The sequence below is a fragment of the Leifsonia sp. Leaf264 genome, from assembly GCF_001422325.1.
Taxonomy (GTDB): Bacteria; Actinomycetota; Actinomycetes; order Actinomycetales; family Microbacteriaceae; genus Orlajensenia.
On the sequence record NZ_LMMR01000004.1, the window covers coordinates 287,864 to 719,898 of the forward strand.

At 68.6% G+C, this 432,035-nt stretch carries 392 protein-coding genes and 8 tRNA genes (1 of these 400 cut by a window edge); 280 read left to right on the forward strand and 120 right to left on the reverse strand.

Annotated features, from left to right (window positions below; translation table 11 throughout):
- The 5 genes from ASF30_RS06755 to ASF30_RS06775 all read left to right on the forward strand — a co-directional run.
- A protein-coding gene (locus tag ASF30_RS06755) for an AAA family ATPase (RefSeq protein WP_055903689.1) crosses the window boundary here: on the forward strand, window positions 1–832 show its 3' portion. 140 nt of this gene lie to the left of the window's left edge; 832 of the gene's 972 nt are visible here — the last part of the coding sequence; its start codon lies beyond the left edge, outside the window; it ends in the stop codon at window positions 830–832.
- On the forward strand, window positions 829–2,175 hold the full coding sequence (locus ASF30_RS06760; protein WP_235480293.1) for a DUF58 domain-containing protein: 1,347 nt from the start codon (window positions 829–831) through the stop codon (window positions 2,173–2,175). Before ASF30_RS06755 ends, ASF30_RS06760 begins: the two co-directional genes overlap by 4 nt.
- Window positions 2,175–4,493: a transglutaminase-like domain-containing protein gene (locus ASF30_RS06765; protein WP_055903693.1), complete on the forward strand. Its 2,319-nt coding sequence runs from the start codon at window positions 2,175–2,177 to the stop codon at window positions 4,491–4,493. The genes ASF30_RS06760 and ASF30_RS06765 overlap by 1 nt, the downstream gene beginning before the upstream one ends.
- Window positions 4,490–5,074 (forward strand): hypothetical protein, encoded by a 585-nt coding sequence (locus ASF30_RS22205; protein ID WP_082467625.1) that lies wholly within the window; start codon window positions 4,490–4,492, stop codon window positions 5,072–5,074. The genes ASF30_RS06765 and ASF30_RS22205 overlap by 4 nt, the downstream gene beginning before the upstream one ends.
- Before the next feature lie 90 nt (window positions 5,075–5,164).
- Complete coding sequence (locus tag ASF30_RS06775; RefSeq protein ID WP_055903696.1) at window positions 5,165–8,071, forward strand: FtsK/SpoIIIE domain-containing protein; 2,907 nt, start codon at window positions 5,165–5,167, stop codon at window positions 8,069–8,071.
- Between the two features lie 50 nt (window positions 8,072–8,121).
- On the opposite strand, the gene ald is transcribed toward ASF30_RS06775, so the two are convergent.
- Entirely contained in the window at window positions 8,122–9,237 is a 1,116-nt protein-coding gene (ald, locus tag ASF30_RS06780; RefSeq protein WP_055903699.1) for an alanine dehydrogenase, read from the reverse strand.
- 255 nt (window positions 9,238–9,492) lie between these two features.
- Between ald and ASF30_RS06785 the strand changes: the two genes are divergently transcribed.
- From ASF30_RS06785 to ASF30_RS06800, 4 genes are all read left to right on the forward strand, one after another.
- Complete coding sequence (locus ASF30_RS06785) at window positions 9,493–10,704, forward strand: ABC transporter substrate-binding protein (protein ID WP_055903702.1); 1,212 nt, start codon at window positions 9,493–9,495, stop codon at window positions 10,702–10,704.
- A gap of 1 nt (window position 10,705) precedes the next feature.
- Window positions 10,706–11,902 carry an ABC transporter ATP-binding protein gene (locus ASF30_RS06790; protein ID WP_055903705.1) on the forward strand — a complete coding sequence of 399 codons (1,197 nt, stop codon included), beginning with the start codon at window positions 10,706–10,708 and terminating at the stop codon, window positions 11,900–11,902.
- A gap of 9 nt (window positions 11,903–11,911) precedes the next feature.
- Entirely contained in the window at window positions 11,912–12,826 is a 915-nt protein-coding gene (locus ASF30_RS06795; protein WP_055903707.1) for an ABC transporter permease, read from the forward strand.
- A gap of 113 nt (window positions 12,827–12,939) precedes the next feature.
- On the forward strand, window positions 12,940–13,719 hold the full coding sequence (locus ASF30_RS06800; RefSeq protein ID WP_121000484.1) for an ABC transporter permease: 780 nt from the start codon (window positions 12,940–12,942) through the stop codon (window positions 13,717–13,719).
- Window positions 13,720–13,741: 22 nt separating this feature from the next.
- Here ASF30_RS06800 and ASF30_RS06805 read toward each other — a convergent pair whose 3' ends face one another.
- Together ASF30_RS06805 and gabT are read right to left on the reverse strand one after the other, a co-directional pair.
- Window positions 13,742–14,731 carry an asparaginase gene (locus ASF30_RS06805; protein WP_055903713.1) on the reverse strand — a complete coding sequence of 330 codons (990 nt, stop codon included), beginning with the start codon at window positions 14,729–14,731 and terminating at the stop codon, window positions 13,742–13,744.
- A gap of 2 nt (window positions 14,732–14,733) precedes the next feature.
- Window positions 14,734–16,092, reverse strand: a complete 1,359-nt coding sequence (gabT, locus tag ASF30_RS06810; RefSeq protein ID WP_055903716.1) for a 4-aminobutyrate--2-oxoglutarate transaminase — start codon at window positions 16,090–16,092, stop codon at window positions 14,734–14,736.
- 52 nt (window positions 16,093–16,144) lie between these two features.
- Here gabT and ASF30_RS06815 point away from each other — a divergent pair, with 52 nt between their 5' ends.
- The gene (locus tag ASF30_RS06815) at window positions 16,145–16,618 is read left to right on the forward strand and encodes an OsmC family protein (RefSeq protein WP_055903718.1); all 474 of its coding nucleotides are present in this window, start codon (window positions 16,145–16,147) and stop codon (window positions 16,616–16,618) included.
- Here ASF30_RS06815 and ASF30_RS06820 read toward each other — a convergent pair.
- Complete coding sequence (locus ASF30_RS06820) at window positions 16,588–16,848, reverse strand: hypothetical protein (protein WP_055903720.1); 261 nt, start codon at window positions 16,846–16,848, stop codon at window positions 16,588–16,590. The genes ASF30_RS06815 and ASF30_RS06820 overlap by 31 nt on opposite strands.
- A 119-nt stretch (window positions 16,849–16,967) precedes the next feature.
- On the opposite strand from ASF30_RS06820, the gene ASF30_RS06825 reads away from it, so the two are divergent.
- Entirely contained in the window at window positions 16,968–17,462 is a 495-nt protein-coding gene (locus ASF30_RS06825; RefSeq protein WP_055903723.1) for a CGNR zinc finger domain-containing protein, read from the forward strand.
- A 25-nt stretch (window positions 17,463–17,487) separates the two neighbouring features.
- On the opposite strand, the gene ASF30_RS06830 is transcribed toward ASF30_RS06825, so the two are convergent.
- The gene (locus tag ASF30_RS06830; RefSeq protein WP_055903725.1) at window positions 17,488–18,507 is read right to left on the reverse strand and encodes a hypothetical protein; all 1,020 of its coding nucleotides are present in this window, start codon (window positions 18,505–18,507) and stop codon (window positions 17,488–17,490) included.
- Between the two features lie 34 nt (window positions 18,508–18,541).
- Window positions 18,542–19,297 carry a lysophospholipid acyltransferase family protein gene (locus tag ASF30_RS06835; protein ID WP_055903728.1) on the reverse strand — a complete coding sequence of 252 codons (756 nt, stop codon included), beginning with the start codon at window positions 19,295–19,297 and terminating at the stop codon, window positions 18,542–18,544.
- A gap of 66 nt (window positions 19,298–19,363) precedes the next feature.
- On the opposite strand from ASF30_RS06835, the gene ASF30_RS06840 reads away from it, so the two are divergent.
- On the forward strand, window positions 19,364–20,455 hold the full coding sequence (locus tag ASF30_RS06840) for a 1-deoxy-D-xylulose-5-phosphate reductoisomerase (protein WP_055904762.1): 1,092 nt from the start codon (window positions 19,364–19,366) through the stop codon (window positions 20,453–20,455).
- 60 nt (window positions 20,456–20,515) lie between these two features.
- On the opposite strand, the gene ASF30_RS06845 is transcribed toward ASF30_RS06840, so the two are convergent.
- Window positions 20,516–21,436: an NAD-dependent epimerase/dehydratase family protein gene (locus ASF30_RS06845; RefSeq protein WP_055903731.1), complete on the reverse strand. Its 921-nt coding sequence runs from the start codon at window positions 21,434–21,436 to the stop codon at window positions 20,516–20,518.
- A gap of 71 nt (window positions 21,437–21,507) precedes the next feature.
- On the opposite strand from ASF30_RS06845, the gene ASF30_RS06850 reads away from it, so the two are divergent.
- Both ASF30_RS06850 and ASF30_RS06855 read left to right on the forward strand, forming a co-directional pair.
- Window positions 21,508–22,935 carry a M50 family metallopeptidase gene (locus tag ASF30_RS06850; protein WP_235480294.1) on the forward strand — a complete coding sequence of 476 codons (1,428 nt, stop codon included), beginning with the start codon at window positions 21,508–21,510 and terminating at the stop codon, window positions 22,933–22,935.
- An 82-nt stretch (window positions 22,936–23,017) separates the two neighbouring features.
- Complete coding sequence (locus ASF30_RS06855) at window positions 23,018–26,770, forward strand: SCO7613 C-terminal domain-containing membrane protein (RefSeq protein WP_055903734.1); 3,753 nt, start codon at window positions 23,018–23,020, stop codon at window positions 26,768–26,770.
- 52 nt (window positions 26,771–26,822) lie between these two features.
- Here the strand turns inward: ASF30_RS06855 and ASF30_RS06860 are convergent, their stop codons facing one another.
- Window positions 26,823–28,007: an acetyl-CoA C-acetyltransferase gene (locus ASF30_RS06860; protein WP_055903737.1), complete on the reverse strand. Its 1,185-nt coding sequence runs from the start codon at window positions 28,005–28,007 to the stop codon at window positions 26,823–26,825.
- Window positions 28,008–28,146: 139 nt separating this feature from the next.
- Between ASF30_RS06860 and ASF30_RS06865 the strand changes: the two genes are divergently transcribed.
- The 3 genes from ASF30_RS06865 (at window position 28,147) to ASF30_RS06875 (ending at window position 30,899) form a co-directional block, all read left to right on the forward strand.
- Window positions 28,147–28,872, forward strand: a complete 726-nt coding sequence (locus ASF30_RS06865; RefSeq protein ID WP_157497054.1) for a hypothetical protein — start codon at window positions 28,147–28,149, stop codon at window positions 28,870–28,872.
- A 63-nt stretch (window positions 28,873–28,935) separates the two neighbouring features.
- Window positions 28,936–30,090: a flavodoxin-dependent (E)-4-hydroxy-3-methylbut-2-enyl-diphosphate synthase gene (ispG, locus tag ASF30_RS06870; protein WP_183060343.1), complete on the forward strand. Its 1,155-nt coding sequence runs from the start codon at window positions 28,936–28,938 to the stop codon at window positions 30,088–30,090.
- Between the two features lie 110 nt (window positions 30,091–30,200).
- Entirely contained in the window at window positions 30,201–30,899 is a 699-nt protein-coding gene (locus tag ASF30_RS06875) for a hypothetical protein (RefSeq protein WP_055903745.1), read from the forward strand.
- A 90-nt stretch (window positions 30,900–30,989) separates the two neighbouring features.
- Here the strand turns inward: ASF30_RS06875 and ASF30_RS06880 are convergent, their stop codons facing one another.
- Window positions 30,990–31,667 (reverse strand): response regulator transcription factor, encoded by a 678-nt coding sequence (locus ASF30_RS06880; protein WP_055903748.1) that lies wholly within the window; start codon window positions 31,665–31,667, stop codon window positions 30,990–30,992.
- The gene (locus ASF30_RS06885; protein WP_055903751.1) at window positions 31,664–33,274 is read right to left on the reverse strand and encodes a sensor histidine kinase; all 1,611 of its coding nucleotides are present in this window, start codon (window positions 33,272–33,274) and stop codon (window positions 31,664–31,666) included. The genes ASF30_RS06880 and ASF30_RS06885 overlap by 4 nt, the downstream gene beginning before the upstream one ends.
- Window positions 33,275–33,446: 172 nt before the next feature.
- Between ASF30_RS06885 and ASF30_RS06890 the strand changes: the two genes are divergently transcribed.
- The 7 genes from ASF30_RS06890 to rbfA all read left to right on the forward strand — a co-directional run bounded on the left by ASF30_RS06890 (window position 33,447) and on the right by rbfA (window position 41,979).
- A complete protein-coding gene (locus ASF30_RS06890; protein WP_082467552.1) occupies window positions 33,447–34,061 on the forward strand; it encodes a PadR family transcriptional regulator in 615 nt (204 codons plus the stop codon).
- 106 nt (window positions 34,062–34,167) lie between these two features.
- Window positions 34,168–35,199 (forward strand): hypothetical protein, encoded by a 1,032-nt coding sequence (locus tag ASF30_RS06895; protein ID WP_055903754.1) that lies wholly within the window; start codon window positions 34,168–34,170, stop codon window positions 35,197–35,199.
- 35 nt (window positions 35,200–35,234) lie between these two features.
- Window positions 35,235–36,998, forward strand: a complete 1,764-nt coding sequence (locus ASF30_RS06900) for a proline--tRNA ligase (RefSeq protein WP_055903755.1) — start codon at window positions 35,235–35,237, stop codon at window positions 36,996–36,998.
- A gap of 190 nt (window positions 36,999–37,188) precedes the next feature.
- Window positions 37,189–38,184: a transcription termination factor NusA gene (gene nusA, locus ASF30_RS06905; protein ID WP_055903758.1), complete on the forward strand. Its 996-nt coding sequence runs from the start codon at window positions 37,189–37,191 to the stop codon at window positions 38,182–38,184.
- Window positions 38,185–38,242: 58 nt separating this feature from the next.
- Window positions 38,243–38,506, forward strand: coding sequence for a YlxR family protein (locus tag ASF30_RS22210; protein ID WP_082467554.1), 264 nt, complete (start codon window positions 38,243–38,245; stop codon window positions 38,504–38,506).
- An 83-nt stretch (window positions 38,507–38,589) separates the two neighbouring features.
- Window positions 38,590–41,412, forward strand: a complete 2,823-nt coding sequence (gene infB / locus ASF30_RS06910) for a translation initiation factor IF-2 (RefSeq protein WP_055903761.1) — start codon at window positions 38,590–38,592, stop codon at window positions 41,410–41,412.
- Between the two features lie 69 nt (window positions 41,413–41,481).
- Window positions 41,482–41,979, forward strand: a complete 498-nt coding sequence (rbfA, locus tag ASF30_RS06915) for a 30S ribosome-binding factor RbfA (protein WP_055903764.1) — start codon at window positions 41,482–41,484, stop codon at window positions 41,977–41,979.
- A gap of 66 nt (window positions 41,980–42,045) precedes the next feature.
- On the opposite strand, the gene ASF30_RS06920 is transcribed toward rbfA, so the two are convergent.
- The gene (locus ASF30_RS06920) at window positions 42,046–42,909 is read right to left on the reverse strand and encodes an A/G-specific adenine glycosylase (RefSeq protein ID WP_055903766.1); all 864 of its coding nucleotides are present in this window, start codon (window positions 42,907–42,909) and stop codon (window positions 42,046–42,048) included.
- A 45-nt stretch (window positions 42,910–42,954) separates the two neighbouring features.
- On the opposite strand from ASF30_RS06920, the gene ASF30_RS06925 reads away from it, so the two are divergent.
- A complete protein-coding gene (locus ASF30_RS06925) occupies window positions 42,955–43,557 on the forward strand; it encodes a hypothetical protein (protein ID WP_055903771.1) in 603 nt (200 codons plus the stop codon).
- A gap of 51 nt (window positions 43,558–43,608) precedes the next feature.
- Here the strand turns inward: ASF30_RS06925 and ASF30_RS06930 are convergent, their stop codons facing one another.
- Together ASF30_RS06930 and ASF30_RS06935 are read right to left on the reverse strand one after the other, a co-directional pair.
- Window positions 43,609–44,607, reverse strand: a complete 999-nt coding sequence (locus ASF30_RS06930; RefSeq protein WP_055903774.1) for a ketopantoate reductase family protein — start codon at window positions 44,605–44,607, stop codon at window positions 43,609–43,611.
- Complete coding sequence (locus ASF30_RS06935; RefSeq protein WP_235480295.1) at window positions 44,604–46,142, reverse strand: DHA2 family efflux MFS transporter permease subunit; 1,539 nt, start codon at window positions 46,140–46,142, stop codon at window positions 44,604–44,606. The genes ASF30_RS06930 and ASF30_RS06935 overlap by 4 nt, the downstream gene beginning before the upstream one ends.
- A gap of 57 nt (window positions 46,143–46,199) precedes the next feature.
- Between ASF30_RS06935 and ASF30_RS06940 the strand changes: the two genes are divergently transcribed.
- From ASF30_RS06940 to ASF30_RS06960, 5 genes are read left to right on the forward strand one after another with little or no spacing between them, the layout of a single operon-like run.
- The gene (locus tag ASF30_RS06940) at window positions 46,200–46,853 is read left to right on the forward strand and encodes a TetR/AcrR family transcriptional regulator (protein ID WP_055903775.1); all 654 of its coding nucleotides are present in this window, start codon (window positions 46,200–46,202) and stop codon (window positions 46,851–46,853) included.
- Complete coding sequence (gene truB, locus ASF30_RS06945) at window positions 46,850–47,746, forward strand: tRNA pseudouridine(55) synthase TruB (RefSeq protein ID WP_055903778.1); 897 nt, start codon at window positions 46,850–46,852, stop codon at window positions 47,744–47,746. Before ASF30_RS06940 ends, truB begins: the two co-directional genes overlap by 4 nt.
- Entirely contained in the window at window positions 47,743–48,111 is a 369-nt protein-coding gene (locus ASF30_RS06950; protein ID WP_055903781.1) for a hypothetical protein, read from the forward strand. The genes truB and ASF30_RS06950 overlap by 4 nt, the downstream gene beginning before the upstream one ends.
- Before the next feature lie 27 nt (window positions 48,112–48,138).
- Window positions 48,139–48,627, forward strand: coding sequence for a hypothetical protein (locus tag ASF30_RS06955; RefSeq protein WP_055903784.1), 489 nt, complete (start codon window positions 48,139–48,141; stop codon window positions 48,625–48,627).
- A complete protein-coding gene (locus ASF30_RS06960; protein ID WP_055904771.1) occupies window positions 48,624–49,553 on the forward strand; it encodes a bifunctional riboflavin kinase/FAD synthetase in 930 nt (309 codons plus the stop codon). Before ASF30_RS06955 ends, ASF30_RS06960 begins: the two co-directional genes overlap by 4 nt.
- Before the next feature lie 67 nt (window positions 49,554–49,620).
- Here the strand turns inward: ASF30_RS06960 and ASF30_RS06965 are convergent, their stop codons facing one another.
- Window positions 49,621–50,286 (reverse strand): hypothetical protein, encoded by a 666-nt coding sequence (locus ASF30_RS06965; RefSeq protein WP_055903787.1) that lies wholly within the window; start codon window positions 50,284–50,286, stop codon window positions 49,621–49,623.
- A gap of 23 nt (window positions 50,287–50,309) precedes the next feature.
- On the opposite strand from ASF30_RS06965, the gene ASF30_RS06970 reads away from it, so the two are divergent.
- The 9 genes from ASF30_RS06970 (at window position 50,310) to ASF30_RS07010 (ending at window position 59,577) form a co-directional block, all read left to right on the forward strand.
- Window positions 50,310–51,539, forward strand: coding sequence for an MFS transporter (locus tag ASF30_RS06970; protein WP_055903790.1), 1,230 nt, complete (start codon window positions 50,310–50,312; stop codon window positions 51,537–51,539).
- Window positions 51,540–51,811: 272 nt separating this feature from the next.
- Window positions 51,812–52,759, forward strand: a complete 948-nt coding sequence (locus ASF30_RS06975) for a sugar-binding transcriptional regulator (RefSeq protein WP_055903793.1) — start codon at window positions 51,812–51,814, stop codon at window positions 52,757–52,759.
- Window positions 52,760–52,814: 55 nt separating this feature from the next.
- Window positions 52,815–53,819: a deoxyribose-phosphate aldolase gene (gene deoC / locus ASF30_RS06980; protein ID WP_055903796.1), complete on the forward strand. Its 1,005-nt coding sequence runs from the start codon at window positions 52,815–52,817 to the stop codon at window positions 53,817–53,819.
- Between the two features lie 10 nt (window positions 53,820–53,829).
- A complete protein-coding gene (locus ASF30_RS06985) occupies window positions 53,830–55,344 on the forward strand; it encodes an aldehyde dehydrogenase family protein (protein ID WP_055903799.1) in 1,515 nt (504 codons plus the stop codon).
- Window positions 55,341–56,201 carry an aldehyde dehydrogenase family protein gene (locus ASF30_RS06990; protein ID WP_055903802.1) on the forward strand — a complete coding sequence of 287 codons (861 nt, stop codon included), beginning with the start codon at window positions 55,341–55,343 and terminating at the stop codon, window positions 56,199–56,201. Before ASF30_RS06985 ends, ASF30_RS06990 begins: the two co-directional genes overlap by 4 nt.
- 67 nt (window positions 56,202–56,268) lie before the next feature.
- Complete coding sequence (locus ASF30_RS06995) at window positions 56,269–56,502, forward strand: hypothetical protein (protein ID WP_055903806.1); 234 nt, start codon at window positions 56,269–56,271, stop codon at window positions 56,500–56,502.
- Complete coding sequence (locus ASF30_RS07000) at window positions 56,499–57,998, forward strand: SDR family oxidoreductase (protein WP_055903809.1); 1,500 nt, start codon at window positions 56,499–56,501, stop codon at window positions 57,996–57,998. The genes ASF30_RS06995 and ASF30_RS07000 overlap by 4 nt, the downstream gene beginning before the upstream one ends.
- The gene (locus ASF30_RS07005; protein ID WP_055903812.1) at window positions 57,995–58,534 is read left to right on the forward strand and encodes an SRPBCC family protein; all 540 of its coding nucleotides are present in this window, start codon (window positions 57,995–57,997) and stop codon (window positions 58,532–58,534) included. Before ASF30_RS07000 ends, ASF30_RS07005 begins: the two co-directional genes overlap by 4 nt.
- Before the next feature lie 128 nt (window positions 58,535–58,662).
- Entirely contained in the window at window positions 58,663–59,577 is a 915-nt protein-coding gene (locus tag ASF30_RS07010) for a glycerophosphodiester phosphodiesterase (RefSeq protein WP_235480308.1), read from the forward strand.
- 27 nt (window positions 59,578–59,604) lie between these two features.
- Here the strand turns inward: ASF30_RS07010 and ASF30_RS07015 are convergent, their stop codons facing one another.
- Window positions 59,605–59,928, reverse strand: coding sequence for a metal-sensitive transcriptional regulator (locus ASF30_RS07015; RefSeq protein ID WP_055903815.1), 324 nt, complete (start codon window positions 59,926–59,928; stop codon window positions 59,605–59,607).
- 30 nt (window positions 59,929–59,958) lie between these two features.
- Here ASF30_RS07015 and ASF30_RS07020 point away from each other — a divergent pair, with 30 nt between their 5' ends.
- From ASF30_RS07020 to ASF30_RS07045, 6 genes are all read left to right on the forward strand, one after another.
- A complete protein-coding gene (locus tag ASF30_RS07020; RefSeq protein WP_055903818.1) occupies window positions 59,959–60,498 on the forward strand; it encodes a GNAT family N-acetyltransferase in 540 nt (179 codons plus the stop codon).
- 219 nt (window positions 60,499–60,717) lie between these two features.
- Entirely contained in the window at window positions 60,718–62,844 is a 2,127-nt protein-coding gene (locus tag ASF30_RS07025; RefSeq protein WP_055903823.1) for a DEAD/DEAH box helicase, read from the forward strand.
- A 100-nt stretch (window positions 62,845–62,944) separates the two neighbouring features.
- A complete protein-coding gene (locus tag ASF30_RS07030) occupies window positions 62,945–63,976 on the forward strand; it encodes a 6-phosphofructokinase (RefSeq protein ID WP_055903826.1) in 1,032 nt (343 codons plus the stop codon).
- A gap of 12 nt (window positions 63,977–63,988) precedes the next feature.
- Complete coding sequence (locus ASF30_RS07035) at window positions 63,989–64,474, forward strand: 8-oxo-dGTP diphosphatase (protein WP_055903829.1); 486 nt, start codon at window positions 63,989–63,991, stop codon at window positions 64,472–64,474.
- A 122-nt stretch (window positions 64,475–64,596) separates the two neighbouring features.
- A complete protein-coding gene (locus tag ASF30_RS07040) occupies window positions 64,597–65,781 on the forward strand; it encodes an inorganic phosphate transporter (RefSeq protein ID WP_055903832.1) in 1,185 nt (394 codons plus the stop codon).
- Window positions 65,778–66,110, forward strand: coding sequence for a hypothetical protein (locus ASF30_RS07045; RefSeq protein ID WP_055903835.1), 333 nt, complete (start codon window positions 65,778–65,780; stop codon window positions 66,108–66,110). Before ASF30_RS07040 ends, ASF30_RS07045 begins: the two co-directional genes overlap by 4 nt.
- Window positions 66,111–66,183: 73 nt before the next feature.
- Here the strand turns inward: ASF30_RS07045 and ASF30_RS07050 are convergent, their stop codons facing one another.
- A complete protein-coding gene (locus ASF30_RS07050; RefSeq protein WP_055903836.1) occupies window positions 66,184–67,464 on the reverse strand; it encodes a uracil-xanthine permease family protein in 1,281 nt (426 codons plus the stop codon).
- A 132-nt stretch (window positions 67,465–67,596) separates the two neighbouring features.
- Between ASF30_RS07050 and ASF30_RS07055 the strand changes: the two genes are divergently transcribed.
- On the forward strand, window positions 67,597–69,051 hold the full coding sequence (locus tag ASF30_RS07055) for an NCS2 family permease (protein WP_055903841.1): 1,455 nt from the start codon (window positions 67,597–67,599) through the stop codon (window positions 69,049–69,051).
- Between the two features lie 53 nt (window positions 69,052–69,104).
- Here ASF30_RS07055 and ASF30_RS07060 read toward each other — a convergent pair whose 3' ends face one another.
- From ASF30_RS07060 to ASF30_RS07070, 3 genes are read right to left on the reverse strand one after another with little or no spacing between them, the layout of a single operon-like run.
- Window positions 69,105–70,142, reverse strand: a complete 1,038-nt coding sequence (locus ASF30_RS07060) for an NAD(P)-dependent alcohol dehydrogenase (protein WP_055903844.1) — start codon at window positions 70,140–70,142, stop codon at window positions 69,105–69,107.
- Complete coding sequence (locus ASF30_RS07065) at window positions 70,139–70,366, reverse strand: helix-turn-helix transcriptional regulator (RefSeq protein WP_055903847.1); 228 nt, start codon at window positions 70,364–70,366, stop codon at window positions 70,139–70,141. The genes ASF30_RS07060 and ASF30_RS07065 overlap by 4 nt, the downstream gene beginning before the upstream one ends.
- Window positions 70,360–70,791 carry a hypothetical protein gene (locus ASF30_RS07070; RefSeq protein ID WP_055903850.1) on the reverse strand — a complete coding sequence of 144 codons (432 nt, stop codon included), beginning with the start codon at window positions 70,789–70,791 and terminating at the stop codon, window positions 70,360–70,362. The genes ASF30_RS07065 and ASF30_RS07070 overlap by 7 nt, the downstream gene beginning before the upstream one ends.
- Before the next feature lie 328 nt (window positions 70,792–71,119).
- Here ASF30_RS07070 and ASF30_RS07075 point away from each other — a divergent pair, with 328 nt between their 5' ends.
- Together ASF30_RS07075 and ASF30_RS07080 are read left to right on the forward strand one after the other, a co-directional pair.
- Window positions 71,120–71,416, forward strand: coding sequence for a hypothetical protein (locus ASF30_RS07075; protein WP_055903853.1), 297 nt, complete (start codon window positions 71,120–71,122; stop codon window positions 71,414–71,416).
- Between the two features lie 277 nt (window positions 71,417–71,693).
- Window positions 71,694–73,178: an aspartate ammonia-lyase gene (locus ASF30_RS07080; protein ID WP_055904777.1), complete on the forward strand. Its 1,485-nt coding sequence runs from the start codon at window positions 71,694–71,696 to the stop codon at window positions 73,176–73,178.
- A gap of 201 nt (window positions 73,179–73,379) precedes the next feature.
- Here the strand turns inward: ASF30_RS07080 and ASF30_RS07085 are convergent, their stop codons facing one another.
- The gene (locus ASF30_RS07085; RefSeq protein WP_055903856.1) at window positions 73,380–74,255 is read right to left on the reverse strand and encodes a fumarylacetoacetate hydrolase family protein; all 876 of its coding nucleotides are present in this window, start codon (window positions 74,253–74,255) and stop codon (window positions 73,380–73,382) included.
- 51 nt (window positions 74,256–74,306) lie between these two features.
- On the reverse strand, window positions 74,307–75,800 hold the full coding sequence (locus tag ASF30_RS07090; protein ID WP_055903859.1) for an AlkA N-terminal domain-containing protein: 1,494 nt from the start codon (window positions 75,798–75,800) through the stop codon (window positions 74,307–74,309).
- A gap of 141 nt (window positions 75,801–75,941) precedes the next feature.
- Between ASF30_RS07090 and ASF30_RS07095 the strand changes: the two genes are divergently transcribed.
- From ASF30_RS07095 to ASF30_RS07105, 3 genes are all read left to right on the forward strand, one after another.
- Entirely contained in the window at window positions 75,942–76,976 is a 1,035-nt protein-coding gene (locus ASF30_RS07095) for a YihY/virulence factor BrkB family protein (RefSeq protein WP_055903862.1), read from the forward strand.
- A 76-nt stretch (window positions 76,977–77,052) separates the two neighbouring features.
- Complete coding sequence (locus ASF30_RS07100) at window positions 77,053–78,522, forward strand: FAD-binding oxidoreductase (protein WP_055903865.1); 1,470 nt, start codon at window positions 77,053–77,055, stop codon at window positions 78,520–78,522.
- A gap of 306 nt (window positions 78,523–78,828) precedes the next feature.
- Window positions 78,829–79,200, forward strand: coding sequence for an FKBP-type peptidyl-prolyl cis-trans isomerase (locus ASF30_RS07105; RefSeq protein WP_055903867.1), 372 nt, complete (start codon window positions 78,829–78,831; stop codon window positions 79,198–79,200).
- Window positions 79,201–79,279: 79 nt separating this feature from the next.
- On the opposite strand, the gene ASF30_RS07110 is transcribed toward ASF30_RS07105, so the two are convergent.
- Complete coding sequence (locus ASF30_RS07110; protein ID WP_055903868.1) at window positions 79,280–80,005, reverse strand: esterase/lipase family protein; 726 nt, start codon at window positions 80,003–80,005, stop codon at window positions 79,280–79,282.
- Between the two features lie 149 nt (window positions 80,006–80,154).
- Between ASF30_RS07110 and ASF30_RS07115 the strand changes: the two genes are divergently transcribed.
- Window positions 80,155–80,862, forward strand: coding sequence for a lysoplasmalogenase (locus tag ASF30_RS07115; protein ID WP_082467562.1), 708 nt, complete (start codon window positions 80,155–80,157; stop codon window positions 80,860–80,862).
- A gap of 6 nt (window positions 80,863–80,868) precedes the next feature.
- On the opposite strand, the gene ASF30_RS07120 is transcribed toward ASF30_RS07115, so the two are convergent.
- Together ASF30_RS07120 and ASF30_RS07125 are read right to left on the reverse strand one after the other, a co-directional pair.
- On the reverse strand, window positions 80,869–81,339 hold the full coding sequence (locus tag ASF30_RS07120; RefSeq protein ID WP_055903870.1) for a protealysin inhibitor emfourin: 471 nt from the start codon (window positions 81,337–81,339) through the stop codon (window positions 80,869–80,871).
- Window positions 81,340–81,412: 73 nt separating this feature from the next.
- A complete protein-coding gene (locus ASF30_RS07125; RefSeq protein WP_082467564.1) occupies window positions 81,413–82,591 on the reverse strand; it encodes a M4 family metallopeptidase in 1,179 nt (392 codons plus the stop codon).
- Window positions 82,592–82,663: 72 nt separating this feature from the next.
- On the opposite strand from ASF30_RS07125, the gene ASF30_RS07130 reads away from it, so the two are divergent.
- Window positions 82,664–83,494, forward strand: a complete 831-nt coding sequence (locus ASF30_RS07130; protein WP_055903871.1) for a CPBP family intramembrane glutamic endopeptidase — start codon at window positions 82,664–82,666, stop codon at window positions 83,492–83,494.
- Between the two features lie 338 nt (window positions 83,495–83,832).
- Window positions 83,833–84,060 (forward strand): hypothetical protein, encoded by a 228-nt coding sequence (locus ASF30_RS07135; RefSeq protein WP_055903874.1) that lies wholly within the window; start codon window positions 83,833–83,835, stop codon window positions 84,058–84,060.
- Window positions 84,061–84,200: 140 nt separating this feature from the next.
- On the opposite strand, the gene ASF30_RS07140 is transcribed toward ASF30_RS07135, so the two are convergent.
- Window positions 84,201–85,661 carry an HNH endonuclease signature motif containing protein gene (locus tag ASF30_RS07140; RefSeq protein ID WP_157497056.1) on the reverse strand — a complete coding sequence of 487 codons (1,461 nt, stop codon included), beginning with the start codon at window positions 85,659–85,661 and terminating at the stop codon, window positions 84,201–84,203.
- Between the two features lie 498 nt (window positions 85,662–86,159).
- Here ASF30_RS07140 and rpsO point away from each other — a divergent pair, with 498 nt between their 5' ends.
- The 7 genes from rpsO to ASF30_RS07175 all read left to right on the forward strand — a co-directional run bounded on the left by rpsO (window position 86,160) and on the right by ASF30_RS07175 (window position 98,671).
- Window positions 86,160–86,429 carry a 30S ribosomal protein S15 gene (gene rpsO, locus ASF30_RS07145; protein WP_055903881.1) on the forward strand — a complete coding sequence of 90 codons (270 nt, stop codon included), beginning with the start codon at window positions 86,160–86,162 and terminating at the stop codon, window positions 86,427–86,429.
- A 372-nt stretch (window positions 86,430–86,801) separates the two neighbouring features.
- Entirely contained in the window at window positions 86,802–87,239 is a 438-nt protein-coding gene (locus ASF30_RS07150; RefSeq protein WP_055903884.1) for a hypothetical protein, read from the forward strand.
- 43 nt (window positions 87,240–87,282) lie between these two features.
- Entirely contained in the window at window positions 87,283–90,216 is a 2,934-nt protein-coding gene (locus ASF30_RS07155) for a hypothetical protein (RefSeq protein ID WP_157497058.1), read from the forward strand.
- Between the two features lie 33 nt (window positions 90,217–90,249).
- On the forward strand, window positions 90,250–93,660 hold the full coding sequence (locus tag ASF30_RS07160; RefSeq protein ID WP_055903890.1) for a tubulin-like doman-containing protein: 3,411 nt from the start codon (window positions 90,250–90,252) through the stop codon (window positions 93,658–93,660).
- The gene (locus ASF30_RS07165; protein WP_055903893.1) at window positions 93,661–96,891 is read left to right on the forward strand and encodes a hypothetical protein; all 3,231 of its coding nucleotides are present in this window, start codon (window positions 93,661–93,663) and stop codon (window positions 96,889–96,891) included.
- A 110-nt stretch (window positions 96,892–97,001) separates the two neighbouring features.
- On the forward strand, window positions 97,002–97,967 hold the full coding sequence (locus ASF30_RS07170) for an LLM class flavin-dependent oxidoreductase (protein WP_055903896.1): 966 nt from the start codon (window positions 97,002–97,004) through the stop codon (window positions 97,965–97,967).
- Window positions 97,968–98,047: 80 nt separating this feature from the next.
- Window positions 98,048–98,671, forward strand: a complete 624-nt coding sequence (locus ASF30_RS07175; protein ID WP_055903899.1) for a hypothetical protein — start codon at window positions 98,048–98,050, stop codon at window positions 98,669–98,671.
- A gap of 49 nt (window positions 98,672–98,720) precedes the next feature.
- On the opposite strand, the gene ASF30_RS07180 is transcribed toward ASF30_RS07175, so the two are convergent.
- The 5 genes from ASF30_RS07180 to poxB all read right to left on the reverse strand — a co-directional run bounded on the left by ASF30_RS07180 (window position 98,721) and on the right by poxB (window position 102,395).
- Window positions 98,721–99,140, reverse strand: coding sequence for a VOC family protein (locus ASF30_RS07180; protein WP_055903904.1), 420 nt, complete (start codon window positions 99,138–99,140; stop codon window positions 98,721–98,723).
- A gap of 40 nt (window positions 99,141–99,180) precedes the next feature.
- Window positions 99,181–99,645, reverse strand: coding sequence for an SRPBCC family protein (locus tag ASF30_RS07185; RefSeq protein WP_055903907.1), 465 nt, complete (start codon window positions 99,643–99,645; stop codon window positions 99,181–99,183).
- A complete protein-coding gene (locus tag ASF30_RS07190; RefSeq protein WP_055903909.1) occupies window positions 99,642–100,010 on the reverse strand; it encodes an ArsR/SmtB family transcription factor in 369 nt (122 codons plus the stop codon). Before ASF30_RS07190 ends, ASF30_RS07185 begins: the two co-directional genes overlap by 4 nt.
- Before the next feature lie 150 nt (window positions 100,011–100,160).
- Window positions 100,161–100,604, reverse strand: coding sequence for a thioredoxin (trxA, locus tag ASF30_RS07195; RefSeq protein WP_055903912.1), 444 nt, complete (start codon window positions 100,602–100,604; stop codon window positions 100,161–100,163).
- 57 nt (window positions 100,605–100,661) lie between these two features.
- Window positions 100,662–102,395, reverse strand: coding sequence for a ubiquinone-dependent pyruvate dehydrogenase (gene poxB / locus ASF30_RS07200; protein WP_055903915.1), 1,734 nt, complete (start codon window positions 102,393–102,395; stop codon window positions 100,662–100,664).
- A 163-nt stretch (window positions 102,396–102,558) separates the two neighbouring features.
- On the opposite strand from poxB, the gene ASF30_RS07205 reads away from it, so the two are divergent.
- Window positions 102,559–103,725: an LLM class flavin-dependent oxidoreductase gene (locus tag ASF30_RS07205; protein WP_055903919.1), complete on the forward strand. Its 1,167-nt coding sequence runs from the start codon at window positions 102,559–102,561 to the stop codon at window positions 103,723–103,725.
- 2 nt (window positions 103,726–103,727) lie between these two features.
- On the forward strand, window positions 103,728–104,357 hold the full coding sequence (locus tag ASF30_RS07210) for an FMN reductase (RefSeq protein WP_055903922.1): 630 nt from the start codon (window positions 103,728–103,730) through the stop codon (window positions 104,355–104,357).
- A gap of 68 nt (window positions 104,358–104,425) precedes the next feature.
- On the opposite strand, the gene ASF30_RS07215 is transcribed toward ASF30_RS07210, so the two are convergent.
- A complete protein-coding gene (locus ASF30_RS07215; RefSeq protein WP_055903924.1) occupies window positions 104,426–104,629 on the reverse strand; it encodes a DUF5302 domain-containing protein in 204 nt (67 codons plus the stop codon).
- Between the two features lie 112 nt (window positions 104,630–104,741).
- Between ASF30_RS07215 and ASF30_RS07220 the strand changes: the two genes are divergently transcribed.
- Both ASF30_RS07220 and ASF30_RS07225 read left to right on the forward strand, forming a co-directional pair.
- Window positions 104,742–105,218, forward strand: coding sequence for a VanZ family protein (locus tag ASF30_RS07220; RefSeq protein WP_082467566.1), 477 nt, complete (start codon window positions 104,742–104,744; stop codon window positions 105,216–105,218).
- Window positions 105,219–105,543: 325 nt separating this feature from the next.
- Window positions 105,544–107,847 (forward strand): polyribonucleotide nucleotidyltransferase, encoded by a 2,304-nt coding sequence (locus ASF30_RS07225; RefSeq protein ID WP_055903926.1) that lies wholly within the window; start codon window positions 105,544–105,546, stop codon window positions 107,845–107,847.
- Window positions 107,848–107,942: 95 nt separating this feature from the next.
- Here ASF30_RS07225 and ASF30_RS07230 read toward each other — a convergent pair whose 3' ends face one another.
- Together ASF30_RS07230 and ASF30_RS07235 are read right to left on the reverse strand one after the other, a co-directional pair.
- A complete protein-coding gene (locus tag ASF30_RS07230; RefSeq protein WP_055903929.1) occupies window positions 107,943–108,182 on the reverse strand; it encodes a hypothetical protein in 240 nt (79 codons plus the stop codon).
- The gene (locus ASF30_RS07235) at window positions 108,179–108,892 is read right to left on the reverse strand and encodes an ArsR/SmtB family transcription factor (protein ID WP_055903932.1); all 714 of its coding nucleotides are present in this window, start codon (window positions 108,890–108,892) and stop codon (window positions 108,179–108,181) included. Before ASF30_RS07235 ends, ASF30_RS07230 begins: the two co-directional genes overlap by 4 nt.
- Before the next feature lie 133 nt (window positions 108,893–109,025).
- On the opposite strand from ASF30_RS07235, the gene ASF30_RS07240 reads away from it, so the two are divergent.
- The 4 genes from ASF30_RS07240 (at window position 109,026) to ASF30_RS07255 (ending at window position 112,680) form a co-directional block, all read left to right on the forward strand.
- Window positions 109,026–109,967, forward strand: a complete 942-nt coding sequence (locus ASF30_RS07240) for an ABC transporter ATP-binding protein (protein WP_055903934.1) — start codon at window positions 109,026–109,028, stop codon at window positions 109,965–109,967.
- Window positions 109,964–110,791: an ABC transporter permease gene (locus ASF30_RS07245; protein ID WP_055903937.1), complete on the forward strand. Its 828-nt coding sequence runs from the start codon at window positions 109,964–109,966 to the stop codon at window positions 110,789–110,791. The genes ASF30_RS07240 and ASF30_RS07245 overlap by 4 nt, the downstream gene beginning before the upstream one ends.
- Window positions 110,792–110,872: 81 nt before the next feature.
- A complete protein-coding gene (locus ASF30_RS23315) occupies window positions 110,873–112,072 on the forward strand; it encodes a sensor histidine kinase (protein WP_157497060.1) in 1,200 nt (399 codons plus the stop codon).
- Complete coding sequence (locus tag ASF30_RS07255; RefSeq protein WP_055903940.1) at window positions 112,069–112,680, forward strand: response regulator transcription factor; 612 nt, start codon at window positions 112,069–112,071, stop codon at window positions 112,678–112,680. The genes ASF30_RS23315 and ASF30_RS07255 overlap by 4 nt, the downstream gene beginning before the upstream one ends.
- Window positions 112,681–112,776: 96 nt before the next feature.
- Here the strand turns inward: ASF30_RS07255 and ASF30_RS07260 are convergent, their stop codons facing one another.
- Window positions 112,777–113,256: an Lrp/AsnC family transcriptional regulator gene (locus ASF30_RS07260; protein ID WP_055904791.1), complete on the reverse strand. Its 480-nt coding sequence runs from the start codon at window positions 113,254–113,256 to the stop codon at window positions 112,777–112,779.
- Window positions 113,257–113,445: 189 nt separating this feature from the next.
- Here ASF30_RS07260 and pdhA point away from each other — a divergent pair, with 189 nt between their 5' ends.
- The 4 genes from pdhA to ASF30_RS07280 all read left to right on the forward strand — a co-directional run bounded on the left by pdhA (window position 113,446) and on the right by ASF30_RS07280 (window position 117,401).
- On the forward strand, window positions 113,446–114,585 hold the full coding sequence (gene pdhA, locus ASF30_RS07265; protein WP_055903944.1) for a pyruvate dehydrogenase (acetyl-transferring) E1 component subunit alpha: 1,140 nt from the start codon (window positions 113,446–113,448) through the stop codon (window positions 114,583–114,585).
- Window positions 114,586–114,587: 2 nt separating this feature from the next.
- A complete protein-coding gene (locus tag ASF30_RS07270; RefSeq protein WP_055903947.1) occupies window positions 114,588–115,625 on the forward strand; it encodes an alpha-ketoacid dehydrogenase subunit beta in 1,038 nt (345 codons plus the stop codon).
- A gap of 2 nt (window positions 115,626–115,627) precedes the next feature.
- Entirely contained in the window at window positions 115,628–117,019 is a 1,392-nt protein-coding gene (locus ASF30_RS07275) for a dihydrolipoamide acetyltransferase family protein (protein ID WP_055904796.1), read from the forward strand.
- 76 nt (window positions 117,020–117,095) lie between these two features.
- Complete coding sequence (locus ASF30_RS07280; protein WP_055903950.1) at window positions 117,096–117,401, forward strand: 4a-hydroxytetrahydrobiopterin dehydratase; 306 nt, start codon at window positions 117,096–117,098, stop codon at window positions 117,399–117,401.
- 193 nt (window positions 117,402–117,594) lie between these two features.
- Here the strand turns inward: ASF30_RS07280 and ASF30_RS07285 are convergent, their stop codons facing one another.
- Window positions 117,595–118,329, reverse strand: a complete 735-nt coding sequence (locus ASF30_RS07285; protein ID WP_055903952.1) for an MBL fold metallo-hydrolase — start codon at window positions 118,327–118,329, stop codon at window positions 117,595–117,597.
- A gap of 121 nt (window positions 118,330–118,450) precedes the next feature.
- Here ASF30_RS07285 and ASF30_RS07290 point away from each other — a divergent pair, with 121 nt between their 5' ends.
- On the forward strand, window positions 118,451–119,008 hold the full coding sequence (locus ASF30_RS07290) for a TetR/AcrR family transcriptional regulator (RefSeq protein ID WP_055903955.1): 558 nt from the start codon (window positions 118,451–118,453) through the stop codon (window positions 119,006–119,008).
- An 86-nt stretch (window positions 119,009–119,094) separates the two neighbouring features.
- Here the strand turns inward: ASF30_RS07290 and ASF30_RS07295 are convergent, their stop codons facing one another.
- The gene (locus ASF30_RS07295) at window positions 119,095–119,892 is read right to left on the reverse strand and encodes a hypothetical protein (RefSeq protein ID WP_157497062.1); all 798 of its coding nucleotides are present in this window, start codon (window positions 119,890–119,892) and stop codon (window positions 119,095–119,097) included.
- 447 nt (window positions 119,893–120,339) lie between these two features.
- Window positions 120,340–120,933 (reverse strand): SACE_7040 family transcriptional regulator, encoded by a 594-nt coding sequence (locus ASF30_RS07300; RefSeq protein WP_055903961.1) that lies wholly within the window; start codon window positions 120,931–120,933, stop codon window positions 120,340–120,342.
- Window positions 120,934–121,045: 112 nt separating this feature from the next.
- On the opposite strand from ASF30_RS07300, the gene ASF30_RS07305 reads away from it, so the two are divergent.
- From ASF30_RS07305 to ASF30_RS07340, 8 genes are all read left to right on the forward strand, one after another.
- Window positions 121,046–122,683 (forward strand): carboxyl transferase domain-containing protein, encoded by a 1,638-nt coding sequence (locus tag ASF30_RS07305; RefSeq protein WP_055903964.1) that lies wholly within the window; start codon window positions 121,046–121,048, stop codon window positions 122,681–122,683.
- 5 nt (window positions 122,684–122,688) lie between these two features.
- Window positions 122,689–124,692 carry an acetyl/propionyl/methylcrotonyl-CoA carboxylase subunit alpha gene (locus ASF30_RS07310; protein ID WP_055903967.1) on the forward strand — a complete coding sequence of 668 codons (2,004 nt, stop codon included), beginning with the start codon at window positions 122,689–122,691 and terminating at the stop codon, window positions 124,690–124,692.
- Window positions 124,689–125,855, forward strand: a complete 1,167-nt coding sequence (locus ASF30_RS07315; RefSeq protein ID WP_055903970.1) for an acyl-CoA dehydrogenase family protein — start codon at window positions 124,689–124,691, stop codon at window positions 125,853–125,855. The genes ASF30_RS07310 and ASF30_RS07315 overlap by 4 nt, the downstream gene beginning before the upstream one ends.
- Window positions 125,856–125,889: 34 nt before the next feature.
- Window positions 125,890–126,366 carry a MaoC family dehydratase gene (locus ASF30_RS07320; protein ID WP_055903973.1) on the forward strand — a complete coding sequence of 159 codons (477 nt, stop codon included), beginning with the start codon at window positions 125,890–125,892 and terminating at the stop codon, window positions 126,364–126,366.
- Window positions 126,363–127,172, forward strand: coding sequence for an HpcH/HpaI aldolase/citrate lyase family protein (locus tag ASF30_RS07325; protein WP_055903976.1), 810 nt, complete (start codon window positions 126,363–126,365; stop codon window positions 127,170–127,172). Before ASF30_RS07320 ends, ASF30_RS07325 begins: the two co-directional genes overlap by 4 nt.
- 222 nt (window positions 127,173–127,394) lie before the next feature.
- Window positions 127,395–128,426, forward strand: a complete 1,032-nt coding sequence (locus ASF30_RS07330) for an aldo/keto reductase (protein ID WP_162240730.1) — start codon at window positions 127,395–127,397, stop codon at window positions 128,424–128,426.
- 91 nt (window positions 128,427–128,517) lie between these two features.
- Window positions 128,518–129,906, forward strand: coding sequence for a M16 family metallopeptidase (locus ASF30_RS07335; RefSeq protein ID WP_055903983.1), 1,389 nt, complete (start codon window positions 128,518–128,520; stop codon window positions 129,904–129,906).
- A gap of 74 nt (window positions 129,907–129,980) precedes the next feature.
- Entirely contained in the window at window positions 129,981–130,583 is a 603-nt protein-coding gene (locus ASF30_RS07340; protein ID WP_055903986.1) for a histidine phosphatase family protein, read from the forward strand.
- 38 nt (window positions 130,584–130,621) lie between these two features.
- Here ASF30_RS07340 and ASF30_RS07345 read toward each other — a convergent pair whose 3' ends face one another.
- Entirely contained in the window at window positions 130,622–131,152 is a 531-nt protein-coding gene (locus tag ASF30_RS07345) for a GNAT family N-acetyltransferase (protein WP_055903989.1), read from the reverse strand.
- 87 nt (window positions 131,153–131,239) lie between these two features.
- Between ASF30_RS07345 and dapB the strand changes: the two genes are divergently transcribed.
- Both dapB and ASF30_RS07355 read left to right on the forward strand, forming a co-directional pair.
- Entirely contained in the window at window positions 131,240–132,034 is a 795-nt protein-coding gene (dapB, locus tag ASF30_RS07350; RefSeq protein ID WP_055903992.1) for a 4-hydroxy-tetrahydrodipicolinate reductase, read from the forward strand.
- Between the two features lie 3 nt (window positions 132,035–132,037).
- The gene (locus ASF30_RS07355; protein WP_055903995.1) at window positions 132,038–132,511 is read left to right on the forward strand and encodes a hypothetical protein; all 474 of its coding nucleotides are present in this window, start codon (window positions 132,038–132,040) and stop codon (window positions 132,509–132,511) included.
- Here the strand turns inward: ASF30_RS07355 and ASF30_RS07360 are convergent.
- The 4 genes from ASF30_RS07360 to ASF30_RS07375 all read right to left on the reverse strand — a co-directional run bounded on the left by ASF30_RS07360 (window position 132,456) and on the right by ASF30_RS07375 (window position 134,978).
- A complete protein-coding gene (locus ASF30_RS07360; protein WP_055903997.1) occupies window positions 132,456–133,385 on the reverse strand; it encodes a TIGR01777 family oxidoreductase in 930 nt (309 codons plus the stop codon). The two genes, ASF30_RS07355 and ASF30_RS07360, sit on opposite strands and share 56 nt — an antisense overlap.
- Before the next feature lie 11 nt (window positions 133,386–133,396).
- Entirely contained in the window at window positions 133,397–133,822 is a 426-nt protein-coding gene (locus ASF30_RS07365) for an OsmC family peroxiredoxin (protein WP_055904001.1), read from the reverse strand.
- A gap of 152 nt (window positions 133,823–133,974) precedes the next feature.
- Window positions 133,975–134,484 carry a DUF4395 domain-containing protein gene (locus tag ASF30_RS07370; protein WP_055904005.1) on the reverse strand — a complete coding sequence of 170 codons (510 nt, stop codon included), beginning with the start codon at window positions 134,482–134,484 and terminating at the stop codon, window positions 133,975–133,977.
- The gene (locus tag ASF30_RS07375; RefSeq protein WP_055904008.1) at window positions 134,481–134,978 is read right to left on the reverse strand and encodes a TlpA family protein disulfide reductase; all 498 of its coding nucleotides are present in this window, start codon (window positions 134,976–134,978) and stop codon (window positions 134,481–134,483) included. Before ASF30_RS07375 ends, ASF30_RS07370 begins: the two co-directional genes overlap by 4 nt.
- Before the next feature lie 141 nt (window positions 134,979–135,119).
- Here ASF30_RS07375 and ASF30_RS07380 point away from each other — a divergent pair, with 141 nt between their 5' ends.
- From ASF30_RS07380 to ASF30_RS07405, 6 genes are all read left to right on the forward strand, one after another.
- On the forward strand, window positions 135,120–135,929 hold the full coding sequence (locus ASF30_RS07380) for a thymidylate synthase (protein WP_055904011.1): 810 nt from the start codon (window positions 135,120–135,122) through the stop codon (window positions 135,927–135,929).
- The gene (locus ASF30_RS07385; protein ID WP_082467570.1) at window positions 135,926–136,687 is read left to right on the forward strand and encodes a dihydrofolate reductase; all 762 of its coding nucleotides are present in this window, start codon (window positions 135,926–135,928) and stop codon (window positions 136,685–136,687) included. Before ASF30_RS07380 ends, ASF30_RS07385 begins: the two co-directional genes overlap by 4 nt.
- A 209-nt stretch (window positions 136,688–136,896) precedes the next feature.
- Window positions 136,897–137,760 (forward strand): DUF559 domain-containing protein, encoded by an 864-nt coding sequence (locus ASF30_RS07390; protein WP_162240731.1) that lies wholly within the window; start codon window positions 136,897–136,899, stop codon window positions 137,758–137,760.
- A 181-nt stretch (window positions 137,761–137,941) separates the two neighbouring features.
- A complete protein-coding gene (gene dapA, locus ASF30_RS07395) occupies window positions 137,942–138,916 on the forward strand; it encodes a 4-hydroxy-tetrahydrodipicolinate synthase (RefSeq protein WP_055904017.1) in 975 nt (324 codons plus the stop codon).
- A gap of 45 nt (window positions 138,917–138,961) precedes the next feature.
- Window positions 138,962–140,638, forward strand: coding sequence for a ribonuclease J (locus ASF30_RS07400; RefSeq protein ID WP_055904020.1), 1,677 nt, complete (start codon window positions 138,962–138,964; stop codon window positions 140,636–140,638).
- A gap of 257 nt (window positions 140,639–140,895) precedes the next feature.
- The gene (locus ASF30_RS07405) at window positions 140,896–141,387 is read left to right on the forward strand and encodes a GNAT family N-acetyltransferase (protein WP_055904023.1); all 492 of its coding nucleotides are present in this window, start codon (window positions 140,896–140,898) and stop codon (window positions 141,385–141,387) included.
- 26 nt (window positions 141,388–141,413) lie between these two features.
- On the opposite strand, the gene ASF30_RS07410 is transcribed toward ASF30_RS07405, so the two are convergent.
- Genes ASF30_RS07410 through ASF30_RS07420 form a run of 3 tightly spaced genes read right to left on the reverse strand, consistent with a single transcriptional unit; the run spans window position 141,414 to window position 144,607 of the window.
- Window positions 141,414–142,031, reverse strand: coding sequence for a response regulator transcription factor (locus ASF30_RS07410; protein WP_055904026.1), 618 nt, complete (start codon window positions 142,029–142,031; stop codon window positions 141,414–141,416).
- The gene (locus ASF30_RS07415; RefSeq protein ID WP_055904029.1) at window positions 142,028–143,851 is read right to left on the reverse strand and encodes a sensor histidine kinase; all 1,824 of its coding nucleotides are present in this window, start codon (window positions 143,849–143,851) and stop codon (window positions 142,028–142,030) included. Before ASF30_RS07415 ends, ASF30_RS07410 begins: the two co-directional genes overlap by 4 nt.
- Before the next feature lie 21 nt (window positions 143,852–143,872).
- Complete coding sequence (locus ASF30_RS07420; RefSeq protein ID WP_055904032.1) at window positions 143,873–144,607, reverse strand: hypothetical protein; 735 nt, start codon at window positions 144,605–144,607, stop codon at window positions 143,873–143,875.
- 161 nt (window positions 144,608–144,768) lie between these two features.
- Between ASF30_RS07420 and ASF30_RS07425 the strand changes: the two genes are divergently transcribed.
- The 12 genes from ASF30_RS07425 to dapF all read left to right on the forward strand — a co-directional run bounded on the left by ASF30_RS07425 (window position 144,769) and on the right by dapF (window position 159,516).
- Window positions 144,769–147,726: an FtsK/SpoIIIE family DNA translocase gene (locus ASF30_RS07425; protein WP_055904035.1), complete on the forward strand. Its 2,958-nt coding sequence runs from the start codon at window positions 144,769–144,771 to the stop codon at window positions 147,724–147,726.
- Between the two features lies 1 nt (window position 147,727).
- Window positions 147,728–148,363 (forward strand): CDP-diacylglycerol--glycerol-3-phosphate 3-phosphatidyltransferase, encoded by a 636-nt coding sequence (gene pgsA / locus ASF30_RS07430; protein WP_055904038.1) that lies wholly within the window; start codon window positions 147,728–147,730, stop codon window positions 148,361–148,363.
- A complete protein-coding gene (locus tag ASF30_RS07435) occupies window positions 148,356–148,871 on the forward strand; it encodes a CinA family protein (RefSeq protein WP_055904041.1) in 516 nt (171 codons plus the stop codon). The genes pgsA and ASF30_RS07435 overlap by 8 nt, the downstream gene beginning before the upstream one ends.
- Before the next feature lie 143 nt (window positions 148,872–149,014).
- On the forward strand, window positions 149,015–149,323 hold the full coding sequence (locus tag ASF30_RS07440) for a helix-turn-helix domain-containing protein (protein WP_055817878.1): 309 nt from the start codon (window positions 149,015–149,017) through the stop codon (window positions 149,321–149,323).
- 85 nt (window positions 149,324–149,408) lie between these two features.
- A complete protein-coding gene (locus ASF30_RS07445; RefSeq protein WP_055904803.1) occupies window positions 149,409–149,633 on the forward strand; it encodes a DUF3046 domain-containing protein in 225 nt (74 codons plus the stop codon).
- Window positions 149,634–149,895: 262 nt separating this feature from the next.
- On the forward strand, window positions 149,896–150,987 hold the full coding sequence (recA, locus tag ASF30_RS07450) for a recombinase RecA (protein ID WP_055904806.1): 1,092 nt from the start codon (window positions 149,896–149,898) through the stop codon (window positions 150,985–150,987).
- A 40-nt stretch (window positions 150,988–151,027) separates the two neighbouring features.
- A complete protein-coding gene (locus tag ASF30_RS07455; RefSeq protein WP_055904044.1) occupies window positions 151,028–151,657 on the forward strand; it encodes a regulatory protein RecX in 630 nt (209 codons plus the stop codon).
- Between the two features lie 16 nt (window positions 151,658–151,673).
- On the forward strand, window positions 151,674–153,275 hold the full coding sequence (gene miaB, locus ASF30_RS07460; protein ID WP_055904047.1) for a tRNA (N6-isopentenyl adenosine(37)-C2)-methylthiotransferase MiaB: 1,602 nt from the start codon (window positions 151,674–151,676) through the stop codon (window positions 153,273–153,275).
- On the forward strand, window positions 153,259–154,206 hold the full coding sequence (gene miaA / locus ASF30_RS07465) for a tRNA (adenosine(37)-N6)-dimethylallyltransferase MiaA (protein ID WP_082467572.1): 948 nt from the start codon (window positions 153,259–153,261) through the stop codon (window positions 154,204–154,206). The genes miaB and miaA overlap by 17 nt, the downstream gene beginning before the upstream one ends.
- A gap of 279 nt (window positions 154,207–154,485) precedes the next feature.
- Window positions 154,486–156,855, forward strand: coding sequence for a glycosyltransferase family 2 protein (locus tag ASF30_RS07470; protein WP_055904049.1), 2,370 nt, complete (start codon window positions 154,486–154,488; stop codon window positions 156,853–156,855).
- The gene (locus tag ASF30_RS07475; RefSeq protein ID WP_055904052.1) at window positions 156,855–158,468 is read left to right on the forward strand and encodes a chitinase; all 1,614 of its coding nucleotides are present in this window, start codon (window positions 156,855–156,857) and stop codon (window positions 158,466–158,468) included. Before ASF30_RS07470 ends, ASF30_RS07475 begins: the two co-directional genes overlap by 1 nt.
- A 166-nt stretch (window positions 158,469–158,634) precedes the next feature.
- Complete coding sequence (dapF, locus tag ASF30_RS07480; protein ID WP_055904055.1) at window positions 158,635–159,516, forward strand: diaminopimelate epimerase; 882 nt, start codon at window positions 158,635–158,637, stop codon at window positions 159,514–159,516.
- Between the two features lie 64 nt (window positions 159,517–159,580).
- On the opposite strand, the gene ASF30_RS07485 is transcribed toward dapF, so the two are convergent.
- Window positions 159,581–160,993, reverse strand: coding sequence for a DUF2252 domain-containing protein (locus ASF30_RS07485; protein ID WP_055904057.1), 1,413 nt, complete (start codon window positions 160,991–160,993; stop codon window positions 159,581–159,583).
- A 50-nt stretch (window positions 160,994–161,043) separates the two neighbouring features.
- Entirely contained in the window at window positions 161,044–161,733 is a 690-nt protein-coding gene (locus ASF30_RS07490) for a GNAT family N-acetyltransferase (RefSeq protein ID WP_082467574.1), read from the reverse strand.
- 145 nt (window positions 161,734–161,878) lie between these two features.
- Here ASF30_RS07490 and ASF30_RS07495 point away from each other — a divergent pair.
- The 6 genes from ASF30_RS07495 (at window position 161,879) to ASF30_RS07520 (ending at window position 168,392) form a co-directional block, all read left to right on the forward strand.
- Window positions 161,879–161,952 (forward strand) — tRNA-Pro (locus ASF30_RS07495).
- A gap of 182 nt (window positions 161,953–162,134) precedes the next feature.
- A complete protein-coding gene (locus ASF30_RS07500) occupies window positions 162,135–162,371 on the forward strand; it encodes a helix-turn-helix transcriptional regulator (protein ID WP_235480297.1) in 237 nt (78 codons plus the stop codon).
- A 30-nt stretch (window positions 162,372–162,401) separates the two neighbouring features.
- Complete coding sequence (locus ASF30_RS07505; protein WP_055904063.1) at window positions 162,402–163,589, forward strand: tyrosine-type recombinase/integrase; 1,188 nt, start codon at window positions 162,402–162,404, stop codon at window positions 163,587–163,589.
- 657 nt (window positions 163,590–164,246) lie between these two features.
- Window positions 164,247–164,756: a hypothetical protein gene (locus tag ASF30_RS07510; RefSeq protein WP_157497063.1), complete on the forward strand. Its 510-nt coding sequence runs from the start codon at window positions 164,247–164,249 to the stop codon at window positions 164,754–164,756.
- 152 nt (window positions 164,757–164,908) lie between these two features.
- A complete protein-coding gene (locus ASF30_RS07515; protein ID WP_055904068.1) occupies window positions 164,909–165,568 on the forward strand; it encodes a hypothetical protein in 660 nt (219 codons plus the stop codon).
- Complete coding sequence (locus tag ASF30_RS07520) at window positions 165,561–168,392, forward strand: hypothetical protein (protein WP_157497065.1); 2,832 nt, start codon at window positions 165,561–165,563, stop codon at window positions 168,390–168,392. The genes ASF30_RS07515 and ASF30_RS07520 overlap by 8 nt, the downstream gene beginning before the upstream one ends.
- Window positions 168,393–169,540: 1,148 nt before the next feature.
- Here ASF30_RS07520 and ASF30_RS07525 read toward each other — a convergent pair.
- Window positions 169,541–169,951, reverse strand: coding sequence for a hypothetical protein (locus ASF30_RS07525; protein WP_055904074.1), 411 nt, complete (start codon window positions 169,949–169,951; stop codon window positions 169,541–169,543).
- 212 nt (window positions 169,952–170,163) lie between these two features.
- Between ASF30_RS07525 and ASF30_RS07530 the strand changes: the two genes are divergently transcribed.
- Window positions 170,164–171,099 carry a hypothetical protein gene (locus ASF30_RS07530; RefSeq protein ID WP_055904077.1) on the forward strand — a complete coding sequence of 312 codons (936 nt, stop codon included), beginning with the start codon at window positions 170,164–170,166 and terminating at the stop codon, window positions 171,097–171,099.
- Window positions 171,100–171,275: 176 nt separating this feature from the next.
- Here ASF30_RS07530 and ASF30_RS23570 read toward each other — a convergent pair whose 3' ends face one another.
- Window positions 171,276–171,446 (reverse strand): hypothetical protein, encoded by a 171-nt coding sequence (locus ASF30_RS23570; protein ID WP_442914954.1) that lies wholly within the window; start codon window positions 171,444–171,446, stop codon window positions 171,276–171,278.
- 1,192 nt (window positions 171,447–172,638) lie between these two features.
- Here ASF30_RS23570 and ASF30_RS07535 point away from each other — a divergent pair.
- Complete coding sequence (locus tag ASF30_RS07535) at window positions 172,639–173,025, forward strand: hypothetical protein (RefSeq protein ID WP_157497067.1); 387 nt, start codon at window positions 172,639–172,641, stop codon at window positions 173,023–173,025.
- Window positions 173,026–173,202: 177 nt separating this feature from the next.
- Entirely contained in the window at window positions 173,203–175,830 is a 2,628-nt protein-coding gene (locus tag ASF30_RS07540) for an ATP-binding protein (RefSeq protein ID WP_055904082.1), read from the forward strand.
- A 134-nt stretch (window positions 175,831–175,964) separates the two neighbouring features.
- Here ASF30_RS07540 and ASF30_RS07545 read toward each other — a convergent pair whose 3' ends face one another.
- From ASF30_RS07545 to ASF30_RS07560, 4 genes are all read right to left on the reverse strand, one after another.
- Window positions 175,965–176,642, reverse strand: coding sequence for an NAD(P)-binding domain-containing protein (locus tag ASF30_RS07545; protein ID WP_055904085.1), 678 nt, complete (start codon window positions 176,640–176,642; stop codon window positions 175,965–175,967).
- A complete protein-coding gene (locus ASF30_RS07550) occupies window positions 176,639–177,583 on the reverse strand; it encodes an NADP-dependent oxidoreductase (RefSeq protein ID WP_055904090.1) in 945 nt (314 codons plus the stop codon). The genes ASF30_RS07545 and ASF30_RS07550 overlap by 4 nt, the downstream gene beginning before the upstream one ends.
- 81 nt (window positions 177,584–177,664) lie before the next feature.
- Complete coding sequence (locus ASF30_RS07555; RefSeq protein WP_055904093.1) at window positions 177,665–178,132, reverse strand: MarR family winged helix-turn-helix transcriptional regulator; 468 nt, start codon at window positions 178,130–178,132, stop codon at window positions 177,665–177,667.
- Between the two features lie 181 nt (window positions 178,133–178,313).
- The gene (locus ASF30_RS07560; protein ID WP_055904096.1) at window positions 178,314–178,706 is read right to left on the reverse strand and encodes a hypothetical protein; all 393 of its coding nucleotides are present in this window, start codon (window positions 178,704–178,706) and stop codon (window positions 178,314–178,316) included.
- Between the two features lie 240 nt (window positions 178,707–178,946).
- Here ASF30_RS07560 and ASF30_RS07565 point away from each other — a divergent pair, with 240 nt between their 5' ends.
- Together ASF30_RS07565 and ASF30_RS07570 are read left to right on the forward strand one after the other, a co-directional pair.
- The gene (locus ASF30_RS07565) at window positions 178,947–180,635 is read left to right on the forward strand and encodes a SulP family inorganic anion transporter (protein ID WP_235480298.1); all 1,689 of its coding nucleotides are present in this window, start codon (window positions 178,947–178,949) and stop codon (window positions 180,633–180,635) included.
- 97 nt (window positions 180,636–180,732) lie between these two features.
- Entirely contained in the window at window positions 180,733–182,136 is a 1,404-nt protein-coding gene (locus ASF30_RS07570) for an APC family permease (RefSeq protein WP_055904815.1), read from the forward strand.
- Between the two features lie 106 nt (window positions 182,137–182,242).
- Here ASF30_RS07570 and ASF30_RS07575 read toward each other — a convergent pair whose 3' ends face one another.
- Window positions 182,243–183,418: an AI-2E family transporter gene (locus ASF30_RS07575; RefSeq protein WP_082467578.1), complete on the reverse strand. Its 1,176-nt coding sequence runs from the start codon at window positions 183,416–183,418 to the stop codon at window positions 182,243–182,245.
- A 127-nt stretch (window positions 183,419–183,545) separates the two neighbouring features.
- On the opposite strand from ASF30_RS07575, the gene cls reads away from it, so the two are divergent.
- Window positions 183,546–185,030 carry a cardiolipin synthase gene (cls, locus tag ASF30_RS07580; protein ID WP_055904099.1) on the forward strand — a complete coding sequence of 495 codons (1,485 nt, stop codon included), beginning with the start codon at window positions 183,546–183,548 and terminating at the stop codon, window positions 185,028–185,030.
- Between the two features lies 1 nt (window position 185,031).
- Here the strand turns inward: cls and ASF30_RS07585 are convergent, their stop codons facing one another.
- The 3 genes from ASF30_RS07585 to ASF30_RS23135 all read right to left on the reverse strand — a co-directional run bounded on the left by ASF30_RS07585 (window position 185,032) and on the right by ASF30_RS23135 (window position 188,363).
- Window positions 185,032–185,925, reverse strand: a complete 894-nt coding sequence (locus ASF30_RS07585) for an alpha/beta fold hydrolase (RefSeq protein ID WP_055904102.1) — start codon at window positions 185,923–185,925, stop codon at window positions 185,032–185,034.
- A 14-nt stretch (window positions 185,926–185,939) separates the two neighbouring features.
- The gene (locus tag ASF30_RS07590; protein ID WP_055904105.1) at window positions 185,940–187,931 is read right to left on the reverse strand and encodes an ABC1 kinase family protein; all 1,992 of its coding nucleotides are present in this window, start codon (window positions 187,929–187,931) and stop codon (window positions 185,940–185,942) included.
- 93 nt (window positions 187,932–188,024) lie between these two features.
- Window positions 188,025–188,363: a hypothetical protein gene (locus tag ASF30_RS23135; protein WP_055904108.1), complete on the reverse strand. Its 339-nt coding sequence runs from the start codon at window positions 188,361–188,363 to the stop codon at window positions 188,025–188,027.
- 155 nt (window positions 188,364–188,518) lie between these two features.
- On the opposite strand from ASF30_RS23135, the gene ASF30_RS07600 reads away from it, so the two are divergent.
- The 3 genes from ASF30_RS07600 to ASF30_RS07610 are packed head-to-tail and all read left to right on the forward strand — an operon-like array spanning window position 188,519 to window position 193,313.
- Window positions 188,519–189,547, forward strand: a complete 1,029-nt coding sequence (locus ASF30_RS07600; RefSeq protein ID WP_055904111.1) for a 3-oxoacyl-ACP synthase III — start codon at window positions 188,519–188,521, stop codon at window positions 189,545–189,547.
- Window positions 189,544–192,330, forward strand: coding sequence for an alpha/beta fold hydrolase (locus ASF30_RS07605; RefSeq protein ID WP_055904114.1), 2,787 nt, complete (start codon window positions 189,544–189,546; stop codon window positions 192,328–192,330). Before ASF30_RS07600 ends, ASF30_RS07605 begins: the two co-directional genes overlap by 4 nt.
- A complete protein-coding gene (locus ASF30_RS07610) occupies window positions 192,327–193,313 on the forward strand; it encodes an NAD-dependent epimerase/dehydratase family protein (protein ID WP_055904117.1) in 987 nt (328 codons plus the stop codon). The genes ASF30_RS07605 and ASF30_RS07610 overlap by 4 nt, the downstream gene beginning before the upstream one ends.
- Before the next feature lie 275 nt (window positions 193,314–193,588).
- On the opposite strand, the gene ASF30_RS07615 is transcribed toward ASF30_RS07610, so the two are convergent.
- A complete protein-coding gene (locus ASF30_RS07615) occupies window positions 193,589–194,593 on the reverse strand; it encodes an aldo/keto reductase family protein (RefSeq protein WP_055904120.1) in 1,005 nt (334 codons plus the stop codon).
- Between the two features lie 697 nt (window positions 194,594–195,290).
- Between ASF30_RS07615 and ASF30_RS07620 the strand changes: the two genes are divergently transcribed.
- The gene (locus ASF30_RS07620) at window positions 195,291–196,700 is read left to right on the forward strand and encodes an FAD-binding oxidoreductase (RefSeq protein ID WP_082467635.1); all 1,410 of its coding nucleotides are present in this window, start codon (window positions 195,291–195,293) and stop codon (window positions 196,698–196,700) included.
- Between the two features lie 83 nt (window positions 196,701–196,783).
- On the opposite strand, the gene ASF30_RS07625 is transcribed toward ASF30_RS07620, so the two are convergent.
- Complete coding sequence (locus tag ASF30_RS07625; protein ID WP_055904821.1) at window positions 196,784–197,602, reverse strand: alpha/beta fold hydrolase; 819 nt, start codon at window positions 197,600–197,602, stop codon at window positions 196,784–196,786.
- Window positions 197,603–197,810: 208 nt separating this feature from the next.
- Here ASF30_RS07625 and ASF30_RS07630 point away from each other — a divergent pair, with 208 nt between their 5' ends.
- Window positions 197,811–198,893, forward strand: a complete 1,083-nt coding sequence (locus ASF30_RS07630; RefSeq protein WP_055904123.1) for a hypothetical protein — start codon at window positions 197,811–197,813, stop codon at window positions 198,891–198,893.
- Window positions 198,894–198,957: 64 nt separating this feature from the next.
- Here the strand turns inward: ASF30_RS07630 and ASF30_RS07635 are convergent, their stop codons facing one another.
- Together ASF30_RS07635 and ASF30_RS07640 are read right to left on the reverse strand one after the other, a co-directional pair.
- Window positions 198,958–199,980, reverse strand: a complete 1,023-nt coding sequence (locus ASF30_RS07635; RefSeq protein ID WP_055904126.1) for an NADP-dependent oxidoreductase — start codon at window positions 199,978–199,980, stop codon at window positions 198,958–198,960.
- Window positions 199,981–199,994: 14 nt separating this feature from the next.
- The gene (locus tag ASF30_RS07640; RefSeq protein WP_055904129.1) at window positions 199,995–200,489 is read right to left on the reverse strand and encodes a MarR family winged helix-turn-helix transcriptional regulator; all 495 of its coding nucleotides are present in this window, start codon (window positions 200,487–200,489) and stop codon (window positions 199,995–199,997) included.
- A gap of 39 nt (window positions 200,490–200,528) precedes the next feature.
- Here ASF30_RS07640 and ASF30_RS07645 point away from each other — a divergent pair, with 39 nt between their 5' ends.
- From ASF30_RS07645 to ligD, 5 genes are all read left to right on the forward strand, one after another.
- A complete protein-coding gene (locus ASF30_RS07645; RefSeq protein ID WP_055904130.1) occupies window positions 200,529–201,449 on the forward strand; it encodes a DMT family transporter in 921 nt (306 codons plus the stop codon).
- A 46-nt stretch (window positions 201,450–201,495) separates the two neighbouring features.
- Complete coding sequence (locus ASF30_RS23140; RefSeq protein ID WP_167756826.1) at window positions 201,496–201,636, forward strand: hypothetical protein; 141 nt, start codon at window positions 201,496–201,498, stop codon at window positions 201,634–201,636.
- A gap of 79 nt (window positions 201,637–201,715) precedes the next feature.
- Window positions 201,716–202,267, forward strand: coding sequence for an MOSC domain-containing protein (locus ASF30_RS07650; protein WP_055904132.1), 552 nt, complete (start codon window positions 201,716–201,718; stop codon window positions 202,265–202,267).
- 318 nt (window positions 202,268–202,585) lie between these two features.
- Window positions 202,586–204,226 carry a Na+/H+ antiporter gene (locus tag ASF30_RS07655; RefSeq protein WP_082467580.1) on the forward strand — a complete coding sequence of 547 codons (1,641 nt, stop codon included), beginning with the start codon at window positions 202,586–202,588 and terminating at the stop codon, window positions 204,224–204,226.
- Window positions 204,227–204,235: 9 nt separating this feature from the next.
- Window positions 204,236–205,270 (forward strand): non-homologous end-joining DNA ligase, encoded by a 1,035-nt coding sequence (gene ligD, locus ASF30_RS07660; protein ID WP_055904135.1) that lies wholly within the window; start codon window positions 204,236–204,238, stop codon window positions 205,268–205,270.
- A 52-nt stretch (window positions 205,271–205,322) separates the two neighbouring features.
- On the opposite strand, the gene ASF30_RS07665 is transcribed toward ligD, so the two are convergent.
- Window positions 205,323–206,384, reverse strand: a complete 1,062-nt coding sequence (locus ASF30_RS07665; protein WP_055904138.1) for an ATP-dependent DNA ligase — start codon at window positions 206,382–206,384, stop codon at window positions 205,323–205,325.
- Window positions 206,385–206,429: 45 nt separating this feature from the next.
- On the opposite strand from ASF30_RS07665, the gene ASF30_RS07670 reads away from it, so the two are divergent.
- From ASF30_RS07670 to ASF30_RS07680, 3 genes are read left to right on the forward strand one after another with little or no spacing between them, the layout of a single operon-like run.
- Window positions 206,430–207,548 (forward strand): epoxide hydrolase family protein, encoded by a 1,119-nt coding sequence (locus ASF30_RS07670; protein WP_055904141.1) that lies wholly within the window; start codon window positions 206,430–206,432, stop codon window positions 207,546–207,548.
- Window positions 207,549–207,550: 2 nt separating this feature from the next.
- On the forward strand, window positions 207,551–208,384 hold the full coding sequence (locus tag ASF30_RS07675) for a hypothetical protein (RefSeq protein ID WP_055904143.1): 834 nt from the start codon (window positions 207,551–207,553) through the stop codon (window positions 208,382–208,384).
- A gap of 38 nt (window positions 208,385–208,422) precedes the next feature.
- Window positions 208,423–209,217 carry a hypothetical protein gene (locus ASF30_RS07680; RefSeq protein ID WP_055904146.1) on the forward strand — a complete coding sequence of 265 codons (795 nt, stop codon included), beginning with the start codon at window positions 208,423–208,425 and terminating at the stop codon, window positions 209,215–209,217.
- A 19-nt stretch (window positions 209,218–209,236) separates the two neighbouring features.
- On the opposite strand, the gene ASF30_RS07685 is transcribed toward ASF30_RS07680, so the two are convergent.
- Genes ASF30_RS07685 through ASF30_RS07695 form a run of 3 tightly spaced genes read right to left on the reverse strand, consistent with a single transcriptional unit; the run spans window position 209,237 to window position 211,219 of the window.
- Window positions 209,237–209,608, reverse strand: coding sequence for a hypothetical protein (locus ASF30_RS07685; RefSeq protein WP_157497069.1), 372 nt, complete (start codon window positions 209,606–209,608; stop codon window positions 209,237–209,239).
- Window positions 209,609–209,627: 19 nt separating this feature from the next.
- Window positions 209,628–210,032 carry a YchJ family protein gene (locus tag ASF30_RS07690; RefSeq protein WP_055904152.1) on the reverse strand — a complete coding sequence of 135 codons (405 nt, stop codon included), beginning with the start codon at window positions 210,030–210,032 and terminating at the stop codon, window positions 209,628–209,630.
- Window positions 210,029–211,219, reverse strand: a complete 1,191-nt coding sequence (locus tag ASF30_RS07695; protein WP_055904155.1) for an epoxide hydrolase family protein — start codon at window positions 211,217–211,219, stop codon at window positions 210,029–210,031. Before ASF30_RS07695 ends, ASF30_RS07690 begins: the two co-directional genes overlap by 4 nt.
- Window positions 211,220–211,363: 144 nt before the next feature.
- Between ASF30_RS07695 and ASF30_RS07700 the strand changes: the two genes are divergently transcribed.
- Window positions 211,364–211,936: a TetR/AcrR family transcriptional regulator gene (locus ASF30_RS07700; protein ID WP_235480299.1), complete on the forward strand. Its 573-nt coding sequence runs from the start codon at window positions 211,364–211,366 to the stop codon at window positions 211,934–211,936.
- A gap of 173 nt (window positions 211,937–212,109) precedes the next feature.
- Here ASF30_RS07700 and ASF30_RS07705 read toward each other — a convergent pair whose 3' ends face one another.
- Window positions 212,110–213,129 carry an LLM class flavin-dependent oxidoreductase gene (locus ASF30_RS07705; RefSeq protein ID WP_055904159.1) on the reverse strand — a complete coding sequence of 340 codons (1,020 nt, stop codon included), beginning with the start codon at window positions 213,127–213,129 and terminating at the stop codon, window positions 212,110–212,112.
- Between the two features lie 72 nt (window positions 213,130–213,201).
- On the opposite strand from ASF30_RS07705, the gene ASF30_RS07710 reads away from it, so the two are divergent.
- Window positions 213,202–213,717 carry a PaaI family thioesterase gene (locus ASF30_RS07710; protein ID WP_200918438.1) on the forward strand — a complete coding sequence of 172 codons (516 nt, stop codon included), beginning with the start codon at window positions 213,202–213,204 and terminating at the stop codon, window positions 213,715–213,717.
- 67 nt (window positions 213,718–213,784) lie between these two features.
- Here ASF30_RS07710 and ASF30_RS07715 read toward each other — a convergent pair whose 3' ends face one another.
- Entirely contained in the window at window positions 213,785–214,759 is a 975-nt protein-coding gene (locus tag ASF30_RS07715; RefSeq protein ID WP_055904165.1) for an SDR family oxidoreductase, read from the reverse strand.
- 97 nt (window positions 214,760–214,856) lie between these two features.
- Between ASF30_RS07715 and ASF30_RS07720 the strand changes: the two genes are divergently transcribed.
- Together ASF30_RS07720 and ASF30_RS07725 are read left to right on the forward strand one after the other, a co-directional pair.
- Complete coding sequence (locus ASF30_RS07720) at window positions 214,857–215,846, forward strand: LLM class F420-dependent oxidoreductase (RefSeq protein WP_055904168.1); 990 nt, start codon at window positions 214,857–214,859, stop codon at window positions 215,844–215,846.
- Window positions 215,847–215,938: 92 nt separating this feature from the next.
- The gene (locus ASF30_RS07725) at window positions 215,939–216,991 is read left to right on the forward strand and encodes an LLM class flavin-dependent oxidoreductase (RefSeq protein WP_055904170.1); all 1,053 of its coding nucleotides are present in this window, start codon (window positions 215,939–215,941) and stop codon (window positions 216,989–216,991) included.
- Between the two features lie 31 nt (window positions 216,992–217,022).
- Here ASF30_RS07725 and ASF30_RS07730 read toward each other — a convergent pair whose 3' ends face one another.
- The 8 genes from ASF30_RS07730 to idi are packed head-to-tail and all read right to left on the reverse strand — an operon-like array spanning window position 217,023 to window position 222,979.
- Window positions 217,023–217,394 carry an RNA-binding S4 domain-containing protein gene (locus tag ASF30_RS07730; protein WP_055904173.1) on the reverse strand — a complete coding sequence of 124 codons (372 nt, stop codon included), beginning with the start codon at window positions 217,392–217,394 and terminating at the stop codon, window positions 217,023–217,025.
- Window positions 217,395–217,403: 9 nt separating this feature from the next.
- Entirely contained in the window at window positions 217,404–218,312 is a 909-nt protein-coding gene (locus ASF30_RS07735) for a prenyltransferase (RefSeq protein ID WP_055904176.1), read from the reverse strand.
- A complete protein-coding gene (locus ASF30_RS07740; protein ID WP_055904179.1) occupies window positions 218,309–218,611 on the reverse strand; it encodes a lycopene cyclase domain-containing protein in 303 nt (100 codons plus the stop codon). The genes ASF30_RS07735 and ASF30_RS07740 overlap by 4 nt, the downstream gene beginning before the upstream one ends.
- Window positions 218,608–218,931, reverse strand: coding sequence for a lycopene cyclase domain-containing protein (locus ASF30_RS07745; RefSeq protein WP_055904181.1), 324 nt, complete (start codon window positions 218,929–218,931; stop codon window positions 218,608–218,610). Before ASF30_RS07745 ends, ASF30_RS07740 begins: the two co-directional genes overlap by 4 nt.
- Window positions 218,928–220,517 carry a phytoene desaturase family protein gene (crtI, locus tag ASF30_RS07750; RefSeq protein WP_055904184.1) on the reverse strand — a complete coding sequence of 530 codons (1,590 nt, stop codon included), beginning with the start codon at window positions 220,515–220,517 and terminating at the stop codon, window positions 218,928–218,930. Before crtI ends, ASF30_RS07745 begins: the two co-directional genes overlap by 4 nt.
- Before the next feature lie 4 nt (window positions 220,518–220,521).
- Entirely contained in the window at window positions 220,522–221,394 is an 873-nt protein-coding gene (locus ASF30_RS07755) for a phytoene/squalene synthase family protein (RefSeq protein ID WP_055904187.1), read from the reverse strand.
- Window positions 221,391–222,437 (reverse strand): polyprenyl synthetase family protein, encoded by a 1,047-nt coding sequence (locus ASF30_RS07760; protein WP_157497071.1) that lies wholly within the window; start codon window positions 222,435–222,437, stop codon window positions 221,391–221,393. The genes ASF30_RS07755 and ASF30_RS07760 overlap by 4 nt, the downstream gene beginning before the upstream one ends.
- On the reverse strand, window positions 222,434–222,979 hold the full coding sequence (gene idi, locus ASF30_RS07765) for an isopentenyl-diphosphate Delta-isomerase (RefSeq protein ID WP_055904193.1): 546 nt from the start codon (window positions 222,977–222,979) through the stop codon (window positions 222,434–222,436). Before idi ends, ASF30_RS07760 begins: the two co-directional genes overlap by 4 nt.
- Before the next feature lie 72 nt (window positions 222,980–223,051).
- Between idi and ASF30_RS07770 the strand changes: the two genes are divergently transcribed.
- Both ASF30_RS07770 and ASF30_RS07775 read left to right on the forward strand, forming a co-directional pair.
- Window positions 223,052–223,618 carry a MarR family winged helix-turn-helix transcriptional regulator gene (locus tag ASF30_RS07770; RefSeq protein ID WP_082467582.1) on the forward strand — a complete coding sequence of 189 codons (567 nt, stop codon included), beginning with the start codon at window positions 223,052–223,054 and terminating at the stop codon, window positions 223,616–223,618.
- A gap of 52 nt (window positions 223,619–223,670) precedes the next feature.
- Window positions 223,671–224,126: an NUDIX hydrolase gene (locus ASF30_RS07775; RefSeq protein ID WP_055904196.1), complete on the forward strand. Its 456-nt coding sequence runs from the start codon at window positions 223,671–223,673 to the stop codon at window positions 224,124–224,126.
- Window positions 224,127–224,138: 12 nt separating this feature from the next.
- On the opposite strand, the gene ASF30_RS07780 is transcribed toward ASF30_RS07775, so the two are convergent.
- The gene (locus tag ASF30_RS07780) at window positions 224,139–224,975 is read right to left on the reverse strand and encodes a DUF1295 domain-containing protein (protein WP_055904824.1); all 837 of its coding nucleotides are present in this window, start codon (window positions 224,973–224,975) and stop codon (window positions 224,139–224,141) included.
- A gap of 34 nt (window positions 224,976–225,009) precedes the next feature.
- Here ASF30_RS07780 and ASF30_RS07785 point away from each other — a divergent pair, with 34 nt between their 5' ends.
- The 4 genes from ASF30_RS07785 to ASF30_RS07800 all read left to right on the forward strand — a co-directional run bounded on the left by ASF30_RS07785 (window position 225,010) and on the right by ASF30_RS07800 (window position 227,466).
- The gene (locus tag ASF30_RS07785; protein ID WP_082467584.1) at window positions 225,010–225,621 is read left to right on the forward strand and encodes a CDP-alcohol phosphatidyltransferase family protein; all 612 of its coding nucleotides are present in this window, start codon (window positions 225,010–225,012) and stop codon (window positions 225,619–225,621) included.
- A gap of 11 nt (window positions 225,622–225,632) precedes the next feature.
- The gene (locus tag ASF30_RS07790) at window positions 225,633–226,109 is read left to right on the forward strand and encodes an FHA domain-containing protein (RefSeq protein WP_442914952.1); all 477 of its coding nucleotides are present in this window, start codon (window positions 225,633–225,635) and stop codon (window positions 226,107–226,109) included.
- Entirely contained in the window at window positions 226,109–226,810 is a 702-nt protein-coding gene (gene ftsR, locus ASF30_RS07795) for a transcriptional regulator FtsR (RefSeq protein ID WP_055904199.1), read from the forward strand. The genes ASF30_RS07790 and ftsR overlap by 1 nt, the downstream gene beginning before the upstream one ends.
- A 107-nt stretch (window positions 226,811–226,917) precedes the next feature.
- Window positions 226,918–227,466, forward strand: coding sequence for a MerR family transcriptional regulator (locus ASF30_RS07800; protein WP_055904202.1), 549 nt, complete (start codon window positions 226,918–226,920; stop codon window positions 227,464–227,466).
- Window positions 227,467–227,588: 122 nt separating this feature from the next.
- Here ASF30_RS07800 and ASF30_RS07805 read toward each other — a convergent pair whose 3' ends face one another.
- Complete coding sequence (locus tag ASF30_RS07805; RefSeq protein ID WP_055904205.1) at window positions 227,589–228,452, reverse strand: ParA family protein; 864 nt, start codon at window positions 228,450–228,452, stop codon at window positions 227,589–227,591.
- Between the two features lie 77 nt (window positions 228,453–228,529).
- Between ASF30_RS07805 and ASF30_RS07810 the strand changes: the two genes are divergently transcribed.
- From ASF30_RS07810 to def, 3 genes are read left to right on the forward strand one after another with little or no spacing between them, the layout of a single operon-like run.
- On the forward strand, window positions 228,530–231,934 hold the full coding sequence (locus tag ASF30_RS07810; RefSeq protein ID WP_055904208.1) for a pyruvate carboxylase: 3,405 nt from the start codon (window positions 228,530–228,532) through the stop codon (window positions 231,932–231,934).
- A gap of 36 nt (window positions 231,935–231,970) precedes the next feature.
- Complete coding sequence (locus tag ASF30_RS07815) at window positions 231,971–233,272, forward strand: MinD/ParA family ATP-binding protein (RefSeq protein WP_082467586.1); 1,302 nt, start codon at window positions 231,971–231,973, stop codon at window positions 233,270–233,272.
- Window positions 233,273–233,298: 26 nt separating this feature from the next.
- The gene (gene def / locus ASF30_RS07820) at window positions 233,299–233,790 is read left to right on the forward strand and encodes a peptide deformylase (RefSeq protein ID WP_055904211.1); all 492 of its coding nucleotides are present in this window, start codon (window positions 233,299–233,301) and stop codon (window positions 233,788–233,790) included.
- A gap of 49 nt (window positions 233,791–233,839) precedes the next feature.
- On the opposite strand, the gene ASF30_RS07825 is transcribed toward def, so the two are convergent.
- The 3 genes from ASF30_RS07825 to ASF30_RS07835 form a co-directional block, all read right to left on the reverse strand.
- Complete coding sequence (locus tag ASF30_RS07825; protein ID WP_055904214.1) at window positions 233,840–234,145, reverse strand: NIPSNAP family protein; 306 nt, start codon at window positions 234,143–234,145, stop codon at window positions 233,840–233,842.
- A 55-nt stretch (window positions 234,146–234,200) separates the two neighbouring features.
- Entirely contained in the window at window positions 234,201–234,656 is a 456-nt protein-coding gene (locus tag ASF30_RS07830) for a GNAT family N-acetyltransferase (protein WP_055904834.1), read from the reverse strand.
- A gap of 158 nt (window positions 234,657–234,814) precedes the next feature.
- A complete protein-coding gene (locus ASF30_RS07835) occupies window positions 234,815–236,641 on the reverse strand; it encodes an AMP-dependent synthetase/ligase (protein WP_055904216.1) in 1,827 nt (608 codons plus the stop codon).
- 177 nt (window positions 236,642–236,818) lie between these two features.
- Here ASF30_RS07835 and ASF30_RS07840 point away from each other — a divergent pair, with 177 nt between their 5' ends.
- From ASF30_RS07840 to ASF30_RS07850, 3 genes are all read left to right on the forward strand, one after another.
- Window positions 236,819–237,763: an ROK family glucokinase gene (locus ASF30_RS07840; RefSeq protein WP_055904219.1), complete on the forward strand. Its 945-nt coding sequence runs from the start codon at window positions 236,819–236,821 to the stop codon at window positions 237,761–237,763.
- Between the two features lie 66 nt (window positions 237,764–237,829).
- Window positions 237,830–238,519 carry a lysophospholipid acyltransferase family protein gene (locus tag ASF30_RS07845; RefSeq protein WP_055904221.1) on the forward strand — a complete coding sequence of 230 codons (690 nt, stop codon included), beginning with the start codon at window positions 237,830–237,832 and terminating at the stop codon, window positions 238,517–238,519.
- A 59-nt stretch (window positions 238,520–238,578) separates the two neighbouring features.
- Entirely contained in the window at window positions 238,579–239,949 is a 1,371-nt protein-coding gene (locus tag ASF30_RS07850) for a class II 3-deoxy-7-phosphoheptulonate synthase (RefSeq protein ID WP_055904224.1), read from the forward strand.
- A 211-nt stretch (window positions 239,950–240,160) separates the two neighbouring features.
- Here the strand turns inward: ASF30_RS07850 and pknB are convergent, their stop codons facing one another.
- On the reverse strand, window positions 240,161–242,047 hold the full coding sequence (gene pknB, locus ASF30_RS07855) for a Stk1 family PASTA domain-containing Ser/Thr kinase (protein WP_200918449.1): 1,887 nt from the start codon (window positions 242,045–242,047) through the stop codon (window positions 240,161–240,163).
- A 112-nt stretch (window positions 242,048–242,159) separates the two neighbouring features.
- Window positions 242,160–243,353 carry a LysM peptidoglycan-binding domain-containing protein gene (locus ASF30_RS07860; protein WP_055904230.1) on the reverse strand — a complete coding sequence of 398 codons (1,194 nt, stop codon included), beginning with the start codon at window positions 243,351–243,353 and terminating at the stop codon, window positions 242,160–242,162.
- A gap of 176 nt (window positions 243,354–243,529) precedes the next feature.
- On the opposite strand from ASF30_RS07860, the gene ASF30_RS07865 reads away from it, so the two are divergent.
- Window positions 243,530–243,871 (forward strand): Rv2175c family DNA-binding protein, encoded by a 342-nt coding sequence (locus ASF30_RS07865; protein ID WP_055904233.1) that lies wholly within the window; start codon window positions 243,530–243,532, stop codon window positions 243,869–243,871.
- Between the two features lie 41 nt (window positions 243,872–243,912).
- On the opposite strand, the gene ASF30_RS07870 is transcribed toward ASF30_RS07865, so the two are convergent.
- Window positions 243,913–245,034 carry a polyprenyl synthetase family protein gene (locus ASF30_RS07870; RefSeq protein ID WP_055904237.1) on the reverse strand — a complete coding sequence of 374 codons (1,122 nt, stop codon included), beginning with the start codon at window positions 245,032–245,034 and terminating at the stop codon, window positions 243,913–243,915.
- A gap of 76 nt (window positions 245,035–245,110) precedes the next feature.
- Between ASF30_RS07870 and ASF30_RS07875 the strand changes: the two genes are divergently transcribed.
- From ASF30_RS07875 to dnaE, 21 genes are all read left to right on the forward strand, one after another.
- Window positions 245,111–245,491 carry a DUF3040 domain-containing protein gene (locus ASF30_RS07875; RefSeq protein ID WP_055904240.1) on the forward strand — a complete coding sequence of 127 codons (381 nt, stop codon included), beginning with the start codon at window positions 245,111–245,113 and terminating at the stop codon, window positions 245,489–245,491.
- Between the two features lie 256 nt (window positions 245,492–245,747).
- Entirely contained in the window at window positions 245,748–246,179 is a 432-nt protein-coding gene (gene mraZ, locus ASF30_RS07880; RefSeq protein ID WP_055904837.1) for a division/cell wall cluster transcriptional repressor MraZ, read from the forward strand.
- A 95-nt stretch (window positions 246,180–246,274) separates the two neighbouring features.
- Window positions 246,275–247,228, forward strand: a complete 954-nt coding sequence (gene rsmH, locus ASF30_RS07885) for a 16S rRNA (cytosine(1402)-N(4))-methyltransferase RsmH (RefSeq protein WP_055904243.1) — start codon at window positions 246,275–246,277, stop codon at window positions 247,226–247,228.
- Window positions 247,225–247,878 (forward strand): hypothetical protein, encoded by a 654-nt coding sequence (locus ASF30_RS07890; protein ID WP_055904246.1) that lies wholly within the window; start codon window positions 247,225–247,227, stop codon window positions 247,876–247,878. Before rsmH ends, ASF30_RS07890 begins: the two co-directional genes overlap by 4 nt.
- 73 nt (window positions 247,879–247,951) lie before the next feature.
- A complete protein-coding gene (locus ASF30_RS07895) occupies window positions 247,952–249,685 on the forward strand; it encodes a peptidoglycan D,D-transpeptidase FtsI family protein (protein ID WP_055904249.1) in 1,734 nt (577 codons plus the stop codon).
- A gap of 16 nt (window positions 249,686–249,701) precedes the next feature.
- Complete coding sequence (locus ASF30_RS07900; RefSeq protein ID WP_200918439.1) at window positions 249,702–251,261, forward strand: Mur ligase family protein; 1,560 nt, start codon at window positions 249,702–249,704, stop codon at window positions 251,259–251,261.
- A complete protein-coding gene (locus ASF30_RS07905; protein ID WP_055904255.1) occupies window positions 251,258–252,670 on the forward strand; it encodes a UDP-N-acetylmuramoyl-tripeptide--D-alanyl-D-alanine ligase in 1,413 nt (470 codons plus the stop codon). The genes ASF30_RS07900 and ASF30_RS07905 overlap by 4 nt, the downstream gene beginning before the upstream one ends.
- Window positions 252,667–253,764 (forward strand): phospho-N-acetylmuramoyl-pentapeptide-transferase, encoded by a 1,098-nt coding sequence (mraY, locus tag ASF30_RS07910; protein WP_055904258.1) that lies wholly within the window; start codon window positions 252,667–252,669, stop codon window positions 253,762–253,764. The genes ASF30_RS07905 and mraY overlap by 4 nt, the downstream gene beginning before the upstream one ends.
- On the forward strand, window positions 253,749–255,293 hold the full coding sequence (murD, locus tag ASF30_RS07915) for a UDP-N-acetylmuramoyl-L-alanine--D-glutamate ligase (protein ID WP_055904262.1): 1,545 nt from the start codon (window positions 253,749–253,751) through the stop codon (window positions 255,291–255,293). The genes mraY and murD overlap by 16 nt, the downstream gene beginning before the upstream one ends.
- Window positions 255,259–256,482 carry a putative lipid II flippase FtsW gene (ftsW, locus tag ASF30_RS07920; protein ID WP_055904265.1) on the forward strand — a complete coding sequence of 408 codons (1,224 nt, stop codon included), beginning with the start codon at window positions 255,259–255,261 and terminating at the stop codon, window positions 256,480–256,482. Before murD ends, ftsW begins: the two co-directional genes overlap by 35 nt.
- On the forward strand, window positions 256,479–257,579 hold the full coding sequence (locus ASF30_RS07925) for a UDP-N-acetylglucosamine--N-acetylmuramyl-(pentapeptide) pyrophosphoryl-undecaprenol N-acetylglucosamine transferase (protein WP_055904267.1): 1,101 nt from the start codon (window positions 256,479–256,481) through the stop codon (window positions 257,577–257,579). The genes ftsW and ASF30_RS07925 overlap by 4 nt, the downstream gene beginning before the upstream one ends.
- Window positions 257,580–257,628: 49 nt before the next feature.
- Window positions 257,629–259,029, forward strand: a complete 1,401-nt coding sequence (murC, locus tag ASF30_RS07930) for a UDP-N-acetylmuramate--L-alanine ligase (protein ID WP_055904270.1) — start codon at window positions 257,629–257,631, stop codon at window positions 259,027–259,029.
- Window positions 259,030–259,192: 163 nt separating this feature from the next.
- Entirely contained in the window at window positions 259,193–260,149 is a 957-nt protein-coding gene (locus ASF30_RS22220; RefSeq protein WP_235480301.1) for an FtsQ-type POTRA domain-containing protein, read from the forward strand.
- A gap of 194 nt (window positions 260,150–260,343) precedes the next feature.
- On the forward strand, window positions 260,344–261,540 hold the full coding sequence (gene ftsZ, locus ASF30_RS07940) for a cell division protein FtsZ (RefSeq protein ID WP_055818037.1): 1,197 nt from the start codon (window positions 260,344–260,346) through the stop codon (window positions 261,538–261,540).
- 23 nt (window positions 261,541–261,563) lie between these two features.
- A complete protein-coding gene (locus tag ASF30_RS07945; RefSeq protein WP_055904271.1) occupies window positions 261,564–262,247 on the forward strand; it encodes a YggS family pyridoxal phosphate-dependent enzyme in 684 nt (227 codons plus the stop codon).
- Window positions 262,248–262,277: 30 nt separating this feature from the next.
- Window positions 262,278–262,754, forward strand: coding sequence for a cell division protein SepF (locus ASF30_RS07950; RefSeq protein WP_055904276.1), 477 nt, complete (start codon window positions 262,278–262,280; stop codon window positions 262,752–262,754).
- A gap of 6 nt (window positions 262,755–262,760) precedes the next feature.
- Window positions 262,761–263,057 carry a YggT family protein gene (locus ASF30_RS07955; RefSeq protein WP_055904279.1) on the forward strand — a complete coding sequence of 99 codons (297 nt, stop codon included), beginning with the start codon at window positions 262,761–262,763 and terminating at the stop codon, window positions 263,055–263,057.
- Between the two features lie 125 nt (window positions 263,058–263,182).
- Window positions 263,183–263,866: a DivIVA domain-containing protein gene (locus ASF30_RS07960; protein ID WP_055904282.1), complete on the forward strand. Its 684-nt coding sequence runs from the start codon at window positions 263,183–263,185 to the stop codon at window positions 263,864–263,866.
- Window positions 263,856–264,560, forward strand: coding sequence for a signal peptidase II (gene lspA, locus ASF30_RS07965; protein ID WP_082467589.1), 705 nt, complete (start codon window positions 263,856–263,858; stop codon window positions 264,558–264,560). The genes ASF30_RS07960 and lspA overlap by 11 nt, the downstream gene beginning before the upstream one ends.
- Before the next feature lie 2 nt (window positions 264,561–264,562).
- Window positions 264,563–265,483: an RluA family pseudouridine synthase gene (locus ASF30_RS07970; RefSeq protein WP_055904284.1), complete on the forward strand. Its 921-nt coding sequence runs from the start codon at window positions 264,563–264,565 to the stop codon at window positions 265,481–265,483.
- Window positions 265,484–265,626: 143 nt separating this feature from the next.
- On the forward strand, window positions 265,627–269,097 hold the full coding sequence (gene dnaE / locus ASF30_RS07975) for a DNA polymerase III subunit alpha (protein WP_055904844.1): 3,471 nt from the start codon (window positions 265,627–265,629) through the stop codon (window positions 269,095–269,097).
- Window positions 269,098–269,203: 106 nt separating this feature from the next.
- On the opposite strand, the gene ASF30_RS07980 is transcribed toward dnaE, so the two are convergent.
- Together ASF30_RS07980 and ASF30_RS07985 are read right to left on the reverse strand one after the other, a co-directional pair.
- Window positions 269,204–269,803 (reverse strand): GNAT family N-acetyltransferase, encoded by a 600-nt coding sequence (locus ASF30_RS07980; protein ID WP_055904287.1) that lies wholly within the window; start codon window positions 269,801–269,803, stop codon window positions 269,204–269,206.
- 102 nt (window positions 269,804–269,905) lie between these two features.
- Window positions 269,906–270,448 carry a flavin reductase family protein gene (locus tag ASF30_RS07985; protein WP_055904289.1) on the reverse strand — a complete coding sequence of 181 codons (543 nt, stop codon included), beginning with the start codon at window positions 270,446–270,448 and terminating at the stop codon, window positions 269,906–269,908.
- Between the two features lie 117 nt (window positions 270,449–270,565).
- Between ASF30_RS07985 and hisD the strand changes: the two genes are divergently transcribed.
- From hisD to ASF30_RS08010, 5 genes are all read left to right on the forward strand, one after another.
- Window positions 270,566–271,870 (forward strand): histidinol dehydrogenase, encoded by a 1,305-nt coding sequence (gene hisD, locus ASF30_RS07990; RefSeq protein ID WP_082467591.1) that lies wholly within the window; start codon window positions 270,566–270,568, stop codon window positions 271,868–271,870.
- A gap of 82 nt (window positions 271,871–271,952) precedes the next feature.
- On the forward strand, window positions 271,953–272,444 hold the full coding sequence (locus ASF30_RS07995) for a helix-turn-helix transcriptional regulator (protein WP_082467593.1): 492 nt from the start codon (window positions 271,953–271,955) through the stop codon (window positions 272,442–272,444).
- A gap of 10 nt (window positions 272,445–272,454) precedes the next feature.
- Window positions 272,455–272,865, forward strand: a complete 411-nt coding sequence (locus ASF30_RS08000) for a VOC family protein (RefSeq protein ID WP_055904292.1) — start codon at window positions 272,455–272,457, stop codon at window positions 272,863–272,865.
- An 86-nt stretch (window positions 272,866–272,951) separates the two neighbouring features.
- On the forward strand, window positions 272,952–273,425 hold the full coding sequence (gene nrdR / locus ASF30_RS08005; RefSeq protein ID WP_055904295.1) for a transcriptional regulator NrdR: 474 nt from the start codon (window positions 272,952–272,954) through the stop codon (window positions 273,423–273,425).
- Window positions 273,426–273,432: 7 nt separating this feature from the next.
- On the forward strand, window positions 273,433–274,461 hold the full coding sequence (locus tag ASF30_RS08010; RefSeq protein WP_055904298.1) for a quinone-dependent dihydroorotate dehydrogenase: 1,029 nt from the start codon (window positions 273,433–273,435) through the stop codon (window positions 274,459–274,461).
- Window positions 274,462–274,686: 225 nt separating this feature from the next.
- Here the strand turns inward: ASF30_RS08010 and ASF30_RS08015 are convergent, their stop codons facing one another.
- The 3 genes from ASF30_RS08015 to ASF30_RS08025 all read right to left on the reverse strand — a co-directional run bounded on the left by ASF30_RS08015 (window position 274,687) and on the right by ASF30_RS08025 (window position 277,006).
- On the reverse strand, window positions 274,687–276,006 hold the full coding sequence (locus ASF30_RS08015) for a DUF445 domain-containing protein (RefSeq protein WP_082467595.1): 1,320 nt from the start codon (window positions 276,004–276,006) through the stop codon (window positions 274,687–274,689).
- Between the two features lie 44 nt (window positions 276,007–276,050).
- Window positions 276,051–276,734 (reverse strand): hypothetical protein, encoded by a 684-nt coding sequence (locus ASF30_RS08020; RefSeq protein WP_055904301.1) that lies wholly within the window; start codon window positions 276,732–276,734, stop codon window positions 276,051–276,053.
- Between the two features lie 198 nt (window positions 276,735–276,932).
- Window positions 276,933–277,006: transfer RNA gene (locus ASF30_RS08025), tRNA-Gly, on the reverse strand.
- Between the two features lie 225 nt (window positions 277,007–277,231).
- On the opposite strand from ASF30_RS08025, the gene ASF30_RS08030 reads away from it, so the two are divergent.
- The 9 genes from ASF30_RS08030 (at window position 277,232) to ASF30_RS08070 (ending at window position 285,033) form a co-directional block, all read left to right on the forward strand.
- Window positions 277,232–277,308: transfer RNA gene (locus tag ASF30_RS08030), tRNA-Pro, on the forward strand.
- A gap of 40 nt (window positions 277,309–277,348) precedes the next feature.
- Window positions 277,349–278,782, forward strand: a complete 1,434-nt coding sequence (gene tig / locus ASF30_RS08035) for a trigger factor (RefSeq protein ID WP_055904853.1) — start codon at window positions 277,349–277,351, stop codon at window positions 278,780–278,782.
- 74 nt (window positions 278,783–278,856) lie between these two features.
- Complete coding sequence (locus tag ASF30_RS08040; protein WP_055904306.1) at window positions 278,857–279,357, forward strand: tetratricopeptide repeat protein; 501 nt, start codon at window positions 278,857–278,859, stop codon at window positions 279,355–279,357.
- An 88-nt stretch (window positions 279,358–279,445) separates the two neighbouring features.
- Complete coding sequence (locus tag ASF30_RS08045; RefSeq protein WP_055904308.1) at window positions 279,446–280,033, forward strand: ATP-dependent Clp protease proteolytic subunit; 588 nt, start codon at window positions 279,446–279,448, stop codon at window positions 280,031–280,033.
- A gap of 28 nt (window positions 280,034–280,061) precedes the next feature.
- Window positions 280,062–280,745, forward strand: coding sequence for an ATP-dependent Clp protease proteolytic subunit (locus ASF30_RS08050; protein WP_055904309.1), 684 nt, complete (start codon window positions 280,062–280,064; stop codon window positions 280,743–280,745).
- Window positions 280,746–280,775: 30 nt separating this feature from the next.
- On the forward strand, window positions 280,776–281,531 hold the full coding sequence (locus ASF30_RS08055) for an AAA family ATPase (protein WP_055904311.1): 756 nt from the start codon (window positions 280,776–280,778) through the stop codon (window positions 281,529–281,531).
- 106 nt (window positions 281,532–281,637) lie between these two features.
- Window positions 281,638–282,912, forward strand: a complete 1,275-nt coding sequence (clpX, locus tag ASF30_RS08060; protein ID WP_055904315.1) for an ATP-dependent Clp protease ATP-binding subunit ClpX — start codon at window positions 281,638–281,640, stop codon at window positions 282,910–282,912.
- Window positions 282,913–282,920: 8 nt separating this feature from the next.
- Window positions 282,921–284,201 carry a benzoate/H(+) symporter BenE family transporter gene (locus ASF30_RS08065; RefSeq protein WP_055904318.1) on the forward strand — a complete coding sequence of 427 codons (1,281 nt, stop codon included), beginning with the start codon at window positions 282,921–282,923 and terminating at the stop codon, window positions 284,199–284,201.
- The gene (locus ASF30_RS08070) at window positions 284,182–285,033 is read left to right on the forward strand and encodes a hypothetical protein (protein WP_055904321.1); all 852 of its coding nucleotides are present in this window, start codon (window positions 284,182–284,184) and stop codon (window positions 285,031–285,033) included. The genes ASF30_RS08065 and ASF30_RS08070 overlap by 20 nt, the downstream gene beginning before the upstream one ends.
- On the opposite strand, the gene ASF30_RS08075 is transcribed toward ASF30_RS08070, so the two are convergent.
- The gene (locus ASF30_RS08075; protein ID WP_055904856.1) at window positions 285,030–285,317 is read right to left on the reverse strand and encodes a hypothetical protein; all 288 of its coding nucleotides are present in this window, start codon (window positions 285,315–285,317) and stop codon (window positions 285,030–285,032) included. The genes ASF30_RS08070 and ASF30_RS08075 overlap by 4 nt on opposite strands.
- Before the next feature lie 111 nt (window positions 285,318–285,428).
- Window positions 285,429–286,505, reverse strand: a complete 1,077-nt coding sequence (gene sepH, locus ASF30_RS08080) for a septation protein SepH (protein WP_055904323.1) — start codon at window positions 286,503–286,505, stop codon at window positions 285,429–285,431.
- A 200-nt stretch (window positions 286,506–286,705) separates the two neighbouring features.
- On the opposite strand from sepH, the gene ASF30_RS08085 reads away from it, so the two are divergent.
- Window positions 286,706–286,999: a DUF4193 domain-containing protein gene (locus tag ASF30_RS08085; protein ID WP_055822720.1), complete on the forward strand. Its 294-nt coding sequence runs from the start codon at window positions 286,706–286,708 to the stop codon at window positions 286,997–286,999.
- Here ASF30_RS08085 and ASF30_RS08090 read toward each other — a convergent pair.
- Window positions 286,996–287,466 (reverse strand): DUF3093 domain-containing protein, encoded by a 471-nt coding sequence (locus ASF30_RS08090; RefSeq protein WP_055904329.1) that lies wholly within the window; start codon window positions 287,464–287,466, stop codon window positions 286,996–286,998. The genes ASF30_RS08085 and ASF30_RS08090 overlap by 4 nt on opposite strands.
- A gap of 38 nt (window positions 287,467–287,504) precedes the next feature.
- Between ASF30_RS08090 and dut the strand changes: the two genes are divergently transcribed.
- From dut to acnA, 4 genes are all read left to right on the forward strand, one after another.
- Entirely contained in the window at window positions 287,505–287,978 is a 474-nt protein-coding gene (dut, locus tag ASF30_RS08095) for a dUTP diphosphatase (protein ID WP_055904331.1), read from the forward strand.
- On the forward strand, window positions 287,975–288,601 hold the full coding sequence (locus tag ASF30_RS08100) for a DUF3710 domain-containing protein (RefSeq protein ID WP_055904334.1): 627 nt from the start codon (window positions 287,975–287,977) through the stop codon (window positions 288,599–288,601). Before dut ends, ASF30_RS08100 begins: the two co-directional genes overlap by 4 nt.
- A complete protein-coding gene (locus tag ASF30_RS08105; protein ID WP_055904337.1) occupies window positions 288,594–289,403 on the forward strand; it encodes a DUF3159 domain-containing protein in 810 nt (269 codons plus the stop codon). Before ASF30_RS08100 ends, ASF30_RS08105 begins: the two co-directional genes overlap by 8 nt.
- 185 nt (window positions 289,404–289,588) lie before the next feature.
- A complete protein-coding gene (gene acnA, locus ASF30_RS08110; protein ID WP_055904340.1) occupies window positions 289,589–292,402 on the forward strand; it encodes an aconitate hydratase AcnA in 2,814 nt (937 codons plus the stop codon).
- Window positions 292,403–292,527: 125 nt separating this feature from the next.
- Here acnA and ASF30_RS08115 read toward each other — a convergent pair whose 3' ends face one another.
- The gene (locus ASF30_RS08115) at window positions 292,528–292,875 is read right to left on the reverse strand and encodes a LysR family transcriptional regulator (RefSeq protein WP_055904343.1); all 348 of its coding nucleotides are present in this window, start codon (window positions 292,873–292,875) and stop codon (window positions 292,528–292,530) included.
- Window positions 292,876–293,040: 165 nt separating this feature from the next.
- On the opposite strand from ASF30_RS08115, the gene dxs reads away from it, so the two are divergent.
- The 4 genes from dxs to ASF30_RS08135 all read left to right on the forward strand — a co-directional run bounded on the left by dxs (window position 293,041) and on the right by ASF30_RS08135 (window position 297,349).
- Entirely contained in the window at window positions 293,041–294,984 is a 1,944-nt protein-coding gene (dxs, locus tag ASF30_RS08120) for a 1-deoxy-D-xylulose-5-phosphate synthase (protein ID WP_055904346.1), read from the forward strand.
- 55 nt (window positions 294,985–295,039) lie between these two features.
- Window positions 295,040–295,423, forward strand: a complete 384-nt coding sequence (locus ASF30_RS08125; protein ID WP_055904348.1) for a MerR family transcriptional regulator — start codon at window positions 295,040–295,042, stop codon at window positions 295,421–295,423.
- Window positions 295,420–296,391 (forward strand): aldo/keto reductase, encoded by a 972-nt coding sequence (locus tag ASF30_RS08130; RefSeq protein ID WP_055904351.1) that lies wholly within the window; start codon window positions 295,420–295,422, stop codon window positions 296,389–296,391. Before ASF30_RS08125 ends, ASF30_RS08130 begins: the two co-directional genes overlap by 4 nt.
- A gap of 181 nt (window positions 296,392–296,572) precedes the next feature.
- On the forward strand, window positions 296,573–297,349 hold the full coding sequence (locus ASF30_RS08135; protein WP_055904354.1) for a DarT ssDNA thymidine ADP-ribosyltransferase family protein: 777 nt from the start codon (window positions 296,573–296,575) through the stop codon (window positions 297,347–297,349).
- Window positions 297,350–297,418: 69 nt separating this feature from the next.
- On the opposite strand, the gene ASF30_RS08140 is transcribed toward ASF30_RS08135, so the two are convergent.
- The 4 genes from ASF30_RS08140 to ASF30_RS08155 all read right to left on the reverse strand — a co-directional run bounded on the left by ASF30_RS08140 (window position 297,419) and on the right by ASF30_RS08155 (window position 302,631).
- Window positions 297,419–299,557, reverse strand: coding sequence for a 3-hydroxyacyl-CoA dehydrogenase NAD-binding domain-containing protein (locus tag ASF30_RS08140; RefSeq protein ID WP_055904357.1), 2,139 nt, complete (start codon window positions 299,555–299,557; stop codon window positions 297,419–297,421).
- Window positions 299,558–299,563: 6 nt separating this feature from the next.
- A complete protein-coding gene (locus ASF30_RS08145; RefSeq protein ID WP_055904360.1) occupies window positions 299,564–300,769 on the reverse strand; it encodes a thiolase family protein in 1,206 nt (401 codons plus the stop codon).
- A 75-nt stretch (window positions 300,770–300,844) separates the two neighbouring features.
- Window positions 300,845–302,044: a ribonuclease D gene (locus tag ASF30_RS08150; RefSeq protein WP_055904363.1), complete on the reverse strand. Its 1,200-nt coding sequence runs from the start codon at window positions 302,042–302,044 to the stop codon at window positions 300,845–300,847.
- On the reverse strand, window positions 302,041–302,631 hold the full coding sequence (locus tag ASF30_RS08155) for a DUF3000 domain-containing protein (RefSeq protein ID WP_055904366.1): 591 nt from the start codon (window positions 302,629–302,631) through the stop codon (window positions 302,041–302,043). Before ASF30_RS08155 ends, ASF30_RS08150 begins: the two co-directional genes overlap by 4 nt.
- Before the next feature lie 78 nt (window positions 302,632–302,709).
- On the opposite strand from ASF30_RS08155, the gene ASF30_RS08160 reads away from it, so the two are divergent.
- Window positions 302,710–303,909: an alpha/beta hydrolase gene (locus tag ASF30_RS08160; RefSeq protein WP_055904371.1), complete on the forward strand. Its 1,200-nt coding sequence runs from the start codon at window positions 302,710–302,712 to the stop codon at window positions 303,907–303,909.
- 21 nt (window positions 303,910–303,930) lie between these two features.
- Here the strand turns inward: ASF30_RS08160 and ASF30_RS08165 are convergent, their stop codons facing one another.
- The gene (locus tag ASF30_RS08165) at window positions 303,931–304,368 is read right to left on the reverse strand and encodes a SufE family protein (RefSeq protein WP_055904377.1); all 438 of its coding nucleotides are present in this window, start codon (window positions 304,366–304,368) and stop codon (window positions 303,931–303,933) included.
- Window positions 304,369–304,407: 39 nt separating this feature from the next.
- Window positions 304,408–305,313: a sulfurtransferase gene (locus ASF30_RS08170; protein WP_055904381.1), complete on the reverse strand. Its 906-nt coding sequence runs from the start codon at window positions 305,311–305,313 to the stop codon at window positions 304,408–304,410.
- Window positions 305,314–305,455: 142 nt separating this feature from the next.
- Here ASF30_RS08170 and zapE point away from each other — a divergent pair, with 142 nt between their 5' ends.
- The gene (gene zapE / locus ASF30_RS08175) at window positions 305,456–306,499 is read left to right on the forward strand and encodes a cell division protein ZapE (protein ID WP_055904384.1); all 1,044 of its coding nucleotides are present in this window, start codon (window positions 305,456–305,458) and stop codon (window positions 306,497–306,499) included.
- A gap of 216 nt (window positions 306,500–306,715) precedes the next feature.
- Window positions 306,716–307,975 carry an ammonium transporter gene (locus ASF30_RS08180; RefSeq protein WP_055904387.1) on the forward strand — a complete coding sequence of 420 codons (1,260 nt, stop codon included), beginning with the start codon at window positions 306,716–306,718 and terminating at the stop codon, window positions 307,973–307,975.
- Between the two features lie 100 nt (window positions 307,976–308,075).
- Here the strand turns inward: ASF30_RS08180 and ASF30_RS08185 are convergent, their stop codons facing one another.
- Entirely contained in the window at window positions 308,076–308,807 is a 732-nt protein-coding gene (locus tag ASF30_RS08185) for a phosphatase PAP2 family protein (RefSeq protein ID WP_055904390.1), read from the reverse strand.
- Between the two features lie 42 nt (window positions 308,808–308,849).
- Between ASF30_RS08185 and ASF30_RS08190 the strand changes: the two genes are divergently transcribed.
- The gene (locus ASF30_RS08190; protein WP_235480302.1) at window positions 308,850–309,662 is read left to right on the forward strand and encodes a DUF1206 domain-containing protein; all 813 of its coding nucleotides are present in this window, start codon (window positions 308,850–308,852) and stop codon (window positions 309,660–309,662) included.
- A gap of 46 nt (window positions 309,663–309,708) precedes the next feature.
- On the opposite strand, the gene ASF30_RS08195 is transcribed toward ASF30_RS08190, so the two are convergent.
- Both ASF30_RS08195 and ASF30_RS08200 read right to left on the reverse strand, forming a co-directional pair.
- Window positions 309,709–310,452: a phosphatase PAP2 family protein gene (locus ASF30_RS08195; RefSeq protein ID WP_055904396.1), complete on the reverse strand. Its 744-nt coding sequence runs from the start codon at window positions 310,450–310,452 to the stop codon at window positions 309,709–309,711.
- 124 nt (window positions 310,453–310,576) lie between these two features.
- A tRNA-Val gene (locus tag ASF30_RS08200) sits at window positions 310,577–310,649 on the reverse strand.
- Window positions 310,650–310,864: 215 nt separating this feature from the next.
- Here ASF30_RS08200 and ASF30_RS08205 point away from each other — a divergent pair.
- From ASF30_RS08205 to ASF30_RS08240, 8 genes are all read left to right on the forward strand, one after another.
- A tRNA-Gly gene (locus ASF30_RS08205) sits at window positions 310,865–310,936 on the forward strand.
- Window positions 310,937–310,987: 51 nt separating this feature from the next.
- Window positions 310,988–311,061, forward strand: a tRNA-Cys gene (locus ASF30_RS08210).
- A gap of 25 nt (window positions 311,062–311,086) precedes the next feature.
- A tRNA-Val gene (locus ASF30_RS08215) sits at window positions 311,087–311,158 on the forward strand.
- Window positions 311,159–311,386: 228 nt separating this feature from the next.
- On the forward strand, window positions 311,387–311,914 hold the full coding sequence (locus ASF30_RS08220) for a DUF1269 domain-containing protein (protein ID WP_055904400.1): 528 nt from the start codon (window positions 311,387–311,389) through the stop codon (window positions 311,912–311,914).
- A 221-nt stretch (window positions 311,915–312,135) separates the two neighbouring features.
- Window positions 312,136–315,066 (forward strand): alpha-mannosidase, encoded by a 2,931-nt coding sequence (locus ASF30_RS08225; protein WP_055904403.1) that lies wholly within the window; start codon window positions 312,136–312,138, stop codon window positions 315,064–315,066.
- A complete protein-coding gene (locus ASF30_RS08230) occupies window positions 315,063–316,421 on the forward strand; it encodes an MFS transporter (protein ID WP_055904406.1) in 1,359 nt (452 codons plus the stop codon). The genes ASF30_RS08225 and ASF30_RS08230 overlap by 4 nt, the downstream gene beginning before the upstream one ends.
- A 164-nt stretch (window positions 316,422–316,585) precedes the next feature.
- Window positions 316,586–317,761 carry an Ig-like domain-containing protein gene (locus tag ASF30_RS08235; protein ID WP_162240733.1) on the forward strand — a complete coding sequence of 392 codons (1,176 nt, stop codon included), beginning with the start codon at window positions 316,586–316,588 and terminating at the stop codon, window positions 317,759–317,761.
- Between the two features lie 46 nt (window positions 317,762–317,807).
- The gene (locus ASF30_RS08240; RefSeq protein WP_055904412.1) at window positions 317,808–318,242 is read left to right on the forward strand and encodes a DUF7144 family membrane protein; all 435 of its coding nucleotides are present in this window, start codon (window positions 317,808–317,810) and stop codon (window positions 318,240–318,242) included.
- Here ASF30_RS08240 and ASF30_RS08245 read toward each other — a convergent pair.
- Entirely contained in the window at window positions 318,200–320,698 is a 2,499-nt protein-coding gene (locus ASF30_RS08245; protein ID WP_082467599.1) for an HAD-IC family P-type ATPase, read from the reverse strand. The genes ASF30_RS08240 and ASF30_RS08245 overlap by 43 nt on opposite strands.
- A gap of 112 nt (window positions 320,699–320,810) precedes the next feature.
- On the reverse strand, window positions 320,811–322,745 hold the full coding sequence (locus ASF30_RS08250) for a PKD domain-containing protein (RefSeq protein ID WP_055904415.1): 1,935 nt from the start codon (window positions 322,743–322,745) through the stop codon (window positions 320,811–320,813).
- Between the two features lie 163 nt (window positions 322,746–322,908).
- On the opposite strand from ASF30_RS08250, the gene thrS reads away from it, so the two are divergent.
- Together thrS and ASF30_RS08260 are read left to right on the forward strand one after the other, a co-directional pair.
- A complete protein-coding gene (thrS, locus tag ASF30_RS08255) occupies window positions 322,909–324,888 on the forward strand; it encodes a threonine--tRNA ligase (protein ID WP_055904419.1) in 1,980 nt (659 codons plus the stop codon).
- On the forward strand, window positions 324,888–325,454 hold the full coding sequence (locus ASF30_RS08260) for an HIT family protein (protein ID WP_055904422.1): 567 nt from the start codon (window positions 324,888–324,890) through the stop codon (window positions 325,452–325,454). Before thrS ends, ASF30_RS08260 begins: the two co-directional genes overlap by 1 nt.
- Window positions 325,455–325,563: 109 nt before the next feature.
- Here ASF30_RS08260 and pdxY read toward each other — a convergent pair whose 3' ends face one another.
- On the reverse strand, window positions 325,564–326,415 hold the full coding sequence (gene pdxY / locus ASF30_RS08265; protein ID WP_055904424.1) for a pyridoxal kinase PdxY: 852 nt from the start codon (window positions 326,413–326,415) through the stop codon (window positions 325,564–325,566).
- Between the two features lie 81 nt (window positions 326,416–326,496).
- Here pdxY and pdxS point away from each other — a divergent pair, with 81 nt between their 5' ends.
- From pdxS to ASF30_RS08280, 3 genes are read left to right on the forward strand one after another with little or no spacing between them, the layout of a single operon-like run.
- The gene (pdxS, locus tag ASF30_RS08270; protein ID WP_055904427.1) at window positions 326,497–327,399 is read left to right on the forward strand and encodes a pyridoxal 5'-phosphate synthase lyase subunit PdxS; all 903 of its coding nucleotides are present in this window, start codon (window positions 326,497–326,499) and stop codon (window positions 327,397–327,399) included.
- A complete protein-coding gene (pdxT, locus tag ASF30_RS08275) occupies window positions 327,393–327,986 on the forward strand; it encodes a pyridoxal 5'-phosphate synthase glutaminase subunit PdxT (protein WP_055904429.1) in 594 nt (197 codons plus the stop codon). Before pdxS ends, pdxT begins: the two co-directional genes overlap by 7 nt.
- 42 nt (window positions 327,987–328,028) lie before the next feature.
- Window positions 328,029–328,562, forward strand: a complete 534-nt coding sequence (locus tag ASF30_RS08280; protein WP_055904431.1) for a DUF1697 domain-containing protein — start codon at window positions 328,029–328,031, stop codon at window positions 328,560–328,562.
- Here the strand turns inward: ASF30_RS08280 and ASF30_RS08285 are convergent, their stop codons facing one another.
- A complete protein-coding gene (locus ASF30_RS08285) occupies window positions 328,563–329,378 on the reverse strand; it encodes a CPBP family intramembrane glutamic endopeptidase (protein WP_055904434.1) in 816 nt (271 codons plus the stop codon). It lies immediately after the preceding gene.
- Window positions 329,379–329,482: 104 nt separating this feature from the next.
- Between ASF30_RS08285 and ASF30_RS08290 the strand changes: the two genes are divergently transcribed.
- The 8 genes from ASF30_RS08290 (at window position 329,483) to ASF30_RS08325 (ending at window position 338,181) form a co-directional block, all read left to right on the forward strand.
- Window positions 329,483–330,244 (forward strand): YebC/PmpR family DNA-binding transcriptional regulator, encoded by a 762-nt coding sequence (locus ASF30_RS08290; protein WP_055904436.1) that lies wholly within the window; start codon window positions 329,483–329,485, stop codon window positions 330,242–330,244.
- 6 nt (window positions 330,245–330,250) lie between these two features.
- Entirely contained in the window at window positions 330,251–330,832 is a 582-nt protein-coding gene (ruvC, locus tag ASF30_RS08295) for a crossover junction endodeoxyribonuclease RuvC (protein ID WP_055904438.1), read from the forward strand.
- Window positions 330,829–331,443, forward strand: a complete 615-nt coding sequence (ruvA, locus tag ASF30_RS08300; RefSeq protein WP_055904441.1) for a Holliday junction branch migration protein RuvA — start codon at window positions 330,829–330,831, stop codon at window positions 331,441–331,443. The genes ruvC and ruvA overlap by 4 nt, the downstream gene beginning before the upstream one ends.
- Window positions 331,440–332,489 (forward strand): Holliday junction branch migration DNA helicase RuvB, encoded by a 1,050-nt coding sequence (ruvB, locus tag ASF30_RS08305; RefSeq protein ID WP_055904444.1) that lies wholly within the window; start codon window positions 331,440–331,442, stop codon window positions 332,487–332,489. The genes ruvA and ruvB overlap by 4 nt, the downstream gene beginning before the upstream one ends.
- A 73-nt stretch (window positions 332,490–332,562) precedes the next feature.
- Window positions 332,563–332,979 (forward strand): preprotein translocase subunit YajC, encoded by a 417-nt coding sequence (yajC, locus tag ASF30_RS08310; RefSeq protein ID WP_235480303.1) that lies wholly within the window; start codon window positions 332,563–332,565, stop codon window positions 332,977–332,979.
- A 70-nt stretch (window positions 332,980–333,049) separates the two neighbouring features.
- The gene (gene secD / locus ASF30_RS08315; RefSeq protein WP_055904447.1) at window positions 333,050–334,831 is read left to right on the forward strand and encodes a protein translocase subunit SecD; all 1,782 of its coding nucleotides are present in this window, start codon (window positions 333,050–333,052) and stop codon (window positions 334,829–334,831) included.
- Complete coding sequence (secF, locus tag ASF30_RS08320) at window positions 334,831–335,847, forward strand: protein translocase subunit SecF (RefSeq protein ID WP_055904450.1); 1,017 nt, start codon at window positions 334,831–334,833, stop codon at window positions 335,845–335,847. The genes secD and secF overlap by 1 nt, the downstream gene beginning before the upstream one ends.
- A gap of 81 nt (window positions 335,848–335,928) precedes the next feature.
- Entirely contained in the window at window positions 335,929–338,181 is a 2,253-nt protein-coding gene (locus ASF30_RS08325; RefSeq protein ID WP_055904453.1) for a RelA/SpoT family protein, read from the forward strand.
- A 621-nt stretch (window positions 338,182–338,802) separates the two neighbouring features.
- Here ASF30_RS08325 and ASF30_RS08335 read toward each other — a convergent pair.
- Window positions 338,803–340,035, reverse strand: coding sequence for a DUF349 domain-containing protein (locus ASF30_RS08335; RefSeq protein ID WP_055904859.1), 1,233 nt, complete (start codon window positions 340,033–340,035; stop codon window positions 338,803–338,805).
- Between the two features lie 137 nt (window positions 340,036–340,172).
- Window positions 340,173–340,976, reverse strand: a complete 804-nt coding sequence (locus ASF30_RS08340) for a peptidylprolyl isomerase (protein WP_055904461.1) — start codon at window positions 340,974–340,976, stop codon at window positions 340,173–340,175.
- Window positions 340,977–341,082: 106 nt separating this feature from the next.
- Here ASF30_RS08340 and ASF30_RS08345 point away from each other — a divergent pair, with 106 nt between their 5' ends.
- The 14 genes from ASF30_RS08345 (at window position 341,083) to nusB (ending at window position 353,872) form a co-directional block, all read left to right on the forward strand.
- Entirely contained in the window at window positions 341,083–342,444 is a 1,362-nt protein-coding gene (locus tag ASF30_RS08345) for a replication-associated recombination protein A (RefSeq protein ID WP_082467605.1), read from the forward strand.
- Window positions 342,445–342,669: 225 nt separating this feature from the next.
- The gene (rpsD, locus tag ASF30_RS08350; protein WP_055904464.1) at window positions 342,670–343,299 is read left to right on the forward strand and encodes a 30S ribosomal protein S4; all 630 of its coding nucleotides are present in this window, start codon (window positions 342,670–342,672) and stop codon (window positions 343,297–343,299) included.
- 98 nt (window positions 343,300–343,397) lie between these two features.
- Entirely contained in the window at window positions 343,398–343,772 is a 375-nt protein-coding gene (locus tag ASF30_RS08355; protein WP_055904863.1) for a DUF948 domain-containing protein, read from the forward strand.
- A 48-nt stretch (window positions 343,773–343,820) separates the two neighbouring features.
- Window positions 343,821–344,012: a hypothetical protein gene (locus tag ASF30_RS08360; RefSeq protein WP_055904467.1), complete on the forward strand. Its 192-nt coding sequence runs from the start codon at window positions 343,821–343,823 to the stop codon at window positions 344,010–344,012.
- An 80-nt stretch (window positions 344,013–344,092) separates the two neighbouring features.
- Window positions 344,093–346,756: an alanine--tRNA ligase gene (gene alaS, locus ASF30_RS08365; protein WP_055904470.1), complete on the forward strand. Its 2,664-nt coding sequence runs from the start codon at window positions 344,093–344,095 to the stop codon at window positions 346,754–346,756.
- A 5-nt stretch (window positions 346,757–346,761) separates the two neighbouring features.
- Entirely contained in the window at window positions 346,762–347,235 is a 474-nt protein-coding gene (gene ruvX / locus ASF30_RS08370) for a Holliday junction resolvase RuvX (RefSeq protein WP_082467607.1), read from the forward strand.
- Between the two features lie 4 nt (window positions 347,236–347,239).
- Window positions 347,240–348,664 carry an endolytic transglycosylase MltG gene (gene mltG / locus ASF30_RS08375; protein WP_235480304.1) on the forward strand — a complete coding sequence of 475 codons (1,425 nt, stop codon included), beginning with the start codon at window positions 347,240–347,242 and terminating at the stop codon, window positions 348,662–348,664.
- A 1-nt stretch (window position 348,665) separates the two neighbouring features.
- Entirely contained in the window at window positions 348,666–349,502 is an 837-nt protein-coding gene (locus tag ASF30_RS08380; protein WP_082467645.1) for a shikimate dehydrogenase, read from the forward strand.
- A gap of 80 nt (window positions 349,503–349,582) precedes the next feature.
- Window positions 349,583–350,776: a chorismate synthase gene (aroC, locus tag ASF30_RS08385; RefSeq protein ID WP_055904473.1), complete on the forward strand. Its 1,194-nt coding sequence runs from the start codon at window positions 349,583–349,585 to the stop codon at window positions 350,774–350,776.
- Window positions 350,773–351,285 (forward strand): shikimate kinase, encoded by a 513-nt coding sequence (locus ASF30_RS08390; protein ID WP_235480305.1) that lies wholly within the window; start codon window positions 350,773–350,775, stop codon window positions 351,283–351,285. The genes aroC and ASF30_RS08390 overlap by 4 nt, the downstream gene beginning before the upstream one ends.
- Complete coding sequence (gene aroB / locus ASF30_RS08395; protein ID WP_055904476.1) at window positions 351,282–352,355, forward strand: 3-dehydroquinate synthase; 1,074 nt, start codon at window positions 351,282–351,284, stop codon at window positions 352,353–352,355. Before ASF30_RS08390 ends, aroB begins: the two co-directional genes overlap by 4 nt.
- An 11-nt stretch (window positions 352,356–352,366) precedes the next feature.
- Window positions 352,367–352,816, forward strand: a complete 450-nt coding sequence (locus ASF30_RS08400) for a type II 3-dehydroquinate dehydratase (protein ID WP_055904478.1) — start codon at window positions 352,367–352,369, stop codon at window positions 352,814–352,816.
- A gap of 79 nt (window positions 352,817–352,895) precedes the next feature.
- Window positions 352,896–353,459 carry an elongation factor P gene (gene efp, locus ASF30_RS08405; RefSeq protein WP_055818178.1) on the forward strand — a complete coding sequence of 188 codons (564 nt, stop codon included), beginning with the start codon at window positions 352,896–352,898 and terminating at the stop codon, window positions 353,457–353,459.
- Window positions 353,459–353,872, forward strand: coding sequence for a transcription antitermination factor NusB (gene nusB, locus ASF30_RS08410; protein WP_055904480.1), 414 nt, complete (start codon window positions 353,459–353,461; stop codon window positions 353,870–353,872). Before efp ends, nusB begins: the two co-directional genes overlap by 1 nt.
- 42 nt (window positions 353,873–353,914) lie before the next feature.
- On the opposite strand, the gene ASF30_RS08415 is transcribed toward nusB, so the two are convergent.
- Window positions 353,915–355,198: a glycosyltransferase gene (locus ASF30_RS08415; protein ID WP_157497075.1), complete on the reverse strand. Its 1,284-nt coding sequence runs from the start codon at window positions 355,196–355,198 to the stop codon at window positions 353,915–353,917.
- 130 nt (window positions 355,199–355,328) lie between these two features.
- Between ASF30_RS08415 and pyrR the strand changes: the two genes are divergently transcribed.
- The 30 genes from pyrR to ASF30_RS08565 all read left to right on the forward strand — a co-directional run bounded on the left by pyrR (window position 355,329) and on the right by ASF30_RS08565 (window position 391,704).
- Window positions 355,329–355,871: a bifunctional pyr operon transcriptional regulator/uracil phosphoribosyltransferase PyrR gene (gene pyrR, locus ASF30_RS08420; RefSeq protein ID WP_055904875.1), complete on the forward strand. Its 543-nt coding sequence runs from the start codon at window positions 355,329–355,331 to the stop codon at window positions 355,869–355,871.
- Window positions 355,868–356,815, forward strand: coding sequence for an aspartate carbamoyltransferase catalytic subunit (locus ASF30_RS08425; RefSeq protein WP_055904486.1), 948 nt, complete (start codon window positions 355,868–355,870; stop codon window positions 356,813–356,815). Before pyrR ends, ASF30_RS08425 begins: the two co-directional genes overlap by 4 nt.
- A gap of 5 nt (window positions 356,816–356,820) precedes the next feature.
- The gene (locus ASF30_RS08430) at window positions 356,821–358,152 is read left to right on the forward strand and encodes a dihydroorotase (RefSeq protein WP_055904489.1); all 1,332 of its coding nucleotides are present in this window, start codon (window positions 356,821–356,823) and stop codon (window positions 358,150–358,152) included.
- On the forward strand, window positions 358,149–358,676 hold the full coding sequence (locus ASF30_RS08435) for a PH-like domain-containing protein (RefSeq protein ID WP_055904493.1): 528 nt from the start codon (window positions 358,149–358,151) through the stop codon (window positions 358,674–358,676). Before ASF30_RS08430 ends, ASF30_RS08435 begins: the two co-directional genes overlap by 4 nt.
- A gap of 2 nt (window positions 358,677–358,678) precedes the next feature.
- Window positions 358,679–359,848 carry a glutamine-hydrolyzing carbamoyl-phosphate synthase small subunit gene (gene carA / locus ASF30_RS08440; RefSeq protein WP_055904496.1) on the forward strand — a complete coding sequence of 390 codons (1,170 nt, stop codon included), beginning with the start codon at window positions 358,679–358,681 and terminating at the stop codon, window positions 359,846–359,848.
- On the forward strand, window positions 359,848–363,138 hold the full coding sequence (gene carB, locus ASF30_RS08445; protein ID WP_055904499.1) for a carbamoyl-phosphate synthase large subunit: 3,291 nt from the start codon (window positions 359,848–359,850) through the stop codon (window positions 363,136–363,138). Before carA ends, carB begins: the two co-directional genes overlap by 1 nt.
- Entirely contained in the window at window positions 363,135–363,992 is an 858-nt protein-coding gene (gene pyrF, locus ASF30_RS08450) for an orotidine-5'-phosphate decarboxylase (protein WP_055904502.1), read from the forward strand. The genes carB and pyrF overlap by 4 nt, the downstream gene beginning before the upstream one ends.
- The gene (gene gmk, locus ASF30_RS08455; protein ID WP_055904505.1) at window positions 363,985–364,893 is read left to right on the forward strand and encodes a guanylate kinase; all 909 of its coding nucleotides are present in this window, start codon (window positions 363,985–363,987) and stop codon (window positions 364,891–364,893) included. The genes pyrF and gmk overlap by 8 nt, the downstream gene beginning before the upstream one ends.
- Window positions 364,894–364,978: 85 nt before the next feature.
- Complete coding sequence (gene rpoZ, locus ASF30_RS08460; protein ID WP_055818200.1) at window positions 364,979–365,236, forward strand: DNA-directed RNA polymerase subunit omega; 258 nt, start codon at window positions 364,979–364,981, stop codon at window positions 365,234–365,236.
- Window positions 365,237–365,264: 28 nt separating this feature from the next.
- Window positions 365,265–366,494 (forward strand): bifunctional phosphopantothenoylcysteine decarboxylase/phosphopantothenate--cysteine ligase CoaBC, encoded by a 1,230-nt coding sequence (gene coaBC, locus ASF30_RS08465; protein ID WP_055904507.1) that lies wholly within the window; start codon window positions 365,265–365,267, stop codon window positions 366,492–366,494.
- 72 nt (window positions 366,495–366,566) lie between these two features.
- A complete protein-coding gene (gene metK, locus ASF30_RS08470) occupies window positions 366,567–367,760 on the forward strand; it encodes a methionine adenosyltransferase (protein ID WP_055904509.1) in 1,194 nt (397 codons plus the stop codon).
- 5 nt (window positions 367,761–367,765) lie between these two features.
- Entirely contained in the window at window positions 367,766–369,766 is a 2,001-nt protein-coding gene (locus tag ASF30_RS08475; protein ID WP_055904512.1) for a hypothetical protein, read from the forward strand.
- Window positions 369,767–369,770: 4 nt separating this feature from the next.
- The gene (gene fmt / locus ASF30_RS08480; RefSeq protein WP_055904515.1) at window positions 369,771–370,688 is read left to right on the forward strand and encodes a methionyl-tRNA formyltransferase; all 918 of its coding nucleotides are present in this window, start codon (window positions 369,771–369,773) and stop codon (window positions 370,686–370,688) included.
- Window positions 370,685–372,082 (forward strand): RsmB/NOP family class I SAM-dependent RNA methyltransferase, encoded by a 1,398-nt coding sequence (locus ASF30_RS08485; RefSeq protein ID WP_055904518.1) that lies wholly within the window; start codon window positions 370,685–370,687, stop codon window positions 372,080–372,082. The genes fmt and ASF30_RS08485 overlap by 4 nt, the downstream gene beginning before the upstream one ends.
- Before the next feature lie 47 nt (window positions 372,083–372,129).
- A complete protein-coding gene (rpe, locus tag ASF30_RS08490) occupies window positions 372,130–372,798 on the forward strand; it encodes a ribulose-phosphate 3-epimerase (RefSeq protein ID WP_055904521.1) in 669 nt (222 codons plus the stop codon).
- Window positions 372,799–372,811: 13 nt separating this feature from the next.
- Window positions 372,812–373,075, forward strand: a complete 264-nt coding sequence (locus ASF30_RS08495) for a phosphoribosyl-ATP diphosphatase (RefSeq protein WP_055904524.1) — start codon at window positions 372,812–372,814, stop codon at window positions 373,073–373,075.
- Window positions 373,076–373,135: 60 nt separating this feature from the next.
- Window positions 373,136–373,975 (forward strand): ATP phosphoribosyltransferase, encoded by an 840-nt coding sequence (gene hisG / locus ASF30_RS08500; RefSeq protein WP_055904526.1) that lies wholly within the window; start codon window positions 373,136–373,138, stop codon window positions 373,973–373,975.
- Between the two features lie 10 nt (window positions 373,976–373,985).
- A complete protein-coding gene (gene hisF, locus ASF30_RS08505) occupies window positions 373,986–374,750 on the forward strand; it encodes an imidazole glycerol phosphate synthase subunit HisF (protein WP_055904528.1) in 765 nt (254 codons plus the stop codon).
- Window positions 374,747–375,145 carry a phosphoribosyl-AMP cyclohydrolase gene (hisI, locus tag ASF30_RS08510; RefSeq protein WP_055904531.1) on the forward strand — a complete coding sequence of 133 codons (399 nt, stop codon included), beginning with the start codon at window positions 374,747–374,749 and terminating at the stop codon, window positions 375,143–375,145. Before hisF ends, hisI begins: the two co-directional genes overlap by 4 nt.
- Window positions 375,142–376,674, forward strand: a complete 1,533-nt coding sequence (locus ASF30_RS08515; protein WP_055904534.1) for an anthranilate synthase component I — start codon at window positions 375,142–375,144, stop codon at window positions 376,672–376,674. Before hisI ends, ASF30_RS08515 begins: the two co-directional genes overlap by 4 nt.
- A gap of 31 nt (window positions 376,675–376,705) precedes the next feature.
- On the forward strand, window positions 376,706–377,320 hold the full coding sequence (locus tag ASF30_RS08520; RefSeq protein WP_055904537.1) for a Trp biosynthesis-associated membrane protein: 615 nt from the start codon (window positions 376,706–376,708) through the stop codon (window positions 377,318–377,320).
- A 35-nt stretch (window positions 377,321–377,355) separates the two neighbouring features.
- Window positions 377,356–377,586: a DUF6704 family protein gene (locus ASF30_RS08525; RefSeq protein ID WP_055904878.1), complete on the forward strand. Its 231-nt coding sequence runs from the start codon at window positions 377,356–377,358 to the stop codon at window positions 377,584–377,586.
- 2 nt (window positions 377,587–377,588) lie between these two features.
- Window positions 377,589–378,362: an indole-3-glycerol phosphate synthase TrpC gene (trpC, locus tag ASF30_RS08530; RefSeq protein ID WP_055904880.1), complete on the forward strand. Its 774-nt coding sequence runs from the start codon at window positions 377,589–377,591 to the stop codon at window positions 378,360–378,362.
- Between the two features lie 5 nt (window positions 378,363–378,367).
- Window positions 378,368–379,579 carry a tryptophan synthase subunit beta gene (gene trpB, locus ASF30_RS08535; protein ID WP_055904883.1) on the forward strand — a complete coding sequence of 404 codons (1,212 nt, stop codon included), beginning with the start codon at window positions 378,368–378,370 and terminating at the stop codon, window positions 379,577–379,579.
- Complete coding sequence (gene trpA / locus ASF30_RS08540; RefSeq protein WP_055904540.1) at window positions 379,576–380,370, forward strand: tryptophan synthase subunit alpha; 795 nt, start codon at window positions 379,576–379,578, stop codon at window positions 380,368–380,370. The genes trpB and trpA overlap by 4 nt, the downstream gene beginning before the upstream one ends.
- 82 nt (window positions 380,371–380,452) lie before the next feature.
- Window positions 380,453–381,472: a prolipoprotein diacylglyceryl transferase gene (gene lgt / locus ASF30_RS08545; RefSeq protein ID WP_055904543.1), complete on the forward strand. Its 1,020-nt coding sequence runs from the start codon at window positions 380,453–380,455 to the stop codon at window positions 381,470–381,472.
- Window positions 381,473–381,588: 116 nt separating this feature from the next.
- Complete coding sequence (gene gltB, locus ASF30_RS08550; RefSeq protein WP_055904546.1) at window positions 381,589–386,166, forward strand: glutamate synthase large subunit; 4,578 nt, start codon at window positions 381,589–381,591, stop codon at window positions 386,164–386,166.
- A 53-nt stretch (window positions 386,167–386,219) separates the two neighbouring features.
- Complete coding sequence (locus ASF30_RS08555) at window positions 386,220–387,677, forward strand: glutamate synthase subunit beta (RefSeq protein ID WP_055904549.1); 1,458 nt, start codon at window positions 386,220–386,222, stop codon at window positions 387,675–387,677.
- Between the two features lie 53 nt (window positions 387,678–387,730).
- Window positions 387,731–389,146 carry a pyruvate kinase gene (pyk, locus tag ASF30_RS08560; protein ID WP_055904552.1) on the forward strand — a complete coding sequence of 472 codons (1,416 nt, stop codon included), beginning with the start codon at window positions 387,731–387,733 and terminating at the stop codon, window positions 389,144–389,146.
- Between the two features lie 98 nt (window positions 389,147–389,244).
- Window positions 389,245–391,704, forward strand: coding sequence for a phosphoketolase family protein (locus ASF30_RS08565; protein WP_055904555.1), 2,460 nt, complete (start codon window positions 389,245–389,247; stop codon window positions 391,702–391,704).
- A 1-nt stretch (window position 391,705) separates the two neighbouring features.
- Here ASF30_RS08565 and ASF30_RS08570 read toward each other — a convergent pair whose 3' ends face one another.
- Window positions 391,706–392,761 (reverse strand): YihY/virulence factor BrkB family protein, encoded by a 1,056-nt coding sequence (locus ASF30_RS08570; protein WP_055904558.1) that lies wholly within the window; start codon window positions 392,759–392,761, stop codon window positions 391,706–391,708.
- Window positions 392,762–392,860: 99 nt separating this feature from the next.
- Here ASF30_RS08570 and ASF30_RS08575 point away from each other — a divergent pair, with 99 nt between their 5' ends.
- The gene (locus ASF30_RS08575) at window positions 392,861–394,039 is read left to right on the forward strand and encodes a low temperature requirement protein A (RefSeq protein ID WP_055904560.1); all 1,179 of its coding nucleotides are present in this window, start codon (window positions 392,861–392,863) and stop codon (window positions 394,037–394,039) included.
- On the opposite strand, the gene ASF30_RS08580 is transcribed toward ASF30_RS08575, so the two are convergent.
- Complete coding sequence (locus ASF30_RS08580) at window positions 393,990–394,859, reverse strand: SDR family NAD(P)-dependent oxidoreductase (protein WP_055904886.1); 870 nt, start codon at window positions 394,857–394,859, stop codon at window positions 393,990–393,992. The two genes, ASF30_RS08575 and ASF30_RS08580, sit on opposite strands and share 50 nt — an antisense overlap.
- Window positions 394,860–394,953: 94 nt before the next feature.
- Between ASF30_RS08580 and ASF30_RS08585 the strand changes: the two genes are divergently transcribed.
- Window positions 394,954–395,733, forward strand: a complete 780-nt coding sequence (locus ASF30_RS08585; RefSeq protein ID WP_055904563.1) for an oxidoreductase — start codon at window positions 394,954–394,956, stop codon at window positions 395,731–395,733.
- Between the two features lie 390 nt (window positions 395,734–396,123).
- Here the strand turns inward: ASF30_RS08585 and ASF30_RS08590 are convergent.
- Window positions 396,124–396,204: transfer RNA gene (locus ASF30_RS08590), tRNA-Leu, on the reverse strand.
- A gap of 37 nt (window positions 396,205–396,241) precedes the next feature.
- Between ASF30_RS08590 and ASF30_RS08595 the strand changes: the two genes are divergently transcribed.
- The gene (locus tag ASF30_RS08595) at window positions 396,242–396,850 is read left to right on the forward strand and encodes an ANTAR domain-containing response regulator (protein WP_055818249.1); all 609 of its coding nucleotides are present in this window, start codon (window positions 396,242–396,244) and stop codon (window positions 396,848–396,850) included.
- A gap of 58 nt (window positions 396,851–396,908) precedes the next feature.
- On the opposite strand, the gene ASF30_RS08600 is transcribed toward ASF30_RS08595, so the two are convergent.
- Window positions 396,909–397,331 carry a hotdog fold thioesterase gene (locus ASF30_RS08600; RefSeq protein WP_055904566.1) on the reverse strand — a complete coding sequence of 141 codons (423 nt, stop codon included), beginning with the start codon at window positions 397,329–397,331 and terminating at the stop codon, window positions 396,909–396,911.
- 77 nt (window positions 397,332–397,408) lie between these two features.
- Here ASF30_RS08600 and polA point away from each other — a divergent pair, with 77 nt between their 5' ends.
- The 9 genes from polA to uvrB all read left to right on the forward strand — a co-directional run bounded on the left by polA (window position 397,409) and on the right by uvrB (window position 409,786).
- The gene (gene polA, locus ASF30_RS08605; protein WP_055904569.1) at window positions 397,409–400,090 is read left to right on the forward strand and encodes a DNA polymerase I; all 2,682 of its coding nucleotides are present in this window, start codon (window positions 397,409–397,411) and stop codon (window positions 400,088–400,090) included.
- Between the two features lie 139 nt (window positions 400,091–400,229).
- The gene (locus ASF30_RS08610; RefSeq protein WP_055904572.1) at window positions 400,230–401,906 is read left to right on the forward strand and encodes a DUF885 domain-containing protein; all 1,677 of its coding nucleotides are present in this window, start codon (window positions 400,230–400,232) and stop codon (window positions 401,904–401,906) included.
- A 2-nt stretch (window positions 401,907–401,908) separates the two neighbouring features.
- A complete protein-coding gene (locus ASF30_RS08615; RefSeq protein WP_055904575.1) occupies window positions 401,909–402,547 on the forward strand; it encodes a DUF4166 domain-containing protein in 639 nt (212 codons plus the stop codon).
- On the forward strand, window positions 402,544–403,521 hold the full coding sequence (locus tag ASF30_RS08620; RefSeq protein ID WP_055904578.1) for an epimerase: 978 nt from the start codon (window positions 402,544–402,546) through the stop codon (window positions 403,519–403,521). The genes ASF30_RS08615 and ASF30_RS08620 overlap by 4 nt, the downstream gene beginning before the upstream one ends.
- Window positions 403,522–403,684: 163 nt before the next feature.
- Window positions 403,685–405,133 carry a 30S ribosomal protein S1 gene (gene rpsA / locus ASF30_RS08625; protein ID WP_055904581.1) on the forward strand — a complete coding sequence of 483 codons (1,449 nt, stop codon included), beginning with the start codon at window positions 403,685–403,687 and terminating at the stop codon, window positions 405,131–405,133.
- Window positions 405,134–405,328: 195 nt separating this feature from the next.
- Window positions 405,329–406,195 carry a hypothetical protein gene (locus ASF30_RS08630; protein WP_055904584.1) on the forward strand — a complete coding sequence of 289 codons (867 nt, stop codon included), beginning with the start codon at window positions 405,329–405,331 and terminating at the stop codon, window positions 406,193–406,195.
- A 9-nt stretch (window positions 406,196–406,204) separates the two neighbouring features.
- Window positions 406,205–406,972, forward strand: coding sequence for a class I SAM-dependent methyltransferase (locus ASF30_RS08635; protein WP_055904587.1), 768 nt, complete (start codon window positions 406,205–406,207; stop codon window positions 406,970–406,972).
- A gap of 27 nt (window positions 406,973–406,999) precedes the next feature.
- Window positions 407,000–407,614 carry a dephospho-CoA kinase gene (coaE, locus tag ASF30_RS08640; RefSeq protein ID WP_055904590.1) on the forward strand — a complete coding sequence of 205 codons (615 nt, stop codon included), beginning with the start codon at window positions 407,000–407,002 and terminating at the stop codon, window positions 407,612–407,614.
- 108 nt (window positions 407,615–407,722) lie between these two features.
- Window positions 407,723–409,786, forward strand: a complete 2,064-nt coding sequence (gene uvrB, locus ASF30_RS08645) for an excinuclease ABC subunit UvrB (protein WP_055904593.1) — start codon at window positions 407,723–407,725, stop codon at window positions 409,784–409,786.
- Window positions 409,787–409,993: 207 nt separating this feature from the next.
- On the opposite strand, the gene ASF30_RS08650 is transcribed toward uvrB, so the two are convergent.
- Together ASF30_RS08650 and ASF30_RS08655 are read right to left on the reverse strand one after the other, a co-directional pair.
- The gene (locus tag ASF30_RS08650) at window positions 409,994–410,452 is read right to left on the reverse strand and encodes a Clp protease N-terminal domain-containing protein (protein WP_055904596.1); all 459 of its coding nucleotides are present in this window, start codon (window positions 410,450–410,452) and stop codon (window positions 409,994–409,996) included.
- Entirely contained in the window at window positions 410,445–410,654 is a 210-nt protein-coding gene (locus tag ASF30_RS08655) for a hypothetical protein (protein ID WP_055904599.1), read from the reverse strand. The genes ASF30_RS08650 and ASF30_RS08655 overlap by 8 nt, the downstream gene beginning before the upstream one ends.
- A 284-nt stretch (window positions 410,655–410,938) precedes the next feature.
- Here ASF30_RS08655 and uvrA point away from each other — a divergent pair, with 284 nt between their 5' ends.
- The 10 genes from uvrA to ASF30_RS08705 all read left to right on the forward strand — a co-directional run bounded on the left by uvrA (window position 410,939) and on the right by ASF30_RS08705 (window position 422,339).
- Window positions 410,939–413,842, forward strand: coding sequence for an excinuclease ABC subunit UvrA (gene uvrA, locus ASF30_RS08660; protein ID WP_055904602.1), 2,904 nt, complete (start codon window positions 410,939–410,941; stop codon window positions 413,840–413,842).
- 5 nt (window positions 413,843–413,847) lie between these two features.
- Complete coding sequence (gene uvrC / locus ASF30_RS08665; protein WP_055904604.1) at window positions 413,848–415,734, forward strand: excinuclease ABC subunit UvrC; 1,887 nt, start codon at window positions 413,848–413,850, stop codon at window positions 415,732–415,734.
- 61 nt (window positions 415,735–415,795) lie between these two features.
- Window positions 415,796–416,668: an RNase adapter RapZ gene (gene rapZ / locus ASF30_RS08670; protein WP_055904607.1), complete on the forward strand. Its 873-nt coding sequence runs from the start codon at window positions 415,796–415,798 to the stop codon at window positions 416,666–416,668.
- Window positions 416,669–416,719: 51 nt separating this feature from the next.
- A complete protein-coding gene (gene whiA, locus ASF30_RS08675) occupies window positions 416,720–417,700 on the forward strand; it encodes a DNA-binding protein WhiA (protein ID WP_055904612.1) in 981 nt (326 codons plus the stop codon).
- Between the two features lie 146 nt (window positions 417,701–417,846).
- Complete coding sequence (locus tag ASF30_RS08680) at window positions 417,847–418,473, forward strand: superoxide dismutase (RefSeq protein WP_055904615.1); 627 nt, start codon at window positions 417,847–417,849, stop codon at window positions 418,471–418,473.
- A gap of 94 nt (window positions 418,474–418,567) precedes the next feature.
- On the forward strand, window positions 418,568–419,575 hold the full coding sequence (gap, locus tag ASF30_RS08685; RefSeq protein WP_055904618.1) for a type I glyceraldehyde-3-phosphate dehydrogenase: 1,008 nt from the start codon (window positions 418,568–418,570) through the stop codon (window positions 419,573–419,575).
- Window positions 419,576–419,583: 8 nt separating this feature from the next.
- Entirely contained in the window at window positions 419,584–420,798 is a 1,215-nt protein-coding gene (locus ASF30_RS08690; protein WP_055904621.1) for a phosphoglycerate kinase, read from the forward strand.
- On the forward strand, window positions 420,789–421,577 hold the full coding sequence (tpiA, locus tag ASF30_RS08695; RefSeq protein WP_055904624.1) for a triose-phosphate isomerase: 789 nt from the start codon (window positions 420,789–420,791) through the stop codon (window positions 421,575–421,577). The genes ASF30_RS08690 and tpiA overlap by 10 nt, the downstream gene beginning before the upstream one ends.
- A 108-nt stretch (window positions 421,578–421,685) precedes the next feature.
- Window positions 421,686–421,937, forward strand: a complete 252-nt coding sequence (secG, locus tag ASF30_RS08700) for a preprotein translocase subunit SecG (RefSeq protein ID WP_055904627.1) — start codon at window positions 421,686–421,688, stop codon at window positions 421,935–421,937.
- A 36-nt stretch (window positions 421,938–421,973) separates the two neighbouring features.
- Window positions 421,974–422,339: an RNA polymerase-binding protein RbpA gene (locus ASF30_RS08705; protein WP_055904630.1), complete on the forward strand. Its 366-nt coding sequence runs from the start codon at window positions 421,974–421,976 to the stop codon at window positions 422,337–422,339.
- A gap of 74 nt (window positions 422,340–422,413) precedes the next feature.
- Here ASF30_RS08705 and pgl read toward each other — a convergent pair whose 3' ends face one another.
- Genes pgl through tkt form a run of 6 tightly spaced genes read right to left on the reverse strand, consistent with a single transcriptional unit; the run spans window position 422,414 to window position 430,528 of the window.
- A complete protein-coding gene (gene pgl / locus ASF30_RS08710; protein ID WP_055904633.1) occupies window positions 422,414–423,181 on the reverse strand; it encodes a 6-phosphogluconolactonase in 768 nt (255 codons plus the stop codon).
- Complete coding sequence (locus ASF30_RS08715; RefSeq protein WP_055904636.1) at window positions 423,178–424,143, reverse strand: glucose-6-phosphate dehydrogenase assembly protein OpcA; 966 nt, start codon at window positions 424,141–424,143, stop codon at window positions 423,178–423,180. The genes pgl and ASF30_RS08715 overlap by 4 nt, the downstream gene beginning before the upstream one ends.
- A complete protein-coding gene (zwf, locus tag ASF30_RS08720; protein ID WP_055904640.1) occupies window positions 424,140–425,681 on the reverse strand; it encodes a glucose-6-phosphate dehydrogenase in 1,542 nt (513 codons plus the stop codon). Before zwf ends, ASF30_RS08715 begins: the two co-directional genes overlap by 4 nt.
- Window positions 425,682–425,696: 15 nt before the next feature.
- Window positions 425,697–427,298: a glucose-6-phosphate isomerase gene (locus ASF30_RS08725; RefSeq protein ID WP_055904641.1), complete on the reverse strand. Its 1,602-nt coding sequence runs from the start codon at window positions 427,296–427,298 to the stop codon at window positions 425,697–425,699.
- Window positions 427,295–428,407 (reverse strand): transaldolase, encoded by a 1,113-nt coding sequence (gene tal / locus ASF30_RS08730; protein ID WP_055904645.1) that lies wholly within the window; start codon window positions 428,405–428,407, stop codon window positions 427,295–427,297. Before tal ends, ASF30_RS08725 begins: the two co-directional genes overlap by 4 nt.
- A 27-nt stretch (window positions 428,408–428,434) precedes the next feature.
- A complete protein-coding gene (gene tkt / locus ASF30_RS08735) occupies window positions 428,435–430,528 on the reverse strand; it encodes a transketolase (RefSeq protein WP_055904649.1) in 2,094 nt (697 codons plus the stop codon).
- A 354-nt stretch (window positions 430,529–430,882) separates the two neighbouring features.
- On the opposite strand from tkt, the gene ASF30_RS08740 reads away from it, so the two are divergent.
- Window positions 430,883–431,803, forward strand: coding sequence for a heme o synthase (locus ASF30_RS08740; RefSeq protein ID WP_055904652.1), 921 nt, complete (start codon window positions 430,883–430,885; stop codon window positions 431,801–431,803).
- Window positions 431,804–432,035 lie beyond the last annotated feature (232 nt).

Consider the following 432,035-nt stretch of genomic DNA (forward strand, 5'->3'; position numbering starts at 1 on the left):
GCTCGAGGACGTGCCGGGCACGGGGAAGACCTCCCTCGCCCGGGCGATGGCGCAGAGCGTCGACGGCACCAGCTCCCGCGTGCAGTTCACCCCCGATCTGCTGCCCGGCGACATCACCGGCGTCAGCGTGTACGACCAGCGGTCGGGGTCCTTCGAGTTCCACCGTGGACCCGTCTTCGCCAACATCGTGCTCGCCGACGAGATCAACCGCGCCAGCCCGAAGACGCAGTCGGCGCTGCTCGAGGCGATGGAGGAGGGGCAGATCACCAACGACGGCATCACGCACGCGCTCGACCTGCCGTTCATGGTCATCGCCACGCAGAACCCCATCGAGCAGGCTGGTACCTATCGGCTCCCGGAGGCTCAGCTCGACAGGTTCCTCATGCGGGCGTCGATCGGCTACCCCGACCACGCATCGACCCTGCGCATCCTCGAGGGAGCCGACCAGCGCGCCCACGGCGTCGTGGTGCCGACCGTCGTGTCGGCGCGCACCATGGTCGAGATGGCGGCGTCGGCGAGGACCGTGCACGTCGACCCGAGCATCAACGACTACGTGTCACGCATCGTGCAGGCCACCCGCCACGCTCAGGAGGTGCGCCTCGGGGTGAGCGTGCGCGGCGCCCTCGCACTGTTGCGCGCCGCGAAGACCCTCGCGGCGGCCGGCGGCAGGCACTACGTCATCCCCGATGACGTGAAGGCGTTGGCCGAGCCCGTGCTCGCCCACCGCCTCATCCTCGACCCCGAGGCCGAGTTCGACGGCGTCAACGTGTCGAACGTCATCTCGCAGCTGCTGATCGAGACCCCGCCGCCCAGTGACAGGCTCGCCGTGTGAGCCAGCCGGCGCTCGCGCGAGCGTCAGAGCCGCCCCCCTCCGACGATCGCATCGACGCGGGACCAAGGGAGGGCAGGCTCGCCGACGCGATCACGGCCCTCGTGGCGTTCTGGGCATCGGCACGCGGTGCCGTCGCGGCATCGACGCGGGCCGTGGCGGGGTCGATGACGGCCTTCGGATGGAGCGTCGTGCTCGTCGTCGTGCTCGGATTCTCCATCGGCTACCCCCTCGGGTGGCTCGAGTTCGTCGCCCTGGCCTGGGCCGGGACGGTGCTCCTGCTGATCTCGGCGCTCTACCTGGTGGGGCGCAACTCCTTCCGCATCCGCCTGTCGCTCCCCGTCACCCGCGTCGTGGTCGGCGAGAAGGCCCCCGGCGAGGTCGTGGTGGCGAACCCGACGCGACGCCATCTCGGCGGAATCGGCGTCGAGGTGCCTATCGGCGACGGTCTCGCCGAGTTCCACATCCCGGGCATTCCCCGCGATTCCGAGGCGAGCGAGATCTTCATGGTCGCGGCTGAACGCCGCGGGGTGATCCCCGTCGGCCCCGTCCGCACCATCCGAGGCGATCCGATCGGCCTGTTCCGTCGCGAGCTCAGCTGGGCCGAGAGGTCGGAGCTGTTCGTGCATCCGCGCACCATAGCGATCCCGGCGATCTCCACGGGCTACGTTCGTGATCTCGAGGGCACGCCGACGCGCACCCTCACCTCGAGTGACGTCGCCTTCCACGCCCTCAGGGAGTACACGACGGGCGACGACAGGCGGTTCATCCACTGGCGCAGCTCCGCGAAGACCGGCGTCTACATGGTGCGCCAGTTCGAGGAGACCCGCCGCAGCCACATCATGGTCGTGCTGAGCCTGGCCGCGTCGGACTACGCCGACGCGGAGGAGTTCGAGTTGGCCGTCAGCGCAGCCGGATCCCTCGGGACCCACGCCATCCGCGATGCCCGCTCCGTCTCCGTCGTCGCCAGCGGCCGCCGCAACGACTCCGGCAGGCACCGGGTGCCGGCCGCGCACACCCTGCGCACCTCCAGCCGGAGCCGGCTGCTCGACGACCTCACCCTCGTGCAGCTCACCTCGGAGGCGACGGGCATCGTCGCCCTGACCCGGATGGCCGGCGAGCACGCCGCTGACGCCTCTGTCGCCTTCCTCATCGCAGGATCGGCGACGACCGTCGGACGCTTGCGCCAGGCCGCGGCAGCCCTTCCGGTGGGAGTCGACGTCTTCGCAGTGCTCTGCGAACCCGACGCCATGCCGGTGCTGCGTCGAGTCGCCGAGCTCAGCGTGCTCACCATCGGCTATCTCGATGACCTGCAGAAGACCCTCGCCAGGACGGCGGTGCTCTGATGAGGGGATCCGGGCAGGACCGACCGGCGACGACGCCGGTGCTCGTCAACGCGCTCATGCTGTTGGCCGCGACGGGGATCGCCTCGGCGACCCTCTGGCCGGTGTATCAGAGCCCGGCGTTCATCGTCGCCGTCGGTGTGTCGGCTGTCGTCGGATGCGCCATAGCGACGGTCGGCGCTTTCAGGAACTGGTCCTCCCTCGTGGTGCTCGCCGTCACCATTGCGGCCTTCCTCGTCATCGGGGTCCCGCTCGGGGTTCCGTCCGGCGCGTACCTCGGGGTGATCCCCACGCCGGACGGACTCGTCGACCTCCTCGCCGGTACGGCGCTCTCCTGGAAGCAGCTCCTCACGGTGGTGACGCCCGTCGGCTCGTACCAGGCCCTGCTCGTGCCCGTGGTGATGCTGGTGCTCGCCACGACGACCGCCGGCATGTCCGTCGCGCTGCGCTCCCGACGCGGGGAGCTCGCCGTCCTGGCGCCCCTGCTGCTCTTCATCGCCGCGATCCTGATCGGTCCGTCTGCGGCATCCGCCCCGGTCGAGATCGCGCTGGTGCTCGGCATCGTGCTCGTCTTCTGGGCAGCCTGGGTGCACCGCCGCCGTCGCGCCGAGGCCATCGCCAGGGTTCGCCAGGTCGGCAGCGGACTGCGCGAGAGCGCCGCCCGGCGACGCATCGCCGCGACCAGGACCGTGTTGGGAGCCGCGATCATCGTCGCCATCGCCGTGGCCGGGGGAACTGTCGCGGCGGTCGCCTACCCGTCGACGAACGCGCGGGAGGTGCTCCGTCGGCACGCCGAGCAGCCGTTCGACCCACGCGACTACCCGAGCCCGCTCGCAGCCTTCCGGAGCTACCTGGCCGCGGATGCAGCGGGGGAGACGATGCTCACGGTCTCAGGCCTTCCCGCCGGCGGCCTCATCCGGCTCGCGGCCCTCGACAGCTACGACGGGATCGTCTACTCCGTGGGCAGCGACACTGTCTCCAGCGCCTCGGGATCGTTCACCAGGCTGCCGTTCCGCATCGACCAGAGCGCCGTCGCCGGCGACCGCGTCGCGATCGACGTGACCATCGGCGCCTATTCCGGCGTCTGGGTTCCCGGTGTCGGCAAGCTCGAGAGCATCCGCTTCACCTCGGATCGGGCGGACAGACTGACCGACTCGTTCTACTACAACGACAACGCGGCGACAGGGGCCGTCCTCGGCGGCCTCGCCGATGGCGACTCCTACCAGAGCGACGCCGTCGTTCCCGTGGCACCGACCGCACTGGCCTCGCTGCGTCCGGGTACAGCCGTCCTCCCTCCGCTGACGGTCGTCCCGGAGGGCCTCTCCGCCAGACTCACGGACTGGGTCGACGAGAACACCGATGCCGGGACCCAGCTCTCCGACATGATCGCCGGCCTCCGGAAGGACGGCTACCTGAGCCACGGCACCGACGACACCGAGCACCCGAGCGACAGCGTGTCCGGCCACGCGGCAGCACGCCTGACGCAGCTGGTGACCGACGTGCCGATGGTGGGCGACCAGGAGCAGTACGCGGCGGTGGCGGCGGTGCTCGCGCGCATGATCGGCTTCCCGGCGCGTGTCGTCATCGGCTTCGAGCCCGACGTCTCGGCGACCGCGGGTTCCGTGGCCGTGACGGGCTCCGACATCACGGCGTGGATCGAGGTGCAGGACGCCTCGGGCTCCTGGGTGCCCGTCGACCCGAATCCGGAGGCGCGGAAGATCCCCGACAAGGACGACGAGGACCTCACCGCCATCTCCAGACCCCAGGTCGTCCTGCCGCCACCGCTCGAGGAACCGCAACCGGAGGCGCCTGCTCCCGATCCGCAGAGGGTGCCGACGGATGCCCCGGACACCGTCGACCCCGTCCTCGCCCTCGTGCTCCTGGTGGCCACGATCACGGGATGGATCCTGCTCGGCCTCGCCGTCGTCCTCAGCCCCTTCCTCGCCGTCATCGCCGCGAAGCTGCGCCGACGGCGGCTGCGCCGACGTGCCCCGGACCCCGTGGAACGGATCGCCGGGGGCTGGCGCGAGTTCACCGACCTCGCCGTCGACCACGGGTTCGCCCTGCCGCCGTCGGCCACCCGCAGCGAGAACGCGGCCCTCGTAGGCGGCATCCGCCCCCTCGCGCTGGCCACGGACGTCGACCGTGCCGTGTTCGCACCGGAGCCGCCTCCGGTCGAACAGGCCGACCGGGTGTGGCGTGAGGTCGACGAGCTGCGCGATAGTCTCGACGCGGGACACACGCGATGGCAGCGGCTGCGCGCGCGAGTCTCGCTCAGATCGTTCCGGATGCCGAGGGATGGACGGAGGCCTCGACCATGACCTGCCTGATCTGCGGCGCCACCCTCCCACCGGGCGCGATGTTCTGCGGCGAGTGCGGCAGCTCGACGACGGCGACCCCGCTGAGTCGCACCAGGACCGATCCGCGGCCCGGCGACACCACGATCATCGAGCCGCTCCGCCCCGGCGGGCTGCAGGCCGATCCGGCCCCGGGGTCGGAGTCTGCGCCGGCGACGGCCGCCACGGCCGACGCAGCGGCACCCGGTGCCCACACCGCTGCCCCTGTCGCCGTGGAAGCGTCGACGTTCATCCTCTCCTTCAGCACGGGGGAGCAATGGGCGGTGTCAGGCACCGGGCTGATCGGCCGCCGACCGCTGCAGCAACCCACCGAGTACCACGACGAACTCATCGCCGTCGCCGATCGAGGCCTGTCGGTCTCGAAGACGCATCTCGAGTTCGGCCAGCACGGCGGCGAGCTGTGGGTCTGCGACAGGTTCTCCGGCAACGGCACCATCATCCGTCGCCCCCACGAGCCGGCGATGCGCTGCGACCCCGGACGCCGCTACCTGGTTCCGCGGGGATCCCGAGTCGACATCGGGGAACAGCACTTCACCGTCTCCTAGCGTCCTCCCCGCCCGCTCGCAGGGGACGCGGCATGCACCGATGCCGGCCTCCCCGCCGCGACGGGTCTGCGTCGATGCTTCCATCACGGGGTGACCGATCAGCAGTACCGAGCCGAACACCTGCGACTGCCTCCCCGTCCGACTCGCCCCGAGCGCCCGCCGTTCCCGCTGCTCGCGAGCATCGCCCCGGTCGTCGTCGCACTCGGCCTCTGGACTCTCACCGGCTCGCCCTCGATGCTCCTGTTCGCGGCCCTGGGTCCGGTCATCGCCCTCGCGAGTCTCGCGGATGCCGCACGCTCGACGAGGGTTGCGTCGCGCAGGGCCCGCGCCGAGCACAGCACGGCCATCGCCGCACTCGCCGACAGGGTCGCCCGGCAGCAGCAGGAGGAGCGCCGAGCGGCCTGGCAGCGGCATCCGAGTGCCTGTGACGCGTTCTTCGCGGCCGACGAGGACGCCCGTCGCTGGCGTTCATCCGCATTGGGCCCGGTCGTGCTCGGCACCGGGTCCGTCGCGTGCCCGGCGCTGGCGGAGGACGGGCAGGAGCTGCTCGCCCCCGATGATGCCGTCGGCCGCGAACGTGCCGAGGTCGTGGCGGCAGCGGGTACGGCCGACGACATGCCCGTCGTCGTCGACGCGTCGGCAGGCGTCGGGGTCGTCGGGCCGGAGCCTCTCGTTCGGGCCGTGCTCCGCGGACTGCTGCTCCAGCTCGTCGATGCCGTGCCGCCGGGCGCCCTCCGCGTCAGCACTCCCGGCACGCCCGAGTGGGAGTGGGCGGCCGAGCTTCCGCACTCGGTGAATGATCGCGTCGCATCGACCGATTCCGCGACGGCGGAGTCGGGCGGCGCCATGCCGACCCTCGTCGTCCTGCAGGCCTCGGACACGGGCCGGTCACCCGCCGTCCAGGCGAGAGTCGACGAGGGCAGACGGGCACGATCGGTCGTGCTCGCCGGTGCGCCGACAGTCGCCGTGCTGCCGCCGGGCTGCGGCACCATCCTCGTCGTGCGCAGTGCCGTCGACGCCGAGATCGTGAGGTCGAGCGACGGTACCGGGGCCAGGCTGGTGCCGGAACTGGTGAGCCGGGAGCAGGCCGGGGCCCACGCCGGCATCCTCGCGCTGCTCGCACGCCGCACGGCGGGGGTATCAGTGCCGGCAACGGTGTCCTTCGCCGCCCTCGAGCAGCGCGGCGGCGCCGGGCTCCGCTGCGTGATCGGGATCGGCGCGGCGGGCCCGGTGGCGATGGACCTCGTCGCCGACGGCCCGCACGCCGTCGTCGGCGGCACGACGGGCAGCGGCAAGAGCGAGCTGCTCGTCACCTGGATGGCCGCGATGGCGGCAGGGCGCAGTCCATCGGAGTTCGCCTTCCTGCTCGTCGACTTCAAGGGTGGTGCCACCGGGACGGCCCTCGGCGGGCTGCCGCACTGTGTGGGGGTGGTGACGGACCTGGATGCGCCGCTCGCCCGCCGCGTGCTGGAGAGCCTGCGCGCCGAGATGAGGCGACGCGAGGCCGTGCTCGCCGCAGCGGGGGTGAGCAGCATCGACGCCCTCGTCAGCGGCGCGGGCGGCGACGCAGCAGCCCTTCCGCGACTCGTCATCGTCGTCGACGAGTTGGCCGCCCTGCTCGAGGCCGAGGCGGGAATGCACGCCCTCTTCGCCGACATCGCCGCCAGGGGGCGTTCGCTCGGGTTGCACCTCATCCTGTGCACGCAGCGACCGGCCGGCGTCGTGCGCGAGGCGCTGCTGGCCAACTGCGCGCTGCGCATCAGCCTGCGCGTGATCGACGGCGCCGACAGCGCGGCGTTCATCTCGACCCCGGCGGCCGCACGCATCCCGGCCGCGCTCCCCGGCCGTTGTCTGATCGCGCGCCGGGGGAGCGTGGAGGAGACGCAGCTCGCCGTCACCACCTGCGCCGACATCGAGGGGCTGGCACCGGATGCCGGTCAGCGACGTCCGTGGCGCCCGTGGCTGCCGCCGCTGCCGGCAGTCCTCGGCACCGACCACCCGGCCTTCCTGGCCGCGATGGCCCGTGAGGCCCCGTCACGTCCAGGCGTCGCGATCGGGGTACTCGACCGACCGGCCCTCCAGGACCAGCCCGTGGCCCGGTGGTCGGGCCGTGCCCTGATCGTCCAGGGCAGCGGGGGATCCGGCCGCACCGCCCTCCTGTCCCGCATCGCGGCCGAGACCCCGGGCGCCGTCGTCGTCCCAGCCGATGTCGAGGAGACCTGGGACGCCCTGGAACGTGCCGAGCACGCCCGGGACGGCCTGCTGCTCCTCGACGACTGGGATGCGGTGACCACCCGCTGGGAGCTCGAGTACCGCCAGGCTGCGACGGAGCGCCTCACCGTGCTGCTCCACGACGGTGCTGTGCGGGTGGTGGTCGCCGCCCGTCGTGCCAGCGGCCTCGGTTCGCTGACCGGCCTGTTCGGCGGCGCCATCGTGCTGCGCACCGATGATCGCAGCGAGCACGCCCTCGCCGGCGCCCCGGCCGAGCTCTGGGACCCCGATGCCCCGCCGGGCCGGGGCGTGTGGCAGGGCGTCAGGCTGCAGGTGCTCGCTCCCGACGGGCGGTCGCATGCCGGTGCTGCGCCGAACGCAGCCGTCGAGCGGCCTGTCGCTGCCGCGAAGCCGCCGATCCTGGCGACGGGTGGTCCGCTGCTCGCGGTGTCGCCCAGACCCGAGCAGCTCGCCGGCCGGCTCGCGCGCCTCGCTCCGGGCCGTGAGATCCTGCAGCTTCATGCTGGAGCACGGAGTGACCTGGAGATGCGAGCGGCGCCGGCGGAGCCCATCCTCGTGGGTCGTCCCGACGCCTGGCAGGCCCAACCCGTGCTGTTCACGACGCTGTGCGCACGCTCGACGGTCGTGTTCGACGGCTGCAGCACGAGTGAGGTGCGTCAGCTCACCAGGCTGCGGGAACTTCCGCCGCCGCTCCGCCCGGGTGCCGGGCACGTCTGGGTGCTCGGCCCCGATGGCGGCATCCATCGCGCCAGGATCGAGGAGTGACGGATGCCGACCGATCCCCGTTCGCCGATCGGTCGGCGTCGGGGAGCAGCTCAGCCGAGCGCAGCAGCCGGGGCCAGGGCCGCGCGTCCGTTGGCGGCGGCCACACCGGCGTTGTAGACCCCGCCGGCGTGGATGTTGAGTCCCAGGGCCAGCGCCGGGTCGGCGAGCAGCGCCGAACGCCAGCCGGCGTTCGCGACCGAACGCACGTAGGGCAGGGTCGCGTTCGTCAGCGCATAGGTCGAGGTGCGCGGCACCGCGCCGGGCATGTTGGCCACGCAGTAGAACAGCGACCCGTGCACGGTGAAGGTCGGATCGGCGTGGGTCGTCGGACGGGAGTCGGCGAAGCATCCGCCCTGGTCGATGGCGATGTCCACCAGCACGCTGCCCGGACGCATCCGGGAGACGAGTTCGTTGCTGACCAGCTTCGGCGCCTTGGCACCCGGCAGCAGGACTGAACCGATCACGAGGTCGGCCTCCACGACGGCCTTGTCGATCTCGAAGCTGTTCGACGCGATGGTGCGGATGCGGCCGCCGTAGAGGGCGTCGAGCTCGCGCAACCTGAACAGGTTGGTGTCGAGCACGGTCACCTCGGCGCCCAGGCCCATCGCGATCTGCAGGGAGTTCGTGCCGGCCACGCCGCCGCCCAGGATGGTGACCCGGGCCGGGGCGGTCCCCGGGACGCCGGGAACGAGCAGGCCCGGTCCGCCGTTCGGCTTCAGCATCGCGTTGGCGCCGACGATGGGGGCGAGGCGTCCGGCCACCTCGCTCATCGGGGCGAGGAGGGGGAGCTGCCGACCAGGCAGTTGGACGGTCTCGTAGGCGATGGCCGTGACGCCCGAGGCGAGCAGGGCGTCGGTGAGCTCGGGCTCGGCGGCGAGGTGCAGGTAGGTGAACAGGAGCAGCCCGTCACGGAAGTACGCGTACTCGCTCTCGATCGGCTCCTTGACCTTGAGCAGGAGATCGGCGATGGCCCACGTGGATGCTGCATCGGGAAGGAGCTCCGCTCCGGCGGCGCGATACTCCTCGTCGCTGATCGATGAACCGGCTCCGGCGCCGGACTGGATGTACACCTCGTGGCCCTGACCGACCAGGTCGTGCACACCGGCCGGGGTGATGGCGACCCGGAACTCGTTGTTCTTGATCTCTGTGGGGACTGCGACTCTCATACCGCTCCTTCGTTGACGGGACGCCCTTGTCCCGCAGTTCAGCCTACCCAGCGACACGCGCGTCGAACTATCGGAAACATGCTTTTAACGTCCCTGCAAGTGCTGGATTCGTGCGGAATCCGCGCCGAAATGAACGATTTGGTTACCAAACCGTGCTTAGGCGCCTGCAGTGTGCGAATATCGACCCACCCGCAACGATCGCGGGCCGCGAGACGAGTACCACCTGTTCTGTGCCACCCGTGAAGGAGTACGCCTGTGAAGCCCCGTGAGCTGCCCGCTGATCCGATGATCCGATCCCTCATCGCCCAGGCGAAGAGCTCGCAGTTGAACAGGCGTGCCCTGCTGTCGGGAGCCGGCGCCGGTGCCACGGCGCTCGCGCTCGCCGCCTGCTCGACGGGTGGGTCAGCGAAGCCGACGGCGGCGGCTGACACCTCCGACAGCGACAAGACCCTCAACTGGGCGAACTGGGCCGCGTACATCGATGAGGACGACGCCGGCAACTACCCGACCCTGGATGCCTTCACCAAGGAGACCGGCATCAAGGTCAACTACGACGTGGCCGTCGACGACAACAACTCGTACTACGGCAAGGTCAAGGACCAGCTCGCCCTCGGTCAGGACATCGGCGCCGACACCGTGTGCCTCACCGACTGGATGGTCGCCCGCTGGATCCGCTTCGGCTACACCCAGCCCCTCGACCTGGCGAACATCCCGAACAGCAAGAACCTCACGCCGTCGCTGCAGGACGTCGACTTCGACCCCGGCCGCAAGATGAGCCTCCCCTGGCAAGGCGGCTTCGCCGGCATCTGCTGGAACAAGGAGAAGGTGCCGGGCGGCCTGGCCTCCGTCGCCGACCTGTGGGACCCGTCGCTCAAGGGTCGCGTCGGGGTCCTCTCCGAGATGCGCGACACCATGGGCCTGATCATGCTCGAGCAGGGCGTCGACATCAGCGGCGACTGGGGCGACGACGAGTTCTCCGCCGCCATCGACGAGCTCCAGAAGCAGGTCTCCAGCGGCCAGGTCCGCAACATCAAGGGCAACGCCTACCTCGAGGACCTGAAGAGCGAGGACACCCTGGCCGCCATCTGCTGGTCGGGCGACATCACGGTGATCAACGCCGAGGCCGGGGACAAGTGGGAGTTCGCCCTCCCGACCGACGGCGGAACCCTGTGGAACGACAACTTCCTCATCCCCATCGGTTCGCCGCGCAAGGCCAACGCCGAGAAGCTCATCAACTACTACTACGAGCCCGAGGTCGCCGCCGAGGTGGCCGCGTGGGTGAACTACATCACGCCCGTCGTCGGCGCCAAGGAGGCTGCGGCGGCCATCGACCCCGAGCTCGCCGACAACCAGCTCATCTTCCCCGATGAGACGACCCTGTCGAAGGCCCACGTGTTCCGCACGCTGAGCGGTGCCGAGGAGCAGAAGTACCAGGCCGAGTTCCAGGCCATCCTGTTGGGAGCCTGACATGGCAGCGTCGCAGTTCGCCGACAGCGGTGCCGACCTCACCCTCGTCGGCATCCAGAAGCGGTTCCCCGGTTTCACCGCCATCGACGACCTGAACCTCGAGATCCCGGCCGGATCCTTCTTCGCCCTCCTCGGACCGAGCGGATGTGGCAAGACCACGACTCTCCGTCTCGTGGCGGGCCTCGAGGAGCCGACGGCGGGGCGCATCCTCATCGGCGGCAAGGACGTCACGGCCACGAAACCGCACCAGCGTCCGGTGAACACCGTGTTCCAGAGCTACGCGCTGTTCCCGCACATGACGATCCTCGAGAACGTCGCGTTCGGGTTGCGGCGACGCAAGGTCTCCGACCCCGTCAACCGGGCGCACGAGGCGCTCAGGCTCGTCGAACTCGACCACCTCGCCGCGCGCAAGCCGCAGCAGCTCTCCGGCGGCCAGCAGCAGCGGGTCGCCCTGGCCCGCGCCATCGTCAACCGGCCGGCACTGCTGCTGCTCGACGAGCCTCTCGGCGCCCTCGATCTCAAGCTGCGACGCCAGATGCAGCTCGAGCTCAAGACCATCCAGGAGGAGGTCGGCCTGACCTTCCTGCACGTCACGCACGACCAGGAGGAGGCCATGACCATGGCCGACACCGTCGCGGTGATGAACAAGGGCCAGATCGAGCAGATGGGCGCCCCCGAGGCCCTCTACGAACTGCCGCACACGGCATTCGTGGCGAACTTCCTCGGCCAGTCGAACCTGTTCACCGGCACAGTGGCGGAGACCACGTCCACTGTCGTCGCCGTCGACGTCGCCGGCATCCGCGTGGCCGTCCCCGTCGCCAGGGCGCAACGTCACACCGGTGCCGTCACGGTCGGGGTCAGGCCGGAGAAGCTCGCGATCCACCGCGATGCCCCTGGCGCGGACTCCGGACGGAACGTGCTCGGTCCCGGTCGCGTCATCGACGTGTCGTTCTCGGGCGTGAGCACGCAGTACCTGGTCGCCGTGCCCGGAGCCGGCACCATCATCGTCTTCTCGCAGAACCGCGAGTTCGGACCGATCAGCCATGTGGGCGACGACGTCTGGGTGAGCTGGAACGTCGAGCACTCCTTCGGTCTCTCCGACGTTCCCGACGAGGTGGTGCGCTTCATCGGCGACACCGACACCAAGTCGATCGCGGCGCAGCGTCGTGAGGCCCTCATCGCCGAACTCGAGGACTAGGGGACGCCCGTGGCCTTCGCCGCCTTCTCGAGCTCGGCCGTCACGGCAGAGCCGGCTCCGCGCAAGAAGAGTCGCATCGCGCTGTTCCTGCTGCTTCCCGGCATCCTGTACCTGGTGCTGTTCTTCCTCACGCCGCTGGTCTCGCTGGTGCTCACCTCGCTGCAGGTGCCGCGGGAGTACGGCGACATCGGCCAGTACGACTACGCCTTCAACTGGCAGAACTACGTGCAGGTCGTCTCCGACTACTGGCCGCACATCCTGCGCTCCTTCGGCTACGCCCTGGCCGCCACGGTGTTCGCGTTGGCGTTCAGCTATCCGCTGGCCTACTTCATCGGAGTGAAGGCGCGGCGATGGCCCCTGCTCCAGAGCCTGATGCTGGTGCTGGTCATAGCCCCGTTCTTCATCAGCTTCCTGCTGCGCACCCTGGCGTGGAAGCAACTGCTCTCCGACGAGTCGTTCGTGATCACGAGCCTCAAGGCCCTGTCGCTGATGGCTCCGGATGCGCACTTCACGGGCACTCCCGCCGCCGTGATCTTCGGCCTGACGTACAACTTCATCCCCTTCATGACCCTGCCGCTGTTCACGACCCTCGAACGACTCGACACCAGGTACCTCGAGGCCGGCAGCGACCTGTACGCGAGCCCGTTCCACGTGTTCCGCAAGGTCACCATCCCGCTGTCGATGCCGGGCATCGTGGCTGGAACGCTGCTCACCTTCATCCCGGCGGCCGGCGACTACGTCAACGCCAGCCGGGACTTCCTCGGAGGAGCCGACACGCAGATGATCGGAAACGTGATCGAGGCGAACTTCCTCGTCCTGCTCAACTACCCGGCGGCGGCAGCGCTGTCGATCATCCTGATGACGGTGATCCTGGTGATCGTCGGCATCTACGTGAAGCGAAGCGGAACGGAGGACCTGCTGTGAGCGGTGAGGGACAGGCCGGCGCCGTCGTCGCGGGGCTCTTCGAGAGCGAGAACTCCGAGACGGCGAGGCCGTCGCGCAACACCCGTCCACGTCGACCGTCGCTCAGCAGCTGGATCCTGCCCGCCTACGCGATCCTGGCGTTCATCTTCCTGCTCGTCCCGATCGTCTACACGCTGGTGTTCAGCTTCAACGACTCGATCAAGTCGAACATCTCCTGGCGGGGCTTCACCCTCGACAAGTGGCTCAACGTGTGCGCGGTGCAGAACGGCGCCGTCTGCGAGGCGTTCGGGAACAGCATCATCATCGGCGTCGTCGCCACGGTCGTCGCCACGATCCTCGGCACCATGATCGCCATCGCCATCGTGCGCTACAGGTTCCGGGCGCGCTCCGGCATCAGCCTGCTGCTGTTCCTGCCGATGGCGACCCCCGAGGTCGTGCTCGGTGCGGGCCTGGCGGCCCAGTTCCTGGCCTTCGGGGTGCCGAAGGACATGCTGACGATCATCATCGCCCACACGATGTTCTGCATCAGCTTCGTCGTGGTCACGGTGAAGGCGCGCGTCGCGAGCCTCGATCCGGCGCTCGAGGAGGCGGGACGCGACCTCTACGGGTCACCGACGCAGGTGTTCCTGCGGGTCACGTTCCCGTTGCTGCTGCCCGGAATCATCGCTGCGGCGCTGCTCGCCTTCGCCCTGAGCTTCGACGACTTCATCATCACGAACTTCAACTCCGGATCCGTGATGACCTTCCCGAAGTACATCTACATCTCGGCGGCGCGCGGCATCCCGGCCGAGGCCAACGTCATAGCGTCGGCCGTCTTCCTGTTCGCCATAGCGCTCGTGCTCATCGCGCAGATCTCGCAGGCGGCGAGGCGCAGGAGGCTGGCGAAGGGCTAGGTTCTCGGCGAGCCGCGGAGCCCTAGACCGTCGCGCGGATGCGACCCACCCTGTCCGCACCGCCGGTGACCCAGAGGTCGAGCTCGTCGAGCACGGGCGTGACGGCTGCGGCGTCGAGCGCCCCTGCCTGCACCAGCAGCCTCAAGGCGACGGCATGCACGACGCGGACGTTCCCGTCGAGCACCTTGGCCGCGACAGTCGTGCCGTCGGGTGCGGTCATGACGATGCTGCCCTCGGCCCCGTACTTGGAGAACACGCCGAGCCGTTCGATCGTGATGGAATCGCCCAGCCCAGGACCGGCGATGACCCACGGATGCTCGCGCACGGCCTCGGTCAGCGCGCCGGCCTCGCGGTAGATGGCGAACGGCGACGACGGCGTCGACGTCGTGACGCGCTGGATGCCGCGGGCGAGGGCCGTGAGCGAGATCGCGTGCACGGGAGCACCGCATCCGTCGATCCCGGTGGCGGCAGGTCGCTCGCCGGTGAAGCGTTCGACGATGTCGAGGATCCGCTTCTGCAGCGGATGCTCCATGTCGAGGTAGCCGTCGAGCGGCCAGCCGTTCACCGCGCAGGCCGCGAGCATGGCCGCGTGCTTGCCCGAGCAGTTCATGTACAGCGGAGACTTCGCGCCGTTCGCGCGCACCACGGCATCGCGCGCCGCCGTGTCCTGCGGGTAGGCGTCGGGGCATGCCAGCGCCGATTCCGGCACCCCGGCGCGAGCCAGGACGCCGCGCACGAGGTCAACGTGCCGCGCCGTGCCCGAGTGGCTCGCCGTGGCGATGGCGGCGTCGGTTCCCCGGAGGGTGAGCCCGCTCGACATGACCGCGACGGCCTGGAACGGCTTCAGCGCCGACCGGGGGAAGACCGGCGATGCCACGTCTCCGAGGGTGCGCACGATGTCGCCGGCGGGGGAGAGCACGATGGCGGATCCGGCGTGACGCGACTCGATGAAGCCGCTGCGCTCGACCACGGCGACCTCGACCGAATCGTCGACCTGGAATGTCTCGGCCACGGTCAGGACAGCTGCGCGAACGCGTCGTCGAGCACGGCGAGCCCGTCGGCGATGAGCTCGTCGGAGACGGCCAGGCTCGGCAGGAAGCGCAGCACGTTCCCGTAGGTGCCGGCGCTGAGGAACAGCACGCCGTGCTGGGCGGCGTAGGCGGTGATCGCATTCACCGCGGCGGCGTTCGGCTCCTTCGTCGTGGTGCCGGTGCCGGGCTGCACGAGTTCGATCGCGATCATGGCGCCGCGTCCGCGAATCTCGCCGATGATGTCGTACTTCGCGGCGAGGGCCTCGAGGCCGGCGGTGAGGGTCTTCTCGATCCGAGCGCCCTCGGCGAGGAGCTTGTTGTCCTCGATGGCCTCGAACACGGCGACGGCGGCGGCGCAGGCGACGGGGTTGCCGCCGAAGGTGCCTCCGAGTCCGCCGGGCTGGGCCGAGTCCATGATCTCGGCGCGACCTGTGACGGCGGCCAGCGGCAGGCCGCCGGCGATGCCCTTGGCCGTGAGCACCAGATCGGGCTCGAGGCCGAAGTGCTCGCTGGCGTAGTACCGTCCGGTGCGCGCCATGCCCGACTGGATCTCATCGGCGATGAGCACGACCCCGTTGGCCGTGCACCACTCCTGCAGGGCGGGCAGGTAGCCGTCGGCGGGAACCATGAAGCCGCCCTCGCCCTGGATGGGCTCGACGACGAGGCAGGCGAGGTCGGAGGCGCCGACGACCTTCTCGAGCCACGCTGTCGTGCGGGCTGCGGCCTCGGCGCCGCTGAGGCCGTCGTGATAGGGGTAGGAGCTCGGAGCGTGGTACACGTCGCCGACGAGGGGGCCGAAGCCGGTCGCATAGGGCATCGCCTTATAGTTCATGGCCATCGTGAGGTTCGTCCGGCCGTGGTAGGCGTGATCGAGCACCGCGACGGCGCGGCGGCCGGTGTACTTGCGGGCGATCTTGACCCCGTTCTCGACGGCCTCGGCCCCCGAGTTCACGAGGACGCTCTTCTTGGCCCAGTCGCCGGGAGTGTGCTCGGCCAGGAGTTCGGCGACGCGCACGTACTCCTCGTAGGGCGTGATGGTGAACAGCGTGTGGATCACGTCCTGCAGCTGGCCGGTGGCCGCGGCCACGACGCTCGCCTCGGTGTGGCCAACCGTCGTCACGCCGATGCCGGCGCCGAAGTCGATGAAGCTGTTGCCGTCGACGTCGACGAGGATGGCGCCGTTCGCCCTCTCGATGTAGACCGGGAGCGTCGAGGAGACGCCGGTGGAGACCACGGCCAGGCGGCGTGCGTGCAGCTGCTGCGACTTCGGGCCGGGGATGGCCGTGACGATGCTGCGCTCCTGCGGAACGGAGGGCGGGGTGTCGAGGGAGATGGAAGTCATGGTGGCTCCAGCTTATCCTCGACGAGGAGACCGTCAGCAGGGAGCACAGGCCATGGATTTCGACCACCACTACGCCGTCACAGTCGAGTGGCGCGGCGACAGGGGGACTGGCACGAGCGGCTACAGGGACTACGGCCGCGAGCACCTCGTGACGGCATCCGGCAAGACCGCGATCGAGGGTTCTGCCGACCCGGCGTTCCGTGGCGATGCCAGCCGCTGGAACCCCGAGGAGATGCTGCTCGCCGCCCTCGCGCAGTGCCACATGCTCTCGTACCTGCACGTCGCCGTCATGAACGGCGTCGTCGTGACGGGCTACACGGATGACGCCGTAGGCGCTATGGTCCAGACACACGACGGCGGCGGTCGCTTCACCTCGGCCACCCTGCGCCCGCGCGTGGAGGTGGCTGACGCGTCGATGGTGGAACTGGCCTCCGGCCTGCACCACGAGGCCTCGCGGCTGTGCTTCATCGCGGCGTCAGTGAACTTCCCGGTGCATCACGAGCCCGAGACTCGCGCTCGCAGCTGAGACGAGTGCCGCGCCCGCGTGACCTCGTGGGCACCATCGGCCTGGTCGGCCAGCGCCGCTGCTTCGTCCTGCATGGCCCAGCGGTGGATGGCCGCAGCCCAGCGTCCGTCGCGCTCCAGGGGAGTGAGCTCGTCGGAGTCGTGCACCCGTTGGTGGCGCAGCTTTTCGTCGTCGGTGCTGTGGTCGAGCATCCGCACATCGCGGGTGGCCCAGATGATGAGGGGATTCATGGTCGTCGCTCCGTCTGCTCCGTTGCCTCGACCCGATGCGGGCCGAGGAGGAATAACCGGCTATATCGAATTGATAGTTACGACGGTACCGTAACCGGTATTCGTTGTACAGTGGTTAGATGACTGATGGCGGAGATGTGCTGACGGATGACGGTTCCGACCCGGTCCCCCTGGAGGGCCTCGTCGTCGACTTCCTCAACAGCCTGGATGTCGAGTACGTCACCGACGAATTGGCGACGCTGACGGGCCTGGACGAGTGGGCAGCCGGACGCGGACTGGTCGCCGGCGACCTCGAGCAGGTGCGCGAACTGCGCGACGCGCTCCGCACCATCGCCAGCGGCGGCGACGCCGAGCTGCCGGGCCTGCCGGTGCGCATCGGCGTCTCGGCGCGTTCCGTCACGTTGGAGCCCGAGACCGTCGCCGAGGCCGTGCTGGCCAACGCCGTGACCCTCGCCATCCAGGGCAGGCTCCGGCGGGTCAAGCTCTGCTTCGCGCACGACTGCGCCTGGGCGTTCTACGACCGCTCGCGCAACGGCTCACGCACCTGGTGCGAGATGGGAGTCTGCGGCAACAGGGCCAAGGCGCGCACCTATCGGGCGCGGGCCGGCCGCTGAGGCGGTCCTCCCGTCGAGCCGGGATTCAGCGAGCTGAGGCCATCGGCTGTGCGTCGACGTCGTCGAGCACCCAGCGTGGCGGCTCGCAGGCCTGACCGCCGGTCAGGTTGGCGCAGGGGCCGAAGACGGTCGGATACGGCTCGGTGTCCGGACTCCCGAACCACTTCGAGTAGAGCAGCCAGAAGTTGAGGTTGCCGTGGGTGGAGCATCCGTCGCCCTCGCCCTTCAGGTCGGCCAGGGCGGCGTCATTGGGCTGGTACGGCGTGTAGTTGTAGAGGTTCGCCGTGGCCTGGTTCGCTATCGACACGACCGTCGACCCGCACGCCGCGTCGGGGTTGAAACCGACGGGGACCGAGCCGATCCTGTAGGCGCGATCCGGATGTTGGGTGTACTGGCGGAACTGCCAGGCCGCGTTGTAGACCTGATTGAAGAAGCCGAAGTACTTCCGGTCGCAGTCGGCGGTGTCGGGGCAGCCGTAGCCCGTCGCCCGCAGGTAGCCCGAGGCGTTCGGGCGGGTGATGAGCGACTGCTCCTTCTGCAGCAGCACCAGCAGCACGCGCGGGCTGACCCCGCACGCCTTCGCGACCTTGGTGATGATGCGCGCCGCCGACTCGTCACGCCCGGGCCTGTAGGCGTCGCAGTGACCTCGTTCGACGGCGGCCTGGAAGCTGGTGTCCTGGGTGTAGTCGCGCAGGCACGGCGAGTCGTCCCGCGGCCGACACGGTGCCGAGTCCAGGAAGTCCTGCACCTGCTGCTCGGTCATGGCCGCGCTGTTGAAGAAGTTGTAGTCGCTGATGATGCTGCCGGGATCGAAGTCATCGCCGTCGTCCTGCTCGGCACCGACGGCCGCGGCATAGAAGGTATGGGTCTGCGTCGACGTCGCGATCGGCGCACCGAGCGCCCGGACCACGCCGTCGGCCGAGGCCTGCAGGGATCCGGCTGTCGCCGGCGGCACCGGGGAGCCCGCCACGATCATCGTGCCCAGCACGACGGCGGCTGCGACGGCGAACACCCTGTGCAGGCGGGAACGGGGCTGGCTGGTCACCGTTCGACCCTAACCGCGACGGCTGACGGATGCCTCAGCGACGCTCGCGCGGAAGCACACGGTCGACGAGCTTGGCCACACCGTGCTGCGGAGACTCGTTGTAGGCGTTGGCCAGTTCCTGGCCGCTCAGCGCGTGGATGGCCGCCATGATCTCGTCCGTCGCGTGCCGCCGTGCCCGGCCGGAGTCGGGACCGCCGTGCACGCTCAGGTCGAGGGGTTCGCCGAACGCGACGGTGAAGCGGTGCGGGCGAGGGAACTTCGTGCCGACCGGCTGGATCTTCTCGGTTCCCAGCAGGCCGACGGGAACCACGGTCGCGCCCGTCGTGAGCGCGAGGAAGGCGACTCCCGTCCGTCCCTTGTAGAGGCGTCCGTCGAGCGAGCGCGTTCCCTCGGGGTAGAGCGCGAACGCGCCGCCGGACTCGAGGATGCGCCGGCCGATGTCGAGCGACTCCTGCCCGCTGGCCCCTGCCCCGCGTTCGACGGGCACGACGCCGATGGACGTGAACCACCAGCGCGTGATGGCACCGCCCATGCCGCTGCCCTCGAAGTAGGTGGACTTGGCCAGGAACTGCAGGCGCCGCGGCGCCACGCTGGGAATGGCAATGCTGTCGATGAACGACAGGTGGTTGCTGGCGAAGATGACCGGGCCCGTACGGGGAACGTTCTTCCGGCCGCTGACCCGCGGACGGAAGTACAGCCACACGACCGGCCAGAGCAATGCCTTGCACAGGGCGTAGACGAAACCGGGCCGATGGATCGGCTGCGCTGTCGTCGTGTCCTCCTCGGCCATCCGTTCACCGTAGTCCGAAATACATGCGCCGGTGAGCATGTCCCGCGCACGCGTAGAGTGACGCAGGTGAAGCGGATCATCATCCTCGGCTCGACGGGCTCCATCGGAACGCAGGCTCTCGACGTCATCGGCGCCAACCGCGACAGGTTCGAGGTGGTGGGGCTCGCCGCCGGGTCGAACCGGTCCCTCGTGGCCGAGCAGGCCGCCGCCTTCGGCGTCGAACACACGGCGTTCGGCGAGGTGGAGGCGGAGCAGCTCGTGCGCACTGTCGACGCCGACGTCGTCATCAACGGCATCACGGGCTCCATCGGACTCGGGCCCACCCTGGCCGCGCTCGAGTCGGGTCGTGTCCTCGCCCTCGCCAACAAGGAGTCGCTCATCGTGGGCGGCGAACTGGTGAAGGCCGTGGCGGCGCCGGGCCAGATCGTGCCGGTGGACTCCGAGCACTCGGCCATTGCCCAGGCCCTTCTGGCCGGCACGCCGTCCGAGGTGCGCCGCCTCGTGCTGACGGCATCCGGAGGCCCGTTCCGCGGTCGCAGCCGATCGGAGATGGCGGATGCCTCCCCTCGCGACGCCCTCGCCCACCCGACCTGGGACATGGGCCTCGTCGTCACCACCAACTCGGCCACCCTCGTCAACAAGGGCCTGGAGGTCATCGAGGCGCACCTGCTCTTCGACGTGCCGTACGACAGGATCGAGGTGACGGTGCATCCGCAGTCGGTCATCCACTCGATGGTGGAGTTCGCCGACGGTTCGACCATCGCGCAGGCGTCGCCCCCCGACATGCGGCTGCCCATCTCCCTCGGACTGGACTGGCCCAATCGCGTCGCCGGCGTCGGCGTTCCGCTCGACTGGACGCAGTCGCACAGCTGGACCTTCGCCCCGCTCGATGAGGTGGCGTTCCCCGCCGTCGCGCTGGCCAAGAGGGTCGGACGTGCCGGCGGCACCTACCCCGCCGTCTTCAACGCCGCCAACGAGCAGGCCGTGCACGCCTTCCACGCCGGCCGGATCGGCTTCCTCGACATCGTCGACACCGTCGAGCGGGTCGTCGACGCCCACGCCCCGGAGTCGGGTGCCATCACCCGCGAGTCCCTGGCCCAGGCTGAGCTGAACGCCCGGGCAGCGGCGGATCGCATCATCGCCGGCCGAGCGGGCTGAGGCCGAGCGGGCTGAGGCCGAGCGGGCTGAGGCCGAGCGAGCTGGTTCGGGTCAGCAGGCTCAGCCTGCAGAGCGCACGGACTCCACGGTCGCACGCAGCGCCTCCGGCCACGGCGTCGCACGCACTCCGAGCAGTCGTTCCGTCTCCGTGGAGTCGATGACGAACGGCGTGCGGAACTGGTGGCTCGACGCCACGATCTCGCGGATCTCGCCGTTGACGAGGCCGATCGCCTTCAGCACGACCGTCGGATACGGACGGATGCGCCCCTGCGAACCCCAGCCGGCGTTCACCTCGGCGACGATGTCCGAGCGGGATCGCGGCTCGCCGCTCGGAACATGCCAGACGCGGCCCCACGCTCCGTCGTACTCGGTCGCGGCGATGAGAGTCGCGACGATGTCGGGCAGGTAGCTCCAGCTGTGCAGCGCGTCGGGACCCCCGACGATGCTGGCCGTCTTCGACGCGAGCACGGGTGCGAAGAAGTCGCTGCCGAGGTGGGCGTTGCGCCCGGCGCCCGGCCCGAAGTAGTCGCTCGCGCGCACCTCGACGCCGCGGATCACTCCGCTCTCCGTGGCGCCGCGCACCAGCGCCCAACCGTCGCGGCGCACCATCCCCTTGGCCTCGGTGGTCGCCTCAGCAGTCGTCTCGCTCATCGGTCCATGCGGATCGCCGTAGGAGTAGAGGTTGCCCATGACGACGAGTGCGGCTCCGGATGCCGCAGCTGCGGCGACGGCGGCCTCGAAGATCGGCGGCCACAGCTGAGGCCACTGGTCGTAGCGCGGATTCGTCACCAGGAAGATCGTGTCGGCTCCATTCGCCGCGGCACCGAGGGACGCCGCATCCGACGCATCGGCGACGGCTGATTCCGCTCCGGGCACGGCCCTCCCGTCGCGCGTGGCGACCACGACGTCATCGCCGCGGGCCACGAGCTCCCGGGCGAGGAGCGAGCCGATCAGTCCGTGCCCCACGATGAGTCGACGCATCCGTCGACCGTAGCGAATGCACCCAGCCGGCCACCAGCCCCTTCCAAGCTTCACGCGGCTACTCTGAGCGAGTGGAAACCGTGCTGCCCTTCATCCTCGGCGTCGTCATCGTGGCGCTGGGCCTCGCCGTCTCCATCGCGTTGCACGAGATCGGGCACCTGGTGCCGGCGAAGCTCTTCGGGGTCAAGGTCACGCAGTACATGATCGGCTTCGGCCCGACCATCTTCTCCAAGCGGCGCGGCGAGACCGAGTACGGAGTCAAGGCGATCCCGTTCGGCGGGTACATCTCGATGATCGGCATGTTCCCGCCGCACAAGGGCGAGAAGGTGCGTGAGGGCGGCACCGGCTTCTTCCAGACCCTCGTGCAGGAGGGACGCACCGACTCCGGCCCGCTCACGGAGTCGTTCGACGACGCGATCGACGCCCGCGAGGCCGAGAAGAGCGGCTACTTCGGACGGATGGCGGCCGATGCCAGGGCCGCGAGCGCCGAGACCATCACCGAGGGCGACGAGCACCGCGCCTTCTACCTGCTTCCGGTGTGGAAGCGCATCATCATCATGTTCGGCGGCCCGTTCATGAACCTCGTGATCGGCGTCGTGCTCTTCGGCGTGCTCCTCATGGGGTTCGGCACGGCCCAGGCCTCGACCACCATCGGAAGCGTCTCCGCCTGCGTGCTGCCGGCGACCAGTGCGCGCCAGACCTGCGAGTCGAGCGATGCCGCATCGCCGGCGGCGGCCGCCGGCATCCGGCCCGGCGACAGGCTGGTCTCCATCGACGGTGAGCCCGTCACGAGCTGGGACGACTCCACGGCCGTCATCCGCGACTCGTCGGGCACCGCGCTCACGGTCGTCGTCGAGCGCGACGGTGCCGAGAAGACCCTGACCGTGACGCCGCTCTCGGCCGAGCGCTACGTCTACGACGCCGCGGGCAAGAACGTGCTCGACGCCGACGGCGAGCCCGAGACGGCGACCTACGGCTTCGTGGGGATCGGGCCGGCGAGCGAGCTCGTGCCCCAGCCGCCGACGGCGGTGCTCCCGGCCGTCGGCGACAACATCGCCGGGGTCGCCCACATCATCATCAACCTGCCTCAGCGCATGGTCGACATCGCCAACGCGGCCTTCGGGTCGGGGGAGCGCGATCCGAACGGCCCGATCAGCGTCGTCGGAGTCGGCCGCGTCGCCGGGGAGATCGCGTCGATCGACACCATCCCGCTGCAGTCGAAGGCCGCCAGCCTCATCGGCCTGATCGCTTCGCTCAACATCGCCCTGTTCGTGTTCAACCTCGTGCCGCTGCTGCCGCTCGACGGCGGCCACATCGCCGGTGCGCTGTGGGAGGCGATCCGGAGGGGCTTCGCCAAGCTGCGCGGCCGGCCCGATCCCGGCCCCGTCGACATCGCCAAGCTGATGCCGCTCACCTTCGCCGTCGTGATCATCCTCGGCGGGATGAGCGTGCTCCTCGTCTACGCCGACATCGTCAAGCCCATCAACATCTTCGGCTGACGCTCAGGGCCAGCCCTGACTCTGTGCACCGGCGTGGTGTCGGCAGCGGCTCCGGGCACTCGCCGCCAGTAGGCTCGCCCGCATGGCCTGGAGCGACGACGCCGCACGATACCTGCTCGACCCCACGATCTGTCCGCGCTGCGGAGCCTCCGTCGCCGGCGTGGCCGTGTGCCCCGCCTGCCGGGCCGACCTCGGGAGCGTGGCGGCGCGGAGCGCGTGGGACTGGTCGCAGAGGGCCGCCTTCGCGATCGAGCACCGCGCCACGTCGATCGCGGAGATCCCGGATGCCGTGCCGTCGCCAGCAGCAGCGCCGGTCGCAGCCGCACCGAGCGTCGCTGTCGCGACGGTTGCCTCCACCGTAGTCCGCGGCGCTCCGGCCCGCCCCGTCAACGCGCCCGTCGGGGCTGCGGCGGTCGGCTTCGACTCCCAGATCAGCCTGCAGTCCGTGCTCGCCGTCGCCGGAGCCGGCCTGGTCGCGGTCGCGGCGATAGTGTTCACCTTCCTCAACCCCGACCTCGGCTTCGGTGCTCGCACCATCATCATCGCCGTCATGACGGCGGCGTTCCTCGGAGGCGCCTGGCTGCTGGCCCGGCGCGATCTCACCTTCTCCTCGGAGGCGATCGGCGGTCTCGGGATGGTGTTCGTCGCCCTCGACGTCTGGGCGTTCTCCGAGCTCGCGCCGACGAGCGTGAGCGCCTGGTGGTTCGCAGCGCTCGGACTCCTCGTGGCATCCGGGACCATGATCGTCGTCGCCGGAATCGTGCGCGTGCGCACCTGGCTGTGGGCGGGAGTGATGGGACTGGCCGTCGTGCCGGCCTTCCTCGGGTACGCGGGCCACGAGCCAGGATGGGCGGTGGTCGGGCACCTCGGCGTCGGTTTCGCGGCGGTGGCGCTGCACGGGGTCGCTGCGCGCCTCCGCGGCAGGTTCGCCAGCGCACTCGAGACCGAGCGCATCTCGCTCCAGGTGCTGCAACTGCTCGCCGTCGTCGTGGTCGTCGGACAGGCGCCGTACGTCGCGCTCTCGGGCTCCGCCGACACCGGCGCCGGCGCCGTCGGCGTTGCTGCCGCGTATGCGGGTCTCGCCGCCATCGCCGTCCTGAGCGCTCGCACAGGCATGCCGCGGTTCTGGAGTGCTGCCGCGGGAGTGCTGAGCGCCTCCGCCCTCGCGGTCCTGGTCCTGGCACCGGAGCTCGGAGACGGACGGTGGTGGCCCGCCCTCGTCCCGGCGGCCGGGGGAGTCGTGCTCGTCGCCATCAGCGTCGTGCCGATGACGACATCAGTCGTTCGGATGCCGCTGCGCGCCGGCGCGCTCGTCACGACGCTGCTGTTCGCCGTACCCGCTGCGGCGATCGCACTGGGCAGTGCCATCGCCGCCGTCGTCACCGTCACCGTCACCTCCGGCGTCCGGGATGCCAGCACCGCAGCCTCCGACCTCACGTTCCTGGACCTGTCGATCGACGGCTTCGCCTTCGAGCAGCTGGCGGCCGTGCTCGGCCTGATCGCCGTCGGAGTCGCGATCTGGGCCGCTGCCCGTCTGAGCAGGGCCGAGGCCTGGCCGTTCCGGACCGATGCGCCCGTACTCGCCCGCTGGATCGCGTCGATCGGCGTCATCACGTTCCCGACCTGGTCGCCACTGCTGCCGTGGGCGCAGGTCGCGTCGGCACTCGCCCTGGCCGCCGCGGCCGGAGCCGTGCTCGTCCTCCTCCCGCGGATGCGGGACTCGCGGCTCGCGCTGCGACTGCCGGGGATCGTCGGCGCCCACACGGTGCTGGTGCTCGCCGTCGTCCTGTCCTGGTCGGACCAGGTCCTGACGGTCGTGGCCGGAACCGTCGCCTCCGCACTCGCCGTGCTGATCGCCCACACAGTGCCGGTGAGGCTGCGACCGGCGCACATGGGCGTCGGGTTCGCCTACGCCCTCGTCGTCACGGCTCTGGCTCTCGACCTCGCCGGCCTCGACACGATCCCCGTCCTCTGCCTCACCACCACGGTCGCCGCGCTGGCCGCTCTCGCCGCCACCCTGACGCGCTGGCTCCGACCTGGGACCTGGTACGCGGTCCTCATCGTCACGAGCGTGCCGTTCCTCATCGGCATAGCCGGCGTCGTGCAGGAGCGGAGCGCCTGGACCGCGCTCTCGACCGGGGTCACGGCGTTGCTCGCGCTCGCCCTCACCACGACGCGCCGGCCGGGCCTCACCGTCATCGTGCGAGCCATCGCAGCCGCCGTCATCGTCCCGGCGCTCGCCGTGGTCGTCGTCTGCCTGTGTGCTGCGCTGCTCCCGACCAGCGGTTCGCCCGTCGCTCTGCCGATCATCGCCGTGATCGTCGCCGCGGTGCTCCCGAGCACCGGCGTCATCCAGGGCGCGCTCGAGAACGCCGGCTCGCCCCGCCGGGAGGCCCGTGCGGTGCGGCTCGCCATCGAGGGCTCGGCACTGCTCACCGGAGCACTGGCCGTGCTCATCGCCCTGGTCGGGGTCGCCGGACTCGAGACGGCGTTCGTGGTGCTGCTCGTCATCGGGATCGGCGCAGCAGCGACCGGGCTCTGGGTGCGCCGCTACGGCTGGTGGATCGCGGCGGCGGCCTGGACCGGGGCGCTGTGGTGCCGCTGGGCCATCGCCGGAATCGACGTCATCGAACCGTACGTGCTGCCGCCGGCGATCGTGGCGGCCCTCGTCGGCACGATCCTTGTCGCCCGCGGTCGGCGCGGGGTGCCGTTGGCGACGACGGGCTTCGCCAGTGCCGTCGTCCCGTCCCTCGCCGCTCTCGCCGTCGCGGGTTCAGGACCCGACGCGGCCTTCCCCTGGCGCACCGCGGCACTGCTCGGCGCCGCGGTGCTGCTGCTCGTGTTCGTGGTCCTCGTCACCCGTCCCGTCGGAGAACCCGGCACCAGGCTCTCCTCACTCGGCCTCCCCGTGGCCGTGATCGCCATCGCGGCCGCCGGGGCGGGTGCCGTGCAGGGCATCCGCTACGGTCTCGAGCTCGATCCGCCACCCGGTGCCGGTGCCGCGCAGCTCATGCTCCTGGTGCTGGGCTACGCCGTTGCGGCCTGCCTGCTGTCCGGGGCGTCGGGCCGGCTCCTGGTGCGCTCGGGCAGGCTCTCGCGCTGGGTCTACGCGGCGGCATCCGTCTACCTCGCCGTCGGTCCGATGGCTGCAGTGAGGCCGGATGCCTTCTCGATCTGGACGCTCTGGACCCTCGCCATGCTCCTGCTGGTGCTCGTCGTGGTCGCGGCCGCCCGGGCCCGCTCGCATGCGACCACGCTGCCTCCGGTCTGGTTCCTGTGGTTCGTGGCGTGGTGCACCGCAGTCGCGTCGTGGAGTGAGCGCGAGATCCTGCGCGTCGAGGGCTACTCGGTCCCGCTCGGCCTCGCGTTGCTGCTGGCCGGAGTCGTGGCCATGCGGCCGACGGACGGAGCGCCCGAGGCGCCCGCACCAGCATCACCCGGCGCCCGCGTCAGCCTGAACTCCTGGCCGATGGGTTTCAGCGGATCGTGGCGTCTGCTCGGTCCCGGTCTCGTCGTGCTCCTGGTGCCGTCTATGCTCGCGACCGTCACGGACCCGACAACGTGGCGCGCCATCCTGGTGATAGCCATCGCCCTGGTGGCGATCCTCATCGGGGCACGGCGCAGGCTGGCCGCCCCGTTCATCATCGGACTCGTGGTGCTCCCGGTCGAGAACGTGCTGGTCTTCGCCGTCCAGCTCGGTCGCGACATCCAGTCGCTGCCGTGGTGGATCACCCTGGCGACGGCCGGTGCCGTACTCCTCGTGATCGCCGTGGGCTCCGAGCGGCGAGCCGGCGCCGACAAGGGCGTGGCCGCGCGCCTGCGCGACCTCACCTGAGTCCGGCCGCCGGCGGTCGATCAGTCGGCCTCGCGCCGCCGGCGTTCGGCGATCAGCGCGACAGCAGCAGCGCGTCGCCCTGACCGCCGCCTCCGCAGAGGGCGACGGCGGCACGCCCGGAGCCGCGACGAGCGAGCTCGTGAGCGGCGTGCAGGGCGAGGCGTGCTCCGGAGGCGCCGATCGGGTGCCCGAGCGCTATGGCACCGCCGTGAACGTTGACCACCTCGGCGTCGATGCCGAGGTCGCGCGTCGACTGCACGGCGACAGCCGCGAAGGCCTCGTTGATCTCGACGAGGTCGAGCTGCGACGCGTCCCAGCCCTGGCGGGAGAGGGCGGCGGCGATGGCGTTCGACGGCTGCGAGTGCAGGGAGTTGTCAGGGCCGGCCACGTGGCCCGACGCCTCGATCACGGCGAGCCAGCTGAGGCCGTGCGCCTCCGCATAGTCGCGGCTCGCCACGACGAGAGCGCTCGCTCCGTCGGAGAGCGGCGAGGAGTTGCCGGCCGTGATCGTGCCGTCGGAGGCGAAAGCCGGGCGCAGGGCCGCGAGCGACTCGACGGTCGAACCGGGCCTGACGCCCTCGTCGCTGGTGACGACGACGGGGTCGCCCTTGCGCTGCGGAACGCTGACCGCGACGATCTCGTCATCGAAGACGCCCGCCTCGGCGGCGGCTCCGGCGCGCTGGTGCGAGGCTGCCGCCACGGCGTCCTGGTCGGTGCGGCTGATCGCCAGCGGGCCGTTGTGCTGCTCGGTCGATGCGCCCATCGAGACCTTGTCGAAGGCATCCGTCAGTCCGTCGAAGGCGGCGTGGTCGATCATCGTGACGTCGCCGTAGGCCCAGCCGCGACGCGATCCCGGCAGCAGGTGCGGTGCGTTGGTCATGGATTCCTGGCCTCCGGCCACGACCACGGATGCCTCTCCCAACCGGATCAGCCTGGCGGCGTCGATCACGGCGGCGAGGCCGGACAGGCACACCTTGTTGAGCGTCATGGCCGGCACGCGCCACGGGATCCCCGCCGCGACGGCGCTCTGCTTGGCCGGGTTCTGGCCGGCACCCGCCTGCAGCACCTGGCCCATCAGCACCTGGTCGATGTCGTTCACGTCGACGCCTGACTTCTCGATGGCATCGCGGATGGCGATGGTGCCCAGCTGAACCGCCGACAGGGCGGCGAACTGGCCGTTCACCCGGCCCTGCGGGGTACGCGAACCGGACAGGATGACGACCTGGGTCGTGCTCATGAATCGCAACTCCTTCGTTGTGAGGCCAGCGGCGGCCTCCTTCGACGATAACGCGCCGTGCGCACGGATCGTCTCCGCTCTGCCATCATTCATCGACGGATGCGGCTCGGTCGCGATCCGCTGACGAAGGGGATGGCGCGTGCCTGTACTGCGGACACTGATGCTCGGCACGATCGCGGCGGTGGCACTGGCCACCCTGGTCGGGTGCGGCGGCGGCAGTGGTGCGGAGCAGACGGGGTCGCCCGAAGCCGTCCCTGCGCCCCTGCCGACGGCGACGAGCACCCCGACGCCGGAGCCGACGGTCGCCGACCCGCTCGAGAGCGTCGTGGCCCTCGTCGCGAGGCCCACGGTGCTCGAACTGCGCTCGGCCGATGACTCCGTCGTCGCCGAGATCGACTACCTGGGCGCTGCAGCAGACGCCGTCGCGACCCTGACCGGCCTGTTCGGCACCGACCCGGTGGACGAGGCCTATCCGGCGACCAGCCATGCTCCGGCCGGCGTCCTGCACAGCTGGGGCTCCGTCACCATCGACGAACGCCAGTACGACGAGGCCATGCGCACCGAGAAGGGGCTGCAGGGCAGTCTCGTCTGGCCGAACCTCGCCGTGTACTTCGATGCGGCCGACAACGGCGGCGTCGCTCTGACCACGGCGCAGGGCTACGCAGCCGGCGACGCCTGGGAGACCGTCGCGGCGGCATCCGACGTCACGGCGAATCCGTCCGAGTGCACGGGGCCCGCGGCCGAGCTGGCCGACGATCCCGTGCAGCCGACGCAGATCGCCGTCGTGCTGGCGCATGAGCCCGGCGCGGAATCCGTGCTCTCCGTCGCCGCCCCTTTGCCGTTCTACGTCGACGGCTGCGTCTAGCCTCCGGCGCCGGGAATGCCGGCATCGAGCCGGTGTCCAGCGAGCCCCGCGTAGGATTGCATCGTGCCCGCTGTGAATCTCGGAATGCCCAAAGTCCCCGAAGTCCTGGCCCCGCGACGCAAGTCCCGCCAGATCAAGGTCGGCAAGGTGCTCGTCGGCGGTGACGCCCAGGTGAGCGTGCAGTCGATGACCACGACGCCGACACCGAACATCAACGCGACCCTGCAGCAGATCGCCGAGCTCACGGCATCCGGCTGCGACATCGTGCGTGTCGCCGTGCCGAGCCGCGACGACGCCGAGGCGCTGCCGATCATCGCCAAGAAGAGCCAGATCCCGGTGATCGCCGACATCCACTTCCAGCCCAACTACGTGTTCCAGGCCATCGACGCCGGATGTGCCGCCGTGCGCGTCAACCCCGGCAACATCCGCAAGTTCGACGACCAGGTCGGCAAGATCGCCGCCGCGGCGAAGGCCGCCGGGGTCTCGATCCGCATCGGCGTGAACGCCGGGTCGCTCGAGCCCAGCCTGCTGCAGAAGTACGGCAAGGCCACGCCGGAGGCTCTGGTCGAGAGCGCGGTCTGGGAAGCGAGCCTGTTCGAGGAGCACGACTTCCACGACTTCAAGATCTCGGTGAAGCACAACGACCCGATCATCATGGTGAAGGCCTACAGGCTGCTCGCCGAGCGCGGCGACTGGCCGCTGCACCTCGGCGTGACCGAGGCCGGACCGGCGTTCCAGGGCACGATCAAGAGCGCGACGGCGTTCGGCATCCTGCTGAGCGAGGGCATCGGCGACACCATCCGCGTCTCCCTCAGTGCACCGCCCGTCGAGGAGGTCAAGGTCGGCCTGCAGATCCTCCAGTCCCTGAACCTCCGCGAGCGCAAGCTCGAGATCGTCTCCTGCCCGAGCTGCGGCCGCGCGCAGGTCGACGTGTACAAGCTCGCGAACGACGTGACCGATGGCCTCGAGGGCATGAGCGTTCCGTTGCGCGTCGCCGTCATGGGCTGCGTCGTGAACGGCCCCGGTGAGGCGCGAGAGGCCGACCTGGGTGTGGCATCCGGCAACGGGAAGGGCCAGATCTTCGTCAAGGGCGAGGTCATCAAGACCGTGCCGGAGTCCGAGATCGTCGCGACCCTCATCGCCGAGGCCAACCGCCTCGCAGCCGAGATGCCGGCCAGCGACACCTCGACGGGCGCCCCCGTCGTCTCGGTGGGCTGAGCCCGGTCTCCTCGAAGCTGGGCGATGAGAACACTCTCACCGCCCGGGGGTTGTCGACGCCCGGCGCACGCTCCAAGCTGGAGGCCCAGCGTTCACCGAGGAGGGCAGCCGTGTTCAAGCCAGCAGCCGCCGTCGCGCTCGCCGCGGGTGGAGTGCTGGTCGTGAGCGGTCTCTCGGCCGGAGCTGTGGCGTTGCAGACGGCTTTCGAGGTGGGGGAGTCGCCGGCGCACAGCATCGGCGTCGACGCGGTCTCCGGAGAGAAGGCCGAAGCCGAGCCCACGCCGACCCCCACCCCGTCGCCCGTCGTCCCCGATGCGGAGAGCCTGCCGCCGGCGGCCGTCCCGGTCGTCGCCGTGCCTGTTCCCGTCGACGACGAAGCGCCGGCGCCCGCCGAGGACGTCGGTGACGCGGCAGTACCCGCCACCGACGACACGTCCGGCGAGGATGCCGCCGATGATTCCGACGCCGTCGGCTCGGATGCCGGCGAGACGCCTCAGCCGGCGCCGAAGCCCGTCGCAGCGGTTCCCCAGCGCGATGAAAAGCCGGCCCCGGTCGCCACGCCCGATCCGGTTCCCGCCCGCAGTCCCGACAAGCTCGCCGATGACGATGCGAAGCACCGCACGGACAGGCACCGTGACAACGACCGCCTCGAGCGCGGCGATCGGGACGGAAGCGACCGCGACACGACCGATGAGGACGGGAGCGACCGCGATGGCGATCGCGACGGAAGAGACCACCGCGGAGGCCGCGACGGCGGCGACGACCGCGGCGATCGCGGCCCGACGGGCCGCGAGGGGAGCGGCGGCTGAGCCCTCCGTCTCGACGGACCCGCTCGGTGAGCTGCACAGGGTCCGGCACCGCATTCGGGTTGCGGTGTCGGACCCTCACTCGCGTCTGCGTCAGTCGCGTCCGGCCGTCGGCGCCAGCCTGTACCCGAGCCCGCGCACGGTCTCGAAGTACGGCGCCCCGATCTTGTTGCGCAGGTAGCGCACGTACACGTCGACGACGTTCGTTCCCGGATCGTGGTCGTAGCCCCAGACCCCGCGCAGCAGTTCCTCCCGGCTGAGAACGCGGTCGGGGTTGCGCAGGAACTCCTCGGCGAGCGAGAACTCCCGAGCGGAGAGCTCGACGACGACCCCGCCGACGGTGATGTTCCTGGTGCGCACGTCGAGTTCGAGGTCGCCAGCGACGACGGTTGCGGTATCGGTGACCGGAGTCGTGTCCCGCAGCCGGGCACGGATGCGGGCGAGGAGTTCGTCGAACCGGAACGGCTTCGCCATGTAGTCGTTGGCGCCGCCCTCGAGTCCGGCGACGGTGTCGGCGCCGGAATCGCGGGCGGTCAGGATGATCACGGCGACGCCGACCCCCTCGGCACGCAGCCGCCGCAGCACCTCGAAGCCGTCCAGGCCGGGGAGGCCGATGTCGAGGAGCAGGAGGTCGAAGGCCCCGGTGCTCGCAGCGGACAGCGCCGAGACGCCGTCGGCGACTGTCGTGACCTCGTAGCCGGCGGCGCGCAGGCCCTTCTCCACGAACGAGGAGATGCGTGCCTCGTCCTCGGCGACCAGGATGCGATTCATCGGCGTCGCCCGTCCTTCGCGGCGGCCGCCGCACCGATGATCGCGTCGAAGTCGACCCCTGTCGGATGCGGCTCGATCGGATCCGAGCGCACGGAGTCATCGCCACCGCCGGCATCGGTCTCAGTCCTCTGAGGCTGCGGATGCTCCGGATCGAGCTCGGCGACGCCGGTGACCGGCGCCAATGGCAGCCTGATGGCGAACCGCGACCCGGCGCCGACGGTGCTGTCCAGTCGTACGGATCCGGCGTGCGCGTCGGCGATGGCGGAGACTATCGCGAGACCGAGGCCCGATCCCTCGATGCCGCGTCCCTCCTGCATCCGGGTGAACCTGTCGAAGATGCGCTCCTGAGCATCCTCGGCGATGCCGTCGCCCTCATCGAGGACCCACAGCTCGACGAATTGCGCGCCGACATCGTCGGTCACGATGGTCGATCCGATCTCGATCGGGGTGAAGGTGGGGGAGTACTTCGCGGCGTTGTCGGCCAGCTGGAGCCAGGCTTGGGTGAGGCGGGCGGCGTCGACGGAGGTCTCGACCTCCGCCACCTCTCCGAGGAGCCACGCGTGGGTGCCACTGAGCATCGAAGCCTTCTGGTGCACCATCTCCGTGAGCTCGGCGACATCCGTGGGAGCAGGGCGCACGAAGTCTGGGTTCCGGCTCTTCACCAGCAGGCCGATGTCTATCACCAGGCTGTCCATCCGATCGAGCTCCTCGATGGCGATCTCGCGGGTGGCTCGCACGTCGTCCGGTGCCTCGGGATCCATCAGCTCGAGGTGTCCGCGCACTATCGTGAGCGGCGTCTTCAGCTCGTGGCTGACGTCATCGAGGAGCCTGCGCTGGCCGAGGAAGCTGTTCTCGAGCCTGTCGAGCATGGTGTTGACAGTGCGCGCGAGGTCGGAGACGTCGTCGTTGCCCGAGACGGGGATGCGCTCGGAGAGGTCGGAGACCGAGATCCGGGTGGCCGTCTCCCGCAGCGACCTGATGGGGCGCAGCAGCCGTCCCGAGACGAACCAGCCGACGAGCCCGATGACCACGAGGGCGCCGGCGGCGACGATGGCATAGGTGGTGAAGGCGTCGCGCACCTCGGCGAGTTCGGCGCTGACGTTGTACGCCGAGACGTAGAGCCCGGTCTGCGGATCGCCGTCGATCGCCACCGGGACGACGACGTAGCGCAGGGTTCCGGCATCCGCGTCGATGGTTCCGACGACGGCCGTGTCGCTCCGGGCGTCCGAGAGCACCCGCGCGAGGAAGGCTGGGTCGTCGTCGATCCGGAACGGGAGGTCGGCCGCCGGAACGAGGGCGGCTGCGCCGTCGATCACCCCGACGGTGCTCTCATTGGTGTCGGGGATGATGCGGGCCATCGCCGTGCCGAGCAGGTCGCGCACGCTCGACGGGAGATTCCCGTCAGCATCGCCTGTCCTCGCGGCCTGCCGGATGTCGTCGGCGGTCCCGGCGAGCCTGGTGTCGATCTGGGCGAGCACCCTCTCACGCTGCACGAAGATCGTCACGACCCCGGCAACTGTCATGCCGAGCGCCGTCACGACGAGGATCGACACGACGATGCGCATGCGCACCGACCGCGCCACATCGCGCAGACGGATCGACTCCATCCGCCAATTATCGTGACCTGCCGCTCCGTACGCAGATGAGAGACCTCACATCATCACGAAGAGTTGACAAGAGACTATTCATCGATATATCGTTAACCCATCGTTGAAGTTCAACGACGACTCTTCACAGAGCCACCCTTTCCCGTAAGCGGGAGAAAGGATGTCAGCGCTCATGAAACGCGAACATTACGAACACATCAGAACGGCCGGCCGCCAGCTCCACGAGGGCGTCAGGTTCCATCACGACGATCCCCGCGGGCGCGGTCGCAGTGGCTTCGGCCCCGGCTTCGGACCCGGCGGCCCCTGGGGCGCCGCCGGCGCCTGGGGTGCACCCGGCGGCGGTCGGCGCCGTCCCAAGGGCGACGTGCGGGCCGCGATCCTCTCGTTGCTCGGCGAGACCGATTCCCTGAACGGCTACGCCATCATGAAGGCGATCGGCGAGAAGACCGACGGAGGCTGGCGTGCCAGCCCCGGGTCGGTCTACCCGACGCTGCAGCAGCTCGTCGACGAGGGGCTCATCGTCCCGAAGGGCGAGGGCCGCGGCACCGAGTTCGGCCTGACCGACGAGGGCCGTGCCTACGTCGCCGAGAACACCGACGACATCGAGAAGGCATGGGCTTCGGTTCCCCGCCCCAGCGAGTCGGCCACCGAGCTCTTCGAGAGCGTCGGCCGTCTCATGGGCGTCGTCGGCCAGTTCCGCCACGGAGCGACGGATGCCCAGCGCACCGCCGCCGTCGAGAAGCTCGATGAGGCACGTCGGGCGCTCTACCTGATCCTCGCCGACTGAGTCGGCGGGATCCCGCGCCGACGCCCCAGTTCTGGGGCGTCGGCGATGCGCGATCGTGACGGGAGCGGCTCCGGCCGCTCCCGTTCTCGTTGCTACCGTGACGATCATGAAGAACCCCCTCGTCGCGGGCGTCATGGCCGCGGTCGCAATCGCGGTCCTCGTCGGCTGCACACCGGTCGCCGCGACGCCAGCCCCCTCGGCGACAGCGGCGGCGGAACCGCGCCCCACGCCCACCGGTCCAGCTCCAGCCGTTGCGGTCCCGACCATGCCCGCAGCCGCCCTCGACGGCGACTGTTCGGTGGTGGCGACCGATTCCGAGGTCGCGGCAGCCACGGGCGGTCCTGTCACGGCGACGCCGTACCCCGGCGACCACATGCCCGACTGGACCGTCCTCGGGCTCGGCGGCATCCGCTGCGCCTGGGCTCCCGAATCCGGGAGCGGCGTCTGGGTCACTGTCATCCCGATCGCCGCTGTCGGGCAGGCAGTCATCGACGATGCCGGGTCGAGTGAGCCGTACTGCTACGGATCCGACAGCGGTTTCGGCCCTCAGGATGCCTGCTCCTTCAGCACCGCCGTCGGAGACTGGTGGTTCGCCGGAGTCGTCTATGCCGCCATCGGCTCCGAGGTCGCTGCATCCGACGCGACAGCAGCATTGATCGCCGACTTCAGTGCACGCGCGGCATCCCACGCCGCGACGATCCCGACGAGACTCGACGGTACGTGGAACGGCGTTCCCGACTGCGACATGCTCGACGAGCGCGTGGACACGACATCGACGGGCCTCGATCTCGAAGCCACGGCGGGCAACCAGCCGGGGGAGGCTGGACCCGGTTTCTACGGCGCGGTGACGGCATCCGGTCAGCAGACCTGCTTCTGGGAGGCCGACGGTGAGACCGTCGCCGAGACCGGTATCCTCCCCGGTGCCTGGTGGGTCGTCGATCGGCAGGCGACGCTCGCCGGGGCTGAACCCGTCGCCGCCGGCTCCCTCCGTGCCGTCGCCGTTCCGGACAGCGACGGGTCGGGCAGCGTCACTGTCTACGCCACCGACGGCGTGAACCTGGTCACGTCCCGCGGCACCACCGGCGTTGATCAGCTGGGCGCGCTCGCCGGTGCTGTCGCGGTGGGCGCCACCGGCTGAGAGCCGGCGGCATCCGTCACCCGTAAACTGACCGGGTGCCTACACGTCTCACCAACTACTTCCTCCGCACCCTTCGCGAAGACCCCTCCGACGCCGAGGTGACCAGCCACCGCCTGCTCGTGCGGGCCGGCTACATCCGGCGCCAGGCGCCGGGCGTGTTCGCCTGGCTGCCGATCGGCCTGCGGGTCAAGGAGAAGATCGAGCGCATCATCCGCGAGGAGATGACCAACGCCGGAGCGCACGAGGTGCACTTCCCGGCGCTGCTGCCCCGAGAGCCCTACGAGGCGACGGGCCGTTGGACCGAGTACGGTGACGGACTGTTCCGCCTGCAGGACCGCAAGGGCGCCGACTACCTGCTCGCGCCGACGCACGAGGAGGTCTTCACGCTGCTCGTCAAGGACCTCTACAACTCCTACAAGGACCTGCCGCTGTCGATCTACCAGATCCAGGACAAGTACCGCGACGAGGCGCGCCCCCGTGCCGGTCTCCTGCGCGGCCGCGAGTTCACCATGAAGGACGCCTATTCCTTCGACTACACGGATGCCGGCCTCGACGCGAGCTACCAGGCCCAGCGCGATGCCTACGAGCGCATCTTCACGCGCCTCGGGCTCGAGTACGTGATCGTGAAGGCGGATGCCGGAGCCATGGGCGGCTCGAAGAGCGAGGAGTTCCTCCACCCGACGGTGGTCGGCGAGGACACCTTCGTGCGTTCGGCCGGCGGCTACGCGGCGAACGTCGAGGCCTACGTCACCGAGGTTCCGGATGCCCTCCCCATCGATGGACTGCCCGACGCCGTCGTGTTCGACTCGCCGAACACCCCCACGATCGCGACCCTCGTCGACCTCGCCAACGCGGAGTACCCCCGCGCAGACGGACGCGCCTGGACTGCCGCGGACACCCTCAAGAACGTCGTGCTCGCCCTCACGCACCTCGACGGCACCCGTGAGCTCGTCGCCATCGGCCTGCCCGGCGACCGCGAGGTCGACATGAAGCGCATCGAGGTGGCCTTCGCTCCGGCAGAGGCCGAGCCCGCCACCGAGGCAGACTTCGCCAAGAACCCCGCGCTGGTCAAGGGATACATCGGCCCGTGGTCGCCCACCGGCGCCGTGCTCGGCGAGGAGTCGGCTTCAGGCATCCGCTTCCTGCTCGATCCCCGCGTCGTCGACGGCACCGAGTGGATCACCGGGGCCAACATCGACCAGAAGCACGTCTTCGGTCTCGTCGCCGGCCGCGACTTCACGGCCGACGGCACGGTCGAGGCCGCCGAGGTGCGCGCCGGCGACCCCGCGCCCGACGGCTCCGGACCGGTGGAGCTCGCCCGCGGCATGGAGATCGGCCACGTCTTCCAGCTCGGCCGCAAGTACGCCGAGGTGCTCGGACTCAAGGTGCTCGACGAGAACGGCAAGCTCGTCACCGTCACCATGGGCTCGTACGGCATCGGCGTCACCCGCATCCTCGCGATCATCGCCGAGGGCAACAACGACGACAAGGGCCTCGTCTGGCCCGCCGCGGTCTCGCCCTTCGACGTCTACGTCCTCGCCACGGGCAAGGATCCGGCCGCGTACTCCGCCGCCGAGCAGGTCTGCGCTGCCATCGAGGCGACGGGGCGCAGCGTGCTCTACGACGACAGACCGAAGGTCTCGCCCGGAGTGAAGTTCGGCGACGCCGAGCTCATCGGCATCCCGAAGATCGTGATCGCCGGCCGTGGCGTCGCCGAGGGCGTCGTCGAGCTCTGGGATCGGGTGACGGGGGAGCGCACCCCTGTCGCCATCACCGAGGTCGCCGACGCGCTCGCCTGAGCCGCCGTCGAGCCGAGAGGACGTTCCGGCACGGTGCTGGAGTCACCGCACCGTGCCGGAGCGTCCTTTCACGTGCACGCTGCTCGCGCGGGTGACGGGCGGCCCCGCCATCCGGTACCGTAGTAGATCGGCCCGACGCATCCACGTCGTGCGAAAAGTGAATACGAGATCTGAATAGAGGAGGCCGGAGATGGACATCGACCTCGGCGTACTGCGTCTGATGGAACGTGAGAAGGAGATCCCCTTCGACGAACTGGTCCACATCATCGAGCAGGCGATCCTCACGGCCTATCTCAAGCACGTGAACCCCAACGCGCACGGCCACATCGACCCGGCCGGCGCTCGAGTCGAACTGAACCGCAAGAGCGGTCACGTCTCGATCTTCATCCCCGAGACCGACGACGAGGGCAACATCATCGGCGAGGCCGAGGACACCCCCGACGACTTCGGCCGCATCGGCGCGTTCGCCGCCAAGCAGGTCATCAACCAGCGACTGCGCGACATCGCCGACGACGCCATCCTGGGCGAGTTCCGCGGGCGCGAGGGCGACATCGTCGCCGGCGTGATCCAGCAGGGGCCGAACCCGCGCATGATCCACGTCGACCTCGGCACTGTCGAGGCGATCCTGCCGCCCGAGGAGCAGGTGCCCGGCGAGGACTACGCCCATGGCTCCCGCATCCGCGTCTACGTGACCAGCGTGTCGAAGGGCCTCAAGGGTCCGCAGATCACGGTGTCGCGCACTCACCCCGCCCTCGTGCGGAAGCTGTTCGCACTCGAGGTTCCCGAGATCGCCAGCGGCGTCGTCGAGATCGTGTCGCTCGCCCGCGAGGCCGGGCACCGCTCGAAGATCGCCGTGCGCGCCATGGAGCCTGGCGTGAACGCCAAGGGAGCCTGCATCGGCGAGCTCGGCCAGCGGGTCCGTGCCGTCACCGCCGAACTCAACAACGAGAAGATCGACATCGTCGACTACTCCGACGACCTGCCGACCTTCGTCGCCAGTGCGCTGTCGCCCGCGAAGGTGACCAGCGCGTACGTCGTCGACGCCTCGCTCAAGGCCGTGCGCGCCCTCGTGCCCGACTACCAGCTGTCGCTCGCCATCGGCAAGGAGGGCCAGAACGCCCGCCTCGCCGCGAAGCTCACCGGAGCGAAGATCGACATCCAGCCCGACTCGATCCTCGAGGACTAGTCCCCGAGGATCGACTCTGCCGTAGCGGTACGGCAGACCCCCAGCCCATAGGTGTAAAGTGGAACCCGTTAGAACGTGCATCGGATGCCGTTCGCGCGCCCCGAGGTCCTCACTTCTGAGGATCGTCGCCGGGGAATCAGAACTCGTGGTCGATGAGACCGCCGTCCTGCCCGGCCGAGGTGCGTGGCTGCATCCGACGGACTCGTGCTTCCGACTCGCACTCCGCAAACGGGCCTTCGGGCGTGCACTGCGGATGACCGGGAACCCGGATGCATCCCCTTTAGAGAACAGGCTGAACGGCACAGTGATCACTAATGAGTGACAACTAATGAGCGGCTCGAAATGAGACCCGTCCGTCTTTAATGGTCTGCCCCTGTTCGGGCGCAGGCCCAGAACAGGAGAATTGTGGCTGCAAATCCACGCGTCCACGAGATCGCAAGCGAACTCGGAGTGGACAGCAAGATCGCCCTTGACAAGCTCAAGGAAATGGGCGAATACGTCAAGGGACCGTCGTCGAGCATCGCACCGCCGGTCGCTCGTCGTCTGAAGGCCGCCCTCGAGGCTGCCGGCGTCGCCAAGCACGACGCCCCCGCCCCGGCAGCTCCCGCTGCCAAGGCCGCCCCCAAGGCTCCGGCTCCGGCCGCCCCCAAGGCTCCGGCTCCCGCTGCTCCGGCTCCCGCCGAGGCATCCGATGCTCCAGCCGGCCCCGTGCCGACAGCGCCGAAGACCGTCGCCGAGCGTCAGGCCGAGGCCGAGCAGAAGGCTGCTGCCGAGAAGGCCGCCGCCGAGGCTGCCGCTGCTGCCGCGAAGACCGAGGCAGCTGCTCCGGCCACGGCCGAGGCTGCCCCCGAGGCTGCCGCTGCCGCATCGTCGGCTCCGCGTCCCGGCGCCCCCAAGCCCCCCGCAGCTCGTCCGGGCAACAACCCGTTCGCGTCGAACCAGGGCATGGGCCAGCGTCCCACCAACATCCCGCGTCCGGGTAACAACCCGTTCGCCAGCGCCCAGGGCATGGGTCAGCGACCCGCGCCCACCCCCGGCAACATCCCGCGTCCCGCGGCTCCCCGTCCCGGCGCCCCGCGCCCCGGCGGACCCGGCCAGGGCCCGCGTCCCGGTGGCTTCGGCCAGCGACCCGGCTTCCAGCAGCGCCCCGGCGGCGCTGGTGCCGGTGCCGGTGCTCGTCCGGCCGGTGGCGGCTTCCAGCGTCCCGGTGGCGGCGGCGCCCCCGGTGCCGGTGGCGGCTTCGGCGGCCCGCGTCCCGCGGGTGGCGGCGGTCGTGGCCGTGGCCCCGGCGGTGGAACCGCTGGTGCGTTCGGTCGCGGTGGCGGCAAGAGCAAGGCTCGGAAGTCGAAGCGTACGAAGAGGGCCGAATTCGAGATGCGGGAAGCCCCGTCGCTCGGCGGCGTGAGCGTTCCCCGCGGAAACGGCACCACTCCGGTTCGTCTGCGTCGCGGAGCATCCATCTCGGACTTCGCCGACAAGATCGACGCCAACCCCGGTGCACTCGTCACCGTGCTGTTCCACCTCGGTGAGATGGCCACGGCGACCGAGTCGCTCGACGAGGCCACCTTCCAGGTGCTCGGCGAGGAGCTGGGCTTCAAGATCCAGATCGTCTCGCCCGAGGAAGAGGACCGCGAGCTCCTCGAGGGCTTCGACATCGACCTCGATGCCGAGCTCGACGGCGAAGGCGACGAGGACCTCGAGATCCGTCCGCCCGTCGTCACCGTCATGGGTCACGTCGACCACGGTAAGACGCGTCTCCTCGACGCCATCCGCAAGGCGAACGTCGTCGAGGGCGAGGCAGGTGGCATCACCCAGCACATCGGTGCCTACCAGGTCTGGACCGAGCACGAGGGCCACGAGCGCGCCATCACCTTCATCGACACCCCGGGTCACGAGGCGTTCACCGCCATGCGTGCTCGTGGTGCGCAGGTCACCGACATCGCGATCCTCGTGGTCGCGGCCGATGACGGCATCATGCCGCAGACGATCGAGGCCCTGAACCACGCCCAGGCGGCCAACGTGCCGATCGTGGTCGCGGTCAACAAGATCGACAAGGCCGACGCCAACCCGCAGAAGGTGCGCCAGCAGCTCACCGAGTTCGGCCTCGTGGCCGAGGAGTACGGCGGAGAGGTCATCTTCGTCGACGTGTCGGCCCGCAACGACATCGGCATCCAGGACCTCCTGGACGCCGTGCTGCTCACAGCGGATGCCGGACTCGACCTGCGTGCGAACCCGAACAAGGACGCCCGCGGTGTGGCCATCGAGGCCAAGCTCGACAAGGGACGCGGCGCCGTGGCCACTGTGCTCATCCAGTCGGGTACGCTCCGCGTCGGTGACTCGATCGTCGCCGGTACCGCTTACGGTCGCGTTCGTGCGATGGCGGACGAGGACGGCAACGCCGTGCTCGAGGCCTTCCCGTCGCGTCCGGTGCAGGTGCAGGGCCTCTCGAGCGTTCCCCGCGCCGGTGACACCTTCCTCGTGACAGAGGAGGACCGCACAGCGCGTCAGATCGCCGAGAAGCGCGAAGCCGCAGAGCGCAACGCCCAGCTGGCCAAGGCCCGCAAGCGCATCTCGCTCGAGGACTTCACCCGTGCACTCGAAGAGGGCAAGGTCGAGTCGCTCAACCTCATCATCAAGGGTGACGTCTCCGGTGCCGTCGAGGCACTCGAGGAGTCGCTGCTCAAGATCGAGGTCGACGACAGCGTGCAGCTCCGCATCATCCACCGCGGCGTCGGTGCGATCACGGAGTCGGATGTCAACCTGGCCACGATCGACAACGCGATCATCGTCGGCTTCAACGTGCGTCCCGACACGAAGGCGCGCGAGCGCGCTGCTCGCGAGGGCGTCGACGTCCGGTTCTACTCGGTCATCTACAACGCGATCGACGAGATCGAGAGCTCGCTCAAGGGCATGCTCAAGCCCGAGTACGAAGAGGTCCAGTCCGGTGTGGCCGAGATCCGCGAGGTGTTCCGCTCCTCGAAGTTCGGCAACATCGCCGGTGTCATCGTGCGGTCGGGAACGATCACGCGCAACGCCAAGGCTCGCGTCATCCGCGATGGCGTCGTCGTGGGGGACAACCTCGCGATCGAGTCGCTGCGTCGCTTCAAGGACGACGTCACCGAGGTGCGCACGGACTTCGAGGCCGGTATCGGTCTCGGCAAGTTCAACGACATCCAGATCGGCGACGAGATCGAGACGATCGAACTCAAGGAGAAGCCGCGGGTCTAGTCTCAGTGCGTGGCGGGTCGGACCTCGGTCCGGCCCCCACCCTGCGGCATCCGTGGAGAGGAGTACGACATGGCTGATCCGGCACGCGCCAGGAAGATGGCCGACCGCATCCAGGTGATCATCGCGAAGCGCCTCGAGCGCGGCGTGCGCGATCCCCGCATGGGGTTCGTGACAATCACCGACGTCCAGGTGACAGGCGACCTGCAGCACGCGACAGTGTTCTATACGGTCTACGGCACCGACGAGGAGCGCACCGACACCGCTGCGGCCCTCGCCGCGGCGACGGGGATGCTGCGCAGTGAGGTCGGCAGGAACATCACGGCCAGGCTCACGCCGAGCCTGCAGTTCCAGCTCGACGCGATCCCCGAGAATGCGCAGCACATCGAGGCGCTCCTCAAGGAGGCGCGCGAGCGCGACACGGCCACGACGGAGCAGGCGAGCACGGCGCAGTACGCCGGCGACGCCGACCCGTACGTGAAGCCGCGCGAGTTCGAGGATGACGACGATGAGGCGCTCGACGTGGCCGATGCCGCCGTTGAGGCCGACGTCGCCGACGAAGCACGCTAGGCACCGTCGTCCAGACGGTGAGAGCCGTCGATCCGCATGGATCGGCGGCTCTCGTCGTCTCTGGCGTCAGGGCAGCAGATAACCGGCCGTCGTCGACACCGCGAGGCCGTCGGCGAGCAGCCCGCTGACCGCTCGCGCGAGCTGGGCCTCATCGGGCCAGAGCGTCGAGATCTCGGCATCCGTCACTGGACCGTGAGCCGCACGCAGCTCGCGCATGACGAGCCCTCTCACCTGCCGGTCCGACCCCTCGAACTTCTTCTGGACGACCTTGCGGGGTCCGTCGTAGGCGGGGTAGTCGGCCGCCCGCCAGGCACACAGCCCGGCGATCGGGCAGGCGTCGCAACGCGGCGTGCGCGCCACGCAGACGAGGGCGCCGAGCTCCATCATGCCGGCGTTGAAGACCCGCGCCTCGGTGTCGTCGTCGGGCAGCAGGGCCTCCATGTCGGCGAGGTCCCGCCTGGCCGGGGGAGCGGCATCCGCTCGCCCGTGGACGGCCCGCGCGATGACCCGACGCGTGTTGGTGTCGACGACAGGATGCCGCTCGCCGTAGGCGAAGACGGCCACGGCCCGCGAGGTGTAGTCGCCGATGCCCGAGAGGGCGGTGAGGTCGGCGACGTCGGCCGGAACGGTTCCGCCGTGCCGCTCCGTGATCTGCACGGCCGCCTGATGCAGCCAGAGCGCACGCCGCGGGTACCCGAGGGTGGCCCACGCCCGCACGGCCTCGCCGGGCGGTACCGCCGCGAGATCGGCCGGAGTCGGCCAGCGATCGAGCCAGGCCTCGAGGTGCGGGATGACGCGGTTGACCGGCGTCTGCTGCAGCATGAACTCGCTCACCAGCGTGCCCCAGGCCGTGAACCCTGGACGACGCCACGGCAGGTCGCGGCCGGTGGCGCGGAACCAGGCGTTGACGGCGGTCGCGAGGGGAGACATCGGTTTCAGCCTAGGTGAACCGCGGGGCGTGACTAGGCTCGGGTCATGGAGCTCGTCACCACCCCTCGCGTCAGGTATCTGCGCTCGCTCGCCGATGAGATCCTGCACAACTACGGCCGTGGCCGGACAGTGGTGGCGATCGACGGACCCGTGCGCAGCGGCAAGACCGAGTTCGGCGACGACCTCGCGGCGGTCTTCCGGGAGCGCGGCCATCCGGTCTTCCGAGCCAGCCTCGAGCACTTCCACCGTTCGCGCGAAGAGCAGGCGGCGTTCGGCCCGGACTCGGCCGAGCGCTACTACGGCTACGGCTTCGACTACTCGCTGCTGCGCCGGGTGCTCCTCGAGCCGTTCCGCCTGGCCGGCAGCACCGGCTTCGTCACCCAGGCGTTCGACCCGACCCGCGACGCCCGCATCATCCCGAAGTGGATCACGGGGCCTCCGGATGCCACCCTCATCGTCGACGGACGCTTCGCGAACCGGCCCGAGCTGCGGCCGCTGTGGAACTGGAGCGCCTACCTCGACGAGGAGCCGACGGATGAGGCCGACATCCTGTACTCGGTGAAGGAGCATCCGCGCCGCTTCGCCACGGCCGTCATCGACAACACGGAGCGGTCACGGCCTCGACGGCTGTTCCTCGACAGCTGCTGAGATTCGGCCCGGTCGCGGCGGTCAGCTTCGTGCGGTCGCCTCGCTCGGCCCTCAGCGGACGGGGATCCGCCGCAGCACCTCAGCGCGCCCGATGGACGCTCCGGATGCCTCGACCTCATGCACCAGGGCCACGATCGCGGCGTTCACCGGCGCCGTCGTGCCGGCGGCATCCGCCTCGCGAACGATGGCCCCATTGAGGAAGTCGATCTCGGTGGCCTGACCGCGGCGCAGGCTCTGCAGCGTCGACCCGAGGTTCGGCACCGCGCCCATGCGCACGCCCATCGAGCGGGGCAGCGCCTGCCCGAGAGCAAGCGGCAGTCGTGAGAAGAAGCGCAGCCGGGAGTCGCTGAGGCCCTGCAGCGACCCGAATCGGATGCCCCGGGCCATGCCCGTGCGCACGGCTTCGCGCATGCTGGCCGTGAGCACGCGTCGCAGATCCCCGTCGGCGATGATCTCCTGCACGCTGAGACCCGTGATCGCGGGCAGGCCGTTCAGCATGTTGACGACGAGCTTCGTCCACTGCGATCCGATGAAGTCGTCGACGGCGATGACGGGCACGGCCTTCGAGAGCACGGCGGCCCAGCTCTTCGATGCCGCGTCGGCCGGCCCCGAGCCGCGCCCGAGATAGGTGGCTGCTCGGGTCGTGACCCGCACGACGCCGGGCTCGGTGTAGTTCGCGGCGATGATCGAGAGGGCGCCGTAACAGTCGGAGTCCGGCAGCAGGCCGCTCGCCGTGCGCACGCCGTCGAGGCCGTTCTGCACCACGATCACGGGGGAGCCGTTCACGACGGCGGCATTCGCCGCGATGGCGTCCTCCGCGTCCTGCGCCTTCGTGCAGACGAGCACGAGGTCGAACGCACCGGAGAGCGTCGGGGCGGCATCCGGATGCCCGTGCCCATCGCCGAATCCCCCCGACAGACGGATGCCGCCCTCCCGGATGGCGGCGAGGCCTGCCCCGCGGGCGGTCACCTGGATCTCGTGGCCGGCCCGTTCGAGCAGCACCGCGAAGGTGCCTCCGAGCGCGCCGGCCCCGATGATCCCGATCCTCATGCCTTCGAGGGTACGGCCTCTCGGACGGCGCCCTGGAACGCTGCCGTGTCCCTCGCATCGGCATCAGCGTCGGCATCAACGTCACCGGCTCCGTGGTCCGTCGAGCTCGCGGCTCGGCCGGCGGGCAGGAAGAGAGCGGCGATCACGGCGAGGAGCAGTGCGGCGGCACCGGTGAACACGGCGGGGATGGCCGCGTCGACGTAGCCCGTCGGCGTGAGCTCCCCACCGGCTCCCACGAACACCGCCGTCAGCACGGCGACGCCCAGGGCGATGCCTACCTCACGCAGGGTGGAGTTGGTCCCCGACGCCTTGGCCGTATCGGCCTCTGGCATCGACGCGAGCACTGCCGTCGCGCTCGGCGCGAAGACCAGGCCCATGCCGACGCCGGCCAGGATGAACGGAGCGACGAGGGTTGCATACGACACGTCGGCCGAGAGCGTGAGGCCGAGCCAGGTGAGGGCGATGGCCTCGAAGGCCAGGCCCGTCACGATGAGGGCCCTGGTGCCGACCCGACCCGAGAACAGGCCGGCCAGCGGCGCGACCACCATCGGGGCGAGAGTCCACGGCATGGTCTTCACTGCGGCAGCCAGAGGAGAGTCGCCCTGCACGATCTGCAGGAACTGGATCAGGATGAAGACGCTGCCGAAGATGCCGAAGCTGAAGGCGAAACCCACGATGTTGGCCACCGAGAAGCTGCGGTCGCGGAACAGCCGGAGCGGAAGCAGGGGAGCGGATGCCCGGGACTCCCAGAAGAGGAATGCCGCGAGCAGGACCGTACCGGCCACGAGCGACCCGACGACCTCGATGCTGTCCCAGCCGGCGTCGTTGCCCCGCACGATGCCGAAGACCACGCCCAGGACGCCGAGTCCAGCCAGGAGAACGCCGAGCACGTCGACGCGGAGGCGTGCGCCGAGGGTGTTCGGCAGGGCGAACAGGGCGAGCGGCACGGCGATGATGCCGATCGGCACGTTCAGCCAGAAGATGGCCTCCCAGTTCCAGCCCTCGATGACGGCGCCGCCGACGAGCGGACCGACGGCGACACCGAGGCCGGCCACGCCGCCCCAGATGCCGATGGCGGCGGGCCGGAGACGGGCGGGAACAGAGCCTGCCAGCAGGGTCAGCGAGAGCGGCATGATGCCGGCCGCTCCGAAGCCCTGAACCGCGCGGGCGGCGATCAGCTGCCACGGCTCCGTGCTGAGCGCGGCGAAGACGCTGGCGAGCGTGAAGACCACGATGCCCGCGACGAACACCGTGCGGCGGCCGATCCTGTCACCGAGGGCCGCCGCCGCGAGGATGAAGCTCGCGAAGGCCAGCGTGAAGGCGTTGACGAACCACTGCAGTTCCTCGATGGAGGCACCGAGGTCGAGACGGATGGCGGGAAGGGCGTTCGTGATCACGAGGTTGTCGAGCGTGGCCATGAACATGGGCAGGCTCGCGGCGACGATGGCGAGCCACGTCGGCACGCGACGGGCGGTGGCGGACAGCGATGACATCGGGTGGTCCTTCGTGGATGCGGATGCGGATGCGGATCTCATGAGGTAATCGGATGATTACAAGTCGAAGATAAGTTATCGACTGATAACATGTCAAGCATGATCCGTTCAGCGCCCTCGTCTCAGTCTGCCGACGACCGCCTGCCGTCCAGCCGCATCCCGGCGGCGGAGCGTCGCGAGCTCATCCTCGACGCGGCCACGAACGTGTTCGGCGAGCTCGGGTACGCCGGAGCGACGACGGACCAGGTCGCGAAGGCCGCCGGCATCAGCCAGCCCTACGTCGTGCGCATGTTCGGCAGCAAGGAGAACCTCTTCGTCGAGGTCATGGAGCGCACGTGTGAGAGCATCCTCGGGGTCTTCCGGGCGGCGATGGCCGACACCGACGACCCGCGACCCGTGGGCGGGCGCATCGGCGCGGCCTACGTCGACCTCATCGAGGACCGCGGCATCATGCTCTCCCTCATGCAGGGCTTCATGCTCGGCTCGGACCCGCGCATCGGGCCCGTCGCCCGCGCAGGCTTCATGCGCATCTACCGCGCCCTTCGGGACGAGGGCGGATTCGAACCCGTGCAGATCCGCGAGTTCCTCGCCAACGGCATGTTGATCAACACGCTGCTCTCCACGGGTCTCACCGAGAGCCTCGACGAGGATTCCGACGCGATCGAGCTGCTGGCCTGCACCTTCGGCGACAAGCTGTCGCTCGTGCGCGACGGGATGGTCGCCACTCCCGCGCTGATACGCTCTGAGGCGTGACTTCCAGCGGCATCCTGCTCCTCGACAAGCCGCAGGGGTGGACCAGCCACGACGCCGTCGCCCGCACGCGACGCCTGGCCGGAACCCGCAAGGTCGGCCATGCCGGCACCCTCGATCCCATGGCGACGGGGTTGCTCATCCTCGGCATCGAGAGCTCGACGCGCCTGCTCACCTACATCGTCGGGGTCGACAAGGAGTACACGGCCACCATCAGGCTCGGGTCCTCGACGACCACCGACGACGCCGAGGGCGACGAACTCGGCAAGGCCAGGCCGGCGGCCGTCGATGCCGTCACAGCCGCTGACATCCACCGGGTCATGGGCATCCTCACCGGAGCCATCGAGCAGGTTCCGAGCGCCGTCAGCGCCATCAAGGTCGACGGAAAGCGCGCCTATGCGAGGGTGCGAGCCGGCGAGACCGTCGAGCTGAAGGCGCGGCCCGTCACGGTGTCCGCCTTCGACCTGCTATCGACGACGCCCGTCGACGGCTACCTCGACCTCGAGGTGCGGGTCGAGTGCTCGTCCGGCACCTACATCCGCGCGCTGGCTCGCGACCTCGGCATGGGCCTGGGGATCGGCGGTCATCTGACGGCCCTGCGGCGCACCCGGGTCGGGCCGTTCCGGGTGACGGATGCCGGCGACCTCGAGACCGTCGACGTGGCGACGGCCCTGATCCCGCCCGCCGATGCCGCTCGCGCCCTGTTCCCGGTCGTGGAGCTCGACGAGCAGCAGGCCGTCGACCTGGGCCACGGCAAGCGCATCAACGCCGACGCTGGGACGCCGGCATCCGGACCCCACGCCGCCATCGCCCCCGACGGCCGCCTCGTCGGACTCATCGAGTTCCGCGGCGTGGCCTGGAAGAGCATCGTGAACTTCCCGACGGACACCCCGTGATCGCCTGGTTCGCCGGAGTGCAGATCGTCATAGCGTCTGCCGCCGCCATTCTCGCGATCATCCTCGGTCTCGCCGGTCGGAAGCCCAGCGACATCACGATGGGGCCGCTCGTACTGGTCGAGGTGCTGCTGCTGGTGCAGATCGTCGTCTCGATCATCGCGCCGCTGGCGGGCAACGACCCGAGCGGAAGCCTGCTCGAGTACTGGATCTACCTGATCTCGGCAGCCCTGCTGCCCATAGCCGGCGGCTTCTGGGCCCTCATCGAGCGCTCGCGGTGGAGCACGGTGATCATCGGCGTGGTCTGTCTCGCCGTCGCGATCATGCTCTACCGCATGACCCAGATCTGGTGGGTGCAGGGACTGTAGTGCGCGCTTGCAATAATTGGAGGCGACATGGCTGACACTCTCGCTCCAGACAGCGCGGATTCCCGCACCACCCCCGCACCGCGCATGAGCGGCGTCGGGCGCGTCCTGGTCGCCGTCTACGGCATCCTGGCGCTCGCGGCCACGGGCCGCACCGCCGTGCAGATCATCGAGCGCTACGACGAGGCGCCGGTCGCCTTCACGCTCTCGGGGCTGTCGGCCGTCGTCTACATCGTGGCGACGATAGCCCTCGTCGCACCCGGTCGGATCTGGTACCGCGTGGCGTGGATCGCGATCACCTTCGAGCTCCTCGGCGTGCTCGTCATCGGCACGATCACCCTGGTGTCTCCCGACCTGCTCGGCGACGGCACGGGCGACCCGTTCGGCCGCACGTCGACGGTGTGGACCCTGTTCGGCGCTGGCTACCTCTTCATTCCGTTGGTGCTGCCGATCCTGGGCCTGTGGTGGCTCGCCACGCACAGGCCGGCGCCTCGGCCCGCGGCGCAGGGCGCGGCGTGATCGTCTACGACGGCCTCGACGCCGTCCCGGCCGACAGGCCGGCATCCGTCGTCACGATCGGGAAGTTCGACGGCGTGCACGCCGGCCACCGAGCCGTCATCGACCGCCTGCGCGCGACGGCCCACCGAGAGGGCCTCGCCGCCGTCGTCGTGACCTTCGACCGCAACCCGTTGGCGCTGCTGAATCCGCAGAAGTGCCCGGCGTCGCTGGTGAGCAACGAGCAGAAGCTCGAGCTGCTGGGCGAGACCGGAATCGATGCGACCCTGCTCGTCGCCTTCGACCAGGCCTTCGCCGCGCAGAGCCCGGAGGATTTCGTGCGCCGGGTCCTCGTCGACGGCCTCGGTGCCAGGCGAGTGCTCGTCGGTAGCGACTTCAGGTTCGGCGCCAAGGGCGCCGGCGATGTCGCGTTGCTGCGTGAACTGGGAGAGGCCTCGGGCTTCGTCGTGGAGGTCATCGACGACGTGCGGCCCGACGGCGAGCACCGTGTCTCGTCGACCTGGATCCGCAGGCTCCTCGACGAGGGCGACGTCGCGGCGGCCGAGACGCTGCTGGGGCACGTGCCGTCGGTGCGCGGCGTCGTCGTGCACGGCGCGGCCCGCGGGCGCGAACTCGGCTTCCCGACGGCGAACCTGTCGCCGGAGTCCGAGGGACTCATCCCCGCCGACGGTGTGTACGCCGGGCACCTCATCGATGCCGGGGTGCGTTACCCCGCCGCCATCTCGGTCGGCAACAACCCGACCTTCGAGGGCGTGCCGCAGAAGCAGGTCGAGGCCTACGTCATCGATGAGGAGATCGACCTGTACGACCACGTCGTCACTGTCGAGTTCTCCCACAGGATCCGCGGCATGTGGGCGTTCACGGGCATCGACGCCCTCATCGAGAAGATCCAGTCGGACGTCGACACTGCTCGCGCCCTGCTGGCCTGATCGGCGCGCGCCCAGCCTGAGGTGCAGGCGGCAGCCGCGGCCGGCAGTCGACCGAGGCCCCGCCCGTCTAGACGGCTGAGCCCGGCGCGCGATCGCTGCGCTCGTACAGGAACAGCAGGATGGCCTCGGCCGTGTCGCTCATGGCCGGTCCGCGGCCGAAGCTCCAGTCGGCGTCGGTCGCCGTGAGCGATCGATCGCGGATGACGGCCTTGATCTCGGTGGGGCCGTTCAGTGCGCGCCGGAGCGCGACGGCTCCGGATGCAGCAGGGCGGAGGGGCAGCACGGCACCGAGGGGCCGGGCGATGTCGAGGCCCCCGACGACGGTGATGGCGAGTTCCCTGATGCCGGTGCGTCCGCGGTCGGCTCGCTTGTCGACGGCGATGGATCGCAGGCCGGCCACGATCTCGGCGACGGGGAGGTCGGCGCCGCGGCGCGCGAACGATTCGGCGACCCGGCGCTGGCTGAATCCGTTCTCGACCAGGGCCAGCGATGTCGCTCGCACGAGCTCGGCCGTCGGCACGGCCAGACGCCAGGACAGGTAGCCCGCGACGTCGCGCACGCTCCAGCCGGGATGCAGGCTCGGCGTCTCGAGCGCCGTCGGCGGCTGCACCACGAGGAGGTCGGCGACGGCGTCCAGGACAGCGGCGATATCGGCGCCCCAGTGGCTCGAGACGCCGGTCTCGTCCTGCGGGGGCCGAGCGCTGAGCGGGAGGTACCGCGCGAAGTCCGCCATGGACGCCAGCCTAGACTGGATCGGTGACGACGACTCCCCAGCGACCGCTCTGGGCGGGCCGGACCCTTGCACTCCTCGGCATCTTCCTGGTGGCGCTCAACCTGCGCACCGCCGTGGCGGCGCTCTCGCCCATCGTCGACGAGATCAGCGCGGAGCTGTCACTCACGCCGACCGTCATCGGCGTGCTCGGGATGCTTCCACCGGTCTGCTTCGCCGTGTTCGGCATCCTGTCCCCGGCCTTCACCCGCAGGTTCGGGCTCGAGCGCGTGCTCATCGCGGCCATCCTCGCGATGGTGGTCGGCCACCTCGCGCGGGGGTTCGCCCCGAACGCGGCTGTGCTGCTGATCGGCAGTGCGGTCACCTTCGCCGGTCTCGGGGTCGGCAACGTGCTGCTGCCGCCGCTCGTGAAGAAGTACTTCCCCGACCGGGTCGGGATCGTCACGTCGATCTACGTGACCCTGCTGAGCTTCAGCACCTTCATCCCGGCGCTGGTCGCCGTCCCCGTCGCCGACTCGGCCGGCTGGCAGGTCTCTCTCGGCATGTGGGCGATCTTCGCCTTCGCGGCCCTCATCCCGTGGGTGGCGCTGGTCATCAGGCACCGCAGCGCCGCGGCCGATCCGCTGATCGAGCACGCAGAGCCCGCCCTGATGGGCCGGGTCTGGCACTCCTCGATCGCGTGGGCTCTCGCCGTCGTCTTCGCCGTGTCGGCGCTGAACGCCTACGCGATGTTCGCCTGGCTGCCGAGCCTGCTCGCCGACACCGCCGGAACCACGCCGACGCAGGCCGGCGCGCTGCTCTCGCTGTTCGCCGCGATGGGCCTGCCGGCCGGGCTGCTCATCCCGTGGCTGGCGGCACGGATGCGCAACGTCGGCATCCTCGTCTACGCCGGCGTCGTGTTCTTCATCGTCGGCTACCTCGGGCTGCTCTTCATCCCGGCGACGGCCACGTGGCTCTGGGTGGCCTTCGCCGGCGCCGGACCGCTGCTGTTCCCGCTGGCCCTCGTGCTCATCAACCTGCGCACGCGCACCCATGCCGGCTCGGTCGCCCTCAGCGGGTTCGTCCAGGGGATCGGCTACACGATCGGTGCGGCCGGACCGCTGGTGGTCGGCATCCTGCACGAGACCAGCGGCGGGTGGACTGTCCCGCTGCTGTTCCTCATGGCGACAGCCGTGGCCGGCGCCTTCGCCGGCGTCGTCGTGGCGCGACCGCACCTCCTCGAGGACGCGCACGAGCGTCGCAACTCCTCTCGCTGAGAACCGCATCTCCGCTCGCCCGTTGCTTGAGTAGGCCGCGAGCGCAGCGCAGCAAGCAGCCGAATCGAGACCACAGCCGACCCCACAATCGGATCGATGTGGTCTCGATACGCGTGCTCCTTCGTCGCTCGCCATTCGACCAACGGAGTGACCAACGGAGTGGAGATCGAGCACCCACGCTGCTCATATGAGCAAACATGCCTACGAGTGTTGAAACGCGCACGCACCCTGCCTACGCTGGAACCACGGCAACGCAGTGCAGGAGGTGGCCGATGATCGAGTCCGACGAGCTGCTCAGCATCCGCGCGGCCGAGCTCTACTACGAAGAGGACAAGACCCAGGACGAGATCGGGTCGATCCTCCGACTGACCCGGTGGAAGGTGGGGCGTCTCCTCGCCCAGGCGAAGACCAACGGCTTCATCCGCATCGAGATCGTGCATCCACGCGCCCGCCGCCTGCCCATCGAGCGTCGTCTCCGAGAGGAGCGCGGCCTGAAGGACGCCATCGTCGTCTCGACCGCGGGCATCGCGAGCGAGGAGGAGCTGCAGGCGCGCACAGCGCAGGCGGCTGCCGACTACCTCGCGTCCATCCGTCCCATCCCGCGCACTCTGGGCATCTCCTGGGGTCGTACCCTGCACGAGGTGTCCGAGCACCTGAAGGACGGCTGGTCGACCGGCGTCAACGTCGTGCAGATCAACGGCGGCGTCAGCCTCAACCGGCGAGCAGGCACGGCGGCCACCACAGCCGTCACCATCGCCCAGAAGGCCGGCGGCCAGGCGACGCTGCTGCCGAGCCCTGCCATCCTCGAGCGCCTCGAGACCAAGCTCGCCATCGAGGGCGACCGCGCCGTGTCGGCCGTTCTCGAGATGGCCGAGAGCGCCACGGCCTACCTCTACTCCGCCGGAACGGCCGACGAGCACTCGGTGCTCGTCGACAGCGGCTACCTCACCGTCGACGATGTGCACGAACTGGTGCGCAAGGGCGCAGTGGGCGACGTCGTCGGCCGCTACATCGACGCCAACGGCAACATCGTCGATCCCAGCCTCGACGCCCGCACGGTGGGCCTCACCCACGACAGGCTGCGCGCATCCGACCGCAGCATCGCCGTGATAGCCGGCGCCGGCAAGCACGCCGTCGCCAACGCGGTGGTGCGCAGCGGGCTCTGCACCGTCCTCGTCACAGACGAGGCGACGGCGCTCAGCCTGCTGGACGAGCACTGACGCCGACCACGCCCCGAACTCCCCGAAGCACGACGCACCACAGGCAAGGAACACCATGACCGGAACCCAGATCGTCCAACGGGAGCGCTCGCTCTCCGTGATCGGCGGCGAAGCCACCGACGCGAACCTCCGCCGCTTCCTGCACGGCATCCCCGGAGTCGACGCCGTCGGGCTCGAACAGCGTGCGGCGGGCCTCGGCACCCGCTCCATCAAGACCACCTCGAAGAAGTGGGCGCTCGACAAGACGATCGAGCTCATCGACCTCACGACCCTCGAGGGGGCCGACACCCGCGGCAAGGTGCGATCACTCGTCGCCAAGGCGCTCACACCGGACCCCGGCGACATGACGACGCCGCGCGTCGCCGCCGTCTGCGTCTACGGCGACATGGTTCCCCACGCGGTCGAGGCCCTCGGCTCGGTCCACGGAGACCCGGATGCCGGAGGCATCTCGGTCGCCGCCGTCGCCACGGCGTTCCCCAGCGGGCGATCCTCCCGCTCCATCAAGCTCGAGGACACGGCCGACGCCGTGGCCGCCGGTGCCGATGAGATCGACATGGTCATCGACCGGGGCGCGTTCCTCATGGGCCGCTACGGCGAGGTCTACGACGAGATCGTCGCCGTCAAGGAGGCCTGCCGCCGCCCCGACGGCAGCTACGCCCACCTCAAGGTCATCCTCGAGACCGGCGAGCTCAACACCTACGACAACGTGCGCCGGGCATCCTGGCTCGCCATCCTCGCCGGTGGCGACTTCATCAAGACGTCGACGGGCAAGGTGGCTCCGGCCGCGACCCTCCCGGTGACGCTCTCGATGCTCGAGGTCGTGCGCGACTGGCACAAGCTGACGGGCCAGAAGATCGGCGTGAAGCCCGCCGGCGGCATCCGCACCTCCAAGGACGCGATCAAGTACCTCGTGACAGTGGCCGAGACCGTCGGCGAGGAGTGGCTCACGCCGCACCTGTTCCGCTTCGGCGCCTCGAGCCTGCTGAACGACGTGCTGCTGCAGCGCCAGAAGATGACCACGGGCCACTACTCGGGCCCCGACTACGTGACGATCGATTAAGGCAAGCGACATGACATTCCTCGACTACGCCCCGGCGCCCGAATCCCGCGCCGTCCTCAACCTCCGCAGCGACTACGGCCTGTTCATCGACGGCGAGTGGCGAGCCGGAGCCGGCACGCCGTTCCAGACCATCTCCCCGGCCACCGAGGAGCACATCGCCACCATCGCGACGGCATCGGAGACGGATGTCGACGCCGCCGTCGCCGCCGCGCGCCGCGCCCACACCAAGGTGTGGTCGCGCATGTCGGGCAGCGACCGCGGCAAGTACCTGTTCCGCATCGCCCGCCTGGTGCAGGAACGCGCTCGCGAGCTCGCCGTCGCCGAATCGCTCGACAACGGCAAGCCCATCAAGGAGAGCCGCGACGTCGACGTGCCCCTCGTGGCCGCGTGGTTCTTCTACTACGCCGGCTGGGCCGACAAGCTCGACCACGCCGGCCTCGGCGCGAACCCCGCATCGCTCGGCGTCGCCGCCCAGGTCATCCCGTGGAACTTCCCGCTGCTGATGCTGGCGTGGAAGATCGCGCCGGCATTGGCTGCAGGCAACACCGTCGTGCTGAAGCCGGCCGAGACCACCCCGCTCACGGCGCTGCTGTTCGCCGAGATCGTGCAGCAGGCCGACCTGCCGCCGGGTGTCGTCAACATCATCACCGGCGCCGGCGACACCGGAGCCGCCCTGGTCGCGCATCCGGATGTCGACAAGGTCGCGTTCACCGGCTCGACCGCCGTGGGCCGGGCCATCGCCAAGCAGGTCGCCGGAACGCACAAGAAGCTCACCCTCGAGCTCGGTGGGAAGGCCGCGAACATAGTCTTCGACGACGCCCCCATCGACCAGGCCGTCGAAGGCATCGTCAACGGCATCTTCTTCAATCAGGGCCATGTCTGCTGCGCCGGCAGCAGGCTGCTCGTGCAGGAGTCGATCCACGACGAGGTCGTCGACCGGCTCAAGGACCGCCTCTCCACCCTGCGCCTCGGCGACCCGCTCGACAAGAACACCGACATCGGCGCGATCAACTCGCGCGAGCAGCTGGACCGCATCCGGGAGCTCAGCGACATCGGCGTGCAGGAGGGCGCCGAGCGTTGGCAGGCCGACTGCGCCATCCCCGAGAACGGATTCTGGTACGCACCGACGATCTTCACGAACGTGTCGACCAGCCACCGCATCGCGCGCGATGAGATCTTCGGACCGGTGCTGTCGGTGCTGACGTTCCGCACTCCCGCCGAGGCCATCGCCAAGGCGAACAACACGCCGTACGGACTCTCCGCCGGCATCTGGAGCGACAAGGGCAGCCGCATCCTGGCCGTGGCCGACAAGCTGCGCGCCGGCGTCGTCTGGGCGAACACCTTCAACCGCTTCGACCCGGCATCGCCGTTCGGCGGCTACAAGGAGTCGGGCTACGGCCGCGAGGGCGGACGCCACGGCCTCGCCGCCTACCTCAAGCCCGCGTCGTCGTCCTCCGCCTCCGCCGTGACAGCTCGATCCTCCGCATCCTCCGCATCCGCCGCCATCAAGGGAGCAGCGAAATGAGCCGCCTCGCCGTGCCGAAGACCTACAAGCTCTACATCGGCGGCAAGTTCCCGCGCAGCGAGTCGGGTCGTGTCTACGAGATCGTGAGCGCGAAGGGCGCATTCCTCGCGAACGCCGCCCAGGCGTCGCGCAAGGACGCCCGCGACGCCGTCGTGGCCGCCCGAGCCGCCGTCGGCGGCTGGTCTGGCCAGACCTCGTACAACCGAGGCCAGGTGCTCTACCGCATCGCCGAACTGCTCGAGGGTCGTCGCGCCCAGTTCATCGCCGAGATCGTCGACGCCGAGGGCGTCACGACTGCAGTGGCCACCACTCAGGTCGACACGGCGATCGACCGCTGGGTCTGGTACGCGGGCTGGGCCGACAAGTACGCCCAGGTCGCCGGCAACGGCAACCCCGTCGCCGGTCCGTACTTCAACATCTCGGTGCCCGAGCCCACGGGCGTCGTGGCCATCATCGCCCCGCAGGACTCATCGCTGCTCGGCCTGGTCTCGGTCGTCGCCCCCGCCCTCGTCGCCGGCAACACCGTCGTCGTGGTCGCCAGCGAGAAGTTGCCGCTCTCGGCCATCAGTCTCTCGGAGGTGCTCGCCACGAGCGACGTTCCCGGAGGAGTGGTGAACATCCTGACCGGGTCGCCAGCCGAGATCGCGCCGTGGCTCGCCAGCCACGCCGACGTCAACGCGCTCGACCTCGTCGGCGCGGGCGACCTCGAGTGGATCGACCTGCAGATCTCGGCCGCCGACACGCTCAAGCGCGTTCTCCAGCCTGAGAACGGTCCGGATGCCGCGGCTCCGTCGCTCGAGCGCATCACGGCGTTCACCGAGACCAAGACCGTGTGGCACACGAAGGGCCTGATCTAGCCGTCCCGCGGCACATGCACCCCCGAACGGGGTTCACGTTCGGGGGTTCTGCGCTTAGGCTCGAAGCATGTCCAACGGAGGAACTGATGCCCGCGGTCGCCTCGAGGGCGACCCGTTCGACTACCGCGTCACGAGTGGCGGCCACGTGCTGGTCGCCCGCGGAGGGCGCACGGTCGTCACTGTGAGCGGGGCATCGGCCACACGACTCGTCACCTCCCTCGCGTCAGCCGATGAACGGTCGACGCAGCTGCTGCTCGCCAAGGCGACAGGCAACTACAAGCGCGGCAACGAGCGCCGGTGACGCCCGGCGGTTCGCGGCTCGCCGTCGTCACCGGTGCGACGGGCTACATCGGCGGTCGGCTCGTTCCGCGGCTGCTGGACGCCGGCTTCAGGGTGCGGGTCGTCGTGCGCAACCCCGACAGGCTCGCCGACGTCCCCTGGGCGCGGAGGGTCGAGGTCGTCACGGGCGACCTGACGGAAGCCGCCACAGCGGAGGCCGCATCCGTCGACGCCGACGTCCTCTACTACCTCGTGCACTCCATGGGTGGCGGGAAGGGCGACTTCGAGGCCCGCGAACGCGAGATCGCGACGACCCTCGCCGACGCCGCGTTCGCCGCCGGCGTCGGCCGCATCGTCTACCTCGGGGGCCTGCACCCCGACGGCGTCCCGTTGTCGAAGCACCTGCGTTCCCGGGTGGAGGTGGGGCGGATCCTCATCGCGTCCGGCGTCCCGTCGGTGGTGCTGCAGGCCGGCGTCGTCATCGGATCGGGGTCGACTTCGTTCGAGATGATCCGCCACCTGACCGAGGTGCTGCCGTACATGCCGGCGCCGAAGTGGGTGCGCAACTTCATCCAGCCGATCGCCGTGCGCGACGTCCTGCACTACCTGATCGAGGCCGCGTCGGTCGATGCATCGGTCAACCGCACCTTCGATATCGGCGGTCCCGATGTGCTGCGCTACGGCCAGATGATGAACGGCTATGCCCTGGAGGCCGGCCTGCGGCAGCGTCCCATCGCGGCGCTGCCGGTACTCACGCCGTGGCTGGCCTCGCAGTGGGTCAATCTGGTCACGCCGATTCCCCGCTCACTCGCCGTTCCCATCATCGAGTCGCTGCAGGTCGACTGCGTGGTGCGCGAGCACGACGTCGACACCGTCATCCCGCCGCCTGCGGAGGGCCTCACAGGCTACAGGCGCGCTGTGCGACTTGCCCTGCAGCGCGAGCGCGACGGCGAGGTCGAGACCAGCTGGCGCGACTCCGCTGTCGAGGGGGCGCCGAGCGATCCACTGCCGAGCGACCCCGATTGGGCGGGCACCCTCGTCTACACCGACGTGCGCGAGCGCCGCACGGCCGCAGCACCGGCAGACCTCTGGAAGGTCATCGAGGGAGTCGGCGGCAAGAACGGCTGGTACTCCTTCCCGCTCGCCTGGGCCGTGCGCGGCTGGATGGACTGGCTCGTCGGGGGAGTGGGCCTGCGCCGCGGACGGCGTGATGCCGGCACCCTCAACACCGGCGACGCTCTCGACTTCTGGCGGGTCGAGCGCCTCGAGCGCGGACGGCTGCTGCGCCTGCGTGCCGAGATGCGGCTGCCGGGTCGGGCATGGCTCGAGATGACGGCCGAGCCCACCGACGACGGCGGGTCGATCTACCGTCAACGCGCCGTCTACTTCCCGAAGGGGCTCACCGGCCGCCTGTACTGGTGGGCGGTCTGGCCGTTCCACGGCGTCATCTTCGCCGGCATGACGAATCGCATCACCGAAGCCGCGCTCGGCCCGCGGTCGGAGAGGAAGACGGCATGAGCGAGCCACGACACTCCTCCCAGGACTCCGCGCCCCTCGGCTCCGTCGAGCGTGTGGACGAGGACTGGCGCATCACCTTCGTGCGCGAGTACGGGCATCAGGTCGACGAGGTCTGGGCGATGCTGACGGATCCTGGCCTGACGCGGCTGTGGTGGGCCGACGCCCGGATCGAGCCGCGCGTCGGCGGCCGCTTCGACCTGCGCTGGCTCAACTCTCCCGAGGCCGGAGAGTGGTGGGCCGGCGCCGTCACGGCGTGGGAGCCGGGCCGGCTGCTGGAGTTCACGAACTCCGAGCACGGGCTGCTGCGCTGGGAACTCGAGCCGACGGATGCCGGTACCAGGCTGAGGTTCACCGACCTGATCAGGCCGGAGGAGGAGCGCTTCGTGGCGATGTCCCTCGCCGGCTGGCACCTGCATCTCGACCACCTCGCGGACGCCCTCGACGGCACCGGCCAGGACTGGGACGGCTGGATGCAGCGCTGGCTGCCCACCTGGCAGGATCTCCACGCGGAGTACGTCGCCCTCGCGGCCCGATGACGCCCCCGAAGTGGGGCGCGACCCGCGTCGGCCAACGGGTAACGAAACGGTAACGGATGGGCTAGTGTCGTTCCACCTGCACGGCGCAACGAGGCGCTCGGCAGCCGGAAGGACCCGATCCGTTGACCGTGCACCCCCGCCGCGACCCGAACGCGCGTCGCGGATCCGGCTCTGCCGCCCACTGGATTCGCCTGCTCGCAGTCTCCACCGTGCTGGGCCTGACGCTGGTCGTGGCCGTCGTGCCGTCGGTGAGCGGCGTGTTCGCGGCCGACGTCTTCGGCGGCCTCAGGGCACCGGGACAGGCCGCCTTCATCGCCGGGCACCGCGGGGACCGCTCGGTGGCCCCCGAGAACACCATGCCCGCCTTCGAGGCCGCATTCGCCAACCCCGCCCTGGCGTTCGTGGAGACCGACGTGCAGCTCACCAGCGACGGCGTCCCGGTGCTGTTCCACGACACGACGCTGGAACGGGTGACGGGGAAGACGGGCACCGTCGGCGACCACACCCTCAAGCAACTGCGTCGGATGGACGCCGGGTCGTTCTTCGCCCAGGAGTACGCCGGCACCCGCATCCCGACTCTCGAGGCCTTCCTCGACGCTCTCGCGAAGACCGAGAAGTCGGCGCTCATCGAGCTGAAGGCGATCTGGAGCGCCGACGAGGTGCGCACTGTGATCGACCTGATCGAGAGCCGGCCGCTGTCGGGGCGCATCATGCTCGAGTCGTTCAGCCTCGAGACCCTCGCGAACATCCAGATCGTGGCACCGCAGTATCCGCGCCTCATGCTCGCTCGCGAACTCCCGGCCGACCCGGTGCCTATGGCGCGCACGTTCGGCGTGCTCGCCATAGCGACGACGGCGAAGTCCGTCGCGGCGCAGCCCGAGGCCGTGACCCGCATGCACGGAGCGGACCTCGGCGTGCTCTGCTACACCCTCAACAGTGACGAGACCTGGGCCGAGGCGCGTGCCCTCGGCGTCGACGGCATCATCACCGACGTGCCGAGCAAGCTCGACGCCTGGTTCGCCTCGACGGCTCGCGGAACCTGACCCGGCGGCGGCGCGGACCGCCCGGACTCACTCCGCCGCTGTCGGCTCACCCGTCACGACTGCGGCATCGGCCGCAGCCGATCGCGCCTGCAACTCGAAGATCGACAGCAACTCGCCGATGGCGGCCTCGCGCTCGTCACCGCCGGCATCGAACATCGCCGTGACGTGGGTGCGCAGGTGGTTCTCGACGATGAGCTTGTTGAGCGATCCGAGCGACTTCTGGATGGACAGCGAGAGGGTGAGGATGTCGACGCAGTAGTCCTCGTTCTCGATCATCTTCTCGAGCCCGCGCAGTTGTCCCTCGAGGATGCGGGTGCGATGCAGGGCGCGCTTCTTGATGTCGTCGATCACCCGATCAGGCTACTTCCTAGAATCGATCGGGTGATCCCTCTCGATATCCCCGGCCACGACATCTTCCTCAGGCTCCTGCGGGAGACGGATGCCGAAGCCATGACTGCCGCTTACACGCGCAACCGCGAGCACCTCGCCCCGTGGGAGCCCGAGCGCACCGACGACTTCTTCACCGTCGACGCCGCCAACGAGCGCATCCGCACCTCGATCGAGCAGTACCACGCCGGTGCCGCCGTGCCCTGGCTGATCGTCGAGGACGATCGCATCGTCGGCACGATGACAGTCAGTCGCATCACCTGGGGTCCGTTCCTGAGCGGCAGCCTCGGGTACTGGGTCGACAGCGAGCTCACCGGTCTCGGAGTCGCCACATCGGCCGTCGGCCACGTCTGCGCTGCGGCCCGGGCCAGCGGACTGCACCGCATCGACGCGAGCACCCTCGTGCACAACCACGGTTCGCAGACCGTGCTGCGGCGATCGGGTTTCGAGCAGTACGGATTCGCTCAGCGCTACCTCAGCATCGCCGGGCAGTGGCAGGACCACGTGCTGTTCCAGCGCATCCTGCACGACTGAGGCGCGGTCGACGAAGCGGTGGGCGACGCGCGGCATCCGCGATGCCCATGCCCGCTCCGATCGGCGTAGAATGGGCGCGCGTCGACGAACCCCGTCACCGTCTCGACCGCGTGTCAACGCGTTGCTTGAGTCCGGGTTCCTCACGCAGGCGTTCCGCATCCGGCAGGCTCCGACCGAGCAGGCCAGCGATGTCGAGAACCTGACACGACGGAAGGACACATGCCCGATCAGCGAACGACGCGCACCCGAACGAGGTCGCGCGACGACGACGCCCCGATCATCCCCATCCTCGCCCGCAAGGTGCGCGAGGTCGAGGCGAAGGCCCAGGGCGGCAAGCTCGGACCGACGAATCGCACCAAGTACCAGGTGATCGCGCTGCTCATGCGCGAGGAACGTGCGCGGGTGAAGGCCGACAAGGAGCTGAACGAGACGGCCAGGGCCGAGCTCCTGAAGCGCCTCGACGGCATCGCGCAGATCCTCGCGAAGACGGCCGCCCGCGACACCAGCCTGATCACCCTGCTGGAACCGGATGCCGGAGTCTCCACGGTCGCGCAGCGCTTCCGCCGCGACTGGCTGCTCGAGTCCGGTGCCGAGCTCAGCCCCGACGAGCTCATCATCACGCGCGAGGTCGAGCCGACGCCGGCTCCGGCCGCGAACCAGGTCATCCCGCAGTCGGTGAAGGCGCGTCAGCTCGCCAACCCCTTCCTCGCTCCGGACTTCTCGCGCCCCGCCGCGCCGGCGGTGCCCGTGCGCCGCCTCGCCAACTGGGAGCTCCTCGGTCCGCTGTTCAAGTCGTTCGAGTACGGATCGGGCGGCCAGGCCGCCACCATGGACCTGCCCGAGGCGCCGAAGATCGATCGCCTGTCGCCGCGCGGCATGGAGATCATGAAGCACCAGGCCCGCTTCGTCGAGAGCGTGCGCCAAGGTCACCGCACCTTCCTGCTCGCCGACGAGCCCGGACTCGGAAAGACTGCGCAGAGCGTGCTCGCCGCATCCGTCGCCGATGCCTATCCGCTTCTCGCCGTCGTCCCCAATGTCGTGAAGATGAACTGGGCGCGTGAGGTGGAGCGCTGGACGCCGCACCGTCGCGCCACGGTCATCCACGGCGACGGCCAGACCCTCGACGCCTTCGCCGACGTCGTCGTCGTCAACTACGACGTGCTCGACCGCCACATGGCCTGGCTCACCACCCTCGGTTTCAAGGGCATGGTCGTCGACGAGGCCCACTTCATCAAGAACCTGCAGTCGCAGCGTTCCAAGAACGTGCTGGCGCTGGCCCAGAAGATCCGCCAGAAGGCCCCGGGCGGAGAGGCGTTGCTGCTCGCCCTCACCGGTACTCCGCTGATCAACGACGTCGACGACTTCCGCGCGATCTGGCAGTTCCTGGGCTGGATCGACGGCGACAAGCCGGCCCCCAAGCTCATGCAGAAGCTCGAGGAGACCGGTCTCACGCCGGCCGACTTCGGCTTCTACGCCGACGCTCGCGCCGCTGTCATCGACATGGGCATCGTGCGCCGTCGCAAGGTCGACGTGGCGGCCGACCTGCCGGCCAAGCGCATCGCCGACCTTCCGGTCGAGCTGGACGACGACCTGGGTCGCAGCATCCGTCAGGCCGAACGCGAACTCGGCTATAGGCTGCGCGACCGCTTCGATGCGCTGCTCAAGACGCGCGAGCTCACGCGCGGACAACTCGACGACGACCAGTACGACTCGTTCGTGCGTGCAGTCGCCACCGCAGAGCTCGAGGAGTCGAAGTCGGCCAAGAGCGGCGAGAACGTCTTCACGATGGTGCGCAAGATCGGCCAGGCGAAGGCCGCGCTGGCCGCTGACTACGCCGCCCAGCTCGCGCGCTCGGTCGGCAAGGTGGTCTTCTTCGCCAAGCACATCGACGTCATGGACACGGCAGAGGACATCCTCGCGAAGGCCGACCTCAAGACGGTCTCGTTGCGCGGCGACCAGTCCGCGCTCGCGCGCCAGGCAGCGATCGACGCGTTCAACAACGACCCCGAGGTGGCTGTCGCCGTCTGCTCGCTCACGGCGGCCGGCGTCGGCGTGAACCTGCAGGCCTCGTCGAACGTCGTTCTCGCCGAGCTCAGCTGGACTGCAGCCGAGCAGACCCAGGCGATCGACCGTGTGCACCGCATCGGCCAGGACGAGCCCGTCACGGCCTGGCGCATCATCGCGGCGCACACCATCGACTCCAAGATCGCCGAGCTCATCGACGCGAAGCAGGGTCTCGCGGCCCGCGCACTCGACGGCTCGGACCAGGAGATCGTGAGCGCCGATTCGGTGCAGCTCGACGCCCTGCAGCACCTGCTTCGGCAGGCGCTCGACGGAACCCTGTAGTTTCGCGCTGGGCGGGAGCGCACAGATAGACTCCGGAGCGACATCCTCGCCCCGACGAAGCGGCGTGAAGCCACGTGTGATTCAAGGAGCCTCAGAGAGTATGAAGATCGGGATTCTGACGAGCGGGGGCGACTGCCCCGGCTTGAACGCCGTCATCCGCGGTGCCGTTCTGCGGGGAGTCATCTCGCACGATGCCGAGTTCGTCGGCTTCCGCTGGGGTTGGCGCGGAGTCGTCGAGGGCGACATCGTCCCCCTGCCCCGTCAGGAGGTGCGTGGCCTGTCCCGTCAGGGCGGGACCATCCTGCACTCCTCCCGCACCAATCCCTTCGAGGGTGAGGGTGGCGGCCCCGAGAACATCCAGCGGATGCTCGACTCCAACGGCATCGACGCCATCATCGCGATCGGCGGCGAGGGCACCCTGACCGCGGCCCGCCGCCTCGTCGACGAGGGCGGCATCAAGGTCGTCGGCGTTCCCAAGACCATCGACAACGACCTCGCATCGACCGACTACTCCTTCGGCTTCGACACGGCCGTCGAGATCGCCACCGAGGCCATCGACCGACTGCGCACCACGGCGGACTCGCACGGTCGCTGCATGATCGTCGAGGTCATGGGGCGCCACGTCGGCTGGATCGCGCTGCACTCCGGCATGGCCGGCGGCGCGCACGCGATCCTCGTTCCCGAGCAGCCGCAGTCCATCGAGCAGATCTGCGCCTGGGTCGAGAGCGTGCGCGACCGCGGCCGTGCTCCCGTCATCGTCGTCGCCGAGGGCTTCCGCCTCAGCGACATGGACTCGGAGCACTCGCACAAGGGTCTCGACGCCTTCAACCGTCCGCGCCTCGGCGGCATCGCCGAGATCCTCGCGCCGATGATCGAGGAGCGCACCGGGATCGAGTCGCGGGCCACCGTGCTCGGACACATCCAGCGCGGTGGTGCTCCGTCGGCCTACGACCGCGTGCTCGCCACCCGTCTCGGGATGGCCGCCGTCGATGCCGTCCACGATCACGCGTGGGGTGAGATGGTGACGCTGCGCGGCACCGACATCGCCCGCGTGTCCATCCGTGAGGCGACAGGCGCGCTCAACGTCGTGCCTCCGTCGCGGTACGACGAGGCCGCCGTCCTCTTCGGCTGATCCGGTTCGCCCGTGCTGCCCCAGGTCTGCGTCTGCTATCTCCTGAGAACGGATGCCGACGGCATCACCCGTGTGCTCCTCGGACGCAAGAAGCTCGGCCTGGGCGAGGGCAAGTACGTCGGCCCGGGCGGCAAGCTCGAGCCGGGGGAGACCGCCGTCCAGGCGATCGCCCGAGAGGTGCTCGAGGAGGTCGGGTTGACTGTCGACCCGGCCTCGCTCGAGGAGAGAGGCCTGCTCAGCTACCATTTCCCGCACCGGGAGGCGTGGAGTCAGGAGTCGACAGTCTTCGTCTGCCGGGCCTGGTCCGGTGAGCCGACGGCCTCCGACGAACTCGACCCGGAGTGGTTCGAGATCGGCGACGTTCCGCTCGGCCTGATGTGGGACGACGCGCGTTTCTGGCTGCCGGGAGTACTCGCCGGCGGGACCGTTCGACGCAGCTTCACCTTCGGCGCCGACCTCTCCTCCGTCGTCGCCGGGGCTGACGGCGACTCAGGTTGACCTTGGGGCGCGAGGATGCGAGCATCGTCGTGGGTTCTGATGCGCATGCGGTTCTAGCAACCGCATCGTGGTGAACGACCGGTGAATTCTTCATCGGGTCTGCTCCTGAAAGAAAGACGCCGGTGGATCTCACCCTGATCGTCGTGCTGGTCATCGCACTGGCCCTCTTCTTCGATTTCACCAACGGATTCCACGACACGGCGAATGCCATGGCGACGCCCATCGCCACAGGCGCCATGAAGCCGAAGGTCGCCGTCGGGCTCGCGGCCATCCTGAACCTGGTCGGTGCCTTCCTGTCCACGGCCGTCGCACTGACCATCTCGGGCGGCATCATCAAGGAGGGATCCGGCGGAGTCCTGATCACGCCGGAGCTGATCTTCGCCGGCCTCATCGGCGCCATCGTCTGGAACATGGCGACGTGGCTGTTCGGCCTTCCCTCGAGTTCGAGCCATGCGCTGTTCGGCGGTCTCATCGGTGCCGCGGTCGTCGGTGCCTGGAGCCTGGACCCCGTCGACTGGATCGTGCTGCTCGACAAGGTGATCATCCCGGCTCTCCTGGCGCCTGTCATCGCGGGATTCATCGCCTACACGGCGACGAAGCTCGCCTACGCCATCACCAGGCGATACGACTCCAGACCCGACGGTCGCGACGGCTTCCGCTACGGCCAGATCTTCTCGAGCTCGCTCGTCGCCCTCGCCCATGGAACGAACGACGCCCAGAAGACCATGGGCATCATCACGCTGACGCTCATCTCCGCCGGCATCCAGACCGACGCCAGCGTCGTCCAGCCGTGGGTCATCATCAGCTGCGGCCTGGCCATCGCCCTCGGAACGTACATGGGCGGATGGCGCATCATCAAGACGCTCGGAACCGGGCTCACCGACGTGAAGCCCGCCCAGGGATTCGCGGCCGAGACCAGCACAGCGGCGACGATCCTCGCGTCCTCCCACCTCGGCTTCGCCCTCTCGACCACCCAGGTGGCCTCGGGATCCGTCATCGGCTCCGGACTCGGCCGCCGTGGCTCGACGGTGCGCTGGGCGACGGCCGGTCGCATCGGGGTCGGCTGGGTCTTGACGCTGCCGTCGGCGGCCATCGTCGGTGGGATCGCAGCGGCGCTCACCAAGCTCGGTACCATCGGCATCATCATCGATGCAGCGGCGGGCGTCGTCGTCATCGTCGGGATCTTCTGGCAGTCGCGCCGCAGCGGCGAGGTGACGGCGAGCAACGTCACGAGCGAGGTGGCGGCCTCAGGAGAGGCCGTCAAGATCAAGCGCAATCCCAAGCCCAAGAAGAAGGTGTCCCTGTGATCGACTGGTGGGCCTTCGTCCAGGTCGCCGTCGCCTCGCTCGCCGTCACGGCGATCGTGGTGAGCGCATACTCCTTCGGGCTCAGGCTGCTCGCGAGTTCAGGTCGGGCGCCACTCGTGGAGCCGGCATCCTTCACCGACGCCATCACGGTCATCACGCCGGAGGAGGCGAAGGCCGCGGCGAAGCGCCAGAAGAAGGCGCGGAAGAAGAACCCGCTGTCGGACGCGCAGAAGCGGATGGCGCTGTGGGGCGCGTACGCCTGCTTCTCCGTCGCCGGTCTCGCCGTGTTGTACGGCATCTACCTGATCGTGCCGTACTTCCACCACTAGGACCAGTCGGCGCCGCTTCGACCTGCTGTTCTTCGCGGCCGGTGGGCCGACTGTTCCGGCGTGGCCGACTGCGTCAAGCTGTTCCGCGCAGTCGCGCGATGGCCGTCATCACGTGGAAGATCACGATGGCGGCGATGGTACCGAGGGCGATCCCGTTGAAGGTGAACGCCCCGGCCTGGAGGGTGTAGTCGGCGATGCCGATGATGAGTGCGACGCCCGCGGTCATCTGGTTGATCGGACGGGAGAAGTCGACCTTGTTGTCGACCCAGATCTTCACGCCGATGATCCCGATCAGGCCATAGAGGGCCGTGGTGACTCCGCCGAGTACTCCGGCGGGGATGGTGTTGATGAGGGCGCCCATCTTGGGCGACAGCCCCAGCAGGACGGCGAAGCTGCCGGCGACCCAGTAGGCGGCCGTCGAGTAGACGCGGGTCGCAGCCATCACGCCGATGTTCTCGCCGTAGGTGGTCGTTCCCGAACCGCCGCCGAAGCCGGCGAGCATGGTCGAGAGGCCGTCGGCGAGCAGCGCGCGCCCGGTGAGGGCGTTCACCTTCGGGTCACCGGTCATCTGGGCGACGCCGCGGATGTGCCCGACGTTCTCGGCGATCAACACGAGCACCACGGGCAGGAACGCTGGGAGCACGCCGAAGGTGGCGGCGGCATCCGTGAAGGGATTGGCGGCCCACCGGAAGTCGGGCAGGCCGATCCAGGCTGCCTTGCCGACTTCGGAGAAGTCGACCTGGCCGAACGCGACGGCCGCGATGTAGCCGATCACGACGCCGACGAAGATCGAGAGGCGGCCGAGCAGGCCGCGGAAGAGCACGGTGCACAGGATGACGGCGGCGAGGGTGATCAGCGCGGTCCAGGGTGCAGCAGTGAAGTTCGCCTTCGCGGCCGGAGCGAGGTTGAAGCCGATCAGGGCGACGATCGCACCGGACACGACCGGCGGCATCAGCACGTCGATCCAGCCGGATCCCGTCACGATGACGATGACGCCCACTATCGCCAGCAGCGCTCCGACGACGATGATGCCGAACAGGGCGCTGCCCGTGCCGGCGGTCGCCGTCGCCGCGGCGATCGGGGCGATGAAGGCGAACGACGAGCCGAGGTAGCTCGGCAGTCGGTTCCGGGTGATCAGCAGGAAGAGGATCGTTCCGACGCCCGAGAAGAACAGGGTCGTCGAGGGCGGGAAGCCCGTGAGGATGGGCACCAGGAAGGTGGCGCCGAACATGGCGACGACGTGCTGCATTCCGAGGCCGATTGTGCGCGGCCAGCTCAGGCGCTCACCCGGCAGGACGACATCCGTCGGGCCCATCGTCGTCCCGGTTCCGTGCAGGGTCCAGGGCAGTGGCATGGCGTCTCCTCAGTGTCATCGACCGGCATCGAACGGCCTGGTGCGATGCTACTGAAGGGAGGGCGACCCGTGCCCGAAGCCTGCGGCGGGGCACGATACATGGTGGAAATGAAATCAGCCTAGGATCTACCTGTGAATTCGAGCACTGAGACGGCTGAGCCGCAGACAGACAAGGGCGGCTTCGCAGGCCGTCTCGACCGCTACTTCCAGATCTCCTCCCGAGGCTCCACCTTCGGTGCCGAGGTGCGTGGCGGACTGGTGACGTTCGTCACGATGGCCTACATCGTGATCCTGAACCCGATCATCCTGTCGGGCAAGCCCGACGTGCTGGGCAATGTTCTCGACTTCGGTCAGGTCGGTGCTGTCACAGCACTCACCGCCGGGTTCATGACGATCCTGTTCGGCCTGATCGCCCGTCTGCCGTTCGCCTTCGCGGCCGGCCTCGGCATCAACTCCTTCCTCGCGTTCAGCGTCGTCGGACAGGTGACCTGGCCCGAGGCCATGGGCATGGTGGTGCTCAACGGCCTCATCATCGTGCTGCTGGCGGCCACCGGCCTGCGTCGTCTCATCTTCGACGCCGTGCCCTACGAGCTGAAGATCGCCATCACCGTCGGTATCGGTCTGTTCATCGCCTTCATCGGCCTCGTCGACGCCGGCATCGTCACCGCGACGGGCAACGCCTCGCCGCCGGTCGGACTCGGCATCAACGGCTCCATCGCGACCTGGCCGGCGATCGTCTTCGTGGTCACCCTGCTCCTGACCGGCGTGCTCATGGCCCGCAAGGTGAAGGGCGCCATCCTCATCGGCCTGGTCAGTGGAACCGTGCTCGCCGTCATCGTCGAGGCCATCGGCCACCTGGGCAGCGCCGTCACCAACCCGGGCGTCGGCTGGGGCCTCTCCGTTCCGGTGATCCCGGGTGCCTGGTTCGCCGTTCCCGACCTCAGTCTCGTGGGCGATGTGAGCTTCGACTTCGGCAAGGTCGGCTTCCTCACCGTGCTGATGCTGGTCTTCACTCTCGTCTTCACCAACTTCTTCGACGCCATGGGAACCATGACCGGCCTGTCGAAGGAAGCCGGGCTCGCAGACGCGAAGGGCAACTTCCCGCGTCTGCGCTCAGCGCTCATCGTCGAGGGTGTCGGAGCCGTCGCCGGTGGCCTCACCTCGAGCTCGTCGAACACCGTGTTCATCGAGTCGGGTTCTGGCATCAGTGAGGGCGCGCGCACTGGCCTCTCGAACATCGTGACGGGTCTGCTGTTCATCGCCGCCATGTTCTTCACGCCCATCGCGGCGATCGTGCCGCAGGAGGTCGCCGCTGCCGCCCTGGTCATCGTGGGTGCGCTGATGATGAGCCAGATCAAGAGCATCGACCTCAGCGACTTCTCCGTGCTGCTGCCCGTCTTCCTCACCGTCGTGATCATGCCGCTGACGTACTCGATCGCGAACGGAATCGGCGCGGGATTCATCGCCTGGGTCGTCGTGCGCTCGCTGTCGGGCAAGGCCAAGCAGGTCAGCCCGTTGCTGTGGGTCGTGGCTCTCGGCTTCCTGATCTACTTCGCTCGCGGACCGATCGAGGCTCTCTTCGCCTAATCGGCCACGCTGTCGTGAGGCCCTCGCTCCGGTCGGAGCGGGGGCCTTTCGCGTCAGTCGCCGTCCATCGTCACCACGACGGCACCGCGCTTGCGGTGCGTGTCGACCCGGCGGTGGGCGTCGGCGATCCGATCGAGCGGGTACGTGCTGTCGATGACGGCTCGAAGCGCACCCCTCTCGACGAGTTCGGTGATGACGCGGAGGTCGTGCTTCTTGGCGGCGGTGGAGCGCAGCCCGGTGAAGGCTATGGCGGCCCGCGTGCGACCGAGATGAAGGCGGCGGGCGAGCGTGGTCCAGGCCATCTGCAGCAACAGACCCGGTGTTGGCACGGTGCGCAGGTACACGCCGCCGTCGGCGAGCGATGGGCGGGCCTGGCGATACGAACTCACGCCGACGGCGTCGAAGATCACGTCGTAGCTGGTGTCGGGCCGACGTCCGCCATGGCCTGATCGTGCGGATGCCGCCCGCCAGTCCTCCACCGTGTAGTCGACGACGCGCTCCGCACCCAGCGATGCGACGAGCTCGACGTTCGGCGTGCTGCACACGCCGCTGACCGTCGCGCCCATCTGGACGGCCAGCTGCACGGCGGCCGATCCCACGCAGCCCGATGCGCCGATCACGAGCACGCGCTGCCCGGGACGGAGCCTCGCCGTGTCGCGCAGGAAGGAGAGCGCCGTGCCGTCGACCAGGGCGGCGCCCTCGGCTTCAGTCACCCCGGCAGGCAGCGCTGCGATCGCCGCATCCCACGGCAGCACCAGGTGCGTGGCGTGACCGCCCATCGACGAGCCCGTCACCCCGAAGACCCTGTCGCCGACCCGGAAGGGAGCGTTGGGCGTGTCGTCACGCGTCTCGCCGACGTCGATCACCTCGCCCACGATGTCCGAGCCGAGCACGGGGATCCGCGGATGCCGCAGGCCGAAGTAGAGGCGCGCGAACGCCGGGTCGCCCGCCCGGGCGGCCGCGTCGGCGGCGCCCACCGTCGCGGCCAGCACCCGGATCACGAGCTCGCCGGGGCCGGCGACCGGAGTCGGGGCATCCGTCACCCTGACGACCTCGGGATCGCCGTAGCGCTCGTAGCGCGCGACCCTCACGAGCCGTCACCGCTCGGGTAGCTGAAGACGTCGTCGAGCCTGACGCCGAGTGCCGCGGCGATCTGGAACGCCAACTCGAGCGTGGGGGAGTATCGACCCTGCTCGATGGCGATGACGGTCTGCCTGGTGACGCCGATGCGTTCGGCCAGCTGCGCCTGCGTCATCTCGCCCGCGTCGGCTCGCAGGGCGCGTATGCGGTTGGAGACCCGCGTCGGCTTCACCATGACGGGTCGATCCCGCGGCGATAGGCGACGAGCTTGATGATCGATCCGACGACGGCCGAGAGAACGAACCCCAGGTAGATGGCGTTCGCGATCCAGAAGTAGGGCTGCTCGAGCATGGTCAGGGCGAGGGCGAGCAGTGAGCCGCCGATCACGAACCAGGAGGCGCGGGCCTCGCCGAAGCGGTTGATCTGCCGATCGCGGGCGTCGCTGGAGTAGTCGTCGCTCGGCTTCGCGATCTCGACCACGATGCGGCCGATGATGGCCGCCACGATCGACACCCCGAGCGACACCAGGAACGGCACGACGTAGGCGACGTCGGCCAGCGGTCCGCCTGCCGCCTGGCCGATGATCACGGCGACGTAGGCGATGTAGACCCCCGCGCTGACGACGAGGTAGACCCAGACGCCCTTCTCTTCGTAGGACATGCGCTGCTCCGATGCTGATGCTGCTGTCGAATGTAAAGAATGCTTGACATGGAGAAGCTAGGCCGCCGTCGATCCGATGTCAAGGATTATTTACATGGGTGTCGAGTGGATGCCGGCACTACCTGCTCGCGTCCGACGGGGTCGACGAGCCGCGCTGAGTCGCGACGCGCGGCGGGGTCCTCGCTTCGGCGGGGACCCCACAGTCATGTCCGGGGGATAACCGGATGGCCTGCGTGCATCGGGCTCCCTAGCGTTGAAGAGTCGCACCGGATCGGTCGCGAACCACCCGCATCAGCGAACCACCCGCATCAGAAGGAGTCACCAGACCATGTCCACCACAGCCCCTCTCGCTCCCACCGCACTCACGGTCGAGCCCGCACGCGGCCTCAGCATCTCGAGTCTCGTGATCGGGATCGTCTCGATCGCCGCCGGGTGGACGCTCATAGCCCCCGTCGCCGGTCTCGTCCTGGGCGTGCTCGCCCTCCGGCGCGAACCGGCCGGCCGCACCCTCGCCATCTGGGGCATCGTGCTCAACGGCCTGATGCTGGCCGGGGTCGTCCTGTTCACCGGGATTGCTCTGCTGTTCGGCCTCGCCCTGCTCCCGTTCGCCTTCATCGGGGGATGACTCCCGCAGCCCCAGCTGCCGACTTCAGCAGACGCTGCGCGGGTCGACGACGGAATCCGTTCCGAAACGTCGATCGCGCGGCGTTTTCCTGCGTGCACTGTGTCCACGTCTGAAGACTCCTGCGCGCTCCGACGGCTAGGCTGGAGGGGAGGCGACGATGCCTCATGACCCACAGATCCGGTACCTCACGGGTGCCGGCCGACAGCAGGCAACGGAGCCCTTTGTGACCAGCAGTGCGCCCACCATCCCGTCGAGGCGAGCGAGCGAGGAGGCGATGATGGCGAAGACGCCCACGTCGCCGGCGTCGCCGACGCCGAGCCCCGGATTCCGCATCGAGAGTGATTCGCTCGGCACAGTCGAGGTGCCGGAGGACGCGTACTGGGGCATCCACACGAAGCGCGCGCTCGACAACTTCCCCATCGCCAAGCGGCCCATCTCGGTCTACCCCGACTTCGTGGTCGCCCTCGCGAGCGTGAAGCAGGCCGCGGCCCGGGCCAATCTCGAGGTCGGCGTGATCAGCGCCGAGAAGGCGCGCTGGATCGATGCGGCCTGCCAGCGGATCATCAACGGAGCCCGCCACGACCAGTTCGTCGTCGGAGTGATCCAGGGCGGCGCCGGCACCTCGACCAACATGAACGCCAACGAGGTCATCGCCAACCTGGCGCTCGAGCTCGCCGGTTACGAGAAGGGGCGCTACGACATCCTGCACCCCATCGACGACGTCAACCGCAGCCAGTCGACCAACGACACCTACCCGACGGCACTGAAGATCGCGCTGGCGTTCTCCCTCAAGCACCTCCTCGCCGAACTGGCTTTGCTGCGCGGATCGTTCGCCGCCAAGGGCGAGGAGTTCGCCAGCGTGCTGAAGGTCGGACGCACGCAGTTGCAGGATGCCGTTCCCATGACGCTCGGCCAGGAGTTCCACGGCTACGCCACCACGCTGGGCGAGGACTACGACAGGCTCACCGAGACCACCTGGCTGCTCGCCGAGGTCAACATCGGCGCCACCGCGATCGGCACCGGCATCACCGCGGATCCCGGATACGCCGTCGCCGCCATCCGTCACCTGAACGAGATCACGGGGCTGCACCTCGAGGGCGCCCCAGACCTCATCGAGTCCACGAGCGACGCCGGCGCGTTCATGTCGTTCAGCGGATCGCTCAAGCGCAGTGCCATCAAGCTCTCGAAGATCTGCAACGACCTGCGACTGCTCTCGTCTGGTCCGCAGGCCGGGTTCGGCGAGATCAACCTGCCCGCCAAACAGGCAGGGTCCTCGATCATGCCGGGCAAGGTCAACCCCGTCATCCCCGAGGCCGTGAGCCAGGTGGCCTACGCCATCGCCGGTGCCGACGTCACCGTCACGATGGCGGCTGAGGCCGGGCAGCTGCAGCTCAACGCCTTCGAGCCGGTCATCGCGCATTCGCTGCTGCAGAGCCTGGCCTGGATGACCCAGGCCTGCTGGACCCTGCGCGTGAACTGCATCGACGGGATCACGGCCAACACCGAGCGTCTCGACGCGATGGTGGCATCGAGCGTCGGCGTGATCACGGCGCTCATCCCGATCATCGGCTACACCGAGGCTGCACGACTGGCCAAGCAGGCGCTGCTGACGGGGCGTCCTGTGGCCGACCTCGTCGTCGAGGCCGGACTGATGAGCCGCGAGGAGGTGCTGGCGCATCTCGCGCCGGAGCGCCTTCTCGGCCTGGAGCGGGTCACGACAGCGGTCCAGGCGCACGAGCGCAAGGGCGAGCCGTCGGAGTGACCCCCGTTCGCTGAGGACTGAGAGAAGCGACCGTCCGAAGCGCCTCGAGCCGCTTCACGGCAGGGGCGCTTCGGACGCGGGTGGGTCTTCGGTCACGTTGTCGCGTCACGTCTCGCGGTCTGCCGGATACGCTCACGGCGCTGGCGCGCCTTCCGCTCCTGCTCCGCCTTGGGTGGTCTGCCGCGTTGCTGCGCGCCGCGCCTAGACCACCCGGCAGAACGTCGTCAACGACCCGATGCCGCCGATGGAGATGGTCACGGCAGACCCGTCGCGCATGAACACCGGCGGCTTGCGCGAATAGCCGGCCCCGCCGGGGCTGCCGGTCGAGATCAGCGTGCCGGCCGGGATCGTCGCCGAGCGCGACAGGTAGCTGATGATCTCGGCCACGCTGCGCACCATCTCCGAGCTCGAGGCATCCTGCAGGATGCGACCGTCGAGGTTGGTGGTGAGCCAGACGTCCTGCGGGTCGCGGATCTCGTCCGCCGTCACGACCACGGGGCCCGTGGGCGTGAAGCCGTCGAATGACTTGCACCGGCTCCACTGGGCCTCGCTGAACTGGATGTTCCTCGCCGTGATGTCGTTCACGATCGTGTAGCCCCACACGTGGTCGAGGGCGTCGCGCACCGACACATTCTTCGCGGGAGTGCCGATGATGACACCGAGCTCCGCCTCGTAGTCGACCTGGTCCGAGATCTCCTCGGGCCAGGTGGTGGTGTTCTCGTGGCCGGTGAGCGAGTTCGGCCAGAGGGCGAACACGGTCATCGCCGTCTCGGTGCGCAGCTTCAGCTCCGAGGAGTGGGCGGCGTAGTTGGCGCCGATGGCGAGGATGTGCGGCGGCCGCAGAACGGCCGACGCGTGGCGCAGCCCGCTCACCGGGGTCATGCTCGTTCGATTCGCGATGGCGTTGGAGACGACGGCGCGCACGTGGGCGAGGCCGGCGTCGCCGCGTTCGATCAACTCCTGCAGGTCGAGGGGAGCCTCGTCCATCACCTCGTCGAGGAACAGCGCCTCATCGTCGACGACAACGGCGAGCCGGTTGACCGACTCGCCCTCCACTCTGAGATGCGCGAACTTCACTCGTCTAGGTTATCGGGGGCAGGCAGCACCCCGAGCCGACGGCGTGCTGCGTCATCCGGCTGCCGCCCGCCACAGGTGCATCCCGGCGTAGCTTCGCCACGGCGCCCACGCCGCCCCGCGCTCCCGGAGTTCCCTCTCGTCGGAGGGCAGACCGAGTCGGGTCGCTCCCTGCCGTAAGGCGAGGTCGCTGGTGAGGAGGACGTCGGGACTGCCGAGCACACGCATCGACAGGTAGCCGGCCGACCACGGGCCGATGCCCGGAACGGCGGTGAGAGCGGCCGTCAGCTCGTCGCGGGTCGCGGACATGTCGATCGTCAGGGTTCCGTCGCGGAGCCGTGCGGCCACGTCGAGGATGGTGGCGATGCGGCGCGTCGGTCCGCGCAGCACGTCGATGCCGCCGGCAGCGATCTGCTCGGCGGTGGGGAACAGGATCCAGCCGTCGGCCGTGCGCTCGCCGAGGGCGTCGGCGAGGTGCCCGAGGCTCGTGCGCGCCGAGGCGACGGAGACCTGCTGGCCGACGATGGTGCGGAACAGGGTCTCCTGAGGGTCGATCGTGCCGGGCACGCGGATGCCGGGCACGGCGGCGACAGAGGCCGCCAGGGCGGGGTCCGCGGCCAGTGCGGCGTCGATGGCCTCGGCGTCGGCATCCGCGTCGAGCAGACGGCGTACGCGGCTGACCAGCGGCATGAGGTCGGCGAGCGAGGCGACAGTGGCGTCGCAGAGGATCGCCGGCGAGTCGGCGTCGGGGTCGACCCGCATCGCGATGGTCGCGACCCCGTGGGGGAGGCGGATGGCGCGGGCGTAGGTCTCGCCATCCCAGGTCTCCACCCCGGCGATGGCCCGCACGCCGAGGAAGGTGAGCACTCCAACGCCGTCGAAGGGCGCGCGTGCGGGAAGGCGCAGGCTCACCGCCGTGGACCCCGGCACTGCGGCCACGGCGCCGCCGTGCCTGGCGTTCGCCCGTCGCGACCTGGCCCGCAGTTCGCTCGGGGTCAGTTCGTAGACCGCCGTGATCGTGTCGTTGAACTGACGGATGCTGCCGAATCCGGCGGCGAAGGCCACATCGGAGATGGGCAGGTCGGTGCTGCCGAGCAGGATGCGCGCGGACTGGGCCCTGTGTGCGCGCGCCAGCGCCAGCGGACCGGCGCCGAGCTCTGCCCGCAGCACCCTGGTCAGGTGGCGCGGGGTGTAACCGAGGTGGGCGGCCAGCCCCGGGACTCCGTCGCGCTCGACGACGCCGTCGGAGATGAGGCGCATGGCCCTGGCGGCGAGGTCGTCGCGTACGTTCCATTCCGGGGAGCCGGGCACGGCATCGGGCAGGCAGCGCTTGCATGCGCGCAGCCCGGCCTCGTGGGCGGCCGCGGCCGTGAGGAAGAAGGAGACGTTCTTGCGCTGCGGCGTCATCGCCGGACAGCTCGGACGGCAGTAGATGCCGGTGGAGTGCACGCCGGTGATGAATTGCCCGTCGAAGCGTGAATCGCGGGAACTCATGGCCCGATAGCGCTGCTCGAAGAGGGCGTCGGCGGTGCCGGATGGTGCGTTCATGCCTCCAGCCTCGCACGGGAGGATGACATCCGTCAGCGGTTTTCGGACATCGCCGCGCGGGCTCACGGATCGGGGGCGTCAGCGATCTGCGGCGGAGTCAAGGGGGAGCGCCCACCCCGGCCCGTCGCTAGCCTGTTGAGCATGAGCGACGACGGATTCCTGAAGAAGGCCACAGCCTGGGCCCTCGGCACGAAGCCCGTGCGGGCGTTCCTGCTCTACAGCGAGCACCACGGCCCGATGCTCGCCGACAGCGTCACCTACAGGGTGCTGTTCTCCGTGTTCGCCGGAGTGTTCCTCGGCTTCGCCATCGCCGGCATCTGGCTGGCCGGGAACACCGAGGCCATGGACGCGCTCATCAGAGCCGTGAACAGCACCATCCCCGGACTCATCGGCGAGGGCAACCTCATCGATCCGAAGGATCTCGTGCAGCCCATCACGCTCGGGGTCGCCGGCATCCTGGCGCTCGTCGGTCTGGTCGGCACGGCCATCGGTGCCATCGGCTCCCTGCAGACGGCATTCCGCAACATCGCCGACCAGCCGAATGACAGCACGTTCTTCCTCTGGCTTATCCTGCGGAACCTCGGTCTCGCCATCGGCTTCGGTGCTGCCCTGCTCGCCGCCGCCGCCGTCACGTACTTCAGCACCGCGGCCCTCGACTCCGTCTTCTCCTGGGCCGGGGCCTCCTGGCTGGCCGACGCCGGCACGCGTGCAGTGAGCATCCTGGTGATCTTCGTCATCGACACCCTCGTGGTCGCCATCATGTTCCGGATGCTGTCGGGCCTGCGCCCCGATGCCCGCTCGCTGTGGACGGGGGCCATCCTCGGCGGCATCGGACTCACGGTGCTGCAGGTGCTCTCCAGCCTGTTCGTGGGCGGCGCGACCAGCAATCCATTGCTGGCGTCATTCGGATCGCTCATCGCCCTGCTGCTCTGGCTCAACCTCTCCAGCCAGGTGATCCTGATCGCCGGCGCGTACATCGTGACGGGCGTCGAGGAGAAGAAGGACCGCGTGCGAGCCCGTTTCGGTGCAGACACCTTCGAAAGCCGCCGGGTTCAACGTGCCGAGAACGCCGTCGAGGCCGCTGCCGCCGAGTTGGAGGTGGCCCGCGAGGCCGCGAGGAACGCCTCGGACAAGGCCGCCGAGAAGGCCCGCGAGAAGGCGGCTGCGGGCAAGTAGGACGGGTCAGCCCCCGTGGTGCCGACCCGATCCTGACGGCGCGGGCCCGCGCGCACCGCGGTCCTAGGCTGATCGCATGGCACTGATCGACCTGCTGCGCGACGCCCTCGGCGACATCGTTCTGACGGATGCCGCCACCATCGAGTCCGCCCGTGCCGATCGCTCGGGCTTCGTCGCGGCGGAGCGGGCGCTCGCCGTCGTCTACGCCACGTCGATCGACGAGGTGCAGGCGACACTGCGGTTCGCGACGGAGCACGGCATCGCGGTCGTGCCTCGCGGCGCCGGAACCGGGTTGGCCGGAGGGGCCATCGGCAGCGACGGATGCATCGTGCTCGACGTCTCGCGCATGGACCGCGTGCTCGAGATCGACGCCGAGAACGAGCTCGCCGTCGTCGAGCCCGGCGTGATCAACGACGCCCTCAACAGCGCTGTGCTGCCCCACGGTCTGTGGTTCGCTCCGGATCCGGCGTCGAAGGCCATCTCATCGATCGGCGGCAACATCGCCACCAACGCGGGCGGACTGCTCTGCGCGAAGTACGGCGTCACCCGTGAGGCCGTCCTCGGCCTCGCAGTGGTGCTGGCGGACGGCCGGCTGATCCGCACGGGCCACCGCACGGTCAAGGGCGTCACGGGTTACGACCTCACAGCCCTGTTCACGGGGTCCGAGGGGACTCTCGGCGTCATCGTCGAGGCGACGGTGCGATTGCGGCCGATTCCCGAGGGCGAGCCCGTGACGCTCGGGGTGTTCTTCGGCGACGTGGCAGCCGCTGCAGGAGGAGCAGCATCCGTCACAGCAGCCAGGCTCCGTCCAGCGGTGATGGAGCTCATCGACCCCGTCGCGCTCGCCATGATCCGAGCGCATCTGGGCGAGGGCGCCTTCGTGGGCACGCCGCTCGAGGCGACGGCAGCAGCGACGGCAGCAGCCGCGACGACAGCAGCGGTAAGGACAGCAGCGTCGTCATCCCCGACCACGCCGGATCGGGCGACGGATGCCGCGGCACCGGCGTTCCTGCTCGTGCAGTTCGACGGCACAGCGGCCGCCGCGGAGGCCGCATCGGCACTCCCGGTTCTCGAGGCCGCCGGGGGAGAAGCCCGGCTGGCACCGGACGCGGCGGCGGGCGAGCGGCTGCTGGCCATCCGCCGCTCCTTCCACGCGGCTGTTGCAGCGGGTGGCGAGGTGCTCATCGAGGACGTCTCGGTGCCGCGCTCGCGGATGTCCGACATGTTCCGGGAGATCGCGCGGATCAGTGAGCGCCACGGACTCGCCATCCCGACCGTCGCCCACGCCGGCGACGGCAACCTGCACCCGAACTTCGTGTACACGGGCGACTCCGTTCCCGATGCCGTGTGGGCAGCGGCCGACGAGCTGTTCCGCACCGCCCTCGAGCTCGGGGGCACTCTCACCGGCGAGCACGGCGTCGGGCTGCTGAAGCGGCGTTGGCTCGCCGCCGAGCTCGGAGACGACTCCTACGAGTTGCAACGCGCCGTGAAGCACGTCTTCGACCCGCAGGGCATCCTCAACCCGGGCAAGGTCTTCGCCGACTGACCCCCGCGCCTCTCCCCACCGGCCGCGCGCTGCCGCCGTGTGAAGGCATCCGGCAGCCGCTTGTCCCGGTATCCCGGGCCTCGCGCCGCCGTTGCCTTCACACGGCGGCAGGAATGCCTTCACACGGTGGCGACGACAGCCGTGGCGGGGCGCGGGACACAAGAAAATCTCGTCGTCCGGTGGTGCGGCAGTGCCTGCGACTCGACCGGCCGACGAGATTGGCCTACAACCAGAATGCCTCCCTGAAGCGTTCGCCGCAAGGGGAATCGGTGTGCAATCGATGAACGGATCGGGTTTGATGGAGCCATGACCGATCTTAACAGCAAGCCAGAAGTCGACTTCCCCGAGGGCCCGGCGCCCGAGGTCCTCGTGATCGAGGACATCGTCGTCGGAGACGGCGATGAGGCCCAGGCCTCCTCGACGGTGGACGTGCACTACCTCGGCGTGGAGTACGAGACCGGCGACGAGTTCGACTCCTCGTGGAACCGTGGCCAGTCCATCAACTTCCCGCTGAACCGCCTCATCGCGGGGTGGCAGGAGGGCATCCCCGGCATGAAGGTCGGCGGACGCCGCAAGCTCGTCGTGCCCCCGCACCAGGCCTACGGTCCCGCCGGCGGAGGACACCAGCTCTCCGGCAAGACCCTCGTCTTCATCATCGACCTCAAGGGCGTCAGCTAGCCAGACCCCGCGCGATGAACGGCCCGCATCCTCAGGAGGCGGGCCGTTCGTCGTCGATCGTCCCCACCGCCCGGTCGGCCTACTCGACCAGCGGAACGGGGGAGGGAACCGCCGGCGGCGCATCGGCGATGGCATCGACGATGGCCAGCACGCGCACATCCGCGAGGATGCGGAAGTGCCCGAGGAACGGCATCCGGATGTTGTGATGTGCCCCGGGCAGCAGGCTGCCGTCGGGCACGACAGGGTCGACCGTGCTGAAGATCGAGGTGATGCGCTCGTTGATGTCGAGGATCGTCGCGAAGCGCTGCAGCAGCGCATCCGTCGGCGAGAACTCCCGCAGCTCGCGTCGGATCGCGTAGCGCGCGTAGGCCGAGCCCGCGAAGGGCGTGTTGATCGCAACCATGTGAGCCACGCGTACAGGCCCGCCGGTGGCCTGGGCCGCGGCGTCGTCGATCAGCACCTGCTTGCCGATGAGGCCGCCCTTGCTGTGGGCGACGATGACGGCATCGCGCAGGTCGCGCTGCTGCAGCAGACCCGCGACGAGGGTCGCGGAGTCCATGATCACGTCGCGGTTCCGTCGCAACTCGGGCACGACGTGCACCGGATGCCCGCTGGCGGACAACCGCTCGACCAGCGGCAGCATGAAGCGCCAGTCCTCGTAGATGCCGGGCAGGATGACGACGGGTCGTCGCGTGCCCTGGAGGTACGAGGTCGGATCCGCGGCGGAGCGCAGCACCTGGTACTGCCGGTGCACGACGTAGGCGTAGTCGTGCGTGAGTTCCGAGAGCAGCTTGAGCGGATTCACCCGGTGACGTCCCCCTCACAGTGGGCATCGGCATCCGCCCGGCATCAGGTTATCCCGAGAGGCCGGGCAGAGACAGGGATCGGGCTCGCATAGTATCGACCGGGATCGCGCCGCATCGGCGTGACCGATGCCGCCGACGAGGAGCGACCGTGACCGAACCGAGCGCCACTGTCCGCGCCGCCGGGCCGACGTCGCTCGGGCGGTTCGCGGCCCTGCGCCCCTTCGTTCCCTACGCCGCCGTCGCGGTTGTGCACATCGTGGCGCTCGCCGCCGGCTGGGCGGAGCTCGCCCACGCCACCAAGTGGATCCTCATGCCGCTCCTGGCCGTCGGCTTCGTGCTGGCGCTGCGGCCGCGTCGGGGATCCGGTCTCGGAGCCGCCGCCGTCACGACGCTCGTCGCCATCGGCCTGTCCTGGCTCGGCGACGTCGTCATCGACGTTCCCGGCGACAGCACCTTCGTTCTGGGCCTGCTCGCCTTCCTCCTCGCGCACCTCGTCTACATCGGGGCCTTCGTCGGACCACTGCGCCTGCGCCGCACTCCCCGGTGGGCACTCGTGTACGCCGTCTGGTTCGTCGTCTTCCTCCTGGTGCTGGCACCGCACCTGGGCGCGCTGCTGGTGCCGGTCGCGGTCTACGGGCTGGTGCTCGGGGCCATGGCACTCACCGCGACCCGCGGGGGAGCCGTGCTCGCATCGGGAGGCGCGTTGTTCGTGCTCTCCGACACCCTGCTCGCCCTCGGGCGCTTCCTTCCCGGCTTCGACTTCCCGCTCAAGGACGCCGTCATCATGACCGCCTACCTGGGCGCCCAAGCGCTCATCGCCATCGGCGTCGCGCGCCTGGTGCGGCGCTCGGGCTGAACGGCGTCAGCGGGCGACGTGCGAGCCCGGGGCCTTTGCGGCAGTGTCGGCGTCGGTTGCGGTTGCGTCGGGGTCATCGGCCTCGGCCGCTGTATCGGCCACGTCGTCGGTTCTCGGATGCGGTGGAGCCGATGACCCCGCGGTTCGCACCCGATCGACCAGCTCGCGCCACGGCCCCTGCAGCTGCTGCTCGGCCAACGTCGCCTCACGCTCGGGTGGATCGGCGAGTTGATGCACTGTCGATGGCCGCGGCGATTCCTGTGCCGTGTCCGGCGTGCCGGCGGCACCGCCCTGGCGCTCGTAGCGGATGACGTAGACGAAGCGGTCGGGTTGGGGCGGTTCGGGCCTGACCTCGTCCCACGGAAGCTCGGCGAGGAGCACGAGCCAGTCCGCGGCGTCGGGCTGCTCGTCGACGAGTACGCTCCAGGTTCTCCGGAGGCCGGCGAAACCGCCGGATCGGGTGACGATCACGAGCATGCACGCGATGCTACTCCGGGTCGCACGACGCCCGCCCGATCGTCGGGGCGCCCGGCCTGCCGCCGGGAGACCGCTACGCGTCGGCGACGACTCCCACAGCGAGCCAGGCCGCGCGCACCGCATCGGTCTCGCCGGCATCCGTGCCGAATCGTTTGACAGCAGCATCCGTCGTCACCTTCGCGAAACGGGCGAAGTCGGCGCGGGCCGCGAGGTCGTCGCCGGTGAGGGCGTCGTACCAGATCTGGCCCGCCTTCTCCCACGCATTGCCGCCGATCGCCGTCGCCACGAGGTAGAAGGCGTGGTTCGGGATGCCGGAGTTGATGTGCACTCCGCCGCTGTCGGCCGTCGTGTCGTCGTAGTCGCGCATGTGCGACGGCTGCGGATCCTTGCCGAGCACGTCGTCGTCGTACGCGGTTCCGGGCGCCTTCATCGACCTGAGCGCGACACCCTGCACCTCGTCGGTGAACAGTCCCTCGCCGATGAGCCAAGTCGCCTGATCGGCGGTCTGGCGCTTCGCGAACTGCGCGACGAGCGAGCCGAAGACATCGCTGATCGACTCGTTGAGCGCCCCCGACTGGCCCTCGTAGACGAGGTTCGCCGTGAACTGGGTGACGCCGTGGGTGAGCTCATGGCCGATCACGTCGATGGCGATCGTGAACCTGGTGAACACCTCGCCATCGCCGTCGCCGAACACCATGCGCTCGCCGTCCCAGAAGGCGTTGTCATACTCCTCGCCGTAGTGCACCGTGGCGTCGAGCGGGAGTCCTTTGCCGTCGATCGAGTCGCGGGCGAAGACGTCCCAGAACAGTTCGTAGGTGGCGCCGAGTCCCTCGTAGGCCTCGTTGACGCTCACATCGGAGGTGGCAGGCTCGCCCTCCCGCCGCACGACCTCGCCGGGGAGGGTCTCGCGGCCCCCTGCGTCGGAGATCGTGCGCGCCGGCAGACCGGGAGTCGCCGAGCGCGGGCGAGCCGACCGCGGCTGCGGATTGCGAGTGAGCGGATTCGGCTCCCCGAGCCGCACGCCGTCGCGCACCAGTGAGACCTTCGCGGCCTGCGAGGCGTTCTGGAAGCGCGGGTCGTCGGTGGCCGCGATGGCGGCCAGCAGGTAGGGGGGAACGATGGAGCGGTGCCGGTGGTCGCCGACAGCGTTGCGGACGCCGACTTCAGGGTGGTCGCCGGCGGCATGACCGCCGGCATCCGTCGTCGTGTGCGAACGGATGCTGCCGTCGTGCGTGTGATTCCCCCGGTTCATGTGCCGAGCCTAACCCGACCCCCGGACAGGGGAGGGGCATCCGTGACCCACCGCGTTTCGTAGACTCTCCCCATGCCGAGCACCGCCGCCAGCACTGCCGAGACGCCAGCGCGTCCGCGACTGTCCTGGAAGCTGGCGCCGGCACTCCTGGTGTGCGCCGCGGCGGTCATGCTGTTCGGCGCACAGATCGTGTGGGTCGGCTACGTACTGTTGGCGGCCGGGCTCATTGCTGCCGCCGTCGTGGACCGGGCGCTGCTGCGAGACCTCGCCCTCATCGCCGCCGGGCTCGTGATCATCTCGACGATCTCGCTGGCGGCCGACATCAGCTACGTCAACATGCTGCGGATGGGCACCGTGCTCGCCCTCGCCGTCGCCGTGCCCTACCTGGTGTCGCGCTATGTGTACAAGGAGCGCGCGATCAGGTTCCCGTGGCGCGGGGGAGGGCGCTGGACCCGCGCGCAGTGGTTCTACCTCGTGCTCGTGCTGGTGCTCGGCTGGACGATCCTGCCGTTCTACTTCATCACCTCCGGCGTCTACATGAACTGGCCGGCGGTGACCGAGCCAGACGCCATAGCCCGCCTTCTCGTCGGCGTGAACGCCGTGGGCATCTGGGACGAGTTGTTCTTCATCTGCGTCGTCTACACGCTGCTGCGGCGGCACTTCCCGAACTGGCAGGCGAACCTTCTGCAGGCCGTGATCTTCGTGTCCTTCCTCTGGGAGCTCGGCTACCAGAGCTGGGGTCCGCTGCTCACCTTCCCGTTCGCGCTGCTGCAGGGCTACACCTTCACCCTCACCCGTTCGCTCGGCTACGTGATCACGGTGCACCTCCTGTTCGACCTGGTGGTCTTCCTCGTGATCGTGCACGCCCACAACCCCGGCGCGCTGCCGATCTTCCTGCTCTGACGCCTCGCGGGCTCCGAGATCCGACGCACCTCCGCCGTGTGAAGGCATCGCCGCGGCGGGTCTCCGGAAGACACTGGGCTCGCCGCCGTCGTGCCTTCACACGGGGGTGCGGATGCCTTCACACGGTGGCGACGGATGCCCGCACGGTGGCTGGTCGGCCCACTTCGGGCCTGCATCCGTCGGCGTCGGCCGACATCAGGCGGCATATCCATCGGCGTCGGCCGGTATCCGGCGACGTCCGACGGGACGACTCGTCGCTGGGCCGGCGCGACCCGAACCGCCTGCGCGCGGCCACCCCCTCCCGATACGCTGGGGGGAACTTCTCGAAGGGGACACCAATGAAGGACTACGCATTCGCCGGAGCCGAATCCATCAATCGCGCGATCGGAATCCTCGTCGCCCTCGACCAGGCTCAGGTGAATGCGATGAACGAGCTCATGATCGACAGCGCCATCGATGAGTGCGCCCAGGAGTACGAGAAGGCCCTGGCCGACCCGAGCTACGTGCCGAGCAAGGAGTTCATCGTGCGCCTCGACGACTACCTCGCCCTCGGCGGCCAGCAGTAGTCACAGTGACGGGGCTGCCAAGGCCCGTGGCCGCTGGCTCCGAGGAGTGCGGCTGGACGAAGGTCGGCTGAGCGACCGACCGACGCGCGGAGGCTTCGGAGGGCGTCGATAGGCGGTCGACCTGCCCACTGCGGCGCGATCTACTCTCGGCGGTGCATGCGTTGTCGGAGTGCGTCGGATTGTCGTAATCGGGATGTTCGGGCTGGTCGCCAGACGGGTGGTCCGAGTTCGGGTGGGGGCATGATCTGGGGGCTGCCGTCGATCATGCGTACTCGCCAGCCGTTTCGGGTGTCGATGGTGCGGTGGTGGAACCAGCACAGCAGCACCCCGTTGTCGACGTGAGTCCTGCGATCGACCACCCAGGGCACCACGTGGTGGGCTTCGGTCTCGGCGGCGGGGCGTCCGCAGATGACGCAGCCGCCGTCGCGGGCGTCCAGTGCCCGGCGTTGGGTGCGGTTGAAGCAGCGTTCCGTGGTGCCGAGGGCGAGGATCTTCCCGTTCGCGGCCAGATCGACGGGTTGGATGCCGTTCGCGCAGCACAGTTGCCGCACGGCGGCCATCGGGATGGGGATGTCGAGGCCGTCGACGTGTCCGACCCCGTGCCCGGACGCGTGGTCGTCGGCATGCACGGTGACGACCATCGTCGGCGCTGCTCCGCCCAGGGTGGGCAGCTCTCCGGATCGGGCGGCAATGTTGAACACGGTCGCCAGCGCGTCATGCTGGCGTTGGTTGCGGGTGCGGGGGTCCTTCAGCTGCACCGGATCCAGCCCGTCCTCCTGATCGCGTCGTTCGAGTTCTGCCCGGTCCTCGTCGCTCATGAACTTCTGCGACTGGCGCGGGTTCGTCATCGAGGTGAACACCGCCTGCATCGCCCCGGCGACCTCGGGTACGACCAAGCCTCCGCAGGGGATCATGCCGTTGCGGGCGGGCTGGAACCAGAACCCCCGCGACGCGAACTCCTTCTCGGTCGGTTCGGCTCCGTCGGGGTTCAGGTACGCCGCCCACGTCGTCGCGTGGATCTCGGTGACAGAGGGCGGCACCGCAGGTTCGGCCACAGCACCCGGCTCGACGGGTTCACCGATGGCCGCACACACCAGTTCATGCTCAGCCGGTACGAACCTCGAGTAGGTGTCGGTCGGGGCGCCCACCTTCGCCTGACCGAGGATGCGGGTGATGATCCGCGCCGAATCGACGCCCAGACGCCCGCACGCCAGGCCCGCCCGGACGGCGTCGAACTCCGCCGGCAGCACCTCCCCGGTCAGAGTCGTGTTCGGACGAGTCTGGGACCCGAGCCGCAGCCGAGCCCGCGCTGTGGCCAGCCCGACCCGGGTGAGGTGCTCCAGCAGTTCCGCGGGGGTGGGGAACCCCATCCGTTTCGCCAGAGACTCCGACCCCAGGATCGGACGGGACCGGTGGCCGACCTCCCCCGCCGTGAGGACCCGCACCGCATCCAGGGCACGGCCGCCGTCCTCCGACACGGCGGCGACGAGCAACAGATCCTCCTCCGACACACCATCCAGCACCCCGGCCGCGGCGACCTCGGCGAGTAGGGCACGGTTCGCCGCCACTGCCTCCCGCATCCGTCGCCTCAGTGATTCCATACCCCCACGCTACGAACACCCACCGACACTCGAACCCCTGAATACACCCGTTGATCAGGAAATTCTCATCCACAAGGTGTGGAAACAGCGAGCCAGGTCAGAGGCTGTGGAGGAGTGCGATCACCCAGCCCGAGGCGACGACCGCAGATCCCACAGCAGAAGCGTCGCGTCGAAGAGTCGATCGCAGAACAGAAGCGTGCCGACGCTCACTTCAGGCACGGCCGAGAGCTCGCCCCCGCTCGGTCGCGAAGTCGGGCGCGTACTCCGCCACAGGGACGATCTCCTCGCCGGCGGCATCCGGCGCGGCGAAATGAGTCCCGACAAGAGGTGCCCTCGGAGTGACAAGTGCGCGCGAAAGGGAGGCCTCGTGACCCGGGTCGTCTCACCCGGCTCGGTGCTGGTAGACTCTTCAGGTTGCCGTCAGAACGGCCGCGGATAAAGAGAGCTCGAGCATTCGGCTGCGGGCACCGCGCAATGAAGAGATAAGGGGATCAACCTATGGCACTGGAACCAGACGTCAAGAAGGCGATCATCGAAGAGTACGCAACCCACCCCGGTGACACCGGATCCCCCGAGGTCCAGATCGCTCTGATGACCAAGCGGATCAAGGATCTCACCGAGCACCTCAAGGAGCACAAGCACGACCACCACTCGCGTCGTGGACTGCTCCTCCTGGTGGGCCAGCGTCGCCGTCTGCTCGGATACCTCTCCGACGTGGACATCACGCGCTACCGCACGCTCATCGAGCGTCTCGGACTGCGCCGCTAGTAGCAGGCAGCTCTTCGCTGACAACGCGAACTTCTTGCGAACGGGCCGTCACCTTCGGGTGGCGGCCCGTTCGTCGTATCCGGGATACGGATGCCGCGGGCCTGCGTGCCGATGACTTCGGCCGACCTCGTGGTGGAGTGCCGAGTGCGGCCGTTCAGGGTTATCACAGCTAGCGCACATCCCTCTTGCAGCTGAATCCCCGTTTTCGACCCTCCAACTGGGGTGGATCCATGCACTATTCACAGCGTCTTTTCGGGCCTGACCAATAGTTTCGTTCGAGGCGCCCCGGATGCGCCCTCGTGTCAGTCTGACCCACTCGATACATTGACACCACGCCTCCGGCTTCGCGCTGGGCAGAAGGGGGACCGCCGCATGGTGACATCGCGCAGCGCCGCCCCTCGTGCCGGCGCCCCAGTCTCCCGGGGTCACGTGTGGCAGCAGAGCCCGTGGCCACTCATCGTCGCCCTGGCCTCGACAGGGATCAGCGTCGTGCTCATCATCGTTGAGCTCGTGATCGCGCGGCAGCAGCAGGTGGTCTCCTGGTTGGTGCTGCCGATAGTGCCGCCCGACGCCGTCGCCCTGCCCATCCTCGGGTACCTGTTCACGCCGGTCCTCGTCGTGATCGCCCTCGGCTGGAACCGCGTGAGCGAGCGCAACGGCCTGCGCGACCGCTACTTCGTCGCCGTGCCGCGGTACGCGAGCGCCCTGCGCTGGCTGGCCGGGGCATCCGTCGTGCTCGGAATCTGGCATGTCGTGAACATCGCCTACATCGTCGATGTCGCCCTCAGTGACAGCTGGGGTCTGTCATGACCGGCGCAGCCAGGGAATCGGGCAGAGCATGACTCGCCAGCGCATGAGCCGGCAGAGCATGACCGGGCGGATGCGACGGACCCGCGTGGCGATCGCCGCCATGGTGCTCGGCCTTCTCGCTGCGTCAGCCGCGGCTCCGGCCCAGGCCGCGGCCCCAGAGTCGACCACGACCGTGACCGCGGCGACAGCGGCGGGCATCGCAACCCCGGCGCCCATCAGTGTCGCCGCCGCCGACACCCCCCTCTCCGCCATCGGAGAGGCGGCCATCGCCGACGTGCGCACCTGCCTGAGCTCCGGCGGCGAACGCCGCGCCCTCGACGTCTACTACCTCGTCGACGCATCGGGCAGCCTGTTCAGCGAGATCGACGGTGACGACGCCACCGACCCCGACAAGATGCGCGCCGACATCCTGGCGAACAGCCTGCGCCAGCTCGCCCAACTGCCTGCCACGGCCGTGAGCTACTCGGTCGGCTTCTTCGGCAGCACCTTCAAGCCCGGAAGCCCGTGGGCCGGTGTCGACGCGGCCAGCGCCGATGCCCAGGCCGATGCCATGGCGAGCCTCATCCAGAACCAGGGTCCTCTCGGCGCCACCAACTGGGCGGCGGGCATCGCCGGAGCGCAGGACGCCCTGAGCACCCAGAGCGCGTCGTCGAACGGATGCCAGATGCTGGTGTGGCTGACTGACGGCGCCATCGACCTCGGCACCGACCAGGCCAGTGACGACGCCCTCAACGACCTGTGCGGCGAGCAGATCATGGCCTCGGGCCACGCCCCGGCCGACGGGAACGGCGCCTTCAACGCCCTGCGTCAGCAGCAGGTCGTCGTGGTCGGCGTGCTGCTGAACTCCAGGCCTCCCGCTGCAGGCAGCGCGGCGGCGCAACGGGTGGCCGCGATGCAGCCCCTCGTCGAGTCCGAGTCGGCTGACGGATCGCTGACCTGCGCGCAGCATCCGATCCCGGACGACTATGCCAGCGGCCTCTACCTCGCGGCGACCGACCCGTCGTCGCTCGCCAGCGTCTTCCTGCAGCTGGGCGCCCAGCTCGCCGGCGGCCAGGAGAGCGACTTCGACGCCGATGGCGGCTTCGAGATCGATCGCGGCGTCGCGCAGTTCATCATCACCACGTCGCAGGCCGACTGGACGCTCACGGCGCCAGACGGCACGAAGCACGCGGCATCCGACGACAGCAGTGATGCCGTCGCCATCAGCAACCCGAGCGGCGTCGCCACGCAGGTGACGGTCGACCCCGCCAGCGACACCGGGCGATGGGTCTGGGGTCCGAGCACCGACGGCACCGACCTGTACCTGCTGAGCGGACTCGTCGTCACCTTCGACGAGGACAACGCCATCGTCCGCGGCCAGGACGCGACGGTGCGCGGCTCCATTGTCCGCACCGACGGGAGCCAGGTCGACCTCGCCGACTACGACTCGGAGCTCACGGTGACGACAGGCAGCGGCGCCGAGGCCTCGGCCACCGTCGTGCAGCCGGCCGCCGACGGCACCTTCGAGACCACGGTGCCCGCCGAAGCCGACGGAGATGGGACCTCGCTCGCCGTGCGCGCCGATCTCACCCTCAAAACGGCCGATCACGGGCTGGCGCTGGCCCCGCTGAGCGCCGAGCAGTCGGTCTCGGTCGCCCTCCCGGATGCCTTCCCCACTGTCACGGCCAACGACGACTGGACCACCCTCACCGGAACCGACGGCTCCGCAGCGGGAACCGTGTTCGTGAACGGACCGAAGGCGGGCAACGGCACGCTGTGCTTCCCGCAGCCGTTCGCGCCGGCATCCGTCGACGACTCGACAGACCGCTCGGCCGGCTGGACCTTCACCGCCGACGCCGAGCCCGGCACGAGGATCGATGCCGACGGATGCCTCGCCGTGGCGCAGGGGCAGTCCATCACAGTGACCCTCACAGCGGCCAACCCTGTCGCCGCCGACTCGGCCGTCACCGCCACCTTCGACTTCGAGTCCCGTGATGCGAGCGGGGCGAGCCTTCCCCTCAGCGTTCCGGTGAGCTTCACCTCGACCAAGGAGTTCAGCGTCGCCCTGTTCGGCGGACTGATCCTGCTCCTCGTGCTCCTCGGCATCCTGCTGCCGCTGGCGCTGCTCTGGGTGCTCAACCTGGCGACCTCCCGCATCCTGCATGGCGACGGCCTCCTGCGGGCGGAGTTCCCGGTGGTGGTCAGCGCGGACGGCATCGCCGGGCGCGGCATCGACCTGCGCTCCGCCGAGATCGGAACCGATCAGTTCGCCTTCCAGGCCAACGCGAAGGACGCCCGGCGCTTCCCCGACCGGCGTCTCGGGGCGCTGCGCGCCCGCACGCCGTGGAACCCGTTCGGGCAGCCGTGGTTCGAGATCGTCGCTAGAGATGGCGAGAGGGTCTTCGCCCCGGATGCCGCCAGCGGCGCTCGCGGTGCAGCGGCGCCGAGCTCGTCGCACGGCCGTGTCACTCCGTTCGCCGGCAGCCTGCCGCGCCTCTGGGCCGTCACAGTGTCCGAGAACGAGCTGCGCGGCGCGTCCGCCGAGACCGGCGTGCCGGGCACGCTCGTGGTCTACAGCCGAAGCGAGCCCCTGAACCCGGCCGCGTTCTCCGAGCGCATGAAGACCGTGCTCGGTGCTGCACCGCTCTGGCCGCGCATCGCCGCCGCTCGCGACGCCCTGGCCGAGAGCGACGCCGCGGCAGACCGGGCCGCCGCCGCCCGCGCCGGGGAGAAGGCGTCCGGCTCGCCCGCGAGCAGTGCAGCAGCGACACCGGCGTCCTCCGACGTGCCGCCTCCTCCGACCCGTCGCTCGGCATCGGGCGCGACGCCGCCGCCCCCGCCCACCCGCGGATCGGCATCCGGAACCCCGCCCCGCCGCGGATCGGACCCCGGCACGCCACCACCTCGGTCGACCCCCGAGTCGCACACCGGCCCCGGCACAAGCCCCGGCACCGGCCCCGGTTCCACACCACCTCCGCCGCCTCGACGGCGCCCCTGACTCACACAGTCCCTCCAGGAACAGGATCATCAGATGCTCAGACCATTCCTCATCATCGGCGTCGGCGGCTCAGGCGGCAAGACACTCCGTGGCCTCAGGCACGCCCTCGAGCTGCGCCTCCAGAAGGCCGGATGGACCGGCGGCCTGCCGACCGCGTGGCAGATGCTGCACATCGACACCCCGGTCTCGCAGGACGGCACGGACTACGTCTATCCGTTCCTGCCGCCAGAGAACTACCTCGGCCTGGTCTCCTCGGGTGCCAGCTACGAGACCGTCTACGGCTCCGTCGTCCACGGCGGACGCATCGCGGCCGACGTCGAGGCCGACGTGCGCCGTCAACTGCCCGACGCCTCCAGGGTGCCCGTCACCGTCGCGAAGGGCGCCGGCCAGTTCCGCGCCGTCGGCCGCACTGTCGTGCTCTCGAAGCTCGGCGACGTATCCGCAGCCGCCCGCAACGCGATCAACCGCATGACGGATGCCAACGCCCTCGGCCAGCTCGAGACCCTGGGGGAGTTCCTCGGCGCCAAGCCGCGCGCCGGAGTCACCCCGAGCCCGACGGTCATCGTGGCGTCGTCCGTCGCCGGTGGATCCGGTGCCGGGCAGTACCTCGACGTGATCGAGACCGTGAAGGAGGTGGCCAAGAGCGAGGACTGGGCGTACAACTTCTTCAGCCTGCTGTTCGCTCCCGACGTCTTCGACCAGGTCAAGGGCTCCGCCGGCATCCCGAGCAATGCCCTCGCCGCCATCACGGAGACCATGTCGGGGTTCTGGACCCGCGACCCCTCAGCGTCGACCATGGAGCTGTTCAGGGCCCGCGGCCTGCAGCCCTCGTACGGTGGAGCCCGCGATCGCGTCGGAGCCGCCTACCCGTTCATCGTCGGACGCCAGAACTCCAAGGTCGCCTTCGCGAATCAGAGCGAGGTGTACTCCGCCGTCTCCACCAGCGTGAGCGCGTGGATGACCGACGACAAGGTGCAGGGCGACCTCGACGAGTACGCCATCACCAACTGGACGGCCAACGTCGGGGCCAACGTGCTCGCCGACAACACCCGGCTGATGAGCCAGCTCGACCAGACGCCGCCGTTCTCCTCGATCGGCTTCGGCCGGGTCACCCTGGGTCGTGAGCGCTTCCTCGACTACGCCGGCGAGCGCTTCGCCCGCTCCGTCGTCGACCAGATGCTCTACGCGCACATGGAGACCGACAAGCTCTTCAAGGAGCGCACCCAGACCGAGTGGATCGAGCACCGGGCCAGCCAGGTCATCGAGGGCTTCATCAAGGAGAGCGGACTCGACGAGGAGCGCGAGGAGAGCAATGACGTCATCGACGCCCTGCGCGCGACGACGCAGCTCGACGCCCTGGCCGACGAACTGCGCAACGCCCTCCTCACCAAGACCAGCGATCGCGCCTCGCTCGACAAGACCGGTGGGCTCAGCGCCTCCGACTGGGCCGACCGCCTGCTCGTGTTCTACTCCTCGAACGTCGGCCGCTACCTCGAGCAGGACCGCGGCAACCGCGGCGTGAAGCTGCGCGAGTGGATCAACACCCAGCCCGGCGTCATCATCGCCGCCGTGGAGCGCTCCATCGCCCAGCGCGGACTCGCCGTGACCGTGGAGCTGCTCTCGCGCCTCTCGCGCACCGTGAAGGCCGCATCCGACCAGCTCCTCAACGAAGCCGAGCAGCACCGCGGCTGGGAGCGCCGGCTGTCGGGACTGGTGAACGAGTCGCTCGCGAGCGCGCCGAACGTCGACTCCATCAGGCCCGACAACGACGCCCTGGCGGATGCCATCGACCGTGCCGTGCAGGGCTTCGAGTGGCAGTCGGAGGCGAGCCTGCGCGACTCGGCGTCGCAGTTGCTCACCGAGGTGCGCGCCGACTTCCTCGAGCCGCTGCGCGAGATGCTGGCGCAGAGCCTCGACGCCCTCCGCGGACACGTGAAGGAGCGCACCCGCGCCGACGGCCGCGAGAACGACTACGACTTCTGGCCGGAACGCGGATCGTCCACGGTGCCGCGCAAGTACGAGCCGGCACCCAACGAGCGCCTGCTCGTCGAGCACACCGCGTATCCCGCAGAGTTCGACAGGCTCGTGCTCGCCTCCTCGCTGGAGTCGAAGACCGACAACGCCATGCTCGACATCATGGAGCAGGTGCTCCTGGGCACTCCGGGCGACGTCGAGGTCGAGTCCGCGGAGCCGTGGCATCTCCTCGACTACCGCCGCACCTGGGTGCCGAGCGTCACGGCCTCGATAGGGGAGCGGGCGACGGATGCGCGCAGGCCGAAGTTCGCCTTCGCGAATGAGCCGAGCGACTACGTCACCCGGGCGAAGAACTGGATGCTGAGGCCCGGCACCGCGTTCGAGGCCTACATCCGCGAGGACATCCGCGGGTACTTCGACGAGGATGCCCTCGGCGCCAACGAGTACAAGCAGCGCAAGGACCGCTTCCGCGAGCAGCTGCAGGCCGCCCTCGGCTCGAGCGAGCCGCTCGTGAAGCTCAACCCGAGCCTGCTCTCCGAGGTTCACGGCAAGGCCCTCGGCGACGGCATCCGCACCGTCTTCAGCTCCATCCCGTTCGCCGTCGGAACCGACCTCTACGACATCACCAAGTCGGTGCTGGCGGCACAGGGCCTCTGGGACGAGAACGTGTCCCCGGGCTGGTTCAAGGACGCCAAGGTCGACAGCGTGGAGATCTTCGCGATGCTGGGCTTCCCGTACCAGCCGATCGTGATGGACTCGATCATGGCGCCGATCGCGAAGTCGTGGATGGTGGAGTCGAACTCGCCCGAGTCGCGTGCGGCGTTCTGGAAGTGGAAGCGGGCGCGGCTGCTCCGCGAGTCCGCTCCGGCCAGCCCCGAGGTGTTCGACGCCATGGTGCGCGGCTGGTTCGCGGCCAAGACGCTCAGCCTGCTCGCCGTGCAGGGCAACGACGCCATCCGTGGCCCCAAGATCGAGATCTGGGACGTCGCCCGCAAGCGCAACGCCGCCTTCCCGCATCCGTTGCTGCATCCCGACATCGCCCTGTCGAACGACTTCGTCGGCGTCGTCATGGAGTCGCTGACAGTCGCCCTCGCGCTGTGCAACGCCGATGGATCGCTCGCACCACTGCACGCCTACCACCAGTTGCTCGACCTCGGGGGAACGGATCGCCAGCTCGCTCCGGTGCTGAACGACTGGATCCGCAACGGCGTCATGCCGGCATCCGCAGCCCATCCCCAGCCCGAGCGTGCCGGTGCGGCCGGCGACAGTTGGGCCGTGCGTAAGGCCGCCGTGCTCGCGTTCCTCGCCGACGAGAAGCGCCACTTCGAGACCGACGTCGTCGAGCAGGACTCGGTGACGAGCGTGTACACCTATCCCGTGTCGTGGGAGATCAGGGGAACCGTCGTGAAGGCGATCGACGACCTGGTCAACTGCGTGAGCGAGATGCGGGAAGAGCGGTCGGGCGTGTAGATGGCCGAGACGCTGTGGGATGGCGGGTCGCTCAGCATCGTTCTGCTGCCGAGCGGCGAGCAGGGCGAGCGCCTGCTCGAACTCGCGAGCGCCTGGACCGAGCTGAAGTACCTCGGACCGGCGCTCTGGGTGCGCCCGGAGGACGTGCACCGCGAGCCGATGGGGCCGCCGCACATCACGGCGTCGGTCTTCGGACGCTCGGAGGACGGCGCCTTCTCGACCGTGCAGACCGACCTGTTCGAGGTCCTGGCGCGGCAGTCGCTGCGGCTGGTGCGCCTCGTCACGGTGCGTTCTGTCGTGCCGGATCGTGAGCTGGATGCCGCCCAGGACGAGATCTCGGCCCTCGTGGCGTCGTACGTTCGGCACTCCGTGCCCCAGGAGGTCGCTGGAGCCAACATCACCCAGCAGCGCAACGACCTCTCCCGCATCACCCTGATCTGCTCGCCGACGGAGTACCAGCTGCAGCGCCGCGTGGAGTGGGTGACGGGCGACGACTCCGTCACCCTCATCGCCTCGCCTGAGGACCGCGTGTCGCCGTGGGCGGGGGATGCCTTCGTGCGGGACGACGACAGGTTCGCCGGCTTCACCCTCATGCACGTCGTGACGGCGTCAGGTCTCTGGAACGGCCTGCCCCTCGGATCCGTCGAGCTCATCGACCGGGACCGCTCCGCCGAGGGCAACGTCTGGATCTCCCGGGTGTTCGTCGGCGGCGTGGCCACCGAGGGCCTGGCCCAGCGCGTCACCCGCGATGTGCTGCGGCACGCGGCCGACCCAGGCTCGCACGTCGTCGATCCGTACAGCGGCGTTCTCGCCGACGGCACCTCGGTCATCCCACTCGACCAGATCGAGCTCTACCGCTCGAACATGGTCGACTCGGCCATGCAGCTCGACAACGCCGTGCTCGTCTACAGGCCTGATGACGGTGGGCAGCTGAGCGCGAAGGAGCACGTCTCGATCGTCGAGCAGCTGGCCCGCTTCGCCCGCTTCGATGCCTCGGCCGTCGGGCACGCCCCCAGTGCCTATGCGCAGTACGTGAAGCGTGGGGTGGCACGGATGCTGGGCCGCCGCCTGCAGGGAGACGACGGCATGCTGGTGGTCGGGTCGGGGGTCGAGACCCTCGATGCGCGCGACAGGGCCCTGGCCGATTCGCTGGAGCGCATCAGTGTCGAGCAGCACAGGGTCAGCGCTGAACTGGCGCAGCCGGTGCCACCCTTCAGTGCGCGCTCGACGCCGAAACTGTGGGCTGCGCTGCGTGAGATGGTGTTCGGATCGATCGACGGCGGTGCCGATCTGGCCGACCGCGGCTTCGAGGAGGTCGAGGGACGGGTTCCGGTCTTCGGACGTGTCTCGGACGTCATGCACGATCCCACCGACCTCTGGCCGGTTCCCCGGGAGTTGTCCCTGCCAGACGTGCCGACGTTTATCGGCCCGCTCGACTGGGAGTCGCAGCTGGCCGTGGCCACCCGCATCGGCGAGCTCCAGCAGGAGGCGCGCGACGAGATCGCCGCCATCGAGATCGAGGGTGCAGCCGCCGTCGAGACCGAATACGGGCACCGTGCGCGGGTCGCCGAACTGGAGTCCTACCTCGTTTACCACGGGGCGGCCGTCGTCGACGGCGACGCCGTGGTCCTGACGAGGGTCGCCATCGAGGCGAGCGACCAGCGGGCTGCGAAGGACAGGGAGCCGAAGAAGGACCTGGACTCGGCCGTCGACGAATACCGGCGGTTGGAGAACGTGCTCAAGCTCTCGGCCCGCCAGCTCGGCGAGATCGATGCCAGAGCCGGCACGGCAGCGGCACGGCTCGAGCGAGCCGACGCCATGAGTTCCGAACTCACGGCCTGGCAGTCGCGCCAGGGCTCGAACTTCGGCTCCTACCTGCTCAATCGCATCGACCTGGAGCGTGCCAAGGCGGCGGCGGCCGCTGCGTCGTTCGAGCGCGAGGTCGACTCCCTCGCCATCCCGCAGCCCGGGGCTCTCGCCCGTCTGCGCAACGCCTTCTACGGCGGCCTCGCCGTGTTGATCGGCGTGCTCGCGCTGCTCGCCGGCGCCGTCATCGCCGTCGACCTGATCGACCCCGTCGGCCGGCCGGACTGGTGGCCCTCGTGGTACTGGACCGCCCTGGCCGCGCTCATCCTGTTGGTCCTCGTCGCCACGATCCTGGTGATGAGGTACTACCGGCGCTGGTCCCAGTTCAACCGCCGCATCATCGAGACCGAGCAGCGCCTGCACGCCATCAATGACCGCGCCATGGCGGCCCGGCGCGAGGAGTACAGGCTCGGCAGCCTCTCCGAGCAGACGCGCGCCTGGATGGACCTGATGGCCACGGCGCTCCGCACGCCGTGGAAGGCGCGTCCGGAGTGGGACGAGGCGCAGGCGCGCACGGCGGATGCGGCTTCGCTCCCGTTCGCCATGCGCATAGCCCGCGCCAGCGATGTCGACGCCGAGGCCACCCGCCGGCTGCACAGGTCGGTGGCGGCCGGCCTGGTCCGTCGGGGCTGGCGTGCTGCGGCCTTCGAGGAGCTTCTCCGCGCCATCCGCGATGTGCTGCAGGTTCACGACCAGGCGATCGACCTCGATGCCCTCGACAACGACCTGCCGCACCTGCCCAACAACGCACGCACCATCCTCCGGGAGAACATGGGCAAGGATGCCGTGCTGGAGGCCGTCGCGCTGAAGAGGCTCGCGCTTCTCGAGGAGCAGGTCGATTTCGACTCGCTCTACGGCTCGGCCACCCGGGTGCAGCCGGTGACCGATGACCCGCTCGCGCCGTTCGCCGCGCGCAGGGTCGGCGACGAGGCCGGCGACGGCACTGTCGCCTGGGACGACTTCCTCACGGCGGCCCTCGGCACCGAGGAGGACAGGGTGTCGCCGCTGACGGCACTCGCCATCACTCCGTACGAACTGCAGGAGGGCCACCACCAGGCCGTGCACACCTTCGTGCTCGCCCCGCAGCGCCTGGCCGGCCAGATCCCGCTGCCGGCCGACGGCGACGTGACGATCCGCCCCTACGACGACCGCTCGTCGAGCGAGTTCGACGTCGTCGTGCGCGTCGACATGGCCGGCCCCGTTCCCGTCGACGCGATCAGGCTGTGGGGCCGCGGCCGCGTGGCCGAGGAGCTGCAGGTGCAGTACGCCGGCTCCACCGCCCCACGCTGCCCGAGTTGCGGCCGTACCAGCTGCCCGGCCGCCGACCGCACCTCGGGCGCGGCATGCACCTACAGCGGGGTGTGAGAGGCATCCGGCGCCCGAGGCCTGAGCGCCCCGTCCCGATGAGTCGTGCGCGGCGGCGGCCGCGCACGCATCGCCCGTCGGCTGTCGGACGCGGCTCCTAGACTCGAACCATGCGCTTCGGAATCGTCATCCTGCCCCAGCACGACTGGCCCGAGGCCGCCAGGTACTGGCGCGGCGCCGAGGAGCTCGGCTTCGACCACGCCTGGACCTACGACCACCTGTCCTGGCGTGGCCTCGCAGGCGAACGTTGGCACGCTACAGTGCCGACGCTCACTGCCGCCGCGATGGTGACCGAGAACATCAGGCTCGGAACCTTCGTCGCCTCGCCCAACTACAGGCACCCCGTTCCGTTCGCGAAGGACATCGCCACGGTCGACCAGATCTCGGGCGGCCGGGTGATCCTCGGCCTCGGTTCGGGAGGCACGGGCTTCGACGCCTTCGTGCTCGGCCAGGCCGGCCTCCTGCCGGGGGAGCGCTATGAGCGGTTCGCCGAGTTCACCGAGGCTCTCGACGCCCTCCTGCGATTCGAGCCCGTGACGGATGCCGTCGCCGATGCCCCCGCCGACGGCTCGATGCCCGCGGACGACACCATCGACCCCGCCGTGGCCGAACCGGGCTCGGCCGGCATCTCCTTCGCAGGCGGCTGGTTCACCGCTGTCGATGCCCGGATGGTCGGGCGTCCGGCGCAGCACCCGCGGATGCCGTTCCTGGTCGCGGCCGATGGACCGCGAGCCCTGCGCCTCGCCGCACGCTTCGGGCAGGGCTGGGTGACGACCGGGGGAGACACCGACACCATCGAGGGCTGGTGGGCGCGACTGGGTGAGCTGTCCGAGCGCCTCGACGCCGCGTGCGAGCAGGAGGGCCGGGATCCGGCATCAGTCGACAGGTCATTGCTGTTCGACTCCCAGACCAAGTACGCGCTCGAGAGCGTCGATGCCTTCGAGGATGCCGTCGGCCGTGCGACCGAGCTGGGTTTCACCGACTTCATGACGCACTGGCCGCGTGAGAACGGCCTGTATGCGGGGTCGGATGCGGTTCTCGAGGAGGTCGCGTCGCGCTTGGCGGCCTGGCGCTAGCGGGCGGGCTGCACGCACCGCACGGGATGCCCCCAGCCGGCGGCACGGGCACTCAGGCCATCCGCGCTACCGTTGATCGCGTGTCTGAACCCCGCAACAAGTCGTTGCTCCACTGGGAGCCGTTCGCCTACATCCTGCTCGTCGTGCTCGTGGTGCTCGCCGGATCGCTCGATCCGCAGGGCGCACCCGTCGCGTTCTGGATCGCCGCCGTGTTCGCCGGCGCCGCGACGGTGTACTTCCTGGTCGCCTTCGTCTCCTACGGGCGTCGTTCGCGTCAGAACCCGGATCCGGCCGGCAACCTGCGCACCCTCGACGACATCACTCTGGTGCCGGCCGAGCATGTCGACTCCGCGACAAATCCGACGGTCACCGTCGCCGACGCGAACAGGCACCAGTCGGCGATCGACATCGTGCGCACGCGGGGTGGCGAGAGGGTTCGTGCCGTGCTCGTGCCTCGGTCGAGCCGGTGGTTGTCTCGGCGCTACCGCATCGGCGTGCAGCTCGTCGGCGGCGGCGAGATCCGTCATGCGGGATTTCTGCCCGATGCCGCCGACGACCACTGGCGTGACAGCTTGGGCGCCCTGCGGGCCGACGACCGCTACGTCGACGTTCCGGCGGTCATCCGCGGCTCGGCGCAACCGTTCAGGGTCGACCTCGACCTGAGCGGGGTGCCGGCGGCGCTGGGCGCGCCCGCGGCCGAGTAGGCCGCCTCACCTACTCGACCAGCGGGAGGCGTGGTCCTGCGGTGGCTCCCTATTCGCTCGGAGGCCCGTCGACCTGCGCCTGGGGGTCCATCCAGAGCACCTCCCAGTGGTGTCCGTCGAGGTCGTAGAACGCCCGGCTGTACATGAAACCGAGGTCGGACGGCTCCTCCGCCTGCGTTCCGCCTCCGGCGATGGCGGCATCGGCGATGCGATCGACCTCTGCCCGGCTCTCGGAGGACAGGGCGTAGATGCCCGTCGTCGCTGCCTGCGGGTCGCCGATGGGACGGGAGGTGAACTCGGCGAACTTCGGCCGGGTCAGCAGCATCGCGTAGACGGTGTCGTCGATGACGACGCACGCGGCCGTGTCGTCGGTGAAGTTCTCGTTGATCGAGTAGCCCAGGCCGGTGAAGAACGCCTTCGAGGCGTCGAGGTCGGTCACAGGGAGGTTGATGAAGACTGAGGTGGACATGGTGCGTTTCCTTTCGTGGAGGTGATGGGGCGACGGATGCTCAGGCGTCGAGCAGGCGACCGAGGCTGTCGAGCAGGTCGATGGTTCCGAGCTCGCGCCCGCGGGGGTCGTCGAGCTCATCGAAGAACACGCCGTACTCCGACAGGGTGAGGTGCGTGCCCGTGCCGTTCGGGGCGAACTCGATCGACGCCAGCGAGACCGAGAGCTTCTCGCCGTTGATGCGCATCTCATAGTTGTAGACGATCCGCTCGTTCGGCGTGATCTCGTGGTAGTACGCATCGAACCTCGACACGATGTCGTTCTTGTGGAAGCGGCCCTCGTTGTACTCGTGGCCGCCCTCCCGGAAGTCGAGTCCGGTGCCGAGGTCCTCCCACTCGTCGGCCGGCCCGCCGAACCAGAGGGCCTTGGTGGCCGGGTCGGCGAACGCCTGGAACGCCCGCTCCGGCGGGGCCCTGTAGTCGCGCTCGAGGGTGAAGCTCGAGCGGATCAGGGTGCGTGCTGTCATGGGCGATCTCCTGTCGGTGAGGTGGATGATGGCGCGGGGGAGTCAGGCCCGTCGAGCAGCAGCCCCAGCCGGTCGAGGCGATGCTCCCAGGTCGTTCGACGTTCGCTGATCCAGTCCTCGACGCTGCGCAGCGCCTCGGACTCGATCGAGCAGGTGCGCACGCGCCCCTGCTTCTCCGACGAGACCAGGCCGGCCTGCTCGAGCACCTTCAGGTGCTGCATGATCGCTGCGAGGGTGAACGCGAACGGGGCCGCGAGATCCGAGACCGAAGCCGGCCCCCGGGTCAGGCGCTCGACGATCGCTCGACGCGTCGGATCGGCGAGCGCGAGGAAAGCGCGGTCGAGGTCCTCCGAATACTTAAGCATGACCTTAAGTATCCACGCGGACGTGCCCCTGTCAACCTCCGGATGCCGAAAAGCGAGGAGATCCTCCGGCGAACGCGGGATTCGGCGGGCGAATCACGGGCTCGGGGGAGGATCTCCTCGCTTTCCGGTTGGAGAGGAGGGGGAGCAGGTTCAGCTCTCGGTGCGAGCGACCGAATCGAGGGCGTCGTCGGTCTCGGCATCCGCCGCCTGCTCGGATGCAGCGGACTGGAGCGCGGCCTCCTCGGCGGCGATCTGCTCGTGCACGGCCGTCATGTCGAGCGCGCGCACCTGCTCGATGAGATCGTCGAGTGTCGCAGGGGGCAGTGCGCCGGCCTGCGAGAACACGCCGACGCCGTCCTTGAAGGCCATCAGCGTGGGGATCGACTGGATGCCCATGCCACCGGCGATCTCACGCTCGGCCTCGGTGTCGACCTTGCCGAAGGTGATGTCGGTGTGCTTCTCGGATGCGGCCTCGAAGGTGGGGCCGAACTGGCGGCACGGACCGCACCACTCCGCCCAGTAGTCGATCAACACGATGCCGCCATCGGTGATCGTCTTCTCGAAGGTGTCCATGGTCAGGTTGACGGTAGCCATGCCGTCAAGTTTACGGGCAGTTCCGCGCCCATTCGCGGGTCGCGGCGAGCGGGCGACTCAGTCGAACAGCCGGCGGAACACGTTCGTGTCGGCGAGGTCGACGAGCTCATCCGCGCGCCCGGACATGATCGTGCGCAGGGCGTACAACGTGAAGCCCTTGGCCTGCTCCGCTGTCACGGTCGGCGGGATCGACAGCTCCTGCCGGGCGGTCACGACGTCGACGAGGGCGGGTCCGTCGTGGGCGAAGGCGTTGCGCAGGGCGGCCTCCAGGTCGTCGGGCGCCTCGACCCTCTGCCCGTGGATGCCGATGGCGTTGGCCACGTCGGCGAAGTTCGGGTTGTCGAGTTCGGTTCCGAAGTTCACGATCCCCGCCGCCTTCATCTCCACCTCGACGAAGTTCAGCGATGAGTTGTTGAACACCACGATCTTCACGGGCAGTCGGTTCTGCCGGAGGGTGAGCAGCTCGCCGAACAGCATGGCGAGGCCGCCGTCGCCGGCCAGCGCTATCACCTGGCGGCCGGGGTCCACCGACTGCGCGCCGATGGCGTGCGGCAGGGCGTTCGCCATCGTGCCGTGGGCGAACGACCCGATGAGTCGTCGTCTGCCGTTCATCCGCAGGTAGCGGGCCGCCCACACGACGGGGGAGCCGACATCCGGAATGAACACGGCGTCGTCCGAGGCCAGCTCGCTGACCAGCCTCGCGACGTACTGCGGGTGGATCGGCTCTCGGTTGCGGTCGTTGTCCGCCAGCTCATCGAGGCTCCTCCTGGTCTTGGCGTAGTGCACCGTCGACGAGTCGAGGTGCTTCGAGCTCGTCTTGGCCTCGAGCAGCGGCAGCAGCGCCTCGACGGTGTCGACGACGGTGCCGACGAGCCCGACGTCGATGGGCGTGCGGCGACCCAGTTGCTCGCCGCGGATGTCGACCTGCACGATCTTCGCCTTGCCGGGGTAGAACTGCGGATACGGGAAGTCGGTGCCGAGCATGAGCAGGGCGTCGCAGCTCTCCATGGCCCTGTAGCCGGAGCTGAAGCCGAGAAGGCCTGTCATGCCCACGTCGTAGGGGTTGTCGTACTCGATGAACTCCTTGCCGCGGAGCGCGTGCACCACCGGGGCCTGCAGCTTCTCGGCGATGGCGAGCAGCTGCGGGTGGGCGCCGTCGACTCCGGCGCCGCCGAGGATCGTCACCTTCTTGGCGTTGTTGAGCACCTCGGCAGCGGATGCGAGGGCGGCATCCGTCGGCAGCATCCGTCGCGGAATGGTGCGGATGGGAGCCGACGGTCGGCGCCCGGCGTCCTGTTGCAGGAAGATCTCGCCGGGAATGACGACGACGGCGACTCCTCGGCGCTCGAGGGCCGTGCGCATGGCGATCTCCAGCACGCGCGGGAGCTGCTCGGGAACGCTGACGAGTTCGGTGTAGACGCTGCACTCGCGGAACAGGTCCTGCGGATGCGTCTCCTGGAAGTAGGTGCTGCCGATCTCGGATGCCGGGATCTGCGCCGCTATGGCCAAGACGGGTACGCGCGAGCGGTTGGCGTCGTAGAGCCCGTTGATGAGGTGCAGGTTTCCGGGACCGCAGCTGCCGGCGCAGACGGCGAGTTCACCGGTGATCGCCGCCTCGGCCGCCGCGGCGAAGGCGGCTGCCTCCTCGTGTCGCACGTGCTGCCAGTCCACGGTTCCGGCCCGGCGGAGGGCGTCGGTGAAGCCGTTGAGCGAGTCGCCCGGGAGCCCGTAGACGCGCTGCACCCCCGCCTCGTGGATGATCTTCACCATGGTGTCTGCGATGGTCGGCATGGGACCCCTCTCGAAGGCGACGTGGCTTCCGACGCTACGCGTGCGACCGGGGTTGCGACAGGGCTTGCGCCGCCGGGAATAGATTCCGCAGGAGTAGGGTTTGATCCGATGTACATGCAAATGCATGGAAAAGAAGTCGAGGAGAAGGCCAGGAGGCCACGAAATGCAATTCGGAATCTTCACGGTGAGCGACGTCACCCAGGACCCCACCACGGGACGCACGCCGAGCGAGGGCGAGCGCGTCAAGGCGATCGTGGAGATCGCCAAGAAGACCGAAGAGGTCGGGATGGACGTCTTCGCCCTCGGCGAGCACCACAACCCGCCGTTCTTCTCGTCGTCTCCCACGACGACGCTCGCCTACATCGCCGCACAGACCGAGACGCTCCTGCTCTCGACGGCCACGACGCTGATCACCACGAACGACCCGGTGAAGATCGCCGAGGACTACGCGATGCTCCAGCACCTCGCCGACGGCCGCGTCGACCTCACCATGGGCCGCGGAAACACCGGCCCGGTCTACCCCTGGTTCGGCAAGGACATCCGCGACGGCATCGACCTCGCCCTCGAGAACTACGCCCTGCTGCAGAAGCTGTGGCGCGAGGACTTCGTCGACTGGCAGGGCAAGTACCGCACGCCGCTGCAGGGCTTCCAGTCCACTCCGCGTCCGCTCGACGGCGTCGCGCCGTTCGTCTGGCACGGCAGCATCCGCTCGCCCGAGATCGCCGAGCAGGCCGCCTTCTACGGCGACGGCTTCTTCGCCAACAACATCTTCTGGCCGAAGGAGCACTACATGCGCCTGATCGCCCTGTACCGCCAGCGCTTCGAGCACTACGGGCACGGCAAGGCGGACCAGGCGATCGTCGGACTCGGCGGCCAGGTCTTCATGGCCAAGAACTCGCAGGATGCCGTGGACCAGTTCCGCCCGTACTTCGACAACGCGCCCGTCTACGGCCACGGTCCCTCGCTCGAGGAGTTCACCGAGATGACGCCGCTGACCGTCGGAAGCCCGCAGCAGGTCATCGACCGCTACATGGCCATGCGCGAGTACTACGGCGACTACCAGCGCCAGCTGTTCCTCATGGACCACGCCGGCCTGCCGCTGAAGACCGTGCTCGAGCAGCTCGACATCCTGGGCGGCGAGGTGGTGCCCGTGCTCCGCAAGGAGCTCGACGCCAAGCGTCCGGCTCACGTGCCTGACGGCCCCACCCACGCGAGCCTCGTCGCCAAGCGCAACGCGGAGCGCATCGCCGCCCGCGATGCCGAGGCTTCAGTGCCCGCATCCACCCAGACGTCGGGCGCGGCCTTCGGCCTCGCCAGCAAGGGAGCCTGATCATGACCGCCAAGAAGCTCACGGTGCTCGCGGCCGGCCTCAGCCAGCCGTCGTCGACACGACTGCTCGCCGACCGGTTGACCGATGCCGTGGTCTCGCGCCTGCGCCAGGTGCACGGCGTCGACGTCGAGGTGAGCGTCGTGGAACTCCGCGACGTCGCCAAGGACGTGACCAACAACCTCATCACCGGCTTCCCGAGCCCCAAGCTCGAGAGCGTCATCGAGCAGGTCACGCACGCCGACGGACTGATCGTGGCCACGCCGATCTTCTCGGGGTCGTACAGCGGCATGTTCAAGTCGTTCATCGACGTACTCGACCCGAAGTCGCTCGACGGCATGCCGGTGCTCCTCGGAGCCACCGGCGGCACCGCCCGGCACTCGCTCGCCATCGAGCACGCGCTGCGGCCCCTGTTCAGCTACCTGCACGCTGTCGCCGTGCCGACGGGCGTGTACGCGGCGGCCGAGGACTGGGGGAGCGCCACGGACTCGGTCGGTGCGCTCACCTCGCGCATCGAGCGGGCCGCCGGCGAGCTGGCCGCCCTCGTGGCCGTCTCGGATCGCTCGCAGCAGATCCGCGATCCGTTCGCGCTGGACTCCTCGTTCAGCGTCACGGGCGGATTCAGCGCCGCGTAGCCCCAACGCAGAACGCCCCCGCCTCCTCATCGAGGAGCGGGGGCGTTCTGCTGTTCGTATCGGGGAGCTCAGCCGCTCTTGCGACGGAACTCCTGACGGGTGTCGGCGTTGCCGTGAGTGTGGGTGACGGCCGAGTGGCCGTCGAGGTGTGCCTCGCCGCTGGCCTTCTTGGCCTGGTTGTTCTTCTTGTCGAGGGCCTCGCGGAACTTGCGCTTCGTCTCGTCCGAGGCGCCTGTGGCTTCCTGGGCTGTGGAGTCGTCGTCGGTACTCATATCGCCAGTCTAGACAGCGCCGCCGTCCGACCGACAGCGACTTTCGAGCTGCCGTGAGGGCTGTCGACGTCATGCCGGGGAGTTCCCAGACCCCGTACGGCAGGATGAACGGATGCTGCACCGCCATCCGATCCTCGGAATCCTCACGCTCGCCTACCTGGCGTTCGTCGGCTGGGTCACCCTGACGCCGCAGCCGTACGACGGCCGCACCGCGAGCGTGCTCGACAGGTTCCTCGACTTCTTCGCCCGTCACGACGCGACGGACTGGATCACCTTCGACAGGGTCGAGGCCGCCGCCAACGTCGTGATGTTCGTGCCCGTCGGGCTGTTCTTCGTGCTGCTGTTCGGCCGCAGGCTGTGGTGGGTCGCCGTCATCGCCGGCGCGGCCTTCTCGATCGGCATCGAGTTCGTGCAGCTGGAGTTCCTGCCGACCCGCGTCGCCGACGTGCGCGACGTGATCACCAACACCAGCGGCACCGTCATCGGCGTGCTGCTCGGGCTGATGCTCAGCTGGCCCAAGGCGCGCCGCATCCGTCGCGAGGAACGGCTGGTCGCCGAGGCTCACCGAACGCGCCGTCTCGCCTCCTGAGTGCGATTCACCACCCTCTGTTAGAGTTGATCCGGTCGCCCGAGGGTTGCCGCCCGTTTCCAGTGCCATCTGGCACGAGGCATCCGTTGCACGGATGCGAGAGCGGACAACTCAATATCGAGCACTGACGGAGCAGGCTGGCAGAAGCTGGTCCCCTGTGGTGGATTACCATCCCGCCTCCCACGAGGCGTGTGGATGGTGGACTTCTACTGGTGGCCAGCACGAGCACTTCACTGTGAAGCACTTAGTTCTGCCTGTTCCCCTGCTCCGGAGTATGAGTCGTGCCCACACGGGGCTTGCGACGTAAAACAAAGGAGAAGACCTCTTGGAAGGTCCTGAAATCACGTTCGCCGAAACTGTCATCGACAATGGCAAGTACGGCACCCGCACCATCCGCTTCGAGACCGGCCGTCTCGCCCAGCAGGCCCAGGGGTCTGCAGCCGCCTACATCGACGACGAGACCATGCTGCTCTCGGCGACGAGCGCCTCCAAGCAGCCGAAGGACAACTTCGACTTCTTCCCGCTCACGATCGACGTCGAAGAGCGCATGTACGCCGCCGGCCGCATCCCGGGATCGTTCTTCCGTCGCGAGGGTCGCCCCTCGACCGAGGCGATCCTCACCTGCCGCCTGATCGACCGCCCGCTGCGTCCGTCGTTCGTCGACGGCCTCCGCAACGAGATCCAGGTCGTCGTGACGGTCCTGTCCATCGCACCCGACGAGCTCTACGACGTGCTCGCCATCAACGCCGCGTCCATGTCGACGCAGATCGCCGGCCTGCCCTTCTCCGGTCCGATCGGTGGCGTTCGCGTCGCCCTCGTTCCCGGTGAGCACGGAGGCGGCCAGTGGGTCGCCTTCCCGAAGCACTCGCTGCTGGAGGAGGCCGTGTTCAGCATGGTCGTCGCCGGTCGTGTCATCACGGATGCCGCAGGCAACGACGACGTCGCGATCATGATGATCGAGGCCGAGGCCACCGACAACTCGTGGAACCTCATCCAGGGCGGCGCCATCAAGCCGAACGAAGAGGTCATCGCCGAGGGCATCGAGGCGTCGAAGCCGTTCATCAAGCAGCTCGTCGCAGCTCAGGCATCCGTCGCCGCCCAGGCGTCGAAGCCGACCGGTGACTACAAGACCTTCCCGGCCTACGCCCAGAACGTCTACGACGCCGTCGCCGAGGTCGCCTACGAGGAGCTCAAGGGGATCTACCAGATCGCCGACAAGACCTCGCGCCAGAACGCCGACGACGAGCTCAAGGGCCGCGTCAAGGAGGCCGTCGCCGCCAAGGTCGAGGCCGGAGAGCTCGACGCCTCCGCCAACAACCAGGTGAGCGCCGCCTACAAGTCGGTCACCAAGCTCGTGGTGCGCTCGCGCGTGCTCAACGAGGGCGTGCGCATCGACGGCCGCGGCCTGGCGGACATCCGTCCTCTCGACGCCGAGGTCGCCGTCATCCCGCGCGTTCACGGTTCGGCCATCTTCCAGCGCGGAGAGACCCAGATCATGGGCATCACCACGCTGAACATGCTGAAGCTCGAGCAGCAGATCGACTCGCTGAGCCCGGTCACCAAGAAGCGCTACATGCACAACTACAACTTCCCGCCCTACTCGACCGGTGAGACCGGTCGCGTCGGGTCGCCGAAGCGTCGCGAGATCGGGCACGGCGCACTCGCCGAGCGCGCCCTCGTGCCCGTGCTGCCGTCGCGTGAGGAGTTCCCCTACGCCATCCGTCAGGTGTCCGAGGCTCTCGGCTCCAACGGTTCGACGTCGATGGGTTCCGTCTGCGCCTCCACCCTGTCGCTGCTGAACGCCGGTGTGCCCCTCAAGGCTCCCGTCGCCGGCATCGCCATGGGCCTCATCTCCGACACCGTCGACGGCCAGACCCGCTACGCGGCCCTGACCGACATCCTCGGTGCCGAAGACGCCCTCGGTGACATGGACTTCAAGGTCGCCGGTACCAGCGAGTTCGTCACCGCGATCCAGCTCGACACCAAGCTCGACGGCATCCCGGCCTCTGTTCTGGCCGCAGCCCTCAAGCAGGCGAAGGACGCCCGCACGACGATCCTCCAGGTTCTGAACGCGGCGATCGACGCTCCCGACGAGATGGCACCGACCGCGCCCCGCGTGATCAGCGTGCAGATCCCCGTCGACAAGATCGGCGAGCTGATCGGCCCGAAGGGCAAGACGATCAACGCCATCCAGGACGAGACCGGCGCCGACATCTCCATCGAGGAGGACGGCACCGTCTACATCGGCGCCGTCGACGGACCGTCGGCCGAGGCCGCTCGCGCCCAGGTCAACGCGATCGCGAACCCCACCAACCCGGAGGTCGGCGAGCAGTTCCTCGGAACCGTCGTCAAGATCGCCGCGTTCGGTGCGTTCGTCTCGCTGCTCCCCGGCAAGGACGGCCTGCTGCACATCAGCGAGGTGCGCAAGCTCGCCGGTGGCAAGCGCGTCGAGAACGTCGAAGACGTGCTGGGCGTCGGCCAGAAGATCCTCGTGGAGATCACGAAGATCGACGACCGTGGAAAGCTCTCCCTCGCGCCCGTCGTGGCCGAGGACGCCGACACCGAGGGCAGCGCTGCACACAGCGCCGGCCCCGTCGAGCCTGCTGAAGGCGCCGACGTCGAGGCGTAGTCCCCGTCTCCTCTGAGACGACGCAGAATGCCCGCTTCCTTCACGGAGGCGGGCATTCTCGCGTTGTGCCGGGACGGCGCTGGTGCGCTCGGCGTTCAACCCATGGGAATGAACGTCGCCGATCGGATGAGGGCGTCGCGCTCGTCGAGCGCATCCTGACCCATGCGCTGCTGCCGCATGGTGCGCAGCATCCGTTCCCGATCATTCAGGCGGGCGGCGCGCCGGCGACCCCAGGTCTCGAGGGTGCGGCCGACCGTGACGGCGAGTCCGGAGAGCATGCCGGGGAGACGGATGTCGCTCACGGCGTTCGTGCTGGATGCTGATGCTGCGGTCATGATGGCTGCTCCTGTTCCGGTGTCCGGGTGTTCTGGTTCTGGGTGTTCTGGTTCGGGCGAGTGCCCGGTCGTCTCGTGCTGCCGTCCGCCGTCGTCGTCTCTCCACGCACCAGCGGGAAAGCGTTCAGGTGGATCTGAACGGGCCGCGATCCGGTCGACGGAGTCTGCTTGTAGGCGTCGAGGTACTTCCACAGCACGGTGTCGATGTCGACGACGAGCTGGTGCAGCTGCTCGGGGGTGAGCCGCAGGTTGATCGTGTCGCTGGTCGCGATGCTCAGCCACTCCGGTCCGAAGACGCTCTCGCCGTCGGCCAGGTACTCGCGGAAGTTCGCCTCGCGGGAGCGCATCCACTCGTCCGTGATGAGCTGGGTGGCCAGGCGTTCGGGGCTCGCGGCCGGGAACTCGCTGGGCTCCGGCATCGCGATCGACCCCGGCCGACGCTCCCACCAGCGCTCGCGCGCCGTACCGATGCTCTCGTCCTCGCGCACGAGTCCGGCCTTCTCGAGCTGCCGCAGGTGATAGCTCATCACGCCGCTCGACTCGCCGATGCGGGTCGAGAGCCCGCTCGAGGTGAGGGGACCGTAGGCCGAGAGCTCGTCGAGGATGCGGACCCGCAGCGGGTGCGCGAGCGCGCGCAGGGCCGTCCCGTCCAGCACGGCGTCGCGTCCTGGGTGCTGCGTGCTGCTCTGCGGTCGGGGCTCATTGGTCATAGTGCAAAGATACTCTTGCAAAGAAAGGTTTGCAAGCACTTCTTTGCGTGTAGAGGTGACGGATGTCATGGCCTCCTCGTGACGGACGTGTGGGGCGATCGCAGCCCAACGCAACGAACATCGAAGGGTGCAGATGACAGAACTCTCCCCGACGACCCGGACGACTCCAGTCCCGGCGGACGACGCCCCCCTCGCCATCGATGCGGCGGGTCTCACCAAGAGCTTCGGCTCGGTGCATGCGGTCAATGGCATCGACCTCCGGGTGAAGCGCGGTGAGATCGTCGCTTTCCTCGGGCCCAACGGTGCCGGGAAGACCACGACGATCGACATGCTGCTCGGCCTCGCCAAGCCGGATTCGGGCACTGTCGGCATCTTCGGCCGCTCGCCCCGCGCGGCCATCGCGCAGGGGCAGGTCTCCGCGGTGCTCCAGACCGGCGGCCTGCTCAAGGACCTCACGGTGCGCGAGACCGTCCGCCTCACGGCCACCCTGTTCGCCGATCCCCGCCCCGTCGACGAGGTCCTCGAGCGCGCCGGCATCGCCGACATCGGGTCCAGGATGGTCGGGAAGTGCTCCGGCGGCCAGCAGCAGCGCCTGCGCTTCGCCATGGCCCTGCTCTCGGACCCCGGACTGCTCATCCTCGACGAGCCGACGACAGGCATGGACGTGACAGGCCGCCGCGACTTCTGGAACGCCATCCGCACGGATGCCGCCCGCGGACGCACCGTCGTCTTCGCGACGCACTACCTCGACGAGGCCGACGCCTACGCCGACCGCATCATCCTGGTGAGGCACGGGCGCATCGTCGCCGACGGCACCGCCGCCGAGGTCAAGAATCTCGCATCCGGACGAACGATCCGTGCCACGATCCCCGGCCTCGATGAGCGCACCGTCGCAGCGATCGCCGGGGTCGACGCCGTCGAGCGCCACGGCGACTCCTACTCCATCGCTACCCGCGACTCCGATGCCGTTGCCCGCCACCTGTTCGCGGCGACCGGCGCCCGCGACGTGGAGATCACCTCGCATGGCCTCGAAGACGCCTTCATCGCCCTCACCACGGAAGGCAGCGCATCATGACGCACGCACCCGCCGCGACAACGGCATCGGTTCCCATCACCCTCGACCGCAAGGTGCCGCCGTTCGGCGGCTTCAACCTGATGTTCCTCGGCATCGAACTGCGACGGAAGCTCCGCAACAGGCGCACGATCATCTTCACGATCATCTTCCCGGTCGGCATGTTCTTCCTGTCGGGCTACCCGAACAAGGACATCCCGCTGACCGAGGTGCCGATCGCGCAGGGCGGCCTGAGCGTGGCGGCCTACATCATGGTCTCGATGGCGCTCTACGGCGCGATGATGTCGGCGACGGCGGCCGGGGGAGCCGTCGCCGTCGAGCGCTCGCAGGGCTGGAGCCGGCAACTGAGGCTCACGCCGCTGAACCCCGTGGCGAACGTGGCGACCAAGATCATCGCGGGGCTGCTGCTCGGCCTCGTCGCGGTCGGGGCGACCTATCTCGCCGGTGCCCTCTCGGGCATCCAGATGTCGGCCGAGCAGTGGCTGCTGTCCGGACTCGCCAGCTGGCTGCTCGGCTCGACAGTGTTCACGGCTCTCGGCCTCATGGTCGGCTACCTGGTGCCGAGCGAGAACGCCATGCAGCTCACGAGCCTCGTCGTCGTGTTCTTCTCCTTCGTCGGCGGGCTGTTCTACCCGCTCAGCATGATGCCGCCGGTGGTCCAGTCGATCGCAGCGTGGACTCCGGTCTACGGCATCGGCGAGATCGCGCGTGCGCCGCTCACCGGCGCCGGCTTCGAGCCGCTCGCACTGCTGAACGCCATCGCCTGGCTGGTGATCTTCGCGCTCGGCACCATCGTGCTGTTCCGTCGTGACACGAAGCGCGTGTGACAGCGCGGTCCGCCGCGCATCGAGTGCGGCATCCGGCAGCGTGGCATCCGTGAGATTCGTGCGATCAGTGACCGAGGGGGCGTGAGTATCGTGGACGGAGTGACCGACGAGGACCGTGGGACTGCGGAGGACCCCCGCTTCGCCGGCTGGGGCGTGCTGGTGGAGTCGCCGACGCCCACGACACTCGCGTCCGTCGTGCACACACTCGGCAGCCCGGGAGCACGGCGTTGGTACTTCGGAGCCGGCATCGCCCTGCTCTGGCTGATCTCGGTCGCCGCGGAGGTGCTGAAGATCGTCGACTCCCCGGCCGAGACGGCGATAGCCATCGGGTTGCTCGTGGTATTCGGCGTCGTCTTCGCCCTCGGAGCGCCCATAGCCTGGGCTCTGCCGAAGCGCGATCGTCCGTGGGTGGCCGTCGCGTTGTGGGTGGTCTCGTTCAGCCTGTTCCCCTTCATCGGGTGGGAGGTCACGAACCTCTGGACCTATGTCGGCGTGCTGATCGCCATGGCGCTCATCGATCCGCGGGCGACCTGGATGAGCATCATCGGGCTCGGTGTCCTCGCAGCGATCTGCGGCTGGATCGAGGGAGGAAGCACCGAGGAAATCCTCACGACCCCCGCGATCATCGTCTCCATCTCGCTCATGATGGCCGCGTTCGCCAGGCAGCTGGCCATTGCGAACCAGCTGCGCGACACCCAGCGTGAGATGACCCGCCTCGCCGCAGTGCAGGAGCGGGGGCGCGTCGCGCGCGACATCCACGACATCCTCGGCCACTCCCTGACCGTGATCACCGTGAAGGCCGAGCTCGCCGGGCGGCTGCTCGACGTCGACGTCGAACGCGCTCGTACGGAGATCGGCGAGGTCGAGACCCTGGCGCGCGGGGCGCTCGCCGACGTGCGCACGACGGTGGCCGGGTTCCGGGGCGTGAATGTGACGGCCGAGCTGGCCGCAGCCCGGTCGGCCCTCGCCAGTGCCGGCATCCGCCCCGAGTTCCCCTCCAGCACGGATGCCGTGCCACCGGGCCGCCGCGAACTCGCGGGCTGGGTCGTGCGTGAGGGAGTGACGAACGTGATCCGCCACTCGGGGGCGAGCGTCTGCCGGGTGCGCCTGGAGCCCGACCTGATCGAGGTGGCCGATGATGGCGGCGGCGAGGTCGTCGCGGTGTCGGCACTGGCGTCGACCGGGCTGAGTGGCCTGCGTGAGCGTGTCGAGGCGGCGGGGCTGAAGCTCACGACGGGCCGCTCGGATCTCGGCGGCTTCGAACTCAGGGTGAGCGCATGATCCGCCTGCTCATCGCCGACGACCAGGCGCTCGTGCGCGGTGCCCTCTCCGCGCTCCTCGGACTCGAACCCGACATCGAGGTCGTGGCCGACGTCGGACGCGGCGACGAGGTGGTCGACGCGGCCATCCGCGCCAGCCCCGACGTCGCCCTGCTCGACATCGAGATGCCCGGCCTCGATGGGATCGCCGCGGCCTCGCTTCTGCGCGAACGGATGCCGGACTGCCGCGTCATCATGGTGACGACGTTCGGTCGGCCGGGGTACCTGCGCCGTGCCATGCAGGCCGGTGCCTCCGGGTTCGTCGTGAAGGACACACCGGCCGCGCAACTCGCCGATGCCGTGCGCCGGGTGAGCCAGGGCTTGCGCGTCGTCGACCCGAGCCTCGCTGCGGAGTCGCTGACTCAGGGCGACTCGCCGCTCACCGAGCGGGAGACGGACGTCCTGTCGGTGTCGCGCGCCGGGGGATCGATCACCGACATCGCCGCCATCCTGCACCTGTCCGAGGGCACCGTGCGCAACCACCTCTCGAGCATCATCGGCAAGACCGGCGGCCGCAATCGGGCGGATGCCGCCAGGATCGCCGAGGACAACGGCTGGCTGATCGGCTGAGGCGTGGCGGTTCCACGCCGAGAACGACCTTCGTGCGGGTGGGCGGGGTGTCGCACCCGCAGGTACTGCGTTCTCGGCGGTGCACCAGTGCGTGCACTACGTTCTCGGTGACTCCACGGCGCGGTCCAGCAGTGGGCGCAGCCGGAACGGCACCAGCTCGCCCATCGACAGGCTGGTCTCGGTGCGCTCGACGCCGTCGATCGCGAGGATGTCCCCGTCGATCCGGAAGAGGTGCTCGGCGTCGGTGCAGACGACCTGCACGAGCAGGTCGATCTGGCCGCTCAACCCGTGCGCCTGGATGACCTCGGGAATCGCCGCGATCGCCTCGACGATGGCGCCGAGAGCCTTCTGCTGCACGTGGACGGCGATGAACGCCGAGAGCGGGTAGCCGAGCGCCGTCGGATCGATGCGCCGGTCGAGCGACTGCAGCACGCCCGAGGTGGCCAGGCGCGCCAGTCGGGTCTGCACGGTGTTGCGCGACAGTCCGAGGCGGTCGGCGATGGCGACGGCCGTCGCTCGGGGCTCGTCGCTGAGGGCGCGCAGCAGGTGCACATCGGTGGAGTCGATCGGTTGCATGATGCGCAACGATAGCACCGGCATCCGTCGCCCGATCGTGCAACATGCTCAACAGCATCCATGATCATTGTGCCGGATGCCCAACGGGCTTATCGTAGAGGCACCAGCCGCAGCGTCGCGGCGGGTCGATCCGCAGAGCTCACGAGGCCACGCGGATCGCGGTCGCGACAGAGAAGGTTGCGCACGATCATGACCATTCACCAGCAACTCATGACTTCCACGGATGCGGCCCCCGGGGCCGCCGATGACGTGGTGCAGCTGATCACTCCGGCTGGAGTCCGGCAGGCGAACCCGGCCTTCGACCCGTGGGTCGCCGGACTCACCGCCGATGAGTTCCGGGCCCTCTACGAGGACATGGTCGTCGTGCGACGGATGGACGCCGAGGCGACGGCGCTGCAGCGCCAGGGTGAGCTCGGACTGTGGCCGCCGGTGCTCGGCCAGGAGGCAGCCCAGATCGGTTCGGGCCGGGCGCTCCGCTCCGACGACTTCGTCTTCTCGAGCTACCGCGAGCACGGCGTCGCCTACTGCCGGGGCGTGAAGCCGGCGCAGGTCACCCCGGTCTGGCGTGGCGTCGCCGCATCGGGCTGGAACCCCTACGACGTCAACATGGCCGCGCCGCAGGTGATCATCGGCGCCCAGGCGCTGCACGCAGTGGGGTACGCGATGGGCATCCAGAACGACGGCGAGGATGCCGCGGCCATCGCCTACTTCGGCGACGGCGCCACAAGTGAGGGCGACGTGAACGAGGCGCTGGTGTTCGCGGCCAGCTTCCGGGCGCCGGTCGTCTTCTTCTGCCAGAACAACCAGTGGGCCATCTCGGAGCCCGTCGGCCTGCAGGCTCAACGCAGCATCGCGGACCGCGCGCCGGGCTTCGGCATCCCGAGCCTGCGCGTCGACGGCAACGACGTGCTCGCCGTCATGGCGGCGACGAGGGTGGCACTCGACCGGGCACGCACAGGGGGTGGCCCGACGTTCATCGAGGCCGTGACCTACCGCATGGGTCCGCACACCACCGCCGACGACCCGACGCGCTATCGCCCCCAGGGCGAGCTCGAGGAGTGGCGCGCGAAGGACCCCATCTCGCGCTTCGCCGCCTTCCTCACCGAGGCGGGCATCCTCGATGACGGCACTGTGGCTGCCGTCGCCGCGAAGGCTGATGCCGTCGCCATGGAGCTGCGCGCCGCCTGCATCGCACTCCGCGATCCCGCGGCGCTCACAGTGTTCGACAACGTCTACGCCGAGTCGAACAGCACCATCGACCGCGAGCGCGACCACTACGCGCGCTACCTCGCCATGTTCGGCGACTCCGGTGAGGGGGAGGTCCGATGACCATGCTCGATGCCCCGGTCGACACGCAGACCCTCACCCTGGCGAACGCCATCAACGCCGGCCTGCGCCGCGCCCTGCGCGACGACGACAAGGTCGTGCTGCTCGGCGAGGACATCGGCACCCTCGGCGGCGTCTACAGGGTGACCGACGGGCTGCAGCGCGAGTTCGGCGCCCGGCGCGTCGTCGACACGCCGCTCGCCGAGGCCGGCATCCTCGGCACGGCCGTCGGACTCGCGTATCGCGGATACAGGCCGGTGTGCGAGATCCAGTTCGACGGCTTCATCTACCCGGCCTTCGACCAGATCGTTGCGCAGGTCGCCAAGCTGCACTACCGCACCCAGGGTGCGGTGCGGATGCCCATCACGATCCGCGTGCCCTTCGGCGGCGGGATCGGCGCGGCCGAGCACCACTCGGAGTCGCCCGAGGCCTACTTCACGCATACCTCGGGCCTGCGCGTCGTCGCGGTCTCCAACCCGCAGGACGCCTACGCGATGATCCGCCAGGCCATTGCGAGCGACGACCCCGTGCTCTACTTCGAGCCCAAGCGGCGCTATCACCAGAAGGCGCCGGTCGAACTCGATGGGGCTCTCGCAGCCGCAGAGCCCATGGGCGCCGCGCGCGTGGTCGCCCCGGGCACCGACGTCACCCTGCTCGCCTACGGGCCCCTCGTGCAGACGGCGACGGATGCGGCGAGAGCGGCGGCGGCAGACGGCATCTCGATCGAGGTCATCGACCTGCGCTCGCTGGCGCCAGTGGACTACGCCACGATCGAGGCGTCGGTTCGACGCACCGGGCGTCTGGTGATCGCCCACGAGGCGGGCTCGCAGGGCGGAATCGGCGGAGAGATCGCCGCCAGCGTCACGGAGCGCTGCTTCAGCTACCTCGAGCACGCTCCGGTGAGGGTCACGGGCTTCGACGTGCCCTACCCGCCCTCGAGGCTCGAGGTGCACCACGTGCCCGACCTCGACCGCATCCTCGACGGGGTCGACCGCGCACTCGGTCGGAGCAACTCCCTGAGCGGGCTGGAGGCCGGCTGGTGAGCGTGCTGCTGGACTTCCGCCTGCCCGACCTGGGTGAGGGCCTCACCGAGTCCGAGATCGTGAACTGGCACGTCGGCGTCGGCGACACGGTGACACTCAACCAGGTGATCGCCGAGGTCGAGACCGCCAAGGCCATCGTCGAGCTGCCGTCGCCGTATGCGGGCATCGTGGCGCGGCTGTACGCCGAGCCCGGAGTGACCGTGAACGTGGGGGAGCCCATAGTTTCCTTCGAGGTCGAGGGTGGTGCGGCTCCGGATGCCGCCGCTCGGTCGACGGATTCCGGCGCCGACGCGCCGCAACCGAACCTCGTCGGCTACGGCGCGCGCGCCGAGAGCGGGACGCCGCAGCGGCGCGCACGTCGGGCGGTGGGGGAGGCGCCGGTGGTACCGGCGGCCGAGACCGTCTCGACGACGACGACGGCTCCGGCGCCGCTGGCGAGCGCACCGGCGCCCGAAACCACGACGCAGACGCCCGCTCCGACGCCATCGCGGCCGAGCACAGCCCAGCCCGCCGAGCGCCCACGCTCGACTCCGCCCGTGCGCAAGCTGGCGCACGATCTCGGCGTCGACCTGGCGCAGCTCATGGGCACGGGCGAGCACGGCCTGATCACGCGCGACGACGTGGAGGCTGCAGCATCCGTCATGCCCTCAGGGGTCGGCACTGTCCCGAACCAGCCGGCCCCTGAGCCCTCAGCGCGGCAGACGCGGACGCCCATCCGCAGTGTGCGCAAGCACACTGCAGCGGCGATGGTGCAGAGCGCCTTCACGGCGCCTCACGTCACGGAGTTCCTCGCCGTCGACGTCACGGCGACCATGGAGCTGCTCGCGCGCCTCAAGCAGGATCGGGCGCTCACCGAACACCGCATCGGCATCCTCGCGATCGTGGCCAAGGCGCTGTGCATCGCGCTCACGCGCAACCCCTCACTCAACACGCACTGGGACGAGGCCGCCCAGGAGATCGTCGAGTTCCACTACGTGAACCTCGGCATCGCCGCCGCGACGCCGCGCGGGCTGGTCGTGCCGAACATCCCGGATGCCGGCGACCTCACCCTGCCGGCGCTCGCCGATGCGCTCGCACTGCTCACCGCGACGGCTCGCGAGGGTCGCACCGAGCCGGCGCGATTGGCCGGTGGCACGATCTCGATCACCAACATCGGGGTCTTCGGCATCGATGCGGGTACCCCCATCCTGAATCCCGGGGAGGCGGCCATCCTCGCGATGGGCGCCGTGCGACGGGAGCCGCGCGAGCACGACGGCGGCATCGCCCTGCGTGACGTGATGACGCTCAGCCTGTCGTTCGACCACAGGCTCGTCGACGGCGAACAGGGCTCGCGCTTCCTCGCCGACATCGGCACGATGCTGCGCGACCCGGCCCGGGCGCTCGCGATGGTGTGACGCATCCGTCGCCCGATGGTCGTGAGGTTCCGGATGCCGCTATCCAGCGAGCGCGCTGGGGGAGGAGTATGACCCCATGGCAACCCTCGAACCCTCCGACACCGCCGCCGAGCTCGACGGCACGGCCTTCATCCACGAGGACGATTCACTGACGGCGTCGTTCTCCACCGCCGACTTCGCGAGCGCGGTGCGGCTCCTCGACGCCGTCGCCGTGGTGGCCGACGAACTCGACCACCATCCCGACGTGCTCGTCGGTTACGGATCGATCGTCTTCGACCTGACCTCCCACGACGCCGATGGCGTGACTGCGCGCGACGTGCGGTTGGCGAAGCGCATCCAGGCCATCGCCGACGAGCAGGGAGCGACGCCGGCGGAGGAGTGAGGGTGCGTGGCTTCGCGCTCGGTCGTTCGTCGGCCATCCGCTATCGAGTCGGCGTCCCGCTCGCCACGTATGGCCGCTCCTCCATCGCCCGCTCGCCACGTGTGGCCGCTCCTCCATCGCCCGCTCGCCACGTGTGGCCGCATGGGGACGGCCGTAGCGGCCAGAAGTGGCGAGCGGCGAGGAGTCCCGCGCGTCAGGAGGGCCGAGACGCCCCGTCGGATGCCGCAGCCCGCACCAGACGCACGATCTCGTCGCTGCCGCCATTCCACGGTGTCCCGTGCCCCGGCAGCACCCACGTCGCGCCGAGGCCCTCGAGCCGTGAGAGCGAGTCGATCGCCAGCGCCGGCTCGTCGGTGAAGGGAGCCGGCTGCGGGCCTCGCCGCCCGGTGAGCACGTGTCGGGTGGTGAGGGCATCGCCGACGAAGACTGCACTCACGCTCGGAACGTAGACGGCCACGCTTCCGGCCGAGTGTCCGGGCAGCCCGATGATGCGCGGCGCTCCCGGCAGGTCGAGCACGTCGCCGTCGCGCATGGTCGTGACCTCGCTCAGGTAGGTGGTGCGCAGGCCGCCCTTCCGGGCCGCGTACCAGAAGAAGCGGGCGACGGCACCGAGTCGCATCCGTCCCCACTCCGCCTCGGGCTTGATCTCGCCGCGGGCCCTGGCGGCATCGGCCTCGTGGACGAAGACGGGAACGCCGTGCTCTCGACGGAGCCTCTCCGCGAAGCCGATGTGATCGGTGTCGCCGTGCGTGAGGACGAGTCCGCGCACGTCGGAGAGGTCGCGACCCATCGCGGCGAGTTCCTTCTCGAGTTCGCCCCAGTGGCCGGCGAGGCCGGCGTCGACGATGGTGATGCCGTCGGCGGTGTCGACCAGGTAGGCGGCCACGATGTCGTTGCCGATGCGGTGCAGTGATGGCGCGAGTTGCATGGGTCGATCCTTCGGATGTGTGTGATGATCGTCGTGATGGCTATGGTACGTAGCCTTGATGGCTAAAGTCAATAGCCATCAGCTACGCTCGACATCACTCGACACTTCGAAGGAGACACGGATGCCGACCCCCGACCGCACCTCGCTCGACGCCATCATCGCGGCGGGCCGCGACATCCTGCGCTCCGACGGCCTTCCGGGCCTCACCATGCAGGCCGTCGCCCAGCGGGTGGGGGTGCGCGCGCCGTCGCTGTACAAGAGGGTGCGCGGCCGCGATGACCTCCTGCGCCTCGTCGTCGAGGCCTCGCTCCACGATCTCGACGTGCGCATCGACGCCGCTCTCGCCGATGGCGGCGTGGATGCCGGCGACGATCTCATCGAGCTCGCCCGAACCATGCGCTCCTTCTCCCGCGAGAACCCCGCCGAGTATCGCCTGATCTTCGCCGACGTACCGGATGCTGCGAGGGCGAGCGCGCTCCAGCGCTCGAGTGCGGCTGTGCTCAGCGTCGCCGAGCGGCTGGCCGGCTCCGACGACGCCCTACCCGCGGCGCGCACCATCACCGCGTGGGCGAACGGGTTCATCAGCATGGAGCTCGCCGGAGCCTTCCGCCTCGGAGGCGACGTCGACGAGGCGTTCGAGTACGGCGCCCGCCGTATCGCGGCGGCCCTCGCCCGCTGAGCGACGGCTGTCCGCCTTCGTCACGCGCACAATTCAGGCCGCATCCATCGCCACGCCGGTGGTGCAGCGCAGATCTACGGCGTCTCTCAGTTCTGGCCTGAAATGTGCGCGAGTTCGGCGTCGGTGAGAGGGACGCCCCGCGGGTGACGCAGCGCGCGCAGGGCCTGCGCATCCTCGACGACGCGCACGACCGTCGCCCAGGTGGACTTCCAGTGGGTGTGGATGTGTGGGGGATTGACCGTGAGCATCATCATTCCCAGGCCCTGCGCTCCAAGCACGCGCCCGGTATCCCTGAGTACGGCTTCGTTGCCGCTGTGGAACTCCATCCCGTTCACCTCGAAGCCGACGCAGTCCTCGATGATCCCGTCGAGACGCCCCACTCCGACGACTTCGGGTTGCGCCACGACCGAGTACCCACCACGCCGCACTCGAGTGATGAAGATCGACTCCCACCCCGAGTCCGCCTCCGGCGTGAGTTCGGTGAGGAGACCACGGATCCTGTGAGGAAGTGCGGCCACCACACGCTCGACCTCGATCCGCTTGAGGACACCTCGACGGAGGATGGAGTCCATGCAGGCGATCGCATGCTCATCGTCCTGGCACAGCAGCGCCTGGGCGAGCGCCTGGCCGGGTGAGACGATCCAATCCAACCCGCCGGTCCCAGTGAGCTCGTTCCAGTGCACGGTGGGCTCACCGACTCCGGCGAGGCGTACCTCGCTCGTCGCTGTGAGTTGCGGGTCGATCGATGGATGCCAGACTCCTCTCGCCGTGCTCGATGAGCTCCTACCCGCTTCGCGACGCAGCCGGGCCGCGTTCGCCGCGACCTGGATGTGGAGCGTGTCGCCGACTCCGGACCAGACGCCCCACCGGCGCAGGGCACTCACACAGCCGATGCGACCGCCCAGCGCGACGGCACGAAGCTGATCGGCGTCCGCCTTCGCCGTAGCGAACCACCCCCGTCGCACGCGCGTGAGCTCACCATCGCGGAGTGCTCTCTCGACATCCGCTCTTCGTGCGCCGTGCCGGGCCAGGGTGCGTGTCTGAGCGATCTGTCCAAGAGAGTCCATGAGAGTAGGGAAGGTCGGCATCGATCGAGACTCCTCCCTACGGTGGAAGATCTCCGAAGGCGGTGTCGACATGTGCTTCCTCACGCCGCCAGTGATCGTTGCGGAGGAGCCCCACCCGCCTACGACGCTGCACGCGATTCAGGCCGGATCTCGCGACGCGTCGCCAAGGAGCATCGTGGGTGTGGCGCGTCGGCCGTCCAAGCCTGAATTACGCAAGCAAACGGGCACGTGAACCTGCGAGCGGGCACGGCGATGGGAGCGCGCCTATGCCTCGAGGGCCGCCAGCGCCATCTGCTCCAGCGCCGCACGCACGGCGGCAGCGGCGGGCTGACGCGCTCCGGTGCGGGCGCTGTGCGGCGTGGAGTTCATGAGGCCGAACGCTGCGTGGGCGCGCACGCGCAGTTCGGCATCCGTTCGCGACGGATGCAGCAGCGCCAGCACGCCCACCCAGAGCTCGACGTAGCGACGCTGCAGGCTGCGCACGGCATGGCTGTCGGATGCGGCGAGGCTGGAGATGTCGCGGTCCTGCACGAGGATGACGTCGGCGTTGGCGAGGGCGAAGTCGACGTGGAAGCTCACGAGGCCGGTCAGTGCGTGCGAAGCGTCGGGTGCCGCCTCGACCACGGTGCGGCCGCCGTCGAGCAGGCCCGTGCTCGCATCGACGAGGATGGCCGCCAGCACGGCCTGCTTGCCGGGGAAGTGCCTGTACACCGCCGGGCCGCTCACGCCGGCGGCCGCACCCAGGTCGCCGATGGACACCCCGGCGAATCCACGCTCGGCGAACAGAGTGGCGGCTGCGGACAGGAGACTGCCGCGACGGTCGGCCTTGGCCTGCGCCCGCTCGGTGGTCTCGTTCATCGCTTGCCATTTCAGTTAACGATCGCTAACATCGGATTCAGTTAGTGAACACTAACCGAAATCACGCGGAGTCCACAAGGCACCGCGCCGTCGATGGAGACGAGAACACCGGATGCCGCCCACCCCCAGCGCGCCCAGCCCGGCGGACACAGCACCAGGCCCGCGCGCGAACGCCGACGCCCAGCGGGCCCTCGTCGCCGAGCTGCACGCCAGGCTCGCCATCGCGGCCGAGGGTGGGAGCGCCGAGTCACGCGACCGCCACACCGGGCGGGGGAAGCTGCTCCCGCGCGACAGGGTGGACCGGCTCCTCGACGACGGCAGCCCGTTCCTCGAGATCGCGCCGCTCGCCGGCGACGGCCTCTACGACGACGCGACACCGGCAGCCGGCCTCATCGCCGGCATCGGCCTGGTGCGCGGGCGCCATGTGCTCGTCATCGCCAACGACGCCACGGTCAAGGGCGGCACGTACTACCCGATGACTGTCAAGAAGCACCTGCGCGCACAGGAGATCGCCTTCGAGAATCGGCTGCCGTGCATCTACCTCGTCGACTCCGGCGGCGCGTTCCTGCCCAAGCAGGACGAGGTATTCCCCGACCGCGATCACTTCGGTCGCATCTTCTTCAACCAGGCACGGATGTCGGCAGCCGGCATCCCGCAGGTCTCGGCCGTGCTCGGCTCCTGCACGGCCGGAGGCGCCTACGTCCCGGCCATGAGCGACGAGACTGTCATCGTGCGCGGGCAGGGCACCATCTTCCTCGGCGGTCCGCCGCTCGTGAAGGCGGCCATCGGCGAGGTCGTCACCCCTGAGGAGCTCGGCGGCGGCGAGCTCCACGCCCACACCTCGGGCGTCACCGACCACCTCGCCGAGAACGACGAGCACGCCCTCGCCATCGTGCGCGACATCGTGGCGACGCTGCCGCAGCCCGCGGCATCAGCGTGGACGGTGACCGAGTCGATGCCTCCGGCGACGGATGCCGGCGACCTCGCCTCGGTGGTCCCCGTCGACGTGCAGCAGCCCTACGACGTGCACGAGGTGATCGCCCGCATCATCGACGCGCCGGCGCCCGGCGCCGACACCGGCACCGCCTTCCACGAGTTCAAGAAGGAGTACGGCGACACCCTCGTCACGGGGTTCGCCCGCATCCACGGCCACCCGGTCGGCATCGTCGCCAACAACGGCGTGCTGTTCAGCGAGTCGGCCATGAAGGGCGCGCACTTCATCGAGCTGTGCGATCAGCGCGGCATCCCGCTGGTCTTCCTCCAGAACATCTCGGGCTTCATGGTGGGCCGCGATGCCGAGGCCGGCGGCATCGCCAAGCACGGAGCCAAGATGGTCACGGCCGTCGCGACCACGCGGGTGCCGAAGCTCACCGTCGTCATCGGCGGCAGCTTCGGCGCCGGCAACTACTCGATGTGCGGACGTGCCTACTCGCCGCGCTTCCTCTGGATGTGGCCGAACGCCCGCATCAGCGTCATGGGCGGTCCGCAGGCCGCATCCGTGCTCGCCACGGTCAAGCGCGACCAGCTCGAGGCCCGCGGACAGGAGTGGTCTTCCGACGACGAGGCCGCATTCACCGCCCCGATCCGAGAGCAGTACGAGACCCAGGGCAGCCCGTACTACTCGACGGCCCGCCTCTGGGACGACGGCATCATCGACCCGGCCGACACCCGCACCGTGCTCGGCCTCGCCCTCGACGTGTGCTCGCGCACCCCGCTGCCCGAACCCCGCTTCGGCCTGTTCCGGATGTGACGGCCATGACCATCGAGAACACCGGCGCCGCCCAGGGCGCGCCCCTCTTCCACACCGTGCTCGTCGCCAACCGCGGCGAGATCGCCGTGCGAGTCATCCGCACGCTCCGACGCCTCGGCATCCGTTCCGTCGCCGTCTACAGCGACGCCGATGCGGATGCGGTCCACGTGCGCCTCGCCGACACCGCTGTGCGCCTCGGCCCGGCCGATGCGCGCGAGAGCTATCTCGACGGGGAACGCGTCATCTCCGCCGCCCTCGGCACGGGTGCCCAGGCCATCCACCCCGGCTACGGATTCCTCAGCGAGAACGAGGCCTTCGCAGCAGCGTGCGAGGCCGCAGGCATCGTCTTCATCGGACCGGGGGAGCAGGCGCTCGAGGTCATGGGCGACAAGATCCGCGCCAAGCTGCACGTCGCAGGGTCGGCCGTTCCCGTGGTGCCCGGAGTCTCGGATGCCTCCCTAGACGACGCGGCCCTGGCCGACGCCGCGCTCGGCGTCGGCTTCCCGCTGCTCATCAAGCCGTCGGCCGGAGGTGGCGGCAAGGGCATGCAGCTCGCGCGGGCCGCCGAGGAGTTGCCCGAGGCGATCGCCGGAGCGCGTCGCGTCGCTGCATCGGCCTTCGGAGACGACACTCTGCTGCTCGAGCGCTACATCGAGCAGCCCCGCCACATCGAGGTGCAGGTTCTCGCCGACGCCCACGGCGCCGTCGTGCACCTCGGCGAGCGCGAGTGCTCGCTGCAGCGCCGCCACCAGAAGGTGATCGAGGAGGCGCCGTCGCCGCTGCTCGATGCCGAGACCCGCGAGCGCATCGGGCGCGCCGCCTGCGACGCCGCCCGCAGTGTGGACTATCGCGGCGCCGGAACCGTCGAGTTCCTCGTGTCGGCGAGCAGGCCGGACGACTTCTTCTTCATCGAGATGAACACGCGCCTCCAGGTGGAGCATCCGGTAACCGAGCTCGTGACGGGGTTCGACCTGGTCGAACAGCAGCTCAGAGTCGCAGCGGGGGAGCCCCTCGCCTTCGCGCAGTCCGACGTCCGCCTCACCGGCCACGCCATCGAAGCACGCGTCTACGCCGAGAGCCCGGAGCGCGGGTTCCTGCCGTCGACCGGCACCGTGCTCGCCTACGCGGAGCCCCAGGGGGCCGGCATCCGCATCGACAGCGGCATCGCCGAGGGATCGGACGTGGGTTCCCACTACGACCCCATGCTCGCCAAGGTGATCGCGCACGGCTCCGACCGTGTCGAGGCGCTCGCTCGCCTCGACGCAGCGCTCGCCGACACCGTGGTGCTCGGCGTCGACACCAACATCGCCTTCCTGCGCACCCTGATCGCCGATCCGGCCGTGCAGTCAGGGGATCTCGACACCGGACTGATCGACCGGATGCCGCCCCTGAGCCCGCCCGTCCCGTCGCCCGAGCTGCTCGCCGAAGTGGCGGCCGCGCTCGGCGCGACGGACAGGCAGCAGCCCGGCCCAGCCTCACCGCTCTGGCGCAGCCGATCCGGATTCCGCTTGGGTACCCCTCGACCCCGCACTCTGACCTTCCTCGTCAACGAGGCGCTCGTCGAGGTCGCGGTGGCGTCGCAGGCGGGTCTCGATACGCGTGCGACTCAGGGGCAGCCCCTTCACCGCACCTCCACGACGCTCGCCCGATCGGGATCGACGATCTGGGTGCACTCCGACAGCGCAGCCTACGAACTCACCGTCCTCACCCGCGCAGCCCGTCTGGCCCGCTCCCTGGCCGCCATCGACCGCGTCGGGAAGGATCACAGCCCCGAGCTCCGCGCCCCCATGCCGGGAACCGTCACCGCCGTGCACGTGGCCGACGGCGACGAGGTCGAGGCCGGCCAGGCCATCGTCAGCATCGAGGCCATGAAGATGGAGCACCGCGTCTCCTCCCCGATCAACGGACGGGTCTCCCTCGCCACCAGCGAAGGCGCCCTCGTCCGTCGCGACGACATCGTCGCATCCGTCACCCCGATCGCCACGAGCGAGAAACGAGCCAGCGAATGAACTACGACCTCAGCGCCGAGGAGCAGCACCTCTACGACACCGTCAGCGACTTCGCCGACACCGTCGTGGCGCCGGCCGCCTACGGCTACGACACCGAACGCCGCCTGCCCATGGAGATCATCGCCCAGATGGGCGAGATGGGACTGTTCGGCCTCCCGTTCCCGAAGAAGTACGGCGGTCAGGGCGGCGACTACGTGCAGCTCTGCCTCGCCGTCGAGGCGCTCGGCCGGGTCGACCAGTCCATCGGCGTCACCCTCGAGGCCGGAGTGGGGCTCGGCATCATGCCGATCTACCGCAACGGTTCTCCGGCCCAGCGCGAGACCTGGTTGCCCGATCTCCTCGCCGGCCGCGCTCTCGCCGGTTTCGGACTGACCGAGGCGAAGGCCGGATCCGATGCGGGAGCGACGGCGACGACGGCGGTGCTCGATGGCGACGACTGGGTGATCAACGGCTCGAAGCAGTTCATCACCAACTCGGGAACGCCGATCACGAGCCTCGTCACGATCACGGCCGTGACGGGGGAACGCACGGGGCGCATGGGGGAGCGCAAGCCCGAACTCTCCAGCATCATCGTGCCGTCGGGAACGCCCGGCTTCACGGTCGAACCCGCGTACGACAAGGTCGGCTGGCACACCAGCGACACGCATCCGCTCACCCTCACAGACGTACGGGTGCCGGCCGCGAACCTCCTGGGCGAGCGCGGGCGGGGCTACGCGAACTTCCTGCAATCGCTCGACGAGGGCCGCATCGCCTTCGCAGCGCTCGCCACCGGAGCCGCCCAGGGCTGTCTCGAGGAGGCCCTGCGCTACGCCAAGGAGCGCGTGGTGTTCGGCTCGACCATCGGCTCGAACCAGCACGTCGCGTTCAAGATCGCGAAGATGCAGGCGCGTGTGCACCAGGCCCGCCTCGCCTGGCTCGACGCCGCTCGCAAGATGGTGGCCGGCAAGCCCTTCAAAATCGAGGCGTCCATCGCCAAGATGGTGGCAGGGGAGGCAGCCATGGACAACGCACGCGATGCGACGCAGGTGTTCGGCGGATACGGCTTCCTCAACGAGAACGCCGTCGCCCGCCACTACCGTGACTCGAAGATCCTCGAGATCGGCGAGGGAACCACCGAGGTCCAGCTCATGATCATCACCCGTGAGCTCGGGCTGGTGGCCTGAACAGCGCACACCGAGCAGAAGGGCGACGGATGCCATGACACGCGACATCGAGCAGCGGGGGCTCTGGTTCGAGGAGTTCGACCTCGACGCGCGCTACCTGCATCGTCCGGGCCGCACAGTGACCGAGGCTGACAACGTGCTGTTCACGACGCTCACCATGAACACGCAGGCGTTGCACCTCGACGCCGCGTTCGCCGCCGGGGAGTCGTTCGGGCAGCGGCTGGTGAACTCGATGTTCACGCTGTCGACGCTGGTGGGGGCATCCGTCGCCCAGCTCACCCAGGGCACGCTGGTCGCCAACCTCGGCTTCGGGGCCGTGGCGTTCCCCGCACCGGTGTTCATCGGCGACACCCTCTACGCCGAGACGACAGTCGCCGCGAAGCGCCTGTCGGCATCACGCCCCGGGCAGGGCATCGTCACCCTCGACCACGTGGCGCGCAACCAGCACGACGTCGTCGTCGCGACGGCCTCGCGCAGCACGCTCGTCTGGTGCGAGGGGGCGCGCTCATGACGTTCCACCTCGGGCCGGCCCTGCTGTTCTGCCCCGCCAACCGCCCCGACCGCTACGAGAAGGCACTGGAGCGGGCGGATGCCGTCATCCTCGACCTCGAGGACGCCGTCGCCCCCGACGACAGGGAAGACGCCCGCGAGGCGCTCCTGCAGACGCCGCTCGACCCTGACCGCGTCGTGGTGCGCATCAACCCCGTCGGCAGCCACGACTTCTCGGCCGACCTCTCCGCCCTCGAGGCGACCCCGTACCGCTACGTGATGCTTCCCAAGGCGGAGCATCCTGATGCCGCGGCCGCCGTCGCGGGCTACAGGGTCGTGGCACTGTGCGAGACGGCCGCCGGGGTGCTCGCCGCGCCCGCCATAGCGCTGCAGCCGAACGTGGTCGCACTGATGTGGGGTGCCGAAGACCTGGTGGCCTCGCTCGGCGGCACCTCGAGCCGCTTCGCCGACGGCCGCTATCGGGCCGTCGCCGACCACGCGCGTTCCCAGGTGCTGCTCGCCGCCGGGGCCGCCGGAATCGCCGCCATCGACACCGTGCACCTCGACATCGCCGACCTCGCCGGTCTCTCGGACGAGGCGACGGATGCCGCAGCCAGCGGCTTCGCCGCGACGGCGTGCATCCATCCGGGCCAGGTCGAGACCATCCGCGCGGCCTACACTCCGAGCGCCGAGGAGATCGCAGAGGCGCGCGCCGTGATCGCGGTCGCAGCTCGCGAGCACGGGGTGTTCCGGCACGGCGATCGCATGGTCGACGGGCCTGTCCTGAGGCATGCCGAGGCGGTACTCCGACGGGTCGGGCGCGGGTGATGCATCCGGACGGCGCAGTCCGGTGGAATCGCCCGACTCGCCCGGAAGTACGGGCCCGACGGCCCGATCGGGTAACGCCGATGGGTCGTACGAGTTCACTTCTCGTTCACTCGCAAACATTTCTATAACGGTTGTGGAATACCGGGCGATTCGGCGCAGCAGTGTCGGCGGACTGCCCTACTGTCAGAAGCCTTAGGGGAGGTGTTGAGAATGACTCAGGTGGTGCCACGGACAGTCACACGTTCGTCCGAGGCTGCCGTCGAGATCGTCATTCCCGAACTCGACCAGGCCACCTCGCCGTTCTCGGGTGCCATCGGTATCCAGCCCTCGGCCGCGCCGGCTCGCCGGCACATCCCCGACACCGACCTGTGGGTGTTCCCGCTCGCCCTCGGCGCCAGGCGATTCGGTCGCACGGTCGATCCCCGCACCTCCGTCGACATGCTCGACCGCTACCGTGAGGGCGGCGGCAACCTCATCGACACCGTCGATGCCGTCGTCGCTCAACGCAGTGAACAGCTCATCGGAGCATGGCTCCGTGCGCGACGGTGCCGCGACGACGTCGTGCTCGCCACGACGGTCGGCGGCGGAACCGACTTCCCCGGCCTCGCGCCGGCCAACATCATCGCCGGCGTCGACGCCTCGCTGCAGCGCCTCGGCGTCGAGCGACTCGACCTGCTGTTCATGCGCGAATCCGCCGGTGTGCCCGTCCCGCTCGAAGAGAGCCTCGGCGCCATCGACGCTCTGGTACAGGCCGGCAAGGTCGGCTACATCGCCGCGTCGGGCTTCTCGGCCGACAGGCTGATCGAGGCGCGCGTTCTCGCGGCCAACGGGCTCCCGCGCTTTCGCGCCGTGCAGTCCTCGTACAGCCTCGCCGAGCGGGTGCCGTTCGAGGGGTCGGTCTCGGTGTCCGCGAACGCGCAGGGTCTCGCGGTCTTCCCGTCGAGCCCCCTGAACCACGGCGTCCTCGCCGGATCCACCCGCGGCGACGGATCCATCCCCGCCAGCGTCGCCAGCCGCGTCGCGCTGCGCCTCAACCGTCGCCTGCACCGCATCCGTTCGGTCGTCGACCGCATCGCAGCAGACCACGGCGTGCCATCGGCGACGATAGCCATCGCCTGGCTGCTGGCCCGACGTGACGTCGTCGCTCCTGTCACTGGGGCGCGCTCGCTCGGCGAACTGCAGTCGCTCATGGCGGCTCCTCGGGTCACCCTCACGCGGGCAGACATGCTCGACCTCGACCGCGCCACGCTCTGACTTCCTCCCACGGCCTCGGCGTCCCCTCGGGTGTCTCACGGATGGGTCGCAACCCGGTGCGTGTCCGAGCACTGGCCTAAGGTGGAGTGTGATGAACGGCGCAGTTGACCTCCCTCTCGGCATGCCCGAACTCAGCTTCACCGCATCAGGTGACTGCCTCGTCAGGCGATCGGTCCTCCCCAGCGGAGTGCGCATCCTCACCGAACACGTGCCGGGTTCCCGCAGCGCGACCATCGGCTACTGGGTCGCCGTCGGCTCGCGTGACGAGTTGCCGGCGCTGGCCGCGATCAACGGCCGCTCGGCGCATCCGGGAACCTTCGGGTCGACCCACTTCCTCGAGCACCTGCTCTTCAAGGGCACGTCGACGCGCACGGCGCTCGACATCGCCGTCTCCTTCGACGCCGTCGGCGGCGAGCATAACGCCATGACGGCGAAGGAGTACACCTGCTACTACGCCAAGGTGCGCGACCGCGACCTGCCGATGGCGGCGGCGGTGCTCACCGACATGCTCACCTCGTCGCTGCTCGACCCCGAGGAGTTCGAGAACGAGCGCGGGGTCATCCTCGAGGAGCTGTCGATGGCCGAGGACGACCCGGCCGACGTCGCCAACGAGCGCTTCTTCGAGGCCGTGCTCGGCGATCACCCCCTCGGGCGCCCGATCGGCGGCAGCCCGGCCACCATCGAGGCGGCGACCCGCGAGGCGGTCTGGAACCATTACAGGGCGAACTACAGGCCGCAGGACCTCGTGGTCACGGCCGCCGGTGCCGTCGATCACGACGAGCTCGTGGCATCGGTCACGGCGGCACTCCAATCCGCCGGCTGGGACCTGTCGGTGCCGGCGACCCCCGTCGAGCGCCGCCCGGCCGAGGCCTCGGCCATCACGCGGGGTTCCGAACTCGTCGTCATCGATCGGCAGCTCGAACAGGTCAACATGTTCGTCGGCGTTCCCGGCCTGATCGCCACCGACGACCGCCGCATGACGATGAGCGTGCTCAACTCGATCTTCGGCGGCGGCATGTCGTCGCGGTTGTTCCAAGAGGTGCGCGAGAAGCGCGGTCTCGCCTACTCGGTCTACTCCTTCGCCGCCGCGTACTCCGATGCCGGCGTCTTCGGCATGTACGCCGGGTGCTCGCCCGCGAAGGCGGCCCCCGTCGCCGAGCTCATGCTCGACGAGCTGCGCCTGCTGGCCGAGAAGGGCGTGACGGATGCCGAGATGGGTCGTGCCATCGGCCAGATCTCCGGTGCATCGGCCCTCGCCCTCGAAGACAGCGACACCCGGATGAGCCGGCTGGGTCGCGCCGAGATCACCCAGGGGGAGTTCACCGACCTCGACGAGGGCCTGCGCCGCGTCGGGCTCGTGACGGCGGCCGACGTCCAGGAACTCGCCGCCTACCTCGCCTCCCGCGAGCTCTCGCTCTCGGCGGTCGGCGCGGTCGACCCCGATCTCTTCACGCCGCTGGTCGGAGCGCACGCCGGCTGACCCGGGCCCGATCGGGCCGACGAGTACCTCGTACACCGCAGTACGCACGACAGCAACACACGAAAGGGACACCGGTGCCCCACTACGTCTACCTGGTCCGCCATGGAGAACAACAGCACGCCGAACACGGCCTGCCCGACGGACCGCTCTCGGCACGGGGGGTGCGCCAGGCGCAGCTGCTGGCCGAGCGCCTCGGCGGAGTCCCGTTCGACTCGGCCTGGCACTCCCCGCTGCAGCGCGCCGCCGAGACCGCCGCCATCATCGCCGACCGCATGCCGGCGATCACGCCGGAGCCCTCGGCCCTCCTGTTCGACTGCATCCCGTCTGGCCCCTCGCCCGAGACACCGGATGCATTCGACGCGTTCTTCGGCTCCGTCACTCCCGAGGAGATCGAGGCCGGCCGCGCCCAGATGGAGGACGCCGTCGCCGAGTTCCTGAAGCCTGCCCGTGGCGAGCGGCACGACCTGCTGATCACGCACAACTTCATCATCGGCTGGTTCGTGCGGGAAGCCCTCGGAGCTCCCGACTGGCGGTGGATGAGCATTCCGCAGGCCAATTGCGGACTCACGATCCTCCAGCAGAAGCCGGGTCGACCGTGGACCCTCCTCGCCCACAATGACCTGGCGCACCTCCCCGTCGAACTCCGCACCGGCCTGGCAGAGCCGCTGCCGGCCTAGGCGCCGCGGACAGCCGCAGTCCCGGCGGGGCGATACGGCTACAGCCCCTTCGCATACCAGTTCGTCGCGTTCGGGTTGTCGTTGTACGGCTCGACATCCACGTAGCCTGCCCGTCGATACAGGGCACCGGCGGCCTCGAGGCTCGCGTTGGTGTCGAGTACGACCTCGGTCGCGCCGTACGCCCGCGCACGCCCCTCGAGCTCGGTGAGCAGCGCCCGCCCGGCGCCGAGACCACGGGCGCTCGGCCGCAGGTAGAGGTGCTTCACCTCGTAGCGCACGGCCTCGACCCCGTCGGAAGGCTGCAGGCGACGGATGCCGCCGCATCCGATGATGGTGTCGGCGTCGGATGCGGCGTCGGCGTCGGTGTCGGCGTCGGATGCGGCATCCGTCGCCGAATCATCGACGACCAGCAGGAACACCCCGGTCGGCGGGACGAACTGCTCGGGAGCCGGGAACGTCGTCCTGTAGCCGCCGGCGCTCGGGAAGCCCGCAGCGCGCTCGGCGAAGTACTCGGCGAGCAGGGCGTGAGCCGCCTCATCAGTCACGGGAACATCGCGGAAGCGCACCATGCCCCCAGCGTATGGGCCCATCGCGCGTGCCCATCGACGGCGCACGCGACGACCGGAGCGGTCGGCCCCGATTGCTAGGCTGATCCGGTGACAACACGCGTTGCCGTCATCGGCGCCACCGGCAGGCTCGGATCCCTCGTCTCACGGCTCGTGCGCGACTCCGACGACTTCGAGCTCGTCGCCGAGCTGAGTTCCCGGAGCGCACTCAGCGAGATGCTCGGAGCAGACATCGCCGTCGACGTGAGCCATCCGGCCGTCAGCGGGGAGATCGTGGAGTACGCGGTCGACAACGGCCTGCGCGTGCTCGTCGGCACGTCGGGCTGGAGCCAGGAGCGCATCGGTGCCGTCACCTCACGCGTCACAGCGCGTGATGGTGCCGTCGTCTTCATCCCCAACTTCTCGATCGGGTCCGTGCTCGGCACGCGGCTCGCCACCATCGCCGCCCGCTACTTCGATTCCATCGAGATCGTCGAGGCCCACCATGCTGGCAAGGTCGACTCGCCGTCGGGTACCGCCGTGCGCACGGCCGAGCTGATGACCCGGGCCCGCGCCGAGCTCGGCCCCGTCGACGCCCCGCACACGGACCAGCGCGCCCGCGGCCAGCAGGTGGCGAGCATCCCCGTGCACAGCCTGCGCGTCGCCGGCCTCCTCGCCAGCCAGCAGGTCGTCTTCGGCGGCCACGGCGAGAGTCTCAGCATCCGTCACGACACGATCTCCGACGAGTCCTACGAGCAGGGCATCCTGCTCGCGCTGCGGGCCCTTCGCGAGGCGAGCGGCGTCACGGTGGGCCTCGATGCCCTTCTCGGACTCGGTTCGATCGGCGGCGAGGTTCCGCCCGCCCCGGTCGATCCGAGCGACACGTCCGACCTCGTGCAGGACTGACGCATGAAGTCCCGCGTCGCCGCCTGGCTCATGGCCGTGCTGCTCGTCATCTACTTCGTCCTGGTCGGCTGGCGTGCCGTGCAGTTCCTGATGACAGGCGAGCTCGTCGGCATCCTCATCGGGATCGCGCTGATCGTGCTGCCCATCGTCGGAGTGTGGGCGCTCTGGCGTGAGCTCGCATTCGGCTTCGGCAGTGAGCGCCTCGTCAAGCGACTCGACGCCGAGAACGAGCTGCCGGCCGAGGAGCTCACGGTGAGCGCGACCGGCCGCCCCGATCGAGCTGAGGCCGCCGCCGACTTCGCGCGCTTCCAGGGCGCCGTGGAGGAGCATCCGGAGTCCTGGCGCGATTGGTTCCGCCTCGGGCTCGCCTACGACGCCGCGCGCGACCGACGTCGGGCGCGCGGCGCCATCTCGCACGCCATCAGGCTCGAGCGTGCCGAGTCTCGGGCTGATCCCGCCGCGGGCGACGCCCGCTGAGCATCCAGTCCACGGCCTGCTCGGCCGTCGCGTGCTGGTAGCGGAATCCGCTCGCCTCGAGCTTCTGGGGCACGACCTCCTGATCGGCCAGCAGCAGGTCGCGAGCATCCTGCAGCGCGAGGGAGACCAGCTTCTTGGGAGCCGGCACCAGGTAGGGCCTGTGCAGCGCCGAGGTGAAGGCGCGCATGATGCGCTCGGCGGATGCCGCCCCGGGGGCGACGAGGTTGACCGGACCCGAGATGTCTGCCTTCAACAGGTGACGCATGGCGGCCACCTCGTCGGGCAGCGTGATCCACGGCCAGTGCTGCTTGCCGTTCCCCATCGGGCCGGCGAGTCCGAGTCGGCTCTGCAGCTCGACGATCGAGAGCACGCCGCCCTGTCCGACGACGAGCCCGGTGCGCATGGTCACGACCCTCACCCCGTCCGGCGCGCGGCGGGCGGCCTTCTCCCACGCGTCGACGACGTCGGCGAGATAGCCGCTGCCACGGGGTGACTCCTCGGTGAGCTTCTCGCCGGGGCGATCACCGTAGATGCCGACGGCCGAACCGCTCAGGAAGATCGACGGCGGATTCGATGCCGTGCGCATGGCATCGGTCAGCGTGTGGGTGGCACGGATGCGGGAGGTGAAGATCTCGCGCTTCCACTTCGGCGTCCACGGCAGCCGGGCCAGCGACGCTCCCGAGAGGTTGATCACGGCGTCGACGTCGTCCATGATGCCGCCGGGGATCACACCGCTCTCGGGATGCCACTCCACCTCGTCGACCCGCGTCGGCGCGCGGCGGACCAGGCGCAGCACCTCGTGGCCGTGGGAGGTGAGGGAGTGGCCGAGTTCGCTGCCGATGAAGCCCGACGCCCCGGAGACGAGGATGCGCATGCCGTCAGCGCCTAGGCCAACGTGGCTTCGATCGTGATGGGGATGCCGGCGAGGGCCTTGGAGATGGGGCAGTTGGCCTTGGCGAGCTGCGCGATCGACTCGAAGTCTGAGCTCGAGATGCCGGGAACCGTCGCGTTCACCAGCAGGTGGCTACCGGTCACGCCGGTTCCGGCCACGAAGGTGACCGCAGCTGTGGTCTGGATCGAGGTCGGCGGGTGACCGGCGTTGGTGAGCTCGTTGCTGAACGCCATGGAGAAGCAGCTCGCGTGCGAGGCGGCGAGGAGCTCCTCGGGGTTGGTCGTGCCCGACTCGCCGTCGGCCCGTGCCTTCCAGTTGATGGGGAAGGTCGCGACCTTCGAGGAATCGAACGTCACCGTGCCGTTCCCGGTGAACAGTTCGCCGTTCCAGACCGTCGTTGCCTCGCTCGTGAGCGCCATGGGTTCCTCCTCGAAGTGGACTTCCTCCCACCCTAAGGAACTGCACGCCGGGTATCTACGCCCCGACGGGGGATCGCGGGCCCGCAGCGCTGATCGGGCATCGCGGGCCCGGCGTCGCGGACGCGGCCGCGGGCGTGGCCGTGCTCTGGGTCCTACGCCGCGCTGGGGCGCAGCCGCTGGAGGAGCAGGTAGATCTGGCAGCCGAGGCAGTATCCGAACGCCGAGTTGAGGAATGCGGCCACGAAGGCGAGGGCTGCCGCGATGGTGACGGCCGGTGCGATGCCGAACAGGCCGAGGATCACGCCGACGCCGGTGACGACGAGGCCCACACCCTGCGCGAAGGTGGGCGGACGCGGGTCCTCGCGCTCCGTGGTCGGCTTCAGACGAGGGAGCACGACGCGGCGGAACAGGATGGCGAACGGATGCCGGCGGATGCCGGCGATGGTCGTCCACGCGAAGGTCGCCGCAACGGCGGCGAGCAGCAACAGCGCCGCGAGCTCGGCGCCGGCGAGTCCGAGCACGACATCGATGAGGAGGAGCACGGCGGTGATGGTGGCCACGAAGCGCGGACCGCGCGGGTCGATGCCGTCGGGGATCGCCTGGGGCGAGGCGCTGTTCGGCACTGCCGTACCGCTGGGGCGGGTCTGGTTGTCTGCGGTCATGCTGGGCTCCCGATGATGATGGTGAGGCGGTCGGCGACGGCGCGTCGGTCGGGCGCGCCGCCCACTCGGGCGCGCACGGTCCCGCGTCCGTCGAGGATGAGGGTGGTCGGCGTCTGCAGCACGTTGTAGCGCCGGGCGATGTCCGGACGGTGCGTCAGGTCGACGTCGAGGTGACGAACTCCGGCGTGTTCGCCCGCGATCGCGCCGAGCAGCACGCGTGTCTGCGGGCAGCGCGAGCAGAACTCGGTGGAGAACTGCAGCAGGGTCGCGTTCTCGCCGAACGGCTCCGCGCTGTCGACGTCGGCCGGGGTGACGACGATGGCGAGGTCGGACGGCGCAGTGACGGCGGCTTCGCTGCCGTCGGAGGCCAGCGCGGCTGATGGGGCGGCATCCGTCACGGTGATGCGTCCGTCGCGGGACCGGAGCCAGAACCCGAGCGCCGTCGTCGCGGCGACCAGCGCCAGGGCGACGGAGACGGCGAGGATCCACGACATCCGCCCATGCTCCCTCAGCACCCGCGCGCGCGGGGAAATGTGACCTGTGATGACGCGGGGGAGCGGCATCCGTCGACCGGAACAAGGCGACGCGCTCCGCATGCCTCGGTGCTGTCGCCGGCCCGCGATACGATCGACGCGATGAGCGCCACGATCCCCACCCCATACGAGGACCTGCTGCGCGATGTGCTCGAGCACGGCGTGCAGAAGACCGACCGCACCGGCACCGGAACGCGCAGCGTGTTCGGCAGGCAGATCCGCTTCGACCTGGCCGAGGGCTTCCCGCTCATCACGACCAAGCGCGTGCACTTCAAGTCGATCGCCTACGAACTGCTGTGGTTCCTCCGCGGCGAGAGCAATGTGGGCTGGCTGCGCGAGAACGGCGTCACCATCTGGGACGAGTGGGCGGATGCCGCCGGCGAGCTCGGCCCCGTCTACGGCGTGCAGTGGCGGTCGTGGCCGACGCCGTCGGGCGAGCAGATCGACCAGATCAGCGACGTGATCGACGCCATCCGCGCCACTCCCGACTCCCGTCGCCTCATCGTGTCGGCCTGGAACCCCGCCGACATCCCGAACATGGCGCTGGCCCCGTGCCACGCGCTGTTCCAGTTCTACGTGGCAGACGGCAAGTTGTCGTGCCAGCTCTACCAGCGCAGCGCCGACATGTTCCTCGGGGTGCCGTTCAACATCGCGTCGTACGCACTGCTCACGCTCATGGTCGCCGACCAGGTCGGCCTCGAGCCCGGCGAGTTCGTCTGGACCGGCGGAGACTGCCACATCTACGACAACCACGTCGCCCAGGTCACCGAGCAGCTCTCCCGCGACCCGTACCCGTACCCGACTGTGCGCATCGATGCCGAGCGCGACAGCATCTTCGACTACGAGTACGGCGACTTCGTCGTCGAGGGCTACGAGCACCACCCCGCCATCCGCGGCGCCGTCGCGGTATGACGGATGCCGCTGCCGCTGCCGGCGCTGCCCCTGCAGGCGTGACCGGCCCTGAGATCGTCGGTGCGCCCGCTGCGCCCGGTGCTGCCGGGACGGCAGCCGGCCTCGAAGCCGCATCCGTCGCCCTCGGACTGATCTGGGCCCAGTCCTCCGACGGCACCATCGGACGCGGCGGTGTCATGCCCTGGCACCTGCCCGAGGATCTCGCCCACTTCAAGCAGGTCACGCTCGGTGCCCCCGTCGTCATGGGGCGCAAGACCTGGGACTCGCTGCCGCCGCGGTTCCGGCCCCTCGGCGGTCGCCGCAACATCGTCGTCACCCGCCAGGCCGACTGGGCCGCTGAGGGTGCAGAGGTCGCGCACTCCGTCCAGTCCGCCGTGGCACTCGCCGCGTCATCGGCGCCCCTGCCTGCGACCGACGCGCCCGTCGCGCCCGTCGCGCCCGTCGCGCCCGTCGCGCCCGTCGCGCCCGCGCCCGTCGCGACCGACGCGCCAGCTACGGGCACGCTTCAGGTGCCGGATGCCGCCCCCAAGCGCATCTGGATCATCGGGGGAGCCGAGCTCTTCTCCGCCGTCATCGACGAGGCCGACCTGCTCGAGGTCACCGAGATCGATGCAGCGTTCGAGGGCGACACCCAGGCGCCGCACCTGGACGCGAGCTGGTCTGTCGCCGCCACCGATCCGGCCGACGCCGAACCCGTCTCCTGGCACACCTCCCGTACGGGCCTCCAGTACCGCTTCCTCACCTACGCCCGCCGCTGACCCGCGGCTCCCTCCGCCGTGTGAAGGCGATTCGCCCTCCGTGTGAAGGCAATGGGGAGAACAGGCCCGCAATTCCGGGATCTGCGCTTTCGTCACGCCTTCACACGGCGGCTGTCGGCACTCCTCCGCAGCTCGCGTGGGGAGCAAACCTGCCCCAGATGATGCGGGCGTCGTACACGCGCTGCCCGGACCACGCCACTCTCGGGCAGATGAACGCTCACCACATCGTCCACGAAGCTGGCGGCCTGGCGCCGTCGAGCGCACTTCGTGAGGCCGGTCTCACTCCGGCGGCGATTCAGAAGGCGGTGCTTCGCGGCGATATCTACCGCGTACGCAAGGGCTGGTTCACCTGCCCGGAGGTCGACGTGGAACGGCGGGTGGCAGCCAGGGTCGGGGGTCGGCTGACCGGCACGACTGCGGCAGCGGCTCTCGGCATCTGGACGCCGCCTGATCAGCGGTTCCATGTCGCTCTTCCCCACAATGCGTGCCGCCCGCGGGCACGGTCCACCGCGTTCCAGCGGAGCACGGAGGTCGTGGATCCCGGTCTGGTACTGCACTGGAACGATGACCGGTCGGGTCAGCATCCGTTCATCGTTCCGGCCACGATCTGGATCCCACAGGTCATCGACGACGTCGAAGCGCCCCGGGCGGCGGCGGTCATCGATTCGGCGCTTCGTCTCGGTCGTATCGGTCAGGACGAGTGGCGGTCCGTTCTCGGCTCGCTGCCGCTGGAAAAGCGGCAGGGCTTCGATGTCGTCGACGGCGCCCCCGAGACGGGGACCGAGTCCATGGTGCGTTTCGCGCTGAATGCGGCGGGCATCATCGCCCGGCCGCAGTTCGAGGTCGGTCGTCGCCGGGGCGATCTACTCGTCGGCGATCGGTTGATTCTGGAGATCGACAGCGAAGTGCATCACGCTCGCATCCGTGATTCGAAACGCGATCGCGAGCTTGCAGCCAGCGGCTATGTCGTGCTGCATTTCGACTACGTCGAGGTGATGTACGACCTCCCCGCTGTGATCGCCGAGATCGTCGCCTTGGTGAGGGCGGGAGTCCACCTTCGCGCCGCCGTGTGAAGGCGGACCGAAAGACAATTCCGCGGGATTCCGGGCGTTCGTCCCGGGTTGCCTTCACACGGCGGCCCATTCGCCTTCACACGGCGGCAGGGGCGGCAGCGACAGCGGATGGGCGCAGCACGGACTGCCGCCGCGCGACACACGAGGCGACGGCACCGCCCGAACCGATACGCTGGAGGGCGTGTCGACGCAAAACCCCTTCGGTCAGGTCCTTGTCGCTCTCGTCACACCGTTCACCGCCGATGGTGAGGTGGATTGGCCGGGAGTCGAGAAGCACATCGACGACGTCATCAACGCGGGCGCCGACGGCATCGTCGTCACCGGCACCACGGGCGAGACCAGCACCCTGACCGACCAGGAGAAGCTGAAGCTCGTCGAGGTCGGCAAGTCGGTCTCGGCCGGACGCGCCAAGATCATCACCGGCGGCGGCTCCAACGAGACCGCCCACGCCATCCAGCTCGCCCAGCAGAGCGAGAAGGCTGGCGCCGATGGCAACATGATCGTCACGCCGTACTACAACAAGCCGACTCAGGCCGGCATCCTCACGCACTTCCGCATGGTCGCGGATGCCACGGACCTGCCCGTCATCCTGTACGACATCCCCGGTCGCACTGGCGTGCCCATCAAGTACGAGACGATTCTCCGCCTCGCGAAGCACCCCAACATCCTCGCCGTCAAAGACGCGAAGGGCGACTTCAGCGAGGTGAGCCGCGTGCTCAACCAGACCGACCTCATGTACTTCTCGGGCGACGACGCGAACATCCTCGCGCACCTCGCCATCGGAGCATCCGGTCTCATCGGAGTCACGGCCAACATCGCAGCAAAGCCGTACCGCACCATCGTCGACGCCGTGAACGCGGGCGATCTCCACACGGCGACGGATGCGCACAAGAAGCTCGAACCGCTGGTGCGCGCGGTGATGACGCACGTGCCCGGCACCGTCGCGGCCAAGTACATCCTCCACGGCCTCGGCCGCATCGGCAGCCCCCGCGTGCGGTTGCCGCTCGTCGGCCCCGAGGAGTGGGAGGCCGCCCAGATCGAGGACGAGATCGACCTCGTCCGCGACATCCCGGGAGTCGATTTCTCGAACTTCCGCCCCGATCGCAATGCCGCAGCAGGCGGCGCACTGCCCCGAATCGCGGGCACGACACGCTAGCGCTGGAACGAATCCAGCACGTGAAGAAGTAAACAAGGAGGGCATATGCCCGGAGAAGTATTCGAACCAGCCCCGCTCGAGCCGGGAACCCTGAGGATCATCCCGATCGGAGGCCTCGGCGAGATCGGTCGCAACATGACCATGTTCGAGATCGACGGCAAGATCCTCATCGTCGACTGCGGTGTGCTCTTCCCCGAGGAGCACCAGCCGGGCGTCGACCTGATCCTGCCCGACTTCAGCCCGATCCGCGACCGTCTCGACGACATCGTGGGCGTCGTGCTCACGCACGGCCACGAGGACCACATCGGCGCCGTCCCCTACCTGCTGAAGCTGCGCGCGGACATCCCCCTCATCGGATCCGGCCTCACGCTCGCCCTCATCGAGGCGAAGCTGAAGGAGCACCGCATCAAGCCGTTCGTCCTCACCGTCAAGGAAGGCGACATGGAGGCGATGGGGCCGTTCGACCTCGAGTTCGTCGCCGTGAACCACTCGATTCCGGATGCCCTGGCCGTCGTCATCCACTCGGCTGCCGGAACAGTCATGGCCACAGGCGACTTCAAGATGGACCAGCTGCCGCTGGACGGCCGCCTCACCGACCTGCGCGAGTTCGCCCGCCTCGGCAAGAGCGGCGTCGACCTGTTCCTCGTCGACTCCACCAACGCCGACGTACCCGGATTCACCACCCCCGAGCGCGCGATCGGCCCGGTGCTCGACCAGGTCATCTCCAAGGCGACCGGCAAGGTCATCGTCGCGAGCTTCTCCAGCCACGTGCACCGCGTGCAGCAGGTGCTTGACGCGGCTCACGCCAACGGCCGCCGCGTCGCGCTGCTCGGCCGATCGATGGTGCGCAACATGACCATCGCCGCCGACCTCGGCTACCTCAAGGTGCCCGAGAACGTGCTGGTCGACTACAAGAAGGCCGGCAACGTTCCCGAGGACAAGATCGTCTACATGTCGACCGGATCTCAGGGCGAGCCGATGGCCGTGCTCAGCCGCATGGTCAACCGCGATCACGCCGTCGAGGTGGGGGAGGGCGACACCGTCATCCTCGCCTCCAGCCTCATCCCCGGCAACGAGAACGCCGTCTACCGCATCATCGACGGCCTCACGAAGCTCGGCGCCAACGTCGTGCACAAGGGCAACGCGAAGGTGCACGTCTCCGGCCACGCTGCCGCCGGTGAGCTGCTCTACGTCTACAACATCCTGCAGCCCAAGAACGTGCTCCCGGTGCATGGCGAGTGGCGGCACCTCTGGGCGAACGCCGCGCTCGCCCAGCAGACCGGCATCCCCGAGGCGAACACCTTCCTCGGCGAGGACGGCACAGTCTTCGACATGAAGGCCGGCGAGGTGAAGGTGGTCGGCCAGCTCGACCTCGGCTTCGTCTACGTCGACGGCTCGACCGTGGGTGAGATCACGGATGCCGACCTCAAGGATCGCCGCATCCTGAGCGAGGAGGGCTTCATCTCGGTCATCGTCGTGGTGGATGCCGCGACCGGCAAGGTGATCACCGGGCCCGAGATCCACGCCCGCGGATTCGCCGAGGACGAGACCGTCTTCGACTCGGTCAAGCCGAAGATCGTGGCGGCCCTCGTCGAGGCCTCGCAGCAGGGCGTGCGCGACCAGCGCGCGCTGCAGCAGGTCGTGCGCCGCGTCGTCGGACGCTGGGTGAACGTGTCGTTCCGCCGCCGTCCGATGATCGTGCCGTTGGTCATCGAGGCGTAGGCTCCGGCGCCGTCCACCATGTGAAGGCATCGGCAGAGGGCGACCCGCGGAATCCCGCGGCTCGTCCTCTGTTTGCCTTCACACGGAGGCGCGATCTCCTTCACACGGCGGCAGCCGGCCGCGGCAGCGCGTCCGCACCAGCAAGTCCGCAGCCGGCAGCACCCAGCAGGTCGGCGGCCGGCAGCACCAGCGCGCCCGCGCCGGTCCGCGGCCACATTCGTAATCCGCTCGTAACGCGCGCGCCCTACGATCTGAGGATGACGGCATTCGGCCTCCGCGCAGCGGTCGGAAGCGATTCGCGCTTCCTGACCGACATGGTCGTCGAGGCTGCGAACTGGAACCCGAGCGCCAGCAGGCAGCGCGTGAGCGTTCTGGCCGACCCCGACTACACCCGCTACGTCACCGGCTGGCAGCGTCCCAGCGACGCCGGAGTCGTCGCCGTGGACTCCGACGGCGTGCCGGTCGGAGCCTGCTGGTTCCGGCTGTTCCCCACGAACGCGCCTGGGCACGGCTTCGTCGCCGTCGGGGTGCCGGAACTCATCCTCGGGGTCAGTCCCATCTGGCGTGCGCAGGGTGCCGGGCGCGCGCTGCTCCGCGAAGTCGTGTCGATCGCCCGCACGGCCGGCCACGCGCGCCTGACGTTGAGCGTCGAGCGTGGCAATCACGCCGCCGACCTCTATCGCAGCGAGGGCTTCGTCACGGTCGCCACCCCCGTCAGTCGCGACACCATGGTCAAGAACCTGCGCTGAGCTCCGGCATCCGCTGGACTGCCGCGTCAGCGACCAGGTCGTCCTCGCACCAGCGCGACGGCATCGCTGCGGTTCTCCGCACCCAACTTGAGCAGCACGATCGAGACGTAGTTGGCGACGGTCTTGGCCGAGAGTCCGAGCCGTTCGGCGATGACGGGGTTCGACAGGCCTTTGCCGAGAAGTTCGGCGATCGCCTTCTCGCGACGAGTCAGCATGGCGAGGTGGAGAGACTCAGGTGCCGGCATGCTCCCGGGAATCCGGATGCCGGGCCCGAACATGCTCGCCCCCATCTCGGCCGCCTGCACCGCAGCGATGATCTGTTCGGGGGTGGAATCCTTCGCGAGATATCCGAGGGCGCCGGCGTCGAGGGCTGCACGCACGGAGTTCTCGTCGTCGTACAGGGAGATCACGATCACTCGAACGTCCGGATGCCGGGCAGTGATCCGCTCCGTGGCCTCGATCCCGCCGATGTCGGGCAGTCCCAGGTCCATGAGCACGAGATCGGGGCGGGTGCGATCGACGACGAGGATGGCTTCATTGCCGCTCGCTGCCTCGCCCACGATCTCCACGCCGGATGCCGAGAGCAGGGCGGAGAGTCCCCGGCGGAAGACCGGGTGGTCATCGACGACGACGACGCGGGTCACCGAGCACCTCCAGACGCGAACGGGAGGACGACGTGAACCCGGCTCCCACCAGACTCGCTCGGCCCGAAGGCGGCGGTCCCGCCCAACTCCGTGGCCCTGGTGCGAATCGACTCGAGTCCCAGACCGCTGCGCACGCGGGTGGGGAGCCCGATGCCGTCGTCGGTGACCGTGACGTGGAGTTCGTCCCCGTCGAGCGTCAGCGTGACTGTGCAGGCCCGGGCTCGCGCGTGCCTCCGCACGTTCGTCACGGCCTCCTGCACTATGCGCAGGGCCGCGAGATCGACGGCGGCCGGCACCACCAGCCTGTCGTCGGGGGCGTCGATCCGGATGCTGAGGGAATCGGCCTCCTGGCCGTGGATGCGGTGCCGGATGGCCTCCACCAGACCGCGGTCATCGAGGATCGGTGGACGGAGGTCGTGACTGATCTCGCGAGTCTGGATGACGGCTGCCTGAATGTCGTGTTGCAGGTGCGCGGCGAGCTGGGCGACGTCGGGGGAGGCGTGGACGCTCAGCCTCGCGATCGCCGCGGCTCCGAGTCCGAGCCCCGAGAGTGCGGGGCCGAGGTCGTCATGCAGGTCACGGCGAAGCGCGCGACGCTCCTCCTCCCGCGCCAGCAGGAGTCTGGCGTGAGCGTCCGCGAGATCGGCGAGTGCGCGGGCACCGTGCAGGGCCGGGGCCGCGTGAAGAGCCAGCTCGCGCATCACCCGATGATCGCGGGCCGTCAGGTCGGACTCCGACGATCGCGCCGGCACGCCGATGGTCGCGAGCAGTTCACCCTGATAGACGATCTCGAAGGATGCCGCGATCTCCGAGGCGTCGCCGACCTCGGCACGCAGGGGCGGCGGGCCGTCAAGCCTCACTCCGTCCACTCGCAGGGCGATCATGACCGTCTCCAGAACCGTGACCGGGAGGAGACGTGCATCGCCCTGGGCGCCGATGGCGCGACTGAGGAGTGAGACTGCCGCAGAGGGGGAAGACCTGCCCCTGTAGACGACGAGTTCCGAGCACCACGCAGACAGCTGCGCGACGGGGATGGCCAGAGTCGCGACCACGATCGCCGCGGTGATCCACGTCGTCTCCGCGGGGAATCCCATGGCGGCGGTCGCGATGGACGTGAACCAGAACCCCGTGCCCAGGACGACGACGGCGAGAGTGAGGAAGAGCACGACCCTGAGCAGTTCGTCAGCGTGGACCCACCCCGGGCGGATGATGCCGATCGCCAGACCTGACACCAACGGCAGGATGGCGAAGTTCGCGAGTGCCACGGACGCCGATCCCGTGGACGCCACCGAACCGGAGGCGATGGTGAGGACGGCGTAGGCCTCGACAGTGACGAGGACACCGAGCACCACCCAGCGCGCACTCTCCCTCTCCGCAGTCGACGATCGACGTACGTAGCGATAGACCTGAGCGGAGACCATGGCGATCTCACCGATCGCGAAGATCTGCCACCACCAGAGCTCTGAGAGTCGGCCCGCGCTGATGAGCCACGCGGCAGTGACGCCCAGGGCCGCCACGACAGGTACGGTCGTCCACCGCGGAACGAAGCGGCCGTCGGGATAGGTGGCGAGGATGAGGGGAGCCAGGCCGAACCAGGCGGCCCCGTAGATGAGCTGGAGCGCAGGATCGCTCGCTGCGAAGGCGCCGACGCCGGTGCCGGAGACGATGACGACAACCGGAACGGCGCTGACCCAGATCCGACCCGTCGCTCGGCGGCGCACGAGGGTGACGACGATGCCGGCCGCGAGCGCGAGACCCACGACGGCCACCGCCACCTGGCTGACGACGAGCAGGTCTTCACCCTCCATGATGAGGATCATCCCACCGCGGATCCCGACGTCCTAGCGCCGCGCGGTCCGCGCCTTCGTGAGGAACGCGATGCCCAGGACGAGCAGGAACGGGATCAGCAGGAGGACGCCCAGCGGCGGCACGGTCGGCAACGCAGCGCTCAGGACGGCGCAGAGCATCAGTGCGCTGACGATGACGAGCGGCCACCCGATGAGGGCGCCGCGCTTGCCGAGCACGATGAAACCGATCAGCCAGCCGCCGAAGGCGATGACCGCGAGCATGAGGCCTGCCGTCACCATGATGTTCACTCCTTGGATGACAGCTCGCTGCATGACCTGGTCTGCTCCGGTCTCCGCGAGTGCAGCCCCGACGGAGCTGCGCAGGGCGGCTCCCACTGCTGCGGCGAAGAACCATCCGGCGCCCGAGATGATGCCGAGGCTGGTGGTCACTCGCGGCCAGATGGCGCCCAGGCTCGCCCGTTCGGCGAGAAGACGGCCGACGGCCACAGCCAGGACGATGATCGCGGCACCGATCGCCGTGAAGAGCGCGACCTCCACCGGGCCCGTCCACGCTTTCGCCTGCATCGACGCCACGTCGTCGAAGATCGCACGCGGATCGGTCGACTCCGTCGGAGGGAAGAAGGTGAACACGATGATCGGCTGCACGATGTAGACGAGGGCTCCGATGATCGCCGCCCAGCCGCCGACGAGGTAGAAGCGGCGGTCGGTGAAGGCTGTGACGCCGGGCAGGGGTGCGAGCGTCGACGTCGCACTGGTGGTCGGGGACATGGTCTCTCCTTCGATCGAGGGCGGGCGGATGCCGGCACCCCCTCTGTCTAGGCAGAGGAGATCCCGGGATGGCAGTGAGAAGTGATCCCGGTTCCACCCGATCGCGAGACACCCGACCCGACCTCCGCGGGAATGACCGGGGCCGGAAGTACCGTGGAACCATGGCTACGAGCACCAAGGCGACAGGTCGCGCTCGCGCGACCCCTTCGTCGCGCGGAGGCGCGGCGAAGCCACCGGCCAAGACCCCGGCGAAAGCCCCGGCCAAGGCTGCGCCGCGCGGGAACACCAGGTCCAGCGCGCAGACACTGAAGTTCAGCGAGGTCGAGGAGAAGCCCTCGATCGTCGTACGAGGGTGGATGGGCCTGGCCCACGTCGCCGGGGGAGCGGCCCGCGCCCTCGGACCCGAGCAACTCGCCAAGGAGGAGCGCCGCGACGGCCTCCCCTTCTTCATCGTGCTCCTCGCCATCGCCGGCGCCGTGACCGAGTGGTTCCTCATCAACGAGCCCGTCGCGCAGACCCTCGACGCCTGGACATTCGGCGGCCTCGTCGGCCGCGTCGCGTTCGCCCTCCCGATCATCATGCTGGTGTTCGCCGTCTGGCTGTTCCGGCATCCGTCGTCAGTGCATGACAACTCCCGCATCGGTATCGGCCTCGGCATCCTCCTGGTGTCGATCGCCGGACTCTGCCATGTCTTCGGCGGCCAGCCGGTCCCGAGCGACGGCATGGAGGTGCTCGCCCGTGCCGGCGGCATCCTGGGCTGGATGATCACCTGGCCGATGATGCTCGTCGGGCCGTGGCTCGCGACAGTCGTGATGATCGTGCTGATCGCCCTGTCGCTGCTCATCATCACCAAGACACCGCCCAACCGCATTCCGCAGCGGATGCGGGAGCTCTACGCCTGGCTGTTCGGCGCGCACCTGCCCGACGAGGAGGCGCGCGACGAGGCTCGTCTCGCCGCGAAGACCGCCAAGAAGGAGCGCTCGCAGGCCGTCGAACTCGATGGCATCGACAGCCTGGGCCTCGACGGAGACGGCGACGGTGACGGTGAGTCTTCGACCCCCGACAACCTGCCGTGGTGGCGACGCAACACCAGCGGACGCGAAGAGGATCCGGCCTTCGAGGCCGCCGGTGTCGACGGGCTCACGGATGTCTTCGGCGGCGCCCCGGAGGGGGGCTTCGACAGCGCGCTCGAGGGCGTCGGTCCGACCACTGCCGACGGCCGCGGCGGCGTCGACGGCGACCACTACGGCACCGAGGTCATGGCCGACCTGCAGGCCGCTGAAGATGCCGTCAAGCGCTTCACCGGCGAGGTCGGGGGAGCGACGAGCCTCCTCGCCGATGGTGCCGGCATTCCGGATGCCGCCCCCGGCGTGCTCCCCGGATTCGCTGCCGCCGGTGCCGCATTCGACCAGGCAGGCGTCGCGCCCGTCGCCGACCAGCCCACCGCTCCGTACCACCTGCCCGCGGCCTCCACTCTCGCCGCCGGGGCACCGGCCAAGACCCGCTCGGCGGCCAACGACGAGGTCGTGCGCGCCATCACCGACGTGCTCCAGCAGTTCTCCGTCGACGCCCGCGTCACGGGCTTCTCGCGCGGCCCGACCGTCACCCAGTACGAGGTCGAACTCGGCCCCGGCGTGAAGGTCGAGCGTGTCACGGCCCTCTCGAAGAACCTCTCCTACGCCGTCGCATCGAACGAGGTGCGCATCCTCTCGCCCATCCCCGGCAAGAGTGCGATCGGCATCGAGATCCCGAACAGCGACAGGGAGATCGTCACCCTCGGCGACGTGCTGCGCTCGGGCGCAGCCGCCAAGAGCACCCATCCGATGACCATCGGCGTCGGCAAGGACGTCGGCGGCGGATTCGTGCTCGCCAACCTCGCCAAGATGCCCCACCTCCTCGTCGCCGGATCGACGGGTTCCGGCAAGTCGAGCTTCGTGAACTCCATGATCACGAGCCTGCTCATGCGTGCCACGCCGGCCGACGTGCGCATGGTGCTCATCGACCCGAAGCGCGTCGAGCTCGCACCGTACGCCGGCGTCCCGCACCTGATCACGCCCATCATCACGAACCCGAAGAAGGCCGCCGAGGCTCTCTCCTGGGTCGTGAAGGAGATGGACATGCGCTACGACGACCTCGCGTCGTTCGGCTTCAGGCACATCGACGACTTCAACAAGGCCGTCATCAACGAGGAGATCATCCTTCCGGCAGGCAGCGAGCGTCAGCTCAAGCCCTACCCCTACCTCCTCGTGGTCGTCGACGAGCTCGCCGACCTCATGATGGTCGCCCCCCGCGACGTCGAGGACTCGATCGTGCGCATCACGCAGCTGGCACGAGCATCCGGAATTCACCTCGTGCTCGCCACGCAGCGTCCGAGCGTCGACGTCGTCACCGGCCTCATCAAGGCGAACGTGCCGTCCCGTCTGGCCTTCGCCGTCACCAGCGTCACCGACTCCCGCGTCATCCTCGACCAGCCGGGCGCCGACAAGCTCATCGGCCAGGGCGACGCGCTGTTCCTCCCGATGGGGGCGTCGAAGGCGCTCCGCGTGCAGGGCGCGTGGGTGAGCGAGAGCGAGATCGAGCGCGTCGTCAAGCACGTCACGCGCCAGGCACGCCCGGAGTACAGGCCGGATGTCGCGGTCTCGGCCGAGCGCAAGGCCATCGACTCCGACATCGGCGACGACCTCGAGCTGCTGCTCGCCGCAGCCGAGCTCGTGGTGTCGACCCAGTTCGGCTCCACCTCCATGCTCCAGCGCAAGCTGCGCGTCGGTTTCGCCAAGGCCGGCCGCCTCATGGACCTGCTCGAGTCGCGCGAGATCGTCGGCCCCTCCGAGGGATCGAAGGCCCGCGACGTGCTGGTCACGGCGGAACAGCTGCCCGGCGTGCTGGCTCGCCTGCGCGGCGAGGATGATGGATCGGCTCCAGGGCCGAGTGCGGCATCCGCTGCCCCGTCAGCTCCCCAGCAGACGACGGTGCAGCAAGGTGCTCAGCAGGGTGCTCAGCCCACCGGAGCTCCTGTCGACCCCTACGGTGACGACCCGGTCGCTCGCATGACCGAGGGCTATCCTGAGGAGGAGGGCGATTCCGACGAGGACGCCTGGAACCTGACCGGCAGGGACTGACATGGCTTCGCTCGACGCCGAGGTGCCTCGCGCCTCCAATTGGAACGTGCCCAACCTGATCACTGTCGTGCGCATCCTGCTCGCACCGCTGTTCTTCTGGATGCTGTTGGCCGACAACGGGGCCGACGGGGCGCTGCGCTGGTGGGCCGCCATCGTCTTCATCGTGGCCATTGCCACTGACGGCGTCGACGGTGCCATAGCCCGCAGGCAGGGGCTCGTCACCGACCTCGGCAAGATCCTCGATCCGATCGCCGACAAGCTGCTCACCGGCGGCGCCCTCGTCTGCCTGTCGATCCTCGGTGAGCTGTGGTGGTGGGTGACCATCATCATCCTCGTGCGCGAGATCGGCATCACCGTCTGGCGCATGGTCGAACTGTCGCGTCGCAACGTCGTGCCTGCGTCCCGCGGCGGCAAGCGCAAGACCATCGCGCAGTCGATCGCCATCTCGCTCGCCCTCGTGCCGCTCTGGACCGTGTTCGGCGACTGGATCTTCTGGGTCAACTGGATCGCGATGGGCGTGGCCTTCGTGCTCACGGTGTGGTCCGGCATCGAGTACCTGGTGTCGGCGTGGAAGCTCAAGCGAGCGTTGCCGGCAACCGGCACCACTCCGGGAACACCCTCGGGAACGGATGCCTGAGGCCGCCGTCCGCGACTCAACGGCCGCGCTCGTGGCCGAACTGGCGCGGCGCGGACTCACCATCGCCGTCGCGGAGTCGCTCACGGGCGGCTTGTTGGCCGCCGAGCTGATCCGTATCCCGGGCGCATCCGTCGTCGTCAACGGCGGTGTCGTCGCCTATGCAACGGAGGTCAAGCGCAGCGTCTTGGGCGTCGACGCAGCCCTCCTCGGCGAGTTCGGGCCGGTGCATCCGCAGGTCGCAGAGCAGATGGCGGCCGGAGCCCGACGGGTGCTCGCCGTGGACGGACGCGACGCCGAGGTCGGCATCGGTACGACCGGCGTCGCCGGTCCCGACCCCGACCCGCAGACCGGCAAGCCGGTCGGCACCGTCTTCATCGGCATCTCCATCGGCGAGCGGATGTCGGTGGTCCAGCTCGCCCTGGACGGCGACCGGGCGTCCATCCGCGCCGCCGTCGTGACGGCTGCGATCGACTCCACCCTCGGCCTGCTGCGCGATGGTGCGGAATAGTCTGCGTTAACTCGCCGTTACATCGGGCGTATTCACAAGAAAACGCCGGAACAGCGCAGTACGCTGGATTAACGGAGTACCTGTCGTACTCTGTATCAACTCACCCGCACCGGGGTGGACTGGCAGCACAGAAGGGGGTTCCAATGATTCTGGTTCGTCAGGAAATCGGCGATGTTCTCAGGGACTTCCGTCTGCAGAAGGGCCGCACGCTCCGTCAGGTTGCGAGCAAGGCCAGCGTCGCTCTCGGCTACCTCAGCGAGGTCGAACGCGGACAGAAGGAAGCATCCAGCGAGATCCTCGCGTCGGTCGCCGATGCGCTCGACACTCCGATCTCAGTCATCATGCGCGAGGTGGGCGACCGCCTCGCCGTACTCGAGGGGATCAACCCGATCCCCGACACAGTGCCCGAGGACCTCGTCGTCGACTTCGATGCCGAGCTGCTTGTACGCTGAGTCCCAGCAACGTCTCGAACGCCAGCCGGTCATCGACCGGCTGGCGTTTCTCTTCCCTGTTCGCCTCGTCCCACCTGGAGTGTTCGTGAAGTCCAGCGAGTTCCGTCTCGCCGTTCAGGAGGAGTTCGGTGACGCCTACGGGCGCTCCCTGCTCCGCGATCTCGTGCTGCCCGACCTCGGCAACGTCACCGGCGACGAGGCCCTGGCCGCCGGCACCCGGCCGCGCGACGTCTGGTTCGCCCTCTGCGCCGCCATGGACGTGCCCGAGAACCGCCGGTACGGGGCAGGGCTGCGCGAGCCGCGTCGCTAGGACGCTCACGACACGCCGTCCCATCTGGTCGAACGGATGTTCGGATCTTGCTAGGCTCCTCAACAGCAGCGAATCGAAGACGGCCAGTCCACTGTCGCCGCGGCCATCCGAGCAATGTCGGAGGCTCGGCGTAGCGTCCTTTCCATCAGCGATGAACTGCTGACTGCCTTGTCAGTCGCGTGCCCGGTTCATGAGCGCCCGCTCTTGCCTCACGCGACACGACAGCCTAGAGGCGACGGAACACCGACAGAAGGAGACCATGATGCCCTCAGCTGCAGACCGCGAGAAGTCGCTCGAGACTGCTCTCGCCCAGATCGACCGCCAGTTCGGCAAGGGGTCGGTCATGCGCCTCGGAAGCGATGAGCGCGCACCAGTCGCCGTCATCCCGACGGGTTCGATCGCGCTCGACGTCGCGCTCGGCATCGGAGGACTCCCGCGCGGTCGCATCGTGGAGATCTACGGTCCGGAGTCGTCGGGTAAGACCACGCTCACCCTGCACGCCATCGCCAACGCCCAGCGCGCCGGCGGCATCGCGGCCTTCATCGACGCCGAGCACGCCCTCGACCCCGAGTACGCCAAGAAGCTCGGCGTCGACATCGACGCCCTCCTCGTCTCGCAGCCCGACACCGGTGAGCAGGCCCTCGAGATCGCCGACATGCTGGTGCGTTCGGGATCCATCGACCTCATCGTCATCGACTCCGTGGCGGCGCTCGTGCCCCGCGCCGAGATCGAGGGCGAGATGGGCGACTCGCACGTCGGCCTCCAGGCCCGCCTCATGTCGCAGGCGCTCCGCAAGCTCACGGGTGGCCTGAGCCAGACCAACACCACGATGATCTTCATCAACCAGTTGCGCGAGAAGATCGGCGTGTTCTTCGGCAGCCCCGAGACCACTGCTGGTGGCAAGGCGCTGAAGTTCTACGCCTCGGTGCGGCTCGACATCCGTCGCATCGAGACCCTGAAAGATGGAACCGAGGCCGTCGGAAACCGCACGCGCGTCAAGGTCGTCAAGAACAAGATGGCGCCCCCGTTCAAGCAGGCCGAGTTCGACATCCTGTACGGGGTCGGAATCTCGCGCGAGGGCTCCTTGATCGACTTCGGTGTCGACCATGGCATCGTGAAGAAGTCGGGGGCCTGGTACACCTACGACGGCGACCAGCTCGGACAGGGCAAGGAGAACTCGCGCAACTTCCTGCTGAAGAACCCCGACATCGCCCTCGAGATCGAGACCAAGATCCTCGGCAAGCTGGGCGTCGGCATCGCCGGTGCCGCTGCGAAGGCAGCGAGCGACGCGGCCCTGGCCAGCGAGGTTCCGGCGAACGTCGAGTCCATCACGGCCAAGCGCAAGGGCGCCTAGCGCCGCAGCCGCACATCCATCCGAGACCGGGGAGAGACACATGCCGTCGAACAGCAGCACGAGCAACAGCACGGGTAGCGGCGACGAGCATCTCGCCCCGGTCTCGTATCTTCCCTGGGCGGGGTCCGAGTCAGACGCCGATGCCGCAGCTGACGAGCTCGTCGTGCAGCGCCGCGTCCCCGGGGCGGACCCGGCGCGCGACCTGCTCGAGGCCGAGAACGTCCTCACGCGCAGACTCCGCGGCCGGTCACTCTCGGTGGCCGAGGCACGGGCGGTGCTCGTGGAGCTCGAGCTCGACGGGGGAGCCGCCGAAGAACTCATCGAGCGCTTCGAACGGGTCGGATACCTCGATGACACCCGCCTGGCCGAGCAGATCGTGCACACGCACCATGAACGCAAGGGCCTCGGTCGCTCAGCAGTGGAGGCCGAGATGCGCCGACGCAAGCTTGATCAGCACGCGATGAGCGCCGTGCTCGACGAGCTCTCGGTCGATGAGAGCGGTCCTGCAACCGAGCTCGCGGCCGGTCGACTCAGCCGCATGAGCTCACTCGACGACGAGACGGCCGAGCGTCGCCTGCTCTCCTTCCTGATGCGCAAGGGCTACTCGTCGAGCGTCTCGCGCGAGGCCGTGAAGACGGCCTTCTCCGCGATCGGACGACGCGCCCGCTGAACGTACACTGGTCTGCATGAGCAGTACCGTCGTCAGCAGCGAACCGACTTTCATCGCGCCTTCAGTCGCGGCGTTCGACGACGACGGACGGGCACGCACCTTCGAGGTGCGCACCTTCGGATGCCAGATGAACGTGCACGACTCCGAGCGTCTGAGCGGTTCTCTCGAAGCCGCCGGCTACGTCCGAGCGGTCGATGTCGAGCCCGACATCGTGGTCATCAACACCTGCGCCGTGCGCGAGAACGCCGACAACAAGCTCTACGGCAATCTCGGCCACCTGGCCTCGGTGAAGAAGCGGCACGACGGCATGCAGATCGCCGTCGGCGGCTGCCTCGCCCAGAAGGACAAGACCACCATCCTCGAGAAGGCGCCGTGGGTCGACGTGGTGTTCGGCACGCACAACATGGGGGCCCTCCCGCGGCTGCTCGAGCGCGCGCGGCACAACGACGAGGCCCAGCTCGAGATCCTCGACTCCCTCGAGACCTTCCCCTCCACGCTGCCGACCAAGCGCGACTCCAGCTACAGCGGATGGGTGTCCATCTCCGTCGGCTGCAACAACACCTGCACCTTCTGCATCGTGCCGTCGTTGCGCGGCAAGGAGAAGGATCGCCGTCCGGGAGACGTTCTCGGTGAGATCCAGGCCCTCGTCGACGACGGCGCCATCGAGGTCACCCTGCTCGGCCAGAACGTGAACTCGTACGGGGTCGAGTTCGGCGACAGGCTCGCGTTCGGCAAACTGCTGCGCGCTGCCGGCGCCATCGACGGTCTCGAGCGCATCCGTTTCACCAGCCCGCATCCGGCAGCCTTCACCGACGACGTCATCGAGGCGATGGCCGAGACCGACGCCGTCATGCCGCAGCTGCACATGCCCCTGCAGTCGGGCTCCGACCGCATCCTCAAGGCCATGCGGCGTTCTTACAGGTCCGAGAAGTTCCTCGGCATCCTCGACCGCGTGCGAGCCGCGATGCCCGATGCCGCCATCAGCACCGACATCATCGTCGGCTTCCCCGGCGAGACCGAGGAGGACTTCCTCGAGACCATGCGCGTCGTCGAAGCGGCCAGGTTCGCCTCGGCATTCACCTTCCAGTACTCGATCCGTGCCGGCACGCCTGCCGCGACGATGCCGGACCAAGTGCCCAAGGCCGTCGTGCAGGAGCGCTACGAGCGACTCGTCGCCCTGCAGGAGCGCATCTCCTGGGAGGAGAACCAGAAGGTGATCGGCCGCGAGGTGCACGTGCTCGTCGCCAACGGCGAGGGGCGGAAGGATGCCGCGACGCACCGCCTGAGCGGTCGCGCCGAAGACAGCAGACTCGTGCACTTCGAGGTGCCCGAAGGCTCGGACCTTCCCCGACCCGGCGACGTCGTCTCGGTCGTCGTGACGCAAGCCGCCCCGTTCCACCTCATCGCCGACGCAGCGCCGGGCCAGCCGCTCCGCATCCGTCGCACCCGGGCCGGCGACGCGTGGGATCTCGCGCAGGCCGAGTCGTGCGCTGTCCCCGCCACTGGCGCCGGCGGCGACGGTACCCCCGGCATCGTCGCGCTCGGCCTCCCGACGCTGCGCCCGCGCACCGACCTCGGCCTCACTGCCGCGCACGCCCCGGGTGAGCACGCCCACTGACGCGGCGGCGCTGCCGCTGGTCGCCGTCGTCGGCGCCACGGGCACCGGAAAGTCGGCGCTCGCCCTCGACATCGCCGAGCAGCTGATCGCCGACGGGCACGACGTCGAGATCGTCAACGCCGACGCTTCCCAGCTGTACCGCGGCATGGACATCGGCACGGCCAAGCTGGCGCCGGGCGAGCGTCGCGGCATCCGTCACCATCTCTTCGACGTTCTCGAGGTCACCGAGGAGGCGAGCGTCGCCCGATACCAGGCGGAGGCGCGTGCCGTCATCACGGGTATCCGCGAGCGTGGTGCGGTGCCGATCCTGGTCGGCGGTTCCGGTCTCTACGTCTCCTCCGTGGTCTACGACTTCCGCTTTCCAGGAACGGATGCCGCTCTCCGTGCCGAACTCGAGGCCGAGCTCATCGAGCGCGGCCCCGGTCTTCTCTACCAGCGGCTGAAAGAGCTCGATGCCAACGCCGCCGCACGCATCGGGTCGCAGAACGGGCGCCGCCTGGTGCGCGCACTCGAGATCATCGCGATCACGGGGGAACCGCACGCGGCCTCGCTTCCCGATGAACCCGTCGAATGGCAGCCGCTCGCCATGGTGGGACTGGCCGTGGATCGCGCTGAACTCGTCCCCAGGCTCGACGCCCGCGTCGAGCAGATGTGGGCTGACGGCATGCTCGCCGAGGTCGAGGCGCTGATCCCCGCCGGCATCGAGCGCGGGGTCACGGCCAGCCGTGCGATCGGCTACGCCCAGGCACTCGCTCAGTTGCGTGGGGAGATCGGCGAGTCCGAGGCGATCGACCTCACTCAGGCGCTCACTCGCCGTTACGCGCGCCGTCAGGTGAGCTGGTTCAAGCGGTACCCGAACACGACCTGGATCGAGACGACGGATGCCGCCAGGGTGGCCACGGCGATGCACGCTCTTTCCGCTCGGCACTGAGAACGTCGGGGAACCGACGGACCAGAGCTCCGCGCGGCACGCCACCGCCGACACACCGTTGCGGCCGGGGTACACGCCGAATTCACGGGTTCGGCTTGAGATCCCTGTGAATCCAGCGTTCTGATCTGGGTCATGTGCCTCACTCTGGGGGTGCCTGTCCACACTTCTGAGGACAAATTCTCAGCTTGTTAATCATTACGCCGCATAGATTCAGACCTGAGCCGCTCTCGCCCGCCGAGGCTGACGGGCATGCTCGTCCTCCCCGAACGAGAGCCTCCGATGTCCTCCGTGAAATCACTTCCGCACGCCCGAAAGCGCCAGTGGGGCGCCGAGAAGCGCACCCAGCCGCTTCCGACAGTGCACCCGCGCCCGTCGAGCCGCACCATCACCTGGAGCCGGGTCGCCATCGTGCTGACAGTGCTGTTCTGGGCCGTCTACGTGGTGACCACGATCATCCGCCAGTTCATCGACGGCGGCCAGCAGGACTTCAGGTTCACCATGGAGGCCATCGGCTACCTCGTGGTCGTCACTTTCCTCACCTTCTCCGCCCTCATGTACCTCGTCGCCCGAGAGGGTGCCCTGCAGCGCTTCAGCAAGCACGTGCGCGTGCCCCGTGCCGAGCTCGACCGTCATTTCACCGAGAACCGCTCGTCGATCACGGTGCTCGTGCCCTCCTACGCCGAGGAGCCGCACGTCGTGCGTGCCACGCTGCTCTCGGCGGCGCTGCAGGAGTACCCGTCGATCAAGGTCGTGCTGCTGCTCGACGATCCGCCCTTCCCGAAGCACCCGAGCGTCCTGTCGCGCCTCGAGGAGACCCGCGCCCTCGCCGACGACATCACGGCGATGCTCGCCGAGCCGCGGGAACGCTTCGCGGCGGCGCTGGCATGCTTCGAGGCCGTGACTGCCACGGGCGCGATCTCCGATGACCTGGCCGTCGCCCACGCCCATGCTCTGGCCGAACACTACGCGTTCGCTGCGCAGTGGCTGACGGATGCAGGCCAGAACGAGACCCTCGATGACCACGTCGACCTCTTCTTCGTCGAGCAGGTTCTGGGCGGGCTCGCCGACGAGCTGCTGCTGACCGGCCGGGCCATCGCCACGGCTGTGGAGGAGGGGGCTGCGCTCTCCGCGGACCGCCTCGGCCAGCTCTACCGTCGTCTTGCCTGGACCTTCGACGCCGAGCTCGACGTGTTCGAGCGCAAGAAATTCGCCTCCACCTCGCACGAAGCGAACAAGGCGATGAATCTCAATGCCTACATCGGGCTCATGGGCGGGCGCTACAACCTCGCCGAGACCCCGAAGGGACCCGCGCTGCTCCCTGTCGCCGACGGAGAGCCGTGCGACGTGAGCATCGCCGACAGCGACTTCCTGCTCACCCTCGACGCCGACTCGATCCTGCTGCGCGACTACTGCCTGCGCCTGGTCTACTTCCTGCAGCAGCCCGACAACGGCCGAGTCGCCGTGACGCAGACCCCCTACTCCTCGTTCCGTGGGGCCGCGACCCGCATCGAACGTCTCGCGGCGGCCACCACCGACATCCAGCACGTCCTGCACCAGGGCATGAGCCACTTCGGCGCCACCTTCTGGGTGGGCGCGAACGCCGTCATCCGCAAGGTCGCCATCGAGGACATCGTGGAGACCGAGTTCGTGGGCGGGTTCGAAGTCAAGCGCTACATCCAGGACCGCACCGTCATCGAGGACACCGAGTCGAGCGTCGACCTCGGCACCCACGGCTGGAGCCTGGTGAACTATCCCGAGCGCCTCAGCTATTCGGCCACACCGCCGGACTTCGGTTCCCTGGTGGTGCAGCGTCGTCGCTGGGCGAACGGCGGTCTGCTCATCCTTCCGAAGCTCTGGCGCCAGGTGCGTGCGCGTAAGCGTCGTGGTGAGCAGGTCTCGATCCTCGAACTCATGCTGCGCGTGAACTACATGGCGTCGATCGCCTGGGCGAGCTTCGGACTGGTCTTCCTGCTGGCGTACCCCTACGACGGCCGACTCCTCAGCCCTGTGGTGCTGCTCGCCGCCCTGCCGTACTTTCTCGCGATGGCGAGCGACCTGCATTACGCGGGCTACCGCCGTACCGACGTGCTGCGCATCTACGGCTTCAACCTCATCATGCTGCCGGTGAACCTCGCCGGAGTTCTCAAGTCGATGCAGCAGGCGCTCACCGGCAAGAAGATCCCCTTCGTGCGCACGCCGAAGGTGAAGAACCGCACGGCGGCCCCGCTCCTCTACGTCGTGACCCCGTTCCTTATCGTCGCGTTCTCGCTGCTCACCCTCTGGCGTGACGTCAACGCGGGCAACTGGGGCAACGCCGCCTTCGCCGGCATCAACGCCGTGCTGGCGAGCTGGGCGATCGTCGCTTACATCGGAATCGGCAACGCCCTGGTCGACACCTGGCTCGGCCTCATCAAGCCGCTCTACGTCACGCGTACGGAGCCCGTCGCCGAGAAGACGACGGCGACGGATGCCGCCGCGCTCGACTGGCGCTCCGTGCTCTACCACGGCCACGCCGACGAGGCCGTGCCGATGCTCGAGGCAGCGGCCGCGCCGCATCGTGCCGCGGCATCCGCTCGCCCGGCGTCCCCATCCTTCGGCGCCCGCGAGAGCGACGGCACCGGAGCCCATGAAGAGAAGAAGGCAGCCTGATGGCGAAGAAGAACCGAGCCGGCGCATCCGTCGACGCGGAAGCCGTTGTCGAGCTCTCCGACCGCAGGCTCTCGCCGCTGCGAGTCTCGATCGCGATCGTCGTGCTGCTCGCCGTGGTCGCCGCCGGCTTCTTCGGTGCGCGCACCTGGGCGTCGACGCAGGCCGACCCGTCGCAGGCGCAGCCGTGGTTCGCCGGCTACGTCGACGTCACCGCCACGCCCACCTATGAGTTCGAGACCCAGGGATCGACGGACACCCCCGACGCCGTGCTCTCGTTCATCGTCTCGTCGACGACGGATGCCTGCACGCCCAGTTGGGGCTCGGCCTACACGCTCGAGCAGGCCGGCGACACCCTCGACCTCGACCGTCGCATCGCCCGGCTGCAGCAGGGCGGCGGCAGCATCGCCGTGTCGTTCGGCGGCCTCCTGAACGACGAGCTCGCCGTGAACTGCACCGATGAGACCAAGCTCGAGGCGGCGTACGCCAGCGTTCTCGACCGCTACAAGGTCGGCACGATCGACCTCGACCTCGAGGGTGCCGGTCTCACCGACACCGCCGCAGTCGAACGACGTGCCTCGGCCATCGCCACGCTGCAGGAGCAGCGACGAGCCGCCGGCGACCCCATGGCCGTCTGGCTCACCCTGCCCGTCGCCCCGACTGGACTCACCGAGGACGGAACCGACGCGGTGTCCGCAATGCTGAAAGCAGGCGTCGACCTGGCCGGCGTCAACGCGATGACGATGGACTACGGCTCGAGCCGTTCCGTCGGCGACAGCATGGCCGAGGCTTCCGAGCAGGCTCTCACAGCCACCCAGCGCCAGCTCGGCGTGCTCTACAGCCGGGCCGGAATCAACCTGGGCGACGCCACACTCTGGTCGAAGATCGGCGCGACGCCCATGATCGGGCAGAACGACGTCGTCGACGAGGTGTTCTCGTTGAAGGACGCCAAGCTCCTCAACGCCTGGGTTGCCGACAAGGGTCTCGGTCGCATGTCGATGTGGTCGGCCAACCGCGACAAGACCTGCGGCTCGAACTACACGACGACGTCCATCGTGTCGGATGCCTGCAGCGGTGTCGATCAGGGCGACCTGTTCTTCGCCGACCTGCTCTCGGGCGGATTCGACGGATCACTCGCGGCTGGCGAGAGCGCCGCCGCGACCACCAGCGAGCCCACCCAGGCCGCGGAGATCGCCGACGACCCGGCCACCTCGCCGTACCCGATCTGGTCGTCCGACGCCTCCTACCTCAAGGGCACGAAGGTGGTCTGGCACCGCAACGTCTACACGGCCAAGTGGTGGACCAAGGCTGAGGTGCCCGACAACCCCGTGCTGAACGACTGGGAGTCGCCGTGGCAGCTCGTCGGCCCGGTGCTGGAGGGTGAGACGCCGATTCCCCAGGCCTCACTGCCGGCGGGCACGTTCCCCGAGTGGACCGGCGACGCCACCTATCAGAAGGGCGACCGCATCCTCTTCAGCGGTGTTCCGTATGAGGCGAAGTGGTGGACTCAGGCCGACAGCCCCGAGGCCTCGGCCTCGGATCCCGACTCGTCACCGTGGGAGCCGCTCACGCAGGCAGACATCACGGCGATAGCGTCTGGCACGCCAGCCGGCTGAGGGCCGCCCACCCGCTCGCGCGCTCCCGGAACACCCGCTCGCCGAGGGCCGAGCGGAGCGACCGCCCGAAGCGCCTCGTGTCGCGCGCCACGGTTCGCTTCGACCGCGGGCGTCGCCCGGGACTCAGCGAACGGGCGGCATCCGTCAGCGCCCATAGACTTTCCCCATGGCGATCGATCTGCACTTCACCAAGGGACACGGCACCGGGAACGACTTCGTGCTGTTCGCCGATCCCGATGGTGAACTCGAGCTCACCCCCGAGCAGATCAGCGCGATCTGCGACCGACACTTCGGTGTCGGCGCCGACGGCATCATCCGCGCCGTGCGGTCCAGGAGCCTGGCCGACGGCGCAGCCGCCCTCGCCGAGGACCCTGACGCCGAGTGGTTCATGGACTACTGGAACTCCGACGGCACGGTGTCGGAGATGTGCGGGAACGGCATCCGCGTCTATGCGCGATTCCTCATCGAACAGGGTCTGCTCGAGTTCGCCGAAGGCGATTCCGTCGCCATCGGCACGCGCGGGGGAGTGCGCGACCTGCAACGCTCCGGCACCGGTTTCCAGGTCGACCTCGGCCGCTGGAGACTCGACGGCACCGAACCGCTCGTGCGGGCCCGCGAACTCCCCGTCGCACGCCCGGGCCTCGGCATCAACGTGGGCAACCCGCATGTCGTCGTCGCCCTGGCCGACGAGGTCGAACTCGCCGGCATCGACCTGACCGTCATCCCGATCCTCGACCCCGAAGCGCCCGAGGGCGCGAACGTGGAGTTCGTGTTGCCGCACGATCCACTGGTGCACGATGGCGTCGGCCGCATCCGGATGCGGGTGCACGAGCGCGGCTCCGGTGAGACTCTGTCGTGCGGAACCGGCGCCGTGGCGGCCGCCCTCGCCGTGCGGCACTGGGCTGGAGCCGGTGCCCCCAACGAGTGGCGTGTCGACGTGCCCGGCGGGCGCGTGGGAGTGCGGATGTTCCCCACCGAGGACGGCGAGCACGTCGCCCTCTCCGGACCGGCCGAGCTGGTCTTCGACGGGGTGCTCGGCCTGGGCTGAGCACGGACCTCGGGCACCGAAGCCTCAGTGGACCCTCAGGCTCCGTTCCCCAGAAGTCCGGCTCTCAGGCGCCGAACTCCGAGCTGACGAAGCGCCCCGTCTCGACGGCGTCGCGCAGCAGCACGAAGTCGGCGTAGGACCTGTCGGCATACTCGTGCGCCCACGCGACGACAGCTTCGTCGAAGACATCGGAGGTCCCCATATAGCCCGAGACGCTCCCTGCGGCGGGGCTCTGCGCGTGGGCGCGGGCGAGCAGGGACGCGCAGGCGTTCACGTAGTCGGAGAACTGCTGCGGGTTGAGCGTGCCGATGTCGAAGGAGACGTTGCGGTCACGGAACTGGCGCACGTAGAAGCTGCGGCCGAGATCGCCCTGAAGGTAGCCGAGGAAGGGGTCGGAGACGGCCTGCAGGATGCGCTGGTTGGCGATCACGCGATAGCCGTGGTTCGACTCGACGAGTTCGACGTCCACCCCCGGCGCTGGATCGATCGGTGCGCCGCCGAACTCGTGTACGACGGAGCGGGAGGCCTCCTTGAACTGCAGCACGAGCGGCTCCCCGAGCGGTCCCGTGAGCACGGCGATGTAGCACCGCGTGCCGACGCTTCCGACTCCGACCACCCGACGGACGGCATCCGTCACCGCGTACTGCGAGAGCAGGAGCGCAACATCGGGGGCGACGGATTCCCGGTAGCGGCGGAAGATCTCGGTGAGCTGCGCCTCGATCTCGGGCTCGATGTGCATGAGGGTCGGGCGATCCTCGACGATCTGGAGCGAGCCGTCGTCGCTTCGGGTCATGATCTTCTTGACCACGTTCTCGGAGGTGCGGTTCTCGGCGGCCTTGATGGCCTTGTTGATGAGCCGTTGCGTGGACGGCCCGAAGCGGCTGGTGTCCTTGCGGACCTCGGCGTGCAGGTAGTACCGGTCGATGGCGCCCAGCTCGAGCGTCGACCGCAGCGTCGAGCGGTAGGCGCCGGCTGCGGTGAGCGCGGCGCGTCGGATGTCGGAAGCGCTGAAGCCGTTGTCGCGAGCGGCGATGACCACGCTGGTGACCAGCCGCTTCACGTCCCACTCCCATGGGCCGGATGCCGCCTCATCGAAGTCGTTCAGATCGAACACGAGGGCACGCTGGGGCGAGGCGTAGATACCGAAGTTCGCGATATGGGCGTCCCCGCAGAGTGCCACGTCGAAGCCCGTCGCCGCGTCGGCCGCGAGGTCGGCGGCCTGGATGGCGGCGGTGCCGCGGTAGAACGCGAACGGGCTCTGCAGCATCCGGTGCACGCGCAGGGGGACGAGGTCGGGGAGTCGGGGGTGGTGCTGCTGCTCGAGGATGCCGAGGGGATCGCGACCGGGATTCTCGGCGAGCACGGCCTGGGCCGAGCGGGGGAGGTCTGCCCGGCGAGCCTTTCCGATCTCGTAGAGCTCATCGTGGCGGGTGACTTGGTCGTGGTCGTACCGCAGGCGTCCCTTTGTGGTGCTCATCGCATCCGTCCCTTTCGCAGGTTCAGCAACAGTAGCGCTCGAGATTCGCGTCAGGGCGTCGGCGCGACGCGCAAGGTGACGACTGCTCGGCTGGGGGATGGGCGGTCCGTGATCTCGAAGCCGGCGCCGAGGAACTGCGAGAGCGTGCCGTGGTAGAGCTCGGCCGCCGACGTCTTGCGCTCGGCGGTGTCGACGGGATAGCCCTCGATGACCCGGGCGCCAAGGCGGCTGGCCTGGTCGATGGCGCCCTGCAGCAGTGCTCCGCCGATGCCCTTGCGGCGAAAGCCCACCCGCACGACGAAGCAGGTGACGGCCCACACGGACTGGTCATCCGGATCCTCGGGGCTGCCCTTCACGACCTCGGCGGTGCGCAGCCGCTCGTAGGCCGTGCGCGGCTCGACGGCGCACCAGCCGACGGGCTCGGCGGCTGAGGCGTCGGCGCCTGCGGCTGCGTCGTCGTTCTCGACGTTCTCGTCGTTCTCGACGTTCTCGTCGTTCTCGTCGTCGGGTTCTAGGTAGGCGATGACGCCAGGCGGATATGACTGTCCGCCCTGCGCCGTCTGCACCTGTTGCTCGAGAGCGCTCCGGCATTCGGGGGCGGTGATCGTCTTCCACGCCGAGTTCGGCAGCTTGAAGAACTGGCACCAGCACGTCGACGGATCGCCGCGTGTGCCGAACACGCGCTCCACGTCGGCCCAAGGGGCATCCGTCACAGGAACAATGCGCACCGTCGCTGCCATGGCTTCACCTTATGACGGAGTGCAGGAGCGCTGCGGATGCCGCTCCAATCGCACCTGCGCCCATCCGTCGTGTGGCCCGCACGGTGTCTTGAGCACCCCGTTCGGCACGCTATGATTGACAGGTTGCCTCGGCCAGCCGAGGCATCGGGCTGTGGCGCAGCTTGGTAGCGCACTTGACTGGGGGTCAAGGGGTCGCAGGTTCAAATCCTGTCAGCCCGACCGCAAAGTCCCGGAAACTCAAGGGTTTCCGGGACTTTTTAGGTTGTACGCGATGATCCACTCATCAAAAACTCATCACTTTGGGCCCTGTGAGCCCACCATCTCGGACCGGCTCCGCGGCAGTAAGCCGTTGGATCTGGTTGATTCCGATCGTCGGGACGTGCCGGGCGCACCTCCTCGGTATGGACACACACGAGAACCCGCTGATCCTCTCGTCGATGCTCCCCATCGACGCATGGGGGCTCGAACCTCTGCTGGATGTTTCCGAGCTGGCCGGCTACCTCGGCGTGCCGGTCTCGACCGTCTACGACTGGCGCACCCACGGCAAGGGACCGACGGCGTACAGGTTCGGCAAACACCTGAAATTCGCCGTCTCCGACGTGCGGGCGTGGGTCGCCGAACAGCGCGAACAGGCGTGAGCCGACGCGCCACCCGGGCGGTGAACTGACATGGCACGGCCACGGCAGACGATCGGCACCTTCGGGGAGATCACGACGCACAAGACCGCGTCCGGCCGGATCGAGGCGCGCGCCCGTTTCCGCGACTGGGACGGAGTCGCCCGTCAGGTGTCTGCGACCGCCGAGACCGAAGCAGGCGCGACACGGGCGTTGAAGAAGAAGCTCGCCGAGCGCAGCCTCTACCAGCCGGCATCCGGCCACCTCACCCCCGACAGCCCGTTCGGGGATCTGGTCGACTACTGGCTGGACGACATCAAGCTGGAGGACCGCATCTCGAGAACGACTCAGCTGCTCTACGAACGCAACATGCGCACCCTGGTGCTGCCGGTGTTCGGGCACCTCACGCTGCGCGAGATCGGAGTGGCTCGCTGCGATCACTTCATCAAGGCACTGGCCAGACAGTCCTACAACCGAGCCAAGCAGGCCCGAGTCGTGATGCGCCTCGCCCTCGCGCTCGCCGTGCGGCACGAGATCATTCCGCAGAACCCGATGGTGAGCGTGTCGACGCTTCGCCGGCCGCCCAGTACCCCGAACGCCCTGACGAGCCTCGAGGTGAACGCCATCCGAGCCGTGATCGGCCGGTGGGAGGCCGGCGAGGGTCATATCTCCGGACCGAAACCAGACGGCCAGCTCGGCGCGATCGTCGAGGTCATGCTCGGAACCTCGGCGCGGATCGGCGAGGTCCTCGCCATCCGCCGCCGCGACGTCGACCTGACGAGCGCACTGCCGACGATCGGCATCGCCGGAACGATCATCAGTCGCCAAGGCGAAGCGACCTTCCGGCAGGACCATCCCAAGACCGCCAGGTCACGACGAATCGTGACGCTCCCATCCTTCACCGCGGAGGCGGTCCGCCGCCGGTTGGCGATGGCCGGCGATCTCGAGCCTGATTCGTTGCTGTTGCAAACGCGGAATGGGAGTCCGTTCAGCACAGCGAATGTGAGCCGCAGCCTCCGGCAGGTGCTCGAACGCGCTGGCATCACCGGCGTCTCGCCGCACATGTTCCGCCGAACGGTCGCGACGGCGATCCATGACAACGCCAGCCTGCAGCTCGCCGCCGAGCTGCTGGGGCACACGGATTCGAGGATCACGGCGCAGCACTACATCCGACGGAACGAGCTCGTCAATCCGGCGACCGCGGAGCTGCTCGACCGGGCGTTCGCGAGGCCGGACAATTAAGCAGACTCGCTGAGCTGGCAGGGTGTCGCGGCCGACGCGGCACCGTGCGATCAGGACTTTTGTTGGTTTCCGCGGAATCGATGCAAGCCTGCCTGGTGGCGGGGCTCGCCCTGCGCGTCGAACTGAAGCAGCGGGCACTGCATTCGCACGAGACTGAACCAGCCCTTCCTGACATATAGGTGCGCACGCGCTCCCAAGCGCGCGGCACGCGCAGATGTCGGCGTCTAGAGTCCTGGCGATCCCATCTCAGTCAGGCCAACGCTGATCGAGTTCGGTCGCCGGCGGCACATGCGATGAAAGCTGTTATGACGACGCTGAGCGTCGCAGTGGCGCCGAGCATCGAGCCGGCCAATAGGCTTGGCGCCCCAGGGAATGATCCTCTGTCGGGCAGGTCTCGTTGAGCGTGTCGCTATCCTCTGTGGCCAGCTCCACCACCTAATCGCCATCGATGGGGTCTCATGTCTTCCGCCCATGTCGAGTGTGCCCGGTAGTTAGTGGACCACCTGGGAGGACCTAGAACCCGTGCACGACCGAGGGCAGCGGGGCCGTGGCAGCGTCGACACGCAGGAGTAACCGCGTGCCCCTCCAGGCCGAAGGTCTGATGTCGGTGGCTTCTGGTTTCATCGGCCCACCATCATCGAAAAGTTAGGGATGACCATGACGGATGCCGTGACCAGACTCGGAAGCAGTGCCCTCAACGGGCTCCTCGGCCTCTGGGTGGATGGACGCCGTCGACTGCACGAGGACCAACGTCTGCAGCGGCGCAACGCTGCAGACGACCTCCTCTCTTGGATCCCAGAGATGCGAGAGCTACTGGTGCGCCTCGAGAGCGAGCAGGACCCCGACGTCTGGCGCGCACTCATGGCCAAGACGTATGGGTCGGTGCGCGGCACGACAGACCTCACGCCCCTTGGCTGGAGACACCTTCGCCATTCCTTATTCGACGCCATCGGTAGCGGAGCCGGCGCAGTGGTCTGGATCGACCTCGACCCAGAGGCCGCAGACGGCGAGCTAACCTATGACCATCTGTGGACGATGAACGCCGTCGAGTATCTCGACCACCTTCAGAGCGTGGTTCGGCGGTGGAAGAAGGCCTACCGCCAGAAGGACGCCGCACGAGTGGTCCTGCTCAGCTACAACGATTGGCTGCTGCGTCCGAGCTTCTAGTGATCGGAATGGGATCGGGTGCCACGGCCCGTCCCGCGCCTCTCTTCGAATGGACCCGAGCCGTTCCCTGATCGGGGCAACGCGGTGGATACAGTTCGTCTTGTGATGGTCAGTATCCGGATAGTCGACTTGCGTGGGGAGCGCCCTCATCCATGAGCACGGAGGAGAGATTTTTCACGGAGCGTCGGCAGGGGTTGTACTACGCGCTCGTCGAGCGTAATGCTGAGATCGGTGGACTCTATCGGAGTGCCCTCCGTGAGCTGTCACGAGCAATCGAGGCCGGAGAGCAGCCTTCGCACGTTGGTCTAATCTGCCACTCGATGCGCGAATTCATGGGGGGTCTGCCAGGGATCTTTTCGGCGGAAGTCCGAAAGCGCGACGGCGATGCCGACAAACTTGTGCAGGATCTCCCGACAATGGCCGCCAAATATCCAGATATGGATCTCGAGCTGGATCAAAAGGAGATCCCAGTTCCGCGAGAAATTGCCGGTCAGCTAGGACGCATCATCATCTCTCAACGCGAAATTGCCGGGCGAATCAGGGCGAATCAGCGGTTGCTATTGACCGGTGACGCTGGCCTGCATTCGAGGGACATCTCGACGTGGAATGGGCTTTACCGATTCTTTCAGGGTCACACACATTGGGATCGTGGCACCCGTTCAAAGCCCCTGCCCACCGACGAACGCCTCAACGAAAAGATCGCCCTCGTCGACGATCTGATGGAGCCGCGTGTGAGGCCGTTCCTCGAAGGGCGACCGGCGGTCGATGATCTGCTTAAGCGACTGAACGGGGAGGGTGCGCAAGATGCCTGATCTGTCGACTCCTACCCAGGCAGAAGTGACTGAGGCGATGCGGCTTATTCCGTCACCGCAACTGCGACGAGTGTTCTTCGATGGGCTTAACAACTCGAATTGGGTGCTTCCGCTGTTGAAGGCTGGCCAGTTCGCCAGTCCGCCAGAGCCCGTCACTGATGCCGAGGGATTCATCCGCGAGAAGCCATGGCCCGAAGTGGACTATCTCGTTCGGATGGCTCCACTTGCTCCTGACGCCGTCATCGAAGTATTTCTGACCCTGCAACAGAGCGAGAACTCGTGGATTCGCCGCTCGGCCATTTTTGTAGGAGCCAATCTCCCTGCGGAGAAGGCCGTGCAATTGAAGCCGCTGCTCGAAGCTTGGGAAGATTCAGGCTTCGGCTACCGAACGGATCCCCAAGACCTCGCCACCCTTGCTCGCAACCTCCTGACCGGACCGAAGCCGAAGATCGGTCAGCGGCTCGCACGCGCCATCTTCGGTCCGACCGGAGTAGACGCCCGCGGGCGCGTGCTCACCGTGATCGAGGAGTACTGGTATGAGAAGGAACTTCCCGGAATTGTGAAGGCTCTCGGCGACGGTGCACTTCAACAGACCCTTTGGTGGCTACAAGACTGGGAGCGATCCGCAGGCAATTTGCCTCACGAACGCGACTACAGCTCGGTCTCGCGGCCCTCGATCGAAACGATTACGCGGAACCACGCTGGAATAGAAGACACCCTGATCGATGCCGTGCGGGACGCCGCGGTCACCCATATGCAAAGCGATCCTGTCTCCGCGGTCGGCCTATTGGTTGCGAACGAGTTGTCGCTGGCGAAGCGAGTCCTACTCTTCGCCGCGGCGCGAGCCATCGCATCCGGCATGATCGATCCTGGGGTTGTGATCGACGCGACGATCGACCTGCTGGAAGAGCCGGGCTTCAGTGATCCCCATTTCCGGCTTGAGTTGGCAGAATACTTTCGCGCCGTTGGTGACCGTCAACCTGAACGGTTGAGCGCGGCGACTAGGTACCTTGATCGGGGTCCCTTCGGCGACCGAGCTGCGTTGACCGAGCGGCTTCGCCACGACGACGATACAGACGAAGAAGCTGGCACGAGAGCGTCGGAGTACAGGCGTAGATGGAGGCACCGCTTGCTCGCCGCCGTAGGTGCAGAGCACCTATCTGACGAGCTGAGGTTGGAACTCGGCTCCCTCGAGCAGGAAGACGGCGTCATCGAAAACCCGACGCGCCCAGACTTCCAGCTGACTTCATGGGTCGGCCCCGAGAGCCCCCTCACGCTTGACGCGCTCGAATCGATGAGCCCGGCAGCACTCGTGACCCACCTGGCGACGTGGAACCCCGAACCTGACTCGTGGCACGGACCGAGCCACGGGGGACAGGGACGGATGCTCACAACCCTCCTCACCACGGCTCCACGCGCCCTCGAAGGTGAGACCGACCTCGCTCTGCGGCTGCGACCGACCTATCTCAGTGCCATCCTTCGGGGGTGGGAAGCAGCCATTCAGAGCGACGCGAAGCCTGACTGGCCGCAGCTCGTCGGCCTAGTTCGCGACGTACTCGGGCTCCCAGACGTGTCAGCCTTCGAGCCAGTGGGCGACCGCCTCGACGACGAGCGGGACTACGCGCAAGCGCGGCACGCGGCCGTCGCTCTGATCGAGGAGGCGGTGAAGGGGCGCGAGGAATCAAGCGTTCCACCCGGGACAGTTGATGAACTCGGTCGCGTTCTCCTGGAAGCCGCGAAAGACAGTCGGTTCTGGGACGACTACGTCGCATCTCGGCCCGGCGAAGGCTGGGACCCGCTAAACCTCTCGATCAACGCGGCGTGGCCCATCCAAGCCAAAGCAATCATCAGCTTCGCCGGCTCCACTAAGGACGTCACGCTTCGCACCGAGGCATTGGCCGTGCTCGACGACGAGCTTGCGCGTGATGACCCCTACGATTCACTCGCTGCGGTCATCGGCGAGAGCCTGTCGCGCCTTTACCTCGCCAACGAATTGTGGCTTCGCGCTCGCGTCGATCAACTATTCGGAACCGAGGAGTCGATTTCGCGGTCGCAGCAGATTGCGCTTTCGATTGCTCTCGGGACCCAACACGTGCACTCCATCACGCTCGGCATTATCCGAGGTGCGGTGATCGCGGCGATGAGGCTCAAGGAGCCGATGGTGGTCGGTTGGCACGGGCTCCGACCTACGAATCAGCTGATCGGTGAATGGATCATCACAACCCACATCCGTGGTCAGCTCCCCATTGACGACGCGCTGATGGTCGCCTTCTTCTCCGACGAACCAGCAGATGTGCGAGGAGACGCCATCGGCCACATCGCGTGGGAATTCATGCATGCCGAAGTTGTGGACGAGGAGATCCGCGTTCGGCTCGAGGCGCTTTGGGACTGCCGAGTCGACCACGTTCGCAAACACCCAAGCGATCGCGACGAGCTAAAGGACTTCTACTGGTTCGTCCGCAGCAGGAAGTTCGAGAAAGCGTGGTGGGTACCCCGTCTTCTCGAGGCCGCTACACTCCACCCCAACCTGGTCACCCACGGCATGATCGGCGAGGACCTCGCCGCCGCTGCCGCGGAGTACCCGAAGGAAGTGCTCGACACGGTGATGGCATTGACGAAACTCGTCGACGATTCGCCCGAACCCACCATGTACGACCTCATGCGATACGCAGTTCCTGCGGCCATCGCTTGGGCGCTCGTAAACGAGGATCCCGAGTTGCAGGCCAAGGGGCACCGCTTCATGAACGCACTTGCTGAGCGAAATTACATCAACATCCAGCATGACGTCTATGCCGTGGACACCACTCGCCGGACCGAGGACTAGGCATTTTCGTCTCCGCGAGTCGAGTGGAGTTGCATCCCCTCATCGAGGGGATCGGCACCTTCTCGTTCCAACGCGATGAAGTACCGTGCCGAGTTCGTGCGCGGCATGGAAGCATTGTCGTTGCCTGCTTTTGGTCGTGTTCAAGATGGCGGGGTGCGCGCCGCGTCGGGCCTAGCTCTGCTGGACGAGCGCCACTGCTCGTCCTCGAACTGCCCTCGCAGGGTTTCCTTCTCATCGTCGGAGAGGCGGGGAGGTCGGATATATCCGATATCGGGCACCGGGATGCTGACAGCCGGTGGCGTTTGCTCGGGCTCGGCGGGGACCTCTGTTGACGCGCAGCGCGTCAAAGCAGCGCAGGGAATCACGGAAATGCGCGCGCAAACATCGGTACGGACATTTGGTTGACATTCCCCAATGCGCCATGCCGCACGACGTCACCCGGCAGATCGAAATCTACTGAGTCCCATCCGCATTGACCCCTGCCTCGTTCTCGTGACGCGCTAACGAGATTGAAGCGCCACGCCTCTTGCAGATCGAGGATGTCCCAGTTTCGCCGGTGACGAAACGGGGTGACCCGGCGCACCTTCAGAGCATGAGCATCCGGCAGAAAACGGTAGTCCGGCCTATCGCGGCGACGGAGTGCGCGCGGTGCGGCGCCGCACTGCCGCCAGCTGCGCGCACAGGTAGGCCGCGGGCCTATTGCCGAGCTGCATGTCGCAAGGCCGCATATGAGGATCGACGGGCTCGGAAGCCGGAGGCGTTTCAGGTCCGAGTCGTTGAGCGCAGGGTCGTAAGACAATCGAAACAATCAAGACCGTCGACGAGGGCCACGACATTATCGAGTGCGTCCGACGCGTCAGCGGATCGCCCCGTGCGGTTACCAATGTGCTGTTCGCTGTGAAACGGCTGGTCCTGGCGAGGACCCTGCAGCTGGACGGCAGGTGGGCGCCCACTGCGCGCGCGATCGCTGAACTAAACCGTGCGGTGCAGGACAATGACGAACGCGAAAGAAGGCAATGGCGACGTTGAGAAGTGTTGCCGGGCAGTAGGACCGTCGGAGAACGAAGTCTAGGCGGATTTACCAAGGCCGTAGCGGCATTGGGTTACTGCCGGGGACGGTTCGCGGTGCTCGCCGGGATCAGGCGCCATCACGTCTCGTCGTTGGCGCCATTCTCGATCATCAGCGCTAGGAGCCCGACCCACTCAGAGTTGGATGCGTCCTTCGCGGGAAAAGCAGCGAGCGACTCTTGGACGAGGGTCGCCGGAGCAACCATTCGGGGGAGCGGTTCAAGGGCGTTGTCAGAACACCGTGCCTCGTACGCAGCGCGCCATCTGTGAAAGTCAGCGCAGTCTGCACAGTTGTTTGCGTGATCCGCGATGTGCTTCCGCACTGGGGGGATCGGGAACGTCTCGTCGATGGCGTAGTAAGTGCCGCCTCTCACCGCTCTCGAACTTTCTAATTTGTAGGTCATCAGGTCGAGCGGCGATGCCACGGTGAGCGCATGAGCGACGTCCCGTGCAAGGTTTGCTGCGTCTGAATTGATCTGGAGCTTTGGCATATGCGAATCGTACCTATGACCTCGCGGCCAACTCAGGATTCGGCGCCTAAGGACGAAGGGAGTGGCATCCGATCTGAAGATTTAGGCGCTGTTCGAGGACCCTTGGCCCGGACATGCCCAACAACTCCACCTCGCTAGAAAGAAGAGGTCCCGCATGTAGCACGCGCGCGAAGGCTTTCAGTGGTTTGATGACAAGTCGATATCTTCAATGCATGAGCACTCCGGATCTCGTCTGGCATTACACGAAGCATGATGTCGTCGAGAAGATCATCACGAATCACGAGCTGTGGGCGGCTGACGTCGCAGGGCTAAACGACGCGACAGAACTGAAGCTCGGCAACAAACGAGTCCGGCAAGCCTTTAAAGGGATGAAACAGGGGTGGGACTACTACGACTCGGCGTTTCCCGAGATCGATTTCGAGGAGTTGAAGGAGTCGCTCGAAGGCGCGGGCGGAGATCTCTATCATGGCAGTGCGTTCGTCACTTGCTTTAGCCCGGTGTCTGACGATACCGAGCAGTGGCAGAAGTACGCGCTCGCCGACGGCTTTGCGGTCGGTATTCCGAGAGGCGTGTACCTTCCTGTCGTCGGCATTCAGTCTGGTGCGATTTCGCGGGGGCCGTACATCGAGGAGTTTCCGTTCCGGTGGCTCGACCTGATCTACGACAAGAAGACGCAACTCGAAATAGCAACCCGTGCGATCTGGGAGATCAGAGACGGCGAGGACGAAGGGGCGTACATCGACGCTCGTCATGACGTGGGCGACAACTTCGGCGCGATCTTCCGCGACCGCGGCAGCAGCGGCTACGTCGACGCTGTCGCGTCCATCAAGAACAAGCACTTCTTCCGTGAGCGCGAGGTGCGGTACGCCGTAGCGCGCCCGGAGAACTCAGCGGCGATTCACCCCAACCCGGTCGGTACGCACGCGCATCTCCGGATCACAGGCGCCAAGACCGACCCGTTCTCGACCGACTGGGAACAGCACGATCCGGAGTACTACCAGGAGACGCCGAGCAACCTGCCGATCGTCTCGATCCGGGTTGGCCCCCGGAACAATTTCGCCACCGAGAAGGCGCGCCTCCGACCGCTACTCGACGCCAACGGCTACAGCGCCGTCAACATCCTGAAGTCGAAGAGCCCGCTTCGGTAGTCATGCATCAGCCGACGCCTCGCGGGCCAGCCGTTCGAAGCTTCCAGAAGAGTGCGGACGCGGGAGCGGGATACACGTCCGGTGGTCCCTCAGGCGCGGCCAGCGACTTCGAGTGCGCCGACGGCGTGAGCGGAGAGGCGGTAGACCTCGATGTCATCGTCGATCTGCGGCACCAACTATTCGAGCTTCACCCAGCTGCAGCAGAGTTCGCGGGCTGTTCCGCTGGGAATTTCCGGTCGTCTTCGTCGTAGCCGGCCGCGCAGAGCTGGTAAAGAGCTTCGCCAACTTCGACGTGTGCGTCCGGTACGAGGACTGTGGCTCGGTTGCCTGAAGATAATCGACAACATCGCGATGACGAACGGAGCGGACCGTCCGTTTAGTAGATCGAGAGTCGGATTGTTGAATGCGGCAACTGACCGCTGGTAGGCACTCGGCGTGCGTGTTCGACATCGGAGGAACCACAGTCGGGGACCTCCGACATCGGTCACCAGACCGCCATCCGAGTCGCTCGCGGCGGACAGCAGGCCCCACCTGTACGGTTGGCGGGGGCCCTTGGGTCAGGACGCGCGCTGAAGCGCGTGTAATGGGCGCGCCGACCGCATCGCGCTCGATGGAGAGGAGGATCTGGGCGATCCTTCCGGCGCTTGCGTGGCGCGCCCCCCGGAAAGAGTTCGACCCTGGTCGCTGAAGTCCGATGACTCGGTGCCCGCTCCGGGATCCGCCAACGATCAGTTGCCGCCGTCGTGGTGCTTCCGTTCCGGTCGTGCAGGCATTGGGTAGCAGTGGCGATGCGTTCGCCGATCACGGCTCTGTCCCGGACCGTTTGAGGTCGACAGCCTCCCGCTGTACGGCGGGCGGATACCATCCCGCGACGCATCACGTGAGCACGGACCCGGTCGAGAAGTCGCCGGCTCTCCCATCATTTACCCATCACATTGACTCGTGAGCGACGCCAATCGACCGGGTAGGATCGGAGTCAGCGAACCGCTCGGTTCCCTGTAAACACAAGGGAATCCGCGGGTTTTCGGAGATTTTCGGAGGCGACCGGCTAACGCTCAGATCCTCCAAGGGGTCGCAGGTTCAAATCCTGTCAGCCCGACACAGTACACAGTGGGCAGTTCTGGAAATCTTCCAAGAATCCCAAGAAAGAGGACCGCTTCCGAAATCTCGGAAGCGGTCCTTCTTCGTTGCTCCGGTGATGATTGCCGCCAAACGGAGTGTGTCGCGGTCTGCTGCTCTGCCAGTTCCAGTCTGTCTGTCGGACGTGCGGTCCGATACGGCTCAGCGTTGGGCCGGCGGCTCGTGGCGGACCTCGCCGATCTCGAAGCTTCGCGTATGCGCGAGTCGATAGCGGTGGGCGGTGTCGTGGCTGCGAAGTGACTCCTGTCCTGCTTCTGGCAGACTGACCGACGAGCAGATCAAGGTGACTTCGGTCGGACAGGAGCGCGTGCAGTGACGCCCACCCACGTTCGCTCATTCAACTGGAGTTCACATGCGGAACTCACCGATTCGTCCCGCCCGATTCCGGATCAGATCAGGGTGAATCTCGACGCCCTCGACGGCGAACGAACGTGGAGCTACGCACTCTGGCCGCTTCCGAACGGACAGCGGATGAAGGACCTCGAGCCGTTCGTGACGGGGGACCAGTTCCTCCAGTCAGCCGGGACCGCCGGGGCGATGTCGATCGAACTTCGCGAGATCGATGGCGACGGTCACGCCCGTCAGTTCGCTATCGGACGACCCGACACCTATTACGGAGCAGGCCATGTCGAGGCTGTCGTCTGGTCGGCAGGCGTGCACGCTCTTCATCTATTCCCCGGCGAAGTCTTCGGCGCCGATGAGGCTGCAGCCATCTATTTCAGCTACTACTCCAGCGGAACGGTGCCGGCTGCCTATCGACGCCGTGAACTCGACCAGAATTCCTGACCATGGCCGTCGTGGAGTTTGGCGATGCCGGAATCACTGGATCGACTGAGTCGCTGTCTGCAGCTGCATCCGGTATCTAGGCGCAGGCAGGCGACATGTGGGTACCCGAGGATCGGGGGCCCACCAATTCCTGCGAAACCGTGGCGCGATAACCGCTGATCGCGCCATGATATGCACATGACAGGGCCCGTCAGGCCCGCGATCCGCACACCCGATCAGCGGATCCGGGTGTTCGTGAGCTCGACGCTTCGGGAGCTCGCGGATGAGCGGCGCGCGGTGCGCGCGGCGATCGAGCGACTCCGCCTCGCGCCGGTGATGTTCGAACTGGGTGCGCGTCCTCATCCGCCGAGGGCTCTGTACCGCGCCTACCTGGCACAGTCCGACGTCTTCGTCGGCATCTACGGCGACAGCTACGGCTGGGTCGCTCCCGATGAAGACGTGTCCGGCCTCGAGGACGAGTACAACCTCGCCGCGGCGTCGATGCCGAAGCTGATCTACATCAAGGCGTCGACGCAACGCGATGCGCGCCTCGACGGCTTGATCGACCGCATCCGCTCCGACGACACCGCTGCCTACCTCCCGTTCGAGAACGCCGCCGACCTCGAAGAGCAGGTCGCCGGCGACCTCGCGGCGCTGCTGGCTGAGAGGTTCGACGAGTCGCGGGTCGCCGGTGACAGCGAGCTGTCGGCGGCGACGCCATCCGCGATCGAGAGGATCCCCGTCGCCTACACCGCGACGATCGGCCGCGAGGGTGATCTCGAGCGCCTGCGCGATCTGCTGCGCCACGGAGAGAGCAGGGTCGTCAGCATGATCGGGCCGGGCGGGATCGGCAAGAGCAGGCTGGCGATCGAGACGGCACGCGCCGCCGAGGACCTCTTCCCCGACGGCATCTACTTCGCGCTGCTCGAGGGCGTGCTCGAGCCGGGGCTGCTCGTTCCCACCATCGCCTACACCCTCGGCATCCGCGACAACGGCGAGGCCGCCCTCGAGGAGCGCATCGCTCACGCACTCGCGGGGCGACGGGTGCTTATCGTGCTCGACAACTTCGAACAGATCGTGGATGCCGCCCCCGTGCTGGTGCGCCTCTATGCGGCGGCACCGCTCGCCACGTTCCTGGTGACGAGCCGCATCGTGCTGCGCATCCGTGGCGAGCAGGTGTATGAGGTGGGCCCGCTGCCCACGCCGGACGGCGTCGGCGCCGCCACCCTCGACCGCACGCTGCGCTCCTCGGCCTGCGTGCTCTTCGTCGACAGGGCGGCTGCGGTGAAGCCCGGCTTCGCCATCACGGAGGAGAACGCATCCGACATCGCCGACATCTGTCGGCGTCTCGAGGGGCTGCCGCTGGCCATCGAACTCGCCGCGGCGAAGGTCAGGCTGCTGACGCCACGCGGCATCGCCGAGCGCCTCGAGCAAAGCCTGCCGTTGCTCACGGCATCGGTGCGCGACATGCCCGAACGGCACAGCACCATGCGGGCGACCATCGACTGGAGCGTGAGCCTGCTGCCGGATGCCGACCGCGAGCTGTTGGAGGATCTCGGTGTCTTCGCGACCCGGTTCACCCTGGAGGCCGTCGAGGCGCTGGGAGCCGGCCGGTCGTGGGACGGGATGGCGCTCGACAGTCTCGCGGCGCTCATCGACGCGTCGCTCGTGAAGCAGACCGAGATCGATGGCCGGGTGGTCTTCTCGCTGCTCGCCCTCGTGCGCGAATACGCCCTGGGCCGCCTGAAGATCGCCGGCGACGCGGGCGTCATCCGCGCAGCGCACGCTGACTACTACAGCGACTTCGTCGCCCGGACCGCTCCGAAACTCCGCGGACGCGAGCAGGCCGATGCCGTCGCCCAGCTGGGCCTCGAGCTGCCGAACCTGCGTGCGGCGGTTCGCCACCTGATCTACACCGACCGCCTCGACGACGCTGGCGCCTTCGCGTGGAACCTGCTCATCTACTGGTGGATCGCCGGATTCTTCGCCGAGGTGCGGGTCTGGATGCTGGAGTTGCTGGGCAAGGAGCTGCCGATCACGCAGCACACCAGGGCCGTCGCCTGGTTCCTCGCCCTGTGGGGGGAGATGTGGCAGAGGCCGTCGGAGGGCGTGGTGGCCGGTCTCGCCGAGTGCGTGCGACTCTTCACCGAGAGCGGAGACGAGGATGCCGCAGCGATGGCGCTCGCCGCGCGCGCGACCGCGCGCCTCCAACTGCCGACGCCCGACGTGAAGACCGCGGGTCGTGAGCTCACCGACGCGGCCGCGCGTCAACACGCTGTCGGAAACACGTGGGCCGAGGCGATCACCGAGGTCTCGCGGGGTCGCCTGGCATGGTTGCTCGGCTCGCCGGAGGATGCGCTGACGCGCTTCAACCGAGCCGCCGAGATCGCCGAGGCGAGCGGCGACTTGTTCACGCTCTCGGTGGCCGGCAACCACCAGGCGCGGCTGCTGCTGCTTCGAGGTGATGTGGATGCCGCGGAGGACGCGTGCGTGCGAACACTGCTGGTCTCGATCCGCCTGCACCACGAGGAGGGCATCGCCTACGGACTCGAGGGACTCTGCGCTGTCGCGGCCGAACGCGGCGACGGCGAACGCGCCGGTGCGCTCTCGGCCGCGGCCGCTGTCATCCGTCACCGCATCGGCGTCTTCGATGCCGAGGCGTTCCGGGTGCACACCCCGCAGCTGGATGCGGCTCGCGAGGCCGACCCGGCGGCTGTCGCGGCCGGCGAGCGCCAGGGTGCCGACCTCACGGTCAGCGAGGCCATCGCTCTCGCCCTTCCCGAGTCCGCCATGGACGCACTCCGGCGGTCGCTCGCAGACTGGTGAGACGGATCCGATGCCGGCGGCATCCATCTGACACTGCAGACGACGGGGTCCGACGCGCGTGACAGGGCGTGACACGAGCGGGCCGCGCCGGAAGAAGAGCCGTGGGCGGACGCTCAGGCTCCCCTCGACGGCTGTCAGACGAGCACAGCCTCCGGGCCGCTGTACTCGAGCATCTCCTCGGCGTCGAGCCGGGATCGCCCGTGCCGGCCATGGATGGCGTTGTACTTGCCGCCGATCTCCAGCTGACGCGACATGCCGATATCGCCGACCAACCAGGGGTTCCATCCGGTTCGGGTGAAGTACGGCCTGACGATCTCGGCGCTGCGCGCGCTGTCTGCTGCGAACGGCAGCACGGCGGACTGCTCGCCGCCTTCTTCGATGAAGGCCGTTGCCAGGTTCGAGAAGGCCTTGACGTGACCGACGCCGTGAGGGAGGAGAGTCGCGACGAACTCGCCCGCCGATCCCTCCGCCGGATGCGCCGGGATGATTCCCTGGGGAGTGACGTCCAGCGGGTTCGACACGTCGAGCAGCACCCTGCCAACGAGATGGTCGCCGAGACCGGCGATGACGGAACGCTGTGGAGCGTTCCAGAGCGTGGTGAGGGCGACGATCTCCTGGCCGTCCACGGCCTCGATGAGCGAGTCCGCGATCGTCACTTCGGCGTCGCGCGCGACAGCTCGCACGTGGGCGGCGGCAGCCTGAGCCTTCGCGGGGCGGTGATGGTACAGGCGAACGCTCACGCCACTGCGCGCGAAGAGGCGCGCGACAGCCGTTCCGTGGCGCCCCGGACCGATGAGTGCGATCGAGGTCATGTCAGGCTCCCCTCTGCGGGGAGATGGGGATTGTCCGACAGGTCGAGTACGAGCTTTCCACGGGAGTGCCCGCTGTCGAGGCGTCGGTGAGCCTCGACGATGTTGGTGAAGGGCACCGACTCGACCGGGAGCACGAGAGTGCCGTCGGCGACGGCATCGAGGAGTTCCTGGAGTTGTGCCGCGCTACGACGTACCTGGACGAGGCGGATGCCGTGAGACGTCATCGTCTCGGGTACCAGTGTGATGGACTGGCCGCCCGCTCGGAGCACCGCGCTTGCGATGTCGCCGGCTTCCCGCGATCCCGCCAGATCGACGGATGCGGCGATCGGTGAGCCAGCGGCAGCCTCGGCGATCCGATCCGCCACCCCGGCGCCGTACACGACCGCACTGGCCCCGATCGAGCGAAGGTGCTCCTGGTTGGCGGCACTCGCGGTACCGATGACCCTGAAGCCGCGGGCAACCGCTAGTTGGGTGAGGACAGTGCCGACGCCGCCGGCGGCCCCGTGGACGACGATCACGTCTCCCTTGACGAGCCGAACGGAGGCCAGGGCGGTGATGGCGCTCTGGCCGACGCCACTGAGTCCGCCGGCCAGCGCCCAACCGAGGCCCGCTGGCTTGTGCGCGAGCCTGTCGGCATCCGTCGTCACCAGATCAGCATCGGCACCACTCACGCCCCAGCCGATGACTTCATGGCCGACCGCGTGGCGGGCGTCACGCGACTCGACGACGATCCCGGCGAATTCGGTGCCGAGAGTCATCGGCACGGTGCCGCCGAAACTGCCGCTGCGGCGGCGCGCATCCACGGGGTTCAGCCCGCCGGTGCGCACGGCGACGCGGATCTCGCCCTGCCGCAAGGAGGCGACAGGATGTTCTTCGATGGCGATCGCCTCGGGTGGGCCGAACCGCCGGGCGACGGCGATGCGGTGGCGCTGCATGGTCATGGGACTACCTCTCCGGGCGGGGACGACCCGCTCCGGTTATCTGTAACTACAGATAACGGAAGGATATTCCCGAGAGGCCCCTCAGCCCTGAGGTGGCGCCGAGGTGACCCCTTCGTTCCCGGCGAGGCGGCGAGCGAAAGCCAGGAGCGGCTCCACGTCCGCGTCGGCGATCAACGGTTCGAATTCGGTGCTGAGTGATGCGAGATGTGCTGATCTGGCGCGCGCGATGAGGTCGGCGCCGGCTGCCGTGAGAGAGACGTCGATGACCCGTGCGTCTGCCCGACGCGGCGTGCGTTCGACGTGACCCTGCTCAGCGAGGCGGCCGATGAGATGCGAGGCCGAGCCCGAGCTGTAGAGCAGTCCCGTTGCAAGGGCACTCGTGCTGAGAGTGGTTCCCGGGCTCTCCGACAAGAGCAGCAGGGCCTCGAACTGCGGCACCGTGAGCCCGAACTCGGTCTTGAGTTCAGCGGTCAGACGCAGCATCATCGCTCGTTGACCGTAGAGCAGGCCGCGCCAGATCTCCTGGCGTGGAGTGAACCTGTTCGACAAAACCGCTACCTCCTGGGCCACGCGACGGGGCTGTCCCGAGCGTACAGTCCCCGTGGAGGGGCCGCGGCGATCAACTCGGTCGAGTGCGAGTGCGAGTGCGAGTGCCAGTGCGAGTGCGAGTGCGAGCGCGAGCGCGAGTGCCGCTGCCCGGCAGTTGCGTGCCGCGGCCAGTCACAGCTGGTCAGTTCCTCGCGCGGCCGCCGTTCGCTGCGCTGATGATCCGCGCCACGGCCCAGCCGAGCGCAGACACCAGGGGCACGCTCACGATGATCATGGCCACGGCGTTCGGGCGGAACTTCAGCCCGTCCGGACCACGCACGTATGCGCCGACCGGCAGGATGTAGCCGCCACCCCCACCGCCGCTTCCTTCCCCTTGGCCGTCCGGTCCGGCGTCCTTCTCCGGCCACCGTCCCGAGCCTCCGCCCCCGCCGAAGCCGAACATGACCAAGGCCGCCGGCACGATCTCCTGGCCGCCGACGGTGATGCTCTCGCCGAACGCCATCCTCGTGCCCCAGTGCGGCACTGACGCCGTCAAGCTCTCGATCGGGTTCTCTGATGTGCTGTTCTCTGGCATTCGACTTCCATTCATTGGCGTCGCCGACAGCGACTCGATGATGTGGTCACGTCCTCGTGGGGCCAGACGCTGACACCAACGATAGAACGCTGTCGTGTCGTCCGACAGGGCGACGACCGTGGATTCGACCCTTGTCGGTCGTGGGCGGCAGTCACTACCATCGGGACACCCGGTCGGAGCCGCCTCGGGTTCATCCGCCCAGCGCTGCTCCGTCGGCGCACCGCACGAGTCGAGGTCTGCATGACCGTCATGTCGAAGCTGGTTCCCGAGTGGATGCGCAGCTACAAGCCCGCGTGGCTCACGGGCGACCTGATCGCCGGCGTCACCCTCGCGGCCGTCGCCATCCCCGAGACCATGGGCTACACCTCGATAGCGCAGACGCCCGTCATCACGGGGCTCTACACGATCCTGTTCCCGACCGTGGTGTTCGCGCTGCTCGGTTCCTCGCGCCTGCTCGTGGTCGGCGCCGACTCGGCGACGGCGGCGATCATGGCGGCCGGCCTCGCCAGCCTCGGGATCGCCGGACTCACGCCGAATTCGGCGGAGTGGGTCGCGTGGTCCAGCCTTGTCGCGCTGATCTGCGGCGGTCTGCTCATCCTCGCGAGACTGTTCAGGCTCGGCTTCCTGGGTGACTTCCTCAGCGCATCGGTGCTCATCGGTTTCCTCACCGGTGTCGGCATCCAGGTGCTGACAGGGCAGCTTCCGGAGATGCTCGGCATCCCGAAGGGCTCAGGGAACTGGTTCGAGCAGCAGTGGCACACCATCACGCACGTGCCGGCGGCGAACGGGTGGACCGTCGCCTTCGCCGTCGGAACACTGGCCATCATCGTCGGGTCGCGGATGATCAGCCGCGCTGTGCCCGGCGCCGTCATCGCGGTGATCCTGTCGATCATCCTGTCGAACGCACTGGACGCGAAAGCCGTGGGGGTAGCCGTGATCGGCCCGGTCGACGGCGGGTTCCCAGCGATCGGCCTGCCGCAGGGGATCAACCTCGGTGACGTGCCGACGGTGCTCGGGATAGCGCTGTCGTGCTTCTTCCTCATCATCGCCCAGAGTGCGGCCACGTCGCGGAGCTTCGCGATGAAGCACGACCAGCGCGTCGACATCAACCGCGACATCGTGGGGCTGAGCGGAGCGAACATCGCTGCCGGCCTCACCGGAACCTTCGTGGTGAACGGTAGCCCGACCAAGACCGAGATCCTCGATGAGCAGCGCGGGCGCACCCAACTCGCCAACATCACGATGGCCGTCGTCGTGCTCATCGTCGTGCTGTTCCTCACCCCGTACCTCACCAACATGCCGACGGCGGTGCTCGCGGCGATAGTCTTCATGATCGGCTTGGGCCTGTTGGACTTCACCGGGCTCGCCCGCATCCGTGCCGCGCGTGCGAGCGAGTTCCTCATCGCCTGTCTCACCGCCATCACCGTGTTCGGATGGGGTGTCGAGCAGGGCATCGTCCTGGCTGTCGTGCTCTCGATCCTGGAGCTCGTGCGCCGGGCGTACTCGCCGAAGGACTTCCTCGTGGGCGAGAACGAGGACGGCACACCGAAATTCACCCCGGCGACCCCGGGGAGCGAGAGCCTGCCGGGGCTCCTGGTCTTCAGGTTCGATGCTCGGCTCTTCTACGCCAATGCCAGTCTCTTCGTCGACGACATCCTGGAGCTGGCGAAGACGGCGCCGACGCCGGTGCGCTGGCTGGTGCTGGACTGCTCGTCCATCGGCGACATCGACTACTCCGCGAGCCTCAACCTCGCCGGTCTGATCAAGACGCTCCACGCGGAGAACCGGATCTTCGCCCTGGCGGCGGTCGATCCGACCCTGATGGCGGACCTCCAGCGATACGGCACGCTCGATGATTTCGACAATGCGCACATCTACGCCACCGTCGGCGAAGCCATCGAAGGGTTCCGCGCCGACATCCCGAGATGAGGCCTCCCTGAGCGGTCGCGACTGGCGCAATGTCGCTCCAGGGGTTGAGGTGGAGGGACGGATGTGGTCGGCTGGGGTCCGGGGAAAGGGGTACATGATGAGTGAGCCGTCCTGGACGCAAGTCGTCAAGACCGTCGAACCGGAGCAGCCGGAGCTGAAACGGGTCCTCGGCCCGGGGCTCCTGCTGCTGTTCATCGTGGGGGACATCCTCGGCACCGGCATCTACGCGCTCACTGGTCAGGTCGCGGCCGAGGTAGGAGGGGCGGCGTGGTTGCCCTTCCTGCTCGCCTTCGCCGTGGCGACGGTGACGGCGTTCTCCTACCTGGAACTGGTGACCAAGTATCCGCAGGCCGCCGGGGCGGCGTTGTACACGCACAAGGCCTTCGGCATCCACTTCTTCACCTTCATCGTGTGCTTCATCGTGATGACCTCGGGCATCACCTCGGCGTCGACGGCCTCGCGCGCGTTCGCAGCGAACCTGCTCGTCGCCTTCCACATCCCGGATGAGACCGTGACGACGATGCTCATCGCGCTTGCATTCATCGTCCTGATCATGCTGGTCAACCTTCGCGGAGTGGCCGAGAGCGTATGGCTCAACGTGGTCCTCACCCTCGTCGAGCTCTCGGGTCTGCTGCTCGTCATCTTCATCGGCATGTGGGCCATCTCCGGAGGCGCTGCAGACTGGTCGCAGGTCGTGGCCTTCGAGACGCCGGAGGACAAGAGCGTGCTCCTCGCCGTCAGCACGGCCACGTCGTTGGCGTTCTTCGCGATGGTCGGATTCGAGGACTCGGTCAACATGGCGGAGGAGACCAAGGAGCCCAGCCGCATCTTCCCGAAGATGATGCTGAGCGGACTCGCCATCGCTGCTGTGATCTACGTGCTGGTGTCGATCACCGTCGTCGCCCTCGTGCCCATCGGAGAGCTCGTCGGCAGCGAGACGCCGCTCGTCACAGCGGTCGAGGCCGCGGCGCCCGGCTTCCCCATCAACGACCTGCTGCCTTTCATCTCCATGTTCGCCGTCGCCAACACCGCTCTCATCAACATGATGATGGCGAGCCGCCTGCTCTACGGCATGAGCAGACAGAACGTGCTGCCGCCCTTCCTCGCGAAGGTCGCGCCGAAACGCCGCACGCCCTGGGCGGCGATCCTGTTCACGACGGTGCTCGCAGTCGGCCTCATCGCCTACGTGTCCCTCGACGCCGAGGGTTCGACGGTCGCCTTGCTGGGTGGCACGACATCGCTGCTCCTGCTCACGGTGTTCGCCGTCGTCAATGTCGCCGTGCTGGTACTGCGGCGCCAGCCCGTCGATCACAAGCACTTCCGCACCCCGACGACTCTGCCTGTCATCGGGGTTATCACGTGCCTGTTCCTGGTGTTCCCGTGGACCTCCGGCCGACCGGCCGGGCAGTACGGGATCGCGCTCGTGCTGTTGGCGATCGGCATCGTGCTGTGGATCGCCGAGCGCGTGTACACGGCTTCGCGGCGTCGACGCGTGTCCTGACCCGCGACAGGCGCTGGTCAGGAACTCCCGGCTCGACACTGGAGCCTGCGCGATCGAACGCGGGCGATCGACGCCGCTGAGCTGGAGGAGCGGCGCCGGCTCGGTGCTACGACGTCGCCTCTGGCGGATCCTGCACCGGACCGTCCTCGGAATCCGGTGCGGGGTGCGCCGCGTGCTTCTTCGTCGTTCCGGCCTGCTCGTGCCGACGTGCCTTCGATGCCGCGTCCTCGGCTTTGAGGATGCTGCGGGTCTCAGCCGTCGGGCCGATGATCGGTCGCCAGGAATGGGCATCCGGGTTCGCGTCGATGAGCACTGTCTTCGCGAAGAGGGTGAGCGGGATCGCGAGGATCGCCCCGATGGGGCCGATGACCACGGCCCAGAACAGCACGGAGAAGAACGTCACGGTCTGGCTCAGCGACACGGCCTGTCCGACGACGCGCGGCTGGATGATCGACTGCACGACGGCATTGATGACGCCGTAGATCACCACGACGGCTATCGCCGTCGGCCAGCCGCCGACGAGGAACCCGAACACGAGGGGAGGCACCAACGCGAAGAAGTAGCCGATGTTGGGGATGAAGCTGCAGAGGAAGGCGAGCAGACCCCAGAGGAGCGCAGCCGGAACCCCGAGCAGAGCCAATGCGATCGCGTTCAATGTGCCCTGCACGACTCCGAGCACCGTCGTGACGACCATGTACCGCCGCACGTCCACTGCATATCGGCCCAGGGCGCTCACGAGATACGGCCGGCGCGGCTGCAGTTGGGAGAGGATCGTGTGCACGTAGACCGCGTCCGCCGCCATCAGGATCATCATGGTGAGCACGATGACGAGTGCGCCGGTGATGCTGAAAACGCTCCCGAGCACGCCCGAGACCGCGCTGGCGATGCTGGCAGGGTCGATGCCCTTGACGACGCCCTGGATCTGGCTCTCATCGACTCCGAGCTTCGTCAGACCCGTCGCGATGGACTCGCCGATCTGCTTGAACTCGTTCGCGTAGTCGGGAAGCATCGCGGCGAACTGGGCGAACGCGATGATGATCGTGTAGGTGAACCCGGCGAGCAGGCCGAAGACCACCAAGATGACCGAACCGGTCGCGATACCGCGGGGTACTCCACGTTTCTCGAGCCCGGTGCGAACCGGGCTGGCGCAGATCGTGAGGATCAGGGTCAGGAGAGTCGGTGCCAGGATTCCCTTGAGCCCACTGATTCCGATCGAGACCACCACTGCAGCAGCGAGCCCGACGAGGATCACCGTGCCCCGGGGATAGCGCGTATCAGTCATGGGAACACGTTAGAGGGGGTACGCGCGACCGTCGTCATTCTTTTGGGATGATGCCGTGGCCCGTCAGCGCCGGTAGTGTCGCCGAAACGGCGCACCACCCCCGAGCGCCATCACCGGAGGGAAGCTGATGGACCCCGTCCTGGGCACCAACCTCGTGTGGATCATCGCGCTCCTCGTGCACGCAGCCGTCTGCATCACCGCGCTGATCATCATCCCGAGACGCCGGAAACCCACTGCTGCCATGGCGTGGCTCCTCGCCATCATCTTCCTGCCGTACATCGGCGTCATCCTGTACCTGGTGATCGGATCGGCCAAGCTGCCGAAACGCCGTCGCGAGGAGCAGACCCGCATCACCGGCCTCATCGCCGAACGTGCGGTCGGGCTCGATCTGGCTCCGAACCGGGCTGCCTGGCCGCAGTGGTTCGCCAACCTCACCACGCAGAACGAGGTACTCGGCGGCATCCCCGTGGTGGGCGGCAACACGGCGACCCTGATCGGGGACTACACCGGATCGGTCGATGCGATGGCGCGGGAGATCGACACCGCCGAGCGATTCGTGCACGTCGAGTTCTTCATCGTCTCCCTCGACGAGACGACCCGCGGCTTCTTCACCGCCATGGAGAACGCCGTGAAACGCGGCGTCACGGTTCGCCTGCTCGCCGACCACATCTCCTCGAAGAAGGTGGCGAAGAGCGCCGAGACCTTCGCCGAGCTCGATCGCATCGGGGTCGAGTGGAGCTGGATGCTGCCGGTCATGCCCTTCCAGGGCAAGTACCAGCGGCCGGACCTGCGCAATCACCGCAAGCTCGTCGTGGTCGACGGCCGCGTCGGATTCATGGGCTCGCAGAACCTGATCGACCGCAGCTACAACTCGCCGAAGAACATCAAGCGCGGATTGCAGTGGCAGGAACTGGTCACCCGGGTCGAGGGGCCGGTCGTCACGGCCATCAACGCGGTCTTCCTCTCCGACTGGTTGAGCGAGACGGGAGTGCTGCTCCCGGTCGACGACGAGAACGCCCACGTGCCGGCCTTCCGGGTCGTGCTCGATACATCTCCCGGCGCCCTCGAGTGCCAGGTGGTTCCGAGCGGGCCCGGTTACGAGACCGAGAACAACCTCCGCCTCTTCCTCAGCCTGTTGTACGCGGCGGAGAAGCGAGCGATCATCACGAGCCCGTACTTCGTTCCCGATGAGGCGATGATGTACGCCATCACCTCGGCATGCCAGCGCGGGCTCGACGTGCAGCTCTTCGTGTCGGAGATCGGCGACCAGGGCCCCGTCTTCCACGCCCAGCGCTCGTACTACCGCGACCTGCTCGACGTTGGCGTGCGGATCTTCCGGTATCCGGCGCCGTACATCCTGCATGCGAAGCATCTCTCGATCGATGACGACCTCGCCGTGATCGGCTCGAGCAACCTGGACATCAGGTCGTTCAGTCTGAATTTCGAGATCTCGCTGCTCGTCCGGGGAACCGAGTTCGTCGACAGGATGCGCGAGGTCGAGGACGGCTACCGGAGCATCAGCAGCGAGTTGACCCTGGAGGAGTGGCTGCGCGAGCCGCTGTCATCGACGGCGCTCGACGGCGTCGCCAGGCTCACCTCGGCCTTGGAGTGAGCTAGGCGCTCGCCGGAGGGTGCAGCGTGCCCCGGTGGATCTCGTAGGCCCGCGCTTCGCCGGGGGAGTCCGGGTCGTCGACGATGGGCTTGTCCTCCATGAACTGCCTGATCACGTTGGCGAGCTCGCCGGGGTTGGTGAAGTTGATCGCATGGGCGGCGCCCTCGATCGCCACGACCAGGACGTGGTTGTCGGTCTTCTGCGCGATCTCCTGCACCCGTGACGGCTCGGGCATCAACGGGTCGCGACTGCCGATCACGACGAGGGTGGGGATCGTGAGAGCCAGGAGGCGCTCCAGCGAGGGGTACTGGGTCAGTGCCCGGAACATGCGGACCGTGCTCGGGATGCCGAATCGCAGGTAGTCGGGAGTGGCCACCTTGATCATCCCGCCGGTCTCCCGCGATCCGTCCTGGGCGAGCTGTCGGATCGCCCGGCGCAACGGCTGGTTGTGCACTCCGCCGGCCGGGGACACGAGGACGGCGCGGTCGATGCGATCCGGGAAGTGGTAGGCGAACTCGCAGATGATCGGGCATCCCATCGAGTTGCCGACGAGCGTGGCTCGCTCAACGCCCATGCGGTCGAGGAACCTCACCGCGGCGTGCGCCAGCTGCGGTACGTCGAGGGGCTGTCGAGGCTTGCCACTCCGGCCGAAGCCGGGGAGGTCGGGAACGAGGGTGCGGAACTCGTCGCGGAGCAACTCCGCCGTCGGGAGCAGGTAGCGCCCCGACAGCCCGAAGCCGTGCAGGTGCATCATCGTGGGGGCATCGGGCACGCTGGTGGACTCCCGGTAGAACAGGTCGATTCCATCGACTCTCGTCCAGTGTTCGGCCAAGGAGCTGGCCGGGTGCCGTGGCAGCCGGCGTCGGACTTCGCCGGAGACCTCGCGTCCAGACATCGGTGGCCTCCGACCTAGCGAGGTTTCCGCACGAAGAGCCTGCGCACGGACCGGAGGATGAGCACGAAACCGGCGAGCGCCACACTCGCCCCGATGAAGCCGTAGACGGTCAGGTTCGAGGCGATGAGCGGGCCGGCGTCGACGACCACGAGCACGACGCCGAGGGCGACGAGGGCTATGGCGATGAGTGCGCCGACAGCCTCGGTGACGAGTTCGCCCACCCACGTGCGGTCCTGTGGGGCCGACAGTGCACGTACCCCCTTCTCGACGCTCGAGGTGAGGGTCTCGAGACGGCGGGGGATGCGGCGAGCCGTCGCGGCGATGACGCCGGCCTGGGCCTGGGCCGAGCCCAGGAGCGACTGGGGTGCGAGAAGGCGTCGGAGGAAGTGCGGCACGCGGTCCAGGGCCCGCTCGACCATGTCGAACTCGGGATCGAGCAGCCGCAGGCAGGTCTGCAGGGTGATGATCGAGCGGAACGCCATGCCGAGCTGGGCGGGCACGGCGAGGTGGTGCTCGCGCACGATGTCGAGGAACTGGGAGAAGATCGAGCCGCCGCCGTCACTGCTGTGCTTCATGAGGGTGAGGACGCGGCCGATGTCGCTCTGCAGTCGGGTGAGGTCGACGTCGTCCGGCACCTCGACCAGCAGGAGCAGCGCATCCGTCGCGGCGATGTCGTCGTCGGCTGCCGCCGCGAGGAGGAGGGTCGCCAGGCCGGAGCGCATGCTTCGCTCGAGGACGCCGACGGCTCCGAAGTCGATCATGCCCAGTCTGCCGTCATCGCGCACCATGAGGTTGCCCGGATGCAGGTCGGCATGGAAGACGCCCTGTACGACGATCTGCTCCAGCACGGCGTCGAGCAGTCCGGCGGCCAGGGTGTCGCGCTGAGCTTGACCCATGGCGTCCAGTCGCGCGGCCGCTGACCCCAGGGGGATCCCCTCGATGCGGTCCATCGTGAGCAAGCGCTTCGAACTGCCGATCTCGTACACCCGCGGAACCATGAGCAGATCCGTGCGGGCCGCCGCCACGGCGCTGCCGACCTGGCGGGTGTTCTGGAACTCGATGCGATAGTCGAGTTCGTCGCTGAGCGATCGGGCGAAGCCCGTCGCCAGGCTCAGGGCGCCGAACTCGCGCCCCCAGCTCGTCCTGTCCTCGATGCGTTGGGCCAGCCGCACGATGATGTCGACGTCGGCCGCCACCTGCTGGGCGGCGCCAGGGCGCTGCACCTTGAGCACGACACGCGTGCCGTCGAGGAGGACTCCAGCGTGCACCTGGGCGACGGATGCCGCGGCGAGAGGGGTCTCGTCGACCATGGCGAACACCGAGCTGACCTCGCCGCCGATCTCCTCCTCGATCACGGCGCAGATGGCCGTCCACGGCAGCGTCGTCGCCGAGGTCTGGAGGGAGGAGAGGGCGTCGATGTAGGGCGCTGGCAGGAGATCGCGTCGGGTGGAGAGCACCTGACCGAGCTTGACGAAGGTCACCCCGGCCTCGTTGATGGCCTGGACGAGGGCGGCCGGGGTCGAGGTGCGGGACGGTGCCGGGACCGCACCGGGGTCGCTTCGTCGGTGACCTTGGAACAACCAGCCGATGCCGTGCCTGGAGAGGATGGTGAGGATCTCGAGGTAGCGCTGCGTGCGACGTCGACGATGCAGCACCTCGCGCACCGAGACGATGGGGTTCGGCAGCGCTCTGGTCGGCCACAGGGCCTCGGTGACGACGAGGATCGCGATGCCGAAGGCGAACACCCAGCCGAAGGCGAGGGCGTAGAACAGCACGCCGACGAGGCCCGAGACCGTGAGATCGCCCTCGGCGCTCAGCACCCCGGCCTGGGTCGCCGTCGACGCAGCGAACGGCCAGCTCGCCGCGTAGACGAGGATGCCGACGACGTAGGTGCGCGGCCAGCCGACCGGCGCGCTCATGAGGGCACGGGCGGCGTAGCCGACTCCGGCGGCGTACACGAGCCCGACGAGGACCACGAGCGCCCAGAACAGCACCGTGTCGAACACCCTGCCCCCTCCCGTCCGTGCGGCGACTATCGCCAGCGTAGCGGGACGGGGTCGACGGAAGCGGGGCCGATGACGGCATCCGTCACCGATCCGTCACAGCATCCTGTAGCCGCTCACCCTGTCCACGACGAAGACGGGGGAGAAGTCCGGCGGATCGACGCTGGCGCCGTCCTCCGATGTGGTGGACCCGTCATCGGGGAACCTGTAGACGTCGAGCATGAGCTGCATGGGATAGGCGGGCGAGGATTCGACCGACTTCACATGCCTCCCATCGATGTGGAAATGCACCCCGTCCGAATAACGCGCTCGGGAACTCTCCCGGCTGCTCCACTGCGGCAGGTAGTGGGGGAGCCAGGAGGCGGCATCGAGATCGGGTGCGTCGAAGTCGTCGTCGTACTCGAGCTCGTAGGCGGTTCTGTCGAGGATGAGCACGGATCAGGTCTAGCAGAGCGGTGTTCGACGGGCATCCGATCCTGTGCGCAATGCCCCCGTAACGAAATGGGCATATGAACGGAACTAGGCTGGGCTGACGGCTTTCCCGACGTCTTCGTCGGGAGTGACGAGCCCGTAGACGTGAAGAGGGATGGATGTCCTTGGACGGAAATGCGACGACGACGCACCGGAACGTAGCGCTGCTCTCGGTTGCCAGCACCATGGCGGAACGGGTGACGACCTCGGAGGAGATCGACTCGAGGCTGTCTCCCGTGCTCAAGCGGTTGAAGCTCCCCACAGGCCTCTTGCAGCGCGTCGCCGGTGTGCGCGAGCGCCGCAACTGGGAGGAGGGCGCCAGCTTCGACGATGCCGCCATCTCGGCCGGCAAGCGCGCGCTCGCCGAGGCCGGCATCCGCCCCGACCAGGTCGGCCTGCTCATCAACACCTCGGTGACGCGCCCGCATCTCGAGCCGTCCGTCGCCGTGCGCATCCACCACGGGCTGGGCCTGCCCACCTCGGCCATCAACTTCGACATCACCAACGCCTGCCTCGGCTTCGTGAACGGGATGTCGCTCGCCTCAGGCCTGATCGACTCGGGACAGATCGACTACGCGATCATCGTCGACGGGGAGGATGCCGACCAGATCCAGGTGAACACCATCGAGCGCCTCGGCCGTGAGGGAATCAACCGCAAGCAGTTCATGAGCGAGTTCGCCAGCCTCACGCTCGGCTCGGGGGCCGCAGCCGCCGTGCTCGGACGGGCGGACCAGCACCCTGAGGCGCACCGCATCCTCGGCGGGATCACCCGTGCCGCGACGCAGTTCAACGAACTCTGCGTCGGCAGCGTCGACGGCATGTTCACCGACGCGAAGGCGCTGCTGCGCGGCGGCATGGAGCTCGTGACCTCGGCGTGGAAAGAAGCCCTGAACCACTGGGACTGGAAGACCATGGACCGCTACATCATGCACCAGGTCTCCGACGTGCACACCGATGCGATCGTGAAGGCCGTCGGCCTCGACCGCACGCGTGTTCCGCTGACCTACCCGTTGCTCGGCAACATCGGCCCCGCGTCGATCCCGATCACCCTCGCCTCGCAGGCATCGAGTCTGAAGCGCGGCGATCGCGTTCTGCTGATGGGCGTCGGCTCGGGCCTCAACACCTCGATGATGGAACTGGCCTGGTGACGTCAGGCCGGCCGGAGCCACGTCGTTCCACGCCGATCGCGGCCTCGCTGCCGCCCGCCGGGCTACCCGGCCTCGACCCGGCCTGGTCGCGCCTGGTCGACGTGCCCGAACGGGCTGTCGGATCCGTGCCGGGCGATGCCGCCGCGGCATCCGTCGGCGCAGCATCCGCCGGCCGCACCAACCGCTGGCACATCCTCGACAACGCGGCCGCCCTGGACGCTCTCGGCGTGACGCCTGTCGGCACCATCCTGTGCGTGCACGGCAACCCCACGTGGTCGTACCTGTGGCGCGAGACCGTTGCCGCGGCGACGGATGCCGCAGCCGCCGGGCGGCCGGCCTGGCGCGTCATCGCCGTCGATCAGCTCGAGATGGGCCACTCGGAGCGCTCCGGCGTCGCCCGCCCGTTGGCGCGACGCGTGCAGGACCTCTCCGATCTCACCCGGGAACTCGGCGTCACTGGCCCCGTCGTCACCTTCGGTCACGACTGGGGCGGAGTCATCTCCCTCGGCTGGGCCGTTGACCACCCCGACCAGCTCGTCGGGGTGATGCTGCTCAACACCGCCGTGCACCAGCCCGAGGACACGCCCATCCCGGCCGCCCTGCGCCTGGCTCTGACGGTGCTGCGCACGGGCACTGTGACCACGACGGCCTTCCTCGACACGACTCTGGCCATCGCGCATCCGCAGCTCCCCTCCGAGGTTCGACGCGCCTACCGCTCGCCCTACCTCGACGCGGCCCGCCGGGAGGGCATCGGCGCCTTCGTCGCGGACATCCCCGTCGACGCGAGCCACGAGAGCGCAGCCGAGCTCGCCCGCATCTCGGCTGGAGTCGCCCGCCTGACAGTTCCGGCGCTCATGATGTGGGGGCCGCGCGATCCCGTGTTCAGCGATCGCTATCTCGATGACCTGCAGCGACGGATGCCGCACGCCGACGTGCACCGTTTCGAGACCGCCGGACATCTCATCGCCGAGGACGTCGACTACGCCGGACCGGCCCTCGACTGGCTCGCCGACAATCTCGGCGGGACCCCTGGAGCGACCCGTCAGGCAGCCGAGGCCGAGGCCGAGCCGCAGGTGCCCGCCGCGGCGACGGAACCCGCGCTGCCCATGTGGCACCACCTCGAGTCCCTCGCGCACAGCTCCGAGCCCGCCGTGGTCGACATGGTCGCCGGTCCCGGCCGCACGCCCCGCACCGTGAGCTGGGCGCTGCTGTCGACCCGCGTGCACCAGATCGCCCGCGGGCTCGTGGCCCTGGGCGTGAAGTCGGGCGATCGCGTCTCGCTGCTCGTTCCGCCGAGCGCCGACCTCACGGCCGTCGTGTACGCGTGCCTGCGCATCGGAGCCGTGGTCGTCGTGGCCGACGCCGGGCTCGGCCTGCGCGGGCTCAGCCGGGCCGTGCGCGGCGCCAGGCCCGACCACATCATCGGCGAGGTGCCCGGACTCACCGTCGCCCGCGCCTTCGGTTGGCCGGGTCAGCGCATCTCCGTCGCCACGCTGCCAGCCGTCTCGGCGCGCGCCCTGAACGTCACGGCGTCGTTGGCCGGCGTGATCCGCGCCGGTGAAGCCGCGCATGACCTCGAGCTGCCGCATCCGCCTGCGGCATCCGACGTCGCCGCCGTGCTGTTCACCTCGGGATCGACAGGCCCCGCCAAGGGCGTGGTCTACACGCACGGCCAGCTCATGGCCTTGCGCGACGCCCTCTCCGCGCAGTACGACGTGGGTGTCGGCACCGGCCTCGTCGCCGGGTTCGCTCCCTTCGCGCTGCTGGGTCCGGCTCTCGGCGCCAGGTCGGTGACGCCCGACATGGACGTCACCTCCCCTCGAACCCTCACAGCCCGGGCCGTGGCGGATGCCGCAGCCGAGGTCGACGCGACAGTGGTGTTCCTCTCGCCGGCGGCCATCGCCAACGTCGTCGCCACCGCCGGGGAGCTCTCATCGGCCCAGCGCGCGGCCCTCGCCCGCGTGCGCACCTTCCTCTCCGCCGGCGCGCCGGTGTCCGAGGCTCTGCTGACCGCTGCCTCCGAACTCATGCCCGCCGCGTCGGCGCATACTCCCTACGGCATGACCGAGGGCCTGCTCATGGCCGACATCTCGTTGGACGGCATCCGTTCCTCGATGGCATCGCAGGCCACGCCCGGGGCGCCGGATGCAGCCGCCGGCGGCGTTCCCGTCGGCCGCCCCACGGCCACGACGCGCATCCGCATCGCGCCGCTCGATGCCGCGGGTGTGGTCGGCGCCGAGCTGACCGACGCCACCGGAGTGACCGGCGAGATCGTCGTCTCGGCTCCCCACCTCAAGTCGCACTACGACCGTCTCTGGATCACCAACAGGGTCGCCGATGCGCACTCGACGCCGGGGGAGCGCTGGCACCACACCGGAGACGTCGGCCACCTCGACGCCGAGGGACGGCTCTGGGTGGAGGGGCGCCTGCAGCACGTCATCGTGACGGCCGAGGGTGTCGTCACCCCCGTCGGCATCGAGCAGGCCGTCGAGCGCGTCGACGGGGTGCGCCGGGCCGCCGTCGTGGGAGTCGGGCCGCGCGGGGCTGCGCAGCTCGTGGTGGTCCTCGAACTCGAGCAGCGCCAGCGTCGCTCGCGCCTGGCCGAGCCGGAGTTGGCCGCTGCTGTACGCGAGGCCGCGGCGGCCGGGGGCCATGAGGTGGCGGCTGTGCTCGTGGCGGACACACTGCCCACGGACATCCGTCACAACTCCAAGATCGATCGGACTGCTCTCGCCCGTTGGGCCGACGGCATCCTGCGCGGCGGACGGATGGTGTCGCCGTGAAGGTGCTCGTCACCGGAGCCAGCGGCTTCCTCGGCGGTGCCGTGGTGCGCGACCTCGTCGCGGCAGGCCACGAGGTGCGCACCTTCCAGCGCCGCCCGTCAGGGCTGGCCGGCGAGCCCGGCATCTCCGACGCCATCGGTTCGGTGACGGATGCCGCCGCGCTGGCGTCGGCGCTCGACGGCATCGACGCCGTGGTGCACCTCGCCGCCAAGGTGTCGCTCGCTGGCGATCCGACCGAGTTCGAGGCCGTGAACGTGGGCGGAACCCGCACGCTCGTGGACGCGATGCGTTCCGCCGGGGTCGGGCGCCTCGTCTTCGTGTCGTCGCCCTCGGTGGCGCATTCCGGGTCGTCGATCGTCGGCGACGGAGCGTTGCCGGCCGACCCCGCGTCGGCTCGCGGCGACTACGCCCGCACCAAAGCGCAGGCCGAACTGCTCGCCCTCGCCGCGGACTCCGAGGAGTTCAAGGTCGTCGCCGTTCGTCCCCACCTCGTGTGGGGCCCCGGCGACACCCAGCTCGTCGGACGCATCGTCGACCGCGCCCGCAGCGGGCGGCTGCCGCTGCTCGGACACGGGGCGGCCCTCATCGACACGACCTACGTCGACAACGCCGCATCGGCGATGACTGCCGCGCTGGCGCAGCTCGACGAGGTGCACGGGCGGTCGTACGTCGTGACCAACGGCGAGCCGCGTCCGGTGGCTGAGATGCTCGCCGGGATCTGCGCCGCAGCCGGTGCACCGGCGCCGCGCTGGAGCGTGCCGGCATCGGTCGCGCGTACCGCCGGAGGAGTGGTGGAGGCTGCCTGGCGCGTCCGGCCCGGTGTCGACGAGCCGCCGATGACGCGCTTCCTCGCCGAGCAGCTGTCGACGGCGCACTGGTTCGACCAGCGCGCCACCCGCGCCGAGCTCCGGTGGACCCCGACGGTCACGATCGACGAGGGCCTGGAGCGACTGGCGGAGTACTACGCGACAGCGGCCGACTAACCCGCCTCGCCAATCGCCGCCTGCACTCGCTCCTCCGCTGATCGAGTAGTGCCCGACGGAGTCGGACACGTATCGAGATCCGCCGAGCCGTGCGCTCGATCTCGGGGTGGTCTCGATACGGCTGCTCGCTCCGCTCGCGGCCTACTCGACCGGCGGAAGGGGCTCCGCTGGCGGCCTACTCGACCGGCAGGAGGCGTTCCGCTCGCGGCCTACTCGACCGGCGGAAGGGGCTCCGCTGGCGGCCTACTCGACCAGCGGAGTGGCCTCAGCTCCGCTCAGCTCGGCCGCGACTGCGGAGACACCGTCTTCGCCGGGTCGCGTTCGGCGAGGAAGCCGATGGCATCGTCGATCGCCGACAGCACGTCGGCGTCGAGCTTCACGCCGGCGGCCTTCACGTTGTCTTGGACCTGCTCGGGCCGCGAGGCGCCGATGATGGCCGACGCCACGTTCCGGTTCTGCAGCACCCAGGCCACGGCCAGCTGCGCCATGGACAGCCCGAGACCGTCGGCGATGGGCTGCAGCTTCTGCACGCCGGTGAGCACCTCGTCGTTCAGGAAGCTCTTGATGGTGTTGGCGCCGCCCTTCTCATCCGTCGCTCGCGATCCCGCAGGCAGCTCGGCGCCCGGCTTGTACTTGCCGGTCAGGACTCCCTGCGCCACGGGCGACCAGACGATCTGCGAGATGCCGAGATCCTCGGAAGCCGGAACCACCTTGTTCTCGATGACCCGCCACAGCATGGAGTACTGCGGCTGGTTGGAGATGATCCTGAAGCCGAGCTCCGATGCCAGCTTCTGGCCGGCGTGCAGCTGATCGGCATCCCACTCCGAGACTCCGATGTAGAGCGCCTTGCCCGAGCGCACGACGTCGGCGAAGGCCTGCATTGTCTCCTCGAGCGGTGTCTCGTGGTCGTAGCGGTGCGCCTGGTACAGGTCGACGTAGTCGGTCTTCAGGCGGCTGAGGGATCCGTCGATCGACTCGAGGATGTGCTTGCGAGAGAGGCCGGAGTCGTTCGGACCCTTGGGCCCGGTGGGCCAGTAGACCTTGGTGAAGATCTCGAGCGACGCCCGCCGTTCGCCGGCGAGGGCGTCGCCGAGAACCGTCTCGGCTGCGGTGTTCGCATAGGCGTCGGCGGTGTCGAAGGTGGTGATGCCAGCGTCGAGTGCGGCCTGCACGCATCTCGTCGCGGTGTCGTTCTCGACCTGGGATCCGTGCGTGAGCCAGTTGCCGTAGGTGATCTCCGAGATCTTGAGTCCGCTGTTACCGAGGTATCTGAATTCCATCTCTCCACACTACGACCGTGCAGCAGCGCACCGTCTTGAGTTGTCTGGCGGCCGCGACTGGCGAGTCGGGCTGTCGGTTGCGGCCACAACCGGCGAGTCGGGATGACGGATGCGGCCACAACTGGCGAGCGGAGGTCGGGGTGACGCCGGCTCGCCACCTGTGGCCGGCCGACCGCGCGTTGAGCGGCCATGAGTGGCGAGCGACATCGTGGCAAGCGGCCGTGAGTGGCGAGCTGGTGTCGGACGCGGCTAGAGGTGGCGAGCGGCGTCGTGCCGGGTGGCCACGACTGGCGAGTCGGGCTGACGGATGCGGCCACGACTGGCGAGTCGGGCTGCCGGATGCGGCCACACCTGGCGAGCGGAGCCCGGGTGACGCCGGCTCGCCACCTGCGGCCGGCCGGCCGCGCGTAGAGCGGCCATGAGTGGCGAGCGGGGTAGTGCCAAGCGACCACAACCGGCGAGCTGGTTTCGGCCGCGACTACAGGTGGCGAGCGGCTCGTGGCAAGCGACCACAACCGGCGAGCGGAGGGTCAGCGCAGCGCGCATCCGACCGACACCGGGCCACACCCACACCCACCACGCCCAGCCCACGCGCACAGGCCACGACTCGAGATGACACCGAAGCCGGCGCGGATGCCCCAGAATCGATGAGGGCGGCGCACTGACGACACACCGACACCGCCCGGGGAGAGTGATCGTGAGCAGCACCATCGTCGAAGCCGACGGCATCACCGCAGTGTCCGCCATCGTGCGGACGGATCAGGTGCTCACGGATGCCGCCGCTCTCGCCGCCTACAGTCACGACGACGCGGAATGGGCCGCGTACGAGCGGCCGCTCGCCGTCGTTCTCGCCGAGAGCACGGACGACGTCTCCGCCATGGTGAGCTGGTGCGCGGCGAATGGTGTCGCCGTGGTGGCCCGCGGCTCGGGCACCGGCCTCTCTGGTGGCGCGAACGCCGTCGCCGACTCCATCGTGCTCTCCCTCGAGAGGATGACGGCGGTGCTCGAGATCAACGCCGACGAGCGCTACGTCGTCGCGCAGGCCGGCGTCATCAACGACAGGCTGCGCGCATCCGTCGCCGAGAAGGGCCTCTGGTATCCGCCCGACCCGGCCAGCTCGGCCATCTCGACCATCGGCGGCAATGCCGCCACCAACGCCGGCGGCATCTGCTGCGTCAAGTACGGCGTGACCCGCGACTACGTGCTCGGCATGACAGTGGTGCTGGCCGATGGATCCGTCGTGCAGCTCGGGCGGCGCACGGCGAAAGGGGTCGCCGGCTACGACCTGACCGCGTTGATGGTGGGCTCGGAGGGCACGCTCGGCATCATCACCGAACTCACGCTCAAGCTGCTGCCGCTCGCCGGTCGCGACGAGCGCGCGATCGTCGGGTACTTCCCGTCGCTTCGTGCGGCTGGAGTCGCCGTCGCCGCGATAGCTCACGCCGGGATCATCCCGGCGGCGCTCGAGCTCATCGACCGCACCTGCCTGCGTGCCGTCGACGACTGGCAGCACTGGGGCCTGCCTCGCGACGTCGACACCCTGCTGCTCGCGAAGATCGACGATGCCGGTGCCTCGGGCGACGCTCTCGCGGACCGCGTCGCCGAGGCCATGGTCGCCGCCGGGGGAGTGGACGTGGAGCGGGCCAGCGAGCAGGCCGAGGTCGATCGGCTCTTCCTCGCCCGCCGACTCGCCTACCCGGCGCTCGAGCGGCTGGGGCCCGTGCTGACCGAGGACGTCTGCGTGCCGCGAGGGGCCGTGCCCGAGATGCTCTCGCGCATCCAGTCCATCGCGGAGGCGAACGACGTCGTGATCGCCAACATCGCCCACGCCGGCGACGGCAACCTGCATCCGCTGATCATCGCGCCCGAGGGTGACGACGCCGCCAAGGCGCGGGCGAAGGTCGCCTTCGACGGCATCATCGCCGAGTGCCTGGCCCTCGGCGGCACCGTCACGGGCGAGCACGGCGTCGGGTTGCTGAAGCTCCCCGGACTGGCGGATGAACTGGGCGAGCGCGTGATCGAGTTGCATCGTTCGGTGAAGCAGGCGCTCGATCCGCTGAACACGTTGAACCCGGGGAAGGCGTTTCCAGCCGCTTCCGCTGGGTGAGTAGGCGGCGAGGGCGGTGAGGACCCGTCGGGCACTACTCGATCAGCGGACGTGCGTGTGCGACTCCGTCGAGCCGCTCTCGATCAGCGCAGCTCCGCCAGGAACCCCAGCAGGGCCTCGTTGAACTTGACGGGCTGCTCGATGTTCGCCGCGTGGCCGTCCTTCTCGATGACCACGGATGCCGCCAGCGGATTGAGCGCCGCAGCGGCCGGCGCATGCTCGCTGGGCCAGAACTCGCTCTCACGCCCGGCCACGAACAGCGTGGGCACGTCGACAGTCGCCACGGCTGCACGCCAGTCCTGCCTGGCGTGGTCATCGAGGAGCGCGAGTTCGCCGGGGCTGAAGGAGACTTTGAGGCCCGTGCGTCGCACGTCCATGGCCCGCACCAGACGGCCGATGCGGAGCACGCCCTTCGACCTGGCACTGGCGCGTCCGGTGTCGGGCACCCCTGTCGCGAACATCGACTCGATCGTCGACTCGTCGTAGTCGTAGAAGCCGTACGGCCAGTCCTCGGTGTTCAGCATCTTCGGCGTCTGGTCGACGATGACGATGCCGCTGACCCTGTCGGTGCCGAACTGCGCCGTGCGCGACCAGATGGCGTTCCCGCCCATCGAGCCGCCGACGAGCACGGCGTCGTGAAGGTCGAGGCTCTCGAGCAGATCGTGCACGTCGGCGCCGTGGCGTTGCATCGTGTGTCCGGCATCCGGAGTCTCCGACTCGCCATGGCCTCGGCGGTCGAAGGCGATCACGCGGAAGCCCGCACGGCCGAGCGCCTTGCGCTGGTAGATCCAGCTCGTGGCCGCCGCCTTGAACCCGGCGATGAGCACGATCGGCCTGCCGTCGGGTGAACCCGACTCGTCGTAGTGCAACCGCACGTCGTCGGTGGTCGTGATGGTCGGCACCAGTGCCTGCTTCCTCGAGTCTGACGACAGTCGGGCGCTCTGCCCGTCGCGCACGCCCAGCCGTCGAACGGATGCGTACGCATTCACAGTGTCGTGCAGGTGAGCGGTTCGATCAAATCCCGCATGTCGCGCCGGCGCCGTGTCGACCGCTCGCGTCTAGACTGCCGGTCGGGCCGCCCCTGCACGGCCGGGGATCAGGAGGCGCACGGTGACCCTGTTCTCGTCCGGCCCTGATTCGCCGTACGGCGGCGCACCGTACGACGGTTCGCCCTTCACCTCATCCGGCGATGTGCCGCAACGGCGCCGGCCACGTCGCCGCCGCGTGCTGGTCTGGGCGTTGGTCGCCCTCGTGGCCGTCGCAGCGGGCTGGGTCTTCGTCAATCCCGTGCGGGTCACCGATCAGATCCTGGTGTGGACCCACCAGCCGCAGGCCGCAGCCGCGCAGTTCGCGCAGCGCGCCGGCATGACCGACGAAGCCCGGTTCACCTTCTACGCCAGCCTGCCCTCGATCGAAGGCCGCGCCGAGTTCAACGCCTCCTGCAACCAGGTTGCCGAGCAGGGAGTGACCCTCGGATGCTACGTGCCCCTGGGCCGGGCCATCCACCTCTTCGAGATCACGGATGCGCGACTCGACGGCATGCAGGTCGTGACGGCCGCCCACGAGATGTTGCACGCCGTGTGGGCGCGCATGGGGTCGGGCGAGCAGCGTGAGATCGCTGCGCTGCTCGAGGCCGAGGCCGTCCGGCTCGCCGACGACCCGGCGTTCGTCGACCAGATGGCGCTCTACGACGGCATCGATGCCGCCGGCCGTCTCACCGAGCTGCACTCCATCCTCGGCACCGAGTTCACCGGCCTGTCGGCGGCGCTCGAGGAGCACTACGCGCGGTACTTCGACGACAGGGCGGCGCTCGTGGCCCTGCACGTCACGAGCGAGGCCGTCTTCTCGACCCTGCAGACCCAGGCCGAGGCACTCGTGGCCGAACTCGACACCCTGCGCGCTGGGATCGAGGCTGACTCGCAGCGCTACAGCGACGAGTCCGCGGCGCTGAGCGCCGACATCGACGCCTTCAACGCTCGCTGGGATGCTCCGGATGCCGGCTCGCAGGAGGAGTTCGACTCCGAGCGGGCAGCTCTGCTCGACCGACAGGCCGTGCTCGACGCCCTCTACGACTCCATCACGGCTCGCCGCGCGGAGTTCGACGACGACGCTGCGAAGCTCGAGCAGATGAACGTGCAGGTCGACGACCTGAATGCGGCCATCGACTCGCGGATGCCGCCCGTCGGCGAGTGACGCGAGCGCGGCGACTGCCACAGCGAGCGGCATCCGCGAGCGGCATCCGCCGGCCGGACAGGCGTCAGCCGGCCGAGCCCACCCGCACGACCATCTTCCCGGTGTTCTCGCCGCGCATGAGTCCGAAGAAGGCGTCGACGGCGTTGTCGATCCCGTCTACGACGGTCTCGTCGAACACGATCTTCCCGTCGCGGAACCAGGCCGTCATCTCCTCGGTGAACGCGCGGTAGTGCTGGAAGTGGTTGCCGACGGTGAAGCCCTGCAGCGTGAGGCCGCGGGTGACGATGTTCGACATGTTCGACGGGCCGGCGACGCGCTCGGTCGCGTTGTAGTCCTGGATGGCGCCGCAAAGCGCTGCACGTCCGCCGTCGTTGAACGAGCTGAGTGCTGCCTCGAGGTGGTCGCCGCCCACGTTGTCGAAGTACACGTCGATGCCGTCGGGTGCAGCGGCCTTCAGCTGCTTCCGCACGGGCGCATCCTTGTAGTTGAAGGCGGCGTCGTAGCCGTACTTCTCGGTGAGCAGCGCCACCTTCTCCGCGGTTCCGGCCGACCCGATCACGCGCGAAGCACCCTTCAGCCGGGCGATCTGGCCGGCGGCGGTTCCGACGGCACCGGCGGCCCCCGAGATGAAGACGATCTCGCCTTCCCGCATCTTCGCGATCTCGAGCAGGCCCAGGTAGGCGGTGAACCCCGTCAGGCCGAGGATGCCGAGGTAGGCGGAGAGGGGAACGCCCGGAAGCTCGGGAACGACCCTGTAGCCGGATGCCGCTCCCTGGCTGACATCGCGCCAGCCCTCCTGGTGCAGCACGACGTCGCCGACAGCGTGGGCGTCGGAGGTCGACTCCACGACGCGACCGATGGCGCCGCCGGTCATGGTCTCTCCGAGAACGTAGGGCGGGGTGTAGCTGCGCACGTCGTTCATGCGGCCGCGCATGTACGGGTCGACGGAGATGAACTCGTTCGCGACGCGCACCTGGCCCGGAGCCAGCTCGGGCAGCTCGATCGTGACGCTGCGGAAGTCGTCGTGGGTCGGCCAGCCGACCGGGCGGGCGGCGAGCTGGATCTGCGTGCTGGAGTTCGTTGTCATGACTCCATCCTCCGTCAGTCCAGGGCGGCGATCCACTTGGTGAGAATGTGTTCAGCCTGCGCCGCGTCGGATTCGTCCAGGGCTGAGAGCAGCCGATGCTCGTTCGCGATGTGTGCCGTGAAGGCGGCATCGATGAGCTCACGCCCGCGTTCCGTCAGCCCGATCACGCGGCCGCGGCCGTCGGACTCGCTGCCCCGGCGGGTCACCAGTCCGCGCGTCTCGAGCCGATCGATGCGCTTGGTCATCGCCCCGGAGGTGACCATCGTCGATCCGGCGAGGGCCGACGGCGCGAGCTCGAATGGAGTGCCGGATCGGCGCAGGGTCGCCAGCACGTCGAACTCGCCTTCGCTCAGGTCGAACTCCCGGTAGACCGCCGTGAGCTCGACCGTGAGGCGATTCGCCAGCCTGTGCAGCCTGGCGATCACGGCCTGCGGGCCCAGGTCGAGATCGGGACGCTCGCGCGCCCAGTCGGCCATGACGCGGGCGACGTGATCCTGATGTGCTGGCATGACTCGAGTATATCTTCCCGGGAAGTTATTGTAGTTTCCATGGAAACTACATGGCGCTGGAGTCTCGTCACGGCCATCGCGCCCATAGCCTGGGGCACCACGTACTTCGTCACGCGCGCCTTCCTCCCGCCGGATATCCCGTTGTGGGGTGCCGTGATCCGCGCGCTTCCGGCCGGGCTGCTGCTGTTGGCGCTGCGTCGTACTCGCCCGCGCGGTGCCTGGTGGTGGAGATCCGTCGTGCTGGGCACCCTGAACATGGGCGCGTTCTTCGCCCTGGTCTACGTCGCTGCCCAGCTGCTCCCGACGAGCATCGCGGCGACCGTCATGGCGCTCTCGCCTCTGGTGATGATGCTGCTGGCTCGACTGTTCATCGCGGAGCGACTCCGGATGCTGCCCCTGATCGGCGGCGTGGTCGGCGTCGCCGGGGTCGGCCTGATGCTGTTCAGTACCGGCGCGTCCGTCAACCTGCTGGGCGTCGCGGCATCCGTCGCCGCCATGACGATGTCGTCGCTCGGGTTCATCCTCGCCAAGCGCTGGAGCGGAGACGTCGACGTGCTCGCGCTCACCTCGTGGCAGCTCATCGCCGGCGGGGGAGTGCTGCTCGTGCTCGCCCTCGCCGTCGAGGGACCGCCGCCAGCACTCGACGGTTCCGAACTGCTGGCGTTCGCGTACATCGGCATCGTCGCCACCGCGGCCTCGTATGCGGCGTGGTTCACGGGCCTGCGACACCTCGACGCCGGGACCGTGGGGCTCATCGGCCTACTCAATCCCGTCACCGGCGTCCTGGTCGGCACCGTCATCGCCCACGAGGTGCTCGGAATGCGGCAGTTCGCCGGCATCGGGCTGGTGCTCGTGGGAGTGCTGCTCGGGCAGCCGATCGTGCGCCGGCTGGCGCGGCGTCGGCCATCCGTTTCCGCGAATGCGCCCCATGCGTGCAGCGTGGGTTCGGCCGACGCGTAAGGTTGCCGGACGGGGCCGTCCGGGCTCCCGATCAAAGGGCGTCACAGTGTCAGACAAGTCACCGAAGAAATCGTCCAGCAAGACCGCCGCGAGCAAGACCCTGAAGGAGAAGCGCGCGGACAAGAAGGCCAAGGTCGAAGGCCGCAGCGGGAGCGACGCCGTCAGCGGCGCCACCCACAAGAAGTAGGCACGCCGGCCCGGGTCGTCTCGACGTCCGGGCCGCACGCCTCCTCCTCGGTGGCGAACCGCCATCCTAGAATTGCCGGATGCCAGAACTCCTCGCCGCCTGCGTCGTCCGCGAACTCCGCCCCGACCGTGGCAATGGCGTGACAGCCATCGACAAGGCGCCCGTTCGGTCGCGCGTGAAGATCGGCCCGTACGGCCTGCGCTCCGATGTACAGGTGGATCGCAAGCACCACGGCGGATTCGACAAGGCGGTCTACGCCTACGCGCAGGAGGACGCCGAGTTCTGGGAGCGTGAACTCGGGCGAGAGCTTCCGGCCGGATGGTTCGGAGAGAACCTGCGGGTGTCGGGCATCGACGTGAACGGCGCGCGGATCGGCGAGCAGTGGCGGATCGGTACCGATGAGGCATCCGTGGTGCTCGAGGTCACCATGCCACGGACGCCGTGCGGCACCTTCGCCCGCTGGGTGGGCGGGGATGACGAACGCGGCTGGGTCAAGCGCTTCGGCGCCGAGGGCCGGTTGGGCGCCTACCTGCGGGTCGTGAAGCGCGGCTCGGTGGGACCCGGCGACCCGATCGAGATCGTGCACGTGCCAGACACCGAACTCACGGTGCTGGGGATGTTCCGCGCCTGATCTCCACGGGGCCGGAGAGCCACAGGCTCTGATGCCTGCGACGGCTGCGCCCGGGAGGTCAGCCCTGGTAGCCCGACTTCACCAGGGCGATCAGGGCTGCGACGAGCCCGACACCGCCGACGAGGCCGATCAGGCCGAGAACGGCCCAGAGGATCATTTCAGCCGACATCAGTCTCTCCATTTCGCGCGGTGTGCTCTCCATTGTGGCCTGTCGTCGATGACAGCACCAACCGCGCCACGGCCTGCTGTCGCTATCGTTGACGAATGACCCCTTCCGGCGTGTGCACGGGCCTCCTCCTGACGGATCGGCACGCCTAGATGGACCCCGTGACGACGGTGGTCTGGGTCGTCGCCTTCGTGCTCGTCACCGTGTGCGTGACCGGATTCACGGGACGTATCGGCTGGTCGGCCCCGGTCGCCCTCGTCGCCGTCGGAGCCGTGGCCTCGTTCATCCCCGCTGTGCCGCGCGTGGAGATCGAGCCAGAACTGGTGCTCTACGGCGTCATCCCGCCGCTGCTGTTCGCCGCGGCGATCCGCACGTCGTTCATCGACATCCGTGCCCGCAACGACAGCATCCTGGCGCTGTCCGTCGGACTGGTGGCCTTCACCGTCGTCGTGGTGGGCTTCACCACCTGGATGCTGGTGCCGGCCATCACGCTGGCCGCGGCGTTCGCCTTCGGTGCCGTGGTGGCCCCCACCGATGCCGTGGCGGTGTCGGCCGTCGCCGGCAGGCTCAAGCTCCCTCGACGCCTCGTGACCATCCTCGAGGGCGAGAGCCTGCTGAACGACGCCACGGCCCTCGTCGCCCTCAACGCGGCGATCATGGCCATCGTGAGCGTCACGGCGCCCGATCCGTGGAGCATCGCCGGCAACTTCACTCTCGCCGTGGTCGGCGGAGTCGCCGTGGGTCTCGCCATCGGGTGGGGACTGTCCGAGGTGCGCAAGCGCCTGCGCGCTCCGGTGCTCGACACCAGCCTGTCGCTCATCACGCCGTACCTCGCCTTCATCATCGCGCAGGCCATCGGCGGCTCCGGCGTCCTCGCCGTGGTCGTCGCGGGCATCCTGCTCGGTTACCGCTCGCCGACGGTGCAGTCCGCCGAGGCCCGCATCGCCGAGAGGCTCAACTGGAAGACCATCCAGTTCCTGCTCGAGAACGCCGTCTTCCTGTTCATCGGACTCAACCTCGCCGGCATCGTGGAGGGCGCATCGACGGCCGGTCCCGGACTCTGGCCGACTGTCCTCATCTGCCTCGGCATCCTCCTCACCCTGATCGTGTCGCGGTTCGTATGGGTGTTCGCGCTCACCTGGCTGTACAGGCACGGGCCGCGCTTCCTGCGGGTCAGGCAGTGGAGCTGGCGCAATGCGACCGCCGTCTCTGCGGCCGGCATCCGGGGCGTCGTCACGCTCATCGCCGTGTTCCTGCTGCCGCCGGAGACTCCGCAGCGCGAGTTCCTGCAGTTCCTCGCGTTCGTCGTGGTGGTCGGCACGCTCCTGGAGGGGCTGGCCCTGCCGCGCCTGCTCAAGGTGCTGAAGCTGCCGACCCCCGACTACACCCAGGAGCACTCCGAACGGATGCTGCTGATGGCCGAGGCCGAGGACGCGGGCGTCGTCCGCCTCGAGCAGGAGCGCACCGACGACGACGAGCTCGAGGTGATCGACCGGCTGCGCGCCAACGCCGCCTTCCTCGCCGAGGCGCTGCAGAATCCGCCGACGACGGGAGGGGAGCCGCGACCCGTCGCGTACACGCGGCTGCGCAAGGTGATGATCGAGGCGCAGCGGGAAGCCGTGCTCAAGGCCCGTCACGAGGGGCGCTACCAGGAGGCCGCCGTGCTCTCGGTGCTCGCCGCGATCGACGCCGAGGAGACCGCCCTGCGCACGGCCGGCCCGAAGGCGAAGCCGGCCGCTGCCTCCGATGCGCGGGCCCCGAAACCCCGGCGTCGTCGGAACGTGCCCGAGTAGGTTGGTGCCATGGCGAGCGAAGCGACGATGCTGACCGTACCCGGCCCCCAGGGCGACAGGGAGGTGCGCATCTCCAGTCCGAGCAGGGTGGTCTTCCCCGAGCCCGGCATCACGAAGCTCGACCTCGCGGAGTACATCGTCGCTGTCGGCGACGCCTTCGTCGGCGCCAACGGAGACCGTCCGGTGTCGTTGCAGCGCTTCGGCGACGGCGTCGACGGCGACCAGTTCTTCTCGAAGAATCCGCCGAAGGGCGCTCCCGACTACGTGCGCTCGGTTCCCGTCGTCTATCCGAGCGGCCGATCGCATCCGCAGCTCGTCATCGACGAACCCGCCGTCGCCGTCTGGGCCGTGCAGATGAACACCATCGTCTTCCACCCGTGGGCGTCACGGGCAGGCGACTCCGACAACCCCGATGAACTGCGCATCGACCTCGACCCGCAGCCCGGAACCGACTTCACGGATGCCAAGGCTGCTGCCGTCGAGCTGCGCTCCGTGCTGACGGATGCTGGGCTCACGGCCTTCATCAAGACCTCGGGCAACCGCGGCCTGCACGTCTTCGCCCCGATCGAGCCGACGCATGAGTTCCTCGAGGTGAGGCACGCCGTCATCGCCGCGGCCCGGGAACTGGAGCGACGGATGCCCGATGCGGTCACGACGGCGTGGTGGAAGGAGGAGCGGGGCGAACGCATCTTCGTCGACTTCAACCAGGCCAACCGCGATCGCACCATGGCCGGCGCGTACAGTCCGCGGGCCCTCGCGCACGCCCCGGTCTCCTGCCCCATCACCTGGGATGAGCTGGCGGATGCCGACCCGCGCGATTTCACCGTGCTGACGGTTCCGGATCGGCTGCGCACGGTCGGCGACCCGTGGGCGCGGCTGCACGACGAGCCGGGCCGTATCGACACGCTCCTGGAGTGGTGGGACCGCGACCTCGGCGACGGACTCGGGGAGCTTCCGTTCCCGCCCGACTTCCCGAAGATGCCGGGGGAGCCGTCGCGAGTCCAGCCGAGCCGGGCGAAGAAGCCCGAGGCGCCGGCCGAGTAGGCGGCGAGCGTCCTCCACGTCCCGCTGGTCGAGGAAGCCGCGAGCGCAGCGGCTACTCCAGCACCTTGCTCAGGTCGTAGGCGGCCGGGATCTCGAGCTGCTCGAACGTGCAGGAGCGCGCGTCACGGTCAGGCCGCCAGCGCGCGAACTGCACGGTGTGCCTGAACCTCCAGCCCTCCATCTGGTCGTAGCGCACCTCCATCACCCGTGTCGGCTCCAGCTTGACGAACGACACGTCCTTGCTTCCCGAGAAGCGACTGCGCTCGGTCTCCCCGGTCACGGCGGCTCCGTCCTCGTCGCGCACGACCAGCGGTTCCAGTTCCTCCACCAGCTCCAGCCGTCGTGCATCCGAGAAGGCCGACGATCCACCGACGCTGCGCAGGGTGCCATCGGCATCGTAGAGCCCGAGCAGCAGGGAGCCGACTCCGCTGCCGCTCTTGTGCACCCTGTACCCGAGCACCACCACGTCCGCAGTGCGGTGATGCTTGATCTTCAGCATCACCCGCTTGCCGGGCGCGTAGGAGGCGGCGAGCGGCTTGGCCACGACGCCGTCGAGGCCGGCACCCTCGAACTCGACGAGCCACTCGCGGGCGAGGGCTGCATCCGTCGTCGTCCGGGTGATCGCCAGAGGAGCATCGAAGCCCTGCGCCAGCGTCTCGAGCGCTGCGCGACGCTCCGAGAACGGGCGATCGAGCAGCGTCTCGCCATCGAGGGCGAGCAGGTCGAAGGCGATGAACATCGCCGGCGTCTCGGCCGAGAGTTTCGCGACCCTGCTCGCTGCGGGGTGGATGCGCTGCGACAGCGCGTCCCAATCGAGCCTCTCGCCGCCGGATGCTCCAGCCGAGTCCGCGCGAACCACGATCTCGCCGTCGAGCACCGTCGGCCTCGTCAGCTGGGCCGTGAACGCCTCGACCAACTCGGGGAAGTAGCGCGTGAGCATCTTCGACCCGCGGCTGCCGATCTCCACGGTCTCGCCGTCGAAGTAGATCACGGCCCTGAAGCCATCCCACTTCGGCTCGTACAGCAGGCCGCCCGCCACGCTGTCGGCGTCGGGCACGGCGTCGAGCGCCTTCGCGAGCATGGGGGAGATGGGCGACGTCGCCGAGGGGTCCATGCGTCGATCCTGCCCGAGTCGGCGGCTTTCTGCGACAGTGGACGGATGACCTCCAGCGCATTCACCATCGCCGTGTCCGACGAGATCCTCGACGACCTGCGGATGCGGCTGCGCAACACCCGCTTCACCACACCGAGCCGCTCCGAGTTCTGGGGCGCCGGCGTCGACCCGGCGTACCTCGCCTCCCTCGTCGCCGACTGGGCGGACTGGCTGCCTGCAGGCTGGCGCTCCACGGAGGCCCGCCTCAACGCCCTCGAGCAGAGCGTCGTCGATGTCGACGGCACCGCGATCCACGTCGTGCGCGCGAGTTCCGGTCCCGTCGGCGGCGACCGGATGCCGCTCCTGCTGCTGCACGGCTGGCCGAGCAGCTTCGTCGAGATGCTGGCGCTCGTCGAGGCACTCCAGTCGGCCGGCAGCCCGTTCGAGATCGTCGTGCCGTCGATGCCGGGCTTCCTGTTCAGCGGGCTGCCCGACGGCCCACTTACCCGCGAGTCCATGGCCGACGTCATGCACGCGCTCATGACCGAGCACCTCGGCTTCGAGCGCTACGGGGTCTTCGGGGGAGACATCGGCGGCACCGTCGCGGCCTGGCTCGCCGCGAAGCATCCGGAGTCCGTCACCGGCCTCTACATGATCCACCCGCCGTTCCCGGCCGAGTTCGAGGCGCCGCTCACCGACGAGGAGCATGAGTTCCTCGAGTCCGAGGCCGAGTTCGACGCCGTGGACGGCGGCTACAGCGCCATCATGATCACCCGCCCCGACACCATCGGCGCCGCCGTCGCAGATTCTCCGGCCGGCCTCCTGGCCTGGATCATCGACAAGTACCGGGACTGGAGCGACTGCGGCGGCGACCTCGAGTCGCGCTTCGACCGCGAGACGCTGTTCACCATCGGCACGTTGTACTGGGTGACCGAGTCGATCGGCACCTCGTTCCGCCAGTACGTCGACTACGAGGCGAACCGGCCCCGCCCGTCGATCGGCGTGCCGGCGGGGTTCACGGTGAGCGCCGAGCCCGGCATCCGCGAGATGCCGCGCAGCATCGCGGAGAGGTCGTGCTCCGACATCAGGGTGTGGCACGAACCCTCGGTCGGCGGTCATTTCCTGGCCCACGAGGAACCCGAGCTGCTCGCAGGTCACCTCACAGCCTTCTTCGCCATGATCTGAGAATGGCGACGGATGCTGCGGGACTCATGACAGGCTCTGAGCGCTTCGACGTGCGCGAGTTCGCCCGCACGGCCGTGGGCACTCACCGCGACAGGCTCGACCTCGAGGCAGTGACGGCGCGACCCCTGCCGCCCGAAGCCGCGCGTGCAGTGCGGGTACTGCGCGATCTCGAGGCCGCCACGATGGATCGCCTCCGCAACGTGCTCGTCACGGCCACCCACAAGGACGCCCGCGTGACGGCCTTCCTGGTGAGCTGGGCATTCGAGAAGTTCTGGATCGCCGACGCCCTGACCGCCATCATCGAGGCGCAGCCCGCCGCTTCGACCATGGTTCCGGAGTCGACGGATGCCGCGCCCGGGCGAGGCCGCGCCCAGCGCCGTGCCACCCGGGGACCCGTGCGTCGCTCCCTCTCGGGCTTCCTCGCGGGCGAGGCGATCGTGGCGGTGCACGTCACCAGCGGACTCGTCGACGACTGGATGCTGCGGGCCGCCTACGAGCGCGTGATCGAGCAGAGCGACAACCCAGAGATCGCGCGCGCCCTGGGCGAGGTGGTCGATCTCAAGGCCAGGCACTCCCGCTTCTTCGAGGAGGAGGCCGTGCACAGGCTCCTCGAGAGTCCACGGGCGGTGCGTCTCACGCGCCGGGAGCTGCGTCGCGACGTCCTGCCGATCGGCGCTGCAGCACTCCCGCGGGCCGACAGCGCCTTCTTCACCGACTTCACGTTCGGCGGCGATGGGGGAGCGCTGCGGGCACGCCGCGTGACGGCATCCGTCGCCGATCTCCCGGGGATGGACGACGGCACGATCCGGGCCGTGGGGCTGCGGCTCGCGGCCTGACGGCTCGCGTGCTTGGATGAACTGGGGAAGGGAGCAGCGTGGCATTCGACATCGACACGTACACCGCGACGAGCGTGAACGTGCACTGGGACGACCTCGACTTGGAGGCCTTCCGCGAGGATCCGCTGCCCGAGAGCTCGCTGCGCACCCTCCGCTACATGACTGACGTCGAGTACCACACGGTCTGCTACACCCGTGATCTGCTCACCACGCCGTCGCATCGCGAGGCCGACGTGAGCTCGTTCATGACCATGTGGAACCGCGAGGAGTTCTGGCACGGTGAGGCCCTCGCGGCAGTGCTGGCCATGCACGACATCACCGTCGACTTCGACCAGTTGAAGGCCAGCCGCCTGAAGCTCGGCTGGAAGGACCGCCTCGACCCGATCAAGCAGTCCGTGCTGGGCTCCCTCGTGGGCGAGGACTTCGTCGCCGTGCACATGTCGTGGGGAGCCGCCAACGAGTGGTCGGCCATCACCGCCTACAACCGCATGGCCGAGCTGGAGCAGAATCCGGTGCTCGCCGAGTTGCTGCGCCGCATCGCCAAGCAGGAGGCGAGGCACGTCGCGTTCTACACCTCGCAGGCGCGCGAGCGGCTGGCGAAGAGCACCAAGGCGCAGAAGATCACCCGGTTCGCCCTCAGCAGGTTCTGGGCGCCGGTCGGCTCCAGCATCATGGAGCGCACCGAGGTGCAGCACGTCATGAACCACCTCATGAGCGGCCCCGACGGACGCAGGGCCGCGAAGAAGGTCGACGATTCGATCAGCGGGATGCCGGGACTCGGCGGCCTCACCATCGTGCAGGACGCCCTCGACGAGCTGGGCGTCCCCGCCTGAGCATCGGCCGCCCCGGGAGTCAGTCCCAGCCGGCCAGCAGTGCGCTCGACGTCGGCAGTTCGGTACCGTCGGCGATGTCCAGCGTCACCACGTAGTCATCGATGTCGCTCAAGACCGTTCCGTCCCACGTCTCGATCGGCTGTTCGTCACTCACTGCGCTCGGCAGGCGGGTGATCTCCACGAGGCCGCCTCCGGTCACAGCGTCGACCTGCACGATGCGTCCCGTGACAGGTGGAACGTGCGATTGCCGCCCCAAGTGGCTCTCCAAGTAGGTCGCGCCACCCGGTAACGGCTGGGCGGGGAGGAACAGGTTCCAGGTGACGAGCTCGTTGAGCTCGATGGGCTCGTTCCCGTCGTACTCGAAACCACCGATGCTCACCCGAATCCGCATCTCGTCAGGCTATAGGCGCTCAGAGCGCGTCGACGTAGAGCCATGCGCCGTTCTCGCGCACGAAGCTGCTGTTCTCGTGCTGGGCGTGGGCGACGCCGTCGTACTTCGAGCGCGCCGTGAACTCGACTGTGCCGGTCGTGTCGAACGGTCCACCGCCGGTGGTGGCCACGATCTCGAGGCTGAGCCAGCGCACGGACGGATCGAGGTCGAGGTCTGCCGGTCGGGTCGACGGATGCCACGTGCGCAGCAGGTACGCCTCGTCGCCCACCACGTAGCCCGAGTAGCGCGAGCGCATGAGTTGCACGGCGGTGGGCGCGAGGACGGCTCCGCTGTGGAACCGGCCGCAGCAAGAGCCGTAGGTCTCGCCGCTCAGGCAGGGGCAACGACTGTCATCACTCAGGATGGGGAAGGCGGCGTCGGTCACGAGTCGATCCTGTCACTTGCGGCCAGCGGGCGGAGGCTCCTGAGGCCGGTGCGGATCTCCTCGACCAGGATGTCGGGCTCTTCGAGAGCTGCGAAGTGTCCGCCTCGCGCGGCCTCGCCGTAGTGGATCAGGTTGGAATAGGTGTCCTCGATCCACGTGCGCGGCAGGCGGGGGATGTCGCGCGGGAACACCGTCACTGCGACAGGTAGCTCGAGGCGAGGGCCGGCCATGCTGCCCGCCCTGTTCTCCCAGTAGATGCGCGCGGAGGACGCCGCGGAGTTCGTGAACCAGTACAGCGAGATGACGTCGAGCATGTCGTCGATGTCGAGAGTGTCTTCCGCGAGGCCCTCGTTGTCGGTCTTGGACTGGAACTTCTCGTAGATCCACGCGGCCTGGCCGGAGGGGGAGTCTGCCAGGGCGAATCCGACGGTCTGCGGTTTCGTTCCCTGCAGGTGGTTGGAACCACCGAGTTCGCCCGAGTAGAACGCGAGACCGTCCACTGCCCGCCGCTCCTCCTCGGAGAGCGTGTCGGGTATCACAGCAGGAAAGGCGTAGGGCGAGTTGAGGTGGATCCCGAGAAGGCCGTGAGGCCGGATGACGCCTAGGGCCGTGGTGACGGCGGCACCCCAATCGCCTCCCTGAGCTGCCCATTGCGTGTAGCCCAGGCGACTCATGAGCTCCACCCACGCGGCCGCGACCCGGGAGATGGTCCACCCCGTCTCCGTCGGCTTCTGCGAAAACCCGAATCCGGGCAGCGACGGGATCACCACGTCGAAGGAATCATCGGCGTTCCCTCCGAACGCGGCCGGGTCGGTGAGCGGTCCGATCAGTTTCAGGAAATCGACCACCGAGCCGGGCCATCCGTGCGTCAGGAGAAGGGGGAGAGCGTTCGGATTCCCGGATCTGACATGGATGAAGTGGATGTCCAGCCCATCGATCGTGGTCAGGAACTGGGGATGGCGATTGAGCTCGGACTCGAGACGGCTCCAGTCGTACTCTCGCTCCCAGTGGTTCACCAGCGATCGGGCGTTCTCCACGCGGACACCCTGCGTCCAGTCAGGGACCGTCTCCGGGTCCGGCCATCGGGTTCGCGCCAGACGGTGCTTCACGTCCTCGACCGCGGCATCCGGGATCGACACTGTGAATAGTCGAATCAGCTCTGCAGGTGCGTGCGTCGAGGTGGTCATCGCCTTGGTCTCCTGAACTCATGTCATCAGTGCGGGCATCCATTGCACAAGAGTGTGCAATGACCTGCCGCGTGCACTCTACGTCGTTGCACACTGATGTGCAATGATCGGAGGATGCATACGGAGTCCGCCCGAACGCGATCGATGAACGAGACGCGCAATCGCATCCTCGACGTCGCGCTCGATGTGATGGGGCAGAATCCGGACGCCAGCATGGGAGACATCGCTTCGGCTGCCGGAGTCGTCCGACGCACCGTCTACGGCCACTTCCCGACTCGTGCCGACCTCGTGCGGACCCTGGCGCAACGCGCGGCGACGGAGGTCGCGGCTGTGCTCACCGACATCGATTCACCCGAAGGATCGGCCGAATCGGTCTGGGCCGATTTCATCGCCCGTGTGTGGCCGCTGGCTCGCCGCTACCGTGTGCTCGTCGCTCTCCGACGAGGGGAGTACGGCGCTGAGATCCACGCCATGCTCGGACCCGTCGACGAGATCCTCGGCGCTCTCGTCCGCCGCGGCCAGGATGGCGGGGAATTCGGTCGTCATCTGCCGGCGGACATGCTCGGTCAGCTGGCCTTCTCCGCCGTGTTCTCCGTTGCGGACGCCGAACTACCCGAGGGCGTGCGCGGCGTCCGTGCAGCGACGATCACGAGCCTGCTCGTCCTCGGAGTTCCCGAGGAGCGCGCTCTGGCCCTCGTGACCAGCGACGCCGAGTGACCGAGTGGCGCCGACCTCCGCTGGTCGAGTAGCGCCCGAGCGCAGCGAGGACGCGTATCGAGACCACGCCGACGACCAGCCTCTGCTCGAGCAGCGCCGATCTCGGCGGATCTCGATACGCGTCGACTTCGTCGGCGCTACTCGATCAGCGGGGGAGTGCCGGCGCTACTCGATCAGCGGGAGAGCGCCGGCTTGATGTCGCGCACGATCGACTCCATGATGCGAACGTTGAAGTCCACACCCAACTGGTTGGGCACCGTGACGAGCACGGTGTCGGCAGCCTGCACGGCGGCATCCTGAGCCAACTCAGCGGCGATCACATCGGGCTCGCCGATGTAGCTGCGCCCGAAGCGGGCGAGGCCGCCGTCGAGGTGGCCGACCTGGTCTTTGGCGTCGGCCTGGGCGCGCAGCCCGAAGTAGCGACGCGTCTCGTCGTCGATGAGCGGCAGGATGCTGCGACTCACCGAGACGCGCGGTTCGAAGTCGTGCCCGGCGTCGGCCCATGCAGCGCGGAACATGGCGATCTGCTCGGCCTGCAGCTGGTCGAACGGCACCCCAGTGTCCTCGGTGAGCAGGGTCGAACTCATCAGGTTCATGCCCTGCTCAGCGGTCCACACGGCGGTCTTGCGCGTGCCGGCTCCCCACCAGATGCGCTCGGGCAGCGTAGGTGACAGCGGCTCGATGGCGAGCGGATGCGACGAGCCCGTCATCTGCGGGTTCGCGTGCGCCAGCCCGGCGCCAGCGATGGCCGCCCGGAAGAGTTCGGTGTGCGCACGTGCCATGTCGGCATCCGTCTGTCCGTCCGAAGGGACGTAGCCGAACGACTCGTAGCCGGCCAGCGCCGTCTCGGGTGATCCCCGGCTGATTCCGAGCTGCAGTCTTTCGCCGGCGATCAGGTCGGCGGCAGCAGCCGACTCGGCCATGTACAGCGGGTTCTCGTAGCGCATGTCGATGACGCCGGTGCCGATCTCGATGGTCTTCGTGCGAGCGCCGACGGCAGCGAGCAGGGGGAACGGCGAGGCGAGCTGGCGGGCGAAGTGGTGCACCCGGAAGTAGGCGCCGTCGACGCCGACCTCCTCGGCTGCGACGGCGAGGTCGATCGACTGCTGCAGGACGTCGGCGGCCGTGCGGGTCAACGACCCGGGGACGGCCTGGTAGTGGCCGAAGGAGAGGAATCCGATGCGCTTCACCATGACCACAGCGTAGGCACGAACCGGAGTATTCCGCCCGCCGGATGCAGAAGGCCCGGTGTTATCGTGACGACCGTGACAGACATCGAGCTCCAGACCTCCTCAGCCACCTACACCTGGGTCGATCCGGCCGTCGGCCTCGCGCAGCTGCCGCAGCTCAGCGGACTGGAGTACCTCACCGGCATCCTGGAGGGGCGCATCCCCGAGCCGCCGATAGCGGTGCTGATGAACATGGACATCGTGTCTGCCGTCGAGGGCGAGGTGGTGTTCGAGTCGAACCCCACGCAGGCCCACTACAACCCCCTCGGCACCATCCACGGCGGCCTCGCCTGCACCGTGCTCGACACTGTGCTCGGATGCGCGGCGCACAGCACGCTGCCAGCCGGAACCGGCTACACCTCGATCGACATCAACGTCAGCTACGTGCGCCCGATCCAGCCGTCGGCCGCACCGCTGCGGGCGACCGGCCGCGTGCGCAAGGGCGGCAACAGGGTGATCTTCGCCGAAGCCGAGCTCACCGACAAGGACGGCAACCTCCTGGCCACGGCCACGAGCAGCCTCCTGGTGTTCGCGCACCGTCCGCAGGGCTGACCCGCGCCCAGACGCCAGAAGCAGCCACGCCGGCCCTCAGTCCGCCGGGCGCTCGGCGGCTACGAGGTCAGCCGACCAGCCGGTCGAACACGGCGTCGAGCTCGGCATCCACGACCTGCGCCTCGGGGTGCTGGTCGTACCAGGCGATCATCTCGGCTGCGCCCTCCCAGAACGGCACCGTCGTCGCGAAGTCCGGAACGAGGGCCTGCACCTTGGAGTTGTCGAACACCATGGAGTGCGCCTTGTCGCCGATGAGGCCGGGTCCGAGCTCGGGATGCGCGGCGGCGATCGCCTCGGACGACACGTGCGCGAGAACGGGCTCGACGCCGGCCGCCTCTCCGAGCCAGCCGTAGATCTGGTTCCAGGTCGGAGCGTGGTCGCCCGTGATGTGGAACGTGTCGCCCACGGCGTACGGGTTGCCGAGGAGTCCGGCGAACCCGACGGCGAAGTCGCGCGTGTGCGTGATCGTCCAGAGGCTGGTGCCGTCGCCGTGCACCACGACGGGCTTGCCCGCCCGCATCCGTGCGATGTCGGTCCAGCCGCCTGAGGTGGGCAGCAGGGTGCGGTCGTAGGTGTGCGACGGGCGCACGATCGTCGCCGGGAAGCCGCGCTCGCGGTAGGCGCCCACGAGCAGGTCCTCGCAGGCGATCTTGTCGCGGGAGTACTGCCAGAACGGGTTGCGCAGCGGGGTCGACTCCGTGACCGGCAGTCGCGACGGCGGCGTCTGGTACGCCGATGCCGAGCTGATGAACACGTACTGTCCCACCCGGCCCTCGAACAGGTCGATGTCGGCCTGCACATGCTCGGGGGTGAATGCGAGGAACTCGGCGACGACGTCGAAGTCCTCGTCGCCCACGGCTTCTCGCACGCTGGCGGCATCGCGGAGGTCCGCCGTCACACGGCGGACCGCATCCGGCAGCGGTCGCACCGTCGACTCTCCGCGATTCAGGACAGTCACGTCATGGCCGAGTTCGACGGCCCTGGTGACGGATGCCGCGCTGATGACGCCGGTGCCGCCGAGGAAGAGGATGCGCTTGCTCATCCCTCGATCATGGCACCATGGCGTCGCGGGATCCCTTCACCTCGGCGGCGACTTCGTCGCTGCCTCGGCAGGCGCGCGGCGGCTTAGGCTGGCGAGCATGGACTTCGGACTCTTCATTCCTCAGGGCTGGCGGCACGACCTTCTCGGAATCGATCCGGCGGAGCAGTGGGCGACGATGAACTCGCTCGCCCAGCACGCCGATGCCGGCCCCTGGGATTCGCTCTGGGTGTACGACCACTTCCACACCGTGCCCGTGCCGTCAGACGAGGCGACGCACGAGGCCTGGACGCTGATGGCGGCCTTCGCTGCGACGACGTCCCGCGTGAAGCTCGGCCAGATGTGCACCTGCATGAGCTACCGGAATCCGGCGCAGCTCGCCAAGATCGCAGCGACAGTCGACATCATCTCGGGCGGGCGGGCCCAGATGGGCATCGGCGGCGGCTGGTACGAGCACGAGTGGCGGGCCTACGGCTACGGCTTCCCGCCCGTCGCGGAGCGCCTCGCCAGGCTCCGCGAGGGCGTCGAGATCTTCCACCAGGCCTGGACCACGGGCACCGCGACCCTCGACGGCACGCACTACCAGGTCGACGGCGCGATAGTCCGCCCGTTGCCGCTGCAGGAGGGCGGCATCCCGATGTGGATCGCCGGCGGCGGCGAGAAGGTCACGCTGAAGATCGCGGCGAAGTACGCCGCGTACACGAACTTCGCCGGCACCCTGGAGGAGTTCGACCACAAGAGCGCTGTGCTCCGCGGCCACTGCGAGGCGATCGGACGGGACTTCGCCTCCATCACCCGCTCGTCGAACTTCAACACCATCGTCGCCGCCACCGAGGCCGAGGTAGCCGACCGCATCGAGGCGCTGCACGCTCGGGTGCTGCCGTACCTGGGCGAAGTCAAGGCGGGCGAGTTCGTCGCCGAGTATCGCAACGGCACTCCCGCCGTCGGTACCCCCGAGCAGGTCGTCGAGCGTCTGCGCGAGCGTCGGGAGCACGGATTGGGCTACGCCATCCATTACTTCCCCGAGGCGGCCTACGACAGATCGGGCATCGAGCTGTTCGAGCGCGAGGTGCTGCCGGCGCTGGCCTGATGCCGGCATCCGTCGCCTCGGGAATAGCCGGATGCGACCCGCAGTTCTGTTTTATGCAAACGTATGAAGTGATCGAGTAGTCAGGAGCCCTCATGGCACAGCAGGTCGAGTTCGGAGTCGACACCTTCGGCGACGTCACGGTGGACGCGAACGGCGACAGACTGTCGCAGGCCGAGGTGCTCCGGAACGTCGTGGCCCAGGGCGTGCTTGCCGATCAGGTGGGGCTCGACTTCTTCGGCCTCGGGGAACACCACCGCGACGACTTCGCGGTGTCGGCACCGGAGGTCGTTCTGGCCGCCATCGCCGCGAAGACCGAGCGCATCCACCTCGGCTCCGCGGTCACGGTGCTCAGCTCGGACGATCCCGTTCGCGTGTTCCAGCGTTTCGCCACGCTGGACGGCATCTCGAACGGGCGCGCCGAGGTGATCCTCGGGCGCGGGTCGTTCACCGAGTCATTCCCGCTGTTCGGCTACCAGCTGAGCGAGTACGAGGACCTGTTCGAAGAGAAGCTCGAGTTGTTCGCCGAGCTCGTCAAGGAGACGCCGGTCACTTGGGAGGGGCGCAAGCGCGCCGCCCTCGTGAACCAGGAGGTCTACCCGAAGACGGCATCCGGCGCCCTCAAGGCGTGGATCGGTGTCGGCGGATCACCGGAGTCCGTGGTGCGTGCTGCGACCTACGGCTACCCGCTCATGCTCGCGATCATCGGCGGGGCACCCGCGCGCTTCCGGCCGTTCGTCGACCTCTACCACCGTGCGCTCACCCAGCTCGGCCAGCCGACGCTGCCCGTCGGCGTGCACTCGCCGGGCCACATCGCCGACACCGATGCTCAGGCGCGCGACGAGCTGTGGCCGCACCACCAGGCCATGATCACCCGCATCGGCCGTGAGCGCGGCTGGGGTCCGATCACCCGCGACACCTTCGAGAACGAGGCCGACGAGGGTGCGCTGAACGTCGGCTCTCCCGAGACCGTCGCGCAGAAGATCGCCGCGACTGTGCGCGACCTCGGTGTGCAGCGCTTCGATCTCAAGTACTCCAACGGAACCCTCCCGCACGAGAAGCTCATGCGCAGCATCGAGCTCTACGGCACCGTCGTCGTGCCCCGGGTGCGCGAGCTGCTCGCGGCTGACGACGCGCCGACCTCGTAGGCGCCCGAGCAGTTCCCTCACCACAGGCCGGTCAGTGACCGCGTAGTTCCTCGAGGTCGCGACGCTCCCGCTTGGTGGGGCGACCGGCACCGCGATCGCGAACGGGGACCGAGGGTACGGCCTCGCGCGGCGGTGGTGGGGGAGTCTCGTCGATCATCGCGGCAGCGGCGACCTCGGCTCCGACTCGCTTCACGATGATGCGCTGAACGACCATCACGCGATCGAACCCGTTCGCCCGCACCCGCACCTCGTCGCCGACCCGCACCGCCTGCGCAGCCTTCACGCGCTCGCCATTCACCCGTACATGCCCGGCGCGGCATGCGGCGGTGGCGAGCGAGCGCGTCTTGAACTGTCGCACCGCCCACAACCACGCGTCGACGCGTGCCGAGGTGGGAGCATCCATCGCCCCAGACTAACCGCGGATGAAGCTCCACCAGATGAGCAGCATGGTGACGAGGAAGCCGACGACGAAGTTGATGGCCAGGAAGTGCCGCCAGCCGCGGTTGGCCGCGGCGGAGTCGGCATCCGTCACCGACCAGAACGGCGCGGCCGACATGATGTACGGCAGCACGAGCAACGACGCCAGGGGGCCGGGCCACTCCGTCGCCAGCATGAGGAGGCCGCTGACGGCCCAGAAGGCTATGGCGAGCCGCACCGTGCGTGCAGCTCCGAGCCAGGTGGCGATCGAGGCGATACCGCCCTCGCGGTCGGGCACGACGTCCTGCACGGCACCGAAGGCATGGCTGGCCATGCCCCAGAGGAAGAAGGACGCCAGGATGGCGATCAGTTGCGGGGTGAAGGCGGCTCCGGCCACGGCCAGCGCATAGACCGCCGGGCTCACGAAGTGGGTACTCGAGGTCGCGGAATCAATGAACGGGCGCTCCTTGAAGCGGAGGCCGGGAACCGAGTAGGCCAGGACGGCGAAGAGGCTGATCGCCAGGACCAGCCACGACCACGGCTCGCCGGTACCGCCGAGCACGAGCATGGCGATCACGAAGACGGCGCTGAGTCCAACACCCCAGCCGATGACAGCGCGGTGCACCCGCGGGTCGAGCAGGGCGCCCTCCACGCCGCCCTTCCGCGGATTGCGCAGGTCGGACTCGTAGTCGAAGACGTCGTTGATGCCGTACATGAGCAGGTTGTAGGGGATGAGGAAGAACAGAGTTCCCACGATGAACAACGCATCGACCCGCCCCGTGGTGAGCACATAGGCGGCGGCGAACGGGTAGGCCGTGTTGATCCAGCTCAACGGACGCGACGACAGCACGACCTGGCGCAGAACGCTCGCCCGCGGGGCGGCGTCGGTTCGCTCGGCGCTCATCGCTCGTCGCCTTCCCCTCGGCTCAGCAGTACCCAGATCGACGGTAACAGCAGGGCTCCCGCGAGTGGGTAGGCGAAGTCCTCGATCGGGGCGAGCCCGATGTCGATGCCGCTGCGACCGTCGGAGTACACCATCAGTCCCACGGCGATCATGACATTGTCGAACACGGCTGTGAGCGCGAACAGCACGACGACGGTCAGGGCGATCGGGGCGATGAGTCGCGGCCGGCGCGGCAGGGCGACCGCGGCGATGACGGTCACGACGGCCAGCACGATCAGGTTCAGGGTCAGGTAGTTCATGGGCGACGCCTCGCAGCGAGCATCCGCTCGAACAGGAAGACGAGGTTCATCGTGAGGTAGCAGAGGAAGGCGAGGAAGAACGCCTCCTCGAGGGGGAGCTCGGGAGCCAGCAGGATGCCGGTCATGTAGGCGGTCTCACCGCGGCTGAAGAGCCCCAGGCCGATGCCGACCAGGTCCCAGATGAGGAAGAACATCAGGCCCGAGATCAGCACGACGGCCGCGCGCACGGGCGAACGCCAGAAGAACAGCCGGTACCGCCAGTCGAGCACGACCATCCCCGCCAGGCTCACCAAGAGCGCGCCGAGGTAGGCGAAAGTCACCAGCTCTCCACTGGCGCCGGTGCCGGAGTGGGCATCGGCTCGGGCAACGGCGTGGCCGTGGTGTCTCCGTTCATGCGCTTGAAGGCTATCTCGGCGCTGATGAGGCACATCGGCAGGCCGATGCCGGGGATGGTGCTGCCGCCGGCGTAGAACAGGCCGTCGAGCTGGCGCGAGGCGTTGCGTCCACGCAGGAAGGCGCTCTGGCGCAGGGTGTGAGCGGGCCCGAGGGCTCCGCCCATCCACGAGTTGAGGTCGACGGCGAAGTCGCCGGGGCCGACGGTACGCCGCACGACGATGCGCTCGGCGAGATCGGGGATTCCGGCCCAGTCGGCGAGGCGTGCGATGGCGGCATCAGCGACCTGCTCCACCTGCAGGTCGCCGTCACCGTCGATGCCGCCTCGGCCGATGCCGATGTCGGCAGGTACGGGAACCAGCAGGAACAGGTTGCTGTCGCCGGCCGGTGCCACCCCGGAGTCCGTCGCGCTCGGCATGCACGCGTAGAACGACGCCGGCTCGGGAATGCGCGGCTTGGAGCCGAAGATCCGGTCGAAGTTCGTGCGCCAGTCCGCCGTGAAGAACAGGGTGTGGTGCGCCAGCGGTGGGAGTTCCCCGCGCACGCCGAGCATCACCAGCACGGCGCCCGGTCCCGACATGCGCCGGTTCCACCAGCGCTCGGGGTAGGTACGCACGGCCTCGTCGACGAGCTCGGTCTCGGTGTGGTGCAGGTCGGCCGCCGAGACGACCTCGTCGGCCGCCAGCGTGATGCTCCGGCCCGCCGCATCCGTATAGGTGACCCCGGAGACGGATGCCCCGACCGACGTGACAGCGTCGATGGAGGTCACCCGTGCCTGCGTGATGATCTCGACGCCCTGCTCGCGCGCGAGGCGGGCGATCACGTCGATGAGGTGCGAGAAGCCGCCCTGCGGGTAGAGCACGCCGTCGGCCAGGTCCATGTGGCTCATGAGGTGGTACATCGCCGGAGTGCGTTCGGGTGACGAGCCGAGGAATACGGCGGGGTAGCCGAGGATCTGCCGCAGCCTGATGTCCTTCACGTAGCCGCCGACGAACTTGTCCAGAGGCTGCAGCAGCAGTCGCGCGAGTCGTCCGCCGCGCTTCAGCACCGCGCTGTCGAGGAACGGCCGGAACGACTGGAAGCTCGTGTAGAGGAAGCGCTCGACGGCGTCGTCGTACGTCGATCTCGCCGACTCGAGATATCGCTCGAGGGCGCGTCCGGCACCGGGCTCGATGCGCTCGAAGGTACGGATGTTCTCCTCTTTGGAGGCGCGGATGTCGACGGGCTCGGCGTGGCCCTCGAAGTACACCCTGTAGCCGGGGTCGAGCAGTGTGAGGTCGAGCTGCTCGGCCGCCGACGTGCCGAGGAGCCTGAAGAAGTGGTCGAAGACCTCGGGCATCAGGTACCAGGACGGACCGGTGTCGAAGGTGAAGCCGTCCTTCTCCCACGACCCGGCGCGGCCGCCGAGCTCGCTGCGAGCCTCGAGCAGCGTCACCTCGCGTCCATCGCGCGCGAGCAGCGCCGCGGTGGCGAGTCCGGCGATGCCCCCGCCGATCACTATCGCGTGGGTCATGGGATCACCGGCCCCTCGTGGTGGCGGCCCGCAGGGCGATGCCGAGCTTCTCGGCATCCGGAACCCGTACCCGCGAGGTGAGGAGGTCGGCGGCCGGAGTGGCTCGCAGCTTCGTCGAGAGTCGTCGGAACAGTCCGTGGGCGGCAGCGACGGCGCCCCGCGACGACCTGGGGAGAAGGGTGAGAGCCTGAGCGGCGATGGCCAGGTCGTCGTCGATGTCGTCGAGGATGGCGATCTTCTCCTCCTCGGTCATGCGCGCGGGGTCGACGGCGGGAAAGTAGTTGCGCCCGAGGCTGGTCCAGTCGGCCGACAGGTCGCGCAGGAAGTTGACCTTCTGGAAAGCCGCCCCGAGGTGCCTGGCGCCGTCCTCGAGCACACCGCGTTCGTCGGCGCTCACCGACTGACCGGCAAGGAAGGTGCGCAGGCACATCAGTCCGACGACCTCGGCCGATCCGAAGATGTAGGCGTCGATCTCGCCGGCGACGAAGGGGGAGTCGTCGAGGTCGCGGCGCATGGAGGCGAAGAACGGGGCGGTGAGGTCTGTACCGATTCCGCTCGCGCGAGCCGTGACGGCGAAGGCGTGCACCACGAGGTTGGTGCTGAAGCCCGTCGCGATGGCGCGGTCGGTCTCGGCCTCGAACTCGTCCAGGCGCGAGTTCTGCTCCTCGATGGTGAGGCCGGCTGCCGCCGCCGCACCGTCGACGATCTCGTCGGCCACCCGGACGAGGGCGTAGATGTCGCGCACCTGCGAGCGCACGCCGGCGCCGAGCAGACGCGCTGCGGCGCCGAATGAGGTGGAGTAGCGACCGATCACCACGGCGGAACTCGCCGACGCCGCGCGGGTGTAGAGCTCGAGGGGTCCGGTGTCGTTGTTCATCGGCTGCGCTCCACGGCCTTGTCGGCGAAGGCGAGGAGCAGCTCGCGCAGTTCCTCCGGGAGAGCGGATGCCGCGAGCTCGGCCTTCGCGAGGGCGACGTGATCCCGGGCGAGCTGCTCGGTGTGGGCGGCCGACCCGCATTCGATCAGCTTCTCGCGCACGAAGGCCGCTTCAGCCTGGTCGAGGTCCGTCTTGCCGATGAAGGGGGCGATGCTCGGCCAATCGGTCGTGGTGCGAGCGTGGGCGAGGAGGGTGGTGATCTTCCCCTCGCGCAGGTCGGCGATGGTGCTCTTGCCTGTCTGCGCCTCGTCGCCGAACACGCCGAGCATGTCGTCGGTGAGCTGGAAGGCGATCCCGATGAGTCGGCCGAATCGGCCGACGCTGGAGATGTCGGCTGCGGAGGCCCCGGCCAGCACGGCGCCGGCCTGCAGCGGTGCCTCGCAGGAGTACACGGCCGTCTTCTGCTCCAGTGTCGCGAGCACGTCGGGGATGCCGAGCAGGTGCGGCGCGACGGTGTTGGTCACGTCGCTCAGCTCTCCGGCGGCCGAGACGAAGACCGCCCGGTCGAGGATGTCGAGCAGTCGGCCGCGGGTGGCGGTCTCGATCTCGAGTTGGGCGACGATGCGGTGGGCCTGGCTGAGTGCGAGGTCGCCGGCGAGGAGAGCCGCGGCCTCACCCCAGGTGCGCGCCTGCGTCTCGTCGGCGCCGAGCGCCGTGCCGCGGGCGGCGAAGGCACCGAGCACATTGGTCGAGCCGCGACGCACCAGGTCGCGGTCGATCACGTCGTCGTGGATGATGAAGGCCGTGTGCAGCAGCTCGAAGGCTATGGCCAGCTGCGTCGCAGCGACCCGGTCGGTTCCCCCGAGCCCGGCATGCGCCGCCAGCACGAGTGCGGGACGAGCCCTCTTGCCGCCGGCGCTGGCCTGCTCGAGCTGGTCCCAGAGCTCAACGTAGTGCGGGCCGTAGTCGCCGGCCCGCAGCCTCGCCGCCGCGAAGTGGCGGTCGAGCTCGCGCTCGACGCTGGCCGTGGCGACGTCGATCACGAGAACCGCTCGAGCTGCTCGAGTTGCATGACCATCCACGGGCTGAAGGCCCACGGGGTCTCCCCCGCGGCCTTGGCGACGGCGGCGGGGTCGGCCCAGACGAATTCGGCCACCTCGCGCGGGTCGGGGTCTGGGTCGCCGTCGGTGCGGGCGACGTAGACGGGGCAGACCTCGTTCTCGACGTTGCCGCGGGCATCGATGGCCCGGTACCGGAACAGGGGGAGTGCGAGGGCGACATCGGTGATCTCGAGGCCGAGCTCGAAATCGGCCCGGCGGTGCACGGCGCTCAGTACGGGCTCGGCCGGACGGGGGTGGCCGCAGAAGGAATTGGTCCAGACCCCGGGCCAGGTCTTCTTGTCCAGCGCGCGTCGCGTGATGAGCAGTCTCCCGTCCCCGTCCAGCACATAGCAGGAGAACGCGAGATGCAATGCCGTGTCCGGGCCGTGGGCCGCGGCCTTGGAAGCCGTGCCGATGGGCGTCCCGTCCATGTCGAGCAGGACGATCTCGTCGTCGACGTGGATCTCCGTGTCCGTCAGTGTCATGATCGCCCCCCGGTTATCGGATCCTGTCAAATAGCTAACTGAGTTAGCGAATCTGACGTTACCATGTCTGACATGACCACAGAAGCCGATTCTCGCGAGCTTCCTGCCGCGTACTGGTACGACGCAGCGGAGCCCGGTGCCGATGACGCGATCGGAGTGCTCGAGGCGCTCCGCCGGTTCCGGAGCGCAGACAAGACGATGCGGCTGCGAACCCAGGACGACATGGACATGAACGAGACCGACCTGGCGGCGCTGCGGTACCTCATCGCCGAGGAGAAGGGTGGGCGCGAGGTCGGCCCCACCGACCTGGCCCATCACCTGGGCATCTCGACGGCGGCGACGACGAAGCTCATCAAGCGCCTCGTCGCGTCAGGCCACCTTCAGCGTCGCCCGCACCCGCACGATCGGCGGGCTCAGATCCTGCATCCGACCCCGGGTGCCCATGAGGAGGTGCGTGCGACCCTGGCCGCCATGCACGCCCGCATGATGGACGTCGCCGACGCATTCGCACCCGAGGAGCAGCTGGTCGTCGTGCGATTCCTCACCGCGATGGCCGAGGCCGTCTCGCACGCCCACGATGATGACGCCGCCCACGGCGCCTCCCACGACGCAGCACGCGACGCTGACCCCCAGCCGTGATCCGCGCCGACATCTCGCGTAGCCTGCCGGCCGGGTGAGGCATGCTGGAGGTATGACCACAGCAACTGGAGACGCCTGGGTCGAGGGTCCCGACGGATCCAGGTTCTGGGGTCGATTCGGGGCGGCCGGCCTGCTGGCCTGGGATCCCGCTCGGGGAGTGCTCATGCAGCACCGCGCCAGCTGGAGCCACTTCGGCGACACCTGGGGGTTGCCGGGCGGGGCCCGCCACGTCGATGAGGACGCCGTGACGGGCGCCATCCGCGAGGCCGGCGAGGAGGCCGGTGTCAGCGGCGACGATCTCGAGGTCGTCACCACCTCGGTGCTCGACCTGGGGTTCTGGTCGTACACGACGGTCGTCGCCAGGGTGCTGCATCCGTTCGAGCCCGTCATCAGCGACCCCGAGTCCATCGCGCTGGCCTGGGTGCCCGTCGACGAGGTGTCCGAGCTTCCGCTCCACCCCGGCTTCGCGGCGAGCTGGCCGGGGCTGCGCGGACTGCTCGTCGGCTAGTCCGCGACAGCCTCAGGAGGCAGCGGCCTCCGCGGGGTCGGCCGTGCGCCGGCGGGGGAACCACGGGACGATGGCCGAGGTCGAGGCCTGGTAGTCGGCATACTCCGGATGCCGTGCCTTCGACAGTGACTCGGTGAACACCGTCGAGCCGATGAACAGGGCGGTCAGCAGGAGCGGGCCGAGGATGCTCCAGTGCAGCACGGTCCCCGTCGCCACGATCGCGAAGAGGTAGAGCGCCCACCACTGCGCCTGTTCGAAGAAGAAGTTGGGGTGACGGGAGTAGCGGAACAGTCCGGTCTGCAGGAACCGCGGCTCGGGTCGACGTCCGGCTGCACTCTCGGCCTTCTTCCACTGGTGGAAGTTCCACTGCTGCTGGTCGGCGATGGTCTCACCGGTCAGCAGGGCGAGGAAGAGCACGGCCACGATCACGTCCGCGACGCCGAGCGGCGACGGGCCGGCCTGGTACACCGTGAAGGCGGAGAGGGTCATGCCGAGGATGAGCACGTTCTGGTACCCGGCGATGAAGAACAGGTTGAACGCCTGGAACGCGGCCTTCGGCATCCGTTCCCGGAGAGCTGCCCACCGGTAGTCCTCGCCGCCGCGGGCGTAGCCGCCCTTGCGCCCGAAGTTGATGGTGAGACGCACTCCCCACAGCGTCACCAGCACCGCCATCAGGACGAGCCTGGCGTCGGCGAACCCCGACGCAGCGGCGAAGACCCAGAGGTACACGATGGGGGAGATCGACCAGATGCGATCGACCCACGAGTACTCACGGGTGAGCACGGAGAGGAGCCAGGTGCCGGCGATGGTGCCGACGCAGATCCAGAGACACACGACGAGAGGCTGCATGCAGCGCATGTTACGCCGTCGATAGACTCGATCCGTGGCAGAGCCGAGCGAGCCGACGAACCGGATCTGGACGGTTCCCAACGTGCTGAGCATGCTGAGGCTCGTGCTGGTGCCGTTCTTCCTCGGCTACCTCATCGTCGGCGACTACACGGCGGCTCTCGTCATCCTCGTCGTCTCCAGTGCGACGGACTTCCTCGACGGCTTCATCGCCCGACGGTTCAACCAGATCTCCAGGCTCGGCCAACTGCTCGACCCCGCCGCTGACAGGCTCTACCTCTTCGCCTCGATCCTCGGGCTGGCAGCCGGCGGACTCGTCCCGTGGTGGCTGGTCGTGGTGATAGTCGGACGGGACGTCTTCCTGGCCGTGCTCGGCATCGTTCTGGCCAACCACGGCTACGGCCCGCTTCCGGTGCACCAGCTGGGCAAGGTGGCCACCTTCGCCCTGTTCCTCGGGCTCCCCGTGATCATGCTCGGCGCCGCCTTCCCCGCCACGGCGGCCGTCGCCCTGCCGATCGGATGGGCGATCACGCTCTGGGGCGTGTTCCTCTACTGGTGGGCCGGCATCATCTACGCGATCGAAACCGGGCGTGTCATTCGCCTGCCGCTGGTTCCCAGCCCTCGGCGATCAGATACGCTGGGGGAATAGGGAGGTGCACTGTGGGAGAGTCCGATGACCGGAATGCCGGAGCACAGGCCGACGAGGTCGACCAGGTGAGCACGGACACCACTCTGTCCTTCACTCAGGAGCAGGCGGCGTCACTGCTGGCGAGCGACCCCGATCTGACCGCTGAGGAAGACGAGGCGATCCAGGCCCTGCCGTCGGGTTCCGCGCTCCTCGTGGTGCGTCGTGGTCCGAACGCCGGTGCGCGCTTCCTCCTCGACGCCGATGTCACGACGACGGGACGGCATCCCGATGCCGACATCTTCCTCGACGACGTGACGGTGTCGCGCCACCACGCGCAGTTCCTGCGCCATGGCACGGCATTCGAGGTCAAAGACCTCGGCTCCCTGAACGGAACCTACTTCGACGGAGTGCGAATCGAGACGGCCCTGCTGGCCGACGGCGCCGAGGTGCAGGTCGGCAAGTTCCGCCTCACGTTCTACTCCTCGAGGTCCGACCTCGCAGGAGCATGATGGCGGGCGCCGGCGCCCACGCGCGGGTACCCGCAACCCCCTCACTGCTCAGCATCGGCCAGGTCCTCGCGCGCCTCACTCCTGAGCATCCCGAGCTGACCCCGTCGAAGCTGCGCTTCCTCGAGGAGCAGGGCCTGATCTCTCCGGCACGCACCGAGTCGGGCTACCGCAAGTTCTGCGCCGCCGACGTCGAGCGCATCCAGCTCATCCTCGGCATGCAGCGCGACCACTACCTGCCGCTCAAGGTCATCCGCGGCTATCTCGAGCAGCTCGACGCCGGGCACGTGCCGACCCTCCCCGGTACGGCCGCGACCGGGCCGTCGATGCTCTCCACCGCGCGGAGGTTCGACCGCGACGAGCTGCTGCGCGAGTCGGATGCATCACCGCAGCTGCTGGCCGACGCCGTGTCGGCGTCGCTCATCGTTCCGGCCGACGTCTACAGCGAGGAGACGGTCAGCGTGCTGCGCGCCCTCGCCGAGCTGAGGAAGGCCGGCATCGAGCCGCGCCACCTGCGTGGATTCCGCGCGGCCGCCGAGCGCGAGTCCTCGCTCATCGAGACGGCGATGACGCCCATCGTGCGCCGCAACGACGCCTCCAGCCGTGCCAAGGGGGCGGAACTGGCCCTCGAGATCGCCTCCCAGCTGGAGGTCGTACGATCGACCCTGCTGCGCGCCGCACTTCAGCGCGTGACCAATCCGTGACTTCCTCGACACGCGGTGCCGATGTCGTTGCCGCACGGCACTGACCTGAGTACCGTGAGTGAAGCGGCGCACGGACTGTGCGCATCCTGTCGGAAGAGGCGAAATCCATGAGTGAACTCAGTCGGAGTGACGCAGATCGTTACGATCTGCAGCTGCTGTTCACCGACGGACTCCCCGAGATGGACGCCAACTCCGGCTACCGCGGAGCCGTCGCAGCACGCGCTGCCGGCATCAGCTATCGCCAGCTCGACTATTGGGCCCGCACCGAACTCGTCGAGCCCACTGTGCGCGGCGCGGCCGGCTCCGGATCGCAGCGCCTCTACGGCTTCCGCGACATCCTCGTGCTCAAGCTCGTCAAACGCCTCCTCGACACCGGCATCTCCCTCCAGCAGATCCGCGTCGCCGTCAACCAGCTGCGTGAGGCCGGCATCAACGACCTCGCCCAGACCACTCTCATGAGCGACGGCGCCAGCGTCTACCTGTGCACCTCGAACGACGAGGTCATCGACCTGGTCAGCCGCGGCCAGGGCGTGTTCGGCATCGCCGTCGGGAAGGTGCTGCGGGAGGTCGAGTCGACGCTCGTCGAGATCGACTCGCACCCCGTCGACACCATGGACGAGCTCGCCGCTCGTCGTCAGACGCGCAAGATCTCCTAGGGCACCGCTCACACGTCCTACCCGCTGATCGAGTAGCGCCCGACGGAGTCGGTCGCACCGCATCGGGTCTCGATACGCGTGCTCGCTGCGCTCGCTCGCTACTCGACCAGCGGAGGCCGGCCTCAGCCCGCCGACTGCTCCGAGCGGTCGATCGCCGGGCGCTCGACGGGCTGCGGGGCCGCGAGGTGCGCGTACTCGCCGATGCGCGCGGTGCGCAGCACACGGTCGAGGAGCTGGTCGAAGTAGCGCGCCATCTCCTGCGCGCTGTCGCCGGGCCAGGCGTGCAGCGGCTGTCCGGCGCCCTGCGCCTGCTGCAGCGAGGTGCGCTCAGGCAGCTGAGGCGAGAGCACCAGCGGCCCGAACATGTCGCGCAGCTCCTTGATGCGGTACTGGTGCTCGAGGGAGGCGACGCGGGTGCGGTTCACGATGATGCCGAGAGGCTGCAGGCGCGATGACATGCCGCGGCGGATCTCCTCGATCGCACGCAGGGCGCGGTCCGCCGCCGCCACGGAGAACAACCCGGGCTCGGTCACGACGGCGACGCGGTCGCTGGCGGCCCAGGCCGTGCGGGTGAGCGCGTTGAGGGTCGGTGCGCAGTCGACGAGCACCAGCTCGTATTCCTTCTCGATGGTCTCGAGGGCGTCCTCGAGCTTCCAGATGTCGCGTTCGTGAGGGTGCGGTCCGTCGTAGTTGATGGCCGACGGGCTTCCGATCATCACGTCGAGCTTGGAGCCGGGGCGGCCACGCGTCCAGCCGCTGGGAGCGATCGCCGAACGCACGATCTTCTCCTTCGGACTCGCGAGCACGTCGGCCACATTGAGGTGACCGGCGACGCTGACGGCCATTCCGGTCGACACATCGGACTGCGGGTCGAGGTCGACGACAAGGGTACGGATGCCGCGGGCGAACGCCGCTGAAGCGAGTCCGAGCGTCACCGTCGTCTTGCCGACGCCACCCTTGAGGGAGCTGACGGAGAGTACGTGCACAAGTAGATACGTTACCTTCACTAGTCTGGGAGAACCTAACCGTCAGACCCGTGCCGCGCGCCTCACGAAAGGCCTGTATGTTCCAGAAGATCCTCGTTGCCAACCGCGGTGAAATCGCGATCCGCGCCTTCCGCGCCGCCTATGAGCTGGGTGCGAAGACCGTCGCCGTGTTCCCGTTCGAGGACCGCAATTCGCTGCACCGCCTGAAGGCCGACGAGGCCTACCAGATCGGTGAGCCCGGGCATCCGGTGCGTGCGTATCTCGATGTCGCCGAGATCATCAGGGTCGCCCGGGAGTCCGGCGCCGACGCCATCTACCCCGGGTACGGATTCCTCTCCGAGAACCCCGAACTGGCCGAGGCCGCCGCTGCCGCCGGCATCACCTTCATCGGTCCGGGCAAGCACGTGCTCGAGATGGCCGGCAACAAGGTCACGGCGAAGGAACACGCCATCGCCGCCGGCGTCCCCGTGCTGAAGTCCACCCCGCCGTCGAAGGACGTCGAACTGCTGCTCTCTCAGGCCGAGGAGATCGGCTTCCCGATCTTCGCCAAGGCCGTCGCCGGCGGCGGCGGTCGCGGAATGCGCCGGGTCGCGAGCCAGGACAAGCTGCGCGCCGCCCTCGAGGAGGCCATGCGCGAGGCCGACAGCGCCTTCGGAGACCCGACCATGTTCCTCGAACAGGCCGTGCTCCGCCCCCGCCACATCGAGGTGCAGGTGCTCGCCGACGCCGATGGCGAGACCGTGCACCTGTTCGAACGCGACTGCTCGGTGCAGCGCCGCCACCAGAAGGTCATCGAGATCGCCCCGGCACCGAACCTGCCGGAGGAGACCCGCCAGGCCCTGTACCGCGACGCCATCGCCTTCGCGAAGTCCATCGGCTACGTCAACGCCGGCACTGTCGAGTTCCTCCTCGACACCGCGGGAGAGCGTGCGGGCCAGCACGTCTTCATCGAGATGAACCCGCGCATCCAGGTCGAGCACACCGTCACCGAGGAGGTGACGGATGTCGACCTCGTCCAGTCGCAGATCCGCATCGCGGCGGGGGAGAGCCTCGCCGACCTCGGCCTGCACCAGGAGGACATCAGGCTGCGAGGAGCGGCGCTGCAGTGCCGCATCACGACGGAGGATCCGACGGCCGGATTCCGGCCCGACACCGGCAAGATCACCACCTACAGGTCCCCAGGTGGAGCCGGAATCCGTCTCGACGGTGGAACCATCAACCCCGGTGCCAACATCAGCCCGCACTTCGACTCGATGCTCGCGAAGATGACGGCGCGGGGACGAGACTTCCCCGCGGCCGTCGCGCGTGCCCGTCGTGCACTGGCCGAATTCCGCATCCGCGGCGTCTCGACCAACATCTCCTTCCTGCAGGGGGTGCTCGAGGACCCGTCCTTCATCGCCGGCGACCTGAGCACGTCCTTCATCGACGAGCGCCCGGAGCTTCTGCGCGGCCGCGTCTCGAAGGACCGCGGTACGAAGATCCTCAACTGGCTGGCCGACGTCACGGTCAACCAGCCGAACGGACCGCGACCGACAACCGTCACCCCCGTCGACAAGCTGCCGAAGCTCGACCTGTCGCAGCCGGCACCGGCCGGATCGCGGCAGAGACTGCTCGAACTCGGCCCGCAGGGCTTCGCAGCGGCACTCCGCGCCCAGACCGCGCTGGCCGTCACCGACACCACCTTCCGCGACGCCCACCAGTCGCTGCTCGCCACCCGCGTGCGCACGCGCGACCTCACGGCCGTCGCGCCCTACGTCGCCCGTCTCACCCCCGAACTGCTCTCGGTCGAGGCCTGGGGAGGCGCCACCTACGACGTCGCCCTGCGCTTCCTCGGTGAGGACCCGTGGGAGCGCCTGGCGACCCTGCGCGAGTCGCTGCCGAACATCAACCTCCAAATGCTGCTGCGCGGACGCAACACCGTCGGCTACACGCCGTACCCGACGAGCGTGACGGAGGCTTTCGTGGCCGAGGCCGCGGCCACCGGCGTCGACATCTTCCGCATCTTCGACGCCCTCAACGACGTCGACCAGATGCGGCCGGCCATCGAGGCCGTGCTCGCCCAGGGCAGCGCCATCGCCGAGGTGGCCGTCTGCTACACCGGCGACCTCCTCGACCCCGCCGAAGACCTCTACACGCTCGACTACTACCTGCGGCTGGCCGACCAGATCGTCGAGTCCGGCGCACACGTGCTCGCCATCAAGGACATGGCGGGCCTGCTGCGTCCATCGGCCGCAGCGAAGCTGGTCACGGCCTTCCGTGAGCGCTTCGACCTTCCCGTGCACCTGCACACGCACGACACCCCGGGCGGCCAGCTCGCGACCCTGCTGGCGGCATCCGCTGCCGGCGTCGACGCGGTCGACGTGGCATCAGCGCCCATGGCCGGCACCACGAGCCAGCCGTCGGCGTCGTCGCTCGTCGCAGCCCTGGCGCACACCGAGCGCGACACCGGCCTCTCCCTGCAGAACGTGTCGGACCTCGAGCCGTACTGGGAGGCCGTTCGCCAGGTCTACCGCCCGTTCGAGTCCGGACTGCCCGGCCCCACCGGTCGCGTCTACCACCACGAGATCCCGGGCGGCCAGCTGTCGAACCTGCGCCAGCAGGCCATTGCGCTCGGGCTCGCCAACGACTTCGAGCTCGTGGAGGACATGTACGCCGCCGCGAACAAGATCCTCGGTCGCGTCCCGAAGGTCACCCCGTCGTCGAAGGTCGTCGGCGACCTCGCACTGCACCTCGCAGCGGTGAAGGCCGACCCGGCCGACTTCGAGGCGAACCCGCAGAAGTACGACGTTCCCGACTCCGTCGTCGGCTTCATGGCCGGCGAGCTGGGCGAGCTTCCGGGCGGATGGCCCGAGCCCTTCCGCACCAAGGTGCTCGAGGGGCGCACCGTGCGCGTCGGCGTCACCGAGCTCACCGAGGCCGAGCGCGCCGCCCTGGCCTCCGACAGCAAGACCCGGCGCGCCACGCTCAACACCCTGCTGTTCCCCGCGCCGACCCGCCAGTACGAGCAGATCCGCGAGCTGTTCGGCGACCTCTCCGTCGTCGACACCCCCGACTACCTGTACGGGATGCGCCAGGGGGCGGAACACGTGGTCGAGATCGACAAGGGCGTTCGCCTCTACGCCGGTCTCGAGGCCATCGGCGAGGCCGACGACAAGGGCATGCGCACGGTCATGACCACCCTCAACGGGCAGCTGAGGCCGGTGTTCGTGCGCGATCGCAGCATCGCCGTCGAGAGCAAGGCGGCTGAGAAGGCCGATGCCAACCAGCCCGGTCAGGTCGCCGCCCCGTTCTCCGGAGTCGTGACCCTGCAGGTGGAGGTCGGCGCCTCCGTGCAGGCCGGCCAGGCCGTCGCATCCATCGAGGCCATGAAGATGGAGGCGGCCATCACGTCTCCCATCGCCGGCGTCGTCGAACGGGTGGCGATCCCGCGCACCCAGCAGGTCGACGCGGGCGATCTTCTCGTCGTGGTCGTGCCGCGCTAGGCTCGAACGCTGTTCCCGACGAAGAAAGAGGCCCCTGTGCCCCCCAGTGATGACGGACTCGAACTGCGCGCGCGCCGAGCGCGCGGAGCGGGCGACGAGTACAACAGCGAGCTCGCGCCGCACGCCGGCGACGATCTCGCCTCCGCCCTCCCCGAGAGCCTGAGCATCCAGGTCGACCTGCCGCCGGCGCCGCGTCCCGAGGCACCGGACGACGAGGTCGCCGTCGCCATCCCCGATGTCGCCGTTAACCCCGGCGTCGTGGCGGAGCGGTCGACGCACTCCGTGCCCATCACGGTGCAGCCGCCGGTGCGGGCCGCGGCCGGCCACCACCGCTCGCAGCTGGAACCCATCGAGTCCGACGCCGAGGCCTCGGCCGGCTACAGCGGCGAGGGGCCCGAGTCGCCCAACATGCTCACGGCCGACCGCCTCATCGAGCCGAACCGGCGCACCCGGCCGGCGCCGGAGGGAGGCTGGAACCGCTTCCTGTACTCGGCCACCTTCCACACGGTGAATCGCGGCGATTCCGCCCGCGTTCGAGCCCGCAAGGACCTCGACGCCCGCATCCAACGGCACTTCTACGGCGGAACGCGGTTCGTGCCCGTCCTCACCCGCAAGGGCGGGGTCGGCAAGACCACTGTGACCGCCCTGCTCGGCATGGCCCTGGCCGATGCGCGCGAAGACCGCACCATCGCCATCGACGCCAATCCCGACCGCGGAACGCTGTCCGAGCGGATCACCCGGCAGACCCGTTCCACTGTGCGCGACGTGGTGAACAAGGCGCCGTCCATCGGCGGCTTCACCGATTTCTCCGCCCTCGTCTCCCGCGATGAGACCAGGCTCGACATCCTGGCCTCTGACACCGACCCGATGCTGAGCGAGGCGTTCGACGCCGACGACTACAACGTCGTCGCCGACCTCTCAGCACGCTTCTACTCGATGGTGCTCACAGACTGCGGCACGGGAATCGTGCACTCGGTGATGCGGGCGACGCTGCAGCGTGCCGACTCCATCGTCATAGTCTCCGGCGGCAGCGTCGACGAGGCGCGCCTGGCGTCCGAGACGCTCACCTGGCTCGAGGCCAACGGCTACGGCGAGCTCGTGCGCAACGCCATCGTCGCCCTCAACACGGCGACGCAGGGCACCAACCTGGTCAAGCTCGAGGAGATCGAGACGCACTTCCAGTCCCGGGTGCGCGAGATCGTCCGCATCCCGTACGACCCCGTGCTGGCGGCAGGCTCGGTCATCCACTGGAAGGACCTGAAGCCCCTCACCCGCCACGCCGCCCGTATCCTCGCCGCCCTCGTGGTCGAGGGCCTGCCCGCCGACCGCGGCCTCTGAGCCGCGGCCACCTCGAGAAGAAGAGCATGACCGACCGCACCATCCGCCTGTTCGGCGACCCCGTCCTGAAGACAGTCTCGAGTGAGATCGTCGAGATCGACGACGGCATCCGCTCGCTCGTGCAGGACCTCATCGACAGCGTCAAGCTTCCCGGTCGCGCCGGCGTGGCCGCCGCGCAGATCGGCGTGAACCTGCGCGCCTTCAGCTACAACGTCGACGGCGAGGTCGGCTACATCCTCAATCCGGTGCTCACCGAACTGTCAGGGGAGCCCGAGCTGGTCGACGAGGGCTGCCTCTCGGTGCCCGGCCTCTGGTACCCGACGATGCGCTACCCGTTCGCCCGGGCCGAGGGCATCGACCTCGACGGCAGGCCCATCGAGCTCAGCGGTTCCGGACTCATGGCCCAGGCGCTGCAGCACGAGACCGATCACCTCGACGGCCTGCTCTACCTCGATCGGCTCGACAAGCCGAACCGGCGCTCGGCCATGAAGGAAGTGCGCGAGAGCAGCTGGTTCTAGCCGATGGCGAACGGATGCCGCATCGCGGCGATGCGGCATCCGTCGGCCATCACTCGAAGACCGGAGTGAGGAAGCGGCGCTCGTAGCGCCGGATGCACTGGGTGTCACGAGCCAGCTGGAACGCCTCGAGGCACTCGGGATCGGTCTTCGACGCCGTGCGATAGACCTCGTACTCCGCCAGCGACGGGAACGTGAACAGCGCGAACGCCTCGTCGCTGTCTCCCTCGCTGGGCATGAAGTAGCCGTGGTGGGTGCCGCCGAGCTTCTCGACCAGGCGGATCCAGGCTCGTCCGTAGGCGGTGAAGTCGTCGAGCTTGTCAGCATCGATCTCGTAGCGGAGGTGGATGGTGATCATGGCTGTCGCCCTTCTCTCGGTGGGGGTGTCGGTGATGGGTCGGTGCTCGAGGGGATCAGAGCACGAGGGTGTATCGCTGCTTGCCGCTGCGGGTCGCTCCAGTGCGGTCGTAGAAGCGGATGGCGCCGGAGTTCCAGTCCGGCGTCTGCCACTGGATGCTGTCGGCGCCGTTCTCGCGGGCGAGCTCGCGCACAGCGGCGACGAGGCGACCCCCGAGACCGGCTCCGCGGGCGGCCGGACGCAGGAACAGGCAGTCCAGGTGCAGGAACTCCCGGCCCTGCCAGGTCGAGGCTTCGAGGCTCGCGGTGGCGTAGCCGAGGAGGTCGTCGCCCGAGTCGGCGACGATGGCGTGCAGTCGGGGCCCAGGGCCGAACAACAGTCGCGCGAGCCCGTCGATCAGGTCAGCGCGTGGCGGCGCTGCGCGCTCGTACTCGGCGTGCTCGTGCACGAGCTCGATGAGCTCGGGCAGGTCGGCCGGCACGGCGGTGCGCACTGTGGCTGTCGGGGGCATGGTCCCACTCTGCCCGTCTGCGGTCGGGTCGCGGCATCGGCCGTCGGCGTGGCCGAGACGGTGTCCGGATGTGGTGGCCACTTTGGCAGGATCCGGATGCGCACATGACGAAGGCCCCGGACGCATCCGGGGCCCTCGTCGTGCGTTCGGTGGTCGGATCAGCCCGCGAGGCTGATCCCGGTCGTCGCCGGAGCTCCCGAGTACATCTCGTCGATGACGTCGGCGAAGTCCGCCAGGATGACGTTCCGCTTGATGCTGAGCTTCGGCGTGAGGTGGCCGCTCTCCTCGGTGAGGTCGGTGGCCAGCACCTGGAACTTGCGGATCGACTCGGCGCGGGAGACGCTCTCGTTCGCCACGTCGATGGCACGCTGGATCTCGGCGATGACGACGGGGTTGACGGATGCCTCGGTCACGGTCATGGCGGCATCCTCGCCGGCGTTGTTCAGCCACACCGGGAGCATCTCGGGGTCGAGCGTCACGAGTGCCGAGATGAACGGGCGACGGTCGCCGACGACGATGACCTGTCCGACGAGCGGGTTCGCGCGGATGGGATCCTCGAGCACGGCCGGGGCGACGTTCTTGCCGCCGGCAGTGACGATGATCTCCTTCTTGCGGCCCGTGATAGTCAGGAAGCCGTCGGCGTCGAGGGCTCCGATGTCGCCGGTGTGCAGCCAGCCGTCCTTCAGGGCGGCCTCGGTGGCCTCGGGGTTCTTCCAGTAGCCCTCGAAGACGTTGACGCCCTTCACGAGGATCTCGCCGTCCTCCTCGATGCGGATGGAGACGCCGGGCAGCGCCGGACCGACGGTGCCGATCTTGGACTTGGCCGGACGGTTGACCGTCGCCGGCGCCGTCGTCTCGGTGAGGCCGTAGCCCTCGAGGATGGTGATGCCGAGGGAGTGGTAGAAGTGGCCGAGCCTGGCACCGAGAGGGGCTGAGCCCGAGACCGCGTACTTCACCCGGCCGCCGAGGGCCGTGCGGAGCTTGCCGTAGACGAGCTTGTCGTACACCGCGAACTTGGCCTTGAGGCCGAACGGCACGCGTCCGCCGTCCTCGAGCGCCTTCGAGTGAGCGATGGCGACATCGGCCGCTGCGCGGAAGATCTTGCCGCGACCGCCGGTCTCCGCCTTCTGCTCGGAGACGTTGTAGACCTTCTCGAACACCCGGGGGACGGCGAGCAGGAAGGTCGGCTTGAAGCTCGCCATCGACGGCAGCAGGAAGCGGGTGTCGGGCTGGTGGCCGACGTTCACTCCGGCGTGCACAGCGAGCACCGCGATGAGGCGGGCGAAGACGTGCGCCGTCGTGATGAAGAGCAGCGTCGAGGCGTCCTCGAGGACCTCGCCGAGGCCGAGGCGGGCGTTGCGGCTGGTCTCGACGAAGTTGGAGTGCGTGAGCACGCAGCCGCGCGGCTTGCCCGTCGAGCCGGAGGTGTAGATGAGGGTGGCGATGTCGGAACCGACGGCGAGGTTGCGGCGACGCTCGATCTCGGCATCCGGAACGTCGACGCCCTGGGCGGCCAGCTTGTCGAGGTCGCCGAGGTCGATCTGCCAGACGTTCTGGATGAGGGGGAGCTCAGGATGCACCTCGTCGAAGCGTGCGAAGTTGTCGGCCGTCTCGACGATGAGCGAGATGGCGCCGGAGTCCGAGAGGTTCCAGCGGATCTGGCTGGGGGAGCTGGTCTCGTAGACCGGCACGAGCACGGCACCGGCGAACCACATGGCGAAGTCGACCAGGGTCCACTCGTAACGGGTCTTCGACATCAGGCCGACCTTGTCGCCGGGCTGGATGCCGGCGGCGACGAAGCCCTTCGCGAGGGCGACGACCTGGGCGTGGAACTCCCGCGTGGTGATGGGGGACCAGCCGCCATCCTTCGTCGGGGTGGAGAAGAGCACGGCATCCGGAGCCTCGGCGAGCCGACCGATCAACAGGTCGGTGGTGTTGGCGTCGGGGTCCGCTGGACTGAGTGCGGGCGCGTCGAACTGGTTCACGGTATCTCCTTCGGCACCGGGTGGTCACGGGTTCCTCACGGCCTCGGCGACGGTGCCGAATCGGGAGGGGAACGTCTCCGGTAGAACTTGTTGCATACACTCTACGTGGTGCATTGTGCGGCCTCCGTGCTGGCAGCGCCGCGACATCCACCCCCTTCCGTCCGAAAGGTCACCAGCGTGCAGGCAATCGGAATCGACATCGGCGGCACCAAGGTCGCCGGTGCACTCGTCGACGAGTTCGGCACCATCGTGCGCTCGGAGCGTGTGCCCACCCCGACCGACACCGCAGCCCTCGAGGACGCCGTCGTCGACATGATCCGGGTGCTGGCGGATGGCGAACAGGTGGCAGCTGCCGGTGTCGCCGCCGCGGGCTTCATCGATGCCGCCCAGTCCACCGTCTACTACGCCCCGAACATCAACTGGCGCAACGAGCCGCTGCGGGAGAAGCTCGAGGCGCGCCTCGACCTCCCGGTGTTCATCGAGAACGATGCCAACGCGGCCGGCTGGGCCGAGTTCCGCTACGGAGCCGGGCGCCTGTACTCCGACATGGTGACCCTCACCATCGGAACAGGCGTCGGCGGCGCCATCGTCGTCGGCGACCGCCTGCTGCGCGGCGGCTTCGGCGCCGGCGCCGAGATCGGCCACATGCGCGTCGTCCCCGACGGCCTGCCGTGCGGATGCGGCGCGCGGGGCTGCATCGAACAGTACGGCTCGGGCCGTGCCCTGCTGCGCTTCGCCAACGAGCTCGCAACGGCCGGCGGAATCGGCCAGACCCTCGCCGACGTCCGGGACCGCAACAACGGCCTGACGGGCGAGCTCCTGAGCGAGCTCATCACCGCCGAGGACCCCGGCGCCCATGCCGCGTTGCGCACGCTGGGCCACTGGCTCGGCCAGGCAGCCGCCAGCCTCTCGGCCGTGCTCGACCCCCAGGTCTTCGTCTTCGGAGGCGGAGTGGCAGCGGCGGGCGACGTTCTGCTCGACCCCATCCGCTCGGCGTACTTCGATCACCTGCCTGCCCGCGGCTACCACCCGGCTCCGGACTTCCTGATCGCAGAACTCGTCAACGACGCCGGCGTCGTCGGCGCCGCCGACCTCGCCCGCATCAGCGCCACCGGCGCCTGAACGACCGACGCGGCCCCTTCCGTCGACGCGGAACGGGGCCGCTAGGCTGATGGCTCGAGGAGTCGCATGTTCTATTGGGTGATGAAGCACATCGTGGTGGGCCCACTCGTGTTGGGCATCTTCCGGCCCTGGGTGATCGGACTGGACAAGGTCCCGGAGAACGGCGCCGTCATCATGGCCGGCAACCATCTCTCATTCATCGACTCGATCTTCCTGCCGCTCATCATGAAGCGCCGGATGGTCTTCCTCGCCAAGAGCGAGTACTTCACGGGCTCCGGGCTGAAGGGGTGGTTCACCCGCACCTTCCTGACCGCGGCCGGTCAGCTGCCGATCGACCGCTCCGGGGGCAAGGCCTCCGAAGCCTCCCTGAACACCGGCCTCGCCGTGCTCGGGGAGGGCACGATCCTCGGCATCTACCCCGAGGGCACCCGCAGCCCCGACGCGCGGCTCTACCGCGGTCGCACCGGTGTCGCGCGCATGGTCCTGGAGGCCGGCGTGCCGCTGGTCCCCGTCGTGATGGTCGACACCGAGAAGGTCATGCCGATCGGCACCCGGGTGCCCCGCGTGCGCCGGGTCGGCGTCATCTTCGGCGATCCCCTCGACTTCTCCAGGTTCGAGGGCCTCGAGGGCGATCGCTTCGTGCTGCGCAGCGTGACCGACGAGATCATGTACGAGCTCGGCCGCCTCAGCGGTCAGGAATACGTCGACGTCTACGCCAGTTCCGTGAAGGAGAAGCGGGCCGGCCTTTCGCGCTAGGCTTGCCGGAACCGTGCCCTGGCACGGATCCGCCATTTCTCGATTAAGGAATCCACGTCGTGTCAGACCCCACCGAACCTGTTGTGCTCGCAGCCACGTCGGTCATCGAGGGTCTCGACTATTGGCGTGAGCTGCCGATCAAGCAGCAGCCGACATGGCCCGACGCGGATGCAGCATCCGCCGCATCCGCCCAGATCGCGGCCCTGCCGCCCCTGGTCTTCGCCGGAGAGGTCGACATCCTGCGCGACCGCCTGGCCGCTGCTGCTCGCGGAGAGGCCTTCCTGCTGCAGGGCGGCGACTGCGCCGAGACCTTCGCCGGCGCCACAGCCGACCAGATCCGCAACCGCGTCAAGACCGTGCTGCAGATGGCCGTCGTGCTCACCTACGGCGCATCGATGCCCGTCGTCAAGATGGGCCGGATGGCCGGCCAGTTCGCCAAGCCGCGCTCGAGCGACAACGAGACCCGGAACGGCGTCACGCTGCCCGCCTACCGCGGCGACATCGTCAACGGCTACGAGTTCACGCCGGAGTCGCGCGCGGCAGACCCCGCCCGCCTCGTGCAGGGCTACCACACGGCCGCGTCGACCCTGAACCTCATCCGAGCCTTCACCCAGGGCGGCTTCGCCGACCTCCGCCAGGTGCACAGCTGGAACAAGGGCTTCGCCGCGAACCCGGCAAACCAGCGCTACGAGGGCATGGCCGGCGAGATCGACCGCGCCGTGCGATTCATGGAGGCGTGCGGAGCCGACTTCGAGGCTATGAAGCGCACGGAGTTCTACACCGGCCACGAGGGCCTGCTGATGGACTACGAGCGGCCGATGACCCGCATCGACTCGCGCACCGGAACGCCGTACAACACCTCATCGCACTTCATCTGGATCGGAGAGCGCACTCGCGAGCTCGACGGCGCCCACGTCGACTTCCTGTCGCGCGTGCGCAACCCGATCGGCGTGAAGCTTGGTCCGACGACGACGCCCGACGACATGCTCGCCCTGGTCGACAAGCTCGACCCCGACCGCGAGCCCGGTCGCCTCACCTTCATCACCCGCATGGGAGCCGGACGGATCCGCGAGGCACTGCCTCCGCTCCTCGAGGCGATCAAGGCGAGCGATGCGCAGCCGCTCTGGGTCACCGACCCCATGCACGGCAACGGCCTCACCACGCCCCTCGGCTACAAGACGCGTCGCTTCGACGACGTGGTCGACGAGGTGAAGGGCTTCTTCGAGGCCCACCGTGCGGCGGGGACGCACCCGGGCGGCATCCACGTCGAGCTCACCGGTGACGACGTCACCGAGTGCCTCGGCGGCTCGGAGCACATCGACGAGGCCGACCTGGCGACCCGCTACGAGTCGCTCTGCGACCCGCGCCTCAACCACATGCAGTCACTCGAACTGGCCTTCCTCGTCGCCGAGGAGCTCTCGCACCGCTGACGCTCGGCTCCCGTGCCTCTGCGGGCGGCATCTCCGCCCGCAGAGGCACGGAAGCCCCGCCTCGCCCGCCGAGGCACGGGAGTCCGCTCCGCTCCGCTCCGCCCTGCCCGCAGAGGCATGGCAGCCCCGCCCGCAGAGGCACGGGCACGGGAGCGGAGCGAGCGCGCCGAAGCGCTCGGGCCGAGCCGGCGTCGAACTCGGCCCGGCTCCGTCAGCCCGCGAAGTTGGCGCTGACGGTCGTGCCCGCCGGCACCTTCTCGCCGGCCGAGGGCGATTGGGTGTTCACCGTGAGGGCGTCGCGGAACAACTCGGGGACGTCGGTCTCGAAGGTGAAGCCGGCATCCTGGATCACCTGGGCGGCCTCGTTGATGGTCTTGCCCGACACGTCGGGAACGTCGAACAGCTCGACGCCCTTCGACATGGTGAGCGTGATCGTGTCGCCCACCCGCACAGGGTCGGTGTCGGCCGAGATGGCGACGACGTCTCCCTCCGGCACGGTGTCGCTGTAGACGAGATCGCCCTCCTTGGGCTTCAGCTTGACGTCGGAGAGGGCCTGCTTGGCATCCTCACGGCCCATACCGACCACGTTGGGGATGTTGCCGACGGAGACGACGAGCGTCACGGGACCGCTGTCGGGATAGGTGGCCGGCAACGCGGCACCGTCGCCGTCGAGGGCGGCGATCACGAGGCCCTTGTCGACCTCGCCGCTGAACTGCTCGATGGAATCGCCGAGGGTGAAGCGGGCGAGTGCGGTGCGGGCGTCGGCTTCGCTCTTCCCGGCCACGGCCGGAACCTCGAGCATCTCGGCGCCGAGCGACACGTAGAGGGTGACAGTGCCGCCCTTGGTCACCTCGCTGCCCGAGTCGGGGTCTGTGCCCGAGACGAGGTCCTTCGCGACAGCGAGGTCGTAGCGGGAGGCCGGCTTCACGGCGAAGCCCTCGGCGACGAGTGCTGCCGTCGCGGCATCCTGGGACTTGCCCGCGACGTCGGGGACTCGCGCGAGGGAGCCGGGGCCGGCGCCGAAGTACCAGCCCGTCGCTCCAGCGAGTGCGGCCACGATGAGGACCAGCGCGAACAGCCAGTACCCGCGACGTGCCCGCGTGCGGGTGGCGCCTGCCAGCTCGGCACTGGCATCGGCGGCGACAGGGCCAGTGCGGTGTCGGCCCGGCGCTTGGACGTGCGTGAGGATCTGGGTCTCGTCGTCACCGGATGCCGTGAGCGGCGCGCTCGGCAGCACCACGGTCGGCGCAACGCCCTCCGCCGACGCTCCAGCGGGGTCACGCACGAGCTTCTCGACGTCGCGCAGCCGCTCGAGCATCACCCTGGCGTCGCGCGGGCGGTTCTCGGGGTCGCGAGCCGTCGCCCAGACGACGAGGTCGTCGAGGCCGCGCGGAGTCGTGGGAACGCGAGAGCTCGGGCGGGGCACCTGTTCGTTGGCATGCTGGTAGGCGATCTGCATCGGAGCCTCGCCGACGAAGGGCTGCTCGCCCGTGAGCATCTCGTACATCATGATGCCGAGCGCGTAGATGTCGCTCCGGGCATCGGCGACGCCGCGCGTGACGAGCTCGGGGGAGAGGTACGCGATGGTTCCGAGGAGGGCCTGCCCAGTGGCGGTGTTGGCGCTCGCGGCGCGGGCGAGGCCGAAGTCGCCGAGCTTGATGCGGCCGTCGTCGGCCAGCAGCACGTTCTCGGGCTTCATGTCGCGGTGCACGATGCCGGCCTTGTGCGCGGCGGCGAGCCCCGACAGTACAGCCGACATGATGTCGATGGTCTGTTCCGGCGTCAGGCGGCCGTAGTCCTTGAGCAGATCACGCAGTGTGATGCCGGGCAGGTACTCCATGACCAGGTACGCCATGTCTGAGTCCTGGCCCTGGTCGAAGACGTTGACGACGTTCGGATGCGCCAGGCGCGCGGCCGACCGCGCCTCCTGTACGAACCGGCTCTTGAAGGTGTTGTCGTCGGCAAGGTGGCCGTGCATGATCTTGATCGCGACGCGGCGCTCCAGGCGCAGGTCCGTCGCGAGATAGACGGTCGCCATGCCGCCTCGGGCGATCCGCGAGCGCACCTGATAGCGGCCGTCGATGAGGCGGCCGAGCATCGGGTCGGTGGGCGTGACGGTCACCTCGTGATTGTACGAAACCAGCGGGCGTCCGCCCCGTCAAAACACCGGGAAGCAGGGCATTGGTGGTCGATCGTGATCTCGAGGTCGCTCAGCCGAGCAGCGCGAGCCAGGCGCGAGCCGACGGCTCCCACTTGGCATAGGCGTCGGGGTATGCCGAGATCTGCACGGCCTGGGCGGCCTGGGTGACGCTCATCCGTTCCCAGCCCGCGATGTCGAGGAGTCCGCGCGTGCGCCCGTGGTTGGGATTGCCGGCCCCGCCGTAGAAGGCCTTGGTGGCGCGCAGCGGGTCGCGCACCTGCGCCTTGGTTCCCCATCCCGTGCTCGGTCGCTGCTGGAAGAGCCCGAGGGAATCGCGATCGCCGTGGTCGACGTTCTCGAGGCCGGACTCCTGCGCCGCCGCAGCGAGGGCCACGACGATGCCCTGATCGCTGACGCCGAGCTGGCGCCCGACGGCGACGATGGTGGCGGCGTTCGTGCGCATCGAGTCGGAGAGCTCGGCGATGCGCCCGGCCTTGACGGCCGCGCGTGCGGCCTCGGGCGACGGCGGCGACGGAATGATGATCTTCTGCCCGGGAACGATGTAGCTCGACCAGTCGAGCTTGTTGGCATCGAGGATCGCCTGGATGCTCTGCCCGACGGATGCCGCGATGTCGCTGATGGTGTCGCCGGCGAGGACGGTGTGCACCTTCAGCGGTGCGGCCTGCGCCACGGGAGTCACGGCGGGCGCGGCAGGCGCAGCCGGCGCAGCGGCCGCCGTCGTCGCCGCAGCTCCCGACAGCCTGAGCTTCTGTCCGGGGAAGATCATGCTCGACCAGGTCAGGCCGTTCGCGTCGAGGACCTGCTGGGTGCGCAGGCCGGCCGCTGCGGCGATTCCGCTGACGGTGTCGCCCGCCACGACGGTGTGAGTCCGGACGGCCCCGGGCGCCGGAGCCTGGGGAGCCGGAGCGGGGGCCGCCGGCTTCGGTGCTGCCGTCCTGAGCACGAGCACCTGGCCGGGGAAGATCAGGCTCGACCAGTCGAGGCCGTTCAGGGAGAGGATGGTGCGGGTCTTCAGGCCGAAGCGTTCGGCCAGGCCGCTCACGGTGTCACCCGAGGCGACAGTGTAGGTCGAGGGCGCCTTCTGAGAGGCGCGAACCGCTGCGGGCTTCGCTGCCGAAGGGGCCTGGGCGGCCCGATCCGTCGACGGCTGCATCAGTCGTTTCGCGGGTGTCGCGGCCACAGGAGCGGTTCCGCCGAGGGTCATGGCGATCGCGCTGGCGATCGCGACTGGAGCGAGAGACATGGATGATCCTCCGTCGTGTCACGGTGTCGACAAGGCTGACATGAAAGTGAGCATGAGTCAACTAGTGGGGCAGGAGGTGTCAATGTTACTCAAGTGAAATGGCGCGTGCTGACAGCTGACGTCATCCGGGGGCGCGACGGTTGGATGCATCACGTCCGACATGGCACTCTTGAACCGTGACCGATGACATCTCCGATCGCCCCTGGCTGACAGTTCCCGACCTCGTGGAGGTGCTCGGCATCGGGCAGAGCCGTGTGCGTCGCCTCATCGAGGACCGCCACCTGCTCGCGGTGCGTCGCGACGGCGTGCTCCAGGTTCCCGCCGCCTTCCTCGAGGGTGCGGAGCCGTTGCACGAGCTGCGCGGCACGATCTTCGTCCTCTCCGACGCCGGATTCAGCGACGAGGAGGCCGTGGCCTGGTTGCTGGAGCGCGACGACAGCCTCGACGCGGCTCCGATCGAGGCGTTGCGGTCAGGCCGCAAGACCGAGGTGCGACGGGTCGCCCAGGCCCTCGCCTGACCCCGCGCCTGACGCGCGCGGTCACGGCCGCTCGTTGAGTCTCAGGATGCGCGACGCGTGACGGTCTCGGCCAGCAGCGCGAGCTCGCGCCGTGATCGCCGCGTGAGCGGTGCATCCGTCATCACCGTCGTGGCCCTCACGACCTGGCGGGCGATGAGAGCCTCCATCTCGTCGACGGCTCCGCTGGCCGTGATCGTGGACTGCAGCAGGCGGATCTGGTCGACGTCGAGCTCCGGGTCGCCGAGCAACTCGTCGAGCAGGCGGCGCGGACCGGGGCCGATGCGCTCGCGTGCCATCGCGATGAGCATGGTGCGCTTGCCCTCCCGCAGGTCGTCGCCGCTGGGCTTGCCGGTGACCTGCTCATCGCCGAAGACACCGAGCAGGTCGTCCCGCAGCTGGTAGGCGATGCCGAGCGGGAGCCCGAAGGTGCGCAGGGCTGCCAGCTGCTCATCGGTTCCGCCGCCGAGGGCCGCACCGATCACGAGGGGAGCGAGCACGCTGTACTTGGCCGACTTGAACGTGATGACGACCTCGGCGCGAGAGCGCATCTCATCCTCCGAGCGAGTCGGCCACGCACGTTCCTCGAGGATGTCGAGGTACTGGCCGCCCGTCACTTCGGTGCGCATCCGATTGAACTCGAGCCTGGTACGACGCGCTGACTCCCGGTCGGGGAGCAGGTCGAGGGCCTCGTCGAGCAGCTCGTCGCTCCACCCGAGCAGCAGGTCGCCGTGCAGGATCGCTGCGGCGCGGCCGAACTCGGCGCCGTCGCCGGCCCACCCGGACTCCCGGTGCAGTGTCTCGAAGCTGCGATGCGCCGAGGGGGCGCCGCGACGGGTGTCCGAGTTGTCGATGATGTCATCGTGGACGAGCGCTGCGGCGTGGAAGATCTCGAGCGCGGCCGCCACGGCGACGACGGCGGACAGGTCGGGGGCGTCGCTCTCGTCCGAGAACGGGTCGAATCCGTCCGGCTCACCCGACACCGATTGCCATCCCCAGTAGGCGAACAGGGCCCGGAATCTCTTCCCACCGCTGAGAAAGCGCCGAGAGATCTCGACGAGCGGTGTGAGTTCCTCACTGATGGAGGAGAGAATTGAGGAACGATCCGATACGAACTCATCGATGCGCGTCTGTACGAGATCGGCCAGTCGAGTGCTTTCTGCCACGCGTCTAGCCTAGCTTTCACTCGCGAGGCTACACTTTGAACGTATCTCGACTGATCCCGAGTGCGAAGGGAATGAGATGCCGCTTTCAGAGCAAGAGCAGAGACTCCTCGATGAGATGGAGCGCAGTCTCTATCACAACGATGCCGATTTCGTGGCGACCGTGGGTGCGCCTCGAGGTCGACCCAACTACAGGGCGATAGTGCTCGGTGTACTCCTCGCGGTCGCGGGCCTCGCCGCGCTGATCGCCGGTGTGGCCGTCGACCTGCTGATCGTGGGCATCGGCGGGTTCATCCTGATGTTTATCGGAGTGCTCGTCGCCATCACCCCGAGCAAGCGCGCCGCGGCTCCCGAGGAGCTGCCGACGTCCTCGAAGCCGAAGAAGGCGGCATCCGCCGACCGCGGCTTCATGGACCGCTTGAACGACCGGTGGGACCACCGCCAGGACGGTCAGGACTAGGCGAGAGCCCCCCCCCCAACTCCACACTTCTCCACCCTCAGGGCCGATCCTCACGGATCGGCCCTTTTTTCGTGCCCGGATGCGCCTGGGTGCGTTCCTGTCGCTCCATTTCCCTCCACCCCGTTCTTCCCTTGTATTTCGGGGCAGAAACACCCCGATTCGGGGCTGAATAGAGGAATGTCGAACACTTGTGGTGTGTAGTGGAGTAAAGTGGAGCAACACCGCAACCGTGGCCGGATGAGTGGGGGTGAAGACCGTGTTCCTCGGGACCTATGCACCGAAGCTGGACGAGAAGGGACGCGTCATCCTTCCCGCCAAGTTCCGCGACGAGCTCTCCACCGGCGTCGTCGTGACGCGTGGCCAGGAGCACTGCATCTACGTCTTCTCCGCACGCGAGTTCGAGGACCTGCACGACAAGATCCGTCAGGCACCCGTCACCAGCAAGACCGCCCGCGACTACCTCCGCGTGTTCCTCTCCGGCGCGAGCGCCGAGACGCCGGACAAGCAGAACCGCGTGACCATCCCCGCGAACCTGCGCGCCTACGCCGGCCTCGAACGCGACCTGACCGTCATCGGCGCCGGCAGCCGCGTCGAGATCTGGGACACCGAAGCCTGGGAGACCTACCTCGCCGAGCAGGAAGCCACCTTCGCGAACACGACCGAGGAGGTGATTCCGGGACTCTTCTAGTTCCTGTTCCCCGACTCCCAGCCGGCCACGCTGACACACTTCCCCGGTGTCAGACTCCGGATGGGGATCAGGGGACAGGAGCCCTCCCGGTTCTCATGGAGATCAATCGCATCCACACACCCGTCATGCTCGAGCGGTGCGTCGAGCTGCTCGCCCCGGCGATCGGCGCTCCGGGCGCCGTCCTCGTCGACGGCACTCTCGGCATGGCAGGCCACGCCGAGGCGTTCCTGCAGCGCTTCCCCGAACTGACCCTCGTCGGGCTCGATCGCGACCTCGACGCCCTCGGCATCGCCCGCGAGCGTCTCGCGCCGTTCGGCGACAGGGTCAAGCTCGTGCACACCGTCTACGACGGCTTCGTCGACGCCATCGACGGCCTCGGCATCCGCGAGGTCGACGGCATCCTCTTCGACCTCGGGGTCTCGTCCCTGCAGCTCGACCGTGTCGAGCGCGGCTTCTCCTATTCCAAGGACGCTCCGCTCGACATGCGCATGGATGCCACGAGCGAGCTGACGGCCGAGGTCGTGCTCGCCACGTATTCCGAGGCCGAGCTGCGCCGCATCTTCCACGAGTACGGCGAGGAGAAGCTGTCGGCCCGCTATGCCAAGGCGATCGTGGCGGCCCGTGCCGCAGCGCCGTTGGTCCGCTCCGCCGAGCTCGTGAAGGTGATCACGGAGGTCACTCCTGTCGCGGTGCAGCGTCAGGGGCACCCCGCGAAGCGCGTGTTCCAGGCACTGCGCGTCGAGGTCAACCAGGAGCTGGCCGTGCTGGAGCGGGCCATCCCGGCCGCACTGTCGACGTTGCGCGTCGGCGGTCGGATCGCGGTGGAGTCGTACCAGTCCCTCGAGGACCGCATCGTCAAACGCGCCCTCGCAGCGGCGTCGAGTTCGACGGCGCCAGCCGGTCTCCCGGTGGAGCTTCCCGAGCACCGCGCCGAGTTCAAGCTCGTCATCCGCGGGGCGGAGATGGCGACCGACGAGGAGAAGGCGATCAACCCCCGTGCCACGCCCGTGAGGCTGCGTGCGGCAGAACGCGTGAGGAGCGCAGCATGAACGAGACGCTCGCCCGAGCGCCCCAGATGCCGGTGTGGGGTTCACTCGCCCAGTCGGCACCGCTGCCGGAGCGCACCCCCGATCCGGCGCCGAGCCCCCGCCCCTCGATCACGGTGGCGCCGACGCGCGACCAGCGGCGAGCCCGTCCCCGCCTGTTCTACGCGATCGTCGCGGTGAGCGGTGTCGCCGCCATCTTCATCGCGAAGCTCCTGTTGAGCGTCGCACTCTCGCAGGGCGCCTACGAGTCGTCGCACGCCGAGGGCGAGCTCAAGCAGCTGCAGCAGAGCGCCCAGGCCGTGGGCGAGGACCTCGACAGGGTCAAGTCGCCGCAGTACCTCGCGGAGAACGCCGCGGCTCTCGGGATGGTGACCAACGCGCATCCGGCCTACCTCAGGCTCTCCGACGGCGTCGTTCTCGGCCAGCCGCAGGCTGCAGACTCGAATGCCGGGGGAGCGGGCAACGCCGTGCCGAACTCGTTGCTCGACGGCGTTCCCCTCGTGACCGACCCCGCGCCCGTCGAGCCTGCGGCCAAGCCTGCCCCCCAGGCCCAGAAGACGGCCGACGCCGCCACGGCCGGAACCGCGGAAGGTGCGACTCTCGCGGGGGCGGGTGTCGGAGCCGCCGGCATCCCGACTCCCGTGACACACTGATCGCGTTCAGCACGCGGGGAATGGACGGCACGTGAAATTCGGTCGGTCGAGTCGGAGGCGCAGCCTCTTCGCGATGGTCGCTCTCCTCGCGTTGATCTCGGTCTTCGTGGTGCGTCTGGTCGACATCCAGATCGTGCGAGCCGATGAACTCAACGCGGCCTCGTTGGCGGCACGGTCGACGACGGAGGACATCCTCGGCGCCCGCGGCTCCATCGTCGACGCCTCGGGCAAGGTGCTCGCACAGTCCGTGATGCGCTACGACATCAACATCTCGCCCAAGAACGCGAAGACCTACACGGTGGGAAGCGGGGCCGACGCCGAGACCGTCTCGGTGGCCAAGGCGTCGGCGGAACTCGGCCGGGCGCTCGGCATGTCGGCCGCGAGCATCCAGAAGATCATCGCCGAGTCCCTGGCAGATGATCCGGAGTCCGACTTCGCCTACGTGAAGAAGATGGTCGACCTGGCCACGTGGAAGAAGGTCGAGGCCCTCGACATCCGCTGGGTCTACGGCGAGGGCCACCCCAGTCGCACCTATCCCGACGGCGCCGTCGCCGGGAACCTCGTCGGCTTCGTCGGCGACGACGGCGAGGCCCTGGCCGGCGAGGAGTCGGCCGCGAACAAGTGCCTCGTGGGGAAGGACGGCTCGACGAGTTATCAGACCGGCGTCGACGGCGTCGAGATTCCTGGCAGCACCACGCACTCCGTCGCCGCGAAGAACGGCGGCACGCTGAAGCTCACCATCGACTCGGACCTGCAGTGGAACGTGCAGCAGGCACTGGCCCAGCAGGCCCAGTCCGTCGGAGCCGCCTGGGGCACCGCCGTCGTGCAGGAGGTCAAGACGGGCAAGCTCGTCGCGGTGGCCGACTATCCGTCCGTCGACCCGAACAACATCGACGCGACGGATGCCGACGACCGCGGTTCGCGGGCCTTTACGGCCTCGTACGAACCCGGATCGACCTTCAAGGCCCTGACCGCGGCATCCGCGATCGATGCCGGCGTCGCAGACCCCCTGACGCAGGTCGTGGCCCCGTACCGCATCAATTTCCCGAATGGCGCCGATATCAACGACTCGGAGTTCCACGGTGACGAGCACCTCACGCTCACCGGCGTGCTGATCGAATCGTCGAACACCGGCATGTCGCAGATCGGCGAGAAGATGACCGACCAGCAGCGCTACGACTACTACCAGAAGTTCGGACTGGGCACCGAGACCGAGGCCGACTTCCCGGCGCAGGACCCGGGCAACCTGAACGGAACGGCCGACAGCTGGGACCCGCAGACCAAGTACGCGACGATGTTCGGCCAGGGCCTGACCACGACAGCCGTGCAGATCGCCAGCGTCTACCAGACCATCGCCAACGGCGGCGTGCGGATGCCCGTGCAGCTCGTCGAGGGATGCACCCAGGAGGACGGGACCGTCACCGACGTGCCGAAGGGCAAGGGCGAGCGCGTGGTCTCCGCCAGCGCGGCCAAGCAGACCAGCGACATCCTCGAGATGGTCTACCAGCAGGGCTGGCTGGCCAACACGTGGAACATCCCCGGCTACCGCATCGCGTCCAAGACCGGAACCGCCCAGATGCCCGACGGGAACGGCGGATACTCGCACGGCTACCTCGTCTCGGTGTCAGGCTTCGCCCCGGCCGACGATCCGCAGTACGTGGTTTCGGTAAGCTTGGCTGACCCTGTGAACATGAACACGTCGGGAGCCGCGGCCCCGATCTTCAAGCAGGTGATGAGCCAGGTGCTCAAGAAGTACCGGGTCGTGCCGTCAGGCACAGCACCACCCAACCTGCCAGCAGCCTGGTGAGACCAGTATCGATGAAATGAGAGTGAGCCACGTGACCGGATCGGCCCCCTCGGCGCTCCGGCCGTTGCACCCTGTTCCTCGAGCACTGTCGGGCCTCGTCGACGAGTTCGACCTCGACGCTCGGGGTGACATCGACGGCATCGAGCTGACGGGCGTGAGCCTCAACTCGGCGACGGTGCAACCCGGCGACCTCTATGTCGGGGTTCCCGGACGCAACGCCCACGGAGCCCGTTTCGCCGGCATCGCCCGCGAGGCCGGGGCCGTGGCGGTGCTCACCGATGAGGCCGGCGCCGCTGAAGCTGCGGCATCCGGACTCCCCGTGCTCGTGACGCCCGACGCGCGCGCCGCCCTCGGCGCCGTGGCCGCCTGGATCCACCGCACCGACGAGAACCCGGCCACCCTGTTCGCCGTCACCGGCACCAACGGCAAGACCAGCGTGGTGTACCTGCTGTTCGCCATCCTCAGCCAGCTGGGGATCGAGGCCGGCCTCACGTCGACAGCCGAGCGACGCATCGGCGATGTCGCCGTGACGAGTTCGCTCACGACGCCTGAGGCCAGCGAACTCCACGCCCTGCTGGCGCGGATGCGCGAGGCCGAGGTGCGCGCCGTCGGCATCGAGGTGTCGGCCCAGGCGCTCACCCGGCATCGCGTCGACGGCCTCGTCTTCGACGTTGCCGGCTTCACCAACCTCAGCCACGACCACCTCGACGACTACGCCGACTTCGAGGAGTACTTCCAGGCCAAGCTCGAGCTGTTCCAGCCCGACCGCTCGCGGCGGGGCGTCGTCACGGTGGACAGCGACTGGGGCCGGCGCATCGCCGACTCCTCGCGCATCCCGGTCACCACCATCACCTCCGACCCGGCCGTCGCCGCCGACTGGCGCATGACAGTGACGAGCGAGACCGCCGAGAACACCGAGTTCCGCCTCGAGGGCCCCGACGGGCGCAGCCTCATGACGAGCGTGCCGTTGCTCGGCTGGTACATGGCGGCCAACGCCGCCCTGGCCATCGCCATGCTCGTCGAGTCGGGCTACGACCTCGACGCCATCTCCCACGCCCTCGAGCGCGACGGCGGGATCCTCGCCTACATCCCCGGCCGTGCCGAGCGCATCTCCGGCGAGAACGGCCCCGTCGTGTACATCGACTACGGCCACAGCCCCGACGCCTTCCTCAACACCCTCGCGGCCATTCGGAAGACCACCGAGGGCAAGGTCATCATGGTGTTCGGCGCCGATGGCGACCGCGACACCACCAAGCGCCACGACATGGGGGCCATCGCGGCCCGCGGAGCCGATGCCGTGGTCATCACGGACTTCCACCCGCGATTCGAGGATCCGGCAGCCATCAGGGCGGCCTTGCTCGCCGGTGCGCGCGATGCCGTTCCCGATGGCGAGTTCCTCGAGATCGCCGACCCGCGGGCGGCGTTCCGGGCGGCGCTCGCACTGGCGGGAGACGGTGATGCCGTTCTCTACGCCGGGCCGGGGCACGAGGACTACCACGAGGTCGCCGGCGTCAAGGAACCGTATTCGGCGCGTGATGACGCGCGACTCGCACTTCAGGAAGCTGGCTGGCTGTGATCGACATGACCCTCGCCGAGATCGCTGCGGCGGTCGGGGGAGAACTCAGAACCGGCGCGACGGATGCGACGGGAGACACAGTCATCTCGGGCGCCTCGCACACGGACTCGCGTGAGGTCGGCCCCGGCGACATCTTCTTCGCCAAGCGCGGCGAGGAGACCGACGGGCACCTGTTCGCCCCGGCGGCCGTCGACAACGGAGCCGTCGTCCTGGTCGTCGAGCACGCCCTCGAGCTCCCCGTCGTCCAGATCGTCGTCGCCGACACCGTCGAGGCTCTCGGAGCCCTCGCCACCGAGGTGATCCGACGCGTCCGTGCGGCGGGAGGGCTCCGGATCGTCGGGATCACCGGATCGAACGGCAAGACCACGACGAAGAACCTGCTGCGCGCCATCCTCGAGCGCCAGGGTGCCACCATCGCCGCGCGCGCCTCGTTCAACAACGAGGTGGGTGCCCCTCTCACGATGCTCGAGGTCGGGGTCGACACCCGCTACCTCGTCGCCGAGATGGGCGCCAGCGCCATCGGGGAGATCACCCGCCTCGTGCGGATGGCCATGCCCGACATCGGCGTCGTCCTCAAGGTCGGACTCGCCCACGCCGGCGGCTTCGGCGGAATCGAGGCCACCCAGCGGGCGAAGACCGAGATGGTGAGCGACCTGCCGCAGACCGGTGTGGCCGTGCTGAACGCCGACGACCCCCGCGTCGCGGCCATGGCCGATGCGACCGAGGCACGCGTGGTCTGGTTCGGGCTCGGTCCCGCCGCATCGGTGCGGGCCGACGACGTCGCCGTGAGCGCACGTGGCACGACCTTCACCCTGCACCTCGCCTCCGGCGACTCACGGCCCGTGCACTTCCGTGTGCTCGGCGAGCACCATGTCATGAACGCCCTCGCGGCCGCGGCCGTCGCCGAGGAGTGGGGCGTCGGCATCGACGACATCGTCGAGGCACTGGAATCCGTCGAGATCGCGGAGCGCTGGCGGATGGAGGTCATGGGCGGCCGCGACGGTGTCACGATCATCAACGACGCCTACAACGCCAGCCCCGACTCCATGTCCGCAGCCATCAAGACCCTCGCGCAGATCGCCGAACCCGGCCAGCGCACCATCGCCGTGCTCGGCGAGATGAGCGAGCTCGGCGAGTACTCCGGCGAGGAGCACGATCGCATCGGCCTGCTCGCGGTGCGTCTGAACGTCTCGCAGCTCGTCGTGGTCGGCCCCGCCGCCCGCCGCATGCACATCAGCACCATCAACGAAGGCTCCTGGGACGGCGAATCGACGTATGTCGAGACGACCGATGCCGCCTTCGAGCTGCTGCGGGACAGCATCCGTCCCGGCGATCTCGTGCTGGTGAAATCGTCGAACTCGGCGGGTCTGCGCTTCCTGGGTGATCGACTGGGAGAATCGTTCTCGTGAAAGCTCTCCTGACCGCCGGCGTCCTGTCCCTCGCTTTCACGCTGTTCCTCACCCCTCTCTTCATCAAGCTGTTCCACAAGCTCGAGTGGGGACAGTTCATCCGCGACGACGGCCCCAAGAGCCACCACTCCAAGCGCGGAACCGCAACGATGGGCGGCTTGGTCGTCATCGCCGGCGTTCTCTTCGGCTACTTCGGCGGCCTCCTGAGCGATGGCCAGGATCCGACGGCATCCGGGCTGCTCGTGCTGTTCATGATGGTCGGCCTCGGGATCGTCGGATTCATCGACGACTTCCTGAAGACGCACAAGCAGCAGAGCCTCGGCCTCGGCGGCTGGGCGAAGGTGGTCGGTCAGTTGGTGATCGCCGGGAGCTTCGCGGTGCTCGCGCTGCAGTTCCCGAACAAGCAGGGCCTCACTCCAGCGTCGACGAGCATCTCCCTCATCCGCGACATCCCCGCGCTCGACTTCATGCGGCTCGGCACCATCGTGGGCATCGGCCTGTTCATCCTCTGGATCTGCGTGATCACGGTGTCCACCTCGAACGGCGTCAACGTCACCGATGGCCTCGACGGGCTCGCCACAGGTGCGTCGATCGTCGCCATCGGCTCCTATGTCATCATCGGCTTCTGGCAGGCCCAGCAGCTGTGCGGGGCCGCGGGCATCGACCCCGACAACGTGTACAAGTGCTACGAGGTGCGCGACCCGTTCGACCTCGCCATCGTGGCGACGGCCATAGCCGGTGCGCTGGTCGGCTTCCTCTGGTGGAACACGTCACCCGCCCAGATCTTCCTCGGCGACACCGGATCTCTCGCCCTCGGCGGTGCGCTGGCTGCCCTCGCCGTGCTCAGCCGCACCGAGCTCCTCGTCATCGTGATCGGCGGCCTCTTCGTCATCGAGACCGGCTCGGTCATCGTGCAGCGTGCGTACTTCAAGGTCACGCACGGCAAGCGCATCTTCCTGATGAGTCCGATCCACCACCACTTCGAGCTCAAGGGCTGGGCCGAGGTCACTGTCGTCGTGAGGTTCTGGATCGTCGCGGGACTGCTCGTGGCGGCCGGAGTCGGTTCGTTCTACCTCGAATGGCTTTCGCAGTGACGGGAACCGACGCCGCGAGCCGTCTCGACTCCCTCACGAGCTGGCACGCCGACTGGTCGGGCCTGCGCGTCGGCGTCCTCGGTCTGGGCAAGACGGGCTTCGCCGTCGCGGACACATTGGCCGAACTCGGATCCGACGTCCTCGTCGTGGCCTCCGCGGCCGACGATCAGCGTGCGGGCCTCATCGAGGTGATCGGGGCCAGTCTGGTCGTCACCGACCTCAGCACTCCTCCCGCCGCCCTCGTCGAGCACGCTCCCGACGTCATCATCGCCTCCCCGGGCTTCCACCCCGACCACGCCGTCCTGCTCTGGGCCGAGGCGCAGGGGATTCCGGTCTGGGGAGACATCGAACTGGCCTGGCGCCTGCGCGACAAGGTCGGCGAGCCGGCCGAGTGGATCCTGGTCACCGGCACCAACGGGAAGACCACGACGGTCCAGCTCGCGGCCACGATGATCCACGCGGCCGGCAAGCGCGTCGCACCGTGCGGCAACATCGGCATCCCCGTGCTCGACGCCATCCGCGATCCGCAGGGCTGGGATGTGCTCGTGGTCGAGCTCTCCAGCTATCAGCTGCACCACCTGCGTCGCAGTGGCCCCGGCGCCCTGGTGCCGCACTCGGCCGTCTGCCTCAACATCGCCGACGATCACATCGACTGGCACGGCTCCTTCGAGGCCTACCGCGATGCGAAGGCGACGGTCTACGCCAACACCAGGGTCGCCTGCGTCTACAACAAGGCAGACGAGGCGACGCAGCGCATGGTGGAGGAGGCCGAGGTCTCCGACGGTGCTCGTGCCATCGGGTTCGACCTCGGCATCCCCGGTCCGAGCGACTTCGGGGTCGTCGAGGGCATCCTCTGCGATCGCGCCTTCCTCGACGACCGCCGCAACAGCGCCATCGAGCTCACCACTGTTCCCGAACTCGTCGCGGCCGGCCTCGATGCCCCCCACGTCGTGGCCAACATCCTCGCCGCGAGCGCCCTCGCGCGCGCCTACGGAGTGCCGGCCGAGGTCATCCACGACGCCCTCGCCGACTTCAGGCTCGACGCCCACCGCATCGCGACCGTGGCCGTGGCGGACGGCATCCGTTGGGTCGACGATTCCAAGGCGACGAACCCGCACGCCGCTGCAGCGTCGCTGACCGCCTACCCGTCGGTCGTCTGGATCGCGGGCGGGTTGCTCAAGGGCGTCGACATCGACGACCTGGTGCGCAGCCACGTGTCACGTCTCCGCGGCGCCGTCGTCATCGGCGCCGATCGCAGCGAGCTCGTCGCGGCATTCGCACGACACGCCCCCACCCTGCCTGTCGTGGAGGTCGTGGTCGATGACACTGGAGAGGTGATGCCCCGCGCAGTCCGACTGGCTGCCGAGGTGGCCGACGCTGGAGACACCGTGCTCCTCGCACCGGCTGCAGCCTCGATGGACCAGTTCGCCGACTACGCGGAGCGCGGGCATCTGTTCGCACAGGCCGTACGAGAGTTCTTGGGAGGTGAGGCGGATGACCAGTCCGCCTCGGACCGACCCGAAGCCTAGGCTCGCCCCAGTCGAGGCCGCGGTCTCGTCTGCCCGCATCTCGCTGGGCCGTGTCTTCCAGGCCGAGGGATCCACCTACTTCCTGCTTCTCGGCACGACGCTCTTCCTGGTCGCCTTCGGCATCGTGATGGTGCTCTCCTCGTCGTCCGTCGGCTCGTACCTCGCGAACGAGACGCCGTTCGGGGGCGCGTGGAAGCAGCTGCTGTTCGCCACTCTCGGCATCCCGCTGATGCTCGTTGCTAGTCGGATGCCGGCCATGTTCTGGCGGCGCGTCGCGTGGCCGGCCCTCATCCTCGGCTCCGTCCTCCAGCTCATCGTCGTCGCGACCCCGCTCGGCATCGAGGTCGGCGGCAACAAGAACTGGCTCGGAATCGGCGGATTCCAGTTCCAACCGTCGGAGATCATCAAGGTCGCCCTGGTCATCTGGCTGGGCAACATCCTCTGGATGAAGCGCGACAGGCTCGACGATTGGAAGCAGACCCTCGTTCCCGTGTTCCTCGTCGGCGGAGGTGCGACCGGGCTCGTGCTTCTCGGCGGCGACCTCGGCACGGTGATAGTGATGGGATCGATCCTCTTCGGAGCACTGTTCTTCGCCGGGGTGAAGCTGCGGCACATTGCGTTCCCGCTCGCACTGGGCGTCGTGCTGGCGGTGTTCGTGGCGATCTCGAGCGAGAACCGCATGAAGCGCATCGCGGCCTTCTTCAACGAGTCCTGCGTCGGCAACGAACAGGGGTCGTGCTGGCAGACCAACAACGGCGACTACGCTCTCGCGAACGGCGGGATCTTCGGCGTCGGCCTCGGCAACTCCAAGGCGAAGTGGTCGTGGCTGCCCGCCGCTGACAACGACTTCATCTTCGCCGTCATCGGCGAGGAACTCGGTCTCATCGGCGCCATCGTCGTGCTCGCCCTGTTCGTGCTGCTCGCCATCACCTTCCTCCGCATCATGCGGCAGGTGCCCGACCTGTTCGCCCGCGTCGCCACGGGATCGGTGATGGTCTGGGTCATCGGTCAGGCGTGCATCAACATCGGCGTCGTCCTCGGGGTCATCCCGGTGCTCGGCGTCCCGCTCCCGCTCATCTCGGCCGGAGGCACGGCTCTGCTCACGACCCTGTTCGCCATCGGCATCGTGCTCTCCTTCGCCCGTGCCGGCTACAAGCCACTCGTCGCCCCGGCTCGGCGGCCGCAGTGAAGCGATACCTCCTCGCCGGCGGAGGCACGGCCGGCCATGTGAACCCTCTGCTCGCCGTGGCCGACACCATCCGCGCCGCAGAACCCTCGAGTGAGATCATCGTGCTCGGCACTGCCGTCGGCCTCGAGGCGCGTCTCGTGCCCGCGCGCGGCTACGAGCTCGTGACGATCCCCAAGGTGCCGTTCCCGCGACGCCCGAACGCGCAGGCCGTCACCTTCCCGCGCCGCTTCCGAGCCACCATCGACGACGTCGAGGCGATCATCCGTGAGCGCTCCATCGATGTCGTCGTCGGCTTCGGCGGCTATGTCTCGACCCCCGCCTATCTCGCCGCGCGCCGGGTGGGCATCGGCATCGCCATCCACGAGGCCAACGCGAAGCCCGGGCTGGCCAACAGGCTGGGCGCCCGCTACACCAAGCAGGTCGGCGTCGCGTTCGCGGGAACGCGGCTCCCCAACGCCAGGTTCGTCGGAATGCCGCTGCGGCCGGAGATCGAGCAGCTCGACCGCGAGGCCGCCCGCCCCGTCGGCGTCGCCTACTTCGGCCTCGACGCCGACCTCCCGACCCTGCTCGTCACGGGCGGGTCGCTCGGCGCCCGACGCATCAACGGCACCATCGTGGCGTCCGCAGCCTCCATCGTGGCGGCCGGATGGCAGGTGCTGCACATCACCGGCGACGCTGCGGAGATCACAGACCCCGGAATCGACGGCTACACGATCCTGCCGTACTGCGACCGCATGGACCTGGCGCTCGCCGTCGCCGACTTCGCCGTGTCCAGGGCCGGCGCCGCGACGGTGAGCGAACTGTCGGCGCTCGGCATCCCGGCGGTCTACGTTCCCTACCCCGTCGGCAACGGCGAGCAGCGCTTCAATGCGGCGGGCGTGGTCGAGGCCGGCGGCGGCATCCTCGTCGACGATGCCGCATTCCTGCCCTCCTGGGTCGCCGGCGAGCTGCTTCCGATCCTCGAGGACGAGCCGGGGAGGGAGGCGATGGCGGATGCCGCTGCCTCCGTCGGCGTGCTCGACGGGTCGCGGCGGTTCGCCGCCCTGGTCGCCGAGGCGCTGCGGGGCGATCCGGGGAAATCCGGCACGGGCGCGTAACGTTGTCGGCAGCGCCCCTGATCCACAGACACGAGAAGAGCACCACGCAGTGACGATCAAACCCGACCTCGGCATCACGATCCCCGACGATCTCGGAACCGTGCACTTCGTCGGCATCGGCGGCTCCGGGATGAGCGGGATCGCCCGCCTGTTCCTCGGCGCCGGCCACACCGTCACGGGCTCGGACGTGCGGGACTCGGCCAACATGCAGGCCCTCCGCGACCTGGGAGCGACCGTTCACGTCGGCCACGATGCCGCGAACCTGGGCGATGCCGACTCCGTCGTCGTCACCGGCGCGCTCTGGCAGGACAACCCGGAGTACCAGCTCGCGCTCGAACGCGGACTCCCCGTGCTGCACCGCTCGCAGGCTCTCGCCTGGCTGGTGTCGGGCCAGCGGCTCATCGCCGTCGCTGGTGCGCACGGCAAGACCACCTCGACGGGGATGATCGTCACGGGCCTGCTCGGCCTGGGGGAGGACCCGAGCTTCGTCAACGGCGGTGTCATCGACACCCTCGGCGTCAGCTCCGCACGTGGCGAGGGGGAGCTCTTCGTCGTCGAGGCCGACGAGTCTGATGGATCCTTCCTGCTCTACGACACCGCGGTCGCCCTCATCACCAACGTCGATCCGGATCACCTCGACCACTACGGATCCCTCGAGGCGTTCCAGCAGGCATTCGTCACCTTCGCCTCCGAGGCCACCGAGACCGTCGTGATCTCCTCCGACGACCCCGGTGCCGTGCGCGTCACCGCCGCCCTGGGCGGACGCAACGTCGTCACCTTCGGACAGGCCGCCGATGCCGACGTGCGCGTCTTCGACGTGACCACCGACGGCCCGGTGGCGTTCTCCCTGTCGTGGAAGGGCGAGCAGTACAGTGCCCGGCTGCGCATCCCCGGCGTGCACAACGCCATCAACGCCGCAGGCGCCTTCGCCGTCCTGGTGAGCGTCGGACTCGACCCAGCGGCCTCGCTGGCCGCCATCTCCGAGTTCGGGGGCACTGAGCGCCGCTTCCAGCTGCACGGCACCGTGCGGGGTGTGAGCGTGTACGACGACTACGCGCACCACCCCACAGAGGTGGCTGCCGCCCTCTCGGCCGCTCGTACCGTCGTCGGCGACGGCCGCATCATCGCCGTTCACCAGCCGCACCTCTACAGCCGCACCAGGCTGTTCGCGCAGGAGTTCGCCGACGTGCTCGAGCAGTACGCCGACGAGACCGTCGTCCTCGACGTCTACGGCGCACGGGAGGACCCGGAGCCCGGCGTGACAGGAGCACTCGTCAGCGAGCGATTCGCGGATGCGTCGCACGTGGCGTTCGTGCCCGACTGGCAGGCAGCGGCCGATCACACGGCCGCGATAGCGCGCGAGGGCGACTTCGTGATCACCCTCGGCTGCGGCGACGTGTACCGCATCGTGCCTCAACTCCTGGGTTCGCTCGAGGCCCAGCGCGGATGAGGCGGCCCGCCCGATGAAGCGGCCGCAGGGATTCGAACCGCCTCCGGCCGGAAAACGACCGGCGCAGCCGGACCGAGACACGCGGAAGCCCGGTGGAGCCGCAGCATCCGCCACGAGCTCCGAAGCTGCAACTCCCTCGTCCACGCCGGATCCCGTCGCGCCGGTGATCCTCTTCGACAGGGCTGCGGCCGAGGCGGCTGCAGCGGCAGAAGCCGCGGAGGCGGAGCGCCGCGCGGCGCGGAAGAACAAGAAGAAGCGCGGCGGGTCGAACACGCGGCCCGACCAGGCGTCGTCGACCCCCGGGCCCGCTTCCGAAGCCGGTGTCGCATCCGGGACTCCCGACGGACCTCCATCCCAGCAGGCCCGCTCCGCCTGGGCCGCGGCCGCCGCCATCCGTGCAGCGAAGCGCGACCGCAAGCGCTACGAACGAGCCGAGGTGCGCCGCTTCACCGTGGCGTCCCGCCGTCGTCGGCGTACCTGGTTGATCAGCGGCGGAGCCCTCCTGGCGATGGTCCTCGTCGTCGCGGGCACAGCGTTCTCCCCGATGATGGCGCTGCGCATCGTGACGGTGGAGGGCGCCCAACGCGTCGCTCCCACCCAGATCGTCGCCGCCCTGAGCGACCAGCTCGGCACCCCGCTGCCGCTCATCGATCTCGGTGCCGTGCGCGAGAAGCTGGCCGGCATGAGCCTCATCCAGAGCTACTCGACCGAGAGCCACCCGCCGGACACCCTCGTCATCCGCATCGTCGAGCGCGATCCGATCGGGGCCCGGGCGACGGATGCCGGATTCGACCTGGTCGACTCCGCCGGCGTGCTGATCTCGTCGTCGCCCGAGCGCCCCGCCGGGTATCCGCTCCTCGACGCCCCGACGCCGACGGCCCTCGCGGCGGCCGGCGAGGTGGTGCGAGCACTTCCCGCCGATCTGCGGTCGAGTCTGGACAGCGTGAAGGCCACGACCCGCGACGACGTCACCCTGCAGCTCGCCGGCGGTCCGGCGGTCGTGTGGGGGAGTGCCGACGGTTCCGTGCTGAAGGCCACGGTGCTGGCGCGGCTGCTCGCCGTCGCACCCGGCGCCGCGCACTACGACGTGTCGTCACCGTCGAGCCCCGTCTACAGCTGACCTTCGCGCCGCAGCATCGGTCGTCGAGGGGCGATCCCCCGTGATCCGACGCCCATTCCGGAGCTTTGTTCCGACACGCCCGCGCTTGTGGGAGCACCTGCGCCCGGGCCGACCTAACGTCAGATCAAGAAATGCATACCCAGCATAACTTTAAGCTTCCACTTGAGGTTTAGGGTTTCAACCGGAGGCCGGACGTGTCAACAAACCAGAATTACCTCGCCGTCATCAAGGTTGTCGGAATCGGCGGCGGCGGTGTCAACGCCGTCAATCGAATGATCGAACTGGGCTTGCGTGGAGTCGAGTTCATCGCCATCAACACGGATGCCCAGGCACTGTTGATGAGCGACGCCGACGTCAAGCTCGACGTGGGCCGCGACCTCACCCGGGGTCTCGGCGCCGGTGCCGATCCCGAGGTCGGCCGCCGTGCCGCCGAGGATCACGCCGAGGAGATCGAGGAGGCCCTCGCCGGGGCCGACATGGTCTTCGTCACCGCCGGAGAAGGCGGTGGAACCGGAACCGGTGGGGCCCCTGTGGTCGCCCGCATCGCCAAGTCGATCGGCGCCCTCACCATCGGTGTCGTGACGAAGCCGTTCGGCTTCGAGGGCCGCCGTCGCCAGACCCAGGCCGAGCAGGGCGTCGCCAGCCTCAAGAACGAGGTCGACACCCTCATCGTGGTCCCCAACGACCGTCTGCTCGAGATCAGCGACCGCGGCATCAGCATGCTCGAGGCCTTCTCGACGGCCGATCAGGTGCTCCTCGCCGGTGTGCAGGGCATCACCGACCTCATCACCACGCCCGGCCTCATCAACCTCGACTTCGCCGACGTCAAGTCCGTGATGCAGGGAGCCGGCTCCGCCCTCATGGGCATCGGATCCTCGCGCGGCGCCGATCGCGCCATCAAGGCGGCGGAGCTGGCCGTCGCGAGTCCGCTGCTCGAGGCGTCCATCGACGGCGCTCACGGCGTGCTGCTCTCCATCCAGGGCGGATCCAACCTCGGCATCTTCGAGATCAACGATGCCGCGCGGCTCGTGCAGGAGGCCGTGCACCCCGAGGCCAACATCATCTTCGGTGCCGTCATCGACGACACCCTGGGTGACGAGGTGCGGGTCACCGTCATCGCCGCCGGATTCGACGGCGGCGAGCCCCAGCCCATCGATGAGGCCGCCCGCAAGGCCGGCCAGACCAAGGCCAGCCTCGGCGCCGCTGCGGCCGCCGTCGGCATCGCGGTGAGCCCGACGGCCGCCGACTCCCTCGACGGGGAGTTCGACATCGAGGAACTCGTGGAGTCGCCGGTCTGGACCGCCGACTCCGGTGTCGTCGAGCAGGTCGTCGCCGATCCTGCGTTCGCCGACGACAGCGAGGACATCGACATCCCCGACTTCCTGAAATAGGAAGCGGGGCGGAGCGATACACGATGACGGATGCCACGCTCGCCGAACGCCTCGACTCCCTGCGGATCGCCGTCTCAGACGCCGCAGCGGAGGCGGGGCGATCCGTCGACGACATCACCACCATCGCCGTCACCAAGTTCCACCCGCCAGCCCTCATCCGCGAGCTCGTGGAGCTGGGCGTGCGCGACATCGGCGAGAACCGTCATCAGGAGGCCCGTGACAAGGCCGCCGAGCTCTCGGACCTGCCCATCACCTGGCACTTCGTGGGGCAGGTGCAGGGCAAGAAGGCCAGGCAGGTGCGCGCCTACGCCGACGTGATCCACTCCGTCGACAGGTCGTCGCTGGTCGATGCGCTCGCGTCGGAGGAATCCACCATCGACTGCTTCGTGCAGGTCAATCTCACCGCTGACGAATCCCGCGGCGGGGCGACGCCGGCCCGGCTGCCCGGGCTCGTCGACGAGGTGCTCGCGGCTCCGGGCCTGCGTCTGCTCGGCCTCATGGCCGTGGCACCGCTCGACGAGGATCCCCGGCGGGCGTTCGCCCATGTGCGGGCGCTGTCCGAACGCATCCAGCGCCAGGCGCCCGAGGCGGATGCGCTGTCGATGGGCATGTCGCAGGATTTCCGCGCCGCCATCCTCGAAGGGGCGACACACCTTCGAATCGGCACCATCATTACCGGGAATCGTCCTGACCCCCGGTTAATCTGAATCTGTAGTGATCACGCAACGGAGGTAGCGATGTCCAACCCGCTCAAGAAGACCATGGTCTATCTGGGTCTGGCCGACGAGGAGCTCGAATACGAGACTCCCGCGGCGGCTCCTGTCGCGCCCGTCGCGGCGGCCGCAGCGCCCGCTCCCCGCGGTGGAGCACCGGTGACCCCGTTGCGCAAGTCCTCGACCCCGAAGGTGGTAGCACCCGTGGCATCCGAGATGAACGAGATCCTGACCGTGCACCCGCGCCAGTACCGCGACGCCCAGGTCATCGCCGAGAGCTTCCGCGAGGGCATCCCCGTGATCATCAACCTCTCGCAGATGTCCGATGGTGACGCGCGTCGCCTCATCGACTTCGCCAGCGGCCTGTCGCAGGGCCTGTACGGCAAGATCGAGCGCGTGACCAACAAGGTCTTCCTGCTGTCGCCTCAGCACGTCATGATCTCCGGGGAGAACGGCGCTGCGGAGTCCGACGTCGAAGCGTCGTTCTTCGCGCAGCCGTAAGCGTACGTGTCGATCGTCTCGCTCCTTGCGAGCATCCTCTACTACCTGCTGCTGATCTACTTCTTCATCATGTGGGCACGGTTCGTGCTCGACCTGGTGCGCACCTTCAACAGATCGTGGCGGCCTCACGGCTTCGGCCTCGTGCTCGTCGAGGGCGTCTACACAGTCACCGATCCGCCGATCCGCTTCTTCCGACGCCTGCTTCCTCCGCTGCGGGTCGGTGGCGTGGCGTTCGACTTCGGCTGGAGCCTGACGATGCTGATCGTCATCGTCCTGATGTGGGTCGTGCCGTTGTTCGCCTGAGCTCGGCCCTGTGATCTGATACGTCGTTCCACGTCGGCGCGCCGTGCGAATCCCCAGCGGACTTTGCTAGCGTTAGTCGAACGTTTCCAAGACCAGTTCGATTCAAGTTCAAAGGGTGGCAGGCCATGGCGCTTACTCCGGAAGATGTTGTCAACAAGCGGTTCCAGCCGACGAAGTTCCGTGAGGGATACGACCAGGACGAGGTCGATGACTTCCTGGACGAGGTCGTCGTCGAGCTGCGCCGCCTGAACGGCGAGAACGAGGAACTGCGTCAGCGCCTCGCCTCCGCCGACTCGCGTGGCGGAGAGGCTCCGGCCGCCGTCGCTCCGGTCCCCAGCTTCGCCGAGCCCGTCGCCGCCGTTCCCGCTCCCGTCGCCGCGGCCCCCGTGGCCGCCGCACCGGTCGAGGACGAGCAGACCAGCACCACGAACCTCCTCCAGCTCGCTCGCCGTCTGCACGAGGAGCACGTGCGTGAGGGCATCGAGAAGCGCGACGCACTCATCGCCGAGGGCCACGCCACCGCCGCTCGCGTCGTCGCCGAGGCCGAGGCCAAGCAGCGCGCCCAGATCGGAGCGCTCGACGCCGAGCGCCAGAGCCTGGAGACCCGCATCGATGAGCTGCGCAACTTCGAGCGCGACTACCGTTCGAAGCTCAAGGGCTACATCGAGGGTCAGCTGCGCGATCTCGACGCCTCGGCCGCCTCGGCCGCCCCTGCCGCTGCTCCGGCTCCCGTCGGCCAGACCTTCGGTTCGCCGGTGAGCGCCTCGGGCGACCAGCAGGCTCCGAGCTTCCAGGGCTTTGGCGGATAACGCCGGCACGAAGAAGAGGGTCAGCTCCACCACACTCGCGCTTCTGGCCGGGGTCGCGCTCTGCGCATACGGCCTCGACCAGTTGAGCAAGTACCTCGTCGTCAGCAACCTGACGGAGGGGGAGACGGTACCGGTACTCGGTCCCGTGCTGCAGCTCCTGTTCGTGCGTAACTCCGGCGCAGCGTTCTCCCTCGCGAGCGGCATGACGTGGATCTTCACGATCATCGCCTCGCTCGTGATCGTGTTCATCATCTGGTTCGCCTCCCGCATCCGTTCCAAGGCGTGGGCCGTCGTCTTCGGCCTGCTCCTGGGCGGTGTGCTCGGCAACCTGACCGATCGGTTCCTGCGCGAGCCCAGCTTCGGCATGGGCCACGTGATCGACTTCATCTCGACGCCCTGGATCGTTCCGGCGATCTACAACGTGGCCGACATGGCCATCGTGTCGAGCATGGTGTTGTTCCTCATCCTGAGCCTGCGCGGCATCGGCCTCGACGGGTCTCGTGCCGGCAAGGCGAATGCCGACCCCGCAGAACCCGACCCCATGGCGACGGATGCTGCAGAGACCGCGACTCCCGCCGCCGCTGCGTCGGGCGAGGTCGCTGCTGTGGCCGAGACGCCGGCAGCCGACGCCCCGGCCGCTCCGTCCGCTCCGTCCGCTCCGGTGACGCCGACGGCGCCCGAGAGTCGCGACTGATCATGGAGACGCGCTCCCTTCCCGTGCCCGACGGGCTGGACGGCACCAGGGTCGACGCCGCGATCGCCAAGCTCCTCGGCTTCTCCCGCACCTTCGCGGCCGAGGTCGCCGAGGCCGGTGGCGTGAGCGTCGACGGCCGGACCGTCGACAAGTCCGATCGACTCCGGGGCGGCTCCTGGCTCGAGGTGAGCTGGGCGCCCAAGCAGGCGCTCCAGATCGTGCCCATCCCCGTTCCCGACCTCGGCATCGTCTACGACGACGACGACATCGTCGTCGTGGACAAGCCGGCCGGAGTCGCCGCCCATCCGTCGGTCGGATGGGAGGGGCCGACGGTCGTCGGTGCTCTGGCCGCGGCCGGCTTCCGCATCTCCACGTCCGGCGCTCCCGAGCGGGCAGGCGTCGTGCACCGCCTCGACGCCGGCACCAGCGGCCTCATGGTCGTCGCCAAGAGTGAGAAGGCCTACACCGCGCTCAAGCGCGCGTTCCACGACCGCGAGGTCGAGAAGATCTACCACGCCGTCGTGCAGGGGCACCCCGATCCGCTGCTCGGCACGATCGACGCGCCCATCGGGCGGCATCCGCGCTCCGACTGGAAGTTCGCGGTGATCGCAGACGGCAAGCACTCGGTGACCCACTACGAGACCATCGAGGCGTTCCCGTACGCCTCGCTGCTCGAGATCCACCTCGAGACAGGGCGCACCCACCAGATCCGCGTGCACATGGCCGCCCAGCGGCATCCGTGCGTGGGAGACGCGATGTACGGGGCCGACCCGAACCTCTCGTCCAAGCTCGGCCTCACCCGGCAGTGGCTGCATGCCAGACAGCTCAGCTTCGACCACCCGTCGAGCGGAGAATGGATCACGTTCCAGTCGGCGTACGCCCCCGAACTGCAGCACGCGCTCGACGTCCTGCGCGGGGACTGACGACACGCTGGCGACGCGCCGATGCGCGGCCGTACAGGTCTTAAGCTGGACACTCACCACCCGCTCGTCCCCTCTCGTCAGGAGTGAATCTGCCCTCCAACGGTGACTCCTTCGTCCACCTGCACGTGCACAGCGAGTACTCGATGCTCGACGGCGCCGCACGCGTCAAACCGCTCATCGAAGCCGCCGTGGAGCAGGGGATGCCCGCCGTCGCGGTGACAGACCACGGCAACGTCTTCGGTGCCTTCGACTTCTGGCGCACGGCCACCGAGGCCGGCATCAAGCCGATCATCGGCACCGAGGCCTACGTGACGCCGGGCACGCACCGCGGCGATCGCACCCGCGTGCGCTGGGGCAACGGCGGCGAGGACGACGTCTCCGGCGCCGGCGCCTACACCCACATGACGCTGCTGTCGGCGACCACCGAGGGCATGCACAACCTGTTCCGGCTCTCGAGCAGGGCCTCCATGGAGGGCTACTACTTCAAGCCGCGCATGGACCGAGAGATCCTGTCCGAGTACAGCACGGGGCTCATCGCCACGACGGGCTGCGTGAGCGGTGAGGTGCAGACACGCCTGCGCCTCGGCCAGTACGACGAGGCGCTCAAGGCCGCAGCCGACTTCCAGGACATGTTCGGCAAGGAGAACTACTACGCCGAGATCATGGATCACGGCCTCCCCATCGAACGCCGCACCATGAACGACCTGCTGAAGCTCGCCAAGCAGCTCGACATGCCCCTCGTCGCCACGAACGACCTGCACTACACGCACGCCCACGACGCCACCAGCCACGCTGCACTGCTCTGCGTGCAGTCCGGCTCGACGCTCGACGATCCGAACCGCTTCAAGTTCGACGCCGACGAGTTCTACCTGAAGAGCGCAGACCAGATGCGATCGCTGTTCCGCGACTACCCGGAGGCCTGCGACAACACCCTGCTCATCGCCGAGCGCTGCAATGTCGAGTTCGACACCAACGCGAACTACATGCCCCGCTTCCCGGTGCCGGAGGGCGAGACCGAGGACACCTGGTTCACCAAGGAGGTCGACGCCGGCCTGGCCGAGCGCTACCCCAACGGCATTCCCGACGAGGTGCGCAAGCAGGCCGACTACGAGGTCGGCGTCATCCTGCAGATGGGCTTCCCCGGCTACTTCCTCGTCGTCGCCGACTTCATCAACTGGTCCAAGCGGAACGGCATCCGCGTCGGCCCCGGCCGTGGATCGGGCGCCGGCTCGATGGCGGCCTACGCCATGAAGATCACCGACCTCGACCCGCTGCGACACGGCCTGATCTTCGAGCGCTTCCTGAACCCCGACCGCGTCTCCATGCCCGACTTCGACGTCGACTTCGACGACCGTCGCCGCGGCGAGGTCATCAAGTACGTCACCGAGAAGTACGGCTCGGAGCGGGTCGCCCAGATCGTCACCTACGGCACCATCAAGGCCAAGCAGGCGCTGAAGGACTCCTCCCGGGTGCTCGGCTTCCCCTTCGGCATGGGCGACAAGCTCACCAAGGCGATGCCGCCGCCCGTCATGGGCAAGGACATCCCTCTCACGGGCATCTTCGACAAGGCGCATCCGCGATTCAAGGAGGCGTCGGACATCCGTGCCGTCGTCGAGACGGATCCGGATGCGCGGACCGTCTTCGACACCGCCCTCGGCATCGAGAACCTCAAGCGCCAGTGGGGTGTGCACGCGGCCGGTGTGATCATGTCGAGCGACCCGCTCATCGACATCATCCCGATCATGAAGCGCGAGCAGGACGGCCAGATCGTCACGCAGTTCGACTACCCGGCTGCGGAGTCGCTCGGACTGATCAAGATGGACTTCCTCGGGCTGCGCAACCTCACGATCATCTCCGACGCGCTCGACAACATCGAGGCGAACCGCGGTCACAGGCTCGACCTGGAGTCGCTCGAGCTCGACGACCAGCCCTCGTACGACCTGCTCGCCCGTGGCGACACCCTCGGTGTGTTCCAGCTCGACGGCGGGCCCATGCGCGGCCTGCTGCGCCTGATGAAGCCCGACAACTTCGAGGACATCTCGGCCGTGCTGGCGCTCTACCGGCCCGGTCCGATGGGGGCCGACTCGCACACCAACTACGCCCTCCGCAAGAACGGCCTGCAGCCGATCACGCCGATCCATCCCGAGCTGGCCGAGGCCCTCGAAGACGTACTCGGCGGCACCTACGGCCTCATCATCTATCAAGAGCAGGTGATGTCGATCGCCCAGAAGGTGGCCGGCTTCTCCCTCGGCCAGGCCGACATCCTGCGCCGCGCGATGGGCAAGAAGAAGAAGAGCGAGCTCGACAAGCAGTTCGAGGGCTTCTCCGGCGGCATGACGGCGAACGGCTACTCGGCTGCGGCGATCAAGACGCTGTGGGACATCCTGCTGCCGTTCTCCGACTACGCCTTCAACAAGGCTCACTCCGCGGCCTATGGCGTGGTGTCGTACTGGACCGCCTATCTCAAGGCGCACTATCCGGCCGAGTACATGGCCGCGCTGCTCACCAGCGTCGGTGACTCCAAGGACAAGATGGCCATCTACCTGAACGAGTGCCGGCGCATGGGCATCAGGGTGCTCCCGCCCGACGTGAACGAGTCGATCGGCTTCTTCGCCGCTGCCGGCGAGGACATCCGCTTCGGCCTGGGGGCCGTGCGCAACGTGGGCATGAACGTCGTGGACGGCATCCGCGCCGCCCGCGAGGAGAAGGGTCGCTTCGAGTCGTTCCACGACTACCTGCGCAAGGTGCCGATCCACGCCACGAACAAGCGCACCATCGAGTCGCTCATCAAGGCCGGTGCGTTCGACTCGCTCGGCAACACCCGCCGCTCGCTGGTGGAGATCCACGAGCAGGCCGTCGAGTCCGCCGTCAAGATCAAGCGCGACGAGGACAACGGCAACGTCGGCTTCGACTTCGACAGCCTGTTCGAGGATGCCGGTGCCGCTCCGGTCTCGCACGTGCCCGATCGCCCCGAGTGGTCCAAGCGCGACAAGCTGGCCTTCGAACGCGAGATGCTCGGCCTCTACGTGTCGGACCACCCGCTCGCCGGTCTCGAGGTCCCGCTGGCGAAGCACGCCGACGTGGCCATCGCCGACCTCATGGCGAACGAGAACACGCAGGACGGCGAGACCGTCACCATCGCCGGACTCGTCACCAGCGTTCAGCACCGCACGGCCAAGAACTCCGGCAACCAGTACGGCATGATCCAGGTCGAGGACTTCGGCGGTGAGATCACCGTGATGTTCATGGGCAAGGCCTACCAGGAGTTCGCCCCGGCACTCGTCGGCGACTCCATCGTGGTCGTGCGCGGACGCGTGAGCCTGCGCGACGACGGCATGAACCTGCACGCCTACAGCATCTTCAGCCCCGACCTCGGTCAGGGCGACATGGATGGGGCACCCGTCGTCATCTCGGTGCCCGAGTCACGGGCGACGACCGACGTCATGCAGTCCCTCGGCGACGTGCTGATCAGGCACTCGGGTGAGACCGAGGTGAGGCTGAAGCTCGTCAAGGGCTCGACCGCTCGCGTGTTCGAGGTGCCGTACCCGGTGCGGGTGACGGCCGATCTCTACGGCGAGCTCAAGAGCCTGCTCGGGCCGAACTGCCTGGTCTGAGCCGCTCGCTTCCCGTCGAAATGCCCATTTCCGCTGGTCGGACGCGCCGTCCACCAGCGGAAGTGGGCAACTGGCCGGGGCTGTGTGCTGCTGCGGCAGCGTACCGTCAGCCGAACTCGATCGTGAAGACGATCGGCCCGTCGTCGACGCGCTCCTGGCCGGTGAAGCCCACCCGCGGGTAGAACGCCTGCCCACCGCTGTTCCGAGGATCGACGGCGAGGTGCAGCCCCGTCACGCCGGCCCCGCGCAGCGCCTCGAGCGCCTTCCCGATGAGGACGCGACCGAGGCCCCGGCCCTGCAGGCGCGGATGCAGGTCGATGTGCAGGTGCGCCGGGTACCGCACCAGTACCTCGTCCGCTATGCGCTCGGGCTCGTGGATCAGCGCGACGAGGGCGTTGTCGGCGTCGGTCGCGGCACTGCCCACCGGATACTGCGCGCGCAGGGCGGGCCACCACTCGCTCTCCTCCCACGCCTCGAACGCTCGGGTGTCGGGAACGGCGAGCACGTACCCGCCGATGCCGTGCTCGTCCGCGACGACGAAGGCGAACTCCGGATGCCGCACCGCATACGGCCCGGCGTAGATGTGCCCGATCAGGTCGGGATTCGCGTACAGGCCGGTGCCGTCGGAGCCTGCATCGCCCGTCACCAGGCAGATGTCGTAGATGCCGGGAAGGTCGTGGGGGAGCGGATGGCGGATCTCGGTCACACGCCAACGTTAGCGGCGCATCGGCGGATGCTCGGGCAATCGCGAGCTCGAAGCTCGCGCACCGAGAGGCCGCGGTCAGTGTTCCCCTCCAGCGAGCAGCGCTCAGTCCGTGAGCACGTCTCCCGGAGCGTGATAGAACCGCTCGTGATAGAGCAGCGGAGCGTCGATGGGACCGAGGGCGCCGGTCTCGATCTGCACGATGACGACGGCGCTGTTGTGCACCTGCACGCGCTCGACGATGCGGCCCTGCATCCACGCCGTCACGTCGGTGAGCACGGGAAGGTCATGCGGGCCCGCGGTCCAGTGGTCGCCGGAGAACCTCTCGGCGGCGGGTCCGGCCATGATCTGCGCGAGACCCCGGTTGCGGCGGCCGAGCATGTGGATGACGAGTCGGTCGGTCTCGGCGATGGCGGGCCAGGAGCTCGCCGAGCGCGCCATGTTGAACGTCGCGAGCGGTGGGACTGCCGCGAGTGACGCCAGCGAGGTGGCGGTGAAGCCGACCGGCGCGCCCTGCGTATCGCGGGCCGTGATCACGGCGACGCCGGCGGCATGACGACGGAAGGCCTGCTTGAACGAGAGCAGGTCCTCCGGCGTCGCGGCGTCGGAGAACGTGATGGAGCTGGAGGCGGGGGCTGACTCATTCATACGAATGCTTCAATCATCGTCCTGTCCGGGCTATTCCTGAAACGCACGCCGTCACGGGACTACGCACTGGTCCACGAGCACCCACAGGCCGCGATCCGGCCCATAAACTCGTGGGTGATGATGCACACGATCGATCTCCGAGGCCGAAGCCACACGGCGGCCGAACTGCTCGCCCTCGTTCCGCGGGCGGCCGTCGACGTCGCCGTGGCCAGTGAAGCGGCGTCCACGCTCATCGAGGAGGTGCGCGCCGGAGGATCGGAAGCGCTGCTCGCGCAGGCAGACCGCTTCGACGGCGGTCGACCGCCCAGCCTCCGGGTTCCGGCAGCCGAGATCGCCGACGCCGTCGCCACGCTCGACCCCGCCGTGCGTCGGGCCCTCGAGGAGACGATCCGCCGGGTGCGCCTGGCGAGCACGGCCCAGGTGCCGCCGAACACGGTCACCGAGATCGGGCCCGGTGCCCGCATCCGTCAGCGCTGGCAGCCCATCGCCCGTGTGGGTCTCTATGTTCCCGGGGGCAAGGCCGTCTACCCGTCGAGCGTCGTCATGAACGTGGTGCCGGCCCAGGTCGCCGGCGTCAGCTCGATCGCCCTGGTGTCGCCGCCGCAGCGCGATCATGGCTCGCACGTGCACCCCGTCGTGCTGGCAGCGGCCGGGCTGCTCGGCATCGACGAGGTCTACGCCATGGGCGGGGCCGGTGCCATCGGCGCCCTCGCATACGGAGTCGCAGACCTCGGCCTCGAGCCCGTGCAGCTCGTCACGGGCCCCGGCAACGTCTATGTCGCAGCGGCCAAGCGCCGCATCCGCGGTCAGGCCGGAATCGACGCCGAGGCCGGCCCCACCGACATCCTGGTGATCGCGGATGCCGCCGCCGACGCCCGGCTCGTGGCTGCCGACCTCATCAGCCAGGCCGAGCACGACGAACTCGCCGCCGCGGTGCTCGTGACGGATTCGGCCGGCCTGGCCGAGGCCGTCGGAGTCGAGGTCGAGCGCCAGGTGGCTGCGACCAGGCACCGCGAGAGGGTCACAGCGGCGCTGACCGGTGAGCAGTCGGCCGTCGTGCTCGTCGACGACCTCGACGCCGCCGCCGACTTCAGCAACGCCTTCGGACCGGAGCACCTCGAGATCCAGACGACGGATGCCGAGGCCGTGCTCGCCCGTATCCAGAACGCCGGCGCCATCTTCCTCGGCCCGCACTCGCCCGTGAGCCTCGGCGACTACGCCGCGGGCTCCAACCACGTGCTGCCGACGGGCGGCCAGGCGCGCTTCACCGCCGGGCTGAACGCTGCGACCTTCCTGCGGTCGCAGCAGGTCGTCGAGTACACGAAGGACGGCCTGGCCGACGTCGCCGAGTCGATCGCCGCCCTGTCGGCGACCGAGGCGTTGCCGGCCCACGGCGACGCTGTCGTGGCCCGCTTCAGCTGAGGATTCCGAGGCGCCGAGGCACAGCGGCGTCGCGCTGCGGCATCCATCGTCGGCAGAAAATGCTCGGTGCTACCGTGGATTCATGACCCCGCAGGAGCTGGAGAATCTCGCTCACCTGCGCCGCGCCCGCGACCTCATCGACCGCGACTACGCCAAGCCGCTCGATGTCCCGACGATGGCGGCCAAGGCCCTGATGTCGCCGGCCCACTTCTCCCGCCAGTTCCGCGCCGCCTACGGCGAGACTCCGTACAGCCACCTGATGACCCGTCGGATCGAGCGGGCCATGGCGCTGCTCCGAGCTGGATCCACGGTGACGGATGCCTGCATGGCCGTGGGCTGTACCTCGCTCGGCTCGTTCAGCTCACGGTTCCTCGAGATCGTCGGCGAGACGCCGTCGGCCTACCGCAGCCGCGGCCACGATGCCGTGGAGGCCATGCCGGCGTGCATCGCGAAGGTCTACACGCGCCCGATGCGGGCGGCGTCGAGCGCACCAGCGAGCGCACCGGCGAGCGCCGACGCGACGGATCCGGCATCGAGCAGGATCGGAGAAGTGAGCGTCACGACAGCGGCGTAATCTCGCCTTCATGACCATCGCACTCCAGTTCACCAACATCACAGTCAACGACGTCGACGAGTCGTTGCCGTTCTACCGCGACGCCCTCGGCCTCGACGTGCAGAACGACGTGGCCTCGGGCGACTTCCGCTGGGTCACGCTCGGCAGCGACGCCCAGCCCGGCCTCGGCATCGTGCTCTCGGTGCCGCACGCCGGTCGCTCCCAGGCCGACGGCGACGCCATGCAGGAACTCCTCACCAAGGGCGTGCTGCCGCTGCTCGTGTTCAGCTCCGACGACGTCGACGCCACCTTCGAGACCCTGCGCGCCTCGGGCGCCGAGGTGCTCCAGGAGCCGATCGACCAGGGCTGGGGCCCGCGCGACTGCGCCTTCCGCGACCCGTCGGGCAACACCGTGCGCATCGCGCAGGCGCCGAGGGACTGACTGACCGGAGGCGTCGTCCGGGTGGCCGCAGCGCCTGCCGGGCGGCATCCGGAACCGTGTCCGCCGTTCGCTAGGCTGGGGGCACGATGTTCTGCCCTTTCTGCCGTCACCCCGACTCCCGCGTCATCGACTCCCGTACCAGCGACGACGGCCTCAGCATCCGCCGCCGCCGTCAGTGCCCCGAGTGCGGCCGGCGCTTCTCCACCACCGAGACGGCGAGCCTCTCGGTGATCAAGCGCAGCGGCGTCGTCGAGCCGTTCAGCCGCGAGAAGGTCGTCAGCGGCGTGCGCAAGGCCTGCCAGGGGCGTCCGGTGACGGATTCCGATCTCGCCGTGCTCGCGCAGAAGGTCGAGGAGACCATCCGTTCGACGGGGGCATCGCAGCTCGACGCGAACGACATCGGCCTCGCCATCCTCCCGCCGCTGCGCGAACTCGATGAGGTCGCGTACCTGCGCTTCGCGAGCGTGTACCAGGCCTTCGAGTCGCTCGACGACTTCGAGTCGGCCATCGAACAGCTCCGCGACGAGCACGGTCGGCTGCCGGCCCGTCCGCAGGAGTAGCCCGCCGATGTACGACTTCATCTTCCGCACCTTCTTCGCGCGCATGGATCCCGAGCGCGCCCACCACATCGGCTTCGTGGTCATCAGGATGCTGGGCTGGCCGGTCATCGGACTCCTCGTCGCCCGCTTCACCCGGTCACCCCGCCCGCAGCCCGTTCGCGCGCTCGGACTGACGTTTCCCACGCCGTTCGGCGTCGCGGCAGGCTTCGACAAGAACGCCCACGCCGTGATCGGCCTCGGCCGGCTCGGCTTCGGCCACATCGAGGTCGGCACCATCACCGCTCACGCGCAGCCGGGCAACGAGACCCCGCGCCTGTTCAGGCTCATCCCCGATCGCGCCGTGATCAACCGCATGGGCTTCAACAATGCCGGGGCGGATGTCGCCCGTACGCGTCTCGTCGCCCTGCGCCGCAAGCGCAACCGCCCGGTCATCGGCGTGAACATCGGCAAGAGCCGCATCACCCCGGTCGAGGAGGCCACTGAGGACTACCTCGCCTCCACCCGCCTGCTCGCGCCCCTGGCCGACTACCTCGTCGTCAACGTGTCGTCGCCGAACACGCCGGGCCTGCGCGGCCTGCAGGAGCTCGAGCTGCTGACACCCCTTCTCACAGCGGTGAAGGCCGCGGCAGGCACGACCCCGCTGCTCGTCAAGATCGCCCCCGACCTCGAGGACGACGCGATCGACCGCATCGCCGGTCTCGTCGTCGAGCTCGGACTCGACGGCATCATCGCCACGAACACCACGATCTCCCGCGACGGACTCGTCACGGCGCCGTCCGTCGTCGAGGCAGCGGGCGCCGGCGGACTCTCGGGAGCGCCGCTCGCAGCTCGGTCGCTGGCCGTGCTCCGCCGCATCCGTGCCGTCGTGCCCGAGTCCCTCTGCGTCATCTCGGTCGGCGGTGTCGACACGGCGGCGGATGTCGCCGAGCGCCTTGCTGCCGGCGCCACGCTCGTGCAGGGCTACACGGCCTTCCTCTATCGCGGTCCGCTCTGGGCCCGCCAGATCAACCGTGGGCTGGCGGCGGCGCGCCGCTAGTGGCGCGCAGGTCGAGGGCGCCGCGCCGCGGGTGCCGCACGACCCGCCTCCAGCATCCGTACCGGTCAGCGGAGTTCACCGCCAGAACGGGCTGATCGTGCTCGATTGCGCCCGCTTCCGGCGATGAACTCCGCTGACTCGCACGTAGATCGGCGGTGCGACGGATGCCGCGACGCACGGGCACGTCAGAACGGCAGCGCCAGGACGTCGGCTCAGAGCTGCAGCTCAGAACAACGCGTGCACGCCGGTGGCCACCGTGTAGATCGCGACGCCGGCCAGCGCGCCCACCACGGTGCCGTTGATGCGGATGAACTGCAGGTCCTTCCCCACCTGCAGCTCGATCTTCTCGGTCGTCTCGCCGGCGTCCCAGCGCTCGACGGTCTCGGTGATCACGGCAGCGAGGTCGTGCCGGTAGTTGAGCACGACGTAGGTGGCCGCATCGGCGATCCAGGCGTCGACCTTGCCCGATAGCACGGCATCCCGCGAGAGGCGCGTGCCCACCTCGACCAGAGCCGACTCGGCTCCGCGCCGCAGCTCGCTGTCGGCATCCGCGAGGGAATCGGCCAGGCTCACCTTGACCGAGCTCCACAGCTCGTCGGCGAATTCGCGCAGCCTGGGGGACTCGAGGAACTCGGCCTTGATCGACTCGACGCGCTGGATCATCTCGGGGTCGTGCTGCAGCCGCTCGGTCAGCTCGGTGAGGTAGGTGTCGATGGAGAGGCGCAACGGATGCTGCGGATCCTCTCGCACAGCGTTCAACAGCTTGAGCACCTCGCGGTGCGCGCGGTCGTCGACGATGCCGCCGACGAAGCCGGGAACCCAACGGGGGAGCCGCTCCGAGACCACGTCGCCGAACGCGTCCGGATGCGTCACCAGCCACGCCTCGGTGGCGTCGAGAACAGCGTCCAGCACCGCACGCTGCTGGTCGGCCGCCACGAGCTGCGATCCGATCCGCCCCACCGACGGCGCCCAGGCCGGCCGGAACAGGTGCCGTCGCGCCAGCCTCTCGATGACATCCTTCACGTCGTCGTCGCTCAGCAGCTTGAGCAGGCCCTGCGCCGCGACGGCGGCCTCGGCGCTCACCCTGGCGGCATTGTGCGGATCGGCGAGCCAGGTGCCCACCCTGTCGGCGACGCTGAAGGTCGCGAGCTTTCCGCGCACGACCTCCTCCGACAGGAAGTTCTCCTCGACGAACTCGCCGAGGCTCGCCCCGATCTCGTCCTTCCGCGTGGGGATGATCGCCGTGTGCGGGATCCGCAGGCCGAACGGATGCCGGAACAGCGCCGTCACCGCGAACCAGTCGGCGATGGCACCCACCATCGCCCCCTCGGCGGCGGCACGCACGTAGCCGAGCCAGGCGTACGTGTCCTGCAGCGCGAACGACACCGAGAACACGACGGCGGCGAGAGCGAGGAGCCCGCCGGCGATGCGCTTCATGCGGCGCAGCGCCACGAGCCGCGCGGCGTCGGCGGCACTCAGGATCCCGCGCCCTCCAGCACCCGCCGGCACCGGCGGGCGTTCGAGTACCTGATCGACGTGCGACATCAACGGCTCCTCACGGTCATCCAGCTACAGACAACCGTATGCCGTCAGGTGGTCGACACTGAGGGGTTGACGGGCCGATAGGAGGCGAGGGATCGGCGGTAGCCGCGGTATCCCGTGAGCATCGAGGCCACGATTGAGACCACCGCGAGCAGAGAGCCCACGATGATCGCGAGCGTGGGAGCGTCGGTCAGCGTCGCCAGCAGGCCGCCGACGAAGAGTCCGAGCACGACCGAGTTGATCACGACGATGAAGACCATCGAACTCCCGGCGACCTGACTGCCGCCCCGGGGTCGGAGGAAGGAGTAGGTCTGCTGCATCCCGCGTTCGTCATCGTGCGCCGAGGCGAAGAAGTACCTCTCGACGCCGGGGTCGATCTCGACGTAGGCGGCGCGCAACCGGTTCATCGCGAGGACGAACATCAGGTCCTCGTCGGCGACATTGAAGACACGCAGCTGGGTGAGGATGCCGATGACGTACAGCAGGCCCAGGATGCCGATCGCCGAGGGAGCGAACGGCCCGCTGTACGCCGTCGCCTGGCCCAGCAGGCTCACGCTCACCAACGCGGCCGAGACCAGCGTGAGGAAGATCGCTATCCGCGTGAGCACCTCGGCCTGCGACGTGCTGCGCGAGGCCAGGAGGCCCCAGTGCTCGGTGGCGAGGATCTGCGCGCGGACGGCGGGCGGAACCGGCGGCGGCTCCGCGGAGGCAGGCGATGCCGCATCCGTCATGGCAGACATTGTGCTCCGGACGGCGCGCGGCCGCTACAGGTCCGCGCATTCGGCGGGGTCCGGGTGGTCCGGCGGGGTGTCCTGCACCCGCCAGAGCATCGAAGCCCCGCCAGGTCGGTCGAGGGTCGACGGAAGCGCGGCGATGAACGCCGGGAACCACGAAGGCCCGGCCACTCGATGAGTGTCCGGGCCTCGTACTGGAGGGGATGACGGGAATCGAACCCGCGTGATCAGTTTGGAAGACTGAGGCTCTACCATTGAGCTACATCCCCGTGGCCTCGCGAAAAGGCAACTCCACCATCGTAATACAGACTCGGGGGTGCTCCGTCCACGTCGGAGGTCGGGTCCGGATGCCGGGCCGCGTGTCGTGCGAGCCGTGCTCCCATCCTCGGACGGAACGCACGGATGCCGTGCAGTAGACTTTCCGAGGTTCCCCGCTATTCGCGTGCCCTGGTGCGCGCCTCGCGTTGAATCGAATACGAGTTGAGCGGATGACTCGGGGCGTAGCTCAGCTTGGTAGAGCGCCCGGTTTGGGACCGGGAGGTCGCAGGTTCGAATCCTGTCGCCCCGACCACCGCATCGACAAACCCCTCATCTACAGGAGATCTTCCCCCATGCCGAACACCTCGGTTGAGAAGCTCAGCCCGACTCGCGCGAAGCTCACCATCTCGGTGACGCCCGAGGAGCTGAAGCCCAGCATCACCCACGCGTACAGCCACATCGCCGAGGAGATCAACATCCCCGGCTTCCGCAAGGGCAAGGTTCCGCCGCCCATCATCGACCAGCGCGTGGGCAAGCTCGCCGTTCTCGAGCACGCCGTCAACGAGGGCCTCGACGGCTTCTTCCGCGCCGCCGTCGCCGAGCACGATCTCCGCACCCTCGGTCGTCCGTCGGCCGACATCGTCGAGTGGCCCAGCGACAAGGACTTCTCGGGCGACCTGCTCGTGCACATCGAGGTCGATGTGCGTCCCGAGATCGACCTTCCCGACTACAACGGCATCGCCCTCACCGTCGACGCCGTCGAGGTCGGCGACGACGAGGTCCAGAAGGAGCTCGACACCCTCCGCAGCCGTTTCGGCACGCTGAGCACCGTCGACCGTCCCGCCAAGAGCGGCGACTTCGTCACCATCGACCTCATCGCGACCATCGACGGCGCCGAGGTCGACACAGCCAGCGGCATCTCCTACGAGCTCGGTTCGGGTGACCTCATCGAGGGCATCGACGAGGCGCTCGAGTCCCTCACCGCCGGCGAGGCGACGACCTTCGAGTCCAAGCTGCTCGGTGGCGACCACGAGGGCGAGACCGCCGAGATCGCCGTCACTGTCACCGCCGTCAAGGAGCGCGAGCTTCCCGAGGCCGACGACGACTTCGCGCAGATCGCCAGCGAGTTCGACACTCTGGACGAGCTCAAGGCGAGCCTCGCCGAGCAGGCCGGCCGTTCCAAGAACTTCGAGCAGGGCGGTCAGGCCCGCGACCTCCTCATCGAGAAGCTCACCGAGCTCGTCGAGGTTCCGGTTCCCGCCGGCCTCATCGAGGACGAGGTGCACCGTCACCTCGAGAACGAGAACCGCCTCGAGGACGACGAGCACCGTGCAGAGGTCGCCATCTCMAGCGAGAAGACCTTCCGCACGCAGATCCTGCTCGACGCGATCGCCGAGGCCGAAGAGGTCAAGGTCAGCCAGGACGAGCTCTCGCAGTACCTCATCCAGGGTGCCGCGCAGTACGGCATGGACCCGAACGAGTTCGTGCAGGCCCTGAGCAGCAACGGCCAGATCCCCGCCATGGTGGGAGAGGTCGCGCGCAACAAGGCCCTGGCCCTCGTGCTCGGCAAGGCCGTCGTCACCGACACCAATGGTGCCGTGGTCGACCTGTCCGACTTCGTCGTGACCGAGGAGGACGAGGACGAGGCCGAGGCCGAGGTCGTCGCCGAGGCTGAAGAGCTCGTCGAGGAGGCAGAGGCCGCCGACGCCATCATCGAGGCCGAGGAGAAGCCGAAGAAGAAGGCTCCCGCCAAGAAGAAGGCTGCTGCCAAGGCCGACGCCGAGTAGTCAGCACCAGCACCATCCGAGAGGGTCGATCGCGTTCGCGCGGTCGACCCTCTCGTGCATCCGAAGGAGAACCGATGCCGTCAGCCACCCACCCCGACGACTGGAGCGCCCGCATCGACGCCGTCTGGGCCGCCGCCGACGACCTCGGTGACGACGCCGTCATCGCCAGCATCGACGCCATCGCCGCCGAACGAGGCGATGGCGATGCGCGCGCCCTGTTCGAGATGGCCGGTGCGCGCGATTCCGCCGGGCTCGAGGCCGATGCGGCACCGCTCTACCGCCGCGCGCTCGAGCTCGGCCTCGATGACATGCACCGTCCGCAGGCCGTCATCCAGCTCGCGAGCACCCTCCGCAACCTGGGCGAGGTGGGGGAGAGCATCCGGATGCTGGAGACCGAGCGTGCCGAACACCCCGACTCGCCGCTGGACGACGCTGCCGCCGCATTCCTGGCGCTGGCGCTGGTGAGCGAGGGGAGCGCCGAGCGGGCGGCATCCGTGGCTCTCAGCGCACTCGCACCTCACCTCCAGCTCTACACCCGCTCGGTGCGCGCCTACGCGGAGGAGTTGGCACTCTGACGCCGACTCTGCTCACGGCGAACATGGCCGGGTTCAGGGGATGTGCTCGGTTAGATTCGTCTTACGCGATAACTGAAGGAGCGACACAATGGCCGAACCGACACTGGGACCCAGTGTTTTTGACCGCCTGCTGAAGGACCGCATCATCTGGCTCGGTTCCGAGGTGCGCGACGAGAACGCCAACGAGATCGCGGCGAAGCTTCTGCTCCTCGCCGCTGAGGACTCGAAGCGGGACATCTACCTCTACATCAACTCTCCCGGCGGCTCGATCACGGCCGGCATGGCGATCTACGACACCATGCAGTTCGTTCCCAACGACATCGTGACCGTCGGCATCGGCATGGCGGCCTCCATGGGCCAGCTCCTCCTCACCGCCGGAACGAAGGGCAAGCGCTACATCACCCCGAACGCCCGAGTGCTGCTGCACCAGCCGCACGGTGGCTTCGGCGGAACGTCGAGCGACATCCAGACCCAGGCCCAGCTCATCCTCGACATGAAGCGCCGTCTCGCCGAGATCACCGCCGCTCAGACCGGCAAGACCGTCGAGCAGGTCAACGAGGACGGCGACCGCGACCGTTGGTTCAACGCCCAGCAGGCACTCGAGTACGGCTTCGTGGACCACATCCGCGAGTCGGCGCTCGACGTGTTCGGCGGCGGCGGCACCGACGCCAAGTAGAGCACCGAACAGAGACAAGGACTTAGACATGACCATCCCCAGCTTCGGTGGCTCCGCAACCAGCTCCATGGGGGGCAGCGCGCTTCACCAGCCGTCCTCCCGCTACATCCTGCCCAGCTTCGAGGAGCGCACGGCCTACGGCTACAAGCGTCAGGACCCCTACGCCAAGCTGTTCGAGGACCGCGTGATCTTCCTCGGCGTGCAGGTCGACGACGCGTCGGCCGACGACATCATGGCGCAGCTGCTCGTGCTCGAGAGCATGGACCCCGACCGCGACATCATGATGTACATCAACTCGCCCGGTGGCTCCTTCACGGCCATGACGGCGATCTACGACACCATGCAGTACATCCGTCCGCAGATCCAGACCGTCGTCCTCGGCCAGGCCGCCTCGGCTGCCGCGGTGCTCGCGGCAGCAGGCACGCCCGGCAAGCGACTCGCCCTCCCGAACGCCCGCATCCTCATCCACCAGCCCGCCGTTGGCCAGGCCGGACAGGGACAGGCGTCCGACATCGAGATCCAGGCGCAGGAGATCCTCCGCATGCGCGTCTGGCTCGAGGAGACGCTGGCGAAGCACTCCAACCGGACCGTCGAGCAGGTCAACAAGGACATCGACCGCGACAAGATCCTCTCGGCAGCCGACTCCCTGGAGTACGGCCTGATCGACCAGGTGCTGAGCTCCCGCAAGGGTCTCGCGGCGATCGCCAAGTAGGCGAGCAGACCGCACAGGAACAGCTCCACCGTGAACGCGGCGGACGACTGGCTGAACGACAGCCGGCCCGTCCGTCGCGTTTCCGTTTCTCCGGATGCCGCCATCCCGCGGGACTCGTGGCCGGCATCCATCCCTGCCGTCGGCCAGTTCCTCCGAGAGGGCGGCCGCGAGTTCGCGCCGGGACTCACGCTCCTCGTCGGCGAGAACGGCAGTGGCAAGTCGACGCTCCTGGAGGGCATCGCGATGGCCAACGGGCTGCCGCCGGAGGGTGGGAGCAATCAGGGCAGCCACTCCACCCGTCCGAGCGAGTCACCGCTGGCGGACTGGCTGCGCATCGAGCGCAGCCCGGGAGCGCCGCGTTGGGGGTTCTTCCTGCGCGCGGAAACCATGCACGGCTACTACAGCTACCTCGAGGCGCTCCCGAACAGCCCCGACCGCGACCTGCACGAACTCAGCCACGGCGAGTCCTTCAATCGCATCCTCGATGACAAGCTCAATCACCCGCACTTCGTGGCGGGCCTGGTCTGTCTCGACGAGCCCGAGGCGGCGCTGTCGTTCGGGTCGAGCCTGCGCTGGATCGCCGGGATGTCCGAGGCGCTGAAGCGCGGCACCCAGATCATCTGCGCCACGCACTCGCCGATCCTGGCGTCGTTCCCCGGGGCGTCGATCCTCGAGCTGGGGGAGTGGGGCATCCGGGAGTCGAGCTGGGAGGATCTCGAGCTCGTCGACCACTGGCGCAGCTATCTCGACGATCCGCGTCGCTACCTGCGACACCTGATCGACTGATTCGCGCAGGGCGAACGACGCGCAGGCCGCGCAAAGGCGGCATGCTTCCCGCAATTGTCCGTGCCACAGGTTAGGCTCGGTTCAGGTTGCACAGAAGGGGGCACTGATGGCTCGCATAGGCGAAAGCGCCGACCTGCTCAAGTGTTCTTTCTGCGGGAAGAGCCAGAAGCAGGTGCAGCAACTCATCGCGGGTCCGGGTGTCTACATCTGCGACGAGTGCGTCGAGCTCTGCAACGAGATCATCGAGGAGCGACTGGCCGAGGCCGGCGAAGAGGTCTCCGACGAGTTCGACCTGCCGAAGCCCCGCGAGATCTTCTCGTTCCTCGAGGAATACGTCATCGGCCAGGAGGCCGCCAAGCGCGCCCTCGCCGTCGCCGTGTACAACCACTACAAGCGTGTCCGCGCCCGCACCACCATCGGCCCGGCCGACGCCATCGACGACATCGAGATCGCGAAGTCGAACATCCTGCTGATAGGTCCGACCGGATGCGGCAAGACCTACCTCGCGCAGACCCTCGCGAAGCGCCTCAACGTGCCCTTCGCCGTGGCGGATGCGACAGCTCTCACCGAAGCCGGCTACGTCGGCGAAGACGTCGAGAACATCCTCCTCAAGCTCATCCAGGCGGCCGACTACGACGTCAAGCGCGCCGAGACCGGCATCATCTACATCGACGAGGTCGACAAGATCGCCCGCAAGGCCGAGAACCCGTCGATCACGCGCGACGTCTCGGGTGAGGGCGTGCAGCAGGCGCTGCTCAAGATCCTCGAGGGCACTGTCGCATCGGTTCCGCCGCAGGGCGGCCGCAAGCATCCGCACCAGGAGTTCATCCAGATCGACACGACGAACGTGCTGTTCATCGTGGCCGGCGCCTTCGCCGGGCTCGAGGAGATCATCTCCTCGCGAGCCGGCAAGAAGGGCATCGGCTTCGGCGCCCCCCTGCACATCAAGGGTAACGAGCAGAACCTGTTCAGCGAGGTCCTCCCCGAGGACCTGCACAAGTTCGGTCTCATCCCCGAGTTCATCGGCCGACTCCCCGTCGTCACCACCGTCACGCCGCTCGACCAGGCCGCTCTCATGCAGATCCTCACCGAGCCGCGCAACGCCCTCGTCAAGCAGTACCAGCGCATGTTCGAGATCGACGGCGTCGAGCTCGAGTTCGAGACCGATGCCCTCGAGGCGATCGCCGACCTGGCGGTGCTCCGCCAGACCGGTGCCCGCGGTCTCCGCGCCATCATGGAGGAGGTGCTCGGGCCGATCATGTTCGAGGTCCCCTCGAGCGAAGACGTGGCCGGGGTCGTCGTGACCCGGGCCTCGGTGCTCGAGAACGCCGCTCCCACGATCGTGCCGATCAAGGCCCGCCGCGAAGAGAAGTCGGCCTGACCGCCACTGTGACGACGGAACGCCCGGGGGCAGGGCTGTTCCACACTGTCCTCGCCGGCGTTATCGCCGCCATCACGGGCTTCGCCAGCTCCTTCGCCCTCGTCATCGCGGGGCTCGGTGCTGTCGGGGCGACGGATGCGCAGGCATCGTCGGGTCTCTTCGCCCTCTGCCTGGCCACAGGCATCGCCTGCATCGTGCTGCCGCTCCTCATGCGCATCCCGATCTCGTTCGCCTGGTCGACGCCCGGGGCCGCGCTCCTCATCGCCGCCGGTGCCGTCACTGGGGAGTTCGCCGCCGCCGTCGGCGCGTTCCTCGTCTGCGGAGTGCTCATCGTCCTGTCCGGCCTGTGGCCGGCCCTCGGCCGCGCCATCACGAGCATCCCCAAGCCCATCGCCAGTGCGATGCTCGCCGGCATCCTGTTCCCCATCTGCATCGCACCGGTCACGGCAGCGGTCACCGAGCCGGCCATCGCCATCCCCATGGTGCTGGTCTGGCTTCTGCTGGCCAGGCTCGCGCCTCGCTGGGCCGTGCCGGCGGCCATGCTCGTCGCCGTGATCGGCATCGGCGTCGCAGCAGGCCCAGACGTCTTCGCCAGCGCGTCGGCCGCACCGCACCTCGAGTTCGTCCTGCCGACCTTCGACCCGCTGGTGATCGTGAGTCTCGGCCTGCCGCTGTTCATCGTCACGATGGCGGGGCAGAACGTCCCGGGGTTCGCCGTCATGTCGACCTTCGGCTATTCCCCGCCGCCGCGTCCGGTCCTGGTGAGCAGCGGTCTCGGCACCATCGGCGCCGCGCTGTTCGGCGGCCACGCCATCAACCTCGCGGCGATCACTGCGGCGCTGATGGCATCGCCGGAGTCGCATCCCGACCGTTCGAAGCGCTGGATCGCCACCTTCACCTCGGGCATCGTGTACCTCGTGCTCGGCCTGTGCGCCGGGCTCGCGACGGCCGTGGTGGCAGCTGCGCCACCGATCATCATCACGGCCGTGGCCGGCCTCGCGCTCCTCGGCGCCTTCGTCACGGCCATCGGCGGCGCGCTCGAAGCACCTCAGCATCGCATCAGCGGCGTCGCGACCTTCCTCGTCACGGCATCCGGCATCTCGATCATCGGTATCGGTTCCGCATTCTGGGGCCTCATCGTCGGCGGGGTCCTGATGGCCTGGCTGTCACCGTGGAAGCGGGTCAGCCCGGATACGGCCCGGGGAACGCGCCCAGCAGACTCAGAAGCCGGCGTGCCGGCGCAGGCACGCCTCGACGAGGAGAGAGACGATGAGCCAGACCGCACCTGAGCCGTCCCCCGGCGACACCGCTTCACCATCGGCGCCCGCCGTCCGCTCGGAACCCGACGGTACCGCATCCGGCTCGGCCACCGTCAGCCGGTGGCGACGGATCGCCGTGATCGCCATCGTGGTGTCATTCTCGATCACAGCGCTCGTCGGAATCCTCTCCCTCCTCGTCGGGAGCCTCGGCGATGTGCAATGGCGCATCCTCAGCACGACGTCGCTCGTCGGCACCTTCAGCGTGCTCGCACTCTGCCACCTGGCCGTCGTCGCCGGCGCATACCGCTGGATTGCGGCCGCGGGCCTCCTGGTGAGCGCCCTCGCACTGCTGATCGGCCTCGGAATGATCTGGGCTCCCGACGACTGGGGGTTCCGCTCGACCCTCGGCTGGCAGAGCTTCGGCATCACGGCGATCCTGGCCGTGAGCGCCGCTCACGCCAACCTGCTCCTCATCCTGGGCCGACGTCGACGCGCTGTGGTGCGCATCGGCCTCTGGGTGACCATCGGCCTCATCGCCCTCCTCGCGACGCTGCTCGTGCTGGAGATCGCCACCGAGTGGGGCATCAGCAGCGACGGCTTCACGCGTCTGATCGGCACCGTCGCCATCCTCGACGTGCTCGGCACCGTCGTCGTTCCCGTTCTCGCGATCTTCCTCCGCGACGATCCAGCGTCGGTCGGGACTCCGGATGCCTCCGGTACGAGCGGGAGCGCCGCCGTCCCGGTATCGCCGGTGACGGCCGAGCGCCTCGATGCCCTGCGCGCGGGTCGTGGAATCAGCCGCGAACGCCTGATCGAGGAGCTCGTGGCAGCGGCGGACGGGGCACGCCGCAGCATCGGCTAGTCGAAGACCCGCACCAGGTTCCACCTGTCGCGGCCGTCGTGCTCGACGTCGAACACGTGGGTTTCGCCGTCGTCGGCGCTCGCCTGGAACCGCCAGCCCGAGATCTGCAGGGGAACCCGACCGTAGCCGAGCTCGTGGTGGGCGAGGGGCTGCCACCAGTCGCACGGACCGACCAGCACGGTCGGGACGTCGTTCACCCGGAATCGACGCGACCGCCAGACCATGCGCTGCGGTTCGCCGCTCTCGGCCGTCCACACGGCAACGGCCTCGTCGATCTGCGTCATGCTGCCTCCACCGAACATTCGAAGATGTGTTCGACTATAGCAGCGGGACACGACATCGGCCCCGCCGCGTGGGGTGCGACGGGGCCGATGGTGAGGGATGGTGCGTGGTGTCTACGCCAGGTCGTCGTCCGTGCGGGCGCCGAACACGATCTCGTCCCAGCTGGGCATCGACGTGCGGCCCTTCTTGCGGGAGACGGAGCCGTTCGAGCCGGTCTGGTTCACCCAGTCGCGCCTCGTGCCCGTCGCCACCGTCGGAACCGGGTTCACCGGGGGAGTGGCCGGGATGGGGAGTTCGGGCTGCTCGGAGACCGGTGCCGGGCCGCGCGAACTGATGACGGTGTCTTCCTGGAAGGTCGCGGACTCGCGCTCTCCGCGTCGACGGCGCAGCGCTTCGAGGAGATCGGCGGTCTCGCTCAACGACTTGGGCGGGTCGTCGGCTCGGTTGATGGCCGCCTTCGTGACAGCAGCGCTTGAGACGCCGGTTCGCCCGTACGGGATCGGCTCAGCGGGTGCCTCGACATCGGCCTGCTCGATCAGCGGGTCGCGGAACGTGAAAGCGCCGCTGTCGAAACGCGACTGGTCGGCATCCGCCGTGTCCACGGCGCGGAGCCGGGGGATGAGCGAGCCTGTGAGTTCACCCTGCTGGGAGAGCGTGATGGCCTCGCTGTTCAGCGGGGCGAGGGCCAGCTTCTTCGGCTCGAAGCCCCAGCGGGCGTCGTGATCGATGGAGTCGGCCGTGAACTCGAGCTTGATGATCCAGCCGCCGGCCGGTTCCTTCCAGCTCGCCCAGCGCTCGTTCGAGGCGCCGAGAGAGGCGAGACGCTGACGCATCACGCCGCCGAAGCTCGAATCGTCGTCCGCCGGGTCCGGTTCCTGGGTCGGATGCACGGGAACGCTCAGCGCGCTGGTGAGCACGTGTTCGCGTTCGGCGAGCACCGGCCCCTCGAACCGCTGGATGTACTCCAGTGAGGCTCCAGTGACCGCTGCGACGTCTTCGGCGCTCATTCCCGAGCGCACGTATGCCTGCACCTCGCGAGGCGACAGCTTCTGGCTCCCTGTCGGCTCGGGGTTCGCTCGACGCAGGCGGGACTGCATCACCTCGTCGATCACGATCCGGAAGCGGTCGCCGTCGTCAGAGGCGACGACCAGTGCCCCGTTCTCGACTCCGATTACCTTCAATTCCTGCATCGGGATAGCCCTCTCGTGCTCGCAACTTCACGCCAAGGGTCGCACGTCGAGTCCCCAATTCGCGGGAATACCATCCGCGTGCCGGAAGTTGACCCGGATGACCTGAGAAGGCGCCGAATGGCCGTTTGCTATTCCCGCCCGATTGGGGCACACTATCGTCGCCGTTCTCATGAGGAACGGCGGTAACTGAATGGATGGGCATGGCAACGGATTACGACGCACCGCGAAAGACTGACGACGACTCCGAGTCGATCGAAGCACTCAAGGAGCGAGTACCCGACAAGATGTCCGGCGTCGTCGACGTCGAAGACGCCGACAACCCCGGCGGTTTCGAGCTGCCCGGTGCAGACCTCTCCGACCTTGACCTCGACGTGGTCGTGCTGCCTCCCCAGGCAGACGAATTCACCTGCGTGAACTGCTTCCTCGTGAAGCACCGCTCGCAGATCGACCACGACAGCAAGCTCGGCCCGGTGTGCCTGGAGTGCGCCGCCTAGGACACATCGTCGTTCGACTCGACTGGCCGTTGCGATCCATTGATCGCAGCGGCCAGTTCTCTTCCATGGCGGGTCGAGACGATCCAGTACGGAGCCGGATCCTCGGCCGCTGGGAGAAGCGGAACCTTCACGACGTCGTCGACATAGCCGCGGATCATCAACCAGGCGCGGGCATCGAGGTTCGGCCCGCGCTCGCGCCAGGCCGCCTGCCCGCTGTACGAGGTCGCGTCCCCCACGAGCGAGAGCGGGATGGACGCCTTTCCGGCACTGAGTCTTCCGTCAGCCACGGTCACGGTGGGTGCCGACAGGATGAGCCCGGCCACGCACCCGCCGTAGAGCACTATCGCCGTGATGATCCCGGCCGTCACCGAGATCGGCGCCAGCACCAGAATCGATGCGGGGATGACGAGGGCTGTCGAGATGAACAGCCACGGGGCTGGCCAGAGGCGTTCGCGGTAGTCGGGCATGGCTCTATTCGATCAGATATCTGCACTACCCTCGACACGTGGCAGATTCCGTCGAGGTCCTCATCACTGCGTCCACCCTCCCGAGCTACTCCCACCCGGGTGACGCCGGGGCCGACCTGCACTCGGCCGAGGCACTCGTGCTCGAGCCCGGCGAACGGGCCACTGTGGGAACCGGTGTCGCGATAGCACTGCCCGACGGCTACGCCGCCTTCGTGGTTCCGCGCAGCGGCCTCGCGTCCAAGCACGGCATCACCATCGTCAATTCCCCCGGAACCGTCGATGCCGGCTACCGCGGTGAGATCAAGGTCGCGCTGCTCAACACGGACTCGTCGATGCCGTACTCTGTCGCAGTCGGCGATCGCATCGCCCAATTGATCATCATGCCCGTCACCCGGGCCCGCTTCATCGAGGTCGAACGCCTCCCGGGAAGCGACCGGGGTGAGGGCGGATTCGGTTCCACGGGCACCGCTGCCCGCACGGCTACCGACTCGACAGCAGGAGAGAACGCGTGAGCGACATCGAGACCATCGGCGAGTTCCCCGTCGACCAGCCCAAGTCGGCCCCCGAGGATCGCGCCGAGAACGGCCCGTTCGACGAGGTCGAGGCCAGCCCCGTGCGCCCGTACGTCGATCTCGGCGGAGTGAAGATCCTCCCGCGCGAGGGGTTGCACCTCCGACTGGAGATCGAGGAGGAGTCCAAGCGCGTCGTGGCGATCGGCCTCGACTACGCCAACTCGACGCTGCAGGTGCAGCCTTTCGCGGCCCCGCGCTCGAGTGGGCTCTGGCACGAGATCCGCGATCAGATCAGCGACCAGATCGCCAAGCAGGGCGGGACGACGACCCTCCGTGAAGGCCCGTTCGGCCCCGAGCTCCTGGCGCAGATCCCCGTCGCGTCGGCGACGGCCACCCCTGGAACCACCCGCCTGGCGCGCTTCATCGGCGTCGACGGACCGCGTTGGTTCCTGCGCGGCGTCATCGCCGGCGAGGGTGCCGTGAACGCCGATGCCGCCGCAGCCGTCGAGGACCTGTTCCGCAGCATCGTCGTCGTGCGCGGCACCACGCCGATGCCGCCTCGCGACCTGATCCCGCTCCGCATGCCGACCAACCCGGCCGGAGACACCACCACCAGTGTCTGAGTCGACGACGCCGGGCCCGGAGGACGCCACGCCGGCCGAATCCGTTCCCCGCGACGCGACGCCGACCGCCGCGTCCGGCGACCCGAAGCGTTCGCGCGCTGACGAGCCCGAGCTGGCCACGACCTTCGCCGCTCAGTTGGCCGGGGCCGCCGAGAAGGCGGGGCTCGGGCAGATCGCCCGCGACGAGACGCTCTCGAGCGGCGACATCCTGAAGGCGCTTGGCGGCATCCGGGGTCTCGCCGAGGCGATCCTTCCCGGGCTCGTCTTCCTCATCGTCTACACCTTCGCGAAGGACCTGGTCCTGGCCCTCGTGGCCTCGGTCGGCCTCGCCGCCGTGTTCACGGTCATCAGGCTGGCCACTCGCACTCCCGTCACCCAGGCCTTCGCCGGCCTCATCGCCGTGGCGGCATCCGCAGCGCTCGCACTCTGGACTGGACGCGGCCAGGACAACTTCGTGCTGGGGCTCATCACCAATGCCGCCTACGTCGTCGCTCTGCTCACCTCGTTGCTGGTGAAGTGGCCGCTGTTGGGTCTCGCCGTCGGCTTCCTGATGGGCGACGGGCTCGCGTGGAAGACCGACAAGCGCAAGTGCCGCGCGATGGTGCTCATCACGGCCTGCTGGCTCGCCCTCTTCGCTCTCCGGCTCATCGTGCAGCTCCCACTGTTCTTCGCGGGGAACGTCGAGGCGCTGGGCGTCACGAAGCTCCTCATGGGAGTGCCGCTCTACGCGATCCTGCTCGTGGTGTCGTGGCTCATCGTGCGCACCGTGTACCCGAAGGTCGACACGACGACGGCGCGCTGAGCTCTCCGCATCCGGTGCTAGAGTTATCTTGATATCAAGATAGATTTCACACTCGGAGCGGCTCGGATGAGCACTGCCGCCGGGCTGCCCGCTTAGGTTAGCCTTGCTGGATCAGAGCACTACCCGGCCGCGAAGATGAAGTGTTGCCGGATTCACTCCGGGCGGACCACCTAAGGAGATGCGACGTGTCTGCAGTAAACAGTTTCGGGGCGAAGGACACCCTCCGGGTCGGTGAGACGGACTACGAGGTCTTCCGCATCGACACCGTCGACGGGTACGAGAAGCTCCCGTTCAGCCTCAAGGTGCTCCTGGAGAACCTCCTCCGCACCGAGGACGGCGCCAACATCACCGACGCGCACATCCGTGCCCTCGGTTCGTGGGTGCCCACCGCTGAGCCCGACACCGAGATCCAGTTCACGCCCGCGCGCGTCGTGATGCAGGACTTCACCGGTGTTCCCTGCATCGTCGACCTCGCCACCATGCGCGAGGCCGTCGAGGCGCTCGGCGGAGACCCCAAGAAGATCAACCCGCTCGCCCCGGCTGAGATGGTCATCGACCACTCGGTCATCGCCGACCTCTTCGGCACCGAGAACGCCCTCGAGCGCAACGTCGAGATCGAGTACGAGCGCAACGGCGAGCGCTACCAGTTCCTGCGCTGGGGCCAGACCGCCTTCGACGACTTCAAGGTCGTCCCGCCGGGAACCGGCATCGTGCACCAGGTCAACATCGAGCACCTCGCCAAGGTCATCTACGACCGCCCCGTCAACGGCGTGCTCCGCGCCTACCCCGACACCTGCGTCGGAACCGACTCGCACACCACCATGGTCAATGGCCTCGGCGTGCTGGGCTGGGGCGTCGGCGGCATCGAGGCCGAGGCGGCCATGCTCGGCCAGCCCGTCTCCATGCTCATCCCCAAGGTCGTCGGCTTCAAGCTGTCCGGCTCCATCCCGACCGGTGTCACGGCGACGGATGTCGTGCTCACGATCACCGACATGCTGCGCAAGCACGGCGTCGTCGGGAAGTTCGTCGAGTTCTACGGCGAGGGCGTGGCTTCGGTGCCCCTGGCCAACCGCGCCACCATCGGCAACATGAGCCCCGAGTTCGGCTCGACCGCAGCCATGTTCCCGATCGACGACGTCACGCTCGACTACCTGCGCCTCACCGGCCGCAGCGAGCAGCAGGTCGCGCTCGTCGAGGCCTACGCGAAGCTGCAGACCCTCTGGCACGACGCCGAGAAGGAGCCCGTCTTCAGCGAGTACCTCGAACTCGACCTCTCCACCGTTGTCCCGTCGATCGCCGGACCGAAGCGTCCGCAGGACCGCATCATCCTGGCCGACGCGAAGAGTCACTTCGAGAGCGACCTCACCGACTACGCCGAGATCGACCACGACCTCGTCGACCTCGAGGGCTCCGAGTCCTTCCCGGCATCCGACCCGCCCGGAAACTCGCCTGAGGACGAGCACTCCACTCACGCGCATCACCACCACAGCCATGCTCCGGCGAACATCTCGAAGCCGACGGCTGTGGAGCTCGCCGACGGCCAGAAGTTCACGCTCGACCACGGCGCCGTCACCATCGCCGCGATCACCTCGTGCACGAACACGTCGAACCCGTCCGTCATGCTCGCTGCAGGCCTCCTGGCCCGCAATGCCGTGCGCAAGGGCCTCAAGGCCAAGCCGTGGGTCAAGACCACGCTGGCTCCGGGCTCGAAGGTCGTCACCGACTACTACGAGAAGGCCGGCCTGACGCAGGACCTCGAGGACCTCGGCTTCTACACCGTCGGCTACGGCTGCACCACCTGCATCGGCAACTCCGGACCCCTCATCGAGGAGGTCTCGGCCGCGATCAACGAGAACGACCTCGCCGTGACGGCCGTGCTCTCGGGCAACCGCAACTTCGAGGGTCGCATCAACCCCGACGTGAAGATGAACTACCTCGCGAGCCCGCCGCTCGTGATCGCGTACTCGCTCGCCGGTTCGATGAACTTCGACTTCGAGGTCGACGCGCTCGGCACTGACACCGACGGCAACGACGTCTTCCTCAAGGACATCTGGCCCGACGCCGCCGAGGTGCAGTCCACCATCGACAGCTCCATCAACAAGGAGATGTTCACGCACCAGTACGCGAGCGTCTTCGAGGGCGACGACCGTTGGCGCAACCTGCCGACGCCGACCGGCGCCACCTTCGAGTGGGATGCCGAGTCCACCTACGTGCGGAAACCCCCGTACTTCGACGGCATGACCATGGAGACCACTCCGGTCACCGACATCGTCGGCGCCCGCGTTCTCGCCAAGCTCGGCGACTCGGTCACGACGGACCACATCAGCCCGGCCGGCAACATCAAGGCCGACAGCCCCGCCGGACGCTACCTCGACGAGCACGGCGTGGAGCGCAAGGACTACAACTCCTACGGCTCGCGTCGCGGCAACCACGAGGTGATGATCCGCGGGACCTTCGCGAACATCCGTCTCAAGAACCAGCTGCTCGACGGCGTGGAGGGCGGCTACACCCGCGACTTCACCCAGGCGGATGCGCCGCAGTCGTTCATCTACGACGCCAGCCAGAACTACCAGGCCGCCGGCACCCCGCTCGTGATCTTCGGCGGCAAGGAGTACGGCTCCGGATCGTCGCGCGACTGGGCGGCGAAGGGCACGAGCCTCCTGGGCGTCAAGGCCGTCATCACGGAGAGCTTCGAGCGCATCCACCGCTCCAACCTCATCGGCATGGGCGTCGTCCCGCTGCAGTTCCCCGCCGGTGAGAGCTGGGCGTCGCTCGGCCTCGACGGCACCGAGGTCGTCTCGATCTCGGGCATCGAGGAGCTGAACAACGGCACCACTCCGAAGACCGTGCACGTCACGGCCGCGCCGAGCGAGCACTCGCCCGCCGGCAAGGAGACCGTCGAGTTCGACGCCGTCGTGCGTATCGACACTCCCGGTGAGGCCGACTACTACCGCAACGGCGGCATCCTGCAGTACGTGCTGCGCTCGCTCGTCGCGTAGTCACGAAGGCACCGCCACACCGAACTGCCCACTTCCGCCAGTCCGAGCGTCAGCTCACTGGCGGAAGTGGGCAGTTCGCGTTCCGGCCCGAGCACGCAGGCGGCGACCTCGCGGCTCAGCGCGCTTCAGCGCGACTGGCGCTTCTTGTACGGTAGCGGTTCGCCCTTCACCCGAGGGGCGCGTCCGACACCCTTCGACGCCTTGGCCTTGCCGCCGGTCTTGGCCGGCGGCGGAGCGTTGGCGGCATCGAAGGCCGCGATCTCCTCGTTCGCCGTCGCCAGGAACAGCTCGCCGGCATCCGTCAGCGTCATCGGTCCATTGCCGCGCCGGATCAGCACGGCACCGGCCACGGCCTCGAGCTGGTTCAGAGAACCGCTGAGGGTCGCATGCGAGACGCCGAGAGCGGATGCGGCACGCCCGAGGTCGAGCTCGTTCGCCAGGGCGACGTAGTGCCGGAGCATGGTGATGTCCACGGGGTGGCCTCTCGTTTCCGAGTCGCGCACTGCACGGCTCCTGTCCAGAGTACGGCGCTCGCGCCTCGCGCAAGCCCCACTGTCGTCACGGGGACGATCGGGTCCGACCGCGTAGACTCGATCGAAGCCACCGGGATGACCGGCGGCGAGTGAAAGGCGGTTCAGATGACCCTTCTGGAGACGATCAGAGGTCCCCGGGACCTCGACGCCCTCACGAAGGAGCAGCTGGAGCAGCTGGCCGTGGAGATCCGCGAGCACCTCGTGCTGAACGTCGCGAAGACCGGCGGTCACCTGGGCCCGAACCTCGGCGTGGTCGAACTCACCCTCGCAATCCACAGCGTGTTCGACTCGCCCCGCGACTCGATCGTCTTCGACACCGGCCACCAGTCCTACGTGCACAAGATCCTCACCGGACGTCAGGACTTCTCCACGCTCCGCCAGACCGATGGCATGGCGGGTTACCCGCAGCGGTCGGAGTCGGAGCACGACATCGTCGAGAGCTCGCACGCGTCGAGCTCGCTGTCCTGGGCCGACGGCATCTCCCGGGCATTCTCGATGACGGGCCAGACCGATCGCACGGTGGTGGCAGTCGTCGGAGACGGCGCCCTCACGGGCGGGATGACGTGGGAGGCCCTCAACAACATCAGCGACGACAACACCCGTCGCCTCGTCATCGTCGTCAACGACAACGGCCGCTCCTATGCGCCGACGATCGGCGGCATGGCGCGCTTCCTCAACACCGTGCGCACCCGGCGCAGCTATCGCAGCCTGTACCTGACCAGTCGCGAGGCCTTCGACAAGCTCGGGGCCCCGGGCCGGGCCGTGTACCGCGGATTCCGCGGCGGCCTGCACGGCTTCCTCGCCCGCTTCACCAACAACGAGGCGCTGTACTCGAACCTCGACATCAAGTACATCGGACCCGTGCACGGCCACGACATCCAGGCGCTGCGTGAGGCGCTCGAGCAGGCGAAGGGCTACGGCGCCCCCGTGATCGTGCACGCCATCACGGAGAAGGGACGCGGCTACGAGCCGGCACTGCGCGACGTCGCCGACCAGTTCCACGCCGTCGGGCAGATCGATCCCGAGACAGGGGAGTCGCTCGAACCCGGGGAAGCCGCCAGTTGGACGAGCGTCTTCGCCGACCGCCTGGTGCAGCTCGCCGAGCGCGACGAGCGCATCGTGGGCATCACGGCGGCCATGCTGCGACCGACGGGTCTGCACAAGATGGCCGAGCGGTTCCCGGGCAGGGTGATCGACGTCGGCATCGCCGAGCAGCACGCGGCCACCTCGGCCGCCGGCCTCGCCTTCGGCGGTATGCACCCCGTCGTGGCCATCTACGCCACCTTCATCAACCGCGCGTTCGACCAGGTGCTCATGGACGTGGCCCTGCACAAGGCCGGCGTGACCTTCGTACTCGACCGTGCCGGCGTCACCGGCCCGGACGGCCCCAGCCACCACGGCGTCTGGGACCTCGCCATCCTGCAGGTCGTGCCGGGTATCCGCCTCGCAGCTCCGCGAGACTCGCTGCGGCTCGAGGAGGAGCTGACCGAGGCTGTGGCCGTCGATGACGCCCCCACGGTGCTGCGCTTCCCGAAGGGCAACGTCGGCGAACGCTTCGACGCGATCCGTCGCACGGATGATGGCGTCGACGTGCTCTACGAGGGCGCCGGTCACGACGTGCTGATCGTCACGGTGGGCCCGATGGCCGGGATCGGGCTCGAGGTCGCCGAGCGACTGGCAGCACAGGGCATCGATGCCACCGTCGTCGACCCGCGCTGGGTCGTGCCGGTGCCGCGCAGCGTGGTGGAGATGTCGGCACAGCACCGCATCGTCGTCTGCATCGAGGACGGCATCCGTGTCGGCGGAATCGGAACCCGCATCCGCCAGGACCTGCGCGAGGCGGGCGTTGACACGGCCGTGACCGAGGTCGGGCTTCCCGACGAGTTCCTCGACCACGGCTCGCGCGCCGACATCCTGGAGCGCACGGGCATGACACCCCAGCACATCGCCCACGACGTCGTCGGCATGGTGCTCGGCTCGAAACTGCCCCGTGCACGGGCCATCGACACCGGATCCACTCCGATCACGGCCGGCTCCAGCGAACACTGAGTATCCGCCGGGCTCGTTTGACTTCGAGTGCGCTCGAAGTTCTATCGTGGGCCCTATGGAGACACTCGAGCACACGTACTCGATCTCGGAAGCCGCTGAGCGCACGGGCCTGACCGCCCACACGCTCCGCTACTACGAGCGAACAGGCCTGATGCTGACGCCCGTGGACCGAGCGTCATCGACCCACCGTCGCTTCACCGAGCAGGACATCACCTGGGTGTCCTTCCTCACGAAGCTCCGGGCGACGTCGATGCCGATAGCCCGCATCCGGGATTACGTCGTCCTCGTGCGCGAGGGAGACGACTCGACGGCGGCACGCCTCGAGCTCCTGCTGCGCCACCGCATCACCGTGGTGGCCCAGCTCGCGGAGATGCAGCGGTCGCTGACCGCCATCGATGTGAAGATCGCCATCTATGAAGAGAAGGTCGCACACGCATGAAGCACGCAACGCTCGGAACCCTCGACGTCTCCCGCCTCGGCCTCGGCTGCATGGGGATGTCGGCGTTCTACTCCGGTGCGGGAACCGACGAGGCGGAATCAATCCGCACGATCCACCGCGCCATCGACCTGGGCATCTCCTTCTTCGACACGGCCGAGATCTACGGACCCTACGTGAACGAGGAGCTGCTCGGCAAGGCGCTGGGCGACCGTCGCGACGATGTCGTGGTGGCCACCAAGTTCGGCACGATCCTGCACCGCGGCGACGGATCCCGGGGCCTCGACGGCTCGGCCGAGAACGTCCGGCTCTCGGTGGAGGGTTCGCTGAAGCGCCTCGGCACCGACCACATCGACCTCTACTACCAGCACCGCATGGATCCCGGAGTACCGATCGAGGAGACAGCCGGCGCCCTGGCCGAGCTCATCGCCGCCGGGAAGATCGGCCACTACGGCCTGTCGGAGGCCGCGCCGGAGACCATCCGTCGCGCCCACGCCGTGCACCCCGTCACGGCTGTGCAGACCGAGTACTCCCTCTGGTCGCGCGACCCTGAAGCCGAGATCCTCCCCGTGCTGCGCGAGCTCGGCATCGGCTTCGTGCCGTATTCGCCGCTCGGTCGCGGGTTCCTCACCGGAGCCATCCGTTCGGTCGACCAGCTCGACGCTTCAGACTTCCGGCGCAGCAACCCGCGGTTCGAGGGCGAGAACCTCGACGCGAACCTCCGCATCGTCGACGCGGTCGAGCAGGTGGCCGCCGAGGTGGACGCAACGCCGGCACAGGTCGCACTGGCCTGGCTGCTCGCTCAGGGCGACGACATCGCCCCGATCCCGGGAACCAAACGGGTCTCGAGGATCGAGGAGAACGCCGGAGCGGATGCCGTGGAGCTGACCGCAGCGCAGCTGAGCACCTTGAGCGACCTCCCCGCACCGGTCGGCGACCGTTATGCGGACATGACGCCGCTCAATCGGTAGCCGATCGACGCCATCTGTGTCGGCAGAGCGGTGCTGCGGCGCGTAACGTAGAGAGAGGTGGTTTCGAGGCGTTCGTCTCGAGTGGGCGGGTGCCACGCACGCGAGAGGTTTCGACTTGGACGAGGAATGCATTCACGGATTCGGACGCGGCGATTGCGCCGCGTGTTATCCGGCGGCTCCGGTGGTCGTCGCACCCCCGGTGCGAAAGGCCAGGACCGCTCCGAAGTCGTCGCTGCGTGAGCCCGTCGGCGGCAGCGGCACGGCGTCTGCGAAGTCGCTCCGGCGCCCGCCCGTCGACGTCGGGGACAGGCGCATCTACCACGTGACCCACGTGGCGAACCTCGCCGGCATCGTCGCGCAGGACATGCTGGTCCCGGATGCCGGAGACACTGCTGCCGAGACCGACGTGCAGGTGTTCTCGGCCGACGAGCGCGCCGCCCGTCGCGGCACGCCGGTGCCCGGACGCGACACCGTCGTGGCCGATCACGTGCCGTTCAGCCTCACGCCGAACTCCAGTGCGTGGGAGAGCATCCGTGCAGGCATCGACGACCCCCGCATCGATCCCGCTGCCGCTGCCGCTGCGGCCTCGGAGTTCGTCGTGCTCGTGAGCACCATTCGCGAGGCCCTCTCGGTGCAGGTCACTGATGACGGGATCTCGTCGACCGGCATCGTCGTCACCGACGGCTACGCGCCGGGGCCGCTCACCCGCTTCGCCACCACGTCGGATGACGTGCAGCGCATGCTCGTGGCGCTCGGCGACGAGGATGAGCCCGATGCCCTGCTCCGGGCCGAACTCCTCGCTCCGGGCGTCTTCCCGCTGGCCAGCATCACGCTGATCGGCGTCGCGAACGACAAGGTACGCGATGAGGTGCGCGGCATCCTGCATGCAGCGGCCCACAAGCCCAAGGTCGCCGTCTACCCGCCGTGGTTCCAGGCGGCAGACGAGGTGCGTTACTAGCAGCACCGCGGCTAGAACGAGAAGAGGGGCGGATCGTGAGATCCGCCCCTCTTGTCATGCTGCCGGTCGTTACGCTCCGACGCCCACGATGCGCGGGTCGTGGAAGGTGGAGCCGAAGGCCCGCTCGCTCGCACCCACCCGATCGAGGTAGGGCGTGAGCCCGCCCATCTGGAACGGGAACCCGGCACCGAGGATCATGCAGAGGTCGATGTCCTCCGCCGCAGCCACGACGTCGTCCTCGAGCATGCGGTGCACCTCGTCGGCGAGGCCGTCCTGCAGGCGCACGAGGATCTCCTCGGCCTGCAGGGGCTCGGTGCCGCCGGCGACGAGCTTGAGGGCGCCCTTGTCGAAGCCCTTCACCTTGCCCTTGGAGTCCTTCTCGAGCAGGGTGCCGTACTCGGCCAGCTTGTGCAGGTTCTCACTGCGGTAGAAACGGTCGGGGAACGCCGCGTGGTGCGTGTCGAGCACGTGGGCGCCGACCTTGAGGCCGACGAGGTCGAGGAGCTCCGACGGGGCCATCGGCAGGCCCAGCGGCGCCATGGCCTCGTCGACGACCGAGAACGGGGTGCCCTTGTCCACGGCGTACATCGCCTCGCCGAGCAGCTTGGCGAGAACCCGGTTGACGACGAATCCGGGGGTGTCCGCCGTGATGACGGCGTTCTTCCGCAGCTTGGCAGCCGTCACCATGGCGGTCGACAGGGTGGCGTCGTCGGTGTGCGGCGTCTTGACGACCTCGATCAGCGGCATGACGGCGACGGGGGTGAAGAAGTGGAAGCCCACGAGGCGCTCCGGGTTGTTCAGCTTCGCGCCGATCTGCTCGACCGAGAGCGAGGAGGTGTTGGTCGCCAGCACGGCCTCGGCGGAGATGTACTGCTCCACCTCGGCGAAGACGTCCTGCTTGATGCCGAGCTCCTCGAAGACGGCCTCGATGACCCAGTCGCAGTCGGCGAAGTCGGCCTTGTCGGTCGTGCCCGTGACCAGGGCACGCAGTCGGTTGGCCTCGTCCGAGCCGATGCGGCCCTTGTCCTGCAGCTTCTGGATCTCGTCGTGGATGTACCCGACGCCCTTGTCGACGCGGGACTGGTCGAGGTCCGTGATGACCACGGGAACCTGCAGGCGACGCAGGAACAGCAGCGCGAACTGGCTGGCCATGTAGCCGGCACCGAGCACGCCCACCTTGGTCACCTTCTTCGCCAGGCCCTTGTCCGGGGCACCCGCAGGACGCTTGGCCCGCTTCTGCACCAGGTTGAAGGCGTAGATGGATGCCTGCAGCTGATCGCCCGCGATGAGGTCGGCGAGGGCGTCGTCCTCGAGCGCGAAGCACTCCTCCTTCGTGCCGCTCTTGGCGGCCTTCAGCAGGTCGAGCGCCGCGAACGGCGACTTCGGGATCGTGCCGAGGCGGCTCGCCACGGTGTCGCGCGCGATCTTGATGGCGATGTCCCACTTGGCGATGCGCTCGAGCTTGCCGGGCGCGTTCTTGCGAACCACCTTCTCGGTGCCGCTCAGCACGCCGTCGACGAAGCGGATGGAGTCCTCGAGGAAGTTGACCGGCGAGAAGATGCGATCGGCGATCCCGAGGTCGAAGGCGTCCTGAGCCTTCAGCGTGCGGTTCTGCTTCAGCGGGTTCTCGATGATCACCTTGAGAGCGTTCTCGATGCCGATCAGGTTGGGCAGCAGGTAGGTGCCGCCCCAGCCGGGGATGAGGCCGAGGAAGACCTCGGGCAGTGCCAGGGCTGCCGCCGAGGAGTCGACGGTGCGGTAGTCGGCGTTCAGCGGCAGCTCGACGCCGCCGCCGAGTGCCAGGCCGTTGATGAACACGAACGACGGGACGCCGAGGGTGGCCTGCTTGCCGAGTACGTGGTGCCCGAGCTGGGCCATCTTCTTGGCGATGTCGCGTGTCGGGATCTCGGCGATCTTCGACAGGTCGGCACCGGCGGCGAGGATGAACGGCTTGCCCGTGGTCGCGACGGCGTGGATCTCGCCCTTCGCGGCCCGCTCGGCGAGGGCGTCGTAGGTCGCGCCCAGTTCGAGCAGCGATGCCGGGCCGAAGGTGCTCGGACGGGTGTGATCGCGCCCGTTGTCCAGGGTCACGAGGGCGAGCGTCCGGCCTGAGGCGAGCGGGATGTCGCGCACGTACGAGTGCGTGACGACCTCGTCATCAGTGAGGGCGGCGAGCTCGGAGAAGTCGATCTTCGAGTAGTCGGTCATATCGGCTCAGCGGCCCTTTCCGTACTTCTTGTGGTGGGGGTTCTCCCAGATGACGCTTCCGCCCTGTCCGAGTCCGACGCACATCGCCGTCAGGCCGTAGCGCACCTCGGGGTGCTGCTCGAACTGGCGGGCGAGCTGGATCATGAGGCGCACGCCGCTGGCGGCGAGAGGGTGGCCGATGGCGATGGCGCCGCCCCACTTGTTGACCCGCGGGTCCTCGTCGGCGATGCCGAAGTGGTCCAGGAACGAGAGCACCTGGACGGCGAAGGCCTCGTTGAGCTCGAACAGGCCGATGTCCTCGATCGACAGGCCCGCATTCCTCAGGGCACGCTCCGTCGAGGGGATCGGACCGATGCCCATGACCTCGGGCTCCACGCCGGCGAAGCCGAAGCTCACCATGCGCATCTTGGTCTGGAGGCCGAGTTCCTTGGCGGCGGTCGACGACGCGAGGATCGACGCAGTCGCGCCATCCGTCAGCGGTGACGCGTTTCCGGCCGTGACGCGACCGTGCGGGCGGAACGGCGTCTTCAACGACGCCAGTCCTTCCATGGTCGTGTTGGGGCGCATGCCCTCGTCCTCGGTGGCGAGGCCCCAACCGGCCTCGCTGCGGAGCGACACCGGGATGAGGTCGGGCTGGATGTCGCCCGAGGCGTAGGCCGCGGCGACCTTCTGCTGGCTCAGCATGCCGAAGCGGTCGGCCCGCTCCTTGGTCAGCGACGGGAAGCGGTCGTGCAGGCGCTCGGCCGTGTTGCCCATGTTGAGAGCGTCGGCCGCGACGAGCTTCTCGGAGAGGAAGCGCGGGTTCGGGTCGACGCCCTCGCCCATCGGGTGGCGGCCCATGTGCTCGACGCCACCGGCGATGACAACGTCGTACTGTCCGAAGGCGATCCCGGAACCGCTCGTCGTGACGGCGGTCATCGCGCCGGCGCACATGCGCTCGATCGCGTAGCCGGGAACGGTGGTCGGCAGGCCCGCGAGGAGAGCCGCCGTGCGGCCGAGGGTCAGGCCCTGGTCGCCCTGCTGCGTCGTGGCTGCGATCGCCACCTCGTCGATCCTGTCCTTCGGCAGACCGGAGTTCCGCTCGAGCAGTCCGACGATGGCCTTGACCACCAGATCGTCCGCCCGGGTGTTCCAGTACATGCCCTTTTCGCCTGCTCTGCCGAACGGGGTGCGTACCCCGTCGACGAACACGACATCAGCTCTTTCGGCCACTTCGCCTCCACTATCGGATCAGTCTTCCTCGATCCTAGGCAGGGCGTCTGCGGGCACTGAATCGTTTGACAGAACCTACGAAGGCGCTTCCGTGCTCGCGTCGGGCTCTTGGCCAGCATCCACAAAGGCATCGGCGATCACCTGTGAGGTTGCTTCAACCTGCCAGGAGCGTGCGCCGAGCCTGATGAGTTCTTCGGCGACGGATGCCCCGTCGATGACGGCCGGGGGCGACCAGGCCGCGCGGCGCAGCAGGTCGGGGGTGAGCAGGTTCTCCATCGGGATGGAGCGCTCCTCGGAGATGAGGGCGACGGCTGCGCGTGCTGCCTTGAGCCGCAGGTCGGCCTCGGGGTTCCGGTCACCCCAGGCACGCGGCGGAGGCAGCGTGTTGTCGCCGCTCTGCTTCATCACGGGAAGGTCGGTGGTGGTGAGCCCGGACTCGACGGCCTGCCACCAGCGCTCCAGCTCCGACCGGCTCGCGCGCCCGGTGAACTCGCGCAGGTCGGCGAGGGCACGCTTGGTGGTGGGCATGGCGCGGGCGACGGCGACGAGTGAGGCATCCGGAACCAGACGACCGGGGGCGATGTCACGCTCCTGGGCCAGGGAGTCGCGGGCGAGCCAGAGTTCCCTGGCGACGGCCAGGCTGCGCTGGCCGCGCAGGGCGTGGACTCCGGAGAGCCGGCGCCAGGGGTCGGCACGCACGGCCTTCGCCTCACGATCGAGCGTCGCCTGGAATTCCTCGCCCGCTATGCCGCGCTTGTCGGCGTCGTCGAGCATGGTGGCGAGCGCGTCGCGGAGGTCGACGAGCAGTTCGACGTCGAGGGCAGCGTATTCGAGCCAGGATGCCGGCAGCGGTCGGGTCGACCAGTCGGCAGCGGAGTGCTCCTTGGCGAGGTGGATGCCGAGGAGTTCCTCGACGACGGTTCCGAGGCCCACGCGCGGGAGGCCGAGCAGGCGCGCCGCGAGTTCGGTGTCGAAGATGACGGCGGGGTCGAGGCCGACCTCGCGCAGGCAGGCGAGGTCCTGGCTCGCCGCGTGCAGCACCCACTCCACCTCGGCGACGGCGTCGTCGAGTTCGGTCATCTCCCCGATCGCCGGTGGATCGAAGAGGAACACTCCGGAGCCGCGCCGGAAGACCTGGATGAGATAGGCGCGCTGGGAGTAGCGGAAACCACTGGCCCTCTCAGCGTCGATCGCGATGGGACCGGAGCCCGCGGCGATCGTCTCGACGGCGGCGAGGTACTCCTCCCGGGTGTCGATGACGTGGCGCTCGGTCACTTGGCCGCCCGACGTGCGCGGATGGACGTGACACCCTCGGCTGCTGGCGGCAGGCCGGCGAGCATGCACAGCAGCTCGCTCCAGCCCTCGACATGAGCGGTCACGTCGTGCTCGAGAGGAGTCCACGAGGCACGCAGTTCGATCTGGGCTCCGTCGCCCTGCCGTGCGAGTTCGCCGAAACCCGACGACAGGATCTTGGTCGCCGTTCCCGATGCCGCCGTGTACTTGGCTCCACGAGTGTCGAGGGCATCGACGAGCCACGACCACGCGACCTCGGCGAGGAACGGATCCGTTCCGATGTCGGTCTCGAGTGGGGCCTGGGCGAAGCAGACGACACGGAAGGCGCCGCCCCACGACTCCGGCTCCTCGGGGTCGTACAGGAGCACGAAACGCCCGGTGCCGAGCTCCGAGTCGCCGTCGTGGCGTGTGGGGGACACATCCGCCGCGAGGGCGACTGCCCATGGTGCGAGGCTGGATGGCGCCGCGATCTCCGTGATCTGGAGCTCGGGGCGCGTTTTCGCCCGACGCACGGCGTCGAGGGCCGCGGCGAACTCCGGGGGAGTCGGCGCTGGTCGGGATTCGGACACGTGTGCAGACTAGAGTCTTTTCGCATCGGCGTCGCTCAGGCACGCCGACCGCTCGTTGGCGATGAAGGGGGACGCCGGATGCCGCAGGATGACGGGGATGCACGCCGATTCGCACGGCGTGTCGGAGTCATCGTCACCGGCATCGTCGCCGTCTCGGTCTGGGTCGTCGTACTGCTCGGGGCGCTCGCGGTGGTCACCCGGTTCGTACGCACCATCGTCGTACCGCGGAACAAGCGCACCGAGCCGGTGCGGGTCCGGAGGGTCGACCTCCACCGCCGGGAGATCGAGTTCGACGGCGACGGTGATTCGCGCACCCCGGGACGGTACAGCTTCTGGTTCGACGACGACGAGGGGCATGCCCGCATCGGCGACATCACCGGGGGCGGTGCCGTGACGGTGACGCGCCGGATCATCGACGTCGACTTCGGCAGCCTGGAGAGCGTCAGGCGTGGTCGGCTCGGCAGCTGGTACCACCTCGGTCCGTGGGAGTTCGACCACCCGTACGACGACATCACCATCGAGACCGAGCGTGGTCCGGCACCGGCCTGGCTCATTCCCGCCGCCGAACCGGGCGACCGGTGGGTCGTGATGGTGCACGGATGGGGCGGACGTCGCCCCGAGTGCCTGCGGGCCGTCGAGGCGTTCCGTCAGGCCGGCTACACCTGCCTGATCATCTCGTACCGCAACGACGGCGAGGCTCCGGACAGCGCCGACGGTCGCTACGGCCTCGGGGACACCGAGTGGCGGGACGTGGAGAGCGCCCTCCTCATCGCTGGGGAGCACGGTGCGACGAGCATCGTGCTCGCGGGCTGGTCCATGGGGGGCGCCATCGCCCTGCAGACAGTGCTGCGCTCCGAGCATGCTGCATCCGTTCACGGTCTCGTGCTCGATTCGCCGGCCGTCGACTGGCACGACATCCTGGCCTTCCAGGGGACCCTCAACAGGCTTCCGGACCCGATCACCCGCACAGTCGTCGGGACTCTCGGCAACGGATGGGGCCGCAGCATCAGCGGACTCGCGAATCCGATCGACTTCGCCCGCCTGAATGTACTCGGACAGGCGGCGCGGCTCGACGTGCCGATGCTGATCCTGCACAGTCGCGACGACGGATTCGTCCCGCACACCGGTTCGTCCAGGCTCGCGGCCCTGAGGCCGGACCTCGTGACCTATGACGAGTGGGGGGAGGCGCGTCACGCCCGCCTCTGGAACTACGACTCCGCTCGCTGGGACCGCAGCGTGGGCGGATGGCTATCCGACCTCGGCGCGCCGACCAGCTGACGGCGACGGGATCGGCGGCGGCTATGCGGCGATGCGCTCGCGCAGCTGGCGCTTCGCGCGACCGAGGAGCGCCGTCATGCCCCGGATGCGCAGAGGCGAGACCGCCTCGGTGAGTCCGATGGTCAGGGGGAAGTCGTCGGGAACGGCGAGCACCTGATCGACGGTCAGCGAATCGAGGCCCTGGGCGAGGATCGAAGCGAAGCCGCGGGTGGTCGGAGCCTCACGCGGCGCCGTCGCGTAGAGGTGCACGAGGCCGTCCTCGACCTCGACGAAGATGAACACCGGGGACTGGCATTCCTCGACCCGTTCGAACAGGTCGGGGTGGTCCTGGTAGCGCTCGGGCAGATCCGGCAGCTCGTTCGAGAACTCCAGCAGCATCTGCAGGCGGTCAGGCACCTGCAGGGCCAGGAAGTCATCGCGGATCTCGGCGAGCTGGTCGGGAAGGGGAGTCGACGTCACTCCTTCATCCTCCCACTTCCCGACCAGTGCATCCGCCGATCAGGAGCGAGCGGCCGGAGCCTCGCCGGGCTCGCTGCCCTTCACGATCGGTACGCGCACGGCGGACCCCCACTCCGTCCAGGAGCCGTCGTAGTTGCGCACGTTCTCCAGGCCGAGCAGGTGGGTCAGCACGAACCAGGTGTGGCTCGAGCGCTCACCGATGCGGCAGTAGGCGATGACCTCGTCATCGGCCTTCAGCCCCGCCTCGCCGAAGTAGATGTCGTCGAGCTCGGCGCGGGTCTTGAAGGTCGCATCCGGCGCGGCCGCCCTCGCCCACGGCACAGACGCGGCCGAGGGGATGTGGCCGGCCCGGAGAGCGCCCTCCTCTGGGTAGGCAGGGGCCGTGGTGCGCTCTCCGCTGTACTCCTCCGGGGAGCGCACGTCGATGAGCGGGTTGCCGAAGTGGGCGAGCACGTCCTCCTTGAAGGCGCGGATGGTCGCATCGTCGCGGGAGACCGCGGGGTACTCGACTGCCGCCGGTGTCGCGGCATCCGTCGTCGTCTCCCGCCCCTCCGCGATCCAGAGGTCGCGGCCGCCGTCGAGCAGGCGCACGTCCTCGTGGCCGAACAGGGTGAAGACCCAGAGGGCGTACGCGGCCCACCAGTTGTTCTTGTCGCCGTAGATCACGACAGTCGTGTCGCGAGCGATGCCCTTGGACCCGAGCAGGGCGGCGAAGCGCTCGCCGTCGATGTAGTCGCGAGTGACGTCGTCGTTGAGGTCGGTGTGCCAGTCGATCTTCACGGCGCCGGGGATGTGGCCGGTCTCGTAGAGGAGGACGTCCTCGTCGGACTCGACGACGACCAGGCCGGGCTTCCCGAGGTTCTCGGCGAGCCAGGCGGTCGAGACGAGGCGCTCGGGGTGGGCGTAGGCGCTGAACTTCGGCGATGCGTCGATGTCGACTGTCATGGGGAATCCTCCTGGGTGGGCCTGGTCGGGCGGGGGTGAAGGCGAGCGGATTAGGCTGGTGGTCTGTCCGGCTTCCAACCTATTCGGTGGTGAAGTCGCCTGCAGCCCGTCGCGCAACGAACAGAAACGAAACCTCGATCGCATGTCACCGGCTCGACCCGCCATCCGCCTGACCGACCGTTCCCCGAGCATCACCGGCGCCGAGATCGCCGCCGAGCTCGTGCCTCCGCCCCAGTTCGAGCACGCCTCGTTCGAGTCGTACCGGCCCGACCCGAACTACCCGTCCCAGCTCGAGGCAGTCGACGCACTGCACGAGTTCGCCGGTGTGTGGCGGGCTCAACGCCCCGGCGGATTCTTCTCGCGCAACCGCAAGCCGAAGGCGGCGCTGCCCGGCATCTACCTCGACGGCGGCTTCGGCGTCGGCAAGACCCACCTGCTGGCCGCGCTCTGGCACCAGGCGCCCGGACGCAAGTACTTCGGCACCTTCATCGAGTACACCGCTCTCGTCGGTGCACTCGGCTACGCGCCGACGGTCAAGCTGCTCACGGGTACGCAGCTCATCTGCATCGACGAGTTCGAGCTCGACGATCCAGGAGACACCATGCTCATGACCCGCCTGCTGGGTGAGCTCATGGCGACGGGCACCCAGGTCGCCGCCACCTCGAACACGCCGCCGAACGCCCTCGGCGAAGGCCGATTCGCCGCCTCCGACTTCCTCCGCGAGATCCAGGCGCTCTCGGCGCAGTTCCGCACCATCCGCATCGACGGCCTCGACTACCGTCGCCGCGATGTCGAGGGATCCGCCGTGAGCGTCGACGACGCCGCCCTCGATCGGATGGTCGCCGGCATGGGGGAGAAGGGCGAGCGGGTCTCACACGATTCGTTCGATGAGCTGATGACGCACCTCGCGACGGTGCATCCGTCGAAGTACGTGAAGGTCATCGACTCCCTCGACGTGATCGCCCTGAGCGGTGTCCACGAACTCCACGATCAGACCGATGCCCTGCGCCTCGTGGCCTTCATCGACCGCGTCTACGACGCCGAGATCCCGATCATCGCCAGCGGCTTCCCGCTCAGCGAGGTCTTCGACGAGACCATGCTCGCCGGTGGCTATCGCAAGAAGTACCTGCGCGCGACATCCCGCCTCATCGCCCTCACGACGGGCGAACTCCCGCCCCACGACTGAGGTCGATCGCGCCCTCCCAGCGGAGTGTCAGCATCCGTCATGAAATTCGGGGTTGCACGAAACACGATGTTTACGAACGGGCAGTTCACGTAACAGTCCCGAAACAACCGAATCTCCCCGCCGAAACGTGCCACGTCAAAACTGACGTCTACACACCGTGGAGCCGCGGGCGGTTGCCCGGTGTCCAGAGCACTGACCTCAAGGGAGACCATTCGTATGTTGTTGACTGCAGCAGCCGACTACGACGCGGCCACGGGCGTTAACTCGCTGTGGCTTCTCGTCGCAGCGGCACTCGTTCTTCTCATGACGCCCGGCGTCGCATTCTTCTACGGCGGGATGGTGAAAGCCAAGAGCGTCATCTCGATGATGATGATGAGCTTCGGCGCCATGGCCCTGGTCGGTGTGCTCTGGGTGCTCTACGGCTACGGACTCGCGTTCGGCACGCCGCTCATCCCCGGAATCGTCGGCAACCCCTTCGACGGTTCGATCGGACTCGCCAGCCTCCTCGGCATCGGCGATGGCGGCGCGATGGACCCCGACCTGCCCGGCCTGGCATTCGCCGGCTTCCAGGCCACCTTCGCCATCATCACCGTCGCCCTGATCTCGGGTGCGATCGCAGACCGCGCGAAGTTCGGCGCCTGGATCGTCTTCGCGGCCGTCTGGGTCACGCTGGTCTACTTCCCCGTCGCCTTCATGGTCTTCAACCTCGCTGAGGGCTGGGCTCCGGTCTGGGGCGTCAACGACTTCGCCGGTGGCACCGCGGTGCACATCAACGCCGGTGCTGCAGCGCTCGCCCTGGCACTCGTGCTCGGAAAGCGCGTCGGATTCCAGAAGGGCATCCAGAAGCCGCACAACGTTCCGCTGACGCTGCTCGGTGCCGCGCTCCTCTGGTTCGGCTGGTTCGGCTTCAACGCCGGTTCCGAGGCTGCTGTCGACGGCGTCGCCGCCATCGCCTGGATCAACACCCTGGCTGCTCCCGCCGCTGCGATCCTCGGCTGGCTCATCGTCGAGAAGATCAAGGATGGCAAGCCCACGGCCATCGGTGCAGCTTCGGGCGCCGTCGCCGGTCTCGTCGCGATCACCCCGGCCTGTAACATCCTGACGCCGGCCTGGGCCATCGTGCTCGGCATCCTCGCCGGTGGCGTCTGCGCATTGGCGATCGACCTCAAGTTCAAGCTCGGGTTCGACGACTCTCTCGACGTCGTGGGCATCCACCTCGTCGGCGGCATCATCGGCACGCTCTACATCGGCATCTTCGGCGCCGGCATCGGCCTCATCGACACCGGCTCGTTCGAGCAGCTGTGGAAGCAGTTCGCTGCTGCGGCCGTCGTGCTGGTCTACTCCTTCGTCATGGCCTTCGCCATCGGTTGGATCATCCAGAAGACCATGGGCTTCCGGATCACCAACGAGGACGAGGTCGCCGGAGTCGACACCATCGTTCACGGCGAAGAGGGCTACGCGCTCGAGACCGTGTAACACGGGTCACCGCCACGGAACCTGGCGGTGCGGGGCGGTGGGAGAGATCCCACCGCCCCTTTCCATGTTCGTCCCGTGCCTGCTCGGGCGCACCGACGAATCACACGGTCGAGGTTCCGGAGTCTCCGCCGCCCGACCTCGGGATCGCGACCCAGATCGGCGGATGCGGAAGCCGCCGCTCCCGGTATAGCCGGAACGCGAAGGGCGCCCACACCATGACGGCGACCCCGAAGCCGACGAGCATCCCGCCGATGGTGTCGGAGATCCAGTGCGCGCCGAGATACGTGCGACTGAGCATCATCAGGACCGTGTAGACGGAACCGGCCGCCCAGACCCACGTGCGCGCGAAGATGATGCCGAGCGTCGTCGCGATGAGCGCGGCGTTGGCGCTGTGACCGGACGGGAACGAGCCGAAGTCCGGAGTCACCAGGATGTCGGTGGGTCGCGGCCGGCCGACGACGTTCTTGATGACGACCACGACGGTGACACTCGCCACCGCGGCGCAGACGTAGTACAGCGCAGCCCATGGACGCCGCCACAGCAGCAGGCCCGCGATGATCACCGCCGGGACCACGACGAGCGAGCCCGTACCACCGCCGATCCAGTTGAAGGCGAGCGCGGGAACAGTCCAGACCGGAGCCCGCGCCTCGACCAGCTCGCCCATCCACTCGACCTCGAACCCGAACGGCTTGTTGGCTTCCCTGTAGACGATGACGGCGGCGAGCAGCACGACGAGAAGGAGCGCGCACGCGGCGGACACGACCCACCACAGGCGCGCTATGCGTACAGGGGACGGGGCGTCCCCATAGTCCACTCCCGTGCCGTCTGTCATCCCCCGATCGTAGAGTTCACGCCCGCCACTATGCTGAGCGCGATGAGCACAACACCCAAGCGAGCGGCGCGAACCGCCAAGGACAGCACAGTGATGCACGTGCTCGCTCGTGCAGGATTCGCAGCGAGCGGGGTCATCCACATCCTCATCGGGTTCATCGCCATCGCCGTGGCGACGGGTGCGGGAGGTGGCCGGGAGGCCGATCAATCGGGCGCGCTCGAGCAGCTGGGGAATGCGCCGGGCGGCCTCTTCCTCCTGTGGGCGGTCGCTGTCGGCCTCGCCGCGCTCGGCATCTGGCTCGTCCTCGACGCCTTCCTCGAGCGGTCGTTCGAGAGCACGGGCAAACGCGCGGCGCATATCGTGCAGAACCTGGCCAAGGGCATCGCCTACCTCGCGCTGGCCTTCACGGCGACAGTCTTCGCGATCGGTGGTTCGACGAGTTCGGCGGAGTCCACCAGTCAGCTCGGGGCGAATCTGATGTCGAGCCCGGTCGGGGTGATCGTCGTCGTGCTGATCGGGCTGGTGCTGCTCGGCGTGGGCGGATACCTGGTGTACAAGGGCGCATCCCGCGGCTTCGAGCGCGACATCACGGTGCCGTCGGATCCTGCCGGGCACGCTGTCCGCATCCTCGGCGTCGTCGGCTACGTCGCCCGCGGGGTGGCGCTCGGAGCGGTGGGAGTGCTGTTCCTGGTCGCGGCCGCCACGCATGATCCCGACAAGGCGACGGGACTCGACGGGGCGCTGAAGGCGTTCGTCGGACTGCCGTTCGGGGTGGCTGTGCTCATCGTCATCGGCGTGGGCTGGATCGCCTACGGCATCTACGCCTTCTTCCGGGCGCGGTTCGCGCGACTCTGAGTCCACCGCATCCGTCTGTCGGCCCGTCTGTCGGTGACAGGAGGGCTCAGGCTCCGGGCGGCTCCACCCGCACGGTCCGCCAGGTGTCGGTCGCGATCACAGCACCGAGCACGACGAACGAGAGCGAGAGCGAGGCGAGCACGTCGGTCGGCCAGTGGTACCCCAGGTACACGCGGCACGATCCTGCGGCCAGTACGAAGACGACGACGACGACGAGAGCCACGACTGCCGAGATCGGGGAGCGGCGGCGGGAGAACACCAGGTACGTCGTGATGAGCAGGAAGTCCGTCGCTCCCATGACGTGACCGGACGGGAACGATGGCGTGTGGTCGATCTCGAGGAGCATCGAGCTGATCGGGGGCCGATCGCGGTCGATGACCGGTGCGAGGATCTGCACGATCGCCACGCCGAGGATCATCCCGCCGGCGAGAAGGAGCGGGCGCCAGGCGTGCTTGGCCGCGAAGCCCCACCAGACAGTCGTCACGAGCACGATGACGGGCATCGCGATGGGTCCGAACACCGTCGCGACGACAGCCATGACCACGGTCAATGCGGGGGAGCGCAATCCCTCCAGCCAGGCTTGGACGGGTTCGTCGATGGCCGACAACCCATCGCTCTCGCTCACCGAGTCGAGGATGACGAGGAACGCAACCAGCCCGACCGCGGCGAGCGCGGCGGCCACGATGTAGAGGTTGCGCCTCGCGGGCGCCGGCACAGTTCGCACCTCGACGATGAACTTCTCGTGGAAGCGACGCAATGCCCCGGGCTCGTCCGTCTCGGTCTTGGTCACCGACAGCCTCCATCTCCGGCGCCGCGTGGCGCCCTCTCACCGTAGTGCGATCCGGCTCGGCGACGGATGCGGCCGCAGGCGGGTTAAAGACGAAACCCCCCGGCAAGCCGAGGGTGAACTGCAGTGGGCGATACCGGACTCGAACCGATGACCTCTTCCGTGTGAAGGAAGCGCGCTACCAACTGCGCCAATCGCCCATCGCGACGTGGTCTCCCGTGCCGCGGATACCGATACTAGCCGACGGACGGGGGCCGACGCACATCGACGCACGCGGGGCGATCGCGTGCAGCATCCGTTGAAGGGATTCTCAGCTTGGACACGCCCGGAGCCTGCTCGTTTTGTATGCGGCGACGGTTTCGGTTATTGTCGTTCTTGTTGCAGAAATGCAGCGCGAGGTTGCGAGAGCAGCTTTGCGGATGTGGCGCAGTGGTAGCGCATCACCTTGCCAAGGTGAGGGTCGCGAGTTCGAATCTCGTCATCCGCTCGAAAAGGATCGGGCGAAAACCCGGTTCATTTTCATGGAGTGAACCCGCACGGTGGATTGGCCGAGAGGCGAGGCAGCGGCCTGCAAAGCCGTATACACGGGTTCGAATCCCGTATCCACCTCCAAGTTGAGATCGCAGATCCCAGCCTTGGGCGATTGGCGCAGCGGTAGCGCGCTTCCCTGACACGGAAGAGGTCACTGGTTCGATCCCAGTATCGCCCACACACAGAAAGCCCTCGGTTCGCCGGGGGCTTTTCGCATCCCATCGGACTTGTTTTCGCATCCCATCGGACTTGTTTTCGCATCCCATCGGCCTGTCGGAGTCGAATCACGCGATGTGGGTGATGCCCGAGTCTCCCCGTCGTCGCAGACTCGTGGCGAGCGTCGCGCCAGCGGCGGATCATCGATGGCTGTCCGCCGTTGGGCGGGCTGGATGACGGGAGGGCCGTGATGGCCGATCAGACCTACGTCGCGATAGCGGCGCAGTACGCGAGTGAAGACGAGGCCGTGGCCGATTTCGATCGGATCCAGGCGCACTTCAAGGACACCGACAAGAAGGAGTCGTTCGACGCCGCAGTGGTGCAGCGCGGACTGGACGGCAAGCTCACGATCCCGAAGCGCGGCGACAGTGCCAAGCACCACGGCACGCGCAAGGGCCTGGGCATCGGACTCGCCAGCGGCCTGGTCGTCGCTCTCTTCCCCGCGGTCGCGGTCGGCGGAGCACTGCTGGTCGCGGGAGGCAGCGGAGCCGGCATCGGAGCCATCGCCAGCCACTTCGCCAAGAAGACCCCGTCGAAGGACCTCGAGGCGATCAGCGAGACACTGGATGCCGGAAGCGCCGGAGTCGTCATCGTCGTCGACCCGGCGGACAGCGACGAGGTCGAGAAGCTGCTGGAGCACGCGACGAGGGTGACCAAGAAGGACCTCGACGTCGATGACAAGCAGCTCGACGAGGACCTCGAAGGCCTGTACGAGTAGACGCACCGACATTGGTGACTGAGACCCCCGGCGTGCCGGGGGTCTCCGTGCGTCACGGTGGATTCGGCCGATCCACGACCCACCCCGAGCGGGGGCGAGTCGTGCTGCATCCGCCGTCGGCACGCTGACATAGACTGACGTCCGCGAGCCGCCAGCTCGATCCATCCCCGCACCGAGGCGGTGGAGGCTGAGGCGCTCGGCTTCAGGCTTGGAGGGCACGGATGGCGGGCTTCGCGTCGTGGCTGTTCGGGCTTCCCGCGCAACAACCGGCCGAGTACCGGCGGCTCATGCGCATCCGTCGTCGGGTCTACACGCCGATCGCGAAACTGAAGGCCGAGATCGTGCGCTCGGCCGAGCCGATTCCGTTCGAGGAACTCGACCGCTCGGCGTTCACGCCGTTGCGACCGGGCACCCACTGGGGCAAGGTGTTCGACTGCGCCTGGCTTCGGATCACCGGCGAGGTGCCCCACGGTGCCGAGAACGCTGTCGTTCTCCTGGGCATCCGCGGCGAGGGGCTCATCCACTCCGCCGATGGCGAGCTGCTCGACTCCGTGAGCACGGTGTTCCAGCAGGGCGACCTGCCGCAGAGCGGCGGGCAGTACCGCCCCGTGCGCAACGTCGACCTCGGCTCCGGCAGCATCGAGCTGTACGCGGACGTGACCTACAACGGTTGGATCCTGTACGAGGTCGGCCGAGCGGTCTACCACGGCGCGCAGCTGGCGACTCGCGACGACGAGGCCTACGACCTCTACTACGACTACCTCACGCTCCTGGTCCTCGCCGGGGCCACCGAGGACGCCGCGCTCGAGGCGGAACTGCGCCGAGCCCTCCGGGACGCCTACGCCTGTTTCGAGGACGACGACCTGGCCGGGGCGCGAGATCTCCTCGCCGCACAGCTGAGCAAGCCGTCGACGAGCGATTTCGTCTACAGCGCTGTCGGTCACGGACACCTCGACATGGCCTGGCTCTGGCCGCTGCGCGAGACCAGGCGCAAGTCGGCCCGCACCTACGTGCGCGCGCTGAACACGATCGACCGGCGCGACGACTACATCTACGGCACCAGCCAGCCGCAGCAGATGGCGTGGATGAAGGAACGGCATCCGGCACTCTTCGAACGGATGCGGCAGGCCGTCGCCTCGGGACGCATGGAGCTGCAGGGCTCGTTCTGGGTGGAGCCCGACACGAACCTGCCGTCGGGGGAGTCGCTGGTGCGCCAGGCGACCGTCGGACGGCGTTTCCTCCAGGAGGAGTTCGGGCTCAGCGACGAGCAGTTGCGACTGTGCTGGCTGCCTGACACGTTCGGCTACAACGGGAACCTGCCGCAGATCCTCCGCGGGGCCGGCATGGACTGGTTCCAGACCATCAAGCTGGCCTGGAACAAGGTCAACGACTTCCCGCACCGCACCTTCCACTGGGAGGGCATCGACGGCTCCAGCGTGCTGGTGCACATGCCGCCGGAGGGCGACTACAACAGCCGCGGAGCCGCCGACAACCTGCTCACCGGCCTGGCGAAGTACCCCGAGCGTGCGCTGAACACCGCGCTGCTCGTCTACGGCTCAGGCGATGGCGGCGGCGGACCGAACGAGATCCATCACGAGGTGACCCGCCGCGAGCAGAGCCTGCGCGGGCTTCCGCAGGTGGAGTACTCCTCGGCCGGCGACTTCTTCCGTGCGCTGGAGCAGCGTGACATCGCCCACACCCATGTCGGTGAGCTCTACCTCGAAACACATCAGGGCACGTACACGACGCAGGCCCAGATCAAGCGGCACAACCGCATCGTGGAGCGAAAGCTGCACGAGGTGGAGGCGTTGGCAGTGCTCGCCGGCGACGACAGCCGGCCCGTGCTCGAGCAGCACTGGCGCGAGGTGCTGCTCAACCAGTTCCACGACATCATCCCCGGCTCGTCCATCGAACGCGTGAACCGCGAGGCCATCGCCACCTACGAGCGCATCGAGCGCGAGCTCGACTCCTACGCCGATGACCTCATCGCTCGGCTTCCGAGCGATGCCGGAACAGCCACAGCACTGAATCTCACGAGCCATCCGCGTGACGAACACATCAAGGTCGCCGGCGCCTGGCACCGCGCGGTGGTGCCGCCCTATGCCACCGCGGCACTCGAGCCGGACGGACGGTTCCCCGAGCTGGCCTTCACCGCCGACACCCTGAGCAACGGCATCCTGACCCTTCGATTCGACGACACCGGAACCATCGTGTCGTGTCTCGACGGCAGCGGAGCCGAGCATGCCGGCGATGGCCTCAACAGGCTGGTGGTGCACAAGGACCCGTACGTCTGGCCGTTCAACGCCTGGGACATCAACGCCGACTACGTGAAGAAGGCTCCGCGCGTGCTGACCGTGACGAGGGTCGAGAGCTTCGTCGACGGCGCCACGGTGGTGCGGCGCCAGCTCTACCGGGGCGGTTCCGTGACGGTCGAACAACGGGTCGTGCTCGAGGCCGGCAGCGACGTCGTGCGGTTCGAGACCGTCGTCGACTGGCAGGAGAAGCACCGGATGCTGCGAGCCGAGTTCCGTCCCGACCACTACGGTGACGCAGTCAGGTGCGAGATCCAGTTCGGTCACATCGAGCGCGTGACCACCGAGCGCGACTCGGTGGAGAAGGCCCAGTTCGAGGTCTGCGCGCACAAGTGGATCGCGACGGAGGACGCGACAGGCGGCTTCGCCCTGCTGAACGACAGCAAGTACGGGCACCGTGCCAAGAACGGCCTGCTGAGCATCAACCTGCTGCGGTCGCCGACCTTCCCGGACAAGACCGCCGACCGTGGCAGGCACCGCTTCACCTACGCGTTCTGCCCGTTCGACACCGGCGATCTCGCCAAGGTCGTGCGCGAGGGCTACAAGCTCAACAACCCGCTGCGAATCACGGATGGCGTGCACCTCGACAGCCTGGCGACAGTCGCCGACGGCGGAGTCGTGCTCGAGACCGTGAAGCGGGCGGAGCAGGGCGACGGGGTCGTCCTGCGGCTCTACGAGAGCCTCGGACGAGCCACTACAACGGCCGTGCGAGTGAGTCTGCCGTACGGCGCCGCGCACGAGACCGACCTGCTCGAGCGCCCGCTGTCGACCGCCGACCTCGAGAGGCTCGAGTTCCGCCCGTTCGAGATCAAGACGATCCTTCTGGAGACAGCCGAATGACCGTGACAGCCGACCAGAGCGTCACCACGCCCGCGATCCCGCTGCGGACGCAGAGCCTCGCCGTGGTCACGGCAGGCTTCGGGCAGAACATCGTGCTCACCACGGTGTCGACGTTCATCCTCGTCTACCTGCTGCAGTACGCCGGCATCAGCACGGGCGGGCTCGCCGTGGTCACGATCATCATCACGGTGTCGAAGATCGTCGACGCGATCCTCGACCCCGTGATGGGCAGCATCATCGACATGACGCGCACCCGGTGGGGCAAGCTGCGGCCGTACATCCTGTTCTCCGCCGCCCCGGTGGCGCTGCTGTCCGGGCTGCTGTTCACCATCCCCGACGTCTCCGAGCCGCTCAAGCTCGTCTACTTCGGTGTCTGCTACATGCTGTGGAGCCTCGCGTACACGGTCTGCGACGTGCCGTTCTGGGGGCTCATCGGCTCGGCGTTCACCGACCCTGCGGCCCGCACACGCGTGATCGGGCTGGTGCGGGCATTCGGCGCCATCGCCCTCGGACTGGCGACGCTCGGGATGCCGTGGCTGGCACGGTTGTTGAGCTTCGGTCCCGAGACCACGAGCGCGGGCTGGTCGCTCGCCGTCTTCATCACCTCGGTCATCGGCATGGGCGTGTTCCTGCTCGCGTTCTTCTTCACCAGGGAACGGCAGACGGCGGCGGCATCCACCGGCCTCACCATGCGGCAGCTCCTGTCGACACTGGTGCGGAACACGCCGCTGCTCATGGTGCTGCTGGGGTCGGTGCTCGGATTCGGCCGCTTCATCGTGCAGGCGGGCGGGGCCGTGTTCGTCGTGATCGCCTACGGAGACGAGGGCACGTTCACCCTCGTCGGGGCCGCGATCATCCTGGGCATGGTGATCTCCTCGTTCACGACTCCGCTGCTGCTCCGCCGCATCTCCGCCCGGGCTCTCATCATCGGAAGCACCCTCGTCGCAGCCGCGCTCTACCTCGGCATGTTCGTCGTCGGATACGCCGACCTGGTCGCCATCCTCGTCTTCATCTTCCTCACCGGACTGACCCTCGGGATCTTCCTCGTCACGCAGGCGACGATGATCGCCGACTCAGTCGACGACGCCGAGCGTCGCCTCGGGGTGCGCAACGACGGCATCTCCTTCGCCGGTCTCACCTTCGCCTCGAAGATCATGAACGCCCTCGCCGTCCTCGTCTTCGGCGTGTTCGTGGTGATGGCCGGATACGAGGCCGGCGTCACCGTGACGCCCGCCATGCAGAGCACGGTCTTCGCGGCCATCACGCTGGTTCCGGCCGCGAGCTGTCTCGTCTCCGTGGTTCCGTTCCTGTTCTACAGGGTGGGTGCGCCCGCGGTGTCCGTCAGCCCCGAGTGATCGGCTGACCCCCGCTGGCGGATGCCCGCAGTGTTGTCGGGGCGTTTCCGATGCGTGAACATCACGGGGACCACCTCTCCCTGCCCTTGTCGCACGCTGCCGAGCGGCGCATACTGGCGGACGAATCGATCGATCCGAGCTGGATCCACGCTGTGGGGGACTCCATGAAGTCAGGTTCACGTCTGGTCGCGGTGGGCATCGCGGCAGTCACCATTCTCTCGGCCTCGTTCCTCGCGGCCTCACCGGCGCAAGCCGCCCCGCCGACAGTTCCGGCGCTGGAGCTTCCGGCCGGCATCAGCGGCGACTACAGCTACTTCCTCGAGTACGGTGCGGTGAGCCCGGCCTCGCGACAGATTCCGATCGGACCCGCGACCACCGCGCTCCAGATATATCCCCCCTTCTATCCGCAGTACGAACTGGACTGCTCACTCGAGGACGCGGGAGGCGCCGTGGTCGCCGAGCGCTACTGGGATGAGGACGAGGTCCGCCAGCCCGCTCCATTCGTCTTCGTCGTTCCTGCCGGCGCGATCACCGTGCCCGGCGGTCCGTACACGGTGGACTGCATGAGCCGGTCCGAGAGCACTGCCCGGGCGGCGTGGACCATGACCGTGGATGCCGCCGCCCCGGCGAGCGTCGTGCTGAATCACGCGCCGGAGAAGGAGACCCGGGAGACTCAATACGACCCCCTCAACGGCGGTTCGCTCGCGTGGGAGACACCGGTCAGCCTCGGCGAGCGGTTGCGACTCCGGGGTGAGGTCGGCATCTGGTTCCCCGCCGGTTCCACCTACACGCTCACCACGGCGATCTCGGTGCTGGACGACGAGACCGGCGGTGGGACTGCGGCTGGGCCTGCTGCGGATGTCTCCGCCACGGCTGCAGGTGATGTGCTCGGCCTGACGCTTCCGGCGAGCATTCCGGCCGAGCCCGGCGGGGCGATCGGTGTTTCCGCGATAGCGACGTCCACAGTGCCGGGCACGTCGACGACGCCTGAGCAGGTGCTGGAGCGCCGGTGGTACTCGCGGTTGCTCGTCGTCGAGAAGGCAGCGACGCAGACCTCGCTCCGACTCGACCGCACCGTGGCGCTCTCGGGCCGGACGACGGTGCGCGCGCACGTCGCGGTGACGGCTCCGGCAGGGGAGCCCGTCGCCGGAACAGTGACGGTGTTCGTCGACGGCAAGGCGAGCGGGCAGGCGGCGGTGAGCGGATCGGGGACGGTCGCGTCAGTGGTGAGGCTTCCCCGCCTGAAGCGCGGGGTGCATTCAGTGGTCGCCGTCTTCGGAAGCACGGACACCCTCCTCGGCTCCACGAGCGCCAGCAAGTCGGTGCGCATCCTGCTCTGATGCGACCGGGGTCGCGAGCGCCACGCGTGACCGGCAGGATGGCTGGATGGATCCGATCGTGAACCGCCCTCGCCGACCTGTCGGTGTCACAGTCGCCGTCGTGCTCATCTACGTGCAGGCCGTGCTCGAGGTGATCGCCGGGACCGTGCTCGTGCTCGCCCGCTACGGAGTCGACCCGAGCGACCCGGGAGCAGTCCTCGCCGTGACGCTGGTCGGGAGCGCCGTCATCCTGTTCGGCCTGTTCCTCATCGCCGTCGCGTCGGGCATCGCCCGCGGGAGCAGGTTCTCCCGGTGGATCGTGACGGTGCTGCTCGCCCTCTCCCTGTCGGCGAACGTCGTGACGTTGATGCTGGGCGCGGGGGAGCCGTGGTGGACCGTCATCGACGGCCTGATCGCCATCGCCATCCTGCTGGTGCTGTGGACGGGCCGGGGCCGTCGTTACTTCCGGGAATCGGTTGCGCCGACGGTCGACGAGTTCTGAGCTCCGCCATCGGCAGCCCCTGAGCCGGCGGGGGCGACGGGCGCGATCGACGAGCGGATGACGCGACGGTAGACGAACCGCACGATCTCGATGCCGGCGATGGAGAGCGCCGAGATGACCGCGACGAGGAGGGCGGCATCCGGACCCGGATCGACGAGCTCGAGGAAGTCTGTGACGATCGGGATCGTGTACATCAGCACGAGCGCGATCATCATGGCGCCGATGACGACGGCCTTGAGCGCGGTGACGGGCCGGGAGAGCACGATGAGCACCCACAGCCCCACCAGCGTGAGGATGAGCGTGGCGCCCGTGCGCAGCTGCGCCTGGTCGATGCCGATCGCGTTGGCGGCCAGCGTGTAGACGGTGAGGGCCGCCGCGATCACCAGCCCGGCGGGCACCGAGAAGATCAGCGAGCGTCGCAGGAACCCGGAGACGTAGCGTCTCTGGTTGGGCAGCAGGGCGAGGAAGAAGGCCGGGATGCCGATCGTGAGGCCGTCGACGGCCGAGAGCTGGCGCGGCAGGAACGGGAAGGTCAGCAGCAGCGCCCCGAACACGATCGCGAGGGCGCTCGCATAGACGGTCTTGGTGAGGAAGAGCATGGAGATGCGCTCGATGTTCGCGATGACCTGGCGCCCTTCGCCGACGACGCCCGGCAGGTGCGAGAACTTCCCATCGAGCAGGATCAGCCTGGCGACGGCCTTGGTCGCGGCCGATCCGGAGTTCATGGCGATGCCGATGTCGGCCTCCTTGATGGCGAGGGCGTCGTTCACGCCGTCGCCCGTCATCGCCACCACGTGGCCACGCGCCTTGAGGGTCAGCACGAGGCGCTTCTTCTGCTGCGGGGTCACCCGGCCGAAGACGATGTTCTGCTCGAGCACCTGGGCGAGGGCATCGTCGTCCTCGGGGAGCTGTCGCGCGTCGAAGCCGTGCGGAGCATCGAGGCCGACCTCTCGGGCGATGGCGGCGACAGTGTCGGGGTTGTCGCCCGAGATGACGCGCACGGCGACTCCCTGGGAGGCGAAGTAGTCGAGCGTCTCGCGAGCATCGGAACGCACCTGCTCACGGAAGGTGAGCAGCAGCACGGGTTCGACGTCGGGGAGCAGGCGTTCGGCCTCCGCGTCGTCCTCGTTCAGGACGGCGACACTGCGCGCGAGCACGAGGGTGCGCCGTCCCGACGACGCGAGGGTGCCCACCCGCTGCGCCATGGCGTCGAGAGCCGGGTCCTGGGCTCCGGCTGCCGCGGGGAAGACCATCTCGGGACCGCCGAGCACCCACGTGCCCGCCGGACCGTCGGCGAAGGCGACGGCGCTCCACTTGCGAGCCGACGAGAACTCGATGCGCGCGGCCGGTTCGGCGTCGGGCAGCTCCGTGTAGGGCTCGGCGAGGCACCGGGCCGTCGCGTTCGCGTCGGGCTGCGCTCCGTACCAGGCCAGCACCTGTTCCCAGCCCGGTGCCGCATCAGTCCGTAGCGGGTGCGAGCCGTCGAAGACGATGTCGCCCTCGGTCAGCGTCCCGGTCTTGTCGAGGCAGATGATGTCCACCCGGGCGAGACCCTCGACGGCCGCCAACTCCTGCACCAGCACCTGTCGCCGGGTGAGCTTCACGGCGCCGACGGCGAAGGTGATGCTGGTCATCAGCACCAGCCCCAGCGGGATCATGGCGACGATGGCCGCGATGGCGCCGACGGCGGCATCGCGCCAGGCACCGGATGCGATGGCCTCCTCCCACCCGCCAGCCGCGATCATCTGGGCGTTCAGCACCAGCAGGGCGGCCGGACCGATGAGCCAGGTCACCCACGTGAGGACACGGTTGATCGAGGAGCGCAGCTCGCTGTGCATCAGGGAGAAGCGCTTGGCCTCGCTCGCGAAGCGGTTGGCGAAGGAGTCGGCCCCGACGTGCTGCACTTGGGCGTGCGCGTCACCGGCGACCACGATCGAGCCGGAGAGGATGTCGGAACCGGCGTCCTTGTCGACGGCATCCGACTCGCCCGTCAGCATCGACTCGTCGAGCTGCAGTCGGGTGGACCGCAGCACGCGGGCGTCGGCCGGCACCTGGTCGCCGGCTCGAAGGACGAGGACGTCGTCGAGAACGACCTCGGCGGAGGGGATGTCCTTCTCCTCGCCGGAGCGGAGCACGCGTGCCAGGGGAGCGTTGAGCAGGGCGAGGCGGTCAAGTGCCCGCTTGGCGCGGTACTCCTGGCCCGAACCGATGAAGGCGTTCGCGACGGCGCTCAGGCCGAACAGGGCGTCCTGCCACCGGCCGAGGAAGAGCAGCACCAGGAAGCAGGCGCCGATGATGGCGTTGAACAGGGTGAAGACATTGGCGCGGACGATGCTCCACACGCTGCGGCTGGATGCCTCCACGAAGGCGTTGGATCGGCCGTCCGCGAGGCGGGCGGCCACGTCTTCCGAGGAGAGGCCCTGCAGGCCCCGGTCGTCGACGGGTGCGCTGCTCATCGCGTCGCAGCGTCCGGTTCGGCGGCCCGCGTGCTGCGCCCGTCGGCGACTGATTCTGAACGGCCTCGAGTGCGAACTGCCATCAGCGCAGCCTACGCGAGCCGTCCCGGAATCACGGAGTCTTCATGAGCAGATCATCGATCGAGAAGACCACGGGCGCGTTGGTCGCCGCTCCGGGCATGTTCGTGCCGATGCCCGTGGACCCGGCGGCCTGGAGCGCCGGAGTCGAGTCGGTCCCGGACCGCTGCCACGTCGTCGGCTCGGTTGCACCCGACTTCCATACCCTGGCCCTGACGGTGGTGGGGTTGGTGCCGAACACCTGCACCCGGATGTTCAGTTCGTCGCCGAGGCCATAGGTCAGGCCGGTGATCGTCGACGTCGATGCCAGGGATCCCTCAGTGCCGAACGGCGCCTCCCGCGCCAGGAACAACGCGACCTGGCCGCTCGCCCGCAACGTGACCCTGGCCTTATACGTTCCGGCGCCCGGGATGCGTCGCCCGTAGACCGTCACGCTGGTGTCTGCGCCCGCTATCGCCTTGTCCGTTCCGATGCGGAACGAGAGATCGGTCGTGGTCGACGTCGCCCCGAGCAGGTAAGCGTTCAGGGAGAGGCCGGCCGTGGCATGACGGATGCGCGCCGCCCCACCGTTGACCTGATAGGCGCTGGTGCTTCCGATCGTCGACCACGCCCCGCCGACATCGGCGGTCCCGAGGCCGTTGGTGACTGTGCGCCCGAAGCCGTCGCTGGCGTATACGGTCGGTCCGCCCGGCGCTGTGACCACGAGATCACGGGTCGTCGTGCCTGTTGCTCCGTCTTCGTCGGTCGCCGTCAGCCGCACTGTGAACGCGCCCGCCAAGGCGTAGCTGTGCAGCGGCGCCACCCCCGTTCCGCTGGTGCCGTCTCCGAAGTCCCAGTCGTAGGCGACGACCGTGCCATCGGCGTCCGCTGTCGAGTCGGCGTCCATGCTGCACGCGAGATCGGTGCAGCTCGCCGTGAAGGAGGCTGTCGGGGGCTGGTTCGGCTGCGTGGCACCTGCCCGGATGGTGAACGAGTCGGTGAAGACGCCCGACGCTGGCACGAACCGAGCGCTCAGCGTGGTGGCATCCGCAGTGATCTGCAGCGGCCCCCAGGTGGGAGACGCATTGAGCCCGGAGTAGGCAGAGAAATAGCCGCTCTCACTGTCCGCCAATGCGACATTGCGCAGGACGGTCCCGCCGGTGCCGACGATGCCGAAGACAGTGCCGGCGCCCTTCGTCAGGTCGGAGTCGGAATCCGCGACGCAGGCAGGCGTGTAGGTGCCGGGAACGACCGCCGGGCATCCGGTGTTCGTCGTGATCTGCTTGCTCCGCGCATACATGTGCTCGTGTCCGCTCAGCACCAGGTCGACGCGTTTCGTCACGAGAAGGTTCATGATGTCGGCGCCGGTCTCGCAGGCGTAGATGCCGATCGACAGGCAGGGCTTGTGCATCGACACGACGACCCACGGGATGCCGGCTGCTCGGGCTCCGTCGATGGCTGCAGCGGTCCACAGCGATCGCGGTGAACCCGTCGCATAGGACCAGGCTCCGTCCGGGTAGGTGAGGCCCGGCGAGATCTGGATGAAGCGGACCAGGGGAGCCTGCTGCGGCACGTCCATGTAGTACTGGCGCCCATAGGTGCCGACAACTCCCGGCACCTGGTTGGGCAGGCAGGCGGAGAAGTTGTTGATGTTGCCGTTCTCGCCGTTGCTCTCGTGATTGCCCGAGATGAGTTCGAACGGGAATCCGGCGCCCACCCGCGCCGTCACGTAGTCGCACCAGGCTTGTTCGGGTCCGGTCGAGTAGGAGAGGTCTCCGAGGGCGAGATGGAGGTCGGGATCGAGCCCGGCGATGGTGTCGAGCACGGCCGATGTCTGGGCCGTGGAGTTGAAGTCGCCGGCAGCTGTGAAGCTCACGCTGGCCGCAGTGGTCGGGGCGACCGCCGCGGGATGGACGCCCGTGGTGACGAGGAATCCGGCTGCGAGAACGACTCCCGCGAATCCGGCGATGAACGATTTCGTTGCACGCATGGTACTTCCTTGAACGTCGGGTGATTCGTGTCAAGGCGGAGGGCACCGACTGCGTCGTCGGCGACTCGGGCGTCTCGACTGCAGGATAGCCCCGTGTGCGAGCGGGCGATAGTGCTCCGACTACAGTTGAGGGGTTCCGAAACGAAAAAAGGAGTGGACGAAAGTGGCTGACGGCTTCGAGCTTTTCACCGACCGGTCCGTTGTCGCGATGCGCGTCAACGGTGAGCTCAAGGACCTGGCGACGACGGTGACGGATGCCGACACCGTCGAGCCCGTGACCATGGACTCTCCCGACGGACTCACCATCCTGCGGCACTCGGCGGCCCACGTGCTCGCCCAGGCCGTGCAGTCGATCAATCCCGAGGCGAAGCTCGGCATCGGCCCGCCCGTGACCGACGGCTTCTACTACGACTTCGACGTGGAGACGCCGTTCGCCCTCGAAGACCTGAAGCCCCTCGAGAAGGCCATGGACCGCATCATCCGTCAGGGCCAGCGCTTCGTGCGTCGCGTCGTGACCGAGGACGAGGCACGAGCCGAACTCGCCGACGAGCCGTACAAGCTCGAGCTCATCGGACTCAAGGGCCACCCGACAGAGGGAGCCGGCAGCCACGACGACGGCGAATCGGTCGAGGTCGGCGGCGCAGAGCTCACCATCTACGACAACGTCGACCCGCGCACCGGCGAGACGGTCTGGAAGGACCTCTGCCGCGGCCCGCACCTGCCGAACACCCGCATGATCGGCAACGGCTACGCCCTGTCCCGGGTGGCCGCCGCCTATTGGCGCGGCTCCGAGAAGAACAAGCAGCTGCAGCGCGTCTACGGCACCGCGTGGGCGACGAAGGACGACCTGCGCGCCTACCAGTCCCGCATGGAGGAGGCGCTCAAGCGCGACCACCGCAAGCTCGGCGCCGAGCTGGACCTGTTCAGCTTCCCCGACGAGATCGGCTCCGGACTGGCCGTCTTCCACCCGCGCGGCGGCATCATCCGTCACGAGATCGAGAAGTACATGCAGGAGCGCCTGCTCGCCGCGGACTACGAGCTCGTCAACTCGCCGCACATCACGAAGGGCTCGCTGTTCGAGACCAGCGGCCACCTGCAGTGGTACAAGGACGGCATGTTCCCGGCCATGCACCTCGATCAGGAGACGGATGCCGACGGCCACGTCACCCGTCAGGGCCAGGACTACTACCTGAAGCCGATGAACTGCCCGTTCCACAACCTGATCTTCCGGGCGCGCGGCCGCAGCTACCGCGAGCTGCCCCTGCGCCTGGCCGAGTTCGGGACCGTGTACCGCTACGAGAAGAGCGGCACCCTGGCCGGCCTCACCCGCGTGCGCGGGCTCACCCAGGACGACGCCCACGTGTACGTCACACCGGAGCAGGTGCGCGGCGAGGTCGCCAGCCAGCTCGAGTTCGTGCTCGAGACCCTGCGCGGCTACGGGCTCGACGACTTCTACCTCGAGCTGTCGACCAAGGACCCGGAGAAGTACGTCGGGGACGACGCCGCCTGGGAGGAGGCGACCGAGACCCTGCGCCAGGTCGCCATCGAGTCCGGCCTCGAGCTCGTCGACGATCCCGGGGGAGCCGCCTTCTACGGCCCGAAGATCTCGGTGCAGGCCCGCGACGCGATCGGCCGCACCTGGCAGCTCTCGACAGTGCAGCTCGACTTCAACCAGCCCGAACGATTCGAGCTGGAGTACACGGCATCCGACGGCACGCGTCAGCAGCCCGTGATGATCCACCGCGCCCTGCTCGGCTCCATCGAGCGCTTCTTCGCCATCCTGCTCGAGCACTACGCCGGAGCCTTCCCGGTCTGGCTGGCCCCGACGCAGGTGGTCGGCATCCCGATCGCCGAGGACTACGTCGACTACCTCGGTGAGGTGATCGGCAGGCTCAAGGCTGCCGGGGTGCGTGCAGAGCTCGACGCTTCCGACGACAGGATGCAGAAGAAGATCCGCAACCACACCAAGCTGAAGGTGCCGTTCCAGCTCATCGCCGGCGAGCAGGACCGTGCCGCCGGATCGGTGAGCTTCAGGTTCCGTGACGGCACCCAGGAGAACGGCGTGCCCGTCGACGAGGCGATCGACCGCATCCGTGCCGCCATCGCCTCGCACGCTCAGGTGACGAGCGCCGGCCAGATCTGATGACCGAGGAGCAGGGCGGGTTCGCCGGGCTGGAGAGCTCGGCGGACTTCGCCGCGGTTCCGGATGCGTTCCAACGCCTGTGGACCCCGCACCGGATGGTCTACATCGAGGGCGGGCCGACGCCGCACGAGGAGAACTGTCCGTTCTGCGCCGCCCCGAAGCTCGACGACGAGAAGGCCCTGATCGTCGCCCGCGGCACGCACGCCTACGTGCTGCTGAACCTGTTCCCGTACAACAGCGGCCACCTGCTGGTCTGCCCGTACCGTCACGTCGCCCTCTACGACGACGCGTCGCCGGAGGAGGTGGCCGAGATCGCCGAGCTGACGCAGATCGCCATGCGCGTCGTGCGCCGGATCTCGAACTGCGACGGCTTCAACATCGGAATGAACCAGGGCCGGGTCGCCGGGGCCGGGGTGGCCGATCACCTGCACCAGCACATCGTGCCGCGCTGGGCGACCGACGCGAACTTCTTCCCGATCATCGCCGAGACGAAGGCCATTCCGCGCCTGCTGGGGGAGACCCGACAGGCGATAGCGGATGCCTGGCCGACCTCGCTGGTCGAGTAGCCCGCGACGAAGGAGCCGGCGTATCGAGACCGCATCCGGCGGCGACGATGGTCTCGATACGCGTCCTCGCTGCGCTCGGGCGCTACTCGACCAACGAAGGTAGTCCGCCTCAGCGCACCTGGCTCGCCGTGAACTGCATCCGCGGGTGGGCGTAGGCCTCCTGCGACTCGACGAGCTGCAGTTCGCGCTCGCCCGATTCGTGGGTGCGGGTGAGCAGGTCGAAGACGCTCGATGACGTGCGGGCGAGGGCGTCCGCCGCGTCGCCCGTTCGGGCGTAGTGCGCGGTGAAGAGCGCGGCGGTGACGTCGCCTGATCCGTTGGCCTTCATCGGAAGCAGGGGAGTCTGCACGATCCAGGCGCCCCTGTCGTCGACGGCGAGCATCTCGATGGTGCCCTCCTCGCGATCCGGGCGCTCGACGCTGGTGACGAGCACGGTGGTCGGCCCCATGGCCCGGGCGAGGTCGACCGACGCGAGAGTCGATTCGAGACTGTCGGGCTCGGTGCCGGTGAGGTAGCCGAGCTCGAACTGGTTCGGCGTGATGATGTCGGCCACGGGCACGACCCGCTCCCGCAGCAGCACGGGGATCTCGGGCGCGACGAAGCAGCCCGATCTGGCGTTGCCCATGACGGGGTCGCAGGAGTAGATCGCAGCGGGATTCGCTGCCTTGATGCGCGCGACGGCGTCGATGATGACGTCGCCGATGCCTGCTCCGCCCTGGTAGCCGGAGAGCACGACGTCGATCGCGGGGAAGACCTCGCGCTCCTCGATGCCGGTGATGACAGCGGCGACGTCCTCGGGACTGATGAGGGGGCCGCGCCAGGCTCCGTAGCCGGTGTGGTTCGAGAAGTTCACGGTGTAAACGGGAAGCACCTCCACTCCGATGCGCTGGAGCGGGAACACGGCGGCCGAGTTTCCGACGTGGCCGTAGGCGACAGCGGACTGGATCGAGAGGATCTTCACCCTCATATTGTCCCACCCGGAAGTCACAGCGAGACGACCTGCGTCTCGAGCACCCCGGCGGGACTAATACACTTGGCGTTCATGACCGATAGCACTTCCTCCCAGCACTTCGGCTCGAGCCGCGTCAAGCGCGGACTCGCCGAGATGCTGAAGGGCGGCGTCATCATGGACGTCGTCACCCCTGAGCAGGCCCGCATCGCCGAGGACGCCGGAGCCGTCGCCGTCATGGCGCTCGAGCGCGTTCCGGCCGACATCCGTTCGCAGGGCGGTGTCGCGCGCATGAGCGACCCCGACCTCATCGAGGCGATCATCGCCGAGGTCTCCATCCCCGTCATGGCGAAGGCCCGCATCGGCCACTTCGTCGAGGCCCAGGTGCTGCAGGCCCTCGACGTCGACTACATCGACGAGTCCGAGGTGCTGAGCCCGGCCGACTACGTGAACCACATCGACAAGTGGGGCTTCAACGTCCCCTTCGTCTGCGGCGCGACCAACCTCGGTGAGGCTCTCCGCCGTATCAACGAGGGCGCGGCCATGATCCGCTCGAAGGGCGAGGCCGGCACCGGCGACGTCTCCGAGGCCACGAAGCACATCCGCAAGATCAAGAGCGAGATCGCCGCGCTGTCGTCGATGTCGAAGGACGAGCTCTACGTCGCCGCGAAGGAGCTGCAGGCCCCGTACGACCTCGTCGTCGAGGTCGCCGAGACGGGCAAGCTCCCCGTCGTGCTCTTCACCGCCGGCGGCGTCGCGACGCCCGCCGATGCGGCCATGATGATGCAGCTCGGCGCTGACGGCGTCTTCGTCGGCTCGGGCATCTTCAAGTCGGGCAACCCGGCCCAGCGCGCTGCCGCCGTGGTCAAGGCCACGACGTTCTACGACGACCCCGCCGTGATCGCCGAGGTCTCGCGTGGACTCGGCGAGGCCATGGTCGGCATCAACGTCTCCGACCTGGCTGCGCCCCACCGCCTCGCCGAGCGCGGGTGGTGACACCGCAGGTCGGTGTCCTCGCCCTGCAGGGCGACTTCCGTGAACATGCGCAGGTCCTCCGGGCCCTCGGGGCCGACGTCACTCTCGTGCGTCGCCCCGAGGAGCTCGCGGCCGTCGACGGCCTGGTGATCCCGGGTGGCGAGTCGAGCGTCATGGACAAGCTCGCTCGCACCTTCGGCCTCGCGGAGCCGCTGCGCGCCGCCATCCGCGACGGCCTGCCCGTCTACGGCACCTGTGCCGGACTCATCATGCTGGCCGACAGGGTGCTCGACGGCATCCGGGGCCAGGAGAGCCTCGGCGGCCTCGACGTGTCGGTGCGCCGCAACGCCTTCGGCTCGCAGACCCATTCCTTCGAGACGGACCTCGACGTGTCGGTGCTGGGCGGCGAGCCCCTGCACGCCGTCTTCATCCGGGCGCCCATCGTGGAGTCGGTGGGGCCGGCTGCGAGGCCTCTCGCCACGCTCGAGGACGGCCGTTGCGTCGCCGTCGAGCAGGGCAACCTCCTCGGCACCTCCTTCCATCCCGAGGTGACCGGCGACTACCGCATCCACGAGTACTTCCTCGGGAAGGTGCGCGCAGCCGCCTGATCGATGCCGACGCCTGTCGGACGGGTGGGGGAGGATGAGCCCATGGCTGGGAACAGGTACGTCGCGCTGCTGCGCGGCATCAACGTCAACGGCGTGAAGATCCTCTCGGTCGATCTCGCCGAGCTGTTCCGCTCGCTGGGCTTCACCGAGGTGAAGACCGTGCTCGCCAGCGGCAACGTGCGATTCGATGCCGAGTCGACGGATGCCGCCACCCTGAAGACGACCATCGAGAAGGCGCTCGGGGAGCGGTTCGGCTATGACGCCTGGATCGTGCTGGTGAGCCGCGCCGACCTCGCGGCCGTCGTCGACGCGTTCCCGTTCGATGCCGAGCGTGACGGCTGGCATCCGTACGTGCTGTTCGGCTCCGATGACGCCGTACTCGACGAACTCGTCGGCCTCGGCGCCGACCTCGACCCCGCCGACGATGTGATCGCCCCGGGCGAGAACGTCATCTACTGGCACAACCGCCGCGACGTCGGCGTCGACAGCCCGTTCTCGAAGATCGCCGGCAAGGCGAAGTACCGCTCGACCACGACGAACCGCAACCTGCGCACGCTCCGGAAGTTGCTCGCCTGATCAGGCTGTCGCCGGGCTCGTGGCATCCGTCCTGCTGCCGGCATGCCAGAAGACAGCGGTCACGACCACGGCGATGACAGTCGTCCAACCGAGGTAGAGCGCCGACCCGACCGTCGAGTCGAGCGGGAGCACCGACAGCCCCACGTTGAGGGCGAGATGCAGCAGCACGGCCGAGGCGACCCCGCCCCGCAGCCGCTCCGACAGCACGAGGAAGATCGTCGAGGTCGGAACGCATCCGACGAAGAACAGCACGGCCGGCAGCGTCAGCAGCCCCGTCTCGTGCTGGCCGGTTCCGTTCAGCAGGTAGAGCGGGACGTGCCAGACCGCCCAGACCGCACCCAGCACGAGTGACGTGCCCACCAGGCCGAACCGCGTGCGCAGGCGAGGCTGGGCGAAACCGCGCCAACCGAACTCCTCGGCGAGGGGACCTGCGATCAGGTAGGTGATCACGAACAGGATCCACCCGCCGGATGCCGCAACGACGCTGTTCGTGCCATCGACCAGCCGCTCGCCCAGGGTGGCCGGCGCCTGCACGAGCGCGGCGAGCACTGCGGGCGCGAGGCCGAGCACGAGCGCGAGCGGAGCCCAGAGCCACGCGCGCCGCCACGACGTCGCGATCCCCGGCATCCGTCGACGGATGCCGATCCACAGCGCTATCGCCGCGAGCGTGGGACCGCTCGCACCGATGGCGAACAGCCACGTGATCGACGACCCGGTGACGTCCTGACCGGAGACGAGGCAGACCGCCCAGATCGTCCAGCTGATCGAGAAGGCGAGCAGGCCGAAGCTGACGAGCTGGCGGGCGGGAGCCGACATGCCTGCCAGTGTGGCGCACCCGGCGCGTCGCGGCAACGGACGGCAGCCGCCCCGGTCGGCACGGCTGCATGGCGGGTCGCCTCACGATGGGTAGAATCGAAGGCATGTCAGGGCATTCCAAGTGGGCAACGACCAAGCACAAGAAGGCGATCATCGACTCGCGTCGCGCCAAGTCGTTCGCCAAGTTGATCAAGAACATCGAGGTCGCCGCGAAGATGGGCGGGGCCGATCTGGCGGGCAACCCGACCCTCGTCGACGCCATCCAGAAGGCGAAGAAGACGTCGGTCCCCATCGACAACATCAACCGCGCCGTCAAGCGCGGTGCCGGTCTCACCGGTGAGGCCGTCGACTACACGACGATCATGTACGAGGGCTACGGTCCGAACGGCGTCGCGATGCTCATCGAGTGCCTCACCGACAACAAGAACCGCGCCGCTGCCGATGTGCGCACTGCGGTGAGCCGCAACGGCGGCACCATGGGCGACCCGGGCAGTGTCGCCTACAACTTCCACCGCAAGGGACTCATCGTCGTGGCCCACGCCGACGGCCTCACCGAGGACGACGTGCTGATGGCCGTGCTCGAGGCCGGCGCTGAAGAGGTGACCGACGAGGGCGAGACCTTCGAGATCCTCACCGACCCGTCGCAGATGGTCGCGGTGCGCACCGCGCTTCAGGATGCCGGGATCGACTACGACTCCGCCGACGTCGCCTTCGTGCCGAGCCTCAAGATCGAGGTCGACGCTGAGACCGCTCGCAAGGTGTTCCGCCTCATCGACGCCCTCGAGGACTCGGACGACGTGCAGAACATCTACACGAACCTCGACCTGAGCGCCGAGGCGCAGGCCGAACTCGAAGCAGACGAGTAGCCCGCCGTGCGGGTGCTCGGCGTCGACCCCGGTCTGACTCGGTGCGGCGTCGGCGTCATCGACGTCGCGCCGGATCGCACGGCGAAGCTCGTCGACGTCGTCGTCATCCGTTCATCGCCCGAGCTGCCGATCGAGCAGCGGCTCGCCCATGTGGCTGCTGGCCTCGAGGCGATCCTCGACGAGCATCGACCGCAGACCGTCGCCCTGGAGCGGGTGTTCGCGCGCAGCGACGTCTCGACGATCATGGGCACGGCCCAGATCTCCGGGGTCGCCATGTACCTCGCGGCCAAGCGGGCGCTGCCGGTCTCGCTGCACACGCCGAGCGAGGTGAAGGCGGCCATCACGGGCTACGGCCGCGCCGACAAGGCGCAGGTCGGTGCCATGGTGGCGCGCATCCTCGGGCTCGACGCCGTCCCGAAGCCGGCGGATGCCGCTGACGCGCTGGCGCTGGCGCTCTGCCACGCCTGGCGTTCCGGAACACCCGGGGCGCCGGCGGGCGGCGGAGCGCTCACGCCGGCCCAGGAGGCATGGCGCGCCGCGGAGCGCAGCGCCTCGGCGTCGGCGGGCGCCCGTAGGCTGAGCCGGTGATCTCCTCCCTTCGCGGCACAGTCCTCTCCGCCCTCGGCGGCACAGTCGTCCTCGAGGTCGGTGGAGTGGGCTTCTCCGTGCTGACGACGCCGGCGGCAGCACTCTCCGTACGGCTCGGCGATGAGGCCATGCTGCTCACCACCCTCGTAGTGCGCGAGGACTCGCTCACGCTGTTCGGCTTCCCGACAGCCGAGGAGCTGAGCGTCTTCGAGGTGCTCATGGGCGTCACCGGAGTCGGACCCAAGTCGGCTCTCGGCGTGCTGGCCGCGCTCTCGCCCGACCAGATCGCTCGCGCCGTCGCCCTGGAGGACGACGCCGCGTTCCGCAAGGTCAGCGGCATCGGCCCCAAGACGGCGAAGCTCATCGTGCTCTCGCTCACCGGCAAGCTGCTCGTGGCTCCGGGCGCGGCCCCGGCGCCGGCATCCGTCGCCGCCTCGAGCACGGGGGAGAGCGTCGTCGCAGCCCTCGTCGGCCTCGGCTGGTCGGAGCGCGTGGCAGCAGGTGCCGTCGAGGAGATCCTCGGCGAGACTCCCGACATCACGGTTCCGGTCGCCCTGCGCCAGGCGTTGTCGCGCCTCGGCCCGGCCACCCAGAGCGGCGGCCGCTCATGACCGACCTCGACCTCACCAATCCCGAGCTCGAGAGCGAATCGGAGCTCGCCTTCGAAGGGGCGCTCCGCCCGCGCTCGCTCGGCGAGTTCGTCGGACAGACCAAGGTGCGCGGTCAGCTGCAACTGCTCCTCACGGCGGCCACGATGCAGCAGCGCACTCCCGACCACATCCTGCTCGCAGGCCCTCCCGGGCTCGGCAAGACCACCCTCGCCATGATCGTCGCGCACGAGGCCGGGCGCCCGTTGCGGATGTCGAGCGGTCCGGCCATCCAGCACGCCGGCGACCTGGCCGCCGTCCTGAGCTCACTCGTTCCGGGCGAGGTGCTGTTCATCGACGAGATCCACCGCATGGCGCGCTCGGCCGAGGAGATGCTCTACCTCGCCATGGAGGACTTCCGCATCGACATCATGGTGGGCAAGGGTGCAGGGGCGACATCCGTTCCCCTCGACCTCGCGCCGTTCACCCTCGTCGGCGCCACGACGCGATCGGGTCTGCTGCCCAACCCGCTGCGTGATCGCTTCGGCTTCACGGCGCACCTCGAGTTCTACGCCGACTCGGAGCTCGAGCAGGTGCTGGAGCGCGCAGCCAAGCTGCTCGAGCTGCGCATCGACCGTGATGCCATCGCCGAGATCGCCGGACGCTGCCGGGGCACGCCGCGCATTGCGAACAGGCTCCTGCGCCGGGTGCGCGACTACACGCTCGTGCACGGGCGCCCCACCGACGGATCCGACATGGCACGAGCGGATGTCGCCTCGGTGCGCGCCGCCCTCGACCTCTACGAGGTCGACTCGCTCGGACTCGACAGGCTCGACCGACAGGTCATGACCACGATGCTCGAGCGCTTCGGCGGGGGACCCGTCGGGTTGAACACCCTCGCCGTCTCGGTCGGCGAGGAGGCCGAGACTATCGAGGCCGTGGTCGAGCCGTTCCTGGTGAGAATCGGCCTGATCACGCGCACCCCGCGAGGTCGTGTGGCGACCCCTGAAGGCTGGCGTCACTTCGGGCTCAGGCAGCCGGGAGTCGGCGTCACACTCGATGACCTATAATTCCACTTGGCCCACGTTGCATCCCGCGCCAGACAGGTGCGGTTGAGGGGCCCATTCCGGAAGGCTTTCCCCGTTGGATCCGATCACACTCATCATGCTCGCCGTTCTGGCGCTGCTCATCTTCTTCATGTTCCGCAACAGCCGCAAGCGCTCGAAGGACCAGGCGAACCTGCAGTCCACGATCGTTCCCGGCGCCAAGGTCATGACCAACTTCGGCGTCTTCGGCACCATCCTCTCCATCGATGAGGAGGAGAACGAGGTCCTCCTCGAGACGACTCCCGGCACTGTGCTGACGGTGCACCGCCAGACCGTCGCCCGCGTCGTCACTCCCGCCGCCGGCAGCGACTCGACTGCAGTCGACGCCCCGCACGACGAGCTCACCACCGAGCCCGAGTTCGGCGAGCGTATCGACGAGTCGGCCAACGCCGACACGACGGTCGTCGGAGACATCGACGTCGACGGGCAAGACCCCAAGAAGTCGAACGACTGACACCCTCCCTCCCCTTCGCACCAGCGCCGACGGCGGCGCTGGTGCGCGCGTAGAAAGCTGAGTTCCCTCGGTGGCAAAGTCGACACCCGTCAAGAAGGCGTGGCGTTCCCTCTCGTGGCTCGGGGCGATAGTCATCGCCCTCGTCGCGATCAACACCGCGGCCGTGCTGTGGGGTGGCGGGTCCTGGACCCCGAAGCTCGCGCTCGACCTCGAGGGCGGAACGCAGATCATCCTCGCGCCCAAGCTCGAGACCGGTCAGACTGTCACCGATGACCAGCTCAACCAGGCCGTGTCGATCATCCGCCAGCGCGTCGACGCCTCGGGCGTCAGCGAGGCCGAGATCAGCACGCAGGGCGGCAGCAACATCGTCGTGGCCATCCCCGGCGAGCTCGACGATGAGACCAAGAACCGCATCCAGTCCTCGGCCAAGCTCGAGCTGCGCCCCGTGCTCCTCGCCGGTGCGCCGACGGACTCGTCCGTCGGCGGTGACGCCAGCGCGTCGCCGACCCCGACTCCCACCGAGTCGCTGCGCAGCACGCCGACGGTGAGCCCCACGAACGGCTCGGACACGAACTGGATCACGCCGGCCCTGCAGGCCGAGTACGACTCGTTCGACTGCGCGTCGGATGCCGCTGCCACGACGAACGCCGCTCCGGCCGACGAGCCCCTCGTCACCTGCGACACGACGGGCACCGTCAAGTACCTGCTCGGTCCGGTCGAGGTCGACGGCGCCGACATCAAGGACGCCACCAACGGCCAGGAGACCAACCAGCAGGGCGCGTCCACGGGCCGCTGGGTCGTCAACCTCACGTTCAACGACCAGGGTACGAAGGACTTCGGCGAGGTCAGCCAGCGCCTCTACGCCCTGACCAACACGCCGCCCCTCAACCAGTTCGCCTTCGTCATCGACGGCCAGGTGCTGTCGGCCCCCTCCATGAACGGCGTCATCACCGACGGCAAGCCCTCCATCTCGGGCAGCTTCGACCAGGAGTCGTCGAAAGCCCTCGCCGACCAGCTCAAGTTCGGCGCCCTGCCGATCAGCTTCACGGTGCAGTCCTCGGAGACCATCACGGCCACCCTGGGTTCGGCGCAGCTGCTGAGCGGTCTCATCGCCGGCATCATCGGCCTGCTGCTGGTGTTCGGCTACTCGCTGTTCCAGTACCGCCTCCTCGGAACCGTCACGATCGTCTCGCTCCTCGTGGCCGGTCTCATCACCTACCTCACGCTCTGCATCCTGTCGTGGTACCAGGGCTACCGCCTCTCGCTCGCCGGTGTCGCCGGTGTGATCGTGGCCATCGGCTTCACGGCGGACTCGTTCATCGTCTACTTCGAGCGCGTGCGCGACGAGCTCCGAGACGGTCGTGTCCTCGTGTCGGCCGTCGAGGCGGGCTGGAAGCGCGCGCTTCGCACCGTGTACGCATCGAAGGCCACCAACCTGCTCGCCGCGATCGTGCTGTTCGTGATCGCCGTCGGCAGTGTCAAGGGCTTCGCCGTGACCCTCGGAATCACGACTGTCATCGACGTCATCATCGTGGTGCTGTTCACGCATCCGATGCTGCAGCTGCTCGCCCAGACGCGGTTCTTCTCCAGCGGACACCCGCTGTCCGGCCTCGACCCGACAGCCCTGGGCGCCGTCTACCGCGGCCGCGCCGAGTTCCGCACCAGCGCCCAGCTCACAGCGGCCAAGGCCGCCAGCAGCTCCCGTGAGGCCGCGAAGCGCCAGACCATCGCCGAGCGCAAGGCCGCTGAGGCCGCCGCGCTCGACGCCTCCGGCGGCTCGACGTCAGCCAAGTCCACAGCATCCGCCCCGTCCACCGACGGCGATATCTCGAAGAACGGGAAGGAGTCCTGATGGCCAGCCGCCTGACAACGTTCGGTAACGACCTCTACACCGGCAAGCGCTCCTTCGACTTCGTCGCGAAGCGCAAGATCTGGTTCATCATCGTCGGCGCCCTGGTGCTGGTGTCGATCCTCATCCCGGTGCTGCGCGGCGGATTCAACCTCGGAATCGAGTTCCGTGGCGGGTCCCAGTTCCAGATCACTGGCGTGAGCGACGCCACGACGCAGCCCGCGACCGATGCCGTCGCATCCGTCGTTCCGGATGCCGTGTCTCACGTGACGATCGTGGGCGGCGGCGCCGGCGTGCGCGTGCAGACCGACCAGCTCACCACGGCGGAGACGAAGGACGTCGCCACCGCCCTGGAGGACGCCTACGACGTCACGGCCGACGACATCTCCTCGTCGTACATCGGGCCGGTGTGGGGAGCCGACATCACGCGGCAGACCATCCAGGGCCTGATCGTGTTCATCCTGCTGGCCGCCGTGGGCATGGCGCTGTACTTCCGCACCTGGAAGATGTCGCTCGCGGCGATCATCGCCCTCATCGCCGACCTCATCATGACGTCGGGAATCTACGCGGCGACAGACGTCGAGGTGACGCCGGCGGCGATCATCGGCCTGCTCACGATCCTCGCCTACTCGCTCTACGACACCGTCGTGGTGTTCGACAAGATCCGCGAGAACACGCAGGAGGACGTGGTCGAGACGAAGCGCACCTTCGCCGAATCGGTGAACCTCGCCGTCAACCAGACCCTCGTGCGCTCGATCAACACCAGCGTCATCGCGGCCCTGCCTGTGGCGTCGATCCTCTTCATCGGCGCCTTCGCCCTCGGTGCCGACACCCTGCGCGACATCTCGCTCGCGCTGCTGATCGGCATCCTGGTCGGAACGTGGTCGACGGTGTTCCTCGCCGCTCCGCTCTACTCGCTCCTGCGCGAGCGGGAGAAGAACGTGAAGAAGCACGACGCCAAGGTGCGTACGATCCGCGACAGGGCCGCCGCTGCGCAGTCCGAGGAGATCACGGTTTGACGCTCCCCGCGAACACCGGGGCCCTGGTCGATCCGGGGCCTCGGGAGCGGGGATAATTGAACACCGAGGGAAGGTGACGCCATGACGGACATGAACACGTCATCCACCGCGTCGCTGCGCCGCCTGGTGCCGCGCATCTTCTCGAAGGCGCAGCCCGTCGGCGCCGTCGACACCCTCATCCGCACCGTCCGGATGCATCATCCGAAGGCCGACCTCTCGATCATCGAGCGCGCCTACACCGTGGCGGAGAAGGCGCACTCCGGCCAGAAGCGCCGCAGCGGCGAGCCGTACATCACGCACCCGGTGGCCGTCGCGCAGATCCTCGCCGATCTCGGCATCGGATCGAAGACCGTCGCGGCCGCCCTGCTGCACGACACCGTCGAGGACACGGAGTACACCCTCGACCAGGTGCGCGCCGACTTCGGTGACGAGATCGCGATGCTGGTCGACGGCGTCACGAAGCTCGACAAGGTCAAGTACGGCGATTCGACGCAGGCCGAGACCGTCCGCAAGATGATCGTCGCGATGTCGAAGGACATCCGCGTCCTCATCATCAAGCTGGCCGACCGTCTGCACAACGCCCGCACGTGGGGTTTCGTTCCCGCGGAGTCCGCCAGCCGCAAGGCCACAGAGACCCTCGAGATCTACGCACCGCTCGCGCACAGGCTGGGCATCCAGGCCATCAAGTGGGAACTCGAGGACCTCTCGTTCGCGGTGCTCTACCCGAAGATCTACGCCGAGATCGAGTCGCTGGTGCGGCAGCGCACCCCCGAGCGCGAGCAGTTCGTGCAGAACGTCATCGACGCCGTCAACGGCGACCTGAAGGCCGGCAAGATCCGGGGGAGCGTCGTCGGCCGGCCCAAGCAGTACTACTCGATCTACCAGAAGATGGTGGTACGAGGGCGCGAGTTCGACGAGATCTACGACCTCGTCGGCATCAGGGTGCTGGTCAACTCGGTGCGCGACTGCTACGCCGTGCTGGGTTCCATCCACGCCCGCTGGACCCCGTTGCCCGGACGGTTCAAGGACTACATCGCCACCCCGAAGTTCAATCTCTACCAGTCGCTGCACACGACGGTCCTCGGCCCGGCTGGCAGGCCCGTCGAGATCCAGATCCGCACGCACGAGATGCATCAGCGCGCCGAGTTCGGTGTGGCGGCGCACTGGAAGTACAAGGAGCAGGTCAACGGCAAGTCGACGGGCCCCGGCCCGCAGAGCGAGAACGACATGGCCTGGCTCGCTCACATCTCGGACTGGCAGGCGGAGACTGACGACCCCGGTGAGTTCCTCGACTCCCTGCGCTACGAGATCGGCGCGAAGGAGGTCTACGTCTTCACCCCGAAGGGCCGCGTCATCGGGCTGCCGTCGGATGCCACGCCCGTCGACTTCGCCTATGCCGTGCACACCGAGGTCGGCCACCGCACCATGGGCGCGAAGGTCAACGGCCGCCTCGTTCCGCTCGAGTCCACCCTGTCCAGCGGCGACGTCGTCGAGGTCTTCACCTCGAAGAACCCCGACTCCGGCCCGAGCCAGGACTGGCTGAACTTCGTCAAGAGCCCGCGGGCGCGCAACAAGATCCGGCAGTGGTTCACCAAGGAGCGCCGCGACGAGGCGATCGAGCAGGGCCGGGATGCCATCGCCCGCGCCATGCGCAAGCAGAACCTGCCGCTGCAGAAGCTGATGAGCCAGGACTCCTTCGCCGAGGTCGCCGCCCAGCTCAAGTACGTCGACGTGTCCGCTCTGTACGCGGCCGTCGGCGAAGGGCACGTCTCGACCCAGTCCGTGCTCGAGAAGGTCGTCGCCAGCGTGCAGGCCGATACCGAGGTCGAGTCCAACGACTTCGCGCTGCCCGCCAAGGGACGCACCCAGATGCTGCGCGACAGCGACTCCGGCGTGCTGGTGCGCGGCGCACCCGACATCCTGGTGAAGCTCGCGCGCTGCTGCACCCCGGTTCCCGGCGACGGCATCGTCGGCTTCATCACGCGCGGTCAGGGCGTCTCGGTGCACCAAGCCGACTGCCACAACGTCGCCGGCCTGATGAAGGAGCCCGAGCGGATGATCGAGGTGGAGTGGGCGCCGACCTCGAAGAGCCTGTTCCTCGTCCAGATCCAGATCGAGGCCCTCGATCGTGCCGGCCTGCTCTCCGACGTCACCCGGGTGCTCTCCGAGCACCACGTGAACATCCTGTCGGCGAACGTCTCCACGTCACGCGACAGACTGGCGCTGAGTCGTTTCGTCTTCGAGATGGGCGACACGACGCATCTGGACCGCGTGCTGAACGCCGTGCGCCGCATCGAGGCCGTCTACGACGTGTACCGCGTCAGCGACGGCTGACACCGCGGCCTCGAGCCGCGCTCGAGCGCGCCGCATGTGCGATCGCGCCCCGCTGGCCGTGGCCCGGTCGAGCACCGCCTGAAGGGTGGCGTCGGTGCAGCCCGCCAGGGCGACGAGGAGCCCGACAGCCGGCCCGTCGTCGATGCCGCCGTCACGGGCGAGATCGAGCATGGTGCGCGTCGGCGCCGTGACCAGGGCACCGCCGACGGCCACGATCTCGCTCCCGTCGATCACGACCTCGCGCAGGTCGAATCGCGTCGTCGTCTGACGGTGCCTGGAGCGGATGTCGATGCAGAACTGGAGTCGCACCGGCGCCATCGCCACGGCACCCCAGAACCACGCCGCCGTCAGCCTGTCGGCCACGAACCGGGCAGGCGCCTGCATGGCGATGACTCCGGCGCGCACCGACCTGAGCTCGGGCAGGTCGATCGGTGCGAAGCATCCGCCGATCGGGTAGACCTCGCCGGCGAGACGGGCCGCGTGCAGTTCGGTGAGGGGAAGGTCGGCGGGGGAGAGGACATCGGGGAGGCGGGGCATCGATCCATCATGACGACCGCGCGCGGATGACGACGGCCCCGACGCCGTTCTGTGCGTCGGGGCCGAGGTCGAACGTCCTGTGGACTACTGCCCGATGGCCTTGAGCCAGGCCTTGCGGGTCTCCAGCGCCTCGGTGGCGTCGGCGATGGCCTTGGCGTCCTTCGACGCCGTCGCCTTCTCCAGGTCGGCCTCGAGCTTGGCGATGGCGTCGTTGAGCTGGCCTGCGAGCCCCTCGGTGCGGGCCTTCGTCTCGGGGTTGTTGCGCTTCCAGTGGTCGTCGTCGAGCTTGCGCACGGCGGCCTCGACCTTGCGCAGGCGCTCCTCGACGACCTTCACCTGATCGCGCGGAACCTTGCCGATCTCGTCCCAGCGGCGCTGGATCGAGGTGAGAGCCGTCCGGGCCTTGGTGCGGTCGGTCTCGGCGAGGATCGGCTCGGCCTCCTCCAGGAGGGCGAGCTTCAACGTCAGGTTTCCCGCGTACTCCTCGTTCTCCTGCGCGTCGACCTCGGCCTTCGCTCCGTAGAGCACATCGCCGGCAGCCTTGAAGCGGGCCCACAGTGCGTCATCCTGCTTCTTGCCGGCACGCCCGGCCGTCTTCCAGTCCTCGAGGAGGTTCCGGTAGGTCGGGATGCCGTCAGCGCCCTTGGGCGCCAACGCCTCGGCCTGTTCGATGAGCGCCTGCTTGCGGCTGCGCACATCGCGGTGAGCGGAGTCGAGATCGGCGAAGAACGCCTTGCGGTGCTGCTCGATGATGGTGCGGGCGGCCCGGAAGCGCTTCCAGAGCTCGTTGGCTGCGGCCTTCGGGATGCGCGGACCCTCCTGCTGGTGGGTCTGCCACCGGGCGAAGAGCGCATCGAGCTCGGCCGTGGCCTGCTTCCACTGCGTCTTGGCCGGATCTGCGGCGGCGAGGGCCTCAGCGGCCTCGACGATGGCGGTGCGCTCGACGACGGCGGCCTCGGAGGCGGCCTTCTCCTCGGCGCTCTGCGCCTCGGTGAGCTCGGAGACGGTGCCGCCGAGGGCATCGAGACGGCGCGTGAGCGAGGCCAGATCGCCGACGGCGTTGGCCGTCGAGATCGTCGAGCTCAACGTCGATACGGCCTTCGAGATGTCGACGGCCGGGCCGCCGCGCTTGGCACGCTGCTCGAGCAGGGTGACCTGTCCGGCGAGATCGGTGTACTTGCGCTCGAAGTAGCCGAGCGCCTCGTCGGCGGTCCCGTCGGGGAACTGGCCCACTTCGCGTTCGCCGTCGGCTTCGCGCACGAAGACCGTGCCCGTCTCGTCGACGCGACCCCAGGGGTGCTCTTTCTCAGTTACCACGAGTTCCACCTTGCTTGTGATGCGGCCACGGGCTGAAGACCCGTGGATGCCGCACGTTCGATCGGCCGCCGACGACGGCCACAGCGGCATAAGCCTATTCCACGCCTCGCGGCGGGGGTATCGGATGCGTCCGGTTGCTACTTGACCGTCAGGTCGGACATCGTGACGGGAACCGCCGGCTTGCCGTCGCTGGCCCCGCCCTCGACGCCCTTCGACGTGATCTGGGTCTTCAGCTCGTCGAGTCCGCCGGTGACTGTTCCGATCACCGTGTAGCCGCCGGCGGCATCCGCCGGGATCGTCGTGTCTCCGTAGACGATGAAGAACTGGCTGCCCATGCTGTAGGCGTTTCCGCCCTGGCGGGCCATCGCGATGGTGCCGGCAGGGTAGACGCCGTCGGCGGGCGCATTCTCGATGGGACCGTAGCTGTAGCCGGGACCGCCGGAGCCCGTGCCGTCGGGGTCGCCGCACTGCAGCACCTCGAAGCCGTCGCCGGTGGTCAGGCGGTGGCAGGTCACGCCCTCGTAGAAGCCGCTCTCGATGAGGCTGACCGTCGAGGCGACTCCCTGGGGCGCAGCGGCTCCGTCGAGAGTGAAGTCGAGGGTGACGTCGTTGAGCTTCATCGACCCGGTCCAGGTGCGGTCCTCGGCCACGGACACCGGCGGGACGTCGCCGGTGTTCTCGCCGGCCGCGGCGCTGGGCGTCGGGGTGGGGGTCGCGCTGGCGGACGGCGAGGCGACGGGTGTGCCCGGACCGCCGTTGAAGAAGGCGAGCTGCGCTCCGACGGCGATGATCCCGACGGCCACGACGACGATGCCCGCGATGATGTTGTCGCGCGTGCGCCGCTTCACCCTGTGCTGGTGAACCTTCTGCCGGGCCTGGTAGGCGCGAAGCCGCTGACGGGCCTCGCGGGTCTCACGGTCCGGACGGTTGTTCGATGCCACGGTGCTCCTCGAGATAGGCGAACTCCGCTGAACTCTACGGGAGCCGCCCATCAGTCGAAAAACCGACGTGCCGAGCAGTGTCGTCCGGGCCGATTACGCTGAGGGGATGACGGATGCCGGCCTCGGGTTGCGCGGCGGCGCGACGCCGCTCGCCGTGCGCATGCGACCCCGCAGCATCGACGAGGTGGCCGGTCAGCGCCACCTGCTCACGCCGGGCTCCCCGCTCGTCGCCCTGGCCAGCGACAAGACGGGGGAGCGCGGCAGCGTCTCGATCATCCTCTGGGGTCCTCCGGGAACCGGCAAGACGACGCTTGCCCAGGCCATCGCGCACAGTTCCGGCCGCCGCTTCGTCGAGCTCTCGGCCGTCTCGGCCGGCGTGCGCGACGTGCGCCAGGTCATGGACGAGGCCATGTCGACCCGCGACCTGTACGGCATCTCCACCGTGCTGTTCCTCGACGAGATCCACCGGTTCACGAAGGCGCAGCAGGATGCCCTGCTCCCCGGTGTCGAGAACGGCTGGGTCATCCTCGTCGCGGCCACCACCGAGAACCCGTCCTTCTCCGTCATCTCCCCGCTCCTCTCACGCTCCCTCCTGCTCACGCTCGAGACGCTCAGCGACGACGACCTCGGCATCCTCGTCGATCGGGCCGTGGCCGATCCGCGTGGGCTCGATGGCAGGTTCACCCTCGACGACGAGGCGCGCTCCTCCATCATCCGGCTGGCGTCCGGCGACGCCAGACGCGCATTGACGGCGCTCGAGGCGGCATCGGTCTCAGCCGGATCGGCCCCGGCAGGTCCGGCATCCGGTGCGGCGAAGAAGACGGCGAAGAAGCCGGTGATCACGGCCGAGCTGGTGGCGCTGGCCGTCGACCGTGCGCTGCTGCGCTACGACCGCAACGGCGACGAGCACTACGACGTCATCAGCGCCTTCATCAAGTCGGTGCGCGGCTCCGACGTCGATGCCGCCCTGCACTACCTGGCCCGCATGATCGAGGCCGGAGAGGACCCGCGCTTCATAGCGCGCCGCATCATCGTGTCGGCGTCGGAGGACATCGGCATGGCCGACCCCCAGGCGCTCGTCGTCGCCATCGCGGCGGCGGATGCCGTGCAGTACATCGGTATGCCGGAGGGACGCATCCCGCTCGCACAGGCCGTGGTGCACCTCGCCACGGCGCCCAAGTCGAATGCGGCGTACAACGGCATCAACGCGGCGATCGCCGACGTCAAGGCCGGGAAGATCGGTCGCGTGCCGAAGCCGCTGCGCGACGCCCACTACGCCGGAGCCAAACGTCTCGGGCACGGAAAGGGCTACAAGTATCCGCACGACGACGACATCGGCGTCGTCGAGCAGCAATACCTCCCGAACGAGCTGAAGGGCACCCGGTACTACGTGCCGACGGAGCACGGCAATGAGCGGGAGGTCGGCGCTCGGCTGGCGAAACTGCTGCGGATCATCCGCGGCGGATAGAGCCTGTCGGGACCCGCAGCTCACGCTCAGGGGACAGGCGGTCGCTGTGCTAAGCTTTCGGAGGCCAAAGGCCCGGATTTCCAAGCGCGGCTGCGAGGAACCCGGAGCCCGAGGGAACACGACCTGTAGCCGGTCTTCTCCCGCAGCCGATCCCTCTGACTTCACCGGGCACCCCTGTGTCTTCCGGTAACGACTGTTTGAGATCTTCTTCATCGAAAGGAAACCGTGTCTACCAAGTCACGTACCCGTAGCAAGACGCGTCTGTCGCGTGCGCTCGGAATCGCACTCACCCCCAAGGCTGCCAAGTACCTCGAGAAGCGTCCCTACGCTCCGGGCGAGCACGGCCGCACCAAGCGCAAGGCCGACTCGGACTACGCAGTTCGTCTGCGCGAGAAGCAGCGTCTTCGCGCCCAGTACAACATCCGCGAGGCTCAGCTCAAGATCGCCTTCCAGGAGGCACGCAAGTCGCAGGGCCTGACCGGTGAGAACCTGGTCGAGCTGCTCGAGATGCGTCTCGACGCCCTCGTGCTCCGCGCCGGCTTCGCCCGCACCAGCGCGCAGGCCCGCCAGATGGTCGTGCACCGTCACATCCTCGTCGACGGCAAGATCGTGGACCGCCCCTCCTTCCGCGTGAAGCCGGGTCAGCTGATCCACGTCAAGGCCCGCTCCGAGGGCACCGAGCCCTTCCAGGTCGCAGCAGCCGGCGGTCACGTCGACGTGCTCCCGAAGGTGCCCGCGTACCTCGAGGTCGAGCTCGACAAGCTGCAGGCCACGCTGGTCCGTCGCCCGAAGCGCGCCGAGGTCCCCGTGACCTGCGAAGTGCAGCTCGTGGTGGAGTACTACGCAGCTCGCTGATCATCAGTACGCTGGAGGGCGGATCATCTTCGGATGGTCCGCCCTTCGTCGTCTCGGGCGACGTCGGGACTCATGCCGGTTCGGGAATGGAGAGCATCGTGTCAGCTGGAGACATCGTCGGTCTGGTGGCGACTGCACTGTTCGCCGTGCTGGTCGTGCTGATCGGCATCCTGCTGTTCAAGTTCGGCGGCGTGCTCGACGCCATCCGCGATGCCATCGTCGACGCCAACTCCAGCCTCACGCCGCTGGTCGACGAGGTCACCGAGACCGTGCGCTCGACGAACACGCAGCTGGCCAGGGTCGACACCATCACCAAGGACGTGGCCGACGTCACGGGCAATGTCTCGGCGCTGGTCGCGTTGTTCGCGGCCACTGTCGGCGGACCGCTGATCAAGCTCGCCGGATTCTCGGCGGCCGTCGTGGCGGCCCTCGGCTTCGCACGCGGGGCAGAGCGCTCCACGGCGAAGCGCTGACGAAGTACTGTTGACAAGCACCACGAGACCACGAGGAGCGGTTCGAACATGAAGAATTTGTTGTGGCTGATCATTGGCATCGCGGCCGGATTCGCCGTCGCCCACCAGGTCAACAAGACCCAGGAGGGGAAGCAGTTCTTCTCGACCATCGATGCCAGGGCCCGTGAGTTCGGCGAGGCCGTGAGCGAGGGCTACCGCCGTCGTGAGGCCGAGCTGCGCGACGCCATCGACGCCGACTGAGTTCGCGAGCAGCATCCGGTCGCCTCCGACCACTGTCCATCTGAACGCGCCCACGGGCGCTCCCACCGAGTACGGAACCCATGCAGACTGCAGACATCCGCCGGCGCTGGCTCGAGTTCTTCGCTGAGCGCGGCCACACCGTCGTTCCCTCCGCGTCGCTCGTCAGCGACGACCCCACCCTCATGTTCACCGTCGCGGGCATGGTGCCGTTCGTGCCCTACCTCACCGGGGTCGTGCCGGCGCCGTACCCGCGCGCCACGAGCGTGCAGAAGTGCATTCGCACCAGCGACATCGAGGAGGTCGGCCGCACGCCGCGGCACGGAACCTTCTTCCAGATGAACGGCAACTTCTCCTTCGGCGACTACTTCAAGGAAGGCGCCATCACGTACGCGTGGGAGCTTCTGACCTCCTCGGAGGCCGATGGCGGCTACGGCTTCGACCCGAAGGACCTGTGGGTCACCGTCTACAAGGACGACGACGAGGCGATCTCGATCTGGAAGCGCGTCGCCGGCCTGCCAGACGAGCGCATCCAGCGCCTCGACAAGGACACCAACTACTGGTCGACCGGCGTTCCCGGACCGGCCGGCCCCTGCTCCGAGATCTTCTTCGACCGCGGCCCCGCCTACGGCATCGACGGCGGACCGGCGACGGACGACGACAGGTACGTGGAGATCTGGAACCTCGTCTTCATGCAGTACCTCATCGATGACGTGCGCTCGAAGTACGACTTCCGCATCGTCGGCGAGCTGCCCAAGAAGAACATCGACACCGGCATGGGCCTGGAGCGCGTCGCGTTCATCAAGCAGGGCGTCGACAACATGTACGAGATCGACCAGGTGCGCCCGGTCCTCGATCGCGCTGCCGAGCTCTCGGGCCGCCGCTACGGCGCCGACCACGAGGACGACGTGCGGATGCGCGTCATCGCCGACCACGTGCGCTCCTCGCTCATGCTGATGAGCGACGGCGTCGCGCCGTCGAACGAGGGACGCGGCTACATCCTGCGCCGCCTCATGCGCCGCACCGTGCGCGCCATGCGCCTGCTCGGAGTCGACACCGCGACATTCGGCGAGCTGTTCCCGGCGTCGCGCGACGCCATGAAGGCCGCCTACCCCGAGGTCGCGACCGACTTCTCGCGCATCGCCCAGCTCGCCAACGCCGAGGAGGAGACCTTCCTCCGCACTCTCACGGCGGGCACCAGCATCCTCGACCTGGCCGTTGCCAAGACGAAGACCGAGAAGGCCGCCGCCCTCCCCGGCGACACCGCCTTCCTGCTGCACGACACCTACGGCTTCCCCATCGAGCTCACCCTCGAGATGGCCGACGAGGCCGGCCTCACCGTGGACCGCACCGCGTTCGACGAGCTCATGCTCGCGCAGCGCACCCGGGCGAAGGCCGACGCCCGCTCGAAGAAGTCGGTGCTCGCCGACCTCACCGTCTACAGCCCGTTCCGTGCACTCGGGGAGACCGTGTTCACCGGCTACACCGAGCTGCAGACGCAGTCCCGCGTGCTCGGCATCATCGTCGACGGCGAGTCCGTCGCGAAGGCGACGGAGGGGCAGACCGCCGAGGTCATCCTCGCCGAGACGTCGCTCTACGCCGAGTCCGGCGGGCAGGCGGCGGATGCCGGCCTCATCGTCGGTGCCGGCTTCGAACTCGAGGTGCTCGACGTGCAGAAGCCCGTGAAGGGCCTCATCAGCCACACTGTGCGCGTCAGCGTCGGCGAGGTCGGCGTCGATGCCGTCGCCACCAGCGTCGTGGACGAGGACAACCGCCGCGGTGCCCGTCAGGCGCACTCCGGAACCCACATCATCCACGCCGCCCTCCGCCAGGTGCTCGGCCCAACGGCGCACCAGTCCGGTTCGTTCAACAAGGCCGGCTACCTGCGCCTGGACTTCGGCTGGAACAAGGCACTCTCTGCCGAGACGCGGAGCGAGATCGAGGAGATCTCGAACAACGCCATCCGCGACAACCTCGAGGTGACGACGCGCGAGATGAGCGTCGACGAGGCGAAGGCCCTCGGCGCGATGGCGCTCTTCGGCGAGAAGTACGGCGACACCGTGCGCATGGTCGACATCGGCGGTCCGTGGTCGCGCGAGCTCTGCGCGGGCACCCACGTGTCGACCAGTGCCGAGATCGGGATGATCAACCTCGTCAGCGAGTCGAGCGTCGGATCGACCAACCGTCGCGTCGAATCCCTCGTCGGGCTCGAGGCGTTCAAGGACCTGGCCGCCGAGCGGGCCATAGTCTCCGAACTGACGACCAACCTCAAGACGCCGCGCGAGAAGATCCCCGAGCGCATCGCCGAACTCGTGGCCAACCTCAAGGCGGCCGAGAAGAAGATCGCCGCCTTCGAGGCCCGCGCGCTCAGCGACAGGGTTCCCGCCCTCGTTCAGAACGCCACGACGGTCGGCGACGTCACCGTCGTCGCCGAACACGTCGGGGAGCTCGCCTCGAGCGACGACCTGCGCGCTCTCGTGACGGCCGCCCGCGAACGACTCGGCAGCGCGGCATCCGTCGTCGCACTCACGGCCATCGTGAACGAGAAGCCCGCAGTGATCGTCGCGACCAACCCGGCGGCCAGAGAGGCCGGCCTCGGCGCCGGTGCCATCGTGCGCGCCATGGCCGGGGCGCTCGGCGGGCGCGGCGGCGGCAAGGACGACCTCGCACAGGGCGGTGGCTCGGATGCCTCGGCAGTGCCGGCCGCCCTCGAGGCCGCTCGCGACGCCGTCCGGGCCACCCGGTAGAGCACGTGCGTTCCGGAGTGCGGCTGGGCGTCGATGTGGGGAAGGTGCGCATCGGCGTCGCGCGCTCCGACCTGCACGGCATGCTGGCGACCCCTGTCGAGACCATTCCGCGCGATGTCTCCGGCGGGGGAGCCGACATCGCGCGCCTGGTCGCGCTGCGGGAGGAGCTGGACGCCTTCGAGGTGATCGTCGGGCTGCCGCTGGCGATGTCCGGCGGTCACACGGCCTCGACGGCCGACGCCATCGGCTTCGCGCGAGCGGTGCAGGCCGCCGTCGACGTGCCCGTGCGCATGGTCGACGAACGCCTGACCACGGTGTCGGCGCAGTCGGCCCTGCGATCGTCGGGGCGCGGCTCGCGGACCCAGCGTCCGGTGATCGACCAGGTCGCCGCCGTTATCATTGTGCAACATGCGCTCGACAGCGAGCGCGGCACCGGTCAGCCTCCCGGCACCGTCGTCTCCTCCGTCGAAGGATCCTGAAGACTTGTCGAATGACACCCCCGTCCCCCCGGACGGAGATCGTGAACCGCGCGACGACGCGCAGGACCAGGCGGCGGCCCCCAACGACGGCGGCATCAGCTGGAACGACCTCCTCGCCGGACGCACGCCGGCAGCCGGCAACCCGGTCGCGCCGGAGGCTGCAGCATCCGTTCCCCCCGTGCAGCCGCAGTCGCGGCGCGAGGCCCGAGAGGCGGCAGCCGCTGCGGCGGAGGCGCCCGTGACGGGACCGACCCCGACGGCCGAGCCGGTCCCGGGCACCGGACCCGTCGTGCTGCAGCCCACGAACGGCTCGCGCGCTCAACGTCGGTCGCAGCGCACCGAGCTCTACCCCGAACGCGAGAAGCGCGGCCGCGGCCGCGGCGCCGTCGTCGGATGCCTTGTGATCCTGCTCGTGCTCGTCGGCGCAGGCGTCGGCGCCTGGTTCGCCCTGCAGGGACCGATCCAGGCCTTCATCGCCTCGACGCAGCCCGCGGCCGACTACACCGGCAGCGGCACAGGCGACGTGAACTTCGTCATCAAGGACGGCGACATCGGCGCCGACATCGCCAAGAACCTCCACAGCGACGGCATCACGGCGTCGTTCGATGCGTTCTACGACCTGCTGCTGGCGCAGAAGTCGGCTCCGGTCTTCCAGCCCGGCGCCTATGCCATGCACAAGAAGATGAGTGCGGCATCCGCTCTCTCGGCCCTCGAAGACCCGGACAACAGGCTCGAGAACACTGTCGTCGTGCCCGAAGGCACCGCAGCGGTCGACGTGTACTCGCTGATCGCCGAGGGCACGAAGATTCCGCTGGAAGACGTGCAGAGCGCGGCGAAGGACGTGGCATCGTTCGGGCTGCCGGCCGAGGCCAAGACCCTCGAGGGCTTCCTGTTCCCGGCCACGTACACCTTCGACCCCGGCGTCACGGCGCCCGAGGCCCTGAAGACGATGGTCGATCGGTCGTTCCAGGCGCTCGACGAGGCCGGCGTGCCGGCCGACAAGCGCTGGGACACCATCAGGCTCGCCTCGCTCGTGCAGAAGGAGGCCGGCCTCCGAGAGGACTACTACAAGGTGTCGCGGGTGTTCCTCAACCGCCTCGCCCAGGGCTGGAAGCTCCAGTCGGATGCGACGGTCGCCTACGGAACCGGCAACACCCACGTCGTCACCACGACCGACGCCGAACGAGCCGACGAGAGCAACCTCTACAACACCTACGTGTACGACGGACTTCCGATCGGCCCGATCTCGAATCCGGGCGACCTCGCGATCGACGCTGCGCTGCATCCGGCAGACGGACCGTGGATGTTCTTCGTCACCTGGAACCTCGACACCGGCGAGACGATCTTCTCCGAGACCGCCGAGGAGCACGACGCGGCCGTCGCCAAGTGGCTGGCCTGGATGGACGAGCACCCGGAGTACGGTGGCTGACGTGGCGGTGCCGTTCGGCAGCAGGCTGGCCGTGCTCGGGTCGCCGATAGCCCACTCGAAGTCGCCGGCCCTGCACGCCGCCGCCTACGCAGCACTCGGCCTGGACTGGAGCTATGAGCGCCACGAGGTCGACGAGGCGGGCTTCGACGCCCTCCTCGACGACAGGACCGCCGGGTGGCGGGGGCTCTCCCTCACGATGCCGCTGAAGGCCCGCGCCTTCGCCCGCGCCGACGAGCTCGACAGCGTCGCCGCGCAGACCGGCGCCGTGAACACGCTGGTCTTCGCCGCCGACGGCAGCTCGACGGGCTTCAACACCGATGTCGCCGGACTCGTCGAGGCCGTCGTCGAGGCCGGAGTCTCCACAGCCAGGCACGTCGTCGTCCTCGGTGCAGGCGCCACGGCGGCGTCGGCGATCGTGGCCGCGGCGAACCTCGGCGCCGAGCACGTGCACCTGGCCGTGCGCAATCCGGATCGCGGGCACCAACTCGACGGCCTCAGTGCGTCGCTCGGACTCACCCACGCCGTCAGCACCTTCGACGAACTCGACGGCGTCTCGGCCGAACTCGTCATCTCCACCCTGCCCGGCGGCACAGTGCTCGAGGCCGGGATCCCGCTGGCCCTGCAGCGCGACGCCCTGCTGTTCGACGTCGCCTACGACCCGTGGCCCAGCGCGCTGGCGATGAGCTGGCTGAAGCGCGGCGGTCGAGTGGCATCGGGACTCGGGATGCTGCTCCACCAGGCACTCGTGCAGGTGCGCGTCTTCGTCTCCGGCGACCCGCTCATCCCGCTCCCCGACGAGGCGGCCGTCCTGGCCGCGATGCGGGCCGCGATCTCCTGACGGATCACGACGGCGACGTCGTCCGTCGGCCGCCCGTCACACTGTCGGGGCGGTCTGCCGCCCTGTGGAAAGATGGATCCATGCTTCGTTGGTTGACCGCTGGTGAGTCTCACGGCCCCGAACTCATCGCCATGCTGGAGGGTCTGCCCGCCGGCGTGCCCGTCTCGCTCGACGCCGTGCGCGCTGATCTCGCGCGCCGCAAGCTCGGGTACGGCCGAGGCGCCCGCATGAAGTTCGAGCAGGACGAACTGAGCATCTCGGGCGGCGTGCGCCACGGCTACTCGCTCGGCAGCCCCATCGCGCTGCGCATCGGCAACACCGAGTGGCCGAAGTGGGCCGAGGTCATGAGTCCCGAGCCGATCGAGGCCGACGCTCTCGGCCGCGGTCGCGGAGCGCCGCTGACCCGTCCGCGTCCCGGCCACGCCGACCTCGTCGGCATGCAGAAGTACGGCTTCGACGAGGCCAGGCCCGTGCTCGAGCGCGCGAGCGCGCGCGAGACGGCCGCCCGTGTCGCCCTGGGAGCCGTCGCCCGCTCCTTCCTCGCCGAACTCGGCATCAGTCTCGTCGCTCACACCATCGCCATCGGACCCGTCCGGGTTCCCGAGGGGGCCGCTCTCCCGCATCCGAACGACGTCGATGCCCTCGATGCCGATCCGCTGCGCTGCTTCGACTCCGCGACCAGTGCCCTGATGGTCGCCGAGGTGGATGCCGCCCACAAGGACGGCGACACCCTCGGAGGCGTGGTCGAGGTCCTCGCCTACGGCGTGCCTCCGGGTCTCGGCTCGTACGTGCACTGGGACCGCCGACTCGACTCGCAACTCGCTGCCGCCCTCATGGGAATCCAGGCGATCAAGGGCGTGGAGGTCGGCGACGGATTCCTGACCACCACCCGCCGAGGCTCCGAGGCCCACGACGAGCTCGTCATGACCGACGGTGCCATCGACCGCGAGAGCGACAGGGCCGGCGGCACCGAGGGTGGAATGTCCACCGGAACAGTGCTGCGCGTGCGAGCCGGCATGAAGCCGATCGCCACGGTGCCGCACGCCCTGCGCACTGTCGACGTGGCGTCGGGGGAGGCCGCTGCCGCCCATCACCAGCGCTCCGACGTGTGCGCGGTCCCCGCAGCCGGCGTCGTCGCCGAGGCGATGGTCGCGCTCGTGCTCGCCAACTCCGTGCTCGAGAAGTTCGGCGGAGACTCGCTGCCCGAGACCCGGCGCAACCTCGAGTCGTACCTCGCCGCAATGCCGGCGAACCTGACGACCTCGCGACGATGACGCGCGCATCCGAGCTGCCCGTGGTCTTCATCGGACCGATGGGCTCGGGCAAGTCGCGCATCGGGCGCAAGGTGGCCGCAGCGCTCGGCGTGCCCTTCATCGACACCGACAGCGTCGTCGTCGCAGGCCACGGTGCCATCAGCGACATCTTCGACCGTGACGGCGAGGAGCGCTTCCGCGAGCTCGAGCGCGAGGCCGTCGCCCAGTCTCTCGGCGAGCCCGCCGTCGTCTCGCTCGGCGGTGGAGCGGTCCTCGATCCGCGCACGCAGGAGGACCTGCGCGGCACGACGGTGGTGCTGCTGACAGTCACTGCTGAAGCCGTCGCCAAGCGCATCCAGGGCGGCAAGCGTCCGCTCATCGCCGATGACGGCGTCGCGGCGTGGGAGCGCATCCTGGACGAACGCCGACCGCTCTACGAGGAACTGGCGACAGTGACCTTCGACACCTCGACGGGCTCGCTCACCGAGCTCGCCGCAGATATCGTGACCTGGCTGAAAGAGGACAAGTGACCGACACCGTCATCCCTGTGACCGGAGCCGACCCCTACGACATCGTCGTCGGAAACGGCGTGCTCTCGGGGCTCGCCGACAGGCTGGGCCAGAACGTGCGCAAGGTGCTCATCGTTCACGCGCCGACGCTCGGCGCCAAGGCCAACGAGTTGCGCGAGAGCCTGCAGGATCGCTTCGAGGTGCTGCTGGCCGAGGTTCCAGACGCCGAGACGGCCAAGCGGGTCGAGGTCGCCGCATTCTGCTGGCAGGTCATGGGACAGTCCGACTTCACCCGATCGGATGCCGTCATCGGCTTCGGCGGCGGCGCCGTCACGGACCTGGCCGGATTCGTTGCTGCGACCTGGCTGCGCGGCGTCAAGCTCATCCAGGTGCCGACCTCCGTCGCCGGCATGGTGGACGCGGCCATCGGCGGCAAGACCGGGATCAACACGGCGGAGGGGAAGAACCTCGTCGGTGCCTTCTACGCGCCGGCCGCCGTGTTCTGCGACCTCGACACCCTCGACACCCTGCCGAAGAACGAGATCCTCGCCGGCTTCGCCGAGATCGTGAAGGCCGGATTCATCGACTCGCCCGAGATCCTCGACATCATCGAGGCCGACGTCGACGCCGTCACGGATCCGTCGACGCCGCAGTTCCGCCGGGTGATCGAGCTCGCCATCGCCATGAAGGCGCGCGTCGTGAGCGAGGACTTCACCGAACAGGGCCTCCGCGAGATCCTGAACTACGGTCACACCCTCGGCCACGCCATCGAGCACGCCGAGCGCTATCAGTGGCGTCACGGTGCAGCCGTCTCCATCGGCATGGTGTTCGCCGCCGAGCTCGGCCGCCTCACCGGTTCACTCTCCGACGAGGTCGTCGACAGGCACCGCAGCATCCTGGACTCGCTCAGCCTCCCGATCAGCTACCCCGTCGGCCGGTGGAACACGCTGCTCGCGACCATGCAGCGGGACAAGAAGGCGCGGGCCGGAATGCTGCGCTTCATCGTGCTCGACGACCTCGCCCGCCCGAGCGTGCTCACGGCCCCGGAGACGTCCCTGCTGTTCGCGGCCTACCAGGAGATCGGCAGCTAGGCTGACCCATCATGACGACGATCCTCGTGCTCAACGGCCCCAATCTCGGTCGACTCGGCTCCCGCGAGCCCGAGGTGTACGGTTCCGCGAACCTCGACGACCTGCGTGCCGCTCTGGCGCAGCAGGTGACGGATGCCGGCAGCGGCGTCGAGCTCGACCTGCGCCAGACCGACGACGAGTCCGAACTGGTGCGCTGGTTGCATGGCGCCGTCGACTCCGGGTCGCCCGTCGTTCTCAATCCGGCGGCCTTCACCCACTACAGCTACGCCCTCCGCGACGCTGCAGCACTGGTCACCACGGCCGGGCTGGCGCTCATCGAGGTGCACATCACGAACCCGCACACCCGTGAGGAGTTCCGGCACACGAGCGTCATCAGCGGGGTGGCATCCGGCGTCATCGCGGGATTCGGATTCGACTCCTACCGCCTGGCCGTCGACCAGATTCTCCGTTCCCAGGCGTGAGAGTCTAAACTTCTCTGATGGCCCCGCGCGTTACGCGCCGTCGGCCGCGCAACTTCCCCAACTGAAACGGACACTACGCATGGCATCCACCGCTGACATCAAGAACGGCGTCGTCCTCTCGATCGACGGGCAGCTCTGGAGCGTGATCGAGTTCCAGCACGTGAAGCCCGGCAAGGGTGGCGCGTTCGTGCGCACCAAGCTGAAGAACGTCGTCACCGGCAAGGTCGTCGACCGCACCTACAACGCCGGCGCGAAGATCGAGATCGAGAACGTCGACCGTCGTGACTTCACCTACCTGTACGCGGACGGCGACGGCTTCGTGTTCATGGACACCGCCGACTACGACCAGATCACCGTCACCGACACCGTCGTCGGCGACGCGAAGAACTTCATGCTCGAGAACCAGGCCGTCACCGTCGCGCTGAACAACGGCAACCCACTCTACGTCGAGCTTCCGGCATCCGTCGTGCTCGAGATCACCTACACCGAGCCCGGCCTGCAGGGCGACCGCTCCACCGGTGGCACCAAGCCCGCCACCGTCGAGACCGGCTACGAGATCCAGGTCCCGCTGTTCCTCGAGACCGGAACCAAGGTCAAGGTCGACACCCGCACGGGCGACTACCTCGGTCGCGTCAACGACTAGTGAGCGCCCGCACCAAGGCGCGCAAGCGCGCCCTCGACATCCTGTACTCGGCCGACATGCGGCAGATCACGGTTCCCCAGGCCCTCGCGGCCGAGGCCGAGCGTGCCGTGAACGAGCCGGCTCGCGAGGCGAGCTGGCTCTACGCCCGTGAGATCGTCGACGGCGTCGTCGACAACCAGGCCGAGATCGACGAACTCATCGAGACCTACGCCCAGGGCTGGACCCTGAAGCGGATGCCGGCCATCGACCGCGCTCTCATCCGCATCGGCATCTGGGAGATCGTGTACAACGACCAGGTTCCCGACGGCGTCGCCATCTCCGAGGCCGTCGAGGCCGCCACGGTGCTGTCGACCGACGACTCGGCGGGGTTCGTCAACGGCCTGCTGGCCAAGATCTCGCAGGTCAAGGCGTAGCGCAGCCGCGCGTCGCCTGACGCGCCCGAACAGGCTGTGGCCTCACGCGGGGCGCGACGCGAGCAGCTCCAGCGTGTGAGCCACGACCTCCGCGGGTCCGTCGTGGCCGGCGAGACTGGCGGCGATGCGTTGGGCGTTGTCCTGGTACGACGGCTCCGTCGCGACGCGGCGCCAGCCCCGGAGAACGGCCCCCGGCTTCGGTGTGCCCGTGCGCAGGTTCACCCCGGCCCCGGCCCACGCCACACGGGCGGCGATCTCGGGCTTGTCGAGGTCACCGCCGGCTATGACCAGCGGGATGCCGTTGGACAGGGCCGCCAGCACTCCGCCCCACCCGCCGTTCGTGATCATCACGTCGACGTGGGGGAGCAGCTCCGCGTACGGAACGAGGCCGGCGACTCGTGCATTGGGCGGCACCGGGAACGGCAGCTGTGCTGCATCCGCGATTCCCGTCGACACGACGAGCGTCACAGGCTGCCGGCCGAGGGCGCCCATGGCCGGTTCGATGAGGTCGTGGGGATCGACGTTCAGCGTTCCCTGCGTCACGTGGACCACGGATGCCGTGGGCTCGAGCACCTCAGACCACCACGCCGGCAGCTCCCCGGTCGATCGCGGCGGCGTCGTGAGGGCTCCGACGAACACGACCTGCGGCGGCAGGTCGCTGCGGGGATACTCGAGCTCGGGCACTCCACTGGCGCAGACCAGGTCGGGGGAGTACCACGACTCCTCGAAGGCCGTCGCCGACACTGGAAGCCCGCAGGCCTCGCGCTGCTCGCTGTAGGCCGCGCTCATGCCCCGGGTCGCCAGGGGCAGCAGGCGTCGGAGGGCGGCATCCCGCAGGCAACCGGCGGGTCCCCGGGCCGGCGGGATCCCGAGGGACGGCGGCGGGAGCTCCCGACTCGGGATCGCCAGCGGCACGATGGCCACAGTGACCCAGGGCGACGCCGTGCGCTCGGAGGCCAGACGCGCACCCAGGCTGAGGTTGTCGGCGACGATCACGTCCCACGGGCGATCCCTCCAGGCGGCGACCAGGTCGTCGCTCTGCCTGGCCGCCGTTCGGATGAACAGGTGCTCGACGTTCGCGAGCATCTGACGCGGACCCTTGCGTCCCTTCAGCTCGGGAAAGGTGGGTTCGAGGTCGTGCTCGTCGAAGTCGGGGGCCGCACGCCAGGGCACGATCTCGGCACCCAGAGCCGCGAACACCGGGGCATGAGCCGAGCCCGTGTAGACCCGCACGGCGTGGCCGTCGTCGAGGAAGGCGCGCGCGACCGCGGCTATGGGCGCGACATGCCCGACGAAGGGCATCACGGCGATCATCACGTCGGCCATGGCTCATGCAAGCACAGTCGACGACGGATGCGAAAGGCTGCAGGCTCGGTCGGATCGTGCTCGTCGTTCGCTATGCTGGAGAGGTTGGCAACCTTTAAGGCCGTCCTGTGAGACGGAGAAGGGAGTCGGTCTGATGGCGCGCACAGTGCTGAATCACTCTGACATTTCGCGGGCGCTCACCCGCATCTCGCACGAGATCCTCGAGTCCAATCGCGGCTCATCCGATCTCGTCATCCTCGGCATCCCCACGCGTGGCACAGTTCTGGCCCGCCGCATCGCCGAGACCATCCAGCGCATCGAGCCCGACGCCCCGGCTCGGCTCGCGGGCTCTCTCGACGTCACCATGTACCGGGACGACCTGTCGCGCACCAGGACCCGCACCCCGGCGCCCACGGACGTCCCCGTCGGCATCGACGGCAAGACCGTGGTGCTCGTCGACGACGTGCTGTTCTCCGGCCGCACCATCCGAGCCGCCTTCGACGCGCTCAACGACCTGGGCCGGGCCAAGGCCGTGCGCCTGGCCGTGCTCGTCGACCGTGGCCACCGGGACTTCCCGATCCGAGCCGACTTCGTCGGCAAGAACCTGCCGAGCGCCACATCCGAGCGCATCAACGTGCACCTGAACGAGATCGACGGCAGCGAGTTCGTCTCGATCGAGGGAGGCGAGGAATGAGGCATCTCCTCTCCACGCGGGATCTGAGCCGCGACGAGGCGATCGAGTTGCTCGACATCGCCGAGGACATGGCCGACGTGCAGTTGCGCGAGGTCAAGAAGCTGCCGACGCTGCGCGGTCGTACCGTCGTCAACCTGTTCTTCGAGGACTCCACGCGCACGAAGGTGTCGTTCGAGGCCGCGGCCAAGCGCCTCAGCGCCGACGTCATCTCCTTCAGCGCCAAGGGGTCGAGCGTCTCGAAGGGCGAGAGCCTGAAGGACACGGCCCAGACCCTGGCGGCGATCGGCGCGGACGCCGTCGTCATCCGCCACGGATCCTCCGGTGCCCCGCTCGTCCTGGCCCAGAGCGGCTGGATCGACGCCGGCGTGCTGAATGCCGGAGACGGCACCCACGAGCATCCGACGCAGGCCCTGCTCGATGCCTTCACTCTGCGCCGTCGCATCCACGGACGCGCCTCGCGAGGACGCGGACTCGACGGCGTCACTGTCACCATCGTCGGCGACATCCTGCACTCCCGTGTCGCCCGATCGAACGTCTGGCTGCTCTCGACCCTCGGCGCCCAGGTGAGCCTCGTCGCGCCGCCGACCCTGCTGCCGGTGGACCTCGCGGCCTGGCCCGTCACCGTCGGCTACGACCTCGATGCCGCCATCGACGCCGACCCCGACGCCGTGATGATGCTCCGCATCCAACTCGAACGGATGCAGGCGGCGTTCTTCCCCAACAGCCGGGAGTATTCCCGCGCATGGGGTCTCGATGACGAGAGGTTCGCCCGGCTGCGGGCGGATAGCATTGTCATGCACCCGGGCCCGATGAATCGCGGCCTGGAGATCTCTTCCCGGGCAGCCGACTCTCCCCAGTCGAGTGTGCTCGAGCAGGTTGCGAATGGAGTTTCGGTGAGAATGGCCGCCCTGTACCTACTGCTCTCCGGCGAGAAGGGGGAGTAGGCGACATGGCCGAGTCCTACCTCATCCGCGGAGCCTCGCTGGCCGACGGCTCGCGTTCCGACATCCTCCTCGACGGCGGCATCATCGCCGAGGTCGGCAGCGGCGTCTCAGCCGCCGGAGCCACTGTCATCGACGCCGACGGCCTCCTAGCGCTGCCCGGCCTGGTCGACCTGCACACGCACCTGCGCGAGCCGGGCTACGAGCAGAGCGAGACGATCCTCACCGGAACCCGGGCCGCGGCAGCCGGCGGGTTCACGGCGGTCTTCGCCATGGCCAACACGGCCCCCGTGGCCGACACCGCCGGAGTCGTCGAGCAGGAGCTCGCCCTCGGCGAGGCGGCGGGCTACGCCACCGTGCAGCCGATCGGTGCCGTCACAGTGGGCCTGCAGGGTGAACGCCTCGCCGAGCTCGGTGCCATGGCGAGGTCGCGGGCGAACGTCAGGGTCTTCTCCGACGACGGCTTCTGCGTCTCGGATGCTCTGCTCATGCGTCGCGCCCTCGAGTACGTGAAGGCCTTCGACGGCGTCATCGCCCAGCACGCCCAGGAGCCGCGGCTCACCCAGGGCGCCCAGATGAACGAGGGGGCGCTGTCGGGTGAGCTCGGACTGGCCGGCTGGCCCGCCGTGGCCGAGGAGGCGATCATCGCCCGCGACGTGCTGCTCGCCGAGCACGTCGGCTCGCGCCTGCACATCTGCCACGTCTCGACGGCGGGTTCCGTCGACGTCATCCGCTGGGCCAAGGCTCGTGGCATCCAGGTCACGGCCGAGGTCACGCCGCACCACCTGCTGCTGACCGAGGACCTGATCGCCGGCTACGACGCCCGCTTCAAGGTGAACCCGCCGCTCCGCCGTCGCGAAGACGTCGAGGCCGTGCGGGCGGCGCTGGCCGACGGCACCATCGACATCGTCGCCACCGATCATGCACCGCATCCGTCGGAATCCAAGGAATGCGAGTGGGATGCCGCAGCCAACGGCATGGTCGGCCTGGAGTCGGCCCTCTCGGTCGTGCACGCCTCGGTGGTCGAGAACGGCCTTCTCGACTGGACGGATGTCGCCCGCGTGCTCTCCCAGACCCCGGCGCGCATCGGCCGCATCCGCGGTCAGGGCGAATCCATCGCCGTCGGCGGGGCACCCGAGATCGTGCTCTACGACCCGAGCGCCAGCCGCGAGTTCAGCACGGCCGACCTGGCGGGGCGCAGTGTGAACTCGCCCTACCTCGGCCGCACTCTTCCAGGACGCGTCGTGGCCACCTTCCACCACGGCTACGCCACGGTGCTCGACGGAGACGTGCGGGACACGGCCGAGATCGCGGCAGCAGCAGGGGCGGCACGAGCATGACCGACTACACGGTTCCCGCGATCATCATCATCGCCATCACGGCCCTCATCCTGCTGGCGATGTGGCTGGGCTGGCGCGGCCGCAACCGCCGCGACGTCCAGGTCGGCGCCTACCCGCTGCCGGAATCGGTCGCCGCCCCCATCGTCGGTGCCGACGGCTTCTACGTCGCCACCACGCAGCACGAGAAGCCGCTGGAACGCCTGAACATCCGCAGCCTCGGCTTCAGGTCGCGGGCCCGGGTGACGGTCGGCGCGGACGGCGTCGCCCTGGAGATCCCGGGGGAGGAGACGGCCTGGATCCCGAGCGACGCGATCCGCGGCGCCGGCCCCGCCACCTTCGCCATCGATCGGGTCGTCGAGCGCGACGGCCTCGTCTGCATCACCTGGGCCATGGCGGGCTCCGGAGATCTCGCCGACAGCTACCTGCGGGTCTCCGACCCCTCAGACCGCGAGCGCGTCCTCGACGCTCTCGCCCACATCCTCAGCTCCGCCCACGCGGACGCGACCGAAGAAAGCGAGGCCTGAACATGGCTGCAACCATCCCGAGCCCGGCCGTCCTCGTCCTGGAGGACGGGTCGCGCTACCGCGGCCGTGCCTACGGAGCCGAGGGCCGCACCGTCGGCGAGGCCGTCTTCTCCACCGGCATGACCGGCTACCAGGAGACCCTGACCGACCCGAGCTACGCCGGACAGATCGTGCTCCAGACGGCACCGCACATCGGCAACACCGGCATGAACGACGATGACATGGAGTCGTCGAAGATCTGGGTGGCCGGGTACATCGTGCGCGACCCCTCCCGCGTGGTGTCGAACTTCCGCTCCGAGCGCAGCCTCGACGACGACCTCGTCGCCTCGGGTGTGGTCGGCATCAGCGGCATCGACACCCGAGCCGTCACCCGCCACCTCCGTTCGGCCGGTGCCATGCGTGCCGGAATCTTCTCCGGGGCGGATGCCGCCCTCAGCGAGGCCGAGCAGCTGGAACTGGTGCGCAGCGGTGCCGAGATGGCCGGGCAGAACCTGTCCGGAGCCGTCTCGACGGCGGAGCGCTACGAGCTGCCGGCCACGGGCGAGCGGATCGGATCCGTCGCGGTGCTCGACCTCGGCGTGAAGACCTCGACCCTGAACTTCCTCGCCGAACGCGGCTTCGACGTGATCGTGCTGCCGCAGACCGTGACGGCGGAGGAGATCCTCGAACTCGAGCCCAGCGCGCTGTTCTTCTCCAACGGGCCCGGCGATCCCGGGGCGTCCGACCACCACGTCGAACTGCTCCGCACAGTGCTGCGCGCCGACGTGCCCTACTTCGGCATCTGCTTCGGCAACCAGCTGCTCGGCCGTGCCCTCGGCTTCGGCACCTACAAGCTCCCGTTCGGCCATCGCGGCATCAACCAGCCCGTCATCGACGTGTCGACGGGGCGGGTCGAGATCACGGCCCACAACCACGGCTTCGCCGTCGACGCCCCGTTGCACGAGGTGAGCGACTCCGCCGAGGGCTTCGGCCGGGTCGAGGTCAGTCACTACGACCTCAACGACAACGTCGTCGAGGGCCTCAACTGCCTCGACATCCCCGCCTTCAGTGTGCAGTACCACCCCGAGTCCGCGGCAGGTCCGCACGACGCCAACTACCTCTTCGATCGTTTCCGCGACATGGTGCTCGCGAAGAACTCGACGTCCGCAGCAACCGATGGAGACCAGAACTGATGCCCAAGCGTGAAGACATCACCAGCGTCCTCGTCATCGGCTCCGGCCCGATCGTCATCGGCCAGGCCTGCGAGTTCGACTACTCGGGCACTCAGGCCTGCCGGGTGCTCCGCGAGGAGGGCGTGCGCGTCATCCTGGTGAACTCCAACCCTGCGACGATCATGACGGACCCCGACTTCGCCGACGCCACCTACGTGGAGCCGATCACCTGGGAGGTCATCGAGACCATCATCGCCAAGGAGAAGCCCGACGCCATCCTGCCGACCCTGGGCGGCCAGACGGCGCTGAACGCGGCCATCCAACTGCATGAGAACGGCATCCTCGAGAAGTACGACGTCGAGCTCATCGGCGCCAGCTTCGAGGCCATCAACAAGGGCGAGGACCGCCAGATCTTCAAGGAGCTCGTGATCGAGGCCGGAGCGGATGTCGCGCGCAGCCACATCGCCACGACCCTCGACGAGGCCAAGGAGTTCGCCCTCGACCTCGGGTACCCCCTCGTCGTGCGCCCGTCGTTCACCATGGGCGGCCTCGGCTCCGGCTTCGCCTACGACGAGGCTGATCTCGTGCGCATCGCCGGCCAGGGCATCCACGACTCGCCCACCCACGAGGTGCTCCTCGAGGAGTCGATCCTCGGCTGGAAGGAGTACGAGCTCGAGCTCATGCGCGACACGGCCGACAACACCGTCGTCGTCTGCTCCATCGAGAACGTCGACCCCGTCGGCGTGCACACCGGCGACTCGATCACCGTCGCGCCGGCGCTCACCCTCACCGACCGCGAGTACCAGAAGCTGCGCGACATCGGCATCGACATCATCCGCGCCGTGGGCGTCGACACGGGCGGCTGCAACATCCAGTTCGCCATCGACCCGGCCGACGGCCGCATCATCGTGATCGAGATGAACCCGCGCGTCTCGCGCTCCTCCGCCCTCGCGTCCAAGGCCACGGGCTTCCCGATCGCCAAGATCGCCGCAAAGCTCGCCATCGGCTACAGGCTCGACGAGATCCCGAACGACATCACCCGCGTCACCCCGGCCAGCTTCGAGCCCACACTCGACTACGTCGTCGTCAAGGTGCCGCGCTTCGCGTTCGAGAAGTTCCCGGCGGCGGACCCGACGCTGACGACCACCATGAAGAGCGTCGGCGAGGCCATGGCCATCGGCCGCAACTACGCCTCCGCCCTGCAGAAGGCGCTGCGCTCGCTCGAGAAGAAGGGCTCGTCGTTCCACTGGGGCGAGGAGAGCCGCTCCCTCGACGAGCTGCTCGAGATCTCGAAGACGCCGACGGATGGCCGCATCGTGACCGTGCAGCAGGCACTCCGGGCCGGAGCCTCCGTCGAGCAGGTCTTCGACGCCACCAAGATCGACCCGTGGTTCATCGACCAGATCGTGCTCATCAACGAGGTGGCCGACGCCATCGCCGCCGCCGACACCCTCGACTTCGACACCCTGCGCTACGCGAAGGACCACGGTTTCTCGGATGTGCAGATCGGCGAACTGCGCGGCTTCGGCGAGGCCGGGGTGCGCGAGGTGCGTCACACCCTCGGCGTGCGGCCGGTGTTCAAGACCGTCGACACCTGTGCCGGCGAGTTCCCTGCGCTCACGCCATACCACTACTCGAGCTACGACGAGGAGACCGAGGTCGTCCCGAGCGACCGCCGCAAGGTCGTCATCCTCGGATCGGGCCCGAACCGCATCGGCCAGGGCGTCGAGTTCGACTACTCCTGCGTTCACGCCTCGTTCGCCCTCTCGGCCGCGGGCTTCGAGACCATCATGATCAACTGCAACCCCGAGACGGTCTCGACCGACTACGACACCAGCGACAGGCTCTACTTCGAGCCGCTCACGCTGGAGGACGTGCTCGAGGTCATCCACGCCGAATCGCAGTCGGGCGAGCTCGTCGGAGTGGTCGTGCAGCTCGGCGGCCAGACCGCCCTCGGACTCGCGAAGGGCCTGAAGGAGGCCGGCATCACGATCCTCGGCACCACGCCCGAGGCCATCGACCTGGCCGAGGAGCGCGGCGAGTTCTCCCGCATCCTCGACGAGGCGAACCTGCTCGCCCCCCGCAACGGCACGGCCTACGACGTCCAGGGAGCCGTCACCGTCGCCGAGGAGATCGGCTACCCGGTGCTGGTCCGCCCGAGCTATGTGCTCGGCGGCCGCGGCATGGAGATCGTCTACGACAGCGCTTCGCTCGCCGACTACTTCGACCGCATCGAGGGTCAGGGGATCGTCGGCCCGTCGCATCCGCTGCTCGTCGACCGCTTCCTGGATGACGCCATCGAGATCGACGTCGACGCGCTCTACGACGGCGAGCAGCTCTACATCGGCGGCGTGATGGAGCACATCGAGGAGGCCGGCATCCACTCCGGCGACTCGAGCTGCACCCTGCCGCCGGTGACCCTCGGTCGCGGCGTCATCGACCGCGTGCGCGAGGCGACCGAGGCGATCGCGCAGGGGATCGGAGTGCGCGGACTGCTCAACGTGCAGTTCGCCATCGGTGCCGGGGTGCTCTACGTGCTCGAGGCCAACCCGCGCGCGTCGCGCACCGTGCCGTTCGTGGCGAAGGCCCTCGGCATCCCGCTGGCCAAGGCGGCCTCGCTCATCATGGTCGGCCGCAGCATCGCCGAACTGAAGGCCGATGGCATGCTGCCCGAGGTCGACGGCTCGCGGGTGCCGTTCGACTCGCCCGTCGCCGTCAAGGAGGCCGTGCTGCCCTTCCGTCGCTTCCGCACGAAGGACGGCCAGATCGTCGACTCCGTGCTCGGCCCCGAGATGCGCTCGACCGGTGAGGTCATGGGCATCGACCGCGACTTCCCCCGCGCCTTCGCCAAGAGCCAGTTGGCCGCCTACGGCGGAATGCCGCTCGAGGGTACCGTCTTCGTCTCGGTCTCCGACCGTGACAAGCGGGCGATCATCCTCCCGGTCCTCCGGCTGCAGGAGCTCGGCTACCGCATCCTCGCCACAGAGGGCACGGCCGAGGTACTTCGTCGCAACGGCATCGCCGCCGGCGTCGTCGGGAAGTTCAGCGAGAAGGTCGACGTCGAGGCGGACTCGATCGTCGAGCTCATCCACCGCTCCGAGGTGCAGGTCGTCATCAACACCCCGAGCGGTCGTTCCGCACGGGCCGACGGCTACGAGATCCGGGCTGCCGCCGTGGCCGGCGACATCCCGCTGTTCACGACCATCGCCGAACTGTCTGCAGCCGTCGGATCGCTCGAGGCCGTGCGCGGCGGCTTCGAGGTCACCTCGCTGCAGGAGTACGCACTGCAGCGTGCGGCGGCGATCGCATGAGCGTGACCCCGTTCGGCGACAGGCTCGGAGCGACGTTCGACCGCTTCGGGCACCTGTGCGTCGGGATCGATCCGCACGCCTGGCTGCTCGACCGGTGGGGGCTCGAGGACAACGCCATCGGGGCCCGCGAGTTCGGACTCCGGGTGATCGGCGCCGCCCACGGGCGCGCCGGAATCGTCAAGCCGCAGGTGTCGTTCTTCGAGCGGCACGGCTCCGCCGGCTTCGCCGCGCTCGAACGCGTGCTGGCCGAGGCGCGCTCGGCCGGGGTCCTCACCATCGCCGACGCGAAGCGCGGCGACATCGGGTCGACCATGGAGGCCTACGCCGAGGCCTGGCTGCGGCCGGGTTCCCCGCTCGAAGCCGATGCCGTCACGGCGAGCCCGTACCTGGGAGTCGGCTCGCTCGCATCGAGCCTCGACTACGCCGCCGCCCGCGGCAAGGGCGTCTTCGTGCTCGCTGCAACCTCGAACCCCGAGGCGGCCCGGGTGCAGGATGCGCGGGTCACCACCACCGGGACGACCATCGCCGCCGACGTCGTCGGTGCGTTGACGGGCTGGAACGCCCAGCAGGGCGGGTCGCGGTTCGGTTCGGCCGGCGTCGTCATCGGCGCCACGGTCGCGTTGGCCGACTTCGGCATCGACATCGGCGCGGAACAGCCGACGGCGACCCTGCCTGTGCTCGCGCCGGGATTCGGACACCAGGGAGCCGACCCGCGCGACACCCGGAGGATCTTCGGGAATCTCACTCCGGGTGTCATCGTGTCGGAGTCACGCACCATACTGGAGGCGGGACCCGAGGGCATCGCGGACGCGATCGCCCGTCGCTCCGAGGAAGTGGAGTCGCATCGTGGCTGAATACGGCACGCCGCCCGAGGTCGATCGTGTGGCCGCATCCCGGGCCGCCGTCGCCGCTCGACGCGCGCGTGCCGCGGTCAAGGCCGCGATCGCCGACGGCGAGCGCAACCCGCTCGACGTTCTGCGGGTGGCGGGCGAGGATCCGGCGAGCGTCGAGGGCGGCATCCGTGTCACCGAATACCTCACCAGCATCCCGTCCATCGGCGTGACGAAGATGCACAGGTTCATGGAGGAGCTCGGCATCTCTCCGGCGAAGCGCCTCGGCGGGCTCGGCCGGCACCAGCGCCGTCGCCTGCGCGGCTTCCTGACCGACCGCCTCGCCTCCCAGACCGGCCGCAGCAATCGCCTCGTGGTCCTGGCCGGCCCCACGGCCGTCGGCAAGGGCACCGTGGCGGCGCACATCCGCACGAACTACCCCGACGTGCTGCTCTCGGTGTCGGCGACCACCCGAGCCCCGCGCCCCGGCGAGACTGAAGGCGTCAGCTACTTCTTCGTCGACGACGCCGAGTTCGACCGCCTCGTCGAGGCCGACGAGCTGCTCGAGTGGGCGACGGTGCACAACGCGCACCGCTACGGCACACCCCGCAGGCCCGTCGAGGAGGCGCTCGACTCCGGCCGCAGCGTTCTGCTCGAGATCGACATCCAGGGTGCTCGCAAGGTGCGCCGGGCGATGCCGGAGGCGTCGCTGGTCTTCCTGCTGCCGCCGTCCTGGGACGAACTGGTGCGCCGCCTGATCGGCCGCGCCACCGAGGACGGCCCGGAACAGCAGCGCCGTCTCGAGACGGCGAAGGTCGAACTGGCCGCCATCGACGAGTTCGATTTCGAGGTCGTGAACTCCGACGTGAGCACCGCCGCGCAAGAGGTCGTAGACTTGATGCAGACTCGCAGGCCGAAACGCTGACCCGTACGGCACCTGCCCATCTGTTTCGCGCGTTCATCCGGCGCCCCGGAACGCAACGCATCAATGCACTGAGGAGTGTTCTCACATGGCTGACAAGCTGACCGGAATCATCGACCCGCCCATCGACGAGCTGCTGTCGAAGGTGGACTCCAAGTACGCCCTCGTCATCTTCGCCTCCAAGCGTGCGCGCCAGATCAATGACTACTACGCCGATCTCCACGACGGCAGCCTGTTCGACAACGTCGGACCCCTCGTCGACTCCTCCATCGAGGACAAGCCGCTCTCGGTCGCCATGCGCGAGATCAACGAGGACAAGCTCCAGCTCAGCCCGATCGTCGAGTAGCACCCTCACAGTTCGCACGCACAGCACAGTGGCGCTCAACGTCGTCGTCGGCATCACCGGCGGCATCGCGGCCTACAAGGCCGTCAACGTCGTGCGTTCCCTCGTGCTCGCGGGTCACGACGTCCACGTCGTGGCCACCGACGCCGCCCTGCGTTTCGTGGGGCGGCCGACGCTCGAGGCGATCTCGCGCAATCCCGTACACACCGAGCTGTACGAGGGCGTCGCCGAGGTGCGCCACGTCGCCATAGGCCAGGCGGCCGACCTCATCGTGATAGCGCCGGCGACGGCCAACACCATCGCCAAGCTGGCCGCCGGCATCGCCGATGACCTCCTGGGCAACACCGTGCTCGCCAGCACGGCGCCTCTGGTCATCGCGCCGGCGATGCACACCGAGATGTGGCAGAACCCGGCCACTGTCGACAACATCGCGACCCTCCGTGGCCGGGGAGTCCACGTCGTCGGGCCCGCCGTGGGGCAGCTCACCGGCCGCGACTCCGGTCCCGGCCGACTCGAGGAGCCCGAGGTCATCGTGGCCGCGGCCCTCGCCGTGCATGCCGAGCACGCGGCCCGACTCGCGGCATCCGGCGACCTCTCCGGTCGTCGTGTCGTGGTCACCGCCGGCGGTACCCGCGAGCCCCTCGACCCGGTGCGCTTCCTGGGCAACCGATCCAGCGGGCGGCAAGGCGTCGCCATCGCGACGGCCGCCAGCGCCCGTGGCGCAGCCGTCACCCTCATCGCCGCGCACCTCGAGGTGCAGCCTCCGAGCGACGTCGCCCTCGTCGAGGTCTCCACGGCCGTCGAACTGCAGCAGGCCGTGGCGGATGCCGCCGTCGACGCCGACATCATCGTGATGGCCGCGGCCGTCGCCGACTACCGTCCCACGAGCGTCGCGGAGTCCAAGATCAAGAAGGAGACGCAGGGCGACACGCTCGAGCTCTCCTTGGTCAAGAACCCCGACATCCTCGCCGAGCTGGGCGCCGCGCGACGGTCGGGTGCGTACCCCCGACTCCGGCTGATCGGCTTCGCAGCCGAGACCGAAGCCGACGACGCCGCGCTCCTCGAACTCGGCCGGGCGAAGATCGCGCGGAAGGGCGCCGACCTTCTCGTCGTCAACCGTGTCGGCTGGAACGAGGGCTTCGCCACCGACGGCAATTCCGTCGTGGTGCTCGACGGGGCCGGCGCTATAGTGAGCGAGGCCGCCGGCAGCAAGATGTCGGTGGCCGATCGTATTCTCGACGCCATCGTCGCTCTCGGCTGAGCAGCAGCACCGGCACCGATCACCGATGCGGTCGCCGAACCATGACGCTCGTCACACCAGAAACGGGGCACCATGAGCGAACTCCGCCTGTTCACATCCGAATCCGTCACCGAGGGACACCCCGACAAGATCTGCGACCAGGTCTCGGACTCCATCCTCGACGCCCTCCTCACCGTCGACCCGCACGCCCGGGTCGCCGTGGAGACCCTCGTCACCACGGGGCTCGTCCACGTGGCCGGTGAGGTGACGACCTCGGGTTATGTCGAGATCCCGGCGATCGTGCGCGATCGCATCACGTCGATCGGCTACACCTCGTCCGATGTCTGGTTCGACGGCCGCTCCTGCGGTGTCTCGATCTCGATCGGCGCTCAGTCGCCCGACATCGCGCAGGGCGTGAACGACGCCTTCGAGTCCCGTGAACAGGCCAGCGACGACGCTCTCGACCACCAGGGGGCCGGCGACCAGGGCATCATGTTCGGCTACGCCACCACCGAGACGCCGCAGCTCATGCCCGTCCCGATCTGGATCGCCCACAGGCTGTCCGAGCGGCTCGCCGCGGTGCGCAAGGAGGGTCTGGTCGACTACCTGCGGCCTGACGGCAAGACCCAGGTCACAGTGGGCTACGACGGAATCGTTCCGCGCACAATCGACACCGTCGTCCTCTCGACGCAGCACTCCCCGAAGGTCTCGACCGATGACCTCCGCCGTGAGGTCGAGGAACTGGTCATCAGGCCGGTGCTCGACTCGGTCGAACTCACCAGCTCCGACCTCAAGGTGCTCATCAACCCGACGGGTCGCTTCGAGATCGGCGGCCCGCAGGGCGACGCCGGCCTCACCGGCCGCAAGATCATCATCGACACCTACGGCGGGGCCAGCCGGCACGGTGGTGGCGCCTTCAGCGGCAAGGACCCGTCGAAGGTCGACCGGTCCGCCGCCTACGCCATGCGCTGGGTCGCCAAGAACGCCGTCGCAGCCGGCCTCGCCGACCGTGTCGAGGTGCAGGTCGCCTACGCCATCGGCAAGGCCGCTCCCGTCGGCCTCTACGTCGAGACCTTCGGCACCGGCCACCTGCCCGACGACGTGATCAGCGCCGCCATCCGCGAGGTGTTCGACCTGCGCCCGGCCGCGATCATCCGCGACCTCGACCTGCTCCGGCCCATCTACGCGCAGACGGCGACCTACGGCCACTTCGGCCGGGAGCTGCCCGACTTCACCTGGGAGCGACTCGACCGCGTCGACGACCTCCGCAGCGCAGCCGGACTGTAGCGCCGGTGCCGGGACTCATCGCCCGGGTGCTCATCGACTCCCCGCTTCCGCAACTCGATCACCCTTTCGACTACAGCGTTCCCGACGAGCTCGTCGACGGCATCAGCGTCGGCGTGCGGGTCAAGGTGCCGTTCCGATCGGCGACGAGGCTGACCAGCGGGTACGTCATCGGGCTGGTCGACGCCGACGAGGCCGAGTTCGGCGGCAAGCTCAGCGCCCTCGACTCGGTGGTGTCGGCGGCCCCGGTGCTCGACCCGGCGGTGTGGAGCCTCGCCCGCCGGGTCGCCGACCGCTCCGGCGGCACCGCGAGCGACATCGTGCGTCTCGCTGTGCCTCCGCGGCAGGTGCGGGTCGAGAAGAAGTGGCTGGCACGGCTGACGGATGCCACTCCTCCAGCGCCCGCCGACGCTGATGCCGCCACACCTGCCGCAGCCTCTGTCGAGCCCGTCGCCGTCACCGGCTACCCCGATGCGCTGCAGAGTTCCGTCGCCGTCGGCGAGCGCATCGCCCTGCGGGCGATCCCTCGCCTGGTGCAGTTGCCCGGCGGGGTGTGGGTGGGCCACTGGGCCATCACGCTGGCCGAGCTGGCCACGACCATGCTCGCTTCAGGCCGCAGCAGCATCCTCGCCGTGCCCGACTACCGTGACCAGGCCCAGCTCGAGGCCGCGCTGGCCGCGGCGTTGCCGGCCGACCACGTCGTTCGCCTCGACGCCCGACAGCCGGACGCCGAGCGCTACGCGGCCTTCCTGCGGTGCCTGGAGCCAGCGCCCGTCGTCGTCGTCGGCAACAGGGCCTCGATCTACGCCCCGGCGTCCGACCTCGGGCTCATCGTGGTGTGGGACGACGGCGACCCGCTCTACGCGGAGCAGTTGGCGCCCTACGTGCACACCCGTGACGCGGCCCTCGTGCGACAGGAGCAGACGGGGTGCGCCCTCGTGCTCGCCGGCCATGCGCGCAGCGTCGAGGCGCAACGGCTCATCGAGATCGGCTGGATGCGGGCCGTCGAGCCCGAGCGCGCCCCACGGCCGCGCGTGATCCCCACGGGCCGCCAGTCCAGCGAGGATCCGGCCGCTCAGGCCGCCCGCATCCCGTCGTCGGCATGGCGGGAGGCGCGCACCGCACTCGAGACCGGTCCCGTGCTGGTGCAGGTGGCCAGCCCGGGCTACTCGCCGTGGATCGCCTGCGCCACCTGTCGCGAACCTGCCCGCTGCACCCGCTGCCGCGGTCCACTCGGAGTCTCCAGGCCCGGTGCCATTCCCGCCTGCCGTCTGTGCGGTGCCGTGGCGGCCGACTGGAGCTGCTCGCACTGCCAGGGCCGCACCTTCCGCAGCATCGGCGCCGGCTCAGGCCGCACGGCCGATGAGCTCGGGCGAGCGTTCCCCGGGGCGCTCGTCGTCCTCTCGGACGGCGACCACGAGGTGCTCACCATCGGCGACAAGCCGGCTCTCGTCATCGCGACCCGCGGAGCGGAGCCCATCGCGGCAGGCGGTTACCATGCCGTGCTCCTCCTGGACGGGGAGAGGATGCTGGCCCGCGAGTCCCTGCGCGTCGGCGAGGACTGCCTGCGCTGGTGGTCGAATGCCGCCGCCCTCGCGGCTCCCGGTGCCCCTGTGCTCCTCGCCGGGGCCACCGGCCCCGTGTCCGACGCCCTCACGTCCTGGCGCCAGGACGCCTTCGCCGCCGCCGAACTCGCCGACAGGCGCGCCCTGCGGTTCCCGCCAGCCGTGCGGGCGGCATCCGTCACCGGATCCGCCGCCGGAGTGGCCGAGGCTCTCGCCGCGATCGAATCCATCGACGCAGCCGAAGTGCTCGGACCCGTGCCCGTCGCCGACGGCCAGGTGCGCGCCATCGTGCGCTTCGACTACGCGGCCGGATCCGCCGTGGCGGGGGAGTTGCGGTCCGTCGTCGTCCGCATAGCCACCCGCACCCGCTCGGGGCCACGCGGAGAGAAGCGGCGGGTCGCGCCTACACTCAGAATCAGATTCGACGACCCGGAGATCCTGTAACGCCATGAAAATCCTCTTCGCCGGGACCCCCGAGGTCGCGGTGCCGTCACTGCGTGCCCTGCACGCGGCCGGCCACGCCATCGCCGCCGTCGTGACCCGTGCCGACGCACCGCTCGGTCGCAAGCGCGTTCTCACACCGTCGCCCGTCGCCTCGGCGGCGGAGGAGCTCGGACTGACCGTCGTCAAGGCCAACCGCCTCGATGCCGTCGTCACGGAGCAGTTGCTCGGGTATGGAGCCGAACTCGGCGTGGTCGTCGCCTACGGCGGCCTCGTGCGCGAGCCCCTGTTGTCGACGCCGCGGCTCGGCTGGGTCAACCTGCACTTCTCTCTGCTGCCGCGCTGGCGCGGAGCCGCCCCCGTGCAGCGCGCCATCGCCGCCGGCGACGCCGTCACCGGCGCCGACGTCTTCCAGCTGGTCCCGGAGCTCGATGCCGGCGACGTCTTCGGTCGCCTCGAGCGGACGATCGCCGCCGACGACACCGCCGGCTCCCTGCTCGGCGCCCTGAGCATCGACGGAGCGGCCCTGCTCGTCGACGTCGTGGCTCAGCTCGAGGCCGGGACCGCCCTGGCCGTCCCGCAGACCGGCGCGGTCACCCTCGCTCCGAAGCTCACGATCGACGACGCCCGTATCGACTGGACCCTCCCGATCGCGACAGTCGACAGCCGTATCCGGGGCATGACGCCAGAACCCGGAGCGTTCACGGAGATCGACGGGGCGCGCTTCAAGGTGCTCGAGGCTCGTCCGGCTCCGGATGCCGCCCCGCTGGAGCCCGGCACCATCCGCAGCGTCGACGGCCGTGTGCTCGCCGGCACCGCCGACGCACCACTCGAACTCCGCCAGGTGCAACCAGCCGGCAAGACTCCCATGGCGGCCGCCGACTGGTGGCGCGGCGCCGGAACAGACGAGGTGATCGCCGGATGAACTCCCGCATCCAATCCAGCCGCATCCAACCGGCCCGACGAGTCGCCTACGACGTGATCTCGGCCGTCAGCACGAGCGACGCCTACGCCAACCTGCTGCTGCCCGTGCGCATCGATCGCGCGAAGCTCTCCACCGGCGACGCCGCCCTCGCCACCGAACTCACCTACGGAACGCTCCGGATGCGCGGCTTCTACGACAGGGTCATCTCGCTGACGGCCGGACGGCCCGTCGAGAAGATCGACGGCCCGGTTCTGGATGCCCTGCGCCTCGGCGCCCACCAGCTGCTCTCGATGCGCACGGCGGATCACGCTGCCGTCAACGAATCGGTGGAGCTCGCCCGGGAGTACGGTTCGCGGTCCGCCTCCGGCTTCGCGAACGGCGTGCTGCGCACGATCTCGCGCTCCACCCTCGAGGAGTGGCGCGAAGCCGTCGTCGGCGAGGAGTCCGACCCCGACGAGAAGCTGGCACTGCTCTACTCGCATCCGGCGTGGATCGTGCGGGCACTCCGCCAGGGGCTCGACGCCGAAGGGAGGGCCGACGAACTCGAGGCACTGCTGGCCGCCGACAACGCGGCCCCGAAGGTGAACCTGGTGGCGCTTCCCGGGCTCGTCGACTCCGGCATCGCCGCGTCGCTGGGCGAGGCGAATCGCTACTCCCCGGTCGGTCACGACCTCGGAGGAGGGGATCCCTCGGCGATCACCAAGCGCTCGCACGGCACCGTGCGCGTCCAGGACGAGGGCTCCCAGCTCGCCGCCCTCGCTCTCAGCCGGGCGCGGCCGATCGAGGCCGACGAACGCTGGCTCGACCTCTGCGCCGGCCCCGGCGGAAAGGCCGCGCTCCTCGCGGCCGAGGCGCTGGCCGGCGGAGCCGAACTTCTCGCCAACGAGCTCGTCCCGGCGCGGGCCGAACTCGTGCGCTCGGCACTGTCCGCGGTGTCCAGCGACATCGAGGTGGCCGAGTTCGACGGCACCGAGGTGGGGGAGCGGCATCCGGCCGCCTTCGACCGCATCATGCTCGATGCGCCGTGCACGGGACTCGGCGCCCTGCGCCGCCGCCCTGAGGCGCGCTGGCGCAAGTCGCCCCGCGACGTCGCCGAGCTGAGCGCGCTGCAGGCCAGCCTGTTCGATGCCGCCGTCGTGGCGCTGAAGCCCGGGGGCATCCTCGCCTACGTCACCTGCTCGCCTCACACCGGTGAGACCCTCGGCGCCGTGGGGGCTGCAGCGTCGCGCTGGAAGGGCGAGCTCGAGCCCCTCGACACCAGCGCCGTGCTCGAGGCCGTGGCCGAGCATCCGCTCGACCTCGCCGGCGATCCTCACACCGTGCAGCTCTGGCCGCACCGCCACGGCACCGATGCCATGTTCATCGCGCTCTTCCAGCGCACCACGGCCGGCTGAGGCTCGGACGGCCCTCGACGACCGGGGCGGACGGTAGATTGGACCCCATGCCCGCCAGGATCAATCCGAGCATCCTCTCCGCCGACTTCGCCAACCTCGAGAGCGAGCTCGGCCGCATCCGGAATGCGGATGCAGTGCACGTCGACATCATGGACAACCACTTCGTGCCGAACCTCACCTTCGGCCTCCAGATGGCCACGCGACTGCAGGAGGTGTCTCCGCTCCCACTCGACGTGCATCTCATGATCGACGACCCCGATCGGTGGGCCCCCGGCTATGCCGAGGCCGGTGCGTTCTCGGTCACCTTCCACGCCGAGGCCGCCCGCGAACCCGTCGCCATCGCCCGCGCCCTGCGTGAGCGCGGCGCCAGAGCTGGTCTCGCGCTCAAGCCGGGCACTCCGGTCGAGCCCTACCTCGAGATGCTGCACGAGTTCGACCAGATCCTGGTGATGACGGTCGAGCCCGGGTTCGGCGGCCAGAGCTTCATGCCGTCGACCATGCCCAAGCTCAGTCGTCTCGCGGATGCCGTCAGTCGCACCGGCGCCGACGTCTGGCTGCAGGTCGACGGCGGCATCACGGCCGAGACGATCCTGATCGCCGCCGAGGCCGGTGCCGACACCTTCGTGGCCGGCTCGGCCGTCTTCAACGCCGCCGTCCCCGACGACGAGATCGTCTCCCTTCGTGCCGCCGCGGCGTCACACGTGCACAGGCACTAGTACCGTGGATGCCGTGAAGACTTTCGACGAACTGTTCGCCGAGCTCTCGACGAAGGCGCAGACGCGCCCCGAGGGCTCCGGCACCGTGCGCGAGCTCGACGCCGGCGTGCACGCCATCGGCAAGAAGATCGTCGAGGAGGCCGCCGAGGTCTGGATGGCCGCCGAGTACCAGTCCGACGAGGAGACCGCCGAGGAGATCTCACAGCTGGTCTACCACCTCCAGGTGCTCATGGTCGCGAAGGGTCTGACACCGGCCGACGTGTACCGACATCTGTGAACGCGAGTTCGCCAGATGTCCCTACCCGTATCGCCTGACCCATCGGAAGACCCCATCACCATGCTGAGAATCGCAGTGCCCAACAAGGGCTCGCTGTCGGAGACCGCCGCCGACATGCTGTCCGAGGCCGGCTACGCCGGTCGTCGCGACGCCAAGGAACTCCACATCGTCGACGAGCGCAACGGCGTCGAGTTCTTCTACCTCCGTCCGCGTGACATCGCCACCTACGTCGGATCCGGAGCCCTCGACGTGGGCATCACCGGTCGCGACCTGCTGATCGACTCCGGTTCGTCGGCGACGGAGACGGCCGAACTCGAGTTCGCGCGTTCCACCTTCCGCTTCGCCGGACCCGCCGAGCACTTCACCGAACTCGGCGACCTCGATGGCGTGCGCATCGCCACCAGCTACCCGATCCTGGTGGGCGAGTTCCTCGAGCGCCACGGCATCTCGGCCAAGCTCGTCACTCTCGACGGGGCCGTCGAATCCGCGGTGCGTCTCGGGGTGGCGGATGCCATCGCCGACGTCGTCGAGACCGGCACGACCCTCCGGAAGGCCGGTCTCTCGGTCTTCGGTCCCGTCATCCTGGAATCGACGGCGGTGCTCATCAGCTCGCCGGATGAGAAGCCGGGAACTGCCACACTGCTCCGCCGCCTGCAGGGCGTGCTCGTGGCCCGCCGCTACGTGCTCATGGACTACGACGTTCCGGCGCGGCTGCTCGTGCAGGCCACGGCGCTGGCCCCGGGCTTCGAGTCGCCGACCATCTCACCGCTGCACGATCCGGACTGGGTCGCCGTGCGCGTGATGATCCCGCGCGATGACACCAACAACGTGATGGACGCGCTCTACGAGCTCGGCGCTCGCGCCATCCTCGTCACGACGATCCACGCCGCACGTCTTTAGGGGCCCGGCCATGTCACTCTCCGTGCGCGTCATCCCGTGCCTCGACGTGGCCGCCGGCCGTGTCGTCAAGGGCGTCAACTTCCTGAACCTGCGCGATGCCGGCGATCCCGTCGAGCTCGCGCGCACCTACTACGAGCAGGGTGCCGACGAGATCACCTTCCTCGACGTCACTGCCACGGTGGACGACAGGTCGACGACCTACGACATCGTCGAGCGCACGGCGGAACAGGTCTTCATCCCGCTCACCGTGGGCGGCGGGGTGCGCAGCACCGATGACGTCGCGCGTCTGCTCGCCTGCGGGGCCGACAAGATCGGCGTGAACAGCGCCGCCATCCGTCGCCCCGAACTGATCGGCGAGATCGCCGACCGCTTCGGAGCCCAGGTGCTCGTCCTCTCGCTCGACGTGAAGCGCAGCTCCGTGACGCCGTCGGGATTCGTCGTCACCACTCACGGCGGTCGCACCGAGACCGAGCTCGACGCCCTCGAGTGGGCGCAGCGCGCCATCGAGCTCGGCGCCGGCGAGCTGCTGGTCAACTCCATCGACGCCGACGGAACGAAGCAGGGCTTCGACCTCGAGCTGGTGCGGGCCATGCGCTCCCTCAGCAGCGTTCCGGTCATCGCCTCCGGGGGAGCCGGCGCGTTGGAGCACTTCGCCCCGGCGATCGAGGCCGGGGCGGATGCCGTGCTCGCCGCGAGCGTCTTCCACGACGGCCTCCTCACCGTCGGCCAGGTCAAGCAGGAACTCGCACGAGAGGGAGTGGTGGTTCGCACATGAGCACGACAGACCGAAGCAGCGACGTCGACGCGATCCTCGCCCGCACGACATTCGGCACCGACGGCCTGCTGCCGGCCGTCATCCAGCAGTGGGACAGTCGCGAGGTGCTCATGCTCGGCTGGATGGACGCCGAGGCGCTGCGCCGTACCCTCACCGAGGGTCGGGTCACCTTCTGGTCGCGCTCGCGCCAGGAGTACTGGCGCAAGGGCGACACCTCCGGCCACGCCCAGTACGTGCGCGGTGCCGCCCTCGACTGCGACGCCGACACGCTGCTCGTGCAGGTGGAGCAGATCGGTGCCGCCTGCCACACGGGCGAGCACAGCTGCTTCGACGTCGACCCGCTGCGTCCGGTGACGGCATCCGCGCCGGTGAACGAGAACCCGGAGGCATCATGACCGGCTCCACGGCCACGACCACCCGTGAGGACTTCGACGCCCTCACGGCAGACCACCGCGTCATCCCGGTCATCCGCGAGCTGTTCGCCGACGCCGAGTCGCCCGTCGCCATCTACCGCAAGCTCACTGGCGGACGCCCGGGCAGCTTCCTGCTGGAGTCGGCCGAGCAGGGAGGCATCTGGTCGCGGTACTCCTTCGTCGGGGTGAACTCCTTCGGCGTCCTGACCCAGGACGGCGATGACGTGCGCTGGATCGACGCCTCCGAGACGGCCGAACGCATCCTCGGCGATGTCTCGGGCCTCGCCCCGCTGGAGGTGCTCGGCCAGGTCTACACGCGCTGGCAGACGGCACCGGTCGACGGCCACCCGCCGCTCACCGGCGGCCTCGTCGGCTTCATCGGCTGGGAGGCCGTGCGCCAGCTCGAGCACCTGCCGAACCGCCCACCGGCCGATTTCGAGGTTCCCGGCCAGGCCTTCGCCTTCGTCGCCGACCTCGTCGTGCTCGACCACCGCTTCGGCACGGTCTCGCTGATCGCGAGCGTGCTGAACGACGGCGAGACGACGACGGATGCGGCCTGGTCCGACGCGCAGGCCCGCCTCGACGCCCTCCAGGTCGCCCTTGCGGCCCCATCGGAGCCCGCGCTCGCCCTCGTCGACCTGTCGACGCCGGCGCACCCGCAGCACAGGGTGCCCCGTGCGGACTACGAGGACGCCGTGGAGAAGTCGAAGCACTACGTGCGCGAGGGCGACGTCTTCCAGGTGGTCGTCTCGCAGCGCTTCGATCACCCGGCCGAGGCTCACCCCCTCGACGTCTACAGGGTGCTCCGCAGCCTGAACCCGAGCCCGTACATGTACCTGCTCAGCCTCGAGAGCGCCGCAGGGGACCCGTACTGGATCGTGGGCTCATCGCCCGAGTCGCTGGTCAAGGTGCAGGACGGCCGCACGTTCACGCATCCGATCGCCGGATCCCGCCCGCGAGGCGCGAACCCCGAGGAGGACGCCGACCTCGAGAAGGAACTGCTGGCCGATGCCAAGGAGCGCGCCGAGCACCTCATGCTCGTCGACCTCGCCCGCAACGACCTCTCGAGGGTGTGCACGGCCGGCACCGTGGAGGTGACCGAGTTCATGCGCGTCGAGCGCTTCAGCCACATCATGCACATCGTGTCCTCCGTCGAGGGCGATCTGGCGCCCGGGAAGACGGCGATCGACGCCTTCCGCGCCACATTCCCCGCCGGAACCCTGTCCGGAGCTCCCAAGCCCCGCGCGCTCGAGATCATCGATGAGTTGGAGCCGGCCCAGCGCGGTGTCTACGGCGGGGTGGTCGGCTACTTCGGCTTCGGCGGCGACGCCGATCTGGCCATCGCCATCCGCACGGCCGTCATTGCCGACGGTGTCGCCCATGTCCAGGCCGGCGCGGGACTGGTCGCCGACTCCGACCCCGCGACGGAGTACGAGGAGTCGCGCAACAAGGCGGCCGCCCCGCTGCGTGCCGTGGCCATAGCCAACGCCATGACCCGGGTGTCGCAGTGAGGCCGCGTCGCTCGGTGACGGGGTCCGCGTGATGCAGAAGCCCAAGTACAAGGTCATCCTCGTCGTGATCGTCGGGGCGGCTCTCGCGCTGCTCGCAGCGACCCAGCAGTGGTTCACCCTCACGGTGACCTCGGGCGCCGGTGGGAGCACCGAGCTCGCCGTCAGCGGCGCCGTCGCGGCACCGGCCCTCAGCGCCCTCGCCTTCGCCGCCCTCGCCCTGGCCGCGGCCTTGGCCATAGCCGGGCCGCTCATCCGGATCGTGCTGGGCGTGCTGGGCCTGCTGCTGGGCGGCAGCCTGATCCTCTCGACGGCGCTCGCCCTCGGCGACCCCGTCGCGGCGGGAGCATCCGTCGTCACCGCCGCGACAGGCGTGTCAGGGTCGGACTCCGTCCACGCCCTCGTGGGAGCGGTCTCGAGCACGGCCTGGCCCGTCGTGGCGCTCGTCGCCGGCATCGTCATCGTCATCGGCTCCCTCGGCGTGCTCGTCACCACCCGCCAGTGGCCGGGGTCGGCCCGCAAGTACCAGGCCGTGCGCCTCGAGGGCACCGAGGTGAGCGCGAAGGACCGTGCCGTCGACGAGTGGGACGAGCTCTCGCGCGGCGACGACCCGACGGCGGAGCCCGACGCCGGCCCCGCCACCCGATAGACTTCCAGCGCACCCCAACCCCTGCGAGGAGAACCATGAGTACAGAGACTGTCGAACCCGGACACGGACATTCGCCGGCCGCCTGGACCGCTGTCATCATCATGCTGGTCGCCTTCACCATCGGCACTATCGCCTTCTTCTTCGAGGCCGTCTGGGTTGTCTGGGCCTCCGTCGTGCTCCTCGTGATCGGTGCCATCGTCGGCTGGGTCCTCGCCCGCGCCGGCTACGGCGTCGGCGGCTCGAAGACCACGGTGAGAGAACACTGAACCTGCTGACCGCTCTGACGAGCGGATCGATCGAGGATTCCGAACGGCGCCGCGGCGAACTGCCGCTGGCCGTCGTGGAGCAGGCCGCCCTCGCGCGAACGCCTGCGCTCGACGTCGCCGCTGCTCTCGCCCCGACGGATGCCGTCCGCATCATCGCCGAGGTAAAACGAGCGAGCCCCTCACGTGGCTCGCTCGCCGCCATCGCCGATCCCGCTGCCCTGGCGCTGTCGTACGAGCGCGGCGGAGCCTCGGCCATCAGCGTGCTGACCGAGGAGCGCCGCTTCGGCGGATCGCTCGCCGATCTCGAGGCCGTGCGCGCCGCCGTCCGCATCCCCGTGCTCCGCAAGGACTTCATCGGCACCGCCTACCAGGTGTTCGAGGCGCGTGCCGCCGGCGCCGACCTCGTGCTGCTCATCGTGGCCGCGCTCGACCAGCCGGTGCTCGCCGAACTGCACGCCCTCATCGGCGAGCTCGGCATGATGGCGCTCGTCGAGACGCACAGCGCCGATGAGCTCTCGCGGGCGATCGACCTCGGCGCCGGACTCATCGGGGTCAACGCCAGGGACCTCTCGACCTTCGAACTCGATCGCGACCTGTTCGGCCGGCTCGCCCCATCCATGCCCGACGGCGTCATCCGCGTCGCCGAATCCGCCGTCAAGACCGTCGACGATGTCGCGCACTACCGCGCCGCCGGCGCCGACGTCGTCCTCGTCGGCGAGGCTCTCGTCACCCACGGCGATCCGGAATCCACGCTCCACGACTTCCTGCAGGTGTGAACACGATGTCCCTCCGTTCTGAAGAAGGCCCCTACTTCGGTGATTTCGGCGGACGCTTCGTCCCCGAGTCGCTCATCGCAGCGCTGGACGAGCTCTCCGAGGCGTACGAGCTCGCCAAGCTCGACCCCGAGTTCACGGCCGAACTGACCGATCTCCTCGTCAACTACGTCGGCCGTCCGTCCCTCATCACCGAGGTGCCGCGCTTCGCCGAGCATGCCGGCGGCGCGCGCATCATCCTCAAGCGCGAAGACCTCAACCACACGGGCTCGCACAAGATCAACAACGTGCTCGGACAGGCCCTGCTCACCCGGCGCATCGGCAAGACCCGCGTCATCGCCGAGACCGGCGCCGGCCAGCACGGCGTCGCCACGGCAACGGCCGCCGCCCTGTTCGGCCTCGACTGCGTCATCTACATGGGCGAGGTCGACACCGAGCGCCAGGCCCTCAACGTGGCGCGCATGCGCCTGCTGGGCGCCGAGGTCATCCCGGTGACCGCCGGATCGCGCACCCTGAAGGATGCGATCAACGAGGCCATGCGCGACTGGGTCACCAATGTCGAGCACACCAACTACATCTTCGGAACCGTGGCGGGTCCGCATCCGTTCCCCGCGATGGTGCGCGACTTCCAGAAGATCATCGGCGAGGAGGCACGCGCCCAGGTGCTCGCACGCACGGGCGCCCTGCCGACGGCTGTCGCGGCGTGCGTCGGCGGCGGCTCGAACGCCATCGGCATCTTCCACGCCTTCCTCGACGACACCGACGTGGCGCTCTACGGCTTCGAGGCCGGGGGAGAGGGCGTCGAGACGCCACGCCACGCCGCCACCATCACCAAGGGCAAGCCGGGCGTGCTGCACGGCGCCCGCAGCTTCCTGCTGCAGGACGAGGACGGCCAGACCATCGAGTCGCACTCGATCTCGGCAGGCCTCGACTACCCCGGCGTCGGACCCGAGCACTCCTGGCTCTCGGCCATCGGACGGGCGCAGTATCGCCCGGTGACGGATGCCGACGCCATGAGCGCGCTCAGGCTCCTCAGCCGCACCGAGGGCATCATCCCGGCCATCGAGTCGTCGCACGCCCTCGCCGGCGCCATCGAGCTCGGCAAGGAGCTCGGTCCGGATGCCGTCATCCTGGTGAACCTGTCGGGTCGCGGCGACAAGGACATGGAGACCGCCGGCCGGTACTTCGACCTCATCGACGCCGGAGCGGAGCAGTCATGACCACCAGCCCTGTGGCATCCGCGATCCGCACCCGCGTCGATGCCGGAAGCGGCGCCCTCGTCGGGTACCTGCCCGTTGGATTCCCGAGCCTCGGCGCATCGGTCGATGCCGCCGTCGCCCTCGTGGAGAACGGCGTCGACGTGCTCGAGATGGGCCTGCCGTACTCCGACCCCGTGATGGACGGCCCCGTCATCCAGGCGGCCACCCAGCGGGCGTTGGCCGACGGCTTCCGCCTGCGCGACGGGTTCACGGCGGTGAAGGCCATCACCGAGCAGGTCTCGGCACCGGTGCTCATCATGACCTACTGGAACCCCGTCGTGCAGTACGGCGTCGACCGCTTCGCCGACGGCCTCGCCGCAGCCGGGGGAGCCGGACTCATCACGCCCGACCTGATCCCCGATGAGGCCGCGCCCTGGCTCAGCGCCTCGGAGCGCGCCGGTCTCGACAGGGTCTTCCTCGCTGCTCCCTCGTCGACGGATGCGCGGCTGCGCCAGGCCGTCGACGCCAGCCGCGGATTCGTCTATGCCGTCTCCACGATGGGCATCACCGGTGCCCGCGCCGACGTCGACGCCGCCGCGCGCACCCTCGTCGGCCGCCTGCGCGACGCCGGAGCCACCAGCACCTGCGTCGGCATCGGCATCTCCACGGCCGCCCAGGTGCGCGAAGTGCTCGAGTACGCCGACGGCGCCATCGTCGGTTCCGCCCTGGTCAAGGCCCTCGCCGAGGGCGGCATCGAGGCCGTCGGCACCCTGGCCGCCGAGCTGGCGAGCGGCACGCGGAATCCCGCATAGTCCGCTGCGGTAAAGTGACCGAGCGGCGCGACCTCCTGCGGGAAGCGCGGCCGAGAGAACACAACGAAAGGTACGTCGTCCGGTGTCTGCACCCCTGAGCATCCCCAGCCCCTCCTGGGATGGTTTCCAGATCCCGTTGGGGTTCACCACCCTGACGATCCACGCCTACGCGCTGTGCATCCTGGCCGGCATCATCGTCGCCACCATCTGGACCAGCCGCCGCCTCACCAAGCGCGGCGCCGAGCCCGGCATCGTGCTCGACATCGCCCTGTGGGCCGTCCCGCTCGGAATCATCGGAGCCAGGCTCTACCACGTGTTCACCCACCCGGGCGACTACTTCTACGCCGGCGCCAACATCTGGAACCCGTTCCAGCCCGGCTCCATCTGGGCCATCTGGGAGGGTGGCGGTGCCATCTTCGGCGCCCTCATCGGTGGCGCCATCGGTGTGCTGATCGCCTGCCGCATCACCGGCATCCGCTTCCTCTCATTCGCCGACGCGCTGGCGCCCGGCCTGCTCGCCGCCCAGGCCCTCGGACGCCTCGGCAACTGGTTCAACCACGAGCTGTTCGGCCAGCCGACGACGATGCCGTGGGGCCTGGAGATCGAGTCGACCAACCCCGCCTGGCCTGCCGGCCTCCCGGAGGGAACCCTGTTCCAGCCGACGTTCCTCTACGAGATGCTGTGGAACATCCTCGGCATCATCGTCCTCGTCGTGTTCCTGGAGCGTCGCTTCACCATGCGCTGGGGAAAGGCCTTCGCCTTCTACCTCATCTGGTACGGTCTCGGCCGCTGGCCGCTGGAGACCATCCGCCTCGACCCGAGCGAGATCTTCCTCGGCGTGCGCGTCAACGTCTGGGCGGCATGGGGAGCCATCGTGCTCGGCCTCGTCATCCTCATCGTGCAGAACCGTCGCCACGTCGGGACGGAACTCTCGCCGTACGTCATCGGCCGGGAGTGGACCGCTCCGGAGGACAGCGACGAGTACGCCGACGACGCTGAGGTAGACTCGCAGGGAACCGATGAGATCGAGCCTGGCGATGATGCCTCTGTGATCGATTCGAGCGACGCCGGTGCCACAAGCACGACCGGCTCGCGCGCTTAGGTCCGGGCAACCCCGCAGTCCTCTTCGCGGCAGGATCCCCACCGGGGACGTACGCGACTTGTTTCCTTTCGGGCCGACGTCGTCCCGCCTCCGATAGCTTCCTGAGGGCGGTTTCCATGGCAGTAACACCCGTGTTCTCACGTTTCAGTGCGGTCCCCGCGCGGCAGGGTCTCTACGACCCGGCCGCCGAGAAGGACGCCTGCGGTCTCGCGATGGTCGCGACCCTGCGCGGCACGGCCGGTCACGACATCATCGAGACCGCCCTGAACGCCCTGCGCAACCTCGAGCACCGCGGTGCTGTCGGTTCGGATGCCGGAACCGGCGACGGCGCGGGCATCATCACGCAGATCCCCGACGCCTTCCTGCGCGCCATCACCGACTTCGCGCTGCCCGAGGTCGGCCGCTACGCCGTCGGAAACGCCTTCCTGCCGACGGACCCGACCGCCCGCAGCGAAGTCAAGCGCCGTCTCGCGCAGTTCGCGCAGGAGGAGGGACTCGTCGTCATCGGCTGGCGAGAGATCCCCGTGCGCCCCGACGAGGTGGGCTCGCTCGCCCGTGCCGCCATGCCGGCCATCCAGCAGCTCTTCCTCACCAGCGCCCTGACCGACGAGAACGGCGACAGCCTCAGCGGCCTCGCCCTCGAGCGCCAGGCGTTCAGGCTGCGCAAGCGCGTCGAACGGGACCTCGAGGTCTACTTCGCGTCGCTGTCGAGCCGCACCCTCGTCTACAAGGGCATGGTCACGACGCTCCAACTCGAGCCGTTCTACCCCGACCTCTCCGACGAGCGTTTCGCCTCGAAGCTCGCCCTCGTGCACTCGCGCTACTCCACCAACACCTTCCCGTCGTGGCCGCTGGCGCAGCCGTTCCGCATGATCGCCCACAACGGCGAGATCAACACGATCCAGGGCAACCGCAACTGGATGCGGGCGCGCCAGTCGCAGCTCGAGTCCGAGGTGCTCGGCCCGATCCAGCCGCTGCTGCCGATCGTCACTCCCGGCGGCAGCGACTCGGCGTCGTTCGACGAGGTCGTCGAGCTCCTGCAGCTCACCGGACGTTCCCTACCGCACGCCATCATGATGATGGTGCCCGAGGCGTGGGAGAAGCAGACCGAGATCGACCCGGAGCGTCGCGCCTTCTACGAGTACCACTCCATGCTGATGGAGCCGTGGGACGGCCCGGCCGCGATCGTCTTCACCGACGGCTCGCTCGTCGGCGCCACCCTCGACCGCAACGGCCTGCGTCCCGGACGCTTCCTGGTGACGGATGACGGCCTCGTCGTGCTCGCCAGCGAGATCGGCGTGATCGACGTCGACCCGGCCAAGGTCGTGCGCAAGGGACGTCTGCGCCCCGGCCGCATGTTCCTCGTCGACACCGAGGCGGGCCGCCTCATCGAGGACGACGAGATCAAGGCCGAGCTCGCCGCATCCGAGCCGTGGGGCGACTGGCTCGCCGACGAGCGCATCAGGCTCTCCGACCTGCCCGAGCGCGAGCACATCGTGCACCCGCCGGCATCCGTCGTCCGCCGTCAGCGCACCTTCGGCTACACCGAGGAAGAAGTGCGCATCCTGCTCTCGCCGATGGCGAAGAACGGGGCGGAGCCGCTCGGTGCCATGGGCTCCGACACCCCCATCGCCGTCCTGTCGGACCGGCCGCGGCTCATCTTCGACTACTTCACCCAGCAGTTCGCCCAGGTGACGAACCCGCCGCTGGACAGCATCCGTGAAGAGGTCGTCACCTCCCTCGGCACCTCAGTCGGCCCCGAGCGCAACCTGCTCAGTGCCGGCCCGGAGCACGCTCGCCAGGTCGTCCTGACGTTCCCGGTGATCGACAACGACGAGCTCGCGAAGATCCAGCACATCGATCCGAACCCCGGCTCGCGCACGGCGACCACCATCAAGGGTCTCTACAGGGTGGATGCCGGCCCCGAGGCGCTGCGCGACCGCCTGGCTGCCATGTGCGACGAGGTCGACGAGGCCATCGCCGACGGAGCCGAGTACATCGTGCTGAGCGACCGCGACTCCACCAAGGAGCTCGCGCCCATCCCGTCGCTGCTCATGACCGCAGCCGTGCACCACCACCTCATCCGGGCGCAGAACCGCATGAAGGTCGGCCTGCTGGTCGAGGCCGGCGACGTGCGCGAGGTGCACCACGTGGCGCTGCTCATCGGCTACGGGGCATCCGCCGTCAACCCGTACCTCGCGATGGAGACCAGCGAGAACCTGGTGCGGTCCGGCGTGCTGCAGGGCGTCACGCCCGAGAAGGCCGTCGCGAACGTCATCAAGGCCCTCGGCAAGGGTGTCCTGAAGATCATGTCGAAGATGGGCATCTCCACCATGGCGTCCTACGCCGGCGCCCAGGCCTTCGAGGCCATCGGACTGTCCGACGAGTTCATCGCCGAGTTCTTCACCGGTACCACGTCGAAGCTCGGCGGCATCGGCATCGACGTGATCGCCGCCGAGAACCTCGCCCGCCACACTGCCGCCTACCCGGAGGATGCCGCCGCCACGGCGCACGAACGCCTCGCGACCGGCGGCGAGTACCAGTGGCGTCGCGACGGCGCACCGCACCTGTTCAACCCCGAGACTGTGTTCAGGCTGCAGCACTCGACGCGTACGCGCCGCTACGACATCTTCCGCGAGTACACCAAGCTCGTCGACGACCAGGCCGAGCAGCTCATGACGCTGCGCGGGATGTTCAAGTTCAACGGCGGCCAGCGCACGCCGGTGCCGATCGACGAGGTCGAATCCGTCGCGTCCATCGTCAAGAGGTTCTCCACCGGAGCGATGAGCTACGGCTCGATCTCCAAGGAGGCCCACGAGACCCTCGCCATCGCGATGAACCGCCTCGGCGGCAAGTCGAACACCGGCGAGGGCGGCGAGGACCTCGACCGCCTTCTCGACCCCGAGCGCCGCAGCGCCATCAAGCAGGTCGCGTCAGGTCGATTCGGCGTCACGAGCATGTACCTGACCCACGCCACCGACCTCCAGATCAAGCTCGCACAGGGTGCGAAGCCCGGTGAGGGCGGGCAGCTGCCGTCGACCAAGGTCTATCCCTGGATCGCGCGCACCCGGCACGGCACAGCGGGCGTCGGCCTCATCTCGCCGCCGCCTCACCACGACATCTACTCGATCGAAGACCTCAAGCAGCTCATCTTCGACCTCAAGCGGTCCAACCCGAGCGCGCGCGTGCACACCAAGCTGGTCAGCCAGTCCGGTATCGGCGCCGTCGCGGCCGGAGTCGCCAAGGCCCTCTCCGACGTCATCCTGGTCTCCGGTCACGACGGCGGAACCGGAGCGAGCCCCGTCAACTCGCTGAAGCACGCCGGAACGCCCTGGGAGCTCGGCCTCGCCGAGACCCAGCAGACCCTGATGCTGAACGGCATGCGCGACCGTGTCGTGGTGCAGGTCGACGGACAGTTGAAGACCGGTCGCGACGTGCTGATCGGCGCCATGCTCGGCGCCGAGGAGTTCGGCTTCGCAACGGCCCCGCTCATCGTCGAGGGCTGCATCATGATGCGCGTCTGCCACCTCGACACCTGCCCCGTCGGCGTGGCCACGCAGAACCCCGTCCTGCGCGAGCGCTTCAGCGGCAAGGCCGAGTACGTGGTGAACTTCTTCGAGTTCATCGCGCAGGAGGTGCGCGAGTACCTCGCCGAGCTCGGCCTGCGCAGCCTCGATGAGGCGATCGGACGCCGTGACCTGCTCGACGTCGACAACGCCGTCGAGCACTGGAAGGCATCCGGACTCGACCTCGCCCCGATCCTCGTCGGACCCGACTTCTCCGACTCCGAGCCCCGCAAGAACGCGCGCGGCCAGGAGCACGAGCTCGACAAGCACTTCGACAACGAGCTCATCCGCCTGAGTGCCGACGCCCTCGATCACGGTTCCCCCGTGGAGATCGCCCTGCCCATCCGCAACACGGAGCGGGCCGTCGGCACGATGCTCGGCCACGAGGTCACCGTGCGCCACGGCGAGAACGGACTGCCGACAGGCACCATCTCTGTCACCCTGACGGGATCGGCCGGCCAGTCATTCGGCGCCTTCCTGCCGAGCGGCATCTCGCTGCGCCTCGTCGGCGACTCCAACGACTACGTCGGCAAGGGCCTCTCCGGAGGCCAGATCGTCGTGCGCACCCCCGAAGGCTCGACCTTCGAGGCCGAGCACAACGTCATCGCCGGCAACGTGATCGGGTACGGGGCCACGCAGGGTGCGATGTTCATCGGCGGCATGGTCGGCGAGAGGTTCTTGGTGCGCAACTCGGGAGCGACCGCCGTCGTCGAGGGCGTCGGAGACCACGCCCTCGAGTACATGACCGGTGGCCTCGCACTCATCCTCGGAGAGACCGGGCGCAACCTCGGCGCCGGCATGTCCGGCGGCACGGCCTACGTGTTCGACCTCATCCGCGAGCGCGTCAACCTCGACTCCCTCGCCTCGGGAGAGCTCGACCTGCTGCCGCTCGGAAGCGCCGACAGCGAGATCGTGCTCGATCTCCTGCGCCGGCACGCGAGCGAGACGGGATCCGTGCTCGCCGAGCGCCTGCTCGCGGAGCCCGACGCGACCCTCGCCCGCTTCACGAAGGTGCTTCCGCGCGACTACGCCGCGGTGCTCGAAACCCGCAACACGGCTGTCGCCGAGGGGCTCGACCCCGACGGCGACGTCGTCTGGACACGGATTCTGGAGGTCACTGGTGGCTGAGCGAATCGATCGTCTGGACACGCCTGTGCTTACTCACGACTCGGAGGTGACCGGTGGCTGACCCCAAGGGATTCCTCAAGACCACGGATCGCGAACTGCCCGCCCGCCGCCCCGTTCCGGTGCGCCTCATGGACTGGAAAGAGGTGTACGAGCAGGGTGACGCCACCCAGCTTCGACGCCAGGCCGGTCGCTGCATGGACTGCGGAGTGCCGTTCTGCCATCAGGGCTGCCCGCTCGGCAACCTCATCCCGGAGTGGAACGACCTCACCTGGCGCGGCGAGGGCCATGCCGCCATCGAGCGTCTGCACGCCACCAACAACTTCCCGGAGTTCACGGGTCGGCTCTGCCCGGCGCCCTGCGAGTCCGCGTGCGTGCTGGGCATCAACCAGCCGGCCGTGACCATCAAGCAGGTCGAGGTGTCGATTATCGACCAGGCGTTCTCCAGCGGCTGGGTGCAGCCGCACCCGCCCGGACGCCTGACCGGCAAGACCGTCGCCGTCGTGGGATCCGGTCCGGCCGGTCTCGCCGCTGCCCAGCAGCTGACGCGCGCCGGCCACACCGTCGCCGTGTTCGAACGCGACGACCGCATCGGCGGCCTGCTCCGCTACGGCATCCCCGACTTCAAGATGGAGAAGCGTCACATCGACCAGCGTCTCCAGCAGATGACGGCCGAGGGCACCCGCTTCCGCGCCGGCGTCAACATCGGAGTCGACATCACCTGGGATGAGCTGCGCCGTCGCTACGACGCCGTCATCGTCGCCACGGGCGCGATGATCCCGCGCGAGCTGCCGATCCCCGGGCGCGACCTGTCCGGCATCCACTTCGCCATGGAATACCTCACCCAGTCCAACCACGTGGGTGCCGGCGACAAGGTCAGCGACCAGATCACCGCCGAGGACAAGCACGTCATCGTCATCGGCGGCGGCGACACCGGTGCCGACTGCATCGGCACCGCGCACCGCCAGGGCGCAGCATCCGTCACCAACCTCGCCATCGGCAAGCAGCCGTCGACGGGTCGTCCCGAGCACCAGCCCTGGCCGATGGACCCCACGGTCTTCGAGATCTCGAGCGCGCACGAAGAGGGCGGCAACCGCCAGTTCCTCGCATCGACGGTCGAGTTCCTCTCGAACGAGGCCGGAGAGGTGCGCGCCCTGCGCGTCGCCGAGACCGAGTACCTCGACGGACGCCGGGTGCCGAAGGCCGGCACCGAGCGTGAGATCCCGGCCGACCTGGTCCTCATCGCGATGGGCTTCACCGGTCCCGAGCAGCAGGACCTCGGTTCCCAGCTCGACGTGGCCTTCGACGGACGCGGCAACGTGGAGCGCGACGGCGACTACGCCACCGGGCACTCCGGCGTCTTCGTGGCCGGCGACGCCGGTCGCGGACAGTCGCTCATCGTCTGGGCCATCGCCGAGGGACGGGCTGCGGCCGCAGCCGTCGACCGGTACCTTGAAGGAAGCACTGAACTGCCGTCGCCAGTACGCCCGACCGACCGCGGCTTCACGATCTAAGACTTTTCACGAGGCCCCACAAGGGCTGCACAACAATCGGAGTAGAAACGCACATGAGACGCGCGAAAATCGTCGCAACACTCGGCCCGGCAGTGTCGAGCTACGAGAACATCAGGGCGATCATCGACGCCGGCGTGGACGTCTGCCGGATGAACCTGAGCCACGGCAGCTATGACGTGCACGAGGGCATCTATCAGAACGTCCGCAAGGCGGCCAACGACTCGGGCAAGGCCGTCGCCGTGCTCGTCGACCTGCAGGGCCCGAAGATCCGTCTCGGCAAGTTCGAGGGCGGACCGTACGAGCTCGCCCAGGGCGACATCTTCAAGATCACCACCGAAGACATCATCGGAAACAAGGACATCTGCGGCACGACCTTCAAGGGCCTGCCCCAGGACGTCGCCGCCGGGGACTTCCTCCTCATCGACGACGGCAAGGTGCGCGTCGAGGTCGTCGAGACGGATGGCACCGTCGTCACCACGAAGGTCATCGTCGCCGGCCCGGTGTCCAACAACAAGGGCATCAACCTCCCCGGCGTCGCGGTCAACGTGCCCGCGCTGTCCGAGAAGGACGAGGCAGACCTGCGCTGGGGCCTGAAGCTCGGCGCCGACATCATCGCCCTGTCGTTCGTGCGCAACGCCGACGACATCATCCGCGTGCACGAGATCATGGACGAGGAGGGACGCCGCGTCCCCGTCGTCGCGAAGATCGAGAAGCCGCAGGCCGTCGATCACCTCGAGGAGATCGTGGAGGCCTTCGACTCGATCATGGTCGCCCGCGGTGACCTCGGCGTCGAGCTCCCGCTCGAGGCCGTGCCGATCGTGCAGAAGCGCGCCGTCGAGATCGCCCGCCGCCTGGCCAAGCCCGTCATCGTCGCGACCCAGATGCTCGAGTCGATGATCCACAGCCCGGTGCCCACGCGCGCCGAGACCTCCGATGTCGCCAACGCGATCCTCGACGGAGCAGACGCCGTCATGCTCAGTGGCGAGACCAGTGTCGGAGAGTACCCGGTCATCACCGTCCAGACCATGGCCCGCATCGTCGAGTCCACCGAGCTGCACGGTCTCGACCGCATCCAGCCTCTCGGCACCAAGCCGCGCACCCAGGCCGGCGCCATCACCCTCGCCGCCGTCGAGGTGGCCGACTTCGTCGAGGCCAAGTACCTCTGCGTCTTCACCGAGTCCGGTGAGTCGGTCCGACGGATGTCGCGCCTGCGCAACAAGATCCCGATCCTGGCGTTCACGCCCGACCCGGCGATCCGTCGGCGCATGGCACTGAACTGGGGCGTCGAGTCCTTCGTCGTCGATCGGGTGACCCACACCGACCAGATGGTCAGCCAGGTCGACGAGGTGCTCGCCTCGACCGGCAAGGCCGCCATCGGCGAGAAGGTCATCATCATCTCGGGATCCCCTCCCGGAATCCCCGGCACCACCAACGACGTGCGCGTGCACATCGTCGGCGAGGTGCTGTAGGGACGTTCCCCTGCTGTTCGACGGGCCGGTGCGGATAATTTCCGCGCCGGCCCGTCGTGCGTTCCTAGGATGGAGGAACCGACAGACGGAGGATCCCCATGGCAGCACGCGCAGCATCCGCCGACACCTGGAAGACCAGGTCGGACTCGCCACTCACCGACGAGACCATCGCTGCCATCGACGCCTGGTGGCGTGCGGCCAACTACCTCTCGGTCGGTCAGATCTACCTGTTGGCGAATCCCCTGCTGCGCGAACCGCTGACGCCGGAGCACATCAAGCCGCGCCTGCTCGGCCACTGGGGCACCACGCCCGGCCTCAACTTCATCTACGCGCACCTCAATCGCGCGATCCGCGAGCGCGACCTCGACACCCTGTACATCGCCGGACCGGGCCACGGCGGCCCGGGCATGGTGGCGAACGCCTACCTCGACGGCACCTACAGCGAGATCTACAACGACATCGACCAGTCCGCGGAAGGACTGCGCCGGCTGTTCCGGCAGTTCTCCTTCCCCGGTGGCATCCCGAGCCATGCCGCCCCCGAGACACCCGGGTCCATCCACGAGGGCGGTGAGCTCGGATACGCCCTCTCGCACGCCTACGGCGCCGCATTCGACAACCCGCAGCTGCTCGTCGCCGCCGTCGTCGGCGACGGCGAGGCCGAGACGGGTCCGCTTGCCACGGCCTGGCACTCCAACAAGTTCCTCGATCCGGCCACCGACGGCGTCGTGCTGCCGATCCTGCACCTCAACGGCTACAAGATCGCCAACCCCACGGTGCTGGCCCGCATCCCCGAGGAGGAGCTCTTCGAGCTGATGCGCGGCTACGGTTACACGCCGTACCTCGTCTCCGGCGGCTTCGACGGCGAGGATCCCATCGCCGTGCACGAACGCATGGCGTGGATCCTCGACGAGATCCTCGACCGCATCGCCGAGATCAAGCGGAGCGCAGCCGACGGCACCCTCGACGGGCGCCCGGCCTGGCCCATGCTGATCCTCCGCACGCCCAAGGGCTGGACCTGCCCGACGACCATCGACGGGCATCCGGCAGAGGACAACTGGCGTTCCCACCAGGTTCCCCTGGCCGACGCCCGCGACACCCCAGAGCACACCCGCGTCCTGGAGGAGTGGATGCGCTCCTACAGGCCGGAGGAGTTGTTCGACGAGGCCGGTGCGCCCGAGCCGTCGGTGGTGTCGATGGCGCCGGACGGTGAGCGGCGGATGAGCGCCAACCCGCACGCCAACGGCGGGCTGCTGCGGAAGGCGCTGCGGTTGCCGGACTTCCGGGACTACGCGGTCGACGTGCCGGAGCCGGGCGCCACCATCGGAGAGGCCACCCGGGTGCTGGGAGCCTGGCTGCGTGACGTCATCCGTGACAATCCGACGAACTTCCGCATCTTCGGCCCCGACGAGACGGCGTCGAACCGCCTCTCCGACGTGTTCGAGGTGACGGACAAGCAGTGGAACGCCGAGCGCTGGCCGATCGACGACGACAACCATCTCGCGAAGGCGGGCCGCGTCATGGAGATGCTCAGCGAGCACCAGTGCCAGGGCTGGCTCGAGGGCTACCTGCTCACGGGTCGCCACGGCATCGTGAACTCGTACGAGGCGTTCATCCACATCGTCGACTCGATGTTCAACCAGCACGCGAAGTGGTTGAAGAGCTCTCGGGCGATCCCGTGGCGCAGCCCGGTGTCGTCGCTGAACTACCTGCTCAGCTCCCACGTCTGGCGACAGGACCACAACGGCGCGTCGCACCAGGATCCGGGCTTCATCGACCACGTCATGAACAAGAAGGCCGACGTGGTGCGCGTCTACCTGCCGTTCGATGGCAACACGCTGCTCTCCACCTACGACCACTGCCTGCGATCGGTCGACTACGTCAACGTCGTCGTGGCCGGCAAGCAGCCGAGCCCGAACTGGCTGTCGATGCCCGCGGCGATCGAGCACTGCACCCGCGGCCTCGGCCTGTTCGACTGGGCGGGAACGGAGGTCGCCGGTGAGCAGCCCGATGTCGTGCTCGCCTGTGCCGGTGACGTGCCGACGGTCGAGATCCTGGCCGCGGCACAGATCCTCCGCGAGCGCGTGCCGTCCCTGCGCGTGCGCGTCGTCAATGTGGTCGACCTGATGCGTCTGCAGAGCGAGGGGGAGCATCCGCACGGGCTCTCGGACCGTGAGTACGACGCCGTCTTCACCCCGGACAAGCCCGTCATCTTCGCCTACCACGGCTATCCCTGGCTCATCCACCGCCTCACGTACAGGCGTTCTGGGCACGCGAACCTGCACGTGCGCGGCTTCAAGGAGGAAGGGACCACGACCACGCCGTTCGACATGGTGATGCTGAACGACATGGACCGCTTCCACCTCGTGACCGACGTGATCGACAGGGTGCCCGGCCTCGCCGCTCGAGAGGGCATGCTGCGGCAGGAGATGCAGGATGCCCGCATCCGCGCCAAGGCGTACACGCGCGAGCACGGAGAGGACCTCCCCGAGGTCGCCGAGTGGTCGTGGACCGGATCGGCACCGGCAGGGTCGAGCTCGACCGGCGGTGATAACGACTGAGTCAGTCGCGCGGGTCGACGCCCTTCGGGGCTCGGGGCGCGCTGTCGTAGCGGATGCCGCGACCCTCGGCCACGTCGGCCTCGGCCCTGGCCGCCCGCTTCTCGGCGAGGGCCGTCGTGCGGGGCGGCATCCGCAGGTTCTCCTCGGCGGCGATGCCCGACTGCAGTTGGCGACCGCGTTCGACCTCGGAGTCGAACTCGGCACCGAACAGGAGCGCGAGGTTGGCGATCCAGAGCCAGATGAAGAAGATCAGCGCGCCCGCGAGTGATCCGTAGATGCGGCCGTAGTTGGAGAAGTTCAGGATGTAAATGAAGAACAGCGCCGACGACACCACCATCGTCGTCAACGCGAGCAGCGCCCCCATGCTGAGCCAACGGAATCGGCGCTGGTGCACGTTCGGCGTCGAGTAGTAGAGCAGCCCGATCACCACGATCGCGAGCAGGACGAGGATCGGCCACTTGAGGATCGACCACAGGCCGAGCCACGGCTCGCCGATGCCGAGCGCCGTCCCGACGGCATCCGCCACGGGTCCCGAGACTATGAGCATGCAGCCCATCACGCCCAGGAGCACGGCGAAGACGACGCTGATGAGGAGCTGCTGCGGCTTCAGGATGGTGAAACCGCGTCCCTCATCGACCTCGTAGATGCGGTTCATGGCGCGGCTGAAGGCGCCGACATAGCGCGAGACGGTCCAGATCGTCAGGACGACGCCGAAGACGAGCGCGAACCAGCCCGAGGAATCGGCGAGCTGGGCGAGCGCGTCCTCGATCTCGCCCAGGTCGGTGCCGGGGAACGCGTCCTTGAGGATGCCGAGCACCGAGGTGATCGAGCCGTCGCCGTCGCCGAACACCACGAATCCGGCGACGACGGCGATGAGCGCCGGGAAGATGGACAGCACGCCGTAGTAGGTGAGCGCTGCAGCGGCGTCGGGCAGGTCGTCGAAGCCGAACTCCCGGGTGGTGCGCTTCATGATGTAGCGCCAGGTCTCGCGGCGCAGGTCCTGCGGACCTGACGGCTCGACGTCGGGGTCGATGCCGCGGGTGTCGTGCTGTGTCACGGATGCTCCCGATCTCTGACGGGTATGCGACTCCCGTTCCTGCTCCGTCGGCTCATTCAGCTCTGTCGGCTCTAGCAATGTACCTCTAGTCTGGGCGGCGTGAGCCAGCAGCCGGCAGTGCCAGAGGGTCTCGTGCGAACCCCACGGCACGCGCAGTGGCTGGAGCTGTTCCTCGACCTCGTGATGGTCGCCTTCGTCGGCGTCCTGGCCCACAGTCTGCACGGGGAACCGTCCGCGCTCGATTTCGCGACCTTCGTCGTGCTCTTCTTCCCGGCGTGGTGGGTCTGGATGAATGTCACCATCACGATGAACCTCTTCGGGGCCGTCGTCACGCCCAGGATCTGGGTCATGGTCAGCGTGGTCATGCTCTCCGTGGGGGTCATGGCAGCGGCGGTCTCCGAGGGGCTCGGTGAGCGTGCCTGGGCCTATGCGGCCGGCAACGCCGTCATCCGTCTGGTGATCCTCATCCCCTGGTGGATGGAGGGGCGACGGGCCGGGGTGCCCTGGTATCGCTCGCTCACCTACAACGGCCTGACGGCGGTCATCTGGGCGGCGTCGATCGTGGTTCCGCAGCCGGCGCAGTTCGTTCTCTGGGGTGTCGCAATCGGAATCGAGGTGCTCCTGCTCGCCTTCCTCGGCAGCCAGCGCGACTGGCTGCGCGACACCCTCGACATCGATCACATCGCCGAGCGGGTCGGACTCTTCGTCGTCATCGTGTTCGGCGAGACGATCCTGTCGATCATCGCCGAGATCGACGAGCACTGGTCGGTGGCATCCGGGGTCACGGCGATCCTCGCGTTCGCGGCCATCTCCGGCCTCGCCTGGGCGTTCTTCCAGTACGGGGCACGGAGCGCGGAGGACGGATGGCGCCGACTGCAGCGCGACGGGGACATCCGTGCTCTCCGCGACACCGTGATGTACCTGCCGTTCGTGCTCGTGGTCGGCATCGTCATGCTCGCAGCCGGACTCGGCACGGCGGTGGCGGAGGCCGGTCACCGCCTGCCCGGGGGAGCCACCGTCTGCATCGTGGCCGGCATCGCCTTGTTCTACGCGGCAAACGCCGCCATAGCGCTGCGGTACGGTGATCCGCCGCGACGTGTGGCCCGGTGGGGAATCGTCGGGGTGCTGCTGCCGTTCCTGCTGTTCCCGGTGGCTGCCGCCGCGGATGCCGGCGTGGTGGTGGCCGCCACCGTCCTGGTCATCGCAGCGATGGTCGCCATGGCGGAGATCAGCCGGCGACGTGCTCGGCTCGGTCGGTTGCGATCCAGCCGCTCGTGAGGCCCTGCACGGCCGAGCCGTCGAGATCGCGCAGGGTGACGCCGACGAAGCGCTCGGCCGCTGCGGAGGTCTGAACGCGCGTGGGCGGCTTTTCCGCCCGCAGCACCTCGGTGATGACGTCGGCGATGTCGACCGGCTTCTGCGCTGCCGACGGGTCGAAGGTCGCGCGCGCGTGCCGCACGTAGGCATCGAGGGCCGGCGCATAGGCGGTGCCGGCGACGCGCTCCAGTGCGGCGCCGATGCCTGCGTTCCCGGCGAACTCGGTGTTCACGGCTCCGGGCTCCACGATGGTCACCGAGACGCCGACGGATGCCGCCACCGGCGCGAGGCTCTCGAGGAAGCCCTCGACGGCGAACTTCGCGGCGCAGTAGGCCTCGTTGAACGGCTGGCCGACGACGCCGCCGACGCTCGAGACCGTCACCACCCTGCCGCCGCTGGCGCGCAGGTGGCGGAGTGCGGCCTTGGTGAGGGCCACGACGCCGAAGTAGTTCACCTCCATGGCTGCGCGATAGTCGTCGAGCGAGTCCTGCTCGATGGTGCCCACGTGTCCGGCACCGGCATTGTTGACCAGCGCGTCGAGCCGGCCGTGCTCGGCGACGACGGCGGCGATCACAGCGTCGACGGCGGCGGCATCCGTCACGTCGAGTGTGCGGATGTCGAGCTCGACCCCTGCCTCGCGAGCGGCATCCTGCAGCGGACCCGACCTGGCGGTGTCGCGCATCGTCGCCACGACAGTGGCACCCTGCGCTGCCGCCGCGACGGCAGTGGCCAGGCCGATCCCGGAGGACGTTCCTGTGATGAGCACGATCGATTCGTTCATGGGAGCCCCGATTCCGCGCGAATTGCGCATCAACCATTCCACCACGGATGACGCGGCCCTACTGTGAGCAGCAGACCGACGAGGGGGAGTGGCGATGGATCTGGGACTGACCGGCCGCACGGCTGTCGTGACGGGAGCGAGCAAGGGCATCGGCTTGGCCATAGTGCGCGCCTTCGTGGCGGAGGGCGTGCAGGTGATCGCCGGCGCACGATCGTCGTCCGCCGCGCTCGACGAGCTCGTGGCGGGTGGATCGGTGCAGGTGGTCGCGGTCGACCTGTCCGAGCCCGACGCTCCGGAACGCCTCATCTCATCGACCGATCGCCCGATCGACATCCTCGTCAACAACGTCGGGCTCGCCACGGCGCGAACGGGCGGCTTCCTGTCCGTCACCGACGAGCAGTGGGTCGCGTCGCTGAACCTCAACCTGCTGGCCGCGGTGCGAGCCACCAGGGCGGTCCTCCCCGGGATGATCGCGGCCGGCTCCGGCGTGATCGTCAACGTCGCCTCGGTGAACGCCTACCTGCCGGACCCCGCCGTCATCGACTACTCCGCGGCGAAGGCTGCGCTGGCGAACTTCGCCAAGTCGCTGTCGAAGGAGGTCGGGCCTGCCGGCATCAGGGTCAACGGCGTCAATCCGGGACCGGTCGAGACGGCGCTCTGGCTCGGCGACGGCGGCATCGCCAGCTCGGTGAGCGGTGCGACGGGGCTGAGCCGCGAACAGGTGCAGAAGGGGGCCGTGGCGGATGCCGCCACACGACGCTTCACCACCCCGGAGGAGGTCGCCGACCTCGTCGTCTTCCTCGCCAGCGACCGCGCCGCGAACATCACGGGTGCCGGCTACGCCATCGACGGCGGGCTGGTGCAGACGCTCTGACGTGCAGAACGGCCCGGACCGTCCTGGTCCGAGCCGTTCGCCTGTTGCCGATCGTGCCGGTGGCCTGCACACGAATTGCTCGAACCCCGTGGTCCGAGCAGTCGGTTTCGTGCCGGTGGCCTGCACACGAATTGCTCGAACCCCGTGGTCCGAGCAGTCGGTTTCGTGCCGGTGGCCTGCACACGAATTGCTCGAACCCTGTGGTCCGAGCAGTCGGTTTCGTGCCGGTGGCCTGCACACGAATTGCTCGAACCCTGTGGTCCGAGCAGTTGGTTTCGTGCCGGTGGCCTGTACACGAATTGCTCGAACCCTGTGGTCCGAGCAGTTGGTTTCGTGCCGGTGGCCTGTACACGAATTGCTCGAACCCTGTGGTCCGAGCAGTCGGTTTCGTGCCGGTGGTGGGACTCGAACCCACACGTCTCTCGACAAAGCATTTTGAGTGCTCCGCGTCTGCCATTCCGCCACACCGGCGCACGAGCCTGCATCAGGATACCGTAGGCTTTCCGACGTGACTGACGCAGATACCTCCACTGTTCCCCCTCGGCGCGTCGTCGTCGCAGAGGATGAGTCCCTCATCCGTCTCGACATCGTCGAGATCCTCCGCGACAACGGCTTCGACGTCGTCGGAGAGGCCGGGGACGGCGAAACCGCGGTCGCCCTGGCGACGGAACTGCGTCCCGACCTCGTCATCATGGACGTGAAGATGCCCAAGATGACGGGCATCCAGGCTGCCGAGCAGCTCTCCAAGAACCACATCGCGCCCGTCGTGCTGCTCACGGCCTTCAGTCAGAAGGAGCTCGTCGAGCAGGCCAGTGAGGCCGGAGCCCTCGCCTACGTCGTCAAGCCGTTCACCCCGAACGACCTGCTTCCGGCGATCGAGATCGCCCTCGCCCGCTACGCGCAGATCATCGCCCTCGAGGCCGAGGTCGGAGACCTCGTCGAGCGCTTCGAGACCCGCAAGCTCGTCGACCGTGCCAAGGGCCTGCTCAACGAGAAGATGGGCCTGTCGGAGCCCGAGGCCTTCCGCTGGATCCAGAAGGCGTCGATGGACCGCCGCCTCACCATGCACGACGTCGCCCAGGCGATCATCGAGCAGCTGGCGCCCAAGAAGGCGTAGTACTCCCACCAAGCTCGCTTCGGCCGCGCGCTTCACGCGGGCCTCAGCGGGCGGTGGCTCAGCGACCGGGAAGCTCTCTGATCAGGTTCGTGATCCTGATGGTCGAGCAGCGCCGGCCCTGATCGTCGGTGATCGCGATCTCGTGGGTCGTCAGCGTGCGCCCGAGGTGGATCGGCGTGCAGACCCCGGTCACCCAGCCGCTGGTGGCCGAGCGCGTGTGCGTCGCGTTGATCTCGATGCCGACGGCGAGCTTGCCCTCGCCGGCGAAGAGGTTCGCGGCCATCGATCCGAGCGACTCGCCGAGTACGACATAGGCACCGCCGTGCAGCAGCATCGCGGGCTGCGTGTTGCCCTCGACCGGCATCCGTGCCACCGCTCGCTCGACGCTGAACTCGGTGAACTCGATCCCCATCTTCTCCGCGAGAGCTCCCATGCCACGGGCCTGAACCCAGTCGATCCGGTCGGTGGTCTCGTCGCTCATCGTCGCCTGTCGGTCGAGGCATCCGTCGCTGCCGGAGCGTGCCGGAGCGTGTCGGATGCGGCTTGTAGTCTGGGGTCGTGTCAGACGCCGAAAAGCCTACCCTCCTCGTCATCGACGGCCACTCGCTGGCCTTCCGGGCCTTCTACGCCCTCCCCGTCGACAGCTTCCGCACCCGTGACGGGCAGCACACGAACGCCATCCACGGCTTCCTGTCGATGCTGCTCCTGCTCCTCCAGAATGAGAAGCCCACGCACATCGCCGTGGCGTTCGACATCTCGCGCGTCTCGTTCCGCACGCGGGAGTACGCCGAGTACAAGGGAACGCGCGGCGAGACTCCGCCGGAGTTCATCGGTCAGATCCCGCTCCTGCAGGATGCCCTCGCCGCCATGAACATCGTCACCGTCGAGAAGGAGGACTACGAGGCCGACGACATCCTCGCCACCTTCGCGAAGCGGGGCGTCGAGGAGGGCTTCCGCGTGCTGCTGGTGTCCGGTGACCGTGACACCATCCAGCTCGTGAACGACGACGTGACGCTGCTGTACCCGAACTCGCAGGGGGTCTCGCAGCTCAAGCGCTACGACCCGGCAGCGGTCGAGGAGCGCTACGGCATCAGGCCGGAACAGTATCCGGAGGTCGCCGCCCTCGTCGGCGAGACGAGCGACAACCTTCCCGGCATCCCCAAGGTCGGCGAGAAGACGGCCGTCAAGTGGCTCGGCCTCTACGGCTCCCTGCAGGGAATCCTCGACAACGCCGATGACATCAAGGGCGTCGTCGGCCAGAACCTGCGCGACAACCGCGAGAACGCCGTGCGCAACCGCCGTCTCAACCGGCTCGTCGACGACGTCGAGCTGCCTGTCGGCCCGAACGACCTCACCCGCCAGAAGATGAACGAGGAGGCCGTGCGCGAGATCTTCGGTCGTCTCGAGTTCCGCACCCTGCTCGACCGGGTCTACAAGCTCGAGGGCAGCGGTACCACCAGCGGCGCTGAGGGCGCCGCCGAGATCGCAGCGGCCGCCCCGGGCGTTCCGCCCACCCCGAAGCCGCGACTCCTCCTCGACGAGGAGCTGCGGGCCTGGTTCGAGAACGCCACCGCGGCGAACCCCGACGGCCTCGGCCTCACGGTCGAGACCCTCGACGGCAAGGTCATCGGCTTCGGCGTCGCGAGCGCCACCGAGGTGCTCGACATCCCGTGGCAGGCCGGCCGTGCCGACTACCTGCCGTTCGAGACCTGGCTTGCCAGCGATTCCCCCAAGATCCTCACCGATGCGAAACCGCAGCTGAAGGCGCTCAAGCGCAGCGACCTCGCCTTCGGCGGCCTTCGCACCGACAACCTCGTCGCCGGCTGGCTGCTGCGGCCGAGTCTGCAGGAGAAGAACCTCGCGCAGCTCGTGCAGCGTTACCTGCACGAGGTGATGCCCGAGGCCGATGCCAACCAGCTCGTCCCCGATGACTCCGTGGTCGCCGGGCCGCCCATCCAGGCCTGGTACACGCTGCGGGTCGCCCCGGTCATCCTCGGAGAGCTCTCCGACGGCTCGCGCAGCGTGCTCGTCGACATCGAGATCCCCGTGCTCCTCGCTCTCGTCGACATGGAGCTGCGCGGCGTCACGGTCAGCCACGAGCAGCTCTCCGCGCTGTCGGGCGAGCTCGGCGAGAAGGCCGCCGGCCTCGCGGCATCCGCCTACGCGGAGATCGGCCGCGAGGTGAACCTGGGTTCGCCCAAGCAGCTCCAGGACGTGCTGTTCGACCAGCTGGGCATGCCGAAGACCCGCGCCAACAAGACCGGGTACTCGACGGATGCCGGTGCCCTGGCCGACCTGCAGGAGTCGAATCCGCACCCGTTCCTCGACCTGCTTCTGCAGCACCGCGATGCCACGAAGCTCCGTCAGATCGTCGAGACCCTCGACAAGGCCATCGACACCACCGGACGCATCCACACCACCTACGTGCAGGTGGGCTCGGCCACTGGACGCATCTCCTCGAACGACCCCAACCTGCAGAACATCCCCGTGCGCACCGAGGAGGGCCGTCGCATCCGTGCAGCCTTCCAGTCGGGCGCCGGATACGAGACGCTGCTCACCGCCGACTACTCGCAGATCGAGATGCGCATCATGGCGCACCTCTCCGGCGACCCCGGGCTCATCGAGGCGTTCAACTCCGGCGAGGACCTGCACCGTTTCGTCGGCGCCCGCATCTTCGGGGTGGAGCCCGAAGACGTCACGGCCCTGCAGCGCACCAAGGTCAAGGCGATGTCGTACGGCCTCGCCTACGGGCTCAGCGCCTTCGGCCTGTCGAAGCAGCTCCGCATCGACACCGCCCAGGCCAAGCAGCTGATGGGTGACTACTTCGAGCGTTTCGGCGCCGTGCGGGCGTACCTCCGCCAGGTCGTCGAACAGGCCAAGGTCGACGGCTACACCGAGACGATCTTCGGCCGTCGGCGACCCTTCCCCGAACTGGCCAGCCCGAACCGCGTGCTGCGCGAGGGCGCAGAGCGTGCGGCGCTCAACTCGCCGATCCAGGGCTCGGCCGCCGACATCATCAAGATCGCGATGATCGGCATCGAACAGGACGTCACAGAAGCCGAGCTCGGTTCGCGGATGCTGCTCCAGGTGCACGACGAGCTCATCTTCGAGGTCGTCGAGGGGGAGTGGGACCGCCTCGAGGAGATCGTGCGCCGACGCATGGCCGGTGCGGCAGACCTGCTCGTTCCGCTCGAGGTACAGGTCGGCCGGGGCGACGACTGGGACTCCGCGGCCCACTGATCACGGGTGGGTCCGGGCCTCGGCCCCTGCGCCGCAGGTGGTGGCAGCAGTTGCACGCGCTGGGCGACCCTGCGCATGTGCCTGCGCGTGCCTGTGCCTGCGCGTGCGCGCCGGAGGCTCCAGCCCATAGGCTCGAAGAATGACGGCTGACTCCCTGCGCACCCCTACTGCCATCGACCGCATCGCCGAGGACTGGGTCGACACCCTGGTCGAACTCGAGCCGACCCTCGGTACGTACATCGGGCGAACCGAGGTCAACGACCGCTTCGCCGATCTGTCTCCCGCCGGCCGCGACGCCGTCGTGGGCGCCGGCCGCGAGGTGCTCGCCGCGCTGGAGGCCGCCACTCCGGCCGACGACGTCGACGAGGTCACCCAGGCCGATCTCTCGAGCGAGCTGCGCCTCGCGATCGAGAGCCACGATGCCGGGCTGCACCTGCGCGACCTCAACGTGATCGCCAGTCCCGTGCAGGACCTGCGCGACGCCTTCGACCTGATGCCGACTGACACCGTGGAGGACTGGGAGATCGTCGACAAGCGCCTCGGCGCGCTTCCGGCCGCCCTCGACGGCTACATCGAGACGCTTCGTCAGGGCATCCGCGAGGGCGTGACGCCAGCGAAGCGCCAGGTGCGAGAGGTACTGACGCAGGCCCGCAAGCTGGCGGCGAACGACGGCTTCTTCTCCACCTTCGTCGCCGATGCGGAGCTCGCCGACGGCGACCTGCCTGCCTCGCTGGCCAAGCAGCTGTCGGCCTGTGCCGGCGCGTCGGCGACGGCCTATGCCGAGCTGGCCGAGTTCCTCGCCAACGAGCTCGAGCCGGCGGCCACGGATCGCGACGCCGTCGGACGTGACATCTACGCCCTCCAGTCCCGGCACTTCCTCGGTGCCACCATCGACCTCGACGAGACCTACGAGTGGGGGATCGAGGAGCTGGCCCGCATGGTGGCCGAGCAGGAGTCGATCGCCCGCGAGATCAAGCCCGGGGCATCCGTTCACGAGGCCATCGAATTCCTGGACGGCGACCCCGCCCGCAAGCTGCACGGCACCGAGGCGCTGCAGCGCTGGATGCAGGAGACCAGCGACAGGGCTGTGGCCGAGCTCGGGGCAACGCACTTCGACATCCCCGAGGAGATCCGCACCCTCGAGTGCATGATCGCGCCCACTCAGGAGGGCGGCATCTACTACACGGGCCCCACCGATGACTTCTCGCGCCCCGGTCGCATGTGGTGGTCGGTTCCGGTCGGAGTCACCGAGTTCGACACCTGGCGCGAGCTCACCACCGTGTACCACGAGGGTGTGCCCGGCCATCACCTGCAGATCGGCCAGGCCGTGTACAACCGCGCCAAGCTCAACACCTGGCGCCGCCAGCTCGCCGGCACCTCGGGCCACGCCGAGGGGTGGGCGCTCTACGCCGAACGCCTCATGGAGCAGCTCGGCTACCTCGACGACCCGGCCGACCGTCTGGGCATGCTCGACGGCCAGCGGATGCGGGCCGCGCGCGTCGTGCTCGACATCGGCGTGCACCTCGAGAAGCAGCGCCCCGACGGTCAGGGCGTGTGGACGGCCGAGTACGCCCTCGAGTTCATGCGCGCCAACGTCAACATGAGTGACGAGTTCATCCGCTTCGAGGTCAACCGCTACCTCGGTTGGCCGGGCCAGGCGCCGTCCTACAAGGTGGGCCAGCGCATCTGGGAGCAGCTGCGTGACGACGCAGCGGCGCGCGAGGGCTCGGCATTCTCCATCAAGGAGTTCCACCGCCGTGCGCTCGACCTCGGCGGCGTCGGCCTCGACACCCTGCGCTCCAGCCTGCTCGGCTGAGCGTGGGCCATCCGCTCTCCCCGTACGAGCGCGCGCTCGGCGATGCGGTCGAGTCGCTTCACCCGCGGCTCCGGGCGTACTTCGCGGCCGTGCCGGTCGGTCGCGTCGGTCGGGGCGCCGGCGTGTTCGACGTCGTCGGCACCCCGCGCCGTTGGACATGGCCGGTGCTCGCACTGCTGGGCCGCTCCGGCGTCGTGTTCCCGGTCTGGGAGCGTGACGTCGCGTTCACGGTCGAGAACCGTGCCACAGCGACAGGCGCCATCACCGCCCGGCGCACCTTCGAGCTCGCAGAGTGCGCTCGCACCATGGTCGATCGGGTCGCCTTCACCCCGATCGGTATCGTCGATGAACTCGGCGGCGGGCGGCTGGGAGGACCGGTGCGAGCGGCTTTCGATGTCGACGTCAGCGACGGCGCCCTCGTCCTGCAGTCGACGCGGGTGGGCGTGCGGCTGGCCGGCCTGCGGATCGAGCTGCCGCGATGCATCGCTCCCAGCGTCCGACTGGTCGAGAGCTTCGACGACGCCAGTGAGCGGCAACGGGTCGCGGTGACGATCGACCTGCCTGTCATCGGGCGGGTGTACGAGTACTCGGGCTCGTTCCGATACGGCATCCTGAAGGACTCCGACGAGGGGGAGAGATGAGCACGACTGTCGTCATCGCGGGGGCATCCGGCTTCATAGGCCGGTTCCTCATAGCGCGCTATGAGGCTGCCGGGTGGGTGGTCCGCACGATCGGGCGGTCCGGTGCCGACGCACGCTGGGGCGACACCGCCGCCATCTCGGCTCTGCTCGACGGCTCCGCGCTGTTGATCAACCTGGCGGGCAAGAGCGTCAACTGCAGGTACACGGATGCGAACCGGGCCGAGATCCTCAGGTCCAGGCTCGAGACCACGGCCGAACTGCGCCGGGCCGTCGCCGCATGCAGCTCACCGCCGGCGCTCTGGGTGAACTCCTCGACAGCGACGATCTACCGGCACGCCGAGGACCGCCCGATGACCGAGAGCACGGGCGAGCTCGGTTCGGGCTTCTCGGTCTCCGTGGCGAAGGCATGGGAGGCCGAGTTGTTCGCCGAGGAGCTGCCGGCGACCCGCCGGGTCGCGCTCCGCATGGCGATAGTGCTGGGCGACGGCAGCGTGATGCCGCCGCTCATCCGTCTGGCGCGCTTCGGTCTCGGCGGACCACAGGTCGACGGTCGCTGGTTCTCGACGCGTGCCCGGCGGGCGAACGGCACGCAGCATGAGTTCCGCGCACGCGGGGGCGCGCAGAAGTTCAGCTGGATCCACATCGCCGACGTCGCAGGCGCGATCGACTTCCTGGTCGAACACCCGGAGATCGACGGGGTCGTGAACGTCAGCGCACCACATCCCTCCGACAATCGCACCTTCATGAAGACGCTGCGCCGCGTGATCGGCGTCAGGGTCGCCCTGCCCGCGTACAGGTGGATGCTCGAGGTCGGTTCCGCCGTCATCCGCACCGAGACGGAACTGGTGTTGAAGAGCCGGTGGGTCGTGCCGGAGCGTCTGACCAGGGCCGGCTACACCTTCGCGTACCCCGAGCTCGAGCCGGCCCTGCGCGACATCCTGCTCCCGCGTGATGCCGCATCCGGCAAGCAGTGACTTGATGTCCAGGGAGCGCTCAGGTGGTTTGCGATCGACCCCGCGAAACAGGTAGTCTGGAATGTCACATTTGTGACATCTATCCGCACGCCTCTCGCGGAACCAACTCTGAAGCAACATCCTGCGAGCGGCCTGATCCTGTCCGTACTGGAGCAACTACTACATGACAACCGCAACGACCGAGAAGGCAACCAAGCAGGTCGCTATCAACGACATCGGCTCCGCCGAAGACTTTCTTGCCGCGGTCGAGAAGACACTGAAGTTCTTCAATGATGGAGACCTCATCGAGGGCACCGTCGTGAAGATCGACCGCGACGAGGTCCTCCTCGACGTCGGGTACAAGACCGAGGGTGTCATCCCCTCGCGCGAGCTTTCCATCAAGCACGATGTCGACCCCTCAGAGGTCGTCAACGTCGGCGACACCGTCGAGGCCCTCGTTCTCCAGAAGGAGGACAAGGAAGGCCGGCTCATCCTGTCGAAGAAGCGTGCTCAGTACGAGCGTGCGTGGGGCGACGTCGAGAAGATCAAGGAGGCCGACGGTGTCGTCACTGGTTCGGTCATCGAGGTCGTCAAGGGTGGACTCATCGTCGACATCGGACTCCGTGGATTCCTCCCGGCATCGCTCATCGAGCTTCGCCGCGTGCGCGACCTCACGCCGTACCTCGGCCAGGAGATCGAGGCCAAGATCCTCGAGCTCGACAAGAACCGCAACAACGTGGTCCTGTCGCGCCGTGCCCTGCTCGAGCAGACGCAGTCCGAGAGCCGCACCACCTTCCTGAACAACCTCCACAAGGGCCAGGTCCGCAAGGGCGTCGTCTCGTCGATCGTCAACTTCGGTGCGTTCGTCGACCTCGGCGGCGTCGACGGTCTCGTCCACGTCTCCGAGCTCAGCTGGAAGCACATCGAGCACGCCAGCGAGGTCGTCGAGGTCGGTCAGGAAGTCACCGTCGAGATCCTCGAGGTCGACCTCGAGCGCGAGCGCGTGTCGCTCTCGCTCAAGGCCACCCAGGAGGACCCGTGGCAGGTGTTCGCCCGTACCCACGCGATCGGTCAGGTCGCTCCGGGTAAGGTCACCAAGCTCGTTCCGTTCGGTGCGTTCGTTCGCGTCGCCGACGGCATCGAGGGCCTCGTGCACATCTCCGAGCTGTCGGGCAAGCACGTCGAGCTCGCCGAGCAGGTCGTGTCCGTCGGCGAAGAGGTCTTCGTCAAGGTCATCGACATCGACCTCGAGCGTCGCCGCATCTCGCTGAGCCTCAAGCAGGCCAACGAGGGTGTCGACCCCGAGGGCACCGAGTTCGACCCGGCGCTCTACGGAATGCTCACCGAGTACGACGACGAGGGCAACTACAAGTACCCCGAGGGCTTCGACCCGGAGACCAACGACTGGCGCGAGGGCTTCGAGACCCAGCGCGAGAAGTGGGAGCAGGAGTACGCAGCTGCCCAGGCTCGCTGGGAGGCTCACAAGAAGCAGGTCGCCACGGCCAACGACGAGATCGCCGCGGCTCCTGCCGCTGCAGGTTCCTCGTTCTCGAGCGAGTCGGCTTCCGCCGGTACGCTCGCTGACGACGAGTCGCTCGCCGCGCTTCGCGAGAAGCTCTCGAGCAACAACTAAGTCCGTCTGACGGATTGAGCGGCCGGGTCCTTCGGGACCCGGCCGTTTCGTCGTCTCCGGGTGCGCGAAGCGTCCCGCTGACGCCCGGACTGGGGCGGCTCCGCAGCGTGTCGAGCGAGACTCAGGATGTTAGCGTGGCACGACCCTATCCGGCGGCCTCGTGGACGTCGCCCATGTGACCCGAGAGATGCGCCCGTGAAACGCTGGATCATCGCAGCCGCTGTGGCCGTTGCTGCAGTCCTGGTGGCGAGCATCGCGATTCCCGGGGCGTGGGGAACCACGTACGCAGCGTGGAATGGCGCTGCGTCGGTCGCCGCGACGGTGTCCGCTGGCAGCTGGGCACCCGCTGCACCCGACCCCGCGCCCTCGAGTGGAGGCATCTCGTCGGGCACGCCGCAGACCGGCCTCACGACGGTCGACTTCTACGAACAGACGCCCACGAGTTTCTGTGTCAACTCCACCGTGACGACGACGTCGACGTCGCCGATCGAATGGCGCCTCAGGGTCGACACGAAAGCGATCCCGTTCAACGGTGCGGAGCCGAGCCAGGTCACGAACGCGGTCAAGATCTCGGGCCCTGACGCCAACGGCATCCTCTACTACGGCGGCGTCCAGCAGTCCTGGGCGGGGCCCGCGTACGACGCCGTCAACCACAACACGCCGATCGTCGCCGGCCAGAGCACCACGATCAAGTTCTGCCGGTGGAGCGGGAACGCCAGCAGCGTCGTCGCCGCGGGGCCGACGACCTACAGCACCCAGTCCGTGCTCGCATCCGGTGCCACGCAGTACAACGCGTGCGTGCAGACGACGGTGACCGGCTACTCCACCTTCTACGTCGGTTTCGAGATCGCCTACGACTGGCAGCAGATCCTGAACTCGGCCACCGGGCTCGACCCCGCCGTGAAGGCTGCGCTCCTCGACAAGAAGGTCTCGAACTGGTCCTGGCAGGGATCCTGGTCGGTCGAGAACACCGGCTATCTCTACAAGGGACACGGAACCAACGCGAATTCGAATGCCACGGTGAAGGCCGGGCAGACCCTCGTTGTCTCGAGCTGTGTCTAGTCTGAAGGGATGACGCCGGCACCAGGCTCCGACCCACGGGACGCGAGGCACGCCGCATCCTTCGGCGAGAACGCCGGCGGGTACGACGCCCACAGGCCCTCGTACCCCCTCGAGACCGTCCGCTGGCTGCTCGGCGACGAGCCCGAGAAGCTTCGGGTCCTCGATCTCGGCGCCGGAACGGGCAAGCTCACCGAGCGCCTCGTCGCCCTCGGTGCATCCGTCACTGCAGTCGATCCCTCGCCCGAGATGCTGGGGGTGCTGAGCGAGCGGATGCCGCAGGTGCGCACTCTCGTCGGGTCGGCCGAGGCGATTCCGTTGCCCGACGCCGCCGTCGACGTCGTCACCGTCGCCCAGGCCTGGCACTGGGTGGATCCCGAGGCCGCCTCGCGCGAAGTGCTCCGGGTTCTCCGCCCCGGCGGCCGCCTGGCACTCATCTGGAACACGCGCGACGATGCGATCCCGTGGGTGGACGCACTGTCGGCGGCGATGCACCGCGGACTCCACGAGGCCACGGCCTACCACCCCACCCTCGGCGCCGGACTCGAGCTGGCGGCCAAGCGGGAGGAGCGCTGGACCACGCGCACCACCCGCCGCGGTCTGATCGACCTGGCGACGACCCGCAGCTACTACCTCACCGCGACGGATGAGGAGCGCGCCGCGATGCTGCGGCGCATCGAGCACGTTCTCGACGCGCATCCCGAGACGCGGGCAGCCGAGATCCTGCTTCCGTACGTCACCGAGGCCTGGATCGCGGAACCGTGGGTTCCCGGGTGCTGAGCGAGGCCGCCGAGTAGGATCACGGATGTGTATCTCATCGGTCTGACTGGCGGCATCGCCTCGGGGAAATCCACCATCGCGCGGCGACTCGTCGAGCACGGCGCCGTGCACATCGACGCCGACCAGCTGGCCCGCAAGGTCGTGGCGCCCGGTACCGAGGGTCTCGCGCAGATCCGCGAGGCGTTCGGCGACGGGGTGCTCGCCGCTGACGGCACCCTCGATCGAGCCGCTCTGGGCGAACTGGTGTTCTCGGATGCCGCGGCCCTCGAGCGGCTCAACGCCATCGTCCACCCCCAGGTGCGCGCGCTGTCCTCCCGGCTGTTCGCCGCCGCCGAGGCCGCGAACCCCCGGGCCGTGGTGGTGTACGACGTGCCGCTGCTCGTCGAGGCCGAGGTGGATCATCCGTTCGACCTCATCGTCGTGGCCCACGCCACGAAGCAGACCCGTGCCGACAGGCTGGTCGAGCTCCGCGGCCTCTCCGAAGAGCACGCGCAGGCGCGCATCGACGCTCAGGCCTCCGACACCCAGAGGCTCGCGATCGCCGATGTCGTGGTCGACACCGACGGCACGATGGGGCACACCGTGAGTCAGACGGATGCGCTCTGGGCGCGCGTGCGCGAGGAGCTGGCCGCTCGCAGCTGAATCGCAGCCCGGATGGCGAGCGTGCAGCGCCACCGTGACATCGACCCTGTCCGCCGCCAGCGCACAGCGCCGGGGGAGTGTGTCGGTGGTCGAACCTAGACTCGAAGGATGCAACCGACACGTTCCGTGCGCCCTTTCGAGGTCATCAGCGAGTACACCCCGAGCGGTGACCAGCCGACGGCCATCGCCGAGCTCGCCGGGCGCATCAACGCCGGCGAGACCGACGTCGTGCTGCTCGGTGCCACCGGTACCGGCAAGTCGGCGACCACGGCCTGGCTCATCGAGCAGGTGCAGCGGCCCACGCTCGTGCTGGCCCACAACAAGACGCTGGCCGCGCAGCTCGCGAACGAGTTCCGCGAGCTCATGCCCAACAACGCCGTCGAGTACTTCGTCTCCTACTACGACTACTACCAACCAGAGGCCTACGTGCCGCAGACGGACACGTTCATCGAGAAGGACTCGTCGGTCAACGCCGAGGTGGAGCGGTTGCGGCACTCCACGACCAACTCGCTGCTCAGTCGCCGCGATGTCATCGTGGTGTCCACGGTCTCCTGCATCTACGGCCTCGGCACGCCCGACGAGTACATGAACGCCATGATGGCGCTGCAGGTCGGCCAGAGGGTCGACCGCGACTGGCTCATCCGCAAGTTCGTCTCGATGCAGTACCAGCGCAACGACGTCGACTTCTCCCGCGGCAACTTCCGCGTTCGAGGCGACACCATCGAGATCATCCCGATGTACGAGGAACTGGCCATCCGCATCGAGATGTTCGGTGACGAGATCGAGGCGCTCTACAGCCTGCATCCGCTCACCGGCGACGTCGTGCGCAAGCTCGACGCCGTCGCCGTCTTCCCCGGATCGCACTACGTGGCCTCGACCGATGTGATGCAGCGCGCCATCGGCACCATTCAGACCGAGCTTCACGAACGCCTGATCGAACTCGAACGCGAGGGCAAGCTGCTCGAGGCACAGCGCCTGCGCATGCGCACCTCCTTCGACCTCGAGATGATGGAGCAGATCGGATTCTGCTCCGGCATCGAGAACTACTCGCGCCACATCGACGCCCGGGCGCCGGGGGAGGCGCCGCACTGCCTGCTCGACTACTTCCCCGATGACTTCCTGGTCGTCATCGACGAGTCGCACGTGACGGTTCCACAGATCGGGGCCATGTACGAGGGCGACTCCTCCCGCAAGCGCACCCTCGTGGAGCACGGCTTCAGGCTGCCGAGCGCGCTCGACAACCGCCCCCTCAAGTGGAACGAGTTCAAGGAGCGCGTCGGCCAGACCGTGTACCTCTCGGCCACCCCCGGACGCTACGAGATGGGAATCGCCGACGGCATCGTCGAGCAGATCATCCGTCCGACCGGACTGATCGACCCGCAGATCGTGGTGAAGCCCTCGAAGGGCCAGATCGACGACCTGCTCGAGGAGATCAGGCTGCGCGCTGCGAAGGACGAACGCATCCTGGTCACGACTCTGACCAAGAAGATGGCCGAGGAGCTCACCGACTTCCTCACCGAGGCCGGGGTCCGAGTGCGTTACCTGCATTCGGATGTCGACACCCTGCGCCGGGTGGAGCTTCTCACCGAACTCCGGGCCGGCGTCTACGACGTGCTCGTCGGCATCAACCTGCTGCGCGAGGGCCTCGACCTGCCCGAAGTCTCGTTGGTCGCCATCCTCGATGCCGACAAGGAGGGCTTCCTCCGTTCATCGACGTCTCTCATCCAGACGATCGGCCGCGCCGCGCGCAACGTGTCCGGCGAGGTGCACATGTACGCCGACGTGATGACGGACTCGATGGCCAAGGCCATCGAGGAGACCACGCGTCGCCGCGAGAAGCAGGTCGAGTACAACACCCTCAATGGCATCGATCCGACGCCGCTTCGCAAGCGCATCGCCGACATCACCGATGTGCTGCAGCGCGAGGAGGCCGATACCGCCGAGCTGCTTCGCGGGCGCGATGCCCGCAAGAAGGCTCCGACGCCCAACCTGCGCCGCGAGGGCATCGCGGCATCCGGGGCGAATCAGCTCGAAGACCTCATCGCCGACCTCAACTCGCAGATGCTCGAGGCTGCCGGCGAGCTCAAGTTCGAACTCGCGGGGCGACTGCGCGATGAGCTCTCCGACCTGAAGCGCGAGTTGCGCCAGATGGAGAAGGCCGGCCACATCTGATCCCGCCCTGAGGTTCTTCTGGCGAGGTCGTTGTGGGGCGGGTCGCGGCGGGGCGGCTCTGCCGAAGTCCCGCCCAAGGATGCCCACCGAACCCCGGACTTCGGCAGAGCCGCCCCACCGCTCGCTTCGCGAGCGAGTGGGGGGCGAGGGGATGTGGAACCGAGGAGGGCTGAAGTGCCGCTCTCGCCGCGACTGGCGCCGTCGCCGTCAGCCGCGCTGCAGGGCCGATCGGGCCCGGGCCGCGTCGACGCCGAGCCTGGAGAGCAGCGCGGCGGCCGGGTCGGGCTCGGGCCGCTCGAGCAGGGCCAGCACGAGGTGGCGGAGTTCGATCCGCCGTGACCGTTCGACGACCGCGTACTCGAGCGTGCGCTTCATCACGGCCTTCCCGCCGGCCGTGAGGCGTGGCCGGGGTGTTCCGACCGCGTGGACCAGCGGCCCGTAGGCGGCCACATCGACGCCGATCTCGGCGAGCGCCTCTCGATCCGCCGCATCGGCTGCCGCCTCGGCGACCGCGGCGTCGACGCCGAGCGCCGACGCGATCCCGTCATCGTCGAGGGCGGCCAGAAGCAGGTGCTCGGTTCCGAGACGTCGGTCGCCCCGACGGCCGGCGACCTCGACCGACCGCACCACGGTGTTCCTGGCCTCCACTGCGAATCGCTCAAACATGGCGTTCCTCCTTCGCGTACTTGGTGTGCACGGACTGGCGGGTGACGCCGAGGGCGTCCCCGATCTGCTCCCACGACCATCCGGCCGCGCGAGCTGCAGCCACGTGCGTTGCCTCGACGCGCTCCGCGAGCCTGTGCAGTGCCAGCACGGCCCGCAGGCCGGTCGCCGGGTCCACCGCCGTGGTCTTCTCTTCCTCGTCCATGGTGTCAGTCTGAACTGACAAACTCCTTTTGTCAATTCAAACTGACGTCGGCTTCGCTGAACGTCGGCGGTGGGGCGGCTCTGCCGAAGTCCGGGGTTCGGCGGGCATCCTTGGGCGGGACTTCGGCCGAGCCGCCCCACCGCGCTCACTGCGGTACCTGCTGAGCATCCATGGGCGCGACTTGGGGGATTCCATCCCCACCACGACCCTCGGAGCGGCGCCCGTTCGCTGTGGGCACGTGCCGCCCGGAGGAGAGTGTCAGTGGGGCCTCGTAGACTTCTGGGGTGTCTGTGTCAAAGGTCGAAAATCGCTCCCAGCTGAGTGTCCGCGGAGCCCGCGTGCACAATCTCCAGAACGTCGACCTCGACATTCCGCGTGATGCCCTCGTGGTGTTCACGGGTCTCTCAGGGTCCGGCAAGTCCTCGCTCGCGTTCGACACGATCTTCGCCGAAGGACAGCGCCGATACGTGGAATCGCTGTCGGCGTACGCCCGCCAGTTCCTCGGCCAGGTCGACCGTCCCGACGTCGACTTCATCGAGGGCCTGAGCCCCGCGGTCTCCATCGACCAGAAGTCCACGAACCGCAACCCGCGCTCGACCGTCGGCACCATCACCGAGATCTACGACTACATGCGCCTGCTCTGGGCGCGCATCGGCGTCGCCCACTGTCCGATCTGCGGTGAGACCATCCAGCGCCAGACGGTCCAGCAGATCGCCGACCAGCTCATGGAACTGGATGCCGGCATCAGGTACCAGGTCGTCAGCCCCGTCGTCTCGCAGAAGAAGGGCGAGTTCGTCGACCTGTTCAAGGAGTTGGCGGCATCCGGCTACTCCCGTGCGATCGTCGACGGCGAGACCATCCAGCTGAACGAGCCGCCGCTGCTCAAGAAGCAGGTCAAGCACGACATCTCCGTCGTCATCGACCGCCTGGTCGCCGGCCCCGAGATCCTCGGTCGGCTCACCGACTCGCTCGAGACCGCACTGCGCCTCACCGACGGCCTCGTCAGCATCAACTACGTCGATGCGACCGGTCCTGAGGCCTGGCAGAACTTCTCCGAGAAGCTCTCCTGCCCGAACAACCACCCGATCCAGCTCACCGAGATCGAACCGCGCACGTTCTCGTTCAACGCCCCGTTCGGAGCGTGCCCCGAGTGCTCCGGCCTCGGAACACGGATGTCCGTCGACGAGGACCTGCTCCTGGGCGATCACGAGCTGAGCATCGCCGAAGGCGTCATCCTGCCGTGGACCTCGCAGGGCAAGAGCCTCTACAACTACTACGAGAAGCTGCTCGAAGGGCTCTCCCGCGATCTCGACTTCTCGCTCAAGACGCCGTGGAGCGACCTTCCCGCGAACGCCCGCAACGCCGTGCTGCGCGGGGAGAACTTCGAGGTGCGCGTCAAGTGGCGCAACCGCTACGGCCGGGAGATGAGCTACACCTCGGGCTTCGAGGGTGTCGTGCCCTACATCGAGCGTCAGTACCTGCAGGCCGAGACCGACGTGCAGCGCGCACGGTGGTCGGAGTACCTGCGCGAGGTGCCCTGCCCCGTCTGCGACGGCAAGAGGTTGAAGCCCGAGGTGCTCTCGGTGCTCATCCACGGGGCGAGCATCGCCGACGTGGCAGAGCTCAGCCTGACCGATGCCCGCGGATTCATGGACAAGATGGTGCTCACCGACCGCGAGCAGACCATCGCAGCGCAGGTGCTGCGAGAGATCAAGGTGCGCCTCGACTTCCTCATCAGGGTCGGGCTCACCTACCTCAACCTGTCCCGCGCCGCAGCGACGCTGTCGGGCGGCGAGGCCCAGCGCATCCGTCTGGCCACCCAGATCGGATCCGGGCTCACGGGCGTGCTCTACGTGCTCGACGAGCCGAGCATCGGCCTGCATCAGCGCGACAACCGCCGCCTGATCGAGACCCTGATCGCCCTCCGCGACCTGGGCAACACCCTCATCGTCGTCGAGCACGACGAGGACACCATCCGCACCGCCGACTGGATCGTCGACATCGGCCCCGGCGCCGGCGTCAACGGAGGCAAGGTCGTGCACTCGGGCTCGTACGACGACCTGCTCGCCAACCATCGCTCGCTCACCGGCGACTACCTGTCCCGCCGCAAGGAGATCATCACGCCGCACACCCGGCGCAAGATCGACAAGGAGCGCATGATCACCGTCGTCGGCGCCGAGGTGAACAACCTGCGCAAGGTCACTGTGGACTTCCCGCTCGGCACCTTCACGGCCGTCACCGGCGTGAGTGGATCGGGCAAGTCGTCCCTCGTCAACGACGTCCTGTACAGGGTGCTCGCCAACAAGCTCAACGGTGCTCGCAAGCTTCCCGGCAAGCACACCCGGGTCACGGGCCTCGACCACCTCGACAAGGTCGTGCACGTCGATCAGGCGCCCATCGGCCGCACTCCGCGCTCGAACCCGGCCACCTACACGGGAGTCTTCGACCGCATCCGCAACCTGTTCGCCGAGACCGTCGAGGCGAAGGCGAGGGGCTACCTGCCCGGCCGGTTCAGCTTCAACGTCAAGGGCGGTCGCTGCGAGGCGTGCTCGGGTGACGGCACCATCAAGATCGAGATGAACTTCCTGCCCGACGTGTACGTCGCGTGCGAGGTCTGCGGTGGCTCCCGCTACAACCGCGAGACCCTGCAGGTGCACTACAAGGGCAAGAACATCTCCGAGGTCCTCGAGATGCCGATCAGCGAGGCCGCCGAGTTCTTCGAGCCGATCAGCGCCATCCACCGCTACCTCAAGACCCTCGTCGACGTCGGCCTGGGCTACGTCACGCTCGGCCAGAGCGCCACCACCCTGTCGGGTGGAGAGGCGCAGCGGGTGAAGCTCGCGACCGAGCTGCAGCGCCGCTCCAACGGCCGCAGCGTGTACGTGCTCGACGAGCCGACGACGGGCCTCCACTTCGAGGACGTGCGCAAGCTCCTCATCGTGCTGAACGGCCTCGTCGACAAGGGCAACACCGTCATCGTGATCGAGCACAACCTCGACGTCATCAAGTCGAGCGACTGGGTCATCGACATCGGACCCGAGGGCGGATCGGGCGGCGGCCAGATCATCGCGACGGGCACGCCGGAGGCGGTCTCCCGCAGCACGAAGAGCCACACCGGCCAGTTCCTGCGCGAGGTGCTCGAAGCGGATGCGGAGAACCACGGCGTCATCGCCCGAGTCGCGGGCTGAGGCCCATGGCGAACGTCCTGCCGTACCGGCCGAAGGCGGGGGAGATCCCCACGCAGCCGGGCGTCTACAGGTTCCGCGACGCGTCGGGTCGGGTGCTCTACGTCGGCAAGGCGAAGAACCTCCGGGCCAGGCTCAGCAACTACTTCGCACCGCTGCACACTCTCCATGAGCGCACGCGCCGCATGGTCACGACAGCGGCCGGCGTCGAATGGACCGTCGTCGGCAACGAGGTCGAGGCGCTGCAGCTCGAGTACACCTGGATCAAGGAGTTCGACCCGCCGTTCAACGTCATGTTCAAGGACGACAAGTCCTATCCCTACATGGCGGTGACCCTGGGCGACGAGGCGCCGCGGGTGCTGGTCACCCGCAACACGAAGATCCGCGGCGCCCGGTACTTCGGGCCGTACCCGAAGAAGTGGGCCGTCGACGAGGTCATCGAGCTGATGATCAAGGCGTTCCCCATCCGCACCTGCAAGGACTCCGACTACAAGCGCGCCATGCAATCGGGCAAGCCGTGCTTCGCCGGACAGATCGGGCGCTGCTTCGGCCCGTGTTCTGGCAAGGTCACCATCGAGGAGCACCGCGAGGCGGTCAAGCGCTTCGTCTCGTTCATGGCCAACCAGGACAGGCGCATGGTCGCCGAGCTGGTGCTGGAGATGAAGGCGGCCTCCGAGGAGCAGAACTACGAGCTGGCCGCCCGCCGGCGCGACCAGGTCGTCGCGCTCGAGGCGGTGCTGGAGAAGAGCGCTGTCGTGCTGCGCGAGTCGGTCGACATCGACCTGTTCGGCATCGTGCACGATGAGCTCGCCGCCGCAGTGCAGCTCTTCGTCGTCCGCGGTGGGCGCATCCGGGGTGTGCGCGGTTGGGTCGTCGACAAGGAACTCCACATGTCGATGGCCGAGCTCGTCGACTCGATCGTGCCGCAGGTCTACGCCGAGGGGCTGACGCCACCGCGCGAGATCGTCGTGCCGGAACTGCCGGAGGACGCCCCGGCGCTGGAGAGCTGGCTCGAATCCCGCAGCCCGACCAAGGTGCGGCTGCGGGCCGCCCAGCGCGGCGACAAGGCCGCCCTTCTCGAGACGGCGAACCAGAACGCCGGGCATGCGCTCATGCTCTACAAGACCAGGCGCAGCGCCGACTTCACCTCGAGGTCGAAGGCACTCGAGGACATCCAGGAAGCCCTCGGGATGGCGGATGCCCCGCTTCGCATGGAGTGCTACGACGTCTCCCACCTCAGCGGAACCAACATCGTCGCCTCGATGGTGGTGTTCGAGGACGGCCTGCCGCGCAAGGACGAGTACCGCCGCTTCAACATCCCCGAGTCCACCGACGACACCGACTCGATCCACAGGGTGCTGACACGTCGCCTCGCCTACCTCGCGCACCCCGAGACCGAACCCGACCCGATCGAGGTCGTGACGAGCGACGGCGTCGTCGAGCCGGCCAAGCGCCGCAAGTTCAGCTACAGCCCGAACCTGCTGATCGTCGACGGCGGCCAACCGCAGGTCGCCGCAGCCGAGCGCGCGTTGCGCGAGTCGGGGGTGACGGGCATCCAGCTCTGCGGCATAGCGAAACGGCTCGAGGAGATCTGGCTGCCCGACTCGGACTTCCCGGTCATCCTGCCGCGCAACAGCGAGGCGCTGTTCCTGATCCAGCGCATCCGCGACGAGGCGCACCGTTTCGCGATCACGCACCAGCGCACGAGGCGCAAGCGCGACATCGCCTCAGTGCTCGGAGAGGTGCCCGGCCTGGGTCCGGCTCGCGTGCGGGAACTGCTGCGACACTTCGGCTCCGTGGCCAGGTTGAAGCTCGCGACCTCCGAGGAGATCGCCGAGGTGTCGGGCATCGGACCGACCCTTGCGGGGGCCATTCGCACCCATCTCGACTCCTGAGCGGCCGCGGGTCGGTAGGCTGGAGGCTCCCACCCCCTAGAACGAAGGCGCATTCGAGGCCATGACGGACGTCGAGCAGAAGGAAGTCCTCATCATCACGGGGATGTCCGGTGCCGGCCGATCCACCGCGGCTGACGCGCTGGAGGACTTGGGCTGGTACGTCGTCGACAACCTGCCGCCGCAGATGCTCCGGCCGCTGGTGGAACTGGTCGAGCGGGCGTCGTCCGGGCTTCCGAAGATCGCGGCCGTCGTCGACATCCGTGGCCGTGACTTCTTCGACGAGATCAGCGAGATGATCAGCGTGCTGCGCGGGGGGACCGAGCTCCGGGTGGTCTTCCTGGATGCGACGGATGCCGCCCTCGTGCGCCGCTTCGAGTCCGTGCGCCGCCCGCATCCGCTGCAGGCCGACGGCACGCTGCTCGACGGCATCGGCGAGGAGCGTACGCGCCTCGGTGCCATCCGCGAGGCCAGCGACATCGTCATCGACACCTCCGAGCTCAACATCCACCAGCTCGCGATGGCCGTCACGGAGCTGTTCGCCGAGGAGGGAACCGCCGAGGTGCGGGTCACCATCGTGAGCTTCGGCTTCAAGTACGGTGTTCCGGCGGATGCCGACCACGTCGCCGACGCCCGCTTCCTCCCGAATCCGTTCTGGGACCCCGCCCTCCGCTCCCAGACAGGGCTCGACGCCCCGGTCCGCGACTTCGTGCTCGGACAACCAGGGGCGCGCGAGTTCGTCGAGCTGTACGCCGCCGCGCTGCATCCCGTGCTCGCCGGCTATCGCCGGGAGAACAAGCGCCACGCGACCATAGCCATCGGGTGCACGGGCGGAAAACACCGCTCGGTCGCCCTCGCCAGGGAACTCGCCCACGAGCTGGAGCAGATCCCCGGGATCGGCGTGAGCGTGAAGAACCGCGACCTCGGTCGCGAGTAGATTCCGCTCGAACCCGCACTACGAACAGAACGCAACAGAATGGAACATCGATTGGCTCTCACAGCCGACGTCAAAGAGGAACTCGCCCGTACCGAGATCAACCGCACCACGGTGCGCGCGGCTGAACTGGCAACGGTCCTGCGCTTCTCGGGCGGTCTCCACCTCATCTCGAGCCGCATCGCCGTCGAGTCCGAACTCGACTCGGCATTGATCGCCCGCCGCGTGCGCAAGGACCTGGCCGAGATCTACGGCGTGCGCAGCGACGTCTCGGTGGTCGCGGCGACAGGACTGCGCCGCACGAGCCACTACCTCGTCCGCGTGCTCGACGGTGGCGAGACCCTCGCCAGGCAGACGGGACTCCTGGACGCCCGCCGCCGGCCCATCCGCGGCCTCCCGAACCGGCTCACAACGGGATCCCGCGAGGAGATCTCCGCGGTCTGGCGGGGCGCCTTCCTCGCCAGCGGAAGCCTGACCGATCCCGGACGCTCGGCGGCCCTCGAGGTCACCTGCCCCGGCAACGAGGCGGCTATGGCCCTCGTCGGTGCAGCGGGTCGCCTCGGCATCCCCGCTAAAGCGCGCGAGGTGCGCGGCATCCACCGCGTGGTCATCCGCGACGGCGAGGCGATCAGCTCGATGCTCGTGGCCATGGGCGCCACCGACACCGTGCGCAACTGGGAGGAACTGCGTCAACGCCGCGAGGTGAGGGCGACGGCCAACAGGCTGGTCAATTTCGACGACGCCAACCTCCGCCGTTCGGCACAGGCCGCCGTCGCGGCGTGCTCGCGAGTCGAGCGGGCGCTCGAGATCCTCGGCGACGACGTTCCCGACCACCTGCAGTACGCCGGCGACCTGCGGTTGCGCTTCCGTGACGCGAGCCTCGACGAGCTGGGCCACCACGCCGAGCCGCCGATGACGAAGGATGCCGTCGCCGGGCGTATCCGCCGGCTGCTCGCCATGGCGGACAAGAAGGCCGTCGACCTCGGCATCCCCGACACCGAGGCGAATCTCCCCGCCGACCTCGACGACGTCTGAGTCCAGCGAAGTCGGCATGTGTCAAGCCCGGGAAGCATTCCTGAGCCGTCACGGTTGCCGTCACTAGACTGGAAAAGTCGCCCTCACGGGCACCTCGATCGCCACGCGCGACGCGCGTGGCTCCACTAGGAGGATGAACAACGCACATGGCTGATTACACGCTGCCGGAACTCGCCTACGACTACTCGGCCCTCGAGCCGAGCATCAGCGGCACCATCATGGAGCTGCACCACTCGAAGCACCACCAGGCCTACGTGACCGGCGCGAACACCGCCCTGCAGCAGCTCGCTGAGGCCCGCGACAGCGGCAACCTCGCGAACGTGAACAAGCTCGAGAAGGACCTCGCGTTCAACCTCGGCGGTCACGTGAACCACTCGATCTTCTGGACCAACCTCTCGCCGGACGGCGGCGACAAGCCCACGGGCGAGCTCGCTGCAGCCATCGACGACAACTTCGGCTCCTTCGACAAGTTCCAGGCGCACTTCACCGCCACGGCACTCGGCGTCCAGGGCTCCGGATGGTCGGTTCTGGCATGGGACTCCATCGGTCAGCGCCTCATCATCGTGCAGTTCTTCGACCAGCAGGCGAACTTCCCGGCCGGGACGATCCCGCTGCTGATGCTCGACGTCTGGGAGCACGCCTACTACCTCGACTACAAGAACGTGCGCGCCGACTACGTCAAGGCGTTCTGGAACATCGCCAACTGGGCGAACGTCGAGCAGCGCTTCGTGACCGCGCGAGAGAAGACCTCGGGCCTGCTGCTACTGTCATAGCGGATGGGTCGTCCTGGCGACCCAGGACACCGTCGTCCGGTTCTGTTCACCATCAAATACGCGCATATCGCGCCATCTGCAACAGGAGTCATTCGTGTCCGTAAAGATCGGAATCAACGGATTCGGCCGCATCGGCCGTAACTACTTCCGCGCCGCCCTCGCCAAGGGAAGCAACCTCGAGCTCGTGGCGGTGAACGACCTCACCGACAACAAGACGCTTGCGCACCTGCTCAAGTACGACTCGATCACGGGCCGCCTCGACGCCACCGTCGAGTACGACGACGAGAACATCATCGTCAACGGCAAGAAGATCCGCGTCTTCGAGGAGCGCGACCCCGCGAACCTCCCGTGGGGCGAGCTGGGCGTCGACATCGTCATCGAGTCGACCGGCCGCTTCACCAAGTCCGACGACGCGCGCAAGCACATCACCGCCGGCGCCAAGAAGGTCCTCGTGTCGGCTCCCGCCACCGGGTCCGACGTCGCGACCATCGTCCTCGGCGTGAACGAGGGCACGTACGACGCCGCAGTTCACGACATCATCTCGAACGCATCCTGCACGACGAACTGCCTCGCGCCGCTCGCCAAGGTGTTCAACGACGAGTTCGGCATCGAGCGCGGTCTCATGACCACGGTCCACGCCTACACCGCCGACCAGAACCTGCAGGACGGCCCGCACAGCGACCTCCGCCGCGCCCGCGCCGCAGCGCTCAACATCATCCCGACGTCGACCGGTGCAGCCAAGGCCCTCGGCCTCGTCCTGCCCGAGCTCGTCGGCAAGCTCGACGGCTACGCCCTGCGCGTTCCGGTGCCGACCGGCTCGATCACCGACCTCACAGTCACCGCCTCGCGTCCTGTCACGGTCGAAGAGGTCAACGCCGCGTACAAGGCTGCTGCCGAGGGTCCCCTCAAGGGCATCCTCAAGTACACCGAGGACGAGATCGTCTCCAGCGACATCGCCGGCGACCCGCACTCCTCGATCTTCGACGCCGGACTCACCAAGGTGATCGGCGACCAGGTCAAGGTCGCCAGCTGGTACGACAACGAGTGGGGCTACTCCAACCGTCTCGTCGACCTCGCCGAGTACGTCGCAGAGAAGCTCTAAGGGCTGGCGTGTCGCTTCGCACCATCTCGGAACTCGGGCCGCTCGCCGGCACGCGTGTCATCGTCCGTTGCGATCTGAACGTCCCCCTGAAGGACGGAACGATCACGGATGACGGCCGCGTGCGGGCGTCGCTGCCGACACTGAACGCCCTGCTCGAGCAGGGCGCGAAGGTCGTCGTCATCTCCCACCTCGGTCGTCCCGATGGTGCACCCGACGCGCGCTACAGCCTGGCGCCGGTCGCCGAGCGGCTCTCCGAGCTGCTCGAGCGACCGGTCGCCTTCGCCACCGACACCGTGGGGGAGTCTGCGGCATCCGTCGTCGACGCACTCGAGGACGGCGGCATCGCCGTCCTGGAGAACCTCCGCTTCAATGCCGGTGAGACGGCGAAGGATGCCGCTGACCGCGTCGTCTTCGCCCAGCAGCTCGCGGCGTTCGGCTCCGTCTTCGTCTCCGACGGATTCGGTGTCGTGCACCGCAAGCAGGCGAGCGTCTACGAGCTCGCTGAGCTGCTCCCGAGCGCTGCCGGTACCCTCATCGAGGCCGAACTGACAGTGCTCGAGAAGCTCACCCGCACGCCCGAGAAGCCGTACGCGGTCGTTCTGGGCGGCTCGAAGGTCTCCGACAAGCTCGGCGTGATCGGGCACCTGCTGCCTCGCGTCGACTCGCTGCTCATCGGCGGCGGCATGCTCTTCACCTTCCTCGCGGCCCAGGGCCACAAGGTGGGCTCGAGCCTGCTCGAGGCCGACCAGATCGACACTGTCACGGGCTACCTCGCCGAGGCCGAGCGCCTCGGCGTGCAGATCGTCCTGCCGACGGATGTCGTGGTCGCCTCGAAGTTCGGTGCCGACGCCGAGCACGTCGTGACGGCGGCCGACGCCATCGAGGAGACGCCGTTCGGTGCCTCCGGCCTCGGCCTCGACATCGGCCCCGACACGGCGGCTCACTTCGCCGAGGTCATCCGCGGGTCGAAGACGGTGTTCTGGAACGGCCCCATGGGCGTGTTCGAGCTCGAGCCGTTCGCGGCCGGGACACGCACCGTCGCCGAGGCACTCACCCAGGTCGACGGCCTCAGCGTCGTCGGCGGTGGCGACTCCGCCGCCGCCATCCGCTCCCTCGGGTTCGCTGATGACGACTTCGGACACGTTTCCACGGGAGGCGGCGCGAGCCTCGAGTTCCTCGAGGGCAAGCACCTCCCCGGCTTGGAGGTACTCGGATGGCACTGAACCGCACCCCGCTGATCGCGGGCAACTGGAAGCTCAACCTCGATCACCTGCAGGCCATAGCCTTCGTGCAGAAGCTGGCCTGGAGCCTCGGCGACGCGAAGCACGACTTCGCCGGCGTCGAGGTGGCGGTGTTCCCGCCGTTCACCGACCTGCGCAGCGTGCAGACCCTCGTGGCCAGCGACAAGCTCCCGATCGCCTTCGGCGCGCAGGACCTGTCGGCCCACGACTCCGGTGCCTACACCGGTGAGATCTCCGGCGCCTTCCTCGCGAAGCTCGAGTGCAGCTACGTCATCATCGGTCACTCCGAACGACGGACGCTGCACAACGAGACCGACGAGGTCGTCGCGGCCAAGGTGCAGGCGGCTCTCCGCCACAGCCTGGTCCCGATCATCTGCGTCGGCGAGACCGCAGAGGACCTCGAGACCCACGGACCGAGCGCGGTGCCCGTCGCCCAGCTGCGGGCGGCCCTCGCCGGCGTCAACAGCGCTGCGGACATCGTGGTGGCCTACGAGCCGGTCTGGGCCATCGGCTCCGGCCAGGCCGCGACGCCGGACCAGGCGGAGCAGGTCGCCGCTGCACTGCGCGCAGTGCTCGTCGAGCTCCTCGGAGACGATGTGGCGGCGAAGACCCGCATCCTGTACGGCGGCTCCGTGAAGGCGGCGAACATCGCCGGCTTCATGCGCGAGCCGAACGTCGACGGCGCTCTCGTCGGAGGCGCCAGCCTCGACCTCGACGAGTTCGCGAGCATCGCGCGGTTCAAGCAGCACGTCGGCCTCTGAGACGACCACGCGGCGGGCGGTCCGGGTTCCCGGGCAGCCCGCCGCGTGCCGTTATACTGGCCAGAGTTCTTCCGGCGCTTCGTCGCGCCGATCTTCGAAAGGTTTTCCGTGGACATCCTCCAGGTCGTACTCCAGGTCATCCTGGGCCTGACGAGCCTCCTGCTCACCCTGCTCATCCTGCTCCACAAGGGTCGTGGCGGCGGTCTCTCCGACATGTTCGGCGGCGGGGTGACCTCGAACCTCGGTGCGTCCGGTGTCGCCGAGCGCAACCTCAACCGCATCACGGTCATCCTCGGCCTGGTGTGGATCTCGTCGATCGTCGTCCTCGGCCTCATCACGAAGTTCGAAACCGGCGCCTGAGCGCCCTCACCCTCTTCACGGATTTAAGGACAAGCAATGGCTTCAGGTGGTAGCGCGATCCGCGGTTCTCGCGTCGGCGCAGGCCCCATGGGCGAGCAGGACCGCGGATTCCACGCCGAGCGCGTGGCCGTGTCCTACTGGGACGCCCTCGGCAATGAGACCGTGCGGCACTTTGCCGCGAACCTCCCGGCCGAGGAGATCCCCGAGACCATCGACTCTCCCTCGTCGGGACTGCCCGCCGGGCGCGACAAGGAGAACCCTCCTCTCGTCGCCAAGATGGAACCGTACAAGACCCACCTCGCGTACGTGAAGGAACGACGCACCGAGGAGGAGGCCGAGCAGCTCCTCGATGAGGCGCTCCAGCAGCTGCGCGTGCGTCGAGGCACCGCCGCCTCCGAGTAGGCACCACGACATGACGAAGGGCCGCATCCGATCGGATGCGGCCCTTCGTATTCGTACGGCCTGTCGGCGCCGGGTCAGTAGCTCGGTGCGATGAGGTTCTCGGGAACCTCGGATGCCGCCTCGGCGTCGACGAAGAACACTGTGCGCTTGCGGCCCTTGATGCCGGCGACAGGAACCTCGTCACGGGCGGCGCCAGCGAGGGCCAGGCCGAGTGCCGATGCCTTGTCGGCGCCGGAGAGCACCATCCAGACCCGCTCCGAGGAGTTGAGAGCCGGACGGGTCAGGCTCAGCCGCTCCGGCGGCGGCTTGGGGGAGTTGCGCACAGGGATGACGCTTCGGTCCTCGATGCTGATGCCGGACCTGTGCGGGAACAGCGAGGCGATGTGTCCGTCGGGCCCGACACCGAGGAAGGTGATGTCGAATCTCGGGGTGGCGTCGCCCTCACCGTGAGCCTCGAGCTCGGCGGCGTACTGCACGGCAGCGTCGTCGAGCGTGATGCCGGAGTCCGAGGACGGATACGCGTGCACGTTCTCGGCGGGAACGCTGATGTGGTCGAGCAGTGCCTCGCGAGCCTGCTGGTCGTTGCGCTCGGGGTCGCCGGCGGGAAGCCAGCGCTCGTCGCCCCACCAGAAGCTCACGCGCGACCAGTCGATGGTGTCGCGGGCCGGGCTGGCGTTGATGGCCGCGAGCACCGCCGTGCCGACGCGCCCGCCCGTGAGCACCACGTTCGCCGCGCCCTGGTCATCGAGGATGTCGACGGTCTTCGTGATGAAGCGAGCAGCGACCGAGGCTGCGAGCGAACCGGTGTCGGCGTGCACCAGGACGCGGCGTTCGTTGGTCATGCGAGAGGGCCCTCCGTAATCGCGCTCGGGGCGCCCAGGGTGGCCAGTCCACCCGTGATGACCTCACCATACAGTTCATCGGGGTCGAGCCTGCGCAGTTCGTCGGCCAGGCAGTCGCGCAGGCTGCGGCGCGCGAGCGCCACGTCATGCGTCGGCTGACCGGGCTGGGTGAGCGTCGCGACGCCGCCGTGCTTGCGCACGAGGTCGATCGACTCCTCCCCGCGGAACAGCCGCACCCCGTGGATGCCCTGCGAGCTCTCCGGGCCGGTGAGCTCGTAGTCGGTCTGCACCTGCAGCGCGAGGTGCAGCCACGCCGCCAGCAGGGTCGTCGACGGCGAGTCCGCCGAACCGGAGACCTGCACTGCGGTGACGTTCTCGTACGGCGGCTGGTCGAGCACGGCGGCGAGCTGGGCCCGCCACAGCGTGACGCGGGTCCATGCGAAGTCGGTGTCGCCCGGCGTGTAGTTCTTCGCGCAGGCCTCGAGGGCGAGCTGCGGATCGGCGTGACGACGGGTCGCATCGGTGATCCGGCGCAGCGCGATGAGGCCGAGCGGCGACTTGCCGGGAACCTCGGGAGCGCGGCCGGGCCACCACACGACGACGGGGGCGTCGGGCAGCAGCAGGCCCATGATGAGGCTCTGCTCGTCCGTGGCAGTCGGACCGGAGGGTCGCAGGATGACGACCTCGCTCGCGCCGGCATCGCCACCGACGCGGATCTCCGCGTCGAGGCCAGGGGCCGCATCCGGAGCCGAATCGGGATCGGTCGAGATGACGATGACCCGCATGGGGTGCTCGCGCGACGCGTCGTTGGCGGCCTCGATGGCCTCCTCGGTGATCGCCTCGTCGGAGGCGATGACGAGGGTGAGCACGCGGCCGAGGGCGACGGCGCCGCCCTCCTCGCGGATCTTGACGAGTGCCTTCGAGATCCCACTCGTCGTGGTGTCGGGCAGGTCGACGATCATGGACGCCTCCAGGTACGGCCGTCGCGGGCCAGCAGTTCATCGGCTTCGGCAGGACCCCAGGTGCCGGGGTTGTACTGCTCGGGTTGGCCCTGGGTCTCCCAGAACTCCTCGATCGGGTCGAGGATCTTCCAGGACAACTCGACCTCCTCGTGCCGGGGGAAGAGGGGCGGGTCGCCGAGGAGCACGTCGAGGATCAGACGCTCATAGGCCTCGGGGCTCGCCTCGGTGAAGGCGTGTCCGTAGCCGAAGTCCATCGTGACGTCACGCACCTGCATGCCGGCGCCGGGAACCTTCGAGCCGAAGCGGATCGTGACCCCCTCGTCGGGCTGCACGCGGATGACGAGGGCGTTCTGGCCGAGCTGCGAGGTCTGGCTGCCGGCGAAGATCTGCTGCGGCGCACGCTTGAAGACCACGGCGATCTCGGTGACCCGGCGGCCGAGGCGCTTGCCGGCACGCAGGTAGAACGGGACTCCTGCCCAGCGGCGGGTACCGATCTCGAGCTTGACCGCTGCGTAGGTCTCCGTGGTGGACTCGGGGCTCATGCCGTCCTCCTCGAGGAACCCGAGGACCTTCTCACCGCCCTGCCAACCACCGGCGTACTGGCCGCGAGCCGTCGCCGTCGAGAGGTCGGCCGGCAGCCGGACCGCTGCGAGCACTTTCTCCTTCTCCGACCGCAGGGCGGAGGCGTCGAAGGAGATCGGCTCCTCCATCGCGGTCAGGGCGAGGAGCTGCAACAGGTGGTTCTGGATGACGTCGCGCGCGGCGCCGATCCCGTCGTAGTAGCCGGCACGACCACCGACGCCGATGTCCTCGGCCATCGTGATCTGCACGTGGTCGACGTAGTTGGCGTTCCAGATGGGCTCGTAGAGCTGGTTGGCGAAGCGCAGGGCGAGGATGTTCTGCACAGTCTCCTTGCCCAGGTAGTGGTCGATCCTGAACACCGAGTCCTGGGGGAAGACCGAACCGACCATCTGGTTCAGCTCGCGGGCCGACTCCAGGTTGTGGCCGAACGGCTTCTCGATGACGACGCGTCGCCACTGCCCGTCCTCGGCCTCGGCGAGGCCGGAGCGGCGCAGCTGCTCCGTCACCTGGGGGAACGCCTTCGGCGGGATCGACAGGTAGAACGCGTGGTTGCCCATCGTGCCGCGATCGCGGTCGAGCTCGGCCAGCGTCTCCTTCAGGGTCTCGAACGCCGCGTCGTCGTCGAAGGTGCCGGGCACGAAGCGGATGCCCTGCGCGAGCTGGGTCCACACCTCCTCGCGGAACTCGGTGCGCGCGTACTGCTTGACCGAGTCGTGCACGATCTTCATGAAGTCCTGGTCCTCCCAGTCCCGTCGGGCGAACCCGACGAGACCGAATCCGGGAGGAAGCAGGCCACGATTGGCGAGATCGTAGACGGCCGGCATCAGCTTCTTGCGCGACAGGTCTCCCGTCACGCCGAAGATGATGAGCGCGCTCGGACCGGCGATGCGGTTGAGCCTGTAGTCGATCGGTGAGCGCAGTGGGTTGTGCTCGGCCGACACGTCAGCGGGGTTCATACTGCTCCTTCGCGACTAGCGGATCGCGTCGAACAGCGCCGCGGTGTCTGCGGCGGCGTTCGTCAGGTTCAGGCGCAGGACGGGGCGGTCGTGGTCGGCCAGCACGCTGGCGTCGCCGATGGCCTGGGCCTGGATGAGCTCCCCGAACGTGAACGGGATGCCGGGGATCTCGAGATCCTCGACGGCGTTCTGCGTGATCTGCAGGAACACGCCGACGGCGGGACCGCCCTTGTGGAACTGACCGGTCGAGTGCAGGAAGCGAGGTCCCCATCCGAAGGTCACGGGGCGGCCTGAGCGCTCGGCGAGGATCGCGCGCAGCTCGGTGAGCTGCGGGAGCGCCAGGCGGTCGACGTAGGCCTGGATGGCGATGTAGCCGTCGTCGCCGACCTCTTCGAGAAGCACCTCGATGGCCGAGACCAGGTCGCTCGACGCCCCGATGACATCGGGAGTGCCGCGCACCTCGATGCCGCCGGTGACGAACGCCGCAGGCTCGGGGGCCGGGCGGGCGTCGAGGAGGGCGCGCGTGGCGATCTTGGCCGACTCGACGTCGGGCTGGTCGAACGGGTTGATCCCGAGCAGGCGACCGGCGACGGCGGTGGCGTACTCCCACACCAGGAACTGCGCGCCGAGGGTTCCGCTCACACGGATCTCGTCGGCACCGTCGACGAAGACGTCGTCTCCGGCGTCATCGACCAGGCGCACCAGCTGCAGGTCGGCGAGCTCGTCCTTCAGCTCGGGGGCGTCCTTCTCGAGCACGACGGGCAGGATGCCCTTGCCGAGCTTTCCGGTGGACTCGGCGATGAGCTGCTCGGCCCAGTCTCCGAAGCCGACGATGTGGGTGCCGTCGGTGATGATGCCCAGCTTGTCGCGCAGGGGAGAGGTGCCGGCGATGGCCGCGCCCAGGATGAGTCCGGGGTTCGACGCGTCGTCGATGGCGAGGCTGAGCGCGATGGTCTCGGCCTCGTCGAGGAGCTCGCCGATGTCGACGCCGGACAGGCCGCTCGGCACCAGGCCGAAGGCCGTGAGGGCCGAGTAGCGTCCACCGACGTTGGGGTCGGCGTTGAAGACCCTGTAGCCGGTCTCGCGGGCGTTCTTGTCGAGCGGCGATCCGGGGTCGGTCACCACGATGATGCGGGTGAGCGGGTCGATGCCGGCGTCCGTGAACGCGGCCTCGAAGGCACGGCGCTGGCTGTCGGTCTCGGTGGTCGAGCCCGACTTCGACGAGACCACGAGGGCGGTCTCGGCGAGCCTGTCGCCGAGGGCGCTGAGCACCTGGCCGGGCTCGGTGGAGTCGAGCACCGTGAGGTCGACGCGTGCCGTGTTGGTGATGACCTCGGGAGCGAGCGACGATCCGCCCATTCCGGCGAGGGCGATGTGGCGCACTCCTGCGGCGTGGAGCTCGTCGCGCAGGGCGTTGATCTCCTCGACGAGCGGGCGGGAGATCGCGACGGACTCGGTCCAGCCCAGGCGCTTCGCGGCCTCGGACTCGGCATCCGGTCCCCAGAGGGCGGCGTCGAAGCCCGTGATGCCCGAGGCGACGAGATCTTTCACGAGAGTGGGGACGTGCGTGCGCACGGCCTCGGCTGCGGCTCCGCTCACCGAGATGCGGAAGCTCATTTCGCTGCCTCGAGAGCTGTCTTCACGGTCTCGAGCAGCTCGCCCCAGGAGACGATGAACTTCTCGACGCCCTCCTTCTCGAGCAGGGCGGTCACCTCGTCGTAGGAGACGCCGAGGCCCTCGAGCTGGTCGAGGATCTCACGGGCGGCGTCGTAGGAGCCGCTGACGGTGTCGCCCTCGATGACGCCGTGGTCGAAGGTGGCCTCCATCGTCTTCTCGGGCATCGTGTTGACGACGCCCTGCGCGACGAGGTTCGTCACGTAGAGGGTGTCGGGCAGAGACGGATCCTTGACGCCGGTCGACGCCCACAGCGGGCGCTGCACGTTGGCCCCGGCCCGCAGGAGGTTCTGGGCGCGGTCGGTCGCGAACTCGTCCTTGAAGAGCTCGTAGGCCAGCTGGGCGTTGGCGACGCCGGCCTTGCTCTTGAGCGCGAGAGCCTCGTCGGTGCCGATGGCGGTGAGTCGCTTGTCGATCTCGGTGTCGACGCGCGACACGAAGAAGGAGGCGACGGAGTGGATGGTCGAGAGGTCGATGCCCGCGGCCTGAGCCTTCTCGAGTCCGGCGATGTAGGCCGCGATGACGGCCTGGTGACGCTCGAGGCTGAAGATCAGGGTGACGTTGACGCTGATGCCGGCTCCGATGACCTCGGTGATGGCCTCGAGGCCCTCGACCGTTGCCGGGATCTTGATCATCGCGTTGGGGCGGTCGACCTTGGCCCAGAGCTGCTTGGCCTGTTCGATGGTCTTCGCGGCGTCGTGGGCGAAGCCGGGCTCGACCTCGATCGAGACGCGGCCGTCGACGCCGTCCGTGGCGTCGTACACGCCGCGGAAGATGTCGGAGGCGTTGGCCACGTCATCCGTCGTGATCTCGAAGACGGCCTCGTCGACCGATGCGCCGCGAGCGGCGAGTTCGGCGACCTGAGCCTCGTAGGCGTGGCCGTTGGCGAGGGCGCCGGCGAAGATCGTCGGGTTCGTGGTGACGCCCACGACGTTCTTCTCCTCGATGAGCTTCGCGAGGCCGCCCGACGTGATGCGCTCACGCGAGAGGTCGTCGAGCCAGATGCTGACGCCGGCTGCTGAGAGCTCGGCGAGGGGGGTGGTTCCGGTCATGTGTTCAGATCTCCTTCATGCTGCGCATCACGCGGATGCGAGCGACTCCTTGGCTGCGGCGACGACGGCTTCAGCCGTGATGCCGAATTCGCGGAACAGCGTCTTCCAGTCGGCCGAGGCACCGAAGTGCTCGATCGAGATGCTGCGGCCGCGGTCTCCCACGTACTTGTCCCAGCTCATCGAGATGCCGGCCTCGACCGAGACACGGGCCGTGACGGATGCCGGGAGCACCGACTCGCGGTACTCGGCCGACTGCTCCTCGAACCACTCCAGGCTCGGGGCGGACACGACGCGGGCGTTGATGCCGTCGGCCTTCAGCGCCTCGCGCGCCTGCACGGCGAGCTGCACCTCGGATCCGGTGGCGATGAGGACGACGTCGGGCGTGCCGTTCGCGGCCTCGGCCAGGATGTAGGCGCCCTTGGCCGTGTTCTTCGCCGAGGCGAAGACGTCGCCGGATGCCTCTCCGTCACCACGCTCGAACACCGCGATGTTCTGGCGGGTGAGGGCGATGCCGGCCGGTCCCTGGCGGCGCTTGAGGATCTCGAGCCAGGCGTAGGACACCTCGTTCGCGTCGCCCGGGCGGACGACGTCCAGCCCGGGGATCGCGCGCAGCGTGGAGAGCTGCTCGACGGGCTGGTGGGTCGGGCCGTCCTCGCCGAGGGCGACCGAGTCGTGCGTCCAGACGTAGATCGCCGGCGCCTTCATGAGCGCGGCGAGACGGACGGCCGGGCGCATGTAGTCGCTGAAGATCAGGAAGGTGCCGCCGAACGGGCGCGTGTTGCCGTGCAGCACGATGCCGTTCAGGATCGCGCCCATGGCGTGCTCGCGGATGCCGAAGTGCAGCACGCGGCCGTACTCGTTGCCGGTCCACTCGTGGGTGGAGTGCTCGCTCGGCACGAAGGAGGCGGCGTTCGTGATGGTGGTGAGGTTCGACTCGGCCAGGTCGGCCGATCCGCCCCACAGCTCGGGCACGACGCCGGCGATGGCGTTGATGACCTTGCCGGATGCCGCACGGGTCGAGACCTCGACGCCGGCCTCGAACACGGGCAGCACGTCCTCGACGCCGTCGGGCAGCTCGCCCGTCAGCACGCGGTCGAGCAGCTGCTTGCGCTCGGGGTTCGCCTCGGCCCAGGCGTCGAAGGACACCTGCCATTCGGCGTGCTGGGCGGCGCCCCGCTCGACGGCCGCACGGGTGTGGGCGAGGACCTCGGGGTCGACGTCGAAGGTCTTGTCGGGGTCGAAGCCGAGAACCTCCTTGACGGCTGCGAGCTCTTCGGCTCCCAGGGCCGACCCGTGGATCTTGCCGCTGTTCTGCTTCTTCGGGCTGGGCCAGCCGATGATCGTCTTCAGGATGATCAGCGACGGCTTGTCAGTCTCGGCCTTCGCAGCCTCGATCGCGCGGTTCAGCTCGGCGACGTCCTCGACGTACTCGCCGGTCTTCTTCCAGTCGACGGTCTGCACGTGCCAGTGGTAGGCCTCGTAGCGGGCCGCGACGTCCTCGGTGAAGGCGATGTTGGTGTCGTCCTCGATGGAGATCTGGTTGCTGTCGTAGATGACGACGAGGCTTCCGAGCTCCTGGTGGCCGGCCAGCGACGAAGCCTCGCTGGTGATGCCCTCCTGGAGGTCGCCGTCTCCGGCGATGACGTAGATGTTGTGATCGAAGGGGCTCGTGCCGGCTGCGGCATCCGGGTCGAACAGTCCGCGCTCGAAACGCTGGGCGTAGGCGAAGCCGACGGCGGAGGAGAGGCCCTGGCCCAGTGGGCCGGTGGTGATCTCGACGCCGTCGGTGTGGCCGTACTCGGGGTGGCCCGGTGTGAGCGAACCCCAGGTGCGGAGTGCCTTGAGGTCGTCGAGCTCGAGGCCGTAGCCGCCGAAGTAGAGCTGGACGTACTGGGTCAGCGAGCTGTGGCCGGCCGAGAGGATGAAGCGGTCGCGACCGATCCATTCGTTGTCGGACGGGTCACGGCGCATGACCTTCTGGAACAGCAGGTAGGCCGCCGGGGCGAGGCTCATGGCCGTTCCGGGGTGGCCGTTGCCCACCTTCTCGACCGCGTCCGCCGCGAGGATGCGTGCGGTGTCGACGGCCTTGGCGTCGATGGGTTCCCATTGCAGAGCTGGCACTGGTCACTGACCCTTCTCAATGCGTCAGGAGCCACCGCGAGTGCAGGGGCCCCGTTGTTGTCGGAGCGCGCCGTTGTCATCCTTGGCACAGCATGGAAAGCGCAGGATCGATGCGGTCGATGATGAGGATCGGATCGCGCCGGGCGCACAGGCTGATAGGCGAGCCTTCCCAGTATAGATACAGCGACTTTGTCTATTACGGACGAAGAGGCGGCACGCGGTCTCAGTCCCGTTGCAGGATCCCCACAGTCGGCCGTCCTGCGCGAGCGGTGGCGGTGGGGCTGCTCGGCGCGCCGATGGCCTAGACTGGATGCAGCATTCCCGGGCCGACTATTTCCCGGATTATGGGGAGTAATGAACGTCGCACTTGAGACACGATCCGCCGCGTCCTCCATCGGAGTCCGACGCAAGCTGAACGCGTACCTCTCGTTGACGAAGCCGCGCGTCGTCGAGCTCCTCCTCGTCGTGACGGCCCCGACGATGATCCTCGCCCAGGGCGGCATCCCGTCGCTGTGGCTCGTGCTCGCGACCCTCATCGGCGGTGCCATGAGCGCGGGCTCGGCCGGAGCCTTCAACTGCTACATCGACCGCGACATCGATCGCCTGATGAAGCGCACGAAGAACCGCCCGCTCGTGACCGGCGACCTGTCGGACCGCGAAGCCCTCGTGTTCGCGTGGGGCCTCGGCATCGCCTCCATCGTCTGGCTCTGGGTCTTCACCAACTGGCTCGCCGCGGTGCTGTCACTCGGGGCGATCCTGCTCTACGTCGTGTTCTACAGCCTGATCCTGAAGCGCCGCACCTCCCAGAACATCGTCTGGGGCGGCGTCGCCGGCTGCATGCCCGTGCTCATCGGCTGGGCCGCCGTCACGGGCAGTCTGAGCTGGACCCCCTTCATCCTGTTCGCGATCATCTTCCTCTGGACGCCGCCGCACTACTGGCCCCTGTCCATGAAGTACCGGGAGGACTACAAGGCGGCGGGAGTGCCGATGCTCGCCGTCGTCCGCGGACGGGCGCAGGTCGGACTCCAGGTCATCCTGTACGCGTGGGCCACTGTCGCCTGCTCGCTGCTCCTCATCCCCGTCGCCGGCATGGGCCTGCTGTACACGGCCGTCGCCCTCGTCGTCGGCGGATGGTTCATCTACGAGTCGCACAGGCTCTACGACCTGGCCATCCGGCACGTCGAGGTGTCGCCGATGCGCGTGTTCCACGGCTCGATCGCCTACCTGTCGCTGCTCTTCCTCGCGATCGGCATCGACCCGCTGCTGCCGTTCTAGTCCTCCGTCTCGACGGATCGGGCGTCCGAGCAGCATCCTGGCGGCATCCGGGCGGCACGCGGCACGCGGCACGCGGCCAGCAGAATCCGCGCCACGCGCCATATACGGGGCCTCTGCGCCAACCAACGGGGCGGGTGAATTCATACAGTCGTTGCAACGTGAGGGGTTGCGATGAGTGTGAGGTACTCGAGCCAGGTGCGGGCGTCGTTCATCGAGGCTGTCTGTGCGGGGT

Coding starts and splice junctions, on each gene's coding strand:
- ASF30_RS23570 (WP_442914954.1), bottom strand. CDS start 171,446: ATGTTGTCGATTATCTTCAGGCAACCGAGCCACAGTCCTCGTACCGGA.
- ASF30_RS07485 (WP_055904057.1), bottom strand. CDS start 160,993: ATGAGCACCACAAAGGGACGCCTGCGGTACGACCACGACCAAGTCACC.
- nrdR (WP_055904295.1), top strand. CDS start 272,952: ATGTTCTGCCCTTTCTGCCGTCACCCCGACTCCCGCGTCATCGACTCC.
- ASF30_RS07655 (WP_082467580.1), top strand. CDS start 202,586: ATGGACCCCGTGACGACGGTGGTCTGGGTCGTCGCCTTCGTGCTCGTC.
- ASF30_RS07285 (WP_055903952.1), bottom strand. CDS start 118,329: ATGCAACTCGCGCCATCACTGCACCGCATCGGCAACGACATCGTGGCC.
- ASF30_RS07425 (WP_055904035.1), top strand. CDS start 144,769: ATGGCTACGAGCACCAAGGCGACAGGTCGCGCTCGCGCGACCCCTTCG.
- ASF30_RS08000 (WP_055904292.1), top strand. CDS start 272,455: ATGACCATCGCACTCCAGTTCACCAACATCACAGTCAACGACGTCGAC.
- nusA (WP_055903758.1), top strand. CDS start 37,189: ATGGACATCGACCTCGGCGTACTGCGTCTGATGGAACGTGAGAAGGAG.
- ASF30_RS07985 (WP_055904289.1), bottom strand. CDS start 270,448: ATGAATGAGTCAGCCCCCGCCTCCAGCTCCATCACGTTCTCCGACGCC.
- ASF30_RS06935 (WP_235480295.1), bottom strand. CDS start 46,142: ATGAGATCCGCATCCGCATCCGCATCCACGAAGGACCACCCGATGTCA.
- dxs (WP_055904346.1), top strand. CDS start 293,041: ATGACCCTTCTGGAGACGATCAGAGGTCCCCGGGACCTCGACGCCCTC.
- ASF30_RS06855 (WP_055903734.1), top strand. CDS start 23,018: ATGGCCTGGAGCGACGACGCCGCACGATACCTGCTCGACCCCACGATC.
- ASF30_RS07260 (WP_055904791.1), bottom strand. CDS start 113,256: ATGCAACCGATCGACTCCACCGATGTGCACCTGCTGCGCGCCCTCAGC.
- ASF30_RS06995 (WP_055903806.1), top strand. CDS start 56,269: ATGTCCAACGGAGGAACTGATGCCCGCGGTCGCCTCGAGGGCGACCCG.
- rpe (WP_055904521.1), top strand. CDS start 372,130: ATGCCCGCCAGGATCAATCCGAGCATCCTCTCCGCCGACTTCGCCAAC.
- ASF30_RS08525 (WP_055904878.1), top strand. CDS start 377,356: ATGAGTACAGAGACTGTCGAACCCGGACACGGACATTCGCCGGCCGCC.
- ASF30_RS08715 (WP_055904636.1), bottom strand. CDS start 424,143: ATGATCGTCGACCTGCCCGACACCACGACGAGTGGGATCTCGAAGGCA.
- ASF30_RS07140 (WP_157497056.1), bottom strand. CDS start 85,661: ATGGAATCACTGAGGCGACGGATGCGGGAGGCAGTGGCGGCGAACCGT.
- miaB (WP_055904047.1), top strand. CDS start 151,674: ATGAGCAGTACCGTCGTCAGCAGCGAACCGACTTTCATCGCGCCTTCA.
- ASF30_RS07545 (WP_055904085.1), bottom strand. CDS start 176,642: ATGACCTCGATCGCACTCATCGGTCCGGGGCGCCACGGAACGGCTGTC.
- ASF30_RS08075 (WP_055904856.1), bottom strand. CDS start 285,317: ATGACGCAGATCGACGAGGCCGTTGCCGTGTGGACGGCCGAGAGCGGC.
- ASF30_RS08020 (WP_055904301.1), bottom strand. CDS start 276,734: ATGACGGATGCGGCATCGCCTGCCTCCGCGGAGCCGCCGCCGGTTCCG.
- rsmH (WP_055904243.1), top strand. CDS start 246,275: ATGGAGATCAATCGCATCCACACACCCGTCATGCTCGAGCGGTGCGTC.
- pyk (WP_055904552.1), top strand. CDS start 387,731: ATGAGACGCGCGAAAATCGTCGCAACACTCGGCCCGGCAGTGTCGAGC.
- ASF30_RS07615 (WP_055904120.1), bottom strand. CDS start 194,593: ATGGAATTCAGATACCTCGGTAACAGCGGACTCAAGATCTCGGAGATC.
- ASF30_RS08185 (WP_055904390.1), bottom strand. CDS start 308,807: ATGACAGACGGCACGGGAGTGGACTATGGGGACGCCCCGTCCCCTGTA.
- ASF30_RS07600 (WP_055904111.1), top strand. CDS start 188,519: ATGTCCTTGGACGGAAATGCGACGACGACGCACCGGAACGTAGCGCTG.
- ASF30_RS07830 (WP_055904834.1), bottom strand. CDS start 234,656: ATGCCCCCGACAGCCACAGTGCGCACCGCCGTGCCGGCCGACCTGCCC.
- ASF30_RS07440 (WP_055817878.1), top strand. CDS start 149,015: ATGATTCTGGTTCGTCAGGAAATCGGCGATGTTCTCAGGGACTTCCGT.
- ASF30_RS07740 (WP_055904179.1), bottom strand. CDS start 218,611: ATGAACTACCTGACCCTGAACCTGATCGTGCTGGCCGTCGTGACCGTC.
- ASF30_RS08485 (WP_055904518.1), top strand. CDS start 370,685: ATGAACTCCCGCATCCAATCCAGCCGCATCCAACCGGCCCGACGAGTC.
- ASF30_RS07345 (WP_055903989.1), bottom strand. CDS start 131,152: ATGGTGCGCTTCCGCGATGTTCCCGTGACTGATGAGGCGGCTCACGCC.
- ASF30_RS07705 (WP_055904159.1), bottom strand. CDS start 213,129: ATGGTGAAGCGCATCGGATTCCTCTCCTTCGGCCACTACCAGGCCGTC.
- ASF30_RS07860 (WP_055904230.1), bottom strand. CDS start 243,353: ATGTCTCTCGCTCCAGTCGCGATCGCCAGCGCGATCGCCATGACCCTC.
- ASF30_RS07240 (WP_055903934.1), top strand. CDS start 109,026: ATGACAGAACTCTCCCCGACGACCCGGACGACTCCAGTCCCGGCGGAC.
- ASF30_RS07735 (WP_055904176.1), bottom strand. CDS start 218,312: ATGAGCGCCGAGCGAACCGACGCCGCCCCGCGGGCGAGCGTTCTGCGC.
- ASF30_RS08085 (WP_055822720.1), top strand. CDS start 286,706: ATGGCAACGGATTACGACGCACCGCGAAAGACTGACGACGACTCCGAG.
- zwf (WP_055904640.1), bottom strand. CDS start 425,681: ATGAACCCCGCTGACGTGTCGGCCGAGCACAACCCACTGCGCTCACCG.
- ASF30_RS06825 (WP_055903723.1), top strand. CDS start 16,968: ATGACTGATGGCGGAGATGTGCTGACGGATGACGGTTCCGACCCGGTC.
- ASF30_RS08620 (WP_055904578.1), top strand. CDS start 402,544: ATGAGCACGACTGTCGTCATCGCGGGGGCATCCGGCTTCATAGGCCGG.
- ald (WP_055903699.1), bottom strand. CDS start 9,237: ATGAGAGTCGCAGTCCCCACAGAGATCAAGAACAACGAGTTCCGGGTC.
- ASF30_RS07075 (WP_055903853.1), top strand. CDS start 71,120: ATGTCCACCACAGCCCCTCTCGCTCCCACCGCACTCACGGTCGAGCCC.
- ASF30_RS07180 (WP_055903904.1), bottom strand. CDS start 99,140: ATGTCCACCTCAGTCTTCATCAACCTCCCTGTGACCGACCTCGACGCC.
- ASF30_RS22205 (WP_082467625.1), top strand. CDS start 4,490: ATGACCTGCCTGATCTGCGGCGCCACCCTCCCACCGGGCGCGATGTTC.
- pdhA (WP_055903944.1), top strand. CDS start 113,446: ATGACCATTCACCAGCAACTCATGACTTCCACGGATGCGGCCCCCGGG.
- rapZ (WP_055904607.1), top strand. CDS start 415,796: ATGACGGACGTCGAGCAGAAGGAAGTCCTCATCATCACGGGGATGTCC.
- ASF30_RS06990 (WP_055903802.1), top strand. CDS start 55,341: ATGAGCCGCCTCGCCGTGCCGAAGACCTACAAGCTCTACATCGGCGGC.
- pdxS (WP_055904427.1), top strand. CDS start 326,497: ATGACCGATAGCACTTCCTCCCAGCACTTCGGCTCGAGCCGCGTCAAG.
- ASF30_RS07670 (WP_055904141.1), top strand. CDS start 206,430: ATGACCTCCAGCGCATTCACCATCGCCGTGTCCGACGAGATCCTCGAC.
- ASF30_RS07530 (WP_055904077.1), top strand. CDS start 170,164: ATGAGCACTCCGGATCTCGTCTGGCATTACACGAAGCATGATGTCGTC.
- fmt (WP_055904515.1), top strand. CDS start 369,771: ATGAAAATCCTCTTCGCCGGGACCCCCGAGGTCGCGGTGCCGTCACTG.
- ASF30_RS07320 (WP_055903973.1), top strand. CDS start 125,890: ATGACACGCGACATCGAGCAGCGGGGGCTCTGGTTCGAGGAGTTCGAC.
- ruvB (WP_055904444.1), top strand. CDS start 331,440: ATGACCGACCTCGACCTCACCAATCCCGAGCTCGAGAGCGAATCGGAG.
- rpoZ (WP_055818200.1), top strand. CDS start 364,979: ATGGCTGACAAGCTGACCGGAATCATCGACCCGCCCATCGACGAGCTG.
- ASF30_RS08260 (WP_055904422.1), top strand. CDS start 324,888: ATGACCGAGGAGCAGGGCGGGTTCGCCGGGCTGGAGAGCTCGGCGGAC.
- ASF30_RS08230 (WP_055904406.1), top strand. CDS start 315,063: ATGACCGTGACAGCCGACCAGAGCGTCACCACGCCCGCGATCCCGCTG.
- ASF30_RS07205 (WP_055903919.1), top strand. CDS start 102,559: ATGCAATTCGGAATCTTCACGGTGAGCGACGTCACCCAGGACCCCACC.
- tpiA (WP_055904624.1), top strand. CDS start 420,789: ATGGCACTGAACCGCACCCCGCTGATCGCGGGCAACTGGAAGCTCAAC.
- ASF30_RS06890 (WP_082467552.1), top strand. CDS start 33,447: ATGAAACGCGAACATTACGAACACATCAGAACGGCCGGCCGCCAGCTC.
- ASF30_RS08655 (WP_055904599.1), bottom strand. CDS start 410,654: ATGGACGAGGAAGAGAAGACCACGGCGGTGGACCCGGCGACCGGCCTG.
- ASF30_RS07775 (WP_055904196.1), top strand. CDS start 223,671: ATGACCACAGCAACTGGAGACGCCTGGGTCGAGGGTCCCGACGGATCC.
- ASF30_RS08400 (WP_055904478.1), top strand. CDS start 352,367: ATGACGACGATCCTCGTGCTCAACGGCCCCAATCTCGGTCGACTCGGC.
- ASF30_RS07375 (WP_055904008.1), bottom strand. CDS start 134,978: ATGTCGTGGATCCTCGCCGTCTCCGTCGCCCTGGCGCTGGTCGCCGCG.
- hisF (WP_055904528.1), top strand. CDS start 373,986: ATGTCACTCTCCGTGCGCGTCATCCCGTGCCTCGACGTGGCCGCCGGC.
- ASF30_RS08140 (WP_055904357.1), bottom strand. CDS start 299,557: ATGACCGACTACTCGAAGATCGACTTCTCCGAGCTCGCCGCCCTCACT.
- aroC (WP_055904473.1), top strand. CDS start 349,583: ATGCTTCGTTGGTTGACCGCTGGTGAGTCTCACGGCCCCGAACTCATC.
- ASF30_RS06790 (WP_055903705.1), top strand. CDS start 10,706: ATGGCAGCGTCGCAGTTCGCCGACAGCGGTGCCGACCTCACCCTCGTC.
- ASF30_RS08435 (WP_055904493.1), top strand. CDS start 358,149: ATGACCGACTACACGGTTCCCGCGATCATCATCATCGCCATCACGGCC.
- efp (WP_055818178.1), top strand. CDS start 352,896: ATGGCATCCACCGCTGACATCAAGAACGGCGTCGTCCTCTCGATCGAC.
- ASF30_RS06885 (WP_055903751.1), bottom strand. CDS start 33,274: ATGGAGTCGATCCGTCTGCGCGATGTGGCGCGGTCGGTGCGCATGCGC.
- ASF30_RS07080 (WP_055904777.1), top strand. CDS start 71,694: ATGGCGAAGACGCCCACGTCGCCGGCGTCGCCGACGCCGAGCCCCGGA.
- poxB (WP_055903915.1), bottom strand. CDS start 102,395: ATGCCGACCATCGCAGACACCATGGTGAAGATCATCCACGAGGCGGGG.
- ASF30_RS07800 (WP_055904202.1), top strand. CDS start 226,918: ATGAGTGAACTCAGTCGGAGTGACGCAGATCGTTACGATCTGCAGCTG.
- ASF30_RS07960 (WP_055904282.1), top strand. CDS start 263,183: ATGGCGCTTACTCCGGAAGATGTTGTCAACAAGCGGTTCCAGCCGACG.
- ASF30_RS07125 (WP_082467564.1), bottom strand. CDS start 82,591: ATGAACCGGGGGAATCACACGCACGACGGCAGCATCCGTTCGCACACG.
- ASF30_RS07280 (WP_055903950.1), top strand. CDS start 117,096: ATGGCAACCCTCGAACCCTCCGACACCGCCGCCGAGCTCGACGGCACG.
- ASF30_RS08360 (WP_055904467.1), top strand. CDS start 343,821: ATGAAGAATTTGTTGTGGCTGATCATTGGCATCGCGGCCGGATTCGCC.
- ASF30_RS07415 (WP_055904029.1), bottom strand. CDS start 143,851: ATGATCCTCATCATGGAGGGTGAAGACCTGCTCGTCGTCAGCCAGGTG.
- ASF30_RS07355 (WP_055903995.1), top strand. CDS start 132,038: ATGAAGTCCCGCGTCGCCGCCTGGCTCATGGCCGTGCTGCTCGTCATC.
- ASF30_RS07025 (WP_055903823.1), top strand. CDS start 60,718: ATGCCCGATCAGCGAACGACGCGCACCCGAACGAGGTCGCGCGACGAC.
- ASF30_RS08280 (WP_055904431.1), top strand. CDS start 328,029: ATGGCTGGGAACAGGTACGTCGCGCTGCTGCGCGGCATCAACGTCAAC.
- ASF30_RS07005 (WP_055903812.1), top strand. CDS start 57,995: ATGAGCGAGCCACGACACTCCTCCCAGGACTCCGCGCCCCTCGGCTCC.
- ASF30_RS08070 (WP_055904321.1), top strand. CDS start 284,182: ATGAGCCAGACCGCACCTGAGCCGTCCCCCGGCGACACCGCTTCACCA.
- ASF30_RS08610 (WP_055904572.1), top strand. CDS start 400,230: ATGACGGCTGACTCCCTGCGCACCCCTACTGCCATCGACCGCATCGCC.
- ASF30_RS08180 (WP_055904387.1), top strand. CDS start 306,716: ATGTTGTTGACTGCAGCAGCCGACTACGACGCGGCCACGGGCGTTAAC.
- ASF30_RS07210 (WP_055903922.1), top strand. CDS start 103,728: ATGACCGCCAAGAAGCTCACGGTGCTCGCGGCCGGCCTCAGCCAGCCG.
- ASF30_RS07685 (WP_157497069.1), bottom strand. CDS start 209,608: ATGCGGATTCGGGTGAGCATCGGTGGTTTCGAGTACGACGGGAACGAG.
- ASF30_RS07315 (WP_055903970.1), top strand. CDS start 124,689: ATGAACTACGACCTCAGCGCCGAGGAGCAGCACCTCTACGACACCGTC.
- ASF30_RS08250 (WP_055904415.1), bottom strand. CDS start 322,745: ATGCGTGCAACGAAATCGTTCATCGCCGGATTCGCGGGAGTCGTTCTC.
- ASF30_RS07560 (WP_055904096.1), bottom strand. CDS start 178,706: ATGCCAGAGAACAGCACATCAGAGAACCCGATCGAGAGCTTGACGGCG.
- ASF30_RS06860 (WP_055903737.1), bottom strand. CDS start 28,007: ATGAGCACGACCCAGGTCGTCATCCTGTCCGGTTCGCGTACCCCGCAG.
- rpsA (WP_055904581.1), top strand. CDS start 403,685: ATGACAACCGCAACGACCGAGAAGGCAACCAAGCAGGTCGCTATCAAC.
- ASF30_RS07490 (WP_082467574.1), bottom strand. CDS start 161,733: ATGGCAGCGACGGTGCGCATTGTTCCTGTGACGGATGCCCCTTGGGCC.
- trxA (WP_055903912.1), bottom strand. CDS start 100,604: ATGGCTACCGTCAACCTGACCATGGACACCTTCGAGAAGACGATCACC.
- hisI (WP_055904531.1), top strand. CDS start 374,747: ATGAGCACGACAGACCGAAGCAGCGACGTCGACGCGATCCTCGCCCGC.
- recA (WP_055904806.1), top strand. CDS start 149,896: ATGCCCTCAGCTGCAGACCGCGAGAAGTCGCTCGAGACTGCTCTCGCC.
- ASF30_RS08240 (WP_055904412.1), top strand. CDS start 317,808: ATGGATCCGATCGTGAACCGCCCTCGCCGACCTGTCGGTGTCACAGTC.
- ftsR (WP_055904199.1), top strand. CDS start 226,109: ATGGCGGGCGCCGGCGCCCACGCGCGGGTACCCGCAACCCCCTCACTG.
- def (WP_055904211.1), top strand. CDS start 233,299: ATGACCGACCGCACCATCCGCCTGTTCGGCGACCCCGTCCTGAAGACA.
- rbfA (WP_055903764.1), top strand. CDS start 41,482: ATGGCTGATCCGGCACGCGCCAGGAAGATGGCCGACCGCATCCAGGTG.
- ASF30_RS07325 (WP_055903976.1), top strand. CDS start 126,363: ATGACGTTCCACCTCGGGCCGGCCCTGCTGTTCTGCCCCGCCAACCGC.
- ASF30_RS07120 (WP_055903870.1), bottom strand. CDS start 81,339: ATGCTCGTGATCGTCACCCGATCCGGCGGTTTCGCCGGCCTCCGGAGA.
- ASF30_RS07995 (WP_082467593.1), top strand. CDS start 271,953: ATGACCCCGCAGGAGCTGGAGAATCTCGCTCACCTGCGCCGCGCCCGC.
- ASF30_RS07665 (WP_055904138.1), bottom strand. CDS start 206,384: ATGGACCCCTCGGCGACGTCGCCCATCTCCCCCATGCTCGCGAAGGCG.
- ASF30_RS07970 (WP_055904284.1), top strand. CDS start 264,563: ATGGAGACGCGCTCCCTTCCCGTGCCCGACGGGCTGGACGGCACCAGG.
- ASF30_RS08045 (WP_055904308.1), top strand. CDS start 279,446: ATGGCCGAACCGACACTGGGACCCAGTGTTTTTGACCGCCTGCTGAAG.
- ASF30_RS08600 (WP_055904566.1), bottom strand. CDS start 397,331: ATGAGCGACGAGACCACCGACCGGATCGACTGGGTTCAGGCCCGTGGC.
- pgsA (WP_055904038.1), top strand. CDS start 147,728: ATGGCTTCGCTCGACGCCGAGGTGCCTCGCGCCTCCAATTGGAACGTG.
- ASF30_RS07455 (WP_055904044.1), top strand. CDS start 151,028: ATGCCGTCGAACAGCAGCACGAGCAACAGCACGGGTAGCGGCGACGAG.
- ASF30_RS07505 (WP_055904063.1), top strand. CDS start 162,402: ATGGCACGGCCACGGCAGACGATCGGCACCTTCGGGGAGATCACGACG.
- ASF30_RS08740 (WP_055904652.1), top strand. CDS start 430,883: ATGAACGTCGCACTTGAGACACGATCCGCCGCGTCCTCCATCGGAGTC.
- ASF30_RS08705 (WP_055904630.1), top strand. CDS start 421,974: ATGGCTTCAGGTGGTAGCGCGATCCGCGGTTCTCGCGTCGGCGCAGGC.
- ASF30_RS08725 (WP_055904641.1), bottom strand. CDS start 427,298: ATGAGCTTCCGCATCTCGGTGAGCGGAGCCGCAGCCGAGGCCGTGCGC.
- ASF30_RS07525 (WP_055904074.1), bottom strand. CDS start 169,951: ATGCCAAAGCTCCAGATCAATTCAGACGCAGCAAACCTTGCACGGGAC.
- ASF30_RS07245 (WP_055903937.1), top strand. CDS start 109,964: ATGACGCACGCACCCGCCGCGACAACGGCATCGGTTCCCATCACCCTC.
- ASF30_RS07845 (WP_055904221.1), top strand. CDS start 237,830: ATGTTCTATTGGGTGATGAAGCACATCGTGGTGGGCCCACTCGTGTTG.
- ASF30_RS08580 (WP_055904886.1), bottom strand. CDS start 394,859: ATGAACGAATCGATCGTGCTCATCACAGGAACGTCCTCCGGGATCGGC.
- ASF30_RS07405 (WP_055904023.1), top strand. CDS start 140,896: ATGACGGCATTCGGCCTCCGCGCAGCGGTCGGAAGCGATTCGCGCTTC.
- trpB (WP_055904883.1), top strand. CDS start 378,368: ATGTCCCTCCGTTCTGAAGAAGGCCCCTACTTCGGTGATTTCGGCGGA.
- ASF30_RS08650 (WP_055904596.1), bottom strand. CDS start 410,452: ATGTTTGAGCGATTCGCAGTGGAGGCCAGGAACACCGTGGTGCGGTCG.
- ASF30_RS08010 (WP_055904298.1), top strand. CDS start 273,433: ATGTACGACTTCATCTTCCGCACCTTCTTCGCGCGCATGGATCCCGAG.
- ASF30_RS07570 (WP_055904815.1), top strand. CDS start 180,733: ATGAGTGAGCCGTCCTGGACGCAAGTCGTCAAGACCGTCGAACCGGAG.
- clpX (WP_055904315.1), top strand. CDS start 281,638: ATGGCTCGCATAGGCGAAAGCGCCGACCTGCTCAAGTGTTCTTTCTGC.
- ASF30_RS07160 (WP_055903890.1), top strand. CDS start 90,250: ATGCTCAGACCATTCCTCATCATCGGCGTCGGCGGCTCAGGCGGCAAG.
- ASF30_RS07540 (WP_055904082.1), top strand. CDS start 173,203: ATGACAGGGCCCGTCAGGCCCGCGATCCGCACACCCGATCAGCGGATC.
- ASF30_RS07190 (WP_055903909.1), bottom strand. CDS start 100,010: ATGCTTAAGTATTCGGAGGACCTCGACCGCGCTTTCCTCGCGCTCGCC.
- alaS (WP_055904470.1), top strand. CDS start 344,093: ATGCAGACTGCAGACATCCGCCGGCGCTGGCTCGAGTTCTTCGCTGAG.
- ASF30_RS07105 (WP_055903867.1), top strand. CDS start 78,829: ATGACCGATCTTAACAGCAAGCCAGAAGTCGACTTCCCCGAGGGCCCG.
- ASF30_RS07565 (WP_235480298.1), top strand. CDS start 178,947: ATGACCGTCATGTCGAAGCTGGTTCCCGAGTGGATGCGCAGCTACAAG.
- ASF30_RS06920 (WP_055903766.1), bottom strand. CDS start 42,909: ATGTCTCCCCTCGCGACCGCCGTCAACGCCTGGTTCCGCGCCACCGGC.
- ASF30_RS07515 (WP_055904068.1), top strand. CDS start 164,909: ATGAGCACGGAGGAGAGATTTTTCACGGAGCGTCGGCAGGGGTTGTAC.
- ASF30_RS07730 (WP_055904173.1), bottom strand. CDS start 217,394: ATGGATGCTCCCACCTCGGCACGCGTCGACGCGTGGTTGTGGGCGGTG.
- rpsO (WP_055903881.1), top strand. CDS start 86,160: ATGGCACTGGAACCAGACGTCAAGAAGGCGATCATCGAAGAGTACGCA.
- ASF30_RS06880 (WP_055903748.1), bottom strand. CDS start 31,667: ATGAATCGCATCCTGGTCGCCGAGGACGAGGCACGCATCTCCTCGTTC.
- ASF30_RS06975 (WP_055903793.1), top strand. CDS start 51,812: ATGATCGAGTCCGACGAGCTGCTCAGCATCCGCGCGGCCGAGCTCTAC.
- metK (WP_055904509.1), top strand. CDS start 366,567: ATGAGCGAACTCCGCCTGTTCACATCCGAATCCGTCACCGAGGGACAC.
- ASF30_RS06815 (WP_055903718.1), top strand. CDS start 16,145: ATGGATTTCGACCACCACTACGCCGTCACAGTCGAGTGGCGCGGCGAC.
- secF (WP_055904450.1), top strand. CDS start 334,831: ATGGCCAGCCGCCTGACAACGTTCGGTAACGACCTCTACACCGGCAAG.
- ASF30_RS07575 (WP_082467578.1), bottom strand. CDS start 183,418: ATGACTGATACGCGCTATCCCCGGGGCACGGTGATCCTCGTCGGGCTC.
- hisD (WP_082467591.1), top strand. CDS start 270,566: ATGATGCACACGATCGATCTCCGAGGCCGAAGCCACACGGCGGCCGAA.
- ASF30_RS06955 (WP_055903784.1), top strand. CDS start 48,139: ATGGCTGACACTCTCGCTCCAGACAGCGCGGATTCCCGCACCACCCCC.
- ASF30_RS08040 (WP_055904306.1), top strand. CDS start 278,857: ATGCCGTCAGCCACCCACCCCGACGACTGGAGCGCCCGCATCGACGCC.
- ASF30_RS08520 (WP_055904537.1), top strand. CDS start 376,706: ATGCAGAAGCCCAAGTACAAGGTCATCCTCGTCGTGATCGTCGGGGCG.
- ASF30_RS06895 (WP_055903754.1), top strand. CDS start 34,168: ATGAAGAACCCCCTCGTCGCGGGCGTCATGGCCGCGGTCGCAATCGCG.
- ASF30_RS07255 (WP_055903940.1), top strand. CDS start 112,069: ATGATCCGCCTGCTCATCGCCGACGACCAGGCGCTCGTGCGCGGTGCC.
- trpA (WP_055904540.1), top strand. CDS start 379,576: ATGACCACCAGCCCTGTGGCATCCGCGATCCGCACCCGCGTCGATGCC.
- ASF30_RS07235 (WP_055903932.1), bottom strand. CDS start 108,892: ATGACCAATGAGCCCCGACCGCAGAGCAGCACGCAGCACCCAGGACGC.
- uvrC (WP_055904604.1), top strand. CDS start 413,848: ATGGCGAACGTCCTGCCGTACCGGCCGAAGGCGGGGGAGATCCCCACG.
- ASF30_RS07520 (WP_157497065.1), top strand. CDS start 165,561: ATGCCTGATCTGTCGACTCCTACCCAGGCAGAAGTGACTGAGGCGATG.
- ASF30_RS07230 (WP_055903929.1), bottom strand. CDS start 108,182: ATGACCGCAGCATCAGCATCCAGCACGAACGCCGTGAGCGACATCCGT.
- ASF30_RS07725 (WP_055904170.1), top strand. CDS start 215,939: ATGGCACAGCAGGTCGAGTTCGGAGTCGACACCTTCGGCGACGTCACG.
- ASF30_RS08170 (WP_055904381.1), bottom strand. CDS start 305,313: ATGACAGTCGACATCGACGCATCGCCGAAGTTCAGCGCCTACGCCCAC.
- ASF30_RS07170 (WP_055903896.1), top strand. CDS start 97,002: ATGCGCTTCGGAATCGTCATCCTGCCCCAGCACGACTGGCCCGAGGCC.
- ASF30_RS08225 (WP_055904403.1), top strand. CDS start 312,136: ATGGCGGGCTTCGCGTCGTGGCTGTTCGGGCTTCCCGCGCAACAACCG.
- ASF30_RS08125 (WP_055904348.1), top strand. CDS start 295,040: ATGGAGACACTCGAGCACACGTACTCGATCTCGGAAGCCGCTGAGCGC.
- dnaE (WP_055904844.1), top strand. CDS start 265,627: ATGCTCGACGGCGCCGCACGCGTCAAACCGCTCATCGAAGCCGCCGTG.
- idi (WP_055904193.1), bottom strand. CDS start 222,979: ATGACACTGACGGACACGGAGATCCACGTCGACGACGAGATCGTCCTG.
- deoC (WP_055903796.1), top strand. CDS start 52,815: ATGACCGGAACCCAGATCGTCCAACGGGAGCGCTCGCTCTCCGTGATC.
- ASF30_RS07675 (WP_055904143.1), top strand. CDS start 207,551: ATGGCGACGGATGCTGCGGGACTCATGACAGGCTCTGAGCGCTTCGAC.
- ASF30_RS08415 (WP_157497075.1), bottom strand. CDS start 355,198: ATGGCCGACGTGATGATCGCCGTGATGCCCTTCGTCGGGCATGTCGCG.
- ASF30_RS06765 (WP_055903693.1), top strand. CDS start 2,175: ATGAGGGGATCCGGGCAGGACCGACCGGCGACGACGCCGGTGCTCGTC.
- ASF30_RS08390 (WP_235480305.1), top strand. CDS start 350,773: ATGACGCGCGCATCCGAGCTGCCCGTGGTCTTCATCGGACCGATGGGC.
- ASF30_RS07030 (WP_055903826.1), top strand. CDS start 62,945: ATGAAGATCGGGATTCTGACGAGCGGGGGCGACTGCCCCGGCTTGAAC.
- ASF30_RS07095 (WP_055903862.1), top strand. CDS start 75,942: ATGAGCGACGACGGATTCCTGAAGAAGGCCACAGCCTGGGCCCTCGGC.
- ASF30_RS07290 (WP_055903955.1), top strand. CDS start 118,451: ATGCCGACCCCCGACCGCACCTCGCTCGACGCCATCATCGCGGCGGGC.
- ASF30_RS08325 (WP_055904453.1), top strand. CDS start 335,929: ATGACGGACATGAACACGTCATCCACCGCGTCGCTGCGCCGCCTGGTG.
- ASF30_RS08285 (WP_055904434.1), bottom strand. CDS start 329,378: ATGTCGGCTCCCGCCCGCCAGCTCGTCAGCTTCGGCCTGCTCGCCTTC.
- ASF30_RS08430 (WP_055904489.1), top strand. CDS start 356,821: ATGGCCGAGTCCTACCTCATCCGCGGAGCCTCGCTGGCCGACGGCTCG.
- ASF30_RS07900 (WP_200918439.1), top strand. CDS start 249,702: ATGAGAGTGAGCCACGTGACCGGATCGGCCCCCTCGGCGCTCCGGCCG.
- cls (WP_055904099.1), top strand. CDS start 183,546: ATGGACCCCGTCCTGGGCACCAACCTCGTGTGGATCATCGCGCTCCTC.
- ASF30_RS07645 (WP_055904130.1), top strand. CDS start 200,529: ATGGAAACTACATGGCGCTGGAGTCTCGTCACGGCCATCGCGCCCATA.
- ASF30_RS07380 (WP_055904011.1), top strand. CDS start 135,120: ATGAGCGCCACGATCCCCACCCCATACGAGGACCTGCTGCGCGATGTG.
- ASF30_RS08220 (WP_055904400.1), top strand. CDS start 311,387: ATGGCCGATCAGACCTACGTCGCGATAGCGGCGCAGTACGCGAGTGAA.
- carB (WP_055904499.1), top strand. CDS start 359,848: ATGCCCAAGCGTGAAGACATCACCAGCGTCCTCGTCATCGGCTCCGGC.
- ASF30_RS07215 (WP_055903924.1), bottom strand. CDS start 104,629: ATGAGTACCGACGACGACTCCACAGCCCAGGAAGCCACAGGCGCCTCG.
- ASF30_RS08585 (WP_055904563.1), top strand. CDS start 394,954: ATGGATCTGGGACTGACCGGCCGCACGGCTGTCGTGACGGGAGCGAGC.
- ASF30_RS07715 (WP_055904165.1), bottom strand. CDS start 214,759: ATGAGCAAGCGCATCCTCTTCCTCGGCGGCACCGGCGTCATCAGCGCG.
- ASF30_RS07305 (WP_055903964.1), top strand. CDS start 121,046: ATGCCGCCCACCCCCAGCGCGCCCAGCCCGGCGGACACAGCACCAGGC.
- ASF30_RS07780 (WP_055904824.1), bottom strand. CDS start 224,975: ATGCAGCCTCTCGTCGTGTGTCTCTGGATCTGCGTCGGCACCATCGCC.
- ASF30_RS07130 (WP_055903871.1), top strand. CDS start 82,664: ATGCCGAGCACCGCCGCCAGCACTGCCGAGACGCCAGCGCGTCCGCGA.
- ASF30_RS06835 (WP_055903728.1), bottom strand. CDS start 19,297: ATGGCCGAGGAGGACACGACGACAGCGCAGCCGATCCATCGGCCCGGT.
- ASF30_RS07640 (WP_055904129.1), bottom strand. CDS start 200,489: ATGCCAGCACATCAGGATCACGTCGCCCGCGTCATGGCCGACTGGGCG.
- tal (WP_055904645.1), bottom strand. CDS start 428,407: ATGACCGGAACCACCCCCCTCGCCGAGCTCTCAGCAGCCGGCGTCAGC.
- ASF30_RS06845 (WP_055903731.1), bottom strand. CDS start 21,436: ATGCGTCGACTCATCGTGGGGCACGGACTGATCGGCTCGCTCCTCGCC.
- ASF30_RS07755 (WP_055904187.1), bottom strand. CDS start 221,394: ATGAACAACGACACCGGACCCCTCGAGCTCTACACCCGCGCGGCGTCG.
- ASF30_RS07950 (WP_055904276.1), top strand. CDS start 262,278: ATGTCCAACCCGCTCAAGAAGACCATGGTCTATCTGGGTCTGGCCGAC.
- ASF30_RS07050 (WP_055903836.1), bottom strand. CDS start 67,464: ATGCCACTGCCCTGGACCCTGCACGGAACCGGGACGACGATGGGCCCG.
- gltB (WP_055904546.1), top strand. CDS start 381,589: ATGGCAGTAACACCCGTGTTCTCACGTTTCAGTGCGGTCCCCGCGCGG.
- ASF30_RS06820 (WP_055903720.1), bottom strand. CDS start 16,848: ATGAATCCCCTCATCATCTGGGCCACCCGCGATGTGCGGATGCTCGAC.
- ASF30_RS07335 (WP_055903983.1), top strand. CDS start 128,518: ATGAACGGCGCAGTTGACCTCCCTCTCGGCATGCCCGAACTCAGCTTC.
- ASF30_RS07695 (WP_055904155.1), bottom strand. CDS start 211,219: ATGACCACCTCGACGCACGCACCTGCAGAGCTGATTCGACTATTCACA.
- ASF30_RS07650 (WP_055904132.1), top strand. CDS start 201,716: ATGCCAGAACTCCTCGCCGCCTGCGTCGTCCGCGAACTCCGCCCCGAC.
- ASF30_RS07370 (WP_055904005.1), bottom strand. CDS start 134,484: ATGACCGCAGACAACCAGACCCGCCCCAGCGGTACGGCAGTGCCGAAC.
- ASF30_RS07100 (WP_055903865.1), top strand. CDS start 77,053: ATGGCACTGATCGACCTGCTGCGCGACGCCCTCGGCGACATCGTTCTG.
- ASF30_RS08345 (WP_082467605.1), top strand. CDS start 341,083: ATGACGGATGCCGGCCTCGGGTTGCGCGGCGGCGCGACGCCGCTCGCC.
- pknB (WP_200918449.1), bottom strand. CDS start 242,047: ATGCTCGGCCGCCTCATCGACGGCCGCTATCAGGTGCGCTCGCGGATC.
- gabT (WP_055903716.1), bottom strand. CDS start 16,092: ATGACTTCCATCTCCCTCGACACCCCGCCCTCCGTTCCGCAGGAGCGC.
- ASF30_RS07890 (WP_055904246.1), top strand. CDS start 247,225: ATGAACGAGACGCTCGCCCGAGCGCCCCAGATGCCGGTGTGGGGTTCA.
- ASF30_RS08190 (WP_235480302.1), top strand. CDS start 308,850: ATGAGCACAACACCCAAGCGAGCGGCGCGAACCGCCAAGGACAGCACA.
- crtI (WP_055904184.1), bottom strand. CDS start 220,517: ATGACCCACGCGATAGTGATCGGCGGGGGCATCGCCGGACTCGCCACC.
- ASF30_RS08090 (WP_055904329.1), bottom strand. CDS start 287,466: ATGCCCGACTACCGCGAACGCCTCTGGCCAGCCCCGTGGCTGTTCATC.
- ASF30_RS07360 (WP_055903997.1), bottom strand. CDS start 133,385: ATGCGCATCCTCGTCTCCGGGGCGTCGGGCTTCATCGGCAGCGAACTC.
- ASF30_RS07135 (WP_055903874.1), top strand. CDS start 83,833: ATGAAGGACTACGCATTCGCCGGAGCCGAATCCATCAATCGCGCGATC.
- ASF30_RS07420 (WP_055904032.1), bottom strand. CDS start 144,607: ATGTCCCCGACCACCAGTGCGACGTCGACGCTCGCACCCCTGCCCGGC.
- dapF (WP_055904055.1), top strand. CDS start 158,635: ATGGCGATCGATCTGCACTTCACCAAGGGACACGGCACCGGGAACGAC.
- murD (WP_055904262.1), top strand. CDS start 253,749: ATGGCTTTCGCAGTGACGGGAACCGACGCCGCGAGCCGTCTCGACTCC.
- ASF30_RS07635 (WP_055904126.1), bottom strand. CDS start 199,980: ATGACAACGAACTCCAGCACGCAGATCCAGCTCGCCGCCCGCCCGGTC.
- ASF30_RS07065 (WP_055903847.1), bottom strand. CDS start 70,366: ATGGTGAAGCCGACGCGGGTCTCCAACCGCATACGCGCCCTGCGAGCC.
- ASF30_RS08565 (WP_055904555.1), top strand. CDS start 389,245: ATGGCAGCACGCGCAGCATCCGCCGACACCTGGAAGACCAGGTCGGAC.
- ASF30_RS08245 (WP_082467599.1), bottom strand. CDS start 320,698: ATGAGCAGCGCACCCGTCGACGACCGGGGCCTGCAGGGCCTCTCCTCG.
- carA (WP_055904496.1), top strand. CDS start 358,679: ATGGCTGCAACCATCCCGAGCCCGGCCGTCCTCGTCCTGGAGGACGGG.
- ASF30_RS06940 (WP_055903775.1), top strand. CDS start 46,200: ATGATCCGTTCAGCGCCCTCGTCTCAGTCTGCCGACGACCGCCTGCCG.
- zapE (WP_055904384.1), top strand. CDS start 305,456: ATGTCACCGGCTCGACCCGCCATCCGCCTGACCGACCGTTCCCCGAGC.
- ASF30_RS07945 (WP_055904271.1), top strand. CDS start 261,564: ATGACGGATGCCACGCTCGCCGAACGCCTCGACTCCCTGCGGATCGCC.
- ASF30_RS06930 (WP_055903774.1), bottom strand. CDS start 44,607: ATGAGGATCGGGATCATCGGGGCCGGCGCGCTCGGAGGCACCTTCGCG.
- hisG (WP_055904526.1), top strand. CDS start 373,136: ATGCTGAGAATCGCAGTGCCCAACAAGGGCTCGCTGTCGGAGACCGCC.
- ASF30_RS06985 (WP_055903799.1), top strand. CDS start 53,830: ATGACATTCCTCGACTACGCCCCGGCGCCCGAATCCCGCGCCGTCCTC.
- ASF30_RS07770 (WP_082467582.1), top strand. CDS start 223,052: ATGACCACAGAAGCCGATTCTCGCGAGCTTCCTGCCGCGTACTGGTAC.
- ASF30_RS08235 (WP_162240733.1), top strand. CDS start 316,586: ATGAAGTCAGGTTCACGTCTGGTCGCGGTGGGCATCGCGGCAGTCACC.
- pgl (WP_055904633.1), bottom strand. CDS start 423,181: ATGACCAACGAACGCCGCGTCCTGGTGCACGCCGACACCGGTTCGCTC.
- ASF30_RS07585 (WP_055904102.1), bottom strand. CDS start 185,925: ATGTCTGGACGCGAGGTCTCCGGCGAAGTCCGACGCCGGCTGCCACGG.
- ASF30_RS07270 (WP_055903947.1), top strand. CDS start 114,588: ATGCTCGATGCCCCGGTCGACACGCAGACCCTCACCCTGGCGAACGCC.
- ASF30_RS07400 (WP_055904020.1), top strand. CDS start 138,962: ATGCCCGGAGAAGTATTCGAACCAGCCCCGCTCGAGCCGGGAACCCTG.
- ASF30_RS07895 (WP_055904249.1), top strand. CDS start 247,952: ATGGTCGCTCTCCTCGCGTTGATCTCGGTCTTCGTGGTGCGTCTGGTC.
- ASF30_RS07550 (WP_055904090.1), bottom strand. CDS start 177,583: ATGACCATGCAGCGCCACCGCATCGCCGTCGCCCGGCGGTTCGGCCCA.
- ASF30_RS07365 (WP_055904001.1), bottom strand. CDS start 133,822: ATGGCGCTCACGAGCGAGGCAACGACGGTCTGGAACGGCGAACTGTTC.
- ASF30_RS08290 (WP_055904436.1), top strand. CDS start 329,483: ATGTCAGGGCATTCCAAGTGGGCAACGACCAAGCACAAGAAGGCGATC.
- ASF30_RS07510 (WP_157497063.1), top strand. CDS start 164,247: ATGACGGATGCCGTGACCAGACTCGGAAGCAGTGCCCTCAACGGGCTC.
- ASF30_RS08050 (WP_055904309.1), top strand. CDS start 280,062: ATGACCATCCCCAGCTTCGGTGGCTCCGCAACCAGCTCCATGGGGGGC.
- ASF30_RS07720 (WP_055904168.1), top strand. CDS start 214,857: ATGGACTTCGGACTCTTCATTCCTCAGGGCTGGCGGCACGACCTTCTC.
- ASF30_RS07475 (WP_055904052.1), top strand. CDS start 156,855: ATGGCGAAGAAGAACCGAGCCGGCGCATCCGTCGACGCGGAAGCCGTT.
- ASF30_RS08015 (WP_082467595.1), bottom strand. CDS start 276,006: ATGTCGCACGTCGATCAGGTACTCGAACGCCCGCCGGTGCCGGCGGGT.
- ASF30_RS06965 (WP_055903787.1), bottom strand. CDS start 50,286: ATGGCGGACTTCGCGCGGTACCTCCCGCTCAGCGCTCGGCCCCCGCAG.
- ASF30_RS08130 (WP_055904351.1), top strand. CDS start 295,420: ATGAAGCACGCAACGCTCGGAACCCTCGACGTCTCCCGCCTCGGCCTC.
- ligD (WP_055904135.1), top strand. CDS start 204,236: ATGGCGAGCGAAGCGACGATGCTGACCGTACCCGGCCCCCAGGGCGAC.
- ASF30_RS07435 (WP_055904041.1), top strand. CDS start 148,356: ATGCCTGAGGCCGCCGTCCGCGACTCAACGGCCGCGCTCGTGGCCGAA.
- ASF30_RS07185 (WP_055903907.1), bottom strand. CDS start 99,645: ATGACAGCACGCACCCTGATCCGCTCGAGCTTCACCCTCGAGCGCGAC.
- ASF30_RS08160 (WP_055904371.1), top strand. CDS start 302,710: ATGCCGCAGGATGACGGGGATGCACGCCGATTCGCACGGCGTGTCGGA.
- ASF30_RS08425 (WP_055904486.1), top strand. CDS start 355,868: ATGAGGCATCTCCTCTCCACGCGGGATCTGAGCCGCGACGAGGCGATC.
- ASF30_RS08680 (WP_055904615.1), top strand. CDS start 417,847: ATGGCTGATTACACGCTGCCGGAACTCGCCTACGACTACTCGGCCCTC.
- ASF30_RS06925 (WP_055903771.1), top strand. CDS start 42,955: ATGGAGCTCGTCACCACCCCTCGCGTCAGGTATCTGCGCTCGCTCGCC.
- ASF30_RS07825 (WP_055904214.1), bottom strand. CDS start 234,145: ATGATCACCATCCACCTCCGCTACGAGATCGATGCTGACAAGCTCGAC.
- ASF30_RS07150 (WP_055903884.1), top strand. CDS start 86,802: ATGGTGACATCGCGCAGCGCCGCCCCTCGTGCCGGCGCCCCAGTCTCC.
- ASF30_RS07300 (WP_055903961.1), bottom strand. CDS start 120,933: ATGAACGAGACCACCGAGCGGGCGCAGGCCAAGGCCGACCGTCGCGGC.
- ASF30_RS08635 (WP_055904587.1), top strand. CDS start 406,205: ATGACGCCGGCACCAGGCTCCGACCCACGGGACGCGAGGCACGCCGCA.
- uvrB (WP_055904593.1), top strand. CDS start 407,723: ATGCAACCGACACGTTCCGTGCGCCCTTTCGAGGTCATCAGCGAGTAC.
- ASF30_RS07390 (WP_162240731.1), top strand. CDS start 136,897: ATGAACGCTCACCACATCGTCCACGAAGCTGGCGGCCTGGCGCCGTCG.
- ftsW (WP_055904265.1), top strand. CDS start 255,259: ATGACCAGTCCGCCTCGGACCGACCCGAAGCCTAGGCTCGCCCCAGTC.
- ASF30_RS07385 (WP_082467570.1), top strand. CDS start 135,926: ATGACGGATGCCGCTGCCGCTGCCGGCGCTGCCCCTGCAGGCGTGACC.
- ASF30_RS07220 (WP_082467566.1), top strand. CDS start 104,742: ATGCTGCACCGCCATCCGATCCTCGGAATCCTCACGCTCGCCTACCTG.
- ASF30_RS07810 (WP_055904208.1), top strand. CDS start 228,530: ATGTTCCAGAAGATCCTCGTTGCCAACCGCGGTGAAATCGCGATCCGC.
- ASF30_RS07165 (WP_055903893.1), top strand. CDS start 93,661: ATGGCCGAGACGCTGTGGGATGGCGGGTCGCTCAGCATCGTTCTGCTG.
- ASF30_RS07155 (WP_157497058.1), top strand. CDS start 87,283: ATGAGCCGGCAGAGCATGACCGGGCGGATGCGACGGACCCGCGTGGCG.
- ASF30_RS07875 (WP_055904240.1), top strand. CDS start 245,111: ATGCCGCTTTCAGAGCAAGAGCAGAGACTCCTCGATGAGATGGAGCGC.
- ASF30_RS07070 (WP_055903850.1), bottom strand. CDS start 70,791: ATGTCCTACGAAGAGAAGGGCGTCTGGGTCTACCTCGTCGTCAGCGCG.
- ASF30_RS07090 (WP_055903859.1), bottom strand. CDS start 75,800: ATGAACGCACCATCCGGCACCGCCGACGCCCTCTTCGAGCAGCGCTAT.
- ASF30_RS07470 (WP_055904049.1), top strand. CDS start 154,486: ATGTCCTCCGTGAAATCACTTCCGCACGCCCGAAAGCGCCAGTGGGGC.
- ASF30_RS07700 (WP_235480299.1), top strand. CDS start 211,364: ATGAACGAGACGCGCAATCGCATCCTCGACGTCGCGCTCGATGTGATG.
- ASF30_RS07310 (WP_055903967.1), top strand. CDS start 122,689: ATGACCATCGAGAACACCGGCGCCGCCCAGGGCGCGCCCCTCTTCCAC.
- sepH (WP_055904323.1), bottom strand. CDS start 286,505: ATGCAGGAATTGAAGGTAATCGGAGTCGAGAACGGGGCACTGGTCGTC.
- pyrF (WP_055904502.1), top strand. CDS start 363,135: ATGAGCGTGACCCCGTTCGGCGACAGGCTCGGAGCGACGTTCGACCGC.
- ASF30_RS07500 (WP_235480297.1), top strand. CDS start 162,135: ATGGACACACACGAGAACCCGCTGATCCTCTCGTCGATGCTCCCCATC.
- ASF30_RS08515 (WP_055904534.1), top strand. CDS start 375,142: ATGACCGGCTCCACGGCCACGACCACCCGTGAGGACTTCGACGCCCTC.